The sequence below is a fragment of the Azonexus hydrophilus genome (genome assembly GCF_038368255.1).
GTDB classification, from domain to species: Bacteria; Pseudomonadota; Gammaproteobacteria; order Burkholderiales; family Rhodocyclaceae; genus Azonexus; species Azonexus hydrophilus.
Window position 1 is genome coordinate 1856078 of record NZ_CP151406.1, and the last position, 453846, is coordinate 2309923.

Annotated in this window: 433 protein-coding genes, 9 tRNA genes, 2 pseudogenes, 1 CRISPR repeat array and 3 riboswitches (2 of these 448 only partly in view); of the genes and pseudogenes, 221 read left to right on the forward strand and 223 right to left on the reverse strand. The window is 62.3% G+C overall.

All coding sequences use genetic code 11. The features are described from left to right. Both rimO and AADV58_RS08940 read left to right on the forward strand, forming a co-directional pair. On the forward strand, positions 1-530 hold the 3' end of the coding sequence (gene rimO, locus AADV58_RS08935; RefSeq protein ID WP_298393072.1) for a 30S ribosomal protein S12 methylthiotransferase RimO. Its footprint begins 793 nt before the window's first position; 530 of the gene's 1323 nt are visible here — the last part of the coding sequence; its start codon lies beyond the left edge, outside the window; it ends in the stop codon at positions 528-530. Continuing rightward, positions 505-1920 carry an FAD-binding oxidoreductase gene (locus tag AADV58_RS08940; RefSeq protein ID WP_341742934.1) on the forward strand — a complete coding sequence of 472 codons (1416 nt, stop codon included), beginning with the start codon at positions 505-507 and terminating at the stop codon, positions 1918-1920. Before rimO ends, AADV58_RS08940 begins: the two co-directional genes overlap by 26 nt. Here the strand turns inward: AADV58_RS08940 and AADV58_RS08945 are convergent. Beyond that, positions 1859-2659, reverse strand: coding sequence for a 4-hydroxy-tetrahydrodipicolinate reductase (locus AADV58_RS08945; protein WP_341742935.1), 801 nt, complete (start codon positions 2657-2659; stop codon positions 1859-1861). The genes AADV58_RS08940 and AADV58_RS08945 overlap by 62 nt on opposite strands. A 301-nt stretch (positions 2660-2960) precedes the next feature. Here AADV58_RS08945 and AADV58_RS08950 point away from each other — a divergent pair, with 301 nt between their 5' ends. Both AADV58_RS08950 and AADV58_RS08955 read left to right on the forward strand, forming a co-directional pair. Continuing rightward, positions 2961-3467, forward strand: coding sequence for a MarR family winged helix-turn-helix transcriptional regulator (locus AADV58_RS08950; RefSeq protein ID WP_281981264.1), 507 nt, complete (start codon positions 2961-2963; stop codon positions 3465-3467). A 1-nt stretch (position 3468) separates the two neighbouring features. After that, positions 3469-3972: an OmpA family protein gene (locus AADV58_RS08955; protein WP_341742936.1), complete on the forward strand. Its 504-nt coding sequence runs from the start codon at positions 3469-3471 to the stop codon at positions 3970-3972. 6 nt (positions 3973-3978) lie between these two features. Here the strand turns inward: AADV58_RS08955 and AADV58_RS08960 are convergent, their stop codons facing one another. From AADV58_RS08960 to cas9, 5 genes are all read right to left on the reverse strand, one after another. Further along, a complete protein-coding gene (locus AADV58_RS08960) occupies positions 3979-4851 on the reverse strand; it encodes an Hsp33 family molecular chaperone HslO (protein ID WP_341742937.1) in 873 nt (290 codons plus the stop codon). Beyond that, complete coding sequence (locus tag AADV58_RS08965) at positions 4842-5213, reverse strand: arsenate reductase (RefSeq protein WP_341742938.1); 372 nt, start codon at positions 5211-5213, stop codon at positions 4842-4844. The genes AADV58_RS08960 and AADV58_RS08965 overlap by 10 nt, the downstream gene beginning before the upstream one ends. A gap of 118 nt (positions 5214-5331) precedes the next feature. Beyond that, positions 5332-8518: a CRISPR direct-repeat array (repeat unit 37 nt; unit sequence GTTGTAGCTCCCTCTCTCACCCCGGAAAGCTACAATC). A gap of 62 nt (positions 8519-8580) precedes the next feature. Next, positions 8581-8889, reverse strand: a complete 309-nt coding sequence (gene cas2, locus AADV58_RS08970) for a CRISPR-associated endonuclease Cas2 (protein ID WP_298393084.1) — start codon at positions 8887-8889, stop codon at positions 8581-8583. A gap of 27 nt (positions 8890-8916) precedes the next feature. After that, positions 8917-9819, reverse strand: coding sequence for a type II CRISPR-associated endonuclease Cas1 (gene cas1 / locus AADV58_RS08975; protein ID WP_341742939.1), 903 nt, complete (start codon positions 9817-9819; stop codon positions 8917-8919). Further along, positions 9806-13153: a type II CRISPR RNA-guided endonuclease Cas9 gene (gene cas9, locus AADV58_RS08980; RefSeq protein WP_341742940.1), complete on the reverse strand. Its 3348-nt coding sequence runs from the start codon at positions 13151-13153 to the stop codon at positions 9806-9808. Before cas9 ends, cas1 begins: the two co-directional genes overlap by 14 nt. 295 nt (positions 13154-13448) lie before the next feature. Here cas9 and AADV58_RS08985 point away from each other — a divergent pair, with 295 nt between their 5' ends. Then, positions 13449-15497, forward strand: a complete 2049-nt coding sequence (locus AADV58_RS08985) for a PhoX family phosphatase (RefSeq protein ID WP_341742941.1) — start codon at positions 13449-13451, stop codon at positions 15495-15497. A 51-nt stretch (positions 15498-15548) separates the two neighbouring features. Here AADV58_RS08985 and ppsR read toward each other — a convergent pair whose 3' ends face one another. The 6 genes from ppsR to AADV58_RS09015 are packed head-to-tail and all read right to left on the reverse strand — an operon-like array spanning position 15549 to position 24849. After that, positions 15549-16367 carry a posphoenolpyruvate synthetase regulatory kinase/phosphorylase PpsR gene (ppsR, locus tag AADV58_RS08990; protein WP_298397377.1) on the reverse strand — a complete coding sequence of 273 codons (819 nt, stop codon included), beginning with the start codon at positions 16365-16367 and terminating at the stop codon, positions 15549-15551. A 12-nt stretch (positions 16368-16379) separates the two neighbouring features. After that, positions 16380-19142, reverse strand: a complete 2763-nt coding sequence (gene ppc, locus AADV58_RS08995) for a phosphoenolpyruvate carboxylase (protein WP_341742942.1) — start codon at positions 19140-19142, stop codon at positions 16380-16382. Positions 19143-19197: 55 nt separating this feature from the next. Then, positions 19198-21969 carry an FAD-binding and (Fe-S)-binding domain-containing protein gene (locus tag AADV58_RS09000; RefSeq protein ID WP_341742943.1) on the reverse strand — a complete coding sequence of 924 codons (2772 nt, stop codon included), beginning with the start codon at positions 21967-21969 and terminating at the stop codon, positions 19198-19200. Next, entirely contained in the window at positions 21966-23402 is a 1437-nt protein-coding gene (locus AADV58_RS09005; RefSeq protein WP_341742944.1) for a LutB/LldF family L-lactate oxidation iron-sulfur protein, read from the reverse strand. The genes AADV58_RS09000 and AADV58_RS09005 overlap by 4 nt, the downstream gene beginning before the upstream one ends. Next, positions 23399-24067 carry a LutC/YkgG family protein gene (locus tag AADV58_RS09010; RefSeq protein ID WP_281984533.1) on the reverse strand — a complete coding sequence of 223 codons (669 nt, stop codon included), beginning with the start codon at positions 24065-24067 and terminating at the stop codon, positions 23399-23401. The genes AADV58_RS09005 and AADV58_RS09010 overlap by 4 nt, the downstream gene beginning before the upstream one ends. Beyond that, positions 24064-24849, reverse strand: coding sequence for a (Fe-S)-binding protein (locus AADV58_RS09015; RefSeq protein ID WP_341742945.1), 786 nt, complete (start codon positions 24847-24849; stop codon positions 24064-24066). The genes AADV58_RS09010 and AADV58_RS09015 overlap by 4 nt, the downstream gene beginning before the upstream one ends. Positions 24850-25020: 171 nt before the next feature. Between AADV58_RS09015 and AADV58_RS09020 the strand changes: the two genes are divergently transcribed. Beyond that, positions 25021-25788 (forward strand): FCD domain-containing protein, encoded by a 768-nt coding sequence (locus AADV58_RS09020; RefSeq protein WP_028995702.1) that lies wholly within the window; start codon positions 25021-25023, stop codon positions 25786-25788. A gap of 37 nt (positions 25789-25825) precedes the next feature. Continuing rightward, positions 25826-28201, forward strand: coding sequence for a phosphoenolpyruvate synthase (ppsA, locus tag AADV58_RS09025; protein ID WP_341742946.1), 2376 nt, complete (start codon positions 25826-25828; stop codon positions 28199-28201). Between the two features lie 97 nt (positions 28202-28298). Here the strand turns inward: ppsA and AADV58_RS09030 are convergent, their stop codons facing one another. The 9 genes from AADV58_RS09030 to AADV58_RS09070 all read right to left on the reverse strand — a co-directional run bounded on the left by AADV58_RS09030 (position 28299) and on the right by AADV58_RS09070 (position 35776). Further along, entirely contained in the window at positions 28299-28940 is a 642-nt protein-coding gene (locus tag AADV58_RS09030) for a hypothetical protein (protein WP_341742947.1), read from the reverse strand. After that, a complete protein-coding gene (locus tag AADV58_RS09035; RefSeq protein WP_341742948.1) occupies positions 28937-30526 on the reverse strand; it encodes a VWA domain-containing protein in 1590 nt (529 codons plus the stop codon). Before AADV58_RS09035 ends, AADV58_RS09030 begins: the two co-directional genes overlap by 4 nt. Positions 30527-30575: 49 nt before the next feature. Further along, positions 30576-31808, reverse strand: a complete 1233-nt coding sequence (locus AADV58_RS09040; RefSeq protein WP_341742949.1) for a toxic anion resistance protein — start codon at positions 31806-31808, stop codon at positions 30576-30578. A 33-nt stretch (positions 31809-31841) separates the two neighbouring features. Beyond that, positions 31842-32960, reverse strand: a complete 1119-nt coding sequence (locus tag AADV58_RS09045; RefSeq protein WP_341742950.1) for a hypothetical protein — start codon at positions 32958-32960, stop codon at positions 31842-31844. Between the two features lie 168 nt (positions 32961-33128). Then, positions 33129-33347, reverse strand: coding sequence for a Nif11-like leader peptide family natural product precursor (locus AADV58_RS09050; protein WP_028995700.1), 219 nt, complete (start codon positions 33345-33347; stop codon positions 33129-33131). A gap of 159 nt (positions 33348-33506) precedes the next feature. Continuing rightward, complete coding sequence (locus AADV58_RS09055) at positions 33507-34139, reverse strand: LysE family transporter (RefSeq protein WP_341742951.1); 633 nt, start codon at positions 34137-34139, stop codon at positions 33507-33509. Between the two features lie 73 nt (positions 34140-34212). After that, complete coding sequence (locus AADV58_RS09060) at positions 34213-34488, reverse strand: type II toxin-antitoxin system RelE/ParE family toxin (RefSeq protein ID WP_341742952.1); 276 nt, start codon at positions 34486-34488, stop codon at positions 34213-34215. Then, on the reverse strand, positions 34485-34715 hold the full coding sequence (locus AADV58_RS09065) for a ParD-like family protein (protein WP_341742953.1): 231 nt from the start codon (positions 34713-34715) through the stop codon (positions 34485-34487). Before AADV58_RS09065 ends, AADV58_RS09060 begins: the two co-directional genes overlap by 4 nt. Positions 34716-34750: 35 nt before the next feature. Beyond that, positions 34751-35776: a restriction endonuclease gene (locus AADV58_RS09070; RefSeq protein WP_341742954.1), complete on the reverse strand. Its 1026-nt coding sequence runs from the start codon at positions 35774-35776 to the stop codon at positions 34751-34753. A gap of 445 nt (positions 35777-36221) precedes the next feature. On the opposite strand from AADV58_RS09070, the gene AADV58_RS09075 reads away from it, so the two are divergent. The 4 genes from AADV58_RS09075 to AADV58_RS09090 all read left to right on the forward strand — a co-directional run bounded on the left by AADV58_RS09075 (position 36222) and on the right by AADV58_RS09090 (position 42119). Further along, positions 36222-37022: an NYN domain-containing protein gene (locus AADV58_RS09075; RefSeq protein ID WP_424243845.1), complete on the forward strand. Its 801-nt coding sequence runs from the start codon at positions 36222-36224 to the stop codon at positions 37020-37022. Positions 37023-37096: 74 nt separating this feature from the next. Next, positions 37097-38641 carry an AAA family ATPase gene (locus tag AADV58_RS09080; protein ID WP_341742956.1) on the forward strand — a complete coding sequence of 515 codons (1545 nt, stop codon included), beginning with the start codon at positions 37097-37099 and terminating at the stop codon, positions 38639-38641. Between the two features lie 122 nt (positions 38642-38763). Continuing rightward, the gene (locus AADV58_RS09085) at positions 38764-40125 is read left to right on the forward strand and encodes a VWA domain-containing protein (RefSeq protein WP_341742957.1); all 1362 of its coding nucleotides are present in this window, start codon (positions 38764-38766) and stop codon (positions 40123-40125) included. Between the two features lie 431 nt (positions 40126-40556). Next, entirely contained in the window at positions 40557-42119 is a 1563-nt protein-coding gene (locus AADV58_RS09090) for an RNA-directed DNA polymerase (RefSeq protein ID WP_341742958.1), read from the forward strand. Between the two features lie 325 nt (positions 42120-42444). Here the strand turns inward: AADV58_RS09090 and AADV58_RS09095 are convergent, their stop codons facing one another. The 15 genes from AADV58_RS09095 to AADV58_RS09160 all read right to left on the reverse strand — a co-directional run bounded on the left by AADV58_RS09095 (position 42445) and on the right by AADV58_RS09160 (position 53063). Beyond that, positions 42445-42633, reverse strand: coding sequence for a hypothetical protein (locus AADV58_RS09095; protein ID WP_341742959.1), 189 nt, complete (start codon positions 42631-42633; stop codon positions 42445-42447). 175 nt (positions 42634-42808) lie between these two features. After that, positions 42809-43927 carry a phage major capsid protein gene (locus AADV58_RS09100; protein ID WP_341742960.1) on the reverse strand — a complete coding sequence of 373 codons (1119 nt, stop codon included), beginning with the start codon at positions 43925-43927 and terminating at the stop codon, positions 42809-42811. Positions 43928-43939: 12 nt separating this feature from the next. Beyond that, positions 43940-44188 carry a hypothetical protein gene (locus AADV58_RS09105; protein ID WP_341742961.1) on the reverse strand — a complete coding sequence of 83 codons (249 nt, stop codon included), beginning with the start codon at positions 44186-44188 and terminating at the stop codon, positions 43940-43942. A 287-nt stretch (positions 44189-44475) separates the two neighbouring features. Then, entirely contained in the window at positions 44476-44934 is a 459-nt protein-coding gene (locus AADV58_RS18655; RefSeq protein WP_081700179.1) for an HNH endonuclease signature motif containing protein, read from the reverse strand. Between the two features lie 73 nt (positions 44935-45007). After that, complete coding sequence (locus AADV58_RS09110) at positions 45008-46609, reverse strand: YfjI family protein (protein ID WP_341742962.1); 1602 nt, start codon at positions 46607-46609, stop codon at positions 45008-45010. Continuing rightward, a complete protein-coding gene (locus tag AADV58_RS09115; protein ID WP_341742963.1) occupies positions 46602-47438 on the reverse strand; it encodes a toprim domain-containing protein in 837 nt (278 codons plus the stop codon). Before AADV58_RS09115 ends, AADV58_RS09110 begins: the two co-directional genes overlap by 8 nt. Continuing rightward, positions 47435-47644, reverse strand: coding sequence for a hypothetical protein (locus AADV58_RS09120; protein ID WP_341742964.1), 210 nt, complete (start codon positions 47642-47644; stop codon positions 47435-47437). Before AADV58_RS09120 ends, AADV58_RS09115 begins: the two co-directional genes overlap by 4 nt. After that, positions 47641-47874 (reverse strand): hypothetical protein, encoded by a 234-nt coding sequence (locus AADV58_RS09125; protein WP_341742965.1) that lies wholly within the window; start codon positions 47872-47874, stop codon positions 47641-47643. Before AADV58_RS09125 ends, AADV58_RS09120 begins: the two co-directional genes overlap by 4 nt. A 370-nt stretch (positions 47875-48244) precedes the next feature. Then, positions 48245-48460, reverse strand: a complete 216-nt coding sequence (locus AADV58_RS09130) for a helix-turn-helix transcriptional regulator (RefSeq protein WP_341742966.1) — start codon at positions 48458-48460, stop codon at positions 48245-48247. Between the two features lie 361 nt (positions 48461-48821). Next, a complete protein-coding gene (locus AADV58_RS09135; RefSeq protein WP_341742967.1) occupies positions 48822-50027 on the reverse strand; it encodes a tyrosine-type recombinase/integrase in 1206 nt (401 codons plus the stop codon). Positions 50028-50192: 165 nt separating this feature from the next. Next, a tRNA-Leu gene (locus AADV58_RS09140) sits at positions 50193-50277 on the reverse strand. Positions 50278-50331: 54 nt separating this feature from the next. Continuing rightward, positions 50332-50416, reverse strand: a tRNA-Leu gene (locus tag AADV58_RS09145). A 65-nt stretch (positions 50417-50481) separates the two neighbouring features. Then, positions 50482-51558, reverse strand: coding sequence for an MBL fold metallo-hydrolase (locus tag AADV58_RS09150; protein WP_341742968.1), 1077 nt, complete (start codon positions 51556-51558; stop codon positions 50482-50484). A 5-nt stretch (positions 51559-51563) separates the two neighbouring features. After that, complete coding sequence (locus tag AADV58_RS09155; protein WP_341742969.1) at positions 51564-52511, reverse strand: YcjF family protein; 948 nt, start codon at positions 52509-52511, stop codon at positions 51564-51566. Positions 52512-52601: 90 nt separating this feature from the next. After that, positions 52602-53063: a PaaI family thioesterase gene (locus AADV58_RS09160; RefSeq protein ID WP_298397337.1), complete on the reverse strand. Its 462-nt coding sequence runs from the start codon at positions 53061-53063 to the stop codon at positions 52602-52604. 159 nt (positions 53064-53222) lie between these two features. Here AADV58_RS09160 and AADV58_RS09165 point away from each other — a divergent pair, with 159 nt between their 5' ends. Continuing rightward, positions 53223-54560 carry a malonyl-CoA decarboxylase gene (locus tag AADV58_RS09165; RefSeq protein ID WP_341742970.1) on the forward strand — a complete coding sequence of 446 codons (1338 nt, stop codon included), beginning with the start codon at positions 53223-53225 and terminating at the stop codon, positions 54558-54560. Next, positions 54557-55165 carry a YitT family protein gene (locus AADV58_RS09170; protein WP_341742971.1) on the forward strand — a complete coding sequence of 203 codons (609 nt, stop codon included), beginning with the start codon at positions 54557-54559 and terminating at the stop codon, positions 55163-55165. The genes AADV58_RS09165 and AADV58_RS09170 overlap by 4 nt, the downstream gene beginning before the upstream one ends. A gap of 5 nt (positions 55166-55170) precedes the next feature. Here the strand turns inward: AADV58_RS09170 and AADV58_RS09175 are convergent, their stop codons facing one another. Next, a complete protein-coding gene (locus AADV58_RS09175) occupies positions 55171-55494 on the reverse strand; it encodes a DUF2917 domain-containing protein (protein ID WP_298397329.1) in 324 nt (107 codons plus the stop codon). Between the two features lie 144 nt (positions 55495-55638). Between AADV58_RS09175 and AADV58_RS09180 the strand changes: the two genes are divergently transcribed. After that, positions 55639-57063: a PLP-dependent aminotransferase family protein gene (locus AADV58_RS09180; protein ID WP_298397327.1), complete on the forward strand. Its 1425-nt coding sequence runs from the start codon at positions 55639-55641 to the stop codon at positions 57061-57063. Between the two features lie 77 nt (positions 57064-57140). Further along, entirely contained in the window at positions 57141-59018 is a 1878-nt protein-coding gene (locus AADV58_RS09185; RefSeq protein ID WP_341742972.1) for a SurA N-terminal domain-containing protein, read from the forward strand. A 2-nt stretch (positions 59019-59020) separates the two neighbouring features. Here AADV58_RS09185 and AADV58_RS09190 read toward each other — a convergent pair whose 3' ends face one another. The 3 genes from AADV58_RS09190 to AADV58_RS09200 all read right to left on the reverse strand — a co-directional run bounded on the left by AADV58_RS09190 (position 59021) and on the right by AADV58_RS09200 (position 63325). Beyond that, complete coding sequence (locus AADV58_RS09190) at positions 59021-60730, reverse strand: SulP family inorganic anion transporter (RefSeq protein WP_298397321.1); 1710 nt, start codon at positions 60728-60730, stop codon at positions 59021-59023. 88 nt (positions 60731-60818) lie between these two features. Beyond that, positions 60819-61616 carry an enoyl-ACP reductase FabI gene (gene fabI, locus AADV58_RS09195; protein ID WP_028995687.1) on the reverse strand — a complete coding sequence of 266 codons (798 nt, stop codon included), beginning with the start codon at positions 61614-61616 and terminating at the stop codon, positions 60819-60821. Between the two features lie 65 nt (positions 61617-61681). Continuing rightward, complete coding sequence (locus AADV58_RS09200) at positions 61682-63325, reverse strand: electron transfer flavoprotein-ubiquinone oxidoreductase (protein ID WP_341744541.1); 1644 nt, start codon at positions 63323-63325, stop codon at positions 61682-61684. An 88-nt stretch (positions 63326-63413) separates the two neighbouring features. On the opposite strand from AADV58_RS09200, the gene AADV58_RS09205 reads away from it, so the two are divergent. Continuing rightward, complete coding sequence (locus AADV58_RS09205) at positions 63414-63818, forward strand: thioesterase family protein (protein ID WP_341742973.1); 405 nt, start codon at positions 63414-63416, stop codon at positions 63816-63818. An 11-nt stretch (positions 63819-63829) separates the two neighbouring features. Then, complete coding sequence (gene dgt / locus AADV58_RS09210) at positions 63830-65206, forward strand: dGTP triphosphohydrolase (protein ID WP_341742974.1); 1377 nt, start codon at positions 63830-63832, stop codon at positions 65204-65206. Here the strand turns inward: dgt and AADV58_RS09215 are convergent, their stop codons facing one another. After that, on the reverse strand, positions 65207-65512 hold the full coding sequence (locus tag AADV58_RS09215) for a hypothetical protein (protein WP_028995683.1): 306 nt from the start codon (positions 65510-65512) through the stop codon (positions 65207-65209). Between the two features lie 74 nt (positions 65513-65586). Beyond that, on the reverse strand, positions 65587-66318 hold the full coding sequence (locus tag AADV58_RS09220) for a GSU2403 family nucleotidyltransferase fold protein (protein WP_341742975.1): 732 nt from the start codon (positions 66316-66318) through the stop codon (positions 65587-65589). Positions 66319-66554: 236 nt separating this feature from the next. On the opposite strand from AADV58_RS09220, the pseudogene AADV58_RS09225 reads away from it, so the two are divergent. From AADV58_RS09225 to AADV58_RS09240, 4 genes and pseudogenes are all read left to right on the forward strand, one after another. Further along, positions 66555-67752 (forward strand): annotated as a pseudogene (locus AADV58_RS09225) (IS256 family transposase). A gap of 453 nt (positions 67753-68205) precedes the next feature. Further along, positions 68206-68811: a transcriptional repressor LexA gene (lexA, locus tag AADV58_RS09230; RefSeq protein ID WP_028995681.1), complete on the forward strand. Its 606-nt coding sequence runs from the start codon at positions 68206-68208 to the stop codon at positions 68809-68811. Then, on the forward strand, positions 68808-69521 hold the full coding sequence (gene imuA, locus AADV58_RS09235) for a translesion DNA synthesis-associated protein ImuA (protein ID WP_341742976.1): 714 nt from the start codon (positions 68808-68810) through the stop codon (positions 69519-69521). Before lexA ends, imuA begins: the two co-directional genes overlap by 4 nt. Continuing rightward, positions 69454-70893: a DNA polymerase Y family protein gene (locus AADV58_RS09240; RefSeq protein ID WP_341742977.1), complete on the forward strand. Its 1440-nt coding sequence runs from the start codon at positions 69454-69456 to the stop codon at positions 70891-70893. Before imuA ends, AADV58_RS09240 begins: the two co-directional genes overlap by 68 nt. A 24-nt stretch (positions 70894-70917) precedes the next feature. Here the strand turns inward: AADV58_RS09240 and AADV58_RS09245 are convergent, their stop codons facing one another. Together AADV58_RS09245 and AADV58_RS09250 are read right to left on the reverse strand one after the other, a co-directional pair. Beyond that, positions 70918-72297, reverse strand: coding sequence for a 3'-5' exonuclease family protein (locus AADV58_RS09245; protein ID WP_341742978.1), 1380 nt, complete (start codon positions 72295-72297; stop codon positions 70918-70920). A 46-nt stretch (positions 72298-72343) separates the two neighbouring features. After that, a complete protein-coding gene (locus AADV58_RS09250) occupies positions 72344-73759 on the reverse strand; it encodes a short-chain fatty acyl-CoA regulator family protein (protein ID WP_341742979.1) in 1416 nt (471 codons plus the stop codon). A gap of 149 nt (positions 73760-73908) precedes the next feature. Between AADV58_RS09250 and AADV58_RS09255 the strand changes: the two genes are divergently transcribed. The 3 genes from AADV58_RS09255 to AADV58_RS09265 are packed head-to-tail and all read left to right on the forward strand — an operon-like array spanning position 73909 to position 75357. Next, positions 73909-74031: a hypothetical protein gene (locus AADV58_RS09255; protein ID WP_341742980.1), complete on the forward strand. Its 123-nt coding sequence runs from the start codon at positions 73909-73911 to the stop codon at positions 74029-74031. Next, positions 74015-74695, forward strand: a complete 681-nt coding sequence (locus AADV58_RS09260; RefSeq protein ID WP_341742981.1) for a GntR family transcriptional regulator — start codon at positions 74015-74017, stop codon at positions 74693-74695. Before AADV58_RS09255 ends, AADV58_RS09260 begins: the two co-directional genes overlap by 17 nt. Continuing rightward, positions 74692-75357 carry an acetate uptake transporter gene (locus AADV58_RS09265; RefSeq protein WP_341742982.1) on the forward strand — a complete coding sequence of 222 codons (666 nt, stop codon included), beginning with the start codon at positions 74692-74694 and terminating at the stop codon, positions 75355-75357. The genes AADV58_RS09260 and AADV58_RS09265 overlap by 4 nt, the downstream gene beginning before the upstream one ends. Before the next feature lie 63 nt (positions 75358-75420). On the opposite strand, the gene AADV58_RS09270 is transcribed toward AADV58_RS09265, so the two are convergent. Further along, the gene (locus tag AADV58_RS09270; protein ID WP_341742983.1) at positions 75421-77388 is read right to left on the reverse strand and encodes a TonB-dependent receptor; all 1968 of its coding nucleotides are present in this window, start codon (positions 77386-77388) and stop codon (positions 75421-75423) included. Between the two features lie 104 nt (positions 77389-77492). After that, a riboswitch (cobalamin riboswitch) is annotated at positions 77493-77692 on the reverse strand. 111 nt (positions 77693-77803) lie between these two features. After that, a riboswitch (cobalamin riboswitch) is annotated at positions 77804-78006 on the forward strand. 156 nt (positions 78007-78162) lie between these two features. Here AADV58_RS09270 and AADV58_RS09275 point away from each other — a divergent pair. From AADV58_RS09275 to msrA, 11 genes are all read left to right on the forward strand, one after another. Then, a complete protein-coding gene (locus tag AADV58_RS09275; RefSeq protein ID WP_341742984.1) occupies positions 78163-80928 on the forward strand; it encodes a ribonucleoside-diphosphate reductase subunit alpha in 2766 nt (921 codons plus the stop codon). Positions 80929-80986: 58 nt separating this feature from the next. Further along, the gene (locus AADV58_RS09280) at positions 80987-82600 is read left to right on the forward strand and encodes an adenosylcobinamide amidohydrolase (RefSeq protein WP_341742985.1); all 1614 of its coding nucleotides are present in this window, start codon (positions 80987-80989) and stop codon (positions 82598-82600) included. 16 nt (positions 82601-82616) lie between these two features. Then, entirely contained in the window at positions 82617-83417 is an 801-nt protein-coding gene (locus AADV58_RS09285; RefSeq protein WP_341742986.1) for a hypothetical protein, read from the forward strand. A 16-nt stretch (positions 83418-83433) separates the two neighbouring features. Beyond that, on the forward strand, positions 83434-84546 hold the full coding sequence (locus tag AADV58_RS09290) for a ribonucleotide-diphosphate reductase subunit beta (RefSeq protein ID WP_341742987.1): 1113 nt from the start codon (positions 83434-83436) through the stop codon (positions 84544-84546). Positions 84547-84783: 237 nt separating this feature from the next. Further along, positions 84784-86907 (forward strand): TonB-dependent siderophore receptor, encoded by a 2124-nt coding sequence (locus tag AADV58_RS09295; RefSeq protein ID WP_341742988.1) that lies wholly within the window; start codon positions 84784-84786, stop codon positions 86905-86907. A 4-nt stretch (positions 86908-86911) separates the two neighbouring features. Continuing rightward, complete coding sequence (locus AADV58_RS09300; protein ID WP_341742989.1) at positions 86912-88477, forward strand: ABC transporter substrate-binding protein; 1566 nt, start codon at positions 86912-86914, stop codon at positions 88475-88477. After that, positions 88474-89433: an ABC transporter permease gene (locus tag AADV58_RS09305; protein WP_028995673.1), complete on the forward strand. Its 960-nt coding sequence runs from the start codon at positions 88474-88476 to the stop codon at positions 89431-89433. Before AADV58_RS09300 ends, AADV58_RS09305 begins: the two co-directional genes overlap by 4 nt. A gap of 185 nt (positions 89434-89618) precedes the next feature. Continuing rightward, on the forward strand, positions 89619-90233 hold the full coding sequence (locus AADV58_RS09310; protein ID WP_424243846.1) for an ABC transporter permease subunit: 615 nt from the start codon (positions 89619-89621) through the stop codon (positions 90231-90233). Then, complete coding sequence (locus AADV58_RS09315; RefSeq protein ID WP_341742991.1) at positions 90230-91630, forward strand: ABC transporter ATP-binding protein; 1401 nt, start codon at positions 90230-90232, stop codon at positions 91628-91630. Before AADV58_RS09310 ends, AADV58_RS09315 begins: the two co-directional genes overlap by 4 nt. 182 nt (positions 91631-91812) lie before the next feature. Further along, a complete protein-coding gene (locus AADV58_RS09320; RefSeq protein WP_341742992.1) occupies positions 91813-92184 on the forward strand; it encodes a hypothetical protein in 372 nt (123 codons plus the stop codon). A 177-nt stretch (positions 92185-92361) separates the two neighbouring features. Next, positions 92362-93651, forward strand: coding sequence for a peptide-methionine (S)-S-oxide reductase MsrA (gene msrA / locus AADV58_RS09325; RefSeq protein WP_341742993.1), 1290 nt, complete (start codon positions 92362-92364; stop codon positions 93649-93651). Positions 93652-93674: 23 nt separating this feature from the next. Here the strand turns inward: msrA and AADV58_RS09330 are convergent, their stop codons facing one another. From AADV58_RS09330 to AADV58_RS09345, 4 genes are all read right to left on the reverse strand, one after another. Continuing rightward, positions 93675-93857 (reverse strand): hypothetical protein, encoded by a 183-nt coding sequence (locus AADV58_RS09330; protein WP_341742994.1) that lies wholly within the window; start codon positions 93855-93857, stop codon positions 93675-93677. A gap of 48 nt (positions 93858-93905) precedes the next feature. Next, complete coding sequence (locus AADV58_RS09335; RefSeq protein ID WP_341742995.1) at positions 93906-94436, reverse strand: YkgJ family cysteine cluster protein; 531 nt, start codon at positions 94434-94436, stop codon at positions 93906-93908. A gap of 6 nt (positions 94437-94442) precedes the next feature. Next, complete coding sequence (locus AADV58_RS09340; RefSeq protein ID WP_341742996.1) at positions 94443-94907, reverse strand: CreA family protein; 465 nt, start codon at positions 94905-94907, stop codon at positions 94443-94445. 63 nt (positions 94908-94970) lie between these two features. After that, positions 94971-95771 (reverse strand): alpha/beta hydrolase, encoded by an 801-nt coding sequence (locus AADV58_RS09345; protein ID WP_341742997.1) that lies wholly within the window; start codon positions 95769-95771, stop codon positions 94971-94973. 157 nt (positions 95772-95928) lie between these two features. On the opposite strand from AADV58_RS09345, the gene AADV58_RS09350 reads away from it, so the two are divergent. Continuing rightward, positions 95929-97383: a diguanylate cyclase domain-containing protein gene (locus AADV58_RS09350; RefSeq protein WP_341742998.1), complete on the forward strand. Its 1455-nt coding sequence runs from the start codon at positions 95929-95931 to the stop codon at positions 97381-97383. 110 nt (positions 97384-97493) lie between these two features. Here AADV58_RS09350 and AADV58_RS09355 read toward each other — a convergent pair whose 3' ends face one another. From AADV58_RS09355 to AADV58_RS09365, 3 genes are read right to left on the reverse strand one after another with little or no spacing between them, the layout of a single operon-like run. Next, positions 97494-100967 carry an AAA family ATPase gene (locus tag AADV58_RS09355; protein ID WP_341742999.1) on the reverse strand — a complete coding sequence of 1158 codons (3474 nt, stop codon included), beginning with the start codon at positions 100965-100967 and terminating at the stop codon, positions 97494-97496. Next, positions 100964-102196 carry an exonuclease subunit SbcD gene (gene sbcD / locus AADV58_RS09360; RefSeq protein WP_341743000.1) on the reverse strand — a complete coding sequence of 411 codons (1233 nt, stop codon included), beginning with the start codon at positions 102194-102196 and terminating at the stop codon, positions 100964-100966. The genes AADV58_RS09355 and sbcD overlap by 4 nt, the downstream gene beginning before the upstream one ends. A 56-nt stretch (positions 102197-102252) precedes the next feature. Continuing rightward, on the reverse strand, positions 102253-103734 hold the full coding sequence (locus AADV58_RS09365; protein ID WP_341743001.1) for a protein adenylyltransferase SelO: 1482 nt from the start codon (positions 103732-103734) through the stop codon (positions 102253-102255). Positions 103735-103872: 138 nt separating this feature from the next. Here AADV58_RS09365 and AADV58_RS09370 point away from each other — a divergent pair, with 138 nt between their 5' ends. Then, a complete protein-coding gene (locus AADV58_RS09370; protein ID WP_341743002.1) occupies positions 103873-104232 on the forward strand; it encodes a hypothetical protein in 360 nt (119 codons plus the stop codon). A 41-nt stretch (positions 104233-104273) separates the two neighbouring features. Here AADV58_RS09370 and AADV58_RS09375 read toward each other — a convergent pair whose 3' ends face one another. Next, complete coding sequence (locus tag AADV58_RS09375) at positions 104274-105884, reverse strand: methyl-accepting chemotaxis protein (RefSeq protein ID WP_341743003.1); 1611 nt, start codon at positions 105882-105884, stop codon at positions 104274-104276. 223 nt (positions 105885-106107) lie between these two features. On the opposite strand from AADV58_RS09375, the gene purL reads away from it, so the two are divergent. Then, complete coding sequence (purL, locus tag AADV58_RS09380) at positions 106108-110040, forward strand: phosphoribosylformylglycinamidine synthase (RefSeq protein ID WP_341743004.1); 3933 nt, start codon at positions 106108-106110, stop codon at positions 110038-110040. Between the two features lie 33 nt (positions 110041-110073). On the opposite strand, the gene nadC is transcribed toward purL, so the two are convergent. Further along, positions 110074-110937 (reverse strand): carboxylating nicotinate-nucleotide diphosphorylase, encoded by an 864-nt coding sequence (nadC, locus tag AADV58_RS09385; RefSeq protein ID WP_341743005.1) that lies wholly within the window; start codon positions 110935-110937, stop codon positions 110074-110076. Positions 110938-110990: 53 nt separating this feature from the next. Between nadC and AADV58_RS09390 the strand changes: the two genes are divergently transcribed. Beyond that, on the forward strand, positions 110991-112481 hold the full coding sequence (locus tag AADV58_RS09390) for an FMN-binding glutamate synthase family protein (protein ID WP_298393438.1): 1491 nt from the start codon (positions 110991-110993) through the stop codon (positions 112479-112481). A 9-nt stretch (positions 112482-112490) separates the two neighbouring features. On the opposite strand, the gene AADV58_RS09395 is transcribed toward AADV58_RS09390, so the two are convergent. From AADV58_RS09395 to AADV58_RS09405, 3 genes are read right to left on the reverse strand one after another with little or no spacing between them, the layout of a single operon-like run. Beyond that, complete coding sequence (locus AADV58_RS09395) at positions 112491-113969, reverse strand: NAD(P)H-hydrate dehydratase (protein ID WP_341743006.1); 1479 nt, start codon at positions 113967-113969, stop codon at positions 112491-112493. 9 nt (positions 113970-113978) lie between these two features. Next, positions 113979-114881: a histone deacetylase gene (locus AADV58_RS09400; RefSeq protein WP_341743007.1), complete on the reverse strand. Its 903-nt coding sequence runs from the start codon at positions 114879-114881 to the stop codon at positions 113979-113981. 37 nt (positions 114882-114918) lie between these two features. Continuing rightward, positions 114919-115773 carry a tetratricopeptide repeat protein gene (locus AADV58_RS09405; protein ID WP_341743008.1) on the reverse strand — a complete coding sequence of 285 codons (855 nt, stop codon included), beginning with the start codon at positions 115771-115773 and terminating at the stop codon, positions 114919-114921. A gap of 123 nt (positions 115774-115896) precedes the next feature. Between AADV58_RS09405 and AADV58_RS09410 the strand changes: the two genes are divergently transcribed. The 6 genes from AADV58_RS09410 (at position 115897) to AADV58_RS09435 (ending at position 121060) form a co-directional block, all read left to right on the forward strand. Further along, positions 115897-117534, forward strand: coding sequence for a CTP synthase (locus tag AADV58_RS09410; protein ID WP_341743009.1), 1638 nt, complete (start codon positions 115897-115899; stop codon positions 117532-117534). After that, entirely contained in the window at positions 117534-118373 is an 840-nt protein-coding gene (gene kdsA, locus AADV58_RS09415; RefSeq protein WP_028995654.1) for a 3-deoxy-8-phosphooctulonate synthase, read from the forward strand. Before AADV58_RS09410 ends, kdsA begins: the two co-directional genes overlap by 1 nt. A 49-nt stretch (positions 118374-118422) precedes the next feature. Continuing rightward, positions 118423-119706: a phosphopyruvate hydratase gene (gene eno / locus AADV58_RS09420; RefSeq protein WP_341743010.1), complete on the forward strand. Its 1284-nt coding sequence runs from the start codon at positions 118423-118425 to the stop codon at positions 119704-119706. Positions 119707-119712: 6 nt separating this feature from the next. After that, complete coding sequence (ftsB, locus tag AADV58_RS09425; RefSeq protein WP_028995652.1) at positions 119713-120003, forward strand: cell division protein FtsB; 291 nt, start codon at positions 119713-119715, stop codon at positions 120001-120003. Between the two features lie 89 nt (positions 120004-120092). Further along, on the forward strand, positions 120093-120563 hold the full coding sequence (locus AADV58_RS09430; protein ID WP_341744542.1) for a peroxiredoxin: 471 nt from the start codon (positions 120093-120095) through the stop codon (positions 120561-120563). Continuing rightward, positions 120560-121060: a peptidylprolyl isomerase gene (locus tag AADV58_RS09435; protein ID WP_341743011.1), complete on the forward strand. Its 501-nt coding sequence runs from the start codon at positions 120560-120562 to the stop codon at positions 121058-121060. Before AADV58_RS09430 ends, AADV58_RS09435 begins: the two co-directional genes overlap by 4 nt. Positions 121061-121065: 5 nt before the next feature. On the opposite strand, the gene mutS is transcribed toward AADV58_RS09435, so the two are convergent. The 8 genes from mutS to lplT all read right to left on the reverse strand — a co-directional run bounded on the left by mutS (position 121066) and on the right by lplT (position 137676). Beyond that, on the reverse strand, positions 121066-123648 hold the full coding sequence (gene mutS, locus AADV58_RS09440; protein WP_341743012.1) for a DNA mismatch repair protein MutS: 2583 nt from the start codon (positions 123646-123648) through the stop codon (positions 121066-121068). A 5-nt stretch (positions 123649-123653) separates the two neighbouring features. Beyond that, positions 123654-126887, reverse strand: a complete 3234-nt coding sequence (locus tag AADV58_RS09445) for a DEAD/DEAH box helicase family protein (RefSeq protein WP_341743013.1) — start codon at positions 126885-126887, stop codon at positions 123654-123656. Beyond that, positions 126887-128524 (reverse strand): ATP-dependent nuclease, encoded by a 1638-nt coding sequence (locus tag AADV58_RS09450; RefSeq protein WP_341743014.1) that lies wholly within the window; start codon positions 128522-128524, stop codon positions 126887-126889. Before AADV58_RS09450 ends, AADV58_RS09445 begins: the two co-directional genes overlap by 1 nt. Positions 128525-128625: 101 nt before the next feature. Further along, positions 128626-131763: a site-specific DNA-methyltransferase gene (locus AADV58_RS09455; RefSeq protein ID WP_341743015.1), complete on the reverse strand. Its 3138-nt coding sequence runs from the start codon at positions 131761-131763 to the stop codon at positions 128626-128628. A 72-nt stretch (positions 131764-131835) separates the two neighbouring features. Then, complete coding sequence (gene fic, locus AADV58_RS09460; RefSeq protein ID WP_341743016.1) at positions 131836-132948, reverse strand: protein adenylyltransferase Fic; 1113 nt, start codon at positions 132946-132948, stop codon at positions 131836-131838. A 176-nt stretch (positions 132949-133124) separates the two neighbouring features. Further along, on the reverse strand, positions 133125-135989 hold the full coding sequence (locus AADV58_RS09465; protein ID WP_341743017.1) for an SNF2-related protein: 2865 nt from the start codon (positions 135987-135989) through the stop codon (positions 133125-133127). Between the two features lie 56 nt (positions 135990-136045). After that, the gene (locus AADV58_RS09470; protein WP_341743018.1) at positions 136046-136411 is read right to left on the reverse strand and encodes a cupin domain-containing protein; all 366 of its coding nucleotides are present in this window, start codon (positions 136409-136411) and stop codon (positions 136046-136048) included. A 2-nt stretch (positions 136412-136413) separates the two neighbouring features. Beyond that, positions 136414-137676 (reverse strand): lysophospholipid transporter LplT, encoded by a 1263-nt coding sequence (gene lplT / locus AADV58_RS09475; RefSeq protein WP_341743019.1) that lies wholly within the window; start codon positions 137674-137676, stop codon positions 136414-136416. A 192-nt stretch (positions 137677-137868) separates the two neighbouring features. On the opposite strand from lplT, the gene AADV58_RS09480 reads away from it, so the two are divergent. Genes AADV58_RS09480 through AADV58_RS09495 form a run of 4 tightly spaced genes read left to right on the forward strand, consistent with a single transcriptional unit; the run spans position 137869 to position 143698 of the window. Then, positions 137869-138771 carry a LysR family transcriptional regulator gene (locus tag AADV58_RS09480; RefSeq protein WP_341743020.1) on the forward strand — a complete coding sequence of 301 codons (903 nt, stop codon included), beginning with the start codon at positions 137869-137871 and terminating at the stop codon, positions 138769-138771. Beyond that, a complete protein-coding gene (alr, locus tag AADV58_RS09485; RefSeq protein WP_341743021.1) occupies positions 138768-139862 on the forward strand; it encodes an alanine racemase in 1095 nt (364 codons plus the stop codon). Before AADV58_RS09480 ends, alr begins: the two co-directional genes overlap by 4 nt. Further along, positions 139863-141221 (forward strand): DNA repair protein RadA, encoded by a 1359-nt coding sequence (radA, locus tag AADV58_RS09490; RefSeq protein WP_028995644.1) that lies wholly within the window; start codon positions 139863-139865, stop codon positions 141219-141221. It abuts the gene before it with no gap. Beyond that, the gene (locus AADV58_RS09495; RefSeq protein ID WP_341743022.1) at positions 141218-143698 is read left to right on the forward strand and encodes an ABC transporter permease; all 2481 of its coding nucleotides are present in this window, start codon (positions 141218-141220) and stop codon (positions 143696-143698) included. The genes radA and AADV58_RS09495 overlap by 4 nt, the downstream gene beginning before the upstream one ends. On the opposite strand, the gene AADV58_RS09500 is transcribed toward AADV58_RS09495, so the two are convergent. After that, positions 143686-144093 (reverse strand): ATP-binding protein, encoded by a 408-nt coding sequence (locus AADV58_RS09500; RefSeq protein WP_341743023.1) that lies wholly within the window; start codon positions 144091-144093, stop codon positions 143686-143688. The genes AADV58_RS09495 and AADV58_RS09500 overlap by 13 nt on opposite strands. Positions 144094-144146: 53 nt before the next feature. Here AADV58_RS09500 and AADV58_RS09505 point away from each other — a divergent pair, with 53 nt between their 5' ends. Further along, positions 144147-144575 (forward strand): FecR family protein, encoded by a 429-nt coding sequence (locus AADV58_RS09505; RefSeq protein ID WP_341743024.1) that lies wholly within the window; start codon positions 144147-144149, stop codon positions 144573-144575. Next, the gene (locus tag AADV58_RS09510; RefSeq protein WP_298393475.1) at positions 144568-145152 is read left to right on the forward strand and encodes an OmpA family protein; all 585 of its coding nucleotides are present in this window, start codon (positions 144568-144570) and stop codon (positions 145150-145152) included. Before AADV58_RS09505 ends, AADV58_RS09510 begins: the two co-directional genes overlap by 8 nt. Here AADV58_RS09510 and AADV58_RS09515 read toward each other — a convergent pair. From AADV58_RS09515 to AADV58_RS09525, 3 genes are read right to left on the reverse strand one after another with little or no spacing between them, the layout of a single operon-like run. Continuing rightward, the gene (locus AADV58_RS09515) at positions 145139-147259 is read right to left on the reverse strand and encodes a CHASE2 domain-containing protein (protein WP_341743025.1); all 2121 of its coding nucleotides are present in this window, start codon (positions 147257-147259) and stop codon (positions 145139-145141) included. The two genes, AADV58_RS09510 and AADV58_RS09515, sit on opposite strands and share 14 nt — an antisense overlap. Further along, positions 147256-148170 (reverse strand): MBL fold metallo-hydrolase, encoded by a 915-nt coding sequence (locus AADV58_RS09520; RefSeq protein ID WP_298393479.1) that lies wholly within the window; start codon positions 148168-148170, stop codon positions 147256-147258. Before AADV58_RS09520 ends, AADV58_RS09515 begins: the two co-directional genes overlap by 4 nt. Positions 148171-148214: 44 nt before the next feature. After that, positions 148215-148562, reverse strand: a complete 348-nt coding sequence (locus AADV58_RS09525; RefSeq protein ID WP_298393481.1) for an STAS domain-containing protein — start codon at positions 148560-148562, stop codon at positions 148215-148217. A 169-nt stretch (positions 148563-148731) separates the two neighbouring features. Here AADV58_RS09525 and AADV58_RS09530 point away from each other — a divergent pair, with 169 nt between their 5' ends. Further along, positions 148732-150918 carry a YgiQ family radical SAM protein gene (locus tag AADV58_RS09530; RefSeq protein WP_424243847.1) on the forward strand — a complete coding sequence of 729 codons (2187 nt, stop codon included), beginning with the start codon at positions 148732-148734 and terminating at the stop codon, positions 150916-150918. 16 nt (positions 150919-150934) lie between these two features. Continuing rightward, on the forward strand, positions 150935-151327 hold the full coding sequence (locus AADV58_RS09535) for a group II truncated hemoglobin (protein WP_281984138.1): 393 nt from the start codon (positions 150935-150937) through the stop codon (positions 151325-151327). Positions 151328-151330: 3 nt separating this feature from the next. Here the strand turns inward: AADV58_RS09535 and AADV58_RS09540 are convergent, their stop codons facing one another. Beyond that, positions 151331-152281 carry an extracellular catalytic domain type 1 short-chain-length polyhydroxyalkanoate depolymerase gene (locus tag AADV58_RS09540; protein WP_298393486.1) on the reverse strand — a complete coding sequence of 317 codons (951 nt, stop codon included), beginning with the start codon at positions 152279-152281 and terminating at the stop codon, positions 151331-151333. A gap of 172 nt (positions 152282-152453) precedes the next feature. Between AADV58_RS09540 and typA the strand changes: the two genes are divergently transcribed. Then, positions 152454-154295, forward strand: coding sequence for a translational GTPase TypA (gene typA, locus AADV58_RS09545; protein WP_298393488.1), 1842 nt, complete (start codon positions 152454-152456; stop codon positions 154293-154295). Positions 154296-154300: 5 nt separating this feature from the next. Next, entirely contained in the window at positions 154301-154456 is a 156-nt protein-coding gene (locus AADV58_RS09550; RefSeq protein WP_298393490.1) for a hypothetical protein, read from the forward strand. Here AADV58_RS09550 and AADV58_RS09555 read toward each other — a convergent pair. The 3 genes from AADV58_RS09555 to AADV58_RS09565 all read right to left on the reverse strand — a co-directional run bounded on the left by AADV58_RS09555 (position 154447) and on the right by AADV58_RS09565 (position 157706). Next, positions 154447-156327: a putative bifunctional diguanylate cyclase/phosphodiesterase gene (locus AADV58_RS09555; protein ID WP_341743027.1), complete on the reverse strand. Its 1881-nt coding sequence runs from the start codon at positions 156325-156327 to the stop codon at positions 154447-154449. The genes AADV58_RS09550 and AADV58_RS09555 overlap by 10 nt on opposite strands. A gap of 8 nt (positions 156328-156335) precedes the next feature. After that, complete coding sequence (moaA, locus tag AADV58_RS09560) at positions 156336-157400, reverse strand: GTP 3',8-cyclase MoaA (protein ID WP_341743028.1); 1065 nt, start codon at positions 157398-157400, stop codon at positions 156336-156338. Positions 157401-157630: 230 nt separating this feature from the next. After that, a tRNA-Asn gene (locus tag AADV58_RS09565) sits at positions 157631-157706 on the reverse strand. Positions 157707-157782: 76 nt separating this feature from the next. Between AADV58_RS09565 and AADV58_RS09570 the strand changes: the two genes are divergently transcribed. Beyond that, complete coding sequence (locus AADV58_RS09570) at positions 157783-159450, forward strand: AsmA-like C-terminal region-containing protein (RefSeq protein ID WP_081700247.1); 1668 nt, start codon at positions 157783-157785, stop codon at positions 159448-159450. 51 nt (positions 159451-159501) lie between these two features. Here AADV58_RS09570 and AADV58_RS09575 read toward each other — a convergent pair whose 3' ends face one another. Next, positions 159502-160707 (reverse strand): amino acid aminotransferase, encoded by a 1206-nt coding sequence (locus AADV58_RS09575; protein WP_341743029.1) that lies wholly within the window; start codon positions 160705-160707, stop codon positions 159502-159504. A gap of 81 nt (positions 160708-160788) precedes the next feature. Here AADV58_RS09575 and uvrB point away from each other — a divergent pair, with 81 nt between their 5' ends. Together uvrB and AADV58_RS09585 are read left to right on the forward strand one after the other, a co-directional pair. Continuing rightward, the gene (gene uvrB, locus AADV58_RS09580; protein WP_341743030.1) at positions 160789-162861 is read left to right on the forward strand and encodes an excinuclease ABC subunit UvrB; all 2073 of its coding nucleotides are present in this window, start codon (positions 160789-160791) and stop codon (positions 162859-162861) included. Beyond that, the gene (locus AADV58_RS09585; RefSeq protein WP_028995631.1) at positions 162858-163340 is read left to right on the forward strand and encodes a low molecular weight protein-tyrosine-phosphatase; all 483 of its coding nucleotides are present in this window, start codon (positions 162858-162860) and stop codon (positions 163338-163340) included. The genes uvrB and AADV58_RS09585 overlap by 4 nt, the downstream gene beginning before the upstream one ends. A 62-nt stretch (positions 163341-163402) precedes the next feature. Here the strand turns inward: AADV58_RS09585 and AADV58_RS09590 are convergent, their stop codons facing one another. Beyond that, complete coding sequence (locus AADV58_RS09590) at positions 163403-166081, reverse strand: Rne/Rng family ribonuclease (protein ID WP_341743031.1); 2679 nt, start codon at positions 166079-166081, stop codon at positions 163403-163405. On the opposite strand from AADV58_RS09590, the gene AADV58_RS09595 reads away from it, so the two are divergent. The 4 genes from AADV58_RS09595 (at position 166071) to AADV58_RS09610 (ending at position 169140) form a co-directional block, all read left to right on the forward strand. Continuing rightward, positions 166071-166208: a hypothetical protein gene (locus tag AADV58_RS09595; protein ID WP_341743032.1), complete on the forward strand. Its 138-nt coding sequence runs from the start codon at positions 166071-166073 to the stop codon at positions 166206-166208. The genes AADV58_RS09590 and AADV58_RS09595 overlap by 11 nt on opposite strands. 272 nt (positions 166209-166480) lie before the next feature. After that, on the forward strand, positions 166481-167485 hold the full coding sequence (locus AADV58_RS09600) for an RluA family pseudouridine synthase (protein ID WP_028995629.1): 1005 nt from the start codon (positions 166481-166483) through the stop codon (positions 167483-167485). Next, positions 167482-168132, forward strand: a complete 651-nt coding sequence (locus AADV58_RS09605; RefSeq protein WP_028995628.1) for an HAD family hydrolase — start codon at positions 167482-167484, stop codon at positions 168130-168132. The genes AADV58_RS09600 and AADV58_RS09605 overlap by 4 nt, the downstream gene beginning before the upstream one ends. 45 nt (positions 168133-168177) lie before the next feature. Then, positions 168178-169140, forward strand: coding sequence for a S49 family peptidase (locus AADV58_RS09610; RefSeq protein ID WP_341743033.1), 963 nt, complete (start codon positions 168178-168180; stop codon positions 169138-169140). Here the strand turns inward: AADV58_RS09610 and AADV58_RS09615 are convergent, their stop codons facing one another. After that, positions 169141-169848, reverse strand: a complete 708-nt coding sequence (locus AADV58_RS09615) for an SAM-dependent methyltransferase (protein ID WP_341743034.1) — start codon at positions 169846-169848, stop codon at positions 169141-169143. Then, positions 169848-170426: a Maf family protein gene (locus AADV58_RS09620; protein ID WP_341743035.1), complete on the reverse strand. Its 579-nt coding sequence runs from the start codon at positions 170424-170426 to the stop codon at positions 169848-169850. Before AADV58_RS09620 ends, AADV58_RS09615 begins: the two co-directional genes overlap by 1 nt. 115 nt (positions 170427-170541) lie before the next feature. Here AADV58_RS09620 and AADV58_RS09625 point away from each other — a divergent pair, with 115 nt between their 5' ends. The 9 genes from AADV58_RS09625 (at position 170542) to AADV58_RS09665 (ending at position 177047) form a co-directional block, all read left to right on the forward strand. After that, positions 170542-171030: a YceD family protein gene (locus AADV58_RS09625; protein ID WP_028995624.1), complete on the forward strand. Its 489-nt coding sequence runs from the start codon at positions 170542-170544 to the stop codon at positions 171028-171030. 21 nt (positions 171031-171051) lie between these two features. Then, the gene (gene rpmF / locus AADV58_RS09630; protein WP_028995623.1) at positions 171052-171231 is read left to right on the forward strand and encodes a 50S ribosomal protein L32; all 180 of its coding nucleotides are present in this window, start codon (positions 171052-171054) and stop codon (positions 171229-171231) included. Between the two features lie 54 nt (positions 171232-171285). Then, positions 171286-172314, forward strand: a complete 1029-nt coding sequence (plsX, locus tag AADV58_RS09635) for a phosphate acyltransferase PlsX (RefSeq protein ID WP_028995622.1) — start codon at positions 171286-171288, stop codon at positions 172312-172314. Next, complete coding sequence (locus tag AADV58_RS09640) at positions 172315-173274, forward strand: beta-ketoacyl-ACP synthase III (RefSeq protein WP_028995621.1); 960 nt, start codon at positions 172315-172317, stop codon at positions 173272-173274. A 17-nt stretch (positions 173275-173291) separates the two neighbouring features. After that, positions 173292-174218, forward strand: coding sequence for an ACP S-malonyltransferase (gene fabD / locus AADV58_RS09645; RefSeq protein WP_028995620.1), 927 nt, complete (start codon positions 173292-173294; stop codon positions 174216-174218). Between the two features lie 3 nt (positions 174219-174221). Continuing rightward, entirely contained in the window at positions 174222-174962 is a 741-nt protein-coding gene (fabG, locus tag AADV58_RS09650; protein ID WP_028995619.1) for a 3-oxoacyl-ACP reductase FabG, read from the forward strand. 72 nt (positions 174963-175034) lie between these two features. Continuing rightward, the gene (gene acpP / locus AADV58_RS09655) at positions 175035-175271 is read left to right on the forward strand and encodes an acyl carrier protein (protein ID WP_028995618.1); all 237 of its coding nucleotides are present in this window, start codon (positions 175035-175037) and stop codon (positions 175269-175271) included. Between the two features lie 75 nt (positions 175272-175346). Next, the gene (gene fabF, locus AADV58_RS09660) at positions 175347-176582 is read left to right on the forward strand and encodes a beta-ketoacyl-ACP synthase II (RefSeq protein ID WP_028995617.1); all 1236 of its coding nucleotides are present in this window, start codon (positions 175347-175349) and stop codon (positions 176580-176582) included. A 36-nt stretch (positions 176583-176618) separates the two neighbouring features. Further along, positions 176619-177047: a protein YgfX gene (locus AADV58_RS09665; protein WP_341743036.1), complete on the forward strand. Its 429-nt coding sequence runs from the start codon at positions 176619-176621 to the stop codon at positions 177045-177047. On the opposite strand, the gene nadB is transcribed toward AADV58_RS09665, so the two are convergent. Continuing rightward, positions 177022-178602 carry an L-aspartate oxidase gene (nadB, locus tag AADV58_RS09670; protein WP_281981834.1) on the reverse strand — a complete coding sequence of 527 codons (1581 nt, stop codon included), beginning with the start codon at positions 178600-178602 and terminating at the stop codon, positions 177022-177024. The genes AADV58_RS09665 and nadB overlap by 26 nt on opposite strands. Before the next feature lie 160 nt (positions 178603-178762). Here nadB and rpoE point away from each other — a divergent pair, with 160 nt between their 5' ends. The 15 genes from rpoE to AADV58_RS09745 all read left to right on the forward strand — a co-directional run bounded on the left by rpoE (position 178763) and on the right by AADV58_RS09745 (position 190562). Continuing rightward, positions 178763-179362 carry an RNA polymerase sigma factor RpoE gene (gene rpoE, locus AADV58_RS09675; RefSeq protein WP_028995614.1) on the forward strand — a complete coding sequence of 200 codons (600 nt, stop codon included), beginning with the start codon at positions 178763-178765 and terminating at the stop codon, positions 179360-179362. Continuing rightward, positions 179362-179823, forward strand: a complete 462-nt coding sequence (locus tag AADV58_RS09680) for a SoxR reducing system RseC family protein (protein ID WP_341743037.1) — start codon at positions 179362-179364, stop codon at positions 179821-179823. The genes rpoE and AADV58_RS09680 overlap by 1 nt, the downstream gene beginning before the upstream one ends. Further along, positions 179820-181244 (forward strand): DegQ family serine endoprotease, encoded by a 1425-nt coding sequence (locus AADV58_RS09685; protein WP_341743038.1) that lies wholly within the window; start codon positions 179820-179822, stop codon positions 181242-181244. The genes AADV58_RS09680 and AADV58_RS09685 overlap by 4 nt, the downstream gene beginning before the upstream one ends. Next, positions 181234-181479 carry a glutaredoxin family protein gene (locus AADV58_RS09690; protein WP_028995612.1) on the forward strand — a complete coding sequence of 82 codons (246 nt, stop codon included), beginning with the start codon at positions 181234-181236 and terminating at the stop codon, positions 181477-181479. The genes AADV58_RS09685 and AADV58_RS09690 overlap by 11 nt, the downstream gene beginning before the upstream one ends. A 58-nt stretch (positions 181480-181537) precedes the next feature. Next, complete coding sequence (gene lepA, locus AADV58_RS09695) at positions 181538-183328, forward strand: translation elongation factor 4 (protein ID WP_341743039.1); 1791 nt, start codon at positions 181538-181540, stop codon at positions 183326-183328. Positions 183329-183336: 8 nt separating this feature from the next. Further along, complete coding sequence (lepB, locus tag AADV58_RS09700; protein ID WP_341743040.1) at positions 183337-184125, forward strand: signal peptidase I; 789 nt, start codon at positions 183337-183339, stop codon at positions 184123-184125. A gap of 9 nt (positions 184126-184134) precedes the next feature. Then, positions 184135-184488, forward strand: coding sequence for a DUF4845 domain-containing protein (locus AADV58_RS09705; protein ID WP_028995609.1), 354 nt, complete (start codon positions 184135-184137; stop codon positions 184486-184488). A gap of 2 nt (positions 184489-184490) precedes the next feature. Continuing rightward, the gene (gene rnc / locus AADV58_RS09710) at positions 184491-185159 is read left to right on the forward strand and encodes a ribonuclease III (RefSeq protein ID WP_028995608.1); all 669 of its coding nucleotides are present in this window, start codon (positions 184491-184493) and stop codon (positions 185157-185159) included. Next, the gene (era, locus tag AADV58_RS09715; protein ID WP_028995607.1) at positions 185156-186040 is read left to right on the forward strand and encodes a GTPase Era; all 885 of its coding nucleotides are present in this window, start codon (positions 185156-185158) and stop codon (positions 186038-186040) included. The genes rnc and era overlap by 4 nt, the downstream gene beginning before the upstream one ends. A 24-nt stretch (positions 186041-186064) precedes the next feature. Then, positions 186065-186793 (forward strand): DNA repair protein RecO, encoded by a 729-nt coding sequence (gene recO / locus AADV58_RS09720; protein WP_341743041.1) that lies wholly within the window; start codon positions 186065-186067, stop codon positions 186791-186793. Beyond that, positions 186790-187551 carry a pyridoxine 5'-phosphate synthase gene (locus AADV58_RS09725; protein WP_341743042.1) on the forward strand — a complete coding sequence of 254 codons (762 nt, stop codon included), beginning with the start codon at positions 186790-186792 and terminating at the stop codon, positions 187549-187551. The genes recO and AADV58_RS09725 overlap by 4 nt, the downstream gene beginning before the upstream one ends. Next, positions 187548-187925, forward strand: a complete 378-nt coding sequence (gene acpS / locus AADV58_RS09730) for a holo-ACP synthase (protein ID WP_028995604.1) — start codon at positions 187548-187550, stop codon at positions 187923-187925. The genes AADV58_RS09725 and acpS overlap by 4 nt, the downstream gene beginning before the upstream one ends. Beyond that, positions 187922-188935, forward strand: coding sequence for a beta-N-acetylhexosaminidase (gene nagZ, locus AADV58_RS09735; RefSeq protein ID WP_341743043.1), 1014 nt, complete (start codon positions 187922-187924; stop codon positions 188933-188935). The genes acpS and nagZ overlap by 4 nt, the downstream gene beginning before the upstream one ends. An 83-nt stretch (positions 188936-189018) precedes the next feature. Next, complete coding sequence (locus AADV58_RS09740) at positions 189019-189567, forward strand: glutathione peroxidase (protein WP_028995602.1); 549 nt, start codon at positions 189019-189021, stop codon at positions 189565-189567. Continuing rightward, a complete protein-coding gene (locus AADV58_RS09745; protein ID WP_043421588.1) occupies positions 189564-190562 on the forward strand; it encodes a methyltransferase in 999 nt (332 codons plus the stop codon). Before AADV58_RS09740 ends, AADV58_RS09745 begins: the two co-directional genes overlap by 4 nt. On the opposite strand, the gene AADV58_RS09750 is transcribed toward AADV58_RS09745, so the two are convergent. Next, positions 190559-191461, reverse strand: a complete 903-nt coding sequence (locus tag AADV58_RS09750) for a LysR family transcriptional regulator (protein ID WP_341743044.1) — start codon at positions 191459-191461, stop codon at positions 190559-190561. The genes AADV58_RS09745 and AADV58_RS09750 overlap by 4 nt on opposite strands. A gap of 90 nt (positions 191462-191551) precedes the next feature. Between AADV58_RS09750 and AADV58_RS09755 the strand changes: the two genes are divergently transcribed. Genes AADV58_RS09755 through AADV58_RS09765 form a run of 3 tightly spaced genes read left to right on the forward strand, consistent with a single transcriptional unit; the run spans position 191552 to position 193851 of the window. Then, positions 191552-192151, forward strand: coding sequence for an FMN-dependent NADH-azoreductase (locus tag AADV58_RS09755; RefSeq protein ID WP_028995599.1), 600 nt, complete (start codon positions 191552-191554; stop codon positions 192149-192151). A gap of 9 nt (positions 192152-192160) precedes the next feature. Further along, the gene (locus tag AADV58_RS09760) at positions 192161-193048 is read left to right on the forward strand and encodes a pirin family protein (RefSeq protein ID WP_028995598.1); all 888 of its coding nucleotides are present in this window, start codon (positions 192161-192163) and stop codon (positions 193046-193048) included. Further along, positions 193048-193851, forward strand: a complete 804-nt coding sequence (locus AADV58_RS09765) for a dioxygenase (protein WP_028995597.1) — start codon at positions 193048-193050, stop codon at positions 193849-193851. The genes AADV58_RS09760 and AADV58_RS09765 overlap by 1 nt, the downstream gene beginning before the upstream one ends. On the opposite strand, the gene AADV58_RS09770 is transcribed toward AADV58_RS09765, so the two are convergent. From AADV58_RS09770 to AADV58_RS09790, 5 genes are all read right to left on the reverse strand, one after another. Next, positions 193830-194690, reverse strand: a complete 861-nt coding sequence (locus tag AADV58_RS09770; protein WP_028995596.1) for a putative RNA methyltransferase — start codon at positions 194688-194690, stop codon at positions 193830-193832. The genes AADV58_RS09765 and AADV58_RS09770 overlap by 22 nt on opposite strands. Positions 194691-194698: 8 nt before the next feature. Then, a complete protein-coding gene (locus AADV58_RS09775; RefSeq protein WP_341743045.1) occupies positions 194699-196372 on the reverse strand; it encodes an ABC-F family ATP-binding cassette domain-containing protein in 1674 nt (557 codons plus the stop codon). Beyond that, entirely contained in the window at positions 196369-197319 is a 951-nt protein-coding gene (argC, locus tag AADV58_RS09780) for an N-acetyl-gamma-glutamyl-phosphate reductase (RefSeq protein WP_028995594.1), read from the reverse strand. The genes AADV58_RS09775 and argC overlap by 4 nt, the downstream gene beginning before the upstream one ends. A gap of 126 nt (positions 197320-197445) precedes the next feature. Further along, positions 197446-198003 carry an elongation factor P gene (efp, locus tag AADV58_RS09785; RefSeq protein WP_028995593.1) on the reverse strand — a complete coding sequence of 186 codons (558 nt, stop codon included), beginning with the start codon at positions 198001-198003 and terminating at the stop codon, positions 197446-197448. A gap of 37 nt (positions 198004-198040) precedes the next feature. After that, positions 198041-199117: an elongation factor P maturation arginine rhamnosyltransferase EarP gene (locus AADV58_RS09790; RefSeq protein WP_341743046.1), complete on the reverse strand. Its 1077-nt coding sequence runs from the start codon at positions 199115-199117 to the stop codon at positions 198041-198043. Here AADV58_RS09790 and uvrC point away from each other — a divergent pair. The 7 genes from uvrC to AADV58_RS09825 all read left to right on the forward strand — a co-directional run bounded on the left by uvrC (position 199116) and on the right by AADV58_RS09825 (position 202492). Next, complete coding sequence (uvrC, locus tag AADV58_RS09795) at positions 199116-200951, forward strand: excinuclease ABC subunit UvrC (RefSeq protein ID WP_028995591.1); 1836 nt, start codon at positions 199116-199118, stop codon at positions 200949-200951. The two genes, AADV58_RS09790 and uvrC, sit on opposite strands and share 2 nt — an antisense overlap. Positions 200952-200957: 6 nt before the next feature. Then, complete coding sequence (gene pgsA / locus AADV58_RS09800; RefSeq protein ID WP_028995590.1) at positions 200958-201536, forward strand: CDP-diacylglycerol--glycerol-3-phosphate 3-phosphatidyltransferase; 579 nt, start codon at positions 200958-200960, stop codon at positions 201534-201536. A 53-nt stretch (positions 201537-201589) separates the two neighbouring features. Further along, positions 201590-201665: transfer RNA gene (locus tag AADV58_RS09805), tRNA-Gly, on the forward strand. 52 nt (positions 201666-201717) lie between these two features. Beyond that, positions 201718-201791: transfer RNA gene (locus AADV58_RS09810), tRNA-Cys, on the forward strand. Between the two features lie 7 nt (positions 201792-201798). Continuing rightward, positions 201799-201874 (forward strand) — tRNA-Gly (locus tag AADV58_RS09815). Positions 201875-201942: 68 nt separating this feature from the next. Next, positions 201943-202028 (forward strand) — tRNA-Leu (locus tag AADV58_RS09820). 11 nt (positions 202029-202039) lie between these two features. Beyond that, on the forward strand, positions 202040-202492 hold the full coding sequence (locus tag AADV58_RS09825; protein WP_028995589.1) for a DUF1178 family protein: 453 nt from the start codon (positions 202040-202042) through the stop codon (positions 202490-202492). A gap of 277 nt (positions 202493-202769) precedes the next feature. Here the strand turns inward: AADV58_RS09825 and AADV58_RS09830 are convergent, their stop codons facing one another. Beyond that, positions 202770-203801: a DNA-binding protein gene (locus tag AADV58_RS09830; RefSeq protein WP_341743047.1), complete on the reverse strand. Its 1032-nt coding sequence runs from the start codon at positions 203799-203801 to the stop codon at positions 202770-202772. Positions 203802-203966: 165 nt separating this feature from the next. Here AADV58_RS09830 and AADV58_RS09835 point away from each other — a divergent pair, with 165 nt between their 5' ends. The 3 genes from AADV58_RS09835 (at position 203967) to AADV58_RS09845 (ending at position 212160) form a co-directional block, all read left to right on the forward strand. After that, entirely contained in the window at positions 203967-205145 is a 1179-nt protein-coding gene (locus tag AADV58_RS09835) for a tyrosine-type recombinase/integrase (protein WP_341743048.1), read from the forward strand. Positions 205146-205386: 241 nt separating this feature from the next. Further along, on the forward strand, positions 205387-207516 hold the full coding sequence (locus tag AADV58_RS09840) for an SEC-C metal-binding domain-containing protein (protein ID WP_341743049.1): 2130 nt from the start codon (positions 205387-205389) through the stop codon (positions 207514-207516). A 372-nt stretch (positions 207517-207888) separates the two neighbouring features. Next, the gene (locus AADV58_RS09845) at positions 207889-212160 is read left to right on the forward strand and encodes a hypothetical protein (protein WP_341743050.1); all 4272 of its coding nucleotides are present in this window, start codon (positions 207889-207891) and stop codon (positions 212158-212160) included. A gap of 471 nt (positions 212161-212631) precedes the next feature. Here AADV58_RS09845 and AADV58_RS09850 read toward each other — a convergent pair whose 3' ends face one another. The 3 genes from AADV58_RS09850 to AADV58_RS09860 form a co-directional block, all read right to left on the reverse strand. Next, positions 212632-214074 carry a hypothetical protein gene (locus tag AADV58_RS09850; protein ID WP_341743051.1) on the reverse strand — a complete coding sequence of 481 codons (1443 nt, stop codon included), beginning with the start codon at positions 214072-214074 and terminating at the stop codon, positions 212632-212634. Continuing rightward, positions 214074-218558 (reverse strand): ATP-binding protein, encoded by a 4485-nt coding sequence (locus tag AADV58_RS09855; protein ID WP_341743052.1) that lies wholly within the window; start codon positions 218556-218558, stop codon positions 214074-214076. Before AADV58_RS09855 ends, AADV58_RS09850 begins: the two co-directional genes overlap by 1 nt. Before the next feature lie 227 nt (positions 218559-218785). Beyond that, a complete protein-coding gene (locus AADV58_RS09860) occupies positions 218786-219976 on the reverse strand; it encodes a hypothetical protein (protein WP_341743053.1) in 1191 nt (396 codons plus the stop codon). 361 nt (positions 219977-220337) lie between these two features. Between AADV58_RS09860 and AADV58_RS09865 the strand changes: the two genes are divergently transcribed. Both AADV58_RS09865 and AADV58_RS09870 read left to right on the forward strand, forming a co-directional pair. Continuing rightward, on the forward strand, positions 220338-220925 hold the full coding sequence (locus AADV58_RS09865; RefSeq protein ID WP_027458821.1) for a glutathione peroxidase: 588 nt from the start codon (positions 220338-220340) through the stop codon (positions 220923-220925). A gap of 88 nt (positions 220926-221013) precedes the next feature. Then, on the forward strand, positions 221014-222120 hold the full coding sequence (locus AADV58_RS09870) for an NADH:flavin oxidoreductase/NADH oxidase (RefSeq protein ID WP_027458820.1): 1107 nt from the start codon (positions 221014-221016) through the stop codon (positions 222118-222120). On the opposite strand, the gene AADV58_RS09875 is transcribed toward AADV58_RS09870, so the two are convergent. The 6 genes from AADV58_RS09875 to AADV58_RS18660 all read right to left on the reverse strand — a co-directional run bounded on the left by AADV58_RS09875 (position 222117) and on the right by AADV58_RS18660 (position 227182). Continuing rightward, a complete protein-coding gene (locus tag AADV58_RS09875) occupies positions 222117-223004 on the reverse strand; it encodes a LysR family transcriptional regulator (protein ID WP_341743054.1) in 888 nt (295 codons plus the stop codon). The two genes, AADV58_RS09870 and AADV58_RS09875, sit on opposite strands and share 4 nt — an antisense overlap. Next, positions 223001-224008 (reverse strand): phosphonate dehydrogenase, encoded by a 1008-nt coding sequence (locus AADV58_RS09880; RefSeq protein WP_027458818.1) that lies wholly within the window; start codon positions 224006-224008, stop codon positions 223001-223003. Before AADV58_RS09880 ends, AADV58_RS09875 begins: the two co-directional genes overlap by 4 nt. 21 nt (positions 224009-224029) lie before the next feature. Next, on the reverse strand, positions 224030-224770 hold the full coding sequence (phnE, locus tag AADV58_RS09885; protein WP_232422840.1) for a phosphonate ABC transporter, permease protein PhnE: 741 nt from the start codon (positions 224768-224770) through the stop codon (positions 224030-224032). Positions 224771-224858: 88 nt separating this feature from the next. Beyond that, the gene (phnD, locus tag AADV58_RS09890) at positions 224859-225719 is read right to left on the reverse strand and encodes a phosphate/phosphite/phosphonate ABC transporter substrate-binding protein (RefSeq protein ID WP_027458816.1); all 861 of its coding nucleotides are present in this window, start codon (positions 225717-225719) and stop codon (positions 224859-224861) included. After that, complete coding sequence (gene phnC / locus AADV58_RS09895; RefSeq protein ID WP_341743055.1) at positions 225716-226522, reverse strand: phosphonate ABC transporter ATP-binding protein; 807 nt, start codon at positions 226520-226522, stop codon at positions 225716-225718. Before phnC ends, phnD begins: the two co-directional genes overlap by 4 nt. Before the next feature lie 234 nt (positions 226523-226756). After that, the gene (locus tag AADV58_RS18660; protein ID WP_424243806.1) at positions 226757-227182 is read right to left on the reverse strand and encodes a MerR family DNA-binding protein; all 426 of its coding nucleotides are present in this window, start codon (positions 227180-227182) and stop codon (positions 226757-226759) included. Positions 227183-227211: 29 nt separating this feature from the next. On the opposite strand from AADV58_RS18660, the gene AADV58_RS09905 reads away from it, so the two are divergent. Then, a complete protein-coding gene (locus AADV58_RS09905; protein ID WP_341743056.1) occupies positions 227212-227874 on the forward strand; it encodes an SOS response-associated peptidase in 663 nt (220 codons plus the stop codon). A 233-nt stretch (positions 227875-228107) separates the two neighbouring features. Then, a complete protein-coding gene (locus AADV58_RS18665; protein ID WP_424243848.1) occupies positions 228108-228506 on the forward strand; it encodes a thermonuclease family protein in 399 nt (132 codons plus the stop codon). A 254-nt stretch (positions 228507-228760) separates the two neighbouring features. Here AADV58_RS18665 and AADV58_RS09910 read toward each other — a convergent pair. Then, positions 228761-229189: pseudogene (locus AADV58_RS09910) on the reverse strand (ADP-ribosylglycohydrolase family protein); the annotation flags it as partial. Between the two features lie 146 nt (positions 229190-229335). Between AADV58_RS09910 and AADV58_RS09915 the strand changes: the two are divergent. Further along, the gene (locus AADV58_RS09915) at positions 229336-230532 is read left to right on the forward strand and encodes an IS256 family transposase (protein WP_341743058.1); all 1197 of its coding nucleotides are present in this window, start codon (positions 229336-229338) and stop codon (positions 230530-230532) included. 14 nt (positions 230533-230546) lie between these two features. Here the strand turns inward: AADV58_RS09915 and AADV58_RS09920 are convergent, their stop codons facing one another. The 13 genes from AADV58_RS09920 to nhaR form a co-directional block, all read right to left on the reverse strand. Next, positions 230547-231119 carry an ADP-ribosylglycohydrolase family protein gene (locus tag AADV58_RS09920; protein ID WP_341743059.1) on the reverse strand — a complete coding sequence of 191 codons (573 nt, stop codon included), beginning with the start codon at positions 231117-231119 and terminating at the stop codon, positions 230547-230549. Between the two features lie 5 nt (positions 231120-231124). Then, the gene (locus AADV58_RS09925; protein WP_341743060.1) at positions 231125-231742 is read right to left on the reverse strand and encodes a hypothetical protein; all 618 of its coding nucleotides are present in this window, start codon (positions 231740-231742) and stop codon (positions 231125-231127) included. A gap of 140 nt (positions 231743-231882) precedes the next feature. Next, entirely contained in the window at positions 231883-233079 is a 1197-nt protein-coding gene (locus AADV58_RS09930; protein WP_341743058.1) for an IS256 family transposase, read from the reverse strand. Between the two features lie 42 nt (positions 233080-233121). Beyond that, positions 233122-233616, reverse strand: a complete 495-nt coding sequence (locus AADV58_RS09935) for a hypothetical protein (protein ID WP_341743061.1) — start codon at positions 233614-233616, stop codon at positions 233122-233124. After that, positions 233592-234164, reverse strand: coding sequence for a hypothetical protein (locus AADV58_RS09940; RefSeq protein WP_341743062.1), 573 nt, complete (start codon positions 234162-234164; stop codon positions 233592-233594). The genes AADV58_RS09935 and AADV58_RS09940 overlap by 25 nt, the downstream gene beginning before the upstream one ends. Before the next feature lie 3 nt (positions 234165-234167). Next, positions 234168-234611: a DUF4357 domain-containing protein gene (locus AADV58_RS09945; protein WP_341743063.1), complete on the reverse strand. Its 444-nt coding sequence runs from the start codon at positions 234609-234611 to the stop codon at positions 234168-234170. Between the two features lie 323 nt (positions 234612-234934). Next, entirely contained in the window at positions 234935-235549 is a 615-nt protein-coding gene (locus tag AADV58_RS09950) for a tyrosine-type recombinase/integrase (protein ID WP_168941937.1), read from the reverse strand. 56 nt (positions 235550-235605) lie between these two features. After that, the gene (locus AADV58_RS09955) at positions 235606-235953 is read right to left on the reverse strand and encodes a DUF3024 domain-containing protein (RefSeq protein WP_168941936.1); all 348 of its coding nucleotides are present in this window, start codon (positions 235951-235953) and stop codon (positions 235606-235608) included. Positions 235954-235956: 3 nt separating this feature from the next. Next, complete coding sequence (locus AADV58_RS09960; RefSeq protein WP_211164008.1) at positions 235957-236562, reverse strand: hypothetical protein; 606 nt, start codon at positions 236560-236562, stop codon at positions 235957-235959. A 211-nt stretch (positions 236563-236773) separates the two neighbouring features. Continuing rightward, positions 236774-236905, reverse strand: coding sequence for a hypothetical protein (locus AADV58_RS09965; RefSeq protein ID WP_282435560.1), 132 nt, complete (start codon positions 236903-236905; stop codon positions 236774-236776). Between the two features lie 31 nt (positions 236906-236936). Beyond that, a complete protein-coding gene (locus AADV58_RS09970; protein WP_341743064.1) occupies positions 236937-237800 on the reverse strand; it encodes a mechanosensitive ion channel family protein in 864 nt (287 codons plus the stop codon). Positions 237801-237815: 15 nt separating this feature from the next. Beyond that, a complete protein-coding gene (locus tag AADV58_RS09975; RefSeq protein WP_341744543.1) occupies positions 237816-238313 on the reverse strand; it encodes a phosphate-starvation-inducible PsiE family protein in 498 nt (165 codons plus the stop codon). Further along, positions 238300-239250, reverse strand: a complete 951-nt coding sequence (gene nhaR, locus AADV58_RS09980) for a transcriptional activator NhaR (protein ID WP_341743065.1) — start codon at positions 239248-239250, stop codon at positions 238300-238302. Before nhaR ends, AADV58_RS09975 begins: the two co-directional genes overlap by 14 nt. Positions 239251-239357: 107 nt before the next feature. Between nhaR and AADV58_RS09985 the strand changes: the two genes are divergently transcribed. The 6 genes from AADV58_RS09985 to AADV58_RS10010 all read left to right on the forward strand — a co-directional run bounded on the left by AADV58_RS09985 (position 239358) and on the right by AADV58_RS10010 (position 243662). Further along, positions 239358-239696 (forward strand): HPF/RaiA family ribosome-associated protein, encoded by a 339-nt coding sequence (locus tag AADV58_RS09985; RefSeq protein ID WP_168943196.1) that lies wholly within the window; start codon positions 239358-239360, stop codon positions 239694-239696. Between the two features lies 1 nt (position 239697). Further along, on the forward strand, positions 239698-240279 hold the full coding sequence (locus tag AADV58_RS09990) for a hypothetical protein (RefSeq protein ID WP_051519707.1): 582 nt from the start codon (positions 239698-239700) through the stop codon (positions 240277-240279). A gap of 158 nt (positions 240280-240437) precedes the next feature. Next, entirely contained in the window at positions 240438-241526 is a 1089-nt protein-coding gene (locus AADV58_RS09995) for a DUF3616 domain-containing protein (protein WP_043387482.1), read from the forward strand. Beyond that, positions 241519-242559 (forward strand): diacylglycerol/lipid kinase family protein, encoded by a 1041-nt coding sequence (locus AADV58_RS10000; RefSeq protein ID WP_168943195.1) that lies wholly within the window; start codon positions 241519-241521, stop codon positions 242557-242559. Before AADV58_RS09995 ends, AADV58_RS10000 begins: the two co-directional genes overlap by 8 nt. Further along, positions 242556-243389: a metallophosphoesterase family protein gene (locus AADV58_RS10005; protein ID WP_043387487.1), complete on the forward strand. Its 834-nt coding sequence runs from the start codon at positions 242556-242558 to the stop codon at positions 243387-243389. Before AADV58_RS10000 ends, AADV58_RS10005 begins: the two co-directional genes overlap by 4 nt. A 60-nt stretch (positions 243390-243449) precedes the next feature. After that, positions 243450-243662, forward strand: coding sequence for a hypothetical protein (locus AADV58_RS10010; RefSeq protein ID WP_197022696.1), 213 nt, complete (start codon positions 243450-243452; stop codon positions 243660-243662). Between the two features lie 62 nt (positions 243663-243724). On the opposite strand, the gene AADV58_RS10015 is transcribed toward AADV58_RS10010, so the two are convergent. The 12 genes from AADV58_RS10015 to mltG form a co-directional block, all read right to left on the reverse strand. Beyond that, positions 243725-244207, reverse strand: coding sequence for a DUF456 domain-containing protein (locus AADV58_RS10015; RefSeq protein ID WP_043387488.1), 483 nt, complete (start codon positions 244205-244207; stop codon positions 243725-243727). 681 nt (positions 244208-244888) lie between these two features. Then, complete coding sequence (locus tag AADV58_RS10020; RefSeq protein ID WP_168943194.1) at positions 244889-245872, reverse strand: MDR family oxidoreductase; 984 nt, start codon at positions 245870-245872, stop codon at positions 244889-244891. Between the two features lie 50 nt (positions 245873-245922). Beyond that, entirely contained in the window at positions 245923-246561 is a 639-nt protein-coding gene (locus tag AADV58_RS10025; protein WP_168943193.1) for a TetR/AcrR family transcriptional regulator, read from the reverse strand. A gap of 350 nt (positions 246562-246911) precedes the next feature. Further along, the gene (locus AADV58_RS10030) at positions 246912-248462 is read right to left on the reverse strand and encodes a hypothetical protein (RefSeq protein ID WP_341743066.1); all 1551 of its coding nucleotides are present in this window, start codon (positions 248460-248462) and stop codon (positions 246912-246914) included. A gap of 4 nt (positions 248463-248466) precedes the next feature. Then, positions 248467-249453 carry an ATP-binding protein gene (locus AADV58_RS10035; RefSeq protein ID WP_341743067.1) on the reverse strand — a complete coding sequence of 329 codons (987 nt, stop codon included), beginning with the start codon at positions 249451-249453 and terminating at the stop codon, positions 248467-248469. Positions 249454-249465: 12 nt separating this feature from the next. After that, on the reverse strand, positions 249466-251451 hold the full coding sequence (locus tag AADV58_RS10040; RefSeq protein ID WP_341743068.1) for a hypothetical protein: 1986 nt from the start codon (positions 251449-251451) through the stop codon (positions 249466-249468). Positions 251452-252375: 924 nt separating this feature from the next. Continuing rightward, positions 252376-253029: an ankyrin repeat domain-containing protein gene (locus tag AADV58_RS10045; protein WP_157272515.1), complete on the reverse strand. Its 654-nt coding sequence runs from the start codon at positions 253027-253029 to the stop codon at positions 252376-252378. Between the two features lie 2 nt (positions 253030-253031). After that, complete coding sequence (locus AADV58_RS10050) at positions 253032-253799, reverse strand: TatD family hydrolase (RefSeq protein ID WP_341743069.1); 768 nt, start codon at positions 253797-253799, stop codon at positions 253032-253034. Positions 253800-253807: 8 nt separating this feature from the next. Then, positions 253808-254170, reverse strand: a complete 363-nt coding sequence (locus AADV58_RS10055; RefSeq protein WP_028995586.1) for a PilZ domain-containing protein — start codon at positions 254168-254170, stop codon at positions 253808-253810. After that, positions 254167-255195 (reverse strand): DNA polymerase III subunit delta', encoded by a 1029-nt coding sequence (gene holB / locus AADV58_RS10060; RefSeq protein WP_341743070.1) that lies wholly within the window; start codon positions 255193-255195, stop codon positions 254167-254169. Before holB ends, AADV58_RS10055 begins: the two co-directional genes overlap by 4 nt. After that, a complete protein-coding gene (gene tmk / locus AADV58_RS10065; RefSeq protein WP_341743071.1) occupies positions 255195-255806 on the reverse strand; it encodes a dTMP kinase in 612 nt (203 codons plus the stop codon). Before tmk ends, holB begins: the two co-directional genes overlap by 1 nt. Next, positions 255803-256798, reverse strand: a complete 996-nt coding sequence (gene mltG / locus AADV58_RS10070) for an endolytic transglycosylase MltG (protein ID WP_341743072.1) — start codon at positions 256796-256798, stop codon at positions 255803-255805. Before mltG ends, tmk begins: the two co-directional genes overlap by 4 nt. Positions 256799-256909: 111 nt before the next feature. Between mltG and AADV58_RS10075 the strand changes: the two genes are divergently transcribed. Both AADV58_RS10075 and AADV58_RS10080 read left to right on the forward strand, forming a co-directional pair. Beyond that, a complete protein-coding gene (locus tag AADV58_RS10075) occupies positions 256910-257929 on the forward strand; it encodes a folate-binding protein YgfZ (RefSeq protein ID WP_341743073.1) in 1020 nt (339 codons plus the stop codon). A 9-nt stretch (positions 257930-257938) separates the two neighbouring features. Next, complete coding sequence (locus AADV58_RS10080; protein WP_341743074.1) at positions 257939-258688, forward strand: NRDE family protein; 750 nt, start codon at positions 257939-257941, stop codon at positions 258686-258688. Here the strand turns inward: AADV58_RS10080 and AADV58_RS10085 are convergent. Both AADV58_RS10085 and tadA read right to left on the reverse strand, forming a co-directional pair. Beyond that, positions 258658-259140: a L,D-transpeptidase gene (locus tag AADV58_RS10085; protein WP_341743075.1), complete on the reverse strand. Its 483-nt coding sequence runs from the start codon at positions 259138-259140 to the stop codon at positions 258658-258660. The genes AADV58_RS10080 and AADV58_RS10085 overlap by 31 nt on opposite strands. Further along, positions 259137-259634 (reverse strand): tRNA adenosine(34) deaminase TadA, encoded by a 498-nt coding sequence (gene tadA / locus AADV58_RS10090; RefSeq protein WP_424243807.1) that lies wholly within the window; start codon positions 259632-259634, stop codon positions 259137-259139. The genes AADV58_RS10085 and tadA overlap by 4 nt, the downstream gene beginning before the upstream one ends. A gap of 83 nt (positions 259635-259717) precedes the next feature. Between tadA and AADV58_RS10095 the strand changes: the two genes are divergently transcribed. Further along, the gene (locus AADV58_RS10095) at positions 259718-260809 is read left to right on the forward strand and encodes a calcium/sodium antiporter (RefSeq protein WP_281982695.1); all 1092 of its coding nucleotides are present in this window, start codon (positions 259718-259720) and stop codon (positions 260807-260809) included. A gap of 59 nt (positions 260810-260868) precedes the next feature. Here the strand turns inward: AADV58_RS10095 and AADV58_RS10100 are convergent, their stop codons facing one another. Beyond that, positions 260869-261018 carry a hypothetical protein gene (locus AADV58_RS10100; protein ID WP_341743076.1) on the reverse strand — a complete coding sequence of 50 codons (150 nt, stop codon included), beginning with the start codon at positions 261016-261018 and terminating at the stop codon, positions 260869-260871. Between the two features lie 615 nt (positions 261019-261633). Then, positions 261634-262503, reverse strand: coding sequence for a hypothetical protein (locus AADV58_RS10105; protein ID WP_341743077.1), 870 nt, complete (start codon positions 262501-262503; stop codon positions 261634-261636). A gap of 248 nt (positions 262504-262751) precedes the next feature. Here AADV58_RS10105 and AADV58_RS10110 point away from each other — a divergent pair, with 248 nt between their 5' ends. The 3 genes from AADV58_RS10110 to AADV58_RS10120 are packed head-to-tail and all read left to right on the forward strand — an operon-like array spanning position 262752 to position 263818. Then, a complete protein-coding gene (locus AADV58_RS10110) occupies positions 262752-263006 on the forward strand; it encodes a hypothetical protein (RefSeq protein ID WP_341743078.1) in 255 nt (84 codons plus the stop codon). Positions 263007-263009: 3 nt separating this feature from the next. Further along, positions 263010-263612 (forward strand): antA/AntB antirepressor family protein, encoded by a 603-nt coding sequence (locus AADV58_RS10115; protein WP_341743079.1) that lies wholly within the window; start codon positions 263010-263012, stop codon positions 263610-263612. A 2-nt stretch (positions 263613-263614) separates the two neighbouring features. Then, on the forward strand, positions 263615-263818 hold the full coding sequence (locus AADV58_RS10120; protein ID WP_341743080.1) for a hypothetical protein: 204 nt from the start codon (positions 263615-263617) through the stop codon (positions 263816-263818). Positions 263819-263864: 46 nt separating this feature from the next. Here AADV58_RS10120 and AADV58_RS10125 read toward each other — a convergent pair whose 3' ends face one another. Continuing rightward, the gene (locus AADV58_RS10125; RefSeq protein ID WP_341743081.1) at positions 263865-264929 is read right to left on the reverse strand and encodes a phage portal protein; all 1065 of its coding nucleotides are present in this window, start codon (positions 264927-264929) and stop codon (positions 263865-263867) included. Continuing rightward, positions 264926-266704, reverse strand: coding sequence for a terminase ATPase subunit family protein (locus AADV58_RS10130; RefSeq protein ID WP_424243849.1), 1779 nt, complete (start codon positions 266702-266704; stop codon positions 264926-264928). The genes AADV58_RS10125 and AADV58_RS10130 overlap by 4 nt, the downstream gene beginning before the upstream one ends. A 168-nt stretch (positions 266705-266872) precedes the next feature. Between AADV58_RS10130 and AADV58_RS10135 the strand changes: the two genes are divergently transcribed. The 28 genes from AADV58_RS10135 (at position 266873) to AADV58_RS10270 (ending at position 286019) form a co-directional block, all read left to right on the forward strand. After that, positions 266873-267685 (forward strand): GPO family capsid scaffolding protein, encoded by an 813-nt coding sequence (locus AADV58_RS10135; RefSeq protein WP_341743083.1) that lies wholly within the window; start codon positions 266873-266875, stop codon positions 267683-267685. 33 nt (positions 267686-267718) lie between these two features. Then, positions 267719-268741: a phage major capsid protein, P2 family gene (locus AADV58_RS10140; protein ID WP_341743084.1), complete on the forward strand. Its 1023-nt coding sequence runs from the start codon at positions 267719-267721 to the stop codon at positions 268739-268741. 51 nt (positions 268742-268792) lie between these two features. Then, entirely contained in the window at positions 268793-269476 is a 684-nt protein-coding gene (gene gpM / locus AADV58_RS10145) for a phage terminase small subunit (protein ID WP_341743085.1), read from the forward strand. A 104-nt stretch (positions 269477-269580) separates the two neighbouring features. After that, on the forward strand, positions 269581-269847 hold the full coding sequence (locus tag AADV58_RS10150) for a phage upper tail fiber protein (RefSeq protein ID WP_341743086.1): 267 nt from the start codon (positions 269581-269583) through the stop codon (positions 269845-269847). Positions 269848-269849: 2 nt separating this feature from the next. Beyond that, positions 269850-270884, forward strand: coding sequence for a hypothetical protein (locus tag AADV58_RS10155; RefSeq protein WP_341743087.1), 1035 nt, complete (start codon positions 269850-269852; stop codon positions 270882-270884). A gap of 12 nt (positions 270885-270896) precedes the next feature. After that, entirely contained in the window at positions 270897-271205 is a 309-nt protein-coding gene (locus AADV58_RS10160) for a hypothetical protein (RefSeq protein ID WP_341743088.1), read from the forward strand. Then, the gene (locus AADV58_RS10165; RefSeq protein ID WP_341743089.1) at positions 271205-271327 is read left to right on the forward strand and encodes a hypothetical protein; all 123 of its coding nucleotides are present in this window, start codon (positions 271205-271207) and stop codon (positions 271325-271327) included. The genes AADV58_RS10160 and AADV58_RS10165 overlap by 1 nt, the downstream gene beginning before the upstream one ends. 100 nt (positions 271328-271427) lie before the next feature. Further along, positions 271428-271895 (forward strand): head completion/stabilization protein, encoded by a 468-nt coding sequence (locus AADV58_RS10170; protein WP_341743090.1) that lies wholly within the window; start codon positions 271428-271430, stop codon positions 271893-271895. Further along, the gene (locus AADV58_RS10175; RefSeq protein WP_341743091.1) at positions 271895-272098 is read left to right on the forward strand and encodes a tail protein X; all 204 of its coding nucleotides are present in this window, start codon (positions 271895-271897) and stop codon (positions 272096-272098) included. The genes AADV58_RS10170 and AADV58_RS10175 overlap by 1 nt, the downstream gene beginning before the upstream one ends. 4 nt (positions 272099-272102) lie before the next feature. After that, the gene (locus AADV58_RS10180) at positions 272103-272465 is read left to right on the forward strand and encodes a hypothetical protein (RefSeq protein ID WP_341743092.1); all 363 of its coding nucleotides are present in this window, start codon (positions 272103-272105) and stop codon (positions 272463-272465) included. Further along, positions 272462-272749 (forward strand): hypothetical protein, encoded by a 288-nt coding sequence (locus AADV58_RS10185; protein ID WP_341743093.1) that lies wholly within the window; start codon positions 272462-272464, stop codon positions 272747-272749. Before AADV58_RS10180 ends, AADV58_RS10185 begins: the two co-directional genes overlap by 4 nt. Further along, entirely contained in the window at positions 272742-273554 is an 813-nt protein-coding gene (locus tag AADV58_RS10190; RefSeq protein WP_341743094.1) for an N-acetylmuramidase family protein, read from the forward strand. Before AADV58_RS10185 ends, AADV58_RS10190 begins: the two co-directional genes overlap by 8 nt. Before the next feature lie 2 nt (positions 273555-273556). Next, on the forward strand, positions 273557-274099 hold the full coding sequence (locus AADV58_RS10195; protein WP_341743095.1) for a hypothetical protein: 543 nt from the start codon (positions 273557-273559) through the stop codon (positions 274097-274099). Further along, positions 274096-274560, forward strand: a complete 465-nt coding sequence (locus AADV58_RS10200; protein ID WP_341743096.1) for a phage tail protein — start codon at positions 274096-274098, stop codon at positions 274558-274560. Before AADV58_RS10195 ends, AADV58_RS10200 begins: the two co-directional genes overlap by 4 nt. After that, on the forward strand, positions 274547-275011 hold the full coding sequence (locus AADV58_RS10205; RefSeq protein ID WP_341743097.1) for a phage virion morphogenesis protein: 465 nt from the start codon (positions 274547-274549) through the stop codon (positions 275009-275011). Before AADV58_RS10200 ends, AADV58_RS10205 begins: the two co-directional genes overlap by 14 nt. A gap of 61 nt (positions 275012-275072) precedes the next feature. After that, a complete protein-coding gene (locus AADV58_RS10210) occupies positions 275073-275693 on the forward strand; it encodes a phage baseplate assembly protein V (protein ID WP_341743098.1) in 621 nt (206 codons plus the stop codon). Next, entirely contained in the window at positions 275690-276028 is a 339-nt protein-coding gene (locus tag AADV58_RS10215; RefSeq protein ID WP_341743099.1) for a GPW/gp25 family protein, read from the forward strand. Before AADV58_RS10210 ends, AADV58_RS10215 begins: the two co-directional genes overlap by 4 nt. After that, positions 276025-276918: a baseplate assembly protein gene (locus tag AADV58_RS10220; RefSeq protein WP_341743100.1), complete on the forward strand. Its 894-nt coding sequence runs from the start codon at positions 276025-276027 to the stop codon at positions 276916-276918. Before AADV58_RS10215 ends, AADV58_RS10220 begins: the two co-directional genes overlap by 4 nt. Continuing rightward, on the forward strand, positions 276915-277487 hold the full coding sequence (locus tag AADV58_RS10225; protein WP_341743101.1) for a phage tail protein I: 573 nt from the start codon (positions 276915-276917) through the stop codon (positions 277485-277487). The genes AADV58_RS10220 and AADV58_RS10225 overlap by 4 nt, the downstream gene beginning before the upstream one ends. Before the next feature lie 8 nt (positions 277488-277495). Then, positions 277496-278434 carry a hypothetical protein gene (locus tag AADV58_RS10230; protein ID WP_341743102.1) on the forward strand — a complete coding sequence of 313 codons (939 nt, stop codon included), beginning with the start codon at positions 277496-277498 and terminating at the stop codon, positions 278432-278434. Between the two features lie 619 nt (positions 278435-279053). Continuing rightward, on the forward strand, positions 279054-279383 hold the full coding sequence (locus tag AADV58_RS10235) for a hypothetical protein (protein ID WP_341743103.1): 330 nt from the start codon (positions 279054-279056) through the stop codon (positions 279381-279383). Positions 279384-279492: 109 nt separating this feature from the next. Continuing rightward, complete coding sequence (locus tag AADV58_RS10240) at positions 279493-280665, forward strand: phage tail sheath protein (protein WP_341743104.1); 1173 nt, start codon at positions 279493-279495, stop codon at positions 280663-280665. An 18-nt stretch (positions 280666-280683) separates the two neighbouring features. Beyond that, the gene (locus AADV58_RS10245; RefSeq protein ID WP_341743105.1) at positions 280684-281193 is read left to right on the forward strand and encodes a phage major tail tube protein; all 510 of its coding nucleotides are present in this window, start codon (positions 280684-280686) and stop codon (positions 281191-281193) included. A 93-nt stretch (positions 281194-281286) separates the two neighbouring features. Continuing rightward, complete coding sequence (locus tag AADV58_RS10250) at positions 281287-281598, forward strand: phage tail assembly protein (RefSeq protein ID WP_341743106.1); 312 nt, start codon at positions 281287-281289, stop codon at positions 281596-281598. Positions 281599-281606: 8 nt separating this feature from the next. Further along, complete coding sequence (locus tag AADV58_RS10255; protein WP_341743107.1) at positions 281607-281729, forward strand: GpE family phage tail protein; 123 nt, start codon at positions 281607-281609, stop codon at positions 281727-281729. After that, complete coding sequence (locus AADV58_RS10260; protein WP_341743108.1) at positions 281722-284196, forward strand: phage tail tape measure protein; 2475 nt, start codon at positions 281722-281724, stop codon at positions 284194-284196. The genes AADV58_RS10255 and AADV58_RS10260 overlap by 8 nt, the downstream gene beginning before the upstream one ends. Positions 284197-284199: 3 nt before the next feature. Next, positions 284200-284658, forward strand: coding sequence for a phage tail protein (locus tag AADV58_RS10265; RefSeq protein ID WP_341743109.1), 459 nt, complete (start codon positions 284200-284202; stop codon positions 284656-284658). Beyond that, positions 284655-286019, forward strand: coding sequence for a contractile injection system protein, VgrG/Pvc8 family (locus tag AADV58_RS10270; protein WP_341743110.1), 1365 nt, complete (start codon positions 284655-284657; stop codon positions 286017-286019). The genes AADV58_RS10265 and AADV58_RS10270 overlap by 4 nt, the downstream gene beginning before the upstream one ends. Positions 286020-286163: 144 nt before the next feature. Here the strand turns inward: AADV58_RS10270 and AADV58_RS10275 are convergent, their stop codons facing one another. Genes AADV58_RS10275 through AADV58_RS10285 form a run of 3 tightly spaced genes read right to left on the reverse strand, consistent with a single transcriptional unit; the run spans position 286164 to position 287879 of the window. After that, positions 286164-287159, reverse strand: a complete 996-nt coding sequence (locus tag AADV58_RS10275; RefSeq protein ID WP_341743111.1) for a hypothetical protein — start codon at positions 287157-287159, stop codon at positions 286164-286166. 43 nt (positions 287160-287202) lie between these two features. Further along, positions 287203-287475 (reverse strand): hypothetical protein, encoded by a 273-nt coding sequence (locus AADV58_RS10280; RefSeq protein WP_341743112.1) that lies wholly within the window; start codon positions 287473-287475, stop codon positions 287203-287205. 53 nt (positions 287476-287528) lie between these two features. Further along, positions 287529-287879: a helix-turn-helix domain-containing protein gene (locus AADV58_RS10285; protein WP_424243808.1), complete on the reverse strand. Its 351-nt coding sequence runs from the start codon at positions 287877-287879 to the stop codon at positions 287529-287531. A 377-nt stretch (positions 287880-288256) separates the two neighbouring features. On the opposite strand from AADV58_RS10285, the gene AADV58_RS10290 reads away from it, so the two are divergent. From AADV58_RS10290 to AADV58_RS10380, 19 genes are all read left to right on the forward strand, one after another. Beyond that, positions 288257-288838, forward strand: a complete 582-nt coding sequence (locus AADV58_RS10290) for a hypothetical protein (RefSeq protein ID WP_341743114.1) — start codon at positions 288257-288259, stop codon at positions 288836-288838. Then, on the forward strand, positions 288829-289104 hold the full coding sequence (locus tag AADV58_RS10295; RefSeq protein ID WP_341743115.1) for an ogr/Delta-like zinc finger family protein: 276 nt from the start codon (positions 288829-288831) through the stop codon (positions 289102-289104). The genes AADV58_RS10290 and AADV58_RS10295 overlap by 10 nt, the downstream gene beginning before the upstream one ends. Before the next feature lie 83 nt (positions 289105-289187). Further along, a complete protein-coding gene (locus AADV58_RS10300) occupies positions 289188-289400 on the forward strand; it encodes a hypothetical protein (RefSeq protein ID WP_341743116.1) in 213 nt (70 codons plus the stop codon). Next, on the forward strand, positions 289400-292087 hold the full coding sequence (locus AADV58_RS10305) for a toprim domain-containing protein (protein ID WP_341743117.1): 2688 nt from the start codon (positions 289400-289402) through the stop codon (positions 292085-292087). Before AADV58_RS10300 ends, AADV58_RS10305 begins: the two co-directional genes overlap by 1 nt. 36 nt (positions 292088-292123) lie before the next feature. Beyond that, the gene (locus tag AADV58_RS10310; RefSeq protein WP_341743118.1) at positions 292124-292585 is read left to right on the forward strand and encodes a hypothetical protein; all 462 of its coding nucleotides are present in this window, start codon (positions 292124-292126) and stop codon (positions 292583-292585) included. After that, entirely contained in the window at positions 292582-292839 is a 258-nt protein-coding gene (locus AADV58_RS10315; RefSeq protein WP_341743119.1) for a hypothetical protein, read from the forward strand. Before AADV58_RS10310 ends, AADV58_RS10315 begins: the two co-directional genes overlap by 4 nt. Further along, positions 292836-293015: a hypothetical protein gene (locus AADV58_RS10320; RefSeq protein WP_341743120.1), complete on the forward strand. Its 180-nt coding sequence runs from the start codon at positions 292836-292838 to the stop codon at positions 293013-293015. The genes AADV58_RS10315 and AADV58_RS10320 overlap by 4 nt, the downstream gene beginning before the upstream one ends. Before the next feature lie 2 nt (positions 293016-293017). Then, positions 293018-293410 carry a hypothetical protein gene (locus AADV58_RS10325; protein ID WP_341743121.1) on the forward strand — a complete coding sequence of 131 codons (393 nt, stop codon included), beginning with the start codon at positions 293018-293020 and terminating at the stop codon, positions 293408-293410. Continuing rightward, positions 293403-293831 carry a hypothetical protein gene (locus tag AADV58_RS10330; protein WP_341743122.1) on the forward strand — a complete coding sequence of 143 codons (429 nt, stop codon included), beginning with the start codon at positions 293403-293405 and terminating at the stop codon, positions 293829-293831. Before AADV58_RS10325 ends, AADV58_RS10330 begins: the two co-directional genes overlap by 8 nt. Beyond that, complete coding sequence (locus AADV58_RS10335) at positions 293828-294100, forward strand: hypothetical protein (RefSeq protein WP_341743123.1); 273 nt, start codon at positions 293828-293830, stop codon at positions 294098-294100. The genes AADV58_RS10330 and AADV58_RS10335 overlap by 4 nt, the downstream gene beginning before the upstream one ends. Then, positions 294097-294363 carry a hypothetical protein gene (locus AADV58_RS10340; RefSeq protein ID WP_341743124.1) on the forward strand — a complete coding sequence of 89 codons (267 nt, stop codon included), beginning with the start codon at positions 294097-294099 and terminating at the stop codon, positions 294361-294363. The genes AADV58_RS10335 and AADV58_RS10340 overlap by 4 nt, the downstream gene beginning before the upstream one ends. Further along, positions 294360-294704 (forward strand): hypothetical protein, encoded by a 345-nt coding sequence (locus AADV58_RS10345; RefSeq protein WP_341743125.1) that lies wholly within the window; start codon positions 294360-294362, stop codon positions 294702-294704. The genes AADV58_RS10340 and AADV58_RS10345 overlap by 4 nt, the downstream gene beginning before the upstream one ends. Next, positions 294704-294949 carry a hypothetical protein gene (locus AADV58_RS10350; protein WP_341743126.1) on the forward strand — a complete coding sequence of 82 codons (246 nt, stop codon included), beginning with the start codon at positions 294704-294706 and terminating at the stop codon, positions 294947-294949. The genes AADV58_RS10345 and AADV58_RS10350 overlap by 1 nt, the downstream gene beginning before the upstream one ends. Further along, positions 294946-296763: a DNA cytosine methyltransferase gene (locus AADV58_RS10355; RefSeq protein ID WP_341743127.1), complete on the forward strand. Its 1818-nt coding sequence runs from the start codon at positions 294946-294948 to the stop codon at positions 296761-296763. The genes AADV58_RS10350 and AADV58_RS10355 overlap by 4 nt, the downstream gene beginning before the upstream one ends. A 268-nt stretch (positions 296764-297031) precedes the next feature. Beyond that, complete coding sequence (locus tag AADV58_RS10360; RefSeq protein WP_341743128.1) at positions 297032-297424, forward strand: ASCH domain-containing protein; 393 nt, start codon at positions 297032-297034, stop codon at positions 297422-297424. Then, entirely contained in the window at positions 297421-297774 is a 354-nt protein-coding gene (locus AADV58_RS10365; RefSeq protein ID WP_341743129.1) for a hypothetical protein, read from the forward strand. The genes AADV58_RS10360 and AADV58_RS10365 overlap by 4 nt, the downstream gene beginning before the upstream one ends. Next, on the forward strand, positions 297771-298220 hold the full coding sequence (locus AADV58_RS10370) for a hypothetical protein (RefSeq protein WP_341743130.1): 450 nt from the start codon (positions 297771-297773) through the stop codon (positions 298218-298220). Before AADV58_RS10365 ends, AADV58_RS10370 begins: the two co-directional genes overlap by 4 nt. Beyond that, positions 298217-298414, forward strand: a complete 198-nt coding sequence (locus tag AADV58_RS10375) for a hypothetical protein (protein ID WP_341743131.1) — start codon at positions 298217-298219, stop codon at positions 298412-298414. The genes AADV58_RS10370 and AADV58_RS10375 overlap by 4 nt, the downstream gene beginning before the upstream one ends. Then, positions 298411-298677, forward strand: a complete 267-nt coding sequence (locus tag AADV58_RS10380) for a helix-turn-helix transcriptional regulator (protein WP_341743132.1) — start codon at positions 298411-298413, stop codon at positions 298675-298677. The genes AADV58_RS10375 and AADV58_RS10380 overlap by 4 nt, the downstream gene beginning before the upstream one ends. A 15-nt stretch (positions 298678-298692) precedes the next feature. Here AADV58_RS10380 and AADV58_RS10385 read toward each other — a convergent pair whose 3' ends face one another. From AADV58_RS10385 to guaB, 3 genes are all read right to left on the reverse strand, one after another. Next, positions 298693-299913, reverse strand: a complete 1221-nt coding sequence (locus AADV58_RS10385; RefSeq protein WP_341743133.1) for a tyrosine-type recombinase/integrase — start codon at positions 299911-299913, stop codon at positions 298693-298695. A 278-nt stretch (positions 299914-300191) separates the two neighbouring features. Beyond that, entirely contained in the window at positions 300192-301826 is a 1635-nt protein-coding gene (gene guaA, locus AADV58_RS10390) for a glutamine-hydrolyzing GMP synthase (protein WP_281985816.1), read from the reverse strand. A 60-nt stretch (positions 301827-301886) separates the two neighbouring features. Continuing rightward, positions 301887-303350 carry an IMP dehydrogenase gene (gene guaB, locus AADV58_RS10395; protein WP_028995576.1) on the reverse strand — a complete coding sequence of 488 codons (1464 nt, stop codon included), beginning with the start codon at positions 303348-303350 and terminating at the stop codon, positions 301887-301889. Between the two features lie 67 nt (positions 303351-303417). Between guaB and AADV58_RS10400 the strand changes: the two genes are divergently transcribed. Next, positions 303418-303918, forward strand: a complete 501-nt coding sequence (locus tag AADV58_RS10400) for a DUF4124 domain-containing protein (RefSeq protein ID WP_341743134.1) — start codon at positions 303418-303420, stop codon at positions 303916-303918. A gap of 3 nt (positions 303919-303921) precedes the next feature. Here the strand turns inward: AADV58_RS10400 and AADV58_RS10405 are convergent, their stop codons facing one another. Together AADV58_RS10405 and AADV58_RS10410 are read right to left on the reverse strand one after the other, a co-directional pair. Further along, the gene (locus tag AADV58_RS10405; RefSeq protein WP_028995575.1) at positions 303922-304242 is read right to left on the reverse strand and encodes an RnfH family protein; all 321 of its coding nucleotides are present in this window, start codon (positions 304240-304242) and stop codon (positions 303922-303924) included. Then, positions 304232-304678, reverse strand: a complete 447-nt coding sequence (locus AADV58_RS10410) for a type II toxin-antitoxin system RatA family toxin (RefSeq protein ID WP_028995574.1) — start codon at positions 304676-304678, stop codon at positions 304232-304234. Before AADV58_RS10410 ends, AADV58_RS10405 begins: the two co-directional genes overlap by 11 nt. A 60-nt stretch (positions 304679-304738) precedes the next feature. On the opposite strand from AADV58_RS10410, the gene smpB reads away from it, so the two are divergent. From smpB to AADV58_RS10425, 3 genes are read left to right on the forward strand one after another with little or no spacing between them, the layout of a single operon-like run. Next, positions 304739-305188 carry an SsrA-binding protein SmpB gene (smpB, locus tag AADV58_RS10415; RefSeq protein WP_028995573.1) on the forward strand — a complete coding sequence of 150 codons (450 nt, stop codon included), beginning with the start codon at positions 304739-304741 and terminating at the stop codon, positions 305186-305188. Between the two features lies 1 nt (position 305189). Then, positions 305190-305810: a trimeric intracellular cation channel family protein gene (locus tag AADV58_RS10420; RefSeq protein WP_211226425.1), complete on the forward strand. Its 621-nt coding sequence runs from the start codon at positions 305190-305192 to the stop codon at positions 305808-305810. A gap of 51 nt (positions 305811-305861) precedes the next feature. Beyond that, on the forward strand, positions 305862-306485 hold the full coding sequence (locus AADV58_RS10425; protein WP_028995571.1) for a response regulator: 624 nt from the start codon (positions 305862-305864) through the stop codon (positions 306483-306485). Here the strand turns inward: AADV58_RS10425 and AADV58_RS10430 are convergent. From AADV58_RS10430 to AADV58_RS10450, 5 genes are all read right to left on the reverse strand, one after another. Continuing rightward, complete coding sequence (locus tag AADV58_RS10430; protein WP_028995570.1) at positions 306478-306879, reverse strand: Hpt domain-containing protein; 402 nt, start codon at positions 306877-306879, stop codon at positions 306478-306480. The two genes, AADV58_RS10425 and AADV58_RS10430, sit on opposite strands and share 8 nt — an antisense overlap. Positions 306880-306973: 94 nt before the next feature. Then, positions 306974-307705 (reverse strand): uracil-DNA glycosylase, encoded by a 732-nt coding sequence (locus AADV58_RS10435; protein WP_028995569.1) that lies wholly within the window; start codon positions 307703-307705, stop codon positions 306974-306976. Beyond that, positions 307702-308169, reverse strand: a complete 468-nt coding sequence (rimI, locus tag AADV58_RS10440; RefSeq protein ID WP_341743136.1) for a ribosomal protein S18-alanine N-acetyltransferase — start codon at positions 308167-308169, stop codon at positions 307702-307704. Before rimI ends, AADV58_RS10435 begins: the two co-directional genes overlap by 4 nt. After that, the gene (gene tsaB / locus AADV58_RS10445; protein ID WP_341743137.1) at positions 308166-308852 is read right to left on the reverse strand and encodes a tRNA (adenosine(37)-N6)-threonylcarbamoyltransferase complex dimerization subunit type 1 TsaB; all 687 of its coding nucleotides are present in this window, start codon (positions 308850-308852) and stop codon (positions 308166-308168) included. The genes rimI and tsaB overlap by 4 nt, the downstream gene beginning before the upstream one ends. Before the next feature lie 38 nt (positions 308853-308890). Continuing rightward, positions 308891-309184, reverse strand: a complete 294-nt coding sequence (locus AADV58_RS10450) for a hypothetical protein (RefSeq protein WP_028995566.1) — start codon at positions 309182-309184, stop codon at positions 308891-308893. Between the two features lie 161 nt (positions 309185-309345). On the opposite strand from AADV58_RS10450, the gene ompR reads away from it, so the two are divergent. Continuing rightward, positions 309346-310074, forward strand: a complete 729-nt coding sequence (gene ompR / locus AADV58_RS10455; RefSeq protein WP_028995565.1) for a two-component system response regulator OmpR — start codon at positions 309346-309348, stop codon at positions 310072-310074. Next, complete coding sequence (locus AADV58_RS10460) at positions 310074-311381, forward strand: ATP-binding protein (RefSeq protein WP_028995564.1); 1308 nt, start codon at positions 310074-310076, stop codon at positions 311379-311381. The genes ompR and AADV58_RS10460 overlap by 1 nt, the downstream gene beginning before the upstream one ends. Here the strand turns inward: AADV58_RS10460 and ispF are convergent. Continuing rightward, the gene (ispF, locus tag AADV58_RS10465) at positions 311366-311857 is read right to left on the reverse strand and encodes a 2-C-methyl-D-erythritol 2,4-cyclodiphosphate synthase (RefSeq protein WP_028995563.1); all 492 of its coding nucleotides are present in this window, start codon (positions 311855-311857) and stop codon (positions 311366-311368) included. The two genes, AADV58_RS10460 and ispF, sit on opposite strands and share 16 nt — an antisense overlap. After that, positions 311854-312540: a 2-C-methyl-D-erythritol 4-phosphate cytidylyltransferase gene (gene ispD, locus AADV58_RS10470; RefSeq protein WP_028995562.1), complete on the reverse strand. Its 687-nt coding sequence runs from the start codon at positions 312538-312540 to the stop codon at positions 311854-311856. The genes ispF and ispD overlap by 4 nt, the downstream gene beginning before the upstream one ends. A gap of 41 nt (positions 312541-312581) precedes the next feature. Here ispD and AADV58_RS10475 point away from each other — a divergent pair, with 41 nt between their 5' ends. Genes AADV58_RS10475 through AADV58_RS10495 form a run of 5 tightly spaced genes read left to right on the forward strand, consistent with a single transcriptional unit; the run spans position 312582 to position 316889 of the window. Next, entirely contained in the window at positions 312582-313838 is a 1257-nt protein-coding gene (locus tag AADV58_RS10475) for an MgtC/SapB family protein (RefSeq protein WP_028995561.1), read from the forward strand. Positions 313839-313845: 7 nt separating this feature from the next. Then, positions 313846-314643 carry an AmmeMemoRadiSam system protein B gene (gene amrB, locus AADV58_RS10480; RefSeq protein WP_028995560.1) on the forward strand — a complete coding sequence of 266 codons (798 nt, stop codon included), beginning with the start codon at positions 313846-313848 and terminating at the stop codon, positions 314641-314643. After that, positions 314636-315184, forward strand: a complete 549-nt coding sequence (amrA, locus tag AADV58_RS10485) for an AmmeMemoRadiSam system protein A (RefSeq protein WP_028995559.1) — start codon at positions 314636-314638, stop codon at positions 315182-315184. Before amrB ends, amrA begins: the two co-directional genes overlap by 8 nt. After that, the gene (gene amrS, locus AADV58_RS10490) at positions 315181-316272 is read left to right on the forward strand and encodes an AmmeMemoRadiSam system radical SAM enzyme (RefSeq protein ID WP_245580557.1); all 1092 of its coding nucleotides are present in this window, start codon (positions 315181-315183) and stop codon (positions 316270-316272) included. Before amrA ends, amrS begins: the two co-directional genes overlap by 4 nt. Further along, the gene (locus tag AADV58_RS10495; protein WP_341743138.1) at positions 316269-316889 is read left to right on the forward strand and encodes a hypothetical protein; all 621 of its coding nucleotides are present in this window, start codon (positions 316269-316271) and stop codon (positions 316887-316889) included. Before amrS ends, AADV58_RS10495 begins: the two co-directional genes overlap by 4 nt. Here AADV58_RS10495 and AADV58_RS10500 read toward each other — a convergent pair. Then, entirely contained in the window at positions 316882-317067 is a 186-nt protein-coding gene (locus AADV58_RS10500; protein ID WP_028995556.1) for a hypothetical protein, read from the reverse strand. The genes AADV58_RS10495 and AADV58_RS10500 overlap by 8 nt on opposite strands. A 97-nt stretch (positions 317068-317164) precedes the next feature. Between AADV58_RS10500 and AADV58_RS10505 the strand changes: the two genes are divergently transcribed. From AADV58_RS10505 to serB, 4 genes are all read left to right on the forward strand, one after another. Continuing rightward, the gene (locus AADV58_RS10505; RefSeq protein ID WP_341743139.1) at positions 317165-317932 is read left to right on the forward strand and encodes a hypothetical protein; all 768 of its coding nucleotides are present in this window, start codon (positions 317165-317167) and stop codon (positions 317930-317932) included. Between the two features lie 71 nt (positions 317933-318003). After that, positions 318004-321477: a transcription-repair coupling factor gene (gene mfd, locus AADV58_RS10510; protein WP_028995554.1), complete on the forward strand. Its 3474-nt coding sequence runs from the start codon at positions 318004-318006 to the stop codon at positions 321475-321477. Next, positions 321474-322544 carry a 3-deoxy-7-phosphoheptulonate synthase gene (locus tag AADV58_RS10515; RefSeq protein WP_028995553.1) on the forward strand — a complete coding sequence of 357 codons (1071 nt, stop codon included), beginning with the start codon at positions 321474-321476 and terminating at the stop codon, positions 322542-322544. The genes mfd and AADV58_RS10515 overlap by 4 nt, the downstream gene beginning before the upstream one ends. After that, positions 322544-323386, forward strand: a complete 843-nt coding sequence (gene serB / locus AADV58_RS10520; protein WP_341743140.1) for a phosphoserine phosphatase SerB — start codon at positions 322544-322546, stop codon at positions 323384-323386. The genes AADV58_RS10515 and serB overlap by 1 nt, the downstream gene beginning before the upstream one ends. Here serB and AADV58_RS10525 read toward each other — a convergent pair. Genes AADV58_RS10525 through AADV58_RS10540 form a run of 4 tightly spaced genes read right to left on the reverse strand, consistent with a single transcriptional unit; the run spans position 323383 to position 325400 of the window. Continuing rightward, a complete protein-coding gene (locus AADV58_RS10525) occupies positions 323383-324627 on the reverse strand; it encodes a threonine/serine exporter family protein (RefSeq protein ID WP_341743141.1) in 1245 nt (414 codons plus the stop codon). The two genes, serB and AADV58_RS10525, sit on opposite strands and share 4 nt — an antisense overlap. After that, the gene (locus AADV58_RS10530) at positions 324620-324892 is read right to left on the reverse strand and encodes a hypothetical protein (RefSeq protein ID WP_281984864.1); all 273 of its coding nucleotides are present in this window, start codon (positions 324890-324892) and stop codon (positions 324620-324622) included. Before AADV58_RS10530 ends, AADV58_RS10525 begins: the two co-directional genes overlap by 8 nt. 2 nt (positions 324893-324894) lie before the next feature. Then, positions 324895-325092, reverse strand: a complete 198-nt coding sequence (locus AADV58_RS10535) for a hypothetical protein (RefSeq protein ID WP_341743142.1) — start codon at positions 325090-325092, stop codon at positions 324895-324897. Beyond that, a complete protein-coding gene (locus tag AADV58_RS10540) occupies positions 325089-325400 on the reverse strand; it encodes a YkgJ family cysteine cluster protein (RefSeq protein ID WP_341743143.1) in 312 nt (103 codons plus the stop codon). Before AADV58_RS10540 ends, AADV58_RS10535 begins: the two co-directional genes overlap by 4 nt. Before the next feature lie 193 nt (positions 325401-325593). On the opposite strand from AADV58_RS10540, the gene AADV58_RS10545 reads away from it, so the two are divergent. Further along, entirely contained in the window at positions 325594-328155 is a 2562-nt protein-coding gene (locus AADV58_RS10545; protein ID WP_341743144.1) for a chemotaxis protein CheW, read from the forward strand. Here AADV58_RS10545 and iscX read toward each other — a convergent pair whose 3' ends face one another. The 11 genes from iscX to AADV58_RS10600 are packed head-to-tail and all read right to left on the reverse strand — an operon-like array spanning position 328156 to position 337074. Beyond that, entirely contained in the window at positions 328156-328350 is a 195-nt protein-coding gene (iscX, locus tag AADV58_RS10550; protein WP_028995546.1) for a Fe-S cluster assembly protein IscX, read from the reverse strand. Continuing rightward, a complete protein-coding gene (gene fdx, locus AADV58_RS10555; RefSeq protein ID WP_028995545.1) occupies positions 328347-328691 on the reverse strand; it encodes an ISC system 2Fe-2S type ferredoxin in 345 nt (114 codons plus the stop codon). The genes iscX and fdx overlap by 4 nt, the downstream gene beginning before the upstream one ends. Further along, positions 328688-330568 carry a Fe-S protein assembly chaperone HscA gene (gene hscA, locus AADV58_RS10560; RefSeq protein ID WP_028995544.1) on the reverse strand — a complete coding sequence of 627 codons (1881 nt, stop codon included), beginning with the start codon at positions 330566-330568 and terminating at the stop codon, positions 328688-328690. Before hscA ends, fdx begins: the two co-directional genes overlap by 4 nt. A gap of 12 nt (positions 330569-330580) precedes the next feature. Beyond that, positions 330581-331108 carry a Fe-S protein assembly co-chaperone HscB gene (gene hscB, locus AADV58_RS10565; RefSeq protein WP_028995543.1) on the reverse strand — a complete coding sequence of 176 codons (528 nt, stop codon included), beginning with the start codon at positions 331106-331108 and terminating at the stop codon, positions 330581-330583. Beyond that, positions 331108-331431, reverse strand: a complete 324-nt coding sequence (gene iscA, locus AADV58_RS10570) for an iron-sulfur cluster assembly protein IscA (RefSeq protein WP_028995542.1) — start codon at positions 331429-331431, stop codon at positions 331108-331110. Before iscA ends, hscB begins: the two co-directional genes overlap by 1 nt. A gap of 2 nt (positions 331432-331433) precedes the next feature. Then, positions 331434-331817 (reverse strand): Fe-S cluster assembly scaffold IscU, encoded by a 384-nt coding sequence (gene iscU, locus AADV58_RS10575; protein WP_028995541.1) that lies wholly within the window; start codon positions 331815-331817, stop codon positions 331434-331436. A gap of 21 nt (positions 331818-331838) precedes the next feature. Then, positions 331839-333050: an IscS subfamily cysteine desulfurase gene (locus AADV58_RS10580; RefSeq protein ID WP_281984853.1), complete on the reverse strand. Its 1212-nt coding sequence runs from the start codon at positions 333048-333050 to the stop codon at positions 331839-331841. Between the two features lie 29 nt (positions 333051-333079). Next, on the reverse strand, positions 333080-334237 hold the full coding sequence (locus AADV58_RS10585; RefSeq protein ID WP_341743145.1) for a cysteine desulfurase family protein: 1158 nt from the start codon (positions 334235-334237) through the stop codon (positions 333080-333082). A gap of 8 nt (positions 334238-334245) precedes the next feature. After that, complete coding sequence (locus AADV58_RS10590) at positions 334246-334743, reverse strand: Fe-S cluster assembly transcription factor (RefSeq protein WP_341743146.1); 498 nt, start codon at positions 334741-334743, stop codon at positions 334246-334248. 58 nt (positions 334744-334801) lie between these two features. Then, the gene (gene cysE / locus AADV58_RS10595) at positions 334802-335551 is read right to left on the reverse strand and encodes a serine O-acetyltransferase (RefSeq protein WP_341743147.1); all 750 of its coding nucleotides are present in this window, start codon (positions 335549-335551) and stop codon (positions 334802-334804) included. 56 nt (positions 335552-335607) lie between these two features. Beyond that, positions 335608-337074 (reverse strand): PLP-dependent aminotransferase family protein, encoded by a 1467-nt coding sequence (locus tag AADV58_RS10600; protein WP_341743148.1) that lies wholly within the window; start codon positions 337072-337074, stop codon positions 335608-335610. A gap of 83 nt (positions 337075-337157) precedes the next feature. Between AADV58_RS10600 and AADV58_RS10605 the strand changes: the two genes are divergently transcribed. Further along, on the forward strand, positions 337158-337802 hold the full coding sequence (locus AADV58_RS10605) for a pyridoxamine 5'-phosphate oxidase family protein (protein ID WP_341743149.1): 645 nt from the start codon (positions 337158-337160) through the stop codon (positions 337800-337802). A 56-nt stretch (positions 337803-337858) separates the two neighbouring features. Here AADV58_RS10605 and AADV58_RS10610 read toward each other — a convergent pair whose 3' ends face one another. From AADV58_RS10610 to AADV58_RS10655, 10 genes are all read right to left on the reverse strand, one after another. Next, complete coding sequence (locus AADV58_RS10610; RefSeq protein WP_081700244.1) at positions 337859-338020, reverse strand: DUF3149 domain-containing protein; 162 nt, start codon at positions 338018-338020, stop codon at positions 337859-337861. A 238-nt stretch (positions 338021-338258) separates the two neighbouring features. Further along, positions 338259-339035 carry a type 1 glutamine amidotransferase gene (locus AADV58_RS10615; RefSeq protein ID WP_341743150.1) on the reverse strand — a complete coding sequence of 259 codons (777 nt, stop codon included), beginning with the start codon at positions 339033-339035 and terminating at the stop codon, positions 338259-338261. Continuing rightward, positions 339032-340162: a YbdK family carboxylate-amine ligase gene (locus tag AADV58_RS10620; RefSeq protein WP_341743151.1), complete on the reverse strand. Its 1131-nt coding sequence runs from the start codon at positions 340160-340162 to the stop codon at positions 339032-339034. Before AADV58_RS10620 ends, AADV58_RS10615 begins: the two co-directional genes overlap by 4 nt. Position 340163: 1 nt before the next feature. Continuing rightward, a complete protein-coding gene (locus tag AADV58_RS10625; RefSeq protein WP_088177974.1) occupies positions 340164-341357 on the reverse strand; it encodes a cation:proton antiporter in 1194 nt (397 codons plus the stop codon). Positions 341358-341456: 99 nt separating this feature from the next. Next, complete coding sequence (locus AADV58_RS10630; RefSeq protein WP_341743152.1) at positions 341457-344549, reverse strand: error-prone DNA polymerase; 3093 nt, start codon at positions 344547-344549, stop codon at positions 341457-341459. Positions 344550-344607: 58 nt separating this feature from the next. Further along, positions 344608-345222 carry a trimeric intracellular cation channel family protein gene (locus AADV58_RS10635; protein ID WP_424243850.1) on the reverse strand — a complete coding sequence of 205 codons (615 nt, stop codon included), beginning with the start codon at positions 345220-345222 and terminating at the stop codon, positions 344608-344610. Positions 345223-345444: 222 nt separating this feature from the next. Continuing rightward, positions 345445-345540, reverse strand: a riboswitch (glycine riboswitch). An 88-nt stretch (positions 345541-345628) separates the two neighbouring features. Further along, a complete protein-coding gene (locus AADV58_RS10640) occupies positions 345629-346195 on the reverse strand; it encodes a hypothetical protein (RefSeq protein ID WP_341743153.1) in 567 nt (188 codons plus the stop codon). An 11-nt stretch (positions 346196-346206) separates the two neighbouring features. Continuing rightward, positions 346207-346467 carry a hypothetical protein gene (locus tag AADV58_RS10645; RefSeq protein WP_341743154.1) on the reverse strand — a complete coding sequence of 87 codons (261 nt, stop codon included), beginning with the start codon at positions 346465-346467 and terminating at the stop codon, positions 346207-346209. A gap of 131 nt (positions 346468-346598) precedes the next feature. Then, a tRNA-Asn gene (locus tag AADV58_RS10650) sits at positions 346599-346674 on the reverse strand. A 77-nt stretch (positions 346675-346751) separates the two neighbouring features. Beyond that, positions 346752-347867 carry a GGDEF domain-containing protein gene (locus AADV58_RS10655; protein WP_051295461.1) on the reverse strand — a complete coding sequence of 372 codons (1116 nt, stop codon included), beginning with the start codon at positions 347865-347867 and terminating at the stop codon, positions 346752-346754. Between the two features lie 234 nt (positions 347868-348101). On the opposite strand from AADV58_RS10655, the gene AADV58_RS10660 reads away from it, so the two are divergent. Then, on the forward strand, positions 348102-348422 hold the full coding sequence (locus tag AADV58_RS10660) for a hypothetical protein (RefSeq protein ID WP_169720500.1): 321 nt from the start codon (positions 348102-348104) through the stop codon (positions 348420-348422). Then, positions 348419-348712: a DUF1330 domain-containing protein gene (locus AADV58_RS10665; RefSeq protein WP_028995527.1), complete on the forward strand. Its 294-nt coding sequence runs from the start codon at positions 348419-348421 to the stop codon at positions 348710-348712. Before AADV58_RS10660 ends, AADV58_RS10665 begins: the two co-directional genes overlap by 4 nt. A 223-nt stretch (positions 348713-348935) precedes the next feature. Here the strand turns inward: AADV58_RS10665 and AADV58_RS10670 are convergent. From AADV58_RS10670 to AADV58_RS10700, 7 genes are all read right to left on the reverse strand, one after another. Further along, positions 348936-349011, reverse strand: a tRNA-Asn gene (locus tag AADV58_RS10670). A 55-nt stretch (positions 349012-349066) separates the two neighbouring features. Next, complete coding sequence (gene ylqF / locus AADV58_RS10675; protein ID WP_043421577.1) at positions 349067-350002, reverse strand: ribosome biogenesis GTPase YlqF; 936 nt, start codon at positions 350000-350002, stop codon at positions 349067-349069. 3 nt (positions 350003-350005) lie between these two features. Next, positions 350006-350254, reverse strand: a complete 249-nt coding sequence (gene moaD / locus AADV58_RS10680; protein WP_028995526.1) for a molybdopterin converting factor subunit 1 — start codon at positions 350252-350254, stop codon at positions 350006-350008. Then, positions 350251-351459, reverse strand: a complete 1209-nt coding sequence (gene glp, locus AADV58_RS10685) for a gephyrin-like molybdotransferase Glp (RefSeq protein ID WP_028995525.1) — start codon at positions 351457-351459, stop codon at positions 350251-350253. Before glp ends, moaD begins: the two co-directional genes overlap by 4 nt. 2 nt (positions 351460-351461) lie before the next feature. Continuing rightward, entirely contained in the window at positions 351462-351959 is a 498-nt protein-coding gene (gene mobB / locus AADV58_RS10690; RefSeq protein WP_028995524.1) for a molybdopterin-guanine dinucleotide biosynthesis protein B, read from the reverse strand. Between the two features lie 17 nt (positions 351960-351976). After that, the gene (locus AADV58_RS10695) at positions 351977-353110 is read right to left on the reverse strand and encodes a hypothetical protein (protein ID WP_028995523.1); all 1134 of its coding nucleotides are present in this window, start codon (positions 353108-353110) and stop codon (positions 351977-351979) included. Then, positions 353107-355032: an ATP-dependent DNA helicase gene (locus AADV58_RS10700; RefSeq protein ID WP_028995522.1), complete on the reverse strand. Its 1926-nt coding sequence runs from the start codon at positions 355030-355032 to the stop codon at positions 353107-353109. The genes AADV58_RS10695 and AADV58_RS10700 overlap by 4 nt, the downstream gene beginning before the upstream one ends. A gap of 247 nt (positions 355033-355279) precedes the next feature. Here AADV58_RS10700 and AADV58_RS10705 point away from each other — a divergent pair, with 247 nt between their 5' ends. The 3 genes from AADV58_RS10705 to AADV58_RS10715 are packed head-to-tail and all read left to right on the forward strand — an operon-like array spanning position 355280 to position 358860. Beyond that, positions 355280-356122, forward strand: coding sequence for a fumarate reductase cytochrome b subunit (locus tag AADV58_RS10705; RefSeq protein ID WP_341743155.1), 843 nt, complete (start codon positions 355280-355282; stop codon positions 356120-356122). Between the two features lie 3 nt (positions 356123-356125). Beyond that, a complete protein-coding gene (locus tag AADV58_RS10710; protein WP_341743156.1) occupies positions 356126-358105 on the forward strand; it encodes a fumarate reductase flavoprotein subunit in 1980 nt (659 codons plus the stop codon). Beyond that, positions 358102-358860 carry a fumarate reductase iron-sulfur subunit gene (locus tag AADV58_RS10715; RefSeq protein ID WP_341743157.1) on the forward strand — a complete coding sequence of 253 codons (759 nt, stop codon included), beginning with the start codon at positions 358102-358104 and terminating at the stop codon, positions 358858-358860. The genes AADV58_RS10710 and AADV58_RS10715 overlap by 4 nt, the downstream gene beginning before the upstream one ends. A gap of 3 nt (positions 358861-358863) precedes the next feature. Here the strand turns inward: AADV58_RS10715 and AADV58_RS10720 are convergent, their stop codons facing one another. Then, a complete protein-coding gene (locus AADV58_RS10720) occupies positions 358864-359637 on the reverse strand; it encodes a sulfite exporter TauE/SafE family protein (protein ID WP_028995516.1) in 774 nt (257 codons plus the stop codon). A gap of 97 nt (positions 359638-359734) precedes the next feature. Between AADV58_RS10720 and AADV58_RS10725 the strand changes: the two genes are divergently transcribed. The 3 genes from AADV58_RS10725 to AADV58_RS10735 all read left to right on the forward strand — a co-directional run bounded on the left by AADV58_RS10725 (position 359735) and on the right by AADV58_RS10735 (position 362457). Then, entirely contained in the window at positions 359735-360643 is a 909-nt protein-coding gene (locus AADV58_RS10725) for a LysR family transcriptional regulator (protein WP_341743158.1), read from the forward strand. A gap of 85 nt (positions 360644-360728) precedes the next feature. Next, complete coding sequence (locus AADV58_RS10730) at positions 360729-361859, forward strand: alanine--glyoxylate aminotransferase family protein (protein WP_341743159.1); 1131 nt, start codon at positions 360729-360731, stop codon at positions 361857-361859. A 97-nt stretch (positions 361860-361956) separates the two neighbouring features. Continuing rightward, the gene (locus AADV58_RS10735; protein ID WP_051295459.1) at positions 361957-362457 is read left to right on the forward strand and encodes a Spy/CpxP family protein refolding chaperone; all 501 of its coding nucleotides are present in this window, start codon (positions 361957-361959) and stop codon (positions 362455-362457) included. A gap of 46 nt (positions 362458-362503) precedes the next feature. Here AADV58_RS10735 and phaR read toward each other — a convergent pair whose 3' ends face one another. The 6 genes from phaR to rluD form a co-directional block, all read right to left on the reverse strand. Continuing rightward, positions 362504-363049 (reverse strand): polyhydroxyalkanoate synthesis repressor PhaR, encoded by a 546-nt coding sequence (phaR, locus tag AADV58_RS10740; RefSeq protein ID WP_028995513.1) that lies wholly within the window; start codon positions 363047-363049, stop codon positions 362504-362506. A 91-nt stretch (positions 363050-363140) separates the two neighbouring features. Continuing rightward, positions 363141-363884 carry an acetoacetyl-CoA reductase gene (gene phbB / locus AADV58_RS10745; RefSeq protein WP_028995512.1) on the reverse strand — a complete coding sequence of 248 codons (744 nt, stop codon included), beginning with the start codon at positions 363882-363884 and terminating at the stop codon, positions 363141-363143. A gap of 44 nt (positions 363885-363928) precedes the next feature. Next, complete coding sequence (phbB, locus tag AADV58_RS10750; RefSeq protein WP_028995511.1) at positions 363929-364669, reverse strand: acetoacetyl-CoA reductase; 741 nt, start codon at positions 364667-364669, stop codon at positions 363929-363931. A gap of 28 nt (positions 364670-364697) precedes the next feature. Then, entirely contained in the window at positions 364698-366380 is a 1683-nt protein-coding gene (gene phaC, locus AADV58_RS10755) for a class I poly(R)-hydroxyalkanoic acid synthase (RefSeq protein WP_341743160.1), read from the reverse strand. 316 nt (positions 366381-366696) lie between these two features. Then, a complete protein-coding gene (gene pgeF, locus AADV58_RS10760; RefSeq protein WP_341743161.1) occupies positions 366697-367422 on the reverse strand; it encodes a peptidoglycan editing factor PgeF in 726 nt (241 codons plus the stop codon). After that, a complete protein-coding gene (gene rluD, locus AADV58_RS10765) occupies positions 367415-368368 on the reverse strand; it encodes a 23S rRNA pseudouridine(1911/1915/1917) synthase RluD (RefSeq protein WP_341743162.1) in 954 nt (317 codons plus the stop codon). Before rluD ends, pgeF begins: the two co-directional genes overlap by 8 nt. Between rluD and AADV58_RS10770 the strand changes: the two genes are divergently transcribed. Beyond that, on the forward strand, positions 368367-369194 hold the full coding sequence (locus AADV58_RS10770; RefSeq protein ID WP_245580555.1) for an outer membrane protein assembly factor BamD: 828 nt from the start codon (positions 368367-368369) through the stop codon (positions 369192-369194). The genes rluD and AADV58_RS10770 overlap by 2 nt on opposite strands. A 32-nt stretch (positions 369195-369226) precedes the next feature. Here the strand turns inward: AADV58_RS10770 and AADV58_RS10775 are convergent, their stop codons facing one another. From AADV58_RS10775 to AADV58_RS10790, 4 genes are read right to left on the reverse strand one after another with little or no spacing between them, the layout of a single operon-like run. Further along, positions 369227-371596 (reverse strand): protein kinase domain-containing protein, encoded by a 2370-nt coding sequence (locus AADV58_RS10775; protein WP_341743163.1) that lies wholly within the window; start codon positions 371594-371596, stop codon positions 369227-369229. Beyond that, on the reverse strand, positions 371596-372024 hold the full coding sequence (locus AADV58_RS10780; RefSeq protein ID WP_341743164.1) for a DUF3293 domain-containing protein: 429 nt from the start codon (positions 372022-372024) through the stop codon (positions 371596-371598). The genes AADV58_RS10775 and AADV58_RS10780 overlap by 1 nt, the downstream gene beginning before the upstream one ends. Next, positions 372008-373330: a DNA recombination protein RmuC gene (gene rmuC, locus AADV58_RS10785; RefSeq protein ID WP_341743165.1), complete on the reverse strand. Its 1323-nt coding sequence runs from the start codon at positions 373328-373330 to the stop codon at positions 372008-372010. Before rmuC ends, AADV58_RS10780 begins: the two co-directional genes overlap by 17 nt. Positions 373331-373334: 4 nt before the next feature. Then, complete coding sequence (locus AADV58_RS10790; RefSeq protein WP_341743166.1) at positions 373335-376625, reverse strand: DUF748 domain-containing protein; 3291 nt, start codon at positions 376623-376625, stop codon at positions 373335-373337. Positions 376626-376695: 70 nt separating this feature from the next. Here AADV58_RS10790 and AADV58_RS10795 point away from each other — a divergent pair, with 70 nt between their 5' ends. Together AADV58_RS10795 and AADV58_RS10800 are read left to right on the forward strand one after the other, a co-directional pair. Next, a complete protein-coding gene (locus AADV58_RS10795) occupies positions 376696-377094 on the forward strand; it encodes a hypothetical protein (protein ID WP_281985182.1) in 399 nt (132 codons plus the stop codon). A gap of 6 nt (positions 377095-377100) precedes the next feature. After that, complete coding sequence (locus tag AADV58_RS10800) at positions 377101-377490, forward strand: response regulator (RefSeq protein ID WP_028995501.1); 390 nt, start codon at positions 377101-377103, stop codon at positions 377488-377490. Here the strand turns inward: AADV58_RS10800 and gloB are convergent. Further along, positions 377487-378242: a hydroxyacylglutathione hydrolase gene (gloB, locus tag AADV58_RS10805; protein ID WP_341743167.1), complete on the reverse strand. Its 756-nt coding sequence runs from the start codon at positions 378240-378242 to the stop codon at positions 377487-377489. The two genes, AADV58_RS10800 and gloB, sit on opposite strands and share 4 nt — an antisense overlap. 28 nt (positions 378243-378270) lie before the next feature. Here gloB and AADV58_RS10810 point away from each other — a divergent pair, with 28 nt between their 5' ends. Genes AADV58_RS10810 through AADV58_RS10830 form a run of 5 tightly spaced genes read left to right on the forward strand, consistent with a single transcriptional unit; the run spans position 378271 to position 382332 of the window. Continuing rightward, positions 378271-378987 carry a class I SAM-dependent methyltransferase gene (locus AADV58_RS10810; RefSeq protein ID WP_341744546.1) on the forward strand — a complete coding sequence of 239 codons (717 nt, stop codon included), beginning with the start codon at positions 378271-378273 and terminating at the stop codon, positions 378985-378987. Next, the gene (gene rnhA, locus AADV58_RS10815) at positions 378977-379426 is read left to right on the forward strand and encodes a ribonuclease HI (protein WP_341743168.1); all 450 of its coding nucleotides are present in this window, start codon (positions 378977-378979) and stop codon (positions 379424-379426) included. The genes AADV58_RS10810 and rnhA overlap by 11 nt, the downstream gene beginning before the upstream one ends. Next, a complete protein-coding gene (dnaQ, locus tag AADV58_RS10820; RefSeq protein ID WP_341743169.1) occupies positions 379423-380142 on the forward strand; it encodes a DNA polymerase III subunit epsilon in 720 nt (239 codons plus the stop codon). The genes rnhA and dnaQ overlap by 4 nt, the downstream gene beginning before the upstream one ends. A gap of 4 nt (positions 380143-380146) precedes the next feature. Next, positions 380147-381025 (forward strand): esterase/lipase family protein, encoded by an 879-nt coding sequence (locus AADV58_RS10825; RefSeq protein WP_341743170.1) that lies wholly within the window; start codon positions 380147-380149, stop codon positions 381023-381025. Next, positions 381022-382332, forward strand: a complete 1311-nt coding sequence (locus AADV58_RS10830; protein ID WP_341743171.1) for a M18 family aminopeptidase — start codon at positions 381022-381024, stop codon at positions 382330-382332. The genes AADV58_RS10825 and AADV58_RS10830 overlap by 4 nt, the downstream gene beginning before the upstream one ends. Here AADV58_RS10830 and AADV58_RS10835 read toward each other — a convergent pair. Then, a complete protein-coding gene (locus AADV58_RS10835) occupies positions 382329-385583 on the reverse strand; it encodes an EAL domain-containing protein (protein ID WP_341743172.1) in 3255 nt (1084 codons plus the stop codon). The genes AADV58_RS10830 and AADV58_RS10835 overlap by 4 nt on opposite strands. A 124-nt stretch (positions 385584-385707) precedes the next feature. Between AADV58_RS10835 and AADV58_RS10840 the strand changes: the two genes are divergently transcribed. The 8 genes from AADV58_RS10840 (at position 385708) to AADV58_RS10875 (ending at position 393581) form a co-directional block, all read left to right on the forward strand. Continuing rightward, positions 385708-386967, forward strand: coding sequence for an ATP-binding protein (locus tag AADV58_RS10840; protein ID WP_341743173.1), 1260 nt, complete (start codon positions 385708-385710; stop codon positions 386965-386967). Beyond that, entirely contained in the window at positions 386964-387494 is a 531-nt protein-coding gene (locus AADV58_RS10845; protein ID WP_341743174.1) for a response regulator transcription factor, read from the forward strand. The genes AADV58_RS10840 and AADV58_RS10845 overlap by 4 nt, the downstream gene beginning before the upstream one ends. Positions 387495-387675: 181 nt before the next feature. Then, positions 387676-390522 carry a monovalent cation/H+ antiporter subunit A gene (locus tag AADV58_RS10850; protein WP_341743175.1) on the forward strand — a complete coding sequence of 949 codons (2847 nt, stop codon included), beginning with the start codon at positions 387676-387678 and terminating at the stop codon, positions 390520-390522. 1 nt (position 390523) lies between these two features. Then, the gene (locus AADV58_RS10855) at positions 390524-390892 is read left to right on the forward strand and encodes a Na+/H+ antiporter subunit C (RefSeq protein ID WP_341743176.1); all 369 of its coding nucleotides are present in this window, start codon (positions 390524-390526) and stop codon (positions 390890-390892) included. Continuing rightward, positions 390889-392418, forward strand: a complete 1530-nt coding sequence (locus AADV58_RS10860; protein ID WP_028995492.1) for a monovalent cation/H+ antiporter subunit D — start codon at positions 390889-390891, stop codon at positions 392416-392418. The genes AADV58_RS10855 and AADV58_RS10860 overlap by 4 nt, the downstream gene beginning before the upstream one ends. Continuing rightward, positions 392418-392945, forward strand: coding sequence for a Na+/H+ antiporter subunit E (locus AADV58_RS10865; RefSeq protein ID WP_051295456.1), 528 nt, complete (start codon positions 392418-392420; stop codon positions 392943-392945). Before AADV58_RS10860 ends, AADV58_RS10865 begins: the two co-directional genes overlap by 1 nt. After that, positions 392942-393211 carry a K+/H+ antiporter subunit F gene (locus AADV58_RS10870; RefSeq protein WP_028995490.1) on the forward strand — a complete coding sequence of 90 codons (270 nt, stop codon included), beginning with the start codon at positions 392942-392944 and terminating at the stop codon, positions 393209-393211. Before AADV58_RS10865 ends, AADV58_RS10870 begins: the two co-directional genes overlap by 4 nt. A 10-nt stretch (positions 393212-393221) precedes the next feature. Next, positions 393222-393581, forward strand: coding sequence for a Na+/H+ antiporter subunit G (locus tag AADV58_RS10875; protein WP_028995489.1), 360 nt, complete (start codon positions 393222-393224; stop codon positions 393579-393581). Positions 393582-393638: 57 nt separating this feature from the next. Here AADV58_RS10875 and AADV58_RS10880 read toward each other — a convergent pair whose 3' ends face one another. From AADV58_RS10880 to AADV58_RS10890, 3 genes are read right to left on the reverse strand one after another with little or no spacing between them, the layout of a single operon-like run. Further along, on the reverse strand, positions 393639-394100 hold the full coding sequence (locus tag AADV58_RS10880) for a copper chaperone PCu(A)C (protein ID WP_028995488.1): 462 nt from the start codon (positions 394098-394100) through the stop codon (positions 393639-393641). Between the two features lie 11 nt (positions 394101-394111). Continuing rightward, the gene (locus AADV58_RS10885; protein WP_028995487.1) at positions 394112-394711 is read right to left on the reverse strand and encodes an SCO family protein; all 600 of its coding nucleotides are present in this window, start codon (positions 394709-394711) and stop codon (positions 394112-394114) included. A 2-nt stretch (positions 394712-394713) separates the two neighbouring features. Then, complete coding sequence (locus AADV58_RS10890; RefSeq protein ID WP_341743177.1) at positions 394714-395169, reverse strand: hypothetical protein; 456 nt, start codon at positions 395167-395169, stop codon at positions 394714-394716. A gap of 181 nt (positions 395170-395350) precedes the next feature. Here AADV58_RS10890 and AADV58_RS10895 point away from each other — a divergent pair, with 181 nt between their 5' ends. Beyond that, positions 395351-395854: a TlpA family protein disulfide reductase gene (locus AADV58_RS10895; RefSeq protein WP_028995485.1), complete on the forward strand. Its 504-nt coding sequence runs from the start codon at positions 395351-395353 to the stop codon at positions 395852-395854. Positions 395855-395860: 6 nt separating this feature from the next. On the opposite strand, the gene AADV58_RS10900 is transcribed toward AADV58_RS10895, so the two are convergent. Both AADV58_RS10900 and AADV58_RS10905 read right to left on the reverse strand, forming a co-directional pair. Then, the gene (locus AADV58_RS10900) at positions 395861-396040 is read right to left on the reverse strand and encodes a LiaI-LiaF-like domain-containing protein (RefSeq protein WP_028995484.1); all 180 of its coding nucleotides are present in this window, start codon (positions 396038-396040) and stop codon (positions 395861-395863) included. 18 nt (positions 396041-396058) lie between these two features. Next, on the reverse strand, positions 396059-398278 hold the full coding sequence (locus AADV58_RS10905) for a bifunctional (p)ppGpp synthetase/guanosine-3',5'-bis(diphosphate) 3'-pyrophosphohydrolase (RefSeq protein WP_341743178.1): 2220 nt from the start codon (positions 398276-398278) through the stop codon (positions 396059-396061). Between the two features lie 231 nt (positions 398279-398509). On the opposite strand from AADV58_RS10905, the gene AADV58_RS10910 reads away from it, so the two are divergent. The 5 genes from AADV58_RS10910 to AADV58_RS10930 all read left to right on the forward strand — a co-directional run bounded on the left by AADV58_RS10910 (position 398510) and on the right by AADV58_RS10930 (position 405182). After that, positions 398510-399478: a TAXI family TRAP transporter solute-binding subunit gene (locus AADV58_RS10910; protein ID WP_341743179.1), complete on the forward strand. Its 969-nt coding sequence runs from the start codon at positions 398510-398512 to the stop codon at positions 399476-399478. Between the two features lie 123 nt (positions 399479-399601). Further along, positions 399602-402211: a TRAP transporter permease gene (locus AADV58_RS10915; RefSeq protein WP_341743180.1), complete on the forward strand. Its 2610-nt coding sequence runs from the start codon at positions 399602-399604 to the stop codon at positions 402209-402211. Between the two features lie 28 nt (positions 402212-402239). Next, the gene (locus AADV58_RS10920) at positions 402240-403550 is read left to right on the forward strand and encodes a Glu/Leu/Phe/Val dehydrogenase (protein ID WP_341743181.1); all 1311 of its coding nucleotides are present in this window, start codon (positions 402240-402242) and stop codon (positions 403548-403550) included. Further along, positions 403547-404431 carry a DMT family transporter gene (locus AADV58_RS10925; protein ID WP_424243851.1) on the forward strand — a complete coding sequence of 295 codons (885 nt, stop codon included), beginning with the start codon at positions 403547-403549 and terminating at the stop codon, positions 404429-404431. Before AADV58_RS10920 ends, AADV58_RS10925 begins: the two co-directional genes overlap by 4 nt. Before the next feature lies 1 nt (position 404432). Next, positions 404433-405182: a M90 family metallopeptidase gene (locus AADV58_RS10930; protein ID WP_341743183.1), complete on the forward strand. Its 750-nt coding sequence runs from the start codon at positions 404433-404435 to the stop codon at positions 405180-405182. Between the two features lie 60 nt (positions 405183-405242). Here AADV58_RS10930 and fliW read toward each other — a convergent pair whose 3' ends face one another. Further along, on the reverse strand, positions 405243-405683 hold the full coding sequence (gene fliW / locus AADV58_RS10935; RefSeq protein ID WP_298393096.1) for a flagellar assembly protein FliW: 441 nt from the start codon (positions 405681-405683) through the stop codon (positions 405243-405245). Positions 405684-405802: 119 nt separating this feature from the next. Between fliW and AADV58_RS10940 the strand changes: the two genes are divergently transcribed. Next, positions 405803-408109, forward strand: coding sequence for a Tex family protein (locus tag AADV58_RS10940; RefSeq protein WP_341743184.1), 2307 nt, complete (start codon positions 405803-405805; stop codon positions 408107-408109). A gap of 41 nt (positions 408110-408150) precedes the next feature. On the opposite strand, the gene AADV58_RS10945 is transcribed toward AADV58_RS10940, so the two are convergent. The 20 genes from AADV58_RS10945 to rfbD all read right to left on the reverse strand — a co-directional run bounded on the left by AADV58_RS10945 (position 408151) and on the right by rfbD (position 429290). After that, a complete protein-coding gene (locus AADV58_RS10945) occupies positions 408151-408957 on the reverse strand; it encodes an alpha/beta hydrolase (protein ID WP_341743185.1) in 807 nt (268 codons plus the stop codon). A gap of 67 nt (positions 408958-409024) precedes the next feature. Continuing rightward, positions 409025-412273: an autotransporter domain-containing protein gene (locus tag AADV58_RS10950; protein WP_081700240.1), complete on the reverse strand. Its 3249-nt coding sequence runs from the start codon at positions 412271-412273 to the stop codon at positions 409025-409027. Positions 412274-412346: 73 nt separating this feature from the next. Continuing rightward, positions 412347-413411, reverse strand: a complete 1065-nt coding sequence (locus AADV58_RS10955; RefSeq protein WP_281984353.1) for an NADH:flavin oxidoreductase/NADH oxidase — start codon at positions 413409-413411, stop codon at positions 412347-412349. Between the two features lie 16 nt (positions 413412-413427). Further along, on the reverse strand, positions 413428-414231 hold the full coding sequence (locus AADV58_RS10960; protein WP_051295455.1) for a TrmH family RNA methyltransferase: 804 nt from the start codon (positions 414229-414231) through the stop codon (positions 413428-413430). Beyond that, the gene (rnhB, locus tag AADV58_RS10965; protein WP_028995472.1) at positions 414228-414818 is read right to left on the reverse strand and encodes a ribonuclease HII; all 591 of its coding nucleotides are present in this window, start codon (positions 414816-414818) and stop codon (positions 414228-414230) included. Before rnhB ends, AADV58_RS10960 begins: the two co-directional genes overlap by 4 nt. Continuing rightward, entirely contained in the window at positions 414806-415954 is a 1149-nt protein-coding gene (gene lpxB / locus AADV58_RS10970) for a lipid-A-disaccharide synthase (RefSeq protein WP_028995471.1), read from the reverse strand. Before lpxB ends, rnhB begins: the two co-directional genes overlap by 13 nt. A 1-nt stretch (position 415955) precedes the next feature. After that, positions 415956-416726 carry an acyl-ACP--UDP-N-acetylglucosamine O-acyltransferase gene (gene lpxA, locus AADV58_RS10975; RefSeq protein ID WP_028995470.1) on the reverse strand — a complete coding sequence of 257 codons (771 nt, stop codon included), beginning with the start codon at positions 416724-416726 and terminating at the stop codon, positions 415956-415958. A gap of 1 nt (position 416727) precedes the next feature. Then, the gene (gene fabZ, locus AADV58_RS10980) at positions 416728-417162 is read right to left on the reverse strand and encodes a 3-hydroxyacyl-ACP dehydratase FabZ (protein ID WP_028995469.1); all 435 of its coding nucleotides are present in this window, start codon (positions 417160-417162) and stop codon (positions 416728-416730) included. A gap of 4 nt (positions 417163-417166) precedes the next feature. Further along, positions 417167-418216, reverse strand: a complete 1050-nt coding sequence (gene lpxD, locus AADV58_RS10985; RefSeq protein ID WP_028995468.1) for a UDP-3-O-(3-hydroxymyristoyl)glucosamine N-acyltransferase — start codon at positions 418214-418216, stop codon at positions 417167-417169. Then, positions 418216-418722, reverse strand: coding sequence for an OmpH family outer membrane protein (locus tag AADV58_RS10990; protein WP_043421568.1), 507 nt, complete (start codon positions 418720-418722; stop codon positions 418216-418218). Before AADV58_RS10990 ends, lpxD begins: the two co-directional genes overlap by 1 nt. A gap of 12 nt (positions 418723-418734) precedes the next feature. Continuing rightward, entirely contained in the window at positions 418735-421017 is a 2283-nt protein-coding gene (bamA, locus tag AADV58_RS10995) for an outer membrane protein assembly factor BamA (protein ID WP_028995466.1), read from the reverse strand. Between the two features lie 2 nt (positions 421018-421019). Further along, positions 421020-422387, reverse strand: a complete 1368-nt coding sequence (gene rseP, locus AADV58_RS11000; RefSeq protein ID WP_028995465.1) for an RIP metalloprotease RseP — start codon at positions 422385-422387, stop codon at positions 421020-421022. Beyond that, positions 422384-423574, reverse strand: coding sequence for a 1-deoxy-D-xylulose-5-phosphate reductoisomerase (ispC, locus tag AADV58_RS11005; protein ID WP_043421567.1), 1191 nt, complete (start codon positions 423572-423574; stop codon positions 422384-422386). Before ispC ends, rseP begins: the two co-directional genes overlap by 4 nt. After that, positions 423571-424398, reverse strand: a complete 828-nt coding sequence (locus AADV58_RS11010) for a phosphatidate cytidylyltransferase (RefSeq protein WP_341743186.1) — start codon at positions 424396-424398, stop codon at positions 423571-423573. The genes ispC and AADV58_RS11010 overlap by 4 nt, the downstream gene beginning before the upstream one ends. Continuing rightward, the gene (uppS, locus tag AADV58_RS11015) at positions 424391-425152 is read right to left on the reverse strand and encodes a polyprenyl diphosphate synthase (RefSeq protein WP_341743187.1); all 762 of its coding nucleotides are present in this window, start codon (positions 425150-425152) and stop codon (positions 424391-424393) included. Before uppS ends, AADV58_RS11010 begins: the two co-directional genes overlap by 8 nt. Positions 425153-425164: 12 nt before the next feature. Then, entirely contained in the window at positions 425165-425722 is a 558-nt protein-coding gene (gene frr, locus AADV58_RS11020; RefSeq protein ID WP_028995461.1) for a ribosome recycling factor, read from the reverse strand. 11 nt (positions 425723-425733) lie between these two features. Then, positions 425734-426450: a UMP kinase gene (pyrH, locus tag AADV58_RS11025; RefSeq protein ID WP_281984427.1), complete on the reverse strand. Its 717-nt coding sequence runs from the start codon at positions 426448-426450 to the stop codon at positions 425734-425736. A 21-nt stretch (positions 426451-426471) separates the two neighbouring features. Next, complete coding sequence (gene tsf / locus AADV58_RS11030; RefSeq protein WP_028995459.1) at positions 426472-427371, reverse strand: translation elongation factor Ts; 900 nt, start codon at positions 427369-427371, stop codon at positions 426472-426474. A gap of 61 nt (positions 427372-427432) precedes the next feature. Then, positions 427433-428176 (reverse strand): 30S ribosomal protein S2, encoded by a 744-nt coding sequence (gene rpsB / locus AADV58_RS11035; protein ID WP_028995458.1) that lies wholly within the window; start codon positions 428174-428176, stop codon positions 427433-427435. Positions 428177-428396: 220 nt separating this feature from the next. After that, positions 428397-429290, reverse strand: coding sequence for a dTDP-4-dehydrorhamnose reductase (gene rfbD / locus AADV58_RS11040; protein WP_341743188.1), 894 nt, complete (start codon positions 429288-429290; stop codon positions 428397-428399). Positions 429291-429401: 111 nt separating this feature from the next. On the opposite strand from rfbD, the gene map reads away from it, so the two are divergent. Together map and AADV58_RS11050 are read left to right on the forward strand one after the other, a co-directional pair. Further along, entirely contained in the window at positions 429402-430202 is an 801-nt protein-coding gene (gene map / locus AADV58_RS11045; RefSeq protein ID WP_028995456.1) for a type I methionyl aminopeptidase, read from the forward strand. Next, positions 430202-432760 carry a [protein-PII] uridylyltransferase gene (locus AADV58_RS11050; protein WP_341743189.1) on the forward strand — a complete coding sequence of 853 codons (2559 nt, stop codon included), beginning with the start codon at positions 430202-430204 and terminating at the stop codon, positions 432758-432760. The genes map and AADV58_RS11050 overlap by 1 nt, the downstream gene beginning before the upstream one ends. 9 nt (positions 432761-432769) lie before the next feature. Here AADV58_RS11050 and AADV58_RS11055 read toward each other — a convergent pair whose 3' ends face one another. From AADV58_RS11055 to AADV58_RS11090, 8 genes are all read right to left on the reverse strand, one after another. Continuing rightward, positions 432770-433540, reverse strand: coding sequence for an S-methyl-5'-thioinosine phosphorylase (locus AADV58_RS11055; RefSeq protein ID WP_028995454.1), 771 nt, complete (start codon positions 433538-433540; stop codon positions 432770-432772). Position 433541: 1 nt separating this feature from the next. Beyond that, complete coding sequence (locus AADV58_RS11060; RefSeq protein WP_028995453.1) at positions 433542-434231, reverse strand: class I SAM-dependent methyltransferase; 690 nt, start codon at positions 434229-434231, stop codon at positions 433542-433544. After that, positions 434228-434752 (reverse strand): hypoxanthine-guanine phosphoribosyltransferase, encoded by a 525-nt coding sequence (locus AADV58_RS11065; RefSeq protein ID WP_245580553.1) that lies wholly within the window; start codon positions 434750-434752, stop codon positions 434228-434230. The genes AADV58_RS11060 and AADV58_RS11065 overlap by 4 nt, the downstream gene beginning before the upstream one ends. A 23-nt stretch (positions 434753-434775) precedes the next feature. Next, the gene (galU, locus tag AADV58_RS11070) at positions 434776-435648 is read right to left on the reverse strand and encodes a UTP--glucose-1-phosphate uridylyltransferase GalU (RefSeq protein WP_028995451.1); all 873 of its coding nucleotides are present in this window, start codon (positions 435646-435648) and stop codon (positions 434776-434778) included. Further along, entirely contained in the window at positions 435645-438020 is a 2376-nt protein-coding gene (gene ligA / locus AADV58_RS11075) for an NAD-dependent DNA ligase LigA (RefSeq protein ID WP_341744547.1), read from the reverse strand. The genes galU and ligA overlap by 4 nt, the downstream gene beginning before the upstream one ends. After that, the gene (locus AADV58_RS11080) at positions 438020-439285 is read right to left on the reverse strand and encodes a cell division protein ZipA C-terminal FtsZ-binding domain-containing protein (protein WP_341743190.1); all 1266 of its coding nucleotides are present in this window, start codon (positions 439283-439285) and stop codon (positions 438020-438022) included. The genes ligA and AADV58_RS11080 overlap by 1 nt, the downstream gene beginning before the upstream one ends. A 53-nt stretch (positions 439286-439338) precedes the next feature. After that, complete coding sequence (gene smc, locus AADV58_RS11085; protein WP_341743191.1) at positions 439339-442833, reverse strand: chromosome segregation protein SMC; 3495 nt, start codon at positions 442831-442833, stop codon at positions 439339-439341. Between the two features lie 94 nt (positions 442834-442927). Then, positions 442928-443788 (reverse strand): hypothetical protein, encoded by an 861-nt coding sequence (locus tag AADV58_RS11090; protein WP_157272513.1) that lies wholly within the window; start codon positions 443786-443788, stop codon positions 442928-442930. Positions 443789-443975: 187 nt separating this feature from the next. Between AADV58_RS11090 and AADV58_RS11095 the strand changes: the two genes are divergently transcribed. The 7 genes from AADV58_RS11095 (at position 443976) to AADV58_RS11125 (ending at position 451267) form a co-directional block, all read left to right on the forward strand. After that, complete coding sequence (locus AADV58_RS11095; RefSeq protein WP_341743192.1) at positions 443976-445046, forward strand: HD-GYP domain-containing protein; 1071 nt, start codon at positions 443976-443978, stop codon at positions 445044-445046. Between the two features lie 86 nt (positions 445047-445132). Continuing rightward, entirely contained in the window at positions 445133-446326 is a 1194-nt protein-coding gene (gene dapC / locus AADV58_RS11100) for a succinyldiaminopimelate transaminase (RefSeq protein ID WP_028995447.1), read from the forward strand. Positions 446327-446340: 14 nt separating this feature from the next. After that, entirely contained in the window at positions 446341-447156 is an 816-nt protein-coding gene (gene dapD, locus AADV58_RS11105) for a 2,3,4,5-tetrahydropyridine-2,6-dicarboxylate N-succinyltransferase (RefSeq protein ID WP_028995446.1), read from the forward strand. A 24-nt stretch (positions 447157-447180) separates the two neighbouring features. Further along, complete coding sequence (locus AADV58_RS11110; protein WP_341743193.1) at positions 447181-448365, forward strand: PilT/PilU family type 4a pilus ATPase; 1185 nt, start codon at positions 447181-447183, stop codon at positions 448363-448365. Next, positions 448365-449498: a succinyl-diaminopimelate desuccinylase gene (gene dapE, locus AADV58_RS11115; protein WP_341743194.1), complete on the forward strand. Its 1134-nt coding sequence runs from the start codon at positions 448365-448367 to the stop codon at positions 449496-449498. The genes AADV58_RS11110 and dapE overlap by 1 nt, the downstream gene beginning before the upstream one ends. Then, positions 449495-450391: a 50S ribosomal protein L3 N(5)-glutamine methyltransferase gene (gene prmB / locus AADV58_RS11120; RefSeq protein WP_341743195.1), complete on the forward strand. Its 897-nt coding sequence runs from the start codon at positions 449495-449497 to the stop codon at positions 450389-450391. Before dapE ends, prmB begins: the two co-directional genes overlap by 4 nt. 9 nt (positions 450392-450400) lie before the next feature. Continuing rightward, on the forward strand, positions 450401-451267 hold the full coding sequence (locus AADV58_RS11125; protein ID WP_341743196.1) for a spermidine synthase-like protein: 867 nt from the start codon (positions 450401-450403) through the stop codon (positions 451265-451267). A 3-nt stretch (positions 451268-451270) separates the two neighbouring features. Here AADV58_RS11125 and AADV58_RS11130 read toward each other — a convergent pair whose 3' ends face one another. After that, positions 451271-452479: an HD domain-containing phosphohydrolase gene (locus AADV58_RS11130; protein WP_081700239.1), complete on the reverse strand. Its 1209-nt coding sequence runs from the start codon at positions 452477-452479 to the stop codon at positions 451271-451273. Positions 452480-452616: 137 nt separating this feature from the next. Here AADV58_RS11130 and AADV58_RS11135 point away from each other — a divergent pair, with 137 nt between their 5' ends. Beyond that, positions 452617-453426 (forward strand): LuxR C-terminal-related transcriptional regulator, encoded by an 810-nt coding sequence (locus AADV58_RS11135; RefSeq protein WP_028995441.1) that lies wholly within the window; start codon positions 452617-452619, stop codon positions 453424-453426. Here AADV58_RS11135 and AADV58_RS11140 read toward each other — a convergent pair. After that, on the reverse strand, positions 453413-453846 hold the 3' end of the coding sequence (locus AADV58_RS11140; RefSeq protein ID WP_341743197.1) for an aminoacyl-histidine dipeptidase. It continues 1021 nt past the right edge of the window; the window shows 434 of its 1455 coding nt (coding positions 1022-1455); its start codon lies off the right edge, out of view; its stop codon occupies positions 453413-453415. The genes AADV58_RS11135 and AADV58_RS11140 overlap by 14 nt on opposite strands.

Below are 453846 nucleotides of genomic sequence, written 5' to 3' on the forward strand. Positions count from 1 at the left end.
ACGCCAGCCCGAAGATCCTCAAGGCGATGAAGCGTCCGGCCTCGGCCGAGAACACGCTGGAACGCATCGCCAAGTGGCGCGAAATCTGTCCGGAAATCGTCATCCGCTCGACCTTCATCACCGGTTTCCCCGGTGAAACCGACGAGGATTTCGATCAACTGATCCAGTTCCTCGAAGACGCCAAGCTCGACCGCGTCGGCTGCTTTGCCTACTCGCCGGTCGAGGGCGCCACCGCCAACGAGATTCCCGGCCTGCCGCCGGAAAGCGTGCGTGAAGACCGCCGCAGCTGGCTGATGCGTGTCCAGGAAGACATCTCGGCCGACAAGCTGGCGGCCAAGATCGACACGGTGATCGAGGTACTGGTCGACGAAGTCGATGAAGAAGGCACCATCGCCCGTTCCAAGGCTGACGCGCCGGAAATCGACGGGGTGGTTTACCTCGACGGCCATTTCGATGCACAGCCCGGTGACTTCCTCAAGGTCCGCGTCATCGACGCCGACCACCATGACCTCTACGCCGAAGTTGTCTGACCTGGCTGGGCAACTGGCCGACATCGTCGGGGCGGCCAACGTCCTCGTCGATGCGGCCGACACCGCGCCTTTCCTGAGCGACTGGCGCGGCCGTTATCGTGGGGCGGCGCAATGCGTCGTCCGCCCCGGCAATACCGGGGAAGTGGCTGCCGTCGTTCGCGCCTGCGTCGAGGCCGGCGTGCCGATTGTGCCGCAGGGCGGTAATACCAGCCTGTGCGGTGCGGCGACGCCGGATGCGACGGGCAGGGCGGTGGTCGTCAGCCTCGGGCGCATGAACCGCATCCTGGCGCTCGATGCGCAGAACAACACGATCACCGTCGAAGCGGGTTGCCAGCTGGCCGCGATCCAGGAAGCCGCGCAGGCGGCTGACCGGCTGTTTCCGCTGGCGCTGGCGTCTGAGGGCACTTGCCAGATCGGCGGCAACCTGTCGACCAATGCCGGTGGCGTCCAGGTGCTGCGCTACGGCAACACGCGCGAACTGACGCTCGGCCTGCAGGTCGTGCTGCCCAGTGGCGAGGTCTGGGACGGCCTGCGCGGACTGCGCAAGGACAACACCGGCTACGACCTCAAGCACCTGTTCATCGGCGCCGAAGGCACGCTGGGCATCATCACCGCCGCCGTGCTCAAGCTCTACCCGCTACCGAAAACGCTGACCACCTGCTGGCTGAACATCGCCTCGCCTGCAGCGGCGGTCGAATTGCTGAATCAGGCCAAAAGCAGGTTCGATGCGCAACTGACGGCTTTCGAGCTGGTTTCGGAGCCCTCGCTGGCGCTGGTGCAACAACACATCCCCGGGGCCAGCCGGCCGACGGCGTCCAGCCCGTGGTATCTGCTGGCCGAGTTTGCCGATGCCGAGCCGGCAGCGGTCGAATACTGGCTGGGCGAGCGTCTGGCCGATGGCTCGGTCAGCGACGGCGTGCTCGCCGCCAGTGCCGCCCAGGCGAAAAAGCTGTGGGCGCTGCGCGAGAACATTTCCGAAGCGCAGAAGATCGAAGGCGTCAGCATCAAACACGACATCGCCGTGCCGGTGTCACGCATTCCCGAATTCCTGGCCCGCGCCGATGCCGCGCTGGCCGCGGCGTTTCCCGGCATCCGCGTGGTCGCCTTCGGCCATGTCGGTGACGGCAACCTGCATTACAACCTGTCCAAGCCGGATGCCCAGGACAACGCGCTGTTCCTCGCCTGCCAGGCCGAGGTCAATCGCATCGTCCACGATACGGTCCATGCCCTGAACGGCTCGATCTCCGCCGAACATGGCATCGGCCAGTTGAAGCGCGAGGAAATCCTGCGCTACAAGTCGGCGACCGAAATCGACCTGATGCAGACGATCAGGACAGCACTCGATCCGCGCGGCTTGATGAATCCCGGGAAGCTGCCAGGGCCGCGTTGAGCGTTTCCTCGTTCTGCAGTTCGTCGCGGATCAGGCGCAGCAGCAGGTTGTCCAGCGTGTAGAAACCCTTGTCGCACTGCGCCAGTTGCTCGATGGCAAACGCCGCGCCGGTGCCGAAAGCCTCGCGCCGGATCGAATCGTGGATCAGCCTTACTGTCTGGTAGGGGAAGCCGAAAATGACCTCGTGCCGGCCGACGATGCCGCCCAGGCGCAGCGAAGTGATGTGGTCGGTCTCGACATCCAGCACCTCGGCGATGCGCCGTGCCGTACCGGAAATTTCCGGCTTGTCGCGGAAATGCTGCTCGACGATCTCGACATCGGCAAACGGCGCGATGCGGCGCAGGATTTTTGCCGCCAGCAGCAGGAAATTGATCCCCAGCGTGATGTTGGGCGACGACATCACGCGGATGTCGCGGCCCAGGCTGCGGATGTAATCCATCGTTTCCTCGCTGTAGCCGGAAATGGCGGTCACCACCATGATGCCGCGCTGGCGCACCGCTTCGCCGTACAGGTGAATGGATGCGGCATCGGAAAAATCGATGATGCCGTCGACCGGGTGCGTATCGAGCCAGCCGGGAAAGCTGTCCTTGTCCAGTCGGGTGACCGGGACATCGATATCCTCGGCCGGGGCGCCGGATCGCCGCGCAATCCAGCACAGTTCAAAACGCGGATCCTCGCGCAAAACGCTGGCCACTGCCTGGCCCGCCTTGCCATAACCAATGAGTCCGATTCTGGTCATATGTTCTCCCTATTTGCTGTCAATGGGGCATCACCGCGATGGATCAGCTGAAACCCTGGGGGGAACGCCAGTCACCATCGGGTGCCGACGATTTGTATATGCCCTGTCTGATTCGCCAGGCTGCCGCAGCATGGGATGCCTGGTCTGGTGCGACGAGGAAGAAAAAAATGGGGGGCTTTCCCCCCCTGAAGTATCCTCGTCGAAAAGGAATGGGGTTATGACCTAAGTTACAACTCCATTGCTGGGCAATATAATTGAGCCTTGTGAATCGCGCAACATTATTTCGTCGGAAAGCAAAATATTGAAACAGCATGAATCCCCGCCGGGGCAGACGGCGCTTGATGTCCTGCAGCAATTTCGTCTGATTTACGGCTCCATGCGCCAGCACTTCCGGCTGGTCGAAGAGCGCTGCGGCATGTCCGGCTCGCAGATGTGGGTGCTGCAGGAAGTGCAGCGCACGCCTGAAATCGGTATCGGCGAACTGGCGGCGCGCCTGGGTATCCACCAATCGACCTGCAGTCTGCTGGTGGACAAGCTGGTCAGCAGCGAATGCCTGGAAAAACGCAAACAGCAGCGCGATCAGCGACGGGTCGGCCTGGTCCTTGCCAAACGCGGGCGCGAAGCCCTGGCTGCCTTGCCGGGACCGGCCGAAGGCATCCTGCCGGAGGCCTTGGCCGCCATTCCGCCGGTTGTCCTCAGAACATTGCAGATCAATCTGGATGAATTGTTGCGGCACCTGCCGGGCAAGGACGAGAACTACGCCAGCGTGCCGCTTGCCGACATGCTGGAAAAAACGGAGAAACCCTGAAATGCGGTATCTGGCAATTTCCCTGAGCTTCTTGCTGCTGGCCGGTTGTGCCAGCCAGGAGGTTTTCGATGCGCCTCAGGCTGCTACTGCCGAGGTCGCGCCCGCCAAACCGGTGCAGAGTAGCGAAAAGAAAGCGCGCGAGCCGAGCGAGGCCGAGATCATGGCCGCAATCAACACCGACAACAGCATCTTCTTCCCGCCCTCCGGCGTCACCGTCGACGAAGCCAGCCGGCAGCGCCTGCTCAGGCACGCCACCCGTCTCAAGGAAACCCCCGGCCTGCAGGTGACCCTGGTCGGACATACCGATCATCTCGGCAGCCCATCCTACAACCTGGCGATTGCCGAACAGCGCATCAACGCCGTGCAGGCGATCTTGCGCGCCCAGCGTATTCCGGTGACGCAGATCCGCCGTCAGGTCGTCGGCAGCGAGGAAGTTTCGATCAACTGCAAGTCGGCCGAATGCCGGCGCAAGATGCGCCGGGTCGAACTCGTCTTCAGCGAATAAAACCGCTCAGTGCAGCGACTGGCCGTCGAACAGCGCGGCCACGTCGGCCGGGCTGAAGCGGTAATCGCGATTGCAGATATCGTCGCGGATCAGGATTTCGCCATGCTCGGCCAGAATGGTCTCGGCATCGGCGCGGCCCAGGCTGCGGATCATGTCGCGCACCTTGTCCCAATCCTCGGGGCAGTGATAAACCACGGTCTGCGGATCGTAGAGGCGGATACCGCGGGCCTCGATTTCCTCGTGGAACAGCCGGCCGAGCAGCGTTTCCGCATCCAGGTCCAGCAATTCGCTGATCTTCACCGTCGCCGCCAGTTGCGTGACGCGATCCCAGCCGTCGGCATCGTGCTGGTCCGCCTGCGGCAGTTTCTGCAGGAACAGGCACACGGCCGCGCGCGGGCTGGCCGTGGTGAACAGGCGCGACGGCTGCTGCTCAGACTGCTCCAGGTAATGCTCGAAAATCTGCGCAATGCTGTCGCCGACCATCGGCACATAGCTCTGGTAGGGCTGGCGTGCCGTCGGCAGATCCAGGCTCATCAGCAATTGCCCGCCCTGGTGGGCGCCGAGCAGTTCCGGCACCGGCGCCGGTAGCACCACCGGGTTGCTGCGCGCCATGCCGCGCATCTGCAATTGCTCGTTGCAATCCATCACCAGCAACTGGATCGGCCCGTTGCCGCGCAACTGCAGCGTCAGCCGGCCCGGCTGCTTCAACTGCGCGGCGATCAGCGCCGTCACCGCCGCCGTCTCGCCCAGCAACTGCGCCACCGTCGGCTGGTAATCGCGGCCGGCCTGCATCTGTGTCCAGGCATCGCCCAGATGAACAATCGCCCCGCGAATGTCCAGCCCCTCAAAAATGAAGCGACGAACCGTACTCACGCGCATTTCAGCTTTTCCGCATAAATTTCCGGCGCAAAGCCGACCAGCAGGGCATCACCGACATCCAGCACCGGCCGCTTGATCAGCGCCGGATACTGCGCCATCAACGCCAGCGCCTTGGCCTCATCCACATCGGCCCGCTCGGCGTCGCTCAGCTTCTTCCACATCAGGCCGCGCTTGTTGAGCAAAACCTCCCAACCCGCCCGCGCCGCCCAATCCGGCAAATTCGCTGCGGCCACGCCGGCCTTCTTGTAATCGACGAATTCGTAAGCGATCCCGTTCTCCGTCAGCCAGGTCATGGCTTTCTTCATGGTGTCGCAGTTCTTGATGCCGTACATGACCGGCTGGCTTGGGGTGGCTTTGTTCATATCCGTGATTCTGGTGTAGGGAAGCGGGCCATGCCCGCGACAGGGCGCAATGATAACAGGCGGTTAGGTGGTGAGAGTCTCTAGGCCGCGGAGGAGGGGGTTAGTCAATCCCTCCTAGGTTGTAGCTCCCTCTCTCACGCCGGAAAGCTACAATCACCGACGACATCAACTGGGTCAAGGCCGGCGTTGTAGCTCCCTCTCTCACCCCGGAAAGCTACAATCCGGTGACGGTGACGACCATGGCGTTGATCGGTTGTAGCTCCCTCTCTCACCCCGGAAAGCTACAATCCGATCTCGCCGGCGGCCATGTCGAAATGCCGTTGTAGCTCCCTCTCTCACCCCGGAAAGCTACAATCGGCGAGCGTGCCGCTGCCGCTGGACCGCACGTTGTAGCTCCCTCTCTCACCCCGGAAAGCTACAATCTCGACCGGCTCAAGGGGCTTTACACCCAGGGTTGTAGCTCCCTCTCTCACCCCGGAAAGCTACAATCGTGCAGCTCGCGATGGATCTCGCTCGAGCAGTTGTAGCTCCCTCTCTCACCCCGGAAAGCTACAATCCGAAGGGTACGATTTACGCCGTCAAACCCCGTTGTAGCTCCCTCTCTCACCCCGGAAAGCTACAATCTGGCAATGACGGGGGCCATGCTCGGCACGTGTTGTAGCTCCCTCTCTCACCCCGGAAAGCTACAATCGCCTGCTGGTGCAGATCGCGTGCAACCTGGGTTGTAGCTCCCTCTCTCACCCCGGAAAGCTACAATCAGCTACGCGGCTGGGCAGCGGCTCGCGGCAGTTGTAGCTCCCTCTCTCACCCCGGAAAGCTACAATCGTCACGGGTTCAGGATACCAAAGTTTATATGTTGTAGCTCCCTCTCTCACCCCGGAAAGCTACAATCTGGGCCACTGTTTGCATGATTTCGACCAGGGTTGTAGCTCCCTCTCTCACCCCGGAAAGCTACAATCTGTCGAAGACCCACCCAAGCGAACCACCTTGTTGTAGCTCCCTCTCTCACCCCGGAAAGCTACAATCGCTTCGACGATCTCAACGATACCGTTTATAGTTGTAGCTCCCTCTCTCACCCCGGAAAGCTACAATCCTGCTCAGCTAGAGGCCGGCGCTTTTCCAAGTTGTAGCTCCCTCTCTCACCCCGGAAAGCTACAATCGAGTCGGTCGTCTCGACCAAGCTCCAGTTGGTTGTAGCTCCCTCTCTCACCCCGGAAAGCTACAATCTCGCGCATGCGCTGTCACGAAGTGCCCAACGTTGTAGCTCCCTCTCTCACCCCGGAAAGCTACAATCGCTATGGTCATTCGGATGATTAACGGCGGTGTTGTAGCTCCCTCTCTCACCCCGGAAAGCTACAATCGCACGGAAGAAGACCGCCGCGCCGTTCAGAGTTGTAGCTCCCTCTCTCACCCCGGAAAGCTACAATCTCATGATCAAGTCGTGACAGTCGCGCGTGGGTTGTAGCTCCCTCTCTCACCCCGGAAAGCTACAATCAGGCACGAACACTGTAATTCAACAAATCTTGTTGTAGCTCCCTCTCTCACCCCGGAAAGCTACAATCGCTACGGGAGCGAACCCCGTCGTAATGTTTGTTGTAGCTCCCTCTCTCACCCCGGAAAGCTACAATCGATGCTGCTGTTGTCAGCGTGCTCAACGGTGTTGTAGCTCCCTCTCTCACCCCGGAAAGCTACAATCAGACCATCATCCCGATGTTTCCGGAGCACCGTTGTAGCTCCCTCTCTCACCCCGGAAAGCTACAATCCTCGATGACGGCCATCGTTACAGCCGCCAAGTTGTAGCTCCCTCTCTCACCCCGGAAAGCTACAATCCGACCTGATCGAGGTAATACGCGCCGCGTGGTTGTAGCTCCCTCTCTCACCCCGGAAAGCTACAATCGCCTGCTGGAAAACCTCATTCGTGTCGGAAGTTGTAGCTCCCTCTCTCACCCCGGAAAGCTACAATCGCGGCGCTGGCTCGTCACCCTGCTCGACAAGTTGTAGCTCCCTCTCTCACCCCGGAAAGCTACAATCAAAAAAGGGAATCTGCTGCGCAGACCGGGCGTTGTAGCTCCCTCTCTCACCCCGGAAAGCTACAATCCTGCTTTCAAATCCTTGCTTGCCGGCTTGCGTTGTAGCTCCCTCTCTCACCCCGGAAAGCTACAATCCGGCTGGGCGGCAAACAAGCCGGCCATGATGTTGTAGCTCCCTCTCTCACCCCGGAAAGCTACAATCATTCGGCAACGGCTTCCAGTGCGTCGGGTCGTTGTAGCTCCCTCTCTCACCCCGGAAAGCTACAATCCCCACTTCGGATCAGCCGAGCAGGTGCGATGTTGTAGCTCCCTCTCTCACCCCGGAAAGCTACAATCCCCACAGGCTGCTGGTGCGGTCAGCCAGGTGTTGTAGCTCCCTCTCTCACCCCGGAAAGCTACAATCAGCCCGTGTGCCACATCTGCACACTTCTCGGTTGTAGCTCCCTCTCTCACCCCGGAAAGCTACAATCGCGCGACGCGCAGCTGGTCGCGGCGAATCAGTTGTAGCTCCCTCTCTCACCCCGGAAAGCTACAATCATTGCCCGCGTAAGGCATCGCGCACTGCTGGTTGTAGCTCCCTCTCTCACCCCGGAAAGCTACAATCGGAGACGCAGCATGACCGACCGCGCCGCCAGTTGTAGCTCCCTCTCTCACCCCGGAAAGCTACAATCCCGACAAGCAGCGACTCGACAACAGCAGCTGTTGTAGCTCCCTCTCTCACCCCGGAAAGCTACAATCCAGTTGATCGTTTTCTAAAAACACCAATAAGTTGTAGCTCCCTCTCTCACCCCGGAAAGCTACAATCCTGACCGCAGAAACTCGTAGCGCAGCTTGTGTTGTAGCTCCCTCTCTCACCCCGGAAAGCTACAATCTGCTCATCACCGAAGTCATCAATCGTCGGTGTTGTAGCTCCCTCTCTCACCCCGGAAAGCTACAATCAGCATTGCAAGGAAGGTCTCGATCACCTCGGTTGTAGCTCCCTCTCTCACCCCGGAAAGCTACAATCCACCGCCTGGTGGACCTGATGATGCGCTTTGTTGTAGCTCCCTCTCTCACCCCGGAAAGCTACAATCAGACCTCGCTATTCTGGCGCAGGTTTATCGGTTGTAGCTCCCTCTCTCACCCCGGAAAGCTACAATCAGGAATTCCTGGAGGTCCGCGGTGTCGGTGGTTGTAGCTCCCTCTCTCACCCCGGAAAGCTACAATCTTGCCGGTTTGGAATTGTGTTACCATGTTTGGTTGTAGCTCCCTCTCTCACCCCGGAAAGCTACAATCTGACGCAACCAAATTCCCCGCCCGGCCTAGCTGGGCGGGGAGTTTTTTTTGCAAATAAGGGATCAGAACAACAACATCTGGTTCGCCGGAACCTTTTTTTCCTGAAAAAGTGGCATGCCGACCAGCAGACGAATGCCGGCGAACTGCTTTTCCGTAACGGTCATGCAGCGAATGGAGCCGGCGGGCGGGAGGCTGTCGATCAGGCGTTTGAGGTGTTTTTCGTGGTCGTCGTTGCCGTTCAGCAAGCGGGCGTAGACGGACCACTGGATCATGTCGTAGCCATCATTGAGCAGGAAACGGCGAAACTGGACGTAGGCGCGTTTTTCGGTCTTGGTGACCATGGGCAGATCGAAGAAGACGATGAGTCGCATGAAGCGTCGTGTCTCCAGTCCCATGCATCAGCATTCCAGCCGGTGGGCCTGCAAGCCGATCAGGCCGGGAAGCTCAAGCTCGCTGTTGCCTTGTTCGAATAGCCGGGCAAGACTTTCGACTGCATATTCGATGGCTGAAAGCGCGGACATTTTGCCTTGCGGCATGCCAACATCGACGTTGAGCAAGGCAACCAGTTCTGCTTTGTCCTTCGGGCTGAGATCGCCTTCGGTGAAAGCCGGGTTTTTGGCGACGTACAGGTCGACCAGGGGGCGGAAGGGTTCGATCAGGTCGTCGGCAAGATTGAAGGCGTTTTGCTCGCTGGCGTGGAAGAGGCCGATGGGCGGGTGCATGCCGTGGGCGACCAGTCCCCGGGCAATGGCGCCGCGCAACACGGCATAGCCGTAATCGAGTGCGGCATTGACCCAGCGTTCTTCGGCGCGATAAAAGCCCTGGCCGAAGAGTTGGGTGAAATAGAAGGCGGCGGCCTGTCCTTCGAGGTTTTCCGTGTCGCCCGAACGCACGCGCCGGGCGTAGGAATCCATACGGTCACCCCCGGTTTTTGCGCAAAAACGCAGCACGGCCGCTTGGTTTTCGATTTTGCGCCGAACGATGCAGGCCCAGGCCTGCTTGGCCAGCGGGCGGGGAATGTCCATTTGTTTGCGCATCAGGCGCGTGGTGCGGGAGTGCGCGAGAAACGGCAGGAAAACGCCGTTGGGCTGGTGGTTGTCGCCTGTGGCGTAGAGGCCGATGCCGTAATCGGCACAGGCCGAGAGGACCGGGTGGGTGAGCTGGATGTCGCGGTGGTTGAGGACAATGATGGCGATGTCTTCGAAGGGGACAAAAGCCGTCTGCTCCTGCTCGATGGCCAGGGAAAAATGCTCCCGGCGCAGCTTGGCCGGCCGGGAGATCATCACACTACGCCAGCCCACGACGTTTCTCCGGCGGGGCGGGGTAGATGTTGCCGAGGGTGTCGACGTGGAATTTCTTAATGTCCTTCGCTGTGGTTACACCTATGCTGCGAATCAGTCCGTCTTTCCCAACAGATTGGTTTCGGTCATGTGCCCAGATGCTAATTGAACTAGTCGACCGGTCTGTGCTGGCGTAATAGCCTAAGTGAGTTTCATCTTTGAGACGGATTTCCACTAAATCGTTTGGATAGAGCGAGAAGCGCCATTCAAAAGTGTCATCGACGATTGCCCACTGCTCTTCATCTTTGCCGCGGGTAATCGCCCGGTCCGGCAAACCCGTCACCCGGTGATGCACATAAACCGGGACTAAGTGGAATTTGCCGGCCTTGGCAAATACATCCACACGCAGCATGGTGTCGTTCTTGGCGATGCCGCCGCGTACCGGGATGCCGGACAGCTTGTCGATGACCTTGGTGACGGTGCGAACGATGGGGCCGGTCTGGTTGCCGTCCTTGTCGGGTTTGCGTAGCTGGTTGCTGGCTGGAAAGGCTTTGTCGCCCTTGCCGCCGTGGGCTTCCAAGCGTTCCCGTATGGCCCCGTAAAGCTTGGTGTTCCGGTGCGGGTCAGCGAGCAAATCGAGGTCTTTCAGCGTCAGGCTGGAGAGGGGGATTTTCTGCGAGACGCTGCCTTTTTCCTTGAATTTCTCCGGTTGACCGTAGATGGTGTCCTTGTGTGCAGCACCACCGTTGCGGCGTTGCGGTGCGCGGGAAACGAACAAGGGTTTGAGGGTTGCGAGTTCTTCCTCGCTGTAGCTGCGCAGGCGTGCCATTTCTTCGCGCAGCAGTTCCTGCGAATCGATTTTCAGGCGGGCTTCGAGTTCGTGCCGGAAGTAGGGCCACGGATCGGGAAAATGTTCGCGCAGTTGCTGGTGCATGACCGGATTGACGATTTCGCCGGTTTCGATGTCGACGAAGCCAACGCGGACCTGTTCCAGTTCGCGGGTGCGCGAGTAATTGGACAGGCGCTGCACCATGCTGTGACTGCAGGCCGCGACAACGGCCGCATCCAGTGCATGGTGACGGTCGCTGTCGGAACGCACCTTGAGCAGCCCCCAGCGGGCGCGCAGGAAGTTGGTGAGTTGGCCGCTGACGACGACGCAGCGTCTGGCCTCGCTGCCTTTGGCGAGTTTCAGATGCTGCTCGACGTAGTTCTTGAAAAAGCGGCAGATATAGCGGGTGTCGTTCAGGTTACGTTCGCGGAATTCTTCGGCTTCCTTGGTGCCGAAATCCTTGCGCAGCAGGCGGGTGCGTTTGGCCAGCCGATATGCCTTGTTCGCCTCGACGAAGGCGACGTAGCGCTGCCAGCGTTCGCTGTTTTCGGCACCGCCCAGATACTCGTAAGGCGTGCGATTGCCCTTGTCTCGGTTTTTGCGGGTCAGGACCAGCACCTTGTTGTTCTTGCTGTCGTCGAAACTGCGCGAGTAGGGCAGAGCGTGGTCGATTTCGGTGGAGCCCTCGAAGAAAATTTCGGCAACGTTGCCTGACGGCGCCAGCGGCTTCTGCGAGTAAACACATTGCCCGTTCTGCTCTCGATACAGGCGCCATTTTTCAAACTCCAGGCCTTTGGGGGGATGGCCGAACAACTCGATGAACTGTTCCCGGTCGCGTTGATTTCGGGCCTGGTATTCGTCCTGGTCCTTCTTGATTTTGTTGCGTTCGTCGAGGGGGCGCGAGAGATCGCGGGCCATTTCGATGTGGACCGAAGTCGGCGAACCATAGCGGCGGATGATGGCATTGACCACCTTGCGCGCCTGATTCAGCGAACGCAGGACGACGGGGTTGCGCGGGATGTCGGCATCTTCGGCGAAGCGCATGCGGCCGTCCTTGTCGCGTCCGGCGTAGAGCGGCGGCAGATATTTGTGTTCGCCTTCACCGACCTTGTGCAACTGGCTGTGGTGATAGCCGGCCTCGACGCAGGCCTCGTCGTAGCGCAGCCCCTTTTCCATGGGCGGCACGATGGCGCGCAGAGCTTTTAGCGACAGGGCGTGGAATTTGTCGAAACGGATGTTGAGCAGGGCGTCGATGAGCTCGTCGCGATTGGGGAGCGACAGCTTGGCGAGTTCGGCACGGACTTCGTCGTCGTCCTTGTACACACTGAGCACCCAGGCAATTTGGTCGAGGATTTCCGGTTGCCCGCAGAGCGCATCGCCCGAGAGCTTTTTCCATTCGTCGTCGAGGCCGGCCTTGGTCAGCGTTTGACGCAGTTCCTGCCAGGCGGGGATTTTGATCAGCGTGGCGGATTCGGGGTCTTTCGCCTTGCCTTCCGCCTTTTGCGCTTCGGTGGGGTAGGCGAGACCGGTGAATTTGAAGCTGCCGGCTTCCAGCAGTCCGGCTTTGGTCAGCGCCGTGCCGAGTTGCTTGTAGGTCAGGTCGCCGGCTTGTTGGTAAGGCAAGGGCAGGCAGAGCTGGCGTTCCTGTTCGCTCAGTTGGCGGGTGACGCCATCGGTGACGATGCGCAGGTTGTTCAGACGCGTCAGCCAGACGTGGCGTTCGGCGGTGAAACTGGCTTTCGGTGCGCGGTATTCGCCTTTTTCGAAGGTGCAGGTGCCGAGCATCTTGAGCAGGTCGGCGCCCGCAAGGGCCGGTTTTTGCTGCCAGAACAATCCGCTCTTCTTGTCGCCGTTGCCGAGGATGGCGGCTTCCAGCGTGTTTGATGCGTGGGGATTGCCGAGTTCTCGTTGCTTTTGGAAGAGCAGCGCCAGTTCCTTGGCGAGCAGTTCCCGCGCCAGGGCTTTGGTGTATTCGCCCTGTTTGTTGCGTTGCGCCTCCGGGAATTCGCCCAGCACCATTTCGGCCGCGCTGCGATAGCCTTTTTCCGCCATGAGTCTGGCGGTGCCGGCCAGTCCTTGCTTGACCTTGCCGCCTTCGCTCTTGCTGTCACCCTCGGCTTGCTTTGCTTCGGCGCGGCTGATCCAGTGAAAGCCCCGGTGTTTGCAGAGATGGTAGATGACGCGTGCCCATTCTTCGTCGTTCAGGCGGCGGTCTAGGCCGTCGACGCGCAATTGCCAGAGCGGTTGGGTGAAGGCATGCTCAGGCTGGAATGCCTTGGCGTCGGCTATCAGACCTTCGCTTTTCAGTAGGCGGGCCAGTTTCTTTAACCGCCATGCCCGGCGGAACAAGCGCCGCCGCATCAGGCGCGCGCTGCGTCGGGCGAGGTTTAGCGATTCCCCTTCCTTGGCGGTTTCGGCCTTGTCGAAGGCGCGCACGCCCAAGTCAATGATGTGGGTTTCGCCAAGAACGCACCAGCCGACCGATGCGATGCCAATGTCCAGACCAATGGTGTATGTCGCGCTCATGATTTGCAGTTATTTATTCAGAGTGCGTAGAATAACGCCATGTAGCTTTCCGGGGTGAGAGCCGTTGCTACAATAAGGTGTCACTTTCGGGTGACGACCGAATCCGGCCCGGCAGGGAAACCTGCCGGGCCTTCTTCATTCCAGCATCTGAGTTGTCACTGAAGTGGCGGGAATTTTCGCTGCTAATCGATAGGCCGCAGGTCTGTTCGCCGTTTCCGGCTACCCTGTCACAGCACTGTCGCATAACCCACCTACGATCCGCCTGTCCAAAATGTCCCCGAACAGGAGCGATCCCATGTCCAGTCTTCCTCCGAACCTGATCATCGACAACGGCGATGGCGATGAGCCTGTGTCCAATCACAGCGGCAACCGGCATTTCAGTGATGTGCTGGCGGTCAATCTTGGGCGGCGGCAGGTGCTCAAGGGGGGCTTGGCGGCGTCGGTGGCTTCGCTGTTTGCGGGGGCGGGGCTGACGGCGTGTGCGACGAATTCGGCAGGTGTTGCGGGTGGCCGCCTGCTCGGTTTTTCGGCGGTGGCGATCAGCGATGCCGATACCGTGCGGGTGCCGCCGGGGTATCGCGCGCAGCCGTTGTTGCCGTGGGGGACGCCGATCACCGGCAGGATGCCGGCTTTCGATCCGCTGAAGAACAGCGGCGCGGATCAGGCGAGCCAGATGGGCAGCCATCATGACGGCATGCATTTCTTCCCCATCGAGGGGCGCGATCCGTTCAACGGCGGTTCGGACGACGGCTTGCTGGTGATGAATCACGAGTATGTCGAGCCGCGTTTCATGCACGCCAGCGCGGTGGGCCAGAAGCTGGATCGCGACGCGGTGCCGGCGCTGGTCAATGGCAAGCGGGTGGCGGATGAATGCCTGAAGGAATTGAATGGCCACGGGGTTTCGGTGGTGCGTATTCGCCGGGGCGAGAACGGTCGCTGGGAGATGGTGGCGGATGCGCGCAACCGTCGCATCACCGGGCTGACGCCGATGGAGATTGCCGGGCCGGTGCGCGGCAGCGATTTTGTGCGGACGCGTTACAGCCCGGATGGCACGCGGGTTCGCGGTACCTTGAACAATTGCGCGCACGGCGTGACGCCGTGGAATACCTACATGATGGCCGAGGAAAACTGGGCCGGTTATTTCATCAACCGCGTGCCGGCGGGCGAGCGTCCGCGCGAGCAGTCGCGTTACGGCGTGCGCAGCCGCGACAGCAAGCCGGCGGCTTCGCGTTACGGCTGGGAGCTGGCCGACAGCGGTGCCGACGACTTTGTCCGTTTCGACGTCACGGCAACGGGGGCGGCGGCGAATCAGGATTATCGCAACGAGGCCAACGGCTTCGGCTGGATGGTCGAGTTCGACCCCTTCAACCCGGCCAGCACGCCGGTCAAGCGTACCGCGCTGGGGCGCTTTGCCCACGAGGGCGTGATTTTCCACAAGGGTGTCGAGGGGCAGCCGGTGGTGTGCTATTCCGGTGACGATGCGACCAACGAGTACATCTACAAGTACGTTTCGCGCGGCGTGTTCGAGCGGGCCAAGGGCCTGGCCAACGGGGCCTTGCTCGACGACGGTACCCTGTACGTGGCGCGTTTCAACGACGATGGCACGGGCGACTGGCTGCCGCTGGTCGTCGGCCAGGGCGCGCTGACCCGCGAGCTGTTCGCCAGCCAGGCCGAGCTGCTGGTCAATACCCGTCTGGCGGCTGACCGCGTCGGGGCAACGCGGATGGATCGTCCGGAGTGGGGCGCCATCGACCCGAAAACCGGGCAGGTCTATTTCACGCTGACCAACAACAGCGGCCGCAACGAGACGAACAAGGCCAACCCGCGTGCGAAAAGCCGTTGGGGCCACATCATCCGCTGGACGGAGGCGGGCAATTCGCCGACGGCGACGCACTTCAAGTGGGACATCTTCCTGTTGTCCGGCCCGGCCGGCGATTCGGAACTGGCCGGCAAGCCGCTCAGCGCCGAGCAGATCCACAACAGCCCGGATGGCCTGTGGTTCGACCGCAACGGCCGTTTGTGGATACAGACGGACATCAGCGAAAGCGCCATGAACAAGGGCGATTACGTGCAGTTCGGCAACAACCAGATGTTGTGCGCCGACCCGAACAGCAAGGAACTGCGTCGCTTCCTGGTCGGCCCGCTGGGGCAGGAGATCACCGGCGTGGTGACGACGCCGGACGGCCGCACCATGTTCGTCAATGTCCAGCATCCCGGGGCGACGACCTCGGCCGACGAGTTTGCCGCCGGCAAATTGCGCGGCACCTGGCCGAATCAGGGGCGCTACCCGCGTTCGTCGACCATCGTCATCACCAAGGACGACGGCGGGGTGATCGGTACCTGAGCCCGGTTTGCCCAATGCCGCTGATCAGAAGAAGCGGTATTGGGCGTTTCCTCAGCGCAGGTTGAGTTCCTGCAGGATGGTCGCCGAGATTTCCTCGATCGACTTGGTCGATGAATCGAGCCAGCGGATACCTTCGCGGCGCATCATTTTTTCGGCTTCGGCGATTTCGTAGCGGCAGTTCGGCAGCGAGGCGTACTTGCTGCCGGCGCGGCGTTCTTCGCGGATCTGGTGCAGGCGTTCGGGCTGGATGGTCAGGCCGAACAGCTTGCTGCGGTGCTTTTCCAGCGTGCCGGGCAGGCGACCCCGGTCGAAGTCTTCCGGGATCAGCGGGAAATTCGCCGCCTTCAGACCGAACTGCATGGCCAGGTAGAGCGAGGTCGGCGTCTTGCCGCAGCGCGAAACGGCAACCAGGATGACGTCGGATTCTTCGAGGTCGCGGTCGGTGATGCCGTCGTCGTGGGCCAGCGTGTAGTTGATGGCTTCGATCCGCTTCTTGTATTCCGAACTTTCAGCGGTGCCGTGCGAGCGGCCGACGGTGTGGCTGGACTTGCGGCCGAGTTCGGCCTCGAGCGGGGCGAGGAAGGTTTCGAAGTAGGACAGGCAGAAGGCGTCGGCCTGATGCACCAGTTCGCCGAGTTCCTGGTTGACCAGGGTGGTGAACACGATGGGACGCATGCCGTCGGCCTCGCCCTGGGCGTTGATCCGGGCGATGGCGTCCTGGGCTTTTTCCAGGCTGTCGAGGAAAGGGATGCGGACCTGCTTGAACTCGACGTCCTCGAACTGGGTCAGCAGGCTGTGGCCGAGGGCTTCGGCGGTCAGGCCGGTGCCGTCGGAGATGAAGAATACGGTGCGTTTGATCGGATTGGGCATGGTCTGGCGATTTTAACCGCTGTTGCGCAATCCGGCAGCGATGCCGTTGATGGTGATGTGGATGCCGCGGGCGACGCGCTCGTCGGTGTCGCCGCCGCGATGGCGCTTGAGCAGCTCGACCTGGAGGTGGTTGAGCGGGTCCATGTAGGGCGCGCGCAGTTGCAGCGAGCGCTTGAGCATGGGGTTGTCGGCGAGGAAATCGTCGCGTTCGAGGATGGCCAGCAGGTGGCGGCGGGTCAGCTGCCATTCGCCGACGATGCGGCTGAAGATGCGCTCGCGCAGTTCGCTGTCGGCGACCAGTTCGGCGTAGCGCGAGGCGATGGCCAGGTCGGTCTTGGCCAGCACCATGTCCATGTTCGACAACAGGCTCTGGAAGAAGGGCCAGGATTTGAGCATGCGGCGCAGCGTGGCGAGGCCGTCCGGGTTGGCAGCGAGGTAGCCGTCGACGGCGGAGCCGAAGCCGTACCAGCCGGGCAGCATCAGCCGGCATTGCGCCCACGAGAAGACCCAGGGAATCGCCCGCAGGTCCTCGATGCGCTCGGAGGCCTTGCGCGATGCCGGGCGGCTGCCGATGTTCAACGAAGCGATTTCGGAAACCACCGTCGATTGGCGGAAGTAGGTGGTGAAGCCGGGCGTTTCATAGACCAGGCCGCGATAGGCATTGAAGGCGCGCAGCGAGAGATCGTCCATCACGCCGTGGAATTGGCCGGCCGGCTCGACCTTGTTCTCGTGGTCGGTCAGGCTGGCTTCCAGCGTCGCCGCGAGCAGCACTTCGAGGTTGCGGCGACCGGTGTCGGGCGTGCCGTACTTGGTCGAGATGACTTCGCCCTGTTCGGTCAGGCGGATCTGGCCGGAAACGGCGCCGGCCGGCTGGGCCAGGATGGCGTGGTAGGAGGGGCCGCCACCGCGCCCGACCGAGCCGCCGCGCCCGTGGAACAGGCGCAGGCGAACGCCGTGGCGGGCGAAGGTGTCGGCGAGCAGGATTTCCGCCTTGTACAGTTCCCAACCCGAGGTCAGGAAACCGCCGTCCTTGTTGCTGTCGGAGTAGCCGAGCATGACTTCGTGCTCGTCGCCACGGCCGGCGACCAGCTGGCGGTAGCCGGGGATGGCGAAGAGCTGGTCCATGATCGCGGCGCTCTTCTGCAAGTCCTCGATGGTCTCGAACAGCGGGATGATGTTGACGTCGAGGCGCGGCTCGGCGCCCGGGCGCAGCAGCCCGGCTTCCTTGAGCAGCAGCGCCAGTTCGAGCAGGTCGGAGACGCCGTCGGTCTTCGAGATGATGCAGTTGGGCAGGGCCGCCTCGCCGTACTTGGCGCGCAGTTCGCGGGCGGCGAAGAAGATCGCCAGTTCGCCACGGGTTTCCTCGTCGTAATCGAGCCACGGCGAGTAGAGCGGGCGCGGCGAGGCGATTTCGGCGGTCAGCAGCGCGATCCGCTCGTTTTCCGGCAGCGCTTCGTAATCCGGGCAACGGCCGGCGGCGGCGAGCAAGGCGGCGACGCTGCGGGCGTGCACTTCGGAGTTCTGGCGCAGGTCGATCGGCGCCAGGTGGAAGCCGAACACCTGCACCGCGCGCAGCAGCCGGCGCAGACGGCCACCAGCAAGGCGGGCGCTGCCGTTGAGCTTGAGCGAATTGGTCAGCACCTTGAGTTCGCCGCGCAGTTCGGCCGGCGTGGCGTAGGGTTCGGCGTGGCCGATCTCGTGACGCACCGGGTCGACGTGGTCGAGCGCCCGGGCGGTCGCCGCCAGTCGGGCGTAGATGCCCGACAGGGCGCGCCGGTAGGGTTCATCGATGCGCTGCGGCGACTGGTCGGGCGACAGATCGGCGAGCAGCTTGAGTTCCGGCGTCACCTTGACCAGCAGGTCGGACAGCGGCAGTTCGGCGCCGAGCTCGTGGATTTCGTCGAGGTAGTGATTGAGCGTGGCTGCCGATTGCAGGCGCAGCGCTTCGTTGAGGATGTCGGCGGTGACGAAGGGATTGCCGTCACGGTCGCCGCCAATCCACGAACCGACACGGAAGAAGGGCGGCAGCGCCCAGACTTTCTCCGGGTAGCGCTTCTGCAATTGCTCGGTCGCCTGGATGTAGAGGCGCGGCAGTTCGCTGAAGAAGGTTTCCTTGAAGTAGCTGATGCCGTTCTTGACCTCGTCGATGACCTTGAGCCGGACCGGGCGCAGCATGCGCGACTGCCACAGCGTCAGGATCGCGTTGGCCAGCGCCAGTTCGTTGTCGGCGGCTTCTTCGGGCGTCAGTTGCTGGCGTTCGCGGCGGTCGAGCAGGCGGGCAATCTCGCGGTGGTTGCGGATCAGGCTCTGACGCTGGACTTCGGTCGGGTGGGCGGTGAGCACCGGGGCGACCAGGGCGTGGGCGAAGAAATCGGCCAGCGCTTCGGGCGAAACCTTGGCGGCAGCCAGTGCGTCCAGCGCGAAAACCAGGCTGCCTTCACGCGGCGGCGAGCCGGCCAGGTCGTGGGCGCGGCGCCGGCGGATGTGGTGCTCGTCCTCGGCGATGTTGGCCAGTTGCAGGAAGTAGCTGAAGGCGCGGACGACGGCCTGGGTGGTGTCGCGCGGCAACGGGTCGAGCAGGGCAGCGAGTTCGTCACGGCTGGCCGGGTCGCCGTCGCGGGCAAAGCGCACGGCGGTCTGGCGGACCTGTTCGACGATGTCGAAAATCGCTGCGCCCTCCTGGTCGCGGACGGTGTCGCCGAGCAGCCGGCCGAGCAGGCGGATGTCGTTGCGCAGGGGTTCGTCCTTGTTGCTGTCGAGGGCGGAATCGGTCATGGCAGGTCCAGGCGGGTGAATATGCAGCGATTGTAACGAGTGGCGGGCCACGCGGTCAGCAAGGGATTTCCAGCGGTCGGCTGCATTTCTCGAGCAGATAAGCGATCGAGCGGTAGTCAATGCCCGATTCGGCGGTGAGGCCGATTTCGCAGGTCCGGTTGGTCGATACGCCGCAGGCGCAGCCGGCCGGCAGCGCCGGTTTGAGGTGGCGCAGGGCGTGCTGGTTGAGCTCGGGAACAGCGAAGCCGCGATCACCGGCAAAGCCGCAGCAGGTCACGGCCGCCGGTTCGATCACGGTTTCGGCGCAGGCCTTGAGCAAGGCGCGCAGCTTGGCGTCGCTGCCGCTCTTGCGCACACTGCAGTTGATGTGCAGGGCAACCGGTTCGGCCTGGCGGACGATCATCAAGCGTGGCAGCAGCGCGTCGTGGGCGAATTCGTGGAAGTCGAAGAGCTGCAGGCGGCCGGCCAGATGTTGCTGCATGCGGGCGGTGCAGGTGCTGGCGTCCATGATCACCGGGTGGCGACCATTGTCGGAGGCTTTCAGCAGCGCGGCTTCGAGTTGCGCCGACATCGCGTCGGCTTCGCTGGCCAGGCCCTTGCTGGCCAGCATCTGGCCGCAGCACAGTTGGTCGAAACCTTCCGGCAGGATCGGTGCGTAGCCGGCGCGGCGCAGCAGTTCGAGGACGACGTCGCCAAGTTGCGGTTCGCCGGCAGCGGTCGGCCCGAAAATGCGCCCGCCGCAGGTCGGGAAATAGACAACCGGGTCGCCGCCGGTGTGGATCGCAGCCGGGGCGCGGCCGGCGCGCGGCATCGGCAGCTTCCAGGCGCCGCCGGACAGTTTCGCCAATGTTTTCTGGCCGACCACTGCGGCGGCGGCGTGGCCCAGCGTCAGGCCAGCGCGGGCGGCACCGGCGAGGACGCCGAAATTGCGCCCGGTCCAGGCGTTGATCGCGCGTGCGCCGTCGTTCAGGCGACGACCGCGCAGGCGCCGGGTGAGGTCGCCGGTGTCGATGCCGACCGGGCAGGCGGTCGAGCACAGGCCGCAGCCGGCGCAGGTGTCGAGGCCCATGTAGGCGTACTCTTCGGCGATTTTGCCGGCGGCTTCGCCGGCCGCTTCGCGGCGGGCCAGTTCGCGGACGCTGGTGATGCGCTGGCGCGGGCTCAGCGTCAGCCGGTGCGACGGGCACAGCGGCTCGCAGAAGCCGCATTCGATGCAGCGGTCGATGATGTCTTCGGCCGCCGGCATCGGCTTGAGGTGGGCGAGGTGGGCCTGCGGGTCGGCGTTGAGGATGACGCCCGGGTTGAGCAGGCCGGCCGGGTCGAACAGCGCCTTGATCCGGTGCATCAGCTCGGTCGCCTCGCGCCCCCATTCGAGTTCGACGAAGGGCGCCATGTTGCGGCCGGTGCCGTGCTCGGCCTTGAGCGAGCCGTCGTAGCGGCTGACCACCATCTCGCACAGTTCGTCCATGAAGCGCGCGTAGCGGTCGATCTCGCTCGGCGTCGCGAAATCCTGGGTGATCACGAAGTGCAGGTTGCCTTCGAGGGCGTGGCCGAAAATGATCGCCTCGTCGTAGGCGTGCTTCCTGAGCAGCGCCTGCAGGTCGAGGGTGGCGTCGGCGAGCGCGGCAATCGGGAAAGCGACGTCCTCGATCAGCACCGTGGTGCCCGTGCGGCGCATCGCGCCGACCGCCGGGAAAGTGCCTTTACGCACCTTCCAGTACATTTCGCAGGTCGCCGGGTCGGTCGAGAACTGAACCGGCTCGACCGTGGCGACGCCGGCCAGCGCACCGTGCACGGCGGCGATCTTGTCGGCGACCGCGGCGGCATCGCCGGCCCGCACTTCGATCAGCAGCGCTGCCGCGTCGTCGCCCAGGCTGCGCATCACCGCCGGCAGGCCGGGTTTGTCCTGGACCGAGCGCAGCGCCGGCCGGTCGAGCAGTTCGACGGCTGCGACGGGTTGCGTCTTGAGCCGGATGACCGCTTCGCAGGCGCTGCGGATGTCGGGGAAAAAAACCAGCGCCGAGGCCTTGCACGGGTCCTCGACGACGGTCTGGTAGGTGATTCGCGAAATGAAGCCGAGCGTGCCTTCGGAGCCGATCATCAGGTGCGCCAGGATGTCGAAGGGGTCTTCGAAATCGACCAGCGCGTTGAGGCTGTAGCCGGTGGTGTTCTTGATCTTGAACTTCTGGCGGATGCGTTCGGCCAGCCGCGGGTTGGCCCGCGTCGCCTGGCCCAGGCGTTCGAGTTCGCCGAGCAGGACGGCGTGCGATTTGGCGAAGGCGTCGCGGCTGAGTGGATCTTCGGTGTCGAGCAGGGTGCCGTCGGTGAGCATGACGCGCAGGCCGGCCAGCGTCCGGTAGCTGTTCTGGGCCGTGCCGCAGCACATGCCGGAAGCGTTGTTGGCGGCGATACCGCCGATCTTGGCGGCACCGATCGAGGCCGGGTCGGGACCGATCTTGCGCCCCAGCGGCGCCAGCCGTCGATTGACCTCGCCACCGACGATGCCCGGTCCGAGACGGACGCTGCCGCCGTCCGCCGCGATCTCGCAGGTGGCAAAACCCTCGCCGACCAGCGCCAGGATGCCGTCGGAAATCGCCTGTCCGGACAGACTGGTGCCGGCGGCACGGAAGGTGACCGGCACCTGCTGCGCGTGGGCGGTGGCCAGTACGTGGCGGGCCTGGGTTTCGTTCTCGATGATTGCGATGACCTGCGGGATCAGGCGGTAGAAGCTGGCGTCGGTCCCGTAGGCGAGGCGGCGCAGTTCGTCGGTGATGACCTGCGAGGTCGGCAGTTTTTCGCGCAGGGCGGCGGTCAGAAGCTGGCTCATGCTTTGTTGCGTTCCTTGAGTTGGTCGCGCAGGCGCTTCGGCGCCGGCCGCAGGGGTTCGCGGACGGTGGTCCAGGCGCCTTGGCGCGACGGCATCAGCCAGCCGAAACGGCTGCCCAGCCACGAAACGGCGCGGTACAGCGCGGGCGAACGGTAAACCAAGGCCCAGCCGCGCCAGATGGCCGAGATCAGCGACGAATGGCCGGCGCCCTGGCCGCGCATTGCCGGGTTGGCGTGCGGGGCCGAGAAGGCTTCGCTGCGCAGGCGGATCAACAGGTCCGGAATCGGGATTTTCACCGGGCAGACTTCGCCGCAGGCGCCGCACAGCGACGAGGCGGTGGTCAGGCCGGCGGTGGCGTCGAGGCCGAGCATGTGCGGCGAGACGATCTTGCCGATCGGGCCGGGGTAGGTGGTGCCGTAGGCGTGGCCGCCGATGCGCGTATACACCGGGCAGTGGTTCATGCAGGCGCCGCAACGGATGCACTGCAGCGTCTTGCGCAGTTGCTCGTCGGCGTAGGCCTGGCTGCGGCCGTTGTCGAGCAGCACCAGGTGCACTTCCTCGGGGCCGTCCTTCTCGCCGGGTTTGCGCGGCGAGGAGATCATGTTGAAGTAGGTCGAGATGTTCTGGCCGGTGGCCGAGCGGGTCAGCAGCGACAGCAGCGGCGGCACGTGTTCGAGTTTTTCGACGATCTTCTCGATGCCGGTGATGGCGATGTGTACGGCCGGCGCGGTGGTGCACATGCGGCCGTTGCCTTCGTTCTCGACCAGGCACAGCGTGCCGGTTTCGGCGACGGCGAAATTGACGCCGGAGAGGCCGATTTCGGCTTCCTGGAATTTCTGGCGCAGGACGTTGCGGCCGATCTGGATCAGCGCATCGACGTTGTCGGTGTAATCGACGCCGGGCACCTTTTCATGGAACAGGCGGGCGATTTCCTCCTTGGTCTTGTGGATCGCCGGCATGATGATGTGCGAGGGCTTTTCGTTGGCGAGCTGGACGATGTACTCGCCCATGTCCGATTCCAGCGCCTCGATGCCGGCCGCTTCGGCGGCGTGGTTGAGTTCGATTTCCTCGCTGACCATGGACTTGCCCTTGACCATCCGGGTCGCGCCGTGGCCCTGGATGATGCCGAGGATGATCGCATTGGCCTCGTCTGGCGTTTCCGCCCAGTGCACCTTGATGCCGTTGCGGATCAGGTTGGCTTCCAGGCGTTCGAGCAGGTCGGGCAACTTGGCCAGGTTGTACTGGCGGATCGCTTCGCCCAGGTTGCGCAGGCTTTCCAGTTCCTCGGGGTCGGGGAACTGGGCGGCGCGCTTGCTCATCAGGAAGTCCATCGCGCCACGGAAGCTCTGGCGCAGGAAGGGATTGTCGACGACCGCCTTGGAACGGGCGCGGAAGCCTTCGGCCGGCTTGAAGTGCAAAGTGTGCTCGCTCATGCTTTTTCTCCCAGCAGCAGGACGATCAGTTCCTTCGGGCCGTGCGCGCCGTAGGCCAGGGTCTGCTGGATGTCGGCGGTTTTCGACGGGCCGGAAACGAGCAGGGCGTTGGTCGGCAGGCCGTTGTTCCAGGCTTCGGCAGTCATCGCCTCGAAAAAGGTGTTGTAGATGTTGGATGCGTCGAGCAGCACGATGTGTACCGGCGGCACCAGCGACATCAGCCGCGGTTCCTTCTCGTTCGGCCACAGGATCAGCGTGCCGGTCTCGGCGATGGCGGCGCGGGCGGCGGTCAGGCTGGCCGGCGTGGCGGTGAACATTTCCGATTTCCAGGCTTCGATGGCCATGTCGTAGACGCTGCACTCGATGCCGCGCGGCGGCAGTGCGTCGAGTGCGGTGTCGCCGTGCGGCGTACCTTCGGCGACCAGCAGCCGGTCGATGCCACGCGCCTTGAGCACCTGGTGCAGGGTGTCGGCCCAGTTGTCGCGGCTGACCGCATGCACTTCGGCATGGGCAAGTTCGATGTAGTGGCGGAAACGACGGGCCTTGTCGGCCGGGGTTTCGCTGCTGCGATGGGTGGCGTACCAGTTGCCGACGTCGGGTAGGGCAAGCGGCTGTTGAGGCGCGCTACGGTTCAGGCGGGCCAGGATGCGGTCGCGGGCGCTCATTTGGCACCTCCGGTACGGCGCAGCAGGAAAGTGGCGATGTGTTCGCCGGGCAGGGTGGGCGGACGGCCTTCCTGGGCGTCCTTCCAGGCAGCGTGGCCGAGGATGTTCATCAGGCAGCCGCAGTCGGCGCTGACCACGCGCTCGGCGCCGGTGGCCTTGAGCGACTTGACCTTGTCTTCGACCATGGCGCCGGAAATTTCCGGCTGCTTGACCGAGAAGGTGCCGCCGAAACCGCAGCACTCGGATTCGTGGTCCTGCTGGGCGACGGTGACCTGTGCCAGACCGCCGAGCAACTGGCGACCGCTGACATGGACGCCCATCTCGCGGCGCGCCGAGCAGGAAGTGTGGAGAACGACGGTGCAGTCGCTGCCGCAGTCCTGGGGTTTGAAATCGAGGACGTCGACCAGAAAGCGGGTGAATTCCCAGACCCGGGCCGACAGCTTTTCGGCCTGCACCTTGCGCACCGGGTCGGCGGCGAATAGCGTCGGGTAATGGTGCTTCATCATGCCGGCGCAGGAACCGGAGGGCACGACAATCGGCCAGTCTTCCGGGAACAGCGTCAGTTGATGTGCCGCGACCTGGCGAGCTTCGTCATGGAAGCCGCTGGTGTAGGCCGGCTGGCCGCAGCAGGTCTGGTCTTCCGGGAAGTGCACACGGATGCCTTCGCGTTCGAGCAGGGTGATCGCATCCATGCCGGCGTCCGGGTAGAACTGGTCGACGACGCAGGTGGCGAAGAAATACACGTCGGCCGGCTTGCCCGGCGGGGTTTGGGCGATTGTCATCCTCTCTCCGTTTTGTTTGATTGGTTCAATGGTAAGACCAATAATTCCTGAGGTAGAAATTTAAGGTAAATCCGTGACTTGGTCAATGCCACTAGGGAAATCCCCATGCTTGCACTTTTGCAGATCGCTGGCTAGAATGTGGCGGTCTTACCAATCAAGGTGGTCTTACCAATGCCGAACAAGGTGCAGGTTCCGCGGATTTCCGATGCCGTCGCTTCGACGCTGGAGCGGCGCATCCTCGAAGGTTCGTTGAAGCCGGGCGACCGCCTGCCGGCCGAGCGTGAACTGGCGCTTGAACTCGGCGTGTCGCGGCCGAGCCTGCGTGAGGCAATCCAGAAGCTGGCGTCCAAAGGCATGCTGCAGAGCCGTCAGGGCGGCGGCACCTATGTGACGGCCGCACTGGAAAAGAGTTTCTTCGACCCCTGGCAGGAAATGATGGGTTCCTACCCGAACCTGCGCGAGGACATGCTCGAATTCCGCCGCATGATCGAAGGACAGGCCGCCGAATGGGCCGCCGAGCGCGCCACCGACGCCGACCTGCTGCGTCTCGACCAGGCTTACGCAGCGCTGCAGGCCTCGTTCAACAACGATGACACCGAAAAACGCTCGGCCGCCGACATCGCCTTTCACCAGGCCATCGGCGACGCCTCGCACAATGTTCTGATCGGCCACCTGTCGGCAGCACTGCTGCGTCTGATGCACGACAACATTCGCCTCAATCTTGGCGAACTGAAGAGCGTGCCGGCCGCCGGCAAGCTCCTGATGAGCCAGCACACCGCGATCCACACCGCCATCGTCGACAAGAAGCCGCAGGCCGCGCGCGCCGCCGCCGAGACGCACATCGACTTCGTCCGCGAGACGCTGGCGCAGACGCTGCGCTCGGTCGCCCGCCGCGAAACCGCCGAGCGCCGCCTGAACACCGATTTCCTGAACTCCTGATTTTCCAATCTTCAATTCCCACCGAAAGGACCCACTGATGGAAGCCCTTGTCATCCCCTTCGAAAAACTGCGCATGACCGACGTCGACCAGGTCGGCGGCAAGAACTCGTCGCTCGGCGAAATGATCTCGCAGCTCGCCGATACCGGCGTTCGCGTCCCCGGCGGCTTCGCCACGACGGCGCACGCCTACCGCGAGTTCCTGGCGCAGTCCGGCCTCGACAAGAAGATCAACGACACGCTCGATACGCTCGATGTCGATGACGTCAACGCCCTGGTCAAGACCGGCGCCGAAATTCGCCAGTGGATCCTCGACACGCCGTTCCCGATGGACCTGACCATCGCCATCACCGAGCAGTACCAGCGCCTGGTCGCCGAATCCAACGCCGACATGTCCTTCGCCGTGCGCTCCTCGGCCACCGCTGAAGACCTGCCGGACGCTTCCTTCGCCGGTCAGCAGGAAACCTTCCTGAACATCGTCGGCCTGGAAAACATCATGCACGCGATCAAGGAAGTGTTCGCGTCGCTGTACAACGACCGCGCCATCTCCTACCGCGTGCACAAGGGCTTCGTGCACGCCGACGTCGCGCTGTCGGCCGGCATCCAGCGCATGGTCCGCTCGGACAAGGGCGCCGCCGGCGTGATGTTCACGCTCGACACCGAATCCGGTTTCCGCGACGCCGTCTTCGTGACGTCTTCCTACGGGCTGGGCGAAACGGTGGTGCAGGGCGCCGTCAATCCGGACGAGTTCTACGTGCACAAGCCGATGCTGGAGCAGGGCAAGAAGGCCGTGATCCGCCGCAACCTCGGCTCGAAGATGATCAAGATGACCTTCGCCGCCGAGAAGGTCGCCGGCAAGTCGACGATCACCGAAGAAGTGGAAGAAAGCCTGCGCCACCAGTTCTCGATCAATGACGAAGAAGTCATGGAACTGGCCCGCTATGCCCAGATCATCGAGAAGCACTACGGTCGTCCGATGGACATCGAGTGGGGCAAGGACGGCGTCGACGGCAAGCTCTACATCCTCCAGGCCCGCCCGGAAACCGTGCAGTCGCAGGCGGCCGCCGGCAAGCAGGAAAAGTTCAAGCTGAAGTCCTTCTCCAAGGTGCTCGCCTCCGGTCGCGCCATCGGCCAGAAGATCGGCGTCGGCCCGGTCCGTATCGTCAAGGACCCGAAGGAAATGGACCAGGTCAAGCCGGGTGACGTGCTCGTCGCCGACATGACCGACCCGAACTGGGAGCCGGTGATGAAGCGCGCTTCGGCCATCGTCACCAACCGTGGCGGCCGGACCTGCCACGCCGCGATCATCGCCCGCGAACTGGGCATCCCGGCCATCGTCGGTTGCGGTGACGCGACCGAGACGCTGACCGAAGGCGATACCGTGACGGTGAGCTGTACCGAAGGCGATACCGGCCATGTCTATCGCGGTCGCCTCGACTTCGAAATCACCACCCGCGACATCTCGGCCATGCCGGACGTCCCGGTCAAGGTCATGATGAACGTCGGCAACCCGGAACTGGCCTTCGAATTCGCCCAGCTGCCGAACGCCGGCGTCGGTCTGGCCCGCGTCGAGTTCATCATCAACAACGTGATCGGCATCCACCCCAAGGCCATCCTCGACGTCGAGCGCCTGCCGGCTTCGAAGCGCGAGGAAATCAAGCGCCGCGCCCGTGGCTACGCCAGCCCGAAGGACTTCTTCGTCGAGAAGCTGGTTGAAGGCGTGTCCACCATCGCCGCCGCCTTCTGGCCGAACCCGGTGATCGTCCGCCTGTCCGACTTCAAGTCCAACGAATACCGCAAGCTGCTCGGCGGCGAGCTGTACGAGCCGGAAGAAGAAAACCCGATGCTCGGCTTCCGTGGCGCCTCGCGTTACGTCGCCCAGTCCTTCCGCGACTGTTTCGAAATGGAATGCCGCGCCATGAAGCGCGTGCGTGAAGAAATGGGCCTGACCAACGTGCAGTTGATGGTCCCGTTCGTCCGCACCGTCGGCGAAGGCCAGGCGGTCGTCGACCTGCTGGCCGAACACGGCCTCAAGCAGGGCGAGCACGACCTGAAGCTGATCATGATGTGCGAAATTCCGTCGAACGCGTTGCTGGCCGACGATTTCCTCAAGATCTTCGACGGCTTCTCGATCGGCTCCAACGACCTGACCCAGCTCACGCTTGGCCTCGACCGCGACTCCGGCCTGGTGGCCAACCTCTTCGACGAACGTGACCCGGCCGTCAAGATGCTGCTGGCCATGGCCATCTCCGCCGCCAACAAGGCCGGAAAGTACATCGGTATCTGCGGCCAGGGCCCGTCGGACCACCCGGACCTCGCCGAGTGGCTGATGGACCAGGGCATCAGCTCGATCTCGCTGAACCCGGATACCGTCGTCGACACCTGGACGCGCCTGGCGACGCACAAGAAGGGCTGATCCTTGCGATCAAACGTGGTGTAAAAAACAGAAAGGCCGGGAGCGATCCCGGCCTTTTTAGTTTGCTTGATATTCTCAGTTCGGCAGTGGCCTTGGCTCAGTGTGCCTTAAAGAAGTCGTAAGGTCGGAAGCGGTGTTCCAGAAAAGCCCCGTTTTCTGCGAGGGCGCGGGCATCCTCGGCGAGAGCGCTGGTCAGCATGAGCTGCATGCGTTCCTCGAGCAGGGTCAACTGGTCGAGCAGCATGGTCTCTGCAGTCTTGCCGCCTTGCAGCGGGTGGATGTGGGCGAACGCCGGCGGCAGGCGCAGGTAGCTTTCCAGTGTCGCTGGCAGGTATTCGCGTACGGTCTTTTCGACGCTATGGCCTTCCTCGGAAAATACCGTGTGCTCACCCAGTCGAGGCAGCAACTCGGCCAGGGTGCGATGGAGGTTTTCCAGACGTTCCTGGGCCGACTTGGGCAAACGCTTGCGGACTCGTCGAACCAGCAGTTCCAGTTCCTCCAGCAAGGCTTCGGCGTGGGCCTCGCGGGCAAAGGCGAGATGCGGCGTGGCTGGTGCCAGTTGCCAGGCTAGCAGTGCGCCGAGCATATACAGGCCGGCTACCAGATAGCCCCAACCAGGGCCGATCAGGCCGAAGAAATATAAGCCCAGCCCGGCCAGGCCAAGCAGGCTGCCGAGGATGTTGGGGTAGCCGTACAGGTACAGCCAGATCCGCGTGGCGAGAGGCAGGGGTGGCGTCATTGATAGCCGCGGATGGCCTTGAACATGCTGGACAGCCCGATCTTTCGGCTATCGAACATGCGCCCGCCGGTGAGTTCTGCCAGCGCGGTCAGTTCTTCGGCGTTGCCGTTGCCGAACAGCACCGTGAATACCCGAACCTGGCGAAGCGATTCCGGCAGGCCAGCATGGAGCGTACGGAATTTCTCCAGGCTCATGCCTTCGTTGGACTGGCCGTCAGTCATGGCGACAATGGTGTAGTAACGATCGGGGTTGTCGCGCATGGCAACTTCGGTCTGGCGATAGGCCTCGACGATCGCGTCGTACAAGGCAGTGCCGCCACGGGTGTGCAAAGCCTGGGCATGATCGCGCAGCCTGGCCAGGGTGCGTTCATTGCTTTGCGGGCTGTCCCCCATGTCGGCGGCGAGCACGAGATCATGCTCGACCCGGCTGGAGAAAGGAATCAGGGTAATGCGCTCCCGGTTCTGGAAGCGGGCAAAGCGTCCGGTGAGCGTGGCGTCGCCGCCGGCCAGACCGATCAGGGCGGCACGCAGCCCATTGAGGCGCTCGCCTTCCATCGAGCCGGAGATATCGAGCACGAAGAAGGCATGCGAGGGGCGGCGTTGGCGGCCGAGATAGGAAAGCAGCAGGCGGTCGATGACCTCGATCCGGGCCGGAAAAGAGAGTTCACCCAGCAATACCTCGGGGAACAATGTACGGTCGGCAGCCACCGCTGGATTGACCGGCCGTCGCCGGGTTTCACGCATCAGCCAGGTCTGCGCGGTCTCGCCCTTGAGCCAGGCGACTACCTTTTCATAGGCAGCGCGCTTTTGTTCGTCGAGCAAAAGGAGTGGGTAGTCGGCAGTGAGGATGCCATCCTTCGGGTACACGATACGCATCGGTACCGCACCGGGCGTGGCGTTGTGGGCCAGCAATACCGATTCATAATTGATCATGCCATCGAGAGGAGCATTGCCTTCGGCATAGGCTTCGGCCAGCCACCCGGAACTGCCGGCGGTGAGTTGGTGACCCTTGAACAGCCCGGACAGGTCAAGCCGCTCCACATCCGCCTCGGTAAGGGCATCGGCCTTGCCCGAGAAGGCCGCAGCGACCCCCATCAAGGCGGAAAAGCCGCTGTTGCTCGAGGTTGGATTGGTCATTGCGAAACGGAAACGCCCAGCCTCGGCGGCGCGGGCAATCTCCTTCCAACCCAGATCAGGTTGCCGCTCCCAGCCGAGTGCCTTGAAACGATCAGCCTTTACGCCTACGGCTACCGGCGACAGCATGATCTTTTCCGAGGCCCGCACACGGGCTCTCGCTTTGGGTTCCAGCATCAGGTATTTGGCATGCGAGAACCAGGCGGTGTCGAACGACTCCTCTCCTTGCAGGCGCTCAACCCCGTCCAGGGTGCCGCTGTACTCGAACTTCAGGCGTACGCCGGTGGCGGCTTCCAGTTGCGGCAGTAGCGGTTCGACATCCTTGAGCTCGGAGCCAGCGAGCACGGTGAGCGTGTTCTCTGCTGCCTGTTCCGTCGCGCGCTCGCAGCCGGCGAGGATAAGAATGCCGAGCAGGGCCGGCAGGAAAGATAGTCGGCGCAGCCAATAGGGCATGATGGGCTCCCGGATGAAGGGGTCGTCAGGGCGAACAGGAAAGCGCGTTTCAGAGACGAACCACGCCGTCGGCGGGCGTAGCCACCCGGGCAGCCTCACGGGCCTCACTTTCACGTGCCTGATCGAGGTACTTGCGGGCCCGCTCGACCTGGCCGGTGAGCGCATCGACGGTAAGTTTCATGTTGTCCAGTGCTTTGACCTTGTACTCCGAGATGCTGTCCATGGTGGCGAAGACGTTGTCGAACGATTGTTGCAGCTTTTCCACACCGATCATGCTGGAGCTCGCTTGCTGGTGGATCTCGGCGCTCTGGGTGCGGAGCAGTTCGCTGGTGGCGACGATCATGTTCTCGGTCGTGGTGTTGAGGGCTTTGACCTGTTCCAGCACCAGCTTCTGGTTGGTCAGGGCCTGGGCGACCATGACTGCGGTGCGTAGCGCGGAGATGGTGGTGGTGGAAGCACGATCAACCCCCTTCATCAATTCGAGATTGTTCTTGCGGATCATGTCCAAGGCGAGGTAGCCCTGCACGCTCACTGCTAGTTGGGTGAGCAGATCGGTGACCTTCTGGCGGGTGTAGAAAAGTAGCTCTTCCTTGACGATGCGTGCCTTCTCGGGGTCTGCCGCCTCGATCTCGGCGACCCGCCCGACCAGCTTCTCGTCCAGCCGCTTGCCGATATAGACATACTGCTCCAGGCGTTGCATGGTTTCCCAGAGAGCCATCTTCTCTTGCTCGATGGCGGCATTGTCGCGCATCAGTTCGTCCTTGCCATCGGCAAGGCCGGCGAGAATGGCGTTGATATGCCCCTGGGCCGAACGATACTTGTCGAAATAGTCTTCGATGCGGCTACCGAAAGGAATCAGGCCGAGTAGTTTACGCGGCTGGAACAGATCGCCCTGGTGCGCCGGGTTGAGCGCCTCAATCTTCTGCCGCAGCTCGACGAGCCCTTTGCCGATGCCGGAACCAGGGCTGAACAGGCCGTCGTTCATCAAACGTACCGGCCGTTCCAGCATGCGGTTGCTGACACTGGCGGCACGGATTGCGTCGGCATCACCCATGCGATGGATGCTCTCCACCCGCTCGCGGAAGCCGGGGCTGTGCTTGTCCAGGTCGAGTGTGTCGCTGATGAAGGCCTCGACTTGGGCATCCAGTTCGGGGATGACCTTCGAGTCCAGTTGCACCATGCGTCCGGCATTCTCCGGCTCGATCACGGCCACCGGTTCGGGCGGGGTGAGGGCTGGCGGGGTCAGGACACTGGGCGGGGTGAGGACGGTGGTCTCGCTCATGGGGGTCTCCGGGGGCTGGGCAAAGTGAAGGGCTTACCGGCTCGCCATCTGCTCGATGGTGTTAATCATCCGTTCCAGTATTTCGTAGGCCGGCGGATCGACCACGTCGAGCAGGGTCGCCGGGGCAGAAATGCCGCGTGTCCGGTTGATTGACTCGAACAGTCCCGGTTGAACCACACGATAGCCGTATTCCACCGCCAGTCGCTGCAATTCGCTGTCCTCCGCGAGCAGTTCGCCCAGGCGGCGGCCACGTTCGGAAATCGGCACCAGCACATGCTTGGTATATACGGTTGGTTCGGGGTAGAGCAGCACCATGTCCGGGTTGCGTTGCGCGGCCGGGGTGTTGGCCAGGTATTCGATGAATTGCGATTCATACATCAGCACCAGCGGCGCCTTGCCCATGCCCATGGCAACGTAGTCCTCGAACGGGCCGGCGCTGGAGGATTCCTGATAGCCCTGCTTGAGGAACAGTGGTGCGATGACGGGTAGTACCTTGTTGGCTTGCGAATCGTCCTGCACCACGTTCCGATCATTTGCCAGATAGCTGAGCAGTGCCAGATACATGGCGGCCGAATTGGAGGTGCGGATGTCAGTGGTCGAGACCAGTACGCTCTTGCCGACCGGATACTGATTGTTGCCGGGGATGTCACGCCAGCGCTTGCCGGCATCCATCCAGTGCATCAGCTTGAGCATGTCGATGATGTACCAGGTGTCATCACGTTTCTGGACAATGCCTTGAGCCTCAAGTACGGCCACCACCGGCTTCCAGGAGGCAATCACCATGGGGGTGAAGAATGTGGGGTAAGCCTGATGCTTTCCCTGTTCCTTCTGTAATTTAGTCGCTGCCGGTGTGCCGGCCGGATAGGCGAAATCGTATTCGTTCAGATCCGGGCGCAAGGCGATCTCGCGCGAACCAGCCTTATGCGCCTCTAGACGCAGGCCGAAACTCTCCAGTCGCTGCTGGAGCCGTGGGTCTTTGAGGAAAGGGATTTTTTCCGAGCCGGACAGGCCGCGTACGGTTTCGATGCTGCCGTTGCGCTGTTCGGCCAGGCGGCCCTGAAATGAATACCAGATTCCCAGGCTCACCCCGGCAAGCAGGAGCAGGGTGAGCAAGGGGCCAAGGATCTTGCGTATCAAGTCGGCCAGGGGCATGGGAATCATCACGATAGGACGCAGCCATCGTAGCACCGCCGGACCGGGATAATATTTCAGTCATATTTCAGGTGCTTGCAGCGTCAGTGCTGCGAAATTCCGTCAGGGATTAACCCGCCTGATTTTTATGCCAAAGTGCCGGGAACGATCCCGGCACTTTCGATTCACTCAACTGGGCAGCAGGTTCTTGACCAGGCGCTCGGAGAGCTGTTCGTGGGTGAATTGCGGTTCGTTCGGCGGGTAGAGCGAGTCTTCGTCGAATTCAAAACCATGCTCGCGGGCGAGGCTGCGCAGTTCCTTGAGTTTCTGGCAGGCCTTGAGTGCTTCGCCAAGGGCAGCATCGGCCCGGGCTTTTTCGGAAAATGCCTTGATGTTGGCAACGGACATCGGGATTTCTCCTGAGAGTTTGTGTTGGTGGATGAACTGGTGCACATCCGGGCATGTGTCGGGTTCTCGACAAAAATGCGGGATTGAGCAACCAGGAGAACCCGGTAAGCAAATTCAGTGCCGCTTCAACGGCTGGAGAGCGATGTGGGTGGCGTGAGGCTAGTGCGCCGCCTGCCGGAGCGTCGCCAATAGCGCGGCGGCAGCAGCGAACAGACCGCCGAAGATGCGGTTGAGCAGGCGTTGTTGTCCGGGTTCGCGCAGCAGTCGCAGAACGCGGGCGGCGAGGCCGGTGTAGCCGGCCATGACGATCAGGTCGACGCCGACCATGGTGATGATCATGGTCAGGTATTGCGCCAGTAGCGGCCGGGTCGCATCAAGGAATTGCGGCAGGACCGCGAGGATGAAGACGATGGCCTTGGGGTTGCTGGCATTGACGATGAAGCCGCGCAGCACCAGCGCGCCGGGATGGCCGCGACGCTTGTCGACCGCCTCGGCATGCAGGTCACCAGGCGGTGAAGTCCATTGTTTCCAGCCGAGGTAGAGCAGGTAGAACACACCGAACCATTTGATCAGCGCAAAGGCCAGTTCGGAGCGGGCAAGAATGGCGCCGACACCGGCGGCAACGATGGCGATCTGCAGGATCAGCGCCAGTTGCAGGCCGATGGCGTTCCAGAAACCGCGCCGAAAACCAAAACTGAGTCCGGAGGACATCGAAGCAACGGCGCCGGCACCAGGCGACAGGCTGATGACCCAGCAGGCGATGAAGAAGGCGAACCAAGTATCAAGGGACATGAGTGAGGCTTTTGGAATTCCGGCGCGAGCTTATTGGTGGGAAAACTTGTTTACGGCGTATTTCAGGGTGGGTTCAGCGCTTGAGGTTACGGTGGAAATTTTCGTGCGTACCGACCAGCAACAGCAGGCGGGTTTCCGGGTCGTATTCGTAGGCGAGCAGAAACAACTGGCCGACACATGAGAACTTGTAAACAAAGATGCCTGCCAGATCACCTTTCTTGGCTTCGCCTAGTGAGGGATTGACCACAATTGCACTGATCGCATCGTCAACATCGGCTTGTTGATTCCTGTGCAGTCGTTTGTAGGCGCGGCTGAAGGTATTGGCCTGAAGAATCTGGACGCCGCTCATGCGTCACGTTGGCCTTGCGGAACGAAAGGCCTTGCGTTCTCCCGACCTTCGGCGCGCGCAATCAGCAAATCGCGCACAAAATCGACGGGTAGATCGGGGTTGTCAAGAGCAGCCTTACCGACTTTGGCCCAAAACTCGATCTGCCCTGAGATAGTCCGGCATTCGGCCTTGGCGTGAGTTTTCGCGTTTTCGTAAAGTTCGTCTTCGATACGGACTGGCATTCCCATGATTGACCCCTGCTACGTAATGCTACATTTGTAGTTTATGAGCCTCGGCGCTTATCTGCAAGGTTTGCCTCTGGGGTATGACCGCGCCGTTTGCCGAGTTTCTGCCGACAACGCGGATAGTTCTGACACCCCCAGAAATCAGCTTTTCCGTTTGCTCCTTGCCTGGCCACCATCTTGATGCCACAACTCGGGCAGGTCGGGATTTCATAATCGCCATCCACTGCGAAGGCCAGCAGGCTTTCGCGCTCCGGCGCCGGGAGGCGCTGAATCATCATCAACAGCATGTTGCCGTCGATCAGTGTGATGCGATTGGCTTGGGCAACGGCCTTGGCTTCGTCTGAGTACGAGCCGCTGGTCATGAAAAAAGCTTTGCCGATCTTCTCGTGAGTCATCACGCCCAGCAATTCGCGAATGGGTTTCACGCCGACGTAACGCTCAGCCCAGGCCTTGCATTGCACGATGGAAGTCGGGCGGCCGGAATCATCTTGATAGAGGCGGATGTCGATGCCGCCATCCGGGCCAAGGTCAGTCGTGTCGCTACGAATGCCTTTCTTTTCGTAGAACTGCTGGCAAACGTCCTCGAAGCGTTTCCATTCCAGATCGCGGATGACGTCCAGGGTCCATTCGGTGGGTTTGGGCTTTGTCGTGCTGGGTGTTGTCTGGCTCTCGCTCAGGAGCTTGTCGAGAATGTCGGGGCGGGTATTGTGATCCGCTGGCTTTTCGCTGGCTGGCGCCGAATATGCCGGTTCCTGTCGAGGTTTTTGCCTGGGTGCGCTGGTTCTGGTCGCCGGCTCGGTCGCTGGTGATTTTCCCTTCGAGACTTTTCCCTTGATGAAGACAATCGCTGCGATCAGGAAAAAAGCGCCGGAGAACAGCCAGGCAAGACCGGAAGCGGCTGCAGCCATGGGCTGCATGAACATGTTGCCACCAGCAATCGCCGGGAAAACGCCCTTGAGGAACACTAGAACAGCAAAGCCAAGTCCGACGCTGAATTGCCAGGGGAGATCGAGTAAGTCCTCGATTACTGACGTTCTCCGATTTCCTCGTCTTCTACGCGCCATCCCCGCCCCCTGTGTGTTTTGAATCCGATTGTACAAGACAGGGGAGGGGAAATGACTTGGTGATATGCTTCCGGGCTGATCTGTTTCGTTCGCTCTCGATATGACTACCCATCTTGATCGTCTACTGTTCGGCCTGAGCCGACCGTGGGGCTGCGGTCGGTATCGGGCGGCAATGTAGTAGTCAAGGGCCCTACAGCCAGCAAGGTGGGCCAATGACCGCTCACCACTTCGGGCTACCGCCGGACCCGACCCGGAAGAGACGCTCATCCCATCGGCGAATGAACGGTTGGTTTGTGTTTAGAGCAGTCGTTCAATTTCCAAACTGGATCATAAATAATATCCGCGCGCTGCTAGTGGCAATCCTCAAGCAGGCGTCGTACTGCTTGAGCAACTCCTAACGTATATGCACTATGATTTCTCCTCCGCAATATTTTTAGGTGGCGCAATGGTTTCCCCACGACTGGTAGCAAAAATTGAATCCGAAGAACCAACCCTCCGGCTTGCAGTGCTTATCGATGCGGACAACGCACAAGCTGCTGTTATCGAAGGAATCCTCGCAGAAGTGGCTCGGTTTGGCGAAGCTTCGGTCAAGCGGATTTATGGCGATTTCACTTCCCCGAATAGCTCATCCTGGAAAAAAGTTCTTCAGAAATACGCCATCAAGCCAGTCCAGCAATTCGCATACACAACAGGGAAAAATGCGACGGATAGCATGCTCATCATTGACGCGATGGATCTGCTCTATACCCGCCGTTTAGATGGCTTCTGCCTGATTACCAGTGATAGCGACTTTACGGGCCTAGCTACTCGCATTAGAGAAGAGGGACTATTGGTTTTGGGTTTTGGTGAACAAAAAACCCCTGATGCATTTCGAAATGCGTGCAATAAGTTCATTCTCACAGAGGTACTGCGCCGCCCCGCCTCCGAACCCGAAGTGGCTCCAAATAAGTTTGATGCCACGCCTATCGCGGAGGCAAAGCCCACGCCAGAAGGTCTGGATACCCCTATTTTTCCCAAGGGTTTTCTCCTTTCTGCTCTTGAAGAATCTTCAGATGAAAGCGGATGGGCTCATCTTGGTACTTTCGGCAGCTATCTCACAAAGCTCCAACCGGATTTTGATTCTCGGGTATATGGCTTCAAGAAATTATCAGACCTAGTAAAAGCCAAAACTGATTTGTTCATTACCGAAGAACGCCTACCACCTGGTAGCCAAACCCAAAAACAACTTTACCTACGTGCAAAGTAGTCAAAAAATCAGCGTGCGTTATTTACCAACATGTGGTTTGCGTCCCTATAACAGCTCATCAAAATGGTGCCTTCATGAAAATCAATAAACTCCCAGTTACAAATTCCCTACGAGATCGAATTGACCATCTGATCAAAGCAATTAGTACGGGGATGTACGAACGGGAGGAAGTCATTGCTGTATCACTCCTGGCGGCACTCTGTGGGCAGAATACATTTCTTTATGGCCCACCGGGGACAGCAAAGAGTCTGATATCCAGGCGTCTCTCCTGCGCCTTTCACAATAAGGTCTACTTTGAATATTTGATGAACCGCTTCAGCACGCCAGAGGAAGTGTTCGGCCCAGTTTCGATAAAGGCATTAAAGGAGGATCACTATATTCGGAAGACAGACTCATACCTTCCGAAAGCAGATTTCGCCTTTCTCGACGAAATTTGGAAATCTAGTCCTGCAATCTTGAACACGCTTCTCACACTCATCAACGAACGAGTATTCAAGAACGGTGAAACTATAGAGCAAGTGCCGCTTAAGGCATTACTTGCTGCATCAAATGAAACCCCAGACATCAATCAAGGGTTAGAGGCGCTATATGATCGTTTCATTGTCCGATTGATGGTTCAGCCCATCAGTGAGTTGGAACACTTCGAGTTGTTATTGAGCAGCAAACCTAGTTTGGCAGAGGCTAATGTTTCTGAGGGGCTCCGCATTAAGTCTGAAGAATGGGATGCTTGGCTGCAACAAATCCACTCAGTCGCGCTGTCATCGGAAACACTGACGATCATTCATCTGATCCGAGAAAAAATTTCAGAGTTGGATAAATCGAGCACAGTTTACGTATCTGACAGGCGCTGGCAGCGAGCTGCCATTTTGATGAAGGCTGCGGCGTTCTTTAATGGACGAGCGGAAACCAATCACAGTGATGCGTTGCTGCTGGAACATTGCATTTGGACGCATGAAAGCAATTATAAGACAGTGCAGGAAATCGTTAGGGATGCGGTGAAGCAATCAGGAATTGATAGTGGAATCAGCTTGGCCGATATAGACAGAAAAAAAGATGCCCTAGATGCCGAGATAAATGATGAACTTTTTCACTCGTCGGATATTTACAAAACGGAAAAAATTGGCGGCAGAGAATTTCTTAAATTTTCGCCGAATTTTTACCGATGGAATGACTACAACCACGGCAAGCAGATATATATCTCGGTGGATAAAATTAAATCCAAGGATAAATTTATTCCGGTTGACCAGAATGGAAATGAACTTAATCACGTAGATTGTCAGTTTCACGGCCAAGGTACTTGCAAGATTCATTTCAATGCTGGGAATAGGGATGTTTTTGATTTCAAACCAGATATCTTGTTCCACAAAGGCGACAGAAAAGAAAAAGTAAATGATAGGCTTATAAAATCATTATCCATAGCCGTTTCTGAAATAAAGAATGAACTTCAGTCGGCTCTAAAAGTTGTTATAGACAAATTTTCGGCACTCGATGTTCAGCTTACCTCTCTTTTTGTGCCCACCGAGAAATCTGGTTTGGCAATCGCGGGAATCTCCGAGCAGATTGAAAACCTGAAACTTCGCATCAAAGATTGCGAACGGCTTGAAGAGCTATGCCAATAACCCAAATCTTAATCGCCTCAGAAAGTATTAGCGACGAGATCTGCTCTTCCTATTCCGCACTGCTGGCCAGTTCAAATGCTATCCATAGCCACGTCACTGATCGAGTCAGGGAATGGGAGTTGGTGACTACGTCCATTCTCGATTCGAAATTTCCTTTTTTGTCGCAAGAACAAGATTTTTTTGACTGGTACAATCACCTGAAAAACCCAGCTGTTTCCGAGAGCGATCTTGATAAGGCGGTGGATGCATACATGGATTTCTGCGAAGAAATTGGGCATCCGGCTAACGAATCGTTTTGGCGAGGTCAGTTCAAATCAATAACGCCGAAAACAGCCATTGCTAAAAAACTCACTGACGACACTTCCATTGCCATCCGCCTATTGTTGAATGAATGGCAAAAGCGAATGGATCAAGTTCGTGCGGAATGGGAACTTCGAGAAATCGAGGCACGCCGGGCTGCTCTCCTAGCAGAACTCGAAAAAATATTGGACTCATTGAAAGGCTTGCAAGAACGGCTTCAAGAACTTGGCCTGGATACGGGCCTCTTGCTCGACCTGTCCAAGGGGAGTCTCACTGCTCAGGACATTCAGCAATTCGAGCGATGGGCAAAATACCTTGCGGAAGATAAGGGTATCAAGAGGTTGTGTGAACTCTTGGGAAAAATCCGACAAATTGAACTGTCGGAAAAAATTGAGCGCGTCAGGTCTGTCACTCCTGTTCAAGCAAACCTTCCTGACATCAACTCAAGGGAGGAAATTATCGGCATCCGGCTTGGGTGTGATCTTGAACATGTGTTGCCCTCTGAACTTGCGCTACTTGCAGACCCTGACACTGCCATCCTATTCGACCTGAAATATGTCGAATCCAGTCTTATGTGCTTTGATATGAACGGTATTCAAAACATCCATAGGCATGTGGAAACAGAAGAAGAGCGAAATATTAAAGAAGCCGAAAAGCAAGGTCCAATGGTCATTTGTATCGACACCAGCGGATCAATGAACGGTACGCCCGAGACTGTCGCCAAGGCTGTCGCTCTTTTCCTCGCCACGAAGGCAAGGGAGCAGAAAAGACCCTGTTACCTAATCAATTTCTCGACAGCTATCTACACGTTGGATTTGAGTGCAGATATCGGCATGGAATCCCTGCTACGCTTTCTAGGGATGTCATTTCACGGAGGCACTGATGTTGCTCCAGCCCTTGAGCACGCATTGGATAAGATGGAAGAGGACGCTTACAAAAACGCAGACCTGCTGATCGTTTCCGATTTCATTATGTCCGAACTGCCAGAATATTCGCTAAGCCGAATAGAAGGCCGACGACTTGACGGGAACCGTTTTCACTCGCTTGTTGTTGGTAACTGCTACATGTCCCATCGCCTGAAAACGTTTTTTGACAATGAATGGGTTTATGACCCGCGAATCAGTCGCATTCATGAACTAGTAAGTTTTGAGCGAAACATAATCGAGAAAGCGTGTGTTCAATAGTTTGTGGCTGTAATTGCTGTAAACACAAGATGTACGTCAACATTGGCGGTGCCTTAGATTCGCCATTCCGGCTGCACATGAAGTAGAGCAGACGTTTGACTGGCTGCATTGTGGAAAAATCGAGCGGCAACTCCTAGCCGGCGGCATGCCTTTGAGGATGCACTGCCGAAAGCAGCCGCTCGCCGTTCGTCACGATGTTGCTACAGAGCACTTTCGGATGGAATGCCAAATGAGTAATCGGCCAACTGTCGCCATTCAATAACTCCGTAACGCAGCCATCCCAATGGCTGCTATCCCCTAGATGCTTGCCCGAAACTGCGACTCTCGCAGCATGGGCATAAAAATGCTATATTCATCAATAATTGTGGGTGCCAGTATCATGCCCTAAGAGGCTATTTCTTCCGACCGGTTGAGCTTCCAATTTAACGAATATGACACAGCCTCTAAAGACACTGATCACCGAGGATAGCCTAGACTTTGCGTTAAGGCATATTTCACACTATTACGACACTGATTTTTTCCCAAGAACTGAGGAGTTTCTGGCTATTGGCCACTCTTGGAATGAAGTCAAGAATTTTATTCTTGAATCCGATCTCGATAGCATTATTTCTGCTACGCCACTAGTTGAACCATGGCCTAAGACGAAAAGTGGTTTTCGAATCGTTCACCGTCCTGAACCCCTGGATTCTATTGTTTACGCGGCGCTCGCAAAGACTGTTGCGCCTCACGTTGAAGCGTCGCGAGCCAGTCCAGAAATTGCCTGTTCTTATCGTATTTCCGAAAGTGATAGGAGTTTTTTTGCTGATGGCTCAGGGTTCAAGATCTATCGAGAACGCTGCGAAAAGCTATCAACGGTATATCCATTTGTTCTTTCTGCCGACGTGGCTGATTTTTACAACAAGATATATCTTCATCGGTTGCAAAATGCGATCCAGCTTGCAACTGATACCCCGCAGGGGATATCAAAGCGCATTGAATATTTTTTAACGGCACTTAATACAAAGGCATCGCAAGGTATTCCGGTTGGACCTGCCGCTAGCATCATTATGGCAGAGGCGACACTTATTGATGCGGACCAATTTATTTATAGCCGAGGCTTTGAGCACGTTAGATATGTTGATGATTTCCGAATATTTGGAAATTCGCTTCATGAACTGCAGGCTCTGCAACAGGACCTATGTGTATATCTTCACGAAAACCAAAGGCTTTCCTTGTCTCCAGGGAAAACCCATATAAGCAAGTCTGATGAATTTCTTCACGAAGAGCTAAATAATCAGTACCAACTGGAAAAGCTGGAAATCCTGGGTGAAATTGAGGTTGTTAATCCGTACACGATGGAGGTTGTAGACTTCGATTTTGTCGTAATCGAAAATGCAGGAGGGGTTTTATTAGACGCACTGACCCGTATCGCCAAATTCGAGAGTCTCGATCTGGGAGTCATACGGGCCATTGTGCGGCGAGCCAGGGCGCATGAAATTCGAGATATCGCAGAATGTCTTTTGGATAACATCGCGTTTTTTTCTCCTGCCATCAACGATATTGTTCTATATCTCGACTCGATTACTGATGCCGCCTTCGTTGCTTCCCTCTCTGCCAAAATTCAAGGTTTGTGTGATCATTCTGCGACAAACTTGCGAGCCGTACGTCTTTGGCTCGAATGGTATTTTTCTCGACACCTAGAGTTGCTCAGTATCCCAAAAATTCGCTCTTTTGTTTTTTCTAGCAAGCGCCTCAGGCCTCAGGCACGTGCAGCAATCACGATGAACAACCAATCATGGGTAAAGGATCGAAAGAACCAGTTACTGCACCATGCATATTGGGATAGGCGTTCAATTTTATTAGCTGCACAAGTGCTCTCAAAGGACGAGCGAGAGAAATGGCTAGCTCCCATCATTAGGGGAGGGAATCTGGATCGAATGGATAAATGGATGGCTACTTGGGTCTTAGACGGAGCACCGGATAGTTTTTCGCTCGACGATGATTTGCCCTTCTAATGCGAAGTCCATCGCTTATGGTTGAAAGACAAGTCTCGGGAATCATCAAAATGCTGTTCAGGCAGTGCTCTTGTTAGTACTTACCCGTTGGAAGGTCTGCTGTTCTTAGCTTTCTGGCTTTCCGGCCTACAAACATGCTTTGGACCGCTACAGACGAAAAAAAGGCCAGAACCCATGTTTTAGCTAGGTTTTCTGGCCTGATTCGTACTGCTTTGGAACTGTCTATGGTGCCTGGGCGAGAACAAAACAGATCGTCGAAATGATTGCTACACAACGAAATTGGCGGGTGGGTATTTTTTGATACCCCCATTGATACCCCCAAAAATTATTCTCGATTGAAAAATGGGAGAGGTTTTAGGTCTTGCTCACGAATGAATGCCAGGTCAGCAATCACCAGATTTACACCTGGCCCGGATATCCACCAGCCAAGCCCATAGGGGGCGATCGTCAATCCTCGGGCCGTGCATAGTGCCCGTGTTCTTTCCCGGTAATGCTCACGTTCGTTTTCAGTCATATTAGCTCCTATAAATGAAAACCCCGGCACTCGGCCGGGGTAGTTGCTGGTCACGCGCTAAATTTTTCTCTCGTAGCGCCACCAGCTTTCGGGGTTTTGGGATGAAGCGGCACTCACCGACTAATCCGCCGCCAGCTATGCACAAGGCCCCCGCTGGCTGGGCACCACAAACCGCTTAGACGGTCTTGAGCTGCTTGAAGAGTGCGTCAGGCTGGACGATGTAACCATCCATGCGTGCATGGGCGATAAGTGCATGCTGGCCTTTGCCCGCATTCTTCCAGCGTACAACTTCAAGACGAAGGTCGCTGCGCACGGCAACAATGATCGCTTTGGCGAAGTCACCCAGGAAGGCGGTGCCTGCCGGCAGGGCCGTTGCTGTGTACTCGGCCATTTGGGCCAAGGCGGGCGGCTTGCCAAGCCAGCCACCGCTGGAAGATTTCTGCGAGGCGCGGCCAATGAAATCAGCCGGCGCGCTGATGATTGCGCTCGGAACACCTTGCTTATAAGCCATGGCACCACCAACAGCAGCGAGCACGTTTTCCCAAAGCGCGGGATCTTGCGCAACAGCAGCAGCATAAGCCGTGGCAGAAGACGTGATACCAGCGTCTGCCATGAGCTTTTCAAAAATCAGCGCATCGAGTTTTTCGGCAAATGATCCAGCGACGGCAAGCTGTATCACTTGGTTAAGATTCGGCGAATCTTGCACCAGTTCCTCACTGATTGGGATCACCGCCGCCAGCAGCTTTGGATTGGCGGTAACGTAGCCCAAGTCAATATCGCTTTCGGTGATATCGTCGACATTTTCCGTATGCTGAATCACATCCGGGTCGTTGCCTAAAATTCGGGCCAGATTGGTAGGGTTGTCGATAACCAGCGTTTGAGCGCCGGCCTGAGTGATCGCCGATTGCTCGCGGACAGTATCAATCACCTGGTCAGCAATACCAATAGGAACCAGGGCCGGGCCGCTACCCATAGCCTTGCGGCTGCCGACAATCGAATCCTTGACGAACTCGCCCAGGTCGAAGCCTTCACGCTCGGCATTGCGCATGCTGATGCGCTGCGATTTCTGCAGCAGATAGCATTCAGCGCCCTTGGTGGTTTTGCCAATCTGCAAAGTGCTGCCGGCGCCGTCCAGCCCGAAATCGCCGGTAGCGCCAGGGCGGCCCATCTTCTTTTCGATTGAGGTTATTGCATTTTCGAGGTCGGCGACTTTGCTGTCATGCTTTTCTCGAAATTTTTTGAAAGCTTCGCCCATGTCTTCCATGAGAACGACCAGCTCGCTTTTATTTTCCATTTGGAAATTCCTTTATGAGTTCGGTTTTTTTTGGCGCATGTTTGCGCCGGCTATCCGCTTCGCTTCAGATCGGCTAAGACCAGCTTCCCGCAGGTCTCGCTCTAACTGCCGCTTACGGTTTGCCAAATCGGCCTTGGTCAAAATAGATGTCTTAATCCCTAAGACACCGAGAAATGACCTACCGAAGTGACCGAACGCCATACTGAATTGCTCAGCGCTGCGAACGTTGAAAACTTTATTCCATAAAACTTGTTTTTTCAAGATGTTTATTCCTGTACGGTATATAAGGGGGTTTGTGATTGACGGTCTATTGATGCAAAACAGGCAACCGGGTCACACTCACCTGGATCACGCTAAGTTCTAACTCTCGGCAGATTCGGGTTGCCGTCGTCCATAGCGGCTCATTTGCTTCAACGGCCTGAAAAATTCTCCAGATCGATGAAGATCGTTGAACAGAGCCCCTGTGATTTCACCCCTCCCCCCTTCCTGAATCCACCCCATAAATTCGACTTTGGGAATGGCGGTGTCCAACTTTTGGTGTTTAACTTTCATACCCCCCTCCTGTGTCTGCGCTCGACAGCTGTCTTTGCCTTATGGCATGCGGAGCACAGCAACTGTTTGTTGCTATCGTCGTCGGCACCTCCATCTGAAAGCGGGGTGATGTGGTCCACCTCTGTCCCGGGCATAACAATTCCGCGGCATAGGCAGTGCTGGCATAGCCCGTTATCCCGTCGATGGATTCGGGCCCGATCGGCAACCCCATTGCGGCCGGTTTTACGCTTGCCTTCTGATCCATGCTTGCCGTACCCACGTATTGGCTTATGCTCGATACACCAAGCACCATGCCTCGCAAGTCGTTTGCATCCTGGATGTTTACAGGCTTTGGGTGCTGCCATCGGCATACCATTCCTCCCGGTCGGTATCGACAATCGACAATCCCGACAATGTCGACGGATGCTTAAAAAATAGGCGGTGAGTCGAGATTGTAGACTTCGTCGTTTGTCCATGGCTTGAAAGTGTCAAGTCGCGGAATATAAAGATAAAGATATTCAAAATAGGCTTCATGGCGACAATCTCGTTTCAGTCTACAAACAGCTTTGGATTCATGCGGACCATGGTGGTGGGTGGGGCGCCTTTGTTTGGCACCTTGTTGACCCTGGCTGAATCGCTCTGGCTCAAACGCTCCAGGGCTTTCTCAAGGCGAGCAACCGAACGGAACCGGCCCTCCATGGCTTTCTGGCAATCGCGCCGGCTGAATGACAGCCTCCGCCCATCACGCGCCCACTTGATGATTGCCGCCGCGTCGGTGTCTGTCGCATCACCGCCCAGCAGCCCGAATGCTGCCTGTGCATGCGGTATCAGCAGCCGGCAAAGCTCAACCGCTTTGGCCGTGGCATCGAGGCTGACAGCCTCAGTGCTGGGGCCAGCCTCTGCCAGTTCCAGCAGCGCAGCAATCCGTGCCGCCGCCCCTGGCAACTTGCTTGACCAGTCAGCAATCGACTCCAGCCCGCCGCGCTCACCCTGTTGCTTTTCGATCTCGTCGGCAAAGTCTAGCCACAGCTCGCGGGCCGGGTCGCTCATGCCGATCACACGCGGCCTGCTGGCAATCTGCTGCCGACCATCCAGCAGCGCATGCAGCCGGCTTTCGTAGTCGTTCTTCACATAGCTGGGGATCGTCCAGCGCCGCCGCACGTCTCGTTTGCCCACGTTGCTTTCGGGCATGGCAAACAGGAAGCGGGCGAGCAGGCCGCTGTCACGAAAGCGCCGGCTACTCGCTACATCCGCCAGCACGCCCGGCTGTAATGCCAGGCCAAAAGTCAAGGCGGGTTTGTCGATGTGGGCGCAGCGGTCAGCCCGATCCACGCGCATCGGCGTCCCGGCGTGCCCCTGCAGGAACACATCAAGGCTCGCCATGCCGCCCGAGTACAACCCGGCCATGATCAGGAATATCCCGGCCTCGTCGCTCAGCACGGCCATCCGTTCGCCATGCTCGACCAGCAGGGCCTGCAGACGCTCGGCGGTGACATCCCCGGTGAAGAGACGCGGCGCCCGTATTTCGGCCGGCATTGCTTCCTCTTCTTCTTGGATCAGCTTGCGGATACGCTCCCGATCTTCGTCGCTCTCGGCGTTGACGGCATCCTTGGCCAGTTTCTCGATACGTTTCTTGCCGACCAGGCGGGCGGTGGTTGTCCTGGCAATCTCTGAGCGCAGCCTGTCACGCTGTAGCTTTTCCCAATGAACCAGGGGCGCCGCCAGGGCATTGATCACCGCCGTTTTCCGGCTACCGCTGGGTAATGCCGTCAGGGTCCAAAGGCTCAGCGGTTCGGTGTATTCGTCTTCCTCACCGAACGGTGCCACCTCAAACCGGCGGTGCAGGGCAGTGGCCAGCACGGACAGGGCGCACATTACCGCCATGGCAGGCGGTGTCTGTGTCGATTCGGCGACAGCCTCAGCCATTCGCCCCACCCAGGTGGGCAGGATACTGGCCGGCAGGTCGGGCACCGGCATCTGGCCAGGGATGATCGGATCGGGCCAGTTGTCGCCGATGCTGACGACGTTTTCCCGGTCGGTGCTGGCATGGCTGTCTGGCTTGGCATCAATCACCGCCGCTGATACCGCTGCAGCAACGGCACTTTTGCCCGCTACTCTCGCCAGGTCGTTGAAATCGGAGCGATCAGACATTGGCCATCTCCATGAAAAGAGGAATAGCCACCGCCGCCCGCGCCGCCCTGGCGGCATCCTTCGCAGCGGTTACGCCAGGATTGCCAGGGGTCTGATCGTCGTTATCCGCACAGATCACCATCGGCAGCGCCGGGAATTTCGCCCGCAGTGCTACAGCCACCGGCTTGATATTGCCGGCATCAAAGGCCACCGCCGTGGCGTGGCCTGTGGCCTCGTAAATCGTCGCGCCTGTGGCGTACCCCTCACAGACACAGAGCATGCTGCTGGGCCGTCCAATGGCGTGATAGCAGCCGCGTTTCCGGCCACCGGTAAGGAATGTCTTCTTGCCGTCGGCGCCAATGAACTGCAGGCTCCACAGCTTGCCGTCTGCATCTCTCACAGGAACGACAAGCTGCCCGCGTAAATCCTTCAAGCCGTAGGACTGCACCTGTTTTCGCGCTAGGTAGGGGTGCGCCCCGCTCGCAACGTTGGCGCGCTCCCAGAGGCGCAGGGCACGGAGGGCAGCAGCGGCTTGCACTCGCTCTGTTTCCGCTGCCAGGGCAGCACGGGCAGCTTGCTGCCGCGCCGCCATGGCCTGCCGTTCAGCCGGCGTCATCCGTTCCGGCTTTTCTGCCGACCAGGTACAGCTCTGGCCCGTCTTCCAACTGCCAAACGCCCCGAAGGGCTTGGCTTCATCGTGGAAGACATACCAGCCGTTGAGGCTGCCGGACTTGTCGCCGGCAACCCGGTAGCGGTGCAGGGTGCCGTCAATTTCCAAGGCCGGCTTGTGCATCGCCAGGCCAGCATCGGCCAGGGCATCGAGGAAGGCGTCATGGTGCGCGGCGCTCATTCTTCACCGCCTTTCCCGGCCTGCATTGCCGCCATCCGGGCCCACAGTTCACCCTTGGCCTTACGGTAAGCAGCTTTCGCCTTCTCTTCAGCCTTTTTGGCCTGCCTGGTGCTGAACTGGGCTCTGCCCAGGGCGAGGCTTGCCCGATGCAAGCTCATTTCCAACTGGTGTAGGGTGCGCGGCGTTTTTTCGCGTTTGGTGGTCATGTACGCACCTCCGCAACGCTCATGCCCGTTAGCAAATAGTGAGCATGGTTCGCAGCGGCTCCGATCAGTAGCAGCCAGTTGCTGCTTTTCTGCACGTCACCACAATCTTCATCCGCGACATCAGCCGCATAGGCTATAGCCTGAAGAATCAAGGCAGCCTCGCCGGATGATCCGATGAAACCAGTATGGGATTGGAGCTCGCCCGCGCCCAGGGTGTTTTGCTTAGCCATGGTGATGGCCTCCTTCGACTTTGAGATTTAGAGAACCACCAGAAAACTGGTGGGGGTTGTCTCTCCGCGTCGAAGGATGCGGCCGGGTCCTTACGGATACCCGCAACCCCCGTTGACGGTTGACGGACTGCCGGCGTTGGCAATCCGCGACAAATCGGCGGGGGCAAAACAAAAAACCAGAAGGCTGCGTGCTGCTGGCCGTCTGGTTTCGGCCTTCGACTTTGAGAGAGCCTTCATTCTGCGCCTGGCTGGTAAACCGTGTCAAGCACGCGGCTTGCACGGCGCCGGCCATTGACAGAGAATGGGCGTGTATCAGTTTTTGGCCAGCCTTCGCGCTGGCCTTTTTGTTGTTGTGCATGGCGGCCTCCGCTCAGGCCGCTTGGGCATCGATGAATGCCCGGATGTCTGCCACCTTCCAGGCGGTAGTGCGTTCTGAAAGTTTCACCGGCTTGGGTGCCTTGCCGGTCTTTACCCAATTCAACCAGGTCGAACGAGAAACCGGGATCAAAGCCAAAACACCGGGAAGGCGTATGTAGCCATCATGTGGCAGAGATTGCGATGGATGAAACAAAGTGCCTTTGTGCATGAAATGCTCCTTAGCCAAAATGCAAAAAGGCCGGCTACACCTGGCTGGTGGCCGACCTTTGGACGAAAAAAAACCCGCTTTCGCGGGCTGTTTTAGAGTTCAATAAAATTCAAAGGAATACTATAAGTTATCCTCACCCAAATTATAAAACACCATGTCAACCCCCTGCTGTATGGGCTGCGCCAAAGGGGGGGTTAAGGCTGTGGTGCGTTCTGAAAGTTTAGCCGGCTTTGAATCATTGCCGATCTTTGGACGAAAAAACCCGCTTTCGCGGGTTGTGTTTAGGGTTCAATAGAATTCAAAGGAATACTATTATATGCCCCTAGGAAAATCATAACATCGGTGTCAACCCCCTTAGTCGTTATGCTCTGATTGGAACAACTTCAGCACCGGCCTTCAGCTTGTCCAGGTAGTCGGCCCAGGACTGCATCATGGAGACGCGCTCAGCGATGAATCTGGTTCTGTTGTAGGCGGCGCCAAGGGTGTCGGGTACTTTGTGGGCAAGCTGGTGCTCGATCACTTCGGGCTTAATGTGCAGCTCTTCATGCAGGATGGTCCGTGCCATGGCACGGAAGCCGTGCCCGGTGATTTCCGTTTTCGTGTCATAGCCCATGCGCCGCAGCGCCGCATTGACAGCGGCCTCGCTCATGCATAGCTTCGGATCACGGCCAGGGAAAACATACCGCCGACATCCGGTCAGGGCGTGCAGCTCGCGCAGGATGGCTACCGCTTGTCGGGACAGGGGAACCAGGTGCTCCGTTTTGGTCTTTGTCACTAGGTAGCGCCATTCGCCTTTGTCCAGGTCGAAGCCTTCCCATTCAGCCTTGCGCAGCTCGCCAGGTCGAACGAATAGCAGCGGCGCCAGGCGCAGGGCTGATTGAACGATGAACGTTCCCCGGAATGCGTCGATGGCCCGCAGCAGCTCGCCGGCTTCTTTGGGCGTTGTAATGGCCGGCATGTGCTCGGTTTTCGCTGTGGGGATCGCGCCGCGTAGGTCAGGGCAGGGGTCACGCTCAGCGCGGCCGGTTGCGATGGCATAGCGGAATACCATGCTCAGCTCGGCGCGGATTTTGTGGGCGGTGTATCGGGCGCCGCGTTCATCTACTCGGCGCATCACGGACAGCACATCCGGCGCGGTGACTTCTGCCAAGGGCTTATTGCCAAGCCACGGGAAAACGTCTTTCTCCATCCGGGCCAGCGCCTTGGCAATTTGCGCCGGCTCGATCACCCCCTGGCGATGGTTCAGCCATTCCCGGCAAATGACCTCCAGCGAATTGACTGCAGCAGCTTCCCGTGCGGCCTTGGCGGCTTTCTTTTGCTCGCTGGGGTCAATCCCATCGGCAATCAGCTTACGGGCTGCGTCGCGCTTCTCCCGTGCCTCCTTGAGCGTGGTTTCTGGATACTCGCCATAGGAGAGCAGCTTTTCCTTTCCGTCGATGCGGTACTTGTGCTGCCACAGTTTTGTGCCGTTCGGCTTCACCAGAAGGAAAAGCCCTTTCTCGTCGGAAAGCTTGAACGGTTTTTCCGCCGGCTTGGCGGATCGCGCTGAGATGTCAGTGAGGGGCATTTGGGGGTATCGCCTCCAGGGGTATCGACCGATACCCCCAACAATACCCCCAGATGCGTCTGGATTTCAATGAATCTCGTTGAACGTCGTTGGACGAAAAAAAGGCCAGAAACACCGTGGTTACGTTGTTTTCTGGCCTTCTTTGAATCTCATTAAACTGCTAGATGGTGCTCTGGGCGAGACTCGAACTCGCACACCTTGCGGCACTACCCCCTCAAGATAGCGTGTCTACCAATTTCACCACCAGAGCATTGGTCCGTTTGCGCGGACGCGGAGAAACGAGGCGATTCTCCGGTTTTTTCGTTGGTGCCCAGAAAGGGACTCGAACCCCCACGGTGTTACCCGCTAGTACCTGAAACTAGTGCGTCTACCAATTCCGCCACCTGGGCAGGCGTCGAAAGAAGGCGCGGATTCTAATGCCTGGCTCGTGACTTGCCAAGCCCTTTTTACGATTTCAACGCAGTGGCAGTGCCCGGGTTTCGCCCTGGCGGGGGAGCCAGAAACGGCTTTCCGGCAATTGTCGCCTTTCAAGCGCAGCGGCGACGTCGCGCGGGGGCTGGTCGAAGCTTTCCTGCGACAGCGCGAAACTGCCCCAATGGACGCCGATGGCGTGGCGTGCGTCGGTGTCTTCCATGATCTGGACGGCCTCGTCCGGATTGTTGTGCTGGGGGCGCATGAAGTCGCGCGGCTCGTAAGCGCCGATGGGGACGGCGAGCAGGTCGACCGGGCCGAGGCGCCGGCGGATTTCCTTGAAGTCAGCCGAGTAGCCGGTGTCGCCGGTGTAGAGGAAGGCGCTGCGGCGGCCGTCGTGGTTGATGTCGAGGAAGAAGCCGCCCCACAGCGTGGTGTTGGTGTCGAACGGCGTGCGTTTGCTCCAGTGCTGGGCGGGCGTGAAATGGATGCGCAGGTCGCTCAGATCGATTTGCTGCCACCAGTCGAGTTCGCGGACGCGGGCCATGCCGAGCTTGTCGAACCAGGCCTTGACGCCAAGCGGGACGATGAATTCCGGCGTGTCGCCACGGGCCAGCAGGGCGGTCAGCGTGGCTTCGTCGAGGTGGTCGTAGTGGTTGTGCGAGATCAGCACCAGGTCGATGCGCGGCAGTTCCTTGACGTTCAGCGGCGGCGGCACCTGACGCCGGGCCGACAGCCAGGAAAACGGGCCGGCATGGTCGGACAGGTTGGGGTCGATCAGGATGTTGCGCCCACCCGCCTGTAGCAGCAGGCTGGCGTGACCGAGCCAGGTGATGCGCGGCGGGCCGGCGGGGTCGTCAAGCTGGGCGCGATCCGGAGTTGCCAGCCAGCGTTCGGCAAAGGCGGCGTAACCGCCTTCGGGTTCGGCTAGCGGGCGGAAGTCGCCGCGCCAGCGGCGCTGGATGACTTCATACCAGGGCGCGCCGCCGCGCACGCTCGGATCGTTGTTTACGAAACCGTCGGGGCGGTGGTGAGCCTTGCCGGGGTCGTACCAGCTATTGACCGTGGTGCAGCCGCCCAGCGCAAGGGCCAGCAATAGTGCCGGAAAAACCCCGCGCATCGGGCTCAGACGCCGCCGCCCCGGACCAGGTTCATGATCTGGGTGGCGTCCAGGCTTTGCGCGCGTTGCTGGATCTGCGGCAGATACTGGGTCTGCATCTGCTTGGCCGGGCCGAGCAGGCCCTGGAAGCTTTCCTGCAGCAGCTGCGTGCTCATCTGGCGGCCGCCGGCGTAATAGCGCTTGGCGACCTGGCCGAGGGCGTAGGTGCTGGCAAACGAGAAGGCCATGCCGGTGGCGGCACGGCCGATCTTGCCGGCGGTTTTGCCGGCCATCTTGCCGAGCAGGCCGCCGAGCAGCTTGCGGCCGAATTGTTCGAGGTACTGCGAGGTCAGGCCGACGCCGACGGTGGCCAGGAATTCGCGGATGTGGCCCTGGTCGAGTTCGACGCCGTAAGCCTTGCCGATGCGGTAGACCATCTTCACCTGCAGCGGAATGATCGCCACCGAAGCCCAGGATTGCGGCAGCAGTTCGAGGGCGCCGTTGAGGATGGAATAGTTGAGGATGGATTTGTCGAGTTCGGCTTCGTTGACTGCCGGCTGCGTGCTGGCGGCGGCCGCGACGGCAACCGGTGCGGCGGCAGCGGCGGTGGCGGCAAGCGTGTCGGCCTGGCTGGCAAAGGCGGTGACTTCGGCATCGCCATCGAGGCCGAGACGGGTTTTCAGATTGGCCAGGAAGGCCTGCTCGGCCGCCGTCTGGACACCGTCGGCATCGCAGACGCAGACGGCCATTTCGTAGGCGAACTGGCGCTGGCCGAGTTCGCCCAGTGCCTGCACGGCGGCGTCCAGCGTGACCCGCTTGAACAGCACGTCCTGGTAGAGCTTCGGCAGTTCCGGCGCGTCGGCGCCCATCGATTCGGCGAAGCGACGGATGTGCTCGCGTTCGCGGTCGTCATTGCTGCCATCGGCGAAGGCGGCGAACAGGCTGATGGTCAGGACGGCGTTTTCCGGGGTCATGGCTTTTTTCTACGAGGTTGGGATGGCTGCATTGTGCCGATACCCCCCGTCTTTTTACAGGGGGTATCTGTAACGATGTGTTGCCGAGGTTCAGGCAGCGAAACTGGGCGGCATCTGGGCGGCGACGATTTCACCGCGGGCGGTGGCGACGCCTTCGGCATAGACCGTGGCTTCGACGATGACCTTGCGCCCGCGGATTTCCTTGATCCGGCCGCGGATTTCCAGTTCCGGGCCGAGTGGGGTCGGCTTCAGGTAATCGACGTGCAGCGAGGCGGTGACGAAACGGAAGGGCGGTTCGCTGTCCATCGGCCGGTTCTCCGCGCGATACATCGCGGCGGCGGCCGAGCCGGTGCCGTGGCAGTCGATCAGCGAAGCCAGCAGGCCGCCGTAGACGAAGCCGGGAATGGCCGTGTGTTCGGGGCGTGGCGTGAAGCGGGTGACGGTTTCGTCGCCGTCCCAATAGGTCTTGATCTGGTGGCCGTGCTCGTTCAGCCGGCCGCAGCCGTAGCAGTGGGCGACGTTCTCCGGGTAGAAATCCTGAAATGCTGACATCTGCTGTCTCCTTGTTGAATGAATATTGTCGGATGATGATAGAGCCTTGTTGGCGGCATGGCGATTGCAAGCGCGGACAGATTGCATGAAAAGACCGCCAGGTGCCGAGGCTGACTCAGTCTGGCTTCTCGGGCAAAATGACGGGGAGGAGAGAAGCCGATGACGAACGACAGCCTGGTTGGAAAATTGCGTTCCCTGATCGCCCCGGATACCCGGCCGGCGCCGCTGAATGCGCGTGGCATCGAACGCCTGCGGGCGCAGTTGCGCGAATGCGCGGCCGGGCAGGGCGGCGAGGTGTCGGCGCGGGCGCGGGCGGCGCGGCTGGCGGAAACCTATCTGGGGTTGGACGATGCCGGCCGGCAGCAGTTCCTGAAGCTGATCGCGCTCGAATTCGGACCGGACCCGGCCAAGGTGGCGGCGGCGCATGCGGCCTACCAGGCGGCGGTCGGCACCGACGGCCAGTGGCGGGCCGAAGCCGCCTTGCGCACGGCAATGCGCTCCTCGCGCATCCGCATCATGACCCAGTTCAACGCCATTCCGCAGGGCGTCAAGTTCCTCGTCGATCTGCGCGCCGACCTCTTGCGTTATTTGGAAAACGACCGCGAGCTGGCGGTCCTCGACCGCGAACTGGAGTCGCGGTTCAATGCCTGGTTCGACGTCGGTTTTCTTGAGCTGCAGCGGCTGACCTGGAATACGCCGGCGTCGCTGCTGGAAAAGCTGATCGAATACGAGGCCGTGCACGAAATCCAGTCCTGGGCCGACCTGAAGAACCGTCTCGATTCCGACCGCCGCCTGTATGCCTTCTTCCATCCGCGCATGCCGGCCGAGCCGCTGATCTTCGTCGAGGTGGCGCTGACCGACCATCTGGCTGGCAACGTCCAGGAGCTGCTCGACGAGCACGCACCGGTGTTCGACAACCGCAAGGCCGACACCGCCATTTTCTATTCCATTTCCAACACCCAGGTCGGACTGCGCGGCGTGTCTTTCGGCAGTTTCCTGCTCAAGCGCGTGATCGACGACCTCAAGCGCGATTTCCCGAAACTCGACAAATTCGCCACGCTGTCGCCGATTCCGGCGCTGGCCAGCTGGCTGCGCCGGAACCCCGAGGCGCTGGCCGAGGCTGGCATTCCCTTGTCGCTGGACGCTTTGAGCGACGGCGCCTGGGCGGCGGATCGGGAGATGGTCCGCCGGCTGCGCGACCCGCTGACCCGGCTGACCGCGCGTTACCTGGCCAGTGCCAAACGCGGCGGTCAGGCCGACGGCCCACCCTACGATCCGGTGTCGCGCTTCCATCTGGGCAACGGTGCCCGGGTCGAGCGTCTGAATTTCCTCGCCGACAACTCGGCCAAGGGTTTTGCCCAGTCGTTCGGGATGATGGTCAATTACTGCTATGACCCCGAGGAAATCGAGAGCAATCTCGAAGCCTTTGCCAGCAGCGGGCGGATCGCCATGTCGGCGGCCGTGCGTCGGCTGGCCCGTAACGTCGTCAGCGCATGAAGCCCGAGCAGGTTACCCGCCACAGTCTGTTCGAGGACGCCCAGGCCCTGCTGGTGGCGCCGATGTTCGTCGCCTTCGCCGTGATGCTGTTCCAGCATGCCGGCCTGCTCACCGGCGGTACCGTCGGCCTGGCCTTCCTGGTGCATTACATCTACGACTGGCCGATGGCCTGGGTCGTGTTCCTGATCAACCTGCCGTTCTATGTCTTTGCCTGGCGGGCGATGGGGACGGTGTTCACGCTGAAGACCTTTTTCTGTGTCGGCCTGCTGTCGATCTACACGGCGGTGTTGCCGGGGGTGATCGCGCTGGAGCGTGTCGACCGCTTGTTCGCCGCCGTCATGGGCGGTTTCCTGATCGGTGTCGGTCTGTTGATGATCATCCGCCACAAGGCCAGTCTCGGCGGCCTCGGCGTGCTTGCGCTCTACCTGCAGAACACGCGCGGCTGGCCGGCGGGCAAGGTGCAGATGGCGGCCGACGTGCTGATCCTGGTTGCCGGCCTGTACATCCGCGACCCGTTTACCGTGGCCCTGTCGATTGTCGGGGCGCTGGCGCTGAATCTGGTGCTGGCGGCCAACCACAAGGCTGGCCGCTATCTCGGTACCTGATTGGCTCAGGCCGTCAGGCGGCCGACCGCCATGGCTGCCGCGTGCCGCATTTTGTCGCCGATCTGGGTAATGGCGCGGACCAGACGGACGCTGGCGCTGTGTTCGAAGCGGACCGCCGCGTCGCCGCCGATGCTTTCGATGACGATGCGGCCGGCACCGCGAACGCGATAGCTTTCGCCGCTGGCCAGCACGATGTCGCCGGCGTCGCCGGTAATCGTCATCCACAGGACGCCGCGCGTGCAGCGGACGATGATGCCCGATGCGTCCGAGAGGCGGAGCGGGCAGTGTTCCCGCAACTGGAGTTCCCTTTCACCAAGATCGATCTTCATGTGCATCTCCTTTCTGTATGCACGCACAGTTTAGGGGCGAAAGAAATACTGATACAGTCACACAAAAACAAAATTGTGACCATTACAGTTATCCTTGTTGCCAACTGTGCTGGTCTGTTTGAATGACAACTGTATTGGTGACCCATGGCCGTTGAACCCCTTCGTTACGAGAAACTGGCCGGCGAACTGGCCGGCATGATCAGCGGCGGCATCCTGTCGCATGGCGAACGCCTGCCATCGGTGCGCCGTCTGGCACAGGAGCGGCGGCTGTCGGTGTCCACCGTGGTGCAGGCGCTGCGCCAGCTCGAGGAGCGCGGGCTGGTCGAGGCCCGGCCGCAATCCGGTTATTTCGTCCGCCCGGCACCGGTCGTGCGCAGCGAACCGCAAACGCGGTCGACGCCGGATGCGCCGATGCCGGTCGATATCTCGCAACGCCTGGTGCATGTGCTGCAGGCCGGTGCCCGTCCGGACGTGGCGCCGCTGTCGGCAGCCTTGCCGGCCAATTCCCTGCTGCCGATTGCGGCGCTGCACCGCCTCTACGCCGGGGTCGCCCGGCGCCATCCGCATCTGCTGGAGGTGGACAGTCACGTCAACATGGACCAGCCGGCGCTGGTGCGTCAGCTGGTGCGTCGCTCGCTGGCCTGGGGCGGGCCGCTGGCGCCGGAGGAATTCATCATCACCAATTCCTGCACCGAGGCGCTCAATCTCTGCCTGCGGGCGGTGACCAAGCCCGGCGACACCGTTGCCGTCGAGTCGCCCGGCTATTACCTGATGCTGCAGTTGCTCGAGACCCTGGGCCTGAAAGCGCTGGAAATTCCCTGCGATCCGCGTACCGGCATGTCGGTCGAGGCGCTGGAACTGGCCTCGCGCAACGGCGGCATCGCCGCCTGCCTGCTGGTCGCCAACGGCAGCAACCCGCTGGGTAGCCTGATGCCCGACGACAAGAAGCGCCGTCTGGCGGCATTGACGGCGGCACGCGGCATCCCGGTGATCGAGGACGACATCTACGGCGACCTGCATTTCTCCGACGAGCGACCGTGGCCGTTGAAGGCCTTCGATACGGCCGGCAACGTGATGCTCTGCGCCTCGTTCTCGAAATGCCTGTCGCCGTCCTTGCGCATCGGTTTCGTCGCCAGCGGCCGTTACCGCCAGGCGGTGGCGCTGCAGAAGACGATCACCAGCGGCGGCACCAACCCGCTGACCCAGATGGTGCTGGCGGAGTATCTGGAATCCGGTGCCATGGAGCGCCACCTGCGCGGTTTGCGGCGCAGTTACCGGCACCAGGTGGAGGCCATGCAGGCGGCGGTGTCCCGCTATTTTCCGGCGAGCACGCGCATTGCCCAGCCGCAGGGGGGCTATGTGCTGTGGGTCGAGTTGCCCGAGCACATCGACACCACGCAACTGCACGGGCGGGCGCTGCGCGAGAAGCTTTCCTATGTGCCGGGCGCGCTGTTCTCGGCCAGCGGGATGTACCGCAATTGCCTGCGCCTGAATTGCGGCAATCCGCACACCCCGGAAATCGACGATGCCGTTCGCCGTCTGGGGCTGCTGTTCGGGGGCGCCAAATGAGCAACTACGGTATCATTGCCCCTTTTTGGGCAAGCTTCGCCTTGCCGTTCTGAACGAATTCGAAGGATTTTCTGCTCATGTTCGACGCAGTCCGCAACAACAAGAAGATCGTCCAGGTGTTCCTGGTGCTGATCGCCCTCCCGTTTGCCTTCTTCGGTCTCGAATCCTACGTCAGTGATGGCGCTGGTGGTGCCGATGTTGCCACCGTTGGCGGTGTCGGGATTTCGCAACAGGAATTCCAGCAGGTCATGCGCGAGCAGCAGGAGCGCCTGCGCAACCAGCTCGGCCAGGTCGATCCGAAGATGCTCGACAACCCCGAGTTCCGCAAGGCCATTCTCGACGACGTCATCGATCGTCGCCTGCTGGCCCTGGAAGCGGCCCAGCGTCGCCTGTTCGTGACCGACGACGCGGTGCGTAACAGCATTGCCGGGATCGAGGCCTTCCAGCAGGACGGTCAGTTCTCCAATGAGCGCTACGAAGCCCTGTTGCGCGCCCAGGGCCTGAGCCCGGCCGGCTTCGAAGCCCAGGTCCGCCAGGATCTGACCCTGCAGCAACTGGCCGGCACCATCGGTCAGACCGGCATGCTGTCGACCACCGTCGGCGAACGCATCCTGGCCCTGCAGACCGAACAGCGCCAGATTCAGGAACTGATCCTGCCGGCCGGCAGCTACCTGGCCAAGGTCAAGCTGGCCGACGATGCCGCCCGCAAGTTCTACGACGAAAACAGCCAGCAGTTCCAGACGCCGGACCAGGCCCGCGCCGAATTCGTCGTCCTCAGCCAGGAAGGCATGGCGGTCGAAGTCAGTGATGCCGAGGTCCAGTCCTGGTACGACGGCCACAAGGCGCGCTACCAGCAGCCCGAGGAACGCCGTGCCAGCCACATCCTGATCGCTTCGGAAGCCCTGGGCAAGGACAAGGCCCGGGCCAAGGCGGAAGAGGTCCTCAAGGAAGTGCAGAAGAAGCCGGCGGCCTTTGCCGAACTGGCCCGCCAGCATTCCGACGATCCGGGTTCGGCCGGCCAGGGCGGTGACCTAGGCTTCTTCGGTCGCGGCATGATGGTCAAGCCGTTCGAGGACGCCACCTTCGGCATGAAGGAAGGCGAAGTTTCCGGCATCGTTGAATCCGATTTCGGTTTCCACATCATCAAGCTGGCCGCCATCCGCGCCGCCAAGGAAAAGCCGCTGGCCGAAGTGCGCGGCGAGATCGTGGCCGAACTCAAGGCGGCCGCAGCCGGCCGCAAGTTTGCCGAAGCTGCCGAAGCCTTCAGCAATATCGTCTACGAGCAGGCCGACAGCCTGCAACCGGCCGCCGAACAGTTCAAGCTGAAAATCCAGCAGAGCGACTGGCTGGGTCGCCAGCCCAATCCGGCCAACGGCCCGCTGGCCAACGCCAAGCTGCTGGAAGCCCTGTTCTCCGACGACGCCGTCAAGAACAAGCGCAATACCGAAGCCGTCGAGGTTGCGCCGAACACCCTGGTCGCTGCCCGCATCGTCGAGTACAAGGCCGCTGCGCTGCAGCCCTTCGAGGAAATGAAGCCGGTGATCGAGCGCATGCTGACCGAGCGCGAAGCGATGAAGCTGGCCAAGGCCGACGGCGAAGCCCGCCTGGCTGCGCTGCAGTCCGGCGACGACAAGCAGGTCTGGGGCGCGTCGCGTCGCGTTTCGCGCATGGATGCCCGTCAGTTGCCGCCGCAGGCCGTGCAGCCGGTATTCCGCATGCGCACCGACGCCTTGCCGTCCTACGCCGGTGTCGAACTGCCCGGCGCCGGTTACGCGCTGTATCGCCTGAACAAGGTCGAAGCCGGCGAGAAGCTCGACGACGTGCGTCGCCAGGGTCTGATCGGCCAGTTGCGTACGCTGGCTGCCCAGGACGACATCCAGATGTACCTGGATGCCCTGCGCAAGCGTTACAAGGTGGAAATCAACGAGAAGGCACTGAGCACCAGCGAGCGCTGAGTTCAGTCCGCCCGGGGCGGGGTTCCGCTGGCTAGCGCCGTATAGGCGTCATTGACCGACAGGAAGACCCGTCCCGACAACTCCTGCCATAGCGGTGTGCCGATCAGCCGGTCCTGGACCGGCCCCTTGATTTCGGCAAAGTGCAGGGCGATGCCGCGACCGCAAAGGTCGCGGTTGAGGTCGCTGAGAACCTCCATCGCAGTCGCGTCGACGCGATTGACCGCATTCATGATCAGGACCACGTGCCGGGTGTCGCCGGCTTTTTCCAGTTCGCTCGCCAGGCGGCTTTCCAGCGCATGCAGATTGCCGAAGAACAGGCTTTCGTCGATGCGCAGGAAGAGCGTGCCGGGCAGGGTTTCGACCGCGTAGCGTTCGACGTTGCGGAAATGCTCGCTGTCCGGAATCCGGCCGATGACCGCGATATGCGGCGTGCTGGCGCGATAGAGCAGGGTCGCCAGCGAGAACAGGATGCCCAGCCCGATGCCGGCTTCCAGGCCAAGCACGAAAACGCCGACTGCCGTGCCCAGCGCAGCGAGCCCGTCGGCCCGGTCGTAACGCCAGGCCTGGCGCAGGCTGCGCAGGTCGATCATGCTGACCGCGGCGACGATGATGCTGGCGGCCAGGACGGCCAGCGGCAGGCGGGCAAACAGGGGCGCCGCGCCGGCAACGACCAGGAGCATGGCCAAGGCCGAGACGATGCTGGCCAGCGGCGTCTGGGCACCGGCAGCGACGTTCACGGCAGTCCGCGATACGCCGCCGCCGACCGGCATGCCGCCGGAAAAGGCGGCCACGATGTTGGCGCAGCCCAGGCCGCGCAACTCGGCATTGGCGTCGAGCCGTTCGCGGCGACGGATGGCCAGTGCCTGGCCCATGGAAATGTTCTGGACCATGCCGATCAGCGCCACCAGCAGGATCGGCAGGGCCAGTTGCTGAAGTTCGCCGGCCGCCGGCAGGAAGGGCGTGAGGCCGGGCAGGCCTTCGGCGATGCGGCCGACCACCGCGACACCATGCAGTCGGTCGAGATCGCCGGCGATCACCGTCGCCGTGGCGCCGAGCACGACCAGCAGCGGAAACAGGCGGACGACGAAGCCGCCGGCGGCAGGCGAAAGGCCGCAGCGTTCCAGCAGACCGGCCAGCCAGAGGCGGGCAAAACCCAGGATGGCGACGGCCGTCAGGCCGATGGCGCTGGCCATGTCCAGCCGGCCGTCGGCGAGCAGCGCCCGGATGACCGTGGCCGCATCGCTGCCCTGAGGTTCCACGCCAAAGAAATGTTTCAACTGGCTGAAAACGATGAGCACGGCCGAACCGGAAATGAAACCGGCGATCACCGGCCGGCTCAGCAGATTGGCCAGGAAACCCAGGCGCAGGCTGCCGCAGAGCACCAGCAGGACGCCCGAGCCCAGCGCGACGACTGCCGCCAGTCCGATGTAGGCCGGCGAACCCGGTGGCGCAATCGGTGCCAGTACCGAATAGGTCATGATCGCGGTGATCGCCACCGGGCCGACCGCCTGCACCATGCTGCTGCCGAACAGCGCGTAGGCGATCACCGGCAGGATGGAAACGTAGAGCCCGGCCTGCGGCGGCAGACCGGCGAGCAGCGCGTAGGCGAGGCTCTGCGGAATGACCAGGATGGTGACAATGATGCCGGCCAGGACGTCGCTGCCCAGGTGCTGGCGGGGGTAGGGCGAGGCCCAGTGGGGCAGCAGGCGCATCAGGAAATCCTTGGTCCAAAGAAAAACGCCGACCGGGACATGCCGGGTCGGCGTTTCATGGCGTGCTTGCGGCTCGACCGCAATCCGGTCAGGCCGGCAGCGGCTCGGCGTTGCCCAGGGCGACGGTGTTCATGCCGCCATCGACGTAGGTGATTTCGCCGGTGATGCCGCTGGCCAGGTCGGACAGCATGAAGGCGGCGGCGTTGCCGACTTCCTCGATGGTCACGTTGCGGCGCAGCGGGGCGTTGTGCGAGTTGTAGGCGAGCAGCTTGCCGAAGTTGCCGATGCCGGAAGCGGCCAGGGTCTTGATCGGACCGGCCGAGATGGCGTTGGCGCGGATGCCTTCGGGGCCGAGGCAGAAAGCCAGGTAACGCGTGGCGGCTTCCAGGCTGGCCTTGGCCAGGCCCATGGTGTTGTAGTTCGGCATGGTCCGTTCGGCGCCCAGGTAGGACAGCGCCAGCGCCGAGCTCTTGCGGCCACGCATCATCGGCCGGGCGGCCTTGACCAGCGCCGGGTAGCTGTACGAGGAAATCTCGTGGGCGATGCGGAAGGCGTCACGGGTGATGCCGTCGAGGAAATCGCCCTCGATGGCTTCGGTCGGCGCGTAGGCGATCGAATGCACCAGCCCGTCGAGGCCGTCCCAGCGCTTGCCGAGTTCGACGAAGAGGTTGGTGATCTGCTCGTCGCTGCTGACGTCGACCGGAATGGTGATGTCGCTGTCGAATTCGGCGGCGAACTTCTTGATGCGATCTTCGAAGCGTTCGTTCTGGTAAGTGAACGCCAGCTGGGCGCCTTCGCGGTGGCAGGCCTTGGCAATGCCGTAAGCAATGGAATGCTTGGACAGCAGCCCGGTGATCAGAATCTTCTTGTCGGCGAGAAAGCCCATGTGTTTATTCTCCCAAAGGGGTTTAGCCGCGAGATTATAAACCGAGAAAAGCCCGGCTATAACGCCTACATGTTCGGATAGGTCGGTCCTTCGCCGCCTTGCGGAACGACCCAGGTGATGTTCTGCGTCGGATCCTTGATGTCGCAGGTCTTGCAATGCACGCAGTTCTGGGCGTTGATCTGCAGGCGCGGGGCGCCGTTTTCGTCGTTCAGGATCTCGTAGACGCCGGCCGGGCAGTAGCGCTGTTCGGGCGCGTCGTAGGTGGCGAGATTGACCGCGACCGGCACGCTGGCGTCTTTCAGGCGCAAATGGCAGGGCTGCTCTTCCTCGTGGTTGGTGCTCGACAGGAAGACCGACGACAGGCGGTCGAAGGTGATCACGCCGTCCGGTTTCGGGTAGGCGATTTTCGGACAGTCGGCGGCCGGTTTCAGCTTGGCGTGGTCGGGCTGGCTGTGGCGCAGCGTCCATGGCGCCTTGCCGCGCAGCAGCAACTGGTCGATGCCGAACATCAGCGAACCCAGCCACAGGCCCTTGCTCATCCACGGCTTGAAGTTGCGGGCGCGGTGCAGTTCTTCGTACAGCCAGCTCTGGCGGAAGGCTTCCGGATAGGCGACCAGTTCATCGCGCTGACGATTGCCGGCCAGCGCCTCGAAACAGGCTTCGGCGGCCAGCGCCCCGGTCTTGATCGCGCAGTGCGAACCCTTGATGCGGGCGGCGTTGAGAAAACCCGCGTCGTCGCCGATCAGCACGCCGCCGGGGAAGGTGGTTTTCGGTAGCGACTGCAGGCCACCGGCGGTCAGCGCCCGGGCCCCGTAGGCGATGCGCTTGCCGCCTTCGAGGAATTTCCGGATTTCCGGATGCGTCTTGAAGCGCTGGAACTCTTCATAGGGCGACAGGTGCGGGTTTTCGTAACCGAGGCCGACGACGAAACCGATGGCGATCTGGTTGTTCTCCAGGTGGTAGAGGAAACCGCCGCCGTAGGTATCGGGCTGCATCGGCCAGCCGCCGCTGTGGATGACCAGGCCGCTCTGATGCTTGGCCGGGTCGATTTCCCAGAGCTCCTTGAGGCCGATGCCGTAGGTTTGCGGGTCGGCGTCGCGGTCGAGCGCGAAATGCGCGATCAACTGCTTGCCGAGGTGGCCGCGGCAGCCTTCGGCGAAGAAGGTGTATTTGCCGTGCAGTTCCATGCCCTGCTGGAAGTTCGGGCCTTCCGAACCGTCGTGCAGGCGGCCCATGTCGCCGGTGGCCACGCCCTTGACCGCGCCGTTCTCGTCGAACAGCACTTCGCTGCCGGCAAAGCCGGGGTAAATCTCGACGCCGAGCGCTTCGGCCTGTTCGCCCAGCCAGCGGCAGACGTTGCCGAGCGAGATGACGTAGTTGCCTTCGTTGTGGAAACAGCCGGGGAGCAGGGCGTTCGGCACCTGCGTGGCGCCGGTTTCCGAGAGGATCAGGAAGCGATCCTCGCTGACCGGGGCGTTGAGCGGCGCACCGGTCGATTTCCAGTCGGGCAGCAGCTCGTCGAGGGCGCGCGGGTCCATGACCGCGCCGGAGAGGATGTGGGCGCCGATCTCGGCGCCTTTCTCGATCAGGCAGACCGAGATTTCCTGATTATTTGCCGCCGCCAGTTGCTTCAGGCGGATGGCAGCGGCCAGGCCGGCGGGACCACCGCCGACGACGACCGCGTCGAATTCCATGGCTTCGCGTTCCATCATTGTCTCCTCCGTTTGTTGTCGGTGTTTTTTCAATACGGTACAGTATGGAAAACCTTTCTTCAACCCCTTTTCAAACGACCGTTTCATGGACCATCGCAAAAAGCTCATCCACACAACAAACATGCCCATTCGCTGGGGCGACATGGACGCCTACGGGCACGTCAACAACACCGTCTATTTCCGCTACATGGAGCAGGCCCGGGTCGAATGGATCGAGGACATGAAGGTTATGGTCCGTCCCGGCGGCGACGGTCCGGTGATCGTCAATGCGGCCTGTACCTTCCTCAAGCCGATGAACTATCCGGGCACCGTCGAGGTGCGAACCTATGTCGGTGCGGTCGGTCGTTCCAGTTGCCAGACCTATGTCGACATGCTGATCGACGGCGAGTTGTACGCCGAGGGCGCGGCCAAGGTGGTGTGGATGAATACGCAGAGCGGAAAATCCGTGCCTTTGCCGGATCATGTGCGGGCCTTGCTCGAAGCGGAGTAAACTCGGCGCCCATGGTCAATGACGACGGACGCCACATGGGCAAGAAGAAAATCTGGGAAAAACTGCTCTCCAGCGAGCGCCTGGGCGCCGGCAAGGCGCCGGGCACGGCGGAGCGCACCGCCTTCCAGCAGGATTACGACCGCATCGTGTTCACCTCGGCCTTCCGCCGGCTGAAGGACAAGACCCAGGTTTTCCCGCTGTCGAAGAGCGATTACGTGCGCACCCGCCTGACGCACAGCCTGGAGGCCAGTTGCGTCGGCCGTTCGCTGGGCGCCGTGGTCGGCCGCGAGATCATCGCCCGGCATGGGCTCAAGGATGTCGAATCGGGCGATTTCGGCGCCATCGTCGCCGCCGCCTGTCTGGCGCACGACATCGGCAATCCGCCGTTCGGCCATGCCGGCGAGGATGCGATCCGCGAGTGGTTCCGCATTTCCGGCCTGCTCGAACGCCATGATTTCACCGCTGCGCAGCGCGCCGATTTCGAGCGCTACGAGGGCAACGCGCAGGGCTTCCGCATCGTTTCCCGCCTGCAGAGCCCGGCCAATCCCGGCGGCCTGCAACTGACCAGCGCGGTGCTGGCCACCTTCACCAAATATCCGCGGCCTTCAGCGGTCGATGGCGAACTGGACGGTAAAAGCGGCAAGAAATTCGGCTTCTTCCAGCAGGACGCCGACAACTTCGCCCGCGTCGCCGCTTCCACCGGCCTGGTCGAGCGCATTCCCGGTACCGCCTGGCGTCGCCATCCGCTGGCCTTTCTGGTCGAGGTGGCCGACGATACCTGCTACCTGATCGTCGATCTCGAAGATGCTGCCCGGCTCGGTTTCGTGCCGTACAAGGACGCCGAATGCCTGCTTGCCGACCTGGCCGGCAACACGATCAACGGCGGCCGGCTCGACCGCCTGCACGACCCCAAGGAAAGGCTGGAATACCTGCGCGCCAAGGCCATCGGTCGGCTGCTGGAAAGCGCGGCGGCGGTCTTCCTGGAAAATGAGGCTGCCATCCTCGACGGCAGTTTCGACGAGGAGCTGCTCGACCAGTCGCCGGTCGGTGTGCCGCTGCAGGCGGTGTTGCGCGTGGCCAAGGAAACCATCTATACGGCGCGGCCGGCGCTGGAGATCGAAACCGCCGGTTTCGAGGTGCTCGGTGCCTTGCTGGCGCTATACACCAACGCCGTCGAGGCGGCTGCGGAAGTGCCGGGAACCCGGATGACGACGCGCGAGCGCATGCTGCTCAGGCTATTGCCGACGCAATTCCTCGGCCACGATGGCAAGCCGGATGCCGATCCCTACGTGCGTCTGCTGCAGGTGGCCGATTTCGTCGCCGGCATGACCGACTCCTACGCGGTCGACATGTACCGCAAGCTCAAGGGTTTCGACCTGCCGACCTGATTACTCGAAGATCTTCAGGAATTCGCTCCGCGCCTTTGCCAGCTCGGCTTGCGCGGCAGCGTCGCAGAGCCGTTCGCTGGTCCGGTAGAAGCGGTCGAAAGCGGCGAGCACCGCCGCCTTGTTTACCCGGTCACGGCCGGCTGTCTTGTTTCCCGACGCCGGCTGATCGAGCGGCGTGAGTACGGCATAGCGGGGAATGATCTGCTGTCCGCCCTGATCCGACGAGGCGGTCAGCGGGCCGGTCTTGACGAAAATTCTGCCGTCGTATTCGAAGCGGTCACCAATGGCGAGATGCTGGAGTTTCATGCGCGGTCCTGGGGCGGGGCAAGTCGGGGCGAGCGCGGATATTAGCCGAGTTTTCGGCAGGTGTTGGACTTTGACTACCAGGCAGGTGGTGGCGGGGGCGTGGCGCCGCTATTTTGGCGCCAGTCATCAAAATAGCGGCGCAGTTCGTCGGGGAGTTCTGCGGCGAATGTGTCGTCGAGCGCATAGTGCGGCATATGGCGCGCAATTGAATCCAGCAAGCGCAGCCCTTGTTTGCGGTCTTTGGGGCGTTTGAGTGCAGTGCGTTTTTCCTGATCGCTCATCCATAGCTTGTGCAGTGCAAACCAGCGCGGATCAGGGGCGACGATTCTTGCCGCCGAGCCATCGCGTGCGCAGATGACATGATCGACGAAGCGACCGTTCAACAGCCACTCTTGTTCCGGTAAAGGCATGGGCACTGGCTTGTCGGTTTTGCCCATGGAGGCGACGCGGCTCGGGGCGACGAGTAATTCCACTTCGTAGGCTTTTGCGTTGCGTGCCTGGAAGTTTCTCTCGGTATTCACCGTATAGGTCGAGTCAACGGCTTTGAGCATGCGCCAGAATGGATCGCCGCTATGTGGGGAAGGGGCGGTGCCGGCGAAAGTCAGGTGACCGATCCACGCCATGTCGAAGACCTGGGTTTCGTCGAGTCCGGTGCCGATCCGGTGTTGTGCCTCGACCTCATAAGCCGGCATGGCATTGGTGCCGACAACGATCAGGGAATTGCCGAGTAGCTCTCGACGATCGGCTTCGCGCAATATGGCCGCTGCTTCACCGGAAATTGAGCCCAGGCGCATGGCGCGATACATGCGCCCGATTTCGACAAGAAGCGTTCTGGCATTGTCGCTGCGTAACTTGGCGTCATGCCATGCTTGGTGAAGGGCTTCCGTCTGGCGGTGTCCCGCGGAGTGGTGTAAGAGCGGAAGGTGTTGAGTTTGCCGTGGTGGCCCTGCAGGGCCACCACGGCGGGCGCAATCAGGAGGTCATCGGAGAACTCCGGTAAGGTTGGGTTTGCGAATCTCAATCTCTACTGAGGAGTAAACCGATGACCCAAGACAGAATGCAACTTTCCGAGCTGCTTGAAAAGGCTTAGCGCCGACGATATCGTGCGCGAGATGATCGGCTTTGTGGCCCAGCGCCTGATGGAGCTGGATGTCGAGAACCGCTGCGGCGCCAGCCATGGCGAGCGTTCCGAGGCGCGAACCAATTCCCGAAACGGCTTTCGGGATCGCGCGTGGGATACCCGCGCTAAGACGGTGGCGCTGCGCATCCCTAAGCTGCGCTCCGGCAGCTACTTCCCGCCCTTCCTGGAACCACGGCGGACCGCCGAAAAGGCGCTGGCGGCCGTTATCCAGGAGGCCTACGTGCAGGGCATCTCGACGCGTTCGGTCGATGATCTGGTCCAGGCTATGGGCATGAGCGGCATCTCCAAGAGCCAGGTCTCTCGCCTCTGCGCCGAGATCGACGAGCGGGTGCAGACCTTCCTTGCCCGTCCCATCGAAGGCGACTGGCCCTATCTGTGGATTGACGCCACCTACCTCAAGGTACGTCAGGCCGGAAGAATCGTTTCCGTCGCCGCCATAATCGCCATCGGCGCTAACAGCGATGGCCGACGCGAAGTGCTTGGGCTGCAGGTCGGCGCCTCTGAAGCCGAACCCTTCTGGACTGAATTCCTGCGCAGCCTGTCGCGTCGCGGCCTGCGCGGCGTCAAGCTGGTGATCTCGGACGCCCACGAGGGCCTGAAAGCTGCTGTACGCAAGGTGATCTCTGCAACCTGGCAGCGTTGCCGGGTACATTTCATGCGCAATGTCCTGGTTCATGCGCCGACCAACCAGCGTCGCATGGTGTCTGCCCTGATCGCCACCATCTTTGCCCATGAGACAGAAGCTGCGGCACGGGACCAGTGGCGAACCGTCGCTGACCAACTCCGTGAGCGCCTGCCAAAGATCGCCCGGCTGATGGATGATGCCGAGGACGATGTGCTCGCACACATGGGCTTTCCTCGCGAGCACCGGAGCAAGATCCACAGCACCAATCCGATTGAGCGGCTCAATGCCGAAATCAAGCGCCGTACCGACGTCGTCGGCATCTTTCCCAACGAAGCGGCCATCTACCGCCTGGTCGGCGCCCTATTGCTTGAACAGAACGACGAGTGGGCCATGCAGCGACGTTACATGACCCTGGAAACCTTGGCCGAGGTCGGCGACAATCCCGCCGTCAGCTTGTCCGCCGTGACCCTCTGACTGGCAATCCAACCTCACCGGAATCCATGACTTCCTGATTGCCTCTTACACCACGAACGGGGACACGATCCTTCCGTCTTGCTTGACCGAGGTCCTTTACTCTTGGCGTTGCCGCGACTATCGATGATTTCGTACAGATAATCTCTGCCGCTGACAGTTTTCCAGTGCAGGGGAAAATCCGATGTCCTGTGTCGCTCGCGCTCAGCGTCAATGTAGGCAGCGTAATACTGCGACAAGTTCAGCAGCAAACGTCGCTGCTCGTCTGTAAATTCTTGATACATTGAAAATTATCCTGAATTACATTTTTTTGATTATTTCAGGATAATTCATTTTTTATCATATGGATAGCTAAAATTTTTATTTCGTCATGAGGCGCTGTGTCTTGATCGCGGCCTTGCCAAATCCTTGTAACTGTACAAAAATACAGTCATCGGAAATTGCCGGAGCCCCGTCATGAAACTCACCCCGCGTCAGCAGGAAATCCTCGATTTCATCAAGAACACCGTCGAGGTGCTCGGGGCGCCGCCGACCCGCGCGGAAATCGCCACCGCCTTCGGCTTTGCCTCGGCCAACGCTGCCGAAGATCACCTCAAGGCACTGGCCAAGAAAGGGGCGATCAATCTCGAACCCGGCTCGGCGCGGGGCATTCGTCTGGTCGAGCAGCTTGGCTTGCCGCTGATCGGCAGCGTCGCCGCCGGCTCGCCCATCCTCGCCGTCGAGAACGTGCAGGGGCGCTACAACTTCGATGCCGGCCTGTTCAATCCGCGTGCCGATTTCCTGTTGAAGGTGCGCGGTCTGTCGATGATCGACGCCGGCATCTTCGACGGCGACCTGATCGCCGTGCATAAGACGAATCAGGCGCGCGACGGCGAGATCGTCGTCGCCCGCATCGACGAGGAAGTCACCGTCAAGCGCCTGGAACGCGGCAAGAACCAGATCCGCCTGATCGCCGAAAACCCGGATTTCGAGCCCATCGTGATCAACCCCGGCGAAGTCGAATTCGCCATCGAGGGTGTCGCTGTCGGCCTGATCCGCGGAGCCATTTCGAAACTCTCATGAGCGCGCAGCCGTCGCCGGTGAGTTTGGCGGCGGTCCTGGCGCGCGGCGACATCTGGCGCGGCGATGCCTTGCCCGGCCTGCCGGCCGGCACCATCGCCAGCGGTTACGCCGAACTCGACGCCGAACTGCCGGGCGGCGGCTGGCCGCGCGGCAATCTCACCGAAATCCTGGTTGACCGTGGCGGCATCGGCGAAATCAGCCTGCTGCTGCCGGCGCTGGCCCGCTTGTCGGGCGAGGGCGGTCGCCTGGCGCTGGTCGCGCCGCCCTGGCTGCCGCATGCGCCGGCCTGGGCGGCGGCCGGCGTGGCACCGGAGCGTCTGCTGGTGATCCGGCCGGGCAAACAGGGCGCCTGGTGCATTGAGCAGTTGCTCAGATGCGGCGGCTTTGCCGGGCTGCTCGCCTGGCCGGACGCCGGCATCGATGCCCGGGCGCTGCGCCGCCTGCAGGTGGCGGCCGAAGGGCAGTCGGTTTTTGCTGTTTTGTGGCGGTCTACCGTGGACGCCGCCACCCCGTCACCGGCGCCTTTACGTCTGACGCTGGCCGCCGGTGCCGACCGGCTGGCGTTGCGCATCCTCAAGCGGCGCGGTCGGCCGGCGTCGCGTCTGTTGCAGATCGAGATCCCCCGACCGGGAAGGAAAACACGTGTTGTGGCTGGCCCTGCATTTTCCGCAGCTGACGCTGGAAGCCCTGCCGCTGCGGCAGTCGCCTAGCGTCGTCACGGCGCGCGGCCGGGTTCTGGCTGCCGATCCGGTTGCTGCCGCGGCCGGCATTTTGCCCGGCCACAAGCTGTCGACCGCACTCGGCCTGCTGCCCGGGCTGCGCGCCTGCGAGCGCGATCCGGCGCGCGAAGCCCGGGCGCTCGCCGATCTTGCCTGCTGGTCCGGGCGCTTCACGCCGACCGTCAGCCTGGCGCCGCCGGCTGGGCTGCTGCTCGAAATCGGCGGCTGTCGGCGCTTGTTCGGCGGCATCGAAGCGATTGTTGAAGCGGTGCGCGACGGTTGCCGGGTACAGGGTTGGAGTGTGGACTGGGCGGTCGCGCCGACGCCGCTCGGCGCCCGCTGGTTGGCGCATGCCGGCGCGGCGGCCAGCTACGAGAGCCTGGCCGCGCTGCAGGCGGCGCTGGCCGATTTGCCGTGTGTCGTACCCGATTGGCCGGCCGAGGTCGTTGCCCGGCTCGACGCCTTCGGCCTGCGCCGGCTCGGCGAACTGACTGCGCAACCGGCCGCCAGCCTGCGGCGGCGTGTCGGCAACGGCCCGGTCGACGACCTGCTGCGCGCCCGCGGCGAACTGCCCGATCCGCAGCGCGCCTTCGTCTTTCCTGAGCGTTTCGCCGCCGGGCTGGAACTGCCGTCGCGCGTCGAATTCGCCGAAGGCCTGGCCTTCGCCGCGCAGCGCCTGTTTGCTGCACTGGCCGGCTGGCTGCAGGTGCGCCAGATGTTGCTGCGCGCCGGCACGCTGCGCCTGACTCACGACGACGGCTCAAGCAGCATGCTGCCGCTGCGTTTCGGCGAGCCCTGTGGCGACGAAGGCCGGTTCATGCGCCTGTTGCGCGAGCATCTCGGTCGCCTGCAGTTGGTGGCGCCGGTTGAGGCGCTCAGCCTGGTGGCCGACGAAGTCGTCGCCCGGCCCGACGCCAGCACCGGCCTGTTCGACCAGGCGGTGCCGGGCGAGGGCGCCGCTGCCTGCATCGAACGCCTGCGTGCCCGGCTCGGCGACGACGCCGTGCGCAGCCTGGCGCAGCATGCCGACCATCGCCCGGAATGCGCCAGCCGCAGCGACGACCCGGCCGGCATTTTTGCGGCAAAAACCGCGTCGACCGCAACGTTCGGCAAGCCGCGCCCACTCTGGCTGTTGCCCGCGCCGCAGCCGCTGGCCGAGCGTGCCGACGGCCCGCACTGGCACGGCCCGCTGCAACTCGTCACCCGCGGCGAACGGCTGGAAAGCGGCTGGTGGGACAGCGGCGAGGCATCCGCTGTCGGCGACCTGCGCCGTGACTACTTCGTCGCCCGCAACGGCGAAGGGCAGTGGGCGTGGATTTTCCGCGACGCCAGTGGTTGGTACGTACACGGCGTATTCGCATGAATGGTGCGCATCGCGGCTGGCTTGTCAGCGACCGGGGAGCGCTTTCATGAGGGCTATCTGCTTGCTCAATATCTTGTAGATATCGCGGTCGAAGGGCGGGCGCTTCAATTCCAGCAGCGCATGCAGTTCGTTGTCGCTGCGGGCGCTGCCAAGGTAGCGCCAGCCGTCGATCAGGTGCGCTTCGTCGCCTTCGCGGATGATCGCCGGGCCGGGGAAGGGCCAGCTGGCGAGTTTCAGTGTCACCATCGCACCCATCAGTCGCATGCTGTGCTTGGCCAACGGTTCCTTGCCGACACAGCCGCCTTTGCAGCGGCGCGTCTGGTGGCCGAAGCAGGGTTTGTTGCCGACCTGGCGATCGAGCCCGCTGAGGATGTCGCACAGTTGATGCGCGTCGACCAGTTTGCGTAGCGTCTGCGTGGCTTCGCGGGGGCTCTTGAACAGTCCGTAGCAGGCGTTGCCGATGCCGAAGTCGAGGTCGGCGGCGAGGCGCAGTTCGGGTTTCAGCCAGCCGTCGCCGGCGTCGATCAGGGTCCAGGTGCACACGTCTTCGTTGCGCCGTAACTGGCGGTTCTGCGTCGGCTGACGGGTTTTCACCAGCTCGGCTTCGCGCAGCAGGGCGCCGATTTCGCCCGCGGTTTCGATCCAGTCGATGCGCCGGGTCTGTTGCGCCAGCGTCATTTCGCGAGCCGAACGGTGGTCGGCGGAAAAATGCGACAGCACCCGGTTGCGGATGTTCTTGCCTTTGCCGATGTACAGCGGCAGCTCGCCGTGTTCGCTGGCTTCGCCGTAGAACAGGTAAACGCCGGGTGTTTCCGGCAGTTCGTCGATGATGGCCGGATCGAGATGCGGCGGCAGGCTGGGGTAGGTGTTGAGTTTCCTGAGCGCCGCGTCGATTTCCTCGCCGCTGCGTTCGGCGTGGATTCTTTGCCAGAACTGATGGATCAGCTGGGCATCGGCCAGCGCCCGGTGGCGACCGTTGGCGATCAGGCCGTGGCGCTCGATCAGGCTGTCCAGGCTGTGGCGCTTGAATTCCGGGTAGAGCGCGCGCGACAGCTTGACCGTGCACAGCACCGGTGCGCGGAATTCGATGCCGCTGCGCTTGAATTCGTTTTTCAGGAAGCCATAGTCGAAGCGCGCGTTGTGGGCGATGAACAGTCGTCCCTTGAGTCGGCGCAGGACATCTTCGGCGACCTCGGCAAAGGGCGGGGCAGTGGCGACCATGGCATTGCTGATGCCGGTCAGGTTCTCGATGAACGGCGAGATATGGGTGCCCGGATTGACCAGTTGCTGCCACTCGCGCACGGTGCCGTCGGCATCGACCTCGACGATGCCGATTTCGGTGATGCGGTCGGAGGTGGCGGTGGCGCCGGTGGTTTCCAGGTCGACGAAGGCGAGGGCAGTCATGGCCGGCATTTTCGCATGCGCAACGGCAGCCGGGAAAATCCCGTGCTCAGGCGTAGGGCGAGAAACTGCGCCGGTTCTCGTCTACCACCAGCGTACCGCCAGCCAGCGGGAAGGCGCGTTGCGGGCAGTTGTGGCGCGGACAGACCTTGCAGCCGGCGCCAATCGGGACGAAGCCCTCGCTCGCCTTGAGGTCGAGGCCCTGGCTATAGACCAGGCGGTCGGCGTGGCGCAGGTCGCAACCGAGGCCGACCGAGAAGATCTTGCTCGGCGCGCCGTAGCCGCCGTGACCGCGGGTGACTGTGCGGGCGATCCACAGATAGGCGCGGCCGTCGGGCATCGTCGATAGTTGCGTCAGCGTTCGTCCGGGCTGGGCGAAGGCTTCGTAGACGTTCCACAGCGGGCAGGTGCCGCCGATGCGCGAGAAGTGGAAATCGGTCGCCGACTGGCGTTTGGAAATGTTGCCGGCGCGGTCCACGCGGACGAAGAAGAACGGCACGCCGCGCGCCGTCGGGCGCTGCAGCGTGGACAGCCGGTGGCAGGTGGTCTCGAACTCGACGCCGAAGCTGCGCCCGAGCAGCTCGATGTCGTAGCGCAGCGACTCGGCCTGGTCGAGAAAGGCGGTGTAGGGCAGCAGCAACGCGCCGGCGAAGTAGTTGGCGAGGCCGATGCGGGCCAGGCGGCGGGCTTCGTCGCCGGACAGGTCGGCGTCGCCGGTGATCGCATCGATCGCTTCGGCGGCTTCGAGAAAGGCCAGCTGGGTTGCTATCTGGAAGGCGGCTTGGCCAGGCGTCAGGTGCGGCGACAGGATCAGGGTTTTCTGGGCAGGTTCGAAACGACGCTGGACTTCGGCGCCGCCATCGTGCCAGCCGCCGCGCACGATGCCGATGCCGTGCGCGTGCTGCAGGCGCTTTTCCAGGCCGTCGGCGGCGTCGCCCGGGCGTAGCCGCCAGGCGGCAGCGAGGCGCTCGGCCAGTTCGTCGAGTTCGGCGATGTGGTTGTGACGAGCGTAGAAGAAGTCGCGCACTTCCTCGAAGGGCATCGGCCGGGTGCCGCCGGTTTCGCTGCGGTCCAGCCCCAGTCGTGCGGCCAGTGCTGCCTCGCGCTCCTGGCCGGCGCGCTGCTGGCGGGCCAACTGAAGCAGGCTGCGTGCGACCGCCGGCATGTTCGCCGCCAGCTCGCGGATTTCGGCCAGCGTCACCTTTTCGGCGCCGGCGGATTCGTCGAAGACCTCGCGCAGGTCGGCGATCAGGCGTGCCTCGTCGTCCTCGGAGAAGCGCTGGACATCGACGCCGAAGACGGCGTTGAGCTTGAGCAGCACCGGTACGGTCAGCGGCCGCTGGTTCTGTTCGAGCTGGTTGAGGTAGCTCCCCGACAGGTCGAGCGCCCGCGCCAGCGCGACCTGGGTCAGGCCGCGTTCCTCGCGCAGGCGTTTCAGGCGTACGCCCATGAAGGCTTTTTTCATTGTCGCTTCCGGTGTCTTCGCAAAGTTTGCAAATTCGCTGAAAAATCTTCGCAAAACTGCGCTTTTTCAGGCCTGGTCAGGGTTTTTGCGGTGCGTATATTGCGAACTATCGGCTGCGTTGGCAAGCCATTTTTCGCGAGGAGCCCCCGATGTTCGTCAATCCCTATCTCTACTTCAGCAGCCTGTTCGGCGAAACCGATGCCGAGCCGCCGGTCGCGGAACCGGCCGCTGAAACTTCGGACGAGGACGCCGACGATGCTGGCGAGCGCTGAGGAAATTCGCCCGCGTCTGCTCTACGAGGGCGTCGCCGAGGCCATCCGCGACAGCATCTTCGACCACCGCCTGCCGCCCGGCAGCGCCATCGACGAGCTGGCGCTGAGCCGCCACTACGGCGTCAGCCGGACGCCGGTGCGCGAAGCGATCAAGGTGCTGGTCCGCGACGGCCTGCTCGACCTGCGCATGTTCAGCGGCTGCAGCGTGGTCGCGCCGGGGCGCGCCGAGCTGGTCCAGGTGCTCGATGTGCTGGCGCTGGTCGATGGCTTCGTGTTGCAGCGCCTGGTCGACCTGCCGCACGCCCGTTTGCGGCAGCTGCTCGACACCTGGCAGGCGCTGGCCACGGCGACGCCACCGCGCGCGGTATGGCGTGGTTTCTGCGCGGCAGCGCGGGCGACCCTGTCCAGTCCGGTATTCGCCGCCGCCAGCCGCAACCTGGAGCAACAGCTCAGGCTGGCGGTCGGTCCCGGCTTCGCATCGATCGACCGCGAACTCTCCGCCGCTAGCCGTCTGGCACTGGGCACCGCATTGCTCAATGGCGACCTGACCGAGGTCGACCGGTTGGCGCGCTTGCACCACGGCTTCTTCCGAAACGCGGTACTCGCCGCGATTCCCGCCATCCCGGGCGAATTGCCCGAAACCCTCGAGGAAATATCCACATGACCCAGCATCTTCACATCACCGAAACCCGCCCGCAACTCGCCGATCCGACCGCTCTCGGTGTCTTCGGCCTGGCCGTCGTCACCTTTGTCGCCGCGTCGCAGAAGCTGGGTTGGACCAGTGGCACGACCTATCTGGTGCCGTGGGCATTGTTTCTCGGTTCAATCGGACAGATCTGGGCGTCCACGGTCGACTTCCGCAAAAACAACTTTTTCGGCGCCATCGTCCTCGGTGCCTATGGCCTGTTCTGGGCTGCGGTGGCGATGCACTGGGCGATCGCCCAAGGCTGGTTCGGCAGCGTCGCCGTTGGTGCCGACGTCCGTCAACTGGCTTACGCCTGTATCGCCTATTTCATTTTTTCGTTGTTCATTCTGGTTGCCGCCTGCGAGACGAACAAGGTCTTTGCCGCCATCCTGTTCCTGATCAACGTGCTGTTGCCGTCACTGGCGCTGTCCATCCTCGGGGTGGCGCCGGCTTTGTTCATTGCCTTGGCCGGCTGGTCGGAACTGTTGATTTCGCTGCTCGGCTTCTACGCCGCCGGGGCGATTTTCCTCAACGCTTATTTCGGCCGTACGCTGTTGCCGCTGGGCGCGCCATTTGGCTTCGTTCGTAAAGGGATGCCCCCAGTGGCGGCGCTGCGCCATGAGGGAAAGCTGGCAGCTTGAGTTTGGCGTCGAAAAAACGCCCCGGCTGGCTGCGGGGCGTATTCTGTTTTGGTCGATTGCCGATCAGAACCGGTATTCGGCGCTGAGGTAGGCGTTGCGGCGGTCTTCCGGGTAGGCGTTGAACGAGGTGAAGGTGCCGTTGACGATGCCGTAGGAGTAGAACTTTCGGTCGAACAGGTTGTTCACGCCGAGCGCCAGCCGCCAGTCGCCGATGTCGTGCGCCAGCTTGATATCGGTCACGGTGTAGGCCGGCATCTTGTGGAAGCGGTTGGGCTGGTCGTTGTCGTAGCGCTGCTTGCCTGTGTAGCTCAGGTTCACGCCGAGACGGGTGCTTTCCAGTATCTGCCAGCCGAGATTGAGCGAGGCTCGGTGCTTGGGCACCAGCGGCACGTCGTTGCCGGTGACATTGTTCCCGCCGTAGCTGCCGTCGCGGAAGCGCGCCTGGGTATGGGTGTAGCGGGCGGCGAGATCAACGCCGGCGGTGACCTGCAGGCGGCCTTCGAGCTCAATGCCGCGGTGGCGGGTGGCATCGAGGTTGATGTTCGAGAAGGTCGGTGCGAAATAGTGGATTTCGTTGCTGATATCCATCTCGAACAGACTGGCGCCGAAGCTGGCGCCAGCCCCCTGCCAGCGGGCGCCGATCTCGCGGTCGAGCGAGCGTTGAGGCTTTAACAGCGTCGGACAAGGTGCCGTCCAGCAGCGGTTCTCGTCGATGTTGGCGATGCGGAAGCTGCGCCCGATCCGGCCGTAAGCCGAGAAGCCGGCGCCGAGTTCCTGCTGCACTGCGAGTTCGTAGGCCGACAGGCTGTGCCGCTCGCTGGCGTCACGCGGCACCAGGCGCTCGTGCTGCGTCTGGCGGACGCTCTCCCGGCGTCCGCCGAGGCTGATCCGGGTGCCACTGGCGGCCAGGTGCAGGTCGTTACGCAGGTAGAAGGCTTGGTTCTTCTGCTTGCCCGATTCGTCGAGGGCGCTCATGAAACCGGTGGCGGCGGTGTCGTTGTCGTAGGTCCAGTGGCTCCAGTCGGCGCCGACGGTCAGGTTGTAGAGCACCTGGTCGAAACGGGTCTGCCAGAGCACGCGCGGCGAGACCGTGGTGACGCCGACGTCGGTCTTGGCCAGTGTGCTGCCCCAGGCGGTGTTGTTGAACATGTCGGCACGCTTGTCGCGGCGGGCGATGTCGAGCGCCAGCGTCAGTTCGCCGAGGCGCCGTTCGCCGCGCAGCGAGAAACGCTGGCTGCGGCTGTCGAAATAATCGTCCGGGGTCGCCGCGCCGCGGCGGTCGCTGCGCAGTTGCGCTTCGCTGCGGGCGCCCGGCAGGCGTGAGTTCTGGTCGTCGGCGCTGAAGGCGAGGGCGACGAAGCCGTCGCGGTCGCCGAAGCGCAGTTCGCCGCTAGCGGTGTCGAGTTCGCTGCGGTTGTTGTCGCGGTAGTTGTCGGTACGCAGGCGCTGCGCGTTGAGGCGCAGACCCCAGCGTTCGCCGCCGGCGCGGAAACCGCCGCGCAGATCGCTCAGGTCATGGCTGCCGACGCGGGCCGAGACGTTACCGGAGAGCGGCGCGCCGAGCGCCGAGCGGGTGATGATGTTGATCGTGCCGCTGCTCGCGCCGCTGCCGTAAAGCACGGAACCGGACCCGCGGAGGATCTCGATGCGTTCGATGCTGTCGAGCGGGATCGCCGACAGGCGGGCGCTGACCAGTTCGTTCTCCGAAATGCGCTGGCCGTCGACCAGGACCAGCGTGTTCTGGTCGCCGGTCATGCCGAAGCCGCGCAGGTCGAGCGGCGAATCCGGCGTGCCGACGAAGTTGATGCGGCTATGTACACCGCCGAGTTTGTTCAGAACTTCACCGACGGTGGTTGCCGCACTGTTTCGGATTTCGTCTGCGGTGATCACCTGGGCGGCGATCGGATTTTCCTGTTGGCTTGATTCGAAGCGGGTAGCGGTGACGACGATGGTGTCGAGCGTCTGGGCGGCAAGATTGCCGGCGAACAAGGCGAGCAGCGTGGCTGCCACGGGTTTGAGGCGGATGTGCATTGGTTTTCCCCTGCCGGCAGCGTCCCCGCATGCCGGTGTGCTTGGTTGAGGTGAAGCGCGTGGGGAATGGGCTGACGGGCGGCCGTGGCCGCTTCCCCGCGGCACTTCGCTGGTCGTCGCAGGCCGGTCTCCGGGCTGGCAAGTCTTGACGCGTCGCCTTCCCGGGCAGAACCCAGTGGCCTTGTGACGCGCCCGCACTCGCTTACCGTTGCGGGGGCAGCAGCGGCTTTGTCCGAGGACGCACCGCTTTCCCGTTTCACCGTGGCGGAAAACCGCCGACGGCACCTGAAACGCTCATAATTATAGCGGATCGAAACGACACTGCCATGTCTTGCTTTTGTCTATATTTAGTCGCTTGCCGCTTCTCATCTACTGCATGTAGTGATTTTTGTTGACTGGCGGCAAGCGAAAGGCATAAACTCCGTCGCGTTGATGGTTCCCCGCAAGGGGATTAAAACGGGAATCCGGTGCCGGATCTGACGATCCGAATCCCGGGGCTGCCCCCGCAACTGTAACCGGCGAGCGTTTCGCCACCCCATGCCACTGGATGCGTCCGGGAAGGCGGGTGAAACGCGTTGAGCCGGGAGCCAGGAGACCTGCCGCAACGTGTCCTTTTCATTTTCCTTTGGGGCGGGGTGTCCCTGGTGAGAGGTTTTGCGTGAGCGTTTCGTCTCTTGTCGTCCGTGCTTGTCCGTTGTCGCCGTCCGTCGGCACAGCGTTGCGCGGCCGCGTCACGCGCCAGCCATGTTCCGCCCCCCGAACCGGAGCATTGCCGTGTCCTCGAACGTCCTCGCGCACATTTCCGACTTGTCCGCCCACAGTGCCGCCGCGCTGCAGGTGATCCGCCGTCATGGCGCGGTCGTCGAATTCCATCCCGAGAAGATTTCCGTTGCCCTGACCAAGGCTTTCCTGGCCGTCGAGGGGAGCCAGAGCGCGACCTCGTCGCGGGTGCGCGAACTGGTTGCGCGGCTGACCGAAACGGTCGTGCGTTCGCTGACCCGCCGCCTGCCGGACGGTGGCCGGGTGCATATCGAGGATATCCAGGACCAGGTCGAACTGGCGCTGATGCGCTCCGGCGAGCACGACGTCGCCCGCGCCTATGTGCTCTACCGCGAGCGGCGCGCCGCCGAGCGGGCCGCGCTGGCCGAAGTCCAGGGCGTGCCCGAGCTGCATGTGACGGTCGATGGCGAGCGCCGGCCGCTCGATGTCGCAGGTTTGCTGAAAACCTGCGAAACGGCGTGTGCCGGGCTGGGGGAGGGCGTTTCGCCGCGGACCATCCTCGATCACGCGCTGAAGAACCTGTACGACGGTGTTGCGCTGGCCGACGTCAAGCAGGCGCTGGTGCTCGCCGCGCGTACGCTGATCGAGCGCGAACCCGGTTACGACTACGCCACCGCCCGCCTGCTGCTGGCCAGCCTGGTCGAGGAAGCGGCCGGGCCGGAAGCGGCGCAGGATGAGGCCGTCGAAGCAACTTACTTCCCGGTCTTCGTCGAACGCGGCGTGATTGCCGAACTGCTCGACCCGCGCCTCAAGGATTACGACCTCGACCGCCTGGCCGCCGCGCTCAAGCCCGAGCGCAACCAGTTGTTCGGCTACCTCGGCCTGCAGACGTTGTACGACCGCTATTTCCTGCACATCGACGGCCGTCGCATCGAAACGCCGCAGCTTTTCTTCATGCGCGTGGCGATGGGCCTGGCCTTGAACGAAATCGACCGCGAAGCGCGCGCCATCGAGTTCTACGACCTGATTTCCAGCTTCGACTTCATGTGCTCGACGCCTACGCTGTTCAACAGCGGCACCCTGCATTCGCAACTGTCGTCCTGCTACCTGACCACGGTGGCCGACGACCTCGACGGCATCTACCAGTCGATCAAGGAAAACGCCCTGCTGCAGAAGTACGCCGGCGGGCTGGGCAACGACTGGACACCGGTGCGCGCGCTGGGCAGCCGGATCAAGGGCACCAACGGCCAGAGCCAGGGCGTCATTCCGTTTTTGAAGGTGGTCAACGACACGGCGGTCGCCGTGAACCAGGGCGGCAAGCGCAAGGGCGCCGTCTGCGCTTACCTGGAAACCTGGCACCTGGACATCGAGGAATTCCTCGAACTGCGCAAGAACACCGGCGACGAGCGCCGCCGCACGCACGACATGAACACCGCCAACTGGATTCCCGACCTGTTCATGCAGCGCGTAATTGCCGGTGGCGAGTGGACGCTGTTCTCGCCGGTCGATACGCCCGACCTGCACGAAAAATCCGGGCGCGCCTTCGTCGAGGCGTATGAAGCCTACGAAGCCAGGGCTGCCGCCGGCCAGTTGAAGCTGCACAAGAAGATTCCCGCCGTGCAGTTGTGGCGCAAGATGCTGACCATGCTGTTCGAGACCGGGCACCCGTGGATCACCTTCAAGGACGCCTGCAACCTGCGCTCGCCGCAGCAGCACGTCGGCGTCGTGCATTCGAGCAACCTCTGTACCGAGATCACGCTGAACACCTCGGATTCGGAAACGGCGGTGTGCAACCTCGGCTCGGTCAATCTGCTGGCGCACCTGAAGGACGGCCAGCTCGACCGGGAAAAGCTCGCCCGCACCGTGAGCACCGCCATGCGCATGCTCGACAACGTCGTCGATATCAACTTCTACGCGACGCCCAAGGCGCGCAACGCCAACCTGCGCCACCGCCCGGTCGGCATGGGCATCATGGGTTTTGCCGATTGCCTGTACCAGTTGGGCATTGCCTACGCCTCGCCGCAAGCCGTCGAATTCGCCGACCGCAGCATGGAAGCCGTCTGCTATCAGGCTTACTGGGCATCGACCGAACTGGCGCAGGAGCGTGGCCGTTACTCCAGCTTCACCGGCAGTCTGTGGGATCGTGGCATCCTGCCGCACGAAAGCATCGTGCTGCTCGAAGCCGGGCGCGGCGAGGCGGTCGAACTCAACCGCGACAGCCGCCTCGACTGGGACGCGCTGAAAGAACGCATCGCTCGCCACGGCATGCGCAACTCCAACTGCGTTGCCATCGCGCCGACCGCGACCATCTCCAACATCGTCGGCGTCTCCGCCAGCATCGAGCCGGCCTACCAGAACCTCTACGTCAAATCCAACCTGTCCGGCGAATTCACCGTGGTCAACGAAGCCCTGGTCCGCGACCTCAAGACGCTCGGCCTGTGGGACGAAGTCATGGTCGCCGACCTCAAGTATTTCGACGGCTCGCTCGCCCGCATCGACCGCGTGCCCGACGAACTGAAAGCCCGCTACGCCACCGCCTTCGAGATCGACCCGGTGTGGCTGATCGAAGCCGCCGCCCGACGCCAGAAATGGATCGACCAGGCGCAGTCGCTGAATCTCTACCTGGCGCTGCCTTCCGGCAAGAAGCTCGACGAGATCTACAAGCTGGCCTGGAAGCGCGGCCTCAAGACCACCTACTACCTGCGCACGCTCGGTGCCAGCCAGGCGGAAAAGGCCGGCGGTCGCGACGATGCCGTGGTGCAGGAAGAGGCGCCGAAGTTCTGCGCCATCGATGATCCGACTTGCGAGTCTTGCCAGTGACGGCGACCCCGGCGCGCCGGGTTAAGCTTCTGCCTTTTTTCGTTACCGGAACCCGCTGATGAAACCGAGTCCATTCCGCCATTTCGTCCAACTGGCCTGCCTGTTGCTGGCGCTGCCGGCGTTTGCCGGCGCCCCGGTCCTGCCGCCCGAGGTCGCGGCCAGCGCCGAACTGGTGCAGGGCGAGCGCGACGGCTACTGGGAGAAGACGCTGGTCGTCCACTTCCCGGAAGTCCGCCGGGCGCTGTCGACCAGCGACGGCATGGTCAATGCGCGGGCGGCGATCAACCACGCCGCGCACCCGCTGCTCTGGCGCAAACTGGGCGCTGACGCCAAGCCGTACACCGAACGGCAACGCCTGGCTGCGGCGGCGCGTCTGGGCGTCGCCGATGCCGCGGTGGCGCACATGGCAACGGCCGCCGACATGGACAACCTGGCGGTCGTCACGCGCAGCCACGGGCCGCTGACGGTGACCGTGCTGGCCACCGCTGGCGCGCGTACCAACGCGATCCGCACCGGCGTCGATAGCGGTAGCCACATCGAGGGTCTGGACAAGGACGGCAAGCCGACCGGCACGATCAACATCCTGGTGCTGAGCAACATCGAACTCAGCGACGCGGCGCTGGCCCGGGCGCTGATCACCGTCACCGAAGGCAAGACGGCGGCGCTCGAAGACCTCAAGGTGGCCAGCAGCTATACCAAGGGTGTGCAGGCGACTGGCACCGGCACCGACAGCATCATCGTCGTTTCCGGCACGGCGGCGCCGCGCGCCACTTACACCGGCGGTCACAGTCGCATCGGCGAGCTGATCGGCAAGGCGAGCTACGCGGCGGTGGTCGAGGCGCTGGGCAAGCAGAACGGCTATTTCCTACCCGGCGCCAAACGTTTCCCCGATGCCGCCGGCGGCCCGGACAAGGCCGAAGGCGATCTGCGCATCGCCTTGCTCCACCTCGACCCGGTGCCCGGCGACATCGCCGGCAACCGCGCCCGCATCGAGGGCGCCATCGGCGAAGCGGCGCGCCACGGTGCCGACTGGGTGGTGACGCCGGAACTGGCCGAAACCGGCTACAACTTTGTGAAGCGCATCGGCACCGACTGGATTCATCCTTTCCCCGACGCCTGGGTCCATACCCTGGCGGCAATTGCCCGCGATAACGGTATCGCGCTCTTCGTCGGCCTGGCCGAGCGCGAGCCGGGCAGCGGCAAGTTGTACAACAGTGTCGCGGCGATCGATCGCGCCGGCAGTATCCTCGGCACCTGGCGCAAGCAGCGCCCGGTCGGCCGTGCCGAAGCCTGGTCGCTGGCCGGCGGCGCCAGCCGGCCGCTGACGGTCGATGGCATCGCCGTCGGCAGCCTGGTCTGCGCCGACGCCTGGCGCCCCGACACCGCCGCGCAACTGGCCGGGCAGGGCGCGCAGATCCTGCTGTCGCCGGCCAACTGGCCGCCGGTCGAGGGCATGGGGCCGGGCGATGTCTGGGAAAAACGCACGGCCGAAACCGGCTTGCCGATGTTGATCGTCAATCGCGGCGGCACGGAACCCGAGCTCGATTTTTCGACCGGCGAGAGCGCCGTGTCGATGAACGGCGAACGCCTGTTCAGCTTCACCGCGCCGACCGGCGGCATCTTCTATGTGGACTGGGATCGCGGTCAGCGTTTCCGCGAAGTCCGTCCCTGATTCTGGAAGCCTCACCATGAAACTCTCCCGCGCCTTCATCCTGCCGCTGCTTCTGTGCGCCGGCCTGGCCCAGGCGGCCGACTGCCCGCGCATCGTCAGCCAGTCGCCCTACATCACCCGCGCGCTTGAATGGCTGGGGCGCGGCCCCTGCGTCGTCGGCGTCAGCCGTTACGATCCGCTGCCGGTCGATCACACCGGCGGCGTTATCGACCCGGACGCGGCGGCCATCGCCGATCTCGAACCCGACGTCGTCATCTTTTCCGAATGGACGCCGGCGGAAACGGCAGCGCGGGTCACGCCGCCGGGGGCGGTGTCGCTGCGCGTCGGCGGTTTCAAGGGCATGGCCGGGGTCGAGCAGATGCTGCGCGAGGTCGGTCGGGCGACTGGGGTGGTCGACATCGAGCAACGGGTCGACCGTTTTGCCGCCGACTGGCGCGCCGCCGCCCAGGTCGATGCGCGCCAGCGCCGCGTGCTGATCCTCTCCGCATGCAGCAATGCGCCGTATTCCTTCGGGCGCGGCACGACGCTGTTCGAATTGTTCACTGCCGCCGGTTTCGAGGTCGTCGCCGACCACGACAACATCCGCAATTTCCGTCCGGGCCAGCCTGGTGGCGATGTTGGCGCCTGGATCAGCGAGCGTCGGCCGGACCTGCTGTTCGCCCTGCAGGACCGCCGCTCGGAAAGCTGCAACCCGGCCATCGCCGAGCCCGGCGTGCCCATCCTGCCGCTCAGCGGCGATGACTTCACCCACCCGGGGCCCGGATTCCTCAAAGGGCTCGAAGAACTGCGCGAGAGCATGCGCGCGCTGAACCAATAAGCTCAGGGAGATTGCCATGAATGCCGCCTACCGTTTCGATGACTGGGAAAGCCACGCGCCGGCTGCCGCTGCACCCGTCGCGCCGACTTCCGCACCAGCCCCGTCGCCAGCCGCCACGCCCTCGCTGGCGCCGATCAATGCCGCCGACAAGCGCATCGTCAACGGCAAGGCCGACATCAACCAGTTGGCGCCGTTCAAATACCCCTGGGCCTGGGAATTCTTCCTCAAGGCCAACCGCAACCACTGGACGCCGCTGGAAATCAGCATGGCCCAGGACGTGCACGACTACCACCACAAGCTCAGCCCGGCCGAGCGCCACGTTTTCGAGAATGTGCTCGCCTACCTGACCACCTCCGACATCCTGGCCATGCGCAACATCGGCCTGGCGGTGATGGAGAAGATGAGCGCGCCCGAACTGCAGATCTACCAGGCCCGCCAGGTCTATGAAGAAGCGCTGCACACCTGGACCTACCAGCACTGCATCGAAAGCATCGGCCTCGACCAGCAGGAAATCTACAACCGCTACCGCGTCGTGCCGCAGATCCACGGCAAGATCGCGCTCGCCAACCGGCGGCTGGAAAAGGCGCTGCGCTCCGATTTCGACCTCACCGACCGCGCCAACCTGCACGAATTCGCGCTCTCCTACTTCTTCTTCGCGGTGATCTTCGAAGGCTGCTGGTTCTACAACGGCTTCACGCCCATCTTCGCGCTGCAACGGCGCGGCCTGATGAAAGGCGCCGCCGAGCAACTGCAATACATCATGCGCGACGAAGTCCTGCATTGCGCTTTCGGCATTCGCGTCGTGCGCGAACTGTTGAAGGAAGAGGGCCTGGAACTCGACCCGCAGGCGCTGCGCACCCTATGGGACGAAGCCGAAGCCGCCGAACGCGCCTACGCCAGCTACATCCTGCGCGACCCCATCCTCGGCTACAACGCTGACCTGCACGTCCAGCAGTTCCGCTTCATCGCCAACCGGCGGGCGCGCCAGGTCGGCGTCGAGGAACCTTTCCCGGGTGCCGAGAACGTCCTGCCCTGGCTCGACGAACAGGCCAACCTGCGCAAGGAAAAGAACTTCTTCGAGACGCGGGTCACCGAATATCAGACGGGCGGGGCGCTGGCCTGGGATTGATCCTGTGCTGCCAGCGCGCTTTCCACCCTGGAAGCGCGCTGATCGTAATTTCTCAGTAAAGGACTCCTCTTGGCCAGGAAAACCGTGGCGATTCCGGCTGGCACAGAAGTTGTATGAATAAATAAAAATTCATCATACATCGTGTGTGTTTTCTGCTAATCTTTCATTTTGTTAACGCTATGCAATCGCATTTGCGATGTTATAACATTGCGTTTTTTTTGGTATTCAGAGACATTCATGCAAGCTCAGTTTGTTTTCAAGCCCGCTGTTGCAGCACTCTTGCTGATCGGGTTTGGCCCCGGCCTCTGGGCCCAGGAAGGCGAGCGTCAGCTCTCGGAAATCAGCGTCGTTGGCCGTAGCGAAGGCCAGGCTTACTATCTCGAGGAAAGCGGCGTGGCTCGCTCGGAAACGCCGCTGCGCGAACTGCCGCAGTCGGTGCGGGTGATTCCCCGGCAGCTGATCGACGACATCGGCGCCGTCCGCCTCGAGGAAGCCTACGACTACGTTAGCGGCGTCACGCGCCAGAACAGCTTCGGCGGTCTCTGGGACAACTTCGCGATCCGCGGCTTCGCCGGCAACGAGAACACCGGGCCGAACTTCCTGCGCAATGGCTTCGCCGGCAATCGCGGCTTCAACGCCCCGCGCGACATGGCCAACGTCGAGCGCATCGAAGTGCTCAAGGGACCGTCGGCGGCGCTCTACGGCGCCAGCGAACCGGGCGGTATCCTCAACGTGGTGACCAAGAAGCCGCAGTTCAAGGCGGGCAACTCGCTGGAGGTCTATGTTGGCAGCTACGACAGCTATCGTACCTCGTTCGATACGACCGGTCCGCTTGCCGACAACCTGGCCTACCGCCTGAACGTCGCGGTCGAGGACAAGGGCAGCTTCCGCGACCATATCGACAGCGAACGCTACCTGGTTGCGCCGTCCTTCACCTGGGTGCTGTCGCCGAACACGCTGGTCAATTACGACCTCGAGCTGCTGCGTCACAAGGCGCCGCTGGATCGCGGCGTGGTTGCGGTTGGCGGCCGCACCGGCAGCATCTCGCGCGAAACCTTTCTCGGTGAGCCGGGCGACGGTGACATCACCATCGACAACAAGACCCACCAACTGACGCTGGAACACGAGTTCTCCAGCGACTGGAAGGCCAAGGCCGGGTTGGCCTACCGGACGACCAGCTTCGACGGTTACTCAACCGAAGCCAGTCCGCGTACGGCCGGCGTCGTCCGCTGGACAACCGCGGGGACGCCGATCATCGAACGCGAGCGCCGTTTCCGCGACTACGATTCCAACGATCTTTCCTTCCAGGGCGAAGTGCACGGCAAGTTCGCCACCGGTACTCTCAAGCACGAGGTCATGGCCGGTCTCGATAGCTATCGTTTCGAACTCGATCAATTGATGACTCGTGGGCGCTCGACCACCACCTACGGCATCGATATAAATAATCCGGTTTACGGGCAGACGCCGCTGGCGCTTGACACGACACCTGTAAACACCCTGGAAAAGCAGTACGGGACAGGTGTGTTCCTGCAGGATCAAATACATCTGGCAGAGGACTGGCGTTTGCTGCTTGGCCTGCGCCATGATCGCTTCCGTCAGGATCTGAAAAATCGTAGCACCAGTACCGTGGCCAAACAGGAACACAAGGCGACGACGCCGCGCGTCGGCCTGACCTGGCTGCTCAGCCCGAGCGTTTCGATCTATGCGCTGGCCAGCGAATCGTTCCGCCCGAATACCGGCGGTGACGTCAATGGCGGTGCTTTCGCTCCGGAAGAAGGGCGGGCCAAGGAAGTCGGTATCAAGTACGAATCGACCGACAAACGCTATGGCGGCACCTTGTCGTTCTTCGATATCGACAAGAAGAACGTTCTGACCAACGATCTGAACAATTCGGGCTTTTCGATCGCCGCCGGTGAGGCGCGTAGTCGCGGTATGGAGATCGATGTCTCCGGTCAGCTGACCACGAAAGTTCGGGTCACCGCCAACTACGCCTACACCGACGCCGAAATCACCAAGGACAATAACGCGGCGCTGGTCGGCGCCCGCCTGCTCAACGTGCCCAAGCACAGCGGCAGCATCCTGGCGATGTATGAGGCAGGTTTCAAAGATGGTCGTTACGGGTTTGGCGGCGGCGCCACCTATGTCGGTAAACGTTCCGGCAATGCGCTCGATACCTTCGAACTGCCGGCCTACACGACGGCACGCCTGATGACTTACTGGAAGCCGAGCCAGAACCTGCGCTTCTCGCTTGACGTCGAAAACCTGTTCGACAAGACCTATTACGCCAGCTCCTACGACGTGTACTGGGTAACGCCGGGTACGCCGCGCACGCTCACGCTCGGCATGCAGATGCGGTTCTGAGTCAATGGTTGATGTCTTTCTGCCACGCCGCCGGGCGCTGCTGCTCGGCCTCGGCGCCTTGCCGCTGGCCGCTTGCCGGCCTGGGAGCGAAACGCTGACTCAGGGCGAAATCGACGGGCAGACGCTGCGCCTGGTCGGACCCTGGGAAATCACCGGCCTCGACCCTTCGCGGGCCGGCTACCTGTTCTCGCGCACCGAGATCAGCGAGACGTTGGTCGATCTCGACGATCACGGCCACTACGTCGCCGGGTTGTCCAGCGAATGGTCGGTCTCGGCCGACCGCCGGCGCTGGCGTTTCCGCTTGCGACCGGGCGCCCGGTTCCACGACGGCAGCCCGGTCAGCGGCACGGCGGTGCGGCAGGCGCTGGAGTATGCCCGGGTCAAGCCGGGCGGCCTGGGCATGGTGCCGATCGAGCGCATTGAAGCCGGCGAGTTCACGGTCGACCTGCATTTGCGGCAGATTTTCGAACCGCTGCCGGCGGTGCTTGCCCACAGTAGCACGCAGATACTGGCACCCGATTGCTACGGCGCCAGCGGCTCGGTCCGCCGCATCATCGGCAGCGGGCCGTACAAGCTGAGCCTGCTCGAAGCGCCGCAGCGCTTCGCCGCTGAAGTCGCCGAGACCTGGGATGGCCCGGCGCCGGCGATCCGTCGCCTGCATTACCTCGCCGTCGGGCGCGGCGAAAGCCGCGCGCTGATGGCCGAAAGCGGCCAGGCCGATGTCGTGTACGGCCTTGACCCGGCCAGTTGGCAACGCCTGCGCGGTAACCCGAGACTGCAGGTGCAGGCGGTGCATCTGCCGCGCACCATCTATCTCAAGCTCAACGCCGGCCATCCGCTGTTGGCCCGCCGTGAAGTCCGCGAAGCGATCAGCCTGGCCATCGACCGCGCCGGCATCGCCCGCGCCGTGCTGCGTGACGAAAGCGCCACCGCCAGCCAGTTGCTGCCGCCGGTGCTGCCCGACTGGCACGATCCGGCGCTGGCGCCGCTGGCGACTGACCTGGCCCACGCCGGCCAGCTGCTCGACGGTCTCGGCTGGGCCAGGGGCGCCGACGGCATTCGCCGCGACGGGCAGGGCGAGCGCCTGGCGCTGAAATTGCAGACCTTTCCCGACCGCCCGGAATTGCCGGTGGTCGCAGCCGCCATTCAGGAACAGATGCGCCAGCTCGGCATTGCCGTCGAAGTGGCGATCGGCAACTCCAGCGATATCCCGGCTGGACATCGCAACGGCACGCTGCAGATGGCGCTGGGTGCCCGCAACTACGCCAACATTCCCGATCCGTCGCTCACCCTGAGCCAGGACTTTGCCGGCCAGGACAGCGATTGGGGCGCCATGGGCTGGTCCGATCCGGACCTTGCTACGGGCCTGCTGTCATTGCAGGGTGCTGCCGGGGAGCGCGCACGCGTGGCCGTCCGCCGCCAGGTGACGGCCACCCTGCAGGCCGAACTGCCCGTCATCCCGGTCGCCTGGAACCGCTTGGTTGCGGCCGTCCAGCCGCGACTGGCCGGCTTCAGTCTGGACCCCTTCGAACGTTCCTACCGGATCAGCCGGATGCGCTGGCAATCATGAATGCACAAACCCTGATTTCCTTGGGCCGCAGCCTGCTGCCGGTGCTGCTCCGGCGCGGTGGCCAGGCGCTGGCGGTCGGCGTGCTGGTCGGCATGCTCAGCTTCCTGATGATGCGCTGGTTGCCCGGCGATTTCGCCTACCGCATCGCGGCTGGCCGCTATGGCTACGACCTGGTCAGTGCCGAAGCCGCCGAGGCGGTGCGCCGCGAACTCGCACTCGATGCGCCGTGGTACGTGGCACTGGCCGGCTGGTGGCAGCAACTGCTGGCCTTCGACCTTGGCAACTCGCTGGTCATCGGTACGCCGGTGGTCGACGAAATCCGCCACCAGCTCGGCCATACACTGATGCTGGCCGGCGCCGCGCTCGGCTTGTCGCTGCTCATCGGCTTGCCGCTCGGCGTCGCCGCCGGCCTGCGCCCGGGCGGCTGGGCCGACCGTCTTGGCCTCTTGGTGTCGGTCGGGCTGCGTGCCTTTCCGCCTTTCCTGCTCGGGCTGCTGATGGTCATCGTCTTCGCCGGCGCCGACCTGCCGGCGGCCGGACACGGCGAAGCCGCCAACCTGTTCCTGCCGGCGCTGACACTGGCGCTCGGCCTCGCCGCCGGCTCGTCGCGCATCGTCCGCGAGGCGATCCGCAACGTGCTCGCCAGCGAGCATTACGCCTTCGCGCAGACCAAGGGCCTGCCACTGTCGCTGGCGGTATGGCGCCACGCACTGCGCAACATGGCGCTGCCGGTGGTTGCCTATCTCGGCGTCCAGCTGGCCTTCGTCATCGAGGGTGTGGTCATCCTGGAAACCCTGTTCGCCTGGCCCGGCATCGGCCACGCCATGGTGCACGCGGTGTTCTGGCGCGACGTGCCGATGATCCAGGGCACCTGCCTGATGCTGGCGCTGTGCTTCGTCATGTTGAACGCGCTGGTCGACCTGCTTTGCCTGGCGCTCGATCCGCGCCATCGCTGAATGAACCGCCCATGAAGCTGACTACCCTGCATCGCATCGGCTGGCTGTTGCTCGCCGCCATCGCTGTCTTCGCCGCCTTCGGGCCGGCGCTTACCGGCACCGACCCCTTTGCCCAGGACCTGGGCGCCTTCCTGCAGGCGCCCGGTCTGGCGCATCCACTCGGCACCGACCACCTCGGCCGCAGCATGCTCGCCCGGCTCGCCGATGCCGCCCAGCTTTCGCTCGGACTGGCCGCGCTGAGCGTGCTGTCGGCGGCGATTCCGGGCACCGTGCTCGGCATCCTCGCGGCCTGGTACGGCGGCGCGCTGGAAAAAGTGCTGCTGTTCATCTCCGACTCGGTACTGGCGCTGCCCGGCCTGCTGCTGGTGCTGCTCCTGGCGACCCTGGCGCCGGGCGAGTTCTGGCCGCTTTACCTGGGCCTGTCGCTGGCCTTCTGGGTCGAGTATTTCCGCGTCGTCCGCGCCAGTGCCCGGACGCTGTTCGCCTCGCCCGGCGTCGAGGCCTCGTTGCTGCTCGGTTTCGGTCTCGGCTACATCGTCCGCCGTCATGTCTGGCCGGAACTGGCGCCGGTGGTGCGGACGCTGGCCAGCTTCGGCCTGGCCGCCGCGGTGCTGGCGATGGCTGCGCTCGGTTTCGTCGGTGTCGGCGTCAAGCCGCCGCGCCCGGAGCTCGGCGTGATGATGACCGAGCTGCTGCCGTATTACCAGGAAGCCCCCTGGCTGATCGCCGCGCCGGTCGGCCTGCTGGCGACGACCTTGCTGGCGCTGATCCTGATCCAGCATGAGGAGAAGGCCGCATGAAGCGCATCCTGGCGGTTGACGGGCTGAGCGTTCGCGCCGGCGACAACGCGCTGCTGCGCGACGTGAGTTTTGCGCTGGCGCCGGGCGAGGCGCTGACCCTGGTCGGTCAGAGCGGCGCCGGCAAATCGCTGCTGGCGCAGGCGATCATGGGCAATCTGCCGGATGCCCTGCAGGCGGCCGGCACGGTCGAGGTCGCCGGCGTCGCCTCGGCCGCCGCCGACCACCACACGCGCCGGCCGCTGTGGGGCCGCCAGCTCGGCCTGCTGCCGCAGGAGCCCTGGCTGGCGCTTGACCCGACCATGCGCATCCTGGCCCAGGTCGAGGAAACCTATCGCCATGTCCGCCGCGACGGCAACGCCGCCAACGCCCGCCAGCGAGCGCGCGAGGCGCTGGCCGGCCTCGGCTTGCAGGACAAGGCCGGGCATTATCCGCACCAGATTTCGGGCGGCATGGCCCAGCGTGTCGCCTTCGCCGCAGTCTACGCCGGCGGCGCGCCGATCCTGATCGCCGACGAGCCGACCAAGGGCCTCGACCGGCGCATGCGCGACGAGGTCGTCACCTTGCTGCGCGAGGCCTTGCTCGAAGGTTGTGCGCTGCTCACGGTGACCCACGACCTGGAAGTCGCCGAGGCCCTCGGTGGCCGCCTGGCGGTGATCGAACAGGGGCGGATTGTCGAATCCGGTGCCACGACGACGGTGATGCAGGTGCCGCAGCATCCCTACACCCAGGCGCTGCTCGCTGCCCAGCCGCGCAACTGGCCGGCAGAGCCGGCGCCGGCCAGTGGCCAGCCGCTGCTGACAGCGCAGGGCCTGGCCAAGGCCTTCGGCGCCCAGCGCCTGTTCGCCGGTATTGACCTCTGTGTCCATGCCGGCGAGCGGCTGGCGCTGACCGGCCCGAGCGGCTGCGGCAAGACGACGCTGGGCAACATCCTGCTCGGCGTGCTCAAGCCCGACGCCGGTCGTGTCGTCAGCCATGCGGCGCGCCCGTTCGCCTTCCAGAAGTTGTACCAGGACCCGGTCGCTGCCTTCCCGGCGCGGCAGACGTTGCGACAAACCTTTGTCGACCTGTGCCGCCTGCACCGCCTCGATCCCGGCGCTCCGGCGCCGCTGCTCGCCGAGCTCGGCCTCGACGCCGCCTTGCTCGACCGCCTGCCGAGCGAAGTTTCGGGCGGCGAACTGCAGCGCATCGCGATCGCCCGCATCCTGCTGCTGCAGCCGCAACTGGTTTTTGCCGACGAGCCGACCTCGCGCCTTGACGCGATCACCCAGAAGCAGACCATGGCCGTACTGCTGGGCGCCCTTGAGCGCAGCGGCGCGGCGCTGGTCCTGGTCACCCACGACGATGCTTTGGCCGAACGGGTTGCTGGACGGCGCCTGGCGATTGACATGGCGAACTGAGCTCGTCGCAAATCCGACAAAACCGCCGGCCAGGCGCGACACCACGCGCCCGGTCCACGCACCGGCGGCGTTTGCCCCGCTGGCACCGCTCTTGCGTTGGTCCGGGCGTTACCAACCATCGTCCCGTCTGCCATGTCTTTGCCTGAAACTGCCAGCTTTCGCTTGCTCTACGCTGTCGCCGCATGAACGCGGCCCATGTCGGTGACTGGCTGTGCGGCCACGCCCTGACGGCCAGCGATATCGATTGCGCGACCACGGTGATGCTCAAGATCCTCGACGGCAAGTGCAAGATGGGCGCCGTGGATAAAACCGTCATGGCGCTGCTCTACGACGCCGTCAAACATCGTCCGGGCGAGCGCTTCGGCGACGAATACCATCGTTTGATCGCCGCCGCCCGGGCTGCCAGCAGCGAGGGAATGCGCAATCTCATCTACGAAAAGCGCGTGCTCGCCGAAACCATGCTCTCGCGCCCGGTCATGAAAACCTTCAAGGCAATGCTGCGCGAGCAGGGCCTGTTCGCGGGATTGAGCGAGGATGATGAATCGCTGGCCTGAAAGTGTCGGTGGCGGCCTGTAAGAAACTGACGCACTTGCCGACTAACGGGGAACCACCGCGCATCGCGCCAGTCAACCTCCGGGTAGCGCTTGCGGCGAGCGGCGGGGTTTCAACCGCGATCCCGCGCCGGCGAAAGGTAAGCAATGTCCCCCCTCAAGAGATTACAAGGATTGATCTTGGCGATATCCAGCAGTGTATTGATCAGCGCCTGCGGCGACGGTGAAGCGGCCGCCAAGGCAAGCCGGCCGGCCATGCCCGCCGTCACCGACAGCATCGTCCTCGGCATGGGCTGTTTCTGGGGCGCCGAAAAACGCATGGCCGCCATTCCCGGTGTGCTCGATGTTGAAAGCGGTTACGCCAACGGCGACATCGCGGGCACCTACGATGCGGTGCTGGCGCACGAACGCATGCGCCAGTGGGGCAAAACCAGCCTGCGCAATCATGCCGAAGTGGTCAAGGTGACTTTCGACTCGGCCAAGGTCAATCTGGAAACGGTGCTGATCCAGTTCTGGGAAAGCCACAATCCGACGCAGGGTGATCGCCAGGGCAACGATGTCGGCAGCAACTACCGCAGCGCCGTCTATACGCACGACGCCAGCCAGCAAGCCGTCGCCCTGAAAACCCGCGACGCCTACCAGACGGCGCTGACGGCGGCAGGGCTCGGCCGCATCACCACCGAGATCGCGCCGCTGGAAAAATACTTCACCGCCGAGGAATACCACCAGGACTACCTGGTCAAGAATCCGGACGGTTATTGCGGGCTGGGCGGTACCGGGGTCAAGTATCCGGGCGCGTCTTCGGCGGGGCAGTCAGCTGGCATGCCGCCGCTCGATCCCGCCACACTCGACCTGCAGCGCCAGTTGATCGTCTTTGAAAGCGCCGACTGCATCTATTGCCAGAAATTCAAGGCCGACGTCCTCGAGCACTGGCAATCGCCGGTGGCCATCGCCCGCAGCCTGAGTCCGCAGGCGCCGGCCGGCTGGACGCTGGCCAAGGCCTTGTTCGCCACGCCGACCATCGTGCTCTTCGAGCAGGGCAGGGAGGTTTCGCGTTACACCGGCTACAACGGCGATACTGGCCGTTTCTGGCAATGGTTGGGCTTCCACCTGCTGACGCCGGCACAACAGAAGATCGCCTTCGAGCAGGGCACCGAGTATCCCGGCACCGGTTCGCATCTCGACGAAAAGCGCCCCGGCACCTTCGTCGATCCCCTTTCTGGTGCGCCCTTGTTCCGTAGTGATGCAAAGTACGAGAGCGGCAGCGGCTGGCCCAGTTTCTTCAATCCGCTGCCGGGTGCGATCACGCTGCACGAGGATGACAGCCACGGCATGCGCCGGGTCGAAGTCCGCAGCGCCAGTTCCGGCATCCACCTCGGCCATGTTTTCGACGACGGCCCGCCGCCCACTGGCAAGCGCTATTGCATCAACGGCAATGTGCTGAAGTTCGTGCCGGACAAGGCCAGCTAAGGCATTCACGGTTGTTCGGTCTGCTAGGCAAGGCCACCGGTCAGGCAGGCATACGGTGCCGGCAGATCGCCCGGCAGACGCCAGCCGAACAACAATTCCTCGGCGTCATCGACGCTGGCGCCGGTGCACAGTATCTGCTCTGAGAGATGGGCGAACGCGGCCAAACGTAGCCAGAACAGCGTTTCCTCGGTCAGTTTGGGACTCATGATCTTCTCCCGTGATGCAACAAGGAGAATCAAGCAGTTTCCATTCCATTACGCGGGAGGTTTTGCCTTTTTCAGCGAGAGCGTGACCAGAAAGGGGAAGTCGGGGTCGGCCTTGCTGACGATACGGTAGTTCTCACCGACAGCCTGGGCGATCCAGCTGCTCAGGGCGGTACGATCGACCGCCTCGCAGCGCAGGTCGGCGACAATGGTGCCGCCGTCTTCATATACCGGGAAATCCGAGCAGCCCGCCGGCTTGATCGGCTGTCCATAGACGCTACAGGATGCCGTCGCCTCATCGAATACCGGGCAGGGCTTGCCGTGCGCGTAATACAAGCCGTTGCCGGCGCGGATTTCCTGCGGCCCCTGGCCCGCCTTCAGTTGCCGGTCGAAGGCGGCACGCGCCTCATCAATCCGCCAGAAAGTCCTGACCTGTTTCCAGTTCAGTTCCAGCACCAAGGGGTCGAGGCGACAGCAGGAATTCGAGCATTGCGGGCAATGCGGGATCACGGTGCTGGCTTGGTAGGCAGCGGCAGCGCTGGCGAGTTCATTGTCGAGGCGACGGTGGTTAGAGGAACTCATCTTGGATCAGGGCCCCTTGGTTGTCGACCACGGTTGCACCGGTACGCTCGAGATCGCGTTACTCGGCGCCCCAGCGATGATCTTGCGACTGATGCCGAGATAGATCAACACCTTGCGTTTGGCGTCGAAGAGGCGATGAATCTGCGTTTCCTTGAACAACAGTGAAGTGTTTTCGCTAAATACTACCTCGCGTTCCGGCAGATTCTCCGGTACGACGATCGGCGCGATCTGGCGGCAAGCGATGGAAAACTGCGAAGGGTCTTCCGCCAGACCGAGACTGCCCTTTATGCCACCGGTGCGCGCCTGGCTGATATGGCAGGTGACACCGGGAATCTTCGGGTCGTCATAAGCATAGACGCAGACGCGGTGATTGGCGCCGATCAATTTCCACTCGGTGGTTGTGCAGCCAATCTCCTCCGCCAACGCAGGCAGGGCGATGGTGGTGAGAAGCAGGACGGGCAGGGTGCGCATGATGATTTCCGGTTTGACGGCAAACATGGCAGTGTAGCGCGACTCAGTCGCTGGAAGCTGGTTTCAGGCAAGGCTTTCCAACCATTCCAGCAGCTTGCCAGCAGTGTCCGGCCATTGCGGGTCGAGCATCAGCATGTGACCAGCCCCATCAATGATCTGCGTTCTGGCGTTCCACACTGCGGCAGTGAAGAAGAGCATCGAGGCCGGAAAAACCTGGTCAGCCGAGCCACCCATGACCAATGCCGGAATGCGTGCCCGGCTGCGGGCAATGCGAAAGGGCGCAGTGAGCATTTCGGCCACGGCCTTTTCAGATTCCGGCTGGATCAGCGGAAGATACTGGACTGTCTCCTCCGGCGCCAAGCTTGGCGAAAAATAGACGCTGGCCATCGTTCTCATTGTTTTTTCGTTGGCCGCGCCGTTGACCGCATTAGGCAGTTCGGCGAAGAAATCCGGCATGGTCAGGGCAAAGCGACTGGCCGTGCCGCCTGTTCCGGTTGGCGGCACCGGTGCCAGGAAGGCGACGGCGTGAGCCGTGCCATGTTCGAGAAAGCGCTGGCTGACCAGGCACCCCATGGAATGTGCGATCAACACCGGTTCCACCGGCAGGCTGGCGACGGCGGTAGCCAGATCTGTGACGTAATCTTCGATGCCGAAATCGTCGAGATTGAGCCGATCACCCGGGTGGCTGCCGTGGCCGGAAAAATCAAGCGCGTAGCAGTTGTAGCCCAGATCCTGGAAATAAGGGATCAAGCGGACGCTCCACAGCGCAGCGTGGCTGTAACCACCATGCACAAAAAGCAACGGCGGCTGAGTACTCGCTTGATGGGCAGGGTAATGGTGAATGACCGGTGTTTTCGTGGGCATCTTGATCTTCATTGGTGAGAAATTGTTAAGCGCTCAGGGTAATTTGAATCTTCGGTTTCCTCATGAGCCTTTGGTTGACGCATGCAGGATGATCCAGAGAGGCTATATGGTATATATGTCAGATGTTGTTAACTCTGTTGGCAAATGAGTATTTTCCATGGCCTCAATCATGCCTAGTTCGGACCGTCAGCTCAAAATTCGCGCCTTATTCGACGAGTACATCGAGCTCTACGCCGCACGCGATGATCGACTGACCACCTTCTTCAGCGAAGACTTCTGTGGTTATACGGGCGGTGGCAGTGTCCTGGTTACGGATCGCGACGAGTGGGTGAGAATCACCCGCCAGGATTTTGCCGAGGTGCCGGAGCGCATCCGGATCGAAATGCGCGATATCTCTATGCAGGATCTGAGTGAGCATGTCGTCTCCGTCACTGCTTTTTTCAACATTCACCTGCCGGTTCCTGACCATGTCCTGGCGCGCGAGGTTGCGCGACTGACCCTGATCTTCCGTCTTGAAGGCGAGTCCTGGAAAATCGTCCACAGCGGCATTTCGATTCCCTATCACCTGGTGCTCGATGGCGAAGTCTATCCACTCAAGAATCTGCAGGAGCGCAACCGGGAACTCGAAGCCCTGGTCGAGGAACGTACCCGGACGCTGAACGAAAGGGAGTCGTTCTACCGGTTGCTTACGGAAGACGCGATGGATGTCATCTGGCGGGCTGACAGCGAACTTCGTATCACCTACATCAGCCCGTCGGACGAACGCCTTCGTGGCTACAAGTCAGACGAGGTGGTCGGTCATCACGTGCTTGAATTATTCAATGAAGAAGGCGCGGCCATCGTCATGGAAGCATGGCGCAAGCGGCAGGAAGCGGAGCGCGCAGGCAACAGGCTGGGTTTCGTCAGCTTCGAAGCCCCGCACCGCTGCAAGAATGGCAGCGTGATCTGGGGGGAAGTGTTCTCGAAGGCCATGCGCGATGAAAGCGGGAAAATCACTGGATATCACGGCATCACCCGCGAAATCACCACGCGCAAGCAGATGCAGGACCAGGTCAGGCAGCTGGCGTTCTATGACACGCTGACCCAGCTTCCCAACCGGCGCTTGCTCAGCGACCGCCTGAGCCAGGTACTGGCTGCCAGCAAGCGCTTTGGTCGTCATGGCGCCCTGATGTTTGTTGACCTCGATAACTTCAAACCACTGAACGACAAATACGGCCACTTCGTCGGCGACCTGCTGCTGGTTGAAGCTGCCAATCGATTGAAGGCTTGCGTGCGTGAGATGGATACTGTGGCGCGCTTTGGTGGGGATGAGTTTGTCGTGATGCTGGGTGAGCTTGATGCCGATCGCACGAAGTCCATTGCCCAAGCCATGGCCGTTGCCGAAAAGATCCGCCTCAGGCTGTCAGCAACCTATCATTTGAATATTGTGCACGAGCGGATGGCAGAAAGCTCCGTTGAACACCATTGTTCGGCGAGCATTGGCGTGTTCGTGTTTCTCGACCATGAGGACAGTCCCGATGACATCCTGAAATGGGCCGACAAAGCCATGTATCAGGCAAAAGCCGCAGGGCGGAACACAATCCGCTTTCATGAGGCGGACGATGCGGCGTGATGCCCATCCCAATGCGCGACACATTAGCCTCCTGGGTGAGCTGTCGGGAAACCGGCCGCCACCTGACAGGCCATCGAGTGTGTCCGTGAAGCTTCCTGCACCGGGCAGGATCAACCGGCCAGGCAGAGCCGCGAATAGCCGACTCCACCGCCCTTCTCGACGCGGATCTGCGCCGGAATCCGCTCCTTCATTCCGTCGACGTGGCTGATGACGCCGATCATCTTGCCGCTGGCGTTGAGCGTGTCGAGGGCATTGAGGGCGATTTCCAGGGTGTCGGCGTCGAGCGTGCCGAAGCCTTCGTCGAGGAAGAGCGAGTCGATGCTGGTCTTGTGGCTGACCAGGTCGGAGAGGGCGAGGGCGAGCGCCAGGCTGACCAGGAAGCTTTCGCCGCCGGACAGGGTGCGGGTGTCGCGGGCGACTTCGCCTTGCCAGCTGTCGACGATGTCGAGTTCGAGCTCGCCGCTGCTCTTGCGGCGCAGCAGGTAGCGGCCGTGCAGACGGGCCAGGTGGCCGTTGGCGAGCTGCAGCAGGTGGTCGAGGGTAAGGCCCTGGGCGAACTTGCGGAACTTGTCGCCTTTGGCCGAGCCGATCAGGCCGTCGAGGCGCTGCCAGAGGTCGGCGTCGGCGGTCTGCACGGCTATTTCCTGGAATAGCGCCTGCTGGCTCTGCCGTGCCTCCTGGTCGCGGGCGAGCAGGGCGCGCCGGGCGCCGAGCTGTTCGCTGAGTTCGCGGCGCTGCTGGTCGAGTTGGGCGAGGGTGGTGTCGAGGTCGGCGAGCGGTGGTACTTCGTTTTCGCCGCTGGCGCTTGCGGGGAGGTTAGGCGCGGCGTGCAGGCGGGCGAGCTTTTCGCGGGCGGCCTGGAGCAGCGCGTCGGCTTGCTGTTTGGTGGCTTGCCGGGTTTCCCGGGCTTCCTGCAGGCGCTGGCGTTCTTCCGCCGGCAACAGCGCGGCGGTGTAGGCGTCGAGGTCTTTGAACGGGCTGGCGGCAAGCGCCGTTTGCCAGGCGCTTGCCGCGTCGGCGAGGGTTTGCTGCTGCCGGGCGAGGTTGGCGTCGAGTTGTGCCTGCCGGCCCTGCAGCGCGGCGAGTTGCTGGCCGAGTTCGGCCAGGCGCTCGGCGCAGCGGGCGAGGGCGGCGGCGGGGTCGGCTTCGGCGCTGGTTGGCGTCGGCGGGAGAGCGTCGGTGGCTGCAGTCCGCAGTTGCGCGGCTTGTTCGGCCCAGTGGGTGGCCTGGGTTTGCGCGGCGTCGGCGCGTTCCTGTTGCTGGACGAGTTGGGTGGCGAGTTCCTGGCGGCGGCGCTGGGTCTGCTGCCAGTGCTGCCATTCGGCGTCGCGCTCGGCGAGCCAGGCGGCGGGGTCGGCGGGAATGTCGGTCAGGGTTTCCTTGAGCCGGGCGTCGAGTTCGGCCTGTTCGGCGGCGATGCCCTGGCTGGCTTTTGCGATTTCGGCCTGGCGCAGCGCGGTGGTTTGTCCGGCCTGGATCAGCAGTTGCAGCTGGTTGCCGGCGGCGAGCAGGGCCTGGGCGGCGTCGGCGGCGGTCTTGGTGGCGGCGTTGACCGCCTGTTCGCCGCGTTCGGCGGCTTTCATGCGCTCGTCGAGCGCAACCAGGCATTGTTCAGCCGCGTTGCGGGCGGCGGCGATGATTTTTGCGTCCTGCCAGGCGTCGACCGGCAGCGTGCCGGCCGGCAGCGCGGCGAGCTGGGTCTGCCAGTCGTCGGCGAGGCGGGCGAGGTCGCGGGCGGTTTTCGTCTGCTGTTCCTGCAGCGCGGCGTGTGCGGTCTTCGCCTTGGTCTGCTCGTCGCGCAGTTGTTGGCCTTTGTCGACCAGCTCGGCGAGCGATTTCTGCGCCGCCAGCAGCGCGGCCTCGGTGGCCGAGACGTCGAGCGCGGCGTAGTCGGCGATCGCCGGGTGCTCGTGCGCGCCGCACAGCGGGCAGGGCTGGCCCGGCTGCAACTGGCGGCGGTGGTCGGCGAGGCTGCGGATCAGGCGTTCCTGTTCGAGCAGCTTCTGCTTGTCGGCGACCTGAGCGTTCAGCACCTTGTGCTGCTCGCGCAGCGCGACCAGCCTGCTTTCCCGGGCGGCGATCTGCTGTTCGCCCTGCTGCAGTTGCTGCGCCTGCGCGGCCTGCTGGGCGGTGAGTTCGCGGCGCTGGCGGGCGAGAGCGTCGAGCTGCTGCCAGCGGTTGCCGGCGGCCTGTTCGCGCTGCCAGTGGGCGCGCAGCTCGGCCAGTGTCTGGCCAGCGAGGCGCTGGTTCTGTTCGGCGCGGCTGGTCTCGAGCGCAGCGTCGGCGGCGGTTTTTGCCTTCTGCGCGGCGTCGACCGTCAACTGCTGGGCGGCGCGTTGCCGTTCGTTGGCGGCCTGCTCGGCGGCGAGTTTCTGCTGCGCCTGCTGCTGGGCAGTGAGTTCGCGGGCGAGTTTGTCGCGTTGCCGGAATTGTTGATCCCAGACGCCAAGGCGTTCGCCAAGCTGGGCGCGCTGCGCGTGGGCGGTGCAGAAGTCGTCGATCTCCCTGGCGTCGCGCCGGCTTTGTTGCAGGGTCTGTTGCGCCTGGGCGGCGACGGCGGCGGCGTGGCTGGCGGCGGTGTCGTGGCCGGCCAGTTGGGCGGCCTGCAGGCGGCTGCGTTCGCCGTGCAGCGCCTGCCGTTCGGCGGCGGTCTGGCGGGCGGCGGCGTCGGCCTGCTGCCATTGCTGGTGCAGCGGCTGCAGCGCCGCGGCCGGTTCGCTGTCGGCCAGGCGCTTGAGTTCGGGCGCGGCGGCGGCCAGCGCGGCGTCGGCGGCCTGCTGGCGGGTGAGCGCGGCGGTGACTTCCTGTTCGGCCTGGGCGAGATCAAGGCGCCACTGGCGCTGTGCTTGCGTTTGCGTGTGCTGGCGCTGGAGGTCGGCGAGCTGTGTTTCCAGCACGGCGCTTTCCTGCAGCATCGCGGCGCGCTGTTCGTCGCTCATCAGCTCCATGCCGTCGGCGCGGGCCTTGAGCTGGGCCAGTTTGTCCCTGGCTTCGCGCGCCTGCTCGAAGACCTTGCGCGAGATTTCGCCGTAGATTTCGCTGCCGGTCAGTTCTTCGAGCAGTTCGGCGCGCTCGTTGGCGCTGGCATTCAAAAAGGCCGCGAAGCCGCCCTGGGCGAGCAGCATCGACTTGGTGAAGCGCGGGAAGTCGAGGCCGGTGATCTCGGCGACGCGTTTCAGCTTGTCGTTGGTCTGGGTGCTGAGGATGGTACCGTCGCCGTTTTTGCCAACAGCAGCCAGCTCGACTTTCGGCGCCTGCAGCGCGCCGTCGGCCTTGTCGCGGGCGCGGCGCTGACTCCAGAAGGCGCGGTACACGGCACCCTTGACCTCGAATTCGACCTCGGCCAGGCAGTCGGCGGTGTGCCGCGTCATGATGTCGTTGTCGGCGGCCGAGATCGTCTTCAGGCGCGGCGTCTGGTGGTAGAGCGCGAGGCAGATGGCGTCGAGCAACGTCGACTTGCCGGCGCCGGTCGGCCCGGTGATCGCGAACAGCGCGTTGTCGGTGAACGGCGGCCGGGTGAAGTCGACGGTCCATTCGCCTTTCAGCGAATTGAGGTTCTTCAGGCGCAGGGTCAGGATTTTCATGCGTTTTCCCCTTCCGTTTCCCCGTGCAGACCGGCGACGACGGCGCTGTAGCGTTGCAGCAGCGCCTGCTGCAATTCGGCGTCCAGTTCCTCCTGCTGCAGGCGGCGGGCGAAGACTTCGTGCGGATCGAGTTCGTCCAGCGTCTCGCTGGCGACGGCTGCCAGGCGGGCGGCGGCGTTGCCGCGCTGGCGGCGGATGCGCAGGACTTCGAGCGGCCAGCCGTCGGTCAACTTTTCGATGCGCGCCGGCAGGTCGGCGAGGTAGTCGTCCTCGGCGACGGTGACTTCCAGCCAGGTCGGCCGGTCCGGCGTGCCTAGCGCGGCGGCGGCGCCGATCTGTGCCGGCAGGTCGGCGAGCTTGCCGGCGATCGCCACCAGCCCCTGGAAGCGCGGCACCGGCAGCGGCGTCACCGCTTGCAGTCCGTCGGCGTTGAGGTCGACGAGCAGCATTTCCTTTTGCTGTTTCGCTTCGTCGAAGCCGAGCGCCAGCGGCGAGCCGCAGTAGCGGATGTGTTCCAGCCCGCCGACTTTCTGCGGCCGGTGGATGTGGCCGAGCGCGATGTAGTCGGCCGGCGGGAAGGCGGCGGTGGGGAAGGCTTCGAGCGCGCCGACGTAGATTTCGCGCACCGATTCGCTGGCGCTGGCGCCGACCGTGGTCAGGTGGCCGGTGGCGACGACGGGCAGGGTGATGCCGAGCTCGGCCATTTTGGCCCGGGCGGCGGCGTCGACCGTCTGATAGTGCTGCTGGATCGCCTGCTGCAGCGACAACTGCTTGTCTTCGGCGCTCTGCCCGGCCTGGCTGTGCAGCACGTCGCGCGGGCGGACAAAGGGCACGGCGGCGACGATGCAGCCGGGCGTGCCGTCGCGCTGCGCCAGGACGACCACCTGCGTCGCCGGATCGGCGTGCGTTGCGGCGATCACCGTCGTCCCCAGGCGGGCCAGCAACTCGCGGCTTTCGCCCAGCGTCGCCGGCGAGTCGTGGTTGCCGCCGAGCAGCAGCAGCGCGACGCCCGCCTCGTGCAGGCGCACGACCAACTGGCTGTACAGCTCGCGGGCGTAGGAGGGCGGCGTGCCGGTGTCGAAGATGTCGCCGGCGATCAGCACCGCGTCGACCGCGTGTTCCGCCACCTGTTCGAGCAGCCAGACGATCAGCGCCTGATGCTCGGCCTGCCGGCTTTTACCCATGAAATGCTGGCCGAGGTGCCAGTCGGAGGTGTGGAGGAGGCGCATGCGGGCGGCTTGGCGATGACAAAGGCCGGATTTTACGGCCTTTGTCCGGCCTTGCCTCAGGTCCCGCAGAAGGTCTGGTAGCTGGCGGTGATTTCCGGCGCTGCCGGTTCGGTGTAATGGCGGTCGGCGTCGCGTTCGTCGAAGGGCGCGCGCAGCGCGGCGAGCAGGGCGTCGAAGGGGGCCAGATCGTTACGGTCGACGGCGGCTTCGAGGGCATTTTCGACCTGGTGGTTGCGGGCGATCAGCCAGGGGTTGGCGCGCTTCATGGTCGCCAGCAGGGCGGCGTCGCGTTGCGGCTGGCGGGCTTGCCAGCGTTGCTGCCAGGCGGCGGCGTCCGGGTCGCCGGCGAACACTCGGGCGAGCGCCTGCGGGCGGCCGTCGGCGAAGTCGTAGAGGGCGCGGAAGCTGTTGGTGAAATCGTGGCGGCCGCGTTGCAGCAGGGTCAGGAAATCGTCGGCCAGGGTGCGGTCGGTTTCGGCGTCGCCACTGTCGTCGATGCCGAGCTTGGCGCGCATCACTGTCAGCCAACAGGCGGCGTGGCGTTCGGGGAAGGCTTCGATCACCGCCGTGGCGGCGGCGATGGCGCGGTCCGTGTCGGTGTCGATCAGCGGCAGCAGGGTTTCCGCCAGGCGGGCGAGGTTCCATTGGGCAATCGACGCCTGGCGGCCGTAGGCGTAGCGGCCCTGGCTGTCTATCGAGCTGAACACGGTGCGCGGGTGGTAGCTTTCGAGGAAGGCGCAGGGGCCATAGTCGATGGTTTCGCCGGAAATCGTCATGTTGTCGGTGTTCATCACGCCGTGAATGAAGCCGACGCCGAGCCAGCGCGCGACCAGCTCGGCCTGGCGGCCGGCGACGGCATCGAGCAGGGCCAGGTAGCGATCTTCACGGCTGGCCAGTTGCGGGTCGTGGCGGGCGATGGCGTAGTCGGCGAGCTTGTGCACGGCGGCCGGGCCGTGATGCACGGCGACGTATTCGAAAGTGCCGACGCGCAGGTGGCTGGCTGCGACGCGGGTGAGCACGGCGCCGGGTAGGGCGCGGTCGCGGCGCACCATCTCGCCGGTGGCGACCACCGCCAGTGCCCGCGTGGTCGGAATGCCGAGTGCGTACATCGCCTCGCCGACCAGGAATTCGCGCAGCGCCGGACCCAGCGCGCACTTGCCGTCGCCGTTGCGCGAGAAGGGCGTGCGTCCGGAGCCCTTGAAGGTGATGTCGCAGCGCCGGCCCTGGCGGTCGATCACCTCACCGAGTAGTAAAGCGCGGCCGTCGCCCAGGCGCGGCGAGAAGCCACCGAACTGGTGGCCGGAATAGGCCTGGGCGACCGGTTCGGCGCCTGCCGGGACAAGATTGCCGGCGAGCATGGCGATGCCGTCGGTGCTCTCCAGTAGCTGCGGATCGCCGCCGAGTTCCCTGACCAGTTCCCGGTTCAGGCGGAGCGGTTTTGGTGCGCTGGCCGTTTCTGCCTGCCAGCGAACGCAAAATTCCGGGAGTTCCCGGGCGTAGGTGTTGTCGAAAGTGAAAGGGCGAAAGCTGGCAGACATGGTGGTTTTCCGGGCAATGGGCAGGTTGACCGTGGCGAAGGATGTCAGTTCAAGCAATCGACGTTCCTGCCGCCGGGGTTCGCGATGGCGCCTGGGTAGTCTATGCTTCGCCTTGAGGAATATGGCAAACGGAGAGTAATGATGGGTATCAAGAAGCACGTGGCGCCCTGGCTGGTGTTCGCGGTTCTGGCAACCGGTACGACGGCGGGTATGGCTTCCGGCCTCAAGATCCTCGCCTTTGACGACAATTCCTGCCGGGCCTGGCGCCAGGGTGCCGAGGATGTCGAATTGCGCGCCGCCCATGTCGCCTGGGCGCGGGGCTTTCTCAGCGGTCACAACTATGCCAACCCGCGTCAGCAGGTGACCGATGTCTCGGTGGCGACCGTCGAGCGCAACATCGAACAGTTTTGCCGTCGTAACCCGGATGGGCTGTTCATCGACGGCGTTTACCGGATGAGCGACAGCATGTCGGGGCGTAACGCGCCGATCAAGAAATGAAAAAGGCCGGCAATGCCGGCCCGGGATGTTGCTGCTGAGTTTCAGACGCGGTATTGGGCAACGATGTCGTGCATTTCCTGCGCCAGCTTGACCATTTCTTCCGAGGTGCCTGAAGTCGATTGCGCGGCGGCACTGTTTTCCTCGGCCATCTGCGCAATTTTCTCGACCTGTTGAGCGATGTCGGTGCTGGCGACGCCCTGTTCCCGGATGGCGCTGGTGATGTCGCTGACCATGCCAACCGTTTCTGTCGAACCGTTGCCAATTTCCTGCATCGCGCCGCTTGCCTGCTCAGCGTAACCGACACCGGAGGCAACTGCGCCTTCGACGCTCTGGATACTGTGTACAGCGCCCTGGGCGCCGCTGAGCATTTCCTGGATGGTTACGGCAATTTCCTGAGTCGAGTGGCCGGTTCGCTCGGCCAGCTTGCGCACTTCGTCAGCCACAACGGCGAAGCCGCGGCCCTGTTCGCCGGCACGCGCTGCCTCGATGGCGGCATTGAGAGCGAGCAGGTTGGTCTGGTCGGCGATGTCTTTGATCACGGAAACAATGGTGCTGATCTTCTCGCTTTGTTTCTCCAGTGCCGTCAGTTGCTCGGAAGCGCTTTGCACGGTGGTGGCAATGCCGTTGATCGACAGTACCGTCTCGCCGATGATGTTCTGGCCGCGTGCAGCGACGCTACCGGCGCTGGTTGCCAGACGGCGGGTGTCCTCGGCGCGGTCGGCGACGTGATTGACGCTGACGGTCATCTCTTCGACTGCCGCCGCCATGCTTGAGGCGGCTTCGCTCTGGTACTGGGAGGCAACCGACATCTGACGGGCCGCCGTCGATACCCGCTGAGCCGCTTGATTGACGGATTCAGCGTGCCTGGACATTTTGCGGAAGCTCTGCTGGAGGCGTTCGAGCAGGCCGTTGAAAGCGTGTGCGACCTTGGCCAGTTCATCGTTGCCGGCAACATCCAGGCGCCCGGTGAAGTCGAGGTCCTTCTCGATGCCGGTGAATATCGTCACCATCCGGTCGAGACCGCCTGAAACGTGACGGTAGATCAGCAGGCCGATGGTGGCTACAAGTAATCCGAGCAGCACGATGGCGCCGACGACCAGATTGATTGCTGTGTTGTGAATGTCGTAGGCATCCTTGGCGGCGCTTTCGGATTTGCTCTTTATATAGTTGGCGTGCTCGACCAGTGCGTTGGTCAGTCCGTTCACCGTCTGAGCGGCGTTGCGCCAAATGTCGGCTGCTTCCTCGCGTTTGCCGGCCAGTGCGGCTGCCATGTATTGCTTGGCGAATTCACCGTAGGCTTCGGCGGTTTTCTTGTCGCGGAGGAGGAATTCGCGGTCCTTGTCGTCGGAGATCAGTTTTTCATAATCGGCAAAAGCAGCGTTCATTTCTGCGATGCGCTCGTTGAAACGCTGGACAGACGCTTCCCGTTTGCTCTGTTCAACCTCGAGAAGAACATTGAGCAGGAATGGGCGGGCGCGCAGGAAAGCGATTTGCGCTTCCTCGAGTTTGAGGATGCCGGGAATGGTGACTTCGTTGGTTTCCTTGACGCCATTGTTGATCTTGGCCATCTGATAGAGACTGAAGCCTCCAAGGCCAATCAAGCCGGCAATCGCCAGTGCGATAAGCAGGACGATGCGCATTGCGATGCTCATGAAAACCTCCAGTGATATTTGTTCAAGTGTTGGGATAGTTAAGCCTCGTGATTCTAGGTTATTTATCGATCATAATCAATAATTATGAAAAAAATACCAAATGTAACCGTGCAATAATTTGTTACCAGTCATGCCGATGTTCTGAATTGGCATGGCGGCCATTTGCTTGACCGCCCTCGGGTATAATGCCCGCCTCTCCGCATCTAACCCGACCGCACACTCCATGGCCGACATCATTTGCCTCAAAGGCGACGCCGCCTTTTCCGCTTTCCGCCTGCAACGCCTGCTCGCCCGCCTGACGGCGGCGGTGGCTGACATCGAAGCGGTCACCGCCGACTACTGGCACGTCGTCGCGCAAAAGCGCGCGCTGTCTGCCGACGAGCGTGCCAAGCTGTCCAAGCTGCTGGAAGAAGTGCCGGCTGGCGAGGACAAGGGTGAGTTGTTCCTGGTGGCGCCGCGCATCGGTACCATTTCGCCGTGGTCGTCCAAGGCCACCGACATTGCCTTCAACTGCGATCTGGAACCGGCCATCGAGCGCATCGAGCGCGTCGTTGCCTTCCACGTGGTTGTGAAGCAAAACCGCGCGCTGACCGCTGACGAGCAGAAGCTCGTCGCCTGCCTGCTGCACGACCGCATGACCGAATCGGTGCTCGCCGGTTTTGCCGAAGCCGGCGAACTGTTCCGCCACTTTGCGCCGAAGCCGCTGGCGACTGTCGACGTGCTGGCCGGCGGCAAGGCCGCACTGGTCGAAGCCAACGGCACGCTGGGCCTGGCGCTGTCCGACGATGAAGTCGATTACCTGCTCGACATCTTCAGCAAGGCCGGCCGCAACCCGACCGACGTCGAACTGATGATGTTCGCGCAGGCCAATTCCGAGCACTGCCGCCACAAGATCTTCAACGCTTCCTGGGTCATCGACGGCGAGAAGAAAGACAAGACGCTGTTCGGCATGATCCGCGAAACGCACCAGGCCAACCCGCAAGGCACGGTGATGGCCTACGCCGACAACGCCTCGATCATCGAGGGCGCGACGATCCAGCGTTTCTATCCGGATGCCGACCGCGGCTACTCCTACAAGGAAGAGCTGACCCACATCCTGACCAAGGTCGAGACGCACAATCACCCGACGGCGATTTCGCCGTTCCCGGGTGCTTCCACCGGCTCCGGCGGCGAAATCCGCGACGAAGGCGCCACTGGCAAGGGGTCGAAGCCGAAGGCCGGCCTCTGTGGTTTCTCGGTCTCCAACCTGAACATTCCCGACGCAACCCAGCCTTGGGAAAAAGCCTACGGCCGCCCGTCGCGCATCGCTTCGGCGCTCGACATCATGCTCGAAGGTCCGATCGGCGCCGCCGCCTTCAACAACGAATTCGGCCGCCCGAACCTGACCGGTTATTTCCGCACCTACGAGCAGGACGTGGCCGGCACGGTGCGCGGCTATCACAAGCCGATCATGATTGCCGGCGGCCTCGGTTCCATCCAGGCCGAGCAGTCGTTCAAGGAAGAAATCTTCCCGGTCGGCACGCTGTTCGTGCAACTGGGCGGCCCCGGCATGCTGATCGGCCTGGGTGGCGGTGCTGCCTCGTCGATGACCGCCGGCGTCAATGCCGAAGACCTCGACTTCGCCTCGGTGCAGCGCGGCAACCCGGAAATCCAGCGCCGTGCCCAGGAGGTGATTGATCGCTGCTGGCAGATGGGCAAGGACAACCCGATTCTCTCCGTGCACGACGTCGGTGCCGGTGGCGTTTCCAACGCCCTGCCGGAACTCGCCCACTCGGGCGGCGTCGGTGCCAAGTTCGACCTGCGCAAGGTGCCGACCCTGGAGTCGGGCATGTCGCCGGCCGAAATCTGGTCCAACGAATCGCAGGAACGCTACGTGCTGGCTATTCCGCCCAACCGCATCGGCGAATTCCAGGCCATGTGCGAACGTGAGCGTTGCCCGTTCGCTGTCGTCGGCGAAGCTACCGGCGACGGCCACCTGACCGTTACCGACGCCCACTTCGGCGTTAATCCGGTCGACATGGAAATGGAAGCGCTGCTCGGCAAGCCGCCGCGCATGACGCGCGATGTCACGTCGCAGCCGTCGACCTTCGTGCCCTTCGACGCGGTTTCCATCGAACTCAAGGACGCCGCCTACCGCTTGATGCGTCTGCCGACCATCGCTGACAAGACCTTCCTGATCTCGATCGGCGACCGCTCGGTCGGCGGCATGACCGCGCGCGACCAGATGGTCGGCCCGTGGCAGGTGCCGGTGGCCGATGTCGCCGTGACCACGATGGGCTATCAGGGTTACCTCGGCGAAGCCTTCGCCATGGGCGAGCGCACGCCGCTGGCCGTGCTCGATGCACCGGCTTCCGGCCGCATGGCCATTGGCGAAGCGTTGACCAACCTGGCCGCTGCCGATGTCGGCAGCCTGGACAAGGTCAAGCTCTCCGCCAACTGGATGGCGCCGTGCGGCGTGCCGGGAGAGGACGCCCGCCTGTACGCGACGGTCGAAGGCATTGCCGAGCTGTGCAAGCAGATCGGCGTGTCGATACCGGTCGGCAAGGATTCGCTGTCGATGCGCACCGCTTGGGATGAGAACGGCGAGAAGAAGCAGGTCGTTTCACCGCTGTCGCTGATTGTTACCTCGTTCGCCGCCGTCGATGACGTGCGCAAGACGAAAACTCCGCTGCTCGCCACCGATCAGGGCGAAACCGAATTGCTGCTGCTCGACCTCGGCAAGAATCGCCTTGGCGGCTCGGCGCTGGCGCAGGTCTACAACGCCACCGGCGACGATGCGCCGGACGTCGATGAGCCGGCCAAGCTCAAGGGCATGTTCGACGCCGTGCAGAAGCTCAACCGCGACGGCCTGCTGCTCGCCTACCACGACCGTTCCGACGGCGGCCTGTTCGTCGCTGCTTGCGAAATGGCCTTCGCCAGCCGCCGTGGCGTCTCGCTCGACCTTGATGGCGTCTGCTTCGACGCTGCCGCACTCGACGTCGATGGCGCCGAGAAGCGCCCGGACCTGATGGCCGGCCGCGATTTCGAGCACATCGTCCGCGCGCTGTTCAATGAGGAACTCGGTGCGCTGATCCAGATCCGTCGTGCCGACCGCGAGAAGGTCACGCCGATTCTGCGTGCCTGCGGTGTGCCTTACCACTTCGTCGGCCACTTGAACGAGTGGGACGAAATCCGCGTCACCCGCAACGCCAAGCGCGTGCTGCGCGAGAAGCGTGTGGACCTGCAGCGTGCCTGGTCGGAAACCAGCTTCCGCATGCAGGCGATGCGCGACAACCCCGACTGCGCCCAGCAGGAATTCGACCGCATCCTCGATGTCGCCGACCCCGGCCTGACACCGAAGGTGACTTTCGATCCGCAGGAAGATTTCACCCAGGTCTACCGCGACATCAGCGGTCGCCCGCGCGTCGCCATCCTTCGCGAGCAGGGCGTCAACAGCCATTACGAAATGGCCGCCGCCTTCGATCGCGCCGGCTTCCAGTCGGTCGATGTGCATATGAGCGACATCCTCGCCGGCCGCGTCAGCCTCAAGGACTTCAAGGGCCTCGTTGCCTGCGGTGGCTTCTCCTACGGCGACGTGCTCGGTGCCGGCCAGGGCTGGGCCAAGACCATCCTGATGCACGACGGCTGTCGCGACGAGTTCGCTGCTTTCTTCAATCGTCCGGATACCTTCGCGCTCGGCGTCTGCAACGGCTGTCAGATGATGAGCGCGCTCAAGTCCATCATCCCCGGTGCCGAACACTGGCCGGCTTTCCGCCGCAATCAGGTCGAGCAGTTCGAAGCGCGTTTCGTGATGACCGAGGTGCTCGATTCGCCGTCGATCTTCTTCGCCGGCATGGAAGGCTCGCAGATCCCCATCGTCGTTTCGCACGGCGAAGGCCGCGCCGTTTTTGACAATGCCGACGACCAGGGTAAATGCCTGTCCGCGGTGCGCTACGTCGACAACAAGGGCGAGCCGACCGAGGTCTATCCGTACAACCCGAACGGTTCGCCGGGCGGCCTGACCGCCGTGACCACGGCCGACGGCCGGTTCACGATCATGATGCCGCACCCGGAGCGTGTCTTCCGCACCGTGCAGATGTCCTGGCACCCGGAAAACTGGGGTGAAGACAGCCCGTGGATGCGGATGTTCCGTAACGCCCGGCGCTGGGTCGGCTAAGCGCTGTTCGCCGCCCTCGGCGTCGGGGGCGGCTTAAGCGACGAAGCGCATCGACAGGTCGAGCGCTTTGACGTCCTTGGTCAGCGCCCCGACCGAGATGCGATCGACTCCGGTTTCGGCAATGGCGCGGATGGTTTCCAGGCTGACGTTGCCAGAGGCTTCGAGAATGGCGCGCCCGGCGTTGACGGCGACGGCCTCGCGCATCAGGTCGGGGGTGAAATTGTCGAGCAGGATCATCCGGGCGCCGGCAGCCAGCGCCTGGTTCAGTTCGTCGAGGTTTTCCACTTCGACCTGGATGAACTGGCAGCGGTCGGCGGCTTGCCCGGCGACCTGTTCGGCCGCCGCGTAGGCCTGGGCGATGCCACCGGCGGCATGGATGTGGTTTTCCTTGATCAGGATCGCATCCCACAACGCCAGCCGGTGGTTGCCGCCGCCGCCGGCGCGGACGGCGTATTTCTGGGCAATGCGCAGGCCGGGCAGGGTCTTGCGGGTGTCGACGACCTGCGCCCGGGTGCCGGCGATGGCGTCGGCGTAGATGCGGACCTTGCTGGCCACCGCCGACAGCAATTGCAGAAAGTTCAGCGCGCTGCGCTCGGCGGTCAGCAGGGCGCGGCCGTTACCGTCGATGGTGCATAACAGCTGATCGGCAGCGATCCGGTCACCGTCACCGGCCTGCCAGGTGATGCGGGCATCCTGGTCGAGGCGGCGCACGCATTCGTCAAACCAGGCCGTACCGCAAAGCACGCCGGCCTCCCGAGAAATGACCGTGGCCCGGACCTGACGGGCGCCGGGTACCAGGGAAGCGGTCAGGTCGCCGGGGCCGACATCCTCGGTCAGGGCGGCGTCGACATTGCGGGTGATTTCTGCGGCGAGCGGGTAGGCGAATTCTATGGACATCTCTGGGTTCCGGCGGCATGCTTAGGCGCGAATTGTACCGTCAGGGGCAGACAATGTCAGAAATCGTCGGGGTGTTTCACGTCAGTCTGGGGGTGATGGTCGTTCTGGTGCTGGCGGTGCTCCTGCTGTTCTGGTACCTGCGCGACGTCACCCAGAAGCGCCACACGGTCCTGCGCAATTTCCCCATTGTCGGCCATCTGCGTTTCTTCTTCGAAAGCCTGGGCGAATACTTCCGCCAGTACTTCTTCCTCGGTGACCGCGAGGAAATGCCCTTCAACCGGGCGACACGCGCCTGGGTCTATCGGCTGGCCAAGAACGAAGGCGGCATGATCGGCTTCGGTTCGACCTACGACATCAATCAGTCCGGGGCGCTGGTTTTTGTGAACGCCGCCTTTCCGGTGCTCGACAGCGATCACCGGCCGTCGCCGCCGGTGATGATCGGTGAAGGCTGGTGCGACAAGCCGTTTGCCGCCCGTTCGCTGATCAATATCAGCGGTATGAGCTTCGGCGCCATTTCCCGGCCGGCCGTCCGCGCCCTCTCGCAAGGCGCGGCCCTGGCCGGCTGCTACATGGATACCGGCGAAGGCGGGCTCAGCCCCTACCATCTCGAAGGGCGCTGCGACGTCATTTTCCAGATCGGCACGGCCAAGTACGGTGTCCGCGACGAAGCCGGTCGCCTGAGCGACCTGCGTCTGCGCGAACTGGCCGGGCACGAGCATGTCCGCGCCTTCGAGATCAAGCTGTCGCAGGGCGCCAAGCCGGGTAAAGGCGGGGTGCTGCCGGCGGCCAAGGTGACGGCCGAGATCGCCGCCATCCGCGGTATTCCGCTGGGCAAGGATTCGCTGTCGCCAAACCGTCATCCCGAGACCGGGACGATGGAGGAACTGCTCGACATGGTCGTGCATGTCCGCGAAGTGACCGGCAAGCCGGTCGGCATCAAGACTGCCATCGGCGGCTGGCAATTCATGCACGAACTGGCCGAAGCCGTCAGACGGCGCGGTTTGTGGAGCGCGCCGGATTTCCTCACCATCGATGGCGGCGAGGGCGGTTCGGGCGCGGCGCCGCAGGCACTGGCCGATCACATGGCCCTGTCGATCAACGAAGCGCTGCCGCGCGTGGTCGATGCGTTGATCGAAAACGGCTTGCGCGAGCGGATCAAGGTGATTGCCTCGGGCAAGCTGCTGACCCCGGCCAAGGTCGCCTGGGCATTGGCCTGTGGTGCCGATCTGGTCAATTCGGCCCGCGGCTACATGTTTGCGCTCGGCTGCATCCAGGCCTTGCGCTGTCACCAGAACACCTGTCCGACCGGCATCACCACGCACAACCAGAAACTGCAGCGCGGTCTGGTCGTCGAGGACAAGGCCGAGCGGGTTGCCCATTACACGCGCAACATGAACCAGGAAGTGGAAATGATCGCCCATGCCTGTGGGGTGCTGCATGCCCGGGAACTGCGCCGCGAGCATGTCCGCATCGTCCAGCCCAACGGCCAGAGTCAGGCGCTGAACATGCTCTATCCCTATCCGTCGCCGCCGGCGGCGGATTGAGGCTGCACTTCAACGCAGCCAGTCGTTGACCAGGCAGCGGGCGCTGTCGATGACTTCGCCGGCGGTCAGGCCGACCGGACCGATGCCGTCGGCGGCCAGCCGGTCGGCGGCTGCGCCGTGCAGATGCACCGCCGCCAGCAAGGCCTGTTCCGCCGGCCATTGCTGGGCCAGCAGGGTGGCGATCATGCCGCTCAGGACGTCGCCCATGCCGGCCGTGGCCATGCCCGGGTTGCCGGTGGTGTTGATCCACCAGCGGCCATCCGGTCCGGCGACAATCGTGCCGCAACCCTTGAGGGCGACCGGGCAACCGTAGCGCGCAGCCATCTCGCGGGCGGCGGCGATGCGATCAAGCTGCACCTCGCGCGTCGAGGCGCCGAGCAGACGGCCGGCCTCGGCCGGGTGCGGGGTCAGGATGGCCGGCGCGACGCGGTTGTAGAGGTTGCCTTCGAGGCGCCCGTCGCTGGCCAGGATGTTCAGGGCATCGGCATCGAGGACCAGAGGCAACGGGCATTTCAGGGCCTGCTCGACGCAATCGGCTGCGTTGCCGGCGGTGCCGAGCCCGGGGCCGCACACCAGTGCCTGCAGGTCGGCCTGGAAGAGCGTGTCGATGCGGCGGATCATCAGTTCCGGCTGGACCAGGTCCACGCTCGGTCCATCCGGGTCGAGCAGGCCGAGATAGACGCGGCCGGCGCCGAGCTTGAGCGCGGCACGACCGGCGAGCAGGGCGGCGCCGCTCATCGACTTGCCGCCACCGATGATGCCGACGCCGCCGAAGCTGCCCTTGTGCGAATTGCGGCGCCGGGGTTTGAGGCGCCCGGCGAAATCCTGGCGGCTGACGGTGTGGCCGTCGGCCGGGTCAGCGCCGGTCGTCTCGAGGTCGAGCGTGGCGATGGCGATTTCGCCGCAGTGGTCGGGACCGTCGGCGGTCAGCAGGCCGGGTTTGCCGGCGATGAAGGTCAGGGTGTGCGTGGCTTCGATGCAGATGCCGGGCCGGTTGCCGGTGTCGGCATCGAGACCGGACGGGCAGTCGAGCGCCAGCAGGGCGCAGCCATCACGGCGGGCGAGGCGGTTGGCCAGCGCGATCCACTCGGCGTAGATGCCTTCCGGCGCCCGTTTCAGTCCGATGCCGAACAGGCCATCGATGATCAGGCCCCAGTGCCGTTCGTCCTCCAGTGTCAGGGAAAACTCGCCGCCGGCGTCGGTGAAGCGCCGGCAGGCCGCAGCGGCGTCGGCCGGCAGTTGCTCCGCCTGGCCGGCGAACAGCACGCGAACATCGAAAAAGCGTTGGCGCAGCAGTCGGGCCGCCTCGAAGGCGTCGCCGCCATTGTTGCCGGGGCCCGCCAGCACCAGGATGGGGCGGTTACGCTCGCCGGCCAGCTGGCTGGCCAGGTCGGCGGCGGCTTGGCCAGCACGCTGCATCAGCGGCAGGTCGGCATGACGGGCCTCGATGCGGCGCAGCGATGGGCTCAGGAGGAGACGGGTGTCCATGCTGTGATTCTAGCGCCACATGGCGCGGCCGAGGCGGATCGTGGCGGCATGGATGCTGACCGTGTCATCGATGTTGCGCGCATAGCCGCCGGCCATGGCGACGGCCACCGGAATGGCGCCGTCCCGGCAGCGTTGGAAAACCAGCCGGTCGCGTTCCGCCAGGCCGTCCATGCTCAAGGCCAGGCGACCGAGCCGGTCGTCGGCATAGGGATCGGCACCGGCCAGATAGATGACCAGGTCGGGGCAAGCGAGATCGAAGGCGGTGTCCAGTCCATGCTCGAGCTGCGCCAGGTAGGCCGGGTCGCCGCAACCGTCGGGCAGCTCGATGTCGAGATCGCTGTTTTCCTTGGTGAACGGGTAGTTGCGGGCGCCGTGAATGGAAAAGGTGAAGATGTCGGGGTCGTCCCTGAGGATGGCGGCGGTGCCGTTGCCCTGGTGCACATCGCAATCGACGATCAGGATGCGCCCGGCCCGTCCTTCCGCCCGCATCGCCCGGGCGGCGACGGCAGCATCGTTGAAAACGCAGAAGCCCTCGCCATGGCCGGCAAAGGCGTGGTGGGTGCCGCCGGCCAGATTGGCGGCGATGCCCCGGCTGGCGCAGGCGGCACGGCAGGCGTCGATGCTGGCGCCGGCCGAGCGCCGGGAGCGCTCGACCATGCCCGGGCTCCACGGAAAGCCGATGGCCTTCTGCATCTTTTCGTCGACCTCGCCGAGGCTGATGCGCCGGATATAGTCAGCGTCGTGGGCGCGCTGCAGTTCCTCGTCGGTAGCGGCGTGCGGCAGATGGAAGTCGTCTGGTGAAAAATCGCCGCCGGCGAGCAGTGTCTGCCGCAGGCGGGCGTATTTCTCCATCGGGAAGCGATGCCCCGGCGGCAGCGGCAGAACGAAGACGTCGGTGTAGAAAAGCTGCATCGCGGCGGTCGGTGCGCGCCGGCACCGACCGGTGAGGTCAGTTCAGCGCGGCGGAAAGTTTGCGACGATATTCGCGGACGAGATCGTCGTACTGTTCGCCAGCCAGCGCCTCGAAGAACTGGAGCAGGGCCTTGCGCCCGGCGCCTTCGTCGAAGAAACGGTCGCGCCGGACCACTTCGAGCGCGGCGTCGAGTGCCTCGCGGAAACGGCTTTGCGCGGCGTAGGCCTTGGCCAGTTCGAGGCGCGTGGCGTGGTCGTCCGGGTTGGCGGCCAGCTTCGCTTCCAGCGGTTCGGTATCGGCAGCGCCCTGGGCCAGTGCCAGGCGGGCGCGCAGGGCGCCGGCGCGCTCCGGTTCGTCCTTGAATTCGCCAGCCAGCAACTGCGCGGCTTCGTCGTTGCGGCCCAGGTGCATCAATACCTCGATGGCGTCGAGTTGCACCGCCTGATCCTGCGGATTGGCCTGACTGGCCTCGACCAGCCTGGCCAGCGCTTCCTCGAACCGGCCTTCGGCGGCCAGGGCGGCGGCCTCTTCGCGCGGATTGGCGTTGTCGCCGGCGGGCAGGGCGATGCGGTCGAGAAACTGGCGGACCTGGCCTTCGGGCAGGGCGCCGTTGAATTCATCGACCAGTTGTCCCTGGAAAACGACCTTGACCGACGGAATGCTGCGCACGCCGAAATGGCCGGCCAGTTGGGGGTATTCGTCGGAATTGACCTTGGCCAGGAGGAAGCGGCCCTGGTATTCCTCGGCCAGTTTTTCCAGCATCGGCTTCAACGTCTGGCACGGGCCGCACCAGGGCGCCCAGAAATCGACCACCACCGGCACCTGCAGCGAGGCCTGCAGGACCTTGACTTCGAATTCCTCGATGGAGACGTCAAAAGAGAATTGGGACATGTGTGCTTTTCCGGTCTGTTTCAGTTGCCGGGTATTTTAACGGAGACTGGCGGAAGCGGCGGACGGCTTTCGCTCCCGGCATGTTTTCGGCTATCATTCTGCTTTCCCGCAGCCTGTCTTTCCATGACCAAATACGTTTTCGTTACAGGTGGTGTCGTGTCCTCACTGGGCAAAGGCATCGCCGCCGCGTCGCTCGGGGCCATTCTGGAATCCCGCGGCATCAAGGTTACCCACCTCAAGCTTGACCCCTACATCAACGTCGACCCCGGCACGATGAGTCCCTTCCAGCACGGAGAGGTCTTCGTCACCGAGGATGGCGCCGAGACCGATCTCGATCTGGGGCATTACGAGCGCTTCACCAGCGCCAAGATGACCAAGCGCAACAACTTCACCACCGGCCAGGTTTACGACACGGTCCTGAAGAAAGAGCGCCGCGGTGAATATCTCGGCAAGACGGTGCAGGTCATCCCGCACATCACCGACGAGATCAAGGGCAAGGTCAAGGCCGGCGCCGAGGGTGCCGACGTGGCCATCGTCGAGGTCGGCGGCACGGTCGGCGACATCGAGTCTCTGCCCTTCCTGGAAGCCATCCGCCAGATGGGCATCGAGGAAGGCCGCAACAACGTCTGCTACATGCACCTGACGCTGCTGCCCTACATCCCGACCGCCGGCGAACTGAAGACCAAGCCGACCCAGCACTCGGTCAAGGAACTGCGCGAGATCGGCATCCAGCCGGACATCCTGCTGTGCCGTGCCGACCGCTCGATTCCGGTCGAGGAGCGGCGCAAGATCGCGCTGTTCTGCAACGTCATGCCGGAAGCCGTCATCGAGTGTCTCGACGCCGACTCCATCTACAAGATCCCGGGCATGCTGCACGAGCAGATGCTCGACGAAATCGTCTGCCACAAGCTCGGCATCCTGGCCAAGGCGGCCGACCTGTCGGTCTGGGAAAACCTGATCGTAGCGCTGGAGCATCCGCTGCACCAGGTGAAGATCGCCTTCGTCGGCAAGTACGTCGATCTGACCGAGTCCTACAAGTCGCTGATCGAAGCCATCAAGCATGCCGGCATCCACACGCGCAGCGAAGTGAACATCGTCTATCTCGATTCGGAAGAGATCGAGAAGAACGGCACCGGCGTGCTCGAGAGCATGGACGCCATTCTCGTGCCGGGCGGTTTCGGCCGCCGCGGTACCGAAGGCAAGATCGCCGCGATCCGCTACGCCCGCGAGAACAAGGTGCCGTATCTGGGCATCTGTCTCGGCATGCAGATGGCCGTCGTCGAATTCGCCCGCCATGTCGCCGGCCTGAAGGACGCGCACTCGACCGAGTTCGTCGCCGACACGCCGTACCCGGTGATCGGCCTGATCACCGAGTGGCTCGACGCCTCCGGCAAGATCGAGAAGCGCAGCGAGGATTCCGACATCGGCGGCACCATGCGCCTCGGCGCCCAGGTCTGCCAGCTCAAGGAGGGTTCGCTGGCCCGCCAGATCTACGGCGCTGCAGAGATCACCGAGCGTCACCGCCATCGCTATGAAGTGAACAACACGCTGCTGGCGCAACTGGAAGACAAGGGCCTGGTCGTTGCCGGCCGGGCGCCGGGCACCGACCTGTGCGAAATGGTTGAACTGCCGGCCGATGTCCATCCATGGTTCGTCGGTTGCCAGTTCCATCCGGAATTCACCTCCAATCCGCGCCAGGGACATCCGCTGTTCACGTCCTACGTCAAGGCCGCACTGGCCAGCAAGCAGGGCAAGAACTGATGAAACTCTGCGGTTTCGAGGCTGGTCTTGACCAGCCTTTTTTCCTGATCGCCGGCCCTTGTACCGCCGAGTCGGAACAGTTGTGCGTCGATGTCGCCGGCCGCATGAAGGAAATCTGCGCCCGCCTGGGTGTCAATTACATCTTCAAGGCCTCCTACGACAAGGCCAACCGCAGCTCCGGCAAGTCGGTGCGCGGCCCCGGCATCGATGGCGGCCTGAAGATTCTTGAAGCCGTGCGCGCCCAGGTCGGTGTGCCGGTGCTGACCGATGTCCATGATGGCAACGACGTCGCCCAGGTGGCGAGCGTGGTCGACGTGCTGCAGACGCCGGCCTTCCTCTGCCGGCAGACCGATTTCATCCACGCCGTGGCGTCCTGCGGCAAGCCGGTGAATATCAAGAAGGGCCAGTTCCTGGCGCCGGGCGACATGAAGAATGTCGTCGACAAGGCGCGCGAAGTGAACGGCGGCGCCGACAACATCATGGTCTGCGAACGCGGTGCCAGCTTCGGCTACAACAACCTCGTTTCCGACATGCGCTCGCTGGCGATTATGCGCGATACCGGTTGCCCGGTGGTATTCGATGCCACCCACTCGGTGCAGTTGCCGGGCGGGCAGGGTACGGTTTCCGGTGGTCAGCGCGAATTCGTTCCGGTTCTGGCGCGGGCGGCGGTGGCGGTGGGGATTTCCGGCCTGTTCATGGAAACCCATCCCTGCCCGGAAAAGGCCTTCTCCGACGGCCCGAATTCCTGGCCGCTGGATCGCATGGAAAGCCTGCTGGCGACCCTGGTGGCGCTGGACAAGGCCGCCAAATCGGCCGGTTTTGAAGAATTGAAATTCTAATAATTTACTTTAATTTGTTCTTTCAACCTTCTGTTTACAAGGAAGAAATATGAGTTCTATCGTTGATGTTGTCGCCCGCGAGATCCTGGATTCCCGTGGCAATCCCACGGTCGAGGCCGATGTCCTGCTCGAGTCCGGCGTCATGGGCCGTGCGGCTGTTCCGTCGGGCGCTTCGACCGGCACCCGCGAAGCCATCGAACTGCGTGACGGCGACAAGAGCCGTTACCTCGGCAAGGGCGTGATGCAGGCCGTCGAGAACATCAACACCGAGATCTCGGAAGCGATCATCGGTCTCGACGCTCAGGAACAGGCCTTCATCGACCAGACCATGATCGAACTCGACGGCACCGACAACAAGTCGCGTCTCGGCGCCAACGCCATCCTGGCCGTGTCGATGGCTGTCGCCAAGGCCGCTGCCGAAGAATCCGGTCTGCCGCTGTACCGCTACTTCGGCGGCATGGCGCCGATGCAGATGCCGGTGCCGATGATGAACATCATCAACGGCGGCGAGCACGCCAACAACAGCCTGGACATCCAGGAATTCATGGTCATGCCGGTCGGTGCCAACACCTTCCGCGAAGCCCTGCGTTGCGGCGCTGAAATCTTCCACGCGCTGAAGAAGCTGCTCGACAAGGCCGGTCACTCGACCGCCGTCGGCGACGAAGGCGGTTTCGCCCCGAACCTCGGTAGCCACGCCGAAGCCCTGCAGATCATCATGCAGGCGATTGAGGCCGCCGGTTACGTGCCCGGCCAGGACGTCCTGCTGGCCCTCGACTGCGCTGCTTCCGAGTTCTACAAGGACGGCAAGTATCACCTGTCCGGCGAAGGCCTGCAGCTGACCTCGGCCCAGTTCGTCGATTACCTGGCCAACCTGGCTGACCAGTTCCCGATCGTCTCGATCGAGGACGGCATGTCGGAAGCCGACTGGGACGGCTGGAAGCTGCTGACCGAGCGTCTGGGTTCCAAGGTGCAGATCGTCGGCGACGACATCTTCGTCACCAACACCCGCATCTTCAAGGAAGGCATCCAGAAGGGCATCGCCAACGCCATCCTGATCAAGATCAACCAGATCGGCACGCTGTCGGAAACCTTCGCCGCCGTCGAAATGGCCAAGCGCGCTGGTTACACTGCCGTGATCTCGCATCGCTCGGGCGAGACCGAAGACAGCACCATCGCCGACATCGCCGTCGGCCTCAACGCCGGCCAGATCAAGACCGGTTCGCTGTCCCGTTCGGACCGCATCGCCAAGTACAACCAGCTGATCCGCATCGAGGAAGATCTGGGCGATACCGCTTCCTATCCGGGCCGCGAGACTTTCTACAACCTGCGCTGATCGCTCATGCGCTGGCTGACGGTCGGCCTTCTTGCCGTGATCGTCCTCCTCCAGTACCCGTTGTGGCTGGGTAAGGGAGGATGGTTGAAGGTATGGGAGTACGACCGTCAGTTGAAGGTCCAGCGGGAGGAAACCCGCAAGCTGGAAATCCGTAACGCGGGCCTCGATGCCGAGGTCCGCGATCTCAAGCAGGGCTACGATGCCATCGAGGAGCGCGCGCGCTTTGAACTCGGCATGGTGAAACAGGACGAAGTGTTTGTCCAGATACCCGACGAGCCCGCCGGCGAGCGCCGGTAAATCGCTTCAAACCTTGTAGCCACCGCCATTTTGCTCAGCTAGAATCGTTCTCAGCAGTCCCACGCTGAGCACTCAAGGAGAACGATATGCTGCTCAAGAATGGCGATAAGGCCCCGACATTCAGCTTGCCGGATGCTGATATGGAGACTGTCGATCTGGCGAGCTTTCAGGACAAACAACACCTTGTCCTGTTGTTCTACCCCAAGGACGGAACACCCTCCTGTACGCGTGAAGTCACCGATTTTTCGGACCATGAGGTAGATTTCCGGAAACACGGGTGCGCCATTCTCGGCATCAACCGGGAAGACTGTCTCAAGCATCAGGAATTCAGGGACAGGGAAGGTATCGGTATCAATCTGCTGTCCGACGCCGAAGGCGAAGTTTGCCGGCAATACGGCGTCTGGCAGACGAGGGAGGTGGATGGGCAGCCGAAAACCGGCATCGTCCGTTCAACCTTCGTCATCGATCGCAGCGGCGTCATCCGCCATGCGCTTTACAACGTCAATTTCAAGGGTCATGCCCAGGAAGTACTGGCCCTAGTCAAGGAACTCAACTCATGAACCAACTGGTTGACCGCAATACCGTCATCACCCTCGACTACCATGTCACCGATCCCGATGGCGAAGTCGTGGACGAAGGTCGCGATCCGCTCGTCTATCTGCACGGCGGCTACGACGACATCTTCCCCAAGATCGAAGAAGCCCTGCAGGGCAAGAGTGTCGGCGAGTCGGTCCAGGTCAAACTGCAGCCCGACGAAGCTTTCGGCGAATACGATCCGCAACTCGTCCAGATCGAGCCGCGCAAGGATTTCCCCAAGGAACTCCAGGTCGGCATGCAGTTCGAAGGCGGTCCGGAAGACGGTAGCGACGAAGAGTTCGTGATCTATCGCGTGACCGACATTGAAGGCGACAAGGTCGTCCTCGACGGCAATCATCCGCTCGCCGGCAGCGCCCTGGTATTCACCTGCACCGTCACCGCCATCCGCCCGGCCAGCGCCGAGGAAATCGAGCACGGCCACGTGCATGGCGCCGACGACGAGGACGGCTGCGACCACTAAGCTCGCTACTTAAGCAAGCCTTTCAGCGCGTACAGCGCATCGAGTGCCTCGCGCGGCGTCAGACTGTCCGGGTCGATGGCGGTGAGGTGCTCGACGACCGGATGCGGCGCCGGTTCGCTGGCTTCGGCCAGCTCAGCCGGGAAATCCTGGGCGAACAGGTCCGGTTGCAGCGGATCGACGGCAGCGCGCTGCTCGAATTCGCGTAGCTGTTTTCTCGCTGCGCGCACGACGGCGGCGGGTATTCCCGCCAGCGCCGCCACCTGAATCCCGTAACTCTGGTTGGCCGGGCCTTCCTCGACGGCGTGCATGAAGACGATGCGGTCGTTGTGCTCGACAGCGCCGAGGTGTACGTTGGCCAGTTCGCTGTACTCGTGCGACAGCCGGGTCAGCTCGAAATAATGCGTGGCGAACAGCGTCAGGCTGCGGTTCTTGTCGATCAGGTGGCGCAGGATGGCGAAGGCCAATGCCATGCCGTCGAAGGTTGACGTGCCGCGGCCGATCTCGTCCATCAACACCAGGCTCTGGTTCGTCGCGTGGTGCAGGATGGCGGCGGCTTCGGTCATCTCGACCATGAAGGTCGAACGTCCGGAAGCGAGATCGTCGGAAGCGCCGATGCGGGTGAAGATGCGGTCGAGCGGGCCGAGCACGCAACGGTCGGCCGGAACAAAGCTGCCGATGTGGGCGAGCAGGGCGATCAGCGCGACCTGGCGCATGTAGGTCGATTTACCGCCCATGTTCGGGCCGGTGATCAGTAGCAGGCGGCGGCTTTCGGCCAACAGGCAGTCGTTGGCGATGAAAGTCTCGGCGCTCTGCGCCAGTTCGTTTTCGACCACCGGGTGACGGCCGCCTTCGACGGTCAATTGGGTTTCTTCGGCAAATTCCGGCTTGCACCAGTTGCGCTTCAAGGCCGACTCGGCGAAACCGGCGAGCAGGTCGAGCTGGGCGACGGCGCGGGCAATGGTTTGCAGCGTCGGCACGACCGGCAGCAGCGCGTCGAGAATGCCCTCGTAGAGCAGCTTCTCGCGCGCCAGCGAACGCTCCTGCGCCGATAGCGCCTTGTCCTCGAAAGCCTTCAGTTCCGGCGTGATGTAGCGCTCGGCATTTTTCAGCGTCTGCCGCCGGCGGTAGTCGTCGGGAATCTTGTCGACGTGGGCGTGGGTGACCTCGATGTAGAAGCCATGCACCTTGTTGAATTCGACCTTGAGGCTGCCGATACCGGTCCGCTCGCGTTCGCGCACCTCCATGTCGACCAGGAAGGCGCCGCAGTTGTCGTTGAGCGAACGCAGCTCATCCAGATCGGCGTCGAAGCCCGGCGCGATGACGCCGCCGTCGCGCACCTGGGCGCCCGGTTCGGCGGCGATGGCGCGGACCAGCAGGTCGAGTGTTTTGGCCGGCGTTTCGAGTTCGGCGAAGGATTGCGTCAGCAGGTCGGAAGCGCTGTCGGCCAGCGGCGCGCGCAGTTCCGGCAGGCGGGCCAGCGATTCGCGCAGGCTGGCCAGATCGCGCGGACGGGCGTTGCGCAGCGCGATGCGGCCGGCGATGCGCTCGATGTCGGCAATCCCGCGCAGGGCCTTTCTGGTCTCGCCGGCCAGTCGACCGTAATCGTCGAGCAGCGCTTCGACCGCACCATGGCGGGCGGCCGGCACGGCGCGGTCGCGCAGCGGGTGGTGCAGCGTGTGGCGCAACAGGCGCGAGCCCATGCTGGTGACGCAGTTATCCAAAAGCGAAAACAGCGTCGGCGACGGCTGCCCGCGCAGGGTTTCAGTCAGTTCCAGGTTGCGCCGGGTGGCCAGGTCGAGGCCGAGATAAGCGCCTTCAATTTCTACGGTCAACCCGCGCAAATGCGGCAATTTGCCCGACTGAGTCGCTTGCGCGTACTGCAGCAGCGCGCCGGCCGCAGCAATCGCCGGCTTCAGGCCCTCGGCGCCGAAACCGGCAAGCGAGGCGACTTCGAACTGCTCGCACAACAGGCGCCGCGCCGAGTCGAAATCGAAATACCAGTCCGGCTGGCGGGTACGCGCCACATCGACGCCAAAGTTCGGCGTCCAGCTTTCCGGGTAGAGGATTTCCGCCGGGCGGATGCGCTCCAGCGTCGCCGGAATCTGCTCGGCCGGCACCTCGATCAGGATGAACTCGCCGCTGGCCAGGTTCAGCCGGGCAATGCCGGCCGTGTTGCGCAGCGTCGTCACGGCGAGCAGCCAGATGTCCTGCTTGTCGTCGATCAGCGCCGCGTCGGTCAGCGTGCCCGGCGTGACGATGCGCGCCACCGCCCGCTCGACCGGCCCCTTGCTGGTTGCTGGATCGCCAATCTGCTCGCAGATCACCGCCGACTCGCCCAACTTCACCAGCCGCGCCAGATAAGGCTCCAGCGAGTGGAAAGGCACACCGCACATCTTGATCGGCACCCCGGCCGACTGCCCGCGCGTGGTCAGCGTGATGTCGAGCAGCCGCGCCGCCTTCTCTGCGTCCTCGTAGAACAGCTCGTAGAAGTCGCCCATCCGGTAGAAGAGCAGGGTGTTCGGGTGGTTCGCCTTGAGCCCGAGATACTGGCGCATCATCGGCGTGTGTTTCGATAAATCCAGAGTCATATGAGTCAGTTCAGCACTGTCTTGAACAGTGTCTCAATGTAGGTGTTTGCGGCGTCACGCTGAAAAAGAACATGGCGGGCTGCGAAGTCTTCGGCAGAGGCTAACTCAGGGTCCCACCAACGGACCTTGCCGAGCGGTGTGCTTGAAACGATAAAGGAGTGCAGTGAAGCCATTGGGCTTCCCCCTTTTGCATTCAGCTTTTTCTCAATGTCCTTGATCGTCTTGTAAAAGCTCAGCTTCGGATCATTCAAGCCTTCGCAGCGGAGGATGCCTTTCGGATCGACGAAAATTATGTGCTGATGCTCCCCTTCAAGAACCCAAAGCAGAAAGTCCGGATAGAAGTTCCCTGCTTCGAAGAACCCAATGCCACGACCTTTCGACTGATTTCGTAGCAGGTATATCTCCTTGCCATCCAGCAGGGCAGGTTTGCTCTGGAAATAAGTGCGCAAATCTACGACAAAGTCCCGCTCTCCCTCATTCAGTGGGACAGGAGTGATGCTGAACAGGTCGGTATCCACACCATTACGCAGATGCAGCAGCGGTGAGTACAAATGCCGATCAAAGAAAAGTGCTTCACCACGTCCGCCGATATTGAAATCTCCCAGAACGCCATCTCGGATGTGCTGTTCCAGCTCACTCAGACGCTGAATGATGAGCTTTTCTGAGCGATCAACCAGAATCTTGTACTCCTCAATGAAGTTGGGATCATCTGGTCGAAGTTCTGCGTAGACACGGTGCGGCGCTTCAAAAGCATCTTTCTTGGCCTTGTAGAAACGGTCGCAATATTTTTTCAACAGAGCGCAGGCTATTTCGGTCCATTCCCACACCTGTTCAAACCGTTCTGGCGCCATGGTTTCCGGCGGGGCATACAAGGTGTACCAGTCGTTGTTGGGCGGTGTCAGTAACTCTCGCAAAGTATCCCGGCTCAGGCTGAAATTGTGCCAAGCCCGTTCTGCCTTGAGCTGCTGAAGCTCCAGGTAGATGGCGTCGAAATCAATAAACGCCAAATGATCCTCTGTCAGCTTGGCTGGTGGTTTGCTGCTCACAAGCTGAGTGATTTTGATACCCTTGCTTGCCTTGATGGCAACGCGCGGATACCAGTCCAGTGTGACAGCACCAGTTTCCAAACGAATCTCACCTGGTCCGCTCAGGCTGGTTTTGGCTTGCTTCTTGAAGTTGATGTCGTCGGGCACCTTGATGGTAACCAGCGGCAAATGCGGAAGCTTGAGTTTTACCGGAATTTTGATGGATTCCCGGCTATCTGGACGGCGAATGCCTTCGCCCTCCAGAAACTCATTGAAACGCTGCATGTAATCGGATTTGACGCCAAATACGTTCAGTGTTTCCAAAATGGGCAGACGGTGATCCTTGGCAACCCAGTCAAGTTCTTTGTCGCGCGCGGCCCAGTGAATGGCGCGGCTGCGTTTCAGGCTGTTGGCGTAACCGCGCAGGCGCACGCCACGGCCGAAAAGCTGAATGATCTCGGAGCCTTCGTTTTGGCCTACATACATCAAACCCAAGGTGGAAACACGATAACTGTTCCAGCCTTCTGAAAAGCGTTTGGAGCCGATCAGCACATTCAGCATTGAATTCCGCTTGTTCAGGGTGCGGAATAGAGACGATGAAAACGGCTTCTCGCTAACGATGAGCGTTTCGTGTTTTTCACACAACTCGGCGAGCTTCTTCGCGTCGCCGACGTTGACAACACCAAACGGCTCATCCGAGGTGCCCAGGCGTAGGGCCAGTTCGCCATCGCCACCCACCAGATAATCCACATGAAGTGCGCCGCCACGCGGTGCGTTAAAAAGGTGAGCAAGGATGCCGTCAAAGATCTGCTCTGCCGTTTTTCCCTGCGCCTGAAGAAAGGGGAAAGCCTCGGCAAATATGTCTCTGTTCGTACCATCCAACAAGCCAGTGTTCCCGCTCAATAATTTGCGCAAATGGGCAACGGCTACGTTACGGTCTTTCACCAAATCGGCGAAGAACAACAGGATGTCCTCCACGTCGGAAACCTGCTTCTTGTTTTCGGTACGAATTGCGGTGACTTTGCTACCTACGAAAACCCAAAGCGGTTTTTCAATGGCAAAGGCCTTGTAACGCGCCTGTTCATCTTCAAACAGACAAAGTTGCTGGTAGTGGCTGAGCAGGCAAGCCGTTAGATAGAGCTGACGCCGCTCCTTGTCGGCTTGGCTGTCGCTGCTGCTTTCAATATTGAGTATCTGGTAATCCTTGCCGAACCCATCGGCATGGAAGTAGCGATAGGAGTAATCGAAGAGGATGGATTTTGCGTAGTCATCAACCAGGGAGCTATCCGAGGAAACGGCTTGGCCCAGCGTGGCGGAATACTCAAACGTAAAGCCATCCTTCGCCAATCGGCTGCGCATTTCCGACCAAACCTCACCTTGCGAACCCCGGTGGGCTTCGTCGATGAAAACCAGATTGTTGGTCTCAAACTGATCAACCGAAACTGTCTTCTTTTTCCCTTCCTCGCGCAGCTTGTTCATGTCGATGATGTCGACAATCTGCCCTTTGAACATACCAATACTGTTGCCGGTGCTGTCCTTGTCGAATGGTGCGGCAGGGATGCCAGAAAGCTTGAATTCCTCCAAGTGCTGGTGGGTCAGCCCTTCGTTGGGTGTCAGCACCAGAACGCGGTTGAGCTCCCCTGTGCGCTTGTATTTGGCCAGATAGTGCCGGTACTGCGCCAGATTGATGTGCATCAGCAGTGTCTTGCCGCTGCCCGTGGCATTCCAGAAAGCGATACGACGTAGTGACTCTGGCGTATAGGGAGAAAGCACATCACGCTTGTTTTCGCCCCATTCGAGTAGGGCGCTGTTGAAGGCTTCCAAATGCTGATTCAGCGCAGCCAGAAGTCCAACTGGGTCGCGGAAATACCAGTCCAGATAAATCTCGGTAAACAACAAGGTGAGATATTGGAAGTATTTCCATTGCACGCGATGGCTGCGACGAGCGTTGATTGCCTCTGTATGACGAGCGATGTTGCGGTCGTATTCCAGTAGTTGCTCGTAGGTCAAATGACTGCCAGTGGGTAGCAAGTGCTCCAACTCATCGAGGAAGCGCGAAGTGCCGTCCTCTTCCCGAATCTCCAGGGACTCATCGGTCAGGCGCTTGGTAACTTCCCGAAAAGTGTCTTGGTCGAGGTCGTAGGGGTGACCACCGAACAGGCTTAGGAAGAAACGGCTTAAGGCCAGTTTATGAGGAAAGGGGATGTTGGCCATCAGACCATCTCCACGACTTGTGATACTTCTTGTGTTGTCTGAACTGCAATGAGTCGGTGGTGCTGACACATTTCCATCAACCTTCTTTCCACAGGGGCAATGTATTCACGCCATGCCTGCGTTGACTGAATCGTCTGTATGTACATTTCGTGTAAGCGTGCTAGTTCAGAGCGGACAGCCTCAGGTCCTTCTGAATGGCATTTGGATTGGGCGAGCTTGTAAAACGCCTCCTTGCCGGTAGGAGCAGGACGGATTCTGGAAATTTCCTGGAGGTCATTCTGCAACCACTGATCTGCGCGCCCGCAAGAAACCATCTCACGAGCAGTATTTAACAGAAAAGTTTCGGGATTGATGTTGTTCGGGGAGGCAAATTCGCAGATCAGCGATACGGCACGATTTCTTCGTTCGATTACCCAGGCGTTGGGGCCATCGACGGGCAATTCATCCTCGATGTCAATCAAGCCCTCCATGGCATTGCGTTTCGCCTCGTCCGTTGTATCACGGTCCCCATCGCCAACAATCAATACGTCACTCGGGTTATCATTTTCGATGACTATTCCGGCTGCGATGGAAAACAGGTTTCTGGCGCTCCGCCCAATCCCGATTTTCTTTATGAACCGGCGTATGCCGAGATGGTTGGCGATATGCTCTACAAACCTCTCAGCCAGCACGTCCTCCACCCAAACGGTGATGCGCCGGATGTCTGCACGGTTTCCGGACAAGGCCATGACATCTGCCGGAAGAAATCCAGGACAGCAGCGCACGACATCATTATCTGGATCAATCGTCAGGGAGTAAGTCGACACCTCGTCAGCTAAAGAGGTGATCCCCAACCAATGGGTCGTGATCACAATCTGAAGGGATTTTTCCTCTGCTTGCTGTTTCAGGAAAAGCACGAGGTCGTGCATGGCTTTGCTATGCAAGGAAACCTCGGGCTCCTCGATAAGAATCAATGCCCCTCGGGGAGCATTGATGACCGATTTGACGATTTCAAAAATTTTTTGCTCGCCGGCACCCATGTAATGTGACGGATAGGCTAGGTTGCCGTGAGCGCGATCATTAACCTCGGCAAACATGAAGTCATGCAGTTTTCCTGTGGCTTTGTTGGCACTACCCGCATTGGAATAATCACGGTTCAGTGTTTCCCCAACCCGCCGCAGGAACGCCCTCTGTTTGGGACTCTCTGCCTCCCAAAAGCTATCGCGGTTAAAACTGAAGGCGTCCTTTTGGTCGTCGCGTTCAATATCCGGAATGGATTCACTGATTGGGATGTATTTCACATACCGATGAAAGCGGTTGCTGGGGTTTGGAGACCAACTGCCACTGTCTTCGCGCTGGAAAATGCGAGACTCTTCCTGTCCTTCAATCCAGGCTTCGAAACGGCATTCGCTCCAATCGTAGCCGTCATACGGGACAAAAAAATCGGCGGGAACATAGGCGGTTTGCGGGAGTGCCTGATTCCGGCTTGGCTGATAAATGCAAGCCAACGCACGCAGTATCGTCGACTTACCGGAACCGTTGACGCCCATGATGGCAGTCACGCCAATGGGAGCAAACTCCACCGTGATATCACGTAAACGCTGGAGTTGATGGATGGTGAGTTTAAGGAGAGCGTTGTCTGTCTTATTTCTGCTCATGCTTGTCCCCATGCTTGTACCCTCGAAGCTGAATCATCGAAATGAGTGCTCCGCTGGCAAATTCTTCGAGACCAATTCCTTGTTGCTGTTGATGGTTGTCATCACACGTCTACCACATCAAACATCAGCGTTTGGAAGGCTTCTTCGATCAAGCGTACTTTCCAGCTTTCATCTGGACGGCGCAGGTTTTCCAGGTTGTTATCGCCATTGACGTAAATCAGGTCGAATTCGCGGTCACGACTGTTATAGGCCTGTTTCCGGAACCACTCGTCGAGTGCGTCGTTGTTGGTTTCCTGGGTGTTGCGCCAGAGAATCAGAGTACGGTCACCGTTTGGCATGGTGCCAATCACCTCATGAATTCCCTTGATACGGCGCAGGGTTTCGATGCGCAGGCCGAGCAGGTAGTTAAAGGTTTCAACGACATCGACCTTGATTTTTTTGGCGTCGTCGTGGCGGACGATGGTCATCTCGATACTGAACGGATCAGCGAACTTGCCAAGATCGAGTAATTGCTGGCGCGATTCGATATCCAGCATGTAATTCAGGAAATAGCCTTCACGTAACCCAGGGGCTGCGTTAAGTAAATTTTGCTGATCTTTGGTTCGGGCAAGGGTTAGATTGTCACAGGCATCTTCGTAAGATTCGATACGAATGTATTTTGTGAGAAGGCTTACGCCGTCAACTTTTTCTGGCTTTGATTTTTTCCATTCGGATGAGTAGGCAACTTTACATACTCTTGGCTTGATGACTTTATCAAAGACATCACCTTGCTCAATGCAAATAAATTTCCGATTTGTTTTCTTCGTTTTGGAAGCCTCAACTACAGCATGCGCTGTGGTACCTGATCCGGCAAAAAAATCTAGAACAATACCGTCATTTTCTTCTGCTATTGATGTTATGTACGAGATAAATTGCACGGGTTTTGGGTAGTGAGGATAGGGGACGCCCATGTGTTCAAGCATCGCACTTGTCGACTGTATAGTCCCGACGGATTTGATAATTGACGTAACATAGCCGTGATTCGAGCCTCTCTCCTTAATTGACTCAATTGCGCCGGACTTTGTTATTACAAATCGAGTCAACTGGCCTTTAGAGTCATTTATCGGATGCATTCCATTATTTATAAAATCTTCAATAAGGGCTTTTGAACTCCAGCCGCTTTCGGCCTTTACCTCGCTTGCCAACTGGTAATTATTAACAGAAACGTCTGTTGAATATTTTGGCCAGCTAGTGGATTCAGAATAGATGACGCCTTGCTCAAAATCCGCTGGGAATCCTAATGGCAGATTTATGGTGCTAACTGGATTTTTTGGGCCATTTTTAATGATCGTGTTTCTTATTTCTTTATTGAATAACTTGCTCTGCTGAGATATAGATGGGTCTATAACAGATGGGGATGGGAAATCTTGTTCTGATTTTGCAAAGGCAATAACGTATTCATGGCCAATTTTGATTTTGGCTTGGTTGTCAAAATTCCCCTCCGATAACCAAGTGAATTCCGCCAACAAATTCTGCTCCCCAAATATATTACCCATAATTTGGCGCAACATAGAAAACTCATTTTCATCGATGCTTGCAAAAATTGCCCCTTCTTTTCTTAGAAAGTCGGAAGCTAGAGAAAGTCGGTCAAAAATCAAGCTAGCCCAAGATGAATGTTGATATCCGTCTTTATACGGAAAACCGTCACCGCCAGTATTGTATGGTGGATCAATATAAATACAGCGAACCCGTTCTCGATAACAATCCCGTAATAAATTTAATCCTTGGAAGTTTTCTCCATGCACCAATAGACCACAGGTTTCTTCATCCAGATTTTCAATTTCTGCCAATAGCCGATATTTTAATTCTTCAGTGAAATATGCAGTATCCAACACGAGGGATGGATTGGATTTAAGAAATGAAGGGGTAAGTGGAATCGAATAAGCAAGAGACTGTTTATTGATTAGCGATTCACCACTCTCATCTGGAGGCGCTATAGATGGTTGGTTGATACCGAAAAACTCCACCCATTCTTCCCGCTGACTGCGGGTTATGCCATCCCAGCGGCGCACGGGCTTTTCCGCCTGCTCGCAAATTTCTTGGTAGAAGGTTTCGTCAATACGATCCAGCGTGATCAACCACTGGGTTTCCAACACGAATTTCTTCTTTAGCCAGAGTTTTTTCTGGAAATTTTCCAGTTGCGCCAGAAAGGCGATGATCTTGTGGGCGATCTGGCGCATGGCCTTGATGCGGGCAAGATACTGCTCGACCTTGGGTGCGGTTTCGTCTTCGATGTCGTCCAGGTGCATGACTTCGTTCTTGATGAAGAAGTCCAGTTCGCGGCGAAGGAATTTGCCGAGATCCTTATGGATGAAGTAGTCGAAGGTGTTCTTGGCGGTGTAGTCGCTCAAGTGTTTTTCGAGCAGGCTGCGGCTTTTGCTTTTTTCCGGATCGGCGATGCTCGCTAATCCCTGTTGCCAGCCTGCCCACTGCTGAATGCCTTGAGTTAGCGGCGCGCCAGCGGGCAGCGCCAGCAGGCTGCTGACGGCCAGGGTGTTGAGTTCCTTCTGTTTGCGTTTGTCTGGGTCGGGGCGAAACTCAAAGTAAATGACCAGTTCGCCGTTTTCTTCGGCGAGCGGGTGCTCGGCGAGGATGAAGCGGCGTTCGTTCTCTGCGCTGGCCTTTACGTTATCGCGCTCTGTGCTGGCCGCGATCAGTTCAAAACGCACGCGACCTTGCGGGGTCTTGAAGGCGTAACGGGTGAAGTTTTCGGCGGTCTTGATGTAGTACTGGTCAGCATTGGCCCAATGCAGCTTGACTTCTTCACCCTCATAGGGAAGGGCATAGACACCCTCCTTGTAGCGGCGTAGCGACATGAAGTCACCACCTTGGTAGTAGCGGCTGAAGAAGGTGGTTAGGTCAGAGTAGATGGTTTCTTCTTCCGTCTCCAGGTCGACGCTTTGGCTCAATTCGGCACGCAGTTGTTGCACCTTGGGCGATTGTTCCGGGTCGAAGCCGGCGGTATGCGCCGCCTTGATGGCCTCTTCGAGTGCCGCTTGTTTTTCTGCTTGCCCGGCGGGCTGAAATTTTTCCAGCGTGCTACGCAGGGTGGGCATCAGGTCTTGTTCCAGGAAGCGGGTAATTTCATCCCGCTTGGTATTCATGATGCGGTAGATGCCGAAGTCGAGATCGGCCTGATCCATCTGGAACAATTCTTTGAGCTTGGCGATGAGTTGCTGGCGGTTGTCGCTGGTCGTCATGGTGTCTCGATTTTTCGTGGTTTCTGGCGGTCGACCGTAGGATTTTCTGTACGGTGCGGCTTTCGGCGATGTTCAGGCGTAGGCGGCAAACTGGTTGCTGTCGCGGGTGAGGAGTTGCATCAGCTTGGGGTGGGTAAACAGCTTTTCCCTGCCGACTTGCAGTTCTTTCAGTACGCCAATGCCGACCAGCTCCTTGAGGTAGCTTGAGGCAGCCTGGCGCTGGGCGATTTTCTTGTCGACCAGGTTGGCGATGCGGCAGTAGGGCTGCTCGAAGATGACGTCGACCAGTTCGCGGCTGTAGATTTTGGCTTGTTTTTCGCGGATGTGGTTGGCAGTGTGCTCGGCCAGGCCGCGGATGGCGGCGATCTTGGCGGTGGTCCATTGGGCGGTTTCTTCAACGGCTTGCAGCATGAAGAGTATCCAGGGCTCCCAGGCGCCATGGCGCGTGACGTCGAGCAGCAGCCGGTAGTAATCGGCCTTGTGGGCAATGATGTGCCGGCTCAGGTAGAGGATGGGCAGGCCAAGCAGGTCTTGCTGGATCAGGTAGAGGATGTTGATGACCCGACCGGCGCGGCCGTTGCCGTCGGTGAAAGGGTGGATGGCCTCGAACTGGTAATGGGCAACCGCCATGCGCACCAAGGGATCGATGTCTTCCTGGTAGTGCAGGAATTTCTCCCAGTTGGAAAGCAGGTCGCGCAGCCGGGTTTCGCCTTCCGGCGGGGTGTAGATGGTTTCGCCTGTGCGGTCGTTGGCCAGACGGGTACCGGGCGTGCGCCGGATATCCATGGCCACGCCTTTGGTCGTGCGGCAAACCTCGATGGCCGTGGCGGTACATAGCGGACGCTCGGCGAGCGAGCGGAAGCCACGATAGAGCGCGGTGCGGTAGCGCAGGGCTTCCTTGGTTGCCGGGTCGGCCTGGCTGTCGCTTTGGGCAAACTGAAAGAGCTTGTCGGTGCTGGTGACGATGTTTTCGATTTCCGAACTGTCTTTGGCTTCGAGCAGGGGAATGGTGTTGATGAGCATGTCCTGATTGGGGATCAGCTCGGCAGCCTGCTTGAGTTCGGCGAGGGCTGCCCGCGCGGTGATGCAGCGTTTGAGCACCGCCCGGGTTTCGATCTCCTGACCGGGCGGCAGGAGGGGAAGGGCGTTGTAGGGCTGTTCCGGGTGCCAGTCAGGAGGGCTCATGGTGTCGAAATCGATTTTTGGCGACAGGTTTGGAGGATATGTCGTTGCTGGCGACAGGTCAATCAAACGTGTCGATTTTTTTAAAAAACATCGACACGTTTTTGCCTCGTGTCGACGGCGACGACATATCGAAAAAACGTGTCGATGAAATTTGATTTCATCGACACGTTGTCGGTTTAGCCGACCGACCAGCGTATCGTGAATAGCACGCGGGTGTTGCTGGCTTGGTGCAGACGCTTTTCCAGCGCGGCGATAAGGGCGTCGCGCTTGGCTTCGATGTCGTCCTCCACTTCGAAGATGGCTTGGCGCTGCCGGCGTTGTTCGCCTTCGACCTTGCGGGTTTCTTCTTGCAGGCGGCGGGCCTCGTCCATGCTCATGGCAGTGCGCGCCTGGCGCTTCAAGGCCTTGAGTTTGAGCTTGGTGTCCTGGAGCGCCTGTTCGGCGGCGTAAATTCGGTCTTCCGCCCAGGCATCGAGCTTTTCCCGTTCTTGCTGGAAGTACTGGTCGTTTTGTTCAAGGGCGCGGGCGAGGGCGGCTTGCAGTTGCTGGCGGGCATTGCCGGCGAGGCTGTCGGGCGGCGTCAGGCCGTCCAGCGGCCGGGTCTCTGCAGCGATCTGGAAGAGTTTTTCGCAGATTTCCTGTTCCAGGATTTCGCCGGCATCGTTCTGCGCGGTGAAGACCAGGTGCTCCTCGCGCTGGAAGCTGTCGAGTTCGAGCAGGTTGAGTTGCAGCCAGCCGCTTTGCCCGGCCAGTTGTTCGAGCATGGCGATGCGCGGTTTTTGGCCGCTGGCGTCGAAATGCAGGTGGTTGGGCGGTGTTTCCAGATGGCGGCCGCGTTCCAGGACGTATTCGCCAAGGGGATGGGTCAGGCGATAGATACGGGCGTGGTCGGGTGGGGTCTGGCCCTTGCGGATCAGGTGGTAAAGCCCGGACGGCGCGGCAAGCAGCGGCGGGGTTTGCAGGGTGAAGGCAAGCGTTTGGCTGTCGAAGCGGGCGTGGCCGGACAGGATCAGTTGGCTGAGTTTCCAGAAATAGCGGGTGATGCGGTCGAGCTGGCTTTCGGCTTTTTCTTTTTGGCTGCGCAGCAGGTCGTGGATGTCGGCGTCGAAGTGTTCGAGCAGCAGTTGCTCGGTGTGGGCCATACGGGCCTGGATGTCTTCTTCGAGTTCGGCGCGCAGGGTGGCGAAGGCAGCTTCGATGGCGGCCGGGGTGCGGCAGCGGTCGTAGATTTCGGCGATGCGTTTTTCAAAGTCGATGCCGCTTTCGATCTGGCCGAGTATCTGGTCGGAAGCGCCGAAGACGCCGTCGAACAGGTGGAATTTATCCTGCAGCAGTTCCAGCACGCGCTGGTCGGCGGCGTTGCGCTGGTTGAGGAAGTTGATGACGACCACGTCGAACTGTTGGCCGTAACGATGGCAGCGACCGATGCGCTGTTCGACCCGTTGCGGGTTCCAGGGCAGGTCGTAATTGACGAGCAGCGAGCAGAACTGGAGGTTGACGCCTTCGGCGGCGGCTTCTGTGGCGATGAGGATTTCGGCGTCGGCGCGGAAGTGGTCGATCAGCGCAGTGCGGCGGTCGATGGCGGGGGAGCCGGTGACGCGGTCGCTGCCGCTGAACTTGGCCAGCCAGCGCTGGTAGATGCCGGTGGCGCTCTGGGTATTGTTGGTGCCACTGAAGGTGACCACCTTGCCGGCGTAGCCGTGGGCTTCGAGAAAGCGGGCGAGGTAGTCCTGGGTGCGCCGGGATTCGGTGAAGATGACGACTTTGCGCGCCGCGCCCATGCCTTGCATGCGCGCGAAACCTTGCTGCAAGGCGTGCAGCAGGGCGTGGGATTTTTGATCTTCGCGGATGGTGCGGGCGAGCGCCAGGTAGCGGTCAAGTTCCGCCAGCTCCTGTTTGACCAGGGCGTAGTCGATGCCTTCCGGATTGCCTTCGGTTTCTAGGGCTTCGTCTTCGGCGGCTTCGAGCAATTCGTCTTCGAGATCGTCGTCTTCAACCAGATGGGCGAACCATTCTTCGTCGATGCTTTGCTTGTCGAGCAATTTTTGCAGGCGGCTGCGGATGGCTTCCAGCGTGGCGGTGATGGCTTCGGTCGACGATGCGAGCAGCTTGCGCAGGATCAGCCCGACCAGATGCTTTTGCCGTTGCGGGAAGCCGTAGCTGAAATCCCGCTGTAGATAGGTTGAAACCAGTTCGTAGAGCTGGTGTTCGTCCTCGCTCGGCTTGAAGGGCGTGGTCAGTGCGTGACGCTGGGTGTAGGGGACGTATTCGAGGACGTCCTTGCGCAAGGTGCGCTTGATGAAGGGCGTCAGGCGGCGGCGCAGCGCTTGCAGGTCGCCGTCGATATTGCCGTACTGGGAGCGGAAGCTGCGTTCGTCACCGAAGATTTCTTCGTCAATCAGCGAGGTGAGGCCGTAAAGCTCCATCAAGGAGTTTTGCAGCGGCGTGGCAGTGAGCAGCAGTTTTTTGCGGCCGGCCAGCGAACGCTTCAGGCTTTGGCCGGTGGCGTGGCTCTTACGGTGGGCGTTGCGCAGCTTGTGCGCTTCGTCGATGACGGCGACGTCCCAGGGAATGCTGCCGATGGCCTGTTCCATTCGGGCGGCGAAATGGTAGGAGCAGACGCTGATCACATCGCGGTCGAACGGGGCGTAAGTGCCGCGTAGTTGCAGGTCTTTCCAGGTGCGGGCGTCGAGGACTTCGGCGGGAAGGTTGAATTTCTCACTCAGTTCGAGTGCCCATTGCTTGCGCAGCGCGGCCGGGCAGATGACGATCAGCCGGCGTTTACGCTCGGCCCACAGTTGGCAAAGCACCAACGCGGCTTCAATGGTTTTGCCGAGACCGACTTCATCGGCGAGGACAACGCCCTTGCTGAGTGGGTTGTTGAGCGCGAACAGCGCTGCATCGATCTGGTGCGGGTTGAGGTCTACGCTGGCGTCGAAGAGGGATTGGGCAATGCGGTCTTCTTCACCGGCAGCGCGGCGGCGGGTCAGTTCCCAGGCGTAGTACTTGCCGTGAAAGGCTGAAATTTGTTCTGTCGCCAATGCTTTCTCCCTTTGATAGTCCTGGGATATTACATTGTCTTCCGGTAATGCGAAATTTAGCCCTGAAGCAACTCCGTATCCGCGTGGTCGTAAGCCGGTGAACAGCAGCACAGCAGCTTGAGCGGCGCCTCGCCGGTGGCTTCGATGCAGTGTGGCGTGCCTGGGGGAATGCAGATGGTGTCGCCCGGGCGGACGGGGAAATGTTCCTGGCCCAGGGTCATCAGGCCGGTGCCGGCGGTGATGTGGTAAAGCTCTTCGGTGATCGCGTGGCGGTGCAGTTCGGTTTTGCAGCCGGGCAGGATGGTGGCTTCGGCGAGGCTTTGCGCACGATTGCCGTGTACCGACGGGTGCATCAGTTCGCGGATTTCGGAGCCGTCCTTGGTGATGTAGGGGGCGACGCCTGCGTAGGTTTGCAGCGTCATGGTCAGTGCGGGGAATCGTCCAGGTGCATCACGTCGTCGCGGTCGCGCTGGTTGGCCAGGTGGCGTTCGCGGATCAGGTACATGATGCCGCTGACGAACAGCCCGAACAGCGTCAGTACCCAGTAGATCGACATGTCGGCGCGGATCATCACGTAGTACAGGCCGGTCATGATCAGGATCGACAGGTTTTCGTTGAAATTCTGCACGGCGATCGAGTGGCCGGCACCCATCAGGATGTGGCCGCGGTGCTGGAGCAGGGCGTTCATCGGTACGACGAAGAAGCCAGATAGTGCACCGATCAGGATCAGCAGCGGGACGGCCAGCCACATGTCGCGGACGAAGTTCATGACCAGGACGATGATGCCCATGGCGATGCCGAGTGGGATGACCCGTACCGACTTGCGCAGGGTGATGAACTTGGCGGCGACGATGGCGCCGGTGGCGACGCCGACCGCGACCACGCCCTGAAGCATGGAGGATTGCGAAAGATTGAGGCCGAGCGCGCTTTCGGACCACTTGATGACGATGAACTGCAGCGTTGCGCCGGCACCCCAGAACAGGGTGGTGACGGCCAGGGATATCTGGCCGAGCCGGTCACGCCAGAGCAGTTTCAGGCAGTGATTGAACTCGTGGATCAGATAGAGCGGATTCTTCTTCAGCGGCTTGTGGTCGACGCCGGTGTTGGGGACAAAGAAATTGAATAGCGCGGCCAGCAGGTAGAGCAGGGCGATGATGGCGACGGCGATTTCGGCGGTGGTGTCGAGTCCGGTATCGATCAGCGGGAAATCGAAGCTCAGCAGGTGGCTGGTCACGTTGGGCTGGATCAGCAGGCCGCCGATGACGACGCCGAGGATGATGGCGCCGACGGTCAGGCCTTCGATCCAGCCGTTGGCCACGACCAGCAGGCGGTGCGGCAGGTATTCGGTGAGGATGCCGTACTTGGCCGGCGAATAGGCGGCGGCACCCAGTCCGACGATGGCGTAGGCGGCGAGCGGGTGGATGTGGAGAAACATGAGTCCACAACCGAAAATCTTGATGCTGTTGCTGATCAGCATGACCCGGCCCTTGGGCATCGAGTCGGCAAAGGCGCCGACAAAGGCAGCCAGGGCAACGTAGGAAATGGTGAAGCAGGTCTTGAGCAAAGGCTCGTATTCGGCCGGCGCCTGCATGTCGCGCAGGGCGGCAATGGCGACGATCAGCAGGGCGTTGTCGGCCAGCGCGGAAAAGAATTGCGCGGCCATGATGATGTAGAAGCCGAACGGCACGAAACTTTGTCTCTTAATCTATTACTTTGGGCGAGGTTTATACCACGGAATGCACTCGCCGATGGCGGGTAGCGCAGCCTGAAGGCCCTTGCTTACCGTTTGATGACAGCGACCGGGGAAAAATACACGCCGTTACGCGGAGCGGTGGGTGAATGTGGTTGAATAGCGCTTTACCCGTTCTGGAGTTCTGCCATGGCTGACCGGCGTTTGCAGGTATTTCATGCCGTAGCCAAACATCTGAGTTTCACCCGCGCTGCCGATGCCCTGTTCATGACACAGCCGGCGGTCACCTTCCAGATCCGGCAACTGGAAGAACAATACGCCACCCGCCTGTTCGAGCGTCGGCACGGCAGCATTTCGCTGACGCCGGCCGGCGAACTGGCCTTCGAATACGCCCGCAAGATACTCGCCTTGTCCGACGAGATGGACATCCGCATCGGCGAGATGACCGGCGAAATGCGCGGGCCGCTGCTGGTCGGCGCCAGCACGACGATTGCCGAATTCATGCTGCCGCGCGTGCTTGGCGAATTCAATGCGCTCTACCCGCAGGTCAGGGCCCGGCTGATCGTCGGCAATTCGGAGAGCATCGAAGGCCAGGTCGCCGAACATACGCTCGACGTCGGCCTGATCGAAGCGCCGGCGAAACTGTCCGGGCTGGAAAGCCGGATGTGTTGCGAGGACGAACTGCAGGTCATCTGCGTGCCGGATTATCCGCTGGCCGAGTTTCAGGTGTTGCGTCCGGCCGACCTCGCCGATTACGAATTCATCTCGCGCGAGCCGGGGTCGGGAACGCGCGAAATCACCGACGCTTATTTTGCCGAGCACGGCATTGCCCCGGAAAGCCTGAAGGCGCAGATGGAACTGGGTAGTCCGGAAGCGCTCAAGGGCGTCGTCGCCACCGGCCTGGGGTTTGCCATCGTGTCGCGCGCGGTGGCCGCCCGCGAGGTGGCGCTCGGCGAATTGCGCGGGATTCCGCTCGACCCGCCGCTCAAGCGCGGCCTCTACCTGATTCACCCGCAGGAACGTTTCCAGTCGCGGGTGCTGACCACCTTCATCGATTTCGCCCGGCGCCAGCTCAAGGAGCACGCAGCATGAAGATTTCCCGCCCGATCCGCGCCCGCATCCGGCCGGCGGCCATTCTCAACAATTATCGCCAGGCCAAGGCGCATGCGCCGGATGCCTGGGCCTGGGCGGTGGTCAAGGCCGACGCCTACGGTCACGGCCAGCTGCGCGCCGTGGACGCCCTGCGCAGCGAGGCCGACGGCTTTGCCCTGCTCGAATGCGAAAACGCCGTCGCCCTGCGCGAACACGGCGTGCGCCAGCCCATCCTGCTGCTTGAAGGCATTTTCGGCATCCACGACGCCAAACAGGTGGTCGAACACGGCCTGCACAGTGTGGTCCATTGCCTGGAGCAGATCGACATGCTGGCCGCGCAGGCCCGCACCGACCGACCGCTGAGCGTCTATCTCAAACTCAATACCGGCATGAACCGCCTCGGTTTCACCGAAAGCGCGCTGCCGACCGCCTGGGAGCGCCTGAAGCGGATTCCTGCGCTCAACCTGACGTTGATGACGCATTTCGCCGAAGCCGACGGCGAGCGCGGTGTGCTTTGGCAACTGGAACGCTTCCAGGCGATGGCTGGCGAATGGCACGGGCCGGTCAGCCTGGGCAATTCGGCAGCCATCCTGCGTCACCCGTTGGCGCACGGCGACTGGGTACGGCCGGGGATCATGCTCTACGGTGCCTCGCCGTTTGCCGACCAGTCGGCCGAGGAATTCGGCCTGCAGCCGGCGATGGTCCTGGAAAGCCGGATCATGGGCGTGCAGACGGTCGCCACCGGCGAACGCATCGGCTACGGCGGCACCTATGTTGCCGAACGGCCGATGCGCATCGGCATCGTCGCCTGCGGTTACGCCGACGGCTATCCGCGTCATGCGCCGACCGGCACGCCGATTGCCGTTGCCGGCAAGCTGACGCGTACCGTCGGCCGGGTGTCGATGGACATGCTGGCCTGCGATCTCAACGATATCCCCGACGCCGGCATCGGCAGTCCGGTGACGTTGTGGGGGCCGGGCGAGGCCGGTTACGTGCCAGCCGACGCGGTGGCCGCCGCTGCCGGCACCATTGCCTACGAACTATTCTGTGCCCTGGCGCCGCGCGTGCCGGTGACCATCGACGGACAATAAATGGCCAAAGCCAAGACGCTCTACAGTTGTACCGAATGCGGGGCGACCAGCCCCAAGTGGCAGGGCCAGTGCCCCGGCTGCAATGCCTGGAACACGCTGGTCGAGACGATTGCCGAAAAACCCGGCAACCACCGTTTCGAGTCGCTGGCCCCGGCGGCGAAGCTGCAGAACCTGGCCGACATCGAAGCGCGTGAGGCCGACCGCATCGCGACCGGCATCGGCGAGTTCGATCGCGCGCTCGGCGGGGGTCTGGTCGGCGGCGGCGTGGTGCTGATCGGCGGCGATCCGGGCATCGGCAAGAGTACCTTGCTGCTGCAGGCGCTGGCGCATCTGGCCCAGGCGCACAAGGTGCTTTACGTGACCGGCGAGGAATCCGGGCAGCAGGTGGCGTTGCGCGCCCGCCGGCTCAATCTCGATACCGGCAATCTGCCGCTGATGGCCGAGATCAACCTCGAGCGCATTCTGGCGACGCTGCAGGCCGAGCAACCGCAGGTGGCGGTGATCGACTCGATCCAGACGCTGTGGTCCGATCAGTTGTCGAGTGCGCCGGGGTCGGTCGCCCAGGTGCGCGAATGCGCGGCGCAACTGACGCGCCTGGCCAAGCAGGCCGGCATCACCGTGATCCTGGTCGGCCACGTGACTAAGGAGGGCGCGCTGGCCGGGCCGCGCGTGCTCGAACACGTGGTTGATACCGTGCTCTATTTCGAGGGCGACACGCATTCCAGTTTCCGCCTGGTGCGCGCGGTCAAGAACCGTTTCGGCGCGGTCAACGAACTTGGCGTCTTCGCCATGACCGAGACCGGCCTCAAGGGGGTCAGCAATCCGTCGGCGATGTTCCTGTCGCAGCACGGCCAGGAAGTCGCCGGGTCGTGCGTGATGGTGACGCAGGAGGGAACGCGGCCGCTGCTGGTGGAAATCCAGGCGCTGGTCGATACCGCGCATGGTAACCCGCGCCGGCTGACGGTGGGGCTGGACGCGCAGCGTCTGGCCATGCTGCTGGCGGTGTTGCACCGCCACGCCGGCATCGTCTGCTTCGATCAGGACGTCTTCGTCAATGCCGTCGGCGGGGTCAAGATCGGCGAACCGGCAGGCGATCTGGCAGTCATTATGGCAATTACTTCTTCATTGAAAAACAAGGCATTGCCAGAGAAACTTATAGTGTTTGGTGAAGTTGGTCTGGCCGGTGAAATCCGGCCCGCGCCACGCGGTCAGGAGCGCCTGAAGGAAGCGGCCAAGCTCGGTTTCACGCGGGCGCTGATTCCTGAAGCCAACCGGCCGCGCCAGGCCATTCCCGGCATGGAGGTGATCGCCGTCAAGCGCGTCGAGGAAGCCGTCCAGCGTATCCGGGAGCTGCAATGATGTTGGGTCTGGCCTGGCGCATGCTCAAGCGCGAATTGCGCGCCGGCGAGTTGCGCCTGCTGTTCGTCGCTCTGTGCATCGCCGTTGCCGCCGTGTCGGCGGTCGGCTTCCTGGCCGACCGGGTCGGCCGCACGCTGGAACTGGAAGCGCGCCAGATGCTCGGCGCCGATCTGGTGCTGGTCGCCGATCAGTCGATCGACGAGGCATTCGTCCGCGAAGCGCAGGCGCGCGGCCTGCGTGCCGTGCGTACGCTGGTTTTCCCGAGCATGGTTTTCGCCGATGGGCGGGCGCAACTGGTCGAAATCAAGGCGGTCGGCAGCGCTTATCCCTTGCGCGGGCAGTTGCGTCTGGCTGCTCAGGTCGATGGCGAAGATCAGGCGGTGGCCGGCGGGCCATCCGCCGGCAGCGTCTGGGGCGATGCCCGCCTGTTCGGCCTGCTGGCGCTGACGCCGGGGGCGAAGGTCGGGGTTGGCGAACTGCAGTTGCCGGCAGCCGGCGTGCTGACCCAGGAACCGGATCGCAGCTTCAACCTGTTTTCGGTGGCGCCGCGCTTGATGATGCATATCGACGATGTGCCGGCCAGCGGGCTGATCCAGTTCGGCGCCCGCGTCCGTTACCGGTTGCTGTTGGCCGGCAGCGATCCGGCGCTGGCCGGCTGGCGCGAGTGGGCCGAAAGCCGGCTGGATCGCGGCCAGCGTCTGGAAGGAATCGCCGATGCCCGTCCGGAAGTGCGCAATGCGCTCGACAAGGCGCAGCGTTTCCTCGGTCTGGCGACCTTGCTGACGGTGATCCTGTCGGCCATCGCCGTGGCCCTGGCGGCGCGCCGCTACATGCAGCGCCATCTCGATGCCTGCGCCGTGCTGCGTTGCCTGGGAACGACCCAGGGCGGGCTGTTGCGCCTGCACGTGCTGGGTTTTCTGATGATGACCCTGCTGGCCACCTTGCTTGGCGTGCTGCTCGGCTTTGCCGCGCATTTCGCGCTGGTCTCGGCGATGAGCGGCCTGCTTGGCGCGCAGTTGCCGATGCCCGGCAGTGGCCCGGTCCTCGAAGGCCTGCTGGTCGCTGCCGTGCTGCTGTTCGGTTTCGCCGTGCCGCCATTGTTGCAACTGGCGCGGGTGCCGACCCTGCGGGTACTGCGCCGGGAACTGGGGCCACCGGCGCCGCTGGCGGTCATCGGTTACCTGTTCGGTTTCCTGCTGCTGGCCGTGCTGATCGTGCGTGCGGCCGGCGATTTGCGCCTGGGCTTGCTCGCGGTGGGCGGTTTTGTCGGGGCGCTGGCCTTGTTCTGGGGCATTGCCTGGCTGGCCGTGGGTCTGGCCGGCCGGCTGCGCGGCGGTGCCGGCTTCGGCTGGCGTCAGGGCCTGGCGACGCTGGCGCGGCATGGCGCGGCCAATACCCTGAAGGTCGTCGCCCTCGGTATCGGTCTGATGGCCTTGCTGCTGCTCGGCGTGACCCGGCTGGAGCTGGTCGAGGCCTGGCAGAAATCGGTGCCGGCCGACGCGCCGAACCGTTTCGTGATCAACATCCAGCAGGACCAGCGCCAGGCGGTGGCCGACTGGCTGGCCGGGCAGGGCATCGCCGCCGAACTGGCGCCGATGGTCCGCGCCCGCCTGCTCAGCGTCAATGAGCGGCCGATCAGTGCCGCCGATTTTCCTGAGGATGACCGGGCGCAACGCTTGATCGAACGCGAATTCAACCTCTCCTGGCGGGCCGACCTGCCGACGGGCAATGAACTGGTCAGCGGGCGCTGGTTCTCCGGCAAGGCCGGCGAAGCCTCGGTCGAGGCCGGGCTGGCCAAAACCCTGGGCATCGCCCTCGGCGACCGCCTGGTGTTTTCGGTGGCCGGCGTCGAAAAGCCGGTCGAGGTGACCAGCCTGCGCAAACTCGACTGGGATTCGATGCGCGTGAATTTCTTCGTGCTGACGCCGCCGGGTGTGCTCGAAGACGCGCCGGCCAGCTACATCACCAGCTTCCACCTGAACGCCGCGCAGCGTCCGGCGGCGGCACGGTTGGTCGAGGAATTCCCCAATCTGACGGTGATCGACATCGATGCCATCCTGGCCCAGATCCAGTCGGTGGTCGGGCAGGTGGTCGCCGCCGTTCAGGTGGTTTTCCTGTTCACGCTGGCGGCCGGCGCCGTGGTGCTGTACGCCGCGCTGTTGTCGGCGATCGACGAGCGGCGTTTCGAACTGGCCGTGATGCGCGCGTTGGGCGCTCGCCGCGATCAATTGCGTGCCGCAATGCTGGTCGAACTGGCGGCCGTCGGCGCGCTGGCCGGCCTGATTGCGGCGCTGGGCGCGGCGGTGGTCGGCCAGTTGCTGGCGCGTCAGGTGTTCCAGCTCGACCCCGTGTTTTCCTGGACGTCGCCGCTGCTGGCAGCGGTGCTTTGTGCGCTGGCGACCACCCTGGCCGGCTGGCTGGGCATGCACCGGCTGCTCGCCGTGCCACCGCTGGCGGCGCTGCGTCAGGGCGCCTGAAGGCTGATCTCGACGATGTTGCGCTCGCCTTCACGGCGATAGTGCTGCGTTAGGCTCATGCCGGCCAGCAGGGCCAGACCGAGTCCGCCGATGCTGTCGTCGCCGTCCGTTGTGGCGGGCGGCAGGAAGGGATTGAAGGCCGGCGCTTCATCCTCGTAACGCAGCGTCAGGCCACCGTCGTCGTGTCCGACAACCAGGCGGACGATGCTGTCGCTGTTTCCCTGCAGGCCATGGTCGATGGTGTTGATGAACAATTCCTCGGCGAGCAGCTGCAGGCGCAGGCAGTCCGCTTCGCCAACGCCCAAGCGTACGCAGGCAGCGGCGATTCCGGCGTTGAGTTCGGTCAGCGCTTGGTGGCGCGCCGGGACTGAAATTTCCGTAGAATGTTCGTTCATGACAAAAACAGGACGACAGGGCAATGATTAAATCACATCGTGCAGCAGCTTTGATGATTGTCGGCATGGCCGGCAGTCTTTCCGCGTTGGCGGCCGACGTGGCCGGCATGGTCAAGACGAGCAGCGGCCGGGTTGTCATCGAGCGTCAGGGCGAAACCCTGCCGGCTCCGGTGGGCACCCAGGTACGGGTTGCCGATCGCGTGCGTACCGGTGGCGATGGCGCCGTCGGCGTGACCTTGCGCGACAACACCTTGCTTTCCGCCGGCCCGGGCTCGCTGGTGGTGATCGACAAATTCGCTTTCGACAGTTCGACGCTGGATGGCCGGATGTCGGTCGGCGTCCGTAAAGGGACGCTGTCGGTCGCTACCGGCAAGATCGCCAAGCGGACACCGGAATCGGTCGATTTCCATACGCCGACCTCGGTGCTTGGCGTTCGCGGCACCGAGTTCATCATCGAGGTCGCCGGAGGCAGCAATGAATAAGTTGCTGCTGCCGGGGCTGGCGTTACTCCTGCTGGCCGGTTGTGCCAGCGAGCGCGTGGTCCTGCTGCCGTCGCCCGACGGCAAGCCGGCCGCCGTCGTGCTGCGGGATCGCGCTGGTACCGAACAGGTGCTCGACCAGCCCTACGCGGCGACGGTTCGGCGTCTTGGCATCAATCGTGCCGATCAGACCGATGCCGAAACGGTGCAGGCCCGTTACGCGCAGACCTTGCAGGCGCTGCCGGTGCGTCCGGTCAGCTTCGTGCTCTATTTCGAACTCGGCAGCGATCGTCTGACGCCCGAGTCCGAGGCCGAGTTTGCCCGGGTCAGGCAGGAAGTTGCAGCGCGCACGGCGCCTGAGGTCATGGTCATCGGCCATACCGACCGGGTCGGTTCGGTGGAAGCCAACGACGCGCTGTCATTGCAGCGGGCGCAGACCATGCGCGATCTGCTGGTGGCTGAGGGCCTGCCGGCAGAAAAACTCGAAGTCGCCGGTCGCGGTGAGCGGGAGCCGCTGGTGGCCACCGCCGACGAGGTCGAGGAAGCGCGTAACCGCCGGGTGGAAATCAATATCCGCTGAGCGGTCCGTTCCAGCGCAGCAGCAGCAGGGTCAGGTCATCGGCCGGCGCCGCGCCGGCCTCGAAGCGCCGGACCGCGTCGCGGATCAGCGCGCATTGCTGGCTCGGTGAGGCGTCGGGGAGCGTCGCCAGGCAGTCGGCCAGCCGCTGCGTGCCAAATAGTTCGCCGCCGTCACCGGCCTCGCTGACGCCATCGGTGAACAGGCAGAGCAGGTCGCCGGGCGACAAGGTGCTCCGGCCGGCAACGTAAGGGTAGTCGCCCAGCGCACACAGGGGCGGACCAGCGATGGTCTCAGTATCGATGCGCAGGATGTCTGCGCCGCGCTTGAGCATCGGCGCATCGTGGCCGGCACAGACGTAATCCAGCGTTCCGGATTCGACGTCGAGAATGGCGATGAAGGCGGTGACGAACAGATAGGCCGGATTTTCCCGGCTGAGTTCGCGTTCGATGTCCTGCACGGCGGCGGCCAGATCGTCGTGGCGGCGGGCCAGTGTGCCGCTCAGGGTCTTGGAGATGGCCATGAACAGGCTGGCCGGCACGCCCTTGCCGGAAACGTCGCCGATGGCGATGCACAGGCGCTGCCGGTCGAGCATGAAACAGTCGTAGTAATCGCCGCCGACGGCTCGGGCGGGTTCGAGCACGGCGCCGATGGCGAAACGCTTTTCTCCGGCAAAGCACTTTTCCGGGTCGGGCAGCAGGCCCATCTGGATTTTGCGGGCGGCATCGAGTTCGCCGGCGACGCGGGCGGCTTCCTCGCGGCTGCTCTGCAACTGGCGTTCCGCTTCGCGGCGGCGGGCGTCGGCGGCAATCAGCGTGCTGCCGAGCAGGGCCATGAAGACCGGGGCCAGGAGGACGCTCAGCGACGGTCCGTCGAACAGCCAGCGACCGGCCAGGAAGGCCAGGTAACCGCTGCCGACCAGGCTCAGGCTGAGGCCGGCGAAGGTGAAGACCGCGTAACGCGGACGTAGCGCCGGCACGGCAGCGATCAGCAACAATCCGCCAAACAGCAGGGCGCTCATCTCGACCAGCGGCATCCAGTGCGGCCGGCGCAAAGCGGCTTGCTCGAGCAGGCTTTCGATGACCTGGGCGTGAATGTCCACGCCGGGCAGACTGTCGCCGAGCGGGCTGATCACCCGGTCCTGCAGGCCGATGCTGTTGAAACCGACGATGACGAAGCGCGAGGCGAATATTTCCGGCGGATGCACGCCGCCCAGGACGTCGGCCGCCGATAGATAGTAGTTGGCGCTGGCCTTGCCGAAGTGCAGCAGCAGTTCGCCGTTGGCCTGCGTCGGCAGGTGGTAGTCGCCGATCCGGATGCCGCGCATGCCGGCGCTGCTCTGGTCGACCGCGACCTCGCCGCCGCCCAGCGCCTGGCGCACCATTTCCAGCGGCAGCGACAGGTAGGGCTGGTCGTGAATGAAGGCCAGCGTGGGGACCCGGCGCAGGATGCCGCGTTCGCCGTGGCTGGCCAGATTGTCCGGGGTGGCGTTGATGAAGCCCTCGCTGCCGGCTGCGGTCTGGAGTTCGGGGCGGCTGGCGAGGGCGCTGGCAAAGTGCGGCAGGGCGGTCGTCGCGGCGGGGTCCATTGTTACCGCCGGCAGGGGATGCAGCGGCTTCCGGGCGCCCGGCAACTCGCGGGACAGGCCGACGACCGCCAGCGTGCTCGGGGCGCGGCCGACGACCTCGGCCAGGACCGCATCCGGGTCGGGCAAACCGTGCAGCAGGTGGGCGCTGCCGGGCAGGCGACGGGCGATCAGTTCGGGGGCATGCTGGTCGCGCTCGGCGAAAACGAAGTCGAGACCGACGGCCAGCGGTTCGCCGGCCTGTATCCTGGTCAACAAGCGGGCGACCAGATCGCGCGGCCAGGGCCACTGGCCATGGGCAACCAGACTCTGGCTGTCGATGCCGACGACGATGACCGGCTCGTTCTCGCGTTGTCTCGGCTGCAGTCGCTGATAGCGGTCGAACTGGCTGGCCTGCAGGTTGTGCAAGGGCGTGCGCTCGATGTTGTGCAGCAGGCCGGCGGCTATCGCCAGCAGCACGACCGGGAACAGGCGTCCCCGCCCGGCGCGCAGCAGGGCCGCGGCGAGGGCGGTCAGGCGGCTCACAATTCGACGATCAGTCCGTCGTAAGCGGAGACGATCTCCAGCGGCGCCCGATCGCCGCGCGTGATTTGCTCAAGGCGGCGGGTTTCGGCGAGCAGTCGGCTGAGCTGTTTGTCGTCGTGGATCGGTTCGTGGTGGAACAGCGCCAGCTTCTTGGCGGCAGCGGCCTGGCACAACTCGACGCCAACGACATTGCTCGAATGTCCCCAGTCCGATTTGACCGAGGCGGCCTCGGCCAGCGAGTACATGGCGTCGAAGATGACCAGGTCGGCCTTGTCGAAGAAGCGGATGAATTCGTCGAAGGATTCGATGTCGTCGAGCTTGTGTTCCGAGTCGGTGCTGTAGACCACCGATTTGTCGACGCTGTCGAAACGGTAGCCGTAGGAGTCGCCGGCATGCAGTTGCAACTTGGGCGTGACGTTCAGGCCGCAGATGAAATGCGGTTTGCCCGGCGTCATCAGGTCGAATTCGATTTTCGCGCCGGCCTGCGAGTAATCCACGGGAAAGCAGGGGGCTCGCATCTGCAGGCGGATGGCTTCCTCGAGTTGCGCGTGGCAACCGTGGATGACGATCCGGTTGCCCGGAATGTACATCGGCGTGAAGAACGGGAATCCCATCAGGTGATCCCAGTGCAGGTGCGAGACGAAGATGTGATAGGTCTGCGGGTTGGGCACGCCGAAACGGGCGATCTTGGCCTGGCCGAGCGGGCGGGCGCCGCTGCCCATGTCACAGATGATGTGTTCAGGGCAGTCGGCGACGATCTCGACGCACGAGGAATTGCCGCCGAAGGTCGAGCTGACGGCAAAAGGCAGGCTGTCGACGAATTCGTCGATGGCGGCGCGATTGCGGAAACTCCGGCCATTGGCGGTAACCAGCGCGGAAACGATCTTTTCCCGGATGTCGTGACTGGTCATTGCCGTCGGCAATGAGCCCCGGGTACCCCAGAAAACCACCTGTTTCATTGGCCGAGTACCTTGCAGGCTGCGTCCACGCTGGCATAGCAGGGAACGATCAGGTTGAAGCGGCTGATCGTGAACACTTCCTGGACCAGGGGCGTTAACGCGGCGATGGCGAAGCTGCCTTGCTGGGCCTTGGCCTGGCGCGAGGCCATCATCAGGACGCGCAGTCCGGCGCTGCTGATGTAGATCACGCCGGAGAAATCGAGCAAGACCGGCAATTGACCCTGGGAGCAGTTGGCCAGCAAGGGGTCGAGTGCCCGGGTGAACTCTTCTGCAATGCTGTGGTCTATGCGACCGCCGACTTCGACGATCAGCACGCCTGACTGTTCGCGGATGGGTAGATTCATCGTTGCCTGAAAGCTTTACGGGCGTTGAAAAATCCAAGTATGCCATGGCACTTGGCACACTTAGGTAAAATATTGCATGCTTACAAACACCACTCAGCCAGCCATTCGTCCGCTCTTCTCGTGGCGCAAATTCTGGGCCCACCGCTTTGGTCCGGCGCCCTTCCTGCCGATGTCCCGGGCCGAAATGGACCAGCTCGGCTGGGACTCCTGTGACATCATCCTGATCACCGGCGACGCTTACATCGACCACCCGAGTTTCGGCATGGCGCTGATCGGGCGCCTGCTCGAGGCCCAGGGCTTCCGCGTCGGCATCATCAGCCAGCCGGACTGGAATTCGGCGGCCGACTTCCGCCAACTGGGCAAGCCCAACCTGTTCTTCGGCGTCACCGCCGGCAACATGGATTCGATGGTCAACCGCTACACCTCGGACCGCAAGCCCCGCTCGGACGACGCCTATACGCCGCACGGCGAGGCCAACAAGCGCCCCGACCGAGCCGTCACCGTCTATGCCCAGCGCTGCCGCGAGGCCTTTCCCGGTTCGGCCGTGGTGATCGGTTCGATCGAGGCCAGCCTGCGGCGCATTGCGCACTACGATTACTGGTCGGACAAGGTGCGCCGCTCGGTGCTGCCCGATTCCAAGGCCGACCTGCTGGTCTTCGGCAATGCCGAACGCGCCATCGTCGAACTGGCGCATCGCCTGGCCAAGGGCGAGAAGATTTCGGAAATCCGCGACCTGCGCGGCACCGCCTTCATGGTCGGGCGCGACTGGCTGCCGTCCGCTGAGTGGGAAGAGATGGATTCGACCGAGGTCGATACGCCCGGACCCTTGGTCAAGCACGCCGATCCCTACGCGATGGACGAGGGCACTGACAAGAATGCCTGTGCGACGCCGGCTGCCACCGATGGCGCCCAACCGGTGCGCATCGTCTCGCGCGCCGAGCGCCTGGCCGCCCGGCGCGAACGCCGCGCCCATACCGTCGTCCGCCTGCCGGCCTACGAGCAGGTCAAGGACGATCCGGTGCTCTATGCCCACGCCTCGCGCACCTTTCACCTCGAATCCAACCCGGGCAACGCCCGCGCCTTACGCCAGGCGCACGGCGAGCGCGACGTCTGGCTGAATCCGCCGCCGGTGCCGCTGATTACCGAGGAACTCGACGGTGTCTACGAGCTGCCCTATGCCCGTCGGCCGCATCCGGCCTACGGCGAGGCCAAGATTCCGGCCTGGGAAATGATCCGCTTCTCGGTCAACATCATGCGCGGCTGCTTTGGTGGCTGTACCTTCTGTTCGATCACCGAGCACGAAGGGCGCATCATCCAGAGTCGCTCCGAAGATTCGGTGATCCGCGAAATCGAGGAAATGCGCGACAAGACGCCGGGGTTCACCGGCATCGTTTCCGATCTCGGCGGGCCAACCGCCAACATGTACCACCTCAAATGCAAGGACGAGAAGATCGAAGCGGCCTGTCGCCGGCTGTCCTGCGTCTATCCCGACATCTGTGAAAACCTCGGCACCGACCATACGCCGCTGATTTCGCTGTACCGCCGGGCGCGCAGCCTGAAGGGCGTCAAGAAGGTGCTGATCGGCTCCGGCCTGCGTTACGACCTGGCGGTGCGCTCGCCCGAGTACATCAAGGAACTGGTCCAGCACCACGTCGGCGGCTACCTGAAGATCGCCCCGGAGCACACCGAGGACGGCCCGCTGTCGAAGATGATGAAACCCGGCATTGGCACTTACGACCGCTTCAAGCAGTTGTTCGACCGCTTTTCCCGCGAGGCCGGCAAGGAACAGTACCTGATCCCGTATTTCATCGCCGCGCACCCGGGCACCCAGGATACGGACATGGTCAACCTGGCGCTGTGGCTCAAGAAGAACAACTTCCGCCTCGACCAGGTGCAGACCTTCCTGCCGACGCCGATGGCGCTGGCGACGACCATGTATCACACCGAGAAGAACCCGCTGAAAAAGCTGCACCGGCAGGGCGGGGAAACCGTCGGCGCCGTGCGCGGGGCGCGCCAGCGCAAGCTGCACAAGGCTTTCCTGCGTTATCACGACCCGGAAAACTGGCCGCTGCTGCGCGAGGCCTTGAAGGAAATGGGTCGCGCCGACCTGATCGGCAACGGCAAGAAGCAGCTGGTGCCAGCCTGGCAACCGGCTGGTACTGGCATGAAGGCAGCGGCAGCCGTTGCCGCAGTCTCAAGAGCGGCGCCGGGCGGAAAATCTGCGCCTGCCAGACCGGGGGGCTCGACCCACGGCAAGCCGCGTACCGGTCATGCAGCCTCGGCGGCCCGTCCGGCGAACGCGCAGCGTCCTTCCGGTCAGCGTCCTGCGCCGCGCAAGAAAAATTCACCACGATAAAAACAGGGAGAACCGCATGGAAGAAAAACAGGCCACCACCTACGAGAAAATCGGCGGCGAAGCGATGGTCGGCAAGCTGGCCGACCGCTTCTACGAACTGATGGACACCGTTCCCCAGTTCGCCGAGCTGCGCGCGATGCACCCGCCCAGCCTGGCCGGCTCGCGCGACAAGCTGTTCAAGTTCCTCTCCGGCTGGTTCGGCGGCCCCGACCTGTTCGTCGAGGAATACGGCCATCCGCGTCTGCGCGCGCGCCACATGCCCTTCGCCATCGGTACGCTCGAGCGCGACCAGTGGGTCGCCTGCATGGTGCTGGCGATGGAGGATGTCGGCATCGAGGAAGACATCCGCAAGGTCTTGCTGAACAACTTCTTCAATACCGCCGACTTCATGCGCAACAAGGAAGGCTGAGTTTCAGCGCCGGGCGCCTGACACTTCGCTGAAGAAAGTCCAGATCGCCTCGCTGGCGTCAAGCGCCTGCGAGGCGTTTTCCTTGCCGCGGCGGACGGCCTCGGCGCCCGGCCAGGAATGGCCGCCGTCGGCGGTGACGCAGAGCTGGACGGTGGCGCCGTCGCGGCAGCCGCGGTAGCGTTCGCACCAGGCGCCAGGTCGTTCCAGTGTGCGTTCGGGTTGCGTCTGGCAGGCGTTGCGGCCGACCCAGCGCTTGACCGTTTCCGGCGCCGAGACGAAATCCATGACCTTGCTCGCATCGCGAAAGGCGTCCGGGCCGGCGCCGCCGTCGAACAGCACATGCGTGTCGTTGCGCGCGTGGATGTGCAGGACCGGCACCGGCCGCGCCGGTCGGCATTCGGCGACGGCCTCGGTACCGGCGACGGCGGCCACTGCGCGGACCAGGTCGGCGGCTTCGCAGGCCAGCCGGTAGGCCATCATGGCACCGTTCGACATGCCGGTGGCGAAAACGCGCTGGCGATCGATTGCCACCCGGCGGCCGATATCGGCGACCACGGCGCGGCTGAAGCCGACGTCGTCGCTGCCGCGGTCACGCGCATCGCCGCAGCAGCCGCCGGCGTTCCAGGTGGCCAGCCGGCCGCGCGGCAAGCGGCTGTATCCATTGGGAAAGGCGACGACGAAACCGGCCTCGCGCGCCTTGCTGATCAAACCGTAGCGTGCGTCGTCGGCCATGAACTCGGCGTGTCCGCCGCCGCCGTGAAAGGCCAGCACCAGTGGCGCTGGCTTGCTGGTATCCAGACCGGGCGGAACGTACAGCGCGTAGCGGCGCTTCTCGCCGTCGTGGCGGATATCCACCATCCTGGCTTCGTCATGCTTGCTTCGGTCCTGCCAGCTTGCGGCTACCGGTGCGGCAAGCAGCGCCAGGAGGCAGAGGGTGAGGGCGCGATGCAGCATTTTGGGTACTCCGGGAGGTCTTGCCGCGAGCATAGGCAAGCTGCGGTTTGCTGTCCAATCGCAGTTGTTAGCAAACTTAAAATTATTTATCGGCTTGTTCGAGCAAATATGCTGCGACGCAGCATGGGATGGTAGAATCACGCCTTTGATTTTTCTGACTATTCCTACAAACATGTCCGCACGCCCCATCCGCAACATCGCCATCATCGCCCACGTCGACCACGGCAAGACCACGCTGGTCGACCAGCTGCTCCGCCAATCCGGTACTTTCGCAGCCCACCAGCAGGTGGTCGATTGCGTGATGGACTCCGGTGACATCGAAAAAGAACGCGGCATCACCATCCTGTCCAAGAACACCGCCGTCGAATACGAAGGCATCCACATCAACATCGTCGATACCCCGGGCCACGCGGACTTCGGCGGTGAAGTCGAGCGCGTGCTCGGCATGGTCGATGGCGTGGTGCTGCTGGTCGACGCCGCCGAAGGCCCGATGCCGCAAACCCGTTTCGTGACCAAGAAGGCGCTGGCCCAGGGCCTGCGTCCGATCGTGCTGGTCAACAAGGTCGACCGCGACGGCGCCGATCCGGACAATGCTGTCAACCTGACCTTCGACCTGTTCGACAAGCTCGGCGCCACCGACGAGCAGCTCGATTTCCCGATCGTTTACGCTTCCGGCCTCAACGGCTGGGCGGCGATGGAACTCGACCAGCCGCGCGAAAACATGAAGCCGCTGTTCGACACCATCCTGCGCCATGTGCCGGCCCCCGATGCTGATGTCGACGCGCCGCTGCAGCTGCAGATTTCCGCGCTCGATTATTCGTCCTACGTCGGTCGCATCGGCGTCGGCAAGATCATCCGCGGCCGCGTCAAGACCGGCCAGAACGTGATGGTCATGTTCGGCACCGAAGAAGAGGCCGCCGAGCACGACCGCTCGCCGATCAAGGCCAAGATCGGTCAGGTGTTCGGCTACAAGGGCCTGAACAAGGTCGAGATGGAAGAGGGGCTGGCCGGTGACATCGTCCAGATCACCGGTATCGAGGATCTGGTGCTGGGTTGTACCGTGACCGATCCGGACCAGCCGGAAGCACTGCCGCTGCTGAAGATCGACGAACCGACGCTGTCCATGCAGTTCATGGTCAACACCAGCCCGCTCGCCGGCACCGAAGGCAAGTTCGTCACCAGCCGCCAGATCCGCGATCGCCTGCACAAGGAACTGCTGACCAACATGGCGCTGCGCGTGCATGACACCCCGAACGGCGACGTCTTCGACGTGGCCGGCCGCGGCGAACTGCACCTCGGCATCCTGCTCGAAAACATGCGCCGCGAAGGCTACGAACTGGCCGTCGGTCGTCCGCGCGTGGTCAAGAAGGTCATCGACGGCGTCGAATGCGAGCCGTACGAGCAGCTGACCGTCGACGTCGAGGAAGAACACCAGGGCGGCGTCATGGAAGCGCTCGGCCTGCGCAAGGGCGAGATGCTCGACATGGTGCCGGACGGTCGCGGTCGCGTTCGTATCGAATATCGCATCCCGGCCCGCGGCCTGATCGGTTTCCAGGGCGAGTTCATGAACCTGACCCGCGGCAACGGCCTGATGAGCCACGTCTTCGACGAATACGCCCCGGTCAAGGAAGGCACCGTCGCCGAGCGTCGCAACGGCGTGCTGATCTCGCAGGACAACGGCGAAGCCGTGGCCTACGCGCTGTGGAAGCTGCAGGATCGCGGCCGCATGTTCGTCAGCCCGGGCGAAAAGCTGTACGAGGGCATGATCATCGGCATCCACAGCCGCGAGAACGATCTGGTCGTGAACCCGATCAAGGGCAAGCAGCTGACCAACGTCCGCGCCTCGGGGACTGACGAAGCCGTCCGTCTGGTGCCGCCGGTCCAGCTCAGCCTGGAAGCTGCCGTCGAATTCATCGACGAGGACGAACTGGTGGAACTGACGCCGAAGTCGATCCGTCTGCGCAAGCGCCATCTGACGGAAATCGAACGCAAGCGGGCGCAACGCGGCCTGTAATTGTCATGCGCTTCTGCCAGCCCTGCCGGGAACTGGTACAGCGTCACCGGAAGGCGGCCCGTTGGGTCGCCTTTTTCATTGGTCTGTCGATTTTCTTCACCTTGCTCGGCCTGGTCAGCGACCCGGTCAATGGCATCGGTTTCTGCAAGGTTTATCCCTGAGCGGGCGGTGTCTGACTCAGGAAGCGTTCGGCAAACTGCGCGTGCGGCAGCGGGCGGCTGACCAGGTAGCCTTGCACCACATCGCAGCCCAGTGCCGCCAGGATGTCCCACTGGGCTTGTGTCTCGACCCCTTCGGCGACGACTTCCAGCGACAGGCTGTGCGCCATGGCAATGATCGCCCGGACCAGCGGCTCGCTGTTGTGCTGCTGTTCGTCGTCGAGCAGCCCGGTGATGAAGGCGCGGTCGATCTTGAGTGAGCCGACCGGCAGCCGCTGCAGGTAGGAGAGGGACGAGTAACCGGTGCCGAAATCGTCGAGGGCGATGCCGATGCCGGCCGCACGCAGGCGCGACAGCTGGTCGACACCGTCGCCACCGGGGTCGAGGACGACCGACTCGGTGACTTCAACATCCATCGCCGATGTCGGCAAGCCGTTTTCCGCCAGGGTGTCGAGTATCCGTTGCGAGACGGAAGGGCGCCAGAACTGGCGCGGCGACAGGTTGATGGCGATCGGCGGAATCCCGCCGTAAAGCTGCCGCCATTCGGCAATCTGCCGGGCGGCACGGTCGATGACCCAGTCGCCGAGCGGGACGATCAGTCCGCATTCCTCGGCGACCGGAATGAACTGGTCCGGCGGGATCATGTTGTCGCCGTCGCGCCAGCGCAGCAGGGCCTCGGCGCCGACCAGTCGACCATCGGCCAGGCTGAGCTTGGGCTGGTAGTGCAGTTCGAAACAATCGTCCTGAAGTGCCTTGCGCAGTCGCGTTTCGAGCGATATCCGCAAGCTCAGGCGCTCATCCATCTGCGGCGTGTGGAAACGGATGGCGTTGCCGCCCAGGGCCTTGGCCGCATACATTGCCGCATCGGCGTGACGCAACAGGGTTTCGCCGTCGCTGGCATCTTCCGGAAACAGGCTGATGCCGATGCTGGCGGTACTCAGGAAAGTCGTGTCGTCATCGACCAGCGGTTCGCCGAGCGCGTCCTTGAGTTTCTGGGCAACAGCCAGCGCCGTGGCGCCATCGCTTTGCGGCAGGATGATGATGAATTCGTCACCGCCCTGGCGATAGAGCTGACTGCCGGCCGGCAACAGGTTGCGCAGGAGGATGCTGACGGTTTGCAGCATGCGGTCGCCGGCACGGTGACCGAGGCTGTCGTTGATGTTCTTGAAGCGGTCTAGGTCGATGAACAGGACGGCCAGCGTTTGTTGCTGCCGGCCGGCTTCGTCGATGGCGGCCTGCAGTTGTTCGGCGAAAAGCAGGCGGTTGGGCAGACCGGTCAGGCTGTCGTGGCGAGCCAGGAACTCCAGTTCCTCCTGATGTTGCCGGCGTTCGGTGATGTCGGTGACCGAGCCGACCATCTGGTAAGCGGTTCCGTGCCGGTCGCGGACGGCCAGTCCGCGCGAGGCGATCCAGCGGTACTGCCCGTCGCTGGCCAGTACCCGGTACTCGCAATAGAAATGATCGGTTTCGCCCTTGATGTGCCGGGCGACTTCGCGATTGTAGAAAGCAACGTCGTCCGGATGCACCAGGCGGAGCCAGGCGTGGGTGTCGGGCAGGAAGTCCTCACGATAGCCCAGTATCTGGAGGAGCCGGGAGCCGACGCGAAGTTTCTTGCTGACCGGGTCCCAATCCCAGAAGCCGTCGTGTGCAGCCTGCATGGCCAGTTGGTAGGCCTGGGAAATCGAGCGGTAATGCTGGAATTCGGCATTTGCCAGCCAGAGCATCGCGACGCCGGCCACACTCAGCAGCAGGACGGAAAACAGGCCGGGCAGGAGAAGATTCAAGGCAAGACCGACCACCGCCAGGGCAATCGCGCCAAGAATCGCCGTCGGATACTGCAGCGACGATAACCAGGAAGCCTTGACCGCAGGCATGGCGCTGGTCAGCCGCCGGTCATCGACATGAAGCGGATGACCTGTGGGTTGTTCATCTGGTTGGAGAAGTCATGCCCGAAGGGCTTGATTCCCATGCTGTCCATTATCGCCTGGCGGAGTGCGAGGTCGTCGCCGCTGCGCAGCACCGGCAGCAGGTTGAGGGCGTCGTTCTGTCCCAGGCAGGGGTAGAGTTCTCCCTTGGCGGTGATGCGCACCCGGTTGCAGCTGTCGCAGAAATTGTGGCTGTGCGGCGAAATGAAACCGACCCGTGTTTCACAACCGGGAATCCGCCAGTAACGCGCCGGCCCGCCGGAGTTTTCGTCCGATGGCGTCAGTTCGAAGTGCTGTCCGAGCAGTGCCAGGGTTTCCTCGGTGGAAATGTAGGTCTGGCTGCGTCCATGGATTTCGCCCAACGGCATTTCCTCGATGAAGGAAATATCCAGGCCCTGGGCAATGGCAAAACGGACCAGGTCGACAAATTCATGATCGTTGGTGCCGCGCATCATCACCGTGTTCAGTTTGGTGCGGCGGAAACCGGCCGTCGATGCCGCCTCGATGCCGCGCAATACCTTGCCCAGTTCGCCGATCCGCGTGATCTGCCGGAAGCGCTCCGGGTCGAGGGTGTCGAGGCTGATGTTCAGGCGTCTGACGCCGGCCGCCTTGAGCGGTTCGGCAAAGCGGTCGAGTTGCGAACCGTTGGTGGTCAGCACCAGGTTGTCTAAGCCGGGCAGGGCACCAAGACGTTCGATCAGCCACATGACGTTCTTGCGCACCAGCGGCTCGCCGCCGGTCAGTCGCAATTTGTTCACGCCCAGGCCGACGAAAGCTTCGGCCACCCGCAGCGATTCTTCGAGACTCATGACTTGATTGCGTGGCAGGAAGGTCATTTCCTCAGCCATGCAATACGTGCAGCGGAAGTCGCAGCGATCCGTGATCGACAGGCGTACATAGCTGACGTGGCGACCGTATTTGTCGACCAACGTACCTGGCTGATGGCCGGTCGTATTCGCTACGGGGCGGAAGTCGGCGAGGCTTGCGGGCGCATCCTCGACATGCAGGGTTTCGTTGCGCATGGGCCGGATTATCAGCGCTCGAAACACGCGTAACAAGGGGGTAGATCGAAATGGGTAGTCGCCGGATTTGCCTTTGTCATCATCGGGCGGCGGGTGGCGTGGGTAATTATGCTAATATCTTCCCTCGCTACGGCCAAGCGGCTTGTTTTTCCGTTAAATTTTCCCATGTCGGTTCGACGTGCCGGAAAAACAAAAAGCCCAGCGGCATGGCTGGGCTTTTTAATGGAACTTGGCTCCCCGACCTGGGCTCGAACCAGGGACCTACGGATTAACAGTCCGGCGCTCTACCGACTGAGCTATCGGGGAATTGAAGCGAGCATTATAGGAGTAGAATGCCGGTGAGTCAAGTCTTCTCGGTCGTTTCTGGAATGGAAGTTGCGCCATGAATTCCGGTTTGGTCTATGCAAAAACCCCTATTGGGGATGAGGCTGTTCGTCAGAGTACGCGGGTTGTCCAGCGTAATCTGCGGATGGTGCTGGTCCAGGTGGACGGAAAGATGACGGTTGGCGAATTGTCGGCCAAGATCGGCAATTCACGCCTGGTGGAAAATGCCATCGACGAACTGGAGCGCGGCGGTTATATCGTGCCACTGGCCAAGGCGGCTGCCGCCTGGGAGTTGGGTAAGCCCAAGTCCCGCAAGGAACAGGTTTCTGCCATTTCCCAGTTTTCCACTTTCGGTTCGGGCGCTGCTTCGGGGCCGACAAGCCTTGGCGCGCAAAGTCAGGTCAGCCGTTTTTCCTCCTTTGGCAAACCCATCCTGCCGACGGCGGCGCCGGTCGCTGAAGCGCCAGGTTTCCAGCCGGAATTCGAGCCGGACATCCATGACGATGTGCCGGCTCCGGCCGGTCGTCTGCCCCGTCTACTGGCCTTGGGCGGCGTCGGCTTGCTGGCATTCCTGGTCTTGCTGGTCATCTTTTTCCCTTACGGCAACTATCGCGCCGACATCGAGCGCGAACTGGGCGGCATGCTTGCGGCGCCGGTCACGGTTGGCAATGTTTCGCTCAGGCTCTTGCCGGCGCCACATTTATCCTTGCAGGGAATCACCATTGGCGCGGCCGGTGGTGGTGTTATCGATGCCATCGAAATTCATCGCCCATGGGGGATGATTTTGTCCGGGGCTGCCGGCGTCAAGGATGTCACGGTTGCTGGCGCCAGTATTCCGGTTGAACAGCTGCTGGCCTTGCCGGCGATTGGCAAGTCGCCGGCGATACCCTTGCCGGCCATGCGTCAGCTCACGCTCAGCGACTTCCGGGTCAATGCCGGGAATTCGGTATTTTTTGGTCCGTTCGGCGGACGTCTCCTGCTGTCTTCCGGGCAACTGGAAAGCGCCTCGCTGGAGACGCCGGATCGTAGTGTCCTGATCACGGCCAGGACGCTTGCCCAGGGTGTCGATCTGAAGATGGAAGGGCGTGCCTGGCGATTACCGGGGGTTCCCGTGACTTTCCCCGTCCTGCAGGCCAAGGTGGTGCTGGAAGAAAATCGCCTGCAGCTCGGCGACATCGATGCCAGTTTCTTCGGTGGCTTGCTCAAGGGCAACTGGACGCTGAGTTGGGGGACTGGCTTGGCGATGTCGGGTAATGGCGAGTTGACCCGTCTCGATCTGCGTCGTATCGGTGCCGACCTGATACCGCAGATGACGGCCGAAGGCGATCTCAGCGGCAGTATCCGGATTGCGGCTCGCGGAGACGACTGGCAGGCGCTCTGGCGAAATGCCTCGGCGCAGTTGCAGATCGATGTCACCCGCGGACTGATGAACGGCATGGATATTGGCGAAGCCGCAAGGCGCGGTCCCGGATCGCTGGTCCGCGCCGGGGCCACGCGTTTCGACAGATTGCAGGCCGATGTTGGTGTCGACGCGCAGGGCGTTTCCTTGCGCGACATCCGGCTTGATGCCGGTCTGCTGACTGCCTCGGGGCAGTTGCGGGTTGCGCCTGGCGGCGAGGTCAATGGCGCAATGGTGGCGCTGGCGCGCTCCTCGGTATCGACGACGCGGGTTCCGCTGGCGGTTAGCGGCAGCCTGCCGACCTTGACCCTGAGCGCGGGAAGATAAAAAAAGGGCGGGAAAAATTCCCGCCCTTCGTTTTTGGTCAGTGCCGTCTGCTTACTTGGTGACGGCGGCGACTGCCTTGGCGACGTAGTCGATGTTCTTGCTGTTCAATGCAGCCAGACAGATGCGACCGGTCGATACGGCGTAGATGCCGAATTCTTCCTTCATGCGTTCAACCTGAGCAGCGGTCAGGCCGGTATAGGAGAACATGCCGCGTTGCTGGGTGACGAAGGAGAAGTCCTGGGCACAGCCGGTGGCCTTGATCGCGTCGACCAGACCGCCACGCATGGCGCGGATGCGATCACGCATGCCAGCCAGCTCGGCTTCCCACTGGGCGCGCAGTTCGGTCGATGCCAGCACGGCGGCAACCAGGGCGCCGCCATGGATCGGCGGGTTCGAGTAGTTGGTGCGAATGACGCGCTTGACCTGCGACATGACGCGGGCCGACTCTTCCTTGGAAGCGGTGACCACCGACAGGGCGCCGACGCGCTCGCCGTACAGCGAGAAATTCTTGGAGAACGAGCTGGAGGCGAAGAACTGCAGGCCGGAAGCCGAGAAGGCGCGGATCGCGACGGCATCGGCATCGATGCCGTCGGCGAAGCCCTGGTAGGCCATGTCGAGGAAGGGCACCAGGCCGCGTTCCTGGCAGATGCCGACGACTTCGGCCCACTGGGCGTCGCTCATGTCGGCGCCGGTCGGGTTGTGGCAGCAGGCGTGCAGCAACACGACCGAGCCTGGGGTCATCTTGTTCAGGTCGGCCTTCATGCCGGCGAAGTTCACGCCACGGGTGGCGGCGTCGTAGTAGGCGTAGTCTTCGACGATGAAGCCGGCAGCCTCGAACAGGGCGCGGTGGTTTTCCCAGGACGGGTTGCTGATGTAAACCTTGGCGTCCGGGTTCAGGCGCTTCAGGTAGTCGGCACCGATGTTCAGGGCGCCGGTACCGCCGATGGCCTGGGCGGTGATCACACGGCCAGCGGCGAGCAGTTCGGAATCCTTGCCGAAGAGCAGGTTCTGGACGGCGGTGTTGTAGGCCGGGTTGCCTTCGATCGGCTGGTAGCCGCGCGGCAGGCTGGCCTTGACGCGCATATCCTCGGCAGCTTTGACGGCGGCCAGCAACGGAATCTTGCCGTTATCGTCGAAGTACACACCGACGCCAAGGTTGACCTTGGTATCACGCGCATCGGCGTTGAAGGCTTCATTCAGACCGAGGATCGGGTCGCGCGGGGCCATTTCCACCGCAGCGAAGATCGAAGAGGACATTAGCGACTCCGTGAAATAATAGAGAGGGAACAACAATAACGCGCGATGTGTCCATCGCGACGACAAGCGCAGAATTTTATCATGAGCGAAACCAACAGCAGTACGCCCGTCGTCTGTTTCGACGGCAGCCCCTACCGTTTGCACCAGCCCTTTCCGCCGGCCGGCGATCAGCCGGAGGCAATCCGCCTGTTGACCGAAGGCATTGAGGATGGCCTGTCGTTCCAGACCCTGCTCGGCGTGACCGGTTCGGGCAAGACCTACACCATGGCCAACGTCATCGCCCGTACCGGGCGGCCGGCGTTGATCCTGGCGCCGAACAAGACGCTGGCGGCGCAGTTGTACTCCGAGTTCAAGGAGTTTTTCCCGGAAAACGCCGTCGAGTACTTCGTCTCGTACTACGACTACTACCAGCCGGAAGCCTATGTGCCGTCGCGCGACCTGTTCATCGAAAAGGACAGTTCGATCAACGATCACATCGAGCAGATGCGTCTCTCAGCGACGAAAAGCCTGATCGAGCGGCGCGACGTGGTGATTGTGGCGACGGTCTCGTGCATCTACGGCATCGGCGACCGCGACGAGTACCACAACATGATCCTGACCATGCGCGTCGGCGACCGCATGGACCAGCGCGACATCGTCAAGCGCCTGACCGACATGCAGTACGAGCGCAACGAAATGGACTTTCATCGCGGCATCTTCCGTGTGCGCGGCGACGTCATCGATATTTTCCCGGCCGAACACGCCGAGCACGCGATCCGCGTCTCGCTGTTCGACGACGAGATCGAGAGCCTGCAATTCTTCGATCCGCTGACCGGCCAGTTGCTGCACAAGGCCCTGCGTTTCACGGTCTTCCCGGCGTCGCACTATGTCACGCCGCGGGCGACCGTGCTGCGCGCCATCGAGGCGATCAAGCTCGAATTACGCGAGCGCATTGAATTCTTCACTCGCAACCAGAAACTGGTCGAGGCGCAGCGGATCGAGCAGCGCACCCGTTTTGACCTCGAAATGCTGGACCAGATCGGTTTCTGCAAGGGCATCGAAAACTACTCCCGGCATTTTTCCGGGCGTAAAGCCGGCGAGGCGCCGCCGACGCTGATCGACTACCTGCCGCGCGATGCGCTGATGTTCATCGACGAATCCCACGTCAGCATCGGCCAGGTCGGCGGCATGTACAAGGGCGACCGTTCGCGCAAGGAAAACCTGGTCGATTACGGTTTCCGCCTGCCGTCGGCACTCGACAACCGGCCGCTGAAATTCGACGAATTCGAGCGTCAGATGCGCCAGACCGTTTTCGTGTCGGCGACCCCGGCCGATTACGAAAACCAGCACGCCGGCCAGGTCGTCGAGCAGGTGGCCAGACCGACCGGGCTGATCGATCCGCAGGTCATCGTGCGCCCGGCAACGACTCAGGTCGATGATCTGCTCGGCGAGATCAACAAGCGGGTCGGCGTCGCCGAGCGGGTGCTGGTGACCACGCTGACCAAGCGCATGGCCGAGGATCTGACCGATTTCCTGGCCGATAACGGGATCAAGGTGCGTTACCTGCATTCGGATATCGATACCGTCGAGCGCGTCGAGATCATCCGCGATTTGCGCCTGGGCGAGTTCGACGTGCTGGTCGGCATCAACCTGCTGCGTGAGGGGCTGGATATTCCGGAAGTTTCGCTGGTCGCGATTCTCGATGCCGACAAGGAGGGTTTCCTGCGTTCCGAACGTTCGCTGATCCAGACCATTGGTCGGGCGGCGCGCCATATTCATGGCACAGCGATCCTGTACGCTGATAGGATTACGCAATCCATGCAGAAAGCCATCGCCGAGACGGAACGGCGACGGGAAAAGCAGATCGCATTCAACGAGCAGCACGGCATCGTGCCGCGCGGGGTGTCCAAGAAGATCAAGGACATCATCGACGGGGTATACGATGCCGAATCGGCGCAGACCGAGCTGAAGGCGGCGCAACAGCGCGCGGTCTACGAGGCAATGGATGAAAAAACCGTCGCCAGGGAAATCAAGCGACTCGAGAAACAGATGCTCGATTGCGCGAAGAACCTGGAATTCGAAAAAGCGGCGGCTGCGCGCGACGAACTTTTCCGACTCAGGGAACGTGTTTTCGGCGTTGCACAGCACGACCCCGATGGAGATAAGAGGCAATGATTTACCGCGTGCTGCTGGTTTGCATGGGCAACATCTGTCGTTCACCAACGGCAGAGGTTGTGCTCAGGCATATGATAAAAATCAATGGACTGGGAGATAGAGTTGAAGTTGATTCTGCGGGAACGCACGGCTACCACGTCGGCGAAGCCCCGGATTCGCGTACGCAGCGGGCAGCATCGGCGCGTGGCTACAACCTCTCGCAATTGCGTGCCCGCAAGGTGGCCTTGCAGGACCTCGATTACTTCGACCTGATCCTGGCCATGGACCGCAGTAATCTGGACAACCTGCAGCGCATGGCGATGCCTGAGCAATTACCCAAGATTCAGTTGCTCATGGATTACGCCGGGAATTTCGAAGACGACGAAGTGCCGGATCCGTACTATGGTTTGGGGCACGGCTTCGACCTGGTGCTCGACATGGTCGAGGACGCCGCCAAGGGCGTGGTCGAGGCGGTGCAGAAAAAACTCAGCAGCGGCTGAGGCGGCTTCAGCAATGAAAAAGGGCGTCCCGCAGGACGCCCTTTTTGTTGGTCGTGACCGGCTTACTTGCCGGTTTCGACCATGACCAGCGGCTCGTCGGTACTTTGCTCGACCGCCTTTGCCTTGCGCGGACGACCCAGCTTGACTGGCGGTTCGCTCGGGGCGACCAGCACTTCAGCCGTGGTCTGGACCATGACCAGTCCGCTGTCCGACAGGGCAGCATCGACATTGATCGGTGCGCTGGCCGGCAGCGGGGCCGGTGCTGCGACGGCTTCCACGGCGACTGCCTGGGGCTGCTCGATGACCGGGATTTCGACCGGGGCTTCGACAACCGCCTGGACTTCGGGTGTTGCCGGTCCGGCAGCAATCTCGGCGACCGTGACGGTTTCCTGAACGGCTTCGGGAGCGACTTCGATCTGGGCGACGGCAGCCACTTCGGTTGCCGGGGCCTCGACGGCCGGTGCAGCGACCGGTTCGATCGCTTCGACAGCCACTTCGACAGTCCCTGCCATCGGTGCCGGGCTGGCCTCGATGGTGGTTTCCGCGGCAGGAATGGTCACGACGACCGGCTCATTGTTGATCGTCTCGCTGGTCTCAGCGCTGACCGCGTCGACCATGGTGGTTTCCGATTCGTTGCGGCGTTCGTTGCGGCCACGGCCACCACGACGACCACGACGACGGGCGTTGCCTTGCTCGTCGCCAGCCGCTGCGGTTTGCGGAGCATCCGGTTCAACGGCCTGAAGCGCTTGCGGCATCTGTTCGATTGCCGGGCGAGTCTCGGCCTGCGGCTGACGCTCGCGGCGTTCCTTGCGCGGACGACGTTCCTGGCGTGGTTCACCATTGCCGGCAGCTTCTTCGCGGGCCGGCTTGTCGTTGCGTTCGGTGTTGCGATTGTTGCGTTCGCCTTCGTCACGACGGTTGCCGTTACGACCATTGCGGCCGTTACGGCGGTTGTCGTTACGAGCACCTTCGCGGCTTTTACGGGCCGGCGCTTCCGGCTTGACTTCGACGGCGGCAACCGGTTGGGCCGGGCCGCGGAACCAGGCGGCGATGCGAGCGAACAGTCCGGCGGAAGCGGCAGCAGGCGCCGGGGCGGCGACAGCTTCTTCCTTGGCCGGCAGGTTGGGGGCCGGCTGTTCCGGCGAAATGCCCTTGATCGCAGCTTCCTGGCGCGGCTTGGCGCTTTCCTGCTGGCTGGCCTGCTTGGCAGATTCCTCGATCGGCTGGTCAACCATCCGGTAGGAAGGTTCGCGCAGGTCGTCGTTGTTCAGGTCGTCGTGGCGCAGGCGGATGATCGTGTGCGCCGGCGTTTCCAGGTGAACATTCGGGATCAGCAGGATGGTGACCTTGTGGCGCAGTTCGATGGCCTGGATGTCCGGACGCTTCTCGTTGAGCAGGAAGGTGGCGACATCGACCGGAACCTGGACATGCACGGCGCCGGTGTTTTCCTTCATCGCTTCCTCTTCGAGGATGCGCAGGATGTGCAGCGCGGCCGATTCGGTCGAGCGGATGTGGCCGGTGCCGGAACAGCGCGGGCAGGGGATGTAGCTGGTTTCGGCGAGGGCCGGACGCAGGCGCTGGCGCGACAGTTCCATCAGGCCGAAACGGCTGATCTTGCCCATCTGGACACGGGCGCGGTCGAAACGCAGGGCGTCGCGCAGGCGGTTCTCGACTTCGCGCTGGGCCTTGCTGTTTTCCATGTCGATGAAGTCGATGACGATCAGACCGCCGAGGTCGCGCAGGCGCAACTGGCGGGCCAGTTCGTCAGCGGCTTCGAGGTTGGTCTTGAGCGCTGTTTCCTCGATGTCCGCACCCTTGGTGGCGCGACCGGAGTTGACGTCGACAGCGACCAGGGCTTCGGTGTGATCGATGACGATGGCGCCGCCGGACGGCAGGTTGACCTGGCGGGCGAAGGCGGTTTCGATCTGATGTTCGATCTGGAAGCGCGAGAACAGCGGCACGTCGTCGCGGTAGCGCTTGACGCGGTTGATGTTGCCCGGCATCACGGTGCCCATGAAGGCCTTGGCCTGTTCATAGACTTCGTCGGTGTCGATCAGGATCTCGCCGATGTCCGGCTGGAAATAATCGCGGATGGCGCGGATGACCAGCGAGCCTTCGAGGTAGATCAGGAAGGCGCCCGATTGCTGCTGGGCGGCGCCTTCGATGGCGGACCACAGCTGCAGCAGGTAGTTGAGGTCCCACTGCAGCTCTTCGGCCTGGCGGCCGATGGCAGCGGTACGGGCGATCAGGCTCATGCCGCCGGGGACTTCCAGCTGATCCATGATTTCGCGCAATTCGGTGCGCTCGTCGCCGTCGACACGACGGGAGACGCCGCCGCCGCGCGGGTTGTTCGGCATCAGCACCAGGTAGCGGCCGGCCAGCGAGACGTAGGTGGTCAGGGCTGCGCCCTTGTTGCCACGTTCATCCTTGTCGACCTGGACGATCAGTTCCTGACCTTCCTTGAGCGCATCCTGGATGCGGGCCTTGCCCGGTTCGACGCCCGGCTGGAAATAGGCGCGGGAGACTTCCTTGAACGGCAGGAAACCGTGGCGCTCCGAACCGTAATCGACGAAGCAGGCTTCGAGCGACGGTTCGATGCGGGTGATGACACCCTTGTAGATGTTGCTTTTCCGTTGTTCCTTGGCGGCGGATTCAATGTCGAGATCAATCAGTTTCTGACCATCGACAATGGCGACACGGAGTTCTTCCGCCTGTGTCGCATTGAAGAGCATGCGTTTCATTGTTTTGGGGCTCCAGCTCGCTGGTGCTCACGGCAACGAAACGCCCATGCAGGCAGCGACAGGTTCAGTTATCGGGTTGCGTCATGTGATTGGCGGCAAAGGCGATGATGAATGTGCTGATCGTTAAATGACCGCGAGTCTTTTTATGAAATGCGCGATCTTGGAATTCCTGCAACGGGCGATCCGTGCGTGCTTGTGGCGAGCTAATCCGTTAACATCACTACTTTTGGTGAGTGAACTTAACCAGTCGTTTCACGTTGGTTTGTCCCGGGCAATTGGCACGGGAGGGACTTCGTGGCCTGCCGCATGGCAGTCGCGCTTGCAGCGCGAGGGCGGACGGTCTGACGGTTCGGCATCCCTTGCAAACAGAGACGTAAAACGCAGGCAGTATATTAGAAAATGAATGGCACAGGTAACAATTCGGTCACCCTGGTTGTGATCGGCGAAGAAGCGCAAGGGCAGCGCCTGGATAATTACCTGCTGCGGCACTGCAAGGGGGTGCCGAAGAGCCATGTCTATCGCATCCTGCGCAGTGGCGAAGTCCGGGTCAACAGCCGCCGGGTCGATGCCACCTATCGACTGGAAATCGGCGACCGGGTGCGCATTCCGCCGATCCGCATCGCCGAGCGCCCACAGGACGAGGTCGAGGAGGCCGCCAAGGCTCGCGTCGATCTACCGATCATTTTCGAAGACGAGGCGATGCTGGTCATCGACAAGCCCGAAGGCATCGCCGTCCATGGCGGCAGCGGGGTCAGCTTCGGGGTCATCGAAGCGCTGCGCCGGCAGCGGCCGCAGGCCAAGTTCCTCGAGCTGGCGCACCGGCTCGACCGCGAGACCTCGGGCATCCTGCTGGTTGGCAAGAAGCGGCTGGCGCTGACGGCGCTGCACGACATGTTCCGCGAGCACGGCGCCGGTGCCGACAAGCGCTACCTGGTGCTGGTCAAGGGGCGCTGGATGAACAATACCCAGCACGTCAAGGCGCCGTTGCTCAAATACCTGACCGACAGCGGTGAGCGCCGGGTCTCGGTCAATGCCGAAGGCAAGGCATCGCATACAGTGTTTCGTCTGCTCGCCCGCTGGCCGGACATGAGCCTGCTCGAAGCCCAGTTGAAGACCGGGCGGACGCACCAGATCCGCGTCCATCTTGCACATCTCGGTTTTCCCATCCTCGGCGACGAGAAGTACGGCGATTTCAACCTCAACAAGCGACTGCGTCCGGCCGGTCTGAAGCGCATGGCACTGCACGCCTGGCGCATGGCTTTTCGCCATCCTTTGCTGGGCACGCCGGTCGAGTGCGTGGCACCACTGCCGGACGGCATCCGCCAGTACATGACGACGGTGGACGCGCAAACCCCGCGCGAGTTTTCCGCCGACAACCTGCAACAGATCCTGGAGCAACAATGAAATACGAACTCGTGGTTTTCGACTGGGACGGGACGCTGCTCGATTCCGCTGGCGCCATCGTCAGGGCCATCCAGGCCGCCTGCCGCGATCTCGACCTGCCGGTGCCGGACAATGCCCGGGCCAGCCACGTCATCGGACTCGGTCTGGCTGATGCGATGCGCCACGCGGTCCCCGATCTGGCGCCAGAAAACTATCAGGCGATGGTCGACCGCTACCGCTTCCACTATCTCTCCGGCGATCATGCGCTGACCCTGTTCGACGGGGTGCCGGCAATGCTGGCGCGCCTGCACGCGGCCGGACACATCCTGGCGGTGGCCACCGGCAAGAGCCGGCTGGGGCTTGAACGGGCGCTCGACCACTCCGGTTTGCGGCCTTTCTTCTCGGCCTCGCGCTGCGCCGACGAATGTCACTCCAAACCGCACCCGCAGATGCTTGAGGAACTGATGGCCGAATTCGGCGTGACCAGCTCTGCCACCGTGATGATCGGCGATACCTCGCACGACCTGTTGATGGCCAGCAATGCCGGCGTCGATGCACTGGCCGTCACCTACGGCGCGCATCCGCACGATCACCTGCTTGAGCATGCGCCGCTGGCCTGTCTGCACGACGTCGCGGAACTCGACGCCTGGCTGATGTCCAATGCCTGAGCAGGCTATACTTGACCGGTGAAATCTTCCCCCAGAAAGAACTAGATGGACCTCAATCCCCAACGCTCAGACAACGATCCCGCCTGGGAGAGAAAAACCCTGGAAAAGCTGGCTGTTGCCACACTCAGCGAACAGCGCGCGCGGCGTCGCTGGGGCATTTTCTTCAAGCTGCTGGGCTTTGGCTACGTTGCCTTCATCCTGTTTGCCCTGATCGAATGGGACAGTAGCAAGGTGGCCGACAAGCATGTCGCGATGGTCGAACTGCGTGGTGTCATTGCCGCCAAGGGTGAAGCCAGTGCCGACAGCCTGGTCTCGGCACTGAACTCGGCATTCGACGCCCCGAATTCGCAGGCCGTGGTGCTACGCATCAACAGTCCGGGCGGCAGCCCGGTGCAGGCCGGTATCGTCAACGACGAAATCCGGCGGCTGCGGGCCAAGTATCCCGACAAGCCGCTCTATGCCGTGGTCGAGGATGTCTGTGCTTCCGGCGGCTATTACGTCGCCGCCGCCGCTGACCGGATTTATGTCGACAAGGCCAGTGTGGTCGGTTCGATCGGCGTGCTGATGGACGGTTTCGGTTTCACCGGCACGATGGAGAAGCTGGGGGTCGAACGGCGCCTGCTGACGGCCGGCGAAAACAAGGGTTTCCTCGACCCCTTCTCGCCGCAGGACGAAACCCAGCGGGCGCACGCCCGGACCCTGCTGGCCGATATCCACGCCCAGTTCATCGATGTGGTCAAGAAAGGGCGCGGCGAGCGGTTGAAGGACAACCCGGACATCTTTTCCGGCCTGATGTGGACCGGTGCGCAAAGTATCCAGTTGGGGCTGGCCGATGGTTTCGGTACGGTTGAATCAGTCGCTCGCGACGTGGTCAAGGTCGAGGACGTGCTTGATTACTCGGTCAAGGAGAACCTGGCCGAGCGCTTTGCCAAACGGCTTGGCGCCGGTGCGGTCGACAGCTTCTGGCGCGGTTTTTCCAGCAGTGCCGGTGATTTTCGCCTGAACTGATCAGGCCAGCAGCAGGAAAACCGTCGGACGCCGCTCGATTTCGGGCGGCGTTTGTTTTTTCCACTGGGCAACGGTCAGGGTGCGGATGAATTCGCCGGGCAGGGTCAGGTCGGTGGCGACACACAATCGGGTCGTTCCCTGGCAGGCCTGCAGAATGGCGTCGAACATTGCCCGGTTGCGGTACGGTGTTTCGATGAACAACTGGGTCTGTCGGCGCTTGCGCGATTCGGCTTCGAGTTCGCGCAGGGTCTTGCTGCGATCGATGTCCTTGGCCGGCAGGTAGCCCTGAAAGGCAAAACGCTGGCCGTTGAGGCCGGAGGCCATCAGGGCCAGCAGCAGCGACGACGGGCCGATCAGCGGCACGACGCGGATGTTCTCGCGCTGGGCCAGGGCGACCAGATCGGCACCCGGGTCGGCGACCGCCGGGCAACCGGCTTCCGACAGCAAGCCGACGTCGTGACCGGCGCGCAGCGGCGCCAGCAGGTGATCGATGGCATCCGGCCGGCTGTGTTCGTTGAGTTCTTCCAGTTGCAGTTCCTGCAAGGGCAGGTCGGTGCCGGCCGCCTTGAGGAAGGCGCGGGCGCTTTTCGCCTGTTCAACGACGAAATGACGTAGTGGCCGGACGGTGGCCAGAACGCCAGGGTGCAGGCTGTCCTGCGGCGCCGATGGGCCGAGCGGGACGGGAATCAGGTAGAGGGTGCCGGCCATCAGAGGATTGCCACGCCCTGATTGCGCAACATGTCGCACAGGGCGATCAGCGGCAGGCCGACGAGAGCATTCGGGTCGTCGCCCTGCATGCCAGCGAGCAGGGCGATGCCCAGGCCTTCCGATTTGGCCGAGCCGGCACAGTTGTAGGCCGGTTCGCGTTGCAGGTAGTTGTCGATCTCGCTGTCGGTCAGCGTCCGGAAGGTGACCAGCGTCGGTACGCCGCGAACCTGGCTGACGCCGGTGCTGGCGTTGTACAGGCACAGACCGGTGAAGAAATTGACGGTCTTGCCCGACAATTCACGCAGCTGGGCAACGGCACGTTCGTGGTTGCCGGGTTTGCCGTAGATGCGGCCATCAACCGTGGCGACCTGGTCGCTGCCGATGATCAGTGCATCGGGGTATTGCTCGGCAACGGCTCTGGCCTTGGCTGCGGACAGGCGCAGGGCCAGTGCCTCGGGGGCTTCGCCGGGGAGGGCGGATTCGTCGGTCCGGGGGTTGGCAACGCTGAAGGGCAGGCCGAGGCGGGCCAGCAGTTCGCGCCGGTACGGCGAGGTTGAAGCGAGTACGAGGTTTTTCATCTTGAAAGTTTTTGTGCAACAAAGCCTTGCGTCGATTTGTTGATGCAGCACTTTGTCTTTGACTTGGCGAGCCAAAAATAATATCATCCGCCGTTTAAGTCGCAACAGATTCAGCTTGAAAAGAATCAATGATGCCTTCGCCTTTGCCCGGGATGCGCGTGTTCTGCAAGGAACGCTGGCGGTTTCGGCAATGGAACGCCTGCATGATCTGCTGGCCGAAGTGTCCGGGGAGGTTTCCTGGCATCTCGAAGGTTTCAGGGGTAAACGTGGCGAACCCTTGCTGCGCCTGACGGTGAGCGGATGCATTCCGCTGGCTTGTCAGCGCTGCCTGGATGCCATCGATTTCGCGCTGGACGTCGATCGTCTGCTGGAAGTCATTCCGGCCAACGCCGACGTGTCGCAAGACGAACTGGAAGACGACAGCCGGGATTTTCTGCCGGTGGAAAAGGAACTGGATGTGGCGGAGCTGGTCGAGGACGAAATTCTGTTGTCCCTGCCGGTTGCGCCGCGACATGATGGATGTGGTTTGCCTGGCGCGTCTGGTGCCGGTGAGCGGGTCAACCCGTTTGCTGCACTGGCCGGGCTCAAAGGCAAGCCGAACTGATTTTTTTTGGAGTAACACAAAATGGCCGTTCAACAGAACAAGAAGTCCCCGTCGAAGCGTGGCATGCACCGTGCCCATGATTTCCTGACCGCGCCCCCGCTGGCCGTCGAGTCCACCACCGGTGAAACGCACCTGCGTCACCACATCTCCCCGAGCGGTTTCTACCGCGGCAAGAAGGTCCTCAAGGCCAAGGGCGAGTAATCGTTCATTGAAGGGCAGGCGGCTCTTTCGGGAGCGCCTGCCTTTTCTTTTGCCATGACAACCCGCATCGCCATTGATTGCATGGGGGGTGACCACGGACCGTCGGTGACGGTGCCCGCGGCTATCCGTTTTCTTGCAGAACATCCGGCGGCTCATCTCGTCCTGGTTGGTCAGGAGGAGGTTTTGCGTCCGCTGCTCGGCACTACGGCCGATGATTCACGCCTGCGCATCGTCAATGCGACCGAAGTGGTCGGCATGGACGAATCGCCGGCGCTCGCCTTGCGCAACAAGAAGGATTCTTCGATGCGCGTGGCCATCAATCTCGTCAAGTCCGGCGAGGCTGACGCCTGCGTTTCAGCCGGAAACACCGGCGCACTGATGGCGATCTCGCGCTTCGTCCTCAAGATGCTGCCCGGTATCGACCGGCCGGCGATCTGTGCGCCGCTGCCGACGATCAACGGCCACACGCACATGCTCGACCTCGGTGCCAACGTCGATTGCGAACCGGAGCACCTGCTGCAGTTCGGCATCATGGGCGCCATGCTGGTCGCCGCCATGGAGCACAAGGAACGGCCGACAGTCGGCATCCTCAATATCGGCGAGGAAGAGATCAAGGGTAACGAGGTGGTCAAGGCTGCCGCCGACCTGCTGCGCAATTCCGGTCTGAATTTCGTCGGTAACGTCGAAGGCGACGGGATCTACAAGGGCGAAGCCGATGTCATTGTGTGCGATGGTTTTGTCGGTAACGTCGCCCTGAAGACTTCCGAGGGGCTGGCGCAGATGCTGGCATCGTCGTTGCGCAGCGAGTTCAAGCGTAGCTGGCTGACCAAGATCGCGGCCCTGATCGCCATTTCGGTGCTCAATAATTTCAAGAAGCGCTTCGACCATCGCCGTTACAACGGTGCGATCCTGCTCGGCCTCAAGGGAATTTCGGTGAAGAGCCACGGCTCGGCCGACGAATTGTCGTTCGGCACCGCCATTGCCCGGGCCTACGACGCGGCGGAAAACCGTGTCCTGGAGCGGATCACCGAGCGCCTGGCACTAACCAATGCGGCTTCGTCCGCTGCTGTGGAGACAGTCTGAATGTACGCACGCGTGATCGGCACCGGCAGCTACCTGCCGGGCAAACCCGTCAGCAACGATGACCTGGCGGCGCGCGGTATCGATACCAACGACGAGTGGATCGTCACGCGCACCGGTATCCGCAGCCGTCATCTGGCCGAAGCCGGCACGACCTCGAGCGAACTCGGCCTGATCGCCGCCCAGCGGGCTCTGGAGATGGCCGGTGTCGCTGCAGCCGACCTCGACTTGATCGTTGTTGCCACGTCGACCCCGGACTTCATCTTCCCCAGCACTGCCTGCATCATTCAGGGCAAGCTCGGTAACAAGGGCGCTGCCGCCTTTGACGTACAGGCCGTTTGTGCCGGTTTTACCTATGCCCTGGGCATTGCCGAGAAATTCATTGTTTCCGGCTCGCACAAGAAGGCGCTGGTCATCGGCGCCGAAGTGTTTTCGCGCATCCTCGACTGGAACGATCGTGGCACCTGCGTGCTGTTCGGCGACGGTGCCGGCGCGGTGGTCCTTGAAGCCTCGGAGACCCCGGGTATCATGGCCACGGCGATGCATGCCGACGGCAGCCAGTTCGGTATCCTCAACGTGCCTGGCCAGGTCTGTTCGGGTCAGGTCACCGGTGATCCCTTCCTGCGCATGGACGGTCAGGCGGTATTCAAATTCGCCGTGCGCGTGCTTGCCGACATCGCCGAGGAAGTCTGCGCCAAGGCCGGTATCTCGACCGCTGACCTTGACTGGCTGATTCCTCATCAGGCCAATATCCGCATCATTGAAGCGACCGGCAAGAAGCTTGGCGTGCCCCGTGAGAAAGTGATCGTTTCCGTCGATCGTCATGGCAATACCTCGGCCGCATCGGTGCCGCTGGCGCTGGACGAAGCCGTTCGCGATGGACGCATCCAGCGCGGCCAGAAAGTCCTGGTCGAGGGGGTTGGTGGCGGTTTCACCTGGGGCGCAGCCCTGCTCGAATTCTGATAACAGGAGACTGATTGATGTCTTTTGCCTTCGTATTTCCCGGCCAGGGCTCGCAGAGCGTTGGCATGATGGCCGCTTACGGCGATGCCGCCGTGGTTCGCGCCACCTTTGACGAAGCGTCTGCCGCGCTTGGCGACGACCTGTGGGCGATGGTCGCTGACGGTCCGACCGAAGTCCTGACCCAGACCGTCAATACCCAACCGGTCATGCTCACCGCCGGTATCGCCGCCTGGCGCCTGTGGTGCGAGAAGGGCGGCAAGATGCCGGCCGTCGTCGCCGGCCACAGCCTGGGTGAGTATTCGGCGCTGGTTGCTGCCGGCGTCATCGAGTTCAAGGACGCGGTACCGCTGGTCCGCCTGCGCGCCGCTGCCATGCAGGAAGCCGTGCCGCTCGGCACCGGCGCCATGGCCGCCGTGCTCGGTCTGGATAACGCCGGCATCGTTGCCGCCTGTGCCGAAGCGGCGCAGGGCGAGATCGTCGAGCCGGTCAATTTCAACGCCAACGGCCAGACCGTGATCGCCGGCCACAAGGGCGCCGTCGAACGCGCCATGGACGCCTGCAAGGCGCGCGGTGCCAAGATGGCCAAGGCGCTGCCGGTGTCGGCACCGTTCCATTCCTCGCTGATCCGCCCGGCTGCTGACAAACTGGCTGCGCGTCTGGCCGAGCTGACGCTGCAGGCGCCGAAGATTCCGGTAATCAACAACGTCGACGTGGCGATCGAAAACGATCCGGCCCGGATCAAGGATGCGCTGGTGCGCCAGGCCTACAATCCGGTGCGCTGGGTCGAGACGGTCCAGAAAATGGCCGCTATCGGCGTGACGACCGTGGCCGAATGCGGTCCGGGCAAGGTCCTGGCCGGTCTGACCAAGCGTTGTGCCGACGGTGTTGCCGGGGTTGCCCTGGCTGATGCGGCGGCCATCGAAGCCAATCTCGGCCTGGAGTAAGCGATGCTCAACGACAAGATTGCGCTGGTCACCGGCGCCACCCGCGGTATCGGCCGCGCCATCGCCCTCGAACTCGGCCGCCAGGGTGCCACCGTGATCGGTACGGCGACCAGCGAAGCCGGTGCCGGGCAGATTTCGGCCTATCTCGCCGAAGCGGGCATCAAGGGTCGTGGTGTCGTCCTCAACGTTACCGACAACGCGCAGACCGACGCCGTGCTCGCCGAGGTCGCCAAGGAATTCGGCGCCATCACAGTGCTCGTCAATAACGCCGGCATCACCCGCGATAACCTGACCATGCGCATGGGCGACGACGAGTGGGATGCGGTCATCGACACCAACCTGAAGGCGGTTTTCCGTCTGTCGCGCGGCGTCATGCGCGGCATGATGAAGGCGCGCTTCGGCCGCATCGTCAATATTTCGTCGGTGGTCGGCTATTCCGGCAACGCCGGCCAGGCCAATTACTGCGCTGCCAAGGCCGGCGTCGCCGGTCTCTCCCGGTCGCTGGCGCGCGAACTGGGCAGCCGCAACATCACGGTCAATTGCGTCGCGCCGGGCTTCATCGCCACCGACATGACGCATGCGCTGACCGAAGAACAAAAGGCCGCTATGCTGGCCTCGATTCCGCTGGCTCGTGCCGGCACACCTGAAGACGTCGCCGGTGCGGTCGGCTTCCTGGTTTCTCCCGCTGCCTCGTATGTCACGGGTACTACCGTGCATGTGAATGGCGGCATGTTCATGGATTGATTACACCAAGTCCCGGCTTTTGGTAGAATCAACACGTTTTTTTTCGTACCCCGAGGGGAAGGAGTTTTTCGAATGGATAACATCGTAGAGCGCGTCAAGAAGATCGTCGCCGAACAACTGGGTGTGAACGAAGCGGACATCAAGAACGAGTCCTCTTTCGTCGATGATCTGGGCGCGGATTCGCTGGACACCGTCGAGCTGGTCATGGCGCTGGAAGAGGAATTCGAATGCGAAATTCCGGACGACCAGGCCGAGAAGATCACGACCGTCCAGCAGGCTGTCGATTACATCCTCGCCAACAAGCAGTAAGCCAATTCCGGTTTCAACCAGGCAAGGCCGGCCCCCAAGGCCGGCCTTGCTATTTTTGCTTTCGGAGTGCATATCTTGGCACGTCGTAGAGTCGTCATCACCGGCCTGGGCCTGATTTCCCCGGTCGGCAACAGCGTCGAAGAAGGTTGGAAGAACATCGTTGCCGGCGTTTCCGGCATCGCACCGATCACCCGCTTCGACACCTCGACCTTTCCGGTACAGTTTGCCGGTGAAGTCAAGAATTTCGACATCACCCAGTACATTTCCGCCAAGGATGCCCGGCGCATGGATACCTTCATCCATTACGGCCTGGCTGCGGGCATGCAGGCCGTGCGTGACGCCGGCCTGGATCAGGAGGGCGCGGCCGATCCCGAGCGCGTCGGTGTCGCCATCGGTTCCGGTATCGGCGGTCTGCCGCTGATCGAAGCCACCAAGGACGAATACAATGTCGCCGGCGTGCGCAAGGTTTCGCCTTTCTTCGTTCCCGGTTCGATCATCAACATGATTTCCGGCAACCTGTCGATCGAGTACGGCTTCAAGGGCCCCAATCTGTCCATCGTGACCGCTTGCACGACCGGTACGCACTCGATCGGCGAAGCCGCACGCATCATCGAATACGGCGATGCCGACGTGATGGTTGCCGGCGGTGCCGAATCGACCGTGTCGCCGCTCGGCCTTGGCGGTTTCTGCGCAGCCCGCGCGCTGTCCACCCGCAATGACGACCCGGCGACGGCCAGCCGTCCGTGGGACAAGGATCGAGACGGTTTCGTGCTGGGCGAGGGCGCCGGTGTCCTGGTGCTCGAAGAGTACGAACACGCCAAGGCCCGTGGCGCCAAGATCTACGCCGAAGTGGCCGGCTACGGCATGAGCGCCGACGCTTATCACATCACCGCCCCGAACATGGACGGCCCGCGCCGTTCGATGGTCAATGCGCTGAAGAACGCCGGTGTGACGCCGGCCGACGTCCAGTACGTCAATGCGCACGGTACGTCGACGCCGCTCGGCGACAAGAACGAATCGGATGCGATCAAGGCAGCCTTCGGCGACGCGCAGAAGTCCATCGTCGTCAATTCGACCAAGTCGATGACCGGTCACCTGCTCGGCGGTGCCGGCGGGGTCGAGTCGTTGTTCACGGTGCTGGCCATCCATCACCAGATCTCGCCGCCGACGATCAACATCTTCAATCAGGATCCCGAGTGCGATCTGGATTACTGCGCCAACCAGGCGCGGCCGATGAAGATCGACGTAGCGCTGAAGAACAACTTCGGTTTCGGCGGAACCAACGGCTCGCTGGTGTTCAAGCGTATCTAAGCGCGACTGCCAGGGAGACGAACGGTGCAGTTTCCGGTGATCATCGGACTGCACCGTTCTTTTTTGCTCGATCGCCTGCTGCTGCTCGTGGTGCTGGCAAGCGTCGTGTTCATCGGCTTCTATCCAGGGGAACCCTGGCAGGTGGCGGGCTTGCTGGTGGTTGTCGTCCTGCTCGTCGGGCTGGCCTGGCGGCAACTACGTCCGCCGTTTGCCGCCTTGCGCCTGACCCACGACGGCAGGGTGGAGGGGCGTTTGCAGGAAGATGGCGAGTTTGTTGCGCTGCGTTGCCTGCCGGGGGCTACGGTCCATCGCTGGCTGACGGTATTGCATCTGGCACCGGAAAGCGGCGGGGCGGCCAGCGTGCTGGTGGTGACCGTCGATAGCAGCGGGCCGGACGAGTTTCGCCGGCTAAGGGTTTTCCTGCGCTGGCAGAACCGCGTCAGCGCTTCTGGCGACGTGGCTTGAGCGTGGTATTGCGGGGTTTTGCCGCCATGTCCGGATAGTCCGGCGAGTAGTGCAGGCCGCGACTTTCCTTGCGCAGCATGGCGCAACGGATGATCAGTTCGGCCGTGAGGACGAGATTGCGCAGTTCGATCAGGTCGTGACTGACCCGGAAATTGGCGTAGAACTCGTTGATTTCGCGTTTCAGCAGGCGCACGCGATGTTCGGCGCGCTTCAGTCGCTTGGTCGTGCGGACGATGCCGACATAGTCCCACATGAAGCGGCGCAGTTCGTCCCAGTTGTGAGAAATCACCACTTCCTCGTCGGCATCGGTGACCCGGCTGTCGTCCCAGTCGGGCAGGGCAGGCAGCGGTGCCGGCTTTTGCGCGAGCATGTCCTTGACCGCCGCTTCCGAGAACACCAGGCATTCGAGCAGGGAGTTGGACGCCAGGCGATTGGCGCCGTGCAGGCCGGTGCAGGAAGCTTCGCCGGCAACGTAGAGACCGGCGACATCGGTATGCCCGTCGAGGTCGCAGACGATGCCGCCGCAGGTGTAATGGGCAGCCGGAACGACCGGAATCGGTTCGCGGGTGATGTCGATGCCGAGCTCCAGGCAGCGTGCGTGGATGTTCGGGAAATGCTCGCGGATGAAGGCTTCGCCCTTGTGCGAGATATCGAGGTAAACGCAGTCCAGGCCACGCTTCTTCATCTCGAAGTCGATGGCGCGGGCGACGATGTCGCGCGGCGCCAGTTCCTCGCGCTCGTCGTGCTCAGGCATGAAGCGCGTGCCGTCCGGCAACTTGAGCAGACCACCTTCGCCGCGCACGGCCTCGGAAATCAGGAAGGACTTGGCGTTGGGGTGGTAGAGGCAGGTCGGGTGGAACTGGATGAACTCCATGTTGGCCACCCGGCAACCGGCGCGCCAGGCCATGGCGATGCCATCGCCGGTCGAGGTGTCGGGGTTGGTGGTGAACAGATAGACCTTGCCGGCACCGCCTGTCGCCAGCAGGGTGTTGGCTGCGCCGATGGTCAGGACGTCACCGGAAACACTGTTGAGGACATAGGCGCCGAAGCAGCGGTTTTCGTCGGTGCCGAGTTTCTTCCCAGTGATCAGGTCAACCGCGATGTGATCTTCGAAAACACGGATTTTCGGGTGTTTTCGGACTTTCTCGGTGAGCGTCTGCTGGACCGCGGCACCGGTGGCATCGGCGACATGGATCACCCGGCGGGCGCTGTGGCCGCCTTCGCGGGTCAGGTGGTAGCCGGATTCGTCCTTGGTGAAGGGCACGCCCTGCTCGATCAGCCATTCGATCGCGCTGCGCCCGTTCTCGACGACGAAGCGGGTGGCCTTCTCATCGTTCAGCCAGGCACCGGCAACGAAGGTGTCCTGGATATGCGCTTCGATCGAATCGCGGTTGTCGAGCACCGCGGCAATGCCGCCCTGGGCCCATCCGGAGGCGGAGTCCTCAAGCTTGCGCTTGCTGATCAGCGCGACGCTGCAATGATCGGCCAGGCGAAGCGCCGCCGATTGACCGGCGAGGCCGCTGCCGATGATGAGCACATCAAAGTTGAGCACGATGTTTCCCGGAGAAGATAATCCGGCGCGCAATATAGCACGCGGAAAACGATTCACATCGTTACAGAAAATCACAATTAGGGATAAGTCCCTAGGGGTGGCGTCAAAAGGCCTGCGTTATACTCTGCCCCAACAAGAACATATTCCCGGGAAAAACAGAGTCATGAGCGAGCGCGAGGTCGATCAGTTGCTGGTCGAGCGGGCGCAAGGCGGCGATCAAGGCGCCTTCGACCAGTTGGTGAGCAAGTATCAGCGTAAGCTGGGTCGCTTGCTGTCGCGCTACATCCGCGATGCGGCAGAGGTCGAGGATGTGTCGCAGGAGGCCTTCATCAAGGCCTATCGCGCCTTGCCGTCTTTCCGTGGCGACAGCGCCTTCTACACCTGGCTGTACCGGATCGGTATCAACACCGCCAAGAACTACCTGGTTTCCCAGGGGCGGCGGGCGCCGACCAGTACCGAATTCGATGCCGACGAGGCCGAGGGCTTCGAGGATGCGGCCCTGCTGCGCGACATCAATACGCCGGAGAGTCTGCTGATGTCCAAGCAGATCGGCCAGACCGTCAATAGCGCGATGGACGCCTTGCCCGAGGAATTGCGCACGGCCATCGTCCTGCGCGAAATCGAGGGGCTGTCCTACGAAGAAATCGCCGGCATCATGGACTGCCCGATCGGCACCGTCCGTTCGCGGATTTTCCGGGCACGCGAGGCCGTCGCCGGCAAGCTGCGCCCCTTGCTCGACATCGCTCCCGACAGGCGCTGGTGATGGAAGGCGAGGGCAGCGTCATCCGGGCGGTCGTCCGCCTGGTCGATCCGGCCGGCGCCGTCGTCGAAGTCGCCCAGGGCGGTTGCGGCCGTTGCCATGAAAAGGGTGGTTGCGGCGGCCATCACCTGACTCAGACTTTCTGCAGCGGTCCGCGTCGCTATCGCGTGGACAATGCCATCGGCGCTGAAGTCGGCGATACGGTCTCGGTTGCCGTCACGGCGGGGACCCTGCGCCGGGGTGCCAATCTGGCCTACGGCCTGCCGGTGCTCGGCCTGATCGGCGGGGCCGTGCTCGGCGCGCAACTGGGCGGCGACATGGGGGCCATCGTCGGCAGCCTGATTGGCGTGGTTGCTGCCTTCGCGCTGGCGGCACGCCGTTCGCGACAACCGGTAGGCGATCCCGGCAGCCAGCCGCACATCATTTCCCGCATCCCCGAGATTCAGGAGAAAACCGGTCAATGAAGCGCATTCTGGCGATTCTTTCCTTGCTCCTTACCGTCGGTCTGGCCCAGGCGCAATCGCGCGGCCTGCCGGATTTTACCGAACTGGCGGAAAAGCAGGGACCGGCGGTGGTCAACATCAGCACCACGCAGGCCGTACGCGGACAGTCCGGGGCCATGCCTTTCCCGTTCGACGAGAGCGATCCGGCGTTCGAGCTGTTCAAGCGTTTCTTTCCTCGTGTTCCCGGCGGCGGTGCGATACCCAGGGAATTCGACAACAAGTCGCTGGGTTCCGGCTTCTTCATCAGTGATGATGGCTACCTCCTGACCAATGCGCATGTCGTCGACGGCGCCGAGGAAGTCACGGTGCGCCTGACCGACAAGCGTGAGTTCAAGGCGCGGATCGTCGGTGCCGACAAGCGGACCGACGTGGCCTTGCTCAAGATCGAGGCCAGCGGCTTGCCTTTCGTCAAACTGGGCGATCCCTCCCGGTTGAAGGTCGGCGAGTGGGTGGTGGCCATCGGTTCGCCTTTCGGCTTCGACAATTCGCTGACCGCCGGCGTGGTTTCAGCCAAGGGGCGCGCGCTGCCGCAGGAAAACTACGTGCCCTTCATTCAGACCGACGTGGCGATCAATCCGGGTAATTCGGGCGGGCCGCTATTCAACCTGAGCGGCGAAGTGGTCGGTATCAATTCGCAGATCTACAGTCGCAGCGGCGGCTACATGGGCCTCTCGTTCGCCATTCCGATCGACGTGGCGATGGATATCCAGCAGCAGTTGCGGGCGTCGGGCAAGGTCAGCCGTGGGCGGATCGGCGTCGTTATCCAGGAAGTCAGCAAGGAGCTGGCCGATTCGCTGGGCCTGGCGCGGCCGATGGGTGCCGTGGTCAATGCCGTCGAGCGCGACGGCCCCGCCGAAAAGGCCGGCATCGAAGCCGGCGATGTGATCCTGCGTTTCGACGGCAAGGCGGTCGAGACTTCGGTCGATCTGCCGCGCATGGTCGCAGCGACCCGTCCGGGCATGCGCTCGGTGGTCCAGGTCTGGCGTAAAGGGAAGCTGCGCGACATCGCTGTCGTGGTCGGCCAGATGGCAGACGAGTCCCAGGCCGCTGCGCGACCGCCACGCGCCGGCCGCGCGCCCGAGCGCAGCGCCAATCGACTGGGTCTGGTGGTCGGAGAACTCTCCGCCGAACAGCGGCGTGCGCTGCGCATCGACGGTGGACTGGTAATCGAGGAAGTGCGCGGTGCAGCGGCGCGGGCCGAGTTACGCCAGGGCGACATCATCATCGCCCTGATCCATCGCGGCAGCACCACCGAACTCAAGTCGGCCGAGCAGTTCAACAAGCTGCTGGCCCAACTGGACAGGAATGCCAACGTCACCTTGCTGATCCGTCGTGGCGAAATGCAGACCTTCGTGACCGTGCGGGGCTTGAATGGCAATTGAACTGACCTTGATGAGCCGCGGCTACTGCCATCTGTGCCATGACATGGAGGCGGCGCTGGCGCCGCTGGCGGCCGAATTCGGGGCGACGGTGACGGTAGTTGACGTTGATGCCGACCCGGCGCTCGAAGCAAAATACGACGAACTGGTGCCGGTGCTGCTGCACGGTGAAACCGAGCTCTGCCACTACTTCCTGGACGAGGCCAAAACCCGTGAATATTTGGTGCAAATCCGCTAGAATTCAGGGTCTTCCGAATCGCCAAGGGCGCCGTTAGCGCCCTTTTTTACTGCCTGCAATGGACCATATCAGAAACTTCAGCATCATCGCCCACATCGACCACGGCAAATCGACCCTGGCCGATCGTATCATCCATCTCTGCGGTGGCCTGTCCGACCGTGAAATGGAGGCGCAGGTGCTCGATTCGATGGATATCGAGCGCGAGCGCGGCATCACCATCAAGGCGCAGACAGCGGCGCTCCAGTACAAGGCGCGCGACGGCAAGGTGTACAACCTGAACCTGATCGACACGCCGGGGCACGTCGACTTCTCCTACGAGGTCTCGCGTTCGCTGTCGGCCTGCGAAGGCGCGCTGCTGGTCGTTGATGCCTCGCAAGGTGTCGAGGCGCAGACGGTGGCCAACTGCTATACGGCGCTCGACCTCGATGTCGAGGTGGTGCCAGTGCTCAACAAGATCGACCTGCCGTCGGCTGATCCGGACAACGCCCGCCAGGAAATCGAGGACGTGATCGGTATCGACGCGACCGATGCGGTGCTCGCTTCGGCCAAGACCGGCCTCGGCGTCGAGGACATCCTCGAAGCCGTGATCGCCCGCGTGCCGCCGCCCAAGGGTGATGTCAGCGCGCCACTGAAGGCGCTGATCATCGACTCCTGGTTCGACAACTACGTCGGCGTCGTCATGCTGGTGCGTGTTGTCGAAGGCGAGATGAAGCCCAAGGACAAGCTCTACTTCATGTCCACCGGCGCCACCCAGCTGTGCGAACAGGTCGGCGTGTTCACCCCGAAATCGCTGCAACGCCCGTCGCTGAAGGCCGGCGAGGTCGGCTTCGTGATTTCCGGAATCAAGGAACTGAAGGCGGCCAAGGTCGGCGACACGATCACCCTGGCTGATCGCAAGGCGACCGAACCGTTGCCCGGCTTCAAGGAAATCAAGCCGCAGGTGTTCGCCGGTCTCTACCCGGTCGAGTCGAACCAGTACGACTCGCTGCGCGAAGCGCTGGAAAAGCTCAAGCTCAACGACGCCTCGCTGCAATACGAGCCGGAAGTCTCGCAGGCGCTGGGCTTCGGCTTCCGCTGCGGCTTCCTTGGCCTGCTCCACATGGAAATCGTGCAGGAGCGCCTGGAGCGCGAATTCGATCAGGATCTGATCACCACCGCGCCGACCGTGGTGTACGAAGTCGTGCAGCGCGACGGCTCGGTGATCCAGGTCGAGAACCCGGCCAAGCTGCCGGAGATCTCCAAGATCGAGGAAGTGCGCGAACCGATCATCACCGCGACCATCTTCGTGCCGCAGGATTACCTGGGCAACGTCATCACGCTGTGCAACCAGAAGCGCGGCAATCAGGTCGACATGCATTATCACGGCCGCCAGGTGAAGCTGGTTTACGAGATGCCGATGGCCGAAGTGGTCATGGATTTCTTTGACAAGCTGAAGTCCTGCTCCAAGGGCTACGCTTCGCTCGACTACGATTTCAAGGAATACCGCGCCGCCGATGTGGTCAAGCTCGATATCCTGATCAACAGCGAGAAGGTCGATGCGCTGTCGCTGATCGTGCACCGCTCCAATTCGCAGTACCGCGGCCGCGAACTGGCGTCGAAGATGCGCGAGCTGATTCCCCGGCAGATGTACGACGTCGCCATCCAGGCCGCCATCGGCTCGCACATCATCGCCCGCGAGAACGTCAAGGCAATGCGCAAGGACGTGTTGGCCAAGTGCTACGGCGGCGACATCACCCGCAAGAAGAAGCTGCTCGAAAAACAGAAGGCCGGCAAGAAGCGCATGAAGCAGGTCGGCTCGGTGGAAATCCCGCAGGAAGCCTTCCTCGCCGTGCTGCGCGTTGATAGCTGAGAGAACGCATGAATTTCGCCCTGATCCTTCTCATTCTGGTCGTCGTCACCGGTATCCTGTACGCGATCGACATCCTCAAGTTCCGCAAGCTGCGCGCTGCCAACGACAAGCAGCCGCTGTGGGTGGAGTGGGGGGGCGATTTCTTCCCGGTGATCCTGATCGTTTTCGTGCTCCGTTCCTTCCTGTTCGAGCCGTTCAAGATTCCCTCGGGCTCGATGATCCCGACGCTGCTGGTGGGCGACTTCATCCTCGTCAACAAATACACCTACGGTGTCCGCCTGCCGGTGATCAACACCAAGATCATCGATGTCAACGAGCCGCAGCGCGGTGACGTGATGGTCTTCCGCTACCCGGAAGATCCTTCGCTCGACTACATCAAGCGCGTGGTGGGCCTGCCGGGCGATACCATCGAGTATCACAACAAGCAGTTGCGCATCAACGGCCAGGCCGTGGCCATGGAAAAGCAGCCGGACTTCCTGCATGCCGAGCGTCTGTACTACTCCGAGCAATACACGGAAAAACTCGGCGACGTCGAGCATAAAATCCTCAACGATGCCGACGCGCCGGCCTTCATTCCCGGCGTTTCCTCCTTTCCCTATCGGGAAAATTGCACATACAATGCCAGTGGCGTGACCTGCAAGGTGCCGGACGGCCATTACTACATGATGGGCGACAATCGCGACAACAGCCGCGACAGCCGGGCCTGGGGCTTCGTGCCGGAACAGAACATCGTCGGCAAGGCCTTCTTCATCTGGCTGAATTTCGACGACTTCAGCCGTATCGGTGCATTCAGGTAAGGTGAGAACATGAAATATCAACGTGGTGTAGCGCTTTCCGGCCTGATTTTCTGGGGTATCGTCCTCGTCCTCGTGGCCGTGCTGGGCATGAAGGTGACGCCTTCGGTCATCGAGTACTACAAGATATTGCAGGGCAGCAAGGCGGTAGTCGCCAAGGCAACGCCGGATTCAACCGTGGTCGAGCTGCGCCGTTCCTTCGACAAGTATGCCGAAGTCGACCATCTCGCGTTTTCGTCACGCGACCTTGAAATCTACAAGGACAAGCGTGGCCAGGTGGTCATCGAGTTCGCCTATGAAAAACGCATTCCCTTGTTCGCCAATGTCAGCCTGCTGATTGACTACAAGGGGACGACTGCGGAATAAGCATGACGCCGCAGAAAATCGCCGCAGGCATCGGGCATGAATTTGCCGATGCCGCTCTCCTGCGTACGGCGCTGACGCACCGCAGCTATGGCACGCCCAACAACGAGCGCCTGGAATTCCTCGGTGACGGCATCCTCGATTGCGTGATCGCCGACATCCTCTATCAACGCTTTCCGGAATTGCCCGAAGGCGATCTTTCCCGCCTGCGGGCCAATCTGGTCCGTCAGGAAACCCTGCACGGACTGGCGCTGCAGCTGGGCGTCGGCCAGGCGCTGCGCCTGGGTGAAGGTGAGCTGAAAAGCGGTGGGGCCACGCGCCCGTCGATTCTGGCCGACGCGCTCGAAGCACTGTTCGGTGCGGTTTATCGCGATGCCGGGTTCGAGGTGGCGGCCAGGCTGATTGCCCGCCTCTACGCACCGCTGCTCGCCGACCTCAAGCCGGGGCAGTTCCAGAAAGATCCCAAGACCCGCCTGCAGGAATGGCTGCAGGGCAAGAAGAAGCCGCTGCCGCGTTACCAGTTGCTGGAAACCAGCGGCGCCGCCCATGAACAGTCCTTCGTCGTTGCCTGCGAAATCGACAACCCTTCGCTGCGTACCCAAGGGTGCGGCAGCAGCCGCCGCATCGCCGAACAGAACGCCGCCGAAGCGGCCTTGAAAGCCCTGAATCCATGACCGAAATCCGCTCCGGCTACATCGCCATCGTCGGCCGACCCAACGTCGGCAAGTCGACATTGCTCAACCACCTGATCGGCGAGAAGATCAGCATCGTCTCGCGCAAGGCACAGACCACCCGGCACCGCATCACCGGCATCCTGACCGAGGCCGACGCCCAGTTCGTCTTCGTCGATACGCCGGGCTTCCAGACCAAGTTTTCGAACGCACTGAACCGGGCAATGAACCGTGGCGTGACGCAGACCTTGAACGACGTCGATCTCGTCCTCTTCGTCATTGAGGCCGGCCGCTACGACGCCAAGGACAAGGCGGTGGTGCGCCTGCTGCCGAAGGACCGGCCGGTGATCCTGGTCATCAACAAGACCGACCTGCTGAAAAACCGGGAAGCGCTGCTGCCTTTCCTCGCCGAGGTCTCGGCCGATTTCGACTACACCGCCGTGGTCCCGGTCAGCGCCGCCAAGGGCCGGCAAACCCAGGACCTGCTCAAGGAGGCGCGCAAGCACCTGCCGAACGAAGGCCTGATGTTCCCGGAGGACGACCTGACCGACAAGTCGGAACGCTTCCTCGCCGCCGAATACATCCGCGAGAAGGTTTTTCGCCTGCTCGGCGACGAACTGCCGTACGCCACCGCCGTCGAGATCGAGAAATTCGAAGTCGAGGGCAATCTGCGCCGCATCTTCGCCGCCATCGTCGTCGACCGCGAAAGCCACAAGGCGATTGTCATCGGCAAGGGTGGCGACTCGCTGAAGCGCATCGCCAGCGAAGCCCGCCAGGACATGGAGCGGCTGTTCGACGGCAAGGTCTATCTCGAAGTCTGGGTCAAGGTGAAGTCGGGCTGGAACGACGACGAGCGCCTGCTCAAGAGCCTCGGCTACGAGTAAGCCGCCGATCCGGGATATTTCGCGATGAGTCTGCGCAGCAAGGTCGACGGCCAGCCCGCCTACGTGCTGCACAGCCTGCCGTTTCGCGAGACCAGCCTGATCGTCGAAGTCTTCAGCCGCGATTTCGGGCGCATGGCCTTGCTGGCACGCGGTGCGCGCCGGCCGCGGGCGGCGATCCGTGGTCTGTTGATGGGTTTTCAACCGCTGGAAATCGGCTGGGCCGGCAAGGGCGAGGTGCTGACGCTGATGAAGGCCGAATGGGTCGGCGGTCAGCCGCTGCTCGGCGGTGAGGCGCTGTTCTGCGGCTACTACCTGAACGAACTGCTGATGCACCTGTTGCCGCGCGAGGACGCCCACCAGACGCTGTTCGCCCGCTACGCCGAAACGCTGCAGCGCCTGGCTGCGCATAGCGACGCGGCAACCCGTGAAGGCGACCTGCGCAGCTTCGAGAAGGCGCTGTTGCAGGAACTCGGCTACGGCCTGATGCTCGAGCATGACGCCGCCGGTGAGCCGATTGCCGCCGATGCGTTCTACACTTACCGGATGGAGCAGGGGCCGGTGCGTCTGGCGCATGCCGAAGCCGACGCCCAGGTGGTGCGCGGCAGCAGCCTGCTCGACCTCGGCGCCGGCGATTTCTCCAACCCGCGCTCGCGCGGCGAGGCCAAGACGCTGATGCGCACGCTGCTGAGCTATTACCTGGGTGGCCAGGAACTGGAAACCCGCAAGATTTTCAAGGAGTTGCAGGAACTATGATCGAACTCGGCGTCAACATCGACCACATCGCCACCGTCCGCCAGGCCCGGCGCACCTACGAACCCGATCCCGTCTGGGGCGCCGTCGAGGCGCATCTGGGCGGCGCCGATGGCATCACCGTGCATCTGCGCGAGGATCGCCGGCACATCCAGGATGCCGACGTTCGCCGGCTCAAGGAAACGACGCAGATCAAGCTTAACCTGGAAATGGCGGCGACCGACGAGATGGTCGGCATCGCCTGCGCGACCCGGCCGGAAATGGCCATGCTGGTGCCGGAAGGGCGGCACGAGGTGACGACCGAAGGCGGTCTCGACATCGTCGGCCAGGAAGCCCGGCTCAAGGACGTGATCGCCCGTCTGCGCGACGCCGGCATCACCACCAGCGTCTTCATCGACGCCGAAATCCCGCAGATCGAGGCGGCAGCAAGGATCGGTGCCAGTGTCTGCGAGATCCACACCGGCCCCTACGCCCACGCCTTTTACGAAAAAGGCCGCGATGCCGAGGCGCCGGCGGTGCTCGCTGAACTGCAGAAGATCCGCGTCGCCGGCCGCGCCATCCGCCAGCTCGGCATGCGCTTCAACGCCGGTCACGCGCTCAATTACTACAACGTCCAGCCGGTCGCCCGGCTGGCCGGCATCCGTGAGCTGCACATTGGCCACGCCATCGTCAGCCGCGCCGTGTTCACCGGCCTGCGCGAGGCGGTGCGCGAGATGAAGGCTTTGATGGTCGCCGCCGCCGCGAATCCGGAAGCCGAATGATCGTCGGCATCGGCACCGATATCGTCGCCGTCGCGCGGCTGCGCGGCATGTGGGAACGGCACGGCGACAAGGCGCTGGACAAGCTGCTGGCGCCGGACGAACGCGACGATTTCGCGAGCGCCGCCGATAAAGGCCGCTTCCTGGCCAAGCGCTTCGCCGCCAAGGAGGCCTTCGCCAAGGCCTTCGGCACGGGCGTGCGACCGCCGGTGCTGCTGCCGGCGATTGCCGTCGGCCACGACGAACTGGGCAAGCCGGTGTTCAATTTTCACGGTCAACTGGCGGAAATCGTTGCAAACCGCTGCCTGACCGCGCACCTTTCGATCAGCGACGAAGCGGAATACGCCGTCGCCTACGTTTTGCTGGAGCAAGCATGAGCGCCAAGCTGCCCGGTCCGCTGATGATCGACATCGCCGGCACCGAACTCACCGACCTCGACCGTGAACGCCTGTGCCATCCGCTGGTCGGCGGCATCATCCTGTTTACCCGCAACTATCGTGACCGTGCCCAACTGACGGCGCTGTGCGATGAAATCCACGCACTGCACGAGCCGCGCCTGCTGATCGCCGTCGATCACGAAGGGGGCAGGGTGCAGCGTTTCCGTGAGGGCTTCACCCGGCTGCCGCCGATGCGCGCCCTCGGCCAACTGCATGACAGCGATCCGGTCGCTGCGCTGGCAGCCGCCCGCGCCGCCGGTTTCGTCCTCGCCGCCGAACTGCGCGCCTGTGGCGTCGATTACTCGTTCACACCGGTGCTCGACCTCGATTACGGCCCGTCGCGGGTGATCGGCGACCGCGCCTTCCATCGCGACCCGGCCGTTGTTGCAGCGCTCGCCGGCGCGCTTGGCGAGGGTCTGAAGGCGGGCGGCATGGGCACTTGCGGCAAGCACTTCCCCGGTCACGGCTACGTCATTCCCGACTCGCACGTCGAACTGCCGGTCGACGACCGGCCGCTGGCGGCGATGACCGACGACCTGCGTCCCTATCGCGAACTGGCGCTCGATGCGGTCATGGCGGCGCACGTGATCTACGAGTGCTTTGATTCCAATACAGCCGTATTTTCAAATAAATGGATAACTTATTTGAGAAACGACTTGAAGTTTGACGGGGTGGTTTTTACCGACGATTTGTCGATGGCCGGTGCCGGTGTCGTCGGCGACATGCTGGCTCGCGTCGAAACCGCTTGGGCCGCCGGCTGCGACATGCTGCTCGTGTGCAACGCGCCGCATGCCGTTGCCCAGGTGCTCGCCGGTTGGCAGCCGGAAATCGATGCACGGCGCGGCGAACGCGTGGCCCGGCTGCTGCCCCCGGAAACGCGACGCTATCCCGATCCGCATGTCTACCGCGAGGCGCTGCAGGCGCTGCAGGCGCTGGCGCAGCTTGCCTGACGATCCGGGGTATTTGCGACGCTTCGGGAACGGAAAGCGAAGTAGGCCACTCCAAGCAGCGCCCCGAACCCATGGAGAAGACAATGAACGACAGCCTTTACGATATTCCCCTGCAGACCCTGGACGGCCGACCGGCCAGCCTGCGTGACTACGCCGGCGAGGTGCTGCTGGTAGTCAACGTTGCCTCGCGTTGCGGCCTGACGCCGCAATACGAGGGCCTGGAAAAGCTGCATCAGGCGCTGGCGCCGCGCGGTCTGCAGGTGCTGGGTTTCCCCTGCAACGACTTTGCCGCCCAGGAGCCGGGCACCGCCGACGAAATCCGCGAATTCTGCAGCGCCACGTACGGCGTCAGCTTCCCGCTGTTCGCCAAGATGCAGATCAACAGCGAACCGCGTCATCCGCTTTACGCCGCGCTGATTGCCGCGATCCCGAATGCCGTTTATCCGGAAGGCAGCGACTTCCGCGACAAGCTCGCCGGCTACAAGCTGCTGCCGGCGCGCGACACCGATGTGCTGTGGAACTTCGAGAAATTCCTGATCGATCGCCAGGGCAAGGTCATCGGCCGCTTCTCGCCGGATACCGCACCGGACGATGCGGCGCTGCGGGCGGCCATCGAGGCGGCACTCGGGTGAGCTCTTCGGCTACCGGCAACAACTTGCCGATGATCGATGTTTACCTGCCGATGATGAAGTCGGCAGCGATCATCTCGGCCGGCCAGCTCGGCCTGTTCGAAGCGCTGGCCGATGGCCCCTTGAGCACCGACGATCTGGCCGGGCGCCTGGCTGTCTCGGTGCGTGGTGTCGCCACGCTGGCCGATTTTCTGGTCAGCATCGACTATCTCGAACGTGACGGCGCCAGCTATTCCAACAGCGCATCGACTCAGCGCTGGTTCACCTCGCGCGGCGCCGTCGATTACACGCCGGGCCTGCTGTGGACCGCCGAAGCCTGGCCGATGATGGGCGATCTCGGCAGCGCGCTGCGCCGTGGCGGGCCGCAGACCACCTTGTGGGAAGCGATGCAGTCGCGGCCCCAGCTCGGCCAGACCTTTGCCGCCTACATGGCGGCTTTCGCCTGCGATCTCGGGCCGGACCTGCTGCGGTTGGTTCCGCTTCGACCGGACCAACAGCGCCTGCTCGACCTCGGCGGCTCGCACGGCCTGCACAGCATCCGCTTCTGCGAACACTATCCGCAATTGCGTGCGCAGATCGTCGATTTTCCCAGCGCCCTGGCCGACACCCCGGCGCGGCTGGCAGCGCATGGCCTGAGCGAACGCATCGCGCTGACCCCGGGCAGCGTGCTCGACCATCAATGGGCGCCCGCGCAGGACGTGGTTTTCTACCTGTCGGTCGCGCACAACCAGACAGCCGACGACAATCGCCGGGTCATCCGGCGCATCCGCGACAGCCTCAATCCGGGCGGCCTGCTGGTCATCCACGAATACCTCGACGACCAGCCGCCGTCGCCCTATCTGGCGGCATTCAAGCTGACCCTGATGTACGAGACCGGAACCAGCATCCATCGCGAAGCGGATTACCGCGCCTGGCTGGCCGAAGCCGGTTTCAGCGAGGTCAAACGCATTGACCTCGATCCGCTGGAGAAGGGCGCGTTGCTGTTGGCCAGCGTCTAGGGATTCAGTGCCGCCATCAGCATGTCGAGAAAGGCCCGGGTCTTGGCCGGCATCAGCCGCCGGCCGGGAAACACCGCCCAGGCCGCATGCGCCGGCAGCGACCAGGCCGGCAGCACCCGGCGCAGCAAACCCTGGCGGACCCAGGGTGCGGCAAAGTAGTCCGGGACGGCCGTGATGCCGGCACCGGCGCGCGCCAGATGAATCAGCAGTTCCGGTGAATTGGCGACGGTATGGGCGCGCGGTGATCCCTGCCAGGCTTGCCGTTCATCCGGATGGCGCAACTCCCAGACCGCCGGTTCGCCGGAACGGCCATACAGGCGCAGGGTCGCGTGCAGCATGAGCGCATCGGGATGCGCCGGTTCGCCGTGCTCGGCCAGATACTGCGGGGCGGCGTACAAGCCGCCGGGGAAATCGGCCAGTTTTCGTGCCGCCAGCGAGGCATCGTCGGGCAGGCTGCCCATGCGGATGGCCAGATCGAAGTTTTCGCCCAGCAGGTCGACGCGCCGCGGTGACAGGTCGAGTTCCAGCGATACCGCCGGGTGCAGGGTGACGAAAGCGGCGAGCATGTCGGTCAGCAGCAGGGTGGCGAAATCGTTCGGCATCGACACGCGCAGCCGGCCGCTCGGCCGGGCCTGGCGGAACTCGCTGAGGGCGCGCACGGCGTCGACTTCGACCGCGACCTGGCGGGCGTGTTCGAGCAACTGACGGCCGTAATCGGTCAGCGTCAGCCGGCGTGTGGTGCGCTGGATCAGGCGCTCGCCCAGGCGTTCCTCAAGCAATGAAACGCGCCGTGAAACGGTCGATTTCGGCAGGCCGAGCTGCTCGGCGGCACGGCTGAAGCTCGCCGCATCGGCAACACGGGCGAAGATCAGCAGATCGTTGGCGTCAAATTGTTCCATATGCGGAACAATGTTATCCATTTGCCCCACTTAATCAAGTGATTCCGCTTAAATACAATGGACTCACCCTGACCCCAACGGAGAAACAACATGAACATCCTGCAGATCAACGCCAGCATCCGTGCCGCCGATGCCAATTCCACCCGTGTCGCCCGGCAGGTCGTCGAGCGCCTGCAAGCCGCCAATCCGGCTGCCACCCTCGACGTCCTCGATCTCGGCGCCAATCCGCCGGCCGTGCTCGACGGCACCGCGCTCGGTGCCTTGTTCACCCCGGCCGACCAGCGCTCCGCCGAACAGGCTGCCCGCGTCGCCAGCGACGATGCGCTGATCGCCCAGGTGCAGGCCGCCGACGTGCTGGTGCTCGGCGTGCCGATGTACAACTTCACGATTCCCGTGCAACTGAAAAGCTGGTTCGATGCGATTGCCCGCAACGGCGTCACCTTCCGCTACACCGCCAACGGTCCGGAAGGCCTGCTCAAGGGCAAGACCGCCTACGTGGCGCTGGCACGTGGCGGGCGTTACCGCGACACGGCGCTCGACAGCCAGGTGCCGCTGATCAGGACTTTCCTCGGTTTCCTTGGCATCACCGACGTCCATTTCATTTACGCCGAGGGCCTGAACATGGGGCCGGAGGCGACCGCGCAGGGTTTCGCCGAGGCGGAAGCCGAGATTGCCCGCCTGTTTTCCTGAGGGGAAATCATGAGCACGCCAACCAACCCGACCGAAAGCATCCGGCAAAGCCGCCGGGTCGAACAGCTCGTCGCCGGCACGGCCACCTCGGACGGTGCCGGCGTGCGCCTGACCCGCCTGCTGACGCAGAACCTGCAGCGCCGCCTCGATCCCTTCCTGATGCTCGACGCCTTCGGCAGCGACAATCCGGACGACTACATCGCAGGGTTTCCCGATCATCCGCACCGCGGTTTCGAAACCGTCACCTACATGATCGCCGGCCGCATGCGCCACCGCGACAGCGCCGGTCACGAAGGCCTGCTGGAGAACGGCGGCGTGCAGTGGATGACTGCCGGCCACGGCCTGATTCACTCCGAGATTCCCGAACAGGAAGACGGGCGCATGGAAGGTTTTCAGCTCTGGCTCAACCTGCCGGGCAAAGACAAGCTGTGTGCGCCTTGGTACCGCGATTTTCCAGCCGATCAACTGCCGCGCTACGATCTGCCCGGCGGCATTACCGTCACCGTCATTGCCGGTGAAAGCCGGGGTGTGGCCGGCGCCGTGACGCGCACGGCCACGCAGCCGCTCTACCTCGACATTCACCTGCCGGCAGGCGCCAGTTTCGAGCACCCGTTGCCAGCCGGGCACAACGCCTTTGTCGTGGTCTATCGTGGCGCCATGGACATCGCCGGCCAGCACGTTCCCGAAAAGCAACTGGCCATCCTCGACAACGACGTGGCCGCCGACGGCGTCCTGGTCAGCGCCCGGGAAGAGAGCCGCCTGCTGTTGATCGCCGGCCAGCCGCTCAACGAAGCAATCGCCCAGTACGGTCCCTTTGTCATGAATACCGAACAGGAAATCTACCAGGCGATCAACGACTACCGCAGCGGCCGGCTGGGTGCCGCGGAGGCACGCTGATGTCCCGCCTGCCCAGCCTGTTCGTGTCGCATGGGGCGCCGACCTTTGCCCTTTATCCCGGAACAGCGGGGCAGGCCTTGCGCGACATGGCCGCCCGACTGCTCGAGGCTTACGGCACGCCGCGCGCCATCGTCGTCGTCAGTGCCCATTGGGAAACGGCCGAGGTGACCGTCGGTGCCAGCGAGCAGCCGGCGACCATCCACGATTTCGGCGGTTTTCCGGAAGCGCTTTACGCACTGCGCTACCCGGCCGCTGGTGCGCCTGATGTCGCAGCCGAGCTTGTCGCCGGCCTCAACGCCGCCGGCCTGCCAGCGGCCATCGACCGACAACGCGGTCTCGATCACGGTGTCTGGGTGCCGCTGATGCACATGTTCCCGCAGGCCGACATCCCGGTGATTCCGCTTTCCCTGCCCAGCCACGGCGGGCCGCAACAGGCACTGGCGCTCGGCCGGGCGCTGGCACCGCTGGCCGAGCGCGGCATCCTGATCGTCGGCTCCGGCAGCATCACGCACAACCTCGGCGACTATCGTCGGGCCTGGCAACAGGGCGGGCAGACGCCGGCCTACGTCGGTGAATTCGCCGACTGGCTGGCCGCACGCCTGGCCGAAAACGACATCACCAACCTGCTTGATTACCGCCACGCTTCACCCCACGGCCGCCACGCCCATCCGTCCGAAGAGCACCTGCTGCCGCTATTCGTCGCCCTCGGCGCAGGCGGCGCAAACTGCCAGCCGGAACGCTTCCATGCCGGCGTCGATGACTTGGTGATTGCGATGGATGCTTACGCGTTTTCGGTTGGCTGAAGACGCTGCCAAACCTGCAGGCGCACATCCACCGTCAGCGCCAGGCGGCTGAGTTGCGCTGCCTTTTCCCGGCCGGCTGGGCTGGCGCGGTAGAAGTGCGGGGTCATCACCAGCAGGTCGGCGATTTGTTCCTGGCTGTCGAGTTCGATGCGGCAGGACAGCGATTCGCGGTGCCGCAAGGAGAACCCCGGTGGTGCCTGATCGTTCGGTGCCGCCGGGGTTTTCAAGGTCGGGTAGATGATTTCGCGCAGTTCGCGCAGGTGATCGGGGCCGGCGTCGATCATGATCAGTGTGCCGCCCGGCTTGAGCACGCGGGCGAATTCCGGATAGACCGGAAAACCGAACAGGCACAGCACGCGGTCCAATGTTGCCGGCAGTACCGGCAGCTTGGCGTTGCTGCCGACCACCCAGGTCGCCGTGCCGCGTTGTGCCTTGGCTGCCGCCTGGACGGCCCATTTCGAGATGTCGAGACCGAGCAGGGCCGAGGATTTTCCGGCAGCGTCGGCTTGCGCGGCAAGCTGGCGCAGGTAGTAGCCTTCGCCGCAGCCGGCGTCGAGGCAGGCTGCGGCGGCCGGCAGGTCGGCGAGTGCGGCGCGCGCCGCCAGTTCGGCGATCGGCCGGTAATGGCCGGCTTCCAGGAAGCGACGGCGGGCAGCGACCATTTCCTTGCTGTCGCCGGGATCACGCGAGCGTTTGTGCTGTACCGGCAGCAGATTGACGTAGCCTTGCGCGGCCTGGTCGTAGCGGTGGCCGGCCGGGCAGGTCCAGCCGCCGTCCGCGCTCGCCAGCGGTGCGCCGTCGAGCGGGCAGGCGAGGGCAGTGAACGCTGTCGTCGCCATCGCCGGCCTCAGGCCGCCTTGAGCAGTGCCGAGGCTTCCTCGCGGGCGCGCTTGGCTTCGTCGAGCAGGTAGCGCTGGTAGTCGTCGAGGTCGCCGTCGAAGGGACCGACGCCGCCGCGCGAGACCAGCCAGAACTCGTCGCACACCGAGCGCAGCATGGCGCGGTCGTGGCTGACCAGCATGACCGTGCCTTCGAACTCGTTGAGCGCAACGCACAGCGCTTCGCGGGTGTTGAGGTCGAGGTGGTTGGTCGGTTCGTCGAGGAGCAGCAGGTTGGGCCGCTGCCAGACCAGCATGCACAGCACCAGGCGGGCCTTTTCGCCGCCGCTCATGGTGCCGACCGCCTGCTTGACCATCTCGCCGCCGAAGTTGAAGTTGCCGAGGAAGTTGCGCAATTCCTGTTCGCGGCCCGGCACGTTGCTGCGGCCGGCGGCGATCGCTTCCTTGGCCAGCCGGATCATGTGTTCGAGCGGCGTGTCCTGCGGGCGCAGCACGTCGAGTTCCTGCTGCGCGAAGTAGCCGATGTTCAGGCCCTTGCCTTCGGTGACCTGGCCGCTGATGGCGCCGAGGTCGCGGGCGATGGTCTTGACCAACGTCGATTTGCCCTGGCCGTTGGCGCCGAGGATGCCGATGCGCTGGCCGGCCATCACCGAGCGGTTGATGCCACGGACGATGGTCGTCGGCGGCGTACCGGCCGGCGCATCGTCGGGCGGCGGGTAGCCGATGGCGACATCGACCATCGACAGCATCGGGTTGGGGAGGTTCTGCGGTTCCTGGAATTCGAAGCTGAAGTCGGCGTCGGCCAGTACCGGCGCGATCTTTTCCATGCGCTCCAGCGCCTTGACCCGGCTCTGCGCCTGCTTGGCCTTGCTCGCCTTGGCCTTGAAGCGGTTGATGAAGGACTGCAGGTGGGCGATCTTGTCGGCCTGCTTGGCCATCGTTGCCTGTTGCAACAGCATCTGTTCGGCGCGCATGTCTTCGAACTTGCTGTAGTTGCCGCCGTAGCGGACCAGCTTGGCGTTGTCGATGTGCAGCGTGACCTGGGTGATCGCATCGAGGAACTCGCGGTCGTGGCTGATCATCACCAGTGTGCCCTGGTAGCGCTTCAACCAGGCTTCCAGCCAGACCATGGCGTCGAGGTCGAGGTGGTTGGTCGGTTCGTCGAGCAGCAGGATGTCGGACGGGCACATCAGCGCGCGTGCCAGTTGCAGGCGCATGCGCCAGCCGCCGGAGAAGCTATTGACCGGCTGGTAGAGCTCGGAGACCTTGAAGCCGAGACCGAGGATCAGCGCCTGGGCGCGCGCCTCGGCGTCGTGTTCGCCAGCGTCGTGCAGGGCCATGTAGGCTTCAGCCATGCGCATGCCGTCGTCGCTGGCTTCGGCCTCGAAAACCTCGTTGCGGGCGGCAAGCAGCGGCGTATCGCCGTCGATGACGAAATCGGTCGCCGACTGGTCGGTTTCCGGCATGTCCTGGGCAACCTGGCCCATGCGCCACTGGCTGGGCATCGAGAAGTCGCCGCCGTCCTCGTGCAGCTTGCCGCTGAGGAGCGCGAACAGGGTCGACTTGCCGGCGCCGTTACGCCCGACCAGGCCGACCTTCTCGCCCGGATTGATGGTGACCGTGGTCTTGTCGAGCAGCACTTTCGTGCCGCGACGCAGGGTGACTTTGCTGAGGACGATCAAAGCAGGCCAGCGCTTTCCTCGACGCCAAGATGCACGTTCATCGCCTGCACGGCGGCGCCGGAAGCGCCCTTGCCCAGGTTGTCGAGACGGGCGATCACCAGCATGCGCTCGGCGTTGCCGAAGACGGCGATATCGACGCGGTTGCTGCCGTTGTTGGCTTCAACATTGAAGAAACCGCCGTCGGTGGTGGCGTCGAGATCGACCGGCAGGACATTGATGAAGCGCTCGCCGGCGTAGTAGTCGGCGATGATCTTCTGGACGTCGGCCGGCGTCGCGGCGCGGGTGAATTGCGCCGGTTGCAGGTAGGCGGTGACGGCCAGGCCCTTGTAGAACGGCCCGACGATGGGCTGGAAGATCGGCGCCACGGTCAGACCGGTATAGGCCTGCATTTCCGGCAGATGCTTGTGGGCGAGGGCGAGCGCGTAGGGACGCGGCGCCTTCAGTTGCGTGGTGCTGGCGGCTGCGGCTTCGTAGTCGGCGATCATCGACTTGCCGCCACCCGAGTAACCGGTGATGGAATTGGCAGCGATCTGGGTGGCGGCCGGCAGCAGCCCGGCGGCGACCAGCGGACGCAGCGCCAGGATGAAGGCGGTGGCGTGGCAGCCGGGATTGGCGATGCGCTTGCTGGCGCGGATCTTGGCGCGCTGTTCCGGGCACAGCTCGGGCAGGCCGAAGACCCAGTCGGGATCGACGCGATGCGCGGTCGAGGCGTCGATGATGCAGGTGTTCGGGTTGTCCACCAGGCTGGCCGATTCCTTGGCCGCCGCGTCGGGCAGGCAGAGGAAGGTGATGTCGGAGGCGTTGATCAGGCGCTTGCGCTCGGCGAGATCCTTGCGCTTGTCGGCGTCAATCTTGAGGATTTCGATATCGGCGCGCTGCGCGAGGTATTCGTTGATCTGCAGGCCGGTGGTGCCTTCCTGGCCGTCGACAAAGACTTTGTAGCTCATGGTGGGGTCCGCGGTTCGGGTTGTTCGAATGGGGAATTCTGGCAGAAAAGCATGTCGCTTTGGCGACACCCCGGAAAAAGCAAGGGCAGCCGAAGCTGCCCCTGGCGATTCCGGCAGAAGCAGGAATTACTTGCTGCGGCTGCGGTATTCGTCGGTGCGCGTATCGATTTCGATCTTGTCGCCGATTTCGACGAAGGCCGGAACCGGCAGCTCGAAACCGGTGGAGATCTTGGCCGGCTTCATGACCTTGCCCGAGGTATCGCCCTTGACGGCCGGTTCGGTGTAGATGACTTCACGGACCAGCGAGTTCGGCAGTTCAACGGAGATGGCCTTGCCGTCGTAGAACACGACTTCGCAGGGCATGCCGTCTTCGAGGTACTTGAGCGCATCGACCATGTTCTCGGCTTCGACTTCGAACTGGTTGTAGTCGGCGTCCATGAACACGTACATCGGGTCGGCGAAGTAGGAGTAGGTCACTTCCTTCTTGTCGAGAACGACGACTTCGAACTTGTCGTCAGCCTTGTAAACAGCTTCCGACGGGTTGCCGGAGAGCAGGTTCTTGAGCTTCATCTTGACGACGGCAGCGTTGCGGCCGGACTTGTTGTATTCGGTTTTCTGGACCACGAGCGGCTCGGTGCCGACCATGATCACGTTACCGGAGCGGAGTTCCTGAGCGGTCTTCATGTGAAATATTCCAGAGTCTGAAAAGAAAAACGCGCGATTATACCGCGTCGACACAGAATTTGACGAGGCTTGCGCTCAATTCCGGCAGCCGCATGCAGTGACGTTGCCATTCGCGCGCATGCCGGTCGATGGCAGGCAGATGCGCCAGGAAATCCTGCCAGGCGGCGGTCAGCTTGGTCGGCGGCAGCGGCGTGTTCCAGGCCAGGAAGATATTGCGTACCGCCGTCGCGGCCGGGGTTTCCAGCCCGACTGTGTAGCGGTCGAGAAAGGCCGTCAGCTTGTCGAGATGGGCGTCGTCGTCCTGCGGATAGATGTGCCAGACGAACGGCCGGCCGGCGAGTTGGGCACGGACGAAGGAATCCTCGCCACGCACGATGTTGATCGCGCAACGGCGGAGCAGGGCGTCGTAGTCGGCTTGCGCCAGGAAAGGCGCCGGCTCGATGCGGGCTGCGCCGACTTGCCACGGCCCGTCGCCGGGCAGGCAGGCGCGCACGGCGGTCAGCGGTTTGCCCGGCGAGACCAGGCAGCGCAGCGGCTCGGGCGCGCTGGCCAGGGCTTCCAGCCACGGTCCGAGCGGGGCGTTGTCGTAGCAGAACAGGCTGATTTCGCCAGTGGCTGGCTCGGTGGTCAGCGGCAGGCCCGGTTCGCGCAGCAAGCCGCCGGTCGCCGGGGAAAAGCCGGGAAAGAAGAAATACTTGATCAGCGGCAGGCTGGCGTGCGGCGAGGCAACGCCGTGGCAACTCTCGGCCCAAGCTTCGGCGGTCAGGTATTCGAGATTGATCCAGGCCGGCGCCTTGGGCAAGTCGGCCATGGCCTGCAGGTAGCTGGTGGGCAGTTCGCAGGCAAAGGCCTCGATGACGACATCGGCAACCCGGTCGACGACAAAGGGCGTCGTCCATTGGCGGACCTCGATACCGTCAAGGTGTTGCGCGGCGGCCTGCGGATCAAGCGCTGGGCACAACTGGCGCATGCTGCCCAGGTCGTCGACCCACAGCCTGACCCGGCGCTGGTGTACGCCCGACAACTGGCGGGCGAGTCGCCAGCAGACGCCGATGTCACCGTAGTTGTCGACGACGCGGCAGAAAATGTCCCAATGAAGCTGCATGGCCGGCATGTTAACATCGCTCCCCGTGGCTTTCGACGCAAAATCCTTCCTCGCTTCCCTGACCGAACTGCCCGGCGTGTACCGGATGATCGGCGCCGACGGCGCCGTGCTCTACGTCGGCAAGGCCAAGAACCTGAAGAAGCGGGTCGCTTCCTACTTCCGCGACAACCTGTCGAGTCCGCGCATCGCCCACATGGTCGGCCAGATCGACCACATCGAGACGACCGCGACGCGCACCGAAGCGGAAGCGCTGCTGCTGGAAAACAACCTGATCAAGTCGCTGGCGCCGCGCTACAACATCCTGTTTCGCGACGACAAATCCTACCCCTACATCGTGCTGACGCGCGACAAGTTCCCACGGCTCGGCTTCTACCGTGGCAACCCGGACCGCAAGGCCGATTATTACGGACCTTACCCGTCGTCGTGGGCGGTGCGCGACAGCATCCACCTGCTGCAGAAGATGTTCCGCCTGCGCACCTGTGAGGACAGCGTCTTCGCCAACCGCTCGCGACCCTGCCTGCTGTATCAGATCAAGCGTTGCAGCGCCCCCTGTGTTGGCTACATCTCGCCCGACGACTACGCCGCCGACGTCCAATATGCAGCGATGTTCCTCGCCGGCAAACAGCAGGAAGTGATCAAGCGCCTCAACACGGCGATGGAGAGGGCCGCCGAGAAGCTCGCCTTCGAGCTGGCGGCGATCTACCGCGACCAGATCCAGTCGCTGCACCAGGTCCAGGAAAAGCAGTTCGTTTCGAGCAGCAAGGGCGAGGACGTCGATATCGTCGTCGCCGTGCGCGAAGCCGGCCAGCTCTGCGTCAACCTGGCGATGGTGCGCGGTGGCCGCCATCTCGGCGACCGCCCGCTGTTCCCGAGCAACGCCGGTGATTCGACCGCCGCCGACGCGCTGACCGCCTTTCTGCGCCAGCATTACGAACTGCATCCAGCCCCCGGCCGGCTGCTGGTTTCGCCGCTGCCGGAAAGCGAAGAGCTTGAGGAAACCGCCGCCAGCCTGGCCGAACTCGCCGGTCGGCCGGTACCCATTGCCGAAGCGCGCACGCTGACGCAGAAGGCCTGGGTCGAGATGGCGTTGCAGAACGCCCGCCTAGCCATCCTGGCGCGCAACCAGGCGTCGGCACAACAGGAACAGCGCCTGGCCGCGCTGCAGGAGGCATTGCAACTGAGCGAGGCAATCGTCCGCATCGAATGCTTCGACATCAGCCACACCATGGGCGAAAGTGCCGTCGCCTCGTGCGTGGTCTACGACGGCAACAAGATGAGCAAACGCGATTACCGCCGCTTCAATATCCGCGACATCACGCCCGGCGACGACTATGCGGCCATGCGCCAGGCGGTGACGCGGCGCTACGACGGCATCGCCAGCGGCGAGGGCAGGGCGCCCGACCTGATCCTGATCGACGGCGGCAAGGGGCAGGTCGCTTCGGCCTGGGCGGCGCTCGCCGACCTCGGCCTGACCCACCTGAACATGATCGGCGTCGCCAAGGGCGAGGAGCGCAAGCCCGGCCTGGAAAACCTGATCTTTCCGGAGGCCGACGGCCGGCCGCCGCTCAACCTGCCGTCCGACCATCCGGCACTGCACCTGATCCAGGAAGTACGCGACGAGGCGCACCGCTTCGCCATCACCGGCCACCGCGGGCAACGCGCCAAGAGCCGCAAGACTTCGACGCTGGAAAGCCTGCCCGGCGTCGGCCCGGCCCGCCGTAAAGCCTTGATCGCCCGTTTCGGCGGCCTGGCCGGCGTGCGCGAGGCAAGCATCGACCAGCTCGCCGAGATTCCCGGCATCGGTCGCGAACTCGCCGAAAAGATTCATTCCGCCTTACACTGACGGCCTATGCCATTCAATCTTCCCATCCTGCTCACCTGGCTGCGCATCGTCGCCATCCCGCTGCTGATCGCGGTCTATTACCTGCCGGCCGACTGGGCGACGGCGCAGGAGCGCAACCTGATCGCCACGCTGATCTTCATCGCCGCCGCGCTGACCGACTGGGCCGACGGCTATCTGGCGCGCAAGCTCAATCAGACTTCGGCCTTCGGCGCCTTCCTCGACCCGGTTGCCGACAAGCTGATGGTCGCCGCCGCGCTGATCGTTCTGGTCCAGCTCGGCCGCGCCGACGCCATCGTCGCCACCATCATCATCGGTCGCGAGATCACCATCTCGGCACTGCGCGAATGGATGGCCAAGATCGGCGCGGCGAAGAGCGTCGCCGTCTCGATGCTAGGCAAGATCAAGACCGCCGCGCAGATGGCAGCGATTCCGCTGCTGCTGCTCCAGGCGCCGCTGTTCGGTATCGATACGATGCTGGCCGGCGAGTGGTTGATCTGGCTGGCGGCACTGTTGACCTTGTGGTCGATGGGCTATTACCTGCGCATGGCCTGGCCGGAAATTGCCAGGCGTAGTGCGGAAAAATAGAAGAGGGTGTTGACAAATCCCTTGGGGCGTCTATAATGCGCGCTCTGTTTGACGCGGCAGTAGCTCAGTTGGTAGAGCGATACCTTGCCAAGGTATAGGTCGAGAGTTCGAGACTCTTCTGCCGCTCCAAATTCCTCGGGGAAGCATGGCTTCCTCGTTAGTAGTAAAAGTTTGTAGGCGTGGCGCGATAGCAAAGCGGTTATGCACCGGATTGCAAATCCGTGTAGGTCGGTTCGACTCCGGCTCGCGCCTCCAGAGACATGCGGCAGTAGCTCAGTTGGTAGAGCGATACCTTGCCAAGGTATAGGTCGAGAGTTCGAGACTCTTCTGCCGCTCCAGTCTGAAAAGGGAAAGCGCAATGCGCTTTCCCTTTTTCATATCTGCTTCCCGATATAATCGCGAAGCCGCCCGGATGGTGAAATTGGTAGACACAAGAGACTTAAAATCTCTCGCTCTTTGAGCGTACCGGTTCGACCCCGGTTCCGGGCACCACTAGGCCAGTCATGATCATCTACGACCTGAGTTGCGACAACGATCACCGCTTTGAAGGCTGGTTCCGCAGCCCCGACGATTTCGAAGCACAAAACGCACGCCAATTCATCCGTTGCCCGCAATGCGACAGCGCCAATGTGCGCCGCATACCATCGGCCGTGGCTATCGGCGGCCATGCCGAGGACAGGGAAGTGCCGACCGAATCCCGTTCAGCCAGCACGGTCAGCACGGCGATGGTGCCGGCGAACTCGCAAGTGGCCGCAGCCTACCAGGCGCTGGTCGACGCCATCGTTGAAAGCGCGGAGGACGTCGGCAGCAGCTTCGCCGAGGAAGCCCGTCGCATCCACTACAACGAAGCCCCCGAGCGATCGATCCGCGGCCAGGCCACCAGCGATGAACGCGAAGCCTTGCTGGACGAAGGCATCGATATATTCCAGCTACCGGTGATCCGGAACAAACACTGAACACGAAGCATTGATTGCCGCTGATCGTATCCATTCCACTCGTTCAGCGGCCATATCGATTACCTCGCACAAACATAATTTAACATAATACAAATTATACGAAGCAGAGGAAATGGTGTTTTCCGCCTGCCGCCTTCTCCTGTAGTCTGCCGAAGTAAATTTCACACATTTCCGGAACTAATTGTTCCACATTGACTTTGTGTCGCTATGTGCAAAATTTAGTTCTGGGAATACCACGTGCGGGTTCGTTTTACTCTTGGCATGCGCGAGCCAAGCATTACTGCGCGCCTTTTCGTTTTCTGTTCGGCTTGGCCTCTGATTGTTGCTTCAGTCCGCTCTCGAGCCTAGCGACGTTTTCTAGGGAAGCCGCTAATTCGTGTTCTAGCAAATTTTTTCTAGCATCACTCTCTGCAACGGTTGTGCGCAAAAGTTTCAGCTCGTCGGTTTGCTGTTGCCTTAGCGCCCGTAGTTCCTGGAGCACACCTTCTGCTACACCCAGTTTTTGGCGGGTGTCTGCGAGGTTTGCCTGAAGTTGCGCTACTTCGATACGGTGGCGCTCTTCGGTATTCTGTTGATGTTGGCGAAATTGAGCCAAATCTTTTTGCAATTTTGCGGCGGTAGTGCGTTCCCGATCTATTTCCAGTAAAGCTCGCTTTTCGGAGGCTTCATATCGCTCTTCGGAACGTTTCAATGCTTGGCGGTGTTTTTCTATTTCGGCCGCGAAATCGTGCCGAGCCTCGCTCAATGCAGTTTGGAGAGTGGCTTGCTGGTACCCGGCTGCTTCCAATTGGGATGCCAGAACTGCTTTGCTAGCGCGTTCTGCGGCCAAGTCGCGCTCTAGCTGCTGTATTCGCTCCGTGGCATCCTTGGTTGTTTGCCGAGCCCGATCTCGCTCTACCAAAGCGGCGGCACGTTCTCTCTCGGCAAAATCTTGAACTGTTTGTGCCTCCACTACCGCTGCTTGGGCTTCGGACCTGAATGTTTCCAGCCCCTCCTGGGCGGCCGACTGGGCTTGAGTCCACAGGGCGGCGACTAGCTCCCCTGCCGCCGACTTGAGTGTGTCTGGCAGATCGGGATGCTCGATCCGCACCCGGCTCTTTTCGCGCAGATCCTCCCAGAATTTCGCCAAGGCTTCCGCCGGTGCTGACATGCTGCCCTTCCTGACGTATTGGTACAGCTTGTTGGCCGTGGGCGTGATGCCGTAACGGAAGAAGAGAATTGTGCACACCTCGCGATATAGGTCCTGGGTCTCGGAAACCTGGGCGCGGAGGGCTTCGATGTCAGCGTGTATTTGGGCTTCGTTTGGCATCGCGCAGGTTCGGTGAGGTGGAATTATTAAAATAATACAACGTAAAACATTATATATATAACTAAACCGGTACAACATTTGACATTACGACTATAATGTCGAATTATTGCAAACTGATGGCCTTGAGGAAATACTGAGACCTATATCCACGATTTCAGGCCAAAAATGACTGATACCGCGCTCGCGCCAATCCCTGTTGAGCAGATCCTGTTGCCCGCCGACCTCGACGGCAGCCAAGGGCGCAATCGTGCCGTTGGTCGTGTCGCTCAGATTGCAGCCACCAATGATCTGCAGGCCATTCACGCCTGGTTGGCGCGTTTCATCGAAACCAAGACAACGTTCGACAACTATCGAAAAGAAGCCGAACGACTCTTGCTGTGGTCGACGCTGCAACTGGGCAAACCCCTCTCCTCCCTGACCCATGAGGATTTCCTGGTCTACCAGCAGTTCCTGCTGGATCCCCAACCCCGGGAAAAATGGGTAGCCGGTGGTGGACGTAAGCATCCCCGGGATGATCCACGCTGGCGGCCATTCTATGGGCCGCTCTCGACGGCCAGTCAGCGCCAGGCGATGATCATCTTGAATGTGATGTTTTCCTGGTTGGTCGATGCCGGCTATCTGGCTGGCAATCCCTTATCTTTATCCCGGCACCGGGCGCGACGTGCCAAACCACGGATCACCCGCTATCTTGATCCTGACCTTTGGCAGGAACTGAAAGTCTTCATTGATAGCATGCCCAGAGAAACCGATCGCCAGCGAGCACACTATTTTCGCGTCCGGTGGCTATTCACCCTCCTCTACTTGGGCGGCCTTCGGATTTCTGAAGTCGCTGAAAACACCATGGGCAGTTTCTTTTGCCGGCGTGACCGTGAGGGCGATGAGCGCTGGTGGCTGGAGGTTCTGGGTAAAGGCGACAAGGAACGTCTGGTGCCAGCGACCACCGAACTGATGGTGGAATTAGCCCGTTATCGGCGTGAGATAGGCATGGCGCCCTACCCTAGCCCCAACGAGGAAACGCCTCTACTGTTGCCGATCGGGAAATCGCGTGAGGCATTGACTCGAGCGGCACTGCATTCGATCGTGAAAAAGGTTTTCGAGGGTGCCGCGGAGCGCTTGCGGCAGCGCGGTGATGCGTATGTGGTTCGAGCGGACTTACTGGAGCGTGCTTCGGCGCACTGGCTGCGCCATACCGCCGGTTCGCATATGGCCGATCAACAGATCGACTTGCGCCTGGTTAGGGATAATCTTGGCCATGAGTCATTGAGTACGACGAGCCAATACCTTCATGTTGATGATGACCGTCGCCACAAAGAAACCGAAGAAAAGCATCGCATACGATGGTAAAGGCGATAGCTGAATCTCGGCCATCCGATGACTTTGTATTCCGCCAATCCTGACTACTACTTCCGCGTCGATGCCCATTATGGCTTGCGCTACATGCGCGAAGACAACCAGTTCCGTTTGGCAATACTGGCAGGACGGAAAGCCCCAATCGCAGCATCGCGCCTTGGTTAGGCTAACCGGCAAGTTGACGAAAGCAAAACACTTAGGGGGGATCACCATGCGCAGAGGCCCGCATCGAACAATGAGATCGGAATCCGATGTTTTCGCCGAACTGGCGGTGCTTTCCACAAGTCCAGGATACGTCCATGCTCTTGCTTACATTTGCCACCAAGACAACTTCATCACGTACGAGAAAGAGATGAAGGTGGCGGATATGCAAAAGCTGTTCACGCACAGTCGATTGATCCGCACCGAAATCACCACACTTATTGGTCTCGTGGTGCAGAAAGAGATCGACTGGCAACTTCCAGAGCCTGCGACCATGCAGGAATACATCGATCGAACCTATCGCCTAATGGATGAATTTCACGCAGCAATAGGGGCATCTCTTTTTCACAGTATAAAGACAATTGGTGACCCATCCACCCCACAGGGCTCGATTTTGCGGGAGCCCATTTTCTATGGCGGCGAGTCGGCTTATTCATTTCAGTACCGCGATTTCTCCGTAGAAAAATACGGCCACGATGAGGTGTGGTTGAGCAGCAAAAAAGGGTTCTCTATCCAGGCTGCCGCCGGAGTCGTTCGTGCCATAGGCGAAATACAGAACACAAAAGTTTTGGCAACCCATAGGGCAATGCTCAAGGCTCCTCCCGCCGACTGGACGATACTTCCTGGTTTTTGTCTATCTGCTGAAGAAGTCGAGTGCATCAGCGGCGTTTCGTTGAAGGAAGTAAAGGCAGTACTAGACGCCTTCACGCTTCAAGACCGGAATACGCACTTTAGCGATGCCAGCGCTTTCAACTCTGTTGCTGCGTCTCCCCTGATCCCTCTCCCAGACGGCCGCGTGTTGCTGCTTCAGTATTACAGCATCGTAGAAGCTTTGTATGAGTCGCCTTTTTACTGGATGGCGGCCGATGATGCCTACAAAGCAACAGCTTTTAAACATCGCGGCGAGTTCACAGAATCGTTTGTTGTTAACCGGTTGACCAAGGTTTTTGGAGCAGAAAACGTTCTGCGCAATGTCGATCTATTTCAAGGAAAAAATAAAGCCGGCGAGATTGATGTTCTGGTTACTTTTGGGGATCGACTGATTGTCGTTCAAGCCAAATCGAAGCGACTCACCTTGGAAGCCAGAAAGGGGAATGATGGTCAGATCAAAGCCGACTTCCAAAAGGCAATCACGGACTCCTATGAACAGGGGCTACTGTGTGCTCGGCACCTCTTGGCCGGTGACTGCGTGTTACGCAGTCCTCAGAATAGCGAGATCAAACTCCCCTGGAAACCCAAAGAGGTTTTTATTTTAAATGTCGTCTCAGACCACTATCCCGCCCTTAGCTTTCAAGCTAGGCAATTCTTGAAACAAGAAGTATCCGAAGGCATCAGGCCTCCTTTCATCATGGACATATTCCTCCTTGATGCGATGACCGAGATGCTGGAAACCCCTCTGCGACTTCTCGGATACATCAATCAGCGTGTACTGCATGCCGACAAATTGCTTATACAGCATGAACTGATTGCCTTATCGTTTCATCTCAAAGAGAACCTGTGGCTCTCCGATGAGCATGACATGGTTCTCCTTGACGACGACATTAGCGCCGACTTGGACCTGGCGATGACCATTCGTCGGGAAGGAATTCCTGGCAACAGAACACCTGACGGGATTCTCACTCGCTTTGCTGGGACAGCATTTGAGCGCCTCATTAGACAGATTGAACAGAGAGGTGATCCCGCTACCATTGAACTCGGATTCCTCTTGCTCACGATTGGCGAGGACACGTGTCGCCATATCGATAACGGAATTCAAGAAGTCATACGACAAGCCAAATTTGATGGAGCGGTCCATGACTTCACTGTTTCCCTAGGAGAGGCACAAGAGGGAATTTGCATCCATTGCAATCCAGGGGAAACAGACGCGGCAGCGAAAAAACTCGCAGCGCATTGCCATCTACGGAAATACACACTAAAAGCGCGGAAATGGTTTGGACTCTGTCTTGATACCGATGAAAGCATCCGAACGGGAGTCGTTCTAGATTACCCATGGCATCAGTCAGACGAAATGGACGCTCAAACTGCAGGCATGCAGCGCAGGCCAGGAATAACCCTAAGTGGATCATCCGCTATGAGAGGAAAGGCAAAAATTGGCCGTAATGATCTCTGTCCGTGTGGTAGTGGCATGAAGTACAAGAAGTGCCATCTGGGAAAGGCAGACTGAGAAACGGTAGTTATGAAGCATGCGAATCGAGTCGGGGTGGATGGCCAACTGGCATTCAATGGCGGCCCATGTTTAGGCCAATGAACACCTTATCCGATAAAGTGTTCGACTAATCACGCTCCCAGCCGTGGCTGGAGCAGATAGCACACACCGGAGGCTGAGTTGCCGATGCGCATGGATTTCACTGAAATTCGAGAACACCGGGGCACCCAGATGGGTGGCTTCGAAGAGCTCTGCTGCCAGCTAGCTGCCTTGGAGGATCCGGCGGAGGGCTCACGGTTCGTTCGGAAAGGACCGGGAGCGGACCAGGGGCTGGAGTGCTACCGCGCGTACGCAGACGGGTACGAGGTTGGCTGGCAGGCCAAGTACTTCATGAATGGGTTCGAATCGCCCCAGGTCGCGGATCTGGCCGAATCCCTGCAGCGTGCGATGGCAGCCCATCCGCAACTTATGACGTTTATCGTTTGCCTGCCCATCGACCTTCGAGACAACCGCTCGGGTAGGAAGCTGAGTGAGGTACAGCTGTACGAAAAGTGGCGAGATAAGAGCATCGCGGCCGCTGTGGCGCAGGGCCGCTCGTTGAAGCTCGAACTTTGGAGCGCGTCAAGCATCCAGGAACGGCTCGGCCGCGACACTCCAGCCTATTCGGGGCGGGCCCGCTACTGGTTCGACACCGTCAGCTTCAGCTCAGCCTGGTTTCGCGAGAAGTTCGAGATCCAGCGCCGCAATCTCGGCGAGCGTTACAGCCCCGAGAGCCATGTCGACTTGCCTATCCGGCAAGCCCTGGAAGCACTCGCGCGGGACCCGGAACTGCTGAACGAGCCAAACGCCTGGGCTGCAGAAATCACGTACCGACTCGACGGGGCGACCCGCAGCTTGGCGCGGGAAGGCTTGACGTCCGCCGCTGATCAGATGAAGCAAGCTTGCGAGCCGCTAATCGATGCCCTCGCGGGTTCACCGGCTGCGCTGGATGCTTATATCCCCTTGGACACTTGGATCCCGCTGTTAGAGGCTGGCGCACAGAGTGTCTCAAGTGCGCTAGCCGAACTTCAAGACAAAGTCGCCGACAAGGACCGTGCTATTGCTCGCCGGGACCTGTTCGATCTGTATTCATCGGTAGACCACGTTCGCCGCGAGCTAGCAAGCACGCGTTGGCGGCTGGCGAACAAGCGGGAACTGCTTATCTCTGGACAGGCTGGCATCGGCAAGTCGCATCTGCTGGCCGACTTCGGAGTAAAGCAGCTCGAACTGACACGCCCCTTCGTCCTGGTCCTGACTGGAACCCTGACCGAGGCCGACCCGTGGGAGCAAATTCGAGCGCAGCTGGACCTGACACAGGTCAGCACCAACGAGTTTCTCGGAGCTTTGGATGCTGCTGCTGAGGCCGCGGGCTACCGAGCGGTGCTTGCAGTTGATGCCCTGAACGAGAGGCATGGGGTTGACCTGTGGGAAACGCGCCTGCAAGGCTTCGTTGCGCACATACAGCGATTTCCGCGCTTGGCCTTGGTCCTGACTGTGCGCGACACGTACCTGCACTACCTCCCGCTGGATGGCATTGAGCACTTGGTTCACCACGGGTTCGCGGGCCGTGCTGGGGCTGCAGCCAAAGCATACCTGGACCGGCGCGGCATTGCGCGGCCCAGCTCGCCAAATCTGGCCCACGAGTTTGAGAACCCCCTGTTCCTGCGGACGTGCTGTAGATACCTGGAGCAGAAGAACCTCAAACAACTGCCCAAGGGTCTGCAAGGAATCACAGCCATTTTCAATTTCTACCTGTCGGCGGTCGCGGAGAAGGTGGAAACGGAGCTGCGCCTTGTTCCCCAGCAGAAGATTGCGCGTAAGGCGCTCGACGGCTTCCTTGATGCTTCCACTGCTGACGGGGACGGTGGCAGTTTGCCACTCGAGACAACGATTGAGCTATTCGAACGCTACCTCAATTCAGGGGGCAGAGTGGAACGTAGCCTTCTGTCGGCGTTCCTCTCCGAAGGCGTGCTTACGCAGGAAATCGAGCGCCACCAAGGCAGAACTGTCGAAACCATCAGGTTTACGTTCGAGCGGCTGTCGGACCACCTGCGAGCCGGACGCCTCATCGCGCAAATCGACCCCGCCGACCTTCAGGGCTCGATCCAACAGCAGCCGCTGATTACCTACTTTGGCCCCCAAGCATCTTGGCGCTTTGCTGGGGTCATCGAGGCGCTTGCGGTCCAGTTTCCCGAGCAGTTCGGGTACGAACTGCTCGATGTGCTGTCCGCAGATGCAATCAAGGATGCATCGTTAGCTGACGCGTTTGTGAGCTCGCTTGCCTGGCGTGCTCCCGAAGCGTTCACGCAGCGGACGGTCGATTGGGTGTACACGCTCTGTAAGTTGACCGGTCAGTCTTCGTATGCGTTGCTGCTGCTGGTTTGCACCGAGCCGGAAAATCAGTTCAATGCCGAATGGCTGCACCTTGACCTCTGGCAGCGTCCTCTGCCTCAAAGGGACGCCGTGTGGTCTATCTTCTTGGCGGAAGACGACTTGAGTGAGGGTGGTACCGTGGAGTCCCTCATCGACTGGGCTTGGCAGGTGGAAGCCGGCGAAGTGGAAGAACAGCGTCTATGGCTGGCGGCCGTCGCGCTGACTTGGTTCCTGTCTGCCAGCAACCGCGCTGTGCGGGATCGGGCTACGAAAGCCCTGGTAAATTTGCTGTCCTCCAACCTTAATGTGGCAGCTGCCCTGCTCGACAAGTTCGTCGACGTCGACGACCCGTATATATCTGAGCGTCTGCTCGCTGCATGTTACGGAGCAGTGATGCAGGGAGTAGACCGTGCCGGATCCGGGGCCGTAGCGTCAGCAGTTTGGGCGAACCACTTCGCCAGGGATCGCACCCCTCCACTTCACCTACCCGCACGCGATTATGCTATTGGTATTCTCCTGTATTCTCAAGCTGCTGGGCACTTGCCCTCGGAGGTGGACATTGAAACCGGAAAGGCCAAGTTCACATCGCCTTGGCCTTTGGAGTCGATAACCGATGACGACCTCAAGGAGTTCCGCAAGAAGGGGTACGGCGACTCCATTTTCTCTTCGACTGAAGAACATGGAGATTTTGGCAATTACACCTTAGGCACTTGGCTGAACGATATCATGAGCCTGCCGCGGGCATTCGCGGGGCTTACCACGCAGCAGCTCTACGAGCGCTGGGAAGCCGACTTCGAGCGTAAGGCTACGGCAGCGCAACTTCAGGCCTACACAAACCTGCTTCGCGCAAGCCTGAACTACCGCCAACGACCCGAGCGTGGTTGGTTCAGCGAGAAGGACAGGGAGGAGTCAGAGAGACTATGGGAAGAGCTGGCGCAGGCAAACATGGCTCTGAAGGACCAACTCCCCCCCGGGATACTCGCTGAGTACAGCGGTTTCGCCGAACAGCACCTGCTTGAAGCGACTAGGATGAACGACGACGACAGGCGCCCACCCGAGTTTGACCACGCGACCGTGAGGCGCTGGATATGTGCTCGTGCGCACTCGATAGGGTGGACTGAGGAGCTCTTCGAGAAGTTTGACGAGGGTCCCCGCATCTCTCGCGAGCGTATGGGCAATCATCGGGTCGAGCGGATAGGAAAGAAGTACCAGTACATAGCGCTTGCGGAGGTCACGGCTCGGCTGACCGACAACCTTGCTGTGTCCTCCTACCACGACGATGGCAAGCTGCGGGCTTTCAAGTACGGCCCCAGTGGCCGCGCCATGAAGAAGGATATTGACCCGTCACTCCTTGTACGCAACACCCAAGAGTCTGGCTGGTCTTCGACTCCAGTCACCTGGTGGACGCCTTCCTCCCCGCGACTGCCGTCCGGCGATACGGACTTGCTCCTTGCCTGGGTTGCGGTAGAGAGTGACCTGTGCAACGGTCCCGAAGAGATTGAAGTGGTCAGCCCTGACGGCCACCGGTGGCTTGTAGTGCACAGTTTTCGCCACTGGAAGGTTCCGGGTCAGAGCAGGCGTAACCACGCAGATGCCTGGTCCCACATCAGGTGCTTGGTCACCCGCCAGGGTGCCGGCCCTGCATTGGCCAAGGAACTGCTGAGCGAGCAACGTGGTGACTCGTCGAGACTGTCGGATGAAGGGCATCTGGAAACCTTCTTGGGGGAGCACGGCTGGCGCGGCGAAAAGACAATTAAGCTATCGAGGAACACTTACATAGGTATTGCCACGCCCTACGCCGGCATCGTCGAGTCCCTTACCGCTGAGGGCAACACCAAGGATAATTCGGTCGAGGAGTCGTTCACGCTCCACCTTCCGTCTGTAGCCGCCATGAAGCTTCTTGATCTTCGCCTTCGCAGCGGAAAGAAGCCGGAATACCTTGACGCTGAAGGTATTCTTCGATGGCAAGACCCCTCCCTTCACACGCGTGGGGCCGGAGCAGGAGTGGTCTCTCGTGACTATTTCCTGGAACACCTCACCCAAGCCGGACTCGAGCCGGTGTGGGTTCTAGCCGGCGAGAAGAACGTGTATGGAGGTCAGAGCTTGGGAGGCAGCAATGGGTTTGGCGGCCGCCTCCATCACACCACCGTGTTCACCGTTGATGGCGGAAGCTTGGCGCCGTTTGGTCAGAGGACTGAAATGCTTCAGCCCAGTAAGGAACAGTTGAAAGCGCTCCATGAGAACCGATAAAACATAGCGGTCATGGCTGGTCGCTACACTCTACAGTGTCTCTAGGATAGACTGGCGAATGGCAACAATGGGGCAGACGGCCGCAGTGACGACTCCTGACCAGAGACGGTCTGCAGCGTTCTTCCGCACGGTGGCTGCTGCAAACCCTAACCGGTCGGCTAGAGAACGGAATCAGCCTAGATGTACGAGCAGCCGCTTTTGAAATTCTCTTTGGCGAGTAGTTGCTTTGGAGCTGGTGAGTGGAAGGAGCGCTCAAGGAAGGGAAAGTTCGCTCTCACACCAGTAAGCTACCACCCAATTCCTAACCAGAACACCAACGGCAGCTTTGCGGCAGTGCAACCAGAGCGTCAATTTCGGCCAGAAGCAGCCGTCCGCGACCGGCTGCTCCGGCGTAGCAGATCTGTTCGAGCTTTTGGCCGGGGCGCCGTGGCTCACACCCGCCGTGCCCCGGAACGCAGAAGCGGCGGCGGGCTAAACGAAAAAGACGCCGCTCTTTAGCGTCTCGCCGAACTCGTCGTACGTGTTGCTCCGGTGAAGCAGGCGCACTTGCCAGAGATAAAACGATCGAACCACGTGTCCTTCGGCGGCCGGGATCTCGCGGTACTTCGTTCCGCGAGAGACCAAGGCCGCACCGCAGGCTCCGCTCAGCGGTCCCGGATGCACCGGACCCCAGCCCGCGTTCCAGTGAGCGTAGTCCGCCACCACTTGTTCATCCACGAGGACCTCGAGCGTGGAGCCCACCTGGCGCACCTCGGTTTGAGCAGCCCCCACTAGCATCGGCACGAATAGTCGAGATGGATAGAGGCTCAATTGCAGGTATCCCATGCGACCAAAGTCCATCCGTCCGGCCAAAGGCAACGACGCAGACCGATCGTCCAGCAACTGATCGATAGGCACCGCTCCCAACCAAGTCTTCTTGTCGAGCGGCGTCGTGGACACGCTTGGCAGCATCGGCATGTCGCGCCAGAAAGAATCGAGATGTGAAGCCAGATCCTGGTCTGCCACTTCGCTGTCGCCGGCCTGCAGCCAGTGCACCAGCGACACCTCCACGCAGCGTCCCATCGTTATCTCGACGGGAGTGCTGAGCGCGATCAGCTCATCGCCGGGTCGCTCGGCCGCGACGCGGTGGACGACTCCTCGCAGGATTCCCTCGATCGAGTTCGCGTCCCCGCTGAAGTCCCCTCGCACAGGCACCCATGCCGGACGTGAAGGCCTCAGCGCGGCCAGCGTTGGATGAATAGGCAACGCCTTAAGCGCGAAATGGCGCACGACACCAGACGGCAGCCCCCACAACCGTTCCGCTACAACCAAGGTGCGCAAGTATGCAGAGATCGCACGAAGGGCGGCGCGGGCAGAGTACGGGCCCACGAAACCTTTGCCCAGCGGTCGCGCAAAGTGCCAGGTGTCGCCCTGCAGGGGAGCCTCGGGATAGGTCGTCCGGTTTTGAGCCCACTCGAACGCCATCTGGCGAATCAGTGGGAGTTTGGTCCGAAGCTCCAGTTTCGTCAGCGTGGTCCGGAAGATCCTGGCCACGTCTCCCCCCTGCACACCATCGAAATCACCGGAGATCTTGAAGTCCTTTGGCGCCGCTTTGAGGTCGGCATCGAGCGCCTGCGCTTCGAAGCCAAGGTTTTCGAGGAACAGGTTGGACAGTAGCGACGTTTTCGGTATGCGGTTCGGCAAATCCGGACTGGGGACGTAGCCGTACTCAGCCGCAGCCATCCAAAAGATGCAGAGCGCCTCGACGACTTCCGCCTCAAGCTTGCGCGAGTGCAGCAGTACCAGGAGCGCGGCCTCGGTCTCTGCCGTCGTCCCAAGGGCGCCCAGTCGTTTTGCCAACTCCTGCATTGTCCACCATCGGGCGGCCGGTGTCGGCCATCCGAGACGAGCGATGAGAATTCGAAGGTCGTCCATCAAGCCCCCGGCACGTCCGCTGCAGCCAGCTCGATTCCCCAGCGCGGGACAGTCAGCGGGAGGGTTCGGGTGTCTTCGAGCACGCAGTCGACCATGACCTGCGCGAACACGACCGCCGCATCGATGCGCCCCTGCTTCGCGTAGAAGTACACCATGGCTTCGCCCGGCGCGAATCGCGGCCGCTCCGGCTCACCGAACATGGCATAGGCCGTTTCGGTCACGAAGTCGTCGCACCGTGTCGGGTAGTACTGGGCCACAAGGTCCAGCCGCGCGAGCGTCTTCTCTTCGCGCTCCATGTAGCCAATCCACCCGCCTCTGTTGATCTGCGCGCTGACGAGGTACTTCCAGGCCGACTTTAGGCCACTCAGCTTGCGTCGGGTGTGGAAGGCGTGGCCGGATAGGTGAAGCAGGTCCCGGCCTCGACCTCGGTCGGACAAGAGCGAAGCATCGAGCGCGTCAAGGAGCCGCTTCCCCTGGCCCTGCCCCTCCCAGTACCGATACCAAGCCAGAAGCACCGCTTCGTCGTCGTAACCACCACCAGAGAGACGATCGAGCAAGGCCTTCAGCTGCTCGGGCTCGAAGGCCGAGACGTCACCATCGAAGGGCTTTCCATCCGTACTGGAGCCTGCGTGTTCCTCGCGATCCAGAACGCCGATGTCCCACCCTCCGTGAGCGTTGAGTACCAGCAGTCGCTCGCCGGCCCCCGCGACGCCCTCATTGGCAAGCCGCTGCAGCACATCGCCAACATCCGGGTGCAGGCCCGTTCGCATCAGCGCATCAAGTGGCCAGCCGGCCTTCACGCCCTGCTCGACGTATGCACTTAGGCTGTTCTCGGCCTGAGACCACTGTCCGGCGTCGACATGCTCCTCGTACTTAACCACCAATGCGGCGGGAGCCAGCTTGGCCAGCAGCGCGTCCGCCTCGGTCAGAGCATGCCGGGTGCCGCTGCCGTCCGTGTAGTCCAGTACCGAGTGAACTTGAGAGGCCAACTGCGCCAACAGTCGTCGTGCATCCTTCGGCGCGGGTTCGACTAGGAAGCCGATCGCGTCAAGGGTGTTGTTCAGGGTCGGGTCCTTGCGATGCGAGAAACCCGTTGCCAGCTCCCAGGTCTGCCGGCAGAGTTCGCGCGCTGGCACCACCAATGTATGGGCGACCGCGATCCCGCACAGTTGCAGCGGCGTCTGCAGATGCACACTGGTCTCCTCGCGGACCTCCACATCGAACAGCGTGCGTTGGGATCGCACGAAAGCCGCTGCGGCCTCATCGGACATCTTCGTCAAGAGTCCAGCGGCGTACTGCTCACGGAAGGACGTGGCGTCGAACCATTTGAAGGCCCCCGCGGTGACCAGCGTCGCTTCCGTCAGATCGACCTCCACGGTATGGCCCAACAGGATGCTGCCGAGTCGAACGTCGCAGGCCACACGATGCAGCGCAGCCCGGAAGTCATCGGCCGCTGATTGCCAGGCGTGGCTCTGTCGGAAATGCCTGAACTCCATTGGGTCTAATATTTCAAAGACCTCGTGAAAGTCTACGAACTCTCCCCGCCACCAGTGATGGGCCACCTGGGCAGCGACGCCGGAGAGCGCGTTCAGGAAGTCTGTGACGTTCTCTCGGTCGGCATAGAGCGGCGCGCGTGCAAAGCTGAACTCGGTCTGCCCTTCCGCGGCCATGCACAGGCTCAAATGCACTGTGCTGAAGAACCAGTGGTGCACCAACCTCGCAAGGGCCAGCTTGCGCTCGCGGTAGTCGAGTCCCAGCCAGTCGACCGGGATCGAAGCGTTTAAGGTCGTCACAGCCCGCCTGTGGGCCGTCTCCACGGCTGCAACAAAGGGCGTTCTGGCGAGTGCGTTGAAGTCGGGGCGCTCGACGATGCTTGCATTAACCTGAGCCGCGGCCCGGAGGCACGCATCGCTGACCACGCGCTTGCGCCGGCCGGTGCCCATCGAAGTCGCGAGCGCCATCAGTTCGTCCAGTTGCCCCTCCGCGGCCATTAGCCGTATGCTCGGCAGCCACCCCTCTGGGTGAGTCTGTGTCACGAGCCGCTTGAGTCCCTCCGGTGTGGTCCCTATCGCGCCCAGGCGCGCAAACGCACCCGCCAGGAACTTGAAAGCATCCAAGCCGTTGCCCGTGGCGTACTCGCTTGAGAACCGACTCGCACCCCGGAAGCGTCGCAGCGCCTCCTCGCCGCATGCCTTGGCCATGACATTATCGCCGCGCGCCCGCAACGCGAGACCCAGCGCCGCCACGAGCTTGATATCCGTCTCGTGCCTGGAAGCAACAGCCTCGCGGATCACCCCATCGTCTGGCGCCAGCATCCAGGTGTAAGAGACCAACCGGGCCATGTCCTCGTCCTGCATCTGATACTGGCTGCCCTCAACCATGCGGGCCTTCAGGTGCTGGAGGCGATAGGCCTGCGCGAACTCAGCCCGGTCCAGCGCCGCGGACACGGCGTCGGTGATCAAGGTGTCGAACAGCGACTGCGGATATCCCTCTTCCAGGCGCAGCAGGATCCAGTCCCGTGTCAGGCCGGCGATCAGCTGGCTTGGATCGCCGAGCTGTGCCTGGACCGTCCAGAGCCAGTTTACCCGCAAAGCGTTTGGTGCCAACGTCTCCAGCCAGCGCGCGACCTCCGGCCTCAGCGCGGCAATGCGATCGACGTAGCCATCGGTCGAGCGCACGTACACGGCCAGGCTCTCGTGGAAGACCTTCAGCCCGGCAGCCGACGAATGCAGCAAATGCTCGACCTTTTCGATCTCGGGCGCCGCCAGCCTCATCTCGGCCGCGACCTCATCGAACGCGGTCCGCGGCCAGAAGAATGGGAAAGCGCACACCAGTCGCAGCACATCCTTCAAGCTAGGCGAAAGACGCTCCCACAGCGATCCGTAGTAGAACTTCGCGTCTTGGCTCAGATCGCCGGCAAGTTGCTCGACGTCCCATCGCGTGACCTTGCCACCTGCAAGCACCAGCGCGGAGGTCGCATAGATGACGTGCAGCGGGTGACCGTTGGTCCTGGCGCGCAGCGCTGCCGCGGCACTCTGCAACTCCTGGTCAGCGATAGCTTGGCGCGCAGCAGAAACCCCTGGGGCTTCGACCGCCTCCGGCTCTGCATGAACATCCGGCTCATCGGGCTCAAAGCCCGTGCTCAGCCGACCGGTCTGCACCGCCTGACGCAAGTACGAAAGGACGGCATCGCCGGACATGGCGGGAAGCGTCTTCCAGTTCGCCTTCGGCGCCGCAACCAACAGATCTGCCGGTAGTTGAGCGTCGTCCACCGGCTGCGTGCCTACGATGAGCACCATGTTCTCAGGACATGGCACCACCTGCGCAAAGAGGTCCTCCAGCGGTTGTTTGTCCTCGGCGTTGATGCGCCAGACGTGGTCGAGACCATCCAAGATCAGAACAAAGGGCTTGTCGAGCGTCTTGTAGTGCACCGCAGTGGCTTCCAAAAGCGCGCGCAGACCACCGGGCGGACGGGGGACGCCGGGATGAAATCGCTCGATTTGCGATCGGATCGACTCCTCGACGACGTAGCTGTGCACGCGGTCCCGGCCGCGCTCAGTTGTGGACAGGAAGTAGTGGTGGCGGACCGTCGGAATGTCTCTGTCGGCGAGTGTGTCGCACAGCGCGCTGAGGTAGGTGCTCTTGCCGCGACCAGGCGGACCGGTCAGAACGATCGCGTTGCCGGCTGAACGCAGCGCGTCTTCGACGAAAGCGTCGTGGAAGTCAGCATCGGGCACCTCATAGCCCTTGGGGACCGCAAAGTCTTCCGGCAGCGGTGCCGGCGGCGTCGCCTGGAGGATCGCGCGAAGGTCTGGCAACGTGATCCAGCCGAATGGCGGCGGAGAGTTCTTCTGAGTCGCCCAGTTCAAGGCGACGTTCTTGAGGACGGCGATGCCCTCCGGCGTGCCATGCGCGCGCAGCCGCGCATTGATCTCGTGCTCGAGGGTCTCGTAGCCCTTGTCGCTGTGCGTGATCTGCAGTCGGCCGAGAAACTCCTCACAGTCCTTCTCACCGCCGAGTTCGGCGATGAGCATCGCGCGCCTCGGTTCAGGAACCTTGGAAAAGTCAATCTTTCCCCCGGCCAGGCAGGCTTCAATCTCGGCATCCGGTCGCCGGTTTGTCAGGAGAGAGAGTTCGCCGGTGCGTGCCGGGTCCAGCAACCTGTACGCATCAAACCACTTCTTGAACATCGACCGGGACCGTTCCGTCTTGCCGGACTTCTCAAGCAGCCAATCCCAGGACAGCGGGTGTGCATTTGGGTTTGGAGTGAACTTGACCTGCTTGAGGTCATACAGCCCGTCCGTGCGTTCGACCACGATGTCGTCCAGACCCTTCGGTGCATCCGCCTCAACGTCACACTCGAACTTGACCTTTGCGTAGCGACTCGGTGAATCCAGCCAGTCGCACAACACCCGCAGCCCTTGCCAGTTCTGATAGATGTAGCCAGCGGCGGTGATCGCCGTGTTCTTGATGTTCTCAGTCATAGTTCGCAGTCCCTTACCCCGCGAGAACTTCCCGCCCAGTCGCTTCTGAGTTGGAAGCGGTCGTTGCCAGGCGAAGCCTCGAACGCCCGCTTCGGCCGAACGACGGAAGTTGGGTGTTCTTCCCTGCCCTACTTCGTTTTGACATTATCGCCCGAATAACCCAATGATCTGGGCGAACAGCAATGGAAGTATTGTGAGGCGCCCACTACGTAACCCAAAGGCGTAGGTCAGTGCGATGCACCTAATCGAGTGAGAACTTCGGCCAGGAGCATTTTTCGTTGCACCATGTTCTCGATCGCTTTCTGGTTTAGCGCAAGCCATTTGTCTAAAGTTAGACAAAGGCCAGAAGGATACGACTCATAGCTCTTGGGCAAAGAAGATCTGGCTTCTATTTGACTATCCGTTGCTTCAGCCATCCCCTTAATGTCTTCTACGTCTATGTCTGGATCATATGCGAATGATCGTTTGATTAAGTTCATTGAACTTTCTGCATCGATGCGGATTGTCTCGCTCAACATAGCCTCAAACCGACCGTCAGCAAATCTCCTATGTGCTTCCCTATCGATCATTTCGAGCCGAGCAATCATGGCGACGAGCGAGGGATCTCCAGCTTGCCCGAGATGTTGCTTATGACTTAAACCAATTGCAAGGAACTGGATCAACTCAAAGAAACTTTCCGGAAGTTCATTGAGAAATTCGGGAAAGTCCTTCTTGAGTGCCTGGCACTCTCCGAAAACACCATAAAAGTGCTCGGCTAGAAGTGAAGCCTGATATTCCCGTATCGGGTTGGATGCACGGTCGCCATCGAGTGCGCTCATTTCACCCAGATTCGGCGGCGTAAGTACTGATATAAATATGTCATTTGTAATATCGTCGAAGGCGCCGATTTCTTCGAATGTTTTCGGCGTGACTTTCATCGGATTTCGGCCGACAAAGTCCTTCGACTTCGCAGCCGCGTATACAGCGGCCACCAGTGCGGAGCAAAAAGTAGCATGACCTCCCGTCGCACCAGCCGAGAAGGCAGGAAGAATTGATGCAATAGCACGCTGCACAGAGTAAGGTCGCCCTAGAAACATTAGCGCTGCATCACTGGCTGCTTTTGCGACTTCCGGATCTCTGTAACGCATTACGCGGACATTTCCCGAGTCGTAGGCAAAGCAGGTTTGGATGCTGATGTTCGAGACTCCATCCCCTACCGCTTCAATAAAAGTCGGTATTCCAGTGCACATCATTACGTGGCTATAGTTCCCGCCAGTTGCGTTCCGTATTGCCAAAGATTGAGCTCTATCGGCTGGACTCCTGGCAAAAATATTGCGGGTTAGCAGGACGTCCCCAGGACGTATTCTTGCGAGCTTGGCCAGCCAGACTCTTTCTGGTGTGGCAACCTTGGATTCATCACCGTTCGGACGAGTATGCATGCGAGTGCGCGACCATTTTTTTAGACATTATCCCCCTAGCGCTCAATCTTCGACGGTGAAATGCACCGAGCCGTATTCAGGGCACCAGTCAAATCTAAGCAAAGTGAGGCGAATGAGCGCCGCCCTATAGCCTCTGGTAACGCCCAATCCCTTTTATTGAAGGATCTGTCTAAGGCGTCCTATTAAAGAGGACGGCTTGCCAAGGCCCTACCCAAAAAATTGCAATAGAATAGAAAGTAGTGAAGTCGGAATTTCTGAAACACAGGCCTTGTAGGGAATGAATTTCCGCAAGTTCGACAAAATGGTCCATGCCTGGTCCTGGCCAGGGGCACTGGGCATACGCAATTACGGGAGCCGGCCCATGTATTTCAATCGTTTCCACAGCATTGCCGCGGTAGTGTTGTCCAGTACGCTGGCGTTCTCTAACGCAGCCAGCGCCGCCGGCCGCACTTCCTGCCCGCCGCTGCTGCAACATACCTTTCCGCGATTGCAAGACGATCAACCGCAGTCGCTTTGCCAGTACACCGGCAAAGTGTTGTTAGTCGTAAATACGGCAAGCTATTGCGGTTTCACGGGCCAATACGCCGGTCTGGAAGCGCTGTATGCACGCCACAAGGACCAGGGTCTGGTGGTGCTCGGTTTTCCTTCCAACGACTTCAAGCAGGAAACCGGCAGCAACCAGCAAATCGGGGCTTTTTGCCAAAATACCTTTGGCGTGAAATTCCCGATGTTTGCCAAGAGCTCGGTCAAGGGGGCGCAGGCGTCGCCCTTTTACCGACAACTGGCCGCTGCCACCGGCAAAGAGCCGGGCTGGAACTTCTATAAGTACCTGATCGGGCGCGACGGCAAGGTGGCGAGCGCTTATTCGAGCATGACCGGCCCAGCAAACAAGGGCTTGCAGCAGGAGATCGACCGACTGCTGGCGCAGCCGGCACCCGCAGGGCAGTGATGGCCGCCCGCCTCGCTCACGGCGGGTAGCAATGTTGGGTATCATGATCTGACCGTCCAGGACTGGACATGAAGAAGACTGCCAACCCATGAGTACCCTTTTCGCTCCCATCGAACTTGGAACGCTGACACTGCCCAACCGTATCGTGATAGCGCCGATGTGCCAGTATTCGGCACAGGACGGCAATGCCACATCCTGGCACCTGATGCACCTGGGCCAGCTGGCGCTTTCCGGCGCCGGCATGCTGATCATCGAGGCTACCGCCGTTGAGGCAGAGGGCCGCATTTCGGCGCAAGATCTCGGCCTGTGGTCAGATGAGAACGAGCAGGCGCTGGCGTCCACGCTGGCGCAAGTGCGCCGGCATTCGGCCATGCCGATTGCAGTGCAGCTGGCGCATGCCGGCCGCAAGGCATCCACTGTTCCACCCTGGCTGGGCGGGCAGCTGCGCCCGTCTGGCGAAGGCGGCTGGCGCACGTGGGCGCCCTCGGCCTTGCCTTTCACTCCCGGCAATGAAGCGCCGCAGGCGCTGGATGCGGCTGGCCTTGTGCGCATTCGCCAGGCCTTTGCTGCGGCCGCGGCGCGCGCGGCCCGTATCGGCATCGATGCCATCGAAGTCCATGGCGCGCATGGATACCTGCTGCACCAGTTCCTTTCGCCGCTTTCTAACCGGCGTGACGATGCCTATGGCGGGTCGCTGGAAAATCGCATGCGTTTTCCCTTGGAAGTATTCGAGGCGGTGCGTGCAGCCTTTCCGGCCGGCCGGCCGGTCGGCATCCGCGTCTCGGCAACCGACTGGGTCGAAGATGGCTGGGATATCGAGCAAACTTTGGCATTTGCCGCCGCTCTGAAAGTGCGCGGCTGCGATTTTCTGGACGTGTCCACCGGCGGGCTGTCGCCACAGCAAAAAATTTCCCTAAGCCCGGGTTACCAGGTGCCGTTCGCGGAAAGATTGAAGCGGGACGTCGGCATGCCGACCATTGCCGTCGGCCTGATTACCGAAGCACGGCATGCCGAGTCCATCGTCGCCAGCGGCCAGGCCGACATGGTGGCGCTGGCGCGCGGCATCCTGTACGACCCGCGCTGGCCTTGGCATGCGGCCGCCGAACTGGGCGCGCAAGTGGATGCGCCGCCGCAGTACTGGCGTTGTCAGCCGCGCGAGCTCAAGGCGCTGTTTCGCGACGCCCGGATCAGCTAGGGTGCGGGCGCCAGCGGCGCGGTTTCACCCTGCAGCAAAAATTCGCAAAAATGACGCGCCGGCGCGTCCGGCAAGAGGTCCTCGCGGCTGATCACGTACAGGTCCTTGTGCAGTGCGCCGCCTTCGAGGGGAATTGCCCGCAGACTGCCATCGCGGTTTTCATCGGTCACGGCGGCCGCCATCACGAGCGAGATGCCGAGTCCGGCCCGCACCGCATGCTTGACCGCTTCGGTGCTGCCAAGTTGCATGGCGATCCCGATGTTGCGCGCATCGTCGCCGAAATAGGACTGCAGCAGCCGCCCTGTGCCGCTGCCGGCTTCGCCGCCCAGTAGCGCCTGCCCGCACAGCCAGTTGCGTGGAATGCTGGTGCACCCGGCCCAGGGATGGTCGGGCGGCACGATGACCTGCAATTCCTCGCGATGCCAGACGGTGGCGGTAAAGCCGGGGCGTGGATCCCACCATTCCATGATGGCGACGTCGATCTCGAAATTCTGCAGTTGCTCGGCGATGCGGTTGTTGCTGCCAATAGCTATCTGGAGCTTGTGCGCAACGCGGTCGCGGTAGGCGCGCAGACGCGGCTGCAGCAAGTAGATGCCGGTATTGGAACTGGCGCCGATGCTGAGGACTGTCTTGTCGAACAAGGCTTGCGCGCGGGCGCCGGCGCGTACCAGATGTTTAGCGTAGGGCAGGAATGAAGTGCCTTCCGGCGTCAGTGTGCAGCCGGCATTGCTGCGCTGGATCAGCGCCACCTTGAGCGATTGCTCGAGCCGCTTGATATGTTGCGTGACGGCCGGTTGCGACTGGCCAGTCTGCCTGGCCGCCTCGCGGAATCCCCCCTGATTTGCGACCGCAAGGAATGTGGCGACGCACTCCAGGTTGATCATGTCGCCGTCTTCCTGCCGGGACGGTTGATGGCGCCGGCAGGCGCCTCGCCATTGAGCGCCTGGATAATGTTGCAGGCGGCCTGACGTTCGATCTCCAGGCGCACTTCGGCAACGGCCGAACCGAGGTGCGGCGTGAAAAAAGTTTGTGCAGGATTGTCCAGCAAGGCTTGCGGAATGGCGCGCGGCCGGTCTGGCCGTGCCCATTCTTCCAGCTCGAACACGTCGGCGGCATAGCCGGCAAGGCGGCCGCTGGCGAGCGCTGCAACGACTGCGGCTTCATCGACCACCGAGCCGCGGCAGGCATTCACCAGGTAGCTTCCCGGACGCATCCTGGCGAGCGTGTCAGCATTGATCAGGTGCAGGGTCTCCGGCGTCATCGGCAGCATCGGCACGATGAAATCGCTGGCGGCCAGCAATTCATCGAGTTCGACTTGGCGCGCATTCCATTGCGCAGACTGTTCGGTCGGCAGGGCAACGTGGTCGCAATACAGAATCTGCATGTCGAAGCCAGCCAGCCGCTGTGCGATGGCGCGGCCGACCGCACCCATGCCGATGATGCCGATCGTACGCCCGGTGAGCCCCGTGCCGTACAGCTGCGGGAGCCACCCCTGAAAGCCGCTGCTGCGGATCTGGCGGTCACCTTCCAGCATGCGGCGTGTTAACCCGAGCAGCAGGCCGATGGTCAGTTCCGCGGTCGGGATGGTCAGCAGGTCGGGCACGATGGAAAACCAGATGCCGCGGCGGGTGCAGGCGGCGACGTCGAAGTTGTCATAACCCTTGAGCGCCGCGCCGACGATTTTCAGTTGCGGGCAGGCTTGCAGGAAGGCGTCGTCGATACTGTCGGGCATGAAGACCATGATGGCTTGCGCATCGCGCGCGCGCGCCAGCACTTCTTCGCGCGGCAGGGTGTCGCGCGAAGTATTGGGAATGACTTCGGCAACGCCTTGCAGCAGTTCGATGATTTCCGGATGCACCCAGTGGGTGAGCACGACTTTGGGTTTCATGTAACGATTTCCGTAAATGATTTACTTGAAGGTGCGGCGCAGGAAGGCGCTCAGGGCGTCGACCAGGCTCACCATGACGAGGATGACGATCAGGATTGCCGAGACATCCGTGTATTGCATGATGCGCAGCGATCCCATCAGTTCGAAGCCGATGCCGCCGGCGCCGACCATGCCCATGACCGTCGAGGCGCGGAAGTTGTATTCCCAGCGGTAGATCGCTGTATCGGCCATCTGCGGCAAGACTTGCGGCAGGATGCCGTGGAAGATCACCTGCAGCGGGCTGCAACCGGCGGCGCGCGCGGCTTCCACCGGCGCGCGGTCGGCATGTTCGATGGCTTCGGCAAAGAACTTGCCGACCATGCCCACCGAATGCAGGCCAAGCGCCAGCACGCCCGGCAGCGCGCCGAAGCCGACTGCAGCGACGAACACGATGCCCATGATGAGTTCAGGGATCGAGCGCAAGCCGTTCAGCAGGCCCCGGGCGCATTGGTAGACCAGCGGATGCGGCGTGGTATTGCGCGCTGCCAGCACCGCCAGTGGCAGCGACAGCAGCACCGCAACCGCCGTGCCGGCCACGCTCATGGCCAGGGTGTCGAGCAGTGGCTTGACCCAGGAGCCGGCCTGGCTGAAGTTCGGCGGAAACATCTCGCCGACCAGTGACGCCAGGCTGGGGATCCCTTCGCCCAGGCGTTCGGCGTCGAACAGGCCAACGTAATACCAGCAAGCGATGACGATTGCCAGCACGGTGGCCAGGGAGACCATCGAGCGGTTCCAGGCGCGCTGCCGGCGGTCCAGCAGCAGTGCGAATTGAGCGTGCATGAAGACTCCTGATTGCTTGTGCGATGTGTGCCTAGAACTTGGACAGATCCAGCTTGAGCAGCGTGCCGAGATTGCGCACGACATCGTATTCCTTGTCGCTGATCGGGCCGAAGCCGTCGGCTTTGAATGGCTTCAGCACGGCCGGGTCATTCAGGCCCAGGAAAGCGGCGCGGATCTTTTCCTTCAGCGCGGCATTCAGGTTGGAGCGCATGGTCCACGGGTACTGCGGAAAGGGCTTGGATTCGACCAGCACCTTGACCTTGTTGGCGTCGATGATGCCGCGCTGGACCAGCGATTCGAAAATCGGCTTGGACAGGCCGCCCGCCTGCGCGTGGCCATTCTGCACGGCGATGGCGACGGCGTCATGGGCGCCGACGAAGTGTTCCTGGTAATTCTCGCCGGCTTTCAAGCCATTTTCCGCCAGCATCGATTTCGGGATCAGGTGGCTGGAGGTCGAGGCCTTGTCGCCATAAGCAACGTTCTTTTTTGCGATGTCGGCAATGCCGTTGATGCCGGCGCCGGTATTGATGACCAGGACCGACTGGTAAGTGGTGCTGCCTTTTTGCTTGATCGCGGCGAAGGCTTCGATTTCGCTCTTCTGCCGGGCCAGCACATAGGACAGCGGGCCGAAGTAAGCCAGATCCAGGCGGCCATGGCGCATCGCCTCGATCATCGAGGAGTAATCGGTGGTGACGATCAGTTCAATCTTCTTGCCCAGCGTTTTTTCCAGATACTCTTCCAGCGGCTTGTTGTTCTTGATGACGGTCGAGGCATTTTCATCCGGCAGCAGGGCCACTTTCAGGGTGTCCGGATCCGGATTGGGCGCAGCATGCGCGACGGCGCCCAGAAGGGCAAGCGAGGCCAGGCTAATGGCGGCAAACAGTTTCTTCATAATGCTTCCTTTGCGGTTGCGATGGGAAAGGGAGAACGGACGGTGGCAGCGACGTCTGCCGGCGGCGTGCCCGCCGCCTTGTGCTCGTACAGGGCGGCGGCTTGCGCCGGTGTCAGGGCATCCGGTGTGGCGTCGAACACGAGACGTCCGTGTGCCAGGCCAACGATGCGGTCAGCATACTTGCGGGCAAGTTCGACCTGGTGCAGGCTGATGACCGCCGAGATGCCGTCTTCCTTGCAGATACGGTGCAGCAGCGACAGGACTTTGTCGGCGCTGACGGGATCGAGGCTGGCCACCGGTTCGTCGGCAAGAATCAGGCGTGGTCGCTGCGCCAGGGCGCGGGCGATGCCGACGCGTTGCTGCTGGCCGCCGCTTAACTGGTCCACCCGCGTCAGCGCCTTGTCCAGCAAGCCGACACGCTCCAGGCATTGCAACGCAAATTCCTGTTCGGCGCGCGGCAACGGAAACAGGCTGCGCAGGGTCGAGTGGTAACCGAGACGTCCCATGAGCACGTTTTGCAGGGCCGGGAGGCGGCCGATCAGTTGATGCTGCTGGAAAATCATGCCTGTCTGACGGCGGTGCATCTGCAGCGTCTTGCGGTCCTGGAGGGGGCCGTGTCCGTCGACGCGGACCTCGCCGGCATGCGGGGTGTGCATCAGGTTCAGGCAGCGCAGGAGGGTTGATTTGCCGGCACCGGAGGCGCCCAGCAAAACGGTAAACTGGCCCTGGCAGAAGTCCAGGGTGGTTGGATGCAGGGCAACAAGATTGCCGAATTGCACCGATACTTTGTGCAGATGAATCATGGCGAGTCCTTCGTTGGTTTCGCAATCAAACTGCGATGACGATTACAAAATCGAATTGCCAGGCCATGGTAGGGGGGCTGTGTTACCTGCGCGTGACGAACCGATGAAGAATCTGTGACATCGCCACCGGCGGCACCATTTTTATTGGGGTAAGCGGATTAAATGGTTGATCTTACCTTTGCATGAGAGTGAGACAGACCGGCATCTCATCGGATTATCTGGTTGATGCTTCACCTACTGCTGGTGCATGTTTCCTTCGCTAATTCCAGCAAGAACCCCACACGCCTCAACTTCCCGGTCATCGTTGCAACTCGCTCTCAGTGAAACGAGTTGTTTCTCAAGCGCTTGCAGAGCGGTTATCTGCGACCGCACATGAGAGATGTGATCATCGAGCAAGGCGTTGACGGCGGTACAAGGCTGATGAGGGTCGTCCTGATAGCTCTGTAGTTCGTGAATCTCAGCCAGTGACAGGCCCAGGATTCTGCAGCGACGGATGAAGGCCAGCCAAGCACGAGAAACACGAGAAGCATGAGAAGACCGAAGGCAAGCCAGAGGTGAAGCCGGAAGCCAAGCCGGCACCTCAAGCCCCGGTTGCCAAGTGAGTCTTGCTGTCTGGTAATACCGTAATCTCGTAGTCCCGCAGAACCCCTCGGCGTCCAAAACCGAGGGGTTTTGTTATTCTGCCGGGCATGTGTGCCCACTATGATCCGCAGACCGATCCTGCCCAGCTGAAAGCCTATTTCGGCGTTCACGACCTGCCACTCGGCCTGAAACCCAGCCTGTGGCCCGGGTATCACGGCCCTTTCCTGCGCAAACATGAGTTTGCCGATGTCGGCGACGAAGCGGTTCCGTTCCGGGAATTACTGGTCGGCTCGTTCGGTCTGATTCCTCACTGGGCAAAAGATACGACGATTGCCCGCAACACCTACAACGCACGCTCGGAAACGGTGCATGAGAAACCGTCGTACCGGGATGCCTGGCGTCTGGCTCGGCACTGCATCATTCCGGCCGAAGCGTTCTATGAACCCGACTGGCGCACTGGCCGTGCAGTGCCAACCCGGATTTCCCGCGCCGATGGCAAACCGATGGGGATTGCCGGGCTGTGGTCGATCTGGAAGAACCCGGGTGGCGAAACGACCTACAGCTACACGATGCTGACGATCAATGCAGACCAGCATCCACTCATGCGCCAGTTTCATAAACCTGACGATGAAAAGCGGTCCATCGTGATCCTGCATGAGCAGGACTACGATGGCTGGCTCCAGGCATCAGTGTCAGATAGCCGACGTTTCCTCTACGCCTATCCGGCTGACAACCTCGTCGCCGAAAACCCGCAGCAGCCCCTGCTTTGATAAAGATCGTTTATCCCCGAAATCTGTGGATAAGCTTGTGGGTTCGAGCTTAGGACGAGTCCTAACTGATTGACGGGAATATGCTTTCGATAAGCCGCACAATAATTAGGCAATTTGCCCTCGCTCTGTTGATGACTGGCATCCAGGCCGCGCATGCGGAAGGCCGATTTCATAGACCGTTTGAAGTCACTGGCAGCGTGCTGATGAACCCTGATGGGGATACCCTCAAACTCATGACTGACGAACGAGGTCTAATCAACATTCGTCTATCCGGTGCCGACACGCCGGAAACGGGTCAGGCGTATTGGAGATCGGCGAGGAATTACCTTCGATCCCTCGTTGCGGGTCAGAAAACCACGGCTTGGTGCTACAAGGAGGATCGCTTCTATCGGCAGGTGTGCCATGTACGGGTCGGAAATCGGGATGTCGGACAGGCAATGATTGAAGCGGGGTATGCCTGGTACGCATTTCAGTTTTCCCCAGAGCTTACGCGAGAGCAGCGCCTGGGTTATCCAGAAGCTGAACGACAGGCGAAAGCTGGACGGATTGGGATTTGGCAGGAGCCGAATCCGATGGCACCTTGGGAGTGTCGCAGGCTGAAAAGAACGGGAAAGGGACAGCTTTGTCGTTAGATGGTGGCGGGAGTTCGGCCTTTGCTGCCATTGCCAGATCACTCGATATCGGTCAGCAGTCAGGCAGTAAGCTGCCGTTGGCGCCTACATCACGGTGACCGGCTGCTTTCTACTCCGGCGAATACGTGCTCCCGACCCTTTGCCGCCGCCCAATCCTTCAACAGTTCAACGGCAGGTATATGTTCCGAGCGGTCGCCCAGTACAGCCTCTCATGGACTGCAGCTCGGCCAAAGCCTGTTATGACGACAGGACAGCTAATTGGTCACCACTGCTCCATTTGTTTGCTCGTACAAATGGTCGGCTAGTTCTGCAATTAGATTGCTCCGCGCAAGCCTGTCCCGCCATTTCGAGGGAATCTCGGACCCCCCGTAATAGGCCCCTGCCAATTGCCCACAAATGGCGGCTGTCGTGTCGGCATCGTGCCCTAGATTCACAGCAGCCAGTACCGCCCCCGTAAATGATGAAGTTCTGAAGAAACACCACAATGCAGCTTCTAGGCTTTCTACAACATATCCAGACCCTTTGATTTGTGACACATCCTTGTCTTGATAGCTTCCAGCTGCAATAGCGGCAATGGCTCCTGATTGGAACGTGTTGAGTCCATGTCCGAGGAGGATGCCTTCTTTCGTTGCTCCTGAAAGAGCGGAATGCAGCATTGCCCCTAACAGGCTGCTTGGGCGGTGTCCCGCGGAGTGGTGTAAGAGCGGAAGGTGTTGAGTTTGCCGTGGTGGCCCTGCAGGGCCACCACGGCGGGCGCAATCAGGAGGTCATCGGAGAACTCCGGTAAGGTTGGGTTTGCGAATCTCAATCTCTACTGAGGAGTAAACCGATGACCCAAGACAGAATGCAACTTTCCGAGCTGCTTGAAAAGGCCGGCGCCGACGATATCGTGCGCGAGATGATCGGCTTTGTGGCCCAGCGCCTGATGGAGCTGGATGTCGAGAACCGCTGCGGCGCCAGCCATGGCGAGCGTTCCGAGGCGCGAACCAATTCCCGAAACGGCTTTCGGGATCGCGCGTGGGATACCCGCGCCGGCACGGTGGCGCTGCGCATCCCTAAGCTGCGCTCCGGCAGCTACTTCCCGCCCTTCCTGGAACCACGGCGGACCGCCGAAAAGGCGCTGGCGGCCGTTATCCAGGAGGCCTACGTGCAGGGCATCTCGACGCGTTCGGTCGATGATCTGGTCCAGGCTATGGGCATGAGCGGCATCTCCAAGAGCCAGGTCTCTCGCCTCTGCGCCGAGATCGACGAGCGGGTGCAGACCTTCCTTGCCCGTCCCATCGAAGGCGACTGGCCCTATCTGTGGATTGACGCCACCTACCTCAAGGTACGTCAGGCCGGAAGAATCGTTTCCGTCGCCGCCATAATCGCCATCGGCGCTAACAGCGATGGCCGACGCGAAGTGCTTGGGCTGCAGGTCGGCGCCTCTGAAGCCGAACCCTTCTGGACTGAATTCCTGCGCAGCCTGTCGCGTCGCGGCCTGCGCGGCGTCAAGCTGGTGATCTCGGACGCCCACGAGGGCCTGAAAGCTGCTGTACGCAAGGTGATCTCTGCAACCTGGCAGCGTTGCCGGGTACATTTCATGCGCAATGTCCTGGTTCATGCGCCGACCAACCAGCGTCGCATGGTGTCTGCCCTGATCGCCACCATCTTTGCCCATGAGACAGAAGCTGCGGCACGGGACCAGTGGCGAACCGTCGCTGACCAACTCCGTGAGCGCCTGCCAAAGATCGCCCGGCTGATGGATGATGCCGAGGACGATGTGCTCGCACACATGGGCTTTCCTCGCGAGCACCGGAGCAAGATCCACAGCACCAATCCGATTGAGCGGCTCAATGCCGAAATCAAGCGCCGTACCGACGTCGTCGGCATCTTTCCCAACGAAGCGGCCATCTACCGCCTGGTCGGCGCCCTATTGCTTGAACAGAACGACGAGTGGGCCATGCAGCGACGTTACATGACCCTGGAAACCTTGGCCGAGGTCGGCGACAATCCCGCCGTCAGCTTGTCCGCCGTGACCCTCTGACTGGCAATCCAACCTCACCGGAATCCATGACTTCCTGATTGCCTCTTACACCACGAACGGGGACACGATCGGCTGCTTGCCTCGATGCATTCCAATGCACCGTGGGTCGTTCTGGAGCTTTCAGCTGACATTGCAATGGCTTGCTGCCGATCGCTGAAGAAAAACATCGGTACTGGCGCCAATCGCATCAGGCATCCATTGCCCGCAGTATCTGGCTCAGTTGATCCGCTAAACGGCTCACCCGAATGTCTGAACCGGTTCAATGCTGTCTTTACGGTTAGTCCTATATCGAAACAACTTCCGTTGCTACTCATGTAACCTTCGCGCATCCAGCGGACATAGCGGGTCATCTGGTCATGTGCATCAAAACCCTGGTTTTCGAGAAGGCTGGCGGTCAAACACAATGCCATCGACGTATCGTCTGTCCATTCACCAGCGTTAAGCTTGAATGGACCACCTCCTACCATATCCGTTACCAATTCGAAGGTGCCACGGCGCTTGAATTCAACAGTTGTCCCGACTGCATCGCCACAGGCCAATCCAAGCAGAGATCCCTTGAAGCGATCACGAGTTGTGATAAATCTCATCGCTGTCATCCAACTTCCGATTCAAGTTCGCGCCTCAAATACGCACCTAACTGGCCCCCTGCGAAACAGCTGGCATCGCTGAGCATGGCAGCCTTGACTCCATTCCACGTGCTGTTTCCAACGGTATGCGTTGCGAAGAAGGATTTGAGGTCTTGCACTATGAAAGGGGCCCATACAGCAAATTGCCTGTTGATTTCCGTGTGCTCGATGCTATGGCTTTGCAGAATCTCGTTTGAGAACAACTCATAGGGGTTAGCCATCATTAATGTTCGTGCGAATCCAACGGTTCGATCCGCCTTGGGGTATAGCGTTAGTGCCTGAAACGCTAGGTAATCTGACTTCCGATGCGAATACATGACTTGGTCGATTAGGATCAGAGAGAACAGCGCGCAAAGGAAATTAACGTGGTTTGATGTCGGGATGCCGGCTAAGTGATCTCTGAATCCATTGGCCGGATTGGCAACCAGATCGAATGTAGAGAAATGCAGGTCCGATTGTTTCGCAAAACTGGAGGGGTTGCATTTCGAGCGAACCCTCGATACCGATCCATTGCTATCGAGCGAGTTCCAGAACTGATAAAAGTGCTCGCGGAAAGGCCCACAGTAGTATTCGCTCGGGGTCATCGCTTTTCGCCAGAAAACACGGCCACGCCAGAACACTGACTGTTCGATTCAGCCTGCTGGCGGCAAACATGATCGTGTCCCCGTTCGTGGTGTAAGAGGCAATCAGGAAGTCATGGATTCCGGTGAGGTTGGATTGCCAGTCAGAGGGTCACGGCGGACAAGCTGACGGCGGGATTGTCGCCGACCTCGGCCAAGGTTTCCAGGGTCATGTAACGTCGCTGCATGGCCCACTCGTCGTTCTGTTCAAGCAATAGGGCGCCGACCAGGCGGTAGATGGCCGCTTCGTTGGGAAAGATGCCGACGACGTCGGTACGGCGCTTGATTTCGGCATTGAGCCGCTCAATCGGATTGGTGCTGTGGATCTTGCTCCGGTGCTCGCGAGGAAAGCCCATGTGTGCGAGCACATCGTCCTCGGCATCATCCATCAGCCGGGCGATCTTTGGCAGGCGCTCACGGAGTTGGTCAGCGACGGTTCGCCACTGGTCCCGTGCCGCAGCTTCTGTCTCATGGGCAAAGATGGTGGCGATCAGGGCAGACACCATGCGACGCTGGTTGGTCGGCGCATGAACCAGGACATTGCGCATGAAATGTACCCGGCAACGCTGCCAGGTTGCAGAGATCACCTTGCGTACAGCAGCTTTCAGGCCCTCGTGGGCGTCCGAGATCACCAGCTTGACGCCGCGCAGGCCGCGACGCGACAGGCTGCGCAGGAATTCAGTCCAGAAGGGTTCGGCTTCAGAGGCGCCGACCTGCAGCCCAAGCACTTCGCGTCGGCCATCGCTGTTAGCGCCGATGGCGATTATGGCGGCGACGGAAACGATTCTTCCGGCCTGACGTACCTTGAGGTAGGTGGCGTCAATCCACAGATAGGGCCAGTCGCCTTCGATGGGACGGGCAAGGAAGGTCTGCACCCGCTCGTCGATCTCGGCGCAGAGGCGAGAGACCTGGCTCTTGGAGATGCCGCTCATGCCCATAGCCTGGACCAGATCATCGACCGAACGCGTCGAGATGCCCTGCACGTAGGCCTCCTGGATAACGGCCGCCAGCGCCTTTTCGGCGGTCCGCCGTGGTTCCAGGAAGGGCGGGAAGTAGCTGCCGGAGCGCAGCTTAGGGATGCGCAGCGCCACCGTGCCGGCGCGGGTATCCCACGCGCGATCCCGAAAGCCGTTTCGGGAATTGGTTCGCGCCTCGGAACGCTCGCCATGGCTGGCGCCGCAGCGGTTCTCGACATCCAGCTCCATCAGGCGCTGGGCCACAAAGCCGATCATCTCGCGCACGATATCGTCGGCGCCGGCCTTTTCAAGCAGCTCGGAAAGTTGCATTCTGTCTTGGGTCATCGGTTTACTCCTCAGTAGAGATTGAGATTCGCAAACCCAACCTTACCGGAGTTCTCCGATGACCTCCTGATTGCGCCCGCCGTGGTGGCCCTGCAGGGCCACCACGGCAAACTCAACACCTTCCGCTCTTACACCACTCCGCGGGACACCGCCGCAAACATCAATTGCTTTGCGCAGGAAAGGCAGCGCCAGTTCGCTGCTAATCCACGCATTCCAGGCCTCTTCGTCTTCCTTGGAAAGCTGTCCGGGCAGAGGAAACTCGTTGAGCCATTCGCCACGCCATTGAAATTTCCCCTCTGGCTGGCGGTAGAGGACATAAAGGTATTGTTTCACCTCGTCGATGGCCTCAGGAACCGGAGCATGAACCCAGTCTTCCAATATTGCGGTAATGCCGTCGTAAGGTGGCGGGGTGATGGAGATATCTGGCCGCTTGTACCAAAAACGGCCCGCTGGACATTTAAACCAATCTGGGCCAACCGATTTTGGGATGGCCTGGTGGCCGATTCCAATCGTCAATCCGCTGGGCAAGATGGGCATAGGGTGCTTCCTTCTACCGATTCAGCCGTTGAAAGCAATTTGGTTCGGTGCTCTGGTTCTGAAATTTCGAAATCCAGTTCGCCACGCAGGCGAAGGCTTTCCAATATCGCCTCCTGCTCTTCACGCGTTGGCATGTACTCAACCACCGTCGCGCCAGCCACGAAGTCTTCGATACATTTCTCAAAGACGGCCGATAGACCGAGCTTGGATACGCATCGAATGCAACTCAGTTTCTGTGAAAGGCTAGTACAACCCTCGAAATACCACCCGCTAAAAATTGGGTAGGGACTTTCCATCCATGACGGATCGCTTGAAATATAGGAATTACCGTCATTGCGACGAGTGTATCGCTCGAATGTACCGAATACCTTGTCCTCAACTCCAAGGGCGAGGAGTTTGATCACATAGGCAAGACGAGCTGTTTGCGAATTAATCTTGGCAACACCTTCCTGAATGCCCTTGTGGCGATCAGGCGGAGCTGTTCGCTCCCAACGCAGCATCAGCGACAAGTAGAGAATCTCAACGGAATTGGTCAGATGTGTTCGCATGGATTATGACCCCTTTCGAAAAGTCTTGATCATTTGCCAAGACGCACTACCTGGCTTCTTGCATTCCCAGAAAATCCATCCATTTACAGAAGTATTTGTAAGATCTGACGCGGCTGAAGAAGGTGTTTCATATCGTTTGCCGTTGACCACCAAGGCACCAGTTTCAACGCGACCAAGAATTACCCGGCCTTTGTGTGTTGCTCGGAACTCTGTGCCAGAGGGAAAGACTACGTCTTTGACGACCCATGCGCCGGGCCCTTCAAATTGTGTAGGTTTGACAGGTGTTAGATCTTGTTGTTTGGTGATTAATGGGGCCGCCTCGGTATTTTGAGGTGACTGAGGCATGTTAAGCAGGCGCCGGATTACATCGTTGTAACTAACCGTTTCCGTCTCGCGCAAGGTCGTTAATTTCTTGAATACGTCGAAGTCAATTTCAATGGTGTACATGTGAACCTCCGTTAATCTATGGAGCACTATAGTGCTGTAGCACTCTACTGTCAACCGTCGGTTCTGAAGAAAATCCCCTTGCAATATGTGTCCCTGATCAGCTGCTATGCGACGGATTGCGACCGATACCATCTAGCAACTGAAAATTGCCAATGGCGAATTCTCACGGGGCGGGTATCTGGCAGGTTTCTGACAGCAGCAGTCGTTCAACTGACAGCTTTTCTGAAGTGCCGAACGGCGGGTCCTGGCCGATTGCACGAATACAACATGATGCCAGAAAGCGGCCGCCCGGGTTGTGCCCCCGTGCAGCCGCAAGGTGCCGGCTAGATTTCAGTCTGCTCCGAAATCTCCAGCGCATCGTCCACCTCAATGCCGAGGTAACGAACGGTGCTTTCCAGCTTGGAATGACCAAGTAGCAGCTGAACGGCCCGCAGATTCTTCGTGCGCTTGTAGATCAGCGTTGCCTTGGTTCTCCGCATGGAATGCGTCCCATAGGCCGACGAGTCCAGGCCGGCAGCCTCGGCCCAGTGATGCACGATCCGCGCATATTGGCGTGTCGAGACATGGGGTGACCTCGCCACCCTGCTCGGGAACAGAAACTGATCGCTTCGCAGGTGAGATTTTTCCAGCCAGGCGGACACTGCCACCCTCGTCGGTTCCGTCAGCTCGAACTGCACGGGCCGCTGCGTTTTCCTCTGGATAACCATGGCGCGGGAAAGCACCTGGTTTCCGTGGGTGATGTCGCGAACCCGCAGACTGACGAGATCGCAGCCCCGTAGCTTGCTGTCAATGGCCAGGTTGAACATGGCGAGGTCGCGGACCGCATGGGCATTCTGGAGGTAGATGCGGATGGCCCAGATGTCCTTGGGCTTGAGCGGTGGCTTCTGGCCGACGAGCTTTCCCTTGTTCCAGGCTTCGCGTTTGTTGATGGTTTCCATCTTTGACTCCTTGGTTGTTGATCGGAGTCTGATTTTTCATCCAAAGATGACGGGGGCTACCCGAAAAAACAACAGTACTGATCCGCGTCGACGACAGCCAGAAATTCATCAATCGACTTCACAGTTGCGGCAGGCTCGTAACCATGCCACTTCAGGTCAGAGCGTTTCCAAAACACCTTCCACAGATTTTGAGTTCGTACGTAGGTCGCCTTGGCGAATGGGCGCTCACGAGTGATCGCCGGATTGTCCCACTGCGGGCGAATCTCGAATATCTCAACGCTCTGGTCAGTCAGCCGATAGCCAATGTCGAGTTCCGGGCGTATGTGCGGTGGCGGGCGGCGCTTGGCCATGAACGCTACCATGGCATTTTCGATACGCTTCCTGTCGAGGTCGTTGAATGCCATGAGCTATGAACTGCCAGTTTGAGGGATCTCTGCCTCGACTGTAGTCATTGGCAACTTGAGCAACGCCTTCCCCAGAGTGTCAGCCATGTAATCCCAGATGCCGTACCCCATCTGTGCGTCGTCCCGAATATTCGTCAGTCGTTCGATGGTGTCTTCGAGCAAGGGTTCATCCAGGGCCGACAATACAATGCATGCCTCGCTGTACTGGAGCGCAAGCGCGTCGAGGTAGCCAACATCACCGTATCCGTAGTCCATGGAGAACTTGACTGCAGTTTCGCACCAGAACAGCCGCAGTTCCAGAATACCCAGCGGATCGCCGACGGCCTTGTTGTACTCTGATATCGCCTTTTTAGCCGCCGCTACCGAAATGTTGGCATTGCGCTTGCGGCTGATATCCGGGGCTAGCGCTGCCTGGATGCGTTGCTTGTAGGCTTCGAGTGGGTTCTCACCCAAGCCGAAACGGGCATGAAGAAAGGTCTGGTTGTCCTTGTGGAAGACATAAAGGTTGGCAACCAGTTGTTGCAACCCCGCCCTGTCGAAGTCAGCGAGCTTGCTCTTGACGTCGGACCAGGTGACCTTGCTCTTAGGGCGCTTTGTGCGTTCGGTCATACACGGGTTTGGTTTGCTTGTTCTGCGAATCCGCCATTATCCTGAGACTGGCTATCCGAGACAATCCAGAAGAAATCGCCCCCCCGCAGACACTATCCGGACATGATCTATGGGCATCAGGCCAACGGTAGCTTTGTGGCACACTGCCCGTACTGGCGCAATCGGCCAGAAGCGGCCCAAGGGCTAACTGGAGCCAACGTCTGCAACGAACCTATTGCCGCCGTTGGCGTGATGGCGTCACTGTTTCGGTAACCCAGACCGTGCCTTTCTTCGCTTCAGCCATCAGTTGGCTCAGCCCGTTGATTTGGGCAATCTGGGGCTTGGGTGCACTGGTCTTGTTCATCTTTGCAATCGCCGGACACTGGCTGGTCGGATCATTCAGCAAGACGCCCCGGCCCTGAGTCACTGGACTGAGTTAACCTCAACGCCCGCCAGGTATCGCGAAACACCGCCTGTTCGACTTTCAATCGCAAGTCACTCGGACAGGCTACCCTGACCACGAGCATCAGTTTGTCGGGGTCGGAAAAGTCCCACAGCACCTTGTTGCGACCTGACGGAAAGGCGATGAAGCTTTCGACCGAAATCCTGCGGAAATGGGCTTGGGCATCTGCCTGCCAGGCCTGGGTCGCCTGATCGGCGGCCGCCAATGCAGCAGCCTCGACTTTGTCGAGATCATGCATTGCTTCCTGAGGAATGGGCATGCGGAAGAGATGCAACACATATTCCCCGGTCAGGGAGGTGTTCTTCAACGGTGTCGTCAGCAACAAACCATTGGGAAACTCTGCCACCTTTCCTGTCTGTTGCCCGCCATAGCCCAGTTCAGCCAGCGTGGTGGCAAATATGTCGATGTCGATGACTCGCCCGTTCAGTTGGTTGATTTCAACAAGATCGCCAACCTTGAATGGTCGAACAAAGGTGATGTAAAGGTAGCCGAGTACGCACATCAGCAGTTCCTTGCTGACGATCAGTACCGCGCCAGCCACTGCCGCAAGAGAGAGGGCAAAACCGGCGATCGTTGATGCCCAGACGGAAATGATGATGAAAAAGACCAGAAACCAGATGACGTTTCTGGCCCAGACCAGATGTATGCGTCGTTTTTCCGCGGAAATTTCTCCGCGTGCCAGATAGCGCGCCCACAGATGGGAAAGGGCCATGCCGATGGCGATCAGGAAGAAGGTCGCGATGACCTTTTCCCATTGGCCCGGAATGGCGACGAACAGATCATTCAGCATGGACATGGGCGTCAGCCGTTATCAGGAGGAAGAATGCTGCGGGGCATTCGTCGCCTTGCGCCTTGCGCTTTGCGCACGGATCACGATCAAGTAGTAACCCACGGACAACGCCAAAGTGACGGCTGCGGTCGCATAAACGTGACCGGCACCGACTTCGTTGAAGTCCAGTACGATGACTTTGCGGGCAATCGCCATCAATGCTGTCCCGAGAACGATTTCAACGGCGAGTTGCCGGTTGTGGTTGTCTTCGACATAAAGAATGATGTTGTGAAAGATTTCAATGGCGATCAGCACCGCCATGAAGGCACCAAAGGTCGCCAGGATGTCCTTGATTTCCAGCAGCATGAACGGTGGCGCCATCAAACGCTGATAGAGCACATACACAACGTCAGCCACGCCCCAGATGATTACCAGGACCATGATCGCGGCAAGGACTCGGGAAACCTGGGCGATCACCCGGTTGAAAAACAACAGGACAGGGTCTTTCGTGTGGTGATTCGAATTTTCATTTGCTTGCATGAGGGTCACCGATTGGGCTGGCTGAAGTGCCTGGATGTTGATGGGATAGATCGGGAGTGAGTGCTGTACGGGCGGAATCGATGATCGTCGCGATTGATGGATGGCTGATCCGCCGCTCGGCGGTAATCGCCCAGAAGCTTTCATGAATCTCCTCTACGCGACCGACACAAGGCGTGTTGTAGCGTGAGTGGATCTCATCAGCCAGCACCGCCGGCCCCGGGAAGAAACCGGCACCGGCTTGCCCGAATGCCTTCATTAGCGCGCCATCATCGAACTCGCCCATCAACCGTGGGGTTAGCCGCTGGTCACTGAACCAGCGATCAATCAGGCCACGAACTGCGGCATGCCCGCCGGGCAGGAGTAGTGGTGCATTGTTCAGACATTCCGGGAAAGCGGGCGGCTCGGGGCACAGGGATTCGGCCGCAAAAAAGGCCAGGGTGCTTTCACCCAGCTTATGGCTGTGACCGCGAATGGCCAGTCCCGATGGCATCGGGCGATCGGCCACGACCATGTCGAGGTGGTGCAGGGCCAGTTCGGCGAGCAGCATGTCGATACTGCCTTCCCGGCAAACCAGTCTGACCGGTTCCGGCAGTTTGCCAACGGGGGCCAGCAAGCGGTAGGCAAACGATTTCGGGACAACATCTGCGATGCCGATGCGCAGGATCGGCATCGGGCGTTGCTGGCGCGCCAGCAACGCCTGCTTCATCTCGCTTTCGAGATGCAGTATTTCATCGGCGTAGGACAGAGCCATCCGTCCGGCATCGGTCAGTTCAAGACCGCGGCCTGAAGGGCGGAAAAGCGCGGCCCCCAATTCATTTTCAAGCTGACGCAGTTGCCCGCTAATGGTTTGTGGCGTGAGGTCAAGTTGCTCCGCCGCCCGGCTGACGCCACCAAGCCGGGCTACCGTCCAGAAGTAATGAAGGTGTTTGTGATTCATGCTGACATTTCGGAAATTTACGAAATATTATCCACAAAAAATTGTGTTTTTTAAATATTCGTCCTTGTTTATCTTGAAGCCCTATTTCACTATCTGAGGAACAGGGAATGAAGATCGACATCCGCAGCCAAGGGATCACAGTGTCTGACGATTTGCGAGAGCACATCGAGCGTTGTGTGAATTTTGGTCTGGATTGGGCCGAGCACGATGTCGATCGAATCGTCGTCAGCCTGTCCGACATCAATGGTCCGCGTGGCGGCAACGACAAGCGCTGTCATCTGCGTATTCCGCTGTCGCGGATGCGGGATGTGGTGATCGAGGAAGTTGCCTGCGATCTGCAGGCGGCGATTGCGCATGCCGTCGATCGTGCCGCAGGCAGCCTCGAACGCCGCTTGTCCCGGCAACGGGAGTTTGGGCCGACCCCCGTGTTTTCGGCGGAGGAATGACGTGAGCCCATTATCCAATCCCCTCTTGCGCGGTCTCCTGAGCCGTATCTTTTCGATCAGCCGCCGAACCTGGATTTTCCTGTCGGTGACCTTTCTGGTGCTTGTCGCATTATTCATCTGGGCGGCGATCAGCACTGCCGGATGGTTGTTCGGTATGGCCAGAGATGGGGTCAACGCTGCACCGGAAGCTGTACGTGCCGCCACCGCTCAGGTCGAGCAGGTCATCCCGGGCGTCCAGGAAAAACTGGGCGTCCTGGTTCCAGGATTCAAGCCGGAAAGTCCGCTGCGCGAAGTCTCGGGTACCGATCCGGCGCCGGTTGCACGTTATCCCGGCCTGGCGCGAGTTCAGTGGCAACGCGATGAGCAGCAAGTGCAAGTGCGTTACCAGGGCAAGGCTGATTTCACCGAAGTTCTAAACCACTATATCCAGGGCTTCGCCGCACTGGGGTACCAGCAGACGCTTCGCTCAGCCTCACCCTCGGAAGAGCGCCATGAGTTCGTCAAGGACGGCGAGCACTTCACACTGGTTTTTTCGGTCCAGGAGAAAGATGTTGTCACCATCGACCTGAGCTCTCGCCGATGACCGTTTTAGATAACGCAAATTAAGGAAAGATCATGATGACCTTGCAAGCCCGTGAGTGGTCAAATCGCACCCCGCAGCTGACGAATAAGCCAACCGAAGATGGCACTTGTCAATCAGTAGGGCGACCAACGCAACATCTTTTCCAGAAACCCCATCCCATGCCCAAAACCCGAATCCCGAATGCCGTTCGTCTTGAGTTCGCACCTGACTCCCTGGTTCATAACAACCTGTCGGGAGCAGCCTTCACCGGCGATTGGCTCTGGGTGGCAGGCGACGAAGCCAGTGGTCTGGATCGCCTGCGCCGCCTTGACGCCGTAGGCGGCGAGTCCTTGCATTTTGGCGAAGTCCGCGATTTTCCGCTGGCTGAGCTGCTGGACCTGCCCGGTGCAGACGATGATGAGGCCGACCTGGAAGGCATGGCGGTGGCCGATGGCTACCTCTGGGTGGTTGGTTCGCATGGCCTCAAGCGCAAGAACATCAAGCCGGACCGAGGTCACGCCGACAACGCCAAACGGCTGGCAAAAGTGACGCTCGACGCCAATCGCCGCCTGCTGGCATGTCTGCCCATCGAGCCCGATGCTAAGGGTGAGCCCTGCCTGGTACGTCAGGCTCAAGACGGCCGCCAGGCACTGCGGCTCAAAGGCGATGCGCAGGCGAACCTGCTCACCCGCATCCTGGCCGACGATCCCCACTTTGGCCCCTACATGGCGATCCCGGGCAAGGACAACGGCTTTGACATCGAAGGTCTGGCGGTGGACGGACAGCGGCTGCTGCTCGGCCTGCGTGGCCCGGTGCTGCGCGGCTGGTCGGCGTTGCTCGAAATCGCAGTCGAGGCGCATCGGGATCAACTCCGCCTGGTACCCCTTGACGAGAGCGGCACGCTGCTGCGCAAACATTTCCTGCAACTTGACGGCCTGGGCGTGCGCGACCTGCATTTCTCCGGTGACGATCTTTACATCCTGGCCGGTCCGACAATGGTGCTCAATGGTGATATCCGTGTCTTCAAATGGCCATTCGCCCGAGCCACAATCAGCGCCAACCGGGAACCGGTGCGTTTCGAAACGGTGCTGACCGAATCGGTTTCGCTACCCCACGGCCATGGTACGAACCGGGCCGAAGCGATCTGTGCCCTGCCGCTAGCGATCGCCGGCCGCACGCCTCACTGGCTGGTACTCTACGACGCGCCCGGCATGGATCGCCAGGATGGCGAGTACACGGTCTTCGGCGATCTGCTGCGGCATGACTGATAGGTGCCAGCCCCGACCGATATCAGCCGGCAGCCCCCAGCGCGATGCGCTGCCGCCCCCGAGCATCGACCCTGAGGCAACGCTACTGTTCGTGATCAACGCTGCCGCTGGGGCTTTCGACCTCGAGGCCAAGCGTACGGTAATCCAGTCGGCACTCGCAGCACATGGACGAAAGGGCGAACTGTTGAGTTGCCAGCCTGCCGATCTGGCACAGGTAGCGGGCGAGGCCGCCAAAATGGCGGTGGCGCGGGATACGGCGGTGATCGCCGTAGGTGGCGATGGCAGCCTCAATACAGTGGCCCAGGCTGCGCACGCCGCCGGCTGCGCCATGGGGGTCATTCCCTACGGCACCTTCAATTACTTTGCCCGGACACACGGCATTGCCACCGAGCCGGCAGCTGCGGCCCGGCAGGTGCTGCAGGCGCGCCCGGTGCCGGTGCAGGTGGGTGCCATCAACGAGCGCATCTTCCTGGTCAATGCCAGCCTGGGGATCTACCCCGAACTATTGCAGGACCGCGAAGCCTACAAAGCCCGCTTTGGCCGCAGCCGCTGGGTGGCGTTCGTCGCGGCCGGGGCGACGCTGCTGCGCGCACAGCGCCGCTTGCGCCTGCACATCGAGACGGGTTCGGCGGTCCGCGATGTACAGACGCTGACGCTGTTCGTCGGCAACAACCGGCTGCAACTGCAACAGTTCGGCGCCGAACCGGAAGACACCATCGCCGGCACCCCCGGCGATGGCAGCATGGCCGCGCTGATGCTACGGCCCATTGGCACGCTGTCGATGCTCAAGCTGATGCTGCACGGAGCGATGGGCCGGCTGGGCGAAGCCGCCGGCGTGGAAAGCTTCGAGTTCAAGCACATGGTGGTCAAACCTACTCTGTGTACCGACCACACTGAACTCGTGGTCGCGTTCGATGGCGAAGTGGCACGCATGCGCGCACCGATCGACATTCGTGTGCTGGAAAAGCCCTTGTACCTGCTGCAAAACCCTGATCAGGCTGCCACGGCGACCGGCTCGGAGTTTCCGGCATGAGTGTCGTGCTGCATATTTCCGATACGCATTTCGGTACTGAACTGCCGCCGGTGGTCGACGCACTTGTCGCGCTGGCTGCGCAGCAGCATCCCGATCTGGTGGTGCTCTCGGGCGACATCACGCAGCGCGCACGGCCCAGCCAGTTCCGTGCTGCAAAGGCTTTCGTCGACCGGTTAGGCGCTCCGCTTCTGGCCGTGCCGGGCAACCACGACATTGCGCTGTTCGATCTGTGGTCACGGCTGACCAGCCCCTATGCGCGCTACACCAAGGCTTTCGGGGGCAATCTCGAACCCGTGCACGCATCGTCCGATCTGCTGGTTATCGGTGTTAACACCACGCGCGCCTGGCGGCACAAGAACGGAGAAGTGTCCTCGGTGCAGATTGAGCGCGTGGCCAAGCTGTTGAATGCGGCCAGCCCGCAGCAGTTGCGTCTGGTGGTGGTGCACCAGCCGGCGGCGGTGGCTCAGGCAGAAGAACGCGTCAATCTGCTGCGCGGCCACGAAGCCGCGCTGCACGCCTGGTCGGCGGCCGGGGCTGACCTCGTCCTGGGTGGGCACATACATCTGCCCTACACGCTGGCGGTGCATGGCCTGTCCCGACGACTTTCAGTGCTTCAGGCTGGTACCGCCATTTCGTCGCGTACTCGCCCCGAAGCGCCCAACTCGGTGAATATCCTGCGCTGGGGCGAGGCAGTCGGTGCACCTGGCGATCTGGCGCAGGCCGGGGCCGAAAAGGGGGTGTTCTGCCTTATCGAGCAGTGGGACTTTGCGCCCCGCGATCAGGTCTTTATCCGCACCTCAGTCACCCCCGTACTGCCAGAACGCGCCTGATCGCACGCAGCCACCACCCGCATCACTACGCAGGTGGTGCAGTCGGGTAGCAGCTTCGAGATGCCGCTGGCCTGGACCCTCATGGCGGTGATCGGCATCGCGATAGTGGCAATCTTCATGCACATCCGCGTTGTGCTTTACAAGAGGCTAAGCCTTGCCGTTGCGGCGTTTGATTGGGTCGCGGGTGGTGCGGCCCTGGCACAGACCCGCAACTGGGTTGCGATCAATCTGGGCCTTGGGGTGCTGGTATTACTCGTAACACTACTGCACTGAACGACCCGCTTCAAACTTCCCAGCCCTGATCACTCGCCTGGTCTTGACGCGCCTTTGTATTTTCAAATCAGCAAGGCCGCGCCGAAAATACCCACCATAGTGAAAGCCAGCACGACTTTGGCGATGAGCCCCACCATGATCCCTACCCATGTGGCAATGCCGACTTTGACAGCGCGTGCATGGTCTTTTCGTGCCAAGTACTCGCCAACGGCGGCGCCGACCAAAGGCATGAAGAGCACGCCCACCAAGCCCATGAAAAGACCGAGTACCGTGCCCACCGCTGCGCCCATCAGGGCCAGTTTGCTGGCGCCGGCTTTTTTGGCTCCCATGAGCCCGGCTACATACTCCAAACCCCAGGCCAATAACGCCAGCACACTGACCACCACCACGGTGGTCATGCCGACACGAGCGAAGTCGTCTATCCAAGCCCCCAGCACAATGCCGCCCCAAACCAACACGGTGCCTGGCAGCACGGGCAGCACGGTGCCCGCCAAACCCAGCAAAATCAAGGCAACACACAATATCCATAAAAAGGTAATTACCAAGATCGGCCCTCGAGGTCAAAATAGAGCGCGTATCGACTTTCATGTGGGTGTGTCTGATTGAACTTCAAGTGTTGGCCTGTATGACGAGATTGGCTGAGTAGCTTACAGCCAGCGATCACTCAGTGCGACTGCTACGCTCAGAAACCTTCCGCCGGATCGCCGATACGATGAATGTCTCTTGTGGGTCGGTTCGGGCTATGGCCTAAACTGACACCCTCCATCAGCAACTGACTGGCCGGTAACCGACGCATAGCCGACCGAGTTGGAGCGCAGACCCACGGTCCGCAGTGCCCGACCAGGATTCCCCGGGCCACGAAACCCGAATGTCCGCTGTCAGTCTGTTGCTGTCTGACTGGCATTCCGGACGAGCTTCTCTTGATGGCCGGATGTACTCAGTTGCGCATGTGCCGCATTGCAGCCATTGAAAGATCTGAGCTTCGGCGAACGTCGGCTTACGGGCAAGGGCGCCTACTCACACTGCCGGCCAGAAGCGGCCCAAGGGCTAACTGGAGCCAACGTATGCGACGAACCTGAATCGGTCAGTCACCCATCGCTCTAGTATGGACACACTAGGGCAGGTCAATGTAGAAACCCGCCGGGCAGCCTATTACTACAATTTGACCTATGCCGACCTGGGGCACATGGTCAAACAGTTTGACTGCTACGGCGAGTCACCAACACTTATCGATTGACGTCAACGATCACGCGGCCGCGAATTTTACCGTCGATGAGCTTCGCAGCTGTCGGAATGGCATCAGCAAGCGAAATCTCGGTGCTGATCATCTCCAGCTTGGAAACATCGAGATCGATGCCTAGGCGACGCCAAGCCTCAAGGCGATCCGGCCGCGGGCACATCACGCTGTCAATACCGGCCAGCGTCACGCCACGAAGGATGAACGGCGCGACCGTCGCCGGAAAATCCATCCCGCCGGCCAGCCCGCATGCCGTTACCACGCCGCGATACTTGGTGGTGGCGCAGATGTTTGCCAGGGTGTGACTGCCGACGACATCGACGGCGCCGCCCCAACGTTCCTTGCCCAGCGGTTTGCCCGGCGACGAGAATTCCGCGCGATTGAGCACTTCGCTTGCGCCCAGTCGTTTCAGGTAATCGGCTTCCTCGGTCCGTCCGCTGACCGCTACCACCGTATAACCAAGCTTCGCCAAGACGGTAGTTGCCACGCTGCCGACGCCACCGGCAGCGCCGGAAACGAGGATTTCCCCGTGCGCCGGCATCACCCCGTGGCGCTCCAGCGCCAGCACGCACAGCATGGCGGTATAACCGGCGGTGCCGATCGCCATGGCCTGCTGCGGCGAAAACTGCTTGGGCAGCGGAACCAGCCAGTCGCCCTTGAGCCGTGCCTTCTGGGCGAGCCCGCCCCAGTGTCCCTCGCCGACGCCCCAGCCGTTCAGCAGCACGCTGTCGCCCGGCTGGTAATCGGCGTGGGTGCTCGATTCGATGGTGCCGACCAGATCGATGCCCGGCACCATCGGGAAGCGTCGAACCACCGGCCCCTTGCCGGTGATGGCAAGACCGTCCTTGTAGTTGAGCGTCGAGTGACTGACGCGGACGGTGACTTCGCCCTCGGGCAACTGCGCATCGTCGATGTCCTTGAGATTGGCGCGATAGCCGGCGTCATCCTTCTCGATCAGAATGCCTTTGAACATGTTCATCTCCTCTATGATTTAGACCGGTCGTCTATAAAAAGTCAAAAAAATTAGGCCCACTGCAGCCCGGTGAAAAATCCCCGTGCAAAGATATCGAGCGGTTTGGCACTACGTTCAAGTTTGGCGCGCAAGACCGCGCCTTCCCAGCCGATCCAGAAAAAGCTGGCTTGTTGCGTGCAATCAACCGCGGCAGGAATCTGACCGTCCCGTTGCGCCGCTTCGAGACAACGGGCAAGGCGTCGCTCCCAGTCGTCAAACACGGCGTTGAGAAGCGCCCGAAAGCTCTCCGGCAGGGCCGCCATCTCCTGACCGAGATTACCGATCAGGCAGCCGCGGCGGAAATCGTGCCGCGCCATGCCGGCTTGTGCGTCGTCGACAAACGCCCTCAGGCGATCGAGTGGTGTCATTGATTCGTCAATGAAATGGCGCTCCAGCTTGCGGACAAAGTAGCTCGCGTAACGATCTATCAGCGCAGCCCCGAAAGCTTCCTTGCTATCGAAGTAGTGATAGAAGGAACCCTTCGGTACGCCAACCCGCTTGAGCACTTCGTCGATGCCCGTCGCCGCGAACCCCTTCTCGGTGAGCACCTCAAGCCCGGCGCGAAGCAGGAGCTCGCGCGTTTCGAGCGTGTCTTCGGGCCGCTTTGGCGGGCGGCCACGTTTGCGGAGCTGGGAATGCTGTATGTCCATGCGCACATTTTAGACCGGTCGTCTCATTTAATACAAGCCCTCCCTCTCATCACGCCCTTGGAATCAACGAGACTCGAACGGCCGCAACGAGGCGATTGCTACCGTAGCTTCCCGAAAGACGAATGTCAGCTCAGGGTCGAGTACGTATTCACCAGATGAAGAAGCTGCCGTTCGGGGCCATTAGACGCTGAACGGCAGGTATGCGCTAGATTGCTGTCTGACACCAGCCAATGGGGCAATGGCCGGATTGGCCGACGAGCGGGAATTGCCACTACTCCCCTGCTCCACTTCGTTTGACATTATTCCTCTTATCCAAATTTTTATAGTGTGGCCTCTAATATTCAGGCTCACTATACATACAGGTGTGTGTAAGTTCTAGCAAAGCTCGCCTCATCTATGATCCGGAACAGTGCATTATGCCTGTTGAAACTCGAATTATAGTCGTTCCACTCCCAACTGAACCTCTGATTGGCGGCACTTGCATCAAGCATCAATTCGTCACCTCTGGTTCTATCTTTACAACATTTTGCAGCGATGCTTGTCGCCCGATCTTTACTAGGAAAGACAATGTACCAAGTCCCGCTATTGGATCCCTGCTCAATATCAGGCACAAACTCCGCACTTCCGACGAATCTGGGTACCCTATCGAATCTTTCTATATAAAAATTTCCTCCAGCTTTAAACTTATCTTCAATCCAGCCGAGAATAGCGAAAAATTGCGCGTACCAAAAGTTGGCAAGTTCTGTTGCCGTATTTTCGACGAAGTTAAATGAAAATAGATTCGTGTGGTATGGCCTCTTTACGCCAAAAGCTTCAATATTTGAAAATCCTTCGATGCTCATGCGCCAAGACATGAAGGCTAGAACCATAACACAAATACTTTGACTGTTGATTTCCCTAGACATTTCACGATCATATGCTGCTATTTCCCGCCAACAGATCAAATGCGATGGCTGAATGTATTTTTTAAATATATGGCGCCTAACAGATCGGTATATTTTCCCTAGATCACTATTAAATTCGATTGAATGACTTCCGCTGCTTGGATTTAATTGTGTACGCCGTAAGGTAACCCAGCTTGCGTCTGAAGGAGCTATCGAAGTAGGCCACGGGCATTTGCCTGCCAATTTTTGGGAAATATCCATGATTAACCTAAGGGCGCTTTCATCCCGCTCTTCGAAAGTCGTTTGTGCCAATCTTGCTATTAGGCCAGGTGAAGCTTTCGAACTCGTAAATGCTTTTCTCCACCACTTCATGAATTCCTCACAAGCCGTATTCACTTCGCGCCGCTGATTGAAATCAAAACGACTGATCCCGAGTACCTTCTCTGGATCGAAATAGAGATGCCCGCATTTCGAAGTGTAGATATCCGACCTCCATGCAGAATCGTGAATAACACCACCATTAATTCTATGAGGAGATAATTCGCGAACAAGCCCGTTTTTTGCAACAGCCTTATAACAAACGGCACATCCTTTTTGGAGCGTCTTTTTGTGTATTGGGCATTCTGTAACCAGAGCCAGATCGAAAAGACTGCAGTGATAGCCAAATTTTAAACATTCTGGACAAAACCGAACTCCTTCGGCACGAAAGCGAGGCGGAAATACCGGGAAGCCCAACTCTTGCAGAAAACCAGCCTTAAGCCGATTCGACGCCACCCCAGTTAATTCACTAAAACGATCAAAATCAATCCAGTCACAATCGCGAAATGCAAGAGATATTAATTCTGCCCCCCCACTCCTCCTTATTGCATTTGCAATATCAGCCGGTTTGCAAAAGTTTAGGGCGATAAGCTTGCAAAAAATGCTCCAAGCCGATTCATAAGGAGCCGGATCAAACGGATGCCAAGTTAGTCTCTCGTGCATAGCGTTCTGGAAAAAATCAGCATCAGAGTTCAACAAGCCGCTATTGCGACATTAATCCGCAGAATTCCGCCAAATTACTTGAAGCTACGGCAGCGCTTACCATGTCGTCGTTTAGCCGAAATGTTGCTGCATCTTTCTTTCGATTTGAAAGTAACAAGTACTCCACGGTTCTTGTGAGGTGCTCCATGGGAACAGTTCCTGTCCCTAGAGACTTGGAGGCCTCTATCAAAGCAGGCCAGATAATAGGTGTGTAGTCCTTAAGCCTAAATCCGGACTCGTATGCCTCGGGAAGAAAAAAACGTGTATAGGTCCAAGTGCTATCTTCTGGAAATCGCTTTTCATTATCGTAGGCCACCAAAATCGTCGACAAGTCCTCTCGTCCGGCACATCCGTCAAAAGGTATTGGTTCGCTCAGAAAACGTGCGATCAAATTGAAGGACTTGGTGGTTAATAGAGCTGATCGTGTTTCCAGAATTTCTGGCTGTGCAAATCCGATAGTGGTCATTGCGATATCAGACATTTCAAGCCGATTGTGCAATACCAATAGAACTCGGAGATCTGCTTCGGACAGCATTTGCATTTCATCGATCAATAACACAAATTGTTTGCCTGCTCGTGCACTCACAGCGGTACGTATGTGAACGAGCAAGTGGGAAAGCATCTCCTTGTATGTTTGCCGTTTTTTTACGACCAATCCTTCTGCGTCAAGCAAATCAGAAACCAAGCCAGTGTCAGATGATGTTCTACGCTGATCAGCGCTAAGCCTAGTAATGTGTACATTGGGAAACTCGATAGACAGAAGGCGCTGTAAAACTGCCGCACAGCGAGTTTTCCCCATGCGTGGCCGGGAATATAGAAATGCCCCTGTTCTCCGTGTCCAGACCCGCTCGCGCACCAGACTATAGGTCTTGCTAATCATCGGCGTAAGGACGGTATAATCTTTTATGATAATTGGATGCTCGTTGAGCATGTCAACTCTTTGGTCGTCAGACAAGTTCAACTCTCGCGGTACCGTAATAGTCGCCATTCGTTCCTCCGATTAGCGCTTTCGATTGACCAACAGATTGAGATCTAGCGCGGGGGCATCCATTAATGCTGACGCTTCGCTCGTCCTTGAACGGCTTCCCAAAAAACTATCAGTGCCACTCTTTGTCGGCTCTATAAGTAATGGCAGTTCGCCTTCACGACTGACTCGTACTGCTTCCATTGCTTTACTTGGTGGCGGGGTAGGTGTTGAAACCCCCGCCTTTTTTTTCGGCAGCGAAAGATACCGAAGATACGCCTGTACTGGGTCATCGAATTCGGACAAAACTAATATTCTTCGGTGAATCAGACTATTGATTGCCTTTCTGGTTTTTCGGCTGTGTTTTGTTTGTGACCACCTTCCACTTGCCTTAAGGAATCCTAATTCAGCACCATTTGGGAGAAATGCCTTTACTTGACGCATATCCTCCTCGTCAATGTCGACCGTAATTTTCTTTCCAATTAGAGCCGCAGTCTCACCAAGCAGGTAACTCGTATAGCGAACTTGGTCTATCTGAACATAAGGGCGCCTTCCGGTACGCATACCTCCACGAACAACGCATTCCTTAAAGCATGGAATAATGGGGCTCGCAGTGACCGGTTTGGGTAGATGTCGGGCCAAGAAATGTGCCTCCTCACTCTCCGTAAAATATCGAATGAACTCAAGCGGAGAAAGATAGGAAATCCCAGCACTAGGAGTCGCGTTAAATTGCGCAAAATATACATCGACAAACTCTTCAGCATCTTTTGCACGGATTTTGTAGCGGACGGCCTTCTCTTCGGCCTTATCTGCCCTCCCTGTCCCAGGATTGGCACCCGTAGTAGACGGAAGCCGGCGAAATATATCGTCAGAGATACTTTTAAATAGTCGTTCGACGTTCGGACGCCGCTCGAAATGCCCTACCGGTCCCCAATTTAATGCGAAACCAAGGGAACGCCTAGCAGACTCTCTGACAGATTTTGCAAGATGTGCCAATGCACCATCTAATAATAGGCACCCCCAATTTGCCCCAAAACACTCTGGAATTACACCACTAGGCAGGCCTGCGCTCGCCGGGTACTCCAATCCGGAAATGGTGAGATTTTTCGGTTCCCACTTTTTGCCGACAGCATTCCTGATTACATGTACAACATCATCTGCGCTGACCTCGCTGCTATATACAATTGAATAAGCCAGCACTGCCGTTGAAGCCCTATCTATGGCGGCAATGAGCCACATGCGGTCTAACAAGACCTCAGTTTCTGTACCTTCGGGAGTTGCAAATAGAACAGTGAAGAATGCATTGATCGAGTACGCATCAATTTCAACTGCGTCGAAGGGTTCATCGAAGGCTAATAGAGGCTCAACGCCCTTGCCTACCGCGAGATGGGCTTTTGCTGCCTTTTCTTCTCTGGCATAGACGCCTCTGCCGAAATTAGCATTAAGCACATCTTTCATGAAACTCTGAATTGATCTAATCCCAAGGTACAAGGTGTTAAACGGCCATTCAGTTTTTGTTACACCATGTTCTCGCAGATAGTCGAGAAAGATGTGGTGCAGTGTAATAGCGCGAATTTTTTGCTCATTAATTTTCTTGGTTTTTGCTTCCTTTTTGATGAGCAGCACAAGTTCGTCATTAATCTTTGGGAACCTGGAGAGCAAGGCGCCTAGAGCTCCTGAATGCCCCGCTTTTTGTTGAGGGCGCTTTGCTTGCACCTCCTTCTTCCGAGTATAAGGAACAACCCTCACATATGGAATGAGTGCTCGGAAGCCCAATATTTGGCCATCTGAAGCAAGTTCCAAGCAGCGCTTGACCATACGAGGAAGATCCCAGCGAGGAATTCCGGTTCGCTCTTGTATCTCACCAGTTGGAACGCCAGTGAGATAAAGCGTTACAGCCATAACCTTCGCCTCAAACAACTCTGCTGAGCGCGAATCAAGTAAACTGATTTCAACCGTTGGCCAAGTAGCAATTGGAGGGAAACCTGTCGCTTCGGCACGGCTCCAACGATTACTCGCCATAAAGCCTCCAATTGGTACCCAACCCAAATGACCGATCTTCCAGGTTCAAATAGACTATCCCCGAGATAGACAGGCGTACCAACATTCCAAGAACAACAGAGGAATCGAAAGCTTGCAGTTCGGAAACTATCAATCTGACGTAACCGTTTTTTTTGTTGTTCAGGTATGCGACGAGAGCTGAACGGCATGGAGCATGCTCTTGCCCCCGAATAGCTGCCGCAAAACCAATGGCTTTAAGCCATCGCATTGCTAGCCTTGCGTTCGGACCGAGATCCTCATCGTTTATAATTCGGTACGCGGCACCTGCCTCGCGTGCAGCGGTAACCTGAGCTTGAAACTGAGAACGATCAGTTTCTTGGAGGGTTGTACCAGCTTTGACCTCATGCCACTCCACATGCCTGTCACGGTAAATTGCTATTGCGTCTAACTCTGTTGCCCGGGGCTCTTTGGCGTCATGAGAGATAACCGGTTCAGGAGCCAAATCGAATGACAACACCTCGCGATTAGACTCAAGAAAAACTAGCCAATGAACTAGTTGCCGATCGCTTGGAAGGAGCCAATCTCTATCCGTCTTCGGGCTATAAACAAGCCAAAGATTGCTTACGCGATGTCCTCGGGCCCGATAGGCATCAGGGATTGACCGTCTGAGCGATGATCTGGGTGACCTTCCAACTCCCGCCATGCGCAACTCCTAATCAGTGAAAAATACCGAAAGGTGCTACGGCTGCAATGTGGAAATATTAGATCAGTCGGTCGAATAGAGAAAGTATTACTTCCAAAGTAGAGAAGTAAATTTTCCACCGGAACTGCAGAACTACTTGAGTTCAAGAATGCAAGCTCTTGCCACGACGCAAAAATGCCATTGCCATGCAGCTCAATTTTCACTTCGCCCGACTCCTGTCATTAGAACCTTGGTGTTTCTATCTACTGAGTCGGTTTCGTTACTTGCTGGGCTGACACGGCGCGCAATTGTTCGGCGATATCCGTATTGTTGAAGCGAAGCGCAATATCCAGCGCAGACTCACCGCGGTCGGTTCGCAGTTCCGTGTTCGCCTTCGCTGCAAGCAAGGCGTTGACGATGGGCCGGAAACCTCCCCGTGCTGCCGCCATCAGCGCAGACATGCCGCTTTCGCTGACCGCATCTACATTGGCGCCGTGGCGCAAAAGGAAGGCGACAATCTCCTGATGGCCACCAAAAGCCGCATAAACGAGCGGCGGCCAGCCCGGAACTTCCTGGGATGCTCCTGCTGCGACCAGGACTTCGACAATGCGTTGGTGCCCACGCAATGCCGCCAGGGCCAGGGCCGTGTCGCCGGCAGCGTTACGGGCGTTGAGTTTGGCTCGGTGATTGACCAGTAATCCGGCCAGTTGCGCATGGCCGTCGCGGGCAGCCAGCATCAGCAGTGTATTGCCCTCGATGTCCGTCGTGTCTGCCGAAGCGCCACGGGCCAGCAGCCGGCCAATGGCGTTGGTGTCGCCCAGTCTGGCCCCCTGGATCAGATCGTCGTAGGTGCTGCCATGGGCAAACAGCGGCATGGTGGTGGCGAACAGTACGGCAACCAGCGTTTTCTTCAGCATTTTCATGTCTCCGGACGGAACAGGCGCCTGAAATTCTCGGTGCTTGCAGCGGCAATGGTTTCAAGCGGCTGTTCACGCAGCCGGGATATTTCCTCGGCAACATAGCGCACGTAAGCCGGTTCGTTCGGTTTGCCGCGATATGGTGCGGGCGCCAGGTACGGCGCATCGGTTTCGATCAGCAGGCGGTCGAGCGGACATCGGCGTGCCACATCCTTGACGATGTGCGCATTCTTGAATGTGACGATGCCGGAAAAGGAGAGATGGAAGCCGATGTCCAGCGCCTGTTGAGCGATTTCCCAGTTCTCGGTGAAGCAATGCATGACCCCGCCGATAGCGGAAGCCCCCTCCTCGCGCAGGATGCGGATGGTGTCTTCGGCCGACTCGCGGGTATGCACGACCAGGGGTTTGCCGCAACGCAAGGCGGCGCGGATGTGGGTACGGAAACGGGCCCGCTGCCACTCGGGTTTATCCTTGTGCCAGTAGTAGTCCAGTCCGGTTTCACCGATGCCGAGGACTTTGGGATGGCTGGCCAGCGCCAGCAGACGGCCCTCGTCCGGCTCTTCGGCGTCTGTGTATTCGGGATGAACCCCCACCGTCGCGTAGAGAATCGGGGACTGCTCGGCAACGGCCAGAACCCGGGGAAAATCTTCGAGGTTGACGCCGATGCACAGCGCGGCGCCGACATCATTGGCCCGCATGGCGGCAAGGACGTCCGGCAAGCGCTCGGCAAGCCCGGGAAAATCGAGATGACAGTGCGAGTCGACCAGCATCGGCCGGATCAAAGCGTGTGCGTTGGGCGGGCCGACTGCAGTACGCCGCCGAGCAGCCCTTCGATCTTGCGGCGTGCTTCCTGGCCGCTCTCGTCGTCGTTGAAATGCACACCGATCCCCTGCGCGCGACCGTTCTGGGCGCCGGCCGGCGTCACCCAGATCACGGTGCCGGCAATCGGCAGCTTGGTCGGGTCGTCCATCAGGGACAGCAGCATGAAGACTTCATCGCCCAGGGTATAGCCGCGTGTGGTCGGGATGAAGATCCCGCCATGGCGGAGGTGCGGCATGAAGGCCGCGTAGAGGGCGGATTTCGAGTTGATGTTCAGCGACAGGACGCTGGGGCGCTGCGGGGCGGTTTTGGCTTCGCTCATCCTCGATCTGCGGAAAACAGTGCTCGGTAGTCCAGAAAAATGCTTTCCAGGAAGAGCCGCGCATTCAGCGGTTGCTCTGCTTCCTGGCGACGCAGGTTCATGTTTCGATAGAAAGTGATCAGTCGAACGGAGGGAATCATATCAGCCAGCATGCCGATTTTGGCTTGTTGGCCCAGAAAATATCTCGCCGTCAGGCCATGCTTGCTCAGATTGAGGTCTACCAGCCACTTCTGCATGGCCTCGACAACCTGTTTGAGTTGCAGATTGCCCTTGCTGTCCTTGATCGCTTTTTCCAGATCGCCGGCCATTTGCAGCGGTGACACGTTACGCCCTTCCTGCAGACGAGCGATCAGGATATCGAGCCAACTCCCCTGCCCGGCGGCAGCCATTTCTTCGGCAAAGCGCGGTGACCCCCCGCTGAGCGCCAGCCAGCGCTCAGCGTCGGCAATGCCGGATGCCTTGAGCGCAGCCACCGAAACCGGTTGCGGCGGCGTTGCCACGGCCAGGGTCTGGCAGCGGCTGCGTATCGTCGGCAGCAAGCCAGATGGCTCGCCAGAAACCAATAAAAACAATATATTTGGCGGCGGCTCTTCAAGTATTTTCAAGATAGAATTCGCGGCGTTCCGGTTCATTGCTTCGGCCGGATTGATCAATACGATACTGAGTCCGCCACGGTGACTGCCGACCCCCAGGAATTCGTCAAGGCTGCGAATCTGGTCAATGGTGATCTGCTGGCTGGGCTTTTTCTTGCCCTCTTCCACCTCGCTGGTTGCGGCAAGCGCTTCCGGTTGCAGCAAGCGGAAATCCGGATGGTTACCCTGGGCAAACCAGTTACAAGCCAGGCAATGACCACAGGCCGTGCCGTCGATGCTGCGGCTCTCACACAAAAGAGAGGCGGCGAACTCGCGGGCCAGCGCGAATTTACCCAGGCCTTTCTGACCGATCAGCAACAGGGCATGCGGCAAGCGTTCCCGCCGGGACTGCAGGCTTGCCCAGGCGTCGGAATGTATCTCTAAAATTTTCATTAACAGATACTTGAAACGATAACTTCAAGTTGTTTGCGAATTTTCTCGATGCTGTTTTCGGCAGCCACCGTGCGAATTCTCGACGGGCTGGCCTGGGCGCGATCCAGGTAGGCCTGGCGGACGCGGTGATGAAAATCGGCGCGCTCCTGCTCGAATTTGTCGAGCACGCGGTTGGCCAGAACGATGCGCTCCCGCGCAACTTCGAGCGGCAGGTCGAACAGCAGGGTCAGGTCCGGCTGCAGATGTTCATGGACCCAGTGTTCGAGCGCCAGGAACTTGGCCTTGTCGAGGCCGCGCCCGCCACCCTGGTAGGCCCAGGTGGCATCGCTGAAACGATCGCAGATGACCCACTCTCCCCGCGCCAGCGCCGGTTCGATACGCTGGGCCAGGTGTTCCCGGCGGGCGGCGAACATCAATAAGGTTTCCGTTTCCAGGTGCATCGATTCATTGAGCAGCAACTCACGCAGCTTTTCACCCAACGGGGTACCACCCGGCTCACGCGTGACCAGGACCGTGAGACCGCGACCGCGCAGGGTCTCGGCCAGCCACTCGACATGGCTGCTCTTGCCGGCCCCGTCGATGCCTTCGAAAGTGATGAATTTGCCCCTCATTTTCCGCCTCTCTGGTAACGGTTCACGGCACGGTTGTGCTCGTCGAGTGTTCGTGAAAACTGGCTGGTGCCGTCGCCGCGCGCGACGAAATAGATGGCATTGCTGTCAGCCGGTGAAATTGCCGCACGCAGCGAGGCCAGCCCCGGCATGGCGATCGGCGTCGGCGGCAGGCCAGCGCGCGTATAGGTGTTGTAGGGCGTATCGGTCTGCAGGTGAATCTTGCGCAGATTGCCGTCGAAAGCCTCGCCCAGGCCGTAGATGACCGTCGGATCGGTCTGCAGGCGCATGCCGATGCGCAGTCGGTTGACGAAGACGGCAGCGACATGGGCGCGGTCTTCCTCACGGCCGGTTTCCTTCTCGATGATCGAGGCCATGGTCAGGACATCGTCTGCCGTCTTGTACGGCAGGCCCGCCGGACGTTGCAACCAGGTTTCGTCCAGTCGCGCCTGCATCGAGGCAACTGCCCGGGCGATCAGTTCGAGATCGCTCGACTCCTTGTCGAACAGGTAAGTATCAGGAAACAGCCTGCCTTCCAGACTGCTTAGCGGCAATCCCAGACGGGCGATGATCTGCGCTTCGCTCATGCCCAGCGTATCGTGCCGCAACGCCGGATGAGCATCGAGCCGGGCGCGGAACTGGCGGAAAGTCCAGCCCTCGACCAGCGTGATGCTGGCCTGGATGACTTTGCCGCTGGCCAGTTTTTCGAGCAGGCTGAGCGGTGTTTCGCCGACCGAAGTGCCGTAGGTACCCGGCTTGATTGCGCCGCTTTTCCCTTGCCAGCGGGCGAGCAGGACGAACAGGTCGGCATCGACCGACAAGCCGGCCTCGTTCATCTGCCTGACCGCTGCCCGCAGGCTGCTGCCCGGCATGACGCGGAATTCAAGCGCATTTTCGGAAACCTCGATCGGCTGCTGGGTCCACCAGACGAAGCTGGCGGCCAAACCGATGGCGGCAATCAACAACAGGGCAACAAGACGAAAAACAAGACGCATGGGAACTCGTGACGCTTTGGCTGGTCTTGCCCGTCGGAACGAGCATGGATGTGCGCACGAAAGCGTGCACCGAAACGGGCGATATAATAGCCCAAACCTCAAGGAGCCCTCATGAATCCCCATTGGCGCAGCTTTCTCGAATCGACCGACGCCTGCTTTGCCGCAGATGTTCCGGAAGTCCTGCACTTCGGTGACGCCCAGGCGGAATTGCTGGCAGCCAGCCGGCAAACCGTCCTCGTGCCGTTGACGCATCTGGCGAGCATCTCCGCCAGCGGCGACGAGGCCAAAACTTTCCTGCACGGCCAACTGACCAGTGACGTCAATCATCTCGCCCAGGGCGCTGCCCAGCATGCCGGCTGGTGTACGGCCAAGGGACGGATGCAGGCCAGCTTTGTCGTCTGGCACGAGAACGAAAGCTACCGGATGTTGCTGGCAGCCGATCTACTCGAAGCCACCGCCAAGCGGCTGCAGATGTTCATCCTGCGCGCCAAGGTCAAGCTGCAGGTGGAAAGCGACACGATCCTGCTCGGCCTGGCCGGCCGGCAAGCTGCCGAAGCGCTGGCCGATGCCGGGCTGCCGATTCCCGAGAGCGTCATGCGCGCCACGAGCAGCGGTGACGGCACCAGCATCATTCATCTCGACGCGCAACGTTACGTCCTGGCTGCCCCGGTGACCGCCTTGCCTGCCCTCTGGCAGAAGCTCGGCGTCAAGGCCCGGCCGGCCGGCTTGCCGGCCTGGCGCTGGCTGGATGTGCAGGCTGCCTTCCCCTTGGTCAGCCTGGCCACCAAGGAAGAATTCGTGCCGCAGATGGCGGATTTCGAAAAGATTGGCGGCGTCAGTTTCAACAAGGGCTGCTACCCGGGCCAGGAAATCGTCGCTCGCACGCAGTACCTGGGCAAGGTCAAGCGCCATCTCTACCGCCTGAGCGGCGATGTTCCCTTGCCCGCCGGCGCCGATCTGTTTTCACCCGACAACCTGGAGCAGGCCAGCGGCAAGATCATGCTGGGTGCGCCCTCGCCGGCCGGTGGTCACGTGGCGCTGGCGGTAGTTCAGTCCAACTACGCCGGCAACCTGCGCCTCGGCAGCCGGGACGGCCAGGAAGTGACAGCCAGCGCGGTCAATCCGGCCTGACCAGGATCGATGTGCCTGATCCTGGTCGGCTGGCAGGTCCATCCGGCTTACCCGCTGGTGGTTGCCGCCAACCGCGATGAGTTTCATGCCCGGCCGACGGCGCCAGCCGCCTTTTGGGACGACGATGCGCGGGTGTTTGGCGGGCGCGATCTCGAAGCCGGCGGCACCTGGCTGGGCGCCACCCGCGACGGTCGCTTTGCCGCCGTGACCAATGTGCGTGAGCCGGGTGCTACCAAGGGAAAGCGCTCGCGTGGTGAACTCACGGCGCGTTTCCTGCTCGACCAGCAAGCGGCCCAGATCTACGCCGAAGCGCTGACGCCGGGCGATTACTCGGGCTTCAACCTGCTGCTCGCCGACCGTGAAACGCTGGTTTATGCCTCCAACCGCGACCCCGGCCACCAGATCCTGAACCCGGGCGTTTATGGATTATCCAACCACCGGCTGGACACGCCCTGGCCGAAGCTGCTCAAGGCGCGCGAGAGCTTTTCCCGGGCGCTCGATCGGCTACCCGATGAAACCGCCTTCTTCGAACTCCTGGCTGACCGCAGCATCGAAGCCGACGACCGCCTGCCGGATACCGGCGTGCCGCTGGCCTGGGAAAGGCTGCTGTCGGCAGTTTTCGTGCAATCGCCTGATTACGGCACGCGCGCTTCGACGCTACTGCTGCGCAATGCCGCCGGCGACATGGTGTTGTACGAGAAAAGCTTTGCCGCAGACGGCAGCCAAACTCAGTCTTCGCGGATTTCGACGGCCGTATAGCACGGCACCTGTTCAAACAGTTCGATGATGTCGGCGTTGCGCATGCGTACGCAGCCATGCGACCCGGGCATACCCATTTGCGCCGTATCCGGCGAGCCGTGGATATAGACGTAGCGGCGCATCGTATCGACGCAACCAAGGCGATTGTGGCCGGTTTCGCAGCCCGACAACCAGAGGATGCGCGTCAGGATCCAGTCGCGTCCGGGAAATTGCTCAGCCAGTTCCGGCGTCCAGATTTCCCCGGTCGGCCGGCGGCGGACGAATACGGTATTGGCGGCCTGACCGGCACCGATCTTGGCACGGATGATGTGCAATCCGCGTGGCGTCCGGTAACTGCCCGACTGCTCGCCGACCCCGGCCTTGGCGGTCGACACGGCGTATTCCTTCAGGAGCGCGCCATCGTCGTCCACCACTTGCAGACGCTGACGGGCGACCGAGATCATGAGTTTCATGTCGTTTTCCGGCGCCGCCCGGCAAAGAAGGCGGACAGCAACTGGCTGCATTCGTCGGCGAGAATGCCGCCTTCGACGCTGGCATGATGATTCAGTCGCTGAACCCCGAACAGATCGACCACGCTGCCATGAACCCCGGTTTTCGGATCGCGCGCGCCGTAAATGACCCGGCTGATTCTCGCATGCATGATCGCACCGGCGCACATCGCGCAGGGTTCGAGCGTCACGTACAGTTCGCAGCCTGGCAAACGGTAGTTGCCCAGTGTCCTGGCTGCGTCGCGCAAGGCTGCAATTTCAGCATGCGCGGTTGGATCGTGCTCGCCGATCGGCGAATTGAAGCCACGACCGACGATTTCTCCGTCGAGAACGACGATAGCGCCAACCGGAACCTCACCGAGACACTCCGCCGCGCGGGCCAGGGAAATGGCCTCGCGCATGAAATATTCGTCGCTCAAACCTGACGGCTGGATATCAACAGTATTTTCCGAAGTCATTATTCGATGTGGCGAGCGAAGCGGAGGCGTAGTATACCGCAGCCCTGAAAAGCACTTCCTCCCAACGCTCTCGTATTGCGATCATGTTCGAACACATTCTGATGTTTATCCTCGGCCTCGCCGCCCTGACCCTGGGCGCCGAGTTGATGGTCCGCGGTGCAGCGCGGCTGGCCCTGACCTTTGGCATTTCGCCGCTGGTCGTCGGCCTGACCATCGTCGCCTTCGGTACCAGCGCGCCGGAAATGGCCGTTTCTGCCGGCGCCGCGCTCAACGGTAGTGGCGATCTGGCGATCGGCAACGTGGTCGGCAGCAATATCGCCAACATCCTGCTGATCCTTGGCTTGTCGGCCTTGATCGTACCGCTGGCGGTCAACGAGCAGCTCATCCGCCAGGAAATCCCGATCATGATCGGCACCTTCCTGTTGTTCGTGGTTTTTGCCATGGACGGCAACATCGGCCGCGGCGAAGGCGCCCTGCTCTTCGCGCTGGTCGTCGTCTACACGGTCTTCCTGGTCACGCAGTCGCGCCGGGCCAGCAAGGAAACCGAAGCCGAGTTCGCCGACGAAATGCCAGATACCAACAGCCGCTGGGATGCCCACTGGAGCGTGCAGCTTCTGCTGGTTCTGGGGGGACTGGGCTTGCTGGTCGTCGGTGCCGACTGGCTGGTCGATTCCGCTGTCGCAGTGGCCAAGGCCTTTGGTGTCAGCGATCTGGTCATCGGTCTGACCGTCGTCGCCGTCGGGACCTCGATGCCGGAAATCGCCACCTCGCTGGTTGCCGCCTGGCGTGGCGAACGCGACATTGCCGTTGGCAACGTGGTCGGCAGCAACATCTTCAACGTACTTGCCGTTCTCGGCTTCTCCAGCCTGATCGCCGACGGCGGCATCATCGTTTCCGAAGCGGCGCGCAACTTCGACCTGTGGGTCATGCTGGCCGTCGGTTTCGCCTGCCTGCCCATCGTCGTAACCGGCCGCGAGATCGCCCGCTGGGAAGGCGGTGTGTTCATCGCGTATTACGTCGCCTATACGGCCTACCTCGTACTGGCCGCCACCCAGCACGACAGCCTGGCCGCATTCTCCTCGACCATGCTCAGCTATGTTCTGCCGCTGACAGTGATCACCCTGATCGTCAGCTTTGTCCGCAACAGCGAAAAGCTGCCACCGACAAACGGTTAAAGAAAAACGCCCCTGGAATCCAGGGGCGTTTTTTTTGTCTATCGCAGGATCATTCCCACTCAATGATCGCCAGGGCGCTGCAAGCCTTGACTGGCGGGGCTTCGCTGATCGGTGCGCCTCTGGATACCGTCATTGATACCGTTATCCGGCGTTGATTGATGCTCATAGTACCCGGCGCCAACACCCTTGGCGAGCAGCATGTGCTGCATGAAGGGCCTCGTCACATGCGCATGCGTACGATAAGCGCGAAAACCACAGCGCCCAAGCATGAAGGGGGTAATCGGAATAAGGTAACAAAGGTAACTTTTATCTATAAATCAATGAAAACACAGACTGCACAAGGCCTCATGACAAATACAAAATGGTGATTTTCTGGTAACTCAAGGGTTATGTGATTACCGAATTTTGAGGTTATAAGGGCCAAGAAAAATTCCGTTAAAAATCAACGACATTACTTTTTTTCGCTCTATCGCTTACCTCTTGTTACCTTTGTTTGGTCATGAGAAATATCCTTATAAATCAACGCGATACATCAACAAAAAACAGGCCGTTACCTTTGTGACCAACTCCCGAAGAGACACCTCTTGGCCTGGACGACCTACCCGCCATCGATGGTCTTTCCCTTCCGCGCATGTCTACGGCGCACGAATCCGCATGAACTCGGGAGGGACCATTCCCCGATGCCCCGCCCAGTGGCGCCGTTGGCTTGCCTGTCTGCATGCTGCAAGTTTTTTTATGCGAAAAGCGGGTGGGCGAGGCGGGGTCTCGTGCGCGCGCTCTGGGGCGGAATTGCCTATTTCTTGTGCAGATTCCTTACAACCTGCCTATTTTTTGAGCGCTGACTGGCTAGCGCTCTCGATCCAGTCGTCGATGGACATGACTTCGCCAGTGTCGGTATCGGTCACGTCGGACTGCACACCTGAAATCAGGAACGTCCTGAACGCCCTTGAGCTGCGGCAGTAGCCGCTGAAATGGCGGTCATCAACCTGTGTTACGTCGACAACCCGGCTCGAATAGTTCAGGTCGATGTCCATGTAGTCGAACGAGATGGAGCCGGTAACGGCCACCTTCTTGCTCTTGCGCTGACGGCTGCCGCTCGATCGGCTCTCCTTCTCGATGAGCTTTCTGTTTTCACGCCGAAACTCTTCCATCCATATCGGCTCGCCAATCTGCTCACCCCGAGACTTCATGTCCTTTTTGCGGGTTGCTCCTGCACGTTTTGAGGCCATGATTGATTCAATACGCGATTGATCTATCAAGGCCTGCTCTTCCGCGCTTGGCTTATTGGCGAACTTCCTGATCAGATCAGACCCCTCGCCTTCGTAATCAGTTGGGGCGCCCGTGTAGATATCATTGCGGGCCGCAAGCGCGTTAGATGCTGGCTTATCCGGTACGGTGCGTGGTGTTTTATCTTTGGGCGGTGATGTCCATGCGCGCAGCCCCCACAGCGTAAAGATTGCGAACCCGTAGGCGCCAATCCATCCGGTGTCAGAACTGAAAGCGACCAAGATGAAAACGATGGAGAAAAAGACACAGAAACCCGCTGCGGCACCCATCAAATGAGCAACTAACCCTTTTTTTCCGTATTTCCGTTGCCTACTGGCGATGTATCGCCAAACCACAGGCCACAAAACAACCCCGACGAAGAAGAAGAGAATTTCCCAGCCGCTGGCTGGCGTCGCAGTCGGTTCCATGTGAGCCCCTTGTTTATGCAAATCGCAAAATGTAACACTTGACATCGATGTGTTGCACATTGAGAATGAGCGCTCCTAAAGTTCGTAAGCTGTACCCCCGCCCAGTCAGGCGGGTTTGTTGTTTCTGCTCCACCGATCAATGGGGGAGTGTCGGGTATCCGCGAGGACCCGGAGGTTGCTTACGCACCTAGGAGCGCTCCCCCACCCCGCTTACGGTGGGCATTTCCTGAAATCGTAAGGAGGCCATCATGGCTGTTCAGCAACAGGCGCACCGCGCCGCTTCTCGCCCGATGCGGGCATTCTCTGTACGTATTCGCTCTTCTGCCGGACCGGTGAATTACACCGCGCTGGTGCCGTCGACCGCAGAAGCCTTGACCGATGCGCTCGCCCTGCCCGGCCTGCAGCCGCCCGTTGCAGCCAGCATCAAGCCGGTCGGTACGCCGGCCTCTGCGCTGCGCCTGTTCCGCGCCAAGATGGCGCTGGCTGATCTGGTGGAGGGCTGAGTCATGGAAAATGCATTGATTCCGCTGTTGACCGCAGAAGTCGAGGCCGAAACCCTGCCGATTTGCAACGCACGGGACCTGCATGCTGCGCTGCAGGTCGGTCGTGTTTTCGGGACGTGGATCACCGACCGGATCGAGCAATACGGCTTCGTCGAGGGGGAGGACTATTTCCCCGTTTCGGGAAATAGGTCGGACGGCAAGCCAGGGAAAAAACGGACCGATTACCATCTGAGCATCGACATGGCCAAGGAACTCGCCATGATCGAAAACAACGAAATCGGCCGGGCAGTTCGCCGCTACTTCATCCAGGCCGAGAAGACGCTGCGCGAGAAGCTGCAGGCCGAGTTGCGCGAGAAGGCGGCGCATGTGTTGCCGGTGCGTGGTGTGAAGCTGATGCGCGACGGCCTGAGCATGCGCGACACGCTGAAGCTGCAGGAGCACAGCCGCAAGCTGCTACGGCTTCTGGTGACGGCCGAAACCGCCGCCGAACGGAAGAACCTTTACCTGCATTTCCGCCAGATCAATCTGACGCTCGGCGTGCCGACACTTGACCTGGCTGAGATCGAGACCGAGCTTTCATGCGGCCAACCGGCGAAGGGGGTTTGATCATGACGCGTGATCTGATGAGAGTAGCGGATGCCATCGACCGGGCGAAGGGCGTCAATGCCGGGCTGGATGCCCTTGTTTGTCTGATGATGGGGTGTAACGAAGCCGATATCCCGAGGGGCAGGCCTCTGGCTGAATTGATTTATTCAATCCACCGAGATATGACCACCTTCCTCGATGAAGCTGAGCGAGGGCTTAGGAAATGAAAAAAAGGCCGGGGATTCCCGGCCTTTTTCTTGATCGGGTTTTGATTCATCGCGCCGGGATCTTCTCCGGTGCCGTAGCCGATGCGCCGGCCTCGGCCAGCGCGTAGGGCTTGAAGCGGATTACCTCTTCGCCCATCCAGTCATTGACCTCAAGCAAGCGCGCCTGCAGCGGCAGGATCTCGTTCGCGTTGAACACGCGGGCGGCGGTGGCTGCGTCGCCGAAGCCGCCGGTATTGCCGGGGACGATGCCCATCAACTGGGGCGGCGTGCGGTGCATGGCGAGCATGTCGTCACGGGTGACGTTCTTGATGTTGGCGAAGTCATCCTTCGCCGCCACCTCGCTGACCGGGATGATCTGGATGCCGTCCTTCTTGCCGTTCGGCGCGTACATGAACAGGTTGCGGAAGTTGCCCGGCCCCTTGGCGCTCTTGAGCGCTTCGCGCAGCGCGTCGACGTCCTCCTGCTTCTGGGCGGCATCGGTCATGTAGAGGATGTAGCCGGCGTGACTGCCGTTCTTGTAGTACTTGCGGCGGAACAGCGTGGCGCTCTCGTTCAGCCATGCGCTGTGTAGCGCCGGGATGTATTCCGGCAGGCCGTAGATGTCCTGGTTCACGTCCGGCTCCATCAGGTGGAAGACCTTGCCCTTCGGGAACTGGTGCTCCTCGTTGTACTTCGGCACGTACCAGTACTGCCCGTCCTCCAGGCCACGGCGGGTGTATTTGGCCTTGGGCGCCACCAGGCGCAGCGCTTCGCGCAGGCGGTTGTCCCGGCGCTCCAGGTAAGCATTGCCGAAGATGATGAATTCGTGGGCGAACACCGAAAAATCACTGCGCGACAGGTACTGCGACGGCTCAAAGCAGCTCACCAGGATGTTCCGCTTCACGTACATCGCCGAGGCATGATGCACCGCCGACCGGCTCGACTTCGCCAGGCCGTCCAGGCTGATCGGCGGCTCGTACCATTTGCCGTTGTCCGGGCATTCCAGCATGTCGAGGATCTCGCGCCGGTCGAGCACGGCCTCCGGATCGCCGAAGGTAAAGGCCTCGACGCGGACCTCGTTGGCCGCCGGTGCGGCCTCAGGGAAAACCGGGGTCATCAGTTCGTTGTTCATCCAAAAATCTCCATCGAAGATTGATTGCTGGCCGACATGCCTTCCAGCGGTTCGCGCGCCAGCGCGTGCATCGTTGCCCACGCCAGATCGGCATGGCTGGTGGTTTCACTGCGCCCGGCCTCGAAGGTCATTGCGTTGCCGCTCGCGGTCGTCGTCTTCTTGATCGCCATAAAGGCAGCGGCCATATCCGTCCAGCCGGCGTCGAACTCCAGCCGGCCCTTGCCGACCACGTCCATCGCCTTGAGCACCAGGCGGGTTTTGACCTCCGGCGTGTAGCGGAAGCCCACCACGCCCGGGTAAAAGTTCTGCACCAGCTCATAGACCAGGTCGCCTATACCGGTGCGGTCAATGCCGATGTAGCCAACGTTGTAGATCTCGGTGAATTTGCGGATGCGCTCAGCCTGTTCCTCGTAGCGCATGCCAGCGAACGTCACGCGATCGAGAATCCGGAACTTCCCGCCCGGTACTGCCGGCGGGCAGACGACCACAAGCGCCGCGTTGTCGCCTGAACGGCTGGGGTCGTACCCGATCCAGACCTCGCGGTGCCCCATCGGCCGGGCCGCGAACGGCTTGAAATCCGCCCAGTCGGTCCAGGAATCGACCATGCAGCGTTGCATCGTCGACAGCGGGAAGACGCTCTCGCCATCATCGATGAACTGGCACATCAGCAGATTGAGGAACTCCTCCGGGGAGTACTCGCGGCGCAGCTCCTCGATATCGAACAGGTCGCAGCCGCCGGCAATCGCATCCATCACCGTCACGATCTGGCGCCACTGGAAGTCCTCGCACAGGCGCCCATCACGCAGCGCCGATGCCGACACATCCACCTTGATCCGGTCCTTCGCCGCCCTGCCCTTGTTGAACAGATCGCCCGTCCAGAACGGATAGGCCTCATGCGACATCGCCGACGGCGTCGAAAAATAGGTCAGGCGCCACTTCTTGTGCATCGCCATCCCGGACGCCACCTTCCGGAACTCCTGGAACTTCGGAATCCAGAAGTATTCGTCCATGTACACGTTGCCGTGATAGCTCTGCGCCGTCCGGCTGTTCGTGCCCAGGAAGTAGAGGCTGGCACCGTTCGCCAGCTCGATCACGTCGCCGCCCTTCAACTCGACGTCGGCCGCATCGGCAGCAAACTGCTTGATGTACTGGCGGAAGACATAGGCCTGCGCCTTCGACGCGCTCAAGAAAATCTGATTCCGCCCGGTCTTCACCGCATCGATCAACGCCTCGCGGGCGAAGTACCACGTCGCCCCGATCTGCCGGCTCTTCAGGAGATTGCGCACCCGCTGCACCAGGCCCGCGCGGTACCAGGACTCCTGATACGGGAACAGCGACTTCATGAAGGCATCGACCAGCGCATCCTGCTGCTCATCGCTGATCGCGTTCTTCACTGGCGCCTTGCGTGTGCCGGCCCGGGTCTTCTCGTTGCGGTTTTCGACGTTCGGGTTAAGGTCGGCCTCGTTGCCGCCGTTCGAGTACTTCCGTACCCGCGCCAGGCGCTCCATCTGCCGGCCGATCAGGTCGATTTCCTTGAAGTCGCGCCCGTCCTTGTCCGACTTGTTGACCAACTGGATCATGCGGGCTTCGAGGCTTGACTCGACGCGCTGGATCGGTTCGTATGTATCCCACGCGTCGCGGCGCTTCCAGCTATGAACCGTTGCAACCTTCTCGGCCAGGTGCTCCGCGATGCGCGAAATCCGCCAGCCCTGCCAGTAAAGGTCACGGGCACGGCGTCGCGGATCGATCTCCGCAGGAATCGCAGCAGTGGGCAAAGGTGCATTCATGGGCACCGAGGCTACCCGCGCGCGAGACGGCTCAAGTCAATTGCCGGGAGTAAGGAAACGGCTTACACCCGCAAGCCTTTGCCCCATATCGGCGAGTCCTCGAAACTGGCCCGGTCATCACAGATCACCACAGATAACCGCCCGGAGACTGACGCCATGCCCCTTTCCCGCCCCTTTGCCATCGCCACCGAAGGCCCGACCGTCGACGGCCGCAAGATCAGCCGCGAATGGCTGACCCAGATGGCCGCCAATTACAGCACCAAGGTCTACACCGCCGTTGCCAACCTCGAACACTACCTGTCCAGCCTGCCCGACAGCGTCTTCGGTGCCTACGGCAAGGTCGTCAGCCTATCCACCCGCGAAACCGAAATCATGGGCGAGAAGCGCCTGCAGCTCATGGCCGTGGTCGACGCCAACGACGAACTGGTCGCCCTGCAGCAGAAAGGCAAGAAGGCCTTCTGCTCGATGGAGGTCATCGGCGACTTCGCCGGCAAGGGGGTCGCCTACCTCGGCGGCCTGGCCTTCACTGACCGCCCGGCCTCGATCGGCACCGAGTCGATGAAGTTCAGCGTCGCTGGCACCGCTGGCGAACGCTTCGGCTTCAAGGAAGAAATCGAGATCGAATTCGAACCGGAAACCAAGCCCGAGACCAAGCCGGGCGACACCCTCTTCGCCAAGGTCAAGGATCTGCTCGGCCTCAGCAAGAAGGACAACGACGGCCGCTTTGCCGACCAGGCCGACGCGATCACTGCCGTCGCCGAGTCGCAGAAAGCCCTGCTCGACAACTTCGCCAGCTTCGAGCAACAGGTCGCCGATGCCGGCGCCCAGGTCAAGAAGCTCACCGAAGAATTCGTCGCCGCCCAGAAGGACTTCGCCGACCTGAAAAAGACCCTGTCGGAAACCGATGGCGATGCCACCAGCCGTCCGCCGGCAACTGGCGGCAGCGGCGCCGTTACCACCGACTGCTGACCAGTCGCCACCCATCAAGAACCGGAGATCAACATGCGCAATGAAACCCGCCTGGCCTTCAATGCTTTCAAGGCCGCCATCGCTCAACTCAACGGCGTGCCCGACGTCACCGAAAAGTTCTCTGTCGCACCCAGCGTCCAACAAAAACTCGAAGGCCACATTCAGGAATCCTCTGACTTCCTGAGCCGCATCAACAATTTCGGCGTCACCGAGCAGTCCGGTGAAAAAATCGGCCTGGGCATCGGAAGCTCCATCGCTTCGACGACCGATACCACCTCGCAGGACCGCGTCCCGACCGATCCGACCAGCCTCGACAAGCAAGGCTATACCTGCACCCAGACCAACTTCGACACCGCCATCAAGTACGCGAAGCTGGATGCCTGGGCCAAGTTCCCAAACTTCCAGACCATGATCCGCGATCAGATCATTCGTCGCCAGTCGCTGGACATCATCACCATCGGCTTCAACGGCACCAGCCGCGCTGCGACGTCCAACCGCGCAACCAACCCGCTGCTGCAGGACGTCAACAAGGGCTGGTTGCAGAAAATGCGTGAAAACGCCAGCGGTGCGCGGGTCCTCAGCCAGATCGGCAGCACCGGCAAGATCGTTATCGGTGATGGCGCTACGGCCGCCACCGGTTACAAGAACCTCGATGCCCTGGTCTTCGACATCGTCAATAACCTGATTGACCCCTGGTACCAGGAAGACACCGAACTGGTCGCGATCATGGGTCGCGCGCTGTTGGCAGACAAGTACTTCCCGCTGATCAACAAGGTTCAGGACAACAGCGAGAAGATGGCCGCCGACGTGATCGTCAGTCAAAAGCGTGTCGGCGGCCTGCCCGCAGCGCGCGTGCCGAACTTCCCGGCCAACGCAATCCTCGTCACCCGTTTCGACAACCTGTCGCGCTACTTCCAGGACGGCGCACGTCGCCGCACCATCATCGACAACGCAAAGCGCGACCAGATCGAAAACTACGAGTCCAGCAATGATGCCTATGTCGTCGAAGACTATGGCCTCGCCGCCCTTGCTGAAAACATCGAAATCGCCGCCTGACAAACGGCATGAAGCGCGGGGCTGGAAGGCCCCGCGCGCCAAGGAGACCCCATGAAATCACCCGCCAAAGCCCACTTTGAGCGCGCCATGGCTACCGCCGCTGTTGTCCAGGATGACCAGACAATTCCCGCTGGCGCCGCCAACCAATATGAGCTGATGCTGCTCAAGCTCGCCGAAGACAAGCGCCGGCTCAAGGAAATCCAGTCCATCGAGCGCAAGATCGAAGTCAAGGCCACGCTGCTGCCCGAGTACCTGCCCTGGATTGAAGGCGTACTCGATGCCGGCAGCGGTCGCCAGGACGATGTGCTGATGACTGTCTTCGTCTGGGCCATCGACATCGCCGACTTCGCGCTCGCCATCAAGATCGGCGCCTACGCCATCGAGCACGGCCTCACCATGCCCGACCAGTACAAGCGCGACGTGCCCTGTGTGCTGGCCGAGGAAGTCGCCCATGTCGCCCTGAAGGAAACCGACGACATGCGCGTCGGCATCCTGCCGGTGCTGCTCAAGGTCTCCCAACTGACCGAGGGTAAGGACATGCCGGATGAAGTGCGCGCCAAGCTTGCCAAGGCCATCGGCTACGCCATGCGCGCCGCCGGCCACCTGACGGAAGCACGCGACGCCCTCACCCGTGCCCTGCAGCTACACGCCAAGGCCGGCGTCAAGCGCGACATCGAATTGATCGAACGCAGCATCAAGAACTCGGCACCGTCGGCCCCGGCCGGCGACGCCTGACACAGAGCGGACCCCGCACCCGCGCGGCTCGGGTGGCGCCCTCGGTTTCTCTCTCCTTGACCGAAGGTAGCCACCCGACCACCGCGCCCTCCCTGGAGCCTTAAATGTTCAAGACCCCCGCAAAAAAGAAGCGTGAAGCGCTGCTCGACAAGGTGCTCGCCCCACTTTCTACAGCCGACCAGGAAGCAATTCGCAAGGCTTTTATCAGCGGTATATCGCGGGATGATTTGATCATGCTGGCCCAGGAAGCTGGGCTTGTGCGGGCTTCCACTACTCTCACCGGGGGGATTACAAAAATCTGGTCCGGTTCGCAGGCCGAGTACGACGCGATAGCAACCAAAGCCGACGACACTTTGTACATAGTGGTGTAACCATGCCGCTACTCAATCACATGAAACTGCGCAGAGGCGCAGCGGCTGTGCGCGCCATCTATCACAAGCGTGCCGTATTGTCAGGCCCAACACTGGGTCTTGATTTCACAGGCCAGCAGTACATCCGAATGGATGCGGGTGAAGCTTTCGGCGACATCATCACCTTCACCCGCGCCAGTGCCGCGACCCGCTTCAACGCCAGCGGCGTGCTGGAGACCGTGGGCAACAACGTGCCGCGCATCGATTACGACCCGGTAACGCTGGCATGCCGGGGGCTGCTGATCGAGGAACAGCGGACGAACATGCTGTTGAACTCGGCGACGTTGGCAACGCAGTCGGTTGCGGTGAGTGGCGTCGCGAAAACACTGACCTTCACCGGTACCGGATCGATCGCGCTCAGTGGCGCGCACACCGCCACGCTCAACGGCACGGGCGCGAACAACCGGGTGGCGCTGACCTTCACGCCCAGCGCCGGCACGCTGACGCTGACCGTGACCGGCGATGTGCGCAACGCGCAGCTCGAAGTCGGGGCGTTTGCTACGTCGTGGATTCCGACGACCGGGGCGCAGGCTACGCGGGCCGCTGATGTCGTGTCGATCAATACCCTGTCGCCTTGGTATAACCAGCAAGAGGGGACGATTTTCGCAGAGGCGAGCACTGCGGCGGGTGGCAGTTCTCGGGTCGTGGTTTGTCCTAGCGATGGCACGTTGAGTAATCGCATGCAGATCGTTATAAATTCAACTACTTCGAATGGCGCAATCTCTGTTGCAGGCGCTGTGCAGCTCGACTTTCACAGAGGATCAAGCGGGTCGAATGGCGACGTGCAGAAATGTGCGTTGGCCTACAAGGAAAATGCGTCTGCAGTATCGGTCAATAACGCATCGCTGGCCGAAGATACCTCTTGTTTAATACCAGCGATCAATCGCATGAATGTCGGCAGCTACCCAAATGGTAGCTATCTCAACGGCTATATCCGAAAACTTCGCTACTTCCCCAAGCGCCTCACCAACGCCGAACTTCAGGCCCTCACCGCGTAAAGGACATCGACCATGCAAAACCACTTTCTCAAAGCCGAAACCGCCGAAGCCCTGCGCGCGGCGCTGATTGCTGCCGGCGTCCTGGTGGCTTCCGATGCTGGCGATCTGCTGGCCGAGGGCTGCGCGCTGGATGTGATCGGCACGATCCACAAGCCGACCGGCGAGACGGTCGAGGTCGATGGCGTCGAGGTGCCCGAAATGGCCACGGTGCCGGGCTGGCATGCGAACCTGCTGGCTGATCTGTCTGAAGAGCAGGGCGCCGCGCTGGCGGATGTGCTGCTGCTGGTGCCGCCGGAGCAGCCGTATCGGGTGTGGGCGTGATGGATAGCCATCTGATCGCGTTCCTGCTTGGCTTCGTGTTGTGTGGGGCCGGGGTGATATTCGCGCTGGTGTTTGATATCGGCATGGATCGGCTATCTGGCTGGTTCAAGCGCATTTTCTAATCCCCTCAGCACAGCGGTTGTAAGCGGCCAGTCTAGTGCCGTGAAAGCTGGCGCGCGCGCGAGGACGGCAGCACGATGGACAAAACACTGAGATCCCGCAATGTCACTAGTCATCCAAGCCCCCTCCCCATCGACCACCGAGCCCGAGATCGTCTCCGGCCCCTTCTGGCCGAACATCGACCCCAAGAAGGTGCGGGAGGAACATCGCATCGACAACACGACCACCCCGGCCAGGCTGCGCGGATCGTTGATCGAGGCCATCGCCGAGACAAACAACGCCCTGCGCGCCTGGCGCATCGCGCACCAGGATCTCGGCGCCAGCACGCTGATCGGCATCGATGCCGAGCAGATCGACGACGAGAGCGTGCTCATTCACAAGTATCGCCGAGCAGTCGGCGTGCTCACCAAGGCCCTGCTGCTTGAGCGCACACGGGATTTCGACACCACGGCCAAGGGTGACCGCGACGCCGAGGTGCTCGAATCGCAGATCGGCGACCACCGCCGAGACTGGCATGCCGCGATTGCCGACATGACCGGCCGCACCCGCACCACGGTGGAGTTGATCTGATGCAGGTCCGGTCGCATCAGGGTGACAGCGTCGATAGCCTGTGCTGGCGGCACCTGGGCAGCAGCGCCCCGGTCGAGTCGGTGCTCGAAGCCAACCCGGGGCTTGCCGCCCTCGGCCCGATCCTGCCTGAAGGCACGCTGGTCACCCTGCCGGATAGCGCCCCGGCAACCTCCATCCGCGCAACCATCAACCTGTGGGACTGACACAATGGCCGAACCCATCGCCCCAACCCTCGCCAGCGGCGGCCTTGTCGTTCTCGGCATCGCTACTGGCATCAACCCGATGTTCCTGGTCGCCGGCTTCATCGGCTGCTGGTGGTACAACACCTATGTGCAGCCGCCGCTGCCGATCATCCAGCGGCTCACCAGCGGCGTGATTGCCGCCTTGGTCGCTGCCTGGACCGCGCCGCCTGTGCTTGCCTGGATCACCGGCAGCGACTGGTGGCCAGCGCACGTACCGGCGCCCACCGTTGGCTTTCCCCTCGCCCTCGCAGCCGGCTTTTTGACGCATCGCGTCATCGGTCCCGGCCTGCTTCGCATTGCCCAGAAAAAAGCGGAGGACCTGACATGATCGACCTCGCCCTCAAGCTCCTGCTGCTCATCGCCTGCAGCGCCATCCTGGTGCGCTGTGAGCCGGCCCTTAACCGGATGTCGCCCTGTACGCCCTGGCCGATCCGCTACGCCCTGCTGCTGATCGCCCTCGGCGCCCTGCTCGGCATCTTCGGCCTGCTCGACGGCGGCAGCACCAACCCTGCCACCGTCATCCTGGCCTGCGGCATCGCCATCCTGCTGATGGGCGAGCGCCGGCTGCGCCACCTGTTCAATCACCGCAAACAAGGAGATCGCCATGCGTAACGGCAGCACCGGCCAACAGGTCGCCACCCTGCAGCGAGAACTCAACACCGCCGGCTTCAAGCTGTCGGTCGATGGCTGGTTTGGTGATGTCACGGAAGCCGCTGTCCGCGCCTTCCAGGCCCGTGTCGGCCTGGTCGTGGACGGCATCGCCGGCCCGAAGACCCTTGCCACCCTGATCACCCGCGAGAAGGACAAGCGGCTGCTCGGCGAAAAGGATCTGATCGCCGCCGCCAGCCGGCTCGGCATCGATATCGCCTCGATCAAGGCAGTGAACGAGGTGGAGTCCAGCGGCCGTGGATTCCTGCCCGACGGCCGCCCGGCGATCCTGTACGAACGCCACAAGGCCTTCGGCCTGCTGGGTGAAACCGGTGTACCGGCCGATGCCGCCATTGCCCTGGCACAGCGCTACCCGAACCTGATCAACGAAAAGCGTGGCGGCTACGCTGGCGGCGCTGCCGAATGGTCCCGGCTGCGCACCGCGCTGACGCTCGTTGCGCCGGTTGTCGCCTATGGCGCTTGCAGCTGGGGCCAGTACCAGATCATGGGCTACCACTGGCTGGTGCTCGGCTACGCGTCGATCGACGAATTTGTCACCGCCATGCACCGCAGTGAAGCCGATCATCTGGACGCCTTCGCCCGCTTCATCGAGGCCGACCCCGCGCTGCACAAGGCTCTCAAGGCACGCAAGTGGGCAGACTTCGCGCGGATCTACAACGGCCCGGCCTACAAGGCCAACGCCTACGACATCAAGCTGGCACGCGCCTACGAGCGCTACGCCGGATTTGAACTCGCCAAGGCGGCCTGATCATGCTGCCGACCATTCCCGCAGGCATCACCGAAGCGCTCGGGCGCTGGGCGCTCATCGCGCTGATCGGCACGCTGCTGTTCTTCGGCGGCTGGCGGATCGGCGTCGAACGCACCGAAAAAGCCCAAGCAGAAAAGCTGCTCGACGTTACCCTGGCCTACGCCGAGCGCATCGTCGAGCTGCAAGGCGTCGGCGAATCCCTGACTGCAGAGAACGCCACTCTGCGCGCCGCCCAGGCGCCGAAAGAACGCATCGTCACCCGTGAGGTACTCCGCTATGTTGAAGTCACGCCGCCTGATCGTCGTGTTGTCCTGCCTGGCACTTGGCGCGTGCGCCATGACGCCGCCGCCGCTGGCACTGTGCCCGAAGGATCCGCCACCGGACCCCTGGCTGATGGAGCCGGCGGAACGCATGAAGCCGCTCCCGTCCCCGACAACGTCGCCCTCGAAACCGTCGGCGACAACTACCGAACCTGCCGGGAAACCGAAGCCAAGCTGGAAGGGTGGCAACGTCGCCAGCGCGTTCTGGCGGGGGCAAAGCCGTGAAAAAGCCGACCAACCTGCGCTCCCACCTACAGCAATGGGTGCCGGACCTTGCCCGGCATCCGGACAAACTGCACATGTTCGTGAACAAGGGGCGGGTCAGTTCCCAGTTCGGCAGCAACCTGAGCTACGAGCAGCACTACCAGCTTGAAATCATCGTCACCGACTTCGGCGAGCCCACCGATGTCCTCAACGTCCCGATCCTGATCTGGATCAGCGAGCACCAGCCGGACATCCTGCTGTCGCCGGAGAGTAAAAGCCGCGCCATCGAGTTCGAAGCCGAGATCATCGACGCCGACAAGGCCGACGTGCGCATCGTCCTGGAACTCTCCGAGCGGGTGATCGTGAATCCAACCGAAGGCGGGGGCTATAGCTGCACCCACGTCGATGAACCGCCCTTGCCGGACCTTACCGGCCCAACCGGCTGGCAGATGATTTACCCGGGCAGCGATGAGCCAGAATGACCCGCTGCCGGCGCTCGATGCTTTCGCGGCCGATCTGATCGCCAACCTCGAGCCAGGCGCCCGGCGCCAACTGGCGGCAGAAATTGCCAAGGCGCTACAGCGACGGCAGGCACAGCGCATCGCCGCCCAGGAGAATCCGGATGGCACGCCCTACGAGCCCCGCAAGCCGCAGATGCGGCGAAAGCAAGGCCGCATCCGGCGGACCATGTTTGCCAAGCTGCGCACCGCCCGCTATCTCAAGGCCGCCAGCACGCCAGAAGAATCCGTTGTCCGGTTCGTCGACAGCGTCGCACGCATCGCCGCTGTTCACCACGGTGGCCTGCGCGACTACGTCAATCGCCGCCGCGCGCTGCAGATCGACTACCCCAAGCGCGAGCTGCTCGGTTTTACCGAGGCCGATATCGACCTGATCCGGGAAATCACCACCGATCACCTCGCCGGCCGGGAGTAAGGCGCCGCCCTACACCCGGCCGCGCAAGCCATGCGCGCGCGAGGCCGGCATCATCGGCGACATGGATATCGCCGAACTCTCCCGCCTGCTGGAAAACCTGATTCGCGTCGGAACAATCCACTCTGTGGACCACGCGAAGAAGCGCGTCCGCGTGCAGTCCGGGCGCCTGGTCACCGGCTGGCTGCGCTGGATGGAGCGACGCGCCGGCGAGACAACCACCTGGAACCCGCCGACCATCGGCGAACAATGCGTCATCCTGTCGCCATCGGGCGTGCCAGAACAAGGCCTGGTGATCTATGGTGCGCCATCCGACGAGATCGACACGCCCAGCCACAACCCGGTCGAGCATGTAATCCGCTTCCCGGACGGCGCCACCTTTACCTATGACCATGCCGCCAGCCGGCTGACCGTCACCGGCATCAACACCTTTCTAGTCGAAGCCGCCGACAGCGGCGTGTTCGACTGCCCGGAAGTGACCTTCACCGGACAGGTCAAGGTCGAGGATCTGCTGACCTACCTGAACGGCCTGCGCGGCAACGGCGGCACCAGCGGAAACGGCAGCCAGATTACCGGGAACATGACGCATGTCGACGGTGACCTGTCCAGCAATGGCATTGTCCTACATACGCATACACATGATGGCGTCCAGCCTGGTGGTGGATCAACGGGGCAGCCGCAATGATGTCCAGAAATTCCGGCCACCGGCTGACCGAGGACGATCACATCCGCCAGTCCGTTGCCGACATCCTGACCACGCCAATCGGCTCACGCGTCGAGCGCCGGCCTTACGGCTCGATCATCCCTGACCTGATTGACCACCCCTATAACCCGGCCAACCGGCTGCGCCTGATGTCAGCCACCGTTATGGCGATTCAGCGCTGGGAGCCGAGGCTGGCCGTCACGACTGTAACGGTAGATCAGGATAGTGCCGGGCGTGTTGCGGTAGTCATGCAGGCAGTTAAACGCCTTGGCCAGCGCGTTGGCCAGCCAATCACAATCCAGCAGGCGCTCAAATGACCGTCGATATTTCCAGTCTCCCAGCGCCCGATGTCATCGAGGCCCTGGCCTTCGAAACAATCCTTAGCGAAATAAAGGCCGACCTAATCAGCCGTTACCCGGCAGCCGCCCTGGTCATCGACCTGGAATCCGATCCGCTGATCAAGCTAATGCAGGTTTTCGCGTACCGCGAACTGAGTCTGCGGGGTCGATACAACGACGAGGCCAGGGCGCTGCTACTAGCCAGGGCCGTTGGCGCCGACCTTGATCATATCGGGGCCACCTATTACCAGGAGGCCCGACTTGTCGTCTCAGCAGGCGATCCATCCACGATCCCCCCAACGGCCGCGACCATGGAATCGGATGCTGACTATCGTGCGCGCCTGGCGCTGAAGCCGGAGAGCTATTCGGTGGCAGGGCCTACCCAGGCCTATCGATTTTTTGCAATGAGCGCCGACGGTCGCGTCAAGGATGCATCCGTAGACTGCCCGGAAGGTGGCACTACGCGGATTTTTGTGCTGTCACGCGATGGCGCCGGGGTGCCAGATGCTGAGATCGTCGCCGCTGTCGATGCAGCACTGACGGCAGAATCAAGGCGCCCATTGTCTGAAGCGGTCGTTGTGGCGCCGGCCGAGATCGTGGAATACACGCTAGATATTGCTCTCACATTTTTTGCCGGCCCCAGCGTTGAGGTCGGTCTGAGTGCCGCGCTGGCCGCTCTGCAGAAGTTCGCCGACGACAATCACAGGCTAAATGCTGACATTCATCGATCAGCGATTGACGCGGCGGCACACGTGCCAGGGGTAAAAATGGTCAGTGTCATCACCCCGCCGTCGGATGTGATCTGCGCCAACGGTCAGGCACCGTACTGCACCGGTATCAACATCACCGTTGCTGGGATATCAGCATGAGCCTGCTGCCGCCGAACACCACGCCGCTTGAGCGTGCCATTGATGCCACGGTATCGCAACGCCTGGATGCGATTCCTACGCTCGTCAGAGGCCTCTGGAACGCTGACACCTGCCCGGCAACCATTCTCCCCTGGCTGGCCTGGTCGCTGTCGGTCGACGAGTGGAACGAATCTTTGGCTGAAGATAGAAAGCGCGCGGTAATCCGGGAGTCCAGACTAATCCACCAACAGAAAGGGACTCCGGCAGCAATACGCCGGGCGCTCGACTCTCTCGGTCAGCCGGATGCGACCTTGCTCGAACGCAACGACTATATCCATCACAACGGTGTTGCGAACAGAAACGGCCTGCACCGTCGTCGCGGACAAAAGGGCTGGGCCACATATCGAATCATCCTGCGGCGCGCCGTGACGATCGACCAAGCGGTGCTGATCAGGCGGATGCTGGCTGCAGTACAGCGCAATTGCGTGATCCTCACCGCTATCGATTTCAAGGAGGCGCTGATCCGTCGTAATGGATTTGCCCTGCGAAACGGCAGCTATACACGCGGCATAGTCAATACCACAATCTAGGAGTCAGCATGGCGAACTTGCCCGAATCGAACGAATGGCCGGAAGGCATTTACCAGCTCGAAGAAGACGATCCCGTCCAAGGCGGCCCGGACGGCATTGATAATCTGCAAGCCAAGCAACTGGCGAACCGAACCAAATTTCTGCGGAACCTAATCGAATCATTTCTAGAAGGCGCCCAGCCGCTCGATGCCGAGCTGACTGCCCTGGCTGGACTGGTCTCTGCGGCGAACAAGCTGCCCTATTTCACGGGCAGCGGCGCTGCAGCTCTGACCGACCTGACGGCGTTCGCCCGAACCCTGCTTGACGATGCAAATGCGGCGGCAGCGCTGGCGACGCTTGGGGCTGCACCTTTGGCAAGCCCAGCATTGACCGGCACGCCGACGGCCCCGACCGCCGCCGCCGGCACCAGCAATACGCAACTGGCCAACACCGCGTTTGTCCAGGCTGCCGTTGCCGAACTCGTCAATAGCTCCCCGGCTGCCCTCGATACCCTGCAGGAGCTTGCCGCTGCCCTCGGCAACGATGCGAACTTCGCCACGACAATGACCAATGCCCTGGCGGGCAAACAGCCGCTCGATGCCGCCACCGCCAAGACCAACGCAAAGCAGACTTGGACTGCTCAGCAACGGCCAATGGCGGGAAGTCTCACAGACGCCACCGGAATTGCATGGAACGGCGACACAAACGGCCAGGTCGTCAGATTGACGATTGCCGGCAACCGAACCATGAATGCGCCGACAAATATCCTGCAGGATGCGCTGTATATTCTGAGAGTCACCCAGGACGCAAGCGGCGGCCGTGTCTTGTCGTGGAACTCGGCCTTTAAATTTGGTGGAAATGGCGCGCCGACTTTAACGACAGCCGCAAACAAGACCGACATCCTCAGTTTCATCGGCGGCGCCGGAAATACTCTGGAGTTTATCGGTGCCCGACTGGACGCGGTGTAACCATGTTTATGCCAATTTCAATCGGAGGGTTTTCCGCCATTGGCGGGGTTGTCACCGAGGATTCTCAATATCGATATCACACGTTTACTGAGAGCGGCGAACTAACCGTCATTTCCGGGTCTGCCGTTGCTACCGCATATGTGATCGGCGGTGGCGGAGGGGCGAACGCTACATATTCCGGCGGATCATGGTCTGGCGCAGGCGGTGGCGCGTCCGTTGGAACGGTCAACCTGACGCCAGGGAGTATCCCTGTCACTGTCGGCGCTGGCGGTGCTGGGGTGCCATATACAGGGGCTGGCGGCAGCGGCGGCCCGAGCGCGTTTTCCGGTTTATCGGCGACTGGCGGCACCGGCGCTGGCTATAACAACGCAGGCGCCCCGGGCGGTGTCGGGTCAGGTGGAAACATTGCAAACTACAACGGCGGCCCTGTGACCCGCTCAACCAAAGGCGGGGATGCCGGCGGATACGGAGTCGTTCCGTACTCGGGTCAGGGCGGTAGCTACACCGGACAGAACGGAGGAAATTACGGCGGTGGCGGTGGCGGCTCTGATGGCCCGGCCGCCGGCAACGGGGCTCGTGGCGTTGTCGTCATCAGATATCCAAAATAGGAGCGCATTCAATGAAAATTTACGTCAATTCGACCGATGGGCAGATGGTAAGTCACGGTGCCGCCTTCGTAGCGAACGGAAATAGTTATCCAGCGAACTGGTTTGATTTTGCAACCGCCGACGAAATCAGCGCGGCCGGTTTTGTCGAAGTCGAACAAGCGCCTGCCAGTTCGCCGCCGGCAGAGCCGCAGCCACCGCTGACCCAAAGGCAGTTACGCGCAATCGCCTACCAGCAGGAATCAGACCCTATCTTTTTCAAAGAGCAGCGAGGCGAGGTGCCGACCGGCTCATGGAATGACAAGGTCTCTGAAATCAAGGCTCGATACCCGGACCAGGATTAGCGCGCTCAAAAATTTCAGCAGTAACCCCCTACCCTACACCCGGCGCCGCGTGACCCGTGCGCGCGAGGTCGGCACCATGGGTGGCACACCTTAGCCAGGAGCGCCACCCATGTCCGATTACCATCACGGTGTACGGGTCCTCGAATTCAACGAGGGCATCCGCCCGATCCGCACCATCGAGACCGCCACCATCGGCTTCGCCGCCGTTGCTGACGACGCCGATGCCGATTTCTTCCCCCTCAACACGCCCGTCCTGGTCTCCGATGTGCTCGCCGCCAGCGGCAAGGCCGGCGACCTCGGCACGCTCGCGCCGACGCTGGACGCCATTGCCGACCACGGCAGCCCGCTCTGCGTCATCGTGCGGGTGCCCAAGGGCACCACCGATGCCGAAACCACCAGCAACCTGGTCGGCAGCGTGACTGACGGCGGCCAACTCACCGGCGTCAAGGCCCTGCTCGGCTCGCAGGCGCGCTTCGGCTTCAAGCCGCGCATCCTGGGTGTGCCCGGCCTCGACTCACTGCCCGTTGCCACCGAGCTGACCGCCATCGCCAAGAAGACCCGCGCCATGGCCTACCTCTCGGCCTATGGCTGCGAGACCAAGGAAGAGGCCGTCACCTACCGCGACAACTTCGGCGACCGCGAAGCCATGATCATCTGGCCGGAATTCACCCGCTGGGACACAGTAGCCAATGCCACCGCCAACGCACCGGCCACTGCCCGAGCACTTGGCTTGCGGGCCTATATCGACGAAACCTACGGCTGGCACAAGACCCTCTCCAACGTCGCCGTCCAGGGCGTTACCGGCATCAGCCAGGACGTCTATTTCGACCTGCAGGACCCATCGACCGACGCCGGCTACCTCAACAGCAACGAGGTCACCACGCTGGTGCGCCGCGACGGCTACCGCTTCTGGGGCTCGCGCACCTGTTCCGACGACCCGCTGTTCGCGTTTGAATCCGCAGCCCGCACCGCCCACGTGCTGGCCGACACCATTGCCGAGGCGCACATGTGGGCGGTCGACAAGCCGCTCAACCCCAGCCTGGCCCGCGACATCATCGAGGGCGTCAAGGCCAAGGGCCGCGAGCTGGTGCGCCTGGGCTACCTGCTCGGCTTCGACTGCTGGTTCGATGCGGCCATCAACGAACCCGCCGTGCTCAAGGCCGGCAAGCTCTACATCGACTACGACTACACCCCGGTGCCACCGCTGGAAAACCTGCTCTTCCGCCAGCGCATCACCGACCGCCACATGCTCGACTTCGCGTCGCGCATGGCCGCCGCCTGATCCTGACTGGAGAAAGACATGCTCCCGAACAATCTCAAACAGTTCAACCTCTACGCCGACGGCGAATCGCTCATGGGCGTGGCCGAGGAAATCACCCTGCCCAAGCTCGCCCGCAAGATGGAAGAGTACGAGGGGGCGGGCATGGCAGGCCCGATCGACATCGACATGGGCGCCGAGAAGATGGAACTCGACTGGACCTGCGCCGGACTGGTGTTTTCCGCGATCAAGCAATTCGGTGCCGCCAAGGCGGACGCGATCATGCTGCGCTTCGCAGGCGCTTACCAGCGTGAAGACACCGGCGACACGCACGCCGTTGAAATTGTCGTGCGTGGCCGGCATGCCGAAATCGACATGGGCAACGCCAAGGTCAAGGAAAAGACCGTGACCAAGATCAAGACCAGCCTGACCTACTACAAGCTGATGGTCGACGGCGAAGTCCTGATCGAGTACGACGCCCTGGGCATGATCTTCGTCGTCAATGGCAAGGACCTGCTCGAAGAGCAACGCAAGGCGGTCGGCCTGGCGTAAGGCATACCCCCCCGCGAGCCTGCCGACAAGACCGCCCGGGCGCACCAGCGCACCGGGCGGCCTGGGTGAGCGGAACCCCTCAAGGAGAAAACCATGCAGAACACAACCGCCGTCACCCTTTCGGCACCGATCAAGCGCGGCGACAAGGAAGTCGCCGACATCACCCTGCACAAGCCCAATGCCGGCGCGCTGCGCGGCGTCAGCCTGCGCGAATTGCTGGACATGAACACCGACGCCATCGTGACGGTCGTGCCGCGCGTCTCCGACCCCAAGATCACCCCGCAGGAAATGCAGACCATGGAACCTTGCGACCTGCTCATGATGGGGGCTGCGCTCGCCGGTTTTTTGCTCCCCCCGGAATTGAAGACCGAGGCGGAGAAGGAAATCCTCGCCCGGACCGAGTAGAAGAGTTCATGGCCGACATCGCCGTCGTCTTTCATTGGCCGCCTGAATCCATGGACCCGATGGATCTCGACGAACTGAGCGCCTGGCGCGCCCGGGCAGCGGCACGCATGAAGCCGGACGGCGATGAATAATCTCGAACTCAAGGTCATCTTCGCGGCGGTCGACAAATTCGTCCGCCCGGTCAAGCAGATCACCGGCGCCGCCAGTGAAGCGGCCAAGGCGCTGCGCGACAACAATGCGCGGATGAAGGAACTCAACCGCACGGTCGAGCAGATCGACGCGTTCAAGAAGGTGGAGAAAGACGCGGCGATCACCGCCAACACCTTCGCCAAGGTCCGTCGACAGACGGACGAACTCAAGGCCGCGATCGATCGCTCTGGCGTGCCGACCCGCAAGCAGGCCACCGAACTGGCCGCCCTCACCCGGCGCAGCGAAGAACTGCGGCAGAAGCACCAGTCGCTGACCGCCACCGAACAGACGCTGTTCGAAAAGCTCAAGCAGTCCGGCATCGATACCCGCAAGCTGGCCGAGGAACGCCGACGGCTGGCCAGCGCCAGCGCTGAGGCCACCAACGCCAGCCGCCGGCTGCAGGCGAATCTGGAGGCAGAAAACCAGAAGATGCGCCGGCTGCGCGCCGCGCAGGCCGATTTATCCAAGGCCAAGGAAAAAGCCGGTAAGCTGGCAATGGCCGGTGCAGGCATCGCCGCCGGTGGCGCCGCCGTGGGCCTGCCTGCAGCAACTGCCGCCAACGATTTCCGCGACTTCGAATGGGCCATGCTCGGCGTTGCCAAGCAGATGGAAGGCGCCCGTGACGCCAGCGGTAAGCTCACCGCCGAATACTGGCAGATGGCAGCGTCGATCAAGGCACTGTCCGAAGTGCTGCCCGGTACCGCCAACGATATCGCCGCCATCGTTGAAGGTGGCGCCCGCATGGGCATTCAGGGACGGGAAAACCTGCTGATCTACGCCGAGGCCACCGCCATCATGGCGAACGCCTTTGAACTTCCGGTCGACCAGGTCGGCGAGGACGTCGGCAAGCTCAGCCAGCTCTACCGCGTGCCGATCAAGGACATCAAGGCGCTGGGCGACACGATCAACTGGCTGGACGACAACGCATTGAGCAAGGGCGGCGACATCATCGACGTGATGAAGCGCATTGCCGGTACCGCCGACATGGCGAAGATGTCGTTCCGCGATGCCGCGGCGCTTGGTTCGACCTTCCTTTCCCTGGGGGCTGGCGCCGAAGTGGCCGCGAGCGCGTCGAATGCCATGATCCGCGAACTGGCCGTCGCCAACATGCAGAGCGCCCGCTTCAAGGAAGGCCTGCGCATGCTCGGGCTGGACGCCATGGCAGTGCAGGCGGGCATGGCCAGCGACGCCACCAACACCATTTTCATGGTGCTGGAGAAGATCAAGGGGCTGTCTGGCGACAAGCAGCTCGAAGCGGCAACACGGCTGTTCGGCAAGGAATTCGGCGACGATGCCGCCAAGCTGGCCAGCAACCTCGGCGAATACCGCCGCCAGCTTGCCCTGGTCAATGACGAGGCCGCGCGCGGCTCGATGGACCGCGAACTGGCCGCCCGCTCTGAAACGCTGAACCAGCGCATCGAGAACACGCAGGACGCGATCCGCAACCTGTCCGGCGACCTGGGCCAGCACCTCAAGCCGGCCATGGCCGAAACGCTCGATACCACGCGCAGCGTGATCCAGGGCATCCGCGACTGGGCGGCAGAAAACCCCAAGCTGGCGGCCGGCGTCATCACCGGCGTCAAGTGGCTGGCGATCCTGCTGACCACGCTCGGTGCGATCGCCGTAGCGGCCGGCGCGATCCTTGTACCGCTGGCGATGCTCAAGTTCTCGATGGTCACGCTGGGCATGTCGGCCGGTCCTTTACTCACCGCCCTGGGCGGCTTTGCCGTGAAGGCCTGGGCGGTGATCAACCCGGTTGCCAAGCTGGCGCTGGCCTTCGGCGCCGGCTACGCCGCCGGCAAGTTGCTGAACATGGGCATCGACGCCCTGCTCTCGAAGATTCTCGGCTACGAAACCACGCTCGGCGCCAGCATCTACGACCTGCAGCAGAACATCCGCGCCGGCTTCGGCAACGCCCTGACCTGGCTGGAAACCCTGCCCGGCCGCGCCGTGATGATCGGCAGCGAAATGATCAACGGCATGATCCGGGGCATCGACGCCAAATGGGAAGCTCTCAAGGCCAAGGTCAACGGCCTGGCCGATGACACCATCGGCTGGGTTAAGAACAAGCTCGGCATCCGCTCGCCCAGCCGCGTGTTCCAGGAGATCGGCGCCTTCACCATGCAGGGCTTCGAGCAAGGCATCATGCGCAATGAAGGCGCACCGCTGGCAGCGCTGGACGGCCTGTCACGCCGGCTCGCCGGCTTTGGCACTGCCGCTGCGCTGACCATGGCGCCAGCAGGCTTTGCCGGCGCTGCCCAGGCGGGCGGCAACACCTACCACATCACCATTCAGGCCGCGCCCGGCGCCAGCATGCAGGATCTCGCCGATCTGGTCGTGCAGGCGATCGAGCGGCACGACGCCCGCAAGGCCGCAGCCAAGCGCTCGCGCTTTGTCGATCCGGAGTAAAACATGTACGGCGTCCCCAGCATCCACATGCTCATGATCTACGGCCTGTTCCCGTTCGGCCTCGACACCGTGCCCTACCAGCAGTTGCAGCGCCAGGTGTCTTGGCGGCACCCGGAGAACGCCCGGGTGATGGCTCGGCCGGCGTCGCAGTTTGCCGGCAAAGGCCCCGAGACCATCACCCTCTCCGGCCTGCTGCTGCCCGAGATCACTGGCGGCAAGATCAGCCTCGCCGCGCTGGAGGCCATGGCCGATGAAGGCAAGGCCTGGCCGCTGATCGAGGGGACCGGCTGGTATTACGGTCTGTTCGTTGCCGAGGATCTGGCCACCACGTCCAGCAAGCACTTTCCGGACGGCGCAGCCCGACGCATCGAGTTCTCGCTGCGGCTGAAGCGCACCGACGACAACCCCAGCCTGCTCGGCACGGTGGGCAACGAGCTGCTGCAGTTGCTCGACCTCAAATGATCGACCTGCAGCAATACATCGCCCGCCAGCCGGATCGGCGCATTGAATGGCGCGTAGCCGTTGGCGACCGGGAAGTGACCTCAACGGACGAGCGCAAGCGCCTGATCAGCCTGACACACACCGACCAGCGCGGCTTCGAGGCCGACAGCCTGGATATCGACCTGGACGACAGCGACGGCGCCCTGGCGATGCCGGCCAAGGGCGTGGAGATCACCCTCGCCTTCGGCTGGTCGGGCGATGGTCTGGTCGAAAAGGGCAAGTACATCGTCGCCGAGGTGGCGCACCGTGGCACGCCGGATGTGCTCTCGATCCGCGCCACCAGCGCCGACCTGGCCGCCGGACTGAGCACGCAGCGCGAGCGCGCCTGGCACGAAACCACGTTCGGTGCCATCGTCCGCACCATCGCGGATGAAAACGGCCTCAAGCCGCTGGTGCATGCCAGCCTGGACAGCATTGCCATCGAGCACGAAGACCAGACCAACGAGAGCAGCGCCAGCTTCCTGACGCGCCTGGCCAAGCGCTACGACGCCTACGCTACGGTCAAGCAGAACAGCCTCATCGTCTCGCCGGCCGGCACCGGCATCACCGCCACCGGGCGCGAGATTCCGCCCCTGTTGATCACCCGTCAGACCGGCGACGGCCACAGCTTCCTGGTGGCCGACCGCGACACCTATGCCGGCGTGCGGGCGCTGTACAACGACGTGGACCGGGCGATCAAGGGCGAGGTCGTCTGGGGCGACAGCGAGGACGCGATCGAGCGCAAGGCGCCAGCAACCCCAGCCGCCGCCACGCCCAACGGCCAATTCAAGACGCTGCCCAACACCTACCCCACCCGGGCACGGGCGCTGCGTGTGGCGCGTTCCGAATGGCAAAAGCTCAAGGCCAACAAGGCCAGCCGCGCCGCCTACATCGGCATCAAGGCAAAGTACGACGACCGCAACCTCGGTGTGAGCGGCGAAGTCACCTACGGGCAGGCCGACGACGACCGGCGCTCTTCCGCCGCCAAACGCCAGGCGGAAGCCGACGCGGTAAAGGCCAAGGGAAGCGATAGCGCCTTCGAGCGCACGGCAGACAATCTCAAGACGCTGCGCCATGTGTATGCCACCAAGGCCAACGCAGAACGCGCCGCCCGCGCCGAGTGGCGCCGCCTGCAGCGCGGTGCGGCCTCGTTCACCTACATACCGGCCGTGGGCTTGCCAGAAGCCTGCCCAGACATGCCCGCCGTGCTATCCGGCTGGAAGCCGGAGATCGACGGCAGCAACTGGATCGTGACCAAGGTGACCAACACCATCACGGCGGATGGCGGGTATGGGCAGGCGCTGGAGTTTGAGGTTAAGGCGACGGAGTTGCCGCCAGGCTGATATCCAGAGAAATCCTGAGTAAGTCTGTGGATAACCCGAAAAAAAGCCCGGCGATCAATGCGATGCCGGGCTGCCTAATTTTTCTACTCCATGCTTTGCTTATCCGCGAATTTCGTGCCGTGCTTCCACTTGATGGTGGATTTTCTATTCAGAAACTTCAGTAACACTCAAAACAACAGCGTCGGTAATATTCCCGCGAAGAATGGTAGCTCGAATTGATAAGTTAACGAGCACTGTTCCCTTGCTCCACTCAGCCTTTTTAAGAATTTCCTTTTGTTGAAAAGGCAGCTCCATAGGAACGTTGGCGCTGAATTGTAGTGCATCAGCCAAACGTGAAATCTTGATTCTGTAACCAGAAGATTTTGATACATCGTTTGCAAGAATCTGAAATACACCTTCTATGTGATGCTCAGTTGATCTTGCTCGTTCAGTCTGCACAATTTCAGAAACATCGGAACCGCCAAGCTGGACGCCTTTGATGTTAACAACATCGTGCGACTTTACAGCTTTCAGAAGCCTATTTTGACTATCCTCATAATTTGTCTTTGCCTCAGACAAAATTGGTTTTTTTTGCATTGCTTCAGAAAAAATCCGCAGTCTTTCTGTTTCCTGCTGAGAAAGCTGGACAACCTTTTCCATTTCCTTGCCCGCCTGGCGCTCAGCAATCCAAGCCTTTGAAACCTCTACGCCACCGTAAACCAAGGCAAGGCCCAAAATAACTATAGCGATGTCTCTGGAATCCATTTTCGCAAAAGCCTTATCTGCAAGCTCGTTAAGCTGCTCAGTCAAACTAGCTTTGAAATCGGACGAACCTTCATCGACCTTTACAACAATCTCAAGCGCTTCTCGTTCTTCGTCCTTAAGCCTTCTGGCACTGGATTCGCCGTACTGAATGCTTGCGTATATTCTATGGATATCCTTTTGGATTTCCAACAGCGGCCCCATCACTCTGGTAGGGACAGTTCCAAACCAATCCTTGCCTTGTATTTTAACTTCGAAATTAGGCCATCCAACGAATTTTAGTTTTAATCTTTCAGGAAGAGGATCACCATTAATAGCCCTTTGAAATAACTCCCAAGCCTCGATATCTGATCTGATTGTAATTTCGTTGTAGAAATCACCAGCAATCGATGACGACATTTTTGCTCCTATCTTTTATGTTTGAATTTTTTGCTTATATTGGTCACTGCTTTAATTCAGTAGTCGTCACTTGTGAAAATAGAGGCTGGTAAAAAAGCCAAACGCTTCCTGCGCAAATAGCGATGCCAATTACCGTCGATACGCCGAACTCACCGAATAGCAGCATGCTCTGAACAAACGCTACAAATCCGGCAATCACCCAGCCAACGAAATTTCGGTAAAGGAAGCCTTTGCCTTGGGCCTCAAGGCGTAGCGCTGCACGCCTTGCCAGGCAATAGAAGGTGACCACGAAGGCCACGAAGATCATCCACCCCATTCCCCACCCCTGAGAAATACGACGGCATAGTGTAACACTTGCCTTTGTAATTTCTAACGTGAAGTGGACATCAATCTGCGTGCCAAACCACGCAGCAGGTCAGCATCCTCAAGGCTCAGTTGCATTGTCGATATCTCTTCAGCCAGCGACTCGGCTGGGGAGTATGCGGACTGTCCACGTTCGGCGACACCTTGGGCGAGTTTCAACGCTTGCCCCGTAAGGATGTACAGCACGTCATGCCCGGCTTGTGCCAAGCCTGCTAGGTAGGTGGCGTCGGGCGAGCGTTCGCCTTTTTCATAATTGATCTGGGATTGCCGGCCTACGCCGCCAATTTGGCCGAAAGCCTCCTGGCTCAAGCCGGAAGCCTTCCTGATACGGGCAAGCCTTTCCCCAATTGTCGCCATTCGTAAACAAAACCCTTGACGTGTCGATATTCGTCGACAATAATTAGTGCAACACTCTGACAAGTGAGCACTATGAACCACCCCGAATCCAGCCGCAACCCTCGCGGCCTTGCCACCCGAAAGCCGATCTCTCTCCGCTTGATGCCGGACGAGTTGGATGATGCCGATGCGTTGGCGACCGAACTCAACGTAACCAAGTCCAAGCTCGCCAGAACGGCATATCTCGCTGGACTGCCGGTTGCCATTCAGCAGCTCTCTGCCCCCGCCGCTACCTCCTCCCCCACCCCCACAGCGGCGGGTTTTCCCAGCGGCGAGGCTTCGGCCTCTGCCGCTGGCCTTTCTACAACTGCAGCATAGGCCGAGGTGAAGAAATGGTCATGCAGCGCGCAACGCACCCCAGCCCCATCGGCATCATCCGCGACCATATCGAGGCCTGGCGCCGCGACAATCGCTGGTCACGGGAAACGGTTGCCGACATGATCGTGCAGGCCCATGTCCGTATCGGCGGTCCGGTGTTCTCCGGCATCGTGTTTGAGCCGCCAACGACCGACACCTTCGAGCGCATGCGGGTAAATGCCGACCGCGTGTTCCGCTGGCTCGACGACACGACCAAGGACAAGAACCTGCTGCCGTGCAATTTCCTGCTGTCTGTCCTGGCAGCACTGCCGGAAGATCGGCGCGTGGTATTGCTCAACGACCTGCTGGCCCCGCTGGCCCTGCACGTTGAGGCCGGCGGTGATGGTGATGACGATGTCTCCCATGCCGAACTGGTGGAAGCCTTCCAGCACATCGTTGATCACAGCGCCCAGGCCACGGTAGCCACCAGCCTGTTGCTTGATGGCATCTCCCCGGGTGAGGTTGAGCACGCCGAGAAGAAGCTCGGTTTGATCGCGTCGACCGTAAAAAAGGCCCGTGGCCTGATGGCCCGGCTCAAGCGGAGGAAGTCGCCATGCGCCTGACCTGCCCACACTGTGGATCTATTGCCACCATCCGCACCAGTAAGGAACTCGCCTCCACCGTGCGCGAGGCGAAGGCGCAATGCAACAACGTGGAATGCGCGCACACCTGGATTGCACGCATCGTCGCAGAACGGACCATCGCCCCGAGCATGCAGCCGAAGCCGGGCGTGTACATCCCCCTTTCACCGCGTTCGCCGGCTGCAGCCTCCCCGGCAAAAAACCAGATGGAGCTCGGCATGGAATTCCCGCTGCCGCGTCCCGGCTGACGCCCTAAACCGCCCTCCCCTTTAGCCACCCGACCAGCACGCTGAAAACAGCGCGCAGGGACTTTTTACGCCCAAAAACCGCCATGACAGCCAGACACACACCCGCCCAGCAATACAAGGAAGCCCGAGAAATCGCCCGGGCGAACGGCATGTTCGTCGTCGAGAAGCCTGGCCGCTTCCTGCTTTACCGTCAGTGCAGCCCGCGCAACGTCTACCTGGGCTATCGCAGCGACGTGGGTGAATTCCGGCGCTTTGTTGAAAGCTGCGCCGGCAGCAAGAAGGCAGCGAGCCACTGATGCGCGACGACATCCTCAATGAAGTCCTCGCCCGCATCGAGGGCGACTACAAGTTCAAGAAGACCAAGAGCGGATGGATGCAGGGTGGCACCTGCCCGGCTTGCGGCAAGAAGGAACTGTTCGTCAAAGCGGACAACCCCTGGGTGTTGAAGTGCGGCCGCCTGAACAACTGCGGCCACGTCGTCTACGTGAAGGAAGCGTACCCGGACATCTTCGACGACTGGTCGAAGCGCTACGCCCAGACGCCGGTGGCGCCCAACGCAGCGGCCGACGCCTACCTCAAGATCAACCGCGGCTTTGATATCGACCGGCTCAAGGGGCTTTACACCCAGGAGTATTACCACGACCGCGAGAAGGGCATCGGCTCGGCGACGGTGCGCTTCCCCATCGCCAACGGCGGGTTCTGGGAACGGATCATCGACCAGCCGCACCGGTTCGGGAAGAAGAAGGCGCACTTCAACCACGGCGCCAGTTACATGGGCACCTGCTGGGAACCGCCGATGCCACCTTCGGACGACGAAATCTGGTTCGTCGAGGGCATCTTCGACAGCATCAGCCTAATGTTCGCGGAGGTCTACGCACCGACGCCGCTGTCCTGTAACAACTACCCCTACCTGTTCCTGCAGGGCGTGGCCGAACGCTGCGTGCAGAACGACAAGAAGCGCCCGCGCCTGGTGTTCGCCTACGACGACGGCAAGGCTGGCCGCGACTACATGAAGCGTCACGTTGCCCGGGCACAGTCCGAAGGCTGGGAGGCCAGCGCCGCTTACATCCGGTTCAAGAACGGTGCGAAACGCGACTGGAACGACATGCACCTGGCTGGCGGCATTCAGGTGGAAGCGATCGAGGACGCCCGCTACCGTGGCGCCCTGCTGACGGCACGCAGCGCGGCAGACAAGGCCGGGATCATGTTCAAGAAGAAGGCCTGGCAGTCCTTCTACTTCGACTACGACAACCGGCTGTACTGGTTCGACATCGATTTCAAGAAGCTGAGCGAAGCCAAGCAGGCCATTGCCGAAATGTCGGAGCACGCCGGCAAGACGCCGCAGCAGATCCACGACATGGCGATGGAGCAGTCGCGCGCCGTTTTCGAGATCGCCAACTGTCTGCCCACCGCGCTCTATTACCAGGCCAGCGCCCTGACCGACGAGGCCTGGTACTACGTCCGTATCGACTTCCCGCACGACGGCCCCAGCCTCAAGGCCGCATTCAACGGGCGCCAGGTGCGCGTGGCCAGCGAGTTTTCCAACCGCTTGATCCACGTCGCGCCGGGTGCGCTCTATACCGGCAACCAGCGCCACCTTGACCTGTGGCTGAAGTCGCAGATGTTCGGCATCAAGACCGTCGATTCCATCGACTTCATCGGCTACAGCAAGGAGCACAAGGCGTGGATCTTCGACAAGCTGGCGGTGGCCGACGGCAAGCTGATCGAACTGAACGAGGAAGACTTCTTCGACATCGGCAAGCGGGCGGTGAACAGCCGGAACAAGACGGTCAACCTCAACATCAACCCGGACCTGAACGAGTACGACGGCCGCTGGGCGAAGATCCTGTGGGACTGTTTCGGCACCAAGGGCATCGTCGCCCTGGCCTACTGGCTGGGCAGCTTGTTCGCCGAGCAGATCCGCGAGCCGGCCTTTCATGAGAGCTACCCCTTCCTGGAAGTGACCGGCGAACCGAACGCCGGCAAATCGACGCTGATCGAATTCTTCTGGAAGCTCTGCGGCCGGACGGCCTACGAGGGCTTCGACCCGGCCAAGTCATCCGCCGCCGGCCGCTCGCGCAACCTGGTGCAGGTTTCCAACCTGCCCATCGTGCTGATCGAATCCGACCGCGACAAGGGAGAGTCGGACAAGCTCAAGCAGCGCAGCTTTGACTGGGACGAGTTCAAGACCGCCTTCAACGGCCGCAGCGTGCGCAGCCTGGGTGTGAAGAGCAGCGGCACCGACACCTACGAGCCGCCCTTCCGGGGCGCCCTGGTCATCAGCCAGAACGCGAAAGTCGTGGCCTCCGATGCGTTCATGCAGCGCATCGTGCATATCTGGCTGGAAGCCAAGCCGGTGACGGCCCAGAGCCGCGCCCACTTCAAGGCGCTGACCGGTTTCCCGGTCAAGGCCTGCAGCGGCTTCATCGTCAAGGCCACCAAGGCCGAGGCCGAGATCCTCAAGACTGTCCAGGAGCGCTACACCGATTACGTCGAGGCGCTGGACATGAACCCCTTGATCCGCCAGCAGCGGGTGAAGCACAACCACGCGCAGCTTATGGCGCTGGTCGATGCCCTGCGTCTGATCGTCAATTTCAGCGACGAGGCCTACGCGCAGGTCATCCAGGAGATCGTCTCGATGGCAATCGAGCGCCAGGAAACGATCAACGACGACCCGCCCATCGTCTCCGAGTTCTGGGAAGTCTTCGACTACATCGAGTCCCGCAACGAAGACGGCCCGGTGCTGAACCACGCCCGCAACGAAGGCGAGATCGCCGTCAACCTCAACGAGTTCGTCGCCCGGGCAGACAGCCTGCGCCAGCAGGTACCGGACATGCGCGAACTCAAGAAGCACCTGCGCCAGAGCCGCAACCGCCGCTTCGTCGCGGCCAACCACACCGTCAATTCCGCCATCACCAACCGCTCGATCAAGTGCTGGGTATTCGAGCGCGAGGACATCCGCCGCAAGGCCGGCGACGACTGACCCGATTTTTCACGTAGCACCATCAAGGAGAGAACCATGGAACACCGCATCATCACCAGCAACAAGCTGCAGCGCCTGATCGCTGCTGCCGCCAACGTGCAAACCCTGATGGACGACGGCACCCTCGCCGCCGCCTTCGAGGCCCGCGACCCGGACTGCACCAACCAGGCCGTCACCGACTTCGACGCCCTCAACACCGCCCGCGCCATCGTCGCCGAGGAAATCAAGGCCGCCAGCCCGTTCCTGCGGTATCGGCGGGAGATCATGGCGGCGACGCCGGCAGGGATGGCACTGCGGTATCTGGTCATGTCGATGTACGGAAACAGCAACGTGCCGATTCGAGGCCTGTTCGAACACTTCGGCGAACACGATATCCGCGTCGCCCTGGAATGCCTGACCAGCTTCGCCGCCAACGGCGACCGCGACAGCCAGTTCATGAGCCTTGGGCTGGAACTGGCGCAATCCGACGACGACAGCGCGATCGAGGTGGCGGCATGAAACCGGGCTACACCATCACCATTTCCCCGCCCAAAGACCTCACCGGTATCACCGACACCTACCTGGTTTTTCTGTGGCATCTGTCGCAGAACAATCCTGCACCGTTTGGTGATCCGGAGGCCTGCCGCTTCGCAGAAAAAGTCGGCCGCGAAATCATCCGCCGTTTCATCGAGAACGTCGGTCCGGAATTGTGGGTCGTGCAGGGCGCGCATATCGGATCGCCAGCGGCAGTGCAGAAAGGCGGTGCCGCATGAAAGTCCGCGACCTTCTCGCCAAGCTGCTCACCGGCGAAATCCCCGGCAACGCCACGGTGTACGTCCAGGTCACCGACCCGGAAACCGGGCTACCCGTGCTCGCCGCCGTCACCGGCATCGCCCGTGCCGAATCCGAAACCTACGGCAGCGCCGCAATCATCGAACTGGAGGACTGACCATGCAGACCTTTCACAACTACCAGACGCAGTTCGTCGTCACCGCCCTCACCAACTTGGCGGAAGAACTCGATCTCGCTGAAAACCGATCATGGCACGCCATCGCCAGCGCCGCCGCCTGCCTTGAGCGGATCATGTACGGCGAACAGCCGGCGGATATCGCCGAGGTCGTCGACGGCCTCAAGGCGCTGAAACTCTGCGATCCGTTCCCACAACGCTGCGGCAAGTTCACCTTCCTGCTTGTCGATCTGGCCATCACCTTGCTTGAAGGCGTCCGCCTCGGCCTGATCGACATCCTGCCGAAGCTGCAGCGCCCGCCGCTGCCGCCCGTCTTTGTCGGCATCGACATGGGCACCGGTGACCGCACCGTCTACGGAGGGCGCCATCATGCGTAAGCGCTGCCGCCGCACCATCCGCCGACAGGCCGCACCGACCGTCGTGGCCTACTACCTCAACCCCGAGGTCAGCACCCAGGAGCGCATGGCGGTTGAGGCCATTCGATCCGGCTGGGCGCAAGTCGCCCACTTCGACATCCTTGCCGATTGCCGCGACATGCTGGCGCTCGCCGCAGCCGAAAAGGACGACAGCCAGACCCTCACCATCTGCGAACTCGGCCTCATAGCCCTGCAGAACATCAAGGACCGATTCATCGAGCGCAATCGCCTGGGTGCCACCGGCGACGAGCTGCAGGCGCTCTATGCCCTGGTCGACGTCTCCGAGGATTTCTGGAAGCGCCAGCCGGGTAGCCTGTTCATCGACGCCGAAGCGGCGCTGAGCAAGGCCAGGGCGGAATACCGCGAGAGGAAGGCAGCATGAAAACATTTGCCCTTCTATTCGCTTGGATTCCTGTTGGGCTGGCCTTCATGGCCGGCGGTGGTGACTTTGGGGGCTACATCATATGGACGCTCCTGCTGTTGTGCCTTGGCATCGAGGTATGCGCCGCTGCTTTCTGGGCGGCGAGCGAAGACAGTCTCTCCAGGATCAAGATCGACATGGTGGCGGCCTTGTCTCGCAGCGAGAATCTGGATGAACAGCATCAACGGGTTACTGCGCTTCGTCTTTTCATTGAGCGAGGTACAGCATGACCGCCCTCGCACTCTTCTTCGCCACCTACTTTCTGGTGCTATTCCTCGGCCTGCAGAGCCTGAACGTCAATGGCGGCCACAAGCTGCTGGCGGCGCTCACCAGCCTGGGCATCAGCGTGGCCAACATCACGGTCCTCAAGATCATGCCCGGCCCAACCGGCTGGGTAGAAATCGCCGCCTACTGCCTGGGCGGCCCGGCCGGGATTCTGACATCGATGGCGATCCATCCGTGGATGGCTCGCCGCTTCGGGAGAAAGCCATGAACCAAGCCATCTTCCCCGAGCGCCTGGCTGCCGCCTACGTCAAGCAGGCCGGCGAGAAATACCGGCCGAGCAACGGCACCGAAGGCCAATGCTTCTTCGCCGCCTGGTGCTTCCATTGCCAGCGCGACAAGGCCATGCGCGAAGGCGCGAATCTTGATGAGTGCGACGACAACGAGCGCTGCGACATCGTCGCCAACACCTTCGCCTATGACGTCGATGACGCCGAATACCCCACCGAATGGCAGTACGGAAAAGACGGCCAGCCATGCTGTACCGCCTTTGTCCCAGCCGGCGAGCAAATCCCGGCACCGCGCTGCACGAACACATTGGAGCTTTTCTGATGGACGAACTTGAAATCATCGAACTGGCTATCGCCGTTCTTGGCCTCCCCGCCGACTTCGACGACGAAGACGCGGTCGAGCGGAAAATCAACAACCGCTTCGACGTCGATCTGGAAACATTTGGCCGGATTGCTTCCGCCCTTCTTCCCTTCGCTATGACGGCACGCTCGCCGCTCACCGAAAAGGTCTATCAGGGCTTCGCACACAACGATTGCTGGCTGGCGAAAAAGGAGGTGAAGTCATGACCGCCCGCCAACCCATCTTCCGCAACCCTGACGACCAGCGCGAGATCCGCAGCTTCATGCTGTTCGGTGCCATCGGCGCCGGCGCCAAGGGCTTCATGCGCGGCAGCGCCCGGGTCGGCAACATGGTCGCCCGGCCGCGCTGCATCGGTTCGGTCGACGTCGATGCCGCCGCCAACCGCGACTTCAAGCGGCTGGTCGGCGTCGATGCCACGACGCTGGACATGTTCTCGCTCGAGCAGTACGCGGCCTTCCACGGCCACATGCCGCCGTCCGGCTGGCGCGAGGCGACGCCGGACGACATCCGCCGCGCCGCCGGCTACGAGTTCCCGCACATCGTCTTCTTGTCGGCGCCGTGCAAGGGCTTCTCCGGGCTGCTCAACGAGACGCGCAGCAAGACGGACAAGTACCAGGCACTGAACGGCCTGACCGAGCGCGGCGTGTTCCTGATGCTGGAGGCCTTCGCCGAGAACCTGCCGGAACTGATCGTCTTCGAGAACGTGCCGCGCATCGCCACCCGGGGCCGCTTCCTGCTCGATCGCATCGTCGCCCTGCTGCGCGCCTATGGCTACGCCGTCGCCGAGACGACGCACGACTGCGGCGAGCTGGGCGGCCTGGCTCAGAGCCGCAAGCGCTTCCTGCTCGTCGCCCGCCACATGGCCAAGGTGCCACCCTTCCTCTATGAGCCGGCCAAGAAGCGGCTGCAGGCGGTCGGCACGGTGCTGGACCGCATGCCCCTGCCCGGCGACCCGGCCGGCGGCCCGATGCACCGCGTGCCGAACCTGCAGTGGAAGACCTGGGTGCGCCTGGCCTTCGTCGAAGCCGGCAGCGACTGGCGCAGCTTGAACAAGCTGGCGGTCGAGGATGGCTATCTGCGGGATTACCTGATCGTGCCGGGCTACCACCACGGCTACCTCGGCGTGCAGCGCTGGGACGAGACGAGCGGCACGGTGCAGGGACGGTCGACGCCGAGCAACGGGGCTTTTTCGGTGGCCGATCCACGGGCACCAGCCGGCGCGCTGGAATACTCGCAGTACGGCGTGATGCGAATGGAAGACACGGCCGGCGCCGTCATCAACGTCAAGTCGCCCGGGCAAGGCACGTTCAGCGTCGCCGATCCGCGCCACCAGGGGCCGGCGAAGCACAGCAACGAATTCCGCATCGTGCCCTTCGACCGCGCCGCGATGGCGGTCACCAGCGCCCACGGCAGCGGCCAGTGCGTGGCTGATCCGCGCGGCTCCGCAAATCCTGCTGAACTGCACGGCAAGTACAAGGTCGAGCGCTGGGGTGAGTATTCCCGCACGGTCATTGCCGGCAACGCCAATGGCGCCTACGCCGTCGCCGACCCTCGCACGGCCGGCATCCCGCAGGCCGGCGACCACTACCAGACCGGCGGACACTACGGCGTCCGTCGCTGGGAAGACACCAGCGGCGCCGTCGCCTCGGCCGCGTGCCACGACAACGGCTACTGGTCCGTTGCCGACCACCGCATGCCGGCCGCGACCGACAAGGTCGTCGCCGTCATCCGCGCCCTCGATGGCACCTGGCACCGCCCATTCACCACGCTGGAACTCGCCGCCCTGCAATCCATCATCGAACCCGAGGAATACCTCGAACTGGACGGCCTCAACGACAGCGACTGGCGCGAACGCATCGGCAACGCCGTCCCGCCGGCCGCCGCCGAGGCCATCGCCTCGCAGATGTACCAGACCCTGCTGCTGGCCTGGTCGGGCGAAACCTTCCTGCTGTCGTCGACGCCCATCTGGGTTCAGCCGGTAGCGGTGGCGCTTTCTGTTGCTCAGGGAGGTGTGGCGTGAGCACCTCAATCCTGCGTCATGCAATCGCCGAGGCCGTGGGATTGGCCGGCGGAAACCTGTGCGCTGCTGGCCACGACTGGGTCTCTGACGGTGGTCGAGCCTGCCCAAAAGACGGCATCGGAAGGAACCATCTTGGCCCGACGGGCGGATGCAGCCAAACGGTCTATCGCTGCTCTCGCTGCGGTGAGTACGACTTTGGCGACAAAGGAGGCCCGGCATACGACGAGTGCTTCTACCACTGTAACTTTCATCCTGTCGGAGGTGCTGAATGAGCCCCGCCATCTCAATCCGCCAGCCTTGGGCCTGGCTGATCCTCAACGCCGGCAAAGACATCGAAAACCGTGACTGGCCGACCCACTTCCGTGGGCGCGTCCTGATCCACGCTTCGAAGACATGCACCAAGGCGGAATACGAAGATGCCATGGATTTCATGACAGATCGCCAGATCCTCCAGGGCATCGGGATGAACATCCCATCGATCAAAGGAATGGATCGCGGCGGGATAGTCGGTTCGGTCGAGATTGTCGATTGCGTCACGAAGTCAGACTCGCCATGGTTCATGGGGCAATACGGCTTCGTCCTCCGCAACCTGAAGCCCATGCCGTTCATCCCATGGAAAGGCCGGCTTGGCTTCTTCAATGTGCCGGAGATCAAGCCATGACCGCCAAAAAGCTCCCCAAGTGCGACTGCCTGAACTGGTGCGGCGACGATCCATGGCTCGCCACGGGCAAGGCCGCTCACTGCGATGATTTCAAGGCAAAGGCAAAGGCTGCGGCCCTGTTCGAGTCGATTGCATGGAAGCTTCCTGAAGATTCCATGCCTGCCGACAACGTCGTCGTTCTAGGCTTCTTCGACGAACAGAACGAAGGCGAACCGGTATGGCCGTGCTTGCGTTTCGACGGCCGCTGGCTGATCGCCGACGGTATGCCGTCCGATCCGCCGAAGGCCTGGGCGGCGATGCCGGTAGGACCGAGGAATACGCCGTGGATGAAAGTCCGGAGAGAGGCATGAGATTCCGTCGCCGCCAGCCATTCGAAGGCCTGACGCTTTCCCACAGGAAGGCGCTGGCCTTTGAGCGAAAGAAGAAGCGCGAGCAGGATCGCTTCCCCCTGTTCGCCGAAGAAATCGCAGCCAACCAGTCGTCCTGGGATCAGGAACAGGCAAGACGGGAACAGATGTCCAGGCGCATCGAGCAGGAATGGCGCGACCGTATCGCCGGATGGTGGCGCAAGGGGCGGCGGATGTACTTCGCCGAGCCGCTCGATACGCGGAAGAAGATCATGTCCGCCTGGCGTGAATGGACAGGGCCAGCGGACGCGACCTACTTCATCTACATTGTCGAGCTGCACAACGGAACGCTAGCGGCCAGATCATCGGCCATGAACGCAGAGCATCAAGCCGCACGTGAACGAATCGTGGCAAGTCGCACCCGACAGCTACGGCTTGAAGCCGCATGAACCACAAAACCCTGATCCGGCACCTGACCTACTACGCCGATCTCATGATCAATGATCTGCCCGAAAAGGACGCCCGCAGTTACCTGCGCGGCTGCATTCCCGTCTGGAAGGAACACTACGGCGACGACGTCGCCAGGGAAATGGGCCAGATCATCCGACAACGCTTTGACTCGAAAATCAAGAACGCGCCATGAAAAGAGCCATCCGCCGCGAAGAACTCCGCGAAATCGTCCCGCTGGCTGACAGCACGATCTACGAACTGGAAAAGAAGGGTGACTTCCCTGCCCGCTTTTACCTGACCCCGCGCACAGTGGCCTGGGATCTCGACGAGGTCCAGGACTGGCTGGCCAAGCGCAAGGCGGCCGGCGCCGAGCTGCAGGGCGACGAACACAAGCCGGACGTCCGGCAGCGCAAGGCCCGCCCGGTGAAGCAAGCCTTGCACGTGGTCAATGGCTGACCATCACCCCATCGGTCAGGCGGCCCGACCGATGGGGATCACCTTGGCACCGGCAATGAAGCCATCGACCATGTCGGCCCAGTCCTGCAGCATCGCACGGCGCTGATCGGCGTATTCCGCCTTGTTGTAGACCGACCGCACGCCCCGCTGCTCATGCGCGAGGCACTTCTCGATCCAGTCGCTGTTGTACCCGGCCTCATGCAGGATCGTTGAGGCCGTCCGGCGCAGGTCGTGCACCGTGAAGTTTTCGAGCGGCAACTTCTCGGCGCTGGACAGCCGCACAGCCGATGCCGTAACCCCGTTGAGCGTGGCCCGGGATATCGGCTTTTCCGAGTCGTAACGCGACGGCAGCAGATACGGCGACTCCCCTGCGCAGACCTTCAACGCAAGCATGATGTCCAGAGCCTGCTGCGACAGATAGACGACGTGCGGACGCCGAGCCTTCATCCGCGCCTTCGGTATCGTCCAGGTCGCGGCGACAAAGTCGATCTCCGACCAGGTCGCGTCGATCAACTCCCCCTTCCTCACCATCGTCAGCAGCACCAGCTTGAGCGCCAGGCGCAGCGTCGGCATCGTCGATACACGTTCGATCAGCCGAAAGGCGATCCCGATCTCGGTCGGCGACAGCGACCGTTCCCGCGGCCGGAAGCTGGCGATCGACGAAGGCCGGATCTCGCCGGCCGGATTGGCGAACTTGGCCCCGCGCTCAATCGACCACAGAAAGGCCAGGCTCATCACCTCCCGGACGAACACCGCAGTGGATGGCGCGCCGCGCGCCACGATCTTGTCGCACAGGGTCCGGATGTCATCGGCCGTGACTTCCTGAGGCAGCATCCGCCCAAAGGCCGGCACGATATCGCGCTCGATCACGCTCTGCCGCATGTTCCTGGTGCTGTCGGCCATCGGCGCCTTGTCGATCCAGTCGCGGCAAACCTGCTCAACCGTCCGCTGCTCTCGCATTTCCGACTTTGCCCGCTTCTTCTCGCTTGCGGGGGACTTGCCCTCGCCGACCAGCTTCCGCGCCGCCAGGAGGCGCTCCCTGGCCTCGCCAAGGGTAAGCCCACCAGGACCATACTGACCAATCACCAGCGTCTCGCGGCGGCCGTTCAGGCGGTAGTCGTACCGGAACGAAATGGCGCCACTGGCCAGCACCACCGCGTACATCCCATCACGGTCGGCCACCTTGTAAGCCTTCTCCATCGGCTTGAGGTTTCTCAACTTCACGTCAGTCAGCAATTTGGCTCTCCTTTTCCAAATACCGTCACACCAAAAAACCCGGCAAACCCTTGTGACACAAGGACCGAGGCAAAAAAAATACCGTCAGCCCATCATGAGGCGTGACGGTATCGACAAAAACAGTTCGGCCAGGCCGCGACAGATACCGACAACGGTACCGTCAAGATTCGCGGATGCAGGCGATAACAACCGATAGTGCACAAAAGAAAACCCCCAGCATCTGCCGGGGGTTTCGGGGGTTTTCCGATGGCGACCGATAGTCGCCGGAAGCTTTGGGATCATTCCCACTCGATCGTCGCCGGCGGTTTGCCGGAGACGTCGTACACCACCCGGTTCAAACCGCGCACTTCATTGATGATCCGGTTGGAGACACGGCCGAGCAGTTCGTACGGCAGATGCGCCCAGTGGGCGGTCATGAAGTCGCTGGTGACGACGGCGCGCAGCGCGACGACGTTCTCGTAGGTGCGGCCGTCGCCCATCACGCCAACGCTCTTGACCGGCAGGAAAACGGCGAAGGCCTGGCTGGTCAGGTCGTACCAGGTCTTGCCGACATCGGCTTCAGTGCAGGCACCGGCTGCGACATCGCGTTCGGTGGCAACGGTGGCGCGCAGTTCATCGATGAAGATGGCGTCGGCGCGTTGCAGCAGATTGGCCGCTTTCAGCGTGACTTCGCCGAGGATGCGCACGCCCAGGCCGGGGCCGGGGAACGGATGACGATAGACCATTTCGCGCGGCAGGCCGAGCGCCACGCCGAGTTCGCGGACTTCGTCCTTGAACAGTTCGCGCAACGGTTCGAGCAGCTTGAGGTGCATGTCTTCCGGCAGGCCGCCGACGTTGTGGTGGCTCTTGATGGTGTGGGCGCCCTTCTTGCCCTTGCCGGCCGATTCGATCACGTCCGGGTAGATCGTGCCCTGAGCCAGCCACTTGGCCGACACCAGCTTCTTCGATTCGGCCTGGAAGACTTCGACAAATTCCTTGCCGATGATCTTGCGCTTCTGTTCCGGGTCGGAAACGCCGGCCAGCTTGCCCATGAAGTCGTCGACCGCATCGACGCGGATAACCTTGACGCCAAGGTTACGCGCGAACATGTCCATGACCATGTCACCTTCGTTCAGGCGCAAGAGCCCGTGATCGACGAAGACGCAGGTCAGCTGGTCGCCGATGGCGCGGTGAATGAGCGCCGCCGCTACCGAGGAATCGACGCCGCCGGAGAGACCGAGGATGACGTCGTCGCTGCCAACCTGAGCGCGGATCGCCTCGACGGCTTCAGCGATATAGTCGCCCATCACCCAGTCGGTACCACAGCCGCAGATGCCATGCACGAAGCGCTCGAGGATGGCCCGGCCTTGCAGCGTGTGGGTGACTTCCGGGTGGAACTGGACGGCGTAGAAACCGCGGTTCTCGTCGGCCATCGCCGCAATCGGGCAAGACGGCGTGGACGCCATGGTCTTGAAGCCGGGCGGCAGTTCCATCACCGAATCGCCGTGGCTCATCCACACCTTGAGCATGCCGTGGCCTTCGGCCGTGGTGAAATCGGCGATGTCCTTCAGCAGTGCCGTGTGTCCGTGCGCACGGACTTCCGAGTAGCCAAATTCGCGCGCCTTGCCGGCGGCTTCGGCGGTCATCACCTGGCCGCCCAGTTGCTGCGCCATGGTCTGCATGCCGTAGCAAATGCCGAGCACCGGGATGCCCAGTTCGAAAACGATCTTCGGCGCCCGTGGCGTATCGCCCTCGGTGACCGAACTCGGGCCGCCCGAAAGGATGATGCCTTTGGCGCCGTAGTTGCGGATGAACTCGTCGGAAACGTCGTAGGGATGGATCTCGCAGAAGACCTTGGCTTCGCGCACGCGGCGGGCGATCAGCTGGGTGACCTGGGAACCGAAATCGAGGATGAGGATTTTCTGGTGGGACATGTTCACAACCTTGAATGAAAAAGGCGGCTGAATTAGCCGCCCTTCTGGACACTGGAACGATCAGTCGAGGTGATAGTTCGGCGCTTCCTTGGTGATCTGCACGTCGTGCACGTGCGATTCGCGGATGCCGGCCGAGGTGATCTCGACGAAACAGGCCTTCTCGTGCATGTCGGCGATGGTCGGCGTGCCCAGGTAGCCCATCGAAGAGCGCAGACCGCCCATCAACTGGTGGATCACGGCGAGCACCGAGCCCTTGTACGGGACGCGGCCCTCGATCCCTTCCGGGACGAACTTGTCGACGTTGGCGGTGGCTTCCTGGAAATAGCGGTCACTGGAACCGGCCTGCATCGCGCCGAGCGAACCCATGCCGCGGTAGGACTTGTACGAGCGGCCCTGGAACAGCTCGACCTCGCCCGGGGCTTCCTCGGTGCCGGCGAACAGGCCGCCGAGCATGACGGTATCGGCACCGGCGGCGATCGCCTTGGCGATGTCGCCGGAGTAGCGGATGCCGCCGTCAGCGATCATCGGTACGCCAGTACCCTTGAGCGCTTCGGAAACGTTCTGGATGGCGGTGATCTGCGGCACGCCGACACCGGCGACGATGCGCGTGGTACAGATCGAGCCGGGACCGATGCCGACCTTGACGCCGTCGGCGCCGGCATCGACCAGCGCCAGGGCCGCGTCGGCGGTGGCAATGTTGCCGCCAATGACCTGGATCTGCGGGTAGTTTTTCTTGACCCACTTGACGCGATCAAGCACGCCCTGCGAGTGACCGTGGGCGGTATCGACGACCACCACATCGACGCCGGCTTCAGCCAGCAGCTCGACGCGCTCTTCCGTCCCGGCACCGACGCCGACCGCAGCACCGGCACGCAGACGACCGCTGGCATCCTTGTTGGCAAGCGGGTGTTCGGTGGACTTGAGGATGTCCTTGACGGTGATCAGGCCGCGCAGTTCAAAGGCATCATTGACCACCAGCACGCGCTCGAGGCGGTGCGTGCGGATCAGTTCCTTGGCTTCCTCGACGCCTGCGTCCTCGCCGACCGTGACCAGGCGCTTGCGCGGCGTCATGATCGACTTCACCGGCTGGTCGAGATTGGTCTCGAAACGCAGGTCGCGGTTGGTGACGATGCCGACCACCTTGCCCGACTTGTCGAGTACCGGCAGACCGGAAATCTTGTGCTGGCGGGTGATTTCGAGCACGTCACGCACCGTCATGTTCGGTGTCACGGTAATCGGGTCGCGCAGGATGCCCGACTCGAAACGCTTGACCTTGGCCACTTCAGCGGCCTGGGCGCGGGACGAGAGATTCTTGTGAATGATGCCGATGCCGCCTTCCTGGGCCATGGCGATGGCCAGCCGGCCTTCAGTCACGGTATCCATGGCAGCCGACAGCAGCGGCAGGTTCAGGGTGATGTCGCGGGTCAGGCGCGTGGCGAGGCTGACATCGCGGGGGAGAACTTGAGAATGCGCGGGGACGAGCAGGACGTCGTCGAAAGTCAGGGCTTTTTGCAGAAGTCGCATGGCCTTTAATCCAAGGTCACAAAATCGTATTATACAGAAATCCTCTGCAAACCCCGATGACCGGACCATGAAGAAATCGCTGATTGTTGCCCTGGCACTGGCTTCGAGTGTCAGCCTGATGACCGCACAAGCCCAGACTTACCAGTGGAAGGACGCCAGCGGCAAGACGGTGATATCCGACACGCCGCCACCAGCGAGTGCGCGCGGCACCCGCTCGCTTGGCGTACGTCAACCGAATGCAGTAACCGGTACGGCAGAACCTGAAAAGGCAAACGGTCCGGAAACACCGGCCCAGACGGCCCCGCAATCAGCCGCAGAGCAAGAGATCGAGTTTCGCAAGCGCCAGCAAGAGGCCAGGGAGAAAGCCGAAAAAGCCGAGAAAGAAGCTGCTGCGCTCAAGGAAAAACGAGATACCTGCGAGCGGGCACGCAACAACTACCGCATGCTGCAATCGGATACGCCGGTCAGTCAGGCCGCCAAAGATGGCAGCGTTTCGGTCATGAGCCCGACCCAACGCCGCCAGGAGCTGGAACGCACCCGCCGCATCATGCAGGACGCCTGCAAGTAAATCTCAGGCGTCGGCGTCGCCGGCACCCTTTTTCATGACTTTGCCTTCGGCTGCCCGCTGCTTGCGCACCTCCTTGGGGTCGGCGATCAACGGGCGATAGATTTCCACACGATCGAAGTCACGCAAGGCCGCGTCGAGTTTGGACAACTTGTTCCAGATGCCGAACTTGTTCTTCGCCAGATCGATTTCCGGATACTTCTCCAGCAGACCGGATGCCGCCACCGCCTGCTGCAGTGCACTGCCGGCGGGCAGGCGCAAACGGACAACCTCCTGCTTGCTGGGCAGCGGGTAACAGACTTCAACGTTGATCATTTCATCCGCCATGCTTGGCTCCATAGACCTGCGCGGCGCGGCGCACGAAGGCATCGACAAAGGTGTTGGCAATATGGCTGAACACCGGACCGATGATCTTCTCGAACAATTTGCTGGAAAACTCGTAATGCAGCCTGAACTCGATCTTGCAGGCATTTTCAGCCAAAGGGCGGAAATGCCAGGCCCCTTCTAGATGTCGGAACGGACCATCGACCAGACGGATTTTCATCAGGGTCGGGAATTCCTTGTCGTTCTCGGTGGTGAAACTCGACTTCACTGCGTGGTAATTGATGTGCAGCGTCGCCACGGTTTTCGTGTCGTCGCGCAATTTGAGCTCGGTGCGACTGCACCACGGCAGAAAAGCCGGATAGTCCTCGCAACGATCCACCAACTCAAACATCTGCTGCGCAGAATGTTCGATCAAGACTGTTTTTTCGACCAGGGCCATGCGGCGGCAGCGTTCCTGTAATCCTGTAGAATCGCGGATTTTAATGGATCGCGTGGCGGCATGAGCATTACGGTCAACAAAAAAGCCTTTCACGATTACTTCGTTGAAGAGAAGTATGAGGCGGGCATGGTCCTTGAGGGTTGGGAAGTCAAGGCGATTCGTGCTGGCCGCATGAACATCAAGGAATCCTACGTCATCATCCGCCATGGCGAGTTGTTCCTGATCGGCATGCACATCAGCCCGCTGTCGACGGCATCGACCCACAACCACCACGACCCGGTACGTACCCGGAAGTTGCTGCTGCACGCGCGCGAGATCGGCAAGCTGATCGGCAAGGTCGAGCGTGCCGGCTACGCGCTGGTCCCGCTCGACCTGCATTTCGTGCGCGGCCGGATCAAGCTCGAAATCGGCCTGGCCAAGGGCAAGAAGCAATACGACAAACGCGCCGACCAGCAGGAAAAGGAAGGCAAGCGTGAAGCTCAGCGGGCAATGAAGGAAAAGCTGCGCTGACATGAGCATGGACGCCCTGCTCTACTGGGTCGGCATGTCCGCCGTGGCAGTCAACGCGCTGACCGGGGTGCTCGACGCCAGCCGCAAGCAGATGGACCTGATTGGCGCATTGCTGGTTGCCGTGGCTACGGCGCTGGGCGGCGGCACGGTCCGCGACCTGCTGCTCGATCGCAACGTTTTCTGGGTTGCCGACCAGGCCTATCTGATGGCTGCCCTGGCCACCGGCATGATCGCTTTTTTCGTGGTCCGCCGCGTCAACGTGCCGCACCAGTTGTTCCAGATTCCCGACGCCATCGGACTGGCCTTGTTCACGATCATCGGCACCCAGATTGCGTTGCAATGGCACGTACCCTGGCTGGCCGCCAGCCTGATGGGCGTGATCACCGGCGTGGTCGGCGGCGTGCTCCGCGACATCCTGTGCAATGACGTCCCCAGCATTTTCCTCAAAGGGGAACTGTATGCAACGGCAGCCTGGGTTGGCGCACTTTCGCTGATTGCCATGCAGGAACTCGGACTGCCGGCGGTCAATGCAGCCTGGGCGGCGATGGGCATCGTCTTTCTGCTACGCCTGCTCTCCCTGCGCTTGGGCATAACCATGCCGGTGCTTGGCGCCCCAAGGTAAAACCCCAGTGGCTGGCACAAGGCGTCGGTTTTGGCATATGCTGTCCGCACGATGAATACCGTGCGAATAGTTTTAGTAGACGACCACTTGCTGGTCCGCGCAGGCATTCGGGCATTGCTCGAATCGCTCCCCGGCTATCAGGTGATTGCCGAATGCGCCGATGGCCGGCAGGCCGTAGACGACATCGAACGCACCCGCCCTGACGTCGTGCTGCTGGACATCGCAATGCCAGGCCTTTCGGGCATTGAAGTGGCTCGCCTGGTTCGCCGCAGCAATTCGGATGTGCGCATCCTGATCCTGTCGAGCATCGATCGGCGGGAGATTGTCGACCAGGCTTTCGAGGCTGGCGCGAACGGCTATCTGCTCAAGGATTTCATTCTCGACGAGTTGCAACAGGCTTTGCTGGCAGTGATGGAGCAACGCCCCTTCCTGTCGTCAAAAATCAACGAGCGAGCCGTTACCGATCCGGGTTCGCCTTGCGAAGGACTCACCCCGCGCCAGACCGAGATCCTGCGTCTGGTCGCCAACGGGCACACCACCAAGGAAATTGCCCGCGATCTCGGCATCAGCCCGAAGACCGTCGAATTTCATCGGGCGAGGCTGATGCAGCGGATCGGCGTCCACGATGTGACCGGACTGACTCGTTTCGCCGTTCAGAACGACCTGCTCAACTAAGGTCGGAAACCGGACTTTCTTCCTGATAGCGCTTCAGCTCATCGTGTACATCGGTGAGCGCGTTGCGCAGCGCAGCACTGCGCGCCAGCCAGTTGATACCTGTCCCATCCTGGCGGTGACAATGCAGGACGTATTCAAGCTCGCGCGCCAGCGCTACGGCACGGTGCGCCGAAAAAAGTACACAGCTGCCGCGGATGTCGTGAACGACATCCTGCATCGCGGAAATATCGTTATCCATTGCCGCTTGTTCAAGCCGGGCAACCAGTTGCGGATGATTTTCAAGGAATAGCTGAACCAAGCGATTGGCAGCTGCCCGATTACGACCAAGATTGACCAACAGGTAATCGAGATTGCAGATTGGCCCGCCGTTGTTTGCGTCGATGGAATTCGACATGGACGAACACCTTCTTCTTCTTTGTGTTGTTCGTCATAGCTTAAAAACAAAGGCATGCCGGGGGAACCGGGTATTACCCTAGGGGCTGTTAATTTTATTGATTTACCCGGTTCAGAAGGCGGCGGGCAAACAGCAGATCTTCCCAGGCCTTGGCCTTGTCCGGCAGATTGCGCAGCAGGTAAGCCGGGTGGTAGGTCACCGCCACAGGGATGCCCTTGTAGTCGAAAGTCTGGCCGCGCATGGCGCCGAGCGCCCGGTCATCGCCCAGCACCGAATGTACGGCCGCCTTGCCGAGCAGCACGATCACCCGCGGTTTGAGCAACTCGATCTGGCGTTCCAGCCAGGGACGGCAGGCTGCCATTTCGGCGGCCTCCGGCGTGCGGTTGTTGGGCGGCCGGCACTTCACGGCATTGGCGATATACACCTTTTCACCGCGAGCCAGATCGATCGCCGCCAGCATGGCATCAAGCAGCTTGCCGGCTTGCCCGACGAAGGGTTCTCCACGCATGTCCTCTTCCGCACCCGGCCCCTCGCCGATGAACAGCCAGTCTGGATTGCGGTCTCCCACCCCGGGAACTACCTGCTTGCGTTGCTGACACAGGCCGCAGTTGCGGCATTCGCGGATCGCCGCGTCCAATGCCGGCCAGTCCATCGTCTCGGTGGCGGCGGTTGATGGCAATGCCTGCTCCGGGGCTTGCTCCACGGCCGGTGCTTCTGCCGCGACCACCGGTAGCGGCTCGGGCGCCGATGCCGGCAGCGCATCCCGCAGCACCCACAGGGGCGAGATGCCCATTTCGACCAGCATCTGTTCCCGGCTCAGGCTCATGCCAGCTCCTTTTCGAAAACCAGCGCATCCTCGCGACCGATGGTGGCCGGATAATATTCCCGACGAACCCCCAGCTGCTGGAAGCCAAAATGGCGATAGAGTTCGACCGCGCGTGCGTTGCTCGGCCTGACTTCAAGGAACATCCGATGCGTACCGGCCATGCGGGCGGCGTCCATGGCATTGCGCAGCAAACGCGCACCGTAGCCCTGCCCCTGATATTTCCCGGCGACGCCGATGTTCAGCAGATGCGCTTCGTCGAGCACGCGCATCACCACCGAAAACCCGATCAGTTCGCCGCCCAGACGCGCCACCCAGGCGCTGTAGCCGGCATGCAGGGAATCGGCAAAATTACCCCGGGTCCAGGGAAAAACCTGTAACGAGGCTTCCAGCGCAGCCACTGCGTCGAGATCGGACTCGGCCATCGGAAAATACTCGACAGTCAGCAAGGGTAGCGGGTGATTCACGCGCGCCCGCCTTCGCTCAAACGTTCGCTGATCGTCTTGGCCACCTTGTCGCGAATGTACAGTGGCGCCGCCAGCGCCGGATCGATGCCCTCGCCGGCCGCAAATTTCAATGCGCCCAGACGGGCCAGCCACGTAGCCTCGGGCAGGATGGCCGGCATCAAGACCCGTCCGGCAGTGCCCAGGCGCTCAGCCAGCGCCGGATAGGCCGTCAGCGCATTGCCGCAGGCCAGCCAGTCGGCGGATGGCAGATCGACATTGTCCGGTGCCGTTACCCGGATCTCGCCTTGCAGAACCATGGCGTCGCCCTGGCGCTGATAGCTGGCGCTGTAAACTTCGCCCATGCGGGCATCGAGCAATGAAAGCACCCGAGCCGCACCCGTGGCAGCAGCCATGGCCTCCAGACTGACCACCGGCAACAGCGGCAAGTCGGCGGCGACTGCCAGTCCCTGAGCGGCACCGCAGGCCACGCGCAAGCCGGTAAAGGCGCCGGGGCCGGTATCGAAAGCAATCGCGTCGAGCTGGCCGATCGCCATACCGCTTTCGGCCAGCAATTCGCGCACCAGCGGCAACAGCGTTTCCGAATGCGAGCGTCCGGGCGGACAAATGCGTTCGATCACCGCGCCGTCGTGCCACAAGGCGCAGGAGCCGGATTCGGTGGAGGTTTCCAGGGCGAGTATCTGCATGGGGCGACATTCTACCGGAGAGCCCCAAGGCAGCGGTATCAGTCGTCCTTGCGCGGGCGACGCTTGTCCCGGCGATCGTCGCGGTCGTGCTGCTCGCGCATTTCCTCGCGCAAGCGGCGACGCTCCTCGGGCGGCAAGTCGCGCCAGTTTGCCGGACGCGCATCGTCAGGACGTTGTGGGCCGGTGTTTTCGCGATGCCAGTGCTCCCGCATCTGCTGGCGTATTTCCCGTTTTTCCTCGGGCGGCAACTCGCGCCGCGGCGGCTCGGCCAGAGCCGGCGCGACTGCGGTCGCCATCAGCGAGAGAATCAGGATCAGTGAGCGGGACTTCATGGTGCGGCGTATTCTATCCTCTTCGGAGCGCTCTCATTGTCCATCCGCCTTCGCCATCGCTGCATGGCAAGTTGTAATCGAATGTTTCCCGGCGCGGCTTGTCGATATCCTTTGTTACCATTTGCTGCATTTCATTTTCCGCCAGGCGCTATCCTTCGAGCATGAACGAAAACAACCAACACCTCCTGGTCGTCGACGACGACGCCCGCCTGCGTGATCTGCTCACCCGTTATCTCGGCGAACAGGGTTTTGTCGTCAAGGCGGTCGGCGACGGTCAGCAAATGGACAAGGCACGCAGCCGCGAGCATTACCACCTGATCGTCCTTGATTTGATGATGCCGGGCGAAGACGGTTTGTCGATCTGCCGGCGCCTGCGCGGCCAGGGAGACCGCACGCCGATCATCATGCTGACGGCCAAGGGCGACGAAGTGGACCGCATCGTCGGCCTGGAAATGGGCGCCGACGACTATCTGCCCAAGCCCTTCAATCCGCGCGAGTTGCTCGCCCGTGTGCATGCTGTCCTGCGCCGCCAGGGCAACATGCCGCCCGGCGCGCCTGAGGAAACCCTGGAAAGCATCCGCTTCGGCAATCTCGAAGTCGATTTTTCCGCCCGCACGCTGAAACGCGGTGACGAGCTGCTGCCGTTGACCACCGGTGAATTTGCCGTGCTCAAGGTGCTGTTGCAGAATCCCCGCCAGCCGCTGTCGCGCGACAAGTTGATGACCCTGGCCCGGGGCCGTGAGCAAGGCCCCTTTGACCGCGCCATCGACGTCCAGGTCAGCCGCCTGCGCAAGCTGATCGAGAAGGACCCGTCGCAGCCGCGCTACCTGCAGACCGTGTGGGGCTTCGGCTACGTCTTCATGCCTGACGGCGCCGCCAAGGAAAACTGATGCCGCGCTCGCTGCTGGCGCGCACCTTCCTGTTGCTGGCCCTGCTGGTACTGAGCAGCACGGCGGGCTGGCTGGCGCTGTTCAGCCATATCGATGTCGAACCGCGTGCCCGCGAATCCGCCAACATGGCCGCGTCGGCGGTCAATCTGATCCGCGCCTCGCTATTTGCTGCGGCACCGGACAAGCGCCCCGGGCTGTTCGCCGAGTTCTCGTCGCGTGAAGGCATCCGCCTGCTGCCGGCCGAACCCCAGGATCGCATCCTGCCAATGCCGGATTCGCGTTTTCACCAGTTGATGCGCGAAGCAGTCGTCGCCCGGCTCGGGCCGGCGACACGAATCGCCGCCGAGGTTAACGACGAAGCCGGTTTCTGGATCAGTTTCCGACTCGACGAGCGCGACGAGGACGAATTCTGGCTGGTCCTGCCGCGCGAACGGGTCAGCCGGAGTTTTGCCACCCGCTGGCTGAGTTGGGCGGCACTGGCGGTAGCACTGGCGCTGCTGGTGGCCTGGCTGATCGCTTCACGGATTACCCTGCCACTGAAGGCGATGGCCCGTTCGGCGCAGGCCGTTGGCCGCGGCCAGACACCGTCGCCCCTGCCCGAGAATGGGGCCGAGGAAATGCGAGCGCTGGCATCGGCCTTCAACACCATGGCCAGCGACCTCGCCCGCCATGAAAAGGATCGTTCGGAAGTGCTGGCCGGTATTTCGCACGACCTGCGCACCCCGCTGACCCGGCTGCGCCTGGAAGCCGAAATGAGCGTCGCCGACGAGAATGCCCGCCAAGGCATCGTTGCCGATATCGAGCAGATGGAAGCCGTCATCTCGCAATTCATGGACTACGCCCGTACCGAGTCCGGTGAGGCGCCGGAGACGACCGATCTGGCGGCTTTGCTCGCGGCCATCGGCGAGCGTCAGGCCGCCATCGGGCGGCCGTTGGCACTCGACCTTGATGGGATAACGACTGCGCGCATCCGGCCCAAGGCAGTCAGCCGGGCGGTCATCAACTTGATCGACAACGCCTGGAAATATGGTGGCGGTGCCGTCAGCCTGAGGGCTGAGGTGGTCGGACGGGAAGTACACCTGGAAATCGCCGACCGTGGGCCAGGCATTCCGGAAAGCGAGATGGAACGCCTCAAGCGCCCCTTCACCCGCCTGGAAGTCGCGCGTACAGATGTCACCGGCACCGGCCTCGGACTAGCCATCGTCGAGCGCATCGCCCGCCTGCATGGCGGACGACTGGAATTGCTGACCAACCCCGGCGGCGGCCTGGTCGCCCGCCTGGTGTTGGGGGATCAGCCGCGCAGCTGATCCCTTACCACCAGAACCACAGCCTGCGCCTCAATCGCTTCCTCGCGCCCAAGATAACCGAGCTTCTCGTTGGTCTTGCCCTTGATGTTGACGCAGTCAGCGGCGATGCCGAGATCGGCGGCAACATTGGCGACCATGGCCGGCGCGTGCGGTGCCAGCTTGGGCTTCTGGGCGATCAGCGTGGCGTCGACATTGACCGGTTTCCAGCCCTTTTCAGCCAATAGTGCAACAGCAGCGCGCAACAGCACGCGGCTGTCTGCGCCGGCGTAGCGCGGGTCGGTATCGGGAAAATGGCGGCCGATGTCGCCGAGCGCGACAGCCCCGAGCAAGGCGTCGGTGATCGCGTGCAGCAGCGCGTCGGCGTCGGAATGACCGAGCAGCCCGGTCGGATGGTCGATCTCGACGCCGCCAAGGATCAGCTTGCGGCCTTCGACCAGTTTGTGGACGTCGTAGCCCTGCCCGACTCGGATATTCATTTGCGTCCTCTCAGGATCATCGCGGCCAGCGCCAGGTCGGCTGGAAAAGTGACTTTCAGGTTGGTCGAATCGCCGCGTACCAGTTTCGGCTTCAGCCCAAGCGCCTCGATGGCGCCGGCTTCGTCGGTGACAGCATTGTGCTTTTCCAGCGCCTCGACCAGGCGGCCGTAGCGGAACATCTGCGGCGTCTGCGCCTGCCACAGTCCGTCGCGCGGCTCGGTGGCGGTCACGCGTTGCTGATCGTCTGCGCGCTTCAAGGTATCGGCGACCGGCACGGCGAGGATGCCGCCGACCGGGTCGTCGGCCAGTTTGTCGCACAGCGCGTCGAGCATCTGCCGGCTGAGACAGGGGCGCGCCGCGTCGTGTACCAGAATCCAGTCATCGTCGGCCGCCGCCAGCGCTGCCGCCTGCAGGCCGTTACCGACGCTCTCGGCGCGGGTGGCGCCGCCACAGCGTACGGTTTCCAGCTTGGGTCCGAGTTCGGACCAGTCGTAACGCGGCCACCAGGGGTCGTCCGGCGCCAGCACCACCCACACGCGCTCGATGGCGGGATGCGCGGTCAATGCCGCGAGCGTGTGGAAAATCAGCGGCCGACCGAGCAGGTCGAGGTACTGTTTCGGCTTCTCCGCGCCGAAGCGGGAACCGCTGCCGGCAGCGGGAACGATTGCGTAATGTCTGGGCATGGCTTAATTTTAACGAAGAACACGCAAAAGAGAGGAAAGGCATGAGTTTCGTCGCCCCAGAACTGGCCGCCCCGGTCGAAGCTTTCGCCACGGCGCTCGGCATCGGCCTGCTGATCGGCATGGAGCGCGAGCGGCGCCCGGACTCGGCGGCCGGCCTGCGCACTTTCTCGCTGGTCGCCATGCTCGGCTGCCTGTTCGCCATGCTCGGCGAGAAAAGCGGCAGCCCTTGGCTGCTGGCGGTCGGGCTGGTGGTGCTGGCGGCGTCTATGGTCGCCTCCAACTTTTCCACGCAACAGGAAGAACAGTATCGCGGCTTCACCTCGGAGGCGGCGATCATCGTCACCTACGGCCTGGGCGCCGCCGTCTGGCTGGGTTACGCGACGCTGGCGGTGATGCTGGCGATTACCACGACAGTGCTGCTCTACTTCAAGGCCGAACTGAAACAGTTCAGCGAGCGGACGACGCCGAAAGATCTCAATTCCATCCTGCAGTTCGCCGTGCTCTCGCTGGTCATCCTGCCCATCCTGCCCAACCAGAGCTTCGGCCCCTACGACGCGATCAACCCGCGCCAGGTCTGGTGGATGGTGGTGCTGATTTCCGGGCTGGCGCTCGCCGGCTACCTTGCGCTGCGCATCATCGGTGCCCGCCACGGCGCGGCGCTGCTCGGCATTTTCGGCGGTCTGGCCTCGTCGACCGCAACGACCATGATGTTCTCCCGTCACGCCGCCGAACATGGCCATCTGGTACGCATGTCGGCGATCGTCATCCTGATCGCCAACGTCATGGTCATGATCCGGCTCGGCATCATTGCCAGTGTCGTCGCGCACAGCCTGATCGGGCCGATCGCCATCGTCTTCGCCTGCGGCATCGTGCCCGGCGTGATCATGTCGCTGTACGGCTGGAAGATACTCAACGATGCCGGCGAGTTGCCGATGCCGGAAGTGAAGAATCCGACCGAGCTGAAGACCGCCGTCTCCTTCGGCCTGCTCTACGCCGTCGTGCTGCTGGCGGCCGCCTGGCTGCAGGACATCGCCGGCAACAGCGGCCTGTTCATCGTCGCATTGGTGTCCGGCCTGACCGACGCCGACGCCAGCGTGCTGTCCACGCTGCGCATGTTCAACCTGGAACGCGTGCTGCAGGCCGATGCGGTCATCGCCGTGACGCTGGCGCTGGTCGCCAACCTGGTGTTCAAGATCGGTCTGGTCGTCAGCATCGGCGGCAAGACCCTGGCCCGCCACGCCCTGCCCGGCCTGCTCGCCATCGGCGGCGGCATGGGTGTCGGCTTGGCGCTGGTTTGAGGCAGCCATGACGATCCGGGCGCCCGCCGTCGCCGGCATGTTCTACCCGGCCGACCCCGGCCAGTTGCAGGCTACGGTCGATCAACTGCTGGCCGTGGCCCAGACGACGCCCCTGCAGCAACCCAAGGCGCTGATCGTGCCGCATGCCGGCTACGTCTATTCCGGCCCGACCGCGGCCCTTGCCTACGCCACGCTGGCACCATGGCGGACGACAATCCGCCGCGTGATCCTGCTCGGCCCGACGCATCGGGTTGCCGTGCGCGGTCTGGCCTTGCCCGATTGCGAAGCATTCGCCACACCACTGGGCAAGGTGCGCCTGGATACGGCGGCACGCGCGCTGATCGCGCAACTGCCGCAGGTCGGCGTCAGCGCGGCGGCACACGCACAGGAACATTCGCTGGAAGTCCACCTGCCTTTCCTGCAGCGCGCCCTCGACGATTTCACGCTGCTGCCGCTGGCCGTCGGCAACGCCACACCGGAGGCCGTCGCCGAAGTGCTCGAACGCCTGTGGGGCGGCGCGGAAACCCTGATCGTCATCAGTTCCGACCTGTCGCATTTCCTGACTTACGCCGCCGCGCAACAGGTCGACCGCGCCACCTGCAGCCACATCCTCAACCTGGCCACCGACATCCGCCCTGAGCAAGCCTGCGGCGCCTTCCCGGTCAACGGCCTGTTGCTCGCCGCGCAACGGCATGGCCTGCGCCCGAGCTTGCTCGATCTGTGCAATTCCGGCGACACCGCCGGCGACCGCCAGCGCGTCGTCGGCTACGCCGCCTTCGCTTTCCATGAGGACGATCATGGATGAACTCGGCCAAACCCTGCTGCAACTGGCGCGTCGGAGCATAAGCGAAGCACTGGGCCAAGCCGCGCCAGCAACGCCCGACCTGCCGGCATTGCACGAGCCCGGCGCGACCTTCGTCACCCTGACGCAAGCCGGCGAACTGCACGGCTGCATCGGCAGCCTGGAGGCGCACCGACCATTGATCGACGACGTCCAGGCCAACGCCCACGCCGCCGCTTTCCGCGATCCGCGCTTCCCGCCGCTAACCCGCGACGAACTGGCGCGCACTCGGGTCGAGGTCTCCCTGCTGTCCCCGGCCGAACCGCTGTTCGTCACCGACGAAGCCGACGCGCTGGCCCGCTTGCGGCCACAGGTGGACGGCCTGATCCTGGCCGCTGGCGGACGCCGGGCCACCTTCCTGCCGCAAGTCTGGGAACAACTGCCGGAGCCGGCCGTCTTCCTCGCCCGCCTGAAGCAAAAGGCTGGCCTATCGGGGACTTACTGGTCGCCGGAACTCCGGTTATGGCGTTACACGGTGCAAAAATGGCAGGAAAATCCCCGTTGACCGCAACGAAGCTATATCACGCCCGCTGGTGGCACCCCCTGGCCGACGGGCGCATCCAGTGCGACCTGTGCCCGCGCGACTGCCAGTTGCATGAAGGCCAGCGCGGCGCCTGCTTCGTCCGCCAGATGCACGACGGGGCGATGCAACTGACCACCTACGGCCGCTCCTCCGGTTTCTGCATCGATCCGATCGAAAAGAAACCGCTCAATCATTTCCATCCGGGCAGCAGCGTGCTGTCTTTCGGCACCGCCGGCTGCAACCTCGCCTGCAAGTTCTGCCAGAACTGGGACATCTCGCGCTCGAAGGACATGGACCGCCTGATGGACGAAGCCACCCCGGCGATGATCGCCGACGCCGCCAGGCACCACGGCGCCGACGCCGTCGCCTACACCTACAACGACCCGGTGATCTTTGCCGAGTACGCCATCGACACCGCGCTGGCTTGCCGCGAACAGGGCATCCGCAATGTCGCCGTCACTGCCGGCTACATCCATGCCGAACCGGCGCGCGAATTCTTCGCCGTCATGGACGCCGCCAACGTCGACCTCAAGGCCTTCACCGACGACTTCTACCGCAGCTTGTGCGGCGCCCGCCTGCAACCGGTGCTCGATACCCTGAGCTATCTGCACCACGACACCGCTTGCTGGCTGGAGATCACGACGCTGCTGATTCCGGGCCGAAACGACAGCGCCGACGAGATCGCCGCACTGTCCGCCTGGATTGCCCGCGAACTCGGCCCGGACGTGCCGCTGCATTTCACCGCCTTCCACCCCGACTGGAAACTCGGCGACATCCCGCCGACGCCGCCAGCAACACTGACGCAGGCCCGGCGCATCGCCCGCGATGCCGGGCTGAACCATGTCTACACCGGCAATGTCCACGATAAGGAGGGCGGCACGACTTACTGCCCCAGCTGTCACGCCGCCCTGATCGTCCGCGACTGGTACGAAATCCGGCGCTACGACCTCAATCCGCTGGGGCAATGTCCACACTGCCGGAGCCGCCTGGCCGGCCGCTTCGGCAGTCAGCTCGGGCACGACGGCAAGGCTTTCGGCGCCCGGCGCATTCCTGTTCGCCTGGCGCCATGAACCGACACCTGAACATCCAGACCTCGCACGGCACCCTGCTCGGCCATCTGGCCTTGCCGGAGCATCCGCGCAGCCTTGTCCTGCTGCCACGGATACAGCCGTTGGCGGTGGACGATCCGTTCGCGGGCAATCTGTTCAACCGCGGCCATGCCGTACTGACCATGGAAGTGATCAGCGAACGTGAACGCCATTTCGTCGATACGCCCCAGGACGTCTCGCGTCTGGCACGCCGGATAACCGACATCCTCGACCTGATCCGCCGCGATGGCGACATGCAGGAACTGCCGTTGGCGATTCACGCCAGTGGCGATGTCACTCCGGCGGCGATCCGGGTAGCCGCCCTGCGCGACACCCAGGTCAGCACCTTGAGTTGCCATGGTGGTCTGGTCGACCGGGCTGGCCTGCAGGCGCTGGAAATGCTGGTGGCGCCGCTGCTGATACTGATCGATGGCAACGACCCGGCGGCGCTCGCCTCATGGCAAAGAGCGCATCGCCATGTCGCCTGCCCATGCGCAATGCACGTGCTGCAAACCAGAGAGAATCAGGAAGAGCGCGTGTCGGGGTGGTTCGTCGAACACGCAAGGCGTCTGCCGGGGATTCCGGATTCGCTTACTTGACGCCGCTACCGGCCTGTTTCTTGTAGTGGGCAAACTGGGTCGCCCATTCGACGAAGGATATTTCCATCAAGGCGACTTGTCGGCGCTCGGCAGCGCGACGTTCAACCATGTTCCTGCCGGTGCGTTCGCGCCCGACACGACGTTCCAGACCTGCACGTTTTTCTTTGAACAAGGACATCAGAGTGACCCGGATTGAGCGCTTTCAAGGTATGAGGCCGCAATAATATAATGACATCGCCAATTTGCGCATCCCCAACGGTCACTAGGACACGACATTGTTCCGAAAATTCCGCATCCTGATTCTCCTGCTCGTGCTGACCACCGTCGGCCTTGCCGCCTGGCGCGCCACGACCCGTCTCAGCGCCTGGGAACATACCGTCCATGTCGCGCTCTATCCGATCGCCGCCGACAACTCCCCGGCAACCACTGCGTATCTGAACACGCTGGAGAACGAAAGTTTCGCGGATATCGGCCAGTGGATCGCCCAGGAGAGTCAGCGCTACGGCAAGACCGTGCTGCAACCTGTGGTGGTCCGGGTTGCGCCGCCGCTGCGCGAACAACCGCCGCTGCCGGTCGAGCACGGCAGTACGCTCGACAACATGCTGTGGAGCCTGAAGCTGCGCTGGTGGGCCATGAACAACGACGCCATTGCCGGCCCGCAACCGCAGGTCCGCCTGTTCGTGCTCTACCACGACCCCGAGCGCAATGCGCAAGTGCCGCATTCGATCGGTCTGAGCAAGGGCCAACTCGGTTTGATTCACGCCTATGCCAGCCGACGCCAGCACCGCCAGAACAATGTCGTGATCGCCCACGAATTGCTTCACACCTTTGGCGCCACCGACAAATACCACCTGGCGAGTCTGCAGCCCATCCATCCGCACGGTTACGCCGAACCGGATAAAACGCCGCTGCTGCCGCAACGCAGCGCCGAGATCATGGGCGGGCGGATTCCGCTGACTGCCGAGCGCGCCGAAATACCGGCCAGCCTGCTGCACACCCTGATTGGCGAACAGACGGCACGCGAGATCGGGCTGCTCAAATAGCCATCGCCGGCAAGGCGGCCAACGGCAAGCAGCTATAATCGCAACCCCTGTCGTTGTCCCGTAGTCACGCCGTGTCCGTCACCCCGCTCCTGTTGTCCCTCCCCGCCCTGCCCAAGGCCGGCCAGCGCATCGACCTGCCGGCTCATGCCGGTTCCGCCGATGCCCTGACACTGGCTGAACTGGCGGCCAGCAACCCGCAACGGACTTTCGCCGTGGTCACCGCCAGCGCCGCCGACGCGCAGCGCCTGTTGGAAGAAATCCCGTGGTTCGCGCCGCAGCTCAAGGTGCGCCTGCTACCGGACTGGGAAACCCTGCCCTACGACCATTTCTCGCCACACCAGGACCTCGTTTCCGAACGCCTGGCGACGCTGTGGGCCGCATTGCAGGGCGAGGTGCAGATCCTGCTGGTGCCGGCGGCGACCGCGGTCAACCGGCTGGCGCCGCCGGAGTTCATGGCCGCCTACACGTTTGCATTCAGGAAGGGCCAGACGCTCGACGCCGAGAAGTTCCGCGCCCAGGTGACACTGGCCGGCTACGCCAACGTCACCCAGGTTGTCTCGCCCGGTGAATACTCGATCCGTGGCGGGCTGATCGACCTTTTCCCGATGGGCTCGCAACTGCCCTACCGGCTCGACCTGTTCGACGACGAGGTCGAGAGCATCAAGACCTTCGACGTCGACACCCAGCGTACCGTCTACCCGGTGCCGGAAGTGCGCCTGCTGCCGGCGCGCGAGTTCCCGTTGGACGATAAAGGCCGCACCCACTTCCGCCAGGCCTTCCGCGAGCGTTTCGAGGGCGACCCGGCCAAGTCCGGCATCTACAAGGACATTTCGACCGGCATCGCCAGCGCCGGCATCGAGTATTACCTGCCGTTGTTCTTCGACGCGACGGCGACGCTGTTCGACTACCTGCCCAAGGACGCGGTCTTCGTCACCCACGGCGACGCGCCGGCCGCCATCGCTGCCTTCTGGAACGACACCCGCTCGCGCTACAACCTGCTGCAGGGCGACAAGGCGCGGCCACTGCTCGCGCCGGAAGAACTGTTCCTGACCGACGAAGCCTTTTTCACGGCGGCCAAATCTTACGGTCGACTGGCGCTGGGTAAAACCGGGGACAGACCACAATTTTGCGAATCTGAAAATCGTGGTCTGTCCCCGGTTTTACTGCCCAACGTCGCCGTCGATCGGCGCAGCGACGATCCGCTGGGCGCCTTGAAGAACCATCTCGCCAGCTATCCCGGACGCGTGCTGCTGCTTGCCGAGACCGCCGGCCGGCGCGAGACGCTGGCTGCGATGTTTGCCGAACACGGCCTCAAGCCCGCTGCCTGCGCCGACTTTGCCGCCTTCGCCGGCGGCAAGGAAACGTTGGCGCTGACCGTCAGCCCGCTGCAGCAGGGCTTTGCCCTCGACCAGGTCGCCTTCATCAGCGAAACCGAGCTGTTCGCCGGCAGCCCGCGCCGCACTCGGCGCGAAGCGGCGCGCAAGGCGAGCTTCGACAACTGGCTGAAGGACCTCACCGAACTCAAGGTCGGCGACCCGGTGGTGCACGAAAGCCACGGCATCGGCCGCTATCGCGGTCTGGTACGGATGGACCTCGGCCTCGGCGAGCAGGAATTCCTCGAGCTGCACTACGCCAACGACGCCAAGCTCTTCGTGCCGGTGGCGCAACTGCACGTGATCTCGCGTTATTCCGGCGCCGAACCGGACGCCGCGCCGCTGCATACGCTCGGTTCCGGCCAATGGGAAAAGGCCAAGCGCAAGGCCGCCGAGCAGGCGCGCGACACCGCCGCCGAACTGCTTGCGCTGTACGCCGCGCGCGCCGCCCGTCAGGGCCACGCCTTCGATTTTTCGGAAAACGACTACGAGGCTTTCGCCGACGGCTTCGGTTTCGAGGAAACCGCCGACCAAGCGCAGGCCATCGCCGCCGTCATCGCCGACATGAAGTCGGGCAAGCCGATGGACCGGCTGGTCTGCGGCGACGTCGGCTTCGGCAAAACCGAGGTCGCCCTGCGCGCCGCCTTTTGCGCGGTGGCCGGCGGCAAGCAGGTGGCCGTGCTTTGCCCGACCACCTTGCTCTGCGAACAGCATTACCAGACCTTCGTCGACCGCTTTGCCGACTGGCCGGTCAAGGTTGCTGAAATCTCCCGCTTCAAGACCGCCAAGGAAACCGCGCAGGCGCTGCAGGACCTAGCCGAGGGCAAGATCGACATCATCATCGGCACCCACAAGCTGATCGGCAAGGACGTGAAATTCAATCGCCTGGGCCTGGTCATCATCGACGAGGAACACCGTTTCGGCGTGCGTCAGAAGGAGACGCTGAAGGCGATGCGCGCCGAGGTCGATGTGCTGACGCTGACGGCGACGCCGATCCCGCGCACGCTGGCGCTGTCGATGGAAGGCCTGCGCGACTTCTCGGTAATCGCCACGGCGCCGCAGAAGCGCCTGGCGATCAAGACCTTCGTCAGCCGCTTTTCCGACGGCATCATCCGCGAAGCGGTGCTGCGCGAATTGAAGCGCGGCGGCCAGGTGTACTTCCTGCACAACGAGGTCGACACCATCGAGAACATGCGCGAGAAGCTGGAAAAGCTGGTGCCGGAAGCGCGCATCGTCATCGGCCACGGCCAGATGAACGAGCGCGAACTGGAACGGGTCATGCGCGATTTCACCGGCCAGCGCGCCAACCTGCTCTTGTGCACGACGATCATCGAGACCGGCATCGACAATCCGCACGCCAATACCATCCTGATCAACCGTTCCGAGAAATTCGGCCTCGCCCAGCTCCACCAGCTGCGCGGCCGCGTCGGCCGTTCGCACCACCAGGCCTACGCCTACCTGCTCGTCCAGGACGAGAAGGCGATGACCAAGCAGGCCAAGATGCGCCTGGAGGCCATCCAGGCCATGGAGGAACTCGGTTCCGGCTTCTTCCTGGCCATGCACGATCTCGAAATCCGCGGTGCCGGCGAGGTGCTCGGCGACAACCAGTCGGGCGAAATGCAGGAAGTCGGCTTCACGATGTTCAGCGAGATGCTCAACCGCGCCGTCGCCCACCTGAAACAGGGCAAGGTGCTGGAAACCGCCGACCTGACGCAGCCGATCGGCGTCAGCGGCGAAATCAACCTGCGCACCCCGGCGCTGCTGCCCGACGCCTACTGCCCCGACGTGCACGAGCGGCTGACGCTGTACAAGCGCCTGGCCAACTGCGAAGCTGACGACGAGATCGACACGCTGCAGGAAGAACTGGTCGACCGCTTCGGCGAATTGCCGCTGCAAGCGCAGGCGCTGGTCGCCACGCACCGGCTGCGCCTCTTGGTCAAGCCGCTGCTGGTGCAGAAGCTCGACGCCGGCAACGACCAGGTGACAATCCAGTTCGCGCCGGAATTCTCGAAGAATCCGCCTATCGAACCGATCAAGATCATCAATTTGATCCAGAAGAACCGCAGCTATAAGCTGGCGGGACAGGATAAAATCTCCCTTTTGCGCCACTGCCCGGCCTTGCAGGACAAGGTTGCGGCGGTGAAAGACATGATACGCGAGCTGACCAAATGACCCAGATTCTCGAAAACATCAACGTTTCCGCCTTCGACGCCATGCCGACGCCGGCGGAAATCCACCAGAAACTGCCGCTGACCGCCAAGGCTGAAGCCACCGTCAGCGAAGGTCGCGAGTTGCTGCGCAACATCCTCGACCGCAAGGACCACCGCCTGTTCGTCGTCGTCGGCCCGTGCTCGATCCACGACCCGGTCGCCGGCATGGACTACGCCCGCCGCCTGAAGGCGCTGGCCGACGAAATCGGTGACACGCTGCAGATCATCATGCGCGTCTATTTCGAAAAGCCGCGCACCACCGTCGGCTGGAAGGGCTACATCAACGACCCGTTCATGGACGACTCCTTCCAGGTCAACGTCGGCATGGAAAAGGCCCGCGACTTCCTGCGCCAGGTCAATGAACTCGGCCTGCCCGCCGGCACCGAGGCGCTCGATCCCTACGGCCCGCAATACTACGGCGACCTGATCACCTGGACCGCCATCGGCGCCCGCACCACCGAATCGCAGACGCACCGCGAAATGTCGTCCGGCCTGTCCACCCCGGTCGGCTTCAAGAACGCGACCAGCGGCGACCTGACCGTGGCCACCAACGCCATCCTGTCGGCCTCCAACCCGCACTCCTTCCTCGGCCTGAACAACGAAGGCCGCGTTTCCATCGTCCGCACCACCGGCAACCCGCACGGCCATGTCGTCCTGCGTGGCGGCGACAAAGGCCCGAACTACGACACCGTCTCGGTCGCCGTCGCCGAAGCAGCGATGGTCAAAGCCAAGCTGCCGACCAACATCGTCGTCGACTGCTCGCACGCCAACAGCTCGAAAAAGCCGGAACTGCAACCGCTGGTCATGGCCGACGTGGTCAACCAGATCCGTGCCGGCAACAAGTCCATCCTCGGCGTGATGATCGAATCGAACCTCGAAGCTGGCAACCAGCCCATCCCCGCCGACCTCTCGCAACTCAAATACGGCTGCTCGGTCACCGACGGCTGCGTCGGCTGGGACACGACCGAGAAGATGCTGCGCGATGCGGCCGTGATGTTGCGCGATGTGCTGCCGGAACGCCTGAACTGATGAATCTCATCATCCAGGGCGGTGCCCTGCCGACTTTCCTGCTGGACCGCATTCTGGCCGCCACCAGCGCGTCGGCCGCAGAACCCTTGCCGCCGCAGGTGGTTCGTCTGCGCGATGCCCAACGTACGCCGGAATTCGATGCGCTGATTCCGCTGATCGAAGCGGAAAGACTGGACTGGGCGTTTATCGAGGCCGGGCGCAAGCTGTCCGATTTCGGGTTGATCTGCTTCGACATGGATTCGACGCTGATCACCATCGAGTGCATCGACGAACTCGCCGATTTCGCCGGCAAGAAGGCTGAAGTTTCGGAGGTCACCGAGGCGGCGATGCGTGGCGAGATCGATTACCGCGAAAGTCTGCGCCGCCGTCTGGCGCTGATGGCCGGGCTGGATGCCCGCGTGCTGGCGCGGGTGTTCGGCGAGCGTCTACTGCTTTCCGACGGCGCCCGCGAACTGCTGGAAGCGGTGCAGAACGCCGGCCTGCGTACGGCCATCCTGTCCGGCGGTTTCACCTATTTCACCGAGCGCCTGCGCATCGAGCTGGGTTTCGATTTCGCTACCTCGAACGAACTCGAAATTTCCGGCGGCAAGCTGACCGGCCGGGTTGTCGGCGACATCATCGATGCCGCTGCCAAGGCGCACCACCTAGGCCGTCTGCGCGACGAACTGGGGCTGCGCAAGGATCAGGTGATCGCCGTCGGCGATGGCGCCAACGACCTGATGATGATGGCCGAAGCCGGCCTGTCGGTAGCTTTCCACGCCAAGCCGGCGACGCGCGCCAAGGCTGACGTGGCGATCAATTTCGGCGGTCTGGACGCCCTCCTCAACCTGTTCGAGGATTAAGCACCGGCCGTTTCCGTTGCGGGCGACTTGCGCCGGAAAATCAGCGGCATCAGGTTGTCGGCGAGCAGCAGGCCGACGGCCAGGACGGCGCCGGTGAGCAGCATTTCGGTGATCAAGGCGATGCCGGCGGCGCTGTCCTGCGCCATCAATGCATGCAAGCCGCGAAAGCCCATGCTGCCGGGGACCAGCGTGATCAGGCCGGGAATCTGCACCAGTACCGAGGGCCGGTTGCTGACGAACTGGTAGAGATGCCCGGCCGCCGCCACGGCAAAGGCGGCGCAGAAAGCACCGACGACATTGCCCATGCCAGCCCCGACCACGGAATACACGGCCCAGGCCAGCAGGCAGCCGCCGGCCGAGACCAGCACCGCCGACCACGGCGCCTGCAGCACCGCCAGCAAGGACACGCCAAGAACCGCCACCGCCGGCCAGATCACCCAGGCCGGCAGGCTGGTGACGACGCCCAGGGTTTCGACCGGATAGAGCGTCTGGCCAATCTTGGTGCCGATGGCCAGCCCCGCGCCCATCAGAAAAAGTTGCAGGAAGGCGCCGATCAGCCGGCCGCTGCCGGCGAGGTAGTTCTGGGTCGCCAGTTCGGACATGGCCACGGTGAGCATGAAGCCGGGCAGCAGGAAAACCACGCCGGCCACCGCCGAGACGAAGGGACTCTGCTGCGGGAAGAACCAGGCCAGCGCCTGCGCCATCAGTGCCGCCAGCGTGCACAGGATGACCGGTACCGCCGGGCCGAGTCGGGGAATGCGGGCACAACCGAGTACCCCGGCGACGAAGCCCATGCCGATCAGGCCGCCGCAGAGCATTTCCATCCAGCCACCGCGCAGCAGCAGGGCCACCGACGCCGACAGCAGGAAACCCATGGCGACGAAAGCCAGGCCGGACCAGGGCGCCGGCGTGGCCATCGCGGCGGCCAGGCGCTGTTCGTAGGCGTCCAGTCGTTCGCTGCCGTCGATCTCACGACATAGCGCTTCGAGCTCGATCAAGCGGGCCATGTTGTAGTCGTAGGGTGGCAGGCGCAGCATTTCCACTCGCCGCTTGCCGTCGGCGTCGACCAGCGTCAGTGCCAGGAAGGTGAGCACGGCAAAGCCTTCGACGCGCACCCCGAGCTGCCGGCCGGTTTCGTTCAGGCGGCGCTCCAGTTCGTGCGCCGGCGCCCCGCTGAGATGCAGGGCCCGGCCGAGATCGCGCAGGAAGCGGCCGAGTCGGTAGAGGCGGTCGTCAGTCATCGTTATCCGGACTTTTCCGCCGCGCCAGTTGCCGCGCAAAGGCCTCGTCGCTCTTGGTCATGCGGCGCACCGGCTGGGGGCCGGTGGCATCGACCAGGCGGACGAAATCGTCGAGCGGAAGGGCATCCGATAGATCGCGGTCGGTGCCGTCGATGCGCTCGCGCAACTGGAACAGCCCGGCGCCGGTCATCACCATCAGGTAATGCCGGCCTGCGCTGCGCTGGTTGAGCCGGGCAACGGCGGCGGTGGCACGGGTCGAGCGCATGTTTACCTGTACTTCTTGTAGACGGCTTTGGCGTCGAGGTGCGCCCGGTCCAGCGTACAGATCGCCGGATTGTCGTCGTGGCCGCTGAAGAAATCGTCGGCCTGGGCGCGCATCACCATCTTGATCGCTGCCTGGTCGGCAACATCGTACTTTTCGGTGATCAGCGTGGTCACCTCGTCGAGGTGTTCTTCGTAAGTCATGGCTGCTCCTGTCGTGCAGGCGGGGTGTAATACAGGGTGCGCACGGCGACGCAGTCGCTGTCGCCCATGGCAAAATCGCGGCAGATGTCCGGCCGGCGCTCGTAGATGGTGCAACGCATGGTGTCACGGTCGAGCGCCGCGCACCAGCCGTCGTCGAGCCGGCGCATCACCTGCCCGCCCCAGCGGTCGTCGGCGACAAAGCGCGCCGGCACGTCGCGGTCGCAGATCAGCATGACCTCAAGCTGGCAGCAACAGGCGTCGCAGCGCTCGCAGGTAACGGCCGATGTTTCGGAAGACGGGGAATTCATCGGCGGCATTTTCCCACGACTGGGCATAGGTCGTCCGCAGGATTGCACCAGCACGGTGCCCGGGCACCGAAACGAGACCTGTGCCTGTCACATTTTCCAGACAATATCCGGCAAACACACCCGTTTGCGACTAGCGGCAATGGGCATGTGACTTGCTTCTTATCACTCATCAGGCAGCAAGCAGGAGTATGGCGTGGCGAAATACAAGGGAATCGAAGTCAAGGATAGCGTGCGTCAGTTGTTGCCGCACATGCCGCTGATCGAGGAATACCGGGAAATGCTGCAGTCGTTGCAGGCCGTCTGGGACAACCTCAACCTGCTCGGACAACTTTCCGGCACCACCGCCGAGATCGGCCAGACCCGCGAAGCTTTCGCCAGCCTGACCGGCGACCTGCTCAACAATCTCGCCGAACAGACGCTGGCCAAGCGCGAACAGGAAATGAAGGCGCGTTCGCAGGTGGTCATCGACATTCTGGTCCGCAATCTGTTCGAACGCACCGCCGACATCGGTTTTCTCAGCACCGACGACGCCATCCGGCAATTTGCCGCCGAACCGGGTGACCTGTGGGCCTTGCAGCAGCGCTTCCAGGAATACGTACGCAAATACTCGGTTTACGAGGATCTTGTGCTGACCGACCGCAACGGCCGCATCCTTGCCCGGCTGCAGCCCGATGACCGGGTCACCGCCATCCGCGACAACTGGGTGCGCGAGGCGGTCAACACCACGGACGCGTATGTCGAATCCTATGCCCATTCCGAACTCTTCCCCGAGCAGGGGCGCTCGCTGATCTACGCCTACCGGATCAAGTCCGAGCGCGGCGAAACGCTCGGCGTGCTGGCGCTCTGCTTCCGCTTTGCCGATGAAATGCAGCGCATCTTTCACGGCCTGGCGCTGCCCGACGATCCCGGCGTGATGGTCCTGCTGGATGGCGCCAGCCAGGTGATTTCCAGCAGCGATCCGTGGCAGATCCCGATCGGTGCGGAATTGCAACTCGCTTCCGGCAGCCTGCAGCGTCTGCGCTTTGCCGGGCGCAGCTACCTCGCCTTCGCCAGCGACACCAAGGGCTACCAGGGTTACCAGGGGCCGGGCTGGCGTGGCCTGGTGATGATGCCGGTGGCCCAGGCTTTCGACCTGCACGACGACGATACGCTCGACATCTCCGAACCGGCGCTGCTCGCTTCGGTGATGGCCGGTGGCCGCGCATTTTCCGAGGAATTGCGGGCGATTCCACTGAAGGCCGAAGCGATCCAGCGCGATCTCAGCCGCGCCGTCTGGAACGGCACGGTACGCCAGGGCACGGTATCGGCGGCGGTCAACAGCGCATTCTCGAAAATCCTGCTGCGTGAGATCAGCCGCGTCGGCATGAGCATGCGCGAAGTCTTCTCTCGCTCGATCGGCAACCTGCAGTCGACGGTGCTTTCCTCGCAGCTTGCCGACAGCCAGTTCTTCGCCGCACTGGCCATCGACATCATGGACCGCAATCTCTACGAGCGGGCCAACGACTGCCGTTGGTGGGCGCTCGACTCGACCATCCGCGCCCTGCTCGCCGACAGCGCGGCCAAGGGCCGACGTGAAAGCCTGGAGCGGGTCATCGGCTATATCAACAGCCTGTACACGGTGTACGACAACATCCTGCTGTTCGATACAGAGGGCCGGGTTCAGGCCGTTTCCAATCCGGACCATGGCGAACTGGTCGGGCAGATGCTCGATGCGCCCTGGGTCGACGAATGCCTCGGCCTGCGCGACAGCCAGGCTTACGCAGTGTCCCGCTTCGACAACAGCCCGCTCTATGGCAACCGGCCGACCTATGTTTACCTGTCGGCAGTGCGTGCGCCGGGCAATCAGCAGGTTGTCGGCGGCATCGCCATCGTCTTCGACAGTGCGCCGCAGTTTTCGGCCATGCTCAACGACGCCCTGCCGCGCGAGGCCAGCGGCGAACCAGTAGCCGGCAGCTTCGCGTTGTTCATCGATGGCGAGGCCCGAGTCATTGCCGCCAGCGACACCAGCTACCGCCCCGGGCAGCAACTGGCGCTGCTGCCGGAACTGCTCAGGCCCGACACCAATGGCTGCGCCCGTCTGATCGCGCTCGACGGCCAGGTGATGGCCGTCGGTGCCGCACCGTCCAGCGGCTATCGCGAATTCAAGGGCCAGGAGGACGCCTACCGCAACGAGGTTACGGCCCTGGTCTTCATCCCGCTGGGTGCTTACGACGCCAATTCCCGCCTGAGCGCCTCGGCCGGCGAAGTCGCCATGCGCCACACGGCCTTTGCCGCCGATGTGGCAGTACGCGAAATCGCCACTTTCCACCTCGGCGCGCACTGGCTGGGCCTGCCGGTTTCATCGGTGATCGAGGCGGTCGAACTGAACGGTGCGACAACCTTGGCCAACGCACCGAAACAGGTCTATGGCGCGATGATCCACCGCAACGAGACCCTGCCGATCTACAACTTGCACGCGGCCCTGGGGCTGCCCGAGCCGGCGGAAAATACCGGCATCCGGCAGCAGGTCGTGGTGGTGCGCGGTGACGACGGCAAGGCTTTCGGCATCCTGGTCGACCGCCTGGGCGAGATCATGGAAGTCCCGGAAAGCGACATCGACGATCTCTCGAACATCTATGTTGGCATCGCCTCGGTACTGGCCTCGGTGGTCAAGACGCAACCGGGCAGCGGCCAGCCGATGCTGGTGCTGCTGTCGGTGGCCAGCATGAGCGAGCAGTTACGCGGCAGTGGCATTGCCGTGGCGGTCGACGCCTGATCAGGCGACTTCGTCGATCCAGGCTTGCTGGATGGCTTCGAGGATTTTCTCGCCGCAGTGCTTGGGATCGTCGTCGAAGCCGGGCAGCGCCATCACCCAGTCGCGCAGGTCAACGAAATTGACCTTGAGCGGGTCGGTGTCCGGCTGGCTGTCGGCGAGTTCGATGGCGATGTCGTTGATGTCGGTCCACTTCATTTGCGATGTCCCTCCTTCGCCATGTTGATGCTGTACTTGGGGATTTCGACGACCAGCGGCGTATCGCTGACGATGGCCTGACAGCCCAGGCGCGAATTCGGCTCCAGGCCCCAGGCCTTGTCGAGCAGGTCTTCCTCGATCTCGCTTGCTTCTTCCAGCGAGGCAAAACCTTCGCGCACGATGACGTGACAGGTGGTGCAGGCGCAGGACATTTCGCAGGCGTGATCGAGTTCGATCTCGTTGGCGAGCAGGTTGTCGCAGATCGACTTGCCGGCTTCGGCCTCGATCACGGCACCGTCCGGGCACAACTCAAGATGCGGCAATACGATGATCTGGGTCATTCTTCGTCTCCCGTGCCGATTTCTTCGACCTTGCGGCCGGACAGCACTTTCTTGATGCTTTGATCCATGCGACGGTGGGCAAATTCCTGGGTTTCGAAGCCGAGGTCGTCCATCGCAATGTTGATGATGCGGCGGTTGTCGCCGGCCGCCGCTTCCTGCAGCTTGGCGATCGCGTTGCGTATCCTGGCGGTTTCCGCTTCGTTGAGCAGATGCGGGTCTTCGGCCAGTGCCGCTTCGGTCGCCTCGATCATGCGTTCGGCCTCGACCTGCGCTTCGCGCAGTGCGCGCGCCATCGCGTCGTCCTTGGCGTGGGCCAGCGAATCCTGGAGCATGCCGGCGATCTCGTCGTCGGACAGGCCGTAGGACGGCTTGACGGTAATGCTCGACTCGACGCCGGTGGTCTGCTCGCGCGCGGTGACCGACAACAGGCCGTCGGCGTCCACCTGGAAGGTGACGCGGATGCGCGCTGCACCAGCCACCATCGGCGGAATGCCGCGCAGTTCGAAGCGCGCCAGCGAGCGGCAATCGGCAATCATCTCGCGTTCGCCCTGGACGACATGAATGGCCATCGCCGTCTGCCCGTCCTTGAAGGTGGTGAATTCCTGGGCGCGCGCGGTCGGGATCGTCGAATTGCGCGGGATCACCTTCTCGGTCAGCCCACCCATGGTTTCCAGGCCGAGCGACAGCGGAATCACGTCGAGCAGCAGCCAGTCGTCCTTGCCGGTCTTGTTGCCGGCCAGCAGGTTGGCCTGCGTCGCCGCGCCGAGCGCGACAACCTTGTCCGGATCGAGATTGGTCAGCGGTTCCTGGCCGAAGAAGTCGCCAACCGCCTTCTGAATCTGTGGCATGCGCGTCGCGCCGCCGACCATGACCACGCCCTTGACGTCATCGGCGCGCAGGCCGGCGTCGCGCAGCGCCTTCTTGACCGGCTGCAGCGTCTTCGAGACCAGCGTCCGGGTGATTTCGGCAAAGGTCGCGACGTCGAGCTTGAGATCGACCATCTCGCCCGTGGACAGGCGCGCGGTGATCGGTGCCTCCGGGTTCTTGGTCAGGAATTCCTTGGCTTCCCGGCAGCGCATCATCAGCAACCGGCCGTCGGCCGCCGACAGCGGCTGCAGCTTGCCCTGCTCGATCACCCAGCAGAAGATGCGGTGGTCGAAATCGTCGCCGCCGAGCGCCGAATCGCCGCCGGTCGCCATGACCTCGAAAACACCCTTGGTCAGCTTGAGGATGGAGATGTCGAAGGTGCCGCCGCCGAGGTCATAGACTGCATAGACCCCCTCGGCGCCGTTGTCGAGCCCATAGGCGATGGCCGCCGCAGTCGGTTCGTTCAACAGGCGCAGAACGTTGAGGCCGGCCAATTTGGCAGCGTCCTTGGTGGCCTGGCGCTGGGCGTCGTCGAAATAGGCCGGCACGGTGATCACGGCGCCGACCAGTTCGCCGCCGAGACCGGCTTCTGCCCTCGCCTTCAGCGTCTTCAGGATTTCCGCCGAAACCTCGACCGGACTCTTGATGCCGGCCTGGGTCTTGAGCTTGACCATGCCCGGCGCATCGACGAAGTCGTAGGCCATGCTCTCGATGTGGGCGATGTCGTGCTTGCCCCGGCCCATGAAGCGCTTGACCGAGACGATGGTGTTCTTCGGATCGACCGCCTGGTCCTTGCGCGCGTCGTAGCCGACGACCGTGCTGCCGTCAGCGTTGTAATGGACGACCGAAGGCAGCAGCGGCCGCCCCTGTTCGTCGTTGAGGCAGACGGCAATGCCGGAACGCACCGTGGCGACCAGCGAATTGGTGGTGCCGAGGTCGATGCCGACGGCCAGTTTATGCTCGTGCGGGGCTGCGGATTCGCCGGGTTCGGCGATCTGGAACAAGGCCATTGTTATATTCTTTCAGTCGTCCAGCGACGCCAGCGCGTCGTCGATTTCGTAAAGCAGTTTTTCCAGGAACATCAGCCGGCGCACCCGGTCGGTGGCCAGCGCGTAATCCCGAGCGTCGTCGAGCAAGGCGGCAACCTCGACGTAACGACCATCGATGTCGCCGCGCAGGCGCTGGTAGAGATGTTCGAGTTCGTGATGATCGCCGCCAGCGCGCGCTTCCATCACCGCCTCGCGCCATTCCATCTGTTCCATCAGGAAATCGGCCGGCATCGCGGTATTGCTCTCGGCCTGCAGATCGTGCCCGGCCAGCTCAAGCAGGTATTTTGCCCGCTCCAGCGGCTTCTTCAGCGTCAGGTAAGCCTCGTTGGCGCGCGTCGCCCACTGCATCGACAACCGCCGCTCGCCCTCCGGCGCATTGGCGAAACGATCCGGATGCACCTGCGCCTGCACGTCGCGGTAACGCGAATCGAGCTCGGACAGGCTGAGCCGGAAAGTTTTCGGCAAGCCGAACAAAGCGAAAAAGTCAGCAGTTAAATCCATCAAACGTTGAAGGACTCACCGCAGCCGCACTGGTCCTTGACGTTGGGGTTATTGAACTTGAACCCTTCGTTCAGGCCTTCGCGGGCGAAGTCGAGCTCCATGCCTTCAAGATACGGCAGGCTCTTGGCATCGACCACGACCTTGACGCCCGAGGTTTCGAAAATCAGGTCGTCTTCATTCACCTCGTCGACGAATTCCAGCTTGTAGGCCATGCCGGAACAGCCGGAAGTCCGTACGCCAAGGCGCAGGCCGATGCCTTTGCCGCGTTTCTGCAGGAAATTGGCGACATGCTTCGCCGCCGAGTCGGTCAAGGTCACGCCCATGCTTATTCTCCGTGCTTTTTCTTGTAATCCGCCACGGCCGCCTTGATGGCGTCCTCAGCCAGGATCGAGCAGTGGATTTTAACCGGCGGCAGCGCCAGTTCTTCGGCAATCTCGGTATTTTTGATGGACAGCGCCTGGTCGACCGTCTTGCCCTTGACCCATTCGGTCACCAGCGACGACGAAGCGATGGCAGAGCCGCAACCGTAGGTCTTGAACTTGGCGTCTTCGATCACGCCGGACTTGTTGACCTTGATCTGCAGCTTCATCACGTCGCCGCAGGCCGGCGCGCCGACCATGCCGGTGCCGACGCTGGAATCGTCCTTGTCGAGCGAACCGACGTTGCGAGGATTCTCATAGTGATCAATGACTTTTACGCTATAGCTCATGTTATTTCTCCGTTGTTTCGTTCAGTGGGCAGCCCATTGAACCGTGTTCAGATCGATGCCTTCCTTGTACATATCCCAGAGCGGGGAAAGGTCTCGCAGTTTCTGGATCTTGGTGTGCAGCAGCTTGACCGCGTAGTCGATTTCTTCCTCGGTGGTGAAGCGACCGATGGAGAAACGGATCGAGCTGTGCGCCAGTTCGTCGTCGCGCCCGAGTGCGCGCAGCACGTAGGACGGCTCCAGGCTGGCCGAGGTACAGGCCGAGCCGGACGACACGGCGAGATCCTTGATCGCCATGATCATCGACTCGCCTTCGACGTAGGCGAAGCTGATGTTGAGGTTATGGGCGACGCGATGCTCGAGGTCGCCATTGACGAAAGTCGCTTCAATATCTTGAAGTCCTTTCAGAAGTTTATCGCGTAAGGCTTTGACTCGATTGTTTTCTTCGACCATTTCCTCGCGTGCAATGCGGAAGGCTTCGCCCATGCCAACGATCTGGTGCGTGGCCAGCGTGCCCGAGCGGAAACCGCGCTCGTGGCCACCGCCGTGCATCTGCGCTTCCAGGCGGATGCGCGGCTTGCGGCGCACGTAGAGGGCGCCGATGCCCTTCGGGCCGTAGGTCTTGTGGGCCGAGAAGCTCATCAGGTCGACCTTGAGCTTGCTCAGGTCGATATCGACCTTGCCAGTCGCCTGCGCCGCATCGACGTGGAAGATGATGCCCTTCTCGCGGCAGATTTCGCCGAGTTCGGCGATCGGCTGAATGACGCCGACTTCGTTATTGACGAACATGACCGAGGCGAGCACGGTATCCGGGCGGATCGCCGCCTTGAACACTTCCAGATCGAGCAGGCCGTTTTCCTGGACGTCGAGGTAGGTCGCCTCGAAACCCTGGCGCTCCATCTCGCGCACCGTGTCGAGGACCGCTTTGTGCTCAGTCTTGACGGTGATGATGTGCTTGCCCTTGGTGCCAGCGTAGAAATTGGCCGCACCCTTGATCGCCAGGTTGTTCGACTCGGTGGCACCGGAGGTCCAGACGATTTCCTTGGGATCGGCGCCGACCAGCGCGGCAACCTGCTCGCGCGCTTCCTCGACACCGGCTTCGGCAACCCAGCCGAAACTGTGCGAACGCGAGGCCGGATTCCCGAAGTTCTCGTAGAGATAGGGAATCATTTTTTCCGCAACGCGCGGGTCGACCGGCGTCGTCGCCGAGTAATCCAGGTAGATGGGCAGTTTCATCGTCATTCTCGCTAGGTCGTCGGGTGGTTTCAGACGGTCATCGCCGTCAGTCCCTGCAGGCGTCCGACCGTAGCCCGCAAGGCGTTGATGAATTGTTCGACTTCGTTTTCGTCGTTGCCGGCACCGAGGCTGACCCGGACCGCGCCGCGCGCGATCTCCGGGGCCACACCCATTGCCCGCAACACGTGCGACGGCTCCGGATTGGCGCTCGAACAGGCGGCACCGCTGGCAACCGCGAAGCCTTCGCGATCCAGCTTGCCGACCAGGGTTTCGCCATCGATATCGGGAAACGCGAAATAACTGGTGTTGGGCAGGCGTGGCGCGTCGACCGCAAAAATCCTTGCCCCGAGCGCCGTCAAGCCGTGCTCCAGCGTATTTCTCAGCTGCGCCAGACGTGTAGGCAGTTCGGCAACGCGCTGCGCTGCAAGTTCCGCCGCCACGCCAAAACCGACGATGGCCGGCACGTTTTCCGTACCCGAACGCAAACCGCGCTCGTGGCCACCACCGGCAATCAGCGGCTGTAGTTCGACACGCTTGTCGAGCACCAGCGCCGCCGCGCCCTTGGGACCGTTGATCTTGTGCGCCGACACCGTCAGAGCATGCACGCCAGCCGCATTGAGCAGCCGGAAATCGACCGGCAGCTTGCCCAGGGCCTGCACCGCATCGCTGTGGAAGCAGGCACCGCTAGACCGCGCCTCCGCAGCCAGTGCGGCGACATCCTGAATCACGCCGGTCTCGTTGTTGGCCAGCATCACCGAAACCAGCGCCGGGCGCTGCTGCAACAGTTCGGCGTAGTCTTGCGCCTCAACCCGGCCAGCCGCATCGACCGCGATTTCCCGCAGTGTCCAGCCCTGACGTACCAGTTGCGCCGCCGGCTTGAGCACACAGGGATGCTCGACCGCGCTGACGGCAAGCAGCCCCGGCTTCATGCCGGCTGCCGCGCCCTTGATGAACAGGTTGTTGGCTTCGCTGCCGCCGCTGGTGAACACCACTTCGGTCGGATGCGCGCCGAGTGCTGCTGCCACTTTCTGGCGTGCCTCGTCGATCGCCTGCCGCGCCCGCCGCCCATACTCGTGCCGGCTCGACGCATTGCCGCACAGGCCGTCGAGCCAGGGCAGCATCGCCGCCTTCACCGCAGGGTCGAGCGGTGTCGTGGCGTTATGGTCGAGATAGACGGGCTGGAACATGATAGCTCTCAGGCGAGCGCCACAGTCTTTTCACGCACGACGCGACGCGGGTGCGGGCCGAGCGGACCGCTGATCACCGCTTCACCGCGCGCGGCAGCCTTGACCTTCTCGCGATCGACGAGATCGGCCAGGGTGACTGAGGCCAGGTATTCGAACATTTTCGCGTTCAGCGTGGACCACAGGTCGTGCGTCATGCAGCGATGCTCGTCCTGGCAGTTCTCCTGACCACCGCACTGGGTGGCGTCGAGATGCTCGTCGACAGCACGAATGATGTCGGCGACAGTCACCCGTTCCAGCGGCCGGGCAATCCGGTAGCCGCCGCCGGGACCGCGCACGGAATCGACCAGCTTGTAACGGCGCAGCTTGCCGAACAACTGTTCCAGGTAGGACAGCGAGATGCTCTGCCGCTCGGCAACGCCGGCCAGCGCAACCGGCCCATCCTCGCCGCGCAGTGCAAGATCCATCATCGCCGTTACGGCAAAACGTCCTTTGGTGGTCAAACGCATTTCGGTCTCCCGATCAATAACCTAGTGTTGCGGTCAACTATATACAATCCAGACAAAATCAGTCAACTATTTTGCTCAGGTATTTCGGATCGAAATCGTCGGCCGCCTGGACTTCCTGGTCGCACTTCACGCCCTGCGCCTCCAGCTCCTTCAGCAGCGAGGCCAGGCGGCGGTCGGTTTCGGCGGCGTGATCGAGCAGACCATGGATGGCCTTGGCCAGCGGATCGTCCTGATCACGACCGACGGCATAGGCCGAAAAGCCCAGCTTCTCGGCTTGCTGCTCGCGTTCGCGCGTTTGCTGGTCAAGAATGCGCGCCGGATTGCCGACCGCGGTTGCACCGGCCGGCAACGGCTTGGTAACGACGGCGTTGGAGCCGATCTTGGCGCCGGCAGCAATGATGATAGGACCGAGCACCTTGGCCCCGGCACCGACCACCACCCCGTTCTCCAGCGTCGGATGGCGCTTGCCCTTGTTCCACGACGTCCCGCCCAGCGTGACCCCGTGATAAAGCGTGACATCGTCCTTGATCTCGGCCGTCTCGCCGATCACCACACCCATGCCATGGTCGATGAAGAACCGACGGCCGATGGTCGCCCCGGGATGAATCTCGATCCCGGTCAGGAAACGCGACAGATGCGCGGTAAACCGCGCCAGCCAGCGCAGCCGATGCCCCCACAGCCAGTGGGCCACCCGATGCAGGATCAGCGCATGAATGCCGGGATAACAGGTCAGCACCTCCCAGAACGAGCGAGCCGCCGGGTCGCGGTCGAAGACCGCGCGGATATCCTCACGCAAGTGCCGGAACATGGGGTGCTATCTCCCTATTGAAAGGGGGTGAATTCTAGAATACTCGACTGAATTTGTCAGCTATTTCCTGCAACATCTTCGACGGCCGCCTGCGCCCTCGCCAACGCCAGCCGCCGGACCAGTTCTGGAATCATCGCCGCATCGGCCATGCCGTAACCGAGGACCAGGCCGTTGGCGGCACTGGCCCCGGCGAAGTAACGACTGAGCGCCCGGGCGCTGACGCCCTGCCCGGCTGCGGCGGCGACGATTGCGGTATCCGGTGGGGCGGCGGGCAAATGCAGCGTCAGGTGCAGGCCGGCGTTGCCGCCGGCGATGCGTGCCTCCGGAAAATGTCTGGCCAGCGCCGTGCGCAGCACCTGCTGGCGTTCGCGATAGATCGGCGCCATCGCGCGCAGATGGCGGGTCAGCCTGCCGCTGTCGAGAAAACGGGCCAGCGCACGCTGTTCGACCGCCTGCCCGCCCCGGTAAAGATCGGACAAGGCCTGACCGAAGCTGTCGACCGCCCAGCGCGGCACCACCAGGTAGGCGATGCGCAGCCCCGGATAGAGCAGCTTGCTGAAGGTGCCGAGATAGACCACCGGCGCGTCCGGGTGCAGCCCCTGGATTGCCGGCAACGGTCGCGCATCGGGACGGGCGTGGTTGAATTCGCTGTCGTAATCGTCCTCGATCAGCCAGTTGCTGCCTGCCTCGAGGCGGTTGAGCAAGGCCAGCCGCCGTTCCAGGCTGAGCACGCTGCCGCCGGGGTACTGGTGGGACGGCGTCAGGAAGATCAGGCGAGGCGGCTGCGTCCGCCACAAGGTCTCGTCCGCGGCCATGCCGTCGTCGTCAACGGCAACCGGCACGGTACGCAAGCCAGCGGCCAGCATGGCATTTCGTGCCACCTGGTAAGCCGGATCTTCAAGCCAGGCAATGTCCCCGGGGTCGGCCAGCAGACGGGCGCAAGCGTCGAGCGCGACGTTGCCGCCCGGGACGATGAACACCTGCTCCGGCGCACAGGCCACGCCGCGCCGGGCCGCCAGGAAATCGGCGACCGCCCGGCGCAGCGCCGGCTCACCGCCGGCGGCGGCATACGCCAGATGGCGCGCCCCGACCTCGCGCCAGGCCGTCTGCAGCAGACGCGCCCAGACCGGCCACGGAAAGGCGTTGAGATCGGGCACGCCCGGCGCGAAGGGCAAGGTGGCGTCACCCGCCTGCATGGCGATCAGGCTGCCGGCCCGCCGCGACAGGACACCGGCCCGCGCCACGCTGGCTGTCACCGTCTTGCGCTGCGGCAAGGCGGCGACCCGAGTGCCGCCACGATCGGCCTCGAGAAAACCTTCGGCGACCAGTTGCTGATAGGCGTAGAGCACGCCGTTGCGGGACATGCCGCAATCGAGCGCCAGTTGGCGACTGGCCGGCAAGCGCAGGCCGGCGTGCAGGCGCGCGTCGAGAATCGCCTGCTTGAGCACGCGATAGAGACGTTGCTGACGCGCTTCGCCCGCAAGCGGCAAACGAAGTTCGGCAAGGACAAGTTCGAGGGCCATCTGGCTCCATGAAATCAGACTACCGTGGTTCCATGAATGGTGCCACATGGCGCGCATACTGGCCGAACTTTCCAGGAGACCTCATGCAACACACAGCCCCCAGCCTGCGCACCCGGGTTCGTCGCAAGCCGCAACGCGGTCATTACGATCCGGCCACCATCGCCGCCATCATCGATACCGCCCTGATCTGCCAGATTGCCTTCAACCAGGGCGATAGCGTCCATTGTTTGCCGACGGCCTGCTGGCGGGTCGGTGACGCGCTGTACATCCACGGCGCCAACAACTCGCGCCTGACGCAAACCCTGCTCGACAGCGACTGCTCGGTCTGTATCGCCCACGTCGATGGATTGGTCATGGCGCGCTCGGCCTTCCACCACTCGATGAATTTCCGCTCGGTAGTGATTTACGGGCGATTTGTCGCGGTCAACGCGCCAGACGAGAAGAAGACCGCCCTCACCGCTTTCGTCGAACACGTCAGCCCGGGGCGCGCGGCGCTGGTGCGGCCACCGAGCGATGCGGAACTGGCGGGTACGGCCGTCCTGCGCCTGGCGCTGAACGAAGCTGCGGCCAAGATCCGCAACTGGGGCGTCGAGGACGATGCTACCGACCTCGACATCCCCGTCTGGGCCGGCGTTGTACCGCTGCGCCAGCATGCCGGCCAGCCAGAAAGTGATGCCGGTGCGGCGGAATTCACGCCAACCGCCCTGCCCGAATGGCTGATTTCCTGAGTACCAAAGCAATTCGCCGGCACTAGGCCGGCGAATCGTGTTTCAGGCAGTGGTAATCAATGCGCGCCGGGGTGCGATTGCGTCCGCGAAGCGCCGGCCTCCTTGTTGATCTGCTTCACTGCGTAATAGCCGATATAGACGGCCATCACCAGGATGAACAAGATCGTAAACAGGCTAAGCAAGCCGATATCGGATGTAAAAAGCAGATTCCACGCCATTGCTGTTCTCCCTCGAATTGTTTGAAAGTGCTGGTTAAGCGGACATGCTGGCGCAATAACCATGCCCGGTCGATGGTGTTAAGACAGCACTTCATGACATTCGCCAGAAACGGCCGTTGCCAGCGGCTCGCCGGACTATCGGGGGAAACCCGGTCGCAGGAAGGATGGCATCTCGCAGCGCACTTCATGCCATAAATGACAGTCACACTCCGCCACGCTTGACAGTTTCGACACAGTTTTAATGCCGTGCTGCCGCCAGGAAAGCGTCGAGCACGGGCGCGCAGTCGAGCAAACCGCCGTCACCGTGGTGGTGGAATTCCGGGTGCCACTGAACGCCGCAGACGAAACTACGCCCCTTCCAGCGGATCGCTTCGATGATGCCGTCGTCGGCCTCAGCCTCGACAATCACCTCGTTCCCCAGACGGTGCACCGCCTGGTGGTGGATCGACACCACCGCACCCCCCGCTTCACCGCCGAACCAGCGCGCAAACTGACCGTCGGCGGAAAAACGCACGCTATGCACATGGCGGTCGTAATCCTCATGCTCGTGGGCAATCGCCGTCGGGCACTGAGTCGGCAGATCCTGGTACAGGGAACCGCCGAGCGCGACGTTGATCAGCTGCATGCCGCGACAGATGCCGAGCACCGGCTTGCCTGCCTCCATGAACTCGTGCAGCAACTCCAGTTCATAGGCATCGCGCACCGGATCACCGGCCCACGCCGGTTGCAGTGGCGTTTCGCCGTAGGCCAGCGGGCTGACGTCGGCACCGCCCTGCAGGATCAGGCCGTCGAGATACTCGGCGTAATCGCGCAGGCGGATGTTGCTGCGCATCAGGATGCCGTCCTGCAGGACCGACGGCACCATCAGTACCAGCACGTCGCGCGACTGCACCCACTGGGCAATCGACTGCTCCAGCACCTGCAAGGTCCGCGTATGTATCCCTTGGCTATCCGGCACAGGATGATGAATCCTTGCAGAGAGCCCAACATGGATGGGACGACGGCGAAAACTCATGATTCATCTCCCCGGAAAGTGCGTACCGCGGCATCGACCATGCCGCGCAGCCCGCCCGATTCGCCATACCAGCGGCGCAAGTCGCCGGCATGGTTGCCGGTAGCAACCACCTGGCGCAGCACATCGAGCGCACCGGTGCTGCCCAGAACGGCAGCGTGCGGCGCCAGTTGGTTCAGGGTTGCCAGCACATCGTCGCGCAGGGGCAGCGTCTCATGCCGGCGCGGATGCACCAGCGTCGCGTCGAGGCCGAAACGGCAGGCCTGGAAACGGTTGTAGTTGTAGACCAGATAGTCGTCTTCGCTGACCGGCTCGCCCTGCTCGCCCTGCTCGCGCAGCATCCGGCACAGGGCCTGCAGGTAGGCGGCCAGGGCCGCCGCCCGCTCGACGCTGAGCGGGGTGTCGCAGACGCGCAGTTCGATGGTCCCGTATTCGGGCTTGGGCCGGATGTCCCAGTAGAAGTCCTTCATGCTCTTGACCACGCCGGTGCTTTCCATCTTGCCGAAATAGTCCTGGGCAAAGTCCTCCCAGCGCAGCAGGAAAGGCGCCCGCCCGGACAGCGGGAAGGCAAACACCGAGTTCAGCCGCGCCGAATCGAACAGCGTATCGACCCCCTGCAGGAAAGGCGACGACGCCGACAGCGCGATGAAATGTGGCAGGTAGCGATTGAGCGCGTGCAGGAGGTAGAGCCCCTCGTCGGCACTGGCGCAACCGATGTGCACGTGCTGACCGAAAACCGTGAACTGTTTGGCCAGGTAGCCGTACAGCGCCGATAACTCCTGAAAGCGCGGCTTGTCGAAAATGCGCTGCTCCGACCAACGCTGGAAGGGATGCGTGCCACCGCCGCAGACGCCGACGTTGAGGCGGTCGCCGGCCTCGACCAGGGCGTTCCGCATCTGCCCGAGCTGGCCGAGCAAGGCGCCGTAATCGGTGTGCACGTCGGTCGAAATCTCGATCATGCTCTCGGTGATTTCCGGCTTCACATCGCCCGGGAAAGGCTGCTTGCCGAGCAGGAAAAGCATGTCGGCCGCCGCCGCGGTCAGGTCGAAATCGGTCAGATCGACCAGTTGCAGCTCCAGCTCGACGCCCATGGTCAGCGCTTCGCCCGCCTTGAATGCTTCCAGCGTCATCTCAGCCGCCCTCCTCGCGCCCGGCCTCGCCGGCCAGGATCAACGCCCGCTGCGTCGCCACCGGCCCAAGCAGTTCGAGCGCCAGCACCAGCAGACCCAGACCGGCCACCTGGGCGAATACATCGATACCGAGATGGCGCGTCTGTTCGAGCAGCAGGATGGCAAACACCGACATCGGCGTCAGCGCCAGCCCGGTCAGCGCCCCCTTGCGCCAGCCGATGCCTGACAGACCGGCAAAGGCCACGCAGGCGCCGACCTTGCACAGCGTGCGCACCACCAGGACCGCCAGCGCCAGCCCGGCCCCCTGGGCCACCTGCGACCAGGACAAGGTCGCCGAAGCAAAGACGAACAGCAGGATGGTCAGCAGGCTGCCCAGCGTGCCGAAACCACGATCCGCGCCGGAAAAGACGATGCGCCGGTAACGTACGACCAGGCCGAAGACCAGTGCCGCCAATAGGGCCGAGAACTGCAGGGCGTGCGTCAGGGACACCAGCAGCAGCGTGGCGATGGCGAAGATCACCGTCGCATCGCCACCACCGCGCCGCTGCCAACGCAGCAGGGTCGGCACGGCGACGCCGAACATCGCGCCGATCCCCGCCGACACGCCGATCACGGCCAGGCTGCTCCACAAGGCAGGAAGCAGGCCGCCGGCGCTGGTCAGCACCCAGTAACCGGCAATCGCCTTGAAGACCAGCACCGCGAAAACACAGTTGAACGCCGACAAATGCAGCATGCGTTCGGTAACCTGACCGGAACAGTGCAGTTCGTTGGCCACCCGCAGCGCCGCCACCGGCGACGAAGACATCGCCAGCGCTGCCAGCAACAGGGCCGGCAGCGGTGCCAGGCCGAAGCCCCGGGCCACCAGCAGCACGACGATAAAGGTGCCGAAGGCCTCGACCAGGCTGGTCACGGCCAGCCAGCGGTTATGCCGCAGCCAGTTCAGGTTGATGCGCTGGCCGAGTTCGAACAGCACCAGCGCAATGGCGAAATCAGCCAGCAGCGCCACCGGCGTTCCGGCCGGCTGGGGCAACAGGCCAAGCTGACCGCTGGCCAGCACGAAACCGGCCAGCGCATAACCGCAGACGCGCGGCAACGACAGCCAGCGGCTGATCGCTTCACCAGCCAGCCAGGCCAGCAGCAAAGCCAGTGGCCAGGCCATGCCGGCAAGCGGATTTCCAAGAGACTCAAGCATCATGACGACTCCCGCGATGATTCGGTTGTGTCCTGCGCAGCCTTGAGCTTAACGCAATTTTCGCCGCACATGCCAGAAGTTGCCGACATGGTGTCAGCCAGATCAATGAAAATCCCGGCTGCGGGTTTCCAGTCGCCCCAGCCAGGCGGACAGGTCGACCAGGCGCTGGGCGACCAGATGCACCACGCCATCGGCACATTGAAGTTGACCGTAAACCCCGAGCAATGGTGCCCCGAGCAATTCGCGCCGCTGTTTTTCCACCAGCCCCGGCTTGACGACGACGTTGGTCCAGCCGGTTTCGTCCTCCAGCGTGACGAAGACGATCCCGGTCGCCGTGCCCGGCCGCTGGCGGCCGGTGACGATGCCGGCGACGCGGACCAGCGCGCGGTCGCCGCGTTGCGCCAGTTCGCCGGCACTGAGGAAGCGCCGCGCTGCGAGATGTTCGCGCAGCAGGGTCAGCGGGTGCGTGCGCAGGCTGTGGCCGAGCTGGCGGTAATCGGCGACCAGGTTGTCAGCCAGCGTCGGCGCCGCCAGCTCGACCGCCGTTTCTGGCGCCGGCAAGCCGGCGAAAAGATCGCCCTGGATCGCCCGCCGGCCGCTGTCGGCGACCGCCCAGGCCGCCTGGCGGCGATGACCGGCGAGACCGCGCAAGGCGTCGGCAGCAGCGAGCTGATCCAGATCGCGCTTGCCCAGGGCGCAGCGCGCCGCGAGGTCGGCGACATCGGCAAACGGCGCCCGCCGCCGCGCGTCGGCGATCCGCACGGCCGCTTCCCGGCTCAGTCCCTTGATCTCGCGCAGGCCGAGGCGCACCGCGCCGCGCTCGTCGATCCGGCTGTCCCAGTCGCTGGCCGTGACATCGGCGGGCAGCACGCTGACACCATGGCGGCGGGCGTCCTGGATCAACATCGACGGCGAATAGAAACCCATCGGCTGGCTGTTGAGCAAGCCGCAGAGGAAGGCCGCCGGGTGGTGGCGCTTGACCCAGGCCGAGGCATAGACCAGCAGCGCGAAGCTGGCGGCGTGCGATTCGGGAAAGCCGTATTCGCCGAAGCCCTGGATCTGGGCGACGATGCGCTCGATGAAGGCGGCCGGCACGCCGTTGCGCGCCATGCCGGCGCGCAGCTTGTCCTGATAGCGGGCGAGATTACCTTTACGGCGCCAGGCCGCCATCGCCCGCCGCAACTCGTCGGCCTCGCCGGGCGTGAAGCCGGCGGCGACGATGGCCAGTTGCATCACCTGCTCCTGGAATATCGGCACGCCGCAGGTGCGCGCCAGCACTGCGTCGATCGCCGGCGTGATGCGCTCGATATCCTCCTTGCCCTGGCGCCGCTTCAGGTAGGGATGGACCATGTCGCCCTGGATCGGCCCGGGGCGCACCAGCGAAACCTCGATCACCAGATCGTAGTAGTTGCGCGGCCTGAGGCGCGGCAGCATGCTCATCTGCGCCCGCGATTCGACCTGGAAGACGCCCATGCTGTCGGCGCGGCACAGCATGTCGTAGGTCGCCTTGTCGCCTTCGGGGATTTCGTTCAATGCCAGCGGCCCGATCATCGCCAGCATCCGGCGCAGCGCCGACAGCATGCCGAGCGCCAGCACATCGACCTTCATCAGGCCGACCGCGTCGAGGTCATCCTTGTCCCACTGGATCACCGTGCGCTCGGCCATTGCCGTGTTCTCGACCGGCACCAGCCGCGCCAGCGGCCCGCGCGACATGACGAAGCCGCCGACATGCTGGGTCAGGTGGCGGGGAAAGCCGCGCAGTTGCTCGGCCAGCCACAGCCACTTGGCGACGCGCGGCGACGCCGGGTCCAGCCCCTGCTCGGCGAAGCGTTCCGGCATCTGTTCGCGCTTGTCCCACCAGGCGAGCGATGCGGTCAGCGCGTCGATGCGGGCGATGTCGAAGCCGAGCGCGCGACCGGCGTCGCGCAACGCGCCCTTGGTCCGGTAGGTGATGACGGCGGCGGCCAGCGCCGTGCGCTCGCGGCCGTATTTTCCGTAGATGTAGGCGATGACCTCGTCGCGCCGCTCGTGCTCGAAATCGACGTCGATGTCGGGCGGTTCGCCGCGCTCCTTGGAGACGAAGCGCTCGAACAGCATCGCCGAGCGCGCCGGGTCGACCTCGGTGACGCCGAGTGCGAAACAGACCGTCGAATTCGCCGCCGAGCCGCGCCCCTGGCAGAGGATGTCGACGCTGCGGGCGAAGCAGACGATGTCGTAGACGGTCAGGAAATAGGCTTCGTACTGCAACTCGGCGATCAGCCGCAATTCGTGCTCGATGCGCTCGCGCACCGCGCCCGGCACGCCCGCCGGGTAGCGCCGGCGCAGCCCGGCTTCGGTTTCGTGGCGCAACCACGAGGTCGGCGTGTGGCCGGCGGGGACGATTTCTTCCGGGTATTCGTAGCGCAACTCGTCCAGCGAAAACGTGCACAAGGCCGCGATGCGCAGCGTTTCGGCCAGCAGTTCGGGCGGATAGAGCCGCGCCAGCCGCAAGCGCGAACGCAAATGCCGCTCGCCATTCGGAAACAGCGCATGCCCCGCGTCGAACACCGAAGTTTTCAGGCGCAGCGCGGTCAGCACATCCTGCACCGGTCGCCGCGCCCGGACATGCATGTGCACATCGCCCGCCGCCACCAGCGGCAGGCCGCAGGCGGCGCCGAGCGCCTGCAGTTCCGCGAGTTTGGCCGCATCGTCCGGGCCGGCGTGCAATTCGACGGCGATCCAGCAACGACCGGGAAAGCGTTCGGCCAGCCAGCGCCCATCGGCGACCGACGGCGTTGCCTCGGGCACCCACAGCACCAGGCAATCGGGCAAGGCGCCGTTCGGCGAGATGGCGTTCAGGTCATGGCGCTGCAGCGTGTAGGCACCCTTCTCCGCCCGCCGCCGGGCGAGCGTGATCAATGCCGAGAGGTTGCCGTAACCCTCCCGGTTCTGCGCCAGAAAGACCAGTTTCAGGCCGTCGACCGTGGTCATCTCGCTGCCAATGACGAGGCGCGTCGCCCCACCCTGCGCCCGGAACGCCTGATGCACGCGCACGACGCCGGCCAGGGAGCACTCGTCGGTCAGCGCCAGCGCCGCATAGCCCTGCGCCACCGCCTGCGCCGCCAGCTCCTCCGGGTGCGAGGCACCGCGCAGGAAGCTGAAGTTGGACAGGCAGTGCAGCTCGGCGTAGTCGGGGAGCGCGGACGGGACGGTCAATGCGGGCCTTTGGCAAACAACTGTATTTTCATACAGTCATTTTAGCCCAGCCTGTGTTTCAGTCCCAGCGCTGCTGGTAGGAAAAGGTCGGCAGCTTCCAGGCGAAACGCAGCGCCAGCATGCGGAAGGCGAAACCAGCGCCGAAGCAGACCAGGGTGATCAAGTCGCTGTCCCAGTCAAGCCCGCGCAAGACCAGGAAGAGTACGCAGACGAACAGCGAGACGCTGGCGTAAAGCTCGCGGCAGAAGACCACCGGCACCTGGTTGCACAGCACGTCGCGCAGCACGCCGCCGGAAATCCCGGTGAGCATGCCGGCCATGATCACAACCACCGGCGGGTAATCGAGTTGCAGCGCGACGTTGCAGCCGATCAGCGAGAAGGCGACCAGGCCGAGCGCATCGAGCATCAGGAAGACGCGCTTCATGTGGTGCATGAAGCGGGCGATCAGCGTCGTCGCCAGACCGGCAAGGATGACCAGATAAACGTACTCGGGATGCTGGGTCCAGCCGATCGGGTAATTGCCGAGCACGACGTCGCGGATCGTGCCGCCGCCGAGCGCTGTAACAAAGGCGATCACGGCGACGCCGAAGAAATCCATGTCGCGGCGGCCGGCGGCCAGCGCGCCGGACATTGCCTCGGCGGCGATGGCGACCAGGTAGACGACCAGCAGCAGATCGAACTGCTTGGTGGCGAGTGGTTGAAAAACGTGGGCGAGACTGTCGAACAGCAAGGCAAACATCAAAAGGACTCCGTCAGAAAGCGGAAACCCCTGAGCGGGTGTTTCCGTGACGCCTCTCCCCCTGTCCTTTTACCTGAGAGTTTCGGCTCCTCGGAGCCTGCCCCTTCGGTGAGTTGCCAAGCGCCGGGACGCTCGCAACTACTCTCCAGCCGGCGAATCATTTCTGCAGTTCGGCATGCCTGAGCGATTATGGGAGTTTGCGCCTTCGGCGGAGCGCTGGCCAAGCAGCGCTCTCTCTCCTGCAGAGTGGCGGATTATCGGCAGCGCCGGGACTACCTGTCAATCGGTTCAGGCGAACAGGCCGGGCAGCTCGGCGTATTCGAGAATAGCAGGACCAGATTCAACTCAAGGGATAGGCCATATGCACCCGTTCCGGGGCCAGCCGACGCAATTCCTGCATGAGTTCCGGCGCAGAAAAGCTGTATTGGTGCGACAACAGCCGCACATAACCGATCACTTGCTCATTGCCGATGCTGTAAATGTGATCGAGCACCGAATACCCCCGCAACGGCAGCGACGGATCGATCGTGAACCACAGGCTACTGCCGTTGTAGCCATTGTGCACTTGTATGTCGCGAATCAGCTGCCAGGGAATCAAGCCTTCGTACCTTAGCGGGTAATGGATGCCCTGCCGGTCGATGCGCACGGCCAAAGACGGCCGCAAGCCGCTGAACAGCACCGCGATGTGGTTCCAGAGCACGTACAGAGAACCGAGCATGAACAGGAAGATGAAAACGATCAGGAAGATAATCAGCAGCCAGTCGAAGAGCGCCGGGCCAAAAACATCCTTGCGCGTCAGCGCAAGCAGCATGACGAGAGAAATGCCGGCAGCAAACCCCAGCAGGAGAATGGCCATCAGCAGCCCAGGATAATTCGGCCTGATCGTCAAGGTATCGGCGTCGTCCATGAGCACCGTCCCTACTCGGCGCCGCGATTTTCAGCCTGGACCGGCTCGGGCACTTGAGCCGGCCTGGCAATCCGGCGTCCAAGCCAGACAACGAGCAGACCTGCGCCTAGGAAAAAGATGCCTTCAATGGCAATCAACCAGGCATAGGCGCGGATTGAGGCATCCGACTTGGCATCCAGCAAAGCAAAGCCGTAAGTCCATAACGAATGTGCCACGCTGAACCAGCCCAGCCATTGCACGACTTTGCCGATTGTCTGATTGCTCAGGCTCATCACGGTCCCCCACCATGGTTTTGATTGACGCAATCGATTGCACCGATCTGCGTGTGGCTCATTCTAAGTCAATCATGGCAGACCCATATAGCAAAAAGCCCGCTGATTAGCGGGCTAAGTGCTTGAATCCATGGCTCCTCGACCTGGGCTCGAACCAGGGACCTACGGATTAACAGTCCGGCGCTCTACCGACTGAGCTATCGAGGAATCTCGCTGCCTGAGCGGCGAAGGCGCGCATTATAGACGTAAAAACCGCACCCGGACCAGACTTTTTCCGCTGTCTTTCAGGCGGTCAGTGGCGGCGCGATCACCACCCGGTTGCGGCCCTGCGCCTTGGCTGCGTACATTGCCTGGTCGCCGCGTCGCATCAGAGACGACAGGCTCTCGCCTGCTCCTTCGGTAATCGCCACGCCAATGCTCACCGTCGGCGTCACCAGCCCTTCGTGGAGTTGGCAGCGTAGCTGCTCCACCGCGACACGCAGCCGCTCGGCCGCCGCGCCTGCCTCGTCGAGCCCGGTTTCCGGCATCAGGATGGCAAATTCCTCACCGCCCAGCCGGGCCAGGCAATCGTTGCCGCGCACGCTTTCGGCGCACACCGCGGCCACCGCCTTGAGCACCTCGTCGCCGGCCAGATGACCATAGGTATCGTTGATCGGCTTGAAGTGGTCGATATCCACCATCAGCAGTGCCAACGGATGGCGGTAACGCGCCGCCCGCTGCAGTTCCACCTCGCCGGTCTCGATGAAATGGCGGCGGTTGGCCAGCCCGGTCAGTGCATCACGCTTGACCTGACGTTCCAGTTCGCTGATCAACTGGTCGTTGCGCTGGCGCAGCAGCAGAGCCTCCAGCGTACTGGCATGGATCTTCAGGCCGACCAGCAGCATCAGCGCAATGTAGAGCAAGCCGAGCGCGGTCAGGCCGACACTGAACAGACTGCCGTCAATCAACGGCGGTCCGACCAGCGCCACCGCCGGCGCCACCAGATCGGACAGCAGCAGGCGCCGGTGCGGATTGCTCATCACCACAGTCAGCGAGATCAAACCCACATGCACCAGCATGACGAACATCAAGCTGCTCAGATCACCCGGCTGATAAGCCCAGACCACGATGGACGACCACATCGCCATGTGCGCCCCGTGCGCCAGCGCAATCCGCCGCGCCCAGTGTCCGGCCTCCTCGACCGGCGCACGACGGAAGCGCAGATACACGCTCACATAGACCGCGATCACCACCAGTTCCACGCCCGCCCACAGCACCGCCTGCCATACCGGCACCCACAAGGTCAGCAGCGCTGCCACCACGACGGTCAGTGGCGGTGCCAGAAAACGGTCGTGCAGATGATTGTCGACGTACAGTCGCAATTGATGCCAGCGCACAGCGGCGCCATTGACTTCTTCCATGCCCCTCCCCGAATCGGCGACAACTTCGGCCAAGGCCCATGTTAGCGCACAAGGCAGCGGACCATCATTATGCAGGGTAATTCCCCTGACAAAACCCAAGCGCCGGACTATCCTTCGGATTCCGGACCACCCCGAAACCACGACCCCCATGCTCCCGGCCCTCAGCGAGATACACTGGTATGTGGATCATCCTCATTCCTGCTGGCAATGATCGGCACCGTCTTCAAGAACAACATGCGCGAAAAAACCCTGTCCAGATTCATTGTCCTGGCAATCCTACTTGGCGTAGTCAGCTACATACTCGGTCTCAGCGACTTGCTTTCTGACGCTGACCTGAAAATCCAATTCAGATACGTCTTCATGTGTGCTTTGGGTGTAACGCCGTTACTGATAATGGTGAAGATCGTTTCGCGCTTATCCCTGGAGGCGCTCAAGGGAACGCGGCTGTCGACGCTTGAAGGCATGTTCATGCTCTACTATTTATTCCTGTCCAAGGAAGCACGTGAAGCTTGGCGAGCTTATATAGAAGAACAGAAAGCAAAGGAGACAAAATGAGCGTCAAGATCATCGGCCTGATCCGCCTGAAAGACCCGGCAGCCTTCGAAACCTACCGCAGCCAGGTCGGCGCCACCGTCGAACGCCACGGCGGCAGCGTCGTCGCCCGTGGCACGGTCGACAAGACATACTGGAACCAACTCGCCTGCACACCCTTCGAGGCCTACGTCGAACTCAGCTTCCCGAGCGCCGAAGATGCCGACCGCTGGGCTGCCAGTCTGGAATATCAGGCCATCGTGCCTGTCCGGACTGAAGCGATGGATTTGATGCTATTTCGGGTTGTTGGGTAGGGGGAAAGGCGCTGAAGTTCGTTGGACCTTTCGCCTGCAATCGGCCAACTGCGGCCATACAAAAAATTTCTGCAAAGCAGACGCTCGACAAGATGTCCGTTGCATGAATGGTTGATTGCAGCCATCAACGCCACATGGATCAGTCGAGCTGAGCAGCAAAATGCAGCAAAACCTTCGGACAACAAAAAGCCCACTCCGAAAAGTGGGCTTTTTGCTTGAGTCCTGGCTCCTCGACCTGGGCTCGAACCAGGGACCTACGGATTAACAGTCCGGCGCTCTACCGACTGAGCTATCGAGGAAAAGTCTCGCCGGGTGGCGAGCGGCGCGAATTATAACCAGCTTTTTGGAAAAGGCCTAGTGGTCGCCGTCTTCATCGGTTATTGGGGTGTTTTCCGGATTTTCCGGGGGAAGCGCTGCGGCCTGGGCCAATTGCGCCTGACGGGCTTCGCGCAGGCTCGGGGTTTCCAGGCTGATGCGGCCGAGGGTGCCGGTACGGTAATCGTTGAGCAGGATGCCGGCGGCTTTTTCGAGGTCGAGTTCGCCGCCGCGGCCCTTGATCAGGCAGCCGCGCTTTTTGGCGATGCCTTCGAGCACGGCGACCGCGTCCATGCCCTGCAGGTCGAAGCCGTAGCGGGCCTTGAGCAGCGCCGGGTAGTGGTCGAGCAGGTAGCCGGCGAGCCAGGTGGCGACTTCATCGTCGATGTAAGCGTTGACGCCGACCGAGTGGCTGGCGGCCATCATCAGGCCGTCGATCGGGTGGTCGATCTTCGGCCAGAGCATGCCCGGCGTGTCGTAGATGGTCAGCCGCGAGCTGATGTCGATGCGCTGCTGGCTCTTGGTCACCGCCGGCTGGTCGCCGACGGCGGCGACCTTCTTCTTGACCAGCGCGTTCATCAGCGTCGATTTGCCGACGTTGGGGATGCCCATGATCATCAGTCGCAGCGGCTTGACCGCGTCGTTGCGGTGCGGCGCCAGCTTCTGCGCCAGGCCGGGAATCTTGGCGACGTCGCCGGCCTTCTTGCACGAGATGGCGACCGCCATCACGCCCGGCTGCTTGCCGAAGTATTCCAGCCAGGCCTTGGTCACCGCCGGGTCGGCGATGTCGGCCTTGTTCAGCAGCTTCAGGCAGGGGCGCTGGCGGAAGGTGCGCAGCTCGTGAATCATCGGGTTGCTGGACGCCTGCGGCAGGCGGGCGTCGAGCACTTCGACGACGACGTCGGCCATGGCCAGCGTCTCGCCCGCTTTCTTGCGGGCCTGGGTCATGTGACCGGGGAACCATTGAATCGACATCGTTCAGCCTCCGGTCACGGGCGGGAAGAAGGCAATTTCGTCGCCGGCCTTGACCGGCGCGTCGGCCTTGCACATTTCCTGGTTGACCGCGCAGCGCAGGTTCTTGGCGGTCGCCAGTTCGGCCCTGCCCTGCCCGACCAGCCAGTCGCGCAACTGGCCAACGGTGGCGACGCCGGCCGGCAACTCGACGGTTTCGCCGGCAGTACCGAAGGCTTCGCGCAGGCTGGCGAAGTAAAGGATGTTCACGCTCATGCCAGCAACTCCGCAAAAGTGACGAAGCGGACGCTGTCGCCCGCTTGAACCGCCTGTCCCGGCGGATTGAGGACCAGCCCGTCGCTCCAGCACAGCGAGGTGACGACGGCCGAGCCCTGGTTCGGGTAAAGCTCGACGCGGCCGGCGTCGTTGATCCGGGCGCGCAGGAATTCGAGGCGGCTGTCCGGCCGGCTCCAGGTGAAATCGGCAGTCAGCGGCAGCACCTTGGGGCGCACGTCGGCAACGCCTTGCAGGCGCAGGATGAAGGGGCGGACCAGCATCAGGCAGGTGACAAAGGCGGCGACCGGGTTGCCCGGCAGGCCGATGAACCAGGCGGTGCCACCTTCCGGTTTATTGACTTCGCCGAAAGCCAGCGGCTTGCCCGGCTTGATCGCGATCTTCCACATGTCGAGCCGGCCTTCGGCTTCGACCGCCGGTTTGACGTGGTCTTCCTCGCCGACCGAGACGCCGCCGCTGGTGACGATCAGGTCGTTGTCGGCGGCGGCGCGGCGCAGTGCGTCGCGGGTGGCGTCGAGGCAATCGGGCACGCTGCCGAGGTCGCGCACTTCGCAGCCCAGGCCTTCGAGCAGTGCGCGCAGCGCGTAGCGGTTGGAGTTGTAGATGGCGCCGGGCGGCAGCGGCTCGCCGGGCTGGACCAGTTCGTCGCCGGTAAAGAACATGCCGACGCGAACGCGCCGATGCACCGGCAGTTCCGGCAGGCCGGCCGAGGCGGCGAGCGCGATTTCCTGGGCGCGCAGGCGGATGCCGGCGGGCAGGATTTCGTTACCGGTGGCGATGTCCTCGCCGCTGCGGCGGATGTTCTCGCCATCGCGCGGGACGTGGTTGATGACGACGCTGTCGCCGACGGCTTCGCAGCGTTCCTGCATGATCACCGCGTCGCAGCCGGGCGGCACCGGCGCGCCGGTGAAGATGCGGGCGGCGGTGCCGGGCTGCAGTGCACTGCCGACCGTGCCGGCGGGAATGCGCTGGCTGACCGGCAAGGTCACGCCGATCTGCGCCACATCGGCCAGGCGCACAGCGTAGCCGTCCATCGCCGAATTGTCGAGCGGCGGCACATTCACCGTGGCTACCTGCGCCTGCGCCAGCACGCGGCCAGCGGCGGCGGTAATCGGCACATGGCGGGTTTCGGCCACCGGGCTGGCAGCGGCGAGCAGTTGTTCAAGCGCTTGTTCGTAACTGAGCATGGTCAGACCTTGAGTTGGCAGTGATCGACGATGAAGTCGGCGACGGCGGCGATGTCGTTGAGCGGCAGCACCGGAATGGTCGCGGCAATAGCTTCGTCGCTGGCCACGGCGACGATGTCGTCGCGCTCGGCGAACAGTGGCGGCTTGCCGCTGGCCGGCCGGTGGACTTCCAGCTTGGGCACCGGTTCCTGCTTGAAGCCTTCGACCAGCACTAGGTCGCACGGCGCCAGTCGGGTCAGCAGGTCGGCCAGTTGCGGCTCGGGTTCGTCGCGGCATTCGTGCATCAGCGCCCAGCGCGTGCCGCAGGCGAGCATGACTTCGGAGGCGCCGGCCTCGCGGTGGCGGTAGGAATCCTTGCCGGGTTTGTCGATGTCGAAACCGTGGTGCGCGTGCTTGATCACCGAGACCTTGAGGCCGCGCGCGGTCAGCGCCGGAATCAGCTTTTCCAGCAGCGTCGTCTTGCCGGAGCCGGACCAGCCGGCGATGCCAAAAACTTTCATGGCCGAATTCTACCTGTTCAAGCCGCAAACACCGGCGCGAAACCGCCGCCGGGAGTACGGAAATTGGTCGTCTGCCCCTGATACAGGCGGGCGGCGACACACTGGATATGGCCGTCGTATACGAAGCAGCGGAAGTCGGCCTTCATCGTCTGCGCCTCGCCATTGACGATGACCTCGTGCTCGGACGGCGGCGCGATTTCCTGGGCAATGTAGTGGCCGGCGAGGATGTCTTCGAAGACGCGCTTGGTCAGCTTGTCGCCGCGATAGGCGGCGCGACTGCCGAAGCCGGTGGGCGGCTTGAAGAACCAGCGCTTGCGCTCGGCCCACAGCGTTTCGGCCTGCGCCGGATCGACGGCGATGGTGCGCGGCACGCCAGCCAGCAGGATGCGCTGCGTGGCGGCATCGATGCCGAGCGCGGCGAGCTTGTCGGCATCGGACAAAAGCATCAGGTGGCGCTTGTCGGCATGTGTGGCGTGCGCCGCCGGATGCGGGGTCAGGACCACGCCGCCGGCCTGGAAGAGTGCGCGGATGGCGCGGCAGGGCTCGCCTTCGAGATAGAAATCGGTCAGCCGGTTGTACACCAGATCGATCGGCTGGCCGTCGTGAAGCAGACGCTGGCCGTCGCGGACGAAATCGGCCGGGTCGGCGATCACCGCATCGATGCCGTTGGCGGCGAACAGATCGCGGAACAACTCGAACTCCGGCGCCAGAAACTGCCCGGCCGGCGCTTCATCGACGATGGCGATGCGCGTCAGCGGCGCGTCGCCGCGTTCCAGCCGCCATTCGGCGCGGAACATCTCGAGGATCTCGGCAACGAAGGTGGCCGCCTCGTCGGCATGGCCGTGCGCGGCGAGCAGGTAGGCGTTGAGCAGACCACCGCCGGCATTGGTGTTGATCTCGATGAGTTTCGGGCCGGCCGGCGTCAGATGGAAGTCGTAGCCCATGAACACGCTGCGCGCGACGACCGGCCAGCGCGCGCTTTCCGGCGCCCGGGCGAGCACCTCGGCGCGGAAGGCGGGCAAGGCCAGGACCATCTCGATGGCGCCGACAATCTCGGCCATGGCTTCGAGCTGCGCCTTGTCGACGCGGATGTCGGCGGCAGAGAAAAGTTGCGGCTGGCGGGCGGCCAGTTGGTCGAAGGTGGTTTTCATCGGTTGGCAAAAAAGTCGAGGACGACCTGCAGTTCGCGGGTGCGCTTCATCGGTGGCAGACTTTGCCATACGCGACGGCCGTAAGGCTTTGATATAAGTCGTGGATCGCAGATCATCAGCACGCCCTTGTCGGTCTCGTCGCGGATCAGCCGGCCGGCGCCCTGCTTGACGTTGATCACGGCGCGCGGCAGCTGGTATTCCATGAAGGCGTTGCGGCCCTGCTTCTTCATTTCCTCGATGCGTGCCGCCAGCACCGGATCGTCGGGCGGTGCGAAGGGAATTTTGTCGATGACCACCAGCGACAGCGCCTCGCCGCGCACGTCGACGCCTTCCCAGAAACTCTGGCTGCCGACCAGGATCGCCGCGCCGTGGTGGCGGAAGCGCTGCAGCAGGTCGTTCTTGCTGCCCTCGCCCTGAACCAGCAGCGGCATGTCGAGGCCTTCGTCTTCGAGCCTGGCCTTGAGCAGTTCGTGGGTACGGCGCATCGCGCGCAGACTGGTGCACAGGAAGAAGGCACCGCCACCGGCCGCCTTGACCGCCGGCCATGCGGCGTCGACGACGGACTCGGTGTAGTTCCAGGCGTTCGGGTCGGGCATGCCCAGCGGCGCGTAGAGCACGGCCTGCTCGCCGTAGTCGAAGGGACTGTGCCAGCAGGCCGAATCCGGTTCGCCGAGGCCGAGTTCGGCGCAGTAATGGTGGAATTTGCCCTGCACGGCTAGCGTTGCCGAGGTGAAGATCCAGGCGCGCGGATGACCGCCCATCTGCTTGCGGAAGATGTTGGCGACGTCGAGCGGCGTCGCGTTCAGTTGCAGCGAGTGGGTGAAAGCCTCACCCCAATACACATAGCCGGCGTCGGCCGGCTGCTGCCACTGACTCAGGCGCTGGACCAGTTCGCCGGCGCGCTGCCAGCATTTTTCCAGCCCTTCGGCGCGCTCGGCCTGGGTTTCGAGGATGGCGGCAAAGCGGGCGATTTCTTCGAGCAGCCCCTGCAGTGCCGGGGCGAATTCCGGTTTTTCCAGCAACTGGCCGGCGGAAAAACGGCCGGCGTCGATGCCGACGGCCAGGCGCAGATCCTTGGCCGCCTTCTCCAGCGACTTGCTGGCGACCGGCAGATCGAGGCAGTCACGGGCGTGAGTCAGCGCCTCGGTCCGCGCATCGCGGGCGAGATCGAGGAATTGCGCGGTCGACACGCTGTCGCCGAAGAACAGCGTCGCCACTTCCGGCAACTGGTGCGCCTCGTCGAAGATCACCGTGTTGCAGGCCGGCAGGAGTTCGGCCATGCCCTCGTCGCGCAGCATCACGTCGGCAAAGAACAGGTGGTGATTGACCACCACCAGATCGGCCGCCATCGCCTCCTTGCGCGCCTGCATGACGAAGCATTCCTTGTAGTCCGGGCATTCCTGACCGAGGCAGTTGTCGCGCGTCGAGGTGACGTGCCCCCACACCGGCGAGTTTTCGTTCACCTCGACGCACTCGGCCTTGTCGCCGCTCTGCGTTGTCTTGGCGAAAACCGAGATGCGGCGGGCGTCGGCGGCGTCCTCGCGGGTCAGGAAACGACCGTCGGCGAGCGAGCGTTGCAGGTGGTAGGGACAGACGTAATTGGCGCGACCCTTGAGCAGCGCAATCTTGACCGGCGCCTTGAGGATGTCGCGCACGGTCGGCAGATCCTTGTTGAACAACTGGTCCTGCAGCGTCTTGGTCCCGGTCGACACGATCACCTTGCCGTTCGACTTCAGCGCCGGCACCAGGTAGGCGAAGGTCTTGCCGGTGCCGGTACCGGCTTCGGCGATGAACACCGCGTTGTTCTTGATGGCCTCGGCGATGCGCTCGGCCATTTCGACCTGTTGCGGACGAATGCGGTAGCCGTCGATGGCACGCGCAAAGGCGCCATCGGGCGAGAAGATTTCCTGGAGGGTAGACAAGGTGCGGTTTTCGGGGGAGGTCTAGGCGGCGGATGCGGCCCGCAGCATCTTAACAGAAGCCGGCAGCAAGCATCGGAAACACCATGCTGCACCGCCGCATTGAAAACCACCAAAGCAATAAAACAATTGATAGACAGAACATTACGAATTGTTGCATTGCACAATTAATTGTCGGCAATTCGTTCCGGGCGTGATAAATTGCAGCCATAACAACAGCCAGAAAAGCGTCCGGAAAGGAAGATCAGCCATGCGCCAAATCGCCAAAACCGCCCTCGCCCCCGCCCTTCCGGAAAATCCCCCAGTCGCCGCCCGCCCACAGCAAAACGACCGGGCCCACCGGGTACTCTCCGATGCCCAGCCGGCCAACAGCCGCTGGCCGGCCCGTCTTGACCTGCTGCAGAGCCTCAGCGGCCTGGTGCTGGCGTTGTTTCTCGTCGCCCACATGTTTTTTGTCGCGACCATCCTGATCAGCCACGAGCTGTTCTACAGCGTCGCCCGTTTCTTCGAGGGCGGATGGTTGTTCGGTGAGCCGCAGCCGGCGCTGGTGTCGATGGTTGCCGCTGGCGTCACCGGCCTGCTGGTTGCCCATGCCTGGCTGGCGATGCGGAAAATCCCCGCCGGCTATCGCCAGTACCACGCCTTCTCCACCCATCGGCGCCGGCTGCGCCACGGCGACACCAGCTTGTGGTGGCTGCAGGTGATGACCGGCTTCGCGCTGTTTTTCCTGACCACCATCCATCTTTACGACATGGTCAGCCAACCGCAGCTGATCGGCCCGTATGAATCCGCCGACCGCGTATGGACCGGCGGCATGTGGCCGATCTATCTGGCGCTGCTGTTCACCGCCGAAGTCCATGGCGGTATCGGCCTGTACCGGCTGGCGGTCAAATGGGGCTGGTTCGTCGGTGATGACGCCAATGCCGGACGCCGTCGCCTGCGCCACATCCGCCACGCCTTCAGCGCCTTCTTCATCACCCTCGGCCTGGTCACGCTGCTGGCCTACATCGACCTGGGTCGCGCCCACGCCGACCGCGCCGGCGAGCGCTACCTGCCGCCGGGACAGACGACGGTCGACCACGGAAAGCACTGAATCATGGACATCATCCACAGCGACGTCCTCGTCATCGGCGGCGGACTGGCCGGCCTGCGCGCCGGTCTGGCAGCAAAGAAACGCGGCCAGCAAGTGATCATCCTCAGCCTGGTACCGCCCAAGCGCTCGCATTCGGCCGCTGCCCAGGGCGGCATGCAAGCCAGCTTGGCCAATGCACTGAAAGGCGCTGGCGACAACGAGGACGTCCATTTCGAGGACACCGTACGCGGCAGCGACTGGGGCTGCGACCAGGAAGTCGCGCGCATGTTTACGCACGTGGCGCCGAAGGCGGTGCGCGAACTGGCAGCCTGGGGCGTGCCGTGGAACCGCGTCGAGGCCGGTGAACGCACAGTGATCATCGACGGCAAGCCGGTGACGCTGACGGAAAGCGCCGACGCGCACGGCCTGATCACCGCCCGCGATTTCGGCGGCACGCGCAAATGGCGCACCTGCTACGTCGCCGACGGCACCGGCCACGCGATGCTGTACGCGGTCAGCGACCAGACCGTTGCCGAAGGTATTCCGGTGCACGAGCGGCGCGAAACGGTGGCGCTGATCCACGACGGCGAACGCTGCCACGGCGCCATCGTCCGCAACCTGATCGACGGCAAACTGACAGCCTATGTCGCCAAAGCCACCTGCATTGCCACCGGCGGCTTCGGCCGGCTCTACCAGGCGACCACCAACGCCGTCATCAACGAAGGCATCGGCGCTGCCATCGCGCTGGACACCGGCGTCGTGCCGCTGGCCAACATGGAAGCGATCCAGTTCCACCCGACCGCGATCTTCCCCGCCGGCATCCTGGTCACCGAAGGTTGCCGGGGTGACGGCGGCCTGCTGCGCGATGTCGATGGCCACCGCTTCATGCCCGACTACGAGCCGGAAAAGAAGGAACTGGCGTCGCGCGACGTGGTGTCGCGGCGCATGGAAGCGCACATCAAGGCCGGCAAGGGCGCCAGCAACCGTTTCGGCCAGCATCTGTGGCTGGACATCACGCTGCTCGGCGCCGCCCACATCAATCACAAGCTGCGCGAAGTGAAGGAAATCTGCCAGTACTTCCTCGGCATCGACCCGGCCAAGCAGTGGATTCCGGTGCGCCCGGCCCAGCATTATTCGATGGGCGGCATCCGCACCGACGCGCAGGGCGCGGCACGCGGCCTCAAGGGTCTGTTCGCCTGCGGCGAAGCGGCCTGCTGGGACCTGCACGGATTCAATCGGCTGGGCGGCAACTCGGTGGCCGAAACCGTGGTTTCCGGAATGATCGTCGGCACCGCCATCGCCGATTTCTGCGCTTCGCCGGACGGCGAACTGACCGTTTCCACCGCGCTGATCCGCCAATGTTTCGAGCGCGCGCAGGCGGAGTTTGCCGCGATCGCCAATCACCACGGCCAGGAAAGCGCCAGCCTGCTGCTGCGCGAAATGCAATCGACAATGACCGCCCAGGTCGGCATCGTCCGCCATGGTGAAGCCATGAATGCTGCGGTCAACACGCTGCAAAGCCTGCTTTTGCGCAGCCGCGACCTCGGCCTTTCCGGCCGGCGCGGCGGCGCCGACCCCGAACTGACGCTGGCCTGGCGCCTGCAGAAGATGCTCAAGCTGGCGCTGTGCGTCAGCTACGGTGCCTTGCAGCGCACGGAAAGCCGCGGCGCGCATTTCCGCGAGGATTACCCGCAGCGTAATGACGCCGACTGGCTCAAGCGCACGCTGGCAAGCTGGCCCGACAGCGAGCAAACCTTGCCGACCTTGAATTACGAGCCGCTCGACATCACCCGCATGGAACTACCACCTGGCTGGCGCGGCTACGGCACGCGCGATGCCATCGAACACCCGCTAACCGCCAGCCGCCAGGCCGAAGTCGACGCCACCCGTGCCGCCCTGGCCGGCAGCGACCGGCACGCCGTGCAAGCCGCGCTGATGCCTTTCCGCCATCTGCTGCCGGAGCATTTGCGCGGGGACAATGCGCACCTTGGAGAGAACGCATGATCACCCTGTTCCGCAAACCGAAACCGGGTCAGGCGCCGCGCCGGCTGACCCTGCACATCCTGCGCTGCAACCCGGCCGATCCGGCAAGCAAACCTTATCTGCAGGCCTTCGAGCTGGAAGAAGCGGAAGGCATGACGCTGTTCATCGCGCTCAATGAAATCCGCGCGACGCAAGACCCTTCCCTGCAGTTCGACTTCGTCTGCCGCGCCGGCATCTGTGGCAGTTGCGCAATGCTGGTCGACGGCCGACCGGCGCTCGCCTGCCGCACGCTGACGCGCGACTACGGCAGCGACATCACCCTCGCCCCGCTGCCCTTCTTCGAGCTGATCGGGGATCTGTCGGTGAATACCGGCAAGTGGATGCGCGGCACTGCCGAACGCCTGCAAACCTGGATCGCGCAAAGCGAAGCCGTCGACCTCGACGCCCTCGAAGCGCGCATGGAACCGGCACTGGCCGAAGCCATCTACGAACTCGACCGCTGCATCGAATGCGGCTGCTGCATCGCCGGCTGCGGCACGGCACAGATGAACGAAAACTTCGTCGGCGCCGTCGGCCTCAACAAGATCGCCCGCTTCCGCCTCGACCCGCGCGACACCCGTAGCGACGCCGAGTTTTTTGAGTTGATCGGCGACGACGACGGCGTCTTCGGCTGTATGAGCCTGCTCGGCTGCCACGACATCTGCCCAAAGGATCTGCCGCTGCAGACACAGATTGCTTTCCTGCGCCGCAAGATGGCGGTTGAGGGCTGGCGCTGAATTTCAGCGCGGCGCCAGCGCCAGCCACAACGCCGTGGCCAGCAGCATCCAGGCGAAGGCTGCGCGCATGCGGCGTTCCGGCAGTTTGTGCGCGAGCGCAACGCCGGCAGCGACGGTGAACATGCCACCGAGCGCCATCGGCAGGCCTAGGCTCCAGTCTACGCGCTGGGCGCCGGCGTAGGCGCTGAGTGCGACCAGCGAACTCGGCGCGACCAGGGCCAGCGCCAGGCTTTGCGCCACGGTCTGGCGCTGACCGAGCCAGCCGGAGAGCAGCGGCGTGGCGACCAGGCCGCCGCCGATGCCGAGCAAGCCCATGCTGCTGCCGCCGGCAACGCCGACCAGCGGCAGCGCCGCCGGGCGCAACGGTACGCCGGTGAGCGGTTCGCGCCCGCAACGTCCCTGCCAGAGCAGGCGCAGCGCGAGGATGCCAAGGAAGGCGCAGAACAGGTGACCAAGCAATTGCGCGTCGAGCCGCGTCGCGAAATGCGCCAGCAGCCAGGTGGTCAGCGTCGCCGGCAGCGCAATCGCCAGCACCGCCCGCCAGCCGACCGGATGTTTGCGGCTGTAACGCCACCAGCCGATCAGCAGGTTCGGCACCATCAGCACCAGCGCCGTGCCCTGGGCCATCGCCTGATCCATGGCGAAGGCGAGCACGAACAGCGGAATGGCGATGATGCCGCCGCCGATGCCGAACAGGCCACCGAAGAAACCCAAGGCAGCGCCAATGGCCAGCGCCAGCGAGAGATCGGCAAGGGGAAGCAGGTGGAGCAGCGGCATGTGAATGTTGCGGTCAATGAGGGAAAAGCCATGATATTCAGCACAGCGAAAGATACAATGGCGCAAAATTCAATTTATTATTGCGTTTAAAGCACGAATGAACGACGTCCCCGACCTCGCCTTCTTCAGCCTGCTTGCCCGCCAGCCCAGCCTGGCAGCGGCGGCGCAGGCGCTCGGCATCACGCCGCCGGCGGTGAGTCGACGGCTGGCCGCGCTGGAACAGCGACTGGGCGTGCGCCTGCTCAACCGGACCACGCGCCGGCTCAGTCTGACGCCGGAAGGCGAACGCTATCTGGAAGACGGCGAACAGATCCTGCGCGACATCGAGCGCCTGGAGCGCTCGCTGCTCGACAGCCGCGAACGACCACAGGGCTTGCTGCGCATCAACGCCGGCTTCGGGTTCGGCCGTCGTCACCTCGGCCCGGCAATTTCGGATTTCGTTCGCGACTGGCCGGACATCGAGGTCATCCTCCACCTCTCCGACCGCACGCTCGACCTGACAGAGCACGCACTCGACATCGCCATCCGTTTCGGCCCGCCGCCGGATGCGCGTATCCTGGCCCGCCGCATCGCGCCCAACCGCCGTCTGCTGTGCGCCGCCCCTGCCTACCTCGCTGCCCACGGCGTGCCGCAAACGCCGCGCGACCTGCAGGCGCACGACTGCATCGTCATCCGTGAACACGAGCGCGCCTTCAACAACTGGCAACTGACCGACGGCAACCAGCAGGTCACCGTCAAGGTGCGCAGTCCGCTCGCCGTCAATCACGGCGAAATCGCCGTTGACTGGGCGCTGGCCGGGCACGGCATCATCCTGCGCTCGGAATGGGACATCGCCGCCGACCTGCGCAGCGGCCGGCTGGTCCGCGTACTGCCCGACTGGGCGGGCATCTCGGCCGACATCCACGCACTCTATCCGCAGCGTCACCAACTCTCGGCCAAGGTGCGCACCTTCCTCGACTTCCTGCAAGGACGCTTTGCCAGCGGTGAATCCGACGCCCTCTGGTGATACAGACGACCACGCCTGCACTAGCCGGAAAGCGAGGACGGCGCTATCCTCGCCCCCTAATCAACAACATCAGCCGGAGACATCCATGCCCGCCCTGCTCCCCCATCCCGATCCCGACGGCCTGCTCGAATACTCCGTGGTCTATACCGACCGGGCGCTGAATCACATGTCGCAGCAGTTCCAGGGCGTCATGTGCGACATCTCGCGCATCGTCAAGAAGGTTTACAACGCCAAGGCCAGTATCGTCGTTCCCGGCAGCGGCACCTTCGGCATGGAAGCGGTGGCCCGCCAGTTCGCCACGCAGCGCAAGGTCATGGTCATCCGCAACGGCTGGTTCAGCTTCCGCTGGACGCAGATTTTCGACATGGGCCACATCCCGTCCGAAAGCATCGTCCTCAAGGCCCGCCAGCAAGGCAGCGGTGCCCAGGCGCCGTTTGCCCCGGCACCGATCGAGGAAGTCGTTGCGGCCATCCGCGAGCACCGGCCGGAAGTCGTTTTCGCGCCGCATGTCGAAACCTCGTCCGGGATGATCCTGCCCGACGACTACCTGCACGCCGTCGGCGCCGCAGTGCGCGCGGTCGACGGCCTGTTCGTGCTCGACTGCATCGCTTCCGGCACCGTCTGGGTGAATATGGCCGCCAACGATGTCGACGTGCTGATCAGCGCCCCGCAAAAGGGCTGGAGCGGCTCGCCGTGCTGCGCGCTGATCGCCCTCGGCGAACGCGCCCGCGCCCATATCGACGCGACCAGCAGCACCAGCTTCGCCTGCGACCTGAAGAAATGGCTGCAGATCATGGAAGCCTACGAAAGCGGCAGCCACGCCTATCACGCGACCATGCCGACCGACGCCCTGGCCTCGGTGCGCCAGGTCATGCTCGAAACCGAGGCTTACGGTTTCGACAAGGTCTGCGCCGAACAATGGGAACTCGGCCGGCGCGTGCGCGCGCTGCTGGTCGAACGCGGTTTCCCCAGCGTCGCTGCCGAAGGCTTCCAGGCCCCCGGCGTGGTCGTCAGCTACACCACCGACCCGGACATCCAGAACGGCCGCAAATTCATCGCCCAGGGTGTGCAGAGCGCTACCGGCGTACCGCTGATGTGCGACGAGCCGGCCGATTTCCGCACCTTCCGCCTGGGCCTGTTCGGTCTGGACAAGCTGCACGACCCGGCAGCGGCGGTTGCCCGGCTGAGCAAGGCGCTGGACGGTGTGACCGGCTGAAACGATTCCTTACAAATGGCAAACGACAGCTTACGTCGATGTCCTTAAGCTTCCTCCTGTCGCCGGTCCATTTCCGGCTCATCCACAGGAGAACATCATGAAGCACTTCATCCAGCCCAAGCGTCTGCTCGTCGTTGCCGGCATCGCCCTCGCCGTCCCCCTGGCCGCCATGGCTTATCCCGGCGGCAAGGCCGGTGGTTGTGACGGCAAGGACGGCATGCGCCAGACCAGCATGCATGGCGGCCACGGCATGATGGGCGACAAGATGGCCATGCGCGGCCTGCATCGACTCGACCTCAGCGAAGCGCAGCAGGACAAGATTTTCGACATCATGCACGCCCAGGCCCCGGCCATGCGTGACCAGATGAAGAGCCTGCGCAAGAGCGAAAAGGAACTGCAGGCTCTGAAAGCAACGCCTGACTACAGCGAAGCCAAGGCCCGCCAACTGGTCGACCAGATCGCCAAGCAGCGCGCCGACATGGAAATGTCCCGCCTGCAGGCCGAACGCAAGGTCATGGACATCCTGACGCCGGAACAGCGCAAGCAGCTTGCCGAGACCAAGCCGGCCAAGCGCGACGAGCGCGGCCCGCGTTCCTGAGCCTCGCCCGCCCCACGTGAAAACGGCCGCTGTTGCGGCCGTTTTTTTACTTGTCGCCCGAATCGCCGGGCGGGAATCCCGGGAACATGGAACGGGTCTGATTCTGCAGTTGGTCCTGCATCGACAGGAACATCTTCTTCGACTGATCCATGTAGGCGGTCATCATGTTCTGCATCGCCGGCTGCTGGAAATTCAGGAACTGGTTCCAGAAATCTGCCTGCACGCTGGCCGTGTCGCTACCGTACATGGTGCGCGACTGCTCCTGCAGCTTCTGCTGGAAGTCGACGAAGGTCTTCATGTTGTTTTCCAGGTAGCGCCCCAGCATGTTCTGCGAGGTGCTGCCGTAGAAGCGGATGAAACCGGAAAGCAGATCGCAGGAGAACAGGGGCACGCCGCCGGTTTCCTCTTCCAGGATGATCTGGAGCAGGATGCTGCGGGTCAGATCCTCACCGCTCTTGGCATCCACCACCTTGAAGCACTCGAATTTGAGCACCAGTTCCTTGACATCTCCCAGCGTGATGTATGCACTCGTCTTGGTGTCATACAGACGGCGATTGGGATATTTCTTGATCAGGCGAACCGGTTCGGACATGCTGAAGCCTCAAGACTGGTTTATGTGCAGCGCAACATTATAGCCGAAAAAAAGGGCGCCCATGGGCGCCCCTTTGTGGTGCAGTGCAAAATTACTGGTAGTACAGGCCGCCGTTGATGTTGATCGTGGCGCCGGTGGTGAAACCGGAGAGTTCGTTGCACAGGTAGGAACAGGCGTAGCCGATTTCTTCCGGCTTGGCCAGGCGCTTCATCGGCACGGAGTCGACGATGGTCTGCAGGACTTCCGGCTTGATCGCCATGACCATCTTGGTGGCCACATAGCCCGGGGCGATGGCGTTGACCGTCACACCCTTGGCCGCCAGTTCGGCAGCCAGGGCCTTGGTGAAGCCGATGACGCCGGCCTTGGCAGCCGAGTAGTTGGTCTGGCCAGCCTGACCCTTGACGCCGTTGACCGACGAGATGTTCACGATGCGGCCCCAGCCACGCTCGGCCATCTTGGCGGAGACTTGCTTGGTCATGTTGAACAGCGAGGTCAGGTTGGTGGCGATGACGGCATCCCAGCCATCCTTTTCCATCTTGGCGAACATGCGGTCACGGGTGATGCCGGCATTGTTGATCAGGATGTCGACCTGGCCGCAGGCGGCTTCAGCTTCGGCAACCATCTTCTGGCAGTCTTCCAGCACGGAGACGTCACCGCCGACGCAGACGAAGTCGTTGAAACCGGCAGCAGACATTTCGGCCAGCCAGGCGTCCTTGTTGTCGAATTGCGGGTGATAGGCGGCAACCACCTTGTGACCAGCCTGGGCCAGTTGCTGGCAAATGGCGGTACCCAGACCACCCATGGCACCGGTAACGAGAGCGACACGTTGCGTCATGTTATTTCCTTCCTTATAGATAAAGCGGGGTTAAAAAACGCCGGTCAGAACATATGCTGACCGCCGTTGATGGAAATGTTGGCCCCGGTGACGAACGCCGCTTCATCGGAAGCGAGGTAGGCAACGAGGCCGGCGATTTCTTCTGGTTTGCCCAGACGCCCGACGGGAATCTGCGGCAGAATCTTGGAATCGAGGATGTCCTGCGGAATGGCCGTCACCATCTTGGTGCCAATATAACCCGGCGAGATGGTATTGACCGTGACACCCTGCTTGGCGACTTCCAGCGCCAGCGCCTTGGTGAAGCCGTGCATGCCGGCCTTGGCGGCGGAATAGTTGGTCTGACCGAAGGCGCCCTTCTGGCCGTTGACCGAAGACACATTGACGACGCGCCCCCACTTGCGCTCGACCATGCCGTCCATGACCTGCTTGGTCATGTTGAAGACGGAGTCGAGGTTGGTGCGGATGACGGCATCCCAGTCGGCCTTGGTCATCTTCTTGAAGGTCATGTCGCGGGTGATGCCGGCGTTGTTGACCAGCACGTCGATCGGCCCGACTTCGCGGGTGACGGTTTCGACACAGGCCTTGGCCGAGTCGAAATCGGTGACATCGCAGGGATAGGCCTTGAAGCCGTAGCCCATGTTGTTCATGTTCTTCAGCCACTCCTCCGCCTTGGCATTGCCCGGCGAATGCGTGGTCACGACCTTGTAGCCCAGCGCCGCCATCTTGATGCAGATGGCTTCGCCGAGACCGCCCATACCGCCGGTAATCAGTGCAACTCGCAACATTTTTTGTCTCCTTGTCGGACTTGGGGAATCAGACCGCACGTTCCCTGACGTAACGGCCCGGTGCCGGCTCGATGGCTTTGTATTTTGTTGTGCCGATCTTGCGCGCGGCGCGCTGTTCTCCACAGTGCTCCTTGATCCAGTTGGCCCAATCGAGCCACCAGCTGCCCTTCATTTCGGTCGCCCCTGCCAGCCAGGCATCGGCGTCCGCTTGTACATCGTCGTTGATCCAGTAACTGCGCTTGTTCTTGCTCGCCGGGTTGATCACGCCGGCAATATGCCCCGAGGCACCAAGCACGAAACGCAGCTTCCCGCCGAGGATACGTGTGCTCAAGTAAGCCGATTGCCAGGGCACGATGTGATCCTCGCGCGTCGCCAGCAGGTAGACCGGCATGTCGAGCTTGCCGAGATCGACCGTCTCGCCGCACATGGTCAGCTTGCCGGGCACGCGCAGGCTGTTGTCGAGGTACATGTTGCGCATGTACCAGCAGGCGAACGGCCCCGGCAGGTTGGTCGAATCGGAATTCCAGTAAAGCAGGTCGAAGGCTTGCGGCTTCTGGCCCTTGAGGTAGTTGTTCTGGACGTAGTTCCAGACCAGGTCGTTGGCACGCAGGAAGGAGAAGGTATTCTGCAGGTCGCGCGCCGGCAGCAGCCCGCCCTGGCCGATCGTCGCTTCGCGGGTGGTCAGCGCCTGCTCGTCGATGAACAGGCCAATCTCGCCGGTATCGGAGAAATCGAGCAGCGTGGTCAGCAAGGTCAGCGAGGCGACGCTGTCTTCACCGCGCGCCTTGAGCACGCCCAGCGCCGAGGTCAGGATGGTGCCGCCGACGCAGAAGCCGAGCGCGTTGATCTGCTTGACCCGGGTCATTTCGCGGATCACCGAAATCGCGGCCAGCGGGCCGTGCTCGAGATAATCGTCCCAGCCGAGATGGCCCTGCGCTTCCATCGGGTTGCGCCAGGAGACGAGAAATACGGTATTGCCCTGCTCGACCAGGAAGCGGATCAACGAATTGTCCGGCTGCAGGTCCATGATGTAGAACTTGTTGATGCACGGCGGCACCACCAGCAGCGGCCGCGTGCCAACCTTGGGGGTCAGCGGCGCGTACTGGATCAACTGCATGACCTCGTTCTCGAAAACGACGGCGCCTTCGGTGGTGGCAATGTTCTTGCCGACCTCGAACACCGATTCGTCGGTCATCGAGATGCGGCCCTTCTCGAAATCCTTGAGCAGGTTGTTGATGCCGTCGGTAATGCTCTGGCCCTTGGTTTCCAGGGCCAGCTGGATGAATTCCGGGTTGGTCGCGGCAAAATTGGTCGGCGCCATCGCGTCGGCCACCTGGCGGGCCAGGAAACGCATCTTGTCGCGCGCCTTGTCGTCCTGCGCCGGCAGCACCTCGACCATTTCCTTCAGGTAACGGACATTGAGCAGGTAGGCCTGATGCAGGTAATCGTAGATCGGGCTATCGCGCCAGGCCGGTGCGGCAAAACGGCGGTCACCGGGTTCGGGCTCGACCTTGAACGCCTGCGGCGCGCCCTTCTGCTTGTCGAGCATGGCCTGCCACAGCGACATCTGCTGATCCATCAGGCGCTTCTGCAGCGCCGTCAGCGCCTGCGGGTCGATTTGCGGCGGCTGATTACCCTGGGCTTGCGCATTCTTGCCGAGAAATTCCATGAACTGCTGGGCCATGGTCTGTCCTGCCTGCATGAACTGCATGGCTGACCCCAGAAAAGCCTCGTTATTGTTCGATCCTTGCGTCATGGAATTCTGTTCTCGCTGGTTGTCGTGGGCTGCAGCTTCTGGATTCTGCATACCCGTCCGGACACTGTCAATGCATAATTACCGGATGTACATCATCGCCATCGGGTGGCTCTACGTCACCCTCCTTATCGCCGTCAATGAAGCCAGCGTTGTCGCTGGCGTCATTTCCTTTGTCTTTTACGGACTCCTGCCCTGCAGCATCCTGCTGTGGATGAGCGGCAGCAAGGTACGCCGACAGCGTCGCGCCTATCGGGAGGCGATGCAGGCCAAGTCAGGCCAGCCAGATCAGGCTGGCCATGCGCCCGGTGACGCCGTCGCGCCGGTAGGAGAAGAAGCGCCCGGCATCGGCGACGGTGCACAGTCCGCCGCCGTGGATGGCAACGACGCCGGCAGCGTCCAGCCGCCGACGGGCAAGCGCGTATAGGTCGGCCAGCCACTTGCCGCCGGCCTGCGGCCGGAATGCCTCGCCGGCCGCGGCGTCGTGCGCGACAAAAGCGCTGCGCACCTCGTCGCCGACTTCGAAGTTGTCGGGGCCGATGGCCGGCCCCAGCCAGACCATGACCTCGCCCGGCGGGCAATGCATGGCTGCCAGCGTGTTTTCCAGCACCCCGGCCAGCAAGCCGCGCCAACCGGCGTGCGCTGCCGCAACCACCGTCCCCTGGCGATTGCAGAACAGCACCGGCAGGCAATCTGCAGTCATCACGACGCATACCCGCCCGGCCTGCGTGGCGTAAGCGGCGTCTGCCTCGGTACCGGCCGCCACTTGCGCCACATCGACGACCTCGACGCCATGCACCTGGCGCAACCAGCAGGGTTCGCCGGGGAGCTCGGTGCGCAGCCGGGCGCGATTGGCGGCGACCCGCGCCGCGTCGTCGCCGACGTGATCGCCCAGATTGAAGCTGTTCCAAGGCGCCGGGCTGCTACCGCCGTCGCGCAGGGTCTGCAGCGCCCGGACATTGGCCGGGGCCGGCCAGTCGGGAATCAGGAAATCAGCCATGGCGCAGGGTGTCGAGCAGTTCGCGCATGTCTTCGGGCATCGGCACTTCCCACTGCATCTGCCGGCCGCTCAGCGGATGGACCAGGCCGAGCCGGGTCGCGTGCAAGGCCTGGCGCTTGAAGACCGGCAAACGCGGATCGTGCTTGCCATAAACCGGGTCGCCGACCAGCGGATGACCGATCGATGCCATATGGACGCGGATCTGGTGAGTGCGACCGGTTTCCAGCGCGCATTCGACCAGCGTGCAGTAAGGAAACAGTTCCAGCCGCCGGTACCAGGTCAGCGCCGGTTTGCCGCCGCGGCTTTCCGGCACCACCGCCATCTTGATGCGATTGACCGGATGCCGACCGATCGGCGAATCGACGCCGCTGTCCCGCCGGATCTGGCCGGCAGCCAGCGCCAGATACTGGCGCTTGACAGTACGCGCCTGCAACTGGCGCACCAGATCGGTCTGCGCTTCCAGGGTCTTGGCGACCACCAGCAGGCCGCTGGTGTCCTTGTCCAGACGGTGCACGATGCCGGCGCGCGGCACCTCGGCAATGCCCGGCACATGATGGAGCAGCGCGTTCATCAGGGTGCCGCTCCAGTTGCCACTGCCCGGATGCACGACCAGTCCGGCCGGCTTGTTGATGACCAGCAGGGTTTCGTCCTCGAAGATGATGTCGAGCGGAATGTCTTCCGGCAGTTCGGTGGTCACCGCGTCGTCCGGTACCGCGAGCAACAGGCGTTCGCCGCCGAGCACCTTGCGTTTGGGTTCGCTGACGACATCGCCATCGACTTCGACCAAGCCGTCACGAATCCAGCCCTGCAGGCGGTTACGCGAATGCTGCGGCAGCAGCTCGGCCAGTGCCTGATCGAGCCGCTTCCCCCCGCAACCGTCAGGAACGCTCAGTTGGAGCGGCTCGCTTGGGCTATAATCGCCCGAGTTTTCATAAGGATCGTTCATGATGCGCAGTTTACCTGCATTCGCCTCGTTCACCGCCGGTCTGAGGTCTTTGCTCGCCATACTGGCTCTCGCCGTACTTGCCGGTTGCAGCACCACGGGCTCGGAATACGACGAAACCGCCGGTTGGTCGGCTGGACGTCTCTACGCGGCAGCCAAGGAGGCACAAGCCGATGGCTCCTGGGACACAGCCGTGAAGATGCTGGAAAAGCTCGAGGCACGCTACCCTTACGGCCGTTTTGCCCAGCAGGCGCAGATCGAACTGGCCTATGTCTACTGGAAGTCCGGCGAACCCGGCTCCGCCCTGGCAGCCGCCGACCGCTTCATCAAGCTGCACCCGAACCATCCGGCTGTCGATTACGCGTTTTATTTGAAAGGTCTGATCAACTTCAATGAAGACCTCGGCCTGGTCGGCCACCTGAGCAACCAGGACCTGACCGAACGCGACCCCAAGGCGGCCCGTGAAGCCTTCGACTCGTTCAAGGAACTGGTCGAACGCTTCCCGAAGAGCAAATATGCAGCCGACTCGATCAAGCGCATGAACTATCTGGTCAATGCCCTGGCCTCGCTGGAAGTTCACGTCGCCCGCTACTACATGAAGCGCGGCGCCTACATCGCTGCAGCCAACCGTGCCCAGGTCGCCGTCGAAACCTACCCGCAGGCGCCGGCCATCGAGGAAGCCTTGTACATCCTCTACCTGGCCTACGACAAGCTCGGCATGGAAGACCTGCGCAACGACGCCGACCGCGTATTGCGCAAGAATTTCCCGGAAAGCCAGTTCTACGTCACCGGGATCGAACGCAAAACGCCCTGGTGGCAACTCTGGTGATTGACTGAAACCCGCCGCCCGGCGGGTTTTTGTCATCCGCCCTGCTTGATCGCCAGCAGCGCCTGATTGCGCAGGGTGCGCAACAGCGACAGTTCCTTGTCCGGGATGACGATGCCGCCGGCCTCGTCGCAGTCGGCGTAGATCAGTGCCACCGGACTGCCCTTGATGTTCAGTGGCAGCAGCACGAAGGAACGCGCCGGCACCGCCTGCCGATACCAGTCCGGAATGCGCCCGGCAATCTTGGGGTCGTCGATGTCGTGGATCAGGATGTCGGCGCCCTTCGAGGTCGCGGCATGGAAGATGTCCGGGGTGAAGCTGAGGGGGAAGCGGAAGTTGCGGGCAATTTCGGTCGCTTCCGGACCAAAGCCGAAACGCCCCTGCATGCTGCCCGACTTGGCATCGCGGATGCACAGCAGCACCCGCTTGAAGCCCATCGCCCGGTACATGGTTTCGAGAATAATGCGCAGGATGTCGTTCAAGCGATAACCGTCGACCAGGGTATTGCTGATGTCCTGGATGCCAGCCGTCAGCACCGCCTGGGCGTCGGCCGCGCCATTGCCGGTCACGTCTTCGAGCACCCCGGGGGCGACGGCATCGCGCAACAAGGTGCCGTCGAGGGAATCGTCGACCGGCGGAGCCGCCGCCTCGTCCGCGCTGCTGGCAAATTGCTGCATCTGCCGGCCGAACGCCGTTTGCTGGACGTTCAGATGAATGATCCGGGCGAAATCGGAAATTTCCTCGACCGCGCGCCGTACCGTCTGCATGACTTCCGCTTCGTCAAGCGGCACGGCTTCGTTGAAGCGCCCCAGCACCTTCTGCAACTGCTGCTTGCCGGCCTCATGCTCGCCCTGCCCGATGGCGTCACACAGCACGCCGGAAAAACCGGCGAGCACGCGCAGGCGCTCCTCGGTCGTCGCCGGCTTGCGCAGGTGACCGGGCGGCAGCCGCCGCATCGAGCCGACGATCACCGACGGGAACCCCCACTGGCGGGCGATGGCAATCCCGAGATCCTCGAAGGAAATTCCCAACACCTGCTGCGCCGCCTGGTCGTCGCTGCATCCGCGCTGGGCCATGATGCGGCGGATTTCATCGGACTCCTCGGCAAAATAGTACTGCGACAGCAGGCGGCCGAGATTGTGGAACAAGGCGCAGATGAAGGCCTGTTCGAGATCGTGCATGCCGGCCGCAGCACCGATGTCCTTGGCCAGGACACCGGCCAGGTTGGCGCGCAGGAATTCTTCCTTCAACTGGTTGGCGTTGCCCTTGTTCTGCAGGTGTTCAAACAGCAGGACGGTGATGGCGATGTTGCGCACGCTCTCGAAGCCGAGTACGACCACCGCCCGCGACACCGTGCTGATATTGCCGCCACCAGCCGGCCGGAAATAGGCCGAATTGACCAGCCGCAACAGCTTGTTGGTCAGCGCGAAGTCCTTGAGGATGGTGTTCGACAGCTTGTTGACGCTTTCCGTCTCGCTGTTGGCAATGCGGTTGATCGCGCTGACCGATTCCGACAAGGCGGGAAAATCGCTCTTGTGACGCATCCGGCGCAGCAGGAAATCGATGGTGGCCTGGCGGCCGACCGTATCGATGACCGGCGCCTCGTCGGTTTCCGAATAATCGTCGAGGGCGGCGATGAACTGCGCCATTTCCTGATAACGCAGCCCCGGGTCGCGAGCCAGCGCCTTGGCCAGGATGCTGCCCAGGCGTTCATCGACGGCCACGTCGTCGGGCAGGCGGATGTCCTCGCTGAGGATGCGGCGGAACATCTCGCCGAGACTGTCGCCGGAGATTGCCCGGCGGCCCGCCAGCATTTCGTGGAGGACCAGGCCGGCGGAAAAGACGTCGGAACGCGCGCTGCACTCGCGGCGGTCGATGTATTCGGGCGCCATGTAGGCCGGAGTGCCGCTCAGTTCGTCCCGGCTGTCGCTGGGCGCATCGACCCGGGCAGCAATGCCGAAGTCCATGACCCGGGGCGTGCCGTTTTCATCGATCAGGATGTTCGAAGGCTTCAGGTCGCGGTGGATGATGCCCCGGGCGTGGGCGTGGGCCACCGCATCGAGCACCGGGCGCAGGATGGACAGCGCCTTGAGTACCGGCAGCGCGCCGCCCTGGCGCAGGCGTTCGGCGAGATTCTGGCCGGGCACCAGTTCGAAGACGAGGAAGATGTCCCCGCCCTCCTCGCCGGCTTCGAAAATGGGCACGATATTGGCGTGGCGCAACTGGCTGACCGCCAGCGCCTCGTCGAGCAGCACCTTGTTCTGTGCCGGGTCCGGGTGCGTGAAATGCAGCGTCTTGATCGCGACTTCCCGCTGCAATTGCGGGTCGAAACCGCGATAGACCGTGCTCTGCGCACCCCGCCCCAGTTCGCCGCGAATTTCGAAGCGGCCGATTTTCCGGATCATTATTCGATGTCTTCCGTCCAGGCCAGACGGGGAATCCCGTCTGCCCCGCCCCACACGATGGCGTTCTGTCCATAATCTTCCGCCAGTGCGAGCGCATCCTCAAGTGCAATATCGGGTACGAAGCAACTTTCCTCGACCGGCCAATCCCCGCTGTCGGCGACGTTTTCGGCGGCGTAGGGTTCGTAGTTGCCTTCCAGCAGGTCGCACTCGAGCGCTGACTGACGCTCGGCGTTGCGCCCGGGATCGGCCTTCTCGCCGCCGGGATTGCAGGCGGTGATGATGGCAAAGCCCGTCTCGCCTCGCCCGGCCAGCCATTCGGCCAGCGCCGGGCAAGCCGCATCAATGCGCAGTTCGAAACTCCCGGCCGGCAGGAACACCCGGTAGCTTGTTGCCCGATAGGCGTTTTCCAGTTCAGCGCGTTTCGTCATCGCCCTCTCCCGCTATCAGTTTTTCCGCGTCGTCGGCCGGCAAGGCCTCGACGTCCTTGAGTTTTCTCGACAACTGGCGCGTCCGCGTCTCGGCGCGGACGATGCTGTTGCTCGCCTCCTCCAGCTTCTTGCGGGTGTGCGCCAGCGCCTCGCCGAACTTGCCGAATTCGCCCTTGACCGCCCCGAGCACGGCCCACACCTCGGCCGAGCGCTGCTCGATGGCCAGCGTCCGGAAGCCCATCTGCAGGCTGTTGAGCAGGGCCGCCAGCGTGGTCGGTCCGGCCAGGCTGACCCGGTATTCGCGCTGCAGCAGTTCGGCCAGTCCCGGCCGGCGCAGCGCCTCGGCGTACAGCCCCTCGACCGGCAGGTAGAGCAGCGCGAAATCGGTGGTGTGCGGCGGCGCCACGTATTTGTCGCGGATGCTGCGCGCCTCCAGCTTGAGCCGCGTTTCGATGGCTTTCGCCGCAGCCTCGGCGGCTTCCGGATCCTGGGCGTCGATCAGGCGCTGGTAATCCTCGATCGGGAACTTGGCATCGACCGGCAGCCAGACGACCTCGGCCTCCGCTCGCCCCGGCAGACGGATGGCGAAATCGACGCGCTCGTTGCTGCCCGGCCGGGTGGCCACGTTGGCCGCGTACTGGGCCGGCGTCAGCAACTGTTCGAGCAAGGCCGCCAGCTGGACTTCGCCCCAGGTGCCGCGGGTCTTGACGTTGCTCAGCACGCGCTTGAGATCGCCGACCCCGGCCGCCAGATTCTGCATTTCGCCCAGACCGCGATGCACCTGCTCCAGCCTGTCGCTGACCAGTTTGAAGGAATCGCCCAGACGCTGCTCCAGCGTCGCATGCAGTTTCTCGTCGACGGTACGGCGCATTTCCTCGAGCTTGCCGGCATTGTCGGCCTGCATGGCGCCGAGACGGCTTTCGACACCGGTGCGCAGACGCTCGAAGCGCTCGTCCAGGCCAAGCGAGAAACGGTTGAGTTCGCGGGCGAAGGCCTCCAGGCGCTCGGCCTGCAAGGTGCCAAGCTGGCCCATCTGGGTACTGACCGCCTGGCCGAGCAGGCTGGCCGACTGGGCGCGTTCCTCCCGGTCGCGGAAGGATTCCTCGGCGTCTTCGCGCCGGCCGCGCGCCATTTCCTCGCGCAGTTCGCGTTCCAGGCGTGCCAGGCCGCGTTCCAGACTGTCGCGCAGTTCGCTCAGCGAGCGGGCATCATCGGCCGGCCGCGTCGCCCGCCAGAGCAGCACCACCTGCAGCAGGATGACCACCATTACCCCAATCGGCAGGGCCAGCGCCATGGTTTCGCTCATTGTCTCACCTCAGCGAAAATTCGACCCGCCCGCCTTGCCCGGACGCCTTGCCCGACTTCGGCGGCACCAGGAATATCTGCCCCGGCGCCACCTTGCCCTGGTCAAGCAACCAGGCCTGGACCTGCTCGGCGCGCACCCGCGCCAGCTGCCCCAGATCGGCGTCGGAGGCCGGCAAATGGGTCAGCAGGAGCTTTTCCATTTCCTCGACCGGCAATTCCTTCTGCAGGCCGATGAAGTTCCTCGGCTTGGGGAATTTCGCCGCCTTGTACACCCGCGCCAGATACGCCGGGTATTCGGCCGGCTCGATGCTGGTGCTTTCCGCATCCTTGCCCTGCTTGCGCAGATCGGCGAGCTTTTCCCGCTGCATCGCCTGCTCGATGGCGAAACGCTTCAGTCCTTCGCGATCGGTTTCCGGGTCGGCATGGCCGGTGATATCCAGTTTCAGCGCGCTGCGATCGTTGAGCGCCCGCGCCAGCGCTTCCAGCTTCTTGCCGGCCGCGGCATCGATCTGCGTCTGCCCCGGCGCGAAGGCCAGGGTCGACAATTCCTCGCCGTCGCCGAACATCGAACCGAGCAGCGCGAACGGCGAGGTCACCGCCTTGACGAACAGGTTGACGATGACCTTGACGATCACCCCGCCGAGCGAAAACTGGGGATCGTCGAGCGAACCGGAGATCGGCAAGTTGATGTCGATTTCGCCGCGATTGTTGCGCAGCAGCGCAATTGCCAGGCTGACCGGCAGACTGGTGGCATCGGGGCTGTCCACGCGCTCGCCGAGCGTGAGCTGATCGAGGAACAGGCCGTTGCTGGCGGTCAGTTGCTGGTTTTCCAGCTTGTAGGCAAGGTTCAGCGACAGTTTGCCCTTGTCGATCAGGTAACCGGCGTATTTGCCCGAATACGGCGAAAACCCGGTCAGATCAACGTCCTTGACTTCGGCCTTGAGGTCGAGAAAGGACTTGGCCGCCAGTGGATTGAGCCGGGCGCTGATCAATACCGGCGCCGCCCTGCCGTAACTGCCGCGCAGTTCGAGTTCGGCCACCGTGCCGTCAACCGACGACAGACCGGTCACCCGACCGCCGAGTTTGCCGATGTCGACCGTGTAATTCGGGCGGACGAAACGGTCGGAAAAATTCACCATCCCGTTATTCAGCGTCACCCTGGCAATGCTCAGGGGCAGCGGCGCCTTCTCCGTTGGCGCTACCGTCGTTGTCTCGGCCTCTGCCGCCGGGGCGGCCGGCTGACGGACGATGTCGGCCAGATTCAGGCGGCCGGCTTCATTTAGGATCAGGCGCGAATAGAAATCGCTGAGGGCAATTTCGCGGATGTCGATGCGCATCGGGTCAAGCCGGAAATCGATACCGCCCAGATGCAGCGACTTCCATTTCAGGAAATCGGCCTTGTTCTCGGGATCAACCAGCAACAGGTTGCCCAGCGTCGCCGATCCCTTGTAGCCGGCCAGCAGGCGCCCCTTTTCCTGGCGCAGGCTGGCGTCACCCTTGGCGGAAAACTGTCCGCGCTGCAACAGCACATTGAGGAACTGTCCCGAATAGCCCTGCAGCGAAGCCAGCGGTATTGCCTGCCCGTCGATCTTCAGATTGCTGGCAAAAGGTTCGGCCTGCAGATCCCCATCGACCGCCAGCTTGCCCTGCTTGTTGACCGTCGCCTGCAGCGACAGCCGGCCCTTCTCGTTGGCCAGGTTGCCCAGCCCTTCGCCACGCAGGCTGAGCCCATCGATCTGCTGAACGGCCACCGGCTGCACCGAGCGGTCTTCGAAACGCAGGCCGAGATCGTCGACCGCCAGCGTCGCCACGCGGGCGAGCCAGGGCGCCGAGGCCGCCTGCTGCCCGCCCTTCCCGGAGGATTTCAAGCGCGGCAGCGTCAGCCATTCGATTTCGCCATCGGCGTTGCGGCGCAGGACGATACGCGCGCCGGCATTGCTGACTTCGCCGATCTCGATGCGCTGACCAGTCAGGTCGGTGCGTAGCGCCTTGATGGCCAGGCTGGGCACTTGCAGTTGCTCGCCGAAATCGACCTGAGCGGCGGCCTCGATCACCTCGACGGAAGCCAGTTTTTCATCCAGCGGTCCGAGTCGTGCCGAGAACTGGCGGATTTCGCCGTTGACCGGTTTGCTGCCGGACGAATCGCGCCAGCGCAAGGTCGCGTCGTTCAATGCGAATTCACCAAGCGACCAGTGCACCGGCGCGGCAGGTGCATCGGCCGCCGGCGCGGCTGAGCTGCCGCCGGCCAGCGCCAGCAGGTTCAGTTCGCCAAGACGATTGACCGAAAGATCAAGCTCAAGTCCGTCCAGCGCCAGACGTTGCACGACGAACTGGCGATTGAATGGATCTATCTTGGACAATTCGACGGCAAGCCCTTTCCAGGCCAGCAGCGCCTGGCCGTCGCCCTGCTGCAGTTGCAGGTCGGCCAGACGGGCATTACCGACGAATACCAGCGAATTCACGCCCCCCGGCAGTTCCCGGAATACCGCCCGGATTTGCGAATCCAGACGCGCAGCAGCGATTTTTACCGGAAGGCCGGCCGGCAGATAGGGCTGCAACTGGGCCAGGTCAAAGCCGGCCAGGTCGAGCCGGAGTTCGCTCTCGCGCCCGTCGGCAAAAGGCGTGGTCTGGCCGTCGAGACGGAAGGTCGAACCATTGACGTTGGCCGACAGCATCGGCTGGACCAGAATCTCGGCTTGGTAAGGCAGGCTGGACAGGAAAGGTAGCGACAGGTTGAGGTCGCTCACGACGAACTCACGCTCGCGCGGACGATCGGCAAAGTGGATGCTGGCGCCGATCAACTGGATGTTGTTCAGGGAAAAACGGGGCGGCGTTTTGTCCGGCGTCTCATCCGGCTTCAACCATTCGTCGAGCAGATCGGAAATGTCGTATTGCCCGTCGCCTGTCCGCGCTACCGAAACGCGCAGGCCGGCCAGCCGGATTTCGTCGACGACCGCCGCCATCTTGAACAGCGAAGCCGCCGAAAGGTTGATGTAAAGCTCATCAAAAGCGGCCTGCTCCTTGCCGTCGCGAACCACCACGAGACCTTTGACCGTGACCGACAGCACCAGCGGATTGATCGCCAGATCGTCGATCCGCACCTCGCCGTGCAGCGCCTTCGCCAGCTGTTTTTCCAGAACCGACTCGAGCACCGGCGGTGCCAGGAAAAATCCGCTGGCCAGCAAAACCGCCACACCGGCCAGCACCCGCTTTCCCAGGCGACGTCCACGTGGCTGACTGGCAAACTCGCGCAAGGCTGACAGCTTTGACAACACCGACTGAAGCGCTTCGGACATGGTAATCTTGGTAAATAATTCGTATCAACGAGTCCGCCAAAGCGGACAAACAGGCAGGCAAACAGCACCAATGAAGTGGATTATCGACGATATCAAGCGCGGCTGGGCGCAATTGCATCGTGCGCAAACGCAGTTAACGATTTTCCTGATCGTGCTGTTCGGCGCACTGGTTTACCTGATTGCCGGCTATGCCTTCCGGACCGATAGCGTACTGTCCTACCTGCGGATCACCCGGGGCGGTTGCCGGACCATGGACAACGGCCTGATCATCGCCCTGTTCTCCGGCATGATCTTCTTCTCGCTGACTGCCATCCTGACCCTCGGCGAAGTCCAGCGCCTGTTCCAGGCCCGGCAGCGCGGCGCCTGGGTTGAAGCCAGCCGGGCGCTGCGCTGGAGTATTTTCTGGGGAAGCTGCGCCGTCGGCATTTCGGTCGTCGCCCTGCTATTCTTCAAGGCCAACTGCTACTAACCTCCCATGAGCAAAAACCGGGTTTCCGTCGTCATCGTGGACGACAACGACATGATGCGGACCATCCTGCGCGGCATCCTCCGCGGCGAGGAGTACGACGTCGTCGGCGAAGCCCGCAACGGTGCCCAGGCGGTCGAAATGGTCGAACGCATGAAACCGGACATCGTATGCATGGACGTGCTGATGCCGGAAAAGAACGGGCTTGAGGCGATGATCGAGATCAAGCAGACGCTGCCGGACACCGAGTTCATCATGATCACCGGCAGTGCCGACCCGGAAACCGTTCAGGACGCAATCATGAATGGCGCCGGCGGCTTCATCGTCAAGCCCTTCAACGCGGCGCGCGTGCTCGACGCCCTGAAGAAAGCCGCCACCCGGGTCCGCCAGCGGCGCTAGAAAACGTTGCGCCAGGCGCGCAAGGCGGCAAACACCGATACCGGCGCATCGTCTGCAGCCCCCTGTGCCCGTGCCGCCGCGATGACTGCCGGCTCCTGGCAGCGCAGGAAGGGATTGGTCAAGCGCTCCTCGCCCAGCCGCAAGGGCACGGTCGACTGACCGGCAGCACGCAGCGCTGCCACCCGCAGCCCCCTGGCCTGTACCTCGGCATTATCCGGCTCGACCGCAGCGGCGAACGGCAGGTTCATCTGCGTGTATTCGTGGGCGCAGTAGATGCGTGTCTCGTCCGGCAAGGCCGCGATGCGGGCCAGCGAGTCGCTCATCTGCGCCGGGGTGCCCTCGAACAGCCGCCCGCAACCGGCACCGAACAAGGTATCACCGCAGAACAGGGCGCCCGGCGCCAGGTAGGCCAGATGTCCCAGCGTGTGTCCGGGAACAGCCAGCACCTCGACCGGAACGCCGAGCACATCAAGGCGTTCGCCGCCGCACAGGGGGCGGGTCCGCCCTGTGATAGACTCTTCGGCCGGTGCAAAGACCTCGCACGGCCGGTGGGCCAGCAATTCGGCAATTCCGCCCTGATGGTCGGCGTGGTGGTGGGTGATCAGGATGCCGCAAAGTTCCAGACCGTCAGCCGCCAGTCGTTTCAGCACCGGCGCCGCGTCGCCTGGATCGACGACGAAGGCTTGGCGACCACGGCTGAGCAGCCAGATGTAATTATCCTTGAAGGCGGGAATGAGCGAGATTTCGAACATGCCGGAACTATCGAACCAGAGCGCCCGGATGTCAAATCGTGAACTGGATGCCTGGCTGGCGTCGCCGCAGGGGCGCTACGTGCTCGACTGGGAAATCCGCCAGATCGACGAAACCGTCCCCGACATCTTCGGCTTCAACGCCCTGCAGATCGGCCTGCCGCAGTGCGACCTGCTGCGCGCCAACCGGATGGCACTGCGCATCCGCATCGGCAGCGGTGACTCGGTCGCCATCGCCTGTTCGCCGGCCGCCCTGCCGATTGCCGGGCAAAGCGTCGACCTGGTGGTGCTGCCGCATGTCCTGGAGTTCGCCGACGATCCCCACCAGATCCTGCGCGAAGTCGAGCGCATTCTGATTCCCGAAGGACAACTGATCATCACCGGCTTCAATCCGCTGTCGCTGTGGGGCCTGAAAAAACAGGCCAGGCGCGGTAGCGGTTTCCCCTGGAACGGCAGCTACCTGTCGCCGACCCGGCTGAAGGACTGGCTCAAGCTGCTCGGCTTCGAAGTCGATCGCGGCAGTTTCGGCTGCTATGCCCCGCCCTGCGAGCAGCAGAAATGGCTGCAACGCTGGGGCTTCACCGAAAGCGCCGGCCGCCGCTGGTGGAAATTTTCTGGCGCCGTCTATATGCTGCGCGCCGTCAAGCGGGTGCACGGCATCCGCCTGATCACCCCCAACTGGCGCAAAAAGACCGTACGCGCCAAAGCCCTGCGTCCGGTCGCGCAAAAGGAGCAACATGGCGACTGAGATCGTCGACATCTATACCGACGGCGCCTGCCGCGGCAATCCCGGCCCCGGCGGCTGGGGTGCCATCCTGCGCGCCGGCGGTCACGAGAAGGAACTGTGGGGCGGCGAAGCCGCCACCACCAACAACCGCATGGAATTGCTGGCGGTGATCCGCGCCCTCGACGCGATGAAGCGCCCGGTCAAGGCGCGCGTGCATAGCGACTCGCAATACGTGCTCAAGGGCATCAGCGAGTGGATTCACGGCTGGAAGCGCAACGGCTGGAAAACCGCCGACAAGAAGCCGGTCAAGAACGCCGACCTGTGGCAGTTGCTCGACGAACAGGCGCGCCGTCACCAGCTCGAATGGATCTGGGTCAAGGGCCACGCCGGCCACCCGGAAAACGAGCGCGCCGACGCGCTGGCCAACCGCGGCATCGACGAATTGAAGGAAACGGCATGAGACAGATCGTCCTCGATACCGAAACCACCGGCCTCAACCCGCGCGACGGCCACCGCATCATCGAAGTCGCCTGCATCGAGATGGTCAACCGGCGGCCGACCGGGCATCACCTGCACAAGTACATCAATCCCGAGCGCGAAATCGACGCCGGCGCCCAGGCGGTGCACGGCATCTCGCTCGAATTCCTGGCCGACAAGCCAAAATTCGCCGACGTCGCCGACGAATTCCTCGAATTCATCAACGGCGCGCAGCTGATCATCCACAACGCGCCCTTCGACCTCGGCTTCCTCAACGCCGAACTCGACCGCCTCGGCCGGGTCCCGGTCGAAACGATCTGCAGCGGCGTCATCGATACCCTGCGCGAAGCCAAGGAACTGCATCCGGGCAAGCGCAACAGCCTGGATGCGCTGTGCGAACGCTACGAGATCGACAACTCCAGCCGTACCCTGCACGGCGCCCTGCTCGATACCGAACTGCTGGCCGAGGTCTACCTGGCCATGACCCGCGGACAGAATGCGCTGATGATCGAACCCGAGGAAGCGCCGCGTGCCCTGCTCGGCGCCGACGGCAAGGTCCGCCAGCGCAAGCCGCTGGTCGTGCGGCGCGCCAGCGACGACGAAGTGGCGGCGCACGACGCGGTCCTGGCAGCCATCGACAAGGAATCCAAGGGCAACTGCCTGTGGCTGCCCAAAACCACCGCCGAAGCCACCGGCTGAGCTCATGCTGCCCGTCTCCCTGCTGCTCTGGCTGATTGCCGAACTGGCCATCTACTACCACCTGGCGCTGGGCCCGGGCGGTCTGCCGGCACCGGCCGCCGGACTGGCCGCCATACTCACCCTGCTGTTCGCCCGCGCGCTGCAGAATGCCGGTCTCTGGCTGCTGGCCCGCCGCCATCAGGCCCCCGGACAGAAACCGGGCCTGCGCATCATGGTCGGCGAGTATCTCGCCTTCATCCGCACTTTCCTGCTGGTCCTGCCTTTCGAACGCCTGTGGATGCCGGCCGACCGGCTGGCGCCGATGGGTCGGGTGGTCCTGCTGGTCCATGGTTACGGCTGCAGCCGCGGCGTCTGGTACCGCCTGCGCCGGCGTCTGGAAAACGCCGGCTGCACGGTGGCCACGGTCAGCCTGTTCCCGCCCTTCATCAGCATGGGCCGCATGGTGCCGCTGCTCAACGAACGCATCGAGGCTGTCTGCCGCCAGACCGGCGCCAAGAAACTGACCCTGGTCGGTCACAGCATGGGCGGACTGATCTGCCGCTCCTACCTCGCCCGCCATGGCAGCGATCGGGTGGCCGCACTGATCACGCTGGCAACGCCCAACAGCGGCACCGAACTCGCCCGTCTCGGCATCGGCCAGAATGCCCGCGAAATGCAGCCGGACTCCCTGTGGCTGCGCGACATGGCGGCGGAAAAGACGACGGTCCCGACCATCGCCTACTGCAATCCCTGCGACAATTACGTTTATCCCTACGACCACCAGCGGCTGCCCGGCGCCCACAACGTGGACCTGCCGCCGGTCGGCCATCTCGCCATGCTTTACGACCGCCGCGTCGCCGACCTCGTCGTAGACGCGTGCACCACTCCGGAACGCCGCTCATGACCCGCCCAGTGACCGATACCGCCCGCGCCCAGGCGCAGGACCTGCTCGATTTCATCGACGCCAGCCCGAGCCCCTGGCATGCCGTCGCCACCTGCAAGCAACGCCTGCTGGCCGCCGGCTTCGTCCGTCTGGAGGAATTCGACCGCTGGCAACTGGAAGCCGGCGGCCGCTATTTCGTCATCCGCGGCGGTTCGTCGATCATCGCCTTCACCATCGGCAGCCAGCCGCTGGCCGAAACCGGCCTGACCATGATCGGCGCCCATACCGACTCCCCCGGGCTACGCCTGAAGCCGCGCCCGGCGGAAAATGCCAACGGCCTGGTCCGGCTCGGCGTCGAAGTCTATGGCGGACCGATCCTGGCCACCTTTGCCGACCGCGACCTTGGCCTGGCCGGCCGGGTCATGGTGCGTAACGATGTCGGCATCGAAAGCCGGCTGGTCCATATCGACAAGCCGCTGCTGCGCCTGCCCAACCTGGCCATCCACATGAACCGCGAGGTCAACGAAGGCGGGCTGAAGTTCAACAAGCAGACCGAACTACCCTTGCTGCTGGGCGTCGGCGACGATGCGCAAACGGCCGACACGCAGTTCCGCCGGCCGCTGGCCGACGCGCTGGGCGTCGCCCCGGAAAACCTGATGACCTGGGAGCTGGCCGCCTGCGACACGCAGAAAGGCAGCTTCTGGGGCGCTGACGGCGAATTCATCGCCAACAGCCAGCTCGACAACCTGGCCTCCTGCCACGCTGCCTTGAGCGCACTACTGGCGGTGGACAAGCCGGGTCAAACCTGCCTGGTCGCCCTCTTCGACCACGAGGAAGTCGGCTCGGAAAGCGCCGCCGGCGCCGGTGGCAGCCTGGTCGGCGACGTGCTGCAGCGGCTCGCCGGCAACTTCGCCCTCGACGGCGAAGACCTGCGCCGCCTGCTCGCCCGCAGCTACTTCATCAGCGCCGACATGGCCCATGCCTGGAACCCGAACTTCCCGTCGGCCTACGAACCCGGGCACCGGGTCCTGGTCAATGCCGGCCCGGTGATCAAGCACAACTGCAACCAGCGCTATAGCACGGGCGCCGACACGGCGGCGCTGTTCATGGCCATCTGCGAACAGGCCGGCGTCCCTTGCCAGCAATACGCGCATCGCACCGATCTCGGCTGCGGCAGCACCATCGGCCCCATCGTCGCCGCCCGCCTGGGCATCCCCAGCGTCGACGTCGGCGCACCGATGTGGGCCATGCACAGCATCCGCGAGAGCGCCGGCGTCATCGACCACGCCGACATGATCGCCGCCATGACCGGCGCCTTCCGGCTCTAGACGCCGCGTTCGTCCATCCAGCGCCGCAGTTCGTCGGCCGGCAGCGGCCGGCTGAACAGGTAGCCCTGCATCACCGGGCACCCCCGTTCGGCCAGGAATTGCCGCTGGATCTCGGTTTCGACGCCTTCGGCAACGACGTCCATGCCCAGGTCGCGGGCCAGTGACAGGGTGGCCATGGCAATCGCCACGTCTTCCTGATCGCCGGGCACGTCCTTGACGAAACTGCGGTCGAGCTTGAGGCGGCGGATCGGCAGGCGCTTGAGGTAGGACAGGCTGGAATAGCCGGTGCCGAAATCGTCCAGCGCCAGGCGGATGCCAAGTTCGCGCAATTGGTTCATGCGCGCCAGCACTTCCGGCGTCGGCTGCATCAGCGCGCTTTCGGTCAGTTCCAGTTCCAGGCCGGCTGGATCGGCGCCGCTATCGGCCAGGATGCGGCGGACGTCATCGACGAAATCGCTCTGGCGGAACTGCAGGGCGGAAATATTGACCGCCATCAGCAGATCCAGTCCCCGGGCCTGCCAGGAGGCAAGTTGCCGCGCCGCGCTTGCCAGCACCCAGTTGCCGAGCGGCAGGATCAGGCCGCTTTCCTCGGCCACGCCGATGAACTGGACCGGTTGCAGCAAGCCGAGTTCCGGATGCTGCCAGCGCACCAGCGCTTCGCAGCCGACCATGCGACTGTCGTCGGCAGCGACCTGCGGCTGGTAATGCAGCACCAGTTCATGGCGCTCGATGGCCCGCCGCAGCGCGTTTTCGAGCATCAGGCGCTCAAGCGCATGCACGTCCATTTCCGGCTTGAAATAGTGATAGGTGTTGCGCCCCTGGTCCTTGGCGCAGTACATCGCCACGTCGGCGTGCTTGAGCAGCGTGCTGACATCCTCGCCGTCACTGGGAAATACGGCGATGCCGATGCTGGTCGACACGGTCAGTTCATGGCCCTCGATGGACATCGGCGCCTGCAGCGCGGAAATCAGCTTGCGGGCGACCACGGCGGCGGTTTCGGGATGTTCGAGATGCGGCAGCAGGACGACGAACTCGTCACCGCCCAGGCGGGCCAGGAAGTCGTTCTCGCGCAGGCAGGCGGAGAAACGGCGGGCAACGCCGGACAGCAACTGATCGCCGACCGGATGGCCGAGCGAATCGTTGACCGACTTGAAATGATCGAGGTCGAGGAACAGCACCGCCAGGCCCTCGCCCAGGCGCGAGGCATTGCGCAGTTCCTGGTGTGCCCGTTCGTTCCACTGGGTGCGGTTGGGCAGACCGGTCAGCACATCGTAATGGGCGAGAAAGGCGATATGTTCCTCGGCGGCCCGGGCTGCCGTCACGTCCTGCGCCGTACCACGGATGCGTACGCCGCCACCGGCGCGCTGATCACTTTCGATGCGGAAATGCAAGCGGGTGCCAATCGCCCCCGACACCGCCAGGCGGCAATCGAAAGCCGCCTGCCCCGGCGCCTCGGCCAGTTGTTCCAGCGCCCGCTGCAGGCTAGCCCGATCGTCCGGATGCACCCGGCTCAACAGGTCGTCAGAAACGATCCGCCCATGTTCGGACAAACGCATGATCCTGCGCAATTCCTCCGAACAATGGCATTCGTCACTCCCCGGCAGGATTTCCCAACTGCCCAGCCGGGCAATGCGCTGCGCCTGAACCAGTTCCTCCTGCTGCTCGATCAGTTGCCGACCAGCGTCGGCCAGCTGCTGGGTACGCTCGTCGACCAGGCGTTCGACGCGCCGCGCGCGACCGCTGGTCAGCAACAGGAAAGCCCCCAGGACCCCCGTGGTCAGCAAGCCGATGGCCAGCGTCAACCAGACGCCCCAGCTACGCAGATTCACCAGATAGGTATCGGTAGTGGCAATTTTCAGCTGCCAGCTACGCCCAGCAAAATCCACCGTATCCTGCCAATGCATGCGCCGCGCCAGCCATTCCGGCTGCTCGCAGCCGCCCGGACCGAACAGCCGCTGCCCCTGGGCATCATGATCAATCAGGCAAAGCTCCAACCCCTTCTCCATCTCGCGGCCCAGCGTGGCAGTCAGCGCATCGTCCATGCGGAACACCCCCGAGATCATGCCGATCTGACGCGTCGGCGAACCAGAGAAGACAGCGTGATAGATCACCACGCCGCGCTGTTCGCCCTTCTCCTGGACCAGACGGATCGAGGCCGAAGCCACCGGCAGCCGGCTTTCCCGAGTACGCCGGGCGGCGATTGCGGTCTGTTCAAGCACCAGCGGATCGAGACCGACGACGCTGCGGTTGCTGGCCAGCGGTTCGACGAACAGGATGGGCAGATACTCGGCGCGCGTTTCGACGACGTAGGTGCGCCCGGAAGGATCGCGCCCGAGAATGGCGAAATCCGGGTTGCCAGCAGCGCGCACCGCACGCTCGAAAGCCGGCCGCTGGGCCTCGCTCACCAGCGGACTCCAGCCGAAATTCTGCGTCCCCGGATAACGCTCGAGCAAGGGCGTGACGAATTCCCGCCAGACGGCAGCATCGAGTGTTGGATGCACGGTGGCCAGGCGTTCCAGCGCCTGCATCTGGTCAAGTTGCGCATCGAGACGCTTGCGCACCAGGCTGGCCATGTGGCCCGCATCGCGATTGACCCGGGACTGCAGACGCCGTTCCTCCCAAGTGCTGACCTGGATGAAGGTGGCCGCGAGAACGGCCAGCGCGATCAGCATCGGCACCGCCACATTCATCCGACGGCTGCGCCAGTCGGCGGCCGGCCGGCCAAAGAAAACCAGCAGCAGCGGCACCATGATCAACACGCCGAGCGTATCGCCGGCCCACCAGTTCATCCAGGTGAAGGCAGCGTCATTCGGCGCGATCCCCTGCATCAGGTAAATGGCGAAGGTGCCCACCGATGGACTGATCAAGGCACCGACCGGCGCCACGACCAGCATGAAGGCGATGATGCTTTCCTGGCTGTCGAGCGGATTCCTGCGGCCAAGCAGGCGCAAGGCCAGGCGATAACCGAACCACGCCTGCAGGGTTGCTCCGCCAGCGGAAAACACCAGCATCGGCCAGACATTGCCGCTGAAACCGCTCTGCATGGCGGCCGCGATCTGTACCGCCAGCGAACCGAAGAAGATGCCCGGCAGGCAGCGCGGACCATGGACCAGCATGGCGGCCAGCGCGATCCCGGCAGGCGGGAACAGCGGGGCCGCGTACCCCGGCGGCACGGCGATCTGCAACGCCAGCCAACCGGTCAGCGCATAAATCAGGGCAAGCAGCACATTGCCGCGCAAGAAACCAGACATCGAGAACCTGTAACAGTGGTGCATGAGCTGCAGGAGATTATAGGCGCCCGACGAGCGCCGCCCTGCGACAATCTGACGCAGCAGAGCATAACGCAGCGCGCCGCAAATCGCCGATAATTCGGCGATGCCGATTCTCTATCACGCCGCCGACAGCAAGGAGTACCTGGTCAATCTGCGCCGCCTGTTCGCGCTGCGCTGGGCCATGCTGGCGCTGATGGCGCTGACCGTGCTGATCGCCCCCGGCCTGCTCGACCTCGTCCTGCCACAGCCGGCGATGCTCGCCATCCTCGCCGTCGCCGCCGTGCTCAATGCGCTCGGCCACCGGCACGCCGGCCAGCAATCGGCCACGGCGCATGAACTGTTCAGCCAGCTGCTGCTCGACATCTGCACCCTGTCGGCGCTGCTGTTCTTCAGCGGCGGCGCCACCAACCCGCTGGTCTCGCTGCTGTTGCCGCCGGTCGCCATCGCCGCACTCGGCCTGCCGCGCCATCTGGTGATCCTGGTCGGCAGCGCGGCCATCCTCGCCTACTCGCTGCTGATGCTGTTCTACCTGCCGCTGCCGATCACCGATGTCAGCCGGGCCACCCAATTGCACCTGATCGGCATGTGGCTGACCTTCACCGTCTCGGCCATCCTGATCGGCTGGATCATCCTGCGCATGAGCCAGTTGATCCGCGACCGCGACGCCGAACTGGCCGAGGCCCGGGAGCAGGCCCTGCGCGACGAGCGGGTGACCGCGATGGGCACCCTGGCCGCCGGCGCCGCACACGAACTGGGCACACCGCTGGCGACGATGTCGCTGATCGTCGGCGAACTGGCCAACGACCGGCAGTTGCCGGAAGCCGTCAGGGAAGACCTGGGCCTGCTGCGCCAGCAGATCGCCGCCTGCAAGGAAATCGTCGGCGGCCTGGCTCGGCGCGCCGATGCGGCCCAGAACGACACCCCGGAACAGCAAGCCTGCGACCGCTGGCTCGACCGCCTGCGCCAGAAATGGCATGCGCTGCGCCCGCAAACCACGAGCAAGCTGATCATCGACAGCGCCGGACCGGCACCGCAGATCGCCATCGACCCGCGTCTGGAACAAGCCCTGCTCAACCTGTTCAACAATGCTGCCAACGCCTGCCCGCAGACGCTGGAAATCACCCTGAGCTGGGACCGGCAGGCCCTGAGCATCGCCATCCGCGACCGGGGCCCCGGCTTTCCACCAGCAGTGCTGGCGCTCGGCGGTCGGCAGGAACTGCCGGCCCACGAAGGCGGCAGCGGCGTCGGCCTGATGCTGACCGCCACCGCCATCGGCCAGCTCGGCGGCCGGCTGGAACTGAGCAACCCCGACGACGGCGGCGCCCGGGCCCGCATCGTCCTACCCATTGCAGAGAACCCATGACGCCGCCGATTCTGGTCATCGACGACGACCCGACCTTCAACGGCATCCTGGTGCGTACGCTGACCCGGCGCGGCCTGCCGGCCATCGGCGCGGTCGACGGCGACGAAGCCCTGCGCCTGGCCCGCGAACACGGCGTCCGGCGCGCGGTGCTCGACCTCAACCTGGCCGGCATGTCCGGCCTGCTGCTGATTCCTCGCCTGCTCGACATCGATGCAAGCATGCGCATCGTCATCCTGACCGGCTACGGCAGCATCGCCACCGCCGTTGAGGCAGTCAAGCGCGGGGCCACGCAATACCTGACCAAACCGGTGGAAATCGAAGCCGTCCTCGCTGCCTTCGCCGACGAAATGCCGTCTGAAGCCCTGTGCACACCGGACGAAACCCTGTCGGTCGATCGCCTGGAATGGGAACACATCCAGCGCGTGCTGACGGAAAACGACGGCAATATCTCGGCCACGGCACGCGCCCTGAAAATGCATCGACGCACGCTGCAACGCAAGCTGGCCAAGCATCCGGTACGCGCCTGATACAGGCGGTTTACGGATCATCGAATTAATCAATCCGTAAAAACCGAAACGTTTCTTACCCGTCACAGTGTTGGCGAATCAAGAAGCTGCCGCTTATACTGCCCCTTCCACAGCCTGACCGTGGTCTCCTCACCCCCGCAGTCGTACCGTTCCAACCCCGTGTCCTCCGGATCGTGAGCCCATGAGCCTTGCCCTGATTGTCATTCTCCCCTTTCTCGGGGCCATCCTCCCTGCGCTGATGATTCGCGCCGGGCGCAACGCCTGTGCGACCAGCACCTTCACCGTCACGCTGCTCGCCTTCCTACTGCTGATGACGCATGCGCCGGCCGTGTTCCGGGGCGAAGTGCTGCAGGCGCGCTGGGAATGGATTCCCCAACTCGGCCTCAACGTCAATTTCTTCCTCGACGGCCTGGGCTTCTTCTTCGCCAGCCTGATCCTCGGCATCGGCCTGCTGATCATCACCTACGCCCGCTTCTATCTGGCCAAGGAAGATCCGATGGGCAGCTTCTACAGCTACCTGCTGCTCTTCCAGGGCGCCATGGTCGGCATCGTGCTGTCGGACAACATCCTGCTGCTGCTGATCTTCTGGGAGCTCACCAGCCTGTCGTCCTTCCTGCTCATCGGCTACTGGAAACACCTGCCGGAAGGCCGCCAGGGTGCGCGCATGGCGCTGACCGTGACCGGCGCCGGCGGCCTGTCGATGATTGCCGGCATGCTGATCCTCGGCCACATCGCCGGTTCCTACGACCTGTCGGTGATCCTCCAGCACAAGGAAGCCATCCAGGCGTCACCGCTCTACCTGCCAGCGCTGCTGCTGATTCTCGGTGGCTGTTTCACCAAGAGCGCGCAATTCCCCTTCCACTTCTGGCTGCCGCACGCCATGGCTGCGCCGACGCCGGTGTCGGCCTACCTGCACTCGGCGACCATGGTCAAGGCCGGCCTGTTCCTGATGGCGCGCCTGTGGCCGGTGCTCGCCGGTACCGACGAATGGTTTTATCTGGTCGCCACCACCGGCCTGATCACCATGCTGATCGGCGCCTGGATCGCGCTGTTCAAGGATGACCTGAAGGGCCTGCTCGCCTTTTCGACGGTCAGCCACCTCGGCCTGGTCACCTTCCTGCTCGGCCTCGGCTCGCCGATGGCCGCCGTCGCAGCCGTCTTCCACATCCTCAACCACGCCACCTTCAAGGCGGCGCTGTTCATGAATGCCGGCATCGTCGACCACGAGACCGGCACCCGTGACATCCGAAAGCTCGGCGGCCTGATGACGCTGATGCCGATCGCCGGCACCCTGGCCACCATCGCTGCCGCGTCGATGGCCGGCCTGCCGCTGCTCAACGGTTTCCTGTCCAAGGAAATGATGCTCGAAGAAGCCGCGCACACCGCCTGGCTTGGCAACGAATGGATCGTGCCGGCACTGGCGACGCTGGCGGCCTGCTTCTCGGTGGCGTATTCGTTCCGCTACATCGTCCATGTCTATTTCGGCAAGCCCGCCGGTGAAACGCCTCGTCATCCGCATGACCCGCCGTTCGGCCTGTGGGGACCGCCGGCCCTGCTGGTCGTCCTGGTCGTGCTGATCGGCCTGTTCCCGGCGACCGTCGCCGGGCCGTTGGTCGCCACCGTTGCCGGCGCCGTCATCGGCGGCCCGCTGCCCGACTATCACCTGGCCATCTGGCACGGCCTGACGCCGGCACTGGGCATGAGCGCCATTGCCGTCGCCGTCGGCCTGGGCCTGCTCGCTGGCTACATCAAGGTGCGCAAGCTGTGGTCGGCCGGTCCGCACCCGGAAGCCAAGGCCATGTTCCAGGCGGTAATCGCCGCCGCCGTCAGCGTCGCCCAGAAAATCACCCATGGACTACACAACGGTTCGCTGCAGCGGCACCTGGCCTTCGCCATCGGCGCCGCCGTGGTCGTCGGCTTCGGCGCCTTTGCCGCCGCCAGTCATGCACCGGGCCAGCGCGAACTGCTGCCGGCCGCGCCGGTCGCCATCGTCGTCTGGCTGCTGCTGGTCGGCGCCACCATCGCCCTGGTCGCCCTGCACCGGCAGCGCCTGGTATCGCTGATCGCCATCGGCGTGATCGGCATGGTCGTGTCGCTGGCCTTCGTCTATCTGTCGGCGCCTGACCTGGCGCTGACGCAGATTTCGGTTGAAGTCGTGACCGTCATCCTGATGCTGCTGGCCCTCAACTTCCTGCCCAAGGAAACGCCGGTCGAAAGCAGTGGCGGCCGCCGTCTGCGCGACGGCCTGATCGCCGCCCTGGCCGGCATCGGTGTCGGCGGCGCGGCCTGGGCCATGACCACCCGCGATGCGGCGACGCTGTCCGGCTACTACCTCGAGCAATCGGTTCCCGGCGGCGGTGGCACCAATGTGGTCAACGTCATTCTGGTTGATTTCCGCGGCTTCGACACCTTCGGCGAGATCATCGTCCTCGGCATCGCCGCGCTGACCATCTACGCGCTGCTCGACGGCGCCACCCGTGGTGCCGTCGGCCGCAAGCTGGCCGCCTGGGTCCCGGATCAGGCGCGTTCCGCCGACCGTCACCCGCTGATGCTGGTGGTCGCCACCCGCGTCATGCTGCCGCTGGCGCTGATGGTCGGCGCCTTCATCTTCCTGCGCGGTCACAACGTCCCCGGCGGCGGCTTCATCGCCGGCCTGGTCGTCGCCATCGCGCTGATCATGCAGTACATGGCCAGCGGCTATAGCTGGGCGGCGCAGCGGATGAAGGTCGACTACCACGCGCTGATCGGCATCGGCGTGCTGATTGCCGCCGCAACCGGCATCGTTTCCTGGCTGGCCGATTACCCCTTCCTGACCAGTGCCTTCGACCACTTCCATCTACCCATCATCGGCGAATTCGAACTGGCGTCGGCCATGGCCTTCGACACCGGCGTCTTCCTCACCGTGGTCGGTGCCGTCATGCTGGCCTTGGCCAATCTGTCGCGTATCGGCGGCCTGACCGAAACACCGGTCCCGAACGAGGGACCGATGGAACCGGATCTGAGCGCCACTCACCCACGGGAGCACTGACATGGAATTCCTGCTGTCCTCCGCTGTCGGCCTGCTCACTGCCGCCGGTGTCTATCTGGTGCTGCGTGCCCGCACCTGGCCGGTGGTACTTGGCCTGGCGCTGCTCTCCTACGCCACCAATGTCTTCCTGTTCGCCACCGGTCGCCTGGTTCTCAACCGGCCGCCGGTAATCTCGCCCGAAGCCCTGGCCTATACCGATCCCCTGCCGCAGGCGCTGGTCCTGACGGCCATCGTCATTTCCTTCGCCATGACCGCGGTCATCGTCGTCATGGCGCTGCGCAGCTTCCTGGAAAGCGGCAGCGACCATGTCGATGGCGAGGACCTGCCGGTCCCGGCGGAGAATCGTGAATCAACGGAGGGCCGCGCGTGACTCACTGGATCATCGCCCCGGTCGTCCTGCCGGCCATCATGGCCCCCATCCTGCTGATGGGAGCGCGCCACGACATGGTGCTTGCCCGCATCTTTTCGATCGCTTCGACCGTTGCCCTGCTCGGCATCGCGCTAGCGCTGACGACCATGGTCAGCGACGGCACCATCCTGACCTACGCGCTCGGCAACTGGGTGGCGCCGTTCGGCATCGTTCTTGTCGCCGACCGCCTGTCGGTGATGATGCTCGTCCTCACCGCCGTCCTCGCACTGGCCGTGCTGTTCTTCGCTATCGACGGCAGCGACCGCGACGGCCGACATTTCCACGCGCTCTACCAGTTCCAGTTGATGGGCATCAACGGTGCCTTCCTGACCGGCGACTTCTTCAACCTGTTCGTCTTCTTCGAAGTGCTGCTGATCGCCTCCTACGGACTGATGGTCCATGGCGGCGGCCCGGCCCGGATGAAGGCCGGCGTTCAGTACGTGGTGATCAACCTGGTCGGTTCGACGCTGTTCCTGATCGCGGTCGGCATGATCTATTCCGTCGCCGGCACGCTGAACATGGCCGATCTGGCGGTCAAGGTGCCGCACATCGCGGCCGGTGACCAGGCGCTGCTGCAAGCCGGCGCCCTGCTCCTGCTGCTGGTTTTCTGCATCAAGGCAGCGCTGATACCGGTGCATTTCTGGCTGCCCGGCACCTATGCCAACGCGCCAGCCGCTGTCGCCGCACTGTTCGCGATCATGACCAAGGTCGGCGCCTACTGCGTGATCCGCCTCTACATCCTGGCCTTTGGTGCCGACGCCGGCGCCGCCACCTGGCTGGCTGCGCCCTGGCTGCTGCCGGCGGCCTTGCTGACCCTGGTCCTGGGCATGACCGGCGTGCTCGCCGCCCGCCGCCTCGGCCAGCTCGCCGGCTTCGCGGTGATCGGATCGATGGGTCTGCTGCTGACCAGCATTGCGCTGTTTACGCCGATTGCGCTGTCGGCTGCGCTGTATTACCTGCTGCACTCCACCCTGGCCGGCGCCGTCCTGTTCCTGATCGCCGACCTGGTCGCCCGCCGCCGTCCCGGCCATGAGGACGGCCTGTCGGTGGCACCGGGATTCACCCAGCTCAAGCTGTTGGCCGGCGCCTTTTTCATCGCCGCCATTGCCGCCACCGGCATGCCGCCGCTGTCCGGCTTCATCGGCAAGCTGCTGATGCTCGACGCGGCGCTCGACAGCGTTCACGCCGCCGTCATCTGGACACTGATACTCGGTACTTCGCTGATCGCCATCATCGGCTTCGGTCGGGCCGGCAGCACGCTGTTCTGGAAGAGCACCGGCGAACCCGGCAGCTTCCCGGAACATGCGGAAAAAAACAGCCTGTCGCTGATCGCCATCGGCCTGCTGCTCGCCGGCTGTGTCGGATTGACCCTGTTCGCCGGGCCCTTGACCACCTATCTCGACGCCACCGCTGAACAGATCTTCGCCACCGATCAATACATCGAAGCCGTGCTCGGCAACACCGTACTGCCTGGAGGATCGCTCTGATGGCCCACGTCCCTGCTCAGACTGCGCGGCCGCCGCTGCTCCGCCGCTGGTTTCCGCATCCCCTGCTCAGCCTGGCGCTGACGCTGATCTGGCTGCTGCTGATCAACAGTTTCTCGGCCGGCGGCTTGCTGGTCGGCCTGATCCTCGGCATCGCCATTCCGCGCCTGACCAGCAACTTCTGGCCGGATCGCCCGAAAATCCGCCATTACGGCAAGGCATTGCGCTACATCCTGCTGGTCATCGGCGACATCGTCGTCGCCAACATCCAGGTCGCCCGCATCATCCTCTTCCGTCCAGTCGCCAGCCTGCACACCTGCTGGGTCAGCGTGCCGCTCAGCCTGACCAACCCGGAAGCCATCACCGTCCTCGCCGGCACCATCACGATGACGCCGGGCACGGTCAGTTGCGACCTGTCGGCCGACGGCCGGGCGCTGCTGGTGCATTGTCTTGACGCGCCCGACGCCGAGGCGGCGGTGCGCGAAATGAAGGACCGTTACGAATCCCGGCTGCAGGAGATCTTCCCGTGATCGAATACGCCATCTACTACGCCTACGTCGCCATCAGCCTCGGCCTACTGCTCAACCTGTGGCGGCTGTTCAAGGGCCCGGGCAGCGTCGACCGCGTCCTTGCCGTCGACACCATGGTCATCAACATCATCGCCCTGATCATCGTCTACGGCATCCAGACCGGCAGCACGATGTATTTCGAGGCCGCCCTGCTGCTGGCCATGTTCGGCTTCATTTCCACCGTCGCCTACTGCAAGTTCATCCTGCGCGGCGACGTCATCGAATAAAGGAACGCCCATGGAATTCATCAACGAACTCGTGGTTGCCGCGCTCATCGTCGTCGGCGCGAGCTTCGCGCTGGTCGGCTCATGGGGTCTGGTCAAGCTGCCCGACCTGATGAGCCGCCTGCATGCGCCGACCAAGGCCACGACGCTGGGCGTCGGCGGTGCGCTGGTTGCTTCGATGGTCTACTTCCTGGCACTCAACGGCACGCTGTCGATCCACGAACTGCTGATCTCGCTCTTCCTCTTCCTGACCGCCCCGCTGACCGCCCACTTCCTGGCCAAGGCCTGGCTGCACAGTCAGCAACCCAAGGATCTGCCACAGCCGGAAAACCGCAACTGGTCCACCTTCGACGCCGGCAGCGAACGGCACTGAAGGTACCGACGTAAAAATGCCCCGACCAGCGGGGCATTCTTTTTGGCGTGCACCGGCTCAGTGCGCGTGCTTCATCGGCATCGCCGCCGGCATCATCTTCACCACCTTGACCTCGACCTGCTTGCTGCTACCGTCGTCAAACGTCAGCGTGATCGGCACGACCTGCCCTTCGTTGAGCGCAGCCTTCATGTTGATCAGCATGACATGCAGGCCACCCGGCTTGAGTACTGCTTCACCCTTGGCCGGAATCGCGATTTCCGGCACCTGACGCATGCGCATCACACCGTTGTCGTTGATATGGTTATGCAACTCGGTCAACTGGGAAGCCGGATTATCCGCCTTGACCAGCTTGACCTCACGCTCGCCGGTATTCTTCAGCACCATGAAAGCGCCGGTTGCCTGGGCATTCGGCGGCGCCAGCCGGACATAGGGTTCGTGCACGACGACGGCATCGGCCGCGCCGGCAAACGCGGCACCGGACAGGCTCAGGGCGGCAACAAGGACGGACAGGCGTTTCATGCGATGCTCCTTCAGTTAGGTAAATATTGACGGATCAGTGCGGCCACCTGATCAGGCGGCGTATCGTGGGCCAGACGGGCCAGCAGGCGGCCATCGGCACCGACGATGTAGCTCTCGGCCGAGTGATCGACGACGTAATCTTCAGCGGCGTTGGCGGCCGGCTGCACGGCGTAGAAGACGCCATAGCGCCCGGCCAGTTCGGCGATTTCAGCCGGCGAACCGGTCACGCCGATCATCTGCCGGTCGAAGAATTCAACATAAGTTTTCAGATGTTCCGGCGTATCGCGCTGCGGGTCGACGGAAATGAAGAAAACCGCCAGTTTTTCGCGCTCCGCCGGCGTCAGCAATGCCATGCCGCCACTCAGGGCGGTCAGGTTGGTCGGACAGATATCGGGGCAGAAGCTGTAGCCGAAATACAGGACCGCGAGACGACCACGGTAATCGCGCAGGGCCACCGGCCCATTGGCCGACTGGAGCACGAAATCGCCGCCCGGCGGCAGTGGATTGACGCTCGCCGGCGGCGGCGAGGACTGCGGTTTCCAGAACAGGCCAAGACCGACCAGCAGGCTGAGCAGAACGACAATCACGGCGATCAGGAAACGATTCGACATGCTTACCCCGTGACAAAGCGGAAAGGGATGGCCACGCGCGCCGACGAGGTTTCGAGCAGCAAGGTCGCCTGCCAGGTCATGCGCCCGGTGACGCACACCGGCAGCGTCGCCTCGCCGGTGAACACCCCCGGCGAACGCTCGGCCAGTTGCGGGCGGTTGTAGCCCATGTCCATGTCGACGCCGGCAAAATCGACGCTGACGTTACGGATGCCAGTTGCCTCGACCCGCAGTTCGAACGGCTTGACCATGGGAATCGGCCGCGTACCGACCGAGAAACGCAGCGTGCCGCCGTCCGGCAGGCTGACCGAACACGGCCCTTCCTGCAGGCTGCACGCCGGGTCCGGCTCGAGCGTCAGGTCGGCCTTGGGCAACAGCAGCGGCGACAACTTGTAACCGACGAGTACGATCAGGCCGATGAGCAGCACGCCGACGAGATCGATGAGGATTTTCCTGTTCACTACGTTCTTTCCAGAGGGGGCCGAAACCGACATTGTCGGGCATCGACAGCCTTTCAGTCACGGCGGGCATTGTGGCATGTCCACCAACGGCCAGGGTGCGACATAATGTCGCAGACACCGCGACAAGATCGCACAATGCTAATATTCAGCCCGCCCACCGATCCCAGCCCGAACAACACCCGTGAAAAAGCTGCTTGCCGCACTCCTCCTCAGCCTCTCTGCCGCCCTGGTTTCGGCCCAGGAGGCGCCCAACAGTGCGCCCTTCTTTGCCACCACCTTGCTCGATCCGGATGAGAAGCCGGTGGCCATGGCGACTTACCGGGGCAAGCCGCTGGTGGTCAATTTCTGGGCCCGCTGGTGCCCGCCCTGCCGGGCCGAGATTCCGGAACTCAATGAATTCCGCAAGCACCACGGCGGCAAGATCGAAGTGCTGGGCATCGCCGTCGAGGACACGAGCGAAGCCGACGGCGTCAAGGCGTTTGCCCGCGACTTCCCGATCCGCTATCCGGTGTTCCTGGCCGGCGGCAGCGACGGTACCCGGCTGATGCGCACGCTCGGCAACCCGACCGGCGGCCTGCCTTACACGCTGTTCATCGACCGCCGCGGACGCGTCGTCGGCCACAAGGTCGGCATGCTCCGTCAGCGCGATCTCGACGCCGTCGCCCCGCGCCTGCTGGCCCCCTGAAACGGCTTACTCGCGGCCTTTGCGGCCATCCGGCGAAACCAGCATGGCGATGCCGACGCCAATCGGAATCAGCGGCCACCAGGTACTGAGCAGGGTGAAGATATTGACGTGAAAGAGGTCGAGATTCGACCCCAGCGCAACAACGCCAACCAGTATCAGCACGATGGCCGCGATGTTTCCCTTCATGCTTGCTGACTCCCGGTATCAGGCACGACGCACGCCGACCACGCCCTCGACCTCGTGAATCAAGGCCAGCGTGCGCTGCAGGTGGCGCAGATTGGTGATTTCGACGGTAAAACTCATGTGCGCATTCCCTTGCCGCGACTGCGTATTGACGCCGACGACATTGAGTTTTTCGCGGGCAAAGATTTCCGAGATGTCGCGCAGCAGGCCCTGGCGGTCGTGCGCATCGACAACGATGTCGCAGGCGAAGACGCCGGTGGTCTCGGTGCCCCAGTCGGTTTCGATGACCCGCTCCGGATGCAGGGCGGCCAGATTGGCGAAGTTGCTGCAATCGGCGCGGTGGATCGAGATGCCCTTGCCGCGCGTGATGAAGCCCTGGATTTCATCCGGTGGCGCCGGTTTGCAGCAGCGTGCCAGTTGCGTCAGCAGCTTGTCGACGCCGACGATGAGGATGCCCTGATTGCCTTCAACCGGCTTGCGCGGCTTGGTCTCGACGGTATCCGGCACCAGCGCTTCGAGCGAGGCGTCGCCGCGGACCACCGACTGAAAATGTCGCTGATTGAGATCGCCACGGGCAGCGGCAATGTACAGGTCGTCGGCCTTGGCGAAATCGAGCTTGCGTGCCAGTTCCTCGACATTGGCACCGGTCTGGCCGGCCCGCTGCAATTCCTTGGCGATCACCGCCCGCCCCTCGGCCAGCGTTTCTTCCAGCGCCAGGGTCGAGAACCAGTTGCGCACCTTGGTCCGCGCACTCTTGGTGTGGATGTAGCCGAGCGCCGGATTCAGCCAGTCGCGCGACGGCCCGCCCAGCTTGGCAGTCAGGATTTCGACCTGCTGGCCGGTTTCCAGCGGCGTATTGAGCGGCAGCAACTGGCCGTTCACCTTGGCGCCGCGGCAGCGGTGGCCGAGGTCGGTATGCACGCGGTAAGCGAAATCGACCGGCGTCGACCCCGACGGCAGGTCGACCACCCGCCCCTGCGGCGTCATCACGTAGATGGTCTCGTCGAGCGCCGCCTGCTTGTAATGATTGACCCAGTCGGAACTGTCGGCGACCTCGTTCTTCCAGGTCAATAGCTGGCGTAACCAGGCGATCTTCTCGTCGTAGGCATCGGCGCCCGGCGCCTTGGCGCCTTCCTTGTAGCGCCAGTGCGCGGCCACGCCGAGCTCGGCGTGCTTGTGCATTTCCCAGGTGCGGATCTGGATTTCCAGGCTGCGCCCGTCCGGGCAATGCACCGCCGTATGCAGCGAACGGTAGTGATTGCCCTTGGGATTCGAGATGTAATCGTCGAACTCCTTGGAAATCGGCGCCCACAGGTTATGCACGATGCCCAGCGCGGTATAGCAGTCCTTGACGTCGTCGACGATGATGCGCAGCGCGCGCACGTCGTAGACCTCGGAGAAATCGACGCCTTTCTTGCGCATCTTGTTCCAGATGCTGAAGATGTGCTTCGGCCGGCCGTAGATTTCGGCGTTGGTGATGCCGGCCTCGGCCAGTTCGCTGCGTACCCGGTCGACCGCATCGTTGATGAAGGACTCGCGCTCGCTGCGCTTTTCATCCAACTGCTTGGCGATGGTTTTGTAGATGTCGGGATGGATGAAGCGGAAGGACAGGTCCTCCAGCTCCCATTTCAGTTCCCAGACCCCCAGCCGGTTGGCCAGCGGCGAATAGAGTTCCAGTGTCTCGCGTGCCACCTGGACGCGCAGTTCGTCCGGATTGGCCGCATAGAAACGCAGGGTTTGCGTCCGGCTGGCCAGGCGCAGCAGGACGACGCGGATATCCTCGACCATGGCCAGCAGCATCTTGCGCAACACTTCGACCTGGGCACGCATTTCCGCCGGGTTGCTCTCGCCGGCTTCGATATCGACGGCGACGAAGCCCTTGGCAATCGGCCGCAAACGGTTCAACCGGGAAATGCCATGAACCAGATGCGCCGCCGGCTTGCCGAATTTTTCCTCGATGGCGGTAATGCCGTGTTCATCCTGCGCAGGAATGGCGAACAGCACCGCCGCGATGCGCGACTCCACATCGAGCTTGAGCCCGGCAATGATGACGGCCATGCCCAGCGCGTGCGACCAGACCCGCTCACCACTGCCCAGCGTCCGGTCACCATAAGCCTCCCAGGCATAGGCAACGGCGTCGTGCAGACGTTGCGCATCAGCGGTCGGCAGACCCGCCGCAAGAATGGCAAGAAATTGCTCGAAATCGCTTTGAGCAGCGACGGAATGGGCGACGGAAACCATGGCCGCAATTATAGGTCTCAGCCATCAGGAAAGACAGAGACCGGGAACAATGCTTACAGACTGTCACAAGAATGTTCAGCCCCGGGGAAATCGGGGTTTACCCTACTCCCCCACCCTCGCTTTCTGTGGGACCGTGCACGGCGTTGTGCCCGCATCGGCCGACTTGCCCATGGCCACAAGCTGACGCGGCATCCAGAGACAAACCTTTTACGTCACCCGTAAGGAGAAAACATGAAGAAAATCACCGCACTGGCCGCCTCGCTGGCTATCATCGGCACGCTTGGCGCCACGCCGGCACAAGCCCAGCAGAAATTCGTCACCATCGGTACCGGCGGCGTGACCGGCGTCTATTACGCAGCCGGCGGCGCCATCTGCCGCCTGATGAACAAGGACCGCGCCAAGCACGGCATCCGCTGCTCGGTCGAAAGCACCGGCGGCTCGGTCTACAACGTGAACACCATCAAGGGCGGCGAACTCGATTTCGGGGTCTCGCAATCCGACGTCCAGTTCAACGCCGTCAAGGGCCTGAACCAGTTCAAGGACGGCGGTGCGATGAGCGACCTGCGTGCCGTCTTCGCCCTGCATCCGGAACCGCTGACCATCGCTTCGCGCAAGGAAGCCAACGTCGCCAAGTTCGAAGACTTCAAGGGCAAACGCTTCAACATCGGCGTCCCCGGCTCCGGCCAGCGCGCCACCATGGAAGTCCTGCTGCCGGCGATCAACATGAAGAACGCCGACTTCTCGCTGGTTTCCGAATTGAAACCTGACGAGCACGGCGCCGCCCTGTGCGACAACAAGATCGACGGCTTCGCCTTCGTCGTCGGCCACCCGGCCGCCAATATCCAGGACGTCACGACGACCTGCGGCGCCAAGCTGGTCAATGTCACCGGCCCCGGTGTCGACAAGCTGATCGCCACCTATCCGTATTACGCCAAGGCCACCATCCCGGGCGGCATGTACGCCAACAACCCGAACCCGACCACGACCTTCGGCGTCGTTGCCAGCATCGTTTCGTCGGCCAAGGTGTCGGACGAAGTGGTGTACACCCTGGTCAAGTCCGTGTTCGAAAACTTCGACGAGTTCAAGAAACTGCACCCGGCTTTTGGCAACCTCGACCCGAAGACGATGATCAAGGACGGTCTGTCGGCCCCGCTGCACAACGGTGCGGTCAAGTACTACAAGGAAAAGGGCTGGATGTAATCCTGCCTGCGGCCGGTGTCGTCCGGGCGTCCTGACGATGCCGGCCAGTGAAGCACCTACAGCAAGGCGCCGCTGGCGTCTTGCTGCGTTTACATCAGCCCGAAATTCTGGGGGAACCGCAGCATGACAAGCTCGGACAAAAAAAACACCATTCATGAACTGAGCGACGAACAGCTCAAGCAGATCGTCGCCGAAGCCGATACCGGCGGTCGAAAACCCACCGGCATCGCCGCCCAGTTGCTGGTCGCCATCGCCCTGGCCTGGTCGCTGTTCCAATTATGGATCGCCTCGCCGCTACCCTTCTCGCTGGGCATCTTCGTCCTCAACGATACCCAGTCGCGCGCCATCCACCTCGGTTTCGCCGTCTTCCTCGCGTTTGCCGCCTACCCGGCGTGGAAACGCTCGCCGCGCGCCTACGTGCCGGCCATCGACTGGCTGCTCGCTGCGGCTGCGGCCTTCTGCGCCAGTTACCTGTTCCTGTTCTACAACGAGTTGGCGCAACGCCCCGGCATGCCCACCGACCTCGACCTGGCCGTCGCCGTGGTCGGTCTGATCCTGCTGCTTGAAGCCGCCCGCCGCGCCCTCGGCCTGCCGATGGTGATCCTGGCCATCTGCTTCCTGATCTACATCTTCTTCGGTCAGTACATGCCCGAGGTCATTGCCCACCGGGGCGCTTCACTGGCCAAGGGCATGAGCCACATCTGGCTGACCACTGAAGGCGTTTTCGGCGTAGCGCTCGGCGTCTCGGCCAGCTTCATCTTCCTCTTCGTGCTCTTCGGCGCCCTGCTCGAAACGGCCGGCGCCGGCAATTACTTCATCAAGTCGGCCATTGCCCTGCTCGGCCACATGAAGGGCGGCCCGGCCAAGGCCGCGGTGGTTGCCTCGGCCAGTACCGGCGTCATTTCCGGTTCATCGATCGCCAACGTGGTGACCACCGGCACCTTCACCATCCCGCTGATGAAGAGCGTCGGTTATCGCCCCGACCAGGCGGCTTCGGTCGAAGTCTCGTCGTCGGTCAACGGCCAGATCATGCCGCCGGTGATGGGCGCTGCGGCCTTCCTGATGGTCGAATATGTCGGCATCTCCTACGTCGAGGTGATGAAGCACGCGCTGGTCCCGGCACTGATTTCCTACTTCGCGCTGTTCTACATCGTGCATCTGGAAGCCCTGAAGATGAAGCTTGAGGGGCTGCCGCGCCGCGAGCCGCTGCCCTGGCAGAAGGCGCTGACCTCAACGCTGATGACCGTCTCCGGTCTGGTCATCCTGTCGGCCATCGTCTACTTCGGCTTCGGCTGGATCAAGGATCTGGCCGGTGACGCTGCCTTTGCCATCGTCGGTCTGCTGATGCTCGGCGCCTATATCGCCATCGTCCGCTTTGCCGCCCGCTATCCAGAACTGCACATGGACAAACCGGACGAGAAGATGGAGTACCTGCCGGAAATCGGGCCGACGCTGAAGTCCGGCCTGCACTTCCTGTTGCCGGTCGCCGCCCTCGTCTGGAACCTGATGGTCGAGCAGCTTTCGCCCGCGCTGTCGGCCTTCTACGCGACGCTGTTCCTGATGTTCATCCTGGTCACCCAGCGGCCGCTGTTCGCCTTCTTCCGTGGCCAGGGCGAGTTCGTCGCCGCCGGCCGCCAGGGTTTCAAGGACCTGTTCGACGGCCTGGTCACCGGTGCCCGCAACATGATCGGCATCGGCATCGCCACCGCCACGGCCGGCGTCATCGTCGGCACCGTGACGCTGACCGGCGTCGGCCTGGCGATGACCGAACTGGTCGAACTGCTGTCCGGCGGCAACCTGATGGTCATGCTGGTGCTGGTCGCGCTGATCTCGCTGATCCTCGGCATGGGCCTGCCGACCACCGCCAACTACATCGTCGTGTCGACGCTGATGGCCCCGGTGATCGTCGAGCTCGGCGCCCAGAGCGGCCTGCTCGTGCCGCTGATCGCCGTCCATCTGTTCGTCTTCTACTTCGGTCTGATGGCCGACGTCACGCCGCCGGTCGGTCTCGCCTCCTACGCTGCCGCCGGCATCGCCAAGAGCGACCCGATCAAGACCGGCTTCACCGCCTTCGGCTACAGCGCGCGGACGGCGATCCTGCCGTTCATGTTCATCTTCAACACGCAGTTGCTGCTGATCGGCATCACCGACGCCTTCCACCTGTTCCTGACCATCGGCAGTGCGACGCTGGCCAGCCTGATGTTCGCGGCGGCGACCCAGGGCTTCTTCGTTACCCGCAACCGCATCCACGAAACGCTGTTGCTGTTGCTGGTCACCTTCAGCCTGTTCCGCCCCGGCTTCTGGATGGACATGATCTATCCACCGTTTGACGAAGTGGCGCCGACCGAGCTCACCCGCCTGGTCGAGGAGGCCCCGCGCAACGCCAAGCTGCGTGTCTGGGTCGAAGGCATTACGCTGGAAGGCAAGGAGATCACCAAGGGCGTGCTGCTGTCGCTCGGCGAACCGGGCAAGGCCAGCGAACGCCTCGGCCGCATGGGTCTGACGACGATGTCGCTGGGCGACCAGGTCCAGGTCGCCGCGGTACGCTTCGGCAGCCCGGCGGAAAAGCTCGGTCTTGAGCAAGGGTTCAACCTCAAGCATATCGAGGTACCCAACCCGGGCCGGCCGGACAAGGAATGGATCTTCATCCCGACGCTGATGTTGCTGGCGTTGGTCTGGTTCATGCAGCGCGCCCGCCGCGAACGCGAAAGCGCCGCGGCAACGCCGGCCTGAACGCAACCCTGGAAGGAAAGGATTCAGCATGAGCATGCATGACGACAATTCAGGCGCATCGGCCAGACTCGGCGGCCTTTCCTACCTCAACCCGGCGGCCCCGGAGCCCTGGGCCAGCTTCATCGAACAGATCGAGCGCGTGCGCCCCTACCTGGGGCCGCTCGAACGCTGGATCGAAACGCTGAAGCATCCGAAACGGACGCTGATCGTCGACGTGCCGATCGAGCGCGACGACGGGACCATCGCCCACTTCGAGGGCTACCGCGTCCAGCACAACCTGTCGCGCGGGCCCGGCAAGGGTGGCATCCGCTTCCACCCGGCGGTGACGCTCAACGAAGTCATGGCGCTGGCCGGCTGGATGACCGTCAAGAACGCCGCCATCGGCCTGCCCTTCGGCGGCGCCAAGGGCGGCATCCGGGTCGATCCGAGCAGCCTGAGCAAGGGCGAATTGCAGCGCATGACGCGCCGCTACACCTCGGAAATCGGTCTGATCATCGGCCCCGACCGCGACATTCCGGCACCCGACGTCGGCACCAACGCCAAGACCATGGCGGTGATGATGGACACCTTCTCGATGAACCGCGGCGGCACCGCCACCGGCGTCGTCACCGGCAAGCCGATTGCCCTGGGCGGCAGCCTCGGCCGCCAGGAGGCCACCGGTCGCGGCGTTTACCTGTGCGCCCGCGAAGCCGGCAAGCACCAGCACATCCCGATGGAAGGCGCGCGCGTCGTCGTCCAGGGCTTCGGCAACGTCGGCGGCATCGCCGCCCGGCTGTTCCGTGCCGCCGGTGCCCGCGTCATTGCCATCGCCGATCATACGGCGACGCTGGCCAACGAAGCCGGCATCGACATCCCGGCCGCCCAGGCCTGGGTCGCCGAACACGGCGGCCTGGCCGGCTTCAACGGCGCAGCGCCGATCGACATCGAGGACTTCTGGCAGCTCGAATGCGAGTATCTGGTCCCCGCCGCACTGGAAGGCCAGATCACGCCGGAACGCGCCAACCGCGTCCGCACCCGTGTCGTCGTCGAAGGCGCCAACGGCCCGACCACGCCGGCCGCCGACGACGTGCTGCGCGACCGTGGTGTCCTGGTCGTTCCCGACGTGCTGGCCAACGCCGGTGGCGTCACCGTGTCGTACTTCGAGTGGGTGCAGGATTTCTCCAGCTTCTTCTGGACCGAGGACGAGATCAACGCCCGCCTCGAACGTATCATGGTCAGCGCCTACGACGCCATCTGGCAGGTCGCGCAGGAAAAGCAGGTCCCGCTGCGCACCGCCGCCTTCATCATTGCCTGCCACCGCGTGCTCGAAGCGCGCGCCGAACGAGGGCTGTACCCCTGAAATACCTCACCAACCCCTATCTGCTGCTCACCCTGACCGCGCTGTTCTGGTCGGGCAATATGGTTCTTGGTCGCGGCATCCGTGCCGATGTACCGCCGATGGCACTGGCCTTCTGGCGCTGGGCCATTGCCTTCATGCTGGTCCTGCCGCTGGCGCTGCCGCACCTGAAAAGTCAGTGGCAGCTGCTCAAGCAAGGCTGGCGGCCGGTGTTCGTCCTCGGCCTGCTCGGCGTCGGCGGCTACAACACCTTCGCCTACCTGGCCTTGCAGACGACCACGGCGACCAACGCGGTGCTGCTCAACTCCTTCATCCCGGTGGCCACCATCGCCATCTCCTGGGCCTTCCTCGGCAAGCGGCTGACGCCGCTGGCCGCGCTCGGCGTCGTCGTCTCGCTGATCGGCGCGCTGACCATCGTCGCCCGCGGCGACCTCGACGTGCTGCTGCACCTCGCGCTCAACACCGGCGACCTGTGGATGCTCGCTGCCGTCGCCATCTGGGCCATCTACACGGTCGGCCTGGCCTGGCGCCCGGCCGGCGTCCATCCGATGCTGATGCTCGCCGCCTTCACCGCGGTCGGCCTGGCCGCGCTGTTCCCGGCCTATCTCTGGGAAATGGCCCAGGGGCGGACGATCAACGTGCATGCCGGCTCGCTGCTGTCACTGGCCTATGTCGGCATCTTCCCCAGCTTCGTCGGCTACATCTTCTACAACCGCGGCGTGGCCGAAGTCGGTGCCAACAAGGCCAGCCTGTTCATCCACCTGATGCCGGTGTTCGGCACGCTGCTGTCGGTCGTCTTCCTCGGTGAAATCCCTTACGCCTACCACTACGCCGGCATCGCGCTGATTTTCGCCGGCATCTGGCTGACCATGAAGAAAGGCTGACATGGGCCTGCTCGACTGGCTGCGCCGGCGCCCGCAGCCGATTCCCGAGGCCTTGTGGCAGCAGACCATGGACAGCCTGCCCTTCTTCCGGCACCTGGACGAAGACGAGCGGCAGGCACTGAAATCCCTGAGCGAAGCCTTCCTGGCGGAAAAGGAGTTTTCCACCGCCGGCGGCCTGGAACTGACCGATGAAATCTGCGTCGCCATCGCCGCCCAGGGCTGCCTGCCCATCCTGAAGCTCGGCCTGGCCGCCTACCGCGAATGGGTCGGCATCATCGTCTACCCCGACGAATTCGTCGTTCGGCGCGAAGTTGCCGACGACGACGGCGTCGTGCACGAATACGACGACGTACTCTCCGGCGAAGCCTGGGAAGGCGGCCCGCTGCTGGTGTCCTGGCGCGACGTGCAGATGGCCGGCGGCGACTACAACGTAGTCATCCACGAATTCGCGCACAAGCTCGACATGCTCAACGGCGACGTCGATGGCATGCCGGCACTGCATTCGGGCATCACGGCCAGTGAATGGGAAGGCATCTTCCACCCGGCCTACGACGACTTCTGCCGTCGCGTGGACGACGGCGAAGAGACGATCATCGACCCCTATGCCAGCGAGGCGCCGGCCGAGTTCTTCGCCGTGCTCAGCGAATGCTTCTTCGGCATTCCCGAGGTCGTCGATGCCGAATACCCGGCGGTCTATGACCTGCTGCGCCGCTATTTCCGCCAGGACCCACTGGCCCGCTTGTCCGCGTAATTCCGGACAAAACAAAGCCGGCCCCGCAGGGCCGGCCATTTGGCTAACGGCTGGAAACGATCAGACCTTGCTGACCAGATTCGACAGCGTGACGTTGGTGGCCACCTGGGCCAGCAGCTTCTGCAGGCCGACACGGGCCTTCAGGTTGATGATCAGCGGTGCGCGCAGGCTCGGTGCAATGCCGGCGCCTTCTTCTTCCTGCTTGTACAGGATCAGCATCACGGCGACGTCCTCGGCGGCCGGCGATTGCAGCAGTGCATCTTCCTCGTCGGTCAGTTCGAGCTCATAGCTGAAACCCAGCGCAGCCGGGTCCATGATCTGGAAAGCCAGCGCCGGCTCGTCCAGCGACTGCAGCGTGAAACTGGCCGGCGCGCCCTTGCCTTCCTCGTGCGCCAGCATGAAGCGGGTCTTGCCCTCGAAAGCGAACAGCCCCTTCGGGAAAGTAATCACTTTTTCCGGCGAAACATCGACGGCACCAAACAGGTAAGTCTGAACTTGCATGTATTTCCTCCTCTGTCATTGGAATGCTTACAAACGCATCCTACACCAGTCGGACAAGAGTTGTAATTTCAGTTTGGATTCCGCATCATTCACCCCCCATTTTTGCAGTATCGCCTTCAATGCTCGCTCCCATCGAACACCGCATCGCCCTCGAACTCAACGTCCGTCCGGCCCAGGTCAAGGCCGCCGTCCAGCTGCTCGACGAAGGTGCCACCGTGCCCTTCATCGCCCGCTACCGCAAGGAAGTCACCGGCGAACTCGACGACACGCAACTGCGCACGCTGGAAGAACGCCTCGGTTACCTGCGCGAACTCGAAGACCGGCGCGGCGCGGTGCTCGCCAGCATCGAGGAACAGGGCAAGCTGACGCCGGAACTGCGCGGCGAGATCGAAAACGCCGAAACCAAGCAGCGCCTCGAAGACCTCTACCTGCCGTACAAGCAGAAGCGCCGGACCAAGGCGCAGATCGCCCGCGAAGCCGGGATCGAGCCGTTGGCCCTCGGCCTGCTGGAGAACCCCGAGCTGACGCCGGAAGACGAGGCCGAGAAGTACCTCAACGCCGACGCCGGCTTCGCCGACACCAAGGCGGTGCTCGATGGCGCCCGCCAGATCCTGATGGAGAAGTTCGCCGAAGACGCGCAACTCTTGCAGACGCTGCGCGACTACCTGAAGGAACACGGCCTGCTCAAATCGACGGTAATCGAAGGCAAGGAGACCGAAGGCGCCAAGTTCCGCGACTGGTTCGACTTCGCCGAATCCATCGTCGACATGCCCTCGCACCGCGCGCTGGCCCTCTTGCGCGGGCGCAACGAAGGCTTCCTCAACGTCGCCCTGGTGCTCGATTCCGAACTCAACGAAGACGCCGTCAAGCCCGGCCCGAACGCCTGCGAGCAGCGCATCGCCGCCCGCTTTGGCATCAGCCATAAAAACCGTCCGGCCGACAAATGGCTGCAGGACACCGTGCGCTGGACCTGGAAGGTCAAGGTCTATACCCACCTCGAACTCGAACTGGTCAACGAACTGCGCGAGCGCGCCGAGGAAGAAGCGATCCGCATCTTCGGCAAGAACCTCAAGGACCTGCTGCTCGCCGCACCGGCCGGCCAGCACGTGACCATGGGCATCGACCCGGGCATCCGCACCGGCTGCAAGATCGCCGTCGTCGACGCCACCGGCAAGCTGCTCGACACCGCCACCATCTACCCGCACGAACCACGCAACGACTGGGGCGGCTCGATCTCGACCATCGCCCGCCTGGCCTCGACGCACGGCGTGACCCTGGTCGCCATCGGCAACGGCACTGCCAGCCGCGAAACCGACAAGCTGGTCCAGGACGTCATGAAGAAGTACCCGGAAGCCCGGCTGCAGAAGATCGTCGTCTCGGAAGCCGGTGCTTCGGTGTATTCCGCCTCCGAACTGGCGGCCAAGGAATTCCCCGACCTCGACGTATCGATCCGCGGTGCGGTGTCGATTGCCCGCCGCCTGCAGGACCCGCTGGCCGAACTGGTCAAGATCGAACCGAAATCCATCGGCGTCGGCCAGTACCAGCACGACGTCTCGCAGACCAAGCTGGCGAAGAATCTCGATGCCGTCGTCGAGGACTGCGTGAATGCCGTCGGCGTCGATGTGAATACCGCCTCGGTGCCGCTGCTGACCCGCATCTCCGGCCTGAACGCCGGCCTGGCCGCCAACATCGTCAGCTACCGCGATGCCCACGGCGCCTTCAAGAGCCGTGACGACCTGAAGAAGGTGCCGCGCCTCGGCGACAAGACGTTCGAACAGGCCGCCGGCTTCCTGCGCGTGCCCAACGGTGACAACCCGCTCGACGCGTCTTCCGTGCACCCGGAAGCCTATCCGCTGGTCGAGAAGATCATCGTCGACCTGAAGAAGCCGATCAAGGAACTGCTCGGCAACAGCCAGGCGCTCAAGGGCCTCAATCCGGCCAAGTACACCGACGAACGCTTCGGCCTGCCGACCGTGCAGGACATCTTCAAGGAACTGGAAAAGCCCGGCCGCGACCCGCGTCCCGAATTCAAGACGGCGACCTTCGCCGACGGCGTCGAGGAAGTGAAGGACCTGCGCCCCGGCATGATCCTCGAAGGCGTCGTCACCAACGTCGCCGCATTCGGCGCCTTCGTCGACATCGGCGTGCACCAGGACGGTCTGGTCCATGTCTCGGCGCTGTCCAACACCTTCGTCAAGGACCCGCACGACGTGGTCAAGGCCGGCCAGGTGGTGAAAGTGAAGGTGCTCGAAGTCGACCTCGCCCGTCAGCGCATCGCGCTGACCATGCGCATGGGCGACGAACCGAAGAAGCACGACGGCGGCAGCCAGCGCGGCGCGCCGCTGTCGAAGCAACAGACCCGCCACAACGCCCCGCCGCCGGCCGGCAACGCGATGGCCAACGCCTTCGCCAAGCTGAAGCGCTAAGTCAGGGCTGTGCGGCTTAAAGGAACCCGTAAATCACCGGTTCAGCGCGCGCTATCGCTGCTAACCGACGATATCGGCCAAGCCGCCTCCCAACAACAAGCGTGATCGAAGTCGTCGATGACGACGACTTCGGGCGCCAGACCGGGCGGGAAGCGGGCAAGATAGCCAGCAATTCCGTGCATACCGGTCTGACGGTCCCGGCCGCCGACGAAATGGCGTTGGGGAAGATGTTGCAGCACCTGCCAATAATCCGCCGGATTCAGCGATCCGCTTAATGGTGAAACCTCCAGCCCTTGTGCCCAGCCAACATGATCCAGCACACCGGCAACGCTGACGAGTTGCACCACGTCCTGGCGCCGTGCCGCAACCAGTGCGGCGACAGCCGCCCCTCCCGAATAACCGACCAAGCGGATGCTGCGCGCGCCAAAGCGCTGTTTCATCGCATCAACCGCAAGATTCATGGCATCGACGATTTCCTCGGAGAAGCGCGCCTGCGTCCAATCCGCTGCCGAACACTGCGCGCGAATCGAATCGGGAACATACTGGCAAGGTCGTGCCAGATAAGCGCTGACCGCCAGCCCTTCCTTGAGGGCCAGGCGCAAGGCCAGCGGATCGAGGGGCGTCGGATCGCTGGCTGGCGTACGTGGGTCCAGCCAGGCGCGGCCATCGCCTTCGATGTACAAGGTTAACGTTTCCGTGTTCGTCGGCGGGGGATGCAAGGCCAGCAATTCGAAACGCCCAGCCTGCAGCCGCGTAGCCTGCCAGCCTGACTGGATCGCCAGATCATGCGCCTGAGTCAGCCGGGCAGCGGGCGAGAGCTTAGCGCAGCCGGTAATCAGATATAGCACAGCAGCCAGGCAAATGAAGAAACCGGGCTTAGCCGTCCGGTTTCTTCTGAAGCGACTCGTTCCGGAATCAGAAATGCCAGAGCACACGAGCCGTCAGCTGATGCAAGCGGGACTCAGACTTGAATTCCCCGTCGTAATTCACGGAAATCGTCATCCCATCACCAACGATCTGACGATAGCCCAGTCCTAGTTGCAACGCGTCCCGCTTGGGCTTTTGCTCGTCGATCGTGAATGCTGCCCCACCGCTGCTCAGGCTGGCACGGATTTCCGGCGCATCGGCGAACTCATGCAGGTAGCGGGTACGCAGGCTCAACAAGCTGGACGACGACAACTGCCGATTCAGTTCGACACCGAGCACTGACTGCAGCGAGGTGGCACTGCCATCATCGATGCGCAGTGCGGCGGCAGCATTGCCTGTCTCGGCATAAGCCGAGGTGCTGAGGAAGGCGGCACGGGCACCGGCGAGCCAGCGACCGGACCATCCCTGAGCGATCGCAAACGGGAATCCAGCCTCAAACCGGGCGCTGACGCCAAGGCCATGATAGTCGCCGAACAGTTGACCGGAAAAACCAGGAATATCAACCCGACGCCGGCTATCGTACTTGTTGTAGGCTGCCAGCAGCGAGGCGTCGAGCGTCATCGCATCTTCCGCCCGGCTGAAATACCCGCCAAGATGATATCCGTCGACGCGCAAATCGTCGCCGTTTGCGATGTCGACACCATTAACCCTAGCCTGGGTATATCCACCGGACAAGCCGATCACGTCCCGTCCCGAGCGATCACTCTCGAAGCCGAAGGCAATACCACCGGCGCCGGTACGATAGCCGCCGACATCGGCGCGTGAATCCTGCCGCCCGGCAGCGCCCAGCACCTCCACCCAGAAGCGACCGCTGGCAGCATCGCCGCCGGCAATGCCACGTCCGGACCCGGTAACGCCACGGTTACTGAATGCCGACATCAGCATCCCCGACGACAGTTGTGAGGACTGGAACGCAGCCCCCGAACGGACCGGTGCGATCTGTCCCAACGCCTGCCTAAAGGCAGCCTGTGAAGGCTGGTTATCCAGCGCTGCGAGCAATTCATCGGACGAAGAACTGCCGCCCTGGCCGAGCGCTTCCAGTACACCTGCCAGCCCGCTGACCTCAGCACCGGCCAGGGTCGCCATCGAGTTGCTACGGCTGGCCGTCAGGATCAAATTGCCACCGACATTGCTCAGGGCATAACTGACCGTCGCCGAATCGGCGTCCGCCGCCAGCGTCGTCACACCGGATACGCCCCCCTGGATCAGGGTGTATTGAGCGCCGTTGGCTACGTAAGCAAGCGGAATCGGTTTGATCGTCGAACCGGCAGCCAGCGTAGTCGTTCCGGTAACCGTGAAGCGGTCGCTGGCATTGCCCTGCCCCACCCCCATCTCGATCAACGAGGTCGAACCGAAGGCGAGGTCTCCTGCAACGCTGACATTGCGCAGCGCATTGCCGCTGGGCCGCAAGAAAGTACCGTCAACGCCGATATTCCCGCTGGTCGAGAACTGACCGTTGACCTGCAGGCTGGCACCCGCATCAACCTGCAAGGACGTGACAGCGCCCAGGCCATAGTCGAAAACCGTACTACCAGCGCGTACGACAAAACGCTCGAAGCCGCTCAGCGTACCGCTGGCGAAACGCTGCGTGCCCCCGGTTTCCAGCGTATCGATACCGGCACCACCGGCGATGCTGCCGATAACAACACCCGTCCCGCCACCATTGAACAGCTTCAGGACATCATCGCCGTCGCCCATGTCGATGGCCATGCCGTTCCTGCCCTCGATCCTGCCGTAGTTGGTCAGCGAGTCGGCGCCACCGCCCATCTGGACCGCAGCACCGGCAGTCGTGCTGGCTGCCTCGTCGACCAGCGTCGAACCGGCGCCGCCAGTAATGCTGCCACTGGCGTAGTTGATCAATACATCATCGAAATTGCCGACCAAACCGATCGCCGTACGGTTCTCACCAACGATGCTGCCTTCGTTGAATATCCGGGCACTGGCCGGATTGGTCGACGACGTTCCTCGCCCCGCCGCTACGGCGGTACCGTTGGCCCCGTCATCGATCAGGATACCTTTGGATTGGCCGTAGATCGTCGCACCAGCATGGTTGATGATCGTACCGCCGCCGGCTGCGATACCGTCAGCACCGTTGGGATTGCCACCAGAATCGAGACCGCCTGCGCCCGTCCCGCGGATACTGCCCCAGTTCTCAACATAAGCCACACCGTCGATATCGACGCCATCGCCGTCACCGTTACTGGTGGTCAGGCCGAGCCCCTCGTGGTCGTATACATTGCCCGCACCAGCGTAGTTTCCGGTAATCGTGCCGTAGTTGATGACCACGCCGTGACCATCGAGACCAACACCCGAACCGTTGTTGCCGGTAATGACGCCGTCGGCATAGTTGATCACGACCGTATCGTCAATCTTGACGCCGGAAGTCGTGACAGCCCCAACGACCTTATCGAAGGTGACGCCGTTCGGCCCGGTCGCCGTGACGACCAGGCGGTCGATACCGATCAGATCGGCGTCGGCATTCGCCGCAACCGGATCGCCACCATCAATGCCATGACGCGGCCCGGTGATTGTTCCGTAGTTGAGGATGGCAACATTCGAACGGCCATTCTCGACCGCCACGCCATCCGCCGCCGAATAATCGTTGACGCAGCCGGCGCCGATGTAGCCCGGACAGCTGGTGTTCACCAAACCGGTCGAGAAGATGGAGCCATAGTTGGTCAGCGTGAAGTTGGTGCCGAGACGCAAGGCATCATTGCCGGTCGAACTGATGACCGCCGCACTGTTGCTCACCGAGCCGTTGATGATCCGGTTGTTGGTCGAACTGTAGTTGGCATCGGCCTTGATCGCCCGCTCGCCATTGATCGCCGGACCGGTCTGCGAAATCGTCCCCTGGTTGTCGAGCAGATAGCTGCCGGCCGCCCGGTTGAAGCGGATCGCGACGCTGCCACTGGCGGTGATCACACCCCCTTGATTGTTGGTGATGCTCAGTACCGGTGTTCCCGTATTGGCGTCAATCGTGCGTCCGCTGCCAGTCTGGCTGATGGTACCGCTGTTGGTGAGCGATGTGGTGCCGGCACCGACCGTCACCGCAACGGTCGCACCCGACGTCGTCAGTACGCCGGTGGCCGCTACCGATCCCGTATCCCCACTGGCAATGGTCTGACCGCTGGTATTGGTATCACCAGCACCGACGGTGAAACTCGCCGCATACGCCTGGGAAAGGAACAAGGTCTGCACTGCCAGTGCCAGCGGCAAACGCCGAAATACAGGATTCATCCAAAGCCCCCGTGAAAAAATGCCACGAGTCTATGAGGATGCTGTTACATGGGCGTTACACCCTGGCCGGCAACTAGCGCGGCATTGCCCGCAGATACTGCGCCGGCCAGGCAGCAGCGACGCCCAGCGCCTGCGCCGCCTGCAGCGGCCAGTAAGGATTGCGCAGGATTTCGCGGCCGACCAGCACCAGGTCGGCCTCGCCGTTGGCGACAATGGCCTCGGCCTGCGCCGGTTCGGTAATCAGGCCGACGGCCGCCACCGGCAAACCGGCCTCCTGCCGGATGCGCGTGGCGAACGGCACCTGGAAGCCGGGCCCGGCGGGAATTTTTGCACTCGGAATCAGGCCGCCGGACGAGACATCGACCAGATCGACGCCGTCTTCCTTGAGCAGCCGGCACAGCGCCACCGTCTGCTCGATATCCCAGCCGCCCTCGACCCAGTCGGTCGCCGACAGGCGGATCAGCAACGGCAGTTCCTGCGGCCAGACGGCGCGTACGGCAGCCACCACCTCGCGCGTCAAGCGCACGCGATTGGCAAAGCTACCGCCGTATTCGTCGCCGCGCCGGTTGCTCAGCGGCGACAGGAACTGGTGCAGCAGATAACCGTGCGCGGCATGGATTTCGACCATCCGGAAACCCGCCGTCAACGCCCGCCCTGCCGCCGCGGCAAACGCTGCCACCACGGCGGTGATAGCGGCCGCATCCAGCGCCTGCGGTTCGGCATAGCCCTCGAAAGCGATGGCCGACGGCGCCACCGCCGTCCACCCGCCCGCTTCCGCGCTCAAGGTAGATTGTGCTTCCCAGCCGCGGCCAACGCTGGCCTTGCGCCCGGCGTGCGCCAGCTGGATCGCCGGCACCGCACCCTGGCTCTCGATCAGGCGGGCAAGGCGGGCCAGCGGCCCGATCTGGGCCTCGTTCCACAACCCCAGGTCGCCCGGGCTGATCCGCCCTTCCGGCAGCACCGCGCTGGCCTCGACGATCAGCAAGCCGGCACCGCCGACGGCGCGGCAGCCGTAATGCTGCGCGTGCCAATCACCGGCCAGGCCATCGGTGGCGGAATACTGGCACATCGGCGGAATGCCGATGCGGTTGGGCAGGGTCAGGCTGCGCAGCGTCAGCGGTTCAAACAAGGCGGACATCAGGCTTTCCAAAAAATCACGATATACCGGCTCCCTGACCTTCAGCTGGCATTACGTTCCGGCGCCTGACCATTTCAAACAGACAGACTGCAGCGGCGGCACCGACATTGAGCGACTCAACCGCCCCGGGCATGGGAATCCGGACCCGGCGGGCAGCAATCTCGACTAGCGCCGGCCGCACACCGGTGCCTTCTGCGCCGAAGACCCAGGCCAGCGGACCATCAAGCGAGACATCGAACAAGGAGGTCGAATCTGCGAGACAAGTGACCACTGTAACACCGCAATACACGGTCATGAAATGTTCCAGATCAAGTTCTTCATGAACATTCACGACGAAATGCGCGCCCTGCCCCGCCCTCAACACCTTGGGCGACCATGCCGCCGCACAACCCGGAGAGAGCAGTATCTGCCGAACACCTGCCGCCGCCGCAGTGCGTATCAGACTGCCCAGGTTACCCGGATCCTGAACGCCATCGAGCAGAACGGCATCGGCGTGCACATCGGGAGACGCGGCCGGCACGGGGGTTTCGACGATGGCCAGCAGGCCGCTCGGGGTTTCGACGATACCCAGTTCCCGCATCAGGGAATCGGCCAGCACGGTGCAATCCCGTTGGCCGACATAGGCAGCGATCTCGCCACCCGCCAGCGCCGATTCGGCGACCACCAGTTGTTCGACCGGTGCCCGGTGGGTTTCCCAGGCTTCGACCAGATGCAGGCCGTCGAGCAGCGTCTGCCCGGCCTTGCGCCGCTCGCGACCGGACTCGGCCAGGCGCTTCAATTGCTTGAAGAAGGCGTTGTCGCGGGACTGGATCAGTTTCACAGCAGCGACAATTGCCGGGCGACCGGCCCGAAACTCTTGCGATGCACGGGCGAAGCGCCATGGGCTTCGAGCGCGGCGAAATGTGCGGCAGTCGGGTAGCCCATATGCCGGTCGAAGCCGTATTGCGGATAGGTCCGGTGCAATTCCAGCATGCCGGTGTCGCGCACGGTCTTGGCCAGGATCGAAGCAGCGGCAATCGAGGCGATCTTGCCGTCGCCCTGGACCACGGCTTCGGCCGGGATGGCCAGTTTCGGGCAGCGGTTGCCATCGACCATCGCCCGCTCGGGGCTGACCTGCAGGCCGGCGACGGCGCGGGTCATGGCGAGCATGGTGGCGTGCAGGATGTTCAGCGTATCGATTTCCTCGACACTGGCTTCAGCCACGCACCAGGCCAGCGCCTTTTCCCGGATTTCGACAGCCAGGGCAGCACGCTTCTTTTCCGAGAGCTTCTTGGAGTCGTTAAGGCCGTCGATCGGCCGACTCGGGTCAAGGATCACTGCCGCTGCGACGACCGGGCCGGCCAGTGGCCCCCGCCCGGCCTCGTCGATGCCGCAGACCAGGCCCTCGGGGATGATCAGCGCAGGCATTCGATCACCGCCTTGGCGGCTTTTTCGGCAGTGTTCTGGCGCAACTGCAGATGCAGGTCGGTGAACGCCGCCTCAATTGCCGCTGCGTTTTCCTTGTCCTCGTACAGTTTGACCAGCGCCTCGGCGAGATTTTCCGGTGTCGCCTCGTCCTGCAGGATTTCCGGCACCACGAAACGGCCGCACAGGACGTTGGGCAGCCCCACGTAAGGCAGGTAGGCCATACGCTTCATCAACCAGTACGAGAATTTGGCGATCTTGTAGGTGATCACCATCGGCCGTTTGACCAGCGCTGCCTCAAGGGTCGCCGTACCGCTGGCGATCAGCGCCACATCGGCCGCCCCGACAGCATCCTGGGCATGGCCGAAAAGCAGGCGGAACGGAATGTCGGCTGCGTGCTGGCGATAGATCGCGGCCTCGAACTGCAGGCGCGTCTCGCGCGTGGCCAGCGGCACGACAAATACCGCATCGGGTTGAAAGCGCTCGCGGATCAACTTGGCCGTCTGCACGAACAGGTCGCCCATGGCTTCGAGTTCACCGCGACGGCTGCCCGGCAACAGCGCGAAGGTCGGATAATCACGCGGCAACGCCAACTTTTCACGTACTTCCTGACGACTGGTCTTGAGCGGGATGATGTCAGCCAGCGGATGTCCGACATAGCTGACCGGGATGCCAGCCTTTTGATACAGCGGCGGCTCCATCGGGAACAGGGCCAGCACGCGCTTGACCGCCTGCCCAATCTTCTTGATCCGCCCACCGCGCCAAGCCCAGATCGACGGACTGACATAGTGCACGGTCGGCACACCGGCCTGCTTCAAGGCGGTCTCGAGGCCGAGATTGAAATCCGGCGCATCGATACCGATGAAGATGTCAGGGCGCAGGTCGAGCAGGCGCTTCTTCAACTGGCGACGAATGCCGGAAATTTCCCGGTAATGCTTGAGCGCATCCCAGTAGCCCATGACCGACAGCTTGCCCATCGGCCACCAGCAATCCATGCCCTGCGCCTGCATGCGCGGCCCGCCGATACCGTAGAAAACGGCACCGGGAAGCTGCTGCTTCAGCGCTGCGATCAGGTGGCCGCCCAGCAGGTCGCCGGAGGCTTCGCCCGCCACCAGGGCTATACGAACGGCAGCCGTCATGTCAGCGAATGATGCCCCGCTTGGAAACCGCCAGGAAATCGACGAAGCGCTGGAGGTCCGGTTGGGTCTTGGCTTCTTCGGTCAGCTTGGCCCGCGCTTCCTCAAGCAGCAGGCCGGATTTGTAGATGGTCCGGTAAGCGCGCTTGAGCGCGGTAATGCCATCCGGCGTGAACCCGCGACGCTTCAGACCCTCGACGTTGATGCCATAGGGTTGGGCGGTATTGCCGGCGGCCATCAGGTAAGGCGGCACGTCCTGCAGGATCACGGTACTGACCGCGGTCATCACATGAGCGCCAATCCGGCAGAACTGGTGAACCCCGGTAAAACCACCGAGGATGGCCCAGTCGTCGACGACGACATGGCCAGCCAGCGAGGCATTGTTGGCGAAGGTGCACTTGTTGCCGACCTGGCAATCATGGGCGATATGCACATAGGCCATGATCCAGTTGTCGTCGCCAACCCGGGTCACGCCGGCGTCCTGCACCGTACCGAGGTTGAAGGTACAGAATTCGCGGATGGTGTTGCGGTCACCGATTTCCAGCCGGGTCGGCTCGCCGGCGTATTTCTTGTCCTGCGGCGCTTCACCGAGCGAACAGAACTGGAAGATGCGGTTGTCGCGACCGATCCGGGTGTGCCCGGTGATCACCACATGCGGACCGACAACGGTGTTGTCACCGATCTCGACATTGGGGCCGATGATCGAATAGGCACCAATTTCGACATTGCTCCCCAGCCTGGCGCCGGGATCGACGATGGCGGTCGGATGGATCATCTTACAGGTCCCGCTTGGCGCACATCAGCTTGGCCGAAGCGGCCAGCTGACCATCGACCTTGGCTTCGGCTGTGTACTTCCAGATGCCGCGCATCTGGCGCTCGATGGTGACGAACAGGTCCAGCCTGTCTCCCGGCATCACCGGACGCTTGAAGCGTGCTTCGTCGATACCGGCAAAATAGAACACGTTATCCGGCGACGGTTTTTCTTCCAGCGTCTTGAACGACAGGATGCCAGCCGCCTGGGCCAGGGCTTCCATGATCAACACGCCGGGCATCACCGGGTGATGGGGAAAGTGACCGATGAAGAAAGGTTCGTTGATGGTGACGTTCTTGTAGGCGTGAATGCGCTCACCCGGAACCACCTCGACGACACGGTCGACCAGCAGAAAGGGGTAGCGATGCGGCAGGTGCTCAAGAATCTCATGAATATCCATTTAATCAGTCCCTTATTTCTATTTCTTTAAGTTTTTTCTCAAGTTCTGAAACGCGATCTGCCAACTTCCCCAGACGACGGATGTGCGCAGCATTGTGCACCCAATCGTCGTGAGTATCGAGCGGGAAGACCCCGGTGTACCGCTGCCCCGGTTCGTTGATGCTCTTCATCACCAGCGAACCGGCGGAGATGGTCGTTCCCTCGGCCAGCGAAAGGTGACCGGTGACCATGCCGGCCCCGCCAACCACGCAATGCTCGCCCATGGTCACACTGCCGGCGATACCGACACAACCGGCAAGCACGCTGTTCGGCCCGATCCGGCAATTGTGGGCAATCTGGACCAGGTTATCGATCTTGCAGCCATCGCCGATCAGCGTATCTTCCAGTGCCCCCCGGTCGATGGTGGTGTTGGCACCGATTTCGACGTCGTTACCGATGCGCACGATACCGATCTGGGGAATCTTGACCCAGGATTTACCCTCTGGTGCAAAACCGAAACCATCGGCGCCGATCACGGCACCGGAATGAATGATCACGCGTTCGCCAAGTTCGCAGCCATGATAGACGGTAACGTTCGGGTACAGCATGCTGCCGGCACCGATACGCACGCCATCACCGATCACGCAACCGGCATGGATGACGACACTGTCGCCGAGTTCGACGTTACGGCCGATACAGACCTGAGGCCCGATGGCAACGCTGTCCGGCACGACGGAATCGACAGTTGCGCCCGGATGGACACCACAGAACCCGGCCTGCACCGGATTCAGCAAACTGGCCACCCGCGCATAGTAGGCATAGGGATTGGCGGTAACGATACAGGCGCCGGCATATCCCGCCGCATCGGCTGGCGACAGCAGCACCGCCGCTGCCCGGGTCGTCTGCAACTGGCCGCGATACTTGCGATTGGCGAGAAAGGCGATCTCGCCCTCACCCGCCGCGGCCAGGGTCGACACCTGGAAAATGCGAATATCGCCGTCCCCAAGCACATCGCCGCCCAGCTGGGCGGCGATCTCGGCAAGCGTGAAGGAAATGACCTTCGCCGGTTGCTGCATCACTTACCGTCGGACAGCGCCTTGATGACGCGCTCGGTGATATCCAGACGCGGGCTGACCCAGACCACATCCTGCAGGATCAGGTCGAACTTGTCCGATTCTGCGATCTGCTTGATGGCACGGTTGGCCTTCTCGATCACCGCCGCGTTTTCCTCGTTCTGACGCAGGTTCAGGTCCTCGCGGAACTCGCGCTGACGGCGCTGGAATTCGCGCGACAGATCGCCGAATTCCTTTTCCTTGGCACGACGCTCGGATTCAGCCATCGTCACAGCGTTCTTCTCCAGGGACTCCTGCAGCCCCTGCAACTGCTTGGCCATGCGCTGAAGTTCCTGATCACGACGGGAAAACTCTGTCTCCAGCTTCTTGGCCGCACGCTGCGCTGCCGGAGCATCGCGGAAAATGCGCTGGGTATCAACATAACCCACCTTCAATTCGGCCGCGCTGACAGCCGTCAGGCTCATGGCGGACAACAGGGAGGCAAGAAGGAAAGTTTTGATTTTCAACATGAAACTCCTGATTTAAAAAGTAGTGCCCAACTGGAACTGAAAGGACTCAGTCTCATCGCTGCTCTTCTTGTTGAGCGGTCTGCCAATACTGAACTTCAAAGGCCCGATCGGCGAAATCCAGGCCGCACTCAACCCCGTCGAGTAGCGCAGATCGGATATCGCGAACTTGTCATTGGACGCATAAATCTGGCCAGCATCGAAGAAAACCCCGAGTCTGGCCGATTTTTCGAAGCCAGGCAGGGACCAGAGGAGTTCAGCATTGGCAACAAGTTTACGGTTACCCCCAACCCGATTGCCATCTTCATCAATCGTCTGGGTCGAGCCAAGAGAATTCCCCTTGTAACCGCGAACAGAACCCACACCACCGGCGTAGTAATTCTTGAAGAACGGCAAGCCTTTTCCGGCATAGCCTGATGCATAACCAAGATCGCCGCCCAGCAGCAAGGTAAATTGCTTCGACAGGGGAATGAAATGCTGCAACTGGTAATTCGCCCGATAGTAAGTCAGGTCGCCCCCCGGCAGACCAACCTCCAGGCCTGCGCGTTGATACGTTCCCTTGGACGGGAAGAAGAAACTATTCTTGCTGTCACTGACCCAGGCCAGGGTCAACGGGAAAGAAATATTCGTCTTGCCAAAACTCTCGACATATTTCTCGTAATAATCCGGCGAGTTATCGAACAAATCGATCGTCGTCGTATCCGCTGCGATCCCGACCGACCATGACTGGAACTCATTGATCGGGAACCCGAAACGAATACCGCCACCGGTCGAAGTAGACTTGTAGTTGGCCGTACTCGAAAGCGTACTGGTATCCATCGTGCGGTGATAGATATCGAACCCCTGGCTGACCCCATCGGTCGTGAAATAGGGATTGGTGTACGACAAAGCATATGTCCGACCAGAACTTGCCGAATTGACCTGAATCGATACGTTGTTACCACTACCCATGAAATTGTTCTGAGCGATCGAGCCCGAGACAATGACCTTGTCGGTGCTTGAAGTACCGACACCCAGCATCAGGTTGCCGGTCGGCTTTTCCGTCACTTTGACATTGACATCAAGCTGATCGGATGTTCCCGGCACCGGCGGAGTTTCGACCGCGACATCGGAGAAAAATCCCAAACGGTCGATACGTTCCTTGGAGGCCGTTACCTTGTCAGCATCGTACCAGGCACTTTCCATCTGCCGTATCTCACGGCGAACGACCTCATCACGCGTCTTGGTATTGCCGGTAACATTGACACGCCGGACATAAACACGCTTGCCCGGATCGACGAAGATGGTGAAGTCCACCAGATTCTGTTCGCGATTGATTTCCGGTGCCGCATTGACGTTGGCAAAGGCATAACCCTGGGTCCCCAGGCGGTCACTGATCGCCTTGGTGGACTCGTTCAGTTTTGCCCGGGAAAAAACCTCGCCGGGACGCACCTGAATCAACTTGCGGAAATCAGCCTCCGGCAAAGTCAGGTCGCCGGCCAGTTTGACCGATGACACCCGGAAACGCGCCCCTTCGGTGACATTGAGCGTAATGAAAACGTCCTGCTTGTCCGGCGAGATCGATACCTGCGTGGAATCGACATTGAATTCCAGATAGCCACGATCCAGATAGAAGGACTTCAGCTTCTCAAGGTCAGCCGACAGCTTTTGCCGGGAATACTGGTCATTCTTCGAATACCAGGTCATCCAGCCCGGCGTGGTCAACTCGAACAGGCCGAGCAGTTCCTTTTCCTTGAACGCTTTGGCACCGACGATGTTGATCTGACGAATCTTGGCCGCCTCGCCTTCGACGATATTGAAATTGATGCCGACGCGATTGCGCTCCAGCGGCGTGATCGTCGTCGTGATCTCTGCGGCATACTTGCCGCGCGAAAGATATTGGCGCTTGAGCTCCTGCTCGGCCTTGTCGAGCAGCGAGCGGTCGAAGATGCGGCCGGTGGCGATGCCCACTTCACGCAGCGCCTTGACGATGGCTTCCTTCTCGAATTCCTTCATGCCGACGAAATTCAGCGACGAGATGGCCGGGCGCTCCTGCAGCACAACCACCATGACATCCTTTTCGACCTCGATGCGCACATCCCGGAAGAAACCGGTGGCAAAGAGCGACTTGATGGCCTGCGCAGCCTTGTCGTCGTTCAGTGTGTCGCCGACCTTGACCGGCAAATAGCTGAACACGGTGCCGGCTTCGGTACGCTGGATGCCTTCGACACGGATGTCCTTGACGACGAAAGGCTGGAAAGCCATCGCGGGCAGGGCAAAGAGTCCGGCGATCAGGGCAGGCAACAGGTTTTTTTTCATCGTTAGCCGCCAAAAAGGCGAGTCAGGTCGTTAAAAAATGCGAAAGCCATCAAGGAGAACAAAATGGCCAGACCCAATTGCTGTCCGATGACCATTGCCCGCTCGGAGAGGGGCTTCCGCCTGACGACTTCGATCATATGATACATCAAATGCCCACCGTCCAGCACCGGGATGGGAAGCAGGTTCAGGACCCCCAGGCTGATGCTGACCAGGGCCATGAACTTGACATAATAATCGAGACCGAGCTTCGCCGACTGCCCCGCGTAATCGGCAATGGTCACCGGCCCCGAAAGATTTTTCCAGGAAACTTCGCCGATCAGCATCTTGCCCAGCATGCGCAGGCTGAACAACGACTGCTCGCCGGTTTCGACGACGGCCTTGACCGCCGCCTCGGCAAAGCCGTAACTGACAAAGGTACGCAGTTCGCGCCGGGTTTCCGATGACTCGGCCACACCGACACCGATGCGCCCGATGCGCTGGCCGCCATCGGCAACCAATTCCGGCGTTACCTCAAACGCAAAGACCCTGCCCTGGCGTTCGACTTGCAGAACCAGTCGTTGCCCGGCCGCCTCGCGGACGATCATCACCAGTTCGTGCCAGTTGCCGATGGGCTGCTCATTAATCTGCAAGACCCGGTCGCCGGCCAGCAAACCAGCCTGCGCCGCCGCACCGCCACGACTGACCGAGCCGATGACCGCCGGAATATCCGGGCGATAGAGGCGCAAGCCCAGACGGGACAGCGGATCGCCTTCCCAGCCCTCCTCGCCGACCGCAGCCAGGTAGAGATGGCGAACGGCAATCTCGCCGCGCTCGTTGATCACTTCCAGTTCGACGCGCTCGCTGCCGGCGGCCTTCTGCAAAATTTGCCAGCGCAGGTCGTTCCAGGTTGCCACCGGTTGCCCGTCGATGCGCCGGACTTCCTCGCCGTTTTCGATCCGGGCCATGGCGGCAGGCGTATCGGCAGGCGGCTGGCCAAGCACGGGCAGCAATTCCTGGCTGCCGAGCATGAAAATACCCCAGTACAACAGGATGGCGAGCAGGAAATTGGCCAGCGGGCCGGCGGCAACGATGAAGCTGCGCTTGCCCACGGTCTGCCGGTTGAAGGCACGATGCCGTTCCTCGGGCGCCACCGCCGCCTCGCGCTCGTCGAGCATGCGCACATAACCGCCCAGCGGGAAGGCACTGACCACCCACTCGGTCCCGTCGCGACCGAAACGACGCTGCCACAGGACCTTGCCGAAGCCGACGGAAAAACGCAGGACCTTGACGCCGCACCAGCGCGCCGCGAGGTAATGCCCAAGTTCATGAAAGACGATCAAAACCCCGAGCACCAAAGCGAACGCCGCGAGATAGAACGGCAGATCGCTCATCCCAGGCGCCCCTCGGCAATCATGGTGGTGGCGACTTGGCGCGCCTCGGCGTCAGCCCCGAGCACGTCGTCCAGGCTGCCCTCCGGTCCGGCCGGCAGCGCCGTCAGCACGGCTTCGTTGAGCCGGGCGATGTCGAGGAAAGACAATTTTCCGTCGAGGAAAGCCGCCACCGCCACTTCGTTGGCAGCATTGAGGATGGCCGGCGCCGTACCGCCTTCGCGCAGGACATCGTAGGCCAGCTGCAGACAGCGGAAACGCTCGAAATCAGGGGCAAAGAAATCCAGCCGGGCGATGCGGAACAGGTCGAGCGGCTCGACCCCGGCGGCAATCCGCTCCGGCCACGCCATGGCGTAAGCGATCGGCGTACGCATGTCCGGCTTGCCCAACTGGGCGACGACCGAACCATCGACATACTGAACCGCCGAATGGATCACGCTCTGCGGATGCACGACCACCTGGATCATGTCCGGCGCGGCGTCAAACAACCAGCGTGCTTCGATGACTTCCAGGCCCTTGTTCATCATGGTCGCCGAATCGACCGAAATCTTGCGCCCCATCACCCAGTTCGGGTGAGCGCAGGCCTGTTCCGGCGTCACCTGCCCGAGTTCGGACAAAGGAGTATTGCGGAACGGGCCACCGGAGGCGGTCAGCAGGATCTTCTCGACCCCGCAGGCGTTCAGGCCACGCGCGAAATCGCCGGGCAAGGCCTGGAAAATCGCATTGTGTTCGCTATCGACCGGCAGCAGGGTCGCGCCATGACTGCGCACCGCGTGCATGAACAGTTCGCCGGCCATGACCAGCACTTCCTTGTTCGCCAGCATCACCCGCTTGCCGGCCTGCGCGGCAGCCAGCGTCGGGGCCAGACCAGCAGCACCGACGATGGCCGCCATCACGGCATCGACTTCGGGCAGCGACGAGAGCTCAATCTGCGCCGCCACGCCGTGACGGACCTCGGTCGGCAGTCCGGCAGCCCGGCAGCGCGCGGCCAGTTCGCCGGCCAATGCGGCATCGCGCAGCACGGCGAAAGCCGGACGAAATTCGAGACATTGCTCGAACAGCTTGTCGACCTGGGTATGCGCGCACAGCGCGAAGGCCCGGTAACGATCGGGGTGACGGCGGATGACATCGAGCGTGCTGACGCCGATGGAGCCGGTCGATCCAAGCACGGTAATGTTCTGTTGCATCATCCGCGGTAGAAGAAGAGTAGCCAGGCCAGCGCCGCCACCGGCAAGGTGGAAGTGAGGCTGTCGATGCGGTCGAGCACGCCGCCGTGACCCGGCAGCACATTGCTGCTGTCCTTGATCCCGGCTTTACGCTTGAGCATCGACTCGAACAGGTCGCCGATGATGCTGACAGCCGTCACCAGCAGCAGCGCGGCAACCCATAGCGGCAGGGAAACCCCGGCCATGAAGAAATGACCGATGACGAGCCCATAGACGAGCACGCCGACGATCGCGCCATAGGCGCCTTCCCAGGTCTTGCCCGGGCTGATGCCCGGCGCCAGCTTGCGTTTACCGAAGCGGCGGCCGGCAAAATAAGCCGCGATATCGGCCATCCAGACAACGGCAAAGACCGCCAGCAGGACAGCGGGACCAACGGCACGCAACTGGACCATGGCCAGCCAGGTCGGCAGCAGCACGACCGCCCCGACCAGCAGGCCGGAAGCACCATGCAGCGACCATTTGCCGCGCAGCCAGAAGGGAATGAGCAGCAACCAGAAGATCGCCGACAGACCATAGAACAGGAAGACCCAGGTCTGCGCCGGGGCAAAGCCGGCCGCGCCGATGGCCAGCGGTTCGGTCCAGGCCAGCACGGCGCACAAAGCCGCAGTGACGACACCGAGCAATACACGCTGACGATTCTGCCAGCCGAGCAAGGCGCCCCACTCCCAAGCACCGACACCGATGAAGGCGGCGATCAGCCAGGCCCAGGCCATTTGCGGCAACCAGAACAGGCTGGGCAGCAGAACGGCCATCAAGGCCAGCGCCGTGATGACGCGGGTTTTAAGCATTGCTGTCGCCCGTCAGTTGCTCGCTGGTCCGGCCAAAGCGCCGCTCGCGTTGCTGGTAGGAGGTGATCGCCTTGCCGAATTCGGCAGTATCGAAATCCGGCCACAGGGTGGGCGTGAAATAGAACTCGGTGTAAGCCAGTTGCCAGAGCAGGAAATTACTGATCCGCTCCTCGCCGCCGGTACGGATGAAGAGATCGGGCTCCGGTGCGAAATTCATCGACAGATACGGCTCGATATCGGCCTCGCTCCATCGACCGGCCTGGTCCGGCTGCGCCAGTGCCATCCGGTTCACCGCCTGCATGATGTCCCAGCGTCCGCCGTAGTTGGCGGCGATGGTCAGATCAAGGCTGGTATTGCCGGCGGTACTCTCCTCAGCCTGGCGGATCAGTACCTGCAGACGCGGCTCGAACCGGGACAGATCGCCAATCACGCGCAGCCGTACGCCATTGCGATGGAGTTTTTCGACTTCCTGCTCCAAGGCCTTGACGAACAGCTGCATCAGCAGCGTGACTTCTTCCTGCGGGCGCCGCCAGTTCTCCGAAGAGAAAGCGAACAGGGTCAGGTAGCGGACGCCGCGTTCCAGACAGGCACGAACCATCTCCCGCACCAGTTCGACACCTTTCACGTGCCCAGCGACACGCGGCAGAAAACGCTTTTTCGCCCAGCGGCCGTTGCCATCCATGATGACAGCAACGTGCGCGGGAACGGCCGCAACCTGCGGAAGATCCCGCGTCGAACTGGAGAACAGGGCCATGCAGCCGCTACGTCAGATCTGCATCAGCTCGGCCTCTTTGGCGGCGAGCATCTTGTCGACTTCGGCAATGTATTTGTCGGTGAGCTTCTGTACGTCATCCTGGGCACGACGCTCGTCGTCCTCGGGAATCTCGCCCTTCTTCAGCGCATCCTTGAGGTGGGTGTTGGCATCGCGACGCAGGTTGCGGATCGCCACCTTGGCACCCTCGCCTTCGTTCTTGACGACCTTGATCATTTCCTTGCGCCGCTCTTCGGTCAGCGCCGGCATCGGCACGCGGATCAGGTCGCCCTGCGAGGCCGGATTCAGACCGAGGTCGGAATCGCGAATCGCCTTCTCGACCTTCTGCACCATGTTCTTTTCCCACGGCTGGACACCCAGCGTACGGGCATCGACCAGGGTGATGTTGGCAACCTGGTTCACCGGCACCGGCGAGCCGTAGTAATCGACCATCACATGGTCAAGCAGGCCGGTGTGGGCACGGCCGGTACGGATCTTGAGCAGGTCGTTCTTGAGCGCCTCGAGCGACTTCTGCATCTTCGCTTCGGCGGTTTTCTTGAGTTCGGCAATCATCTGTCTCTCCCTCAGCAGTAGACCAGCGTGCCCTCATCCTCACCGCAGACCACGCGCTTCAGCGCGCCGGCCTTGAAGATGGAAAACACGTTGATCGGCAGTTTCTGGTCGCGGCACAGTGCGAACGCAGTCGCATCCATTACCGCGAGGTTTTGCGAGATCGCATCGTTGAAGCTGATCTTGTCGTAGCGCGTGGCCGTGGCGTCCTTTTTCGGGTCGGCGGTATAGATACCGTCGACCTTGGTCGCCTTGAGCACGATTTCCGCGCCGATTTCCGACCCGCGCAAGGCTGCGGCGGTATCGGTCGTGAAGAAGGGGTTGCCGGTACCAGCACCGAAAATCACCACCTTGCCTTCTTCGAGATAGCGGATCGCCTTGCCCCGGATATAGGGCTCGACCACCTGCTCGATATTCAGGGCCGACTGCACGCGGGCATTCAGGCCGGCTTGACGCATTGCGTCGGACAGCGCCATGGCATTCATCACCGTGGCCAGCATGCCCATGTAATCCGCGGTGGCTCTATCCATCCCGGTGGCCGTACCGGCCATCCCGCGGAAGATGTTGCCACCGCCGATCACGACGCCGATTTCCACCCCAAGATCCGCAACCGCCTTGATCTCGGCGCAGACTTCCGCGATCACCTGCGGATTGATGCCATAGGCGTCGTTGCCCATCAGGGCTTCGCCAGAGAGTTTCAGCAGGATGCGTTTGTACTTGGGTGTGGTCATCGGCGATTCCTTTACGGAAGATTACTTCTTGGCAGCAGCGGCAGCGGCCTGGGCAGCGACTTCAGCAGCGAAGTCGTCAACCTTCTTCTCGATGCCTTCGCCGACCATGAACAGCGTGAAGCTGGCCACCGAAGCGCCCTTCTGCTTCAGCAGTTGTTCGATCGTCTGCTTGCCGTCTTCAGCCTTGACGAAGACCTGGCCCAGCAGGGTCACGTCCTTCAGGTACTTCTGGACGGTACCTTCGGCGATCTTTTCCAGCATCGCTTCCGGCTTGCCGGCTTCGCGGGCCTTTTCGATGGCAACGCGACGCTCGGTGTCGAGCAGTTCGGCGGAAACACCGGAGGCATCCAGCGACTTCGGCTTGGAAGCAGCGATGTGCATGGCCAGATCCTTGCCCAGCTGCTCGTCGCCGCCGACCAGGTCAACCAGCACGCCGACCTTGGCGCCACCGTGGATATAGGAAACCAGCTTGCCCTTGGCTTCGCAACGGACGAAGCGGCGGATGCTCATGTTTTCACCGATCTTGCCGACCAGCGCGGTGCGGGTCGATTCGACGGTGCCTTCGCCCATCGGCAGGGCCGACAGAGCAGCCACGTCGGCCGGGTTCTTGTCAGCGACCAGCGCGGCAGAGCCGTTGGCCAGTGCGATGAAGTCGTCGTTCTTGGCAACGAAGTCGGTTTCCGAATTGACTTCGATGATGGCACCGGTCTTGCCGTCAGCGGAGATGCTGACTGCCACGATACCTTCTGCTGCGATACGGGCAGCGGCCTTGGAAGCCTTGTTGCCCAGCTTGACGCGGAGGATTTCCTCGGCCTTGGCCATGTCGCCATCGGCTTCGGTCAGCGCCTTCTTGCATTCCATCATCGGTGCGTCGGTCTTGCCGCGCAGCTCTGCCACCATACCTGCGGTAATTGCCGCCATACTTGTTTCTCCTGAGCTTATGAGACAGGCGGAGCCTGAGGCCCCGCCGTTACAGCCTTATTTATTCAGCCGCTTCTTCGACTTCGACGAACTCGTCGTCACCGCCGGCAACGATTTCCTGAACAGCCATGCTGCGGCCTTCGAGGATGGCATCGGCCACGCCGCGGGCGTACAGCTGAATGGCGCGGGAAGAGTCGTCGTTACCCGGGATGATGTAATTCACACCTTCCGGCGAGTGGTTGGTATCGACCACGCCGATGACCGGGATGCCGAGCTTTTCGGCTTCGGTGATGGCGATCTTGTGGTAGCCGACGTCGATGACGAAGATGGCATCCGGCAGGCCGGCCATATCCTTGATGCCGCCGATGGACTTCTGCAGCTTTTCGAGTTCGCGACGGAAGGTCAGGGCTTCCTTCTTGGACATCTTTTCCAGATCACCGGCTTCGACAGCCAGTTCCATGTCCTTGAGGCGCTTGATCGAGGTCTTGACCGTCTTGAAGTTGGTCAGCATGCCGCCCAGCCAGCGCTGGTCAACACACGGGGCGCCGGCGCGTGCCGCTTCTTCGGCAACGATTTCGCGAGCCTGGCGCTTGGTGCCAACGAACAGGATGTTGCCACGGTTGGCCGACAGCTTCTTCACGAAAGCAATGGCTTCGTTGTACTTGGCCAGGGTCTTTTCGAGGTTGACGATGTGAATCTTGTTACGGGCACCGAAGATGTACGGGGCCATCTTGGGGGACCAGAAACGGGTCTGGTGGCCGAAGTGGACACCGGCTTCCAGCATTTCGCGCATGGTTACGGACATTGTAAAACTCCTTTAAGGGTTGAACCGCCACCCGCCGGCAACGCCCGTCATTATTAGGTTTTGACGGACACCCTTAATCGGCGGATGTGAGGGATGGACGACGCGCACCGTGCGCCCCGCCATTTTTCCGGACAGACTCGACCGGGAAAACTGGACGATTATAGCAGCTAATTCGCCCCGCATGAAGGCCTGACACGCCAAGCGGGCTTCACCGCGCCGATCACGACAGACAGCAACTCAGCATGCGCTCGAGGTAAGGCTGCCAATCCGGCATGTGCAGGCCGAGTTCCGCCTCCAGCAAGGAACAATCGAGTCGCGAATTGGCCGGGCGCCGGGCCGGTGTCGGGTAATCGACGGTACCGATAGCGCGAATTGCCGCAGCGTCGACGCGCAATTCCTCGCCCATGGCCCGCGCCGTCTCGACGATCCGACAGGCAAAGGCATGCCAGCTGACGGGATTGGCCGCCGCCAGGTGATACAGGCGATTTTCCCCGGCCGCCATCTGGCGCCCGAGATCGAGACGCACCAGCGCCGCCGCCGTGACGTCGGCGATCAGCGCCGCCGGCGTCGGCGAACCGACCTGATCGGCAACCACGCCCAGCGAATCGCGCTCGCGCGACAGCCGCAGGATGGTCTTGACGAAATTCCCGCCATGCTCGCCGAACACCCAACTGGTGCGAAAAATCAGCGACTTGCCGGCGAGCGCAACGATCGCTTCCTCGCCGGCCAGCTTGCTTTGCCCATAAACCCCTTGCGGCGCCGTGGCGTCGCTTTCGACGTAAGCGCCCTGCTTGCTGCCATCGAACACGTAATCGGTCGAGTAATGCACCAGCAGCGCACCGCATGCCAGCGCCGCTTCAGCAAGAATACCCGGCGCCCGGGCATTGACCGCATAGGCCGTATCGGCATCCGATTCCGCCTTGTCCACGGCGGTATAGGCCGAGGCATTGACGATCACCGACGGCTGCACCTCGGCAACCAGCGAACGGATCCGGTCCGCATCGGTCAGGTCGCACTGCGCCCGGCCGCAGGCCACCACCTCGCCCAGCGGCGCCAAGGCGCGCTGCAATTGCCAACCGACCTGACCATCCTTGCCCAACACCATTATCGACATGGCCTGCTCCATGCAAAAACCCCGCGCAGTATGCCATTTCCCGCGCCACCGGCTTTGCGAAACGGGGGGCATCATTTATCCTTGCCTTCTCCCAACGCACCAAGAACAGCCATGAGCATCACCATCAAGACGCCTGAAGAAATCGAAAAAATGCGCGTCGCCGGCCGCCTCGCCGCCGAGGTCCTCGACTATATCGAACCCTTCGTCAAACCCGGGGTCACCACCGAAGAACTCGACAAGCTCTGTCACGACTACATGGTCGACGTCCAGAACTGCATTCCGGCGCCACTCAACTACGCACCATCGGGCTACGACCCCTACCCCAAGTCGATCTGCACCTCGATCAACCAGCAGGTCTGCCATGGTGTGCCGAGCGACCGCGCCCTGAAGAACGGCGACATCATCAATCTCGACATCACCACGATCAAGGACGGTTATCACGGCGACACCAGCCGCATGTTCATCGTCGGCGAAGGGTCGATTCAGGCCAAACGCCTGTGCGAAATCACCTTCGAATGCCTGTGGCTGGGCATTTCGGTGGTGCGCCCCGGCGCCCGCCTCGGCGACATCGGCGCCATCATCCAGAAGCACGCGGAAAAGAACGGCTACTCGGTCGTCCGCGAATTCTGCGGCCACGGCATCGGCGCCAAGTTTCACGAAGACCCGCAGGTCGTCCATTACGGCAAGGCCGGCACCGGCGTTGAATTACTCCCGGGCATGATGTTCACCATCGAACCGATGATCAACGCCGGCAAAGCCGCCATCCGCGAAATGCCGGACGGCTGGACCATCGTTACCAAGGACCGCAGCCTGTCGGCGCAGTGGGAACACACCCTGCTGGTCACCGACACCGGCTATGAGGTCATGACGCTTTCCGCCGGCGCACGCCCGAAACCCGACTGGATTGCCTGATGGACATCGACGTCGCCGCCCTGCGCAACGAACTCAAGGCCCGCCAGGCTGCCCTGCAGGCGCGCTACCTGCAAGATAACGACGCCGAAGCCCTGCTCCGCCAGCGCTGCGCCGATGTCGATGAAATCCTCTGTCGCCTGTGGGCCGATTTTTCTTTCCCGGCCTCGATCGCCCTCGCGGCCGTTGGCGGTTACGGGCGCGGCGAGCTCTACCCGGCCTCCGACATCGACCTGCTGATCCTGCTGCCGCAAGACGCCAGCGCCAGCACGGAAGCCAAGCTGGAGCGCCTGGTCGGCTGTTTCTGGGACATCGGCCTGGAAATCGGCCACAGCGTGCGCACCATCCCGGAATGTCTGAACGAAGCCGCCAATGACATCACCGTCCAGAGCGCGCTGCTCGAAGCGCGGCTGCTGACCGGCAGCGAAAAGCTGTTCACCACCTTCCGTCGCCGCCTGTTCGGCAACCTCGACCCGCTGCATTTTTTCGAAGCCAAGCGGCTCGAGCAACAGGATCGCTACCTGCGCTTCAACGAAACGCCGTACAGCCTGGAACCGAACATCAAGGAATCGCCTGGCGGCCTGCGCGACCTGCAGATCATTTTCTGGATCGCCAAGGCGGCCGGCTACGGTGGCACCTGGGATGAGCTCGGTGCCGATGGCATCATGTCGCAGGAAGGCGTCGCTTTCGGCAAGCAGTTCGAGGATTTCCTGCGCCACCTGCGCATCCGCCTGCACTTCCTGGCCGGCCGCCGCGAGGACCGGCTGCTGTTCGACTACCAGGAGCGTCTGGCCCATCGCTACGGCTTCGTCGACAACGAAACCAAGCGCGCCTCCGAACAACTGATGCAGGCCTATTACCGGAATGCCAAGGGCCTGACGCTGCTCAACACCATCGTCCTGCAGAACATGGGCGCCGCGCTGGCGCCGGAAAACCTGCAGCGTCCGCAGCCCTTCGACGAGCACTTCCAGATCGTCGGCAACCTGCTCGACGTCTGCGACGAGCGCCTGTTCGAACGAGAACCCGGGCTGATCCTCGACGCCTTCCTGATCATGCAGGAAAACCCGGAGCTGCAGGGCATGACCGCGCCGACCCTGCGCGCGATCTGGGTCGCCCGCGATCAGATAGATGACGCCTTCCGCGCCGACCCGGCCAACCGGGCGATGTTCCTCAAGCTGCTGCAGAGCGAGCGCGGCATCGTCCATGAATTCCGGCGCATGAACCAGCTCGACATTCTCGGCGCCTACCTGCCGAACTTCGGGCGCATCGTCGGCCAGATGCAGCACGACCTGTTCCACGTCTATACCGTCGACCAGCACATCCTGCAGGTCCTGCGCAATCTGCGCCGGTTCACGATGAGCGAGTTCGCCCATGAATACCCGCTGTGCTCGCGCATCATCAACGAGTTCGAACGCCCCTGGCTGCTCTACATCGCCGCCCTCTTCCACGATATCGCCAAGGGCCGGGGTGGCGACCACTCGGTCAAGGGCACCGTCGATGCACGCGAATTCTGCGAGAACCACGGACTGTCGAAGGACGATACCGAACTGGTCGTCTGGCTGGTCCGCCAGCATCTGGTGATGTCGCAGATCGCCCAGAAGGAAGACCTCAGCGACCCCGAGGTGATCGGCAATTTTGCCGGGCTGGTCGGCGACGTCCGCCACCTGCAGGCGCTTTACCTGCTCACCCACGCCGACATCCGCGGCACCAGCCCCAAGGTCTGGAACCAGTGGAAGGGCAAGCTGCTCGCCGACCTCTACCAGCAGACGCTGCACTTCCTGGCGCAGGATGAAGCACCGGTCGCCCACGGCATCATCGCCGAACGCCAGGCTGAAGCCATGCGCCTGCTGCGTTTCTTCGCGCTCTCCGACACCGTTCACGAACGCCTGTGGAAGCAGCTCGACACGGTCTATTTCCTGCGCCATTCGGCTGAGGAAATTGCCTGGCACACGCGCTCGCTGCACTACCGCATCTACAACAACCAGCCGGTGGTCCGGGCCCGCTTGTGGCAGGAAGGCGTCGGTCTGCAGGTGATGGTGTACACCCAGGACCAGCCCGACCTGTTTGCCCGTCTGGTCGGCTTTTTCGCCCGTGCCGGCTACAGCATCGTCGATGCCAAGATCCACACCACCGCCCACGGCTACGCCCTGGACAGCTTCATTCTGCTCGACGTGGAAAAGCGCGACCACAACCGGGAAATGCTCGCCTACATCGAGCACGAGCTCGAAGACCGCCTGCTCCGCCAGTTGCCGCCGGAAGTCCCGTCAGCCGGCCGCCTGTCGCGCCAGGTCAAGCACTTCCCGATCAAGCCCGAAGTCAGCATCCGTGGCGACGAAAAGGGGACGCACTTCGTGCTCAACCTGACCGCGGCCGACCGACCCGGCCTGCTCTACACCATCGCCAGAACGTTGGCCGAGCACGGCGCCGAGTTGCACACCGCCAAGATCGCCACCCTCGGCGAGCGTGCCGAGGACGTTTTCCTGATCAGCGGCGGCGACTTGCGCGATACCAATCAGCGCATCCGCCTGGAAACCGAGTTGATCGAGCGGATGAAGGTCTGAGGCAACGCCTCAGACCGACATGCCCATCGGCGGACAGGCCGCCTCGCAACCGACCACGCGTTCGATGATGCTGCGCACGCGGCCCATGGCCTCCTGCAGCACATGCTCCAGGCTTTCGAAACGGATGCCGTGGCTGCTGCTGCCGCGCCCGGCACCATGATTGGCAACCACACTGATGGCCGCGTAAGGCAGGCCGAGCTCGCGCGCCAGTACCGCTTCCGGCATGCCGGTCATGCCGACGATGTCGGCCCCGTCGCGCTCCAGGCGATTGATTTCCGCCGCCGTCTCCAGGCGTGGCCCCTGGGTCGCCGCGTACACCGCCCCCTGCTTAATCTCGATACCCAGTGCCGCAGCAGCTTCGACGATGCGTTGCGACAGCGGTGCATCGTAGGGATCGGTGAAATCGACATGGGTTACCGGCGAACCCACGCCGTCGAAGAAAGTCGACTTGCGGCCCCAGGTGTAATCGATGATCTGGTCGGGAACGACGATATCGCCCGGATTGAGGTCGGCGCGGATGCTGCCGACCGAAGCCACCGAAATGATGCCGCGCACCTGGTGGTGATGCAGGGCCCACAGGTTGGCCCGGTAATTGACCATGTGCGGCGGGATGCTGTGACCGTAGCCGTGGCGCGGCAGAAAGACTGCCGGGCGACCGCAGATCTGGCCGAAGACCAGAGCGCCGGAAGGTTCGCCAAAGGGCGTGCGCACCACTTCGCGATGAGAAACGTCGAGATTGGACAGGGTCGTCAGACCGCTGCCGCCAATGATAGCCAACATGTCATGTACTCCGGATCGCCAGCAGGGAAGCCAGCGTAGGCACCACGTGCTTGAGTGCAGGGTGCGGTTTGGCAAGCTGGGCGACATTGCCGCCCAGCTTGCGATAAATGGCGTTGTTGCGATTGGCCGAAAACGGCAGACCGCTGAACGTGCGTTCGAGATGATAGCGGACCAGGGTATCGCGACCGATGTCCTTGGCCTGCCAGGGGATCGCCGTACGATCAACGATGTGCAGGGCACGCACCCCGGGCAGACTGGCCGCCAGACCGGCAACCGCCCGATGCAGGCGTTCGCGATAGGCGGCAACAGCCTGTCCGCCATCGCTGGCGCTGGCACCGGTGACTTCAGCCGGCGCCCCCATCAGCCAGCAGACCACGCAATCCGGCGCAAAAGCCTCGATGGCGGCACGCTGCGCGGCGTCGAGCGCCTCGACATCGGCCTGCAGCAACGTGGCCGCATCGCCCACCCGTTGCCGGGTCAGTGCCAGGCATTCCGGCAAGGTATCGATGGCCAGCACCGCCAGTCCGCGCGCGACCAGCGCCTGCGTGGCAAACCCCACGCCGCAGCCGATTTCCAGCACACGAGCGCCAGGCACCAGCCCGGCCATCCAGTCGTAATCTCCATGACGGGCGTAGGTTTGCCCCTCGTCTTCCCAGTAAGCGATGAATTCGGCGACGCTACGCCCGCTCATGCCCCTTCCTTCTTGGCGTGAATCGCCGGCAGGTTGCGCCAGGTGCCCCCCGCATCCATGCCGAAACCGAAAACGAAGCGGTCGGGCACGGTCAGGCCGACGAAATCCGCCACCAACGGTTTGTTCCGGCCATTGAGCTTGTCGGCGAAGACCGCCGTCAGCACCTCGGCCGCGCCAAGGCGCAGCAGGCTTTCCTTGACTGCCGCCAGGGTCACACCTTCGTCGAGAATGTCATCGACGACCAGCACGCTGCGCCCCTTGACCGGCGCCCACGGCGCGCTGCGCCAGGAGATCTTGCCGCCCTGGGTTTCCGGCCCGTAGCGGGTGGCGTGCAGGTAATCGAAGTCCAGCGGGAAATCCAGACGGGTCAGCAACTGGCCGCAAAAGACCACGCCACCGGTCATCACGCACAGGACCAGCGGATACTTGTCGGCCAGCCGCGCGCGAATGTCCGCTGCCACCCGGTCAACCGCCGCCTGGACGGTCTGCGCGTCGTGAATGACCTCAGAGTCGGCCAACATGGCTTGTGCTTTCTGGATATCCATCATGTCTCCCTGTTCTTGTTCAGATAAGCGGTGAAATCGCCCCCGACTTCCGGGTGGCGCTGGCCGAATACCACGGTTGCCTGCAGGTAACCGAGTTTCGACCCACAATCGTAGCGCACGCCGTCGTAGCGGTGCGCCAATACCTGTTCTTCCGAAAGCAGCGAGGCGATGCCATCGGTCAGTTGAATCTCGCCACCGGCGCCCGGCTTGATCTTTTCCAGATGCTCGAAAATACGCGGCGTCAGGATGTAACGCCCGACCACCGCCAGCGTGGACGGCGCCTCTTCCGGCTTGGGCTTCTCGACGATGGCATTGACCTGTTCCAGACGGTCGGCCACCTTGCGTGCATCGACGATGCCATAGCTGCGCGTGTCGGCGCGCGGCACATCCTGAACCCCCAGCACCGAACAACGATAGTAGTCATAGACATCCGACATCTGCTTCATCACCGGCGTGTCGCCGTCGAGCAGGTCGTCGGCCAGGATCACCGCAAATGGCTCATCGCCGATCACCGGCTTGGCGCACAGCACGGCGTGACCGAGGCCGAGCGCTTCCTGCTGGCGAATGTAGATGCAGTTGATGTCGCGCGGGATCATGTTGCGGACGAACTCGAGCATCTCCGTCTTGCCGCGTGCTTCCAGTTCCGACTCCAGTTCGTAGGCCTTGTCGAAATGATCCTCGATCGCCCGCTTGGAGCGGCCGGTGACAAAGATCATGTCGGTAATCCCGGCCGCCACGGCCTCCTCGACCGCATACTGGATCAGCGGCTTGTCCACGATGGGCAGCATTTCCTTGGGGCTGGCCTTGGTCGCCGGCAGGAAACGCGTTCCCATGCCGGCGACGGGGAATACTGCTTTACGGACTCTAGTCATTCTTGCTCTCCCTGCTTCAACAATTCGATCAATGCTGCCTCGTCAATCACGGCAACGCCAAGCTCGCGCGCCTTGTCGAGCTTGCTGCCGGCTTCCTCGCCGGCGACCACGTAGTCGGTCTTCTTCGATACCGAGCCGGCCACCTTGCCGCCAGCCGCTTCGATCATCGCTTTGGCGTCGTCACGTTTCAGGGTCGGCAGCGTACCAGTCAGCACCAGCGTCTTGCCGGCCAGCGGCGCCGGTCCGGCAAGCACCGCGCCTTGCGGCATGGCGGCCAGCAGTTCTTCTCGACGGCGGGCCACACCGGCCAGCAGACCACGTCTGCCCGACTGGTTCAGCCACTCAAACAAGGCGCTGATCACTTCACCGGGCAAACCGGCCACCGATAACGCCGCCGCATCGATGCTGCCATCGGCAAGCGCGCCGCCGTCGGCCACAGCCGCCAATTGGGCAGCGCGTTTGGCGGTCAGCTTCGGCACGGCCAGCGCTGCATAGATTTCGGCCCAGGCCAGGCGTTCGGCCAGGCCGGGATGCGGCGGATGTTCATCATTGGGCGCGACGCCGGCAGCGAGCAAGGCATCGACCGCATCGAGGTTGCGCTGCTCGGCAAAGAAATCGGCAATCGCTGCCGCCACCGTCGCGCCGATGTCGGGCAGCACGGACAGCAGCGGCGCCGGCGCGCGGCGCACCCGGTCCAGGCTGCCCAGCCAGTCGGCCAGCGTCTTGGCAGTGGTCTCGCCGACGTGGCGGATGCCCAGCGCGAACAGCAGTCGGGCGAGTTTCGGCGTTTTGCTGGCGGCAATGCCGGCGAGCAGGTTCTCGGCCCAGCGCGTCGGCGTCTGCCCGGCCTTGACCGTTTCCGGGACGGTGCCGTCTTTCTCGTCGGCGCGCCGCTTCATTTCCAGCAGGTCGGCCAGCGTCAGCTTGTACAGATCGGCAACGCCGTGCACGTAGTCGAATTCAACCAGGCGCTCGACGTAACGGTCGCCCAGGCCTTCGATATCCATCATCCGGCGACCGGCGAAATGCAGGATCGCCTGGATGCGCTGGGCGCTGCACGAGAAACCACCGGAACAGCGGGTCACCGCCTCGCCCGGCTCACGCACCGTGTGCGCACCGCACACCGGACAGGCAGCCGGCATCATGAACGGCTGGGCAGCGGCCGGCCGGCGCTCGGCGATGACACCGACGACTTCCGGGATGACATCACCGGCACGGCGCACGATCACCGTGTCGCCAACGCAAATGCCGCCCTTGCGCTCGACCTCGTCGGCGTTGTGCAGGGTCGCATTGGTCACCGTCACCCCGCCGACAAACACCGGCTTCAGGCGCGCCACCGGCGTCAGCGCGCCGGTGCGGCCGACCTGGATGTCGATGGCCTCGACCACGGTCGATGCTTCCTGCGGCGGATACTTGTGCGCCACCGCCCAGCGCGGCTCGCGCGAGCGGAAACCGAGGCGACGCTGCAGTTCCAGGTCATTGACCTTGTACACCACGCCGTCGATGTCGAACGGCAGGCTGTCGCGCAATTCGGCGATGCGCCGGTGAAAACCAGCCAGCGCCTCGCCGCCCGCCAACACCGCACGATGCTCGCACACCGGCAGGCCGAAGGCGGCCAGCGCATCGAGCAGGCCACTGTGCGTTGGCGGCTGCTGCCAGCCGTCTACCGCACCAATACCGTAGGCGAAGAACTTCAGCGGCCGGCTAGCGGCGATGGCCGGATCGAGCTGGCGAACGCTGCCGGCAGCGGCGTTGCGCGGATTGACCAGGGTCTTTTCACCGCGCGCCGCAGCAGCGGCGTTATAGGCATCAAGATCGCCGCGACACATGTACACCTCGCCGCGCACCTCCAGCACTGGCGGTGCTTCACCGCGCAGGCGCAACGGAATCTGGCCGATGGTGCGCAGGTTCTGGGTCACGTCCTCGCCGGTCGTGCCGTCGCCGCGCGTTGCACCACGCACCAGCACGCCGTTTTCGTAACGCAGGCTGACGGCCAGGCCGTCGAATTTCAGTTCGGCGGCGTAATCGACGGCCGGCGCGCCCTCGCCCAGTTCCAGCTCGCGCCGGATGCGGGCATCGAAATTGAGCGCACCGCTGGATTGGGTATCGGTCTCGGTCTGGATCGACAGCATGGCCACGTCGTGCACCACCGGCGCAAACTGCGCCAGCGGTTTGCCGCCGACGCGCCGGGTCGGCGAATCCGCCGTCGCCAGCGCCGGATGCTCGGCTTCCAGCGCCTGCAATTCGCGGAACAGCGCGTCGTAATCGGCATCCGGAATGGTCGGTGCATCGAGGACGTAATACGCGTGGTTGTGACGTTCCAGTTCTGCACGCAGCCAGGCTGCGCGCTCGACGACTTCCGGTGACAGCATCACGAGAACAGGCGCAGGGCTTGCGGCGAACCGGCCGGCAGGCCGAAGGACTGCATGGTGGCCTGCGGCTTGCCGATGAACTCGCGACGGATGTGATCGAGCTGGGCATCGCCCAGCGGCTGACGGTTGTCATCGACCAGCGTGCCCTGCAGCGTTTCGGCAAAGCGGCGGGCCTGTTCGACCATCTGCTGGAAGACTCGCTCGCCGTGATCGACGCGCGGCACATCGAGCAGGAAAGTCAGGCCGTGGGTGGTCATGGTGCGCAGGGTATCGGCGGCAAAACCCGCGCTTTCATAATTCTGCAGGCTGAACTGGGCGCGGCCATCGTCATCGTGACGGGTGAACATGCCGTCGAGGCCGAGCACCATGCCGGCAGCTTCCGCCAGGGCGCGAATCTTGGTGCCCGGGAAAGGCTGGCCGCGGCTGACCAGGTTGAGGCCGATTTCCAGATCGACGGCGGCGCAGAAACGGTCAATCTCCGCCGCCTGGTCGAGCACCCGGCTCGTCGGCATGTCGGCCACGGCCATCAGCTCGTCGGCCAGCGCCTGCATGGCACCGGTGAAAACCGCCAGGTCGCCGTCGGACACCGGCCCCAGGCGGTTGACCAGTTGCAGGCCGATGCGCAGACGGCGTACCGGAATTTCGTTATCGGAACGCAAACGTATCCACTCGCGGGCGCGTTCGTTGTAGGCGACGAAATGCACCGGCCGGGACACCCGCTGCAGCACGTCGCGCTGCGATTGCAGGATCTGGCGCGACGAAACCGGCTCGACCAGTTCCATCGAGACGATGAATTCGAGGCGCGGATCGAGCAATTCGGCGGGTACCGGCTCGGGTGCCGGGGCTTCTTCGTGCGCAGCAAAAACCGGCGGGGCAACGACCGGTTCGCGCAGCGGCGGCGGCATGACCGGGGCTTCGACGACTGGCACTTCGATCACCGGCTCGGCAACCGGTTCGGGAGCCGGCTCAACGACGGGCTCGGGCATCGAAATTTCGTGCACTTCCGGCACCGACGTCTCGACCGTCGGCGGCAGATCCCAGGGCGGAATGTCTTCAGGTTCGGCCTCAACAGGTGCCGCATTCGTCGCGTACCGGGATTCGTCCTCGTCGGCCGGCGGCGCAAAAACCGGCTCGACCCGTTCGATCTCGCTTACCGCCGCTGCCGGCCTGCTCGTCGGTTTGAGCAGGACGTCGTCGTGCTCGGGGCGAAGGACCGATTCGGCCACCTTGCGATGCCGGTACTCCTGCCATTTGTTATATGCCACGACTCCCGCAATGGCGAGTCCGCCCAACCCGATCAGTCCGTATTGAAGTTCAGTCACGCATCCCTCATCTTCAAGGCTTCTTCGATATCCACTTCCACCACGCGCGAGACGCCGCTTTCCTGCATGGTGACGCCGACCAGTTGCTCGGCCATTTCCATCGCGATTTTATTATGGGAAATGAACAGGAACTGTGTTGCTCCCGACATTTTCTTGACCATACTGCAGAAACGCTCGGTATTGCTGTCATCCAGCGGCGCATCGACCTCGTCGAGCAAGCAGAACGGCGCCGGGTTCAACTGGAACATGGAGAATACCAGCGCAATCGCCGTCAGCGCCTTTTCACCGCCGGAAAGCAGGTGAATCGTTGAATTCTTCTTGCCCGGCGGCTGGGCGATGACCTGTACGCCAGCGTCGAGGATTTCCTCGCCAGTCATCACCAATTCGGCCCGACCGCCGCCGAACAACTCGGGGAAGAGTTTGCCGAAATGGCTGTTGACCGTATCGAAAGTGTTCTTCAGCAGGTCGCGCGTTTCGCGGTCGATGCGGCGGATGGCGTTTTCCAGGGTTTCCATCGCCTCGTTGAGGTCGGCCGCCTGCATGTCGAGGTAGCCCTTGCGCTCGGTCGCCGTTTCCAGTTCCTGCAGCGCCGCCAGGTTGACCGCGCCCAGTTCGGCGATGGCGTTGCCGAGGCGGGTGATTTCGCCCTGCAGCGATGACGGCCGCGCCTCGCCCAACAAGGGCAACAAGGCCGCCTCGTCGGCACCGGCTTCGAGCAACTGCATGGCGAACTGCTCGGCGTTGAGCGCCGCTGCCTGTTCCTTCAACTTGAGGTCGCCGATCCGGGTACGCAACGGCTCCAGCCCCTGCTCGATCTTCATGCGCTGCTCTTCGAGCCCGCGCAGCGCATTGGTCGCCGCTTCCAGCGCATCGCGCTTGCCGGCCAACGCCTGCTCGGCGGCAACGCGGGTGGCCAACGCCTGCTGCAACTGTTCTTCCATGACGTCGGCCGGCGCCGCCTCGACCTGGTCGGCACAGGTCGCACGATCACGCTCGATGCGCGTCAATTCGCGCTGCGCCAGCGCCTGCTGGGCAAAGATGTCCTGCAGCTTGCCGTCGGCTTCGCGCGCCGAGAATTGCGCCTCGCGCAGCGCCCGGTCGAGGTCGGCGTTGCGTTCGCGTTCGGCGCGCACGGCACGCTCGCATTCATCCAGGCGCGACTGCGCACCGGCCACCAGCACGCGGATGCGGCTCAAACCGTCGCGGATTTCCTCGATCCGTTCGTCGGCAGCCATTTCGCGCTCGCGCTCGCCCTCTTCTTCCTCGGCCAGTTCGGCGAGCTGTTCGGCGATGCGCTCCTTCTGCTCGTTATAACGGGCCAGCGCCTGGCTCAGCTTGAGCACTTCCAGCTGCACGTGATGCACGCGCTGCTGGCGGTCGGTGACGTACTGGCGCGTCTCGTCGATTTCTTCCTGCTTGTCGGCGTACTGCTCGTCGAACATTTCCGCCTGTTCGCGCAGGTTTTCGCTTTTTTCCTCGGCCAGCGCGATGCCCTCGGCCAACGCCTCGATCTCGCGCTGGCGTTCGAGCAGGCCGTGCTCTCCCTGATCCGGCGCGAAGAAGGTCAGGCTGCTGCGGGTCAGCAGATCGCCGCCCCGAGTGACGACGGCACCGGCCGGCGCCAGCGATTCGCGCAAAGCCAGCGCCTCGGCCAGGGTTTCGGCGGCGAGCACACCGCCCAGCCAGTCGGCCAGTGCGCTGCGCACCCGTGCATCGTCGCAGCGCACGCGGGCGAGCAGGCTGTCCGGTGCGACGGCATCAGTTCCTGCACCGCCCAGCATGACCGCCAGGCGACCGTCCGGCCGGTCATGCAACCACTCGGCCAGGCGCGCCGGATCGTCGCAGGCAATCGCCGACAGGCGCTCGCGCAACACCGCTTCGACCGCCTCTTCCCAGCCGGCCTCGACATGGATCTGCTGCCACAACGCCGGCGCCTCGGCCAGGCCGTGGCGCTGCAGCCATTCGGGCAACTTGCCGCTGCCCGCCGTCTTCGCCTGCATCTGTTCGAGCGCCGCCCGGCGTGCCTGCCCGGCCGCCAGCTCGCGCTCCAGGCGCTGCAGTTCGCCCTGCACGGTCTTGCGTCTGGCCTCCAGTTGCGGCATTTCCTCCTGCAACTGCTGCAGGTGCTCCTGATCGCCGGCGAGTTCCTCGCGCAGCAACTCCAGCTCTTCTTCCTTCTCGGGCAGCGCCATTTCGTCGGGTGCCTCGCCGAAAGTCTCGTCGCGCAGGCGTTCGCGGCGCTGGATGATGGCCTGCAGCGAACGCTGGGCGTGCGCCTTGTGGGTCTGCTCGACTTCCAGCTTCTGCTCGCCGTTGGTCGTGCGCGTCTTCAACCGCTGCAATTCTTCCAGCGCCTGCGCATGGTCTTCCTCGACCTGCGGCGCCAGGTTCATCTGCGCATGCAGGCGCTCCTCGGCTTCCTCGACGCGCAAGCGGGTGATTTCCTGCGTCTCTTCCCAGCTTTCCCGATCGACGGCGAGTTTCTCGGCCGTTTGCGTCCAGTGCGCCAGTTCGTCTTCCAGTTGCACCAGCCGGGCTTCAAGCTGGCTGCGCGATTCGCGGCGGTGGCGGATTTCCGCTTCCAGCCGGGCGACTTCGGCATTGGCCGCGTACATCTCGCTCTGCGCGTTGTGCAGGGCGTCGCCGGCAGCGAAATGGGCTTCGCGGGTTTCCTCGGCGCGCGCCTCGGTTTCGCGCAGCGCGGCGCTCTGCGCTTCAAGTTCGGTTGTCGTCCGCTCGACATCGAGCGCCAGGCGCTGACGCTCGGCCTCGGCTTCGCGCTTCTTCAGCAGCCACAGCAGTTGCTGCTTCTGCACCAGTTGCTCGTTGAGCGCGTGATAGCGGCGGGCAACCTCGGCCTGCGATGCCAAACGTTCGATCTGATGGCCGAGTTCCTCGCGGATATCCTCGACGCGCAGCAGGTTCTCGCGGGTATCTTCAAGACGCCCCTGGGTTTCCTTGCGCCGCTCCTTGTAGCGGGTGACGCCGGCCGCTTCTTCGAGGAAGACGCGCAGGTCGTCGGGGCGCGCCTCGATGATGCGCGAGATCATGCCCTGACCGATGATTGCGTAGGCACGCGGCCCCAGCCCGGTACCCAGGAAAAGATCGGTGATGTCCTTGCGTCGGACCTTCAGGTTGTTGATGAAGTAATCCGACTGTCCCTGCCGGGTCAGCACGCGTTTGACCGACAGTTCGGCGTACTGCGACCACTGGCCCATGGCCCGGCCGAGCGAATTGTCGAAAATCAGTTCGACCGAGGCGCGCGACACCGGCTTCCTGTTGGTCGAGCCGTTGAAGATCACGTCCATCATCGACTCGCCGCGCAATTCCGAGGCTTTCGACTCGCCGAGCACCCAGCGCACGGCGTCCATGATGTTCGACTTGCCGCACCCGTTCGGCCCGACGACACCGACCAGTTGCCCGGGCAGGGACACCGTGGTCGGATCGACGAAGGACTTGAAGCCGGCGAGTTTGAGTTTGGTCAGGCGCATGCGCGGTCACAGGCGGGACGACATGCCCGCCACATTGGGGGCCGTATGATAGCATCGTCGCCGCGCTGGCCCTTGCCTGCCGCCTGCCCGGTTTTCAGGAATCGGTCGCTTCTTCTGCTGCCAACTTCTCTCCGTAACGTTCGGAAATGAGATTTTCGACGCCCCGGGTCAGTTCATGCCCGGACAGACGCTGACCGAGACCACGCACCGCCGTCATGAATTCGCCTTCGTCGAACCCCGCTGCCGTGGCCATCGTCAGCCACCAGGAACGCTGCGGGGAGACGGTGACTTCCGGCATTTCCAGACCGGATGCCGCCCAACGTTCCCGCCAGACAGCCGATACCGACTCCACGTTGACGTCGATGAACTTGGTCTCGTCCGCTGCCACGGACTCGGTCGCCGGCAGCAAATCGGGATTTTCGCGACCCAGGCGGGCCATCGCGTTGCTGATGTCGAACTCCCGCTGCACATCGGCTTCGCTCATCGGCGATTTCCAGCCCAGCATCTGCACTCGCATGCTCAGATTCATCAGCAAATTGAAACGGGCTGACTGTTCGGTGTTCATGTTGGCATGCCCATCGGCGGACAGGCTGCGCATTTCCTCGCGAAAGCCGTCCAGCAAGGCCTGATTCTCCGGCAACAGCGGCAATCCCAGCGGCCCTTCTCCGCCCAAAGCGCCCTGGGCCTTGTTCGCCGCCAGGCGACTCATGGCCTCATCGATCACATCCGCCGGGAAATCCTTGGTGAACCACTCGGTGACCGCCTGCGGCAACGGTATGCCGGTCGTTTTTGCCGCTGCCTCGCTTTTCAATGCTTCGCGGGCTGCCGATGAAATGCTTACGCTGTCGGTAGCGTTCGTAGCCGACACCGCCGCCGGCCCGGCCGTCGCTGTACGCTGCGCAGCCTGGCTGCGAAACAACTCGGCACTCCCCTGAACACGTGAAATCGAAAACATGGGCCAACTCCGCAACATGCAATGGTGATGCTCGCACTGAGCAAGTGGCATGCCATACGCAAAACCAACTTCTGCTAAGGCATACGCCAGTGCAAGTAGAAAAATCCGCCAAAGCTATTAAATATATTACTTTGGTAGTAGCATCATGAATAACAATAATCAACCGGCCCACGGCCCGGTGAACAGCATGAACGCCCTATCTGCGGATTCCAGTTCGGTCATTGATGCACTGACCGCACATGTTGCATTAATTGATGGCGACGGAGAAATCCTTGCGGTCAATCTGGCTTGGCGGCACTTCTACGATAGCAATGGCTGCCATCTTCCGAACTACGGGCTGGGTTGCAATTACCTGGAACTGCTCGCACCGCTGGCTGCCCAGGCAGAAAATCCAGCCGCCTCCGAAGACAACAGAATTGCCAGGACAGTCCTCGAAGGACTGCGCAGCGTCCTCGACGGACGCGCGACGCGTTTTCAACTCGAATATCCCTGCCATGCCCCGCACGAACAGCGCTGGTTCCTGCTGACGGTAACGCCATTTGCCCCTGGATACCGGATCCGCGCCGTGGTTTCGCATGAGAACATCACAGCGCTCAAGCAGGCCGAGGAGCGGACTCGCATGCAGGCCTTGCGGGTTGCCGGATCGTTCGCCAGCACTGTTGAATCAATTGCTCTGGCCATCGAGAAACGCGATCCATACACCGCCGGCCATCAGCGTCAGGTTGCCGCTCTCGCCGGTGAAATCGGCCGCATCATGGGGCTGAGCGAAGAACGCCGATTCGGCCTGCACCTGGGCGCCAGCATCCATGACATCGGCAAGATATCGGTACCCGCCGAAATCCTCAACCGCCCCGGCGTGCTCAGCGAACCGGAGTTTTCCATCATTCGCCAGCACGCCCAGACTGGCTACGAAATCCTGCGCGGCATCGATTTTCCCTGGCCGATCGCCGATATCGTCCAGCAACACCATGAGCGGCTCGATGGCAGTGGTTACCCGTTGGGACTGCATGCCGAGGAAATCTGCCTGGAGGCCCGGATCGTTGCCGTTGCCGACGTCTTTGACGCGATCATTTCACATCGCCCCTATCGACCCGGGCACGCCTTGCACGAAGCGATCGAAGAATTGCAGCGCGGCCGTGGAAAGATTTACGACTCGACGGTGGTCGATGCCGGCATGCAGTTCTTTACCGAGGTATCACCCGAGTGGCATCGACTGCACAGGGAAACCAACTTGCCGATCCCCACACTGCAGCTTTGACAGACACCCCACTGCGGGCAACACGCCCTCACTGTCTGGCGGATTTCGGTGATAATTGCGTTTTTGGACCGTGCAGCAAATCTCCTGTGAATCCCCATCTCGCCCAACTCCAGCCCTACCCCTTCGAAAAGCTGCGCGCACTGTTCGCCGGTGTCACCCCGAACCCGCAGTACAAGGAAATCAAACTGTCCATCGGCGAGCCGCAACACGCGACGCCGCAGTTCATCATGGACGCGCTGCACGCCAACCTGCTCGGCTTGGCGAACTACCCGACGACCCAGGGCATTCCGGCGCTGCGACACGCGATCTATGACTGGTGCAACCGTCGTTACGGCATCGAGGTTGATCCGGAAAGCGAAATCCTGCCGGTCAACGGTTCGCGCGAAGCACTGTTCTCCTTCGCCCAGACGGTGATTGACCCGACCCGGGCCGGCGGCACGCCCATCGTCGTCAGCCCCAACCCGTTCTACCAGATCTACGAAGGCGCGGCCTACCTGGCCGGCGCCGAGCCGCGCTTCCTCAACAACCTGCCGGACAACGGCTTCGCCTTCGACTACGGCCAGCTCTCCGACGCCGAATGGGCGCGCGTGCAACTGTTCTACGTCTGCTCGCCGGGCAACCCGACCGGCAAGGTGCTGTCGCTGGCCGACTGGAAGACGCTGTTTGAACTGTCCGACAAATACGGCTTCATCATCGCCTCCGACGAGTGTTACTCGGAAATCTACTTCGACGAAGCCAACCCGCCGATCGGTGGCCTGCAGGCCGCCAAGCTGCTCGGCCGCAGCTTTGACCGCCTGGTGATGTTCTCCAGCCTGTCGAAGCGCTCCAACGTACCGGGCATGCGCTCGGGCTTCGTCGCCGGCGACGCGCAGATCCTGAAGAAATTCCTGCTCTACCGCACCTACCACGGCTGCGCCATGCCCCCCCCGATCCAGGCCGCCTCGGTTGCCGCCTGGAACGACGAGGCGCACGTGCTCGACAACCGCAACCAGTACCGCGAGAAGTTCGCCACCTGCACGCCGCTGATCAGCGAAGTGCTCGGCACCGGCATGCCCGACGCCAGCTTCTACCTGTGGGCGAAGACCCCCATCGCCGATACCGAGTTCGCCCGTGGGCTGCTCGAACACTATAATGTCGTGGCCTTGCCCGGCAGCTTCCTCGCCCGCGAATCGCAGGGCGTCAACCCGGGCGCCAATTTCATCCGCATCGCACTGGTCGCCGGGCTCGACGAATGCCTGGAAGCCAGCCGCCGCATCCGTGAATTCACCCAACAACTTTGAGAGAGAAAAAACACATGAGCCATCCGCTGCAAGCCACCATCGACGAACTCTGGGAAAAGCGCACCGAACTGACGACCCAATCCGCCGACGCGATCAAGATCATCGAATCGGTGATCGCCGACCTGGATGCCGGCAAGCTGCGCATCGCCGAGAAGGTCAATGGCGAATGGATCGTCAACCAGTGGGCCAAGAAGGCCGTGCTGCTGTCCTTCCGCACCCGCGACAACCGCGTCCAGAAGGCCGGCGACATCAACTTCTACGACAAGGTCGACACCAAGTTCCAGGGCTGGACCGAAGAACAGTTCAAGGCCGGCGGCTTCCGCGTCGTGCCGGGCGCATTCGCGCGCAAGGGCGCCTTCATCGCCAAGAACGCGGTGCTCATGCCGTCCTACGTGAACATCGGCGCCTACGTCGATGAAGGCACCATGGTCGACACCTGGGCCACCGTCGGTTCCTGCGCGCAGATCGGCAAGAACGTACACCTCTCCGGCGGCGTTGGCATCGGCGGCGTGCTTGAGCCGATCCAGGCCGGCCCGGTGATCATCGAAGACAACTGCTTCATCGGCGCTCGTTCGGAAGTCGTCGAAGGCGTCGTCGTCGGCGAGAACTCGGTGATCTCGATGGGCGTGTACATCGGCCAGAGCACCCCGATCTACGACCGCGAAACCGGCGAAATCACCTACGGCAAGATCCCCCCGGGCTCGGTCGTGATCTCCGGCTCGCTGCCCAAGGACGGCGGCAAGTACAGCCTCTACGCTGCCATCATCGTCAAGAAGGTTGACGCCCAGACGCGCTCGAAGACCAGCATCAACGAACTGCTGCGCGCCTAAACCCCTCTCCGCGAAGGTCTTGCCATGATCCTCGACAAACTGTTCCAGCTGATGTCGGAAAAGCAGGCGTCGGATATTTTCATCTCCGCCGGCACGCCGATCCACATCAAGATCCAGGGAACGACCATGCCGGTCAATCAGCAGATCATGCTGCCCGACATGATCGAGAAGATCGCCTACGAACTGATGTCGCCGGATCAGGCAAAGACCTTCGAAGCCAACAACGAGATGAACCTCTCGTTCGGCGTGCCGCAAGTCGGCAACTTCCGGATCAACATTTTCCGCCAGCGCGGTTCGATCGGCATTGTCGTCCGCTTCATCCTCGGCAACATCCCGCCGCTCGACACGCTCGGCCTGCCGCCGCTGCTCGGTGAAATGATCATGGAAAAGCGCGGGCTGATCCTGATCGTCGGCGCCACCGGCTCGGGCAAATCGACGACCATCGCTTCGATGCTCGACCACCGCAATGCCACGCGCACCGGTCACATCCTGACCGTCGAGGACCCGATCGAATTCCTGTTCAAGCACAAGAAATCCATCGTCAACCAGCGCGAAATCGGCATGGACACGCACGACTGGGGTACGGCGCTGAAGAACGCGATGCGCCAGGCCCCCGACTGCATCCTGATCGGCGAAATCCGCGACCGCGACACCATGCAGGCGGCGATTTCCTACGCCCAGACCGGCCACCTGTGCCTGGCCACGCTGCACGCCAACAACTCCTACCACGCGCTCAACCGGATCATCAGCTTCTTCCCGCTGGAGAACCGGCCGGCGCTGTTCCTTGACCTGTCGGTGGCCTTGCGCGCCATCGTCTCCCAGCGCCTGGTCAAGAAACCCGACGGCAAACGTCTGCCGACCTGCGAAATCATGCTCAACACGCGCCACATCAGCGAGCTGATCGAGCGCGGCGAAGTCCAGGGCATCAAGGACGCGATGGAGCAGACACTGGCGCCGGGATCGCAGACTTTCGAGCAGGATCTTTTCCGCCTTTACCACGAAGGCACGATCACCCTCGACGAAGCCCTGGCCAATGCCGATTCGCCGACCAACCTGTCGTGGCTGATCAACAACTCCGAATTCAATTCCGGCAACAGCAAGGAAGAGAAGAAGCCCGACATCAGCCTGGAATTCGACAGCACCAACGAAGGCGGCGCCTCGTTCAAGGAATTCCAGCTCAGCCTCGCCGACGACGAAGACAATCCCTGATGACTGATACCACGCTCGACCTGGCACGCCAGATCATGGCCTGCCCGTCCGTCACGCCCAACGATGCGGGCTGCATGGACATCCTCGGCGCCCGCCTGGCCGCCATCGGCTTTTCGCTGGAATGGCTGGACCGCAACGGCACCCGTAACCTCTGGGCACGCCGTGGCAACACCGCGCCGCTGTTCGTCTTCGCCGGCCACACCGACGTCGTCCCGACCGGCCCGCTGGAAAGATGGACCAGCCCGCCGTTCGCCCCGGAAATCCGTGACGGCAAGCTCTACGGCCGTGGCGCCGCCGACATGAAGACCGGCGTCGCCGCCTCGGTCACGGCGGTTGAAGCTTTTGTCGCCGCGCATCCGGACCACCCCGGGTCGCTCGCCTTCCTGCTCACCTCCGACGAGGAAGGCGATGCCAACGACGGCACCGTCGCCGTCACCGAAGCCCTGCAGGCGCGTGGCGAACATCTCGACTACTGCATCATCGGCGAGCCGACCTCGGTCAACACGCTCGGCGACATGATCAAGAACGGCCGGCGCGGCTCGCTCTCCGGCGTACTCAACGTCAAGGGCATCCAGTGCCACATCGCCTACCCGGAGAAAGGCCGCAACCCGATCCACCAGGCCGCCCCTGCCATCGCCGAACTGGCAGCGACCGAGTGGGATCAGGGCAACGAATACTTCCCGCCGACCACCTGGCAGATCTCCAACATCCACGGCGGCACCGGTGCGACCAACGTCATTCCCGGGCAACTGGAAATCAAGTTCAATTTCCGTTTCTCCACCGCCAGCACGCCGGAAGGCCTGCAGCAGCGCCTGTGCGCCATCCTTGACAGTCACGGGCTGGAATACGAGATCAAATGGACGCTCGGCGCCCGCCCCTTCCTGACCGGTCGCGGTCCGCTGGCTGACGCGGCGATCGAGGCGATCCGCAGCGTTTGCGGCATCGAAACCGAACTATCGACCACCGGCGGCACCTCCGACGGCCGCTTCATCGCGCCGATCTGTGGCCAGTTGCTGGAAATCGGCCCGTCCAACGCGACCAGCCACAAGATCGACGAATGCATCGCCGTCGACGCCCCCGCGCAACTCTCGGCGATCTACCGCCGCATCCTGGAAAAGATCCTGCTCGCATGACCGCCGCCGCCAAAACCGAACTGATCACCGTCCGCGACTTCATCCGCTACGCGGTCAGCCGCTTCAACGCCGCCCAACTGTTCTTCGGCCACGGCAGCGACAACGCCTGGGACGAAGCGGTATATCTCACGCTGCACGCTTTACACCTGCCGCTCGACCGCCTCGAACCCTTCCTCGACGCCCGCCTGCTGCCCGAAGAACGCACCCGCCTGCTCGACCTCTACACCCACCGCTGCCAGGACCGCCTGCCGGCCGCCTACCTGACCCACGAAGCCTGGCTCGGCGAAGACCGCTTCTACGTCGACGAGCGCGTCATCGTGCCGCGCTCCTTCATCGCCGAACTGCTCGACGAGCAGCTGACACCGTGGGTCGCCGACCCGTGGGCGGTCGAAAACGCGCTCGACCTGTGCACCGGCTCCGGCTGCCTGGCGATCAAGCTGGCGCTCAACTTCCCCAACGCCCGGGTCGACGCCGTCGACCTGTCGAAGGACGCGCTGGCCGTCGCCGAGCGCAACATCGCCGACTATCACCTGGGCGAGCGCGTACATCCGGTCCATTCCGACGCCTTCACGGCGCTGGCTGGCCGCCGCTACGACCTGATCATCTCCAACCCGCCCTACGTCGATGCCGAATCGGTCGACGCGCTGCCGCCGGAATACCTGCACGAGCCGGAAATGGCACTCGGTTCGGGTGACGACGGCCTCGACTTCACCCGCATCATCCTCGCCGAAGCGAAAAAGCACCTGAGCGAAGACGGCATCCTCGTCGTCGAAATCGGCCACAACCGCGACGCGCTTGAAGCCGCCTACCCCGACCTGCCCTTCACCTGGCTCGACACCGCCGCTGGCGACGAATACGTATTCATGCTCAACGCAGCTGACCTGCCAGACTAAGACGCAGGCTTGAAACTCTACGAACTCCCCAGCCCGTTCGAGATCGAGACCGGCACGGTCATGATGCTTGAACCGGCCTGGGCGCGGGCCGGCGAATTGCGCGCCCAGTTGCTCGACGAAAGCTACCCCAAGCCCTTCGTCATCGACGACGGCAAGTCGCGCTACCTCTACTTCAACGTCCGCCTGATGCAGAGCGAGATGGCGCTCAAAGCGCCGCACGATCTGGCGCTGCGCTACACGCAGAAAATGATGGGCTTCCTGCTCTTCCATCCGCGTCCCAAGCGCATCGCCTTGATCGGCCTGGGCGGCGGCTCGATCGTCAAGTTCTGCCACCGCCGCCTGCCCGGCGTGCACATCACCGCCGTCGAACTCGACCCCGACGTGATCGCGCTGCGCGACGCCTTCTTTGTTCCTGCCGACGACGAACGCTTGCAGATCATCGAAGGCGACGGTGCCGCCTTCATCGAGCACACCGAAAAAGGTATCGACGCGCTGCTGGTCGATGCCTTCGACCGCACCGGCTTCGCCCCGGCGCTGGCCAACCGCGAGTTTTTCGAGAACGCTTACACCAAGCTCTCCGGCAACGGCGTGCTGGTGGTCAACCTGGCCGGTGACAAGGACAGCTACGCCGGGCTGATCGGCGAGGCGATGCACGTCTTCGACGATCAGGTGATCGTCATTTCGGTGCCCGACGACGGCAACCACATCCTCTACGCATTCAAGGAAAAGTACTTCGAACCGCGCTGGCGCTGGCTGCACAACCATGCCAAGGAATTGCGCGCCCGCCTCGGCCTCGACTTCCCGGCCTTCGCGCAGAAGATGGAACGCTCGTCCAAGCTCGGCTTTGCCCGGCGCGAGGCGATCCGCGGGCGCTGAAGCTTACGCCGGCTGCAGATTGCAGGAAAACCGGAACGCCGAAAAAACCGGCGAATCGACATACTTCACTGCTTGCTCGTGCTCGTCGCGGAAAGCCGCCTGGATGTCGACGATTTCCTCGCGACAAGCGATCAGGGCTTCGACGCAGCGCGGATCAAGCTTCCAGGTCGCCATCTTGCGCAATACGGCGAATGCCTCCTCGTTCGACCAGGCTTCCTTGTACGAGCGCCTGGAGGTCAAGGCGTCGAACACGTCGGCCACGGCCACGATGCGCGCTTCAATCGGAATATCCTCGCCGATCAGACCATAGGGGTAACCGCTACCGTCATAGTTCTCGTGGTGACACTCGGCAATATGGCAGACGAGGTCGGCATAGCCGAATTCCTCAAGGCCGAAGTTGCCGAGCATGGATTCGATCATTTCCCGTCCCTTGGTCGTATGCGTCTTCATGACCGCCATCTCGCCCGCGGTCAGCTTGCCAGGTTTGCGCAGGATTTCATCGGGAATGGCGATCTTGCCGATGTCGTGCATCGGCGCAAACCAGAACACCGCCTCGACGAATTCATCGTCCAGACGATAATCCCGGGCCACCGCATTGGCGATCAATCGGGAGAATCTCGCCATACGTGCCAGATGCGCCCCGGTTTCCGGGTCCTTGTGCCCGGAAAAGCAGGTTGCCGTCCGCAAAGCCCCCAGCAGCACCTGCACCTGCTTCAATTCCATGTTGACCAGCAGGGAAACCAGGCGGGCGATCATGTCCAGATACGGCAATGACGACTCGTCAAACACCCCGGCCTGGCGGGAGTTGAAGAAGACGAAGCCGCCCAGCTGGGCGTTCTGGTAAATCGGCACCGTATAGCTTGCCTGGTAGCCGTGGGTCTCCAGTTTGCGTGCATGGGTTTTCCGGCTTCGCGCAAACACGGACATGTCGTTGATGACCCGGGGTTTGCCATCGAGCGAAATGCGGTACAGGGATTTCGCATCCCGCAAACGGCATTGGTAATTGCCCAGCGGATTCTCGCCCTCCGTGCTGTGGGCGAATGTCTGCAACATGTCGTCCTGCGGATCGTAGACCGCGATCCCGATGCGATGAACGAATTCGCAACGCTGCCGCAACACGCGATGCAGGAAGCCGATCTTCTCCGACATCGTCAGTTTCTCGTTCAGCCGGTTCAACAGATCCTGATGTTCGCACACCGAATTCTTTTTCATGGGCACCTCCGCTAGATGCCTCCACTGTAATCACCCCCCAGGGGCGAGTCATCACCCCGTGGGGTGATATTCACGAAGCCGTAAAAATATATAATTCAATCGCTTACACAACCAGGACCGAGAAAAAGAAAAGCACCATGGGCATCCACCATACGGGCAATGCAGAAATCGATCAGCAACACAGCATCCTCGAGAACATGGTCGAGCAGCTCGCCAGTTTCTGCAGTGAAAGCACGCCGCTGTCACAGCCGGTTTGCGCCCATTGCCCGCCTGGCCGCCAAACCGAATGCGGCAACAGCCTGGCCAGCCTGACCGGGGAACTGGGCGCCTTCCTGATCGGCCACGCAACCTACGAAGAAAAGATGATGGAGCTGCTGCCCGACACCCCGGTGTGCCAGGCCCACATCAAGGCGCACAAGGCGGCCCATGAAGGCATTGCCCGGCAACTGAAGCGGCTGGCCTTGCAGGTGCAAAGCGAACCGCCTTACGAAGCCAGCCTGTTCCTGCAGAAGCTCACTGGTGAATGGCTGGGCAATCACTCATCGCTGTTCGACAATCGCCTCGTTCGTCTGGGCAAGACCGAAGCACCGGAAATCGATTTCGACGCCGAGCTGGTGGTCATGCTCGATCAGCACGTCTTTCCCAATCGCCCGACCACCGGATCGCGCGCTGAAGCTGCCGCGACGCAACGTCAGCGCGTCGAAATCGTCGGCCGCTTCGAATCGCTGACCGCATCCCAGCGCAAGGTCTTCTGGCTGGTCGTCAACGGCCGCAAGAATGCCGAGATTGCCGAAGAACTGGGCATTTCCGTCAACACCGTCAAAACCCACCGCAGCGTGATCTTCCAGAAATTCGAAGTCAGCTCGGTCGTCGAATTGCTGCAGAAGACCGACATCCTGCGTCAGGCCAACGACAAGCAGCGGAAAGCGCCACTCAGCCGCCGCTGATCTCGCCGAGGATCGCCCGCAGCAGGCGCCAGCAACGTTCCACTGACGCCACCTCGACCCGCTCGCCGGGGGCGTGCGCGCCGTGGATGGTCGGGCCGAAGGAAACGATGTCGAGGCCCGGGTATTGGGCGCCGATCAGCCCACATTCAAGGCCGGCGTGGATCACCTGGACTGTCGAATCACCACCGAAATCGCGCTTGAACACCGCCTGGCAGGTTTGCAGCAGGGCCGAATCCGGGTTCGGCTGCCAGCCCGGGTACTGGCCGGATTTTTCGGCAGCGGTGCCGGACAGCGCAAACAGGCTGACAATCTCGTCGGCCAGCGCGTCGGCCGCGCGGTCGACCAGCGAGCGGACCATGAAATTGGCGTAGCCGGCGTCCGGTGTCAGTTCGACGATACCGAGGTTGTTCGAGGTTTCGA

Excerpts from the sequence above, each read along its gene's own strand:
- AADV58_RS08940 (WP_341742934.1), top strand. The coding sequence starts at position 505 with ATGACCTCTACGCCGAAGTTGTCTGACCTGGCTGGGCAACTGGCCGAC.
- AADV58_RS08945 (WP_341742935.1), bottom strand. The coding sequence starts at position 2,659 with ATGACCAGAATCGGACTCATTGGTTATGGCAAGGCGGGCCAGGCAGTG.
- AADV58_RS08955 (WP_341742936.1), top strand. The coding sequence starts at position 3,469 with ATGCGGTATCTGGCAATTTCCCTGAGCTTCTTGCTGCTGGCCGGTTGT.
- AADV58_RS08960 (WP_341742937.1), bottom strand. The coding sequence starts at position 4,851 with ATGCGCGTGAGTACGGTTCGTCGCTTCATTTTTGAGGGGCTGGACATT.
- AADV58_RS08965 (WP_341742938.1), bottom strand. The coding sequence starts at position 5,213 with ATGAACAAAGCCACCCCAAGCCAGCCGGTCATGTACGGCATCAAGAAC.
- cas2 (WP_298393084.1), bottom strand. The coding sequence starts at position 8,889 with ATGCGACTCATCGTCTTCTTCGATCTGCCCATGGTCACCAAGACCGAA.
- cas9 (WP_341742940.1), bottom strand. The coding sequence starts at position 13,153 with ATGAGCGCGACATACACCATTGGTCTGGACATTGGCATCGCATCGGTC.
- AADV58_RS08985 (WP_341742941.1), top strand. The coding sequence starts at position 13,449 with ATGTCCAGTCTTCCTCCGAACCTGATCATCGACAACGGCGATGGCGAT.
- ppsR (WP_298397377.1), bottom strand. The coding sequence starts at position 16,367 with ATGCCCAATCCGATCAAACGCACCGTATTCTTCATCTCCGACGGCACC.
- ppc (WP_341742942.1), bottom strand. The coding sequence starts at position 19,142 with ATGACCGATTCCGCCCTCGACAGCAACAAGGACGAACCCCTGCGCAAC.
- AADV58_RS09000 (WP_341742943.1), bottom strand. The coding sequence starts at position 21,969 with ATGAGCCAGCTTCTGACCGCCGCCCTGCGCGAAAAACTGCCGACCTCG.
- AADV58_RS09005 (WP_341742944.1), bottom strand. The coding sequence starts at position 23,402 with ATGAGCGAGCACACTTTGCACTTCAAGCCGGCCGAAGGCTTCCGCGCC.
- AADV58_RS09010 (WP_281984533.1), bottom strand. The coding sequence starts at position 24,067 with ATGAGCGCCCGCGACCGCATCCTGGCCCGCCTGAACCGTAGCGCGCCT.
- AADV58_RS09015 (WP_341742945.1), bottom strand. The coding sequence starts at position 24,849 with ATGACAATCGCCCAAACCCCGCCGGGCAAGCCGGCCGACGTGTATTTC.
- AADV58_RS09020 (WP_028995702.1), top strand. The coding sequence starts at position 25,021 with ATGCCGAACAAGGTGCAGGTTCCGCGGATTTCCGATGCCGTCGCTTCG.
- ppsA (WP_341742946.1), top strand. The coding sequence starts at position 25,826 with ATGGAAGCCCTTGTCATCCCCTTCGAAAAACTGCGCATGACCGACGTC.
- AADV58_RS09030 (WP_341742947.1), bottom strand. The coding sequence starts at position 28,940 with ATGACGCCACCCCTGCCTCTCGCCACGCGGATCTGGCTGTACCTGTAC.
- AADV58_RS09035 (WP_341742948.1), bottom strand. The coding sequence starts at position 30,526 with ATGCCCTATTGGCTGCGCCGACTATCTTTCCTGCCGGCCCTGCTCGGC.
- AADV58_RS09040 (WP_341742949.1), bottom strand. The coding sequence starts at position 31,808 with ATGAGCGAGACCACCGTCCTCACCCCGCCCAGTGTCCTGACCCCGCCA.
- AADV58_RS09045 (WP_341742950.1), bottom strand. The coding sequence starts at position 32,960 with ATGCCCCTGGCCGACTTGATACGCAAGATCCTTGGCCCCTTGCTCACC.
- AADV58_RS09050 (WP_028995700.1), bottom strand. The coding sequence starts at position 33,347 with ATGTCCGTTGCCAACATCAAGGCATTTTCCGAAAAAGCCCGGGCCGAT.
- AADV58_RS09055 (WP_341742951.1), bottom strand. The coding sequence starts at position 34,139 with ATGTCCCTTGATACTTGGTTCGCCTTCTTCATCGCCTGCTGGGTCATC.
- AADV58_RS09060 (WP_341742952.1), bottom strand. The coding sequence starts at position 34,488 with ATGAGCGGCGTCCAGATTCTTCAGGCCAATACCTTCAGCCGCGCCTAC.
- AADV58_RS09065 (WP_341742953.1), bottom strand. The coding sequence starts at position 34,715 with ATGGGAATGCCAGTCCGTATCGAAGACGAACTTTACGAAAACGCGAAA.
- AADV58_RS09070 (WP_341742954.1), bottom strand. The coding sequence starts at position 35,776 with ATGGCGCGTAGAAGACGAGGAAATCGGAGAACGTCAGTAATCGAGGAC.
- AADV58_RS09075 (WP_424243845.1), top strand. The coding sequence starts at position 36,222 with ATGGTTTCCCCACGACTGGTAGCAAAAATTGAATCCGAAGAACCAACC.
- AADV58_RS09080 (WP_341742956.1), top strand. The coding sequence starts at position 37,097 with ATGAAAATCAATAAACTCCCAGTTACAAATTCCCTACGAGATCGAATT.
- AADV58_RS09090 (WP_341742958.1), top strand. The coding sequence starts at position 40,557 with ATGACACAGCCTCTAAAGACACTGATCACCGAGGATAGCCTAGACTTT.
- AADV58_RS09095 (WP_341742959.1), bottom strand. The coding sequence starts at position 42,633 with ATGACTGAAAACGAACGTGAGCATTACCGGGAAAGAACACGGGCACTA.
- AADV58_RS09100 (WP_341742960.1), bottom strand. The coding sequence starts at position 43,927 with ATGGAAAATAAAAGCGAGCTGGTCGTTCTCATGGAAGACATGGGCGAA.
- AADV58_RS18655 (WP_081700179.1), bottom strand. The coding sequence starts at position 44,934 with ATGGACAAACGACGAAGTCTACAATCTCGACTCACCGCCTATTTTTTA.
- AADV58_RS09110 (WP_341742962.1), bottom strand. The coding sequence starts at position 46,609 with ATGTCTGATCGCTCCGATTTCAACGACCTGGCGAGAGTAGCGGGCAAA.
- AADV58_RS09115 (WP_341742963.1), bottom strand. The coding sequence starts at position 47,438 with ATGAGCGCCGCGCACCATGACGCCTTCCTCGATGCCCTGGCCGATGCT.
- AADV58_RS09120 (WP_341742964.1), bottom strand. The coding sequence starts at position 47,644 with ATGACCACCAAACGCGAAAAAACGCCGCGCACCCTACACCAGTTGGAA.
- AADV58_RS09125 (WP_341742965.1), bottom strand. The coding sequence starts at position 47,874 with ATGGCTAAGCAAAACACCCTGGGCGCGGGCGAGCTCCAATCCCATACT.
- AADV58_RS09130 (WP_341742966.1), bottom strand. The coding sequence starts at position 48,460 with ATGCACAAAGGCACTTTGTTTCATCCATCGCAATCTCTGCCACATGAT.
- AADV58_RS09135 (WP_341742967.1), bottom strand. The coding sequence starts at position 50,027 with ATGCCCCTCACTGACATCTCAGCGCGATCCGCCAAGCCGGCGGAAAAA.
- AADV58_RS09150 (WP_341742968.1), bottom strand. The coding sequence starts at position 51,558 with ATGCGCGGGGTTTTTCCGGCACTATTGCTGGCCCTTGCGCTGGGCGGC.
- AADV58_RS09155 (WP_341742969.1), bottom strand. The coding sequence starts at position 52,511 with ATGACCCCGGAAAACGCCGTCCTGACCATCAGCCTGTTCGCCGCCTTC.
- AADV58_RS09160 (WP_298397337.1), bottom strand. The coding sequence starts at position 53,063 with ATGTCAGCATTTCAGGATTTCTACCCGGAGAACGTCGCCCACTGCTAC.
- AADV58_RS09165 (WP_341742970.1), top strand. The coding sequence starts at position 53,223 with ATGACGAACGACAGCCTGGTTGGAAAATTGCGTTCCCTGATCGCCCCG.
- AADV58_RS09170 (WP_341742971.1), top strand. The coding sequence starts at position 54,557 with ATGAAGCCCGAGCAGGTTACCCGCCACAGTCTGTTCGAGGACGCCCAG.
- AADV58_RS09175 (WP_298397329.1), bottom strand. The coding sequence starts at position 55,494 with ATGAAGATCGATCTTGGTGAAAGGGAACTCCAGTTGCGGGAACACTGC.
- AADV58_RS09180 (WP_298397327.1), top strand. The coding sequence starts at position 55,639 with ATGGCCGTTGAACCCCTTCGTTACGAGAAACTGGCCGGCGAACTGGCC.
- AADV58_RS09185 (WP_341742972.1), top strand. The coding sequence starts at position 57,141 with ATGTTCGACGCAGTCCGCAACAACAAGAAGATCGTCCAGGTGTTCCTG.
- AADV58_RS09190 (WP_298397321.1), bottom strand. The coding sequence starts at position 60,730 with ATGCGCCTGCTGCCCCACTGGGCCTCGCCCTACCCCCGCCAGCACCTG.
- fabI (WP_028995687.1), bottom strand. The coding sequence starts at position 61,616 with ATGGGCTTTCTCGCCGACAAGAAGATTCTGATCACCGGGCTGCTGTCC.
- AADV58_RS09200 (WP_341744541.1), bottom strand. The coding sequence starts at position 63,325 with ATGGAACGCGAAGCCATGGAATTCGACGCGGTCGTCGTCGGCGGTGGT.
- AADV58_RS09205 (WP_341742973.1), top strand. The coding sequence starts at position 63,414 with ATGGACCATCGCAAAAAGCTCATCCACACAACAAACATGCCCATTCGC.
- dgt (WP_341742974.1), top strand. The coding sequence starts at position 63,830 with ATGGTCAATGACGACGGACGCCACATGGGCAAGAAGAAAATCTGGGAA.
- AADV58_RS09215 (WP_028995683.1), bottom strand. The coding sequence starts at position 65,512 with ATGAAACTCCAGCATCTCGCCATTGGTGACCGCTTCGAATACGACGGC.
- AADV58_RS09220 (WP_341742975.1), bottom strand. The coding sequence starts at position 66,318 with ATGTATCGCGCCATGCGCCTGGGCTCAATTTCCGGTGAAGCAGCGGCC.
- lexA (WP_028995681.1), top strand. The coding sequence starts at position 68,206 with ATGAAACTCACCCCGCGTCAGCAGGAAATCCTCGATTTCATCAAGAAC.
- imuA (WP_341742976.1), top strand. The coding sequence starts at position 68,808 with ATGAGCGCGCAGCCGTCGCCGGTGAGTTTGGCGGCGGTCCTGGCGCGC.
- AADV58_RS09245 (WP_341742978.1), bottom strand. The coding sequence starts at position 72,297 with ATGACTGCCCTCGCCTTCGTCGACCTGGAAACCACCGGCGCCACCGCC.
- AADV58_RS09250 (WP_341742979.1), bottom strand. The coding sequence starts at position 73,759 with ATGAAAAAAGCCTTCATGGGCGTACGCCTGAAACGCCTGCGCGAGGAA.
- AADV58_RS09255 (WP_341742980.1), top strand. The coding sequence starts at position 73,909 with ATGTTCGTCAATCCCTATCTCTACTTCAGCAGCCTGTTCGGCGAAACC.
- AADV58_RS09260 (WP_341742981.1), top strand. The coding sequence starts at position 74,015 with ATGCTGGCGAGCGCTGAGGAAATTCGCCCGCGTCTGCTCTACGAGGGC.
- AADV58_RS09265 (WP_341742982.1), top strand. The coding sequence starts at position 74,692 with ATGACCCAGCATCTTCACATCACCGAAACCCGCCCGCAACTCGCCGAT.
- AADV58_RS09270 (WP_341742983.1), bottom strand. The coding sequence starts at position 77,388 with ATGCACATCCGCCTCAAACCCGTGGCAGCCACGCTGCTCGCCTTGTTC.
- AADV58_RS09280 (WP_341742985.1), top strand. The coding sequence starts at position 80,987 with ATGAAACCGAGTCCATTCCGCCATTTCGTCCAACTGGCCTGCCTGTTG.
- AADV58_RS09285 (WP_341742986.1), top strand. The coding sequence starts at position 82,617 with ATGAAACTCTCCCGCGCCTTCATCCTGCCGCTGCTTCTGTGCGCCGGC.
- AADV58_RS09290 (WP_341742987.1), top strand. The coding sequence starts at position 83,434 with ATGAATGCCGCCTACCGTTTCGATGACTGGGAAAGCCACGCGCCGGCT.
- AADV58_RS09295 (WP_341742988.1), top strand. The coding sequence starts at position 84,784 with ATGCAAGCTCAGTTTGTTTTCAAGCCCGCTGTTGCAGCACTCTTGCTG.
- AADV58_RS09300 (WP_341742989.1), top strand. The coding sequence starts at position 86,912 with ATGGTTGATGTCTTTCTGCCACGCCGCCGGGCGCTGCTGCTCGGCCTC.
- AADV58_RS09305 (WP_028995673.1), top strand. The coding sequence starts at position 88,474 with ATGAATGCACAAACCCTGATTTCCTTGGGCCGCAGCCTGCTGCCGGTG.
- AADV58_RS09310 (WP_424243846.1), top strand. The coding sequence starts at position 89,619 with ATGCTCGCCCGGCTCGCCGATGCCGCCCAGCTTTCGCTCGGACTGGCC.
- AADV58_RS09315 (WP_341742991.1), top strand. The coding sequence starts at position 90,230 with ATGAAGCGCATCCTGGCGGTTGACGGGCTGAGCGTTCGCGCCGGCGAC.
- AADV58_RS09320 (WP_341742992.1), top strand. The coding sequence starts at position 91,813 with ATGAACGCGGCCCATGTCGGTGACTGGCTGTGCGGCCACGCCCTGACG.
- AADV58_RS09330 (WP_341742994.1), bottom strand. The coding sequence starts at position 93,857 with ATGAGTCCCAAACTGACCGAGGAAACGCTGTTCTGGCTACGTTTGGCC.
- AADV58_RS09335 (WP_341742995.1), bottom strand. The coding sequence starts at position 94,436 with ATGAGTTCCTCTAACCACCGTCGCCTCGACAATGAACTCGCCAGCGCT.
- AADV58_RS09340 (WP_341742996.1), bottom strand. The coding sequence starts at position 94,907 with ATGCGCACCCTGCCCGTCCTGCTTCTCACCACCATCGCCCTGCCTGCG.
- AADV58_RS09345 (WP_341742997.1), bottom strand. The coding sequence starts at position 95,771 with ATGCCCACGAAAACACCGGTCATTCACCATTACCCTGCCCATCAAGCG.
- AADV58_RS09350 (WP_341742998.1), top strand. The coding sequence starts at position 95,929 with ATGGCCTCAATCATGCCTAGTTCGGACCGTCAGCTCAAAATTCGCGCC.
- AADV58_RS09355 (WP_341742999.1), bottom strand. The coding sequence starts at position 100,967 with ATGAAAATCCTGACCCTGCGCCTGAAGAACCTCAATTCGCTGAAAGGC.
- sbcD (WP_341743000.1), bottom strand. The coding sequence starts at position 102,196 with ATGCGCCTCCTCCACACCTCCGACTGGCACCTCGGCCAGCATTTCATG.
- AADV58_RS09365 (WP_341743001.1), bottom strand. The coding sequence starts at position 103,734 with ATGTCTGCCAGCTTTCGCCCTTTCACTTTCGACAACACCTACGCCCGG.
- AADV58_RS09370 (WP_341743002.1), top strand. The coding sequence starts at position 103,873 with ATGATGGGTATCAAGAAGCACGTGGCGCCCTGGCTGGTGTTCGCGGTT.
- AADV58_RS09375 (WP_341743003.1), bottom strand. The coding sequence starts at position 105,884 with ATGAGCATCGCAATGCGCATCGTCCTGCTTATCGCACTGGCGATTGCC.
- purL (WP_341743004.1), top strand. The coding sequence starts at position 106,108 with ATGGCCGACATCATTTGCCTCAAAGGCGACGCCGCCTTTTCCGCTTTC.
- nadC (WP_341743005.1), bottom strand. The coding sequence starts at position 110,937 with ATGTCCATAGAATTCGCCTACCCGCTCGCCGCAGAAATCACCCGCAAT.
- AADV58_RS09390 (WP_298393438.1), top strand. The coding sequence starts at position 110,991 with ATGTCAGAAATCGTCGGGGTGTTTCACGTCAGTCTGGGGGTGATGGTC.
- AADV58_RS09395 (WP_341743006.1), bottom strand. The coding sequence starts at position 113,969 with ATGGACACCCGTCTCCTCCTGAGCCCATCGCTGCGCCGCATCGAGGCC.
- AADV58_RS09400 (WP_341743007.1), bottom strand. The coding sequence starts at position 114,881 with ATGCAGCTTTTCTACACCGACGTCTTCGTTCTGCCGCTGCCGCCGGGG.
- AADV58_RS09405 (WP_341743008.1), bottom strand. The coding sequence starts at position 115,773 with ATGTCCCAATTCTCTTTTGACGTCTCCATCGAGGAATTCGAAGTCAAG.
- AADV58_RS09410 (WP_341743009.1), top strand. The coding sequence starts at position 115,897 with ATGACCAAATACGTTTTCGTTACAGGTGGTGTCGTGTCCTCACTGGGC.
- kdsA (WP_028995654.1), top strand. The coding sequence starts at position 117,534 with ATGAAACTCTGCGGTTTCGAGGCTGGTCTTGACCAGCCTTTTTTCCTG.
- eno (WP_341743010.1), top strand. The coding sequence starts at position 118,423 with ATGAGTTCTATCGTTGATGTTGTCGCCCGCGAGATCCTGGATTCCCGT.
- ftsB (WP_028995652.1), top strand. The coding sequence starts at position 119,713 with ATGCGCTGGCTGACGGTCGGCCTTCTTGCCGTGATCGTCCTCCTCCAG.
- AADV58_RS09435 (WP_341743011.1), top strand. The coding sequence starts at position 120,560 with ATGAACCAACTGGTTGACCGCAATACCGTCATCACCCTCGACTACCAT.
- mutS (WP_341743012.1), bottom strand. The coding sequence starts at position 123,648 with ATGACTCTGGATTTATCGAAACACACGCCGATGATGCGCCAGTATCTC.
- AADV58_RS09445 (WP_341743013.1), bottom strand. The coding sequence starts at position 126,887 with ATGGCCAACATCCCCTTTCCTCATAAACTGGCCTTAAGCCGTTTCTTC.
- AADV58_RS09450 (WP_341743014.1), bottom strand. The coding sequence starts at position 128,524 with ATGAGCAGAAATAAGACAGACAACGCTCTCCTTAAACTCACCATCCAT.
- AADV58_RS09455 (WP_341743015.1), bottom strand. The coding sequence starts at position 131,763 with ATGACGACCAGCGACAACCGCCAGCAACTCATCGCCAAGCTCAAAGAA.
- fic (WP_341743016.1), bottom strand. The coding sequence starts at position 132,948 with ATGAGCCCTCCTGACTGGCACCCGGAACAGCCCTACAACGCCCTTCCC.
- AADV58_RS09470 (WP_341743018.1), bottom strand. The coding sequence starts at position 136,411 with ATGACGCTGCAAACCTACGCAGGCGTCGCCCCCTACATCACCAAGGAC.
- AADV58_RS09480 (WP_341743020.1), top strand. The coding sequence starts at position 137,869 with ATGGCTGACCGGCGTTTGCAGGTATTTCATGCCGTAGCCAAACATCTG.
- alr (WP_341743021.1), top strand. The coding sequence starts at position 138,768 with ATGAAGATTTCCCGCCCGATCCGCGCCCGCATCCGGCCGGCGGCCATT.
- radA (WP_028995644.1), top strand. The coding sequence starts at position 139,863 with ATGGCCAAAGCCAAGACGCTCTACAGTTGTACCGAATGCGGGGCGACC.
- AADV58_RS09495 (WP_341743022.1), top strand. The coding sequence starts at position 141,218 with ATGATGTTGGGTCTGGCCTGGCGCATGCTCAAGCGCGAATTGCGCGCC.
- AADV58_RS09500 (WP_341743023.1), bottom strand. The coding sequence starts at position 144,093 with ATGAACGAACATTCTACGGAAATTTCAGTCCCGGCGCGCCACCAAGCG.
- AADV58_RS09505 (WP_341743024.1), top strand. The coding sequence starts at position 144,147 with ATGATTGTCGGCATGGCCGGCAGTCTTTCCGCGTTGGCGGCCGACGTG.
- AADV58_RS09510 (WP_298393475.1), top strand. The coding sequence starts at position 144,568 with ATGAATAAGTTGCTGCTGCCGGGGCTGGCGTTACTCCTGCTGGCCGGT.
- AADV58_RS09520 (WP_298393479.1), bottom strand. The coding sequence starts at position 148,170 with ATGACCAGTCACGACATCCGGGAAAAGATCGTTTCCGCGCTGGTTACC.
- AADV58_RS09525 (WP_298393481.1), bottom strand. The coding sequence starts at position 148,562 with ATGAATCTACCCATCCGCGAACAGTCAGGCGTGCTGATCGTCGAAGTC.
- AADV58_RS09530 (WP_424243847.1), top strand. The coding sequence starts at position 148,732 with ATGTCCCGGGCCGAAATGGACCAGCTCGGCTGGGACTCCTGTGACATC.
- AADV58_RS09535 (WP_281984138.1), top strand. The coding sequence starts at position 150,935 with ATGGAAGAAAAACAGGCCACCACCTACGAGAAAATCGGCGGCGAAGCG.
- AADV58_RS09540 (WP_298393486.1), bottom strand. The coding sequence starts at position 152,281 with ATGCTGCATCGCGCCCTCACCCTCTGCCTCCTGGCGCTGCTTGCCGCA.
- typA (WP_298393488.1), top strand. The coding sequence starts at position 152,454 with ATGTCCGCACGCCCCATCCGCAACATCGCCATCATCGCCCACGTCGAC.
- AADV58_RS09550 (WP_298393490.1), top strand. The coding sequence starts at position 154,301 with ATGCGCTTCTGCCAGCCCTGCCGGGAACTGGTACAGCGTCACCGGAAG.
- AADV58_RS09555 (WP_341743027.1), bottom strand. The coding sequence starts at position 156,327 with ATGCCTGCGGTCAAGGCTTCCTGGTTATCGTCGCTGCAGTATCCGACG.
- moaA (WP_341743028.1), bottom strand. The coding sequence starts at position 157,400 with ATGCGCAACGAAACCCTGCATGTCGAGGATGCGCCCGCAAGCCTCGCC.
- AADV58_RS09570 (WP_081700247.1), top strand. The coding sequence starts at position 157,783 with ATGAATTCCGGTTTGGTCTATGCAAAAACCCCTATTGGGGATGAGGCT.
- AADV58_RS09575 (WP_341743029.1), bottom strand. The coding sequence starts at position 160,707 with ATGTCCTCTTCGATCTTCGCTGCGGTGGAAATGGCCCCGCGCGACCCG.
- uvrB (WP_341743030.1), top strand. The coding sequence starts at position 160,789 with ATGAGCGAAACCAACAGCAGTACGCCCGTCGTCTGTTTCGACGGCAGC.
- AADV58_RS09585 (WP_028995631.1), top strand. The coding sequence starts at position 162,858 with ATGATTTACCGCGTGCTGCTGGTTTGCATGGGCAACATCTGTCGTTCA.
- AADV58_RS09595 (WP_341743032.1), top strand. The coding sequence starts at position 166,071 with ATGCGTTTCATTGTTTTGGGGCTCCAGCTCGCTGGTGCTCACGGCAAC.
- AADV58_RS09590 (WP_341743031.1), bottom strand. The coding sequence starts at position 166,081 with ATGAAACGCATGCTCTTCAATGCGACACAGGCGGAAGAACTCCGTGTC.
- AADV58_RS09600 (WP_028995629.1), top strand. The coding sequence starts at position 166,481 with ATGAATGGCACAGGTAACAATTCGGTCACCCTGGTTGTGATCGGCGAA.
- AADV58_RS09605 (WP_028995628.1), top strand. The coding sequence starts at position 167,482 with ATGAAATACGAACTCGTGGTTTTCGACTGGGACGGGACGCTGCTCGAT.
- AADV58_RS09610 (WP_341743033.1), top strand. The coding sequence starts at position 168,178 with ATGGACCTCAATCCCCAACGCTCAGACAACGATCCCGCCTGGGAGAGA.
- AADV58_RS09615 (WP_341743034.1), bottom strand. The coding sequence starts at position 169,848 with ATGGCCGGCACCCTCTACCTGATTCCCGTCCCGCTCGGCCCATCGGCG.
- AADV58_RS09620 (WP_341743035.1), bottom strand. The coding sequence starts at position 170,426 with ATGAAAAACCTCGTACTCGCTTCAACCTCGCCGTACCGGCGCGAACTG.
- rpmF (WP_028995623.1), top strand. The coding sequence starts at position 171,052 with ATGGCCGTTCAACAGAACAAGAAGTCCCCGTCGAAGCGTGGCATGCAC.
- plsX (WP_028995622.1), top strand. The coding sequence starts at position 171,286 with ATGACAACCCGCATCGCCATTGATTGCATGGGGGGTGACCACGGACCG.
- AADV58_RS09640 (WP_028995621.1), top strand. The coding sequence starts at position 172,315 with ATGTACGCACGCGTGATCGGCACCGGCAGCTACCTGCCGGGCAAACCC.
- fabD (WP_028995620.1), top strand. The coding sequence starts at position 173,292 with ATGTCTTTTGCCTTCGTATTTCCCGGCCAGGGCTCGCAGAGCGTTGGC.
- fabG (WP_028995619.1), top strand. The coding sequence starts at position 174,222 with ATGCTCAACGACAAGATTGCGCTGGTCACCGGCGCCACCCGCGGTATC.
- acpP (WP_028995618.1), top strand. The coding sequence starts at position 175,035 with ATGGATAACATCGTAGAGCGCGTCAAGAAGATCGTCGCCGAACAACTG.
- rpoE (WP_028995614.1), top strand. The coding sequence starts at position 178,763 with ATGAGCGAGCGCGAGGTCGATCAGTTGCTGGTCGAGCGGGCGCAAGGC.
- AADV58_RS09680 (WP_341743037.1), top strand. The coding sequence starts at position 179,362 with ATGGAAGGCGAGGGCAGCGTCATCCGGGCGGTCGTCCGCCTGGTCGAT.
- AADV58_RS09685 (WP_341743038.1), top strand. The coding sequence starts at position 179,820 with ATGAAGCGCATTCTGGCGATTCTTTCCTTGCTCCTTACCGTCGGTCTG.
- AADV58_RS09690 (WP_028995612.1), top strand. The coding sequence starts at position 181,234 with ATGGCAATTGAACTGACCTTGATGAGCCGCGGCTACTGCCATCTGTGC.
- lepA (WP_341743039.1), top strand. The coding sequence starts at position 181,538 with ATGGACCATATCAGAAACTTCAGCATCATCGCCCACATCGACCACGGC.
- lepB (WP_341743040.1), top strand. The coding sequence starts at position 183,337 with ATGAATTTCGCCCTGATCCTTCTCATTCTGGTCGTCGTCACCGGTATC.
- AADV58_RS09705 (WP_028995609.1), top strand. The coding sequence starts at position 184,135 with ATGAAATATCAACGTGGTGTAGCGCTTTCCGGCCTGATTTTCTGGGGT.
- rnc (WP_028995608.1), top strand. The coding sequence starts at position 184,491 with ATGACGCCGCAGAAAATCGCCGCAGGCATCGGGCATGAATTTGCCGAT.
- era (WP_028995607.1), top strand. The coding sequence starts at position 185,156 with ATGACCGAAATCCGCTCCGGCTACATCGCCATCGTCGGCCGACCCAAC.
- recO (WP_341743041.1), top strand. The coding sequence starts at position 186,065 with ATGAGTCTGCGCAGCAAGGTCGACGGCCAGCCCGCCTACGTGCTGCAC.
- AADV58_RS09725 (WP_341743042.1), top strand. The coding sequence starts at position 186,790 with ATGATCGAACTCGGCGTCAACATCGACCACATCGCCACCGTCCGCCAG.
- acpS (WP_028995604.1), top strand. The coding sequence starts at position 187,548 with ATGATCGTCGGCATCGGCACCGATATCGTCGCCGTCGCGCGGCTGCGC.
- nagZ (WP_341743043.1), top strand. The coding sequence starts at position 187,922 with ATGAGCGCCAAGCTGCCCGGTCCGCTGATGATCGACATCGCCGGCACC.
- AADV58_RS09740 (WP_028995602.1), top strand. The coding sequence starts at position 189,019 with ATGAACGACAGCCTTTACGATATTCCCCTGCAGACCCTGGACGGCCGA.
- AADV58_RS09750 (WP_341743044.1), bottom strand. The coding sequence starts at position 191,461 with ATGGAACAATTTGACGCCAACGATCTGCTGATCTTCGCCCGTGTTGCC.
- AADV58_RS09755 (WP_028995599.1), top strand. The coding sequence starts at position 191,552 with ATGAACATCCTGCAGATCAACGCCAGCATCCGTGCCGCCGATGCCAAT.
- AADV58_RS09760 (WP_028995598.1), top strand. The coding sequence starts at position 192,161 with ATGAGCACGCCAACCAACCCGACCGAAAGCATCCGGCAAAGCCGCCGG.
- AADV58_RS09765 (WP_028995597.1), top strand. The coding sequence starts at position 193,048 with ATGTCCCGCCTGCCCAGCCTGTTCGTGTCGCATGGGGCGCCGACCTTT.
- AADV58_RS09770 (WP_028995596.1), bottom strand. The coding sequence starts at position 194,690 with ATGGCGACGACAGCGTTCACTGCCCTCGCCTGCCCGCTCGACGGCGCA.
- argC (WP_028995594.1), bottom strand. The coding sequence starts at position 197,319 with ATGAGCTACAAAGTCTTTGTCGACGGCCAGGAAGGCACCACCGGCCTG.
- efp (WP_028995593.1), bottom strand. The coding sequence starts at position 198,003 with ATGAAGACCGCTCAGGAACTCCGCTCCGGTAACGTGATCATGGTCGGC.
- uvrC (WP_028995591.1), top strand. The coding sequence starts at position 199,116 with ATGTTAACATCGCTCCCCGTGGCTTTCGACGCAAAATCCTTCCTCGCT.
- AADV58_RS09790 (WP_341743046.1), bottom strand. The coding sequence starts at position 199,117 with ATGCCGGCCATGCAGCTTCATTGGGACATTTTCTGCCGCGTCGTCGAC.
- pgsA (WP_028995590.1), top strand. The coding sequence starts at position 200,958 with ATGCCATTCAATCTTCCCATCCTGCTCACCTGGCTGCGCATCGTCGCC.
- AADV58_RS09825 (WP_028995589.1), top strand. The coding sequence starts at position 202,040 with ATGATCATCTACGACCTGAGTTGCGACAACGATCACCGCTTTGAAGGC.
- AADV58_RS09830 (WP_341743047.1), bottom strand. The coding sequence starts at position 203,801 with ATGCCAAACGAAGCCCAAATACACGCTGACATCGAAGCCCTCCGCGCC.
- AADV58_RS09835 (WP_341743048.1), top strand. The coding sequence starts at position 203,967 with ATGACTGATACCGCGCTCGCGCCAATCCCTGTTGAGCAGATCCTGTTG.
- AADV58_RS09840 (WP_341743049.1), top strand. The coding sequence starts at position 205,387 with ATGAGATCGGAATCCGATGTTTTCGCCGAACTGGCGGTGCTTTCCACA.
- AADV58_RS09845 (WP_341743050.1), top strand. The coding sequence starts at position 207,889 with ATGAATGGGTTCGAATCGCCCCAGGTCGCGGATCTGGCCGAATCCCTG.
- AADV58_RS09850 (WP_341743051.1), bottom strand. The coding sequence starts at position 214,074 with ATGGACGACCTTCGAATTCTCATCGCTCGTCTCGGATGGCCGACACCG.
- AADV58_RS09855 (WP_341743052.1), bottom strand. The coding sequence starts at position 218,558 with ATGACTGAGAACATCAAGAACACGGCGATCACCGCCGCTGGCTACATC.
- AADV58_RS09860 (WP_341743053.1), bottom strand. The coding sequence starts at position 219,976 with ATGCATACTCGTCCGAACGGTGATGAATCCAAGGTTGCCACACCAGAA.
- AADV58_RS09865 (WP_027458821.1), top strand. The coding sequence starts at position 220,338 with ATGTATTTCAATCGTTTCCACAGCATTGCCGCGGTAGTGTTGTCCAGT.
- AADV58_RS09870 (WP_027458820.1), top strand. The coding sequence starts at position 221,014 with ATGAGTACCCTTTTCGCTCCCATCGAACTTGGAACGCTGACACTGCCC.
- AADV58_RS09875 (WP_341743054.1), bottom strand. The coding sequence starts at position 223,004 with ATGATCAACCTGGAGTGCGTCGCCACATTCCTTGCGGTCGCAAATCAG.
- AADV58_RS09880 (WP_027458818.1), bottom strand. The coding sequence starts at position 224,008 with ATGAAACCCAAAGTCGTGCTCACCCACTGGGTGCATCCGGAAATCATC.
- phnE (WP_232422840.1), bottom strand. The coding sequence starts at position 224,770 with ATGGTCTCCCTGGCCACCGTGCTGGCAATCGTCATCGCTTGCTGGTAT.
- phnD (WP_027458816.1), bottom strand. The coding sequence starts at position 225,719 with ATGAAGAAACTGTTTGCCGCCATTAGCCTGGCCTCGCTTGCCCTTCTG.
- phnC (WP_341743055.1), bottom strand. The coding sequence starts at position 226,522 with ATGATTCATCTGCACAAAGTATCGGTGCAATTCGGCAATCTTGTTGCC.
- AADV58_RS09905 (WP_341743056.1), top strand. The coding sequence starts at position 227,212 with ATGTGTGCCCACTATGATCCGCAGACCGATCCTGCCCAGCTGAAAGCC.
- AADV58_RS18665 (WP_424243848.1), top strand. The coding sequence starts at position 228,108 with ATGACTGACGAACGAGGTCTAATCAACATTCGTCTATCCGGTGCCGAC.
- AADV58_RS09915 (WP_341743058.1), top strand. The coding sequence starts at position 229,336 with ATGACCCAAGACAGAATGCAACTTTCCGAGCTGCTTGAAAAGGCCGGC.
- AADV58_RS09920 (WP_341743059.1), bottom strand. The coding sequence starts at position 231,119 with ATGAGATTTATCACAACTCGTGATCGCTTCAAGGGATCTCTGCTTGGA.
- AADV58_RS09925 (WP_341743060.1), bottom strand. The coding sequence starts at position 231,742 with ATGACCCCGAGCGAATACTACTGTGGGCCTTTCCGCGAGCACTTTTAT.
- AADV58_RS09930 (WP_341743058.1), bottom strand. The coding sequence starts at position 233,079 with ATGACCCAAGACAGAATGCAACTTTCCGAGCTGCTTGAAAAGGCCGGC.
- AADV58_RS09935 (WP_341743061.1), bottom strand. The coding sequence starts at position 233,616 with ATGCCCATCTTGCCCAGCGGATTGACGATTGGAATCGGCCACCAGGCC.
- AADV58_RS09940 (WP_341743062.1), bottom strand. The coding sequence starts at position 234,164 with ATGCGAACACATCTGACCAATTCCGTTGAGATTCTCTACTTGTCGCTG.
- AADV58_RS09945 (WP_341743063.1), bottom strand. The coding sequence starts at position 234,611 with ATGTACACCATTGAAATTGACTTCGACGTATTCAAGAAATTAACGACC.
- AADV58_RS09950 (WP_168941937.1), bottom strand. The coding sequence starts at position 235,549 with ATGGAAACCATCAACAAACGCGAAGCCTGGAACAAGGGAAAGCTCGTC.
- AADV58_RS09955 (WP_168941936.1), bottom strand. The coding sequence starts at position 235,953 with ATGGCATTCAACGACCTCGACAGGAAGCGTATCGAAAATGCCATGGTA.
- AADV58_RS09960 (WP_211164008.1), bottom strand. The coding sequence starts at position 236,562 with ATGACCGAACGCACAAAGCGCCCTAAGAGCAAGGTCACCTGGTCCGAC.
- AADV58_RS09965 (WP_282435560.1), bottom strand. The coding sequence starts at position 236,905 with ATGAACAAGACCAGTGCACCCAAGCCCCAGATTGCCCAAATCAACGGG.
- AADV58_RS09970 (WP_341743064.1), bottom strand. The coding sequence starts at position 237,800 with ATGTCCATGCTGAATGATCTGTTCGTCGCCATTCCGGGCCAATGGGAA.
- AADV58_RS09975 (WP_341744543.1), bottom strand. The coding sequence starts at position 238,313 with ATGCAAGCAAATGAAAATTCGAATCACCACACGAAAGACCCTGTCCTG.
- nhaR (WP_341743065.1), bottom strand. The coding sequence starts at position 239,250 with ATGAATCACAAACACCTTCATTACTTCTGGACGGTAGCCCGGCTTGGT.
- AADV58_RS09985 (WP_168943196.1), top strand. The coding sequence starts at position 239,358 with ATGAAGATCGACATCCGCAGCCAAGGGATCACAGTGTCTGACGATTTG.
- AADV58_RS09995 (WP_043387482.1), top strand. The coding sequence starts at position 240,438 with ATGCCCAAAACCCGAATCCCGAATGCCGTTCGTCTTGAGTTCGCACCT.
- AADV58_RS10000 (WP_168943195.1), top strand. The coding sequence starts at position 241,519 with ATGACTGATAGGTGCCAGCCCCGACCGATATCAGCCGGCAGCCCCCAG.
- AADV58_RS10005 (WP_043387487.1), top strand. The coding sequence starts at position 242,556 with ATGAGTGTCGTGCTGCATATTTCCGATACGCATTTCGGTACTGAACTG.
- AADV58_RS10010 (WP_197022696.1), top strand. The coding sequence starts at position 243,450 with ATGCCGCTGGCCTGGACCCTCATGGCGGTGATCGGCATCGCGATAGTG.
- AADV58_RS10020 (WP_168943194.1), bottom strand. The coding sequence starts at position 245,872 with ATGTTCAAAGGCATTCTGATCGAGAAGGATGACGCCGGCTATCGCGCC.
- AADV58_RS10025 (WP_168943193.1), bottom strand. The coding sequence starts at position 246,561 with ATGGACATACAGCATTCCCAGCTCCGCAAACGTGGCCGCCCGCCAAAG.
- AADV58_RS10035 (WP_341743067.1), bottom strand. The coding sequence starts at position 249,453 with ATGGCGACTATTACGGTACCGCGAGAGTTGAACTTGTCTGACGACCAA.
- AADV58_RS10040 (WP_341743068.1), bottom strand. The coding sequence starts at position 251,451 with ATGGCGAGTAATCGTTGGAGCCGTGCCGAAGCGACAGGTTTCCCTCCA.
- AADV58_RS10045 (WP_157272515.1), bottom strand. The coding sequence starts at position 253,029 with ATGCTGAAGAAAACGCTGGTTGCCGTACTGTTCGCCACCACCATGCCG.
- AADV58_RS10050 (WP_341743069.1), bottom strand. The coding sequence starts at position 253,799 with ATGCTGGTCGACTCGCACTGTCATCTCGATTTTCCCGGGCTTGCCGAG.
- AADV58_RS10055 (WP_028995586.1), bottom strand. The coding sequence starts at position 254,170 with ATGAGCGAAGCCAAAACCGCCCCGCAGCGCCCCAGCGTCCTGTCGCTG.
- holB (WP_341743070.1), bottom strand. The coding sequence starts at position 255,195 with ATGAAAATTTTAGAGATACATTCCGACGCCTGGGCAAGCCTGCAGTCC.
- tmk (WP_341743071.1), bottom strand. The coding sequence starts at position 255,806 with ATGAGGGGCAAATTCATCACTTTCGAAGGCATCGACGGGGCCGGCAAG.
- mltG (WP_341743072.1), bottom strand. The coding sequence starts at position 256,798 with ATGCGTCTTGTTTTTCGTCTTGTTGCCCTGTTGTTGATTGCCGCCATC.
- AADV58_RS10075 (WP_341743073.1), top strand. The coding sequence starts at position 256,910 with ATGAATCCCCATTGGCGCAGCTTTCTCGAATCGACCGACGCCTGCTTT.
- AADV58_RS10080 (WP_341743074.1), top strand. The coding sequence starts at position 257,939 with ATGTGCCTGATCCTGGTCGGCTGGCAGGTCCATCCGGCTTACCCGCTG.
- AADV58_RS10085 (WP_341743075.1), bottom strand. The coding sequence starts at position 259,140 with ATGAAACTCATGATCTCGGTCGCCCGTCAGCGTCTGCAAGTGGTGGAC.
- tadA (WP_424243807.1), bottom strand. The coding sequence starts at position 259,634 with ATGACTTCGGAAAATACTGTTGATATCCAGCCGTCAGGTTTGAGCGAC.
- AADV58_RS10095 (WP_281982695.1), top strand. The coding sequence starts at position 259,718 with ATGTTCGAACACATTCTGATGTTTATCCTCGGCCTCGCCGCCCTGACC.
- AADV58_RS10100 (WP_341743076.1), bottom strand. The coding sequence starts at position 261,018 with ATGCAGCACATGCTGCTCGCCAAGGGTGTTGGCGCCGGGTACTATGAG.
- AADV58_RS10105 (WP_341743077.1), bottom strand. The coding sequence starts at position 262,503 with ATGGAACCGACTGCGACGCCAGCCAGCGGCTGGGAAATTCTCTTCTTC.
- AADV58_RS10110 (WP_341743078.1), top strand. The coding sequence starts at position 262,752 with ATGGCTGTTCAGCAACAGGCGCACCGCGCCGCTTCTCGCCCGATGCGG.
- AADV58_RS10115 (WP_341743079.1), top strand. The coding sequence starts at position 263,010 with ATGGAAAATGCATTGATTCCGCTGTTGACCGCAGAAGTCGAGGCCGAA.
- AADV58_RS10120 (WP_341743080.1), top strand. The coding sequence starts at position 263,615 with ATGACGCGTGATCTGATGAGAGTAGCGGATGCCATCGACCGGGCGAAG.
- AADV58_RS10125 (WP_341743081.1), bottom strand. The coding sequence starts at position 264,929 with ATGAACAACGAACTGATGACCCCGGTTTTCCCTGAGGCCGCACCGGCG.
- AADV58_RS10135 (WP_341743083.1), top strand. The coding sequence starts at position 266,873 with ATGCCCCTTTCCCGCCCCTTTGCCATCGCCACCGAAGGCCCGACCGTC.
- AADV58_RS10140 (WP_341743084.1), top strand. The coding sequence starts at position 267,719 with ATGCGCAATGAAACCCGCCTGGCCTTCAATGCTTTCAAGGCCGCCATC.
- gpM (WP_341743085.1), top strand. The coding sequence starts at position 268,793 with ATGAAATCACCCGCCAAAGCCCACTTTGAGCGCGCCATGGCTACCGCC.
- AADV58_RS10150 (WP_341743086.1), top strand. The coding sequence starts at position 269,581 with ATGTTCAAGACCCCCGCAAAAAAGAAGCGTGAAGCGCTGCTCGACAAG.
- AADV58_RS10155 (WP_341743087.1), top strand. The coding sequence starts at position 269,850 with ATGCCGCTACTCAATCACATGAAACTGCGCAGAGGCGCAGCGGCTGTG.
- AADV58_RS10160 (WP_341743088.1), top strand. The coding sequence starts at position 270,897 with ATGCAAAACCACTTTCTCAAAGCCGAAACCGCCGAAGCCCTGCGCGCG.
- AADV58_RS10165 (WP_341743089.1), top strand. The coding sequence starts at position 271,205 with ATGGATAGCCATCTGATCGCGTTCCTGCTTGGCTTCGTGTTGTGTGGG.
- AADV58_RS10170 (WP_341743090.1), top strand. The coding sequence starts at position 271,428 with ATGTCACTAGTCATCCAAGCCCCCTCCCCATCGACCACCGAGCCCGAG.
- AADV58_RS10175 (WP_341743091.1), top strand. The coding sequence starts at position 271,895 with ATGCAGGTCCGGTCGCATCAGGGTGACAGCGTCGATAGCCTGTGCTGG.
- AADV58_RS10180 (WP_341743092.1), top strand. The coding sequence starts at position 272,103 with ATGGCCGAACCCATCGCCCCAACCCTCGCCAGCGGCGGCCTTGTCGTT.
- AADV58_RS10185 (WP_341743093.1), top strand. The coding sequence starts at position 272,462 with ATGATCGACCTCGCCCTCAAGCTCCTGCTGCTCATCGCCTGCAGCGCC.
- AADV58_RS10190 (WP_341743094.1), top strand. The coding sequence starts at position 272,742 with ATGCGTAACGGCAGCACCGGCCAACAGGTCGCCACCCTGCAGCGAGAA.
- AADV58_RS10195 (WP_341743095.1), top strand. The coding sequence starts at position 273,557 with ATGCTGCCGACCATTCCCGCAGGCATCACCGAAGCGCTCGGGCGCTGG.
- AADV58_RS10205 (WP_341743097.1), top strand. The coding sequence starts at position 274,547 with ATGAGCCAGAATGACCCGCTGCCGGCGCTCGATGCTTTCGCGGCCGAT.
- AADV58_RS10210 (WP_341743098.1), top strand. The coding sequence starts at position 275,073 with ATGGATATCGCCGAACTCTCCCGCCTGCTGGAAAACCTGATTCGCGTC.
- AADV58_RS10215 (WP_341743099.1), top strand. The coding sequence starts at position 275,690 with ATGATGTCCAGAAATTCCGGCCACCGGCTGACCGAGGACGATCACATC.
- AADV58_RS10220 (WP_341743100.1), top strand. The coding sequence starts at position 276,025 with ATGACCGTCGATATTTCCAGTCTCCCAGCGCCCGATGTCATCGAGGCC.
- AADV58_RS10225 (WP_341743101.1), top strand. The coding sequence starts at position 276,915 with ATGAGCCTGCTGCCGCCGAACACCACGCCGCTTGAGCGTGCCATTGAT.
- AADV58_RS10230 (WP_341743102.1), top strand. The coding sequence starts at position 277,496 with ATGGCGAACTTGCCCGAATCGAACGAATGGCCGGAAGGCATTTACCAG.
- AADV58_RS10235 (WP_341743103.1), top strand. The coding sequence starts at position 279,054 with ATGAAAATTTACGTCAATTCGACCGATGGGCAGATGGTAAGTCACGGT.
- AADV58_RS10240 (WP_341743104.1), top strand. The coding sequence starts at position 279,493 with ATGTCCGATTACCATCACGGTGTACGGGTCCTCGAATTCAACGAGGGC.
- AADV58_RS10245 (WP_341743105.1), top strand. The coding sequence starts at position 280,684 with ATGCTCCCGAACAATCTCAAACAGTTCAACCTCTACGCCGACGGCGAA.
- AADV58_RS10250 (WP_341743106.1), top strand. The coding sequence starts at position 281,287 with ATGCAGAACACAACCGCCGTCACCCTTTCGGCACCGATCAAGCGCGGC.
- AADV58_RS10255 (WP_341743107.1), top strand. The coding sequence starts at position 281,607 with ATGGCCGACATCGCCGTCGTCTTTCATTGGCCGCCTGAATCCATGGAC.
- AADV58_RS10260 (WP_341743108.1), top strand. The coding sequence starts at position 281,722 with ATGAATAATCTCGAACTCAAGGTCATCTTCGCGGCGGTCGACAAATTC.
- AADV58_RS10265 (WP_341743109.1), top strand. The coding sequence starts at position 284,200 with ATGTACGGCGTCCCCAGCATCCACATGCTCATGATCTACGGCCTGTTC.
- AADV58_RS10270 (WP_341743110.1), top strand. The coding sequence starts at position 284,655 with ATGATCGACCTGCAGCAATACATCGCCCGCCAGCCGGATCGGCGCATT.
- AADV58_RS10275 (WP_341743111.1), bottom strand. The coding sequence starts at position 287,159 with ATGTCGTCATCGATTGCTGGTGATTTCTACAACGAAATTACAATCAGA.
- AADV58_RS10280 (WP_341743112.1), bottom strand. The coding sequence starts at position 287,475 with ATGGGGTGGATGATCTTCGTGGCCTTCGTGGTCACCTTCTATTGCCTG.
- AADV58_RS10285 (WP_424243808.1), bottom strand. The coding sequence starts at position 287,879 with ATGGCGACAATTGGGGAAAGGCTTGCCCGTATCAGGAAGGCTTCCGGC.
- AADV58_RS10290 (WP_341743114.1), top strand. The coding sequence starts at position 288,257 with ATGCAGCGCGCAACGCACCCCAGCCCCATCGGCATCATCCGCGACCAT.
- AADV58_RS10295 (WP_341743115.1), top strand. The coding sequence starts at position 288,829 with ATGCGCCTGACCTGCCCACACTGTGGATCTATTGCCACCATCCGCACC.
- AADV58_RS10300 (WP_341743116.1), top strand. The coding sequence starts at position 289,188 with ATGACAGCCAGACACACACCCGCCCAGCAATACAAGGAAGCCCGAGAA.
- AADV58_RS10305 (WP_341743117.1), top strand. The coding sequence starts at position 289,400 with ATGCGCGACGACATCCTCAATGAAGTCCTCGCCCGCATCGAGGGCGAC.
- AADV58_RS10310 (WP_341743118.1), top strand. The coding sequence starts at position 292,124 with ATGGAACACCGCATCATCACCAGCAACAAGCTGCAGCGCCTGATCGCT.
- AADV58_RS10315 (WP_341743119.1), top strand. The coding sequence starts at position 292,582 with ATGAAACCGGGCTACACCATCACCATTTCCCCGCCCAAAGACCTCACC.
- AADV58_RS10320 (WP_341743120.1), top strand. The coding sequence starts at position 292,836 with ATGAAAGTCCGCGACCTTCTCGCCAAGCTGCTCACCGGCGAAATCCCC.
- AADV58_RS10325 (WP_341743121.1), top strand. The coding sequence starts at position 293,018 with ATGCAGACCTTTCACAACTACCAGACGCAGTTCGTCGTCACCGCCCTC.
- AADV58_RS10330 (WP_341743122.1), top strand. The coding sequence starts at position 293,403 with ATGCGTAAGCGCTGCCGCCGCACCATCCGCCGACAGGCCGCACCGACC.
- AADV58_RS10335 (WP_341743123.1), top strand. The coding sequence starts at position 293,828 with ATGAAAACATTTGCCCTTCTATTCGCTTGGATTCCTGTTGGGCTGGCC.
- AADV58_RS10340 (WP_341743124.1), top strand. The coding sequence starts at position 294,097 with ATGACCGCCCTCGCACTCTTCTTCGCCACCTACTTTCTGGTGCTATTC.
- AADV58_RS10345 (WP_341743125.1), top strand. The coding sequence starts at position 294,360 with ATGAACCAAGCCATCTTCCCCGAGCGCCTGGCTGCCGCCTACGTCAAG.
- AADV58_RS10350 (WP_341743126.1), top strand. The coding sequence starts at position 294,704 with ATGGACGAACTTGAAATCATCGAACTGGCTATCGCCGTTCTTGGCCTC.
- AADV58_RS10355 (WP_341743127.1), top strand. The coding sequence starts at position 294,946 with ATGACCGCCCGCCAACCCATCTTCCGCAACCCTGACGACCAGCGCGAG.
- AADV58_RS10360 (WP_341743128.1), top strand. The coding sequence starts at position 297,032 with ATGAGCCCCGCCATCTCAATCCGCCAGCCTTGGGCCTGGCTGATCCTC.
- AADV58_RS10365 (WP_341743129.1), top strand. The coding sequence starts at position 297,421 with ATGACCGCCAAAAAGCTCCCCAAGTGCGACTGCCTGAACTGGTGCGGC.
- AADV58_RS10370 (WP_341743130.1), top strand. The coding sequence starts at position 297,771 with ATGAGATTCCGTCGCCGCCAGCCATTCGAAGGCCTGACGCTTTCCCAC.
- AADV58_RS10375 (WP_341743131.1), top strand. The coding sequence starts at position 298,217 with ATGAACCACAAAACCCTGATCCGGCACCTGACCTACTACGCCGATCTC.
- AADV58_RS10380 (WP_341743132.1), top strand. The coding sequence starts at position 298,411 with ATGAAAAGAGCCATCCGCCGCGAAGAACTCCGCGAAATCGTCCCGCTG.
- guaA (WP_281985816.1), bottom strand. The coding sequence starts at position 301,826 with ATGTCCCACCAGAAAATCCTCATCCTCGATTTCGGTTCCCAGGTCACC.
- guaB (WP_028995576.1), bottom strand. The coding sequence starts at position 303,350 with ATGCGACTTCTGCAAAAAGCCCTGACTTTCGACGACGTCCTGCTCGTC.
- AADV58_RS10400 (WP_341743134.1), top strand. The coding sequence starts at position 303,418 with ATGAAGAAATCGCTGATTGTTGCCCTGGCACTGGCTTCGAGTGTCAGC.
- AADV58_RS10405 (WP_028995575.1), bottom strand. The coding sequence starts at position 304,242 with ATGGCGGATGAAATGATCAACGTTGAAGTCTGTTACCCGCTGCCCAGC.
- AADV58_RS10410 (WP_028995574.1), bottom strand. The coding sequence starts at position 304,678 with ATGGCCCTGGTCGAAAAAACAGTCTTGATCGAACATTCTGCGCAGCAG.
- smpB (WP_028995573.1), top strand. The coding sequence starts at position 304,739 with ATGAGCATTACGGTCAACAAAAAAGCCTTTCACGATTACTTCGTTGAA.
- AADV58_RS10420 (WP_211226425.1), top strand. The coding sequence starts at position 305,190 with ATGAGCATGGACGCCCTGCTCTACTGGGTCGGCATGTCCGCCGTGGCA.
- AADV58_RS10425 (WP_028995571.1), top strand. The coding sequence starts at position 305,862 with ATGAATACCGTGCGAATAGTTTTAGTAGACGACCACTTGCTGGTCCGC.
- AADV58_RS10430 (WP_028995570.1), bottom strand. The coding sequence starts at position 306,879 with ATGTCGAATTCCATCGACGCAAACAACGGCGGGCCAATCTGCAATCTC.
- AADV58_RS10435 (WP_028995569.1), bottom strand. The coding sequence starts at position 307,705 with ATGAGCCTGAGCCGGGAACAGATGCTGGTCGAAATGGGCATCTCGCCC.
- tsaB (WP_341743137.1), bottom strand. The coding sequence starts at position 308,852 with ATGCAGATACTCGCCCTGGAAACCTCCACCGAATCCGGCTCCTGCGCC.
- AADV58_RS10450 (WP_028995566.1), bottom strand. The coding sequence starts at position 309,184 with ATGAAGTCCCGCTCACTGATCCTGATTCTCTCGCTGATGGCGACCGCA.
- ompR (WP_028995565.1), top strand. The coding sequence starts at position 309,346 with ATGAACGAAAACAACCAACACCTCCTGGTCGTCGACGACGACGCCCGC.
- AADV58_RS10460 (WP_028995564.1), top strand. The coding sequence starts at position 310,074 with ATGCCGCGCTCGCTGCTGGCGCGCACCTTCCTGTTGCTGGCCCTGCTG.
- ispF (WP_028995563.1), bottom strand. The coding sequence starts at position 311,857 with ATGAATATCCGAGTCGGGCAGGGCTACGACGTCCACAAACTGGTCGAA.
- ispD (WP_028995562.1), bottom strand. The coding sequence starts at position 312,540 with ATGCCCAGACATTACGCAATCGTTCCCGCTGCCGGCAGCGGTTCCCGC.
- AADV58_RS10475 (WP_028995561.1), top strand. The coding sequence starts at position 312,582 with ATGAGTTTCGTCGCCCCAGAACTGGCCGCCCCGGTCGAAGCTTTCGCC.
- amrB (WP_028995560.1), top strand. The coding sequence starts at position 313,846 with ATGACGATCCGGGCGCCCGCCGTCGCCGGCATGTTCTACCCGGCCGAC.
- amrA (WP_028995559.1), top strand. The coding sequence starts at position 314,636 with ATGGATGAACTCGGCCAAACCCTGCTGCAACTGGCGCGTCGGAGCATA.
- AADV58_RS10495 (WP_341743138.1), top strand. The coding sequence starts at position 316,269 with ATGAACCGACACCTGAACATCCAGACCTCGCACGGCACCCTGCTCGGC.
- AADV58_RS10500 (WP_028995556.1), bottom strand. The coding sequence starts at position 317,067 with ATGTCCTTGTTCAAAGAAAAACGTGCAGGTCTGGAACGTCGTGTCGGG.
- AADV58_RS10515 (WP_028995553.1), top strand. The coding sequence starts at position 321,474 with ATGACCCAGATTCTCGAAAACATCAACGTTTCCGCCTTCGACGCCATG.
- serB (WP_341743140.1), top strand. The coding sequence starts at position 322,544 with ATGAATCTCATCATCCAGGGCGGTGCCCTGCCGACTTTCCTGCTGGAC.
- AADV58_RS10525 (WP_341743141.1), bottom strand. The coding sequence starts at position 324,627 with ATGACTGACGACCGCCTCTACCGACTCGGCCGCTTCCTGCGCGATCTC.
- AADV58_RS10530 (WP_281984864.1), bottom strand. The coding sequence starts at position 324,892 with ATGCGCTCGACCCGTGCCACCGCCGCCGTTGCCCGGCTCAACCAGCGC.
- AADV58_RS10535 (WP_341743142.1), bottom strand. The coding sequence starts at position 325,092 with ATGACTTACGAAGAACACCTCGACGAGGTGACCACGCTGATCACCGAA.
- AADV58_RS10540 (WP_341743143.1), bottom strand. The coding sequence starts at position 325,400 with ATGAATTCCCCGTCTTCCGAAACATCGGCCGTTACCTGCGAGCGCTGC.
- iscX (WP_028995546.1), bottom strand. The coding sequence starts at position 328,350 with ATGAAGTGGACCGACATCAACGACATCGCCATCGAACTCGCCGACAGC.
- fdx (WP_028995545.1), bottom strand. The coding sequence starts at position 328,691 with ATGACCCAGATCATCGTATTGCCGCATCTTGAGTTGTGCCCGGACGGT.
- hscA (WP_028995544.1), bottom strand. The coding sequence starts at position 330,568 with ATGGCCTTGTTCCAGATCGCCGAACCCGGCGAATCCGCAGCCCCGCAC.
- hscB (WP_028995543.1), bottom strand. The coding sequence starts at position 331,108 with ATGGATTTAACTGCTGACTTTTTCGCTTTGTTCGGCTTGCCGAAAACT.
- iscA (WP_028995542.1), bottom strand. The coding sequence starts at position 331,431 with ATGGGCGTGACCTTGACCGACTCGGCGGCGAAGCATGTCGCCAATTTC.
- iscU (WP_028995541.1), bottom strand. The coding sequence starts at position 331,817 with ATGAGCTATAGCGTAAAAGTCATTGATCACTATGAGAATCCTCGCAAC.
- AADV58_RS10580 (WP_281984853.1), bottom strand. The coding sequence starts at position 333,050 with ATGAAACTGCCCATCTACCTGGATTACTCGGCGACGACGCCGGTCGAC.
- AADV58_RS10585 (WP_341743145.1), bottom strand. The coding sequence starts at position 334,237 with ATGTTCCAGCCCGTCTATCTCGACCATAACGCCACGACACCGCTCGAC.
- AADV58_RS10590 (WP_341743146.1), bottom strand. The coding sequence starts at position 334,743 with ATGCGTTTGACCACCAAAGGACGTTTTGCCGTAACGGCGATGATGGAT.
- cysE (WP_341743147.1), bottom strand. The coding sequence starts at position 335,551 with ATGTTCCGGCACTTGCGTGAGGATATCCGCGCGGTCTTCGACCGCGAC.
- AADV58_RS10600 (WP_341743148.1), bottom strand. The coding sequence starts at position 337,074 with ATGGCCCTCGAACTTGTCCTTGCCGAACTTCGTTTGCCGCTTGCGGGC.
- AADV58_RS10605 (WP_341743149.1), top strand. The coding sequence starts at position 337,158 with ATGCAACACACAGCCCCCAGCCTGCGCACCCGGGTTCGTCGCAAGCCG.
- AADV58_RS10610 (WP_081700244.1), bottom strand. The coding sequence starts at position 338,020 with ATGGCGTGGAATCTGCTTTTTACATCCGATATCGGCTTGCTTAGCCTG.
- AADV58_RS10615 (WP_341743150.1), bottom strand. The coding sequence starts at position 339,035 with ATGAGTTTTCGCCGTCGTCCCATCCATGTTGGGCTCTCTGCAAGGATT.
- AADV58_RS10620 (WP_341743151.1), bottom strand. The coding sequence starts at position 340,162 with ATGACGCTGGAAGCATTCAAGGCGGGCGAAGCGCTGACCATGGGCGTC.
- AADV58_RS10625 (WP_088177974.1), bottom strand. The coding sequence starts at position 341,357 with ATGATGCTTGAGTCTCTTGGAAATCCGCTTGCCGGCATGGCCTGGCCA.
- AADV58_RS10640 (WP_341743153.1), bottom strand. The coding sequence starts at position 346,195 with ATGGACGACGCCGATACCTTGACGATCAGGCCGAATTATCCTGGGCTG.
- AADV58_RS10645 (WP_341743154.1), bottom strand. The coding sequence starts at position 346,467 with ATGAGCCTGAGCAATCAGACAATCGGCAAAGTCGTGCAATGGCTGGGC.
- AADV58_RS10655 (WP_051295461.1), bottom strand. The coding sequence starts at position 347,867 with ATGGAAGAAGTCAATGGCGCCGCTGTGCGCTGGCATCAATTGCGACTG.
- AADV58_RS10660 (WP_169720500.1), top strand. The coding sequence starts at position 348,102 with ATGCGCGAAAAAACCCTGTCCAGATTCATTGTCCTGGCAATCCTACTT.
- AADV58_RS10665 (WP_028995527.1), top strand. The coding sequence starts at position 348,419 with ATGAGCGTCAAGATCATCGGCCTGATCCGCCTGAAAGACCCGGCAGCC.
- ylqF (WP_043421577.1), bottom strand. The coding sequence starts at position 350,002 with ATGTCGATTCAATGGTTCCCCGGTCACATGACCCAGGCCCGCAAGAAA.
- moaD (WP_028995526.1), bottom strand. The coding sequence starts at position 350,254 with ATGAGCGTGAACATCCTTTACTTCGCCAGCCTGCGCGAAGCCTTCGGT.
- glp (WP_028995525.1), bottom strand. The coding sequence starts at position 351,459 with ATGCTCAGTTACGAACAAGCGCTTGAACAACTGCTCGCCGCTGCCAGC.
- mobB (WP_028995524.1), bottom strand. The coding sequence starts at position 351,959 with ATGAAAGTTTTTGGCATCGCCGGCTGGTCCGGCTCCGGCAAGACGACG.
- AADV58_RS10695 (WP_028995523.1), bottom strand. The coding sequence starts at position 353,110 with ATGAAAACCACCTTCGACCAACTGGCCGCCCGCCAGCCGCAACTTTTC.
- AADV58_RS10705 (WP_341743155.1), top strand. The coding sequence starts at position 355,280 with ATGCGCCAAATCGCCAAAACCGCCCTCGCCCCCGCCCTTCCGGAAAAT.
- AADV58_RS10710 (WP_341743156.1), top strand. The coding sequence starts at position 356,126 with ATGGACATCATCCACAGCGACGTCCTCGTCATCGGCGGCGGACTGGCC.
- AADV58_RS10715 (WP_341743157.1), top strand. The coding sequence starts at position 358,102 with ATGATCACCCTGTTCCGCAAACCGAAACCGGGTCAGGCGCCGCGCCGG.
- AADV58_RS10720 (WP_028995516.1), bottom strand. The coding sequence starts at position 359,637 with ATGCCGCTGCTCCACCTGCTTCCCCTTGCCGATCTCTCGCTGGCGCTG.
- AADV58_RS10725 (WP_341743158.1), top strand. The coding sequence starts at position 359,735 with ATGAACGACGTCCCCGACCTCGCCTTCTTCAGCCTGCTTGCCCGCCAG.
- AADV58_RS10730 (WP_341743159.1), top strand. The coding sequence starts at position 360,729 with ATGCCCGCCCTGCTCCCCCATCCCGATCCCGACGGCCTGCTCGAATAC.
- AADV58_RS10735 (WP_051295459.1), top strand. The coding sequence starts at position 361,957 with ATGAAGCACTTCATCCAGCCCAAGCGTCTGCTCGTCGTTGCCGGCATC.
- phaR (WP_028995513.1), bottom strand. The coding sequence starts at position 363,049 with ATGTCCGAACCGGTTCGCCTGATCAAGAAATATCCCAATCGCCGTCTG.
- phbB (WP_028995512.1), bottom strand. The coding sequence starts at position 363,884 with ATGACGCAACGTGTCGCTCTCGTTACCGGTGCCATGGGTGGTCTGGGT.
- phbB (WP_028995511.1), bottom strand. The coding sequence starts at position 364,669 with ATGTTGCGAGTTGCACTGATTACCGGCGGTATGGGCGGTCTCGGCGAA.
- phaC (WP_341743160.1), bottom strand. The coding sequence starts at position 366,380 with ATGCAGTTCATGCAGGCAGGACAGACCATGGCCCAGCAGTTCATGGAA.
- pgeF (WP_341743161.1), bottom strand. The coding sequence starts at position 367,422 with ATGGCTGATTTCCTGATTCCCGACTGGCCGGCCCCGGCCAATGTCCGG.
- AADV58_RS10770 (WP_245580555.1), top strand. The coding sequence starts at position 368,367 with ATGATGCGCAGTTTACCTGCATTCGCCTCGTTCACCGCCGGTCTGAGG.
- rluD (WP_341743162.1), bottom strand. The coding sequence starts at position 368,368 with ATGAACGATCCTTATGAAAACTCGGGCGATTATAGCCCAAGCGAGCCG.
- AADV58_RS10775 (WP_341743163.1), bottom strand. The coding sequence starts at position 371,596 with ATGATCCGGAAAATCGGCCGCTTCGAAATTCGCGGCGAACTGGGGCGG.
- AADV58_RS10780 (WP_341743164.1), bottom strand. The coding sequence starts at position 372,024 with ATGACGAAACGCGCTGAACTGGAAAACGCCTATCGGGCAACAAGCTAC.
- rmuC (WP_341743165.1), bottom strand. The coding sequence starts at position 373,330 with ATGAGCGAAACCATGGCGCTGGCCCTGCCGATTGGGGTAATGGTGGTC.
- AADV58_RS10790 (WP_341743166.1), bottom strand. The coding sequence starts at position 376,625 with ATGTCCGAAGCGCTTCAGTCGGTGTTGTCAAAGCTGTCAGCCTTGCGC.
- AADV58_RS10795 (WP_281985182.1), top strand. The coding sequence starts at position 376,696 with ATGAAGTGGATTATCGACGATATCAAGCGCGGCTGGGCGCAATTGCAT.
- AADV58_RS10800 (WP_028995501.1), top strand. The coding sequence starts at position 377,101 with ATGAGCAAAAACCGGGTTTCCGTCGTCATCGTGGACGACAACGACATG.
- gloB (WP_341743167.1), bottom strand. The coding sequence starts at position 378,242 with ATGTTCGAAATCTCGCTCATTCCCGCCTTCAAGGATAATTACATCTGG.
- AADV58_RS10810 (WP_341744546.1), top strand. The coding sequence starts at position 378,271 with ATGTCAAATCGTGAACTGGATGCCTGGCTGGCGTCGCCGCAGGGGCGC.
- rnhA (WP_341743168.1), top strand. The coding sequence starts at position 378,977 with ATGGCGACTGAGATCGTCGACATCTATACCGACGGCGCCTGCCGCGGC.
- dnaQ (WP_341743169.1), top strand. The coding sequence starts at position 379,423 with ATGAGACAGATCGTCCTCGATACCGAAACCACCGGCCTCAACCCGCGC.
- AADV58_RS10825 (WP_341743170.1), top strand. The coding sequence starts at position 380,147 with ATGCTGCCCGTCTCCCTGCTGCTCTGGCTGATTGCCGAACTGGCCATC.
- AADV58_RS10830 (WP_341743171.1), top strand. The coding sequence starts at position 381,022 with ATGACCCGCCCAGTGACCGATACCGCCCGCGCCCAGGCGCAGGACCTG.
- AADV58_RS10835 (WP_341743172.1), bottom strand. The coding sequence starts at position 385,583 with ATGTCTGGTTTCTTGCGCGGCAATGTGCTGCTTGCCCTGATTTATGCG.
- AADV58_RS10840 (WP_341743173.1), top strand. The coding sequence starts at position 385,708 with ATGCCGATTCTCTATCACGCCGCCGACAGCAAGGAGTACCTGGTCAAT.
- AADV58_RS10845 (WP_341743174.1), top strand. The coding sequence starts at position 386,964 with ATGACGCCGCCGATTCTGGTCATCGACGACGACCCGACCTTCAACGGC.
- AADV58_RS10850 (WP_341743175.1), top strand. The coding sequence starts at position 387,676 with ATGAGCCTTGCCCTGATTGTCATTCTCCCCTTTCTCGGGGCCATCCTC.
- AADV58_RS10855 (WP_341743176.1), top strand. The coding sequence starts at position 390,524 with ATGGAATTCCTGCTGTCCTCCGCTGTCGGCCTGCTCACTGCCGCCGGT.
- AADV58_RS10865 (WP_051295456.1), top strand. The coding sequence starts at position 392,418 with ATGGCCCACGTCCCTGCTCAGACTGCGCGGCCGCCGCTGCTCCGCCGC.
- AADV58_RS10875 (WP_028995489.1), top strand. The coding sequence starts at position 393,222 with ATGGAATTCATCAACGAACTCGTGGTTGCCGCGCTCATCGTCGTCGGC.
- AADV58_RS10880 (WP_028995488.1), bottom strand. The coding sequence starts at position 394,100 with ATGAAACGCCTGTCCGTCCTTGTTGCCGCCCTGAGCCTGTCCGGTGCC.
- AADV58_RS10885 (WP_028995487.1), bottom strand. The coding sequence starts at position 394,711 with ATGTCGAATCGTTTCCTGATCGCCGTGATTGTCGTTCTGCTCAGCCTG.
- AADV58_RS10900 (WP_028995484.1), bottom strand. The coding sequence starts at position 396,040 with ATGAAGGGAAACATCGCGGCCATCGTGCTGATACTGGTTGGCGTTGTT.
- AADV58_RS10905 (WP_341743178.1), bottom strand. The coding sequence starts at position 398,278 with ATGGTTTCCGTCGCCCATTCCGTCGCTGCTCAAAGCGATTTCGAGCAA.
- AADV58_RS10910 (WP_341743179.1), top strand. The coding sequence starts at position 398,510 with ATGAAGAAAATCACCGCACTGGCCGCCTCGCTGGCTATCATCGGCACG.
- AADV58_RS10915 (WP_341743180.1), top strand. The coding sequence starts at position 399,602 with ATGACAAGCTCGGACAAAAAAAACACCATTCATGAACTGAGCGACGAA.
- AADV58_RS10920 (WP_341743181.1), top strand. The coding sequence starts at position 402,240 with ATGAGCATGCATGACGACAATTCAGGCGCATCGGCCAGACTCGGCGGC.
- AADV58_RS10930 (WP_341743183.1), top strand. The coding sequence starts at position 404,433 with ATGGGCCTGCTCGACTGGCTGCGCCGGCGCCCGCAGCCGATTCCCGAG.
- fliW (WP_298393096.1), bottom strand. The coding sequence starts at position 405,683 with ATGCAAGTTCAGACTTACCTGTTTGGTGCCGTCGATGTTTCGCCGGAA.
- AADV58_RS10940 (WP_341743184.1), top strand. The coding sequence starts at position 405,803 with ATGCTCGCTCCCATCGAACACCGCATCGCCCTCGAACTCAACGTCCGT.
- AADV58_RS10950 (WP_081700240.1), bottom strand. The coding sequence starts at position 412,273 with ATGAATCCTGTATTTCGGCGTTTGCCGCTGGCACTGGCAGTGCAGACC.
- AADV58_RS10955 (WP_281984353.1), bottom strand. The coding sequence starts at position 413,411 with ATGTCCGCCTTGTTTGAACCGCTGACGCTGCGCAGCCTGACCCTGCCC.
- rnhB (WP_028995472.1), bottom strand. The coding sequence starts at position 414,818 with ATGCCTGCGCTGATCATCCCCGAGGGCCTGGTCTGCGGCATCGACGAG.
- lpxB (WP_028995471.1), bottom strand. The coding sequence starts at position 415,954 with ATGACGGCTGCCGTTCGTATAGCCCTGGTGGCGGGCGAAGCCTCCGGC.
- lpxA (WP_028995470.1), bottom strand. The coding sequence starts at position 416,726 with ATGATCCATCCGACCGCCATCGTCGATCCCGGCGCCAGGCTGGGGAGC.
- fabZ (WP_028995469.1), bottom strand. The coding sequence starts at position 417,162 with ATGGATATTCATGAGATTCTTGAGCACCTGCCGCATCGCTACCCCTTT.
- lpxD (WP_028995468.1), bottom strand. The coding sequence starts at position 418,216 with ATGCAGCAACCGGCGAAGGTCATTTCCTTCACGCTTGCCGAGATCGCC.
- AADV58_RS10990 (WP_043421568.1), bottom strand. The coding sequence starts at position 418,722 with ATGTTGAAAATCAAAACTTTCCTTCTTGCCTCCCTGTTGTCCGCCATG.
- bamA (WP_028995466.1), bottom strand. The coding sequence starts at position 421,017 with ATGAAAAAAAACCTGTTGCCTGCCCTGATCGCCGGACTCTTTGCCCTG.
- rseP (WP_028995465.1), bottom strand. The coding sequence starts at position 422,387 with ATGAGCGATCTGCCGTTCTATCTCGCGGCGTTCGCTTTGGTGCTCGGG.
- ispC (WP_043421567.1), bottom strand. The coding sequence starts at position 423,574 with ATGATGCAACAGAACATTACCGTGCTTGGATCGACCGGCTCCATCGGC.
- AADV58_RS11010 (WP_341743186.1), bottom strand. The coding sequence starts at position 424,398 with ATGCTTAAAACCCGCGTCATCACGGCGCTGGCCTTGATGGCCGTTCTG.
- uppS (WP_341743187.1), bottom strand. The coding sequence starts at position 425,152 with ATGGCCCTGTTCTCCAGTTCGACGCGGGATCTTCCGCAGGTTGCGGCC.
- frr (WP_028995461.1), bottom strand. The coding sequence starts at position 425,722 with ATGATTGCCGAACTCAAGAAAACCGCCGAAGCGAAGATGCAGAAGTCG.
- pyrH (WP_281984427.1), bottom strand. The coding sequence starts at position 426,450 with ATGACCACACCCAAGTACAAACGCATCCTGCTGAAACTCTCTGGCGAA.
- tsf (WP_028995459.1), bottom strand. The coding sequence starts at position 427,371 with ATGGCGGCAATTACCGCAGGTATGGTGGCAGAGCTGCGCGGCAAGACC.
- rpsB (WP_028995458.1), bottom strand. The coding sequence starts at position 428,176 with ATGTCCGTAACCATGCGCGAAATGCTGGAAGCCGGTGTCCACTTCGGC.
- rfbD (WP_341743188.1), bottom strand. The coding sequence starts at position 429,290 with ATGTCGATAATGGTGTTGGGCAAGGATGGTCAGGTCGGTTGGCAATTG.
- map (WP_028995456.1), top strand. The coding sequence starts at position 429,402 with ATGAGCATCACCATCAAGACGCCTGAAGAAATCGAAAAAATGCGCGTC.
- AADV58_RS11050 (WP_341743189.1), top strand. The coding sequence starts at position 430,202 with ATGGACATCGACGTCGCCGCCCTGCGCAACGAACTCAAGGCCCGCCAG.
- AADV58_RS11055 (WP_028995454.1), bottom strand. The coding sequence starts at position 433,540 with ATGTTGGCTATCATTGGCGGCAGCGGTCTGACGACCCTGTCCAATCTC.
- AADV58_RS11060 (WP_028995453.1), bottom strand. The coding sequence starts at position 434,231 with ATGAGCGGGCGTAGCGTCGCCGAATTCATCGCTTACTGGGAAGACGAG.
- AADV58_RS11065 (WP_245580553.1), bottom strand. The coding sequence starts at position 434,752 with ATGTTGGCCGACTCTGAGGTCATTCACGACGCGCAGACCGTCCAGGCG.
- galU (WP_028995451.1), bottom strand. The coding sequence starts at position 435,648 with ATGACTAGAGTCCGTAAAGCAGTATTCCCCGTCGCCGGCATGGGAACG.
- ligA (WP_341744547.1), bottom strand. The coding sequence starts at position 438,020 with ATGCTGTCACCGGAAGTCGTCGAGCGCGCAGCCTGGCTGCGTGCAGAA.
- smc (WP_341743191.1), bottom strand. The coding sequence starts at position 442,833 with ATGCGCCTGACCAAACTCAAACTCGCCGGCTTCAAGTCCTTCGTCGAT.
- AADV58_RS11090 (WP_157272513.1), bottom strand. The coding sequence starts at position 443,788 with ATGTTTTCGATTTCACGTGTTCAGGGGAGTGCCGAGTTGTTTCGCAGC.
- AADV58_RS11095 (WP_341743192.1), top strand. The coding sequence starts at position 443,976 with ATGAACGCCCTATCTGCGGATTCCAGTTCGGTCATTGATGCACTGACC.
- dapD (WP_028995446.1), top strand. The coding sequence starts at position 446,341 with ATGAGCCATCCGCTGCAAGCCACCATCGACGAACTCTGGGAAAAGCGC.
- AADV58_RS11110 (WP_341743193.1), top strand. The coding sequence starts at position 447,181 with ATGATCCTCGACAAACTGTTCCAGCTGATGTCGGAAAAGCAGGCGTCG.
- dapE (WP_341743194.1), top strand. The coding sequence starts at position 448,365 with ATGACTGATACCACGCTCGACCTGGCACGCCAGATCATGGCCTGCCCG.
- prmB (WP_341743195.1), top strand. The coding sequence starts at position 449,495 with ATGACCGCCGCCGCCAAAACCGAACTGATCACCGTCCGCGACTTCATC.
- AADV58_RS11130 (WP_081700239.1), bottom strand. The coding sequence starts at position 452,479 with ATGAAAAAGAATTCGGTGTGCGAACATCAGGATCTGTTGAACCGGCTG.
- AADV58_RS11135 (WP_028995441.1), top strand. The coding sequence starts at position 452,617 with ATGGGCATCCACCATACGGGCAATGCAGAAATCGATCAGCAACACAGC.